This window comes from Saccharopolyspora erythraea NRRL 2338, assembly GCF_000062885.1.
In the GTDB taxonomy this organism is placed as follows: Bacteria; Actinomycetota; Actinomycetes; order Mycobacteriales; family Pseudonocardiaceae; genus Saccharopolyspora_D; species Saccharopolyspora_D erythraea.
This window is the reverse complement of record NC_009142.1, coordinates 6,410,384-6,869,720: the sequence shown is the minus strand read 5'-3', so window position 1 is coordinate 6,869,720 and position 459,337 is coordinate 6,410,384. Positions and strand designations below refer to the sequence as shown.

General features: G+C 71.8%; 409 protein-coding genes, 6 pseudogenes and 4 riboswitches (1 of these 419 only partly in view). Of the genes and pseudogenes, 270 read left to right on the top strand and 145 right to left on the bottom strand.

From position 1 onward, the window contains the following. Nucleotides 1-182: 182 nt before the first annotated feature. From SACE_RS29375 to SACE_RS29355, 5 genes are all read left to right on the top strand, one after another. The gene (locus tag SACE_RS29375; RefSeq protein ID WP_009947525.1) at nt 183-1,763 is read left to right on the top strand and encodes a DAK2 domain-containing protein; all 1,581 of its coding nucleotides are present in this window, start codon (nt 183-185) and stop codon (nt 1,761-1,763) included. 122 nt (nt 1,764-1,885) lie between these two features. Beyond that, entirely contained in the window at nt 1,886-2,221 is a 336-nt protein-coding gene (locus SACE_RS29370) for a GntR family transcriptional regulator (protein ID WP_009947526.1), read from the top strand. Nucleotides 2,222-2,258: 37 nt separating this feature from the next. Next, on the top strand, nt 2,259-3,242 hold the full coding sequence (locus SACE_RS29365) for a DUF1648 domain-containing protein (protein ID WP_231849829.1): 984 nt from the start codon (nt 2,259-2,261) through the stop codon (nt 3,240-3,242). Between the two features lie 217 nt (nt 3,243-3,459). Next, nucleotides 3,460-5,712, top strand: a complete 2,253-nt coding sequence (gene recG, locus SACE_RS29360) for an ATP-dependent DNA helicase RecG (RefSeq protein WP_011874954.1) — start codon at nt 3,460-3,462, stop codon at nt 5,710-5,712. A gap of 506 nt (nt 5,713-6,218) precedes the next feature. Further along, nucleotides 6,219-9,596, top strand: coding sequence for a pyruvate carboxylase (locus SACE_RS29355; RefSeq protein WP_011874953.1), 3,378 nt, complete (start codon nt 6,219-6,221; stop codon nt 9,594-9,596). Nucleotides 9,597-9,663: 67 nt separating this feature from the next. On the opposite strand, the gene SACE_RS29350 is transcribed toward SACE_RS29355, so the two are convergent. The 4 genes from SACE_RS29350 to SACE_RS29335 form a co-directional block, all read right to left on the bottom strand. Next, nucleotides 9,664-10,011: a hypothetical protein gene (locus tag SACE_RS29350; RefSeq protein WP_011874952.1), complete on the bottom strand. Its 348-nt coding sequence runs from the start codon at nt 10,009-10,011 to the stop codon at nt 9,664-9,666. Nucleotides 10,012-10,084: 73 nt separating this feature from the next. Next, nucleotides 10,085-10,645: a DUF6973 domain-containing protein gene (locus tag SACE_RS29345; RefSeq protein ID WP_009947540.1), complete on the bottom strand. Its 561-nt coding sequence runs from the start codon at nt 10,643-10,645 to the stop codon at nt 10,085-10,087. After that, nucleotides 10,642-11,394, bottom strand: a complete 753-nt coding sequence (locus SACE_RS29340; RefSeq protein ID WP_009947541.1) for a hypothetical protein — start codon at nt 11,392-11,394, stop codon at nt 10,642-10,644. Before SACE_RS29340 ends, SACE_RS29345 begins: the two co-directional genes overlap by 4 nt. Next, nucleotides 11,391-11,597: a hypothetical protein gene (locus tag SACE_RS29335; protein ID WP_009947543.1), complete on the bottom strand. Its 207-nt coding sequence runs from the start codon at nt 11,595-11,597 to the stop codon at nt 11,391-11,393. Before SACE_RS29335 ends, SACE_RS29340 begins: the two co-directional genes overlap by 4 nt. Before the next feature lie 313 nt (nt 11,598-11,910). Between SACE_RS29335 and SACE_RS29330 the strand changes: the two genes are divergently transcribed. Continuing rightward, nucleotides 11,911-13,356, top strand: a complete 1,446-nt coding sequence (locus tag SACE_RS29330) for a M20/M25/M40 family metallo-hydrolase (protein ID WP_009947544.1) — start codon at nt 11,911-11,913, stop codon at nt 13,354-13,356. 152 nt (nt 13,357-13,508) lie between these two features. Here SACE_RS29330 and SACE_RS29325 read toward each other — a convergent pair whose 3' ends face one another. Continuing rightward, nucleotides 13,509-14,684 (bottom strand): cytochrome P450, encoded by a 1,176-nt coding sequence (locus SACE_RS29325; protein ID WP_009947545.1) that lies wholly within the window; start codon nt 14,682-14,684, stop codon nt 13,509-13,511. Nucleotides 14,685-15,176: 492 nt separating this feature from the next. Here SACE_RS29325 and SACE_RS29320 point away from each other — a divergent pair, with 492 nt between their 5' ends. From SACE_RS29320 to SACE_RS29310, 3 genes are all read left to right on the top strand, one after another. Beyond that, on the top strand, nt 15,177-15,710 hold the full coding sequence (locus tag SACE_RS29320; RefSeq protein WP_011874950.1) for a hypothetical protein: 534 nt from the start codon (nt 15,177-15,179) through the stop codon (nt 15,708-15,710). A gap of 204 nt (nt 15,711-15,914) precedes the next feature. Continuing rightward, nucleotides 15,915-16,544: a TetR/AcrR family transcriptional regulator gene (locus tag SACE_RS29315; RefSeq protein ID WP_009947547.1), complete on the top strand. Its 630-nt coding sequence runs from the start codon at nt 15,915-15,917 to the stop codon at nt 16,542-16,544. Continuing rightward, entirely contained in the window at nt 16,541-18,085 is a 1,545-nt protein-coding gene (locus SACE_RS29310) for a glycosyltransferase family 39 protein (protein WP_009947548.1), read from the top strand. Before SACE_RS29315 ends, SACE_RS29310 begins: the two co-directional genes overlap by 4 nt. A 104-nt stretch (nt 18,086-18,189) precedes the next feature. Here the strand turns inward: SACE_RS29310 and SACE_RS29305 are convergent, their stop codons facing one another. Next, a complete protein-coding gene (locus SACE_RS29305; RefSeq protein ID WP_011874949.1) occupies nt 18,190-20,271 on the bottom strand; it encodes a HelD family protein in 2,082 nt (693 codons plus the stop codon). A gap of 156 nt (nt 20,272-20,427) precedes the next feature. On the opposite strand from SACE_RS29305, the gene rsmD reads away from it, so the two are divergent. The 4 genes from rsmD to SACE_RS29285 all read left to right on the top strand — a co-directional run bounded on the left by rsmD (nt 20,428) and on the right by SACE_RS29285 (nt 23,136). Beyond that, nucleotides 20,428-21,009, top strand: coding sequence for a 16S rRNA (guanine(966)-N(2))-methyltransferase RsmD (gene rsmD, locus SACE_RS29300; protein WP_009947551.1), 582 nt, complete (start codon nt 20,428-20,430; stop codon nt 21,007-21,009). 121 nt (nt 21,010-21,130) lie between these two features. Then, the gene (coaD, locus tag SACE_RS29295) at nt 21,131-21,613 is read left to right on the top strand and encodes a pantetheine-phosphate adenylyltransferase (protein ID WP_009947552.1); all 483 of its coding nucleotides are present in this window, start codon (nt 21,131-21,133) and stop codon (nt 21,611-21,613) included. Nucleotides 21,614-21,722: 109 nt separating this feature from the next. Further along, nucleotides 21,723-22,160: a guanyl-specific ribonuclease gene (locus tag SACE_RS29290; RefSeq protein ID WP_009947553.1), complete on the top strand. Its 438-nt coding sequence runs from the start codon at nt 21,723-21,725 to the stop codon at nt 22,158-22,160. Nucleotides 22,161-22,380: 220 nt separating this feature from the next. Beyond that, on the top strand, nt 22,381-23,136 hold the full coding sequence (locus tag SACE_RS29285) for an SPFH domain-containing protein (protein WP_037303436.1): 756 nt from the start codon (nt 22,381-22,383) through the stop codon (nt 23,134-23,136). Between the two features lie 84 nt (nt 23,137-23,220). Here SACE_RS29285 and SACE_RS29280 read toward each other — a convergent pair whose 3' ends face one another. Continuing rightward, complete coding sequence (locus tag SACE_RS29280) at nt 23,221-24,021, bottom strand: SAM-dependent methyltransferase (protein WP_011874945.1); 801 nt, start codon at nt 24,019-24,021, stop codon at nt 23,221-23,223. A 461-nt stretch (nt 24,022-24,482) separates the two neighbouring features. On the opposite strand from SACE_RS29280, the gene SACE_RS29275 reads away from it, so the two are divergent. The 10 genes from SACE_RS29275 to SACE_RS29230 all read left to right on the top strand — a co-directional run bounded on the left by SACE_RS29275 (nt 24,483) and on the right by SACE_RS29230 (nt 34,351). Then, the gene (locus SACE_RS29275; RefSeq protein WP_044547650.1) at nt 24,483-25,076 is read left to right on the top strand and encodes a YceD family protein; all 594 of its coding nucleotides are present in this window, start codon (nt 24,483-24,485) and stop codon (nt 25,074-25,076) included. A 2-nt stretch (nt 25,077-25,078) separates the two neighbouring features. Further along, a complete protein-coding gene (rpmF, locus tag SACE_RS29270) occupies nt 25,079-25,261 on the top strand; it encodes a 50S ribosomal protein L32 (RefSeq protein ID WP_009947558.1) in 183 nt (60 codons plus the stop codon). 14 nt (nt 25,262-25,275) lie between these two features. After that, entirely contained in the window at nt 25,276-26,034 is a 759-nt protein-coding gene (gene rnc, locus SACE_RS29265; RefSeq protein ID WP_029621715.1) for a ribonuclease III, read from the top strand. Nucleotides 26,035-26,040: 6 nt separating this feature from the next. Next, entirely contained in the window at nt 26,041-26,928 is an 888-nt protein-coding gene (mutM, locus tag SACE_RS29260; protein WP_009947561.1) for a bifunctional DNA-formamidopyrimidine glycosylase/DNA-(apurinic or apyrimidinic site) lyase, read from the top strand. A gap of 53 nt (nt 26,929-26,981) precedes the next feature. Beyond that, on the top strand, nt 26,982-27,701 hold the full coding sequence (locus SACE_RS29255) for a hypothetical protein (RefSeq protein ID WP_009947562.1): 720 nt from the start codon (nt 26,982-26,984) through the stop codon (nt 27,699-27,701). A gap of 345 nt (nt 27,702-28,046) precedes the next feature. Next, the gene (locus SACE_RS29250) at nt 28,047-29,255 is read left to right on the top strand and encodes a bifunctional glycosyltransferase family 2/GtrA family protein (RefSeq protein ID WP_009947563.1); all 1,209 of its coding nucleotides are present in this window, start codon (nt 28,047-28,049) and stop codon (nt 29,253-29,255) included. Next, nucleotides 29,252-31,384, top strand: a complete 2,133-nt coding sequence (locus tag SACE_RS29245) for an ArnT family glycosyltransferase (protein WP_009947564.1) — start codon at nt 29,252-29,254, stop codon at nt 31,382-31,384. The genes SACE_RS29250 and SACE_RS29245 overlap by 4 nt, the downstream gene beginning before the upstream one ends. A 100-nt stretch (nt 31,385-31,484) precedes the next feature. Then, nucleotides 31,485-32,228, top strand: a complete 744-nt coding sequence (locus tag SACE_RS29240) for a response regulator transcription factor (RefSeq protein WP_011874943.1) — start codon at nt 31,485-31,487, stop codon at nt 32,226-32,228. Then, entirely contained in the window at nt 32,225-33,685 is a 1,461-nt protein-coding gene (locus SACE_RS29235; protein ID WP_021341528.1) for a HAMP domain-containing sensor histidine kinase, read from the top strand. The genes SACE_RS29240 and SACE_RS29235 overlap by 4 nt, the downstream gene beginning before the upstream one ends. 99 nt (nt 33,686-33,784) lie before the next feature. Further along, the gene (locus SACE_RS29230; RefSeq protein ID WP_009947569.1) at nt 33,785-34,351 is read left to right on the top strand and encodes a nucleoside deaminase; all 567 of its coding nucleotides are present in this window, start codon (nt 33,785-33,787) and stop codon (nt 34,349-34,351) included. 38 nt (nt 34,352-34,389) lie between these two features. Here SACE_RS29230 and SACE_RS29225 read toward each other — a convergent pair whose 3' ends face one another. Both SACE_RS29225 and asnB read right to left on the bottom strand, forming a co-directional pair. Next, complete coding sequence (locus SACE_RS29225; protein WP_009947570.1) at nt 34,390-35,760, bottom strand: FAD-binding oxidoreductase; 1,371 nt, start codon at nt 35,758-35,760, stop codon at nt 34,390-34,392. A gap of 195 nt (nt 35,761-35,955) precedes the next feature. Next, on the bottom strand, nt 35,956-37,782 hold the full coding sequence (gene asnB / locus SACE_RS29220; protein ID WP_009947571.1) for an asparagine synthase (glutamine-hydrolyzing): 1,827 nt from the start codon (nt 37,780-37,782) through the stop codon (nt 35,956-35,958). Between the two features lie 445 nt (nt 37,783-38,227). Between asnB and kdpF the strand changes: the two genes are divergently transcribed. From kdpF to SACE_RS29170, 10 genes are all read left to right on the top strand, one after another. After that, nucleotides 38,228-38,323 carry a K(+)-transporting ATPase subunit F gene (kdpF, locus tag SACE_RS29215; RefSeq protein WP_011874942.1) on the top strand — a complete coding sequence of 32 codons (96 nt, stop codon included), beginning with the start codon at nt 38,228-38,230 and terminating at the stop codon, nt 38,321-38,323. Then, nucleotides 38,323-39,984: a potassium-transporting ATPase subunit KdpA gene (gene kdpA / locus SACE_RS29210; protein WP_009947572.1), complete on the top strand. Its 1,662-nt coding sequence runs from the start codon at nt 38,323-38,325 to the stop codon at nt 39,982-39,984. Before kdpF ends, kdpA begins: the two co-directional genes overlap by 1 nt. Further along, complete coding sequence (gene kdpB, locus SACE_RS29205; RefSeq protein WP_009947573.1) at nt 39,981-42,056, top strand: potassium-transporting ATPase subunit KdpB; 2,076 nt, start codon at nt 39,981-39,983, stop codon at nt 42,054-42,056. The genes kdpA and kdpB overlap by 4 nt, the downstream gene beginning before the upstream one ends. Before the next feature lie 7 nt (nt 42,057-42,063). Then, nucleotides 42,064-42,666: a potassium-transporting ATPase subunit C gene (locus SACE_RS29200; protein ID WP_009947575.1), complete on the top strand. Its 603-nt coding sequence runs from the start codon at nt 42,064-42,066 to the stop codon at nt 42,664-42,666. Between the two features lie 186 nt (nt 42,667-42,852). Then, a complete protein-coding gene (locus SACE_RS29195) occupies nt 42,853-45,492 on the top strand; it encodes a sensor histidine kinase (protein ID WP_011874941.1) in 2,640 nt (879 codons plus the stop codon). Beyond that, on the top strand, nt 45,489-46,169 hold the full coding sequence (locus tag SACE_RS29190) for a response regulator (RefSeq protein ID WP_011874940.1): 681 nt from the start codon (nt 45,489-45,491) through the stop codon (nt 46,167-46,169). The genes SACE_RS29195 and SACE_RS29190 overlap by 4 nt, the downstream gene beginning before the upstream one ends. Before the next feature lie 131 nt (nt 46,170-46,300). Continuing rightward, nucleotides 46,301-46,666, top strand: coding sequence for a hypothetical protein (locus tag SACE_RS29185; RefSeq protein WP_011874939.1), 366 nt, complete (start codon nt 46,301-46,303; stop codon nt 46,664-46,666). An 11-nt stretch (nt 46,667-46,677) separates the two neighbouring features. Continuing rightward, a complete protein-coding gene (locus SACE_RS29180) occupies nt 46,678-47,280 on the top strand; it encodes a DUF3558 domain-containing protein (RefSeq protein WP_009947578.1) in 603 nt (200 codons plus the stop codon). Between the two features lie 9 nt (nt 47,281-47,289). Continuing rightward, entirely contained in the window at nt 47,290-48,549 is a 1,260-nt protein-coding gene (locus SACE_RS29175) for a hypothetical protein (RefSeq protein ID WP_009947580.1), read from the top strand. Between the two features lies 1 nt (nt 48,550). Then, entirely contained in the window at nt 48,551-49,354 is an 804-nt protein-coding gene (locus SACE_RS29170; protein ID WP_009947581.1) for an ESX secretion-associated protein EspG, read from the top strand. Between the two features lie 16 nt (nt 49,355-49,370). On the opposite strand, the gene SACE_RS29165 is transcribed toward SACE_RS29170, so the two are convergent. Then, a complete protein-coding gene (locus SACE_RS29165; RefSeq protein WP_009947582.1) occupies nt 49,371-49,742 on the bottom strand; it encodes a winged helix-turn-helix transcriptional regulator in 372 nt (123 codons plus the stop codon). A gap of 129 nt (nt 49,743-49,871) precedes the next feature. Here SACE_RS29165 and SACE_RS29155 point away from each other — a divergent pair, with 129 nt between their 5' ends. Continuing rightward, nucleotides 49,872-51,479, top strand: a complete 1,608-nt coding sequence (locus tag SACE_RS29155) for an MFS transporter (RefSeq protein ID WP_009947583.1) — start codon at nt 49,872-49,874, stop codon at nt 51,477-51,479. Here the strand turns inward: SACE_RS29155 and SACE_RS29150 are convergent, their stop codons facing one another. Further along, nucleotides 51,480-52,472 carry a LacI family DNA-binding transcriptional regulator gene (locus SACE_RS29150; protein WP_009947584.1) on the bottom strand — a complete coding sequence of 331 codons (993 nt, stop codon included), beginning with the start codon at nt 52,470-52,472 and terminating at the stop codon, nt 51,480-51,482. A gap of 180 nt (nt 52,473-52,652) precedes the next feature. Between SACE_RS29150 and SACE_RS29145 the strand changes: the two genes are divergently transcribed. The 3 genes from SACE_RS29145 (at nt 52,653) to SACE_RS29135 (ending at nt 56,108) form a co-directional block, all read left to right on the top strand. Continuing rightward, nucleotides 52,653-54,032, top strand: a complete 1,380-nt coding sequence (locus SACE_RS29145) for a sugar porter family MFS transporter (RefSeq protein WP_009947585.1) — start codon at nt 52,653-52,655, stop codon at nt 54,030-54,032. Further along, nucleotides 54,033-54,656: a nucleoside/nucleotide kinase family protein gene (locus tag SACE_RS29140; protein WP_009947586.1), complete on the top strand. Its 624-nt coding sequence runs from the start codon at nt 54,033-54,035 to the stop codon at nt 54,654-54,656. It begins immediately after the preceding gene. Between the two features lie 129 nt (nt 54,657-54,785). After that, the gene (locus tag SACE_RS29135; protein WP_011874937.1) at nt 54,786-56,108 is read left to right on the top strand and encodes a hypothetical protein; all 1,323 of its coding nucleotides are present in this window, start codon (nt 54,786-54,788) and stop codon (nt 56,106-56,108) included. Nucleotides 56,109-56,112: 4 nt separating this feature from the next. Here the strand turns inward: SACE_RS29135 and SACE_RS29130 are convergent, their stop codons facing one another. Both SACE_RS29130 and SACE_RS29125 read right to left on the bottom strand, forming a co-directional pair. Next, nucleotides 56,113-56,301, bottom strand: a complete 189-nt coding sequence (locus tag SACE_RS29130; RefSeq protein ID WP_009947589.1) for a hypothetical protein — start codon at nt 56,299-56,301, stop codon at nt 56,113-56,115. Further along, the gene (locus SACE_RS29125; protein WP_009947590.1) at nt 56,301-56,819 is read right to left on the bottom strand and encodes a hypothetical protein; all 519 of its coding nucleotides are present in this window, start codon (nt 56,817-56,819) and stop codon (nt 56,301-56,303) included. Before SACE_RS29125 ends, SACE_RS29130 begins: the two co-directional genes overlap by 1 nt. A 167-nt stretch (nt 56,820-56,986) precedes the next feature. Here SACE_RS29125 and SACE_RS29120 point away from each other — a divergent pair, with 167 nt between their 5' ends. Further along, entirely contained in the window at nt 56,987-57,271 is a 285-nt protein-coding gene (locus SACE_RS29120; RefSeq protein WP_009947591.1) for an acylphosphatase, read from the top strand. A gap of 105 nt (nt 57,272-57,376) precedes the next feature. Further along, nucleotides 57,377-61,315 (top strand): chromosome segregation protein SMC, encoded by a 3,939-nt coding sequence (gene smc / locus SACE_RS29115; protein WP_011874935.1) that lies wholly within the window; start codon nt 57,377-57,379, stop codon nt 61,313-61,315. A gap of 3 nt (nt 61,316-61,318) precedes the next feature. Here the strand turns inward: smc and SACE_RS29110 are convergent, their stop codons facing one another. Next, complete coding sequence (locus tag SACE_RS29110; RefSeq protein ID WP_009951500.1) at nt 61,319-61,714, bottom strand: hypothetical protein; 396 nt, start codon at nt 61,712-61,714, stop codon at nt 61,319-61,321. A 186-nt stretch (nt 61,715-61,900) separates the two neighbouring features. On the opposite strand from SACE_RS29110, the gene SACE_RS29105 reads away from it, so the two are divergent. Beyond that, nucleotides 61,901-62,524, top strand: coding sequence for a hypothetical protein (locus SACE_RS29105; protein WP_009951502.1), 624 nt, complete (start codon nt 61,901-61,903; stop codon nt 62,522-62,524). Nucleotides 62,525-62,582: 58 nt separating this feature from the next. Here the strand turns inward: SACE_RS29105 and SACE_RS29100 are convergent, their stop codons facing one another. Next, nucleotides 62,583-64,085: a sodium:solute symporter gene (locus tag SACE_RS29100; RefSeq protein WP_011874934.1), complete on the bottom strand. Its 1,503-nt coding sequence runs from the start codon at nt 64,083-64,085 to the stop codon at nt 62,583-62,585. Beyond that, nucleotides 64,072-65,277 carry an anhydro-N-acetylmuramic acid kinase gene (locus SACE_RS29095; protein WP_037305008.1) on the bottom strand — a complete coding sequence of 402 codons (1,206 nt, stop codon included), beginning with the start codon at nt 65,275-65,277 and terminating at the stop codon, nt 64,072-64,074. Before SACE_RS29095 ends, SACE_RS29100 begins: the two co-directional genes overlap by 14 nt. Before the next feature lie 228 nt (nt 65,278-65,505). Between SACE_RS29095 and ftsY the strand changes: the two genes are divergently transcribed. From ftsY to whiG, 26 genes are all read left to right on the top strand, one after another. Beyond that, nucleotides 65,506-67,017 (top strand): signal recognition particle-docking protein FtsY, encoded by a 1,512-nt coding sequence (gene ftsY / locus SACE_RS29090; protein ID WP_011874932.1) that lies wholly within the window; start codon nt 65,506-65,508, stop codon nt 67,015-67,017. A 177-nt stretch (nt 67,018-67,194) separates the two neighbouring features. Then, nucleotides 67,195-67,926 (top strand): D-Ala-D-Ala carboxypeptidase family metallohydrolase, encoded by a 732-nt coding sequence (locus tag SACE_RS29085; RefSeq protein WP_011874931.1) that lies wholly within the window; start codon nt 67,195-67,197, stop codon nt 67,924-67,926. Between the two features lie 135 nt (nt 67,927-68,061). Further along, entirely contained in the window at nt 68,062-68,784 is a 723-nt protein-coding gene (locus SACE_RS29080) for a FadR/GntR family transcriptional regulator (protein ID WP_009943601.1), read from the top strand. Beyond that, entirely contained in the window at nt 68,781-69,998 is a 1,218-nt protein-coding gene (locus SACE_RS29075) for a CynX/NimT family MFS transporter (RefSeq protein WP_009943602.1), read from the top strand. The genes SACE_RS29080 and SACE_RS29075 overlap by 4 nt, the downstream gene beginning before the upstream one ends. 122 nt (nt 69,999-70,120) lie before the next feature. Continuing rightward, complete coding sequence (locus tag SACE_RS29070) at nt 70,121-71,458, top strand: ammonium transporter (RefSeq protein ID WP_011874929.1); 1,338 nt, start codon at nt 70,121-70,123, stop codon at nt 71,456-71,458. After that, a complete protein-coding gene (locus tag SACE_RS29065) occupies nt 71,455-71,793 on the top strand; it encodes a P-II family nitrogen regulator (RefSeq protein WP_009943606.1) in 339 nt (112 codons plus the stop codon). Before SACE_RS29070 ends, SACE_RS29065 begins: the two co-directional genes overlap by 4 nt. Nucleotides 71,794-72,251: 458 nt before the next feature. Then, entirely contained in the window at nt 72,252-73,109 is an 858-nt protein-coding gene (locus SACE_RS29060; RefSeq protein ID WP_009943607.1) for a glycoside hydrolase family 6 protein, read from the top strand. 323 nt (nt 73,110-73,432) lie between these two features. Then, the gene (locus tag SACE_RS29055) at nt 73,433-74,014 is read left to right on the top strand and encodes a P-loop nucleotide/nucleoside kinase family protein (RefSeq protein WP_009943608.1); all 582 of its coding nucleotides are present in this window, start codon (nt 73,433-73,435) and stop codon (nt 74,012-74,014) included. 293 nt (nt 74,015-74,307) lie between these two features. Beyond that, nucleotides 74,308-76,044: a DEAD/DEAH box helicase gene (locus SACE_RS29050; RefSeq protein ID WP_009943609.1), complete on the top strand. Its 1,737-nt coding sequence runs from the start codon at nt 74,308-74,310 to the stop codon at nt 76,042-76,044. A 181-nt stretch (nt 76,045-76,225) separates the two neighbouring features. Continuing rightward, on the top strand, nt 76,226-77,782 hold the full coding sequence (ffh, locus tag SACE_RS29045; RefSeq protein WP_009943610.1) for a signal recognition particle protein: 1,557 nt from the start codon (nt 76,226-76,228) through the stop codon (nt 77,780-77,782). A 2-nt stretch (nt 77,783-77,784) separates the two neighbouring features. Next, nucleotides 77,785-78,849 carry a metal-dependent hydrolase family protein gene (locus tag SACE_RS29040; protein WP_029621423.1) on the top strand — a complete coding sequence of 355 codons (1,065 nt, stop codon included), beginning with the start codon at nt 77,785-77,787 and terminating at the stop codon, nt 78,847-78,849. 169 nt (nt 78,850-79,018) lie between these two features. Then, nucleotides 79,019-80,002, top strand: coding sequence for a CPBP family intramembrane glutamic endopeptidase (locus SACE_RS29035; protein WP_009943612.1), 984 nt, complete (start codon nt 79,019-79,021; stop codon nt 80,000-80,002). Nucleotides 80,003-80,147: 145 nt separating this feature from the next. After that, the gene (locus SACE_RS29030; protein ID WP_009943615.1) at nt 80,148-80,915 is read left to right on the top strand and encodes a CPBP family intramembrane glutamic endopeptidase; all 768 of its coding nucleotides are present in this window, start codon (nt 80,148-80,150) and stop codon (nt 80,913-80,915) included. Nucleotides 80,916-81,092: 177 nt separating this feature from the next. Next, nucleotides 81,093-81,539, top strand: a complete 447-nt coding sequence (gene rpsP / locus SACE_RS29025) for a 30S ribosomal protein S16 (RefSeq protein ID WP_011874927.1) — start codon at nt 81,093-81,095, stop codon at nt 81,537-81,539. Then, nucleotides 81,536-81,775, top strand: a complete 240-nt coding sequence (locus SACE_RS29020; protein ID WP_009943617.1) for an RNA-binding protein — start codon at nt 81,536-81,538, stop codon at nt 81,773-81,775. Before rpsP ends, SACE_RS29020 begins: the two co-directional genes overlap by 4 nt. A 7-nt stretch (nt 81,776-81,782) precedes the next feature. Next, on the top strand, nt 81,783-82,325 hold the full coding sequence (gene rimM, locus SACE_RS29015; protein ID WP_009943618.1) for a ribosome maturation factor RimM: 543 nt from the start codon (nt 81,783-81,785) through the stop codon (nt 82,323-82,325). 60 nt (nt 82,326-82,385) lie between these two features. After that, the gene (trmD, locus tag SACE_RS29010; RefSeq protein WP_009943620.1) at nt 82,386-83,174 is read left to right on the top strand and encodes a tRNA (guanosine(37)-N1)-methyltransferase TrmD; all 789 of its coding nucleotides are present in this window, start codon (nt 82,386-82,388) and stop codon (nt 83,172-83,174) included. Nucleotides 83,175-83,366: 192 nt separating this feature from the next. Next, the gene (rplS, locus tag SACE_RS29005) at nt 83,367-83,726 is read left to right on the top strand and encodes a 50S ribosomal protein L19 (protein WP_009943621.1); all 360 of its coding nucleotides are present in this window, start codon (nt 83,367-83,369) and stop codon (nt 83,724-83,726) included. Between the two features lie 184 nt (nt 83,727-83,910). Further along, nucleotides 83,911-84,831 (top strand): signal peptidase I, encoded by a 921-nt coding sequence (lepB, locus tag SACE_RS29000; RefSeq protein ID WP_009943622.1) that lies wholly within the window; start codon nt 83,911-83,913, stop codon nt 84,829-84,831. A gap of 2 nt (nt 84,832-84,833) precedes the next feature. Next, entirely contained in the window at nt 84,834-85,592 is a 759-nt protein-coding gene (locus SACE_RS28995; RefSeq protein WP_037302866.1) for a ribonuclease HII, read from the top strand. 33 nt (nt 85,593-85,625) lie between these two features. Next, nucleotides 85,626-85,949: a DUF2469 domain-containing protein gene (locus tag SACE_RS28990; protein WP_009943624.1), complete on the top strand. Its 324-nt coding sequence runs from the start codon at nt 85,626-85,628 to the stop codon at nt 85,947-85,949. A gap of 747 nt (nt 85,950-86,696) precedes the next feature. After that, nucleotides 86,697-87,098, top strand: coding sequence for a YraN family protein (locus SACE_RS28985; protein WP_009943625.1), 402 nt, complete (start codon nt 86,697-86,699; stop codon nt 87,096-87,098). Nucleotide 87,099: 1 nt separating this feature from the next. After that, the gene (locus SACE_RS28980) at nt 87,100-88,617 is read left to right on the top strand and encodes a YifB family Mg chelatase-like AAA ATPase (protein ID WP_009943627.1); all 1,518 of its coding nucleotides are present in this window, start codon (nt 87,100-87,102) and stop codon (nt 88,615-88,617) included. Further along, nucleotides 88,617-89,786 carry a DNA-processing protein DprA gene (gene dprA, locus SACE_RS28975; protein WP_009943628.1) on the top strand — a complete coding sequence of 390 codons (1,170 nt, stop codon included), beginning with the start codon at nt 88,617-88,619 and terminating at the stop codon, nt 89,784-89,786. Before SACE_RS28980 ends, dprA begins: the two co-directional genes overlap by 1 nt. A 1,152-nt stretch (nt 89,787-90,938) precedes the next feature. Beyond that, nucleotides 90,939-91,916 carry a tyrosine recombinase XerC gene (locus SACE_RS28970; protein ID WP_011874925.1) on the top strand — a complete coding sequence of 326 codons (978 nt, stop codon included), beginning with the start codon at nt 90,939-90,941 and terminating at the stop codon, nt 91,914-91,916. Beyond that, a complete protein-coding gene (gene whiG, locus SACE_RS28965; RefSeq protein WP_009943630.1) occupies nt 91,891-92,877 on the top strand; it encodes an RNA polymerase sigma factor WhiG in 987 nt (328 codons plus the stop codon). Before SACE_RS28970 ends, whiG begins: the two co-directional genes overlap by 26 nt. Before the next feature lie 893 nt (nt 92,878-93,770). Here the strand turns inward: whiG and SACE_RS28960 are convergent. Next, on the bottom strand, nt 93,771-94,313 hold the full coding sequence (locus SACE_RS28960; protein WP_009943631.1) for a murein hydrolase activator EnvC family protein: 543 nt from the start codon (nt 94,311-94,313) through the stop codon (nt 93,771-93,773). Between the two features lie 790 nt (nt 94,314-95,103). On the opposite strand from SACE_RS28960, the gene rpsB reads away from it, so the two are divergent. From rpsB to SACE_RS28930, 6 genes are all read left to right on the top strand, one after another. Continuing rightward, complete coding sequence (rpsB, locus tag SACE_RS28955) at nt 95,104-95,928, top strand: 30S ribosomal protein S2 (protein WP_009943632.1); 825 nt, start codon at nt 95,104-95,106, stop codon at nt 95,926-95,928. A gap of 207 nt (nt 95,929-96,135) precedes the next feature. Then, on the top strand, nt 96,136-96,951 hold the full coding sequence (gene tsf / locus SACE_RS28950; RefSeq protein ID WP_009943634.1) for a translation elongation factor Ts: 816 nt from the start codon (nt 96,136-96,138) through the stop codon (nt 96,949-96,951). Between the two features lie 197 nt (nt 96,952-97,148). Continuing rightward, nucleotides 97,149-97,898: a UMP kinase gene (pyrH, locus tag SACE_RS28945; RefSeq protein WP_009943635.1), complete on the top strand. Its 750-nt coding sequence runs from the start codon at nt 97,149-97,151 to the stop codon at nt 97,896-97,898. Between the two features lie 84 nt (nt 97,899-97,982). Continuing rightward, nucleotides 97,983-98,540, top strand: a complete 558-nt coding sequence (gene frr, locus SACE_RS28940; protein ID WP_009943637.1) for a ribosome recycling factor — start codon at nt 97,983-97,985, stop codon at nt 98,538-98,540. A gap of 36 nt (nt 98,541-98,576) precedes the next feature. After that, nucleotides 98,577-99,422, top strand: coding sequence for a phosphatidate cytidylyltransferase (locus SACE_RS28935; protein WP_011874923.1), 846 nt, complete (start codon nt 98,577-98,579; stop codon nt 99,420-99,422). Continuing rightward, nucleotides 99,422-100,153, top strand: a complete 732-nt coding sequence (locus SACE_RS28930; protein WP_011874922.1) for a class I SAM-dependent methyltransferase — start codon at nt 99,422-99,424, stop codon at nt 100,151-100,153. Before SACE_RS28935 ends, SACE_RS28930 begins: the two co-directional genes overlap by 1 nt. 19 nt (nt 100,154-100,172) lie before the next feature. On the opposite strand, the gene SACE_RS28925 is transcribed toward SACE_RS28930, so the two are convergent. Continuing rightward, entirely contained in the window at nt 100,173-100,937 is a 765-nt protein-coding gene (locus SACE_RS28925) for a VOC family protein (RefSeq protein WP_011874921.1), read from the bottom strand. Between the two features lie 354 nt (nt 100,938-101,291). On the opposite strand from SACE_RS28925, the gene SACE_RS28920 reads away from it, so the two are divergent. Then, nucleotides 101,292-101,762 (top strand): hypothetical protein, encoded by a 471-nt coding sequence (locus SACE_RS28920; protein WP_009943641.1) that lies wholly within the window; start codon nt 101,292-101,294, stop codon nt 101,760-101,762. A gap of 13 nt (nt 101,763-101,775) precedes the next feature. On the opposite strand, the gene SACE_RS28915 is transcribed toward SACE_RS28920, so the two are convergent. The 4 genes from SACE_RS28915 to SACE_RS28900 all read right to left on the bottom strand — a co-directional run bounded on the left by SACE_RS28915 (nt 101,776) and on the right by SACE_RS28900 (nt 105,231). Further along, entirely contained in the window at nt 101,776-102,450 is a 675-nt protein-coding gene (locus SACE_RS28915; RefSeq protein WP_009943643.1) for a metal-dependent transcriptional regulator, read from the bottom strand. Between the two features lie 126 nt (nt 102,451-102,576). Further along, a complete protein-coding gene (locus tag SACE_RS28910) occupies nt 102,577-103,455 on the bottom strand; it encodes a metal ABC transporter permease (protein ID WP_009943645.1) in 879 nt (292 codons plus the stop codon). A gap of 85 nt (nt 103,456-103,540) precedes the next feature. After that, entirely contained in the window at nt 103,541-104,299 is a 759-nt protein-coding gene (locus tag SACE_RS28905; RefSeq protein WP_009943646.1) for a metal ABC transporter ATP-binding protein, read from the bottom strand. Further along, a complete protein-coding gene (locus tag SACE_RS28900; RefSeq protein ID WP_011874920.1) occupies nt 104,296-105,231 on the bottom strand; it encodes a metal ABC transporter substrate-binding protein in 936 nt (311 codons plus the stop codon). Before SACE_RS28900 ends, SACE_RS28905 begins: the two co-directional genes overlap by 4 nt. A gap of 77 nt (nt 105,232-105,308) precedes the next feature. Here SACE_RS28900 and rlmN point away from each other — a divergent pair, with 77 nt between their 5' ends. Then, nucleotides 105,309-106,418, top strand: a complete 1,110-nt coding sequence (gene rlmN / locus SACE_RS28895; RefSeq protein WP_009943649.1) for a dual-specificity RNA methyltransferase RlmN — start codon at nt 105,309-105,311, stop codon at nt 106,416-106,418. A 427-nt stretch (nt 106,419-106,845) separates the two neighbouring features. Here rlmN and SACE_RS28890 read toward each other — a convergent pair whose 3' ends face one another. After that, nucleotides 106,846-107,481 (bottom strand): DNA-3-methyladenine glycosylase I, encoded by a 636-nt coding sequence (locus tag SACE_RS28890; RefSeq protein WP_009943650.1) that lies wholly within the window; start codon nt 107,479-107,481, stop codon nt 106,846-106,848. Then, complete coding sequence (locus tag SACE_RS28885) at nt 107,481-107,981, bottom strand: methylated-DNA--[protein]-cysteine S-methyltransferase (protein WP_009943651.1); 501 nt, start codon at nt 107,979-107,981, stop codon at nt 107,481-107,483. The genes SACE_RS28890 and SACE_RS28885 overlap by 1 nt, the downstream gene beginning before the upstream one ends. 142 nt (nt 107,982-108,123) lie before the next feature. On the opposite strand from SACE_RS28885, the gene SACE_RS28880 reads away from it, so the two are divergent. Continuing rightward, nucleotides 108,124-108,480 (top strand): ArsC/Spx/MgsR family protein, encoded by a 357-nt coding sequence (locus SACE_RS28880; RefSeq protein WP_009943653.1) that lies wholly within the window; start codon nt 108,124-108,126, stop codon nt 108,478-108,480. A 174-nt stretch (nt 108,481-108,654) separates the two neighbouring features. On the opposite strand, the gene gabT is transcribed toward SACE_RS28880, so the two are convergent. Then, nucleotides 108,655-109,977 (bottom strand): 4-aminobutyrate--2-oxoglutarate transaminase, encoded by a 1,323-nt coding sequence (gene gabT, locus SACE_RS28875; protein WP_009943655.1) that lies wholly within the window; start codon nt 109,975-109,977, stop codon nt 108,655-108,657. A gap of 129 nt (nt 109,978-110,106) precedes the next feature. Between gabT and SACE_RS28870 the strand changes: the two genes are divergently transcribed. The 12 genes from SACE_RS28870 to SACE_RS38040 all read left to right on the top strand — a co-directional run bounded on the left by SACE_RS28870 (nt 110,107) and on the right by SACE_RS38040 (nt 125,516). Continuing rightward, the gene (locus SACE_RS28870; protein ID WP_044547638.1) at nt 110,107-111,573 is read left to right on the top strand and encodes a PucR family transcriptional regulator; all 1,467 of its coding nucleotides are present in this window, start codon (nt 110,107-110,109) and stop codon (nt 111,571-111,573) included. Between the two features lie 16 nt (nt 111,574-111,589). After that, entirely contained in the window at nt 111,590-112,993 is a 1,404-nt protein-coding gene (locus SACE_RS28865; protein WP_011874917.1) for a PucR family transcriptional regulator, read from the top strand. A 277-nt stretch (nt 112,994-113,270) separates the two neighbouring features. Next, on the top strand, nt 113,271-114,755 hold the full coding sequence (locus SACE_RS28860) for a purine-cytosine permease family protein (protein ID WP_009943657.1): 1,485 nt from the start codon (nt 113,271-113,273) through the stop codon (nt 114,753-114,755). 39 nt (nt 114,756-114,794) lie between these two features. After that, entirely contained in the window at nt 114,795-116,084 is a 1,290-nt protein-coding gene (locus SACE_RS28855; RefSeq protein ID WP_011874916.1) for a flavin monoamine oxidase family protein, read from the top strand. Nucleotides 116,085-116,177: 93 nt separating this feature from the next. Further along, nucleotides 116,178-117,119, top strand: coding sequence for an agmatinase (speB, locus tag SACE_RS28850; RefSeq protein WP_009943660.1), 942 nt, complete (start codon nt 116,178-116,180; stop codon nt 117,117-117,119). Then, nucleotides 117,119-118,543 (top strand): gamma-aminobutyraldehyde dehydrogenase, encoded by a 1,425-nt coding sequence (locus SACE_RS28845; protein WP_009943661.1) that lies wholly within the window; start codon nt 117,119-117,121, stop codon nt 118,541-118,543. The genes speB (SACE_RS28850) and SACE_RS28845 overlap by 1 nt, the downstream gene beginning before the upstream one ends. Before the next feature lie 216 nt (nt 118,544-118,759). Further along, nucleotides 118,760-119,761, top strand: coding sequence for an agmatinase (gene speB / locus SACE_RS28840; RefSeq protein ID WP_011874915.1), 1,002 nt, complete (start codon nt 118,760-118,762; stop codon nt 119,759-119,761). Nucleotides 119,762-119,912: 151 nt separating this feature from the next. After that, the gene (locus tag SACE_RS28835) at nt 119,913-121,340 is read left to right on the top strand and encodes an aldehyde dehydrogenase family protein (RefSeq protein ID WP_009943663.1); all 1,428 of its coding nucleotides are present in this window, start codon (nt 119,913-119,915) and stop codon (nt 121,338-121,340) included. Nucleotides 121,341-122,703: 1,363 nt separating this feature from the next. Continuing rightward, the gene (locus SACE_RS38050; protein WP_143538251.1) at nt 122,704-123,522 is read left to right on the top strand and encodes a hypothetical protein; all 819 of its coding nucleotides are present in this window, start codon (nt 122,704-122,706) and stop codon (nt 123,520-123,522) included. A 64-nt stretch (nt 123,523-123,586) separates the two neighbouring features. Continuing rightward, nucleotides 123,587-124,246 (top strand): hypothetical protein, encoded by a 660-nt coding sequence (locus SACE_RS38045; protein WP_143538250.1) that lies wholly within the window; start codon nt 123,587-123,589, stop codon nt 124,244-124,246. Then, on the top strand, nt 124,243-124,590 hold the full coding sequence (locus SACE_RS28830) for a hypothetical protein (RefSeq protein ID WP_009943665.1): 348 nt from the start codon (nt 124,243-124,245) through the stop codon (nt 124,588-124,590). The genes SACE_RS38045 and SACE_RS28830 overlap by 4 nt, the downstream gene beginning before the upstream one ends. A gap of 152 nt (nt 124,591-124,742) precedes the next feature. Next, complete coding sequence (locus tag SACE_RS38040; protein WP_143538249.1) at nt 124,743-125,516, top strand: phosphotransferase; 774 nt, start codon at nt 124,743-124,745, stop codon at nt 125,514-125,516. Here SACE_RS38040 and SACE_RS28825 read toward each other — a convergent pair. Both SACE_RS28825 and SACE_RS28820 read right to left on the bottom strand, forming a co-directional pair. Then, nucleotides 125,467-126,591, bottom strand: coding sequence for a JmjC domain-containing protein (locus SACE_RS28825; RefSeq protein ID WP_009943666.1), 1,125 nt, complete (start codon nt 126,589-126,591; stop codon nt 125,467-125,469). The two genes, SACE_RS38040 and SACE_RS28825, sit on opposite strands and share 50 nt — an antisense overlap. A gap of 550 nt (nt 126,592-127,141) precedes the next feature. After that, nucleotides 127,142-127,327 carry a hypothetical protein gene (locus SACE_RS28820; protein WP_009943667.1) on the bottom strand — a complete coding sequence of 62 codons (186 nt, stop codon included), beginning with the start codon at nt 127,325-127,327 and terminating at the stop codon, nt 127,142-127,144. A 377-nt stretch (nt 127,328-127,704) separates the two neighbouring features. Between SACE_RS28820 and SACE_RS37005 the strand changes: the two genes are divergently transcribed. From SACE_RS37005 to SACE_RS28770, 12 genes are all read left to right on the top strand, one after another. Further along, entirely contained in the window at nt 127,705-128,970 is a 1,266-nt protein-coding gene (locus SACE_RS37005) for a helix-turn-helix domain-containing protein (protein ID WP_231849827.1), read from the top strand. 356 nt (nt 128,971-129,326) lie between these two features. After that, nucleotides 129,327-129,815, top strand: a complete 489-nt coding sequence (locus SACE_RS28810) for a hypothetical protein (RefSeq protein ID WP_029621428.1) — start codon at nt 129,327-129,329, stop codon at nt 129,813-129,815. After that, nucleotides 129,815-130,147: a hypothetical protein gene (locus tag SACE_RS28805; protein ID WP_009943672.1), complete on the top strand. Its 333-nt coding sequence runs from the start codon at nt 129,815-129,817 to the stop codon at nt 130,145-130,147. Before SACE_RS28810 ends, SACE_RS28805 begins: the two co-directional genes overlap by 1 nt. Then, entirely contained in the window at nt 130,140-130,508 is a 369-nt protein-coding gene (locus SACE_RS35800) for a WhiB family transcriptional regulator (RefSeq protein WP_011874912.1), read from the top strand. Before SACE_RS28805 ends, SACE_RS35800 begins: the two co-directional genes overlap by 8 nt. A 98-nt stretch (nt 130,509-130,606) precedes the next feature. After that, nucleotides 130,607-130,765, top strand: a complete 159-nt coding sequence (locus SACE_RS38035; protein WP_009943674.1) for a hypothetical protein — start codon at nt 130,607-130,609, stop codon at nt 130,763-130,765. Between the two features lie 19 nt (nt 130,766-130,784). Next, nucleotides 130,785-131,024: a hypothetical protein gene (locus tag SACE_RS28795; protein WP_009943675.1), complete on the top strand. Its 240-nt coding sequence runs from the start codon at nt 130,785-130,787 to the stop codon at nt 131,022-131,024. Further along, nucleotides 131,021-131,194 (top strand): hypothetical protein, encoded by a 174-nt coding sequence (locus tag SACE_RS38030; RefSeq protein WP_009943677.1) that lies wholly within the window; start codon nt 131,021-131,023, stop codon nt 131,192-131,194. The genes SACE_RS28795 and SACE_RS38030 overlap by 4 nt, the downstream gene beginning before the upstream one ends. A gap of 162 nt (nt 131,195-131,356) precedes the next feature. Continuing rightward, entirely contained in the window at nt 131,357-131,605 is a 249-nt protein-coding gene (locus SACE_RS28790; RefSeq protein ID WP_011874911.1) for a hypothetical protein, read from the top strand. An 11-nt stretch (nt 131,606-131,616) separates the two neighbouring features. Further along, nucleotides 131,617-131,805: a hypothetical protein gene (locus SACE_RS28785; RefSeq protein WP_009943679.1), complete on the top strand. Its 189-nt coding sequence runs from the start codon at nt 131,617-131,619 to the stop codon at nt 131,803-131,805. Between the two features lie 76 nt (nt 131,806-131,881). Then, entirely contained in the window at nt 131,882-133,312 is a 1,431-nt protein-coding gene (locus SACE_RS28780; RefSeq protein ID WP_143538247.1) for an FtsK/SpoIIIE domain-containing protein, read from the top strand. A gap of 139 nt (nt 133,313-133,451) precedes the next feature. Then, a complete protein-coding gene (locus tag SACE_RS28775) occupies nt 133,452-135,185 on the top strand; it encodes a replication initiator (RefSeq protein ID WP_009943681.1) in 1,734 nt (577 codons plus the stop codon). After that, nucleotides 135,182-135,361 (top strand): hypothetical protein, encoded by a 180-nt coding sequence (locus SACE_RS28770; RefSeq protein WP_009943682.1) that lies wholly within the window; start codon nt 135,182-135,184, stop codon nt 135,359-135,361. Before SACE_RS28775 ends, SACE_RS28770 begins: the two co-directional genes overlap by 4 nt. Before the next feature lie 20 nt (nt 135,362-135,381). On the opposite strand, the gene SACE_RS28765 is transcribed toward SACE_RS28770, so the two are convergent. From SACE_RS28765 to SACE_RS28750, 4 genes are all read right to left on the bottom strand, one after another. Further along, a complete protein-coding gene (locus SACE_RS28765; protein ID WP_081468248.1) occupies nt 135,382-136,920 on the bottom strand; it encodes a recombinase family protein in 1,539 nt (512 codons plus the stop codon). A gap of 58 nt (nt 136,921-136,978) precedes the next feature. After that, entirely contained in the window at nt 136,979-137,866 is an 888-nt protein-coding gene (locus tag SACE_RS28760) for an aminoglycoside phosphotransferase family protein (protein ID WP_009943685.1), read from the bottom strand. 152 nt (nt 137,867-138,018) lie between these two features. Beyond that, a complete protein-coding gene (locus SACE_RS28755) occupies nt 138,019-138,306 on the bottom strand; it encodes a DUF2631 domain-containing protein (protein ID WP_009943686.1) in 288 nt (95 codons plus the stop codon). Nucleotides 138,307-138,550: 244 nt separating this feature from the next. Further along, complete coding sequence (locus tag SACE_RS28750; protein ID WP_009943687.1) at nt 138,551-138,823, bottom strand: GlsB/YeaQ/YmgE family stress response membrane protein; 273 nt, start codon at nt 138,821-138,823, stop codon at nt 138,551-138,553. 111 nt (nt 138,824-138,934) lie between these two features. Between SACE_RS28750 and dxr the strand changes: the two genes are divergently transcribed. From dxr to SACE_RS28715, 7 genes are all read left to right on the top strand, one after another. After that, a complete protein-coding gene (dxr, locus tag SACE_RS28745; protein ID WP_009943689.1) occupies nt 138,935-140,209 on the top strand; it encodes a 1-deoxy-D-xylulose-5-phosphate reductoisomerase in 1,275 nt (424 codons plus the stop codon). After that, nucleotides 140,210-141,493, top strand: a complete 1,284-nt coding sequence (locus SACE_RS28740; RefSeq protein WP_009943691.1) for a M50 family metallopeptidase — start codon at nt 140,210-140,212, stop codon at nt 141,491-141,493. It abuts the gene before it with no gap. A 289-nt stretch (nt 141,494-141,782) separates the two neighbouring features. Beyond that, nucleotides 141,783-142,940 (top strand): flavodoxin-dependent (E)-4-hydroxy-3-methylbut-2-enyl-diphosphate synthase, encoded by a 1,158-nt coding sequence (gene ispG / locus SACE_RS28735; protein ID WP_009943693.1) that lies wholly within the window; start codon nt 141,783-141,785, stop codon nt 142,938-142,940. A gap of 364 nt (nt 142,941-143,304) precedes the next feature. Further along, nucleotides 143,305-144,141, top strand: coding sequence for a GNAT family N-acetyltransferase (locus tag SACE_RS28730; RefSeq protein ID WP_009943694.1), 837 nt, complete (start codon nt 143,305-143,307; stop codon nt 144,139-144,141). A 214-nt stretch (nt 144,142-144,355) separates the two neighbouring features. Continuing rightward, nucleotides 144,356-146,128 (top strand): penicillin-binding transpeptidase domain-containing protein, encoded by a 1,773-nt coding sequence (locus SACE_RS28725; protein ID WP_011874906.1) that lies wholly within the window; start codon nt 144,356-144,358, stop codon nt 146,126-146,128. A gap of 96 nt (nt 146,129-146,224) precedes the next feature. Beyond that, nucleotides 146,225-147,082, top strand: coding sequence for a type I methionyl aminopeptidase (map, locus tag SACE_RS28720; protein WP_009943696.1), 858 nt, complete (start codon nt 146,225-146,227; stop codon nt 147,080-147,082). A gap of 5 nt (nt 147,083-147,087) precedes the next feature. Continuing rightward, on the top strand, nt 147,088-147,642 hold the full coding sequence (locus SACE_RS28715) for a hypothetical protein (protein WP_009943697.1): 555 nt from the start codon (nt 147,088-147,090) through the stop codon (nt 147,640-147,642). A gap of 6 nt (nt 147,643-147,648) precedes the next feature. Here the strand turns inward: SACE_RS28715 and SACE_RS28710 are convergent, their stop codons facing one another. The 4 genes from SACE_RS28710 to SACE_RS28695 are packed head-to-tail and all read right to left on the bottom strand — an operon-like array spanning nt 147,649 to nt 150,129. Beyond that, nucleotides 147,649-148,272: a DUF6346 domain-containing protein gene (locus tag SACE_RS28710; protein ID WP_009943698.1), complete on the bottom strand. Its 624-nt coding sequence runs from the start codon at nt 148,270-148,272 to the stop codon at nt 147,649-147,651. Between the two features lie 9 nt (nt 148,273-148,281). After that, nucleotides 148,282-149,388, bottom strand: coding sequence for a hypothetical protein (locus tag SACE_RS28705; protein ID WP_009943699.1), 1,107 nt, complete (start codon nt 149,386-149,388; stop codon nt 148,282-148,284). Further along, the gene (locus SACE_RS28700; protein WP_009943700.1) at nt 149,372-149,692 is read right to left on the bottom strand and encodes a type VII secretion target; all 321 of its coding nucleotides are present in this window, start codon (nt 149,690-149,692) and stop codon (nt 149,372-149,374) included. Before SACE_RS28700 ends, SACE_RS28705 begins: the two co-directional genes overlap by 17 nt. Further along, nucleotides 149,689-150,129, bottom strand: a complete 441-nt coding sequence (locus SACE_RS28695) for a YbaB/EbfC family nucleoid-associated protein (protein ID WP_009943702.1) — start codon at nt 150,127-150,129, stop codon at nt 149,689-149,691. The genes SACE_RS28700 and SACE_RS28695 overlap by 4 nt, the downstream gene beginning before the upstream one ends. Before the next feature lie 146 nt (nt 150,130-150,275). Here SACE_RS28695 and SACE_RS28690 point away from each other — a divergent pair, with 146 nt between their 5' ends. Both SACE_RS28690 and SACE_RS28685 read left to right on the top strand, forming a co-directional pair. Further along, complete coding sequence (locus SACE_RS28690; RefSeq protein WP_009943703.1) at nt 150,276-151,835, top strand: cobyric acid synthase; 1,560 nt, start codon at nt 150,276-150,278, stop codon at nt 151,833-151,835. A gap of 10 nt (nt 151,836-151,845) precedes the next feature. After that, nucleotides 151,846-152,124, top strand: a complete 279-nt coding sequence (locus SACE_RS28685; RefSeq protein ID WP_009943704.1) for a type II toxin-antitoxin system Phd/YefM family antitoxin — start codon at nt 151,846-151,848, stop codon at nt 152,122-152,124. Between the two features lie 653 nt (nt 152,125-152,777). Here SACE_RS28685 and SACE_RS28680 read toward each other — a convergent pair. After that, complete coding sequence (locus tag SACE_RS28680; protein WP_029621429.1) at nt 152,778-153,461, bottom strand: FadR/GntR family transcriptional regulator; 684 nt, start codon at nt 153,459-153,461, stop codon at nt 152,778-152,780. 88 nt (nt 153,462-153,549) lie between these two features. Here SACE_RS28680 and SACE_RS28675 point away from each other — a divergent pair, with 88 nt between their 5' ends. Next, complete coding sequence (locus tag SACE_RS28675) at nt 153,550-154,818, top strand: CynX/NimT family MFS transporter (RefSeq protein WP_009943706.1); 1,269 nt, start codon at nt 153,550-153,552, stop codon at nt 154,816-154,818. A gap of 397 nt (nt 154,819-155,215) precedes the next feature. Here SACE_RS28675 and gdhA read toward each other — a convergent pair whose 3' ends face one another. From gdhA to SACE_RS28660, 4 genes and pseudogenes are all read right to left on the bottom strand, one after another. Then, complete coding sequence (gene gdhA / locus SACE_RS28670) at nt 155,216-156,559, bottom strand: NADP-specific glutamate dehydrogenase (protein WP_029621430.1); 1,344 nt, start codon at nt 156,557-156,559, stop codon at nt 155,216-155,218. Between the two features lie 184 nt (nt 156,560-156,743). Then, a complete protein-coding gene (locus SACE_RS28665) occupies nt 156,744-158,141 on the bottom strand; it encodes a mycothione reductase (protein ID WP_009943708.1) in 1,398 nt (465 codons plus the stop codon). A gap of 211 nt (nt 158,142-158,352) precedes the next feature. Further along, nucleotides 158,353-159,432 (bottom strand): annotated as a pseudogene (locus SACE_RS40305) (VanZ family protein); the annotation flags it as partial. A 258-nt stretch (nt 159,433-159,690) separates the two neighbouring features. Beyond that, on the bottom strand, nt 159,691-160,236 hold the full coding sequence (locus tag SACE_RS28660) for a YbhB/YbcL family Raf kinase inhibitor-like protein (protein WP_009943710.1): 546 nt from the start codon (nt 160,234-160,236) through the stop codon (nt 159,691-159,693). Nucleotides 160,237-160,399: 163 nt separating this feature from the next. Here SACE_RS28660 and SACE_RS28655 point away from each other — a divergent pair, with 163 nt between their 5' ends. From SACE_RS28655 to SACE_RS28640, 4 genes are all read left to right on the top strand, one after another. Beyond that, the gene (locus SACE_RS28655) at nt 160,400-161,362 is read left to right on the top strand and encodes a sugar kinase (RefSeq protein ID WP_011874903.1); all 963 of its coding nucleotides are present in this window, start codon (nt 160,400-160,402) and stop codon (nt 161,360-161,362) included. Next, a complete protein-coding gene (locus SACE_RS28650) occupies nt 161,359-161,955 on the top strand; it encodes a bifunctional 4-hydroxy-2-oxoglutarate aldolase/2-dehydro-3-deoxy-phosphogluconate aldolase (protein WP_011874902.1) in 597 nt (198 codons plus the stop codon). Before SACE_RS28655 ends, SACE_RS28650 begins: the two co-directional genes overlap by 4 nt. A gap of 47 nt (nt 161,956-162,002) precedes the next feature. Then, the gene (locus tag SACE_RS28645) at nt 162,003-162,914 is read left to right on the top strand and encodes a D-isomer specific 2-hydroxyacid dehydrogenase family protein (protein WP_009943714.1); all 912 of its coding nucleotides are present in this window, start codon (nt 162,003-162,005) and stop codon (nt 162,912-162,914) included. Nucleotides 162,915-163,202: 288 nt separating this feature from the next. Next, nucleotides 163,203-164,012, top strand: a complete 810-nt coding sequence (locus SACE_RS28640) for a S1 family peptidase (RefSeq protein WP_011874901.1) — start codon at nt 163,203-163,205, stop codon at nt 164,010-164,012. A 455-nt stretch (nt 164,013-164,467) separates the two neighbouring features. Here SACE_RS28640 and SACE_RS28635 read toward each other — a convergent pair whose 3' ends face one another. Continuing rightward, nucleotides 164,468-165,421: a LysR family transcriptional regulator gene (locus SACE_RS28635; RefSeq protein WP_009943717.1), complete on the bottom strand. Its 954-nt coding sequence runs from the start codon at nt 165,419-165,421 to the stop codon at nt 164,468-164,470. An 858-nt stretch (nt 165,422-166,279) separates the two neighbouring features. Between SACE_RS28635 and SACE_RS28630 the strand changes: the two genes are divergently transcribed. Next, a complete protein-coding gene (locus SACE_RS28630; RefSeq protein ID WP_231849823.1) occupies nt 166,280-167,515 on the top strand; it encodes an MFS transporter in 1,236 nt (411 codons plus the stop codon). On the opposite strand, the gene SACE_RS28625 is transcribed toward SACE_RS28630, so the two are convergent. Beyond that, nucleotides 167,429-168,064: a LysE family translocator gene (locus SACE_RS28625; protein ID WP_009943719.1), complete on the bottom strand. Its 636-nt coding sequence runs from the start codon at nt 168,062-168,064 to the stop codon at nt 167,429-167,431. The genes SACE_RS28630 and SACE_RS28625 overlap by 87 nt on opposite strands. Nucleotides 168,065-169,108: 1,044 nt before the next feature. Here SACE_RS28625 and SACE_RS28615 point away from each other — a divergent pair. The 8 genes from SACE_RS28615 (at nt 169,109) to SACE_RS28580 (ending at nt 180,196) form a co-directional block, all read left to right on the top strand. Further along, on the top strand, nt 169,109-169,930 hold the full coding sequence (locus SACE_RS28615) for a serine protease (RefSeq protein ID WP_231849821.1): 822 nt from the start codon (nt 169,109-169,111) through the stop codon (nt 169,928-169,930). Nucleotides 169,931-170,276: 346 nt separating this feature from the next. Beyond that, entirely contained in the window at nt 170,277-170,774 is a 498-nt protein-coding gene (locus tag SACE_RS28610) for a GNAT family N-acetyltransferase (RefSeq protein WP_011874900.1), read from the top strand. A 371-nt stretch (nt 170,775-171,145) separates the two neighbouring features. Beyond that, nucleotides 171,146-171,327: riboswitch (cobalamin riboswitch) on the top strand. Between the two features lie 37 nt (nt 171,328-171,364). Then, nucleotides 171,365-173,515 carry a putative cobaltochelatase gene (locus tag SACE_RS28605; protein ID WP_009943723.1) on the top strand — a complete coding sequence of 717 codons (2,151 nt, stop codon included), beginning with the start codon at nt 171,365-171,367 and terminating at the stop codon, nt 173,513-173,515. Between the two features lie 259 nt (nt 173,516-173,774). After that, a complete protein-coding gene (cobO, locus tag SACE_RS28600) occupies nt 173,775-174,389 on the top strand; it encodes a cob(I)yrinic acid a,c-diamide adenosyltransferase (protein WP_009943725.1) in 615 nt (204 codons plus the stop codon). Beyond that, nucleotides 174,383-175,792, top strand: a complete 1,410-nt coding sequence (locus tag SACE_RS28595) for a cobyrinic acid a,c-diamide synthase CobB (protein WP_009943726.1) — start codon at nt 174,383-174,385, stop codon at nt 175,790-175,792. Before cobO ends, SACE_RS28595 begins: the two co-directional genes overlap by 7 nt. A 154-nt stretch (nt 175,793-175,946) precedes the next feature. Beyond that, nucleotides 175,947-177,626: a precorrin-4 C(11)-methyltransferase gene (gene cobM, locus SACE_RS28590; protein WP_009943728.1), complete on the top strand. Its 1,680-nt coding sequence runs from the start codon at nt 175,947-175,949 to the stop codon at nt 177,624-177,626. A 63-nt stretch (nt 177,627-177,689) separates the two neighbouring features. Beyond that, nucleotides 177,690-178,904, top strand: a complete 1,215-nt coding sequence (gene cbiE / locus SACE_RS28585; RefSeq protein WP_009943729.1) for a precorrin-6y C5,15-methyltransferase (decarboxylating) subunit CbiE — start codon at nt 177,690-177,692, stop codon at nt 178,902-178,904. Continuing rightward, complete coding sequence (locus tag SACE_RS28580; RefSeq protein WP_009943730.1) at nt 178,901-180,196, top strand: cobalamin biosynthesis protein; 1,296 nt, start codon at nt 178,901-178,903, stop codon at nt 180,194-180,196. Before cbiE ends, SACE_RS28580 begins: the two co-directional genes overlap by 4 nt. 180 nt (nt 180,197-180,376) lie before the next feature. Here the strand turns inward: SACE_RS28580 and SACE_RS28575 are convergent, their stop codons facing one another. Continuing rightward, nucleotides 180,377-180,646 (bottom strand): DUF1876 domain-containing protein, encoded by a 270-nt coding sequence (locus SACE_RS28575; RefSeq protein ID WP_231849820.1) that lies wholly within the window; start codon nt 180,644-180,646, stop codon nt 180,377-180,379. 230 nt (nt 180,647-180,876) lie between these two features. Then, nucleotides 180,877-181,001, top strand: a riboswitch (cobalamin riboswitch). 75 nt (nt 181,002-181,076) lie between these two features. Here SACE_RS28575 and SACE_RS28570 point away from each other — a divergent pair. From SACE_RS28570 to SACE_RS28560, 3 genes are all read left to right on the top strand, one after another. After that, on the top strand, nt 181,077-182,237 hold the full coding sequence (locus SACE_RS28570) for a HoxN/HupN/NixA family nickel/cobalt transporter (RefSeq protein ID WP_009943733.1): 1,161 nt from the start codon (nt 181,077-181,079) through the stop codon (nt 182,235-182,237). Nucleotides 182,238-182,338: 101 nt separating this feature from the next. After that, nucleotides 182,339-183,562, top strand: coding sequence for a uroporphyrinogen-III C-methyltransferase (gene cobA / locus SACE_RS28565; protein WP_011874899.1), 1,224 nt, complete (start codon nt 182,339-182,341; stop codon nt 183,560-183,562). Nucleotides 183,563-183,653: 91 nt separating this feature from the next. Further along, nucleotides 183,654-183,890, top strand: coding sequence for a cell division protein SepF (locus tag SACE_RS28560; RefSeq protein ID WP_009943734.1), 237 nt, complete (start codon nt 183,654-183,656; stop codon nt 183,888-183,890). A 183-nt stretch (nt 183,891-184,073) separates the two neighbouring features. Here SACE_RS28560 and cobN read toward each other — a convergent pair whose 3' ends face one another. Next, a complete protein-coding gene (cobN, locus tag SACE_RS28555; RefSeq protein WP_009943736.1) occupies nt 184,074-187,679 on the bottom strand; it encodes a cobaltochelatase subunit CobN in 3,606 nt (1,201 codons plus the stop codon). A 466-nt stretch (nt 187,680-188,145) separates the two neighbouring features. Continuing rightward, a riboswitch (cobalamin riboswitch) is annotated at nt 188,146-188,333 on the bottom strand. A gap of 98 nt (nt 188,334-188,431) precedes the next feature. Between cobN and cobG the strand changes: the two genes are divergently transcribed. The 3 genes from cobG to SACE_RS28540 are packed head-to-tail and all read left to right on the top strand — an operon-like array spanning nt 188,432 to nt 191,882. Further along, nucleotides 188,432-189,664: a precorrin-3B synthase gene (gene cobG / locus SACE_RS28550; RefSeq protein WP_011874898.1), complete on the top strand. Its 1,233-nt coding sequence runs from the start codon at nt 188,432-188,434 to the stop codon at nt 189,662-189,664. Nucleotides 189,665-189,723: 59 nt separating this feature from the next. Beyond that, on the top strand, nt 189,724-190,350 hold the full coding sequence (locus SACE_RS28545; RefSeq protein ID WP_029621431.1) for a precorrin-8X methylmutase: 627 nt from the start codon (nt 189,724-189,726) through the stop codon (nt 190,348-190,350). Next, a complete protein-coding gene (locus tag SACE_RS28540) occupies nt 190,347-191,882 on the top strand; it encodes a precorrin-2 C(20)-methyltransferase (RefSeq protein ID WP_009943739.1) in 1,536 nt (511 codons plus the stop codon). Before SACE_RS28545 ends, SACE_RS28540 begins: the two co-directional genes overlap by 4 nt. Here SACE_RS28540 and SACE_RS28535 read toward each other — a convergent pair. Then, nucleotides 191,870-192,643 (bottom strand): cobalt-precorrin-6A reductase, encoded by a 774-nt coding sequence (locus SACE_RS28535; protein ID WP_011874896.1) that lies wholly within the window; start codon nt 192,641-192,643, stop codon nt 191,870-191,872. The genes SACE_RS28540 and SACE_RS28535 overlap by 13 nt on opposite strands. A 50-nt stretch (nt 192,644-192,693) precedes the next feature. Between SACE_RS28535 and SACE_RS28530 the strand changes: the two genes are divergently transcribed. Continuing rightward, entirely contained in the window at nt 192,694-193,797 is a 1,104-nt protein-coding gene (locus SACE_RS28530; protein ID WP_009943743.1) for a cobalt-precorrin-5B (C(1))-methyltransferase, read from the top strand. 237 nt (nt 193,798-194,034) lie between these two features. On the opposite strand, the gene SACE_RS28525 is transcribed toward SACE_RS28530, so the two are convergent. The 11 genes from SACE_RS28525 to SACE_RS28470 all read right to left on the bottom strand — a co-directional run bounded on the left by SACE_RS28525 (nt 194,035) and on the right by SACE_RS28470 (nt 205,001). Beyond that, a complete protein-coding gene (locus tag SACE_RS28525; protein WP_009943744.1) occupies nt 194,035-194,472 on the bottom strand; it encodes a DUF4440 domain-containing protein in 438 nt (145 codons plus the stop codon). Between the two features lie 78 nt (nt 194,473-194,550). Beyond that, on the bottom strand, nt 194,551-195,216 hold the full coding sequence (locus tag SACE_RS28520; protein ID WP_009943745.1) for a sulfotransferase family protein: 666 nt from the start codon (nt 195,214-195,216) through the stop codon (nt 194,551-194,553). Nucleotides 195,217-195,243: 27 nt separating this feature from the next. Continuing rightward, a complete protein-coding gene (locus SACE_RS28515; protein WP_009943746.1) occupies nt 195,244-196,392 on the bottom strand; it encodes a beta-ketoacyl synthase N-terminal-like domain-containing protein in 1,149 nt (382 codons plus the stop codon). A gap of 125 nt (nt 196,393-196,517) precedes the next feature. Next, a complete protein-coding gene (cobM, locus tag SACE_RS28510) occupies nt 196,518-197,261 on the bottom strand; it encodes a precorrin-4 C(11)-methyltransferase (RefSeq protein ID WP_009943747.1) in 744 nt (247 codons plus the stop codon). Then, nucleotides 197,258-198,544, bottom strand: coding sequence for a bifunctional cobalt-precorrin-7 (C(5))-methyltransferase/cobalt-precorrin-6B (C(15))-methyltransferase (locus tag SACE_RS28505; RefSeq protein ID WP_009943748.1), 1,287 nt, complete (start codon nt 198,542-198,544; stop codon nt 197,258-197,260). Before SACE_RS28505 ends, cobM (SACE_RS28510) begins: the two co-directional genes overlap by 4 nt. A gap of 29 nt (nt 198,545-198,573) precedes the next feature. Then, nucleotides 198,574-198,987 carry a pyridoxamine 5'-phosphate oxidase family protein gene (locus tag SACE_RS28500; protein ID WP_009943750.1) on the bottom strand — a complete coding sequence of 138 codons (414 nt, stop codon included), beginning with the start codon at nt 198,985-198,987 and terminating at the stop codon, nt 198,574-198,576. Nucleotides 198,988-199,197: 210 nt separating this feature from the next. Further along, the gene (locus SACE_RS28495) at nt 199,198-200,688 is read right to left on the bottom strand and encodes a DEAD/DEAH box helicase (RefSeq protein WP_011874894.1); all 1,491 of its coding nucleotides are present in this window, start codon (nt 200,686-200,688) and stop codon (nt 199,198-199,200) included. A gap of 387 nt (nt 200,689-201,075) precedes the next feature. Continuing rightward, nucleotides 201,076-202,038 carry a serine protein kinase RIO gene (locus SACE_RS28490; RefSeq protein WP_011874893.1) on the bottom strand — a complete coding sequence of 321 codons (963 nt, stop codon included), beginning with the start codon at nt 202,036-202,038 and terminating at the stop codon, nt 201,076-201,078. 313 nt (nt 202,039-202,351) lie between these two features. Then, nucleotides 202,352-203,095, bottom strand: a complete 744-nt coding sequence (yaaA, locus tag SACE_RS28480) for a peroxide stress protein YaaA (protein WP_009943754.1) — start codon at nt 203,093-203,095, stop codon at nt 202,352-202,354. Nucleotides 203,096-203,119: 24 nt separating this feature from the next. After that, complete coding sequence (locus SACE_RS28475) at nt 203,120-204,421, bottom strand: cytochrome P450 (RefSeq protein ID WP_009943755.1); 1,302 nt, start codon at nt 204,419-204,421, stop codon at nt 203,120-203,122. Between the two features lie 229 nt (nt 204,422-204,650). Then, nucleotides 204,651-205,001, bottom strand: a complete 351-nt coding sequence (locus SACE_RS28470) for a VOC family protein (protein WP_009943758.1) — start codon at nt 204,999-205,001, stop codon at nt 204,651-204,653. 103 nt (nt 205,002-205,104) lie between these two features. Here SACE_RS28470 and SACE_RS28465 point away from each other — a divergent pair, with 103 nt between their 5' ends. The 3 genes from SACE_RS28465 (at nt 205,105) to SACE_RS28455 (ending at nt 209,018) form a co-directional block, all read left to right on the top strand. Continuing rightward, on the top strand, nt 205,105-206,850 hold the full coding sequence (locus SACE_RS28465; RefSeq protein WP_009943760.1) for a proline--tRNA ligase: 1,746 nt from the start codon (nt 205,105-205,107) through the stop codon (nt 206,848-206,850). Nucleotides 206,851-207,162: 312 nt separating this feature from the next. Continuing rightward, nucleotides 207,163-207,738 carry a TetR/AcrR family transcriptional regulator gene (locus tag SACE_RS28460; protein ID WP_009943762.1) on the top strand — a complete coding sequence of 192 codons (576 nt, stop codon included), beginning with the start codon at nt 207,163-207,165 and terminating at the stop codon, nt 207,736-207,738. Between the two features lie 101 nt (nt 207,739-207,839). Next, nucleotides 207,840-209,018 carry an MFS transporter gene (locus SACE_RS28455; RefSeq protein WP_009943763.1) on the top strand — a complete coding sequence of 393 codons (1,179 nt, stop codon included), beginning with the start codon at nt 207,840-207,842 and terminating at the stop codon, nt 209,016-209,018. 64 nt (nt 209,019-209,082) lie between these two features. Here the strand turns inward: SACE_RS28455 and SACE_RS28450 are convergent, their stop codons facing one another. Beyond that, the gene (locus SACE_RS28450; RefSeq protein ID WP_011874891.1) at nt 209,083-209,493 is read right to left on the bottom strand and encodes a YjbQ family protein; all 411 of its coding nucleotides are present in this window, start codon (nt 209,491-209,493) and stop codon (nt 209,083-209,085) included. A 92-nt stretch (nt 209,494-209,585) separates the two neighbouring features. Between SACE_RS28450 and SACE_RS28445 the strand changes: the two genes are divergently transcribed. Together SACE_RS28445 and SACE_RS35795 are read left to right on the top strand one after the other, a co-directional pair. Beyond that, nucleotides 209,586-210,608, top strand: coding sequence for an aminotransferase class V-fold PLP-dependent enzyme (locus SACE_RS28445; RefSeq protein ID WP_009943766.1), 1,023 nt, complete (start codon nt 209,586-209,588; stop codon nt 210,606-210,608). Nucleotides 210,609-210,702: 94 nt separating this feature from the next. Further along, nucleotides 210,703-212,124, top strand: a complete 1,422-nt coding sequence (locus SACE_RS35795; RefSeq protein WP_011874890.1) for a hypothetical protein — start codon at nt 210,703-210,705, stop codon at nt 212,122-212,124. Between the two features lie 28 nt (nt 212,125-212,152). On the opposite strand, the gene SACE_RS28435 is transcribed toward SACE_RS35795, so the two are convergent. Together SACE_RS28435 and SACE_RS28430 are read right to left on the bottom strand one after the other, a co-directional pair. Continuing rightward, entirely contained in the window at nt 212,153-212,590 is a 438-nt protein-coding gene (locus SACE_RS28435; RefSeq protein ID WP_231850105.1) for a ferritin-like domain-containing protein, read from the bottom strand. Nucleotides 212,591-212,595: 5 nt separating this feature from the next. After that, a complete protein-coding gene (locus SACE_RS28430) occupies nt 212,596-213,087 on the bottom strand; it encodes a hypothetical protein (RefSeq protein ID WP_009943769.1) in 492 nt (163 codons plus the stop codon). A 376-nt stretch (nt 213,088-213,463) separates the two neighbouring features. Here SACE_RS28430 and rimP point away from each other — a divergent pair, with 376 nt between their 5' ends. The 7 genes from rimP (at nt 213,464) to SACE_RS28400 (ending at nt 220,765) form a co-directional block, all read left to right on the top strand. Beyond that, nucleotides 213,464-214,021: a ribosome maturation factor RimP gene (gene rimP / locus SACE_RS28425; protein ID WP_009943771.1), complete on the top strand. Its 558-nt coding sequence runs from the start codon at nt 213,464-213,466 to the stop codon at nt 214,019-214,021. Continuing rightward, complete coding sequence (gene nusA, locus SACE_RS28420; protein ID WP_009943772.1) at nt 214,018-215,076, top strand: transcription termination factor NusA; 1,059 nt, start codon at nt 214,018-214,020, stop codon at nt 215,074-215,076. The genes rimP and nusA overlap by 4 nt, the downstream gene beginning before the upstream one ends. Before the next feature lie 91 nt (nt 215,077-215,167). After that, entirely contained in the window at nt 215,168-215,527 is a 360-nt protein-coding gene (locus tag SACE_RS36990) for a YlxR family protein (RefSeq protein WP_009943773.1), read from the top strand. Nucleotides 215,528-215,618: 91 nt separating this feature from the next. Beyond that, complete coding sequence (gene infB, locus SACE_RS28415; RefSeq protein ID WP_011874889.1) at nt 215,619-218,702, top strand: translation initiation factor IF-2; 3,084 nt, start codon at nt 215,619-215,621, stop codon at nt 218,700-218,702. A gap of 68 nt (nt 218,703-218,770) precedes the next feature. Then, nucleotides 218,771-219,067 carry a DUF503 domain-containing protein gene (locus SACE_RS28410; RefSeq protein WP_009950434.1) on the top strand — a complete coding sequence of 99 codons (297 nt, stop codon included), beginning with the start codon at nt 218,771-218,773 and terminating at the stop codon, nt 219,065-219,067. A 48-nt stretch (nt 219,068-219,115) separates the two neighbouring features. Then, the gene (gene rbfA, locus SACE_RS28405; protein WP_009950435.1) at nt 219,116-219,616 is read left to right on the top strand and encodes a 30S ribosome-binding factor RbfA; all 501 of its coding nucleotides are present in this window, start codon (nt 219,116-219,118) and stop codon (nt 219,614-219,616) included. 126 nt (nt 219,617-219,742) lie between these two features. After that, entirely contained in the window at nt 219,743-220,765 is a 1,023-nt protein-coding gene (locus SACE_RS28400) for a DHH family phosphoesterase (protein ID WP_009950436.1), read from the top strand. A 95-nt stretch (nt 220,766-220,860) separates the two neighbouring features. Here the strand turns inward: SACE_RS28400 and SACE_RS28395 are convergent, their stop codons facing one another. Further along, a complete protein-coding gene (locus SACE_RS28395; protein WP_009950437.1) occupies nt 220,861-221,388 on the bottom strand; it encodes a CGNR zinc finger domain-containing protein in 528 nt (175 codons plus the stop codon). 77 nt (nt 221,389-221,465) lie between these two features. On the opposite strand from SACE_RS28395, the gene SACE_RS28390 reads away from it, so the two are divergent. Then, the gene (locus SACE_RS28390; RefSeq protein ID WP_011874887.1) at nt 221,466-222,791 is read left to right on the top strand and encodes an MATE family efflux transporter; all 1,326 of its coding nucleotides are present in this window, start codon (nt 221,466-221,468) and stop codon (nt 222,789-222,791) included. Between the two features lie 38 nt (nt 222,792-222,829). Here the strand turns inward: SACE_RS28390 and def are convergent, their stop codons facing one another. Beyond that, nucleotides 222,830-223,330: a peptide deformylase gene (gene def, locus SACE_RS28385; RefSeq protein WP_009950440.1), complete on the bottom strand. Its 501-nt coding sequence runs from the start codon at nt 223,328-223,330 to the stop codon at nt 222,830-222,832. A gap of 168 nt (nt 223,331-223,498) precedes the next feature. Between def and truB the strand changes: the two are divergent. From truB to SACE_RS28315, 13 genes and pseudogenes are all read left to right on the top strand, one after another. Next, nucleotides 223,499-224,336 (top strand): annotated as a pseudogene (truB, locus tag SACE_RS39560) (tRNA pseudouridine(55) synthase TruB). 137 nt (nt 224,337-224,473) lie between these two features. Next, complete coding sequence (locus SACE_RS39555) at nt 224,474-225,088, top strand: DUF4232 domain-containing protein (RefSeq protein ID WP_009950442.1); 615 nt, start codon at nt 224,474-224,476, stop codon at nt 225,086-225,088. An 80-nt stretch (nt 225,089-225,168) separates the two neighbouring features. Beyond that, the gene (locus tag SACE_RS28370) at nt 225,169-226,149 is read left to right on the top strand and encodes a bifunctional riboflavin kinase/FAD synthetase (protein WP_011874885.1); all 981 of its coding nucleotides are present in this window, start codon (nt 225,169-225,171) and stop codon (nt 226,147-226,149) included. A 173-nt stretch (nt 226,150-226,322) separates the two neighbouring features. Continuing rightward, nucleotides 226,323-226,808 (top strand): helix-turn-helix domain-containing protein, encoded by a 486-nt coding sequence (locus SACE_RS28365; RefSeq protein ID WP_037302717.1) that lies wholly within the window; start codon nt 226,323-226,325, stop codon nt 226,806-226,808. A 142-nt stretch (nt 226,809-226,950) separates the two neighbouring features. Further along, a complete protein-coding gene (locus SACE_RS28360; RefSeq protein ID WP_009950448.1) occupies nt 226,951-227,544 on the top strand; it encodes a 2'-5' RNA ligase family protein in 594 nt (197 codons plus the stop codon). Between the two features lie 156 nt (nt 227,545-227,700). Next, on the top strand, nt 227,701-227,970 hold the full coding sequence (gene rpsO / locus SACE_RS28355) for a 30S ribosomal protein S15 (protein ID WP_011874883.1): 270 nt from the start codon (nt 227,701-227,703) through the stop codon (nt 227,968-227,970). A 242-nt stretch (nt 227,971-228,212) separates the two neighbouring features. Then, the gene (locus SACE_RS28350) at nt 228,213-230,465 is read left to right on the top strand and encodes a polyribonucleotide nucleotidyltransferase (protein WP_011874882.1); all 2,253 of its coding nucleotides are present in this window, start codon (nt 228,213-228,215) and stop codon (nt 230,463-230,465) included. Nucleotides 230,466-230,661: 196 nt separating this feature from the next. Then, nucleotides 230,662-232,011: a M16 family metallopeptidase gene (locus SACE_RS28345; RefSeq protein WP_011874881.1), complete on the top strand. Its 1,350-nt coding sequence runs from the start codon at nt 230,662-230,664 to the stop codon at nt 232,009-232,011. 56 nt (nt 232,012-232,067) lie between these two features. Next, nucleotides 232,068-232,826, top strand: coding sequence for a 4-hydroxy-tetrahydrodipicolinate reductase (gene dapB / locus SACE_RS28340; protein ID WP_009950455.1), 759 nt, complete (start codon nt 232,068-232,070; stop codon nt 232,824-232,826). Next, nucleotides 232,827-233,315: a tetratricopeptide repeat protein gene (locus SACE_RS28335; RefSeq protein WP_009950456.1), complete on the top strand. Its 489-nt coding sequence runs from the start codon at nt 232,827-232,829 to the stop codon at nt 233,313-233,315. A gap of 529 nt (nt 233,316-233,844) precedes the next feature. After that, nucleotides 233,845-235,629 (top strand): hypothetical protein, encoded by a 1,785-nt coding sequence (locus SACE_RS28330; RefSeq protein WP_009950458.1) that lies wholly within the window; start codon nt 233,845-233,847, stop codon nt 235,627-235,629. A 127-nt stretch (nt 235,630-235,756) separates the two neighbouring features. Continuing rightward, nucleotides 235,757-237,433 (top strand): hypothetical protein, encoded by a 1,677-nt coding sequence (locus SACE_RS28325; protein ID WP_009950459.1) that lies wholly within the window; start codon nt 235,757-235,759, stop codon nt 237,431-237,433. A 385-nt stretch (nt 237,434-237,818) separates the two neighbouring features. Further along, complete coding sequence (locus SACE_RS28315) at nt 237,819-238,220, top strand: hypothetical protein (RefSeq protein ID WP_009950461.1); 402 nt, start codon at nt 237,819-237,821, stop codon at nt 238,218-238,220. 179 nt (nt 238,221-238,399) lie between these two features. Here SACE_RS28315 and SACE_RS28310 read toward each other — a convergent pair whose 3' ends face one another. Together SACE_RS28310 and SACE_RS28305 are read right to left on the bottom strand one after the other, a co-directional pair. Next, the gene (locus tag SACE_RS28310; protein ID WP_009950462.1) at nt 238,400-238,879 is read right to left on the bottom strand and encodes a YqaA family protein; all 480 of its coding nucleotides are present in this window, start codon (nt 238,877-238,879) and stop codon (nt 238,400-238,402) included. A gap of 85 nt (nt 238,880-238,964) precedes the next feature. After that, nucleotides 238,965-239,528 carry a GNAT family N-acetyltransferase gene (locus SACE_RS28305; protein WP_009950463.1) on the bottom strand — a complete coding sequence of 188 codons (564 nt, stop codon included), beginning with the start codon at nt 239,526-239,528 and terminating at the stop codon, nt 238,965-238,967. An 86-nt stretch (nt 239,529-239,614) separates the two neighbouring features. Between SACE_RS28305 and SACE_RS28300 the strand changes: the two genes are divergently transcribed. Then, nucleotides 239,615-240,841 (top strand): winged helix-turn-helix domain-containing protein, encoded by a 1,227-nt coding sequence (locus tag SACE_RS28300; RefSeq protein WP_031334064.1) that lies wholly within the window; start codon nt 239,615-239,617, stop codon nt 240,839-240,841. Between the two features lie 410 nt (nt 240,842-241,251). Here SACE_RS28300 and SACE_RS28295 read toward each other — a convergent pair whose 3' ends face one another. Next, nucleotides 241,252-242,181 (bottom strand): DUF4097 family beta strand repeat-containing protein, encoded by a 930-nt coding sequence (locus SACE_RS28295; RefSeq protein ID WP_009943067.1) that lies wholly within the window; start codon nt 242,179-242,181, stop codon nt 241,252-241,254. 12 nt (nt 242,182-242,193) lie between these two features. Then, the gene (locus tag SACE_RS28290) at nt 242,194-242,757 is read right to left on the bottom strand and encodes a toxin-antitoxin system HicB family antitoxin (protein WP_009943068.1); all 564 of its coding nucleotides are present in this window, start codon (nt 242,755-242,757) and stop codon (nt 242,194-242,196) included. A gap of 197 nt (nt 242,758-242,954) precedes the next feature. Between SACE_RS28290 and thyX the strand changes: the two genes are divergently transcribed. The 5 genes from thyX to SACE_RS28265 all read left to right on the top strand — a co-directional run bounded on the left by thyX (nt 242,955) and on the right by SACE_RS28265 (nt 248,802). Beyond that, a complete protein-coding gene (thyX, locus tag SACE_RS28285; protein WP_009943069.1) occupies nt 242,955-243,707 on the top strand; it encodes an FAD-dependent thymidylate synthase in 753 nt (250 codons plus the stop codon). A gap of 159 nt (nt 243,708-243,866) precedes the next feature. After that, complete coding sequence (locus SACE_RS28280) at nt 243,867-245,321, top strand: serine/threonine-protein kinase (RefSeq protein ID WP_009943071.1); 1,455 nt, start codon at nt 243,867-243,869, stop codon at nt 245,319-245,321. 37 nt (nt 245,322-245,358) lie between these two features. After that, nucleotides 245,359-245,985, top strand: coding sequence for a TIGR03085 family metal-binding protein (locus SACE_RS28275; RefSeq protein WP_009943073.1), 627 nt, complete (start codon nt 245,359-245,361; stop codon nt 245,983-245,985). 151 nt (nt 245,986-246,136) lie between these two features. After that, nucleotides 246,137-247,081 (top strand): 4-hydroxy-tetrahydrodipicolinate synthase, encoded by a 945-nt coding sequence (gene dapA, locus SACE_RS28270; RefSeq protein WP_037302692.1) that lies wholly within the window; start codon nt 246,137-246,139, stop codon nt 247,079-247,081. Nucleotides 247,082-247,113: 32 nt separating this feature from the next. After that, nucleotides 247,114-248,802, top strand: coding sequence for a ribonuclease J (locus tag SACE_RS28265; protein WP_173401365.1), 1,689 nt, complete (start codon nt 247,114-247,116; stop codon nt 248,800-248,802). A 147-nt stretch (nt 248,803-248,949) separates the two neighbouring features. Here the strand turns inward: SACE_RS28265 and SACE_RS28260 are convergent, their stop codons facing one another. Genes SACE_RS28260 through SACE_RS28250 form a run of 3 tightly spaced genes read right to left on the bottom strand, consistent with a single transcriptional unit; the run spans nt 248,950 to nt 250,773 of the window. After that, nucleotides 248,950-249,993 (bottom strand): hypothetical protein, encoded by a 1,044-nt coding sequence (locus SACE_RS28260; RefSeq protein ID WP_009943076.1) that lies wholly within the window; start codon nt 249,991-249,993, stop codon nt 248,950-248,952. Further along, on the bottom strand, nt 249,993-250,301 hold the full coding sequence (locus tag SACE_RS28255) for a type VII secretion target (protein ID WP_009943077.1): 309 nt from the start codon (nt 250,299-250,301) through the stop codon (nt 249,993-249,995). Before SACE_RS28255 ends, SACE_RS28260 begins: the two co-directional genes overlap by 1 nt. Nucleotides 250,302-250,314: 13 nt before the next feature. Further along, nucleotides 250,315-250,773: a YbaB/EbfC family nucleoid-associated protein gene (locus SACE_RS28250; RefSeq protein ID WP_231849817.1), complete on the bottom strand. Its 459-nt coding sequence runs from the start codon at nt 250,771-250,773 to the stop codon at nt 250,315-250,317. A 409-nt stretch (nt 250,774-251,182) separates the two neighbouring features. On the opposite strand from SACE_RS28250, the gene SACE_RS28245 reads away from it, so the two are divergent. Next, entirely contained in the window at nt 251,183-252,418 is a 1,236-nt protein-coding gene (locus SACE_RS28245; RefSeq protein WP_143538244.1) for a nucleotide disphospho-sugar-binding domain-containing protein, read from the top strand. 19 nt (nt 252,419-252,437) lie between these two features. Here SACE_RS28245 and SACE_RS28240 read toward each other — a convergent pair whose 3' ends face one another. The 3 genes from SACE_RS28240 to SACE_RS28230 all read right to left on the bottom strand — a co-directional run bounded on the left by SACE_RS28240 (nt 252,438) and on the right by SACE_RS28230 (nt 255,722). Continuing rightward, nucleotides 252,438-252,860 carry an MmpS family transport accessory protein gene (locus SACE_RS28240; protein ID WP_009943082.1) on the bottom strand — a complete coding sequence of 141 codons (423 nt, stop codon included), beginning with the start codon at nt 252,858-252,860 and terminating at the stop codon, nt 252,438-252,440. A gap of 131 nt (nt 252,861-252,991) precedes the next feature. Then, nucleotides 252,992-254,572: an alpha/beta hydrolase gene (locus tag SACE_RS28235; protein WP_029621398.1), complete on the bottom strand. Its 1,581-nt coding sequence runs from the start codon at nt 254,570-254,572 to the stop codon at nt 252,992-252,994. A gap of 406 nt (nt 254,573-254,978) precedes the next feature. Continuing rightward, nucleotides 254,979-255,722, bottom strand: a complete 744-nt coding sequence (locus SACE_RS28230; protein ID WP_009943085.1) for a lysophospholipid acyltransferase family protein — start codon at nt 255,720-255,722, stop codon at nt 254,979-254,981. A gap of 475 nt (nt 255,723-256,197) precedes the next feature. Between SACE_RS28230 and SACE_RS28225 the strand changes: the two genes are divergently transcribed. Further along, the gene (locus SACE_RS28225) at nt 256,198-258,483 is read left to right on the top strand and encodes a DNA translocase FtsK (RefSeq protein ID WP_009943088.1); all 2,286 of its coding nucleotides are present in this window, start codon (nt 256,198-256,200) and stop codon (nt 258,481-258,483) included. 400 nt (nt 258,484-258,883) lie between these two features. After that, nucleotides 258,884-260,173, top strand: coding sequence for a sialidase family protein (locus tag SACE_RS28220; RefSeq protein WP_011874876.1), 1,290 nt, complete (start codon nt 258,884-258,886; stop codon nt 260,171-260,173). A gap of 271 nt (nt 260,174-260,444) precedes the next feature. Here the strand turns inward: SACE_RS28220 and SACE_RS28215 are convergent, their stop codons facing one another. The 5 genes from SACE_RS28215 to SACE_RS28195 form a co-directional block, all read right to left on the bottom strand. Further along, on the bottom strand, nt 260,445-261,659 hold the full coding sequence (locus SACE_RS28215; RefSeq protein ID WP_009943091.1) for an alpha-hydroxy acid oxidase: 1,215 nt from the start codon (nt 261,657-261,659) through the stop codon (nt 260,445-260,447). A gap of 121 nt (nt 261,660-261,780) precedes the next feature. Continuing rightward, on the bottom strand, nt 261,781-262,302 hold the full coding sequence (locus SACE_RS28210; protein WP_009943093.1) for a phospholipase: 522 nt from the start codon (nt 262,300-262,302) through the stop codon (nt 261,781-261,783). A gap of 287 nt (nt 262,303-262,589) precedes the next feature. Beyond that, a complete protein-coding gene (locus tag SACE_RS28205) occupies nt 262,590-263,255 on the bottom strand; it encodes a TetR/AcrR family transcriptional regulator (protein ID WP_009943094.1) in 666 nt (221 codons plus the stop codon). Between the two features lie 43 nt (nt 263,256-263,298). Beyond that, on the bottom strand, nt 263,299-263,835 hold the full coding sequence (locus SACE_RS28200; protein WP_029621399.1) for an amino-acid N-acetyltransferase: 537 nt from the start codon (nt 263,833-263,835) through the stop codon (nt 263,299-263,301). Nucleotides 263,836-263,972: 137 nt separating this feature from the next. After that, entirely contained in the window at nt 263,973-264,479 is a 507-nt protein-coding gene (locus tag SACE_RS28195; protein WP_009943096.1) for an amino-acid N-acetyltransferase, read from the bottom strand. A gap of 244 nt (nt 264,480-264,723) precedes the next feature. Between SACE_RS28195 and rimO the strand changes: the two genes are divergently transcribed. The 7 genes from rimO to SACE_RS28160 all read left to right on the top strand — a co-directional run bounded on the left by rimO (nt 264,724) and on the right by SACE_RS28160 (nt 272,361). Next, on the top strand, nt 264,724-266,178 hold the full coding sequence (gene rimO, locus SACE_RS28190) for a 30S ribosomal protein S12 methylthiotransferase RimO (RefSeq protein WP_011874874.1): 1,455 nt from the start codon (nt 264,724-264,726) through the stop codon (nt 266,176-266,178). Between the two features lie 64 nt (nt 266,179-266,242). Continuing rightward, nucleotides 266,243-266,869, top strand: coding sequence for a CDP-diacylglycerol--glycerol-3-phosphate 3-phosphatidyltransferase (pgsA, locus tag SACE_RS28185; RefSeq protein WP_009943099.1), 627 nt, complete (start codon nt 266,243-266,245; stop codon nt 266,867-266,869). Next, nucleotides 266,866-267,357: a CinA family protein gene (locus SACE_RS28180; RefSeq protein WP_009943100.1), complete on the top strand. Its 492-nt coding sequence runs from the start codon at nt 266,866-266,868 to the stop codon at nt 267,355-267,357. The genes pgsA and SACE_RS28180 overlap by 4 nt, the downstream gene beginning before the upstream one ends. Nucleotides 267,358-267,549: 192 nt before the next feature. Next, on the top strand, nt 267,550-268,068 hold the full coding sequence (locus SACE_RS28175) for a helix-turn-helix domain-containing protein (RefSeq protein WP_011874873.1): 519 nt from the start codon (nt 267,550-267,552) through the stop codon (nt 268,066-268,068). A gap of 599 nt (nt 268,069-268,667) precedes the next feature. Further along, nucleotides 268,668-269,525 carry a PspA/IM30 family protein gene (locus SACE_RS28170; RefSeq protein WP_009943104.1) on the top strand — a complete coding sequence of 286 codons (858 nt, stop codon included), beginning with the start codon at nt 268,668-268,670 and terminating at the stop codon, nt 269,523-269,525. A 64-nt stretch (nt 269,526-269,589) separates the two neighbouring features. Continuing rightward, a complete protein-coding gene (pspM, locus tag SACE_RS28165; RefSeq protein WP_011874872.1) occupies nt 269,590-270,537 on the top strand; it encodes a phage shock envelope stress response protein PspM in 948 nt (315 codons plus the stop codon). Between the two features lie 555 nt (nt 270,538-271,092). Then, a complete protein-coding gene (locus SACE_RS28160) occupies nt 271,093-272,361 on the top strand; it encodes a uracil-xanthine permease family protein (protein WP_009943107.1) in 1,269 nt (422 codons plus the stop codon). Here SACE_RS28160 and SACE_RS28155 read toward each other — a convergent pair. Together SACE_RS28155 and SACE_RS28150 are read right to left on the bottom strand one after the other, a co-directional pair. Then, a complete protein-coding gene (locus tag SACE_RS28155; RefSeq protein WP_029621400.1) occupies nt 272,316-273,143 on the bottom strand; it encodes a DNA-formamidopyrimidine glycosylase family protein in 828 nt (275 codons plus the stop codon). The two genes, SACE_RS28160 and SACE_RS28155, sit on opposite strands and share 46 nt — an antisense overlap. 128 nt (nt 273,144-273,271) lie before the next feature. After that, nucleotides 273,272-274,120 (bottom strand): ParA family protein, encoded by an 849-nt coding sequence (locus SACE_RS28150; protein ID WP_011874870.1) that lies wholly within the window; start codon nt 274,118-274,120, stop codon nt 273,272-273,274. A 105-nt stretch (nt 274,121-274,225) separates the two neighbouring features. On the opposite strand from SACE_RS28150, the gene SACE_RS28145 reads away from it, so the two are divergent. Together SACE_RS28145 and SACE_RS28140 are read left to right on the top strand one after the other, a co-directional pair. Beyond that, entirely contained in the window at nt 274,226-274,960 is a 735-nt protein-coding gene (locus SACE_RS28145; RefSeq protein ID WP_011874869.1) for a class I SAM-dependent methyltransferase, read from the top strand. A gap of 305 nt (nt 274,961-275,265) precedes the next feature. Next, nucleotides 275,266-275,682 carry a DUF3040 domain-containing protein gene (locus SACE_RS28140; RefSeq protein WP_009943112.1) on the top strand — a complete coding sequence of 139 codons (417 nt, stop codon included), beginning with the start codon at nt 275,266-275,268 and terminating at the stop codon, nt 275,680-275,682. A gap of 234 nt (nt 275,683-275,916) precedes the next feature. On the opposite strand, the gene SACE_RS28135 is transcribed toward SACE_RS28140, so the two are convergent. The 3 genes from SACE_RS28135 to SACE_RS28125 are packed head-to-tail and all read right to left on the bottom strand — an operon-like array spanning nt 275,917 to nt 280,522. Further along, entirely contained in the window at nt 275,917-278,172 is a 2,256-nt protein-coding gene (locus tag SACE_RS28135; RefSeq protein ID WP_231849815.1) for a transglutaminase TgpA family protein, read from the bottom strand. After that, nucleotides 278,169-279,428 carry a DUF58 domain-containing protein gene (locus tag SACE_RS28130; RefSeq protein WP_009943114.1) on the bottom strand — a complete coding sequence of 420 codons (1,260 nt, stop codon included), beginning with the start codon at nt 279,426-279,428 and terminating at the stop codon, nt 278,169-278,171. The genes SACE_RS28135 and SACE_RS28130 overlap by 4 nt, the downstream gene beginning before the upstream one ends. Nucleotides 279,429-279,430: 2 nt before the next feature. Next, a complete protein-coding gene (locus SACE_RS28125; protein ID WP_009943115.1) occupies nt 279,431-280,522 on the bottom strand; it encodes an AAA family ATPase in 1,092 nt (363 codons plus the stop codon). Nucleotides 280,523-281,379: 857 nt separating this feature from the next. Here SACE_RS28125 and mraZ point away from each other — a divergent pair. The 5 genes from mraZ to SACE_RS28100 all read left to right on the top strand — a co-directional run bounded on the left by mraZ (nt 281,380) and on the right by SACE_RS28100 (nt 286,456). After that, nucleotides 281,380-281,811 (top strand): division/cell wall cluster transcriptional repressor MraZ, encoded by a 432-nt coding sequence (mraZ, locus tag SACE_RS28120; protein WP_009943116.1) that lies wholly within the window; start codon nt 281,380-281,382, stop codon nt 281,809-281,811. A 258-nt stretch (nt 281,812-282,069) separates the two neighbouring features. Beyond that, nucleotides 282,070-283,062, top strand: coding sequence for a 16S rRNA (cytosine(1402)-N(4))-methyltransferase RsmH (gene rsmH / locus SACE_RS28115; RefSeq protein ID WP_009943118.1), 993 nt, complete (start codon nt 282,070-282,072; stop codon nt 283,060-283,062). Next, complete coding sequence (ftsL, locus tag SACE_RS28110) at nt 283,059-283,763, top strand: cell division protein FtsL (protein WP_009943119.1); 705 nt, start codon at nt 283,059-283,061, stop codon at nt 283,761-283,763. Before rsmH ends, ftsL begins: the two co-directional genes overlap by 4 nt. Then, nucleotides 283,763-285,604, top strand: a complete 1,842-nt coding sequence (locus tag SACE_RS28105) for a peptidoglycan D,D-transpeptidase FtsI family protein (protein WP_009943120.1) — start codon at nt 283,763-283,765, stop codon at nt 285,602-285,604. The genes ftsL and SACE_RS28105 overlap by 1 nt, the downstream gene beginning before the upstream one ends. A 39-nt stretch (nt 285,605-285,643) precedes the next feature. After that, nucleotides 285,644-286,456 (top strand): IclR family transcriptional regulator domain-containing protein, encoded by an 813-nt coding sequence (locus SACE_RS28100; RefSeq protein ID WP_011874867.1) that lies wholly within the window; start codon nt 285,644-285,646, stop codon nt 286,454-286,456. 128 nt (nt 286,457-286,584) lie between these two features. On the opposite strand, the gene SACE_RS28095 is transcribed toward SACE_RS28100, so the two are convergent. Further along, nucleotides 286,585-287,472, bottom strand: a complete 888-nt coding sequence (locus SACE_RS28095; protein ID WP_009943124.1) for a glycine/sarcosine N-methyltransferase — start codon at nt 287,470-287,472, stop codon at nt 286,585-286,587. 558 nt (nt 287,473-288,030) lie between these two features. Here SACE_RS28095 and SACE_RS28090 point away from each other — a divergent pair. Next, nucleotides 288,031-289,536 carry an acetyl-CoA hydrolase/transferase family protein gene (locus tag SACE_RS28090; protein ID WP_009943125.1) on the top strand — a complete coding sequence of 502 codons (1,506 nt, stop codon included), beginning with the start codon at nt 288,031-288,033 and terminating at the stop codon, nt 289,534-289,536. A gap of 45 nt (nt 289,537-289,581) precedes the next feature. On the opposite strand, the gene rhmD is transcribed toward SACE_RS28090, so the two are convergent. Together rhmD and SACE_RS28080 are read right to left on the bottom strand one after the other, a co-directional pair. Continuing rightward, the gene (rhmD, locus tag SACE_RS28085) at nt 289,582-290,754 is read right to left on the bottom strand and encodes an L-rhamnonate dehydratase (RefSeq protein ID WP_009943127.1); all 1,173 of its coding nucleotides are present in this window, start codon (nt 290,752-290,754) and stop codon (nt 289,582-289,584) included. Next, entirely contained in the window at nt 290,751-292,085 is a 1,335-nt protein-coding gene (locus tag SACE_RS28080; protein ID WP_009943129.1) for an MFS transporter, read from the bottom strand. Before SACE_RS28080 ends, rhmD begins: the two co-directional genes overlap by 4 nt. A 229-nt stretch (nt 292,086-292,314) precedes the next feature. On the opposite strand from SACE_RS28080, the gene SACE_RS28075 reads away from it, so the two are divergent. Then, entirely contained in the window at nt 292,315-294,033 is a 1,719-nt protein-coding gene (locus SACE_RS28075) for an IlvD/Edd family dehydratase (RefSeq protein ID WP_029621402.1), read from the top strand. A gap of 53 nt (nt 294,034-294,086) precedes the next feature. On the opposite strand, the gene SACE_RS28070 is transcribed toward SACE_RS28075, so the two are convergent. Then, nucleotides 294,087-294,611, bottom strand: coding sequence for a hypothetical protein (locus SACE_RS28070; protein ID WP_009943132.1), 525 nt, complete (start codon nt 294,609-294,611; stop codon nt 294,087-294,089). Between the two features lie 488 nt (nt 294,612-295,099). Here SACE_RS28070 and SACE_RS28065 point away from each other — a divergent pair, with 488 nt between their 5' ends. From SACE_RS28065 to SACE_RS28030, 8 genes are all read left to right on the top strand, one after another. Then, a complete protein-coding gene (locus SACE_RS28065; RefSeq protein ID WP_011874865.1) occupies nt 295,100-296,668 on the top strand; it encodes a UDP-N-acetylmuramoyl-L-alanyl-D-glutamate--2,6-diaminopimelate ligase in 1,569 nt (522 codons plus the stop codon). Next, nucleotides 296,665-298,128 carry a UDP-N-acetylmuramoyl-tripeptide--D-alanyl-D-alanine ligase gene (locus tag SACE_RS28060; protein ID WP_009943135.1) on the top strand — a complete coding sequence of 488 codons (1,464 nt, stop codon included), beginning with the start codon at nt 296,665-296,667 and terminating at the stop codon, nt 298,126-298,128. The genes SACE_RS28065 and SACE_RS28060 overlap by 4 nt, the downstream gene beginning before the upstream one ends. Continuing rightward, nucleotides 298,125-299,207 (top strand): phospho-N-acetylmuramoyl-pentapeptide-transferase, encoded by a 1,083-nt coding sequence (mraY, locus tag SACE_RS28055; RefSeq protein WP_009943137.1) that lies wholly within the window; start codon nt 298,125-298,127, stop codon nt 299,205-299,207. Before SACE_RS28060 ends, mraY begins: the two co-directional genes overlap by 4 nt. 189 nt (nt 299,208-299,396) lie before the next feature. Continuing rightward, the gene (gene murD / locus SACE_RS28050; RefSeq protein ID WP_009943138.1) at nt 299,397-300,836 is read left to right on the top strand and encodes a UDP-N-acetylmuramoyl-L-alanine--D-glutamate ligase; all 1,440 of its coding nucleotides are present in this window, start codon (nt 299,397-299,399) and stop codon (nt 300,834-300,836) included. Nucleotides 300,837-300,843: 7 nt separating this feature from the next. Next, nucleotides 300,844-302,268: a putative lipid II flippase FtsW gene (gene ftsW / locus SACE_RS28045; protein ID WP_009943139.1), complete on the top strand. Its 1,425-nt coding sequence runs from the start codon at nt 300,844-300,846 to the stop codon at nt 302,266-302,268. A 38-nt stretch (nt 302,269-302,306) separates the two neighbouring features. Then, a complete protein-coding gene (gene murG / locus SACE_RS28040) occupies nt 302,307-303,398 on the top strand; it encodes an undecaprenyldiphospho-muramoylpentapeptide beta-N-acetylglucosaminyltransferase (protein ID WP_037302709.1) in 1,092 nt (363 codons plus the stop codon). Further along, nucleotides 303,395-304,867, top strand: a complete 1,473-nt coding sequence (gene murC, locus SACE_RS28035) for a UDP-N-acetylmuramate--L-alanine ligase (RefSeq protein ID WP_009943140.1) — start codon at nt 303,395-303,397, stop codon at nt 304,865-304,867. The genes murG and murC overlap by 4 nt, the downstream gene beginning before the upstream one ends. A gap of 355 nt (nt 304,868-305,222) precedes the next feature. Then, nucleotides 305,223-305,975 (top strand): cell division protein FtsQ/DivIB, encoded by a 753-nt coding sequence (locus tag SACE_RS28030; protein ID WP_143538243.1) that lies wholly within the window; start codon nt 305,223-305,225, stop codon nt 305,973-305,975. A 43-nt stretch (nt 305,976-306,018) separates the two neighbouring features. On the opposite strand, the gene SACE_RS28025 is transcribed toward SACE_RS28030, so the two are convergent. Then, nucleotides 306,019-306,306 carry a hypothetical protein gene (locus SACE_RS28025; RefSeq protein ID WP_021341228.1) on the bottom strand — a complete coding sequence of 96 codons (288 nt, stop codon included), beginning with the start codon at nt 306,304-306,306 and terminating at the stop codon, nt 306,019-306,021. A 150-nt stretch (nt 306,307-306,456) separates the two neighbouring features. Here SACE_RS28025 and SACE_RS28020 point away from each other — a divergent pair, with 150 nt between their 5' ends. Genes SACE_RS28020 through SACE_RS28015 form a run of 3 tightly spaced genes read left to right on the top strand, consistent with a single transcriptional unit; the run spans nt 306,457 to nt 308,765 of the window. Then, complete coding sequence (locus SACE_RS28020; protein WP_011874860.1) at nt 306,457-307,299, top strand: helix-turn-helix domain-containing protein; 843 nt, start codon at nt 306,457-306,459, stop codon at nt 307,297-307,299. A 16-nt stretch (nt 307,300-307,315) separates the two neighbouring features. Then, nucleotides 307,316-307,501, top strand: coding sequence for a DUF397 domain-containing protein (locus tag SACE_RS36985; protein WP_021341227.1), 186 nt, complete (start codon nt 307,316-307,318; stop codon nt 307,499-307,501). Nucleotides 307,502-307,535: 34 nt separating this feature from the next. Then, nucleotides 307,536-308,765: a nitric oxide synthase oxygenase gene (locus SACE_RS28015; RefSeq protein WP_009943147.1), complete on the top strand. Its 1,230-nt coding sequence runs from the start codon at nt 307,536-307,538 to the stop codon at nt 308,763-308,765. Between the two features lie 175 nt (nt 308,766-308,940). Here the strand turns inward: SACE_RS28015 and SACE_RS28010 are convergent, their stop codons facing one another. Together SACE_RS28010 and SACE_RS28005 are read right to left on the bottom strand one after the other, a co-directional pair. After that, complete coding sequence (locus SACE_RS28010; RefSeq protein WP_011874858.1) at nt 308,941-309,789, bottom strand: urea carboxylase-associated family protein; 849 nt, start codon at nt 309,787-309,789, stop codon at nt 308,941-308,943. 118 nt (nt 309,790-309,907) lie between these two features. Then, a complete protein-coding gene (locus SACE_RS28005) occupies nt 309,908-311,110 on the bottom strand; it encodes an RNA-guided endonuclease InsQ/TnpB family protein (RefSeq protein ID WP_009943149.1) in 1,203 nt (400 codons plus the stop codon). 255 nt (nt 311,111-311,365) lie between these two features. On the opposite strand from SACE_RS28005, the pseudogene SACE_RS39550 reads away from it, so the two are divergent. The 6 genes and pseudogenes from SACE_RS39550 to SACE_RS27980 all read left to right on the top strand — a co-directional run. Then, a pseudogene (locus SACE_RS39550) lies at nt 311,366-312,871 on the top strand (ABC transporter permease subunit); the annotation flags it as partial. Nucleotides 312,872-312,934: 63 nt separating this feature from the next. Next, nucleotides 312,935-313,741, top strand: a complete 807-nt coding sequence (locus tag SACE_RS39545) for an amino acid ABC transporter ATP-binding protein (protein WP_231850099.1) — start codon at nt 312,935-312,937, stop codon at nt 313,739-313,741. Nucleotides 313,742-314,158: 417 nt separating this feature from the next. After that, nucleotides 314,159-315,475: an ABC transporter substrate-binding protein gene (locus tag SACE_RS27995; RefSeq protein WP_009943153.1), complete on the top strand. Its 1,317-nt coding sequence runs from the start codon at nt 314,159-314,161 to the stop codon at nt 315,473-315,475. Beyond that, nucleotides 315,472-316,407, top strand: coding sequence for a carbohydrate ABC transporter permease (locus tag SACE_RS27990; RefSeq protein ID WP_009943154.1), 936 nt, complete (start codon nt 315,472-315,474; stop codon nt 316,405-316,407). The genes SACE_RS27995 and SACE_RS27990 overlap by 4 nt, the downstream gene beginning before the upstream one ends. A gap of 49 nt (nt 316,408-316,456) precedes the next feature. Then, the gene (locus SACE_RS27985) at nt 316,457-317,344 is read left to right on the top strand and encodes a carbohydrate ABC transporter permease (RefSeq protein ID WP_009943155.1); all 888 of its coding nucleotides are present in this window, start codon (nt 316,457-316,459) and stop codon (nt 317,342-317,344) included. A 54-nt stretch (nt 317,345-317,398) separates the two neighbouring features. Continuing rightward, complete coding sequence (locus SACE_RS27980) at nt 317,399-318,364, top strand: helix-turn-helix transcriptional regulator (protein WP_029621407.1); 966 nt, start codon at nt 317,399-317,401, stop codon at nt 318,362-318,364. Nucleotides 318,365-318,408: 44 nt separating this feature from the next. Here SACE_RS27980 and SACE_RS27975 read toward each other — a convergent pair. Both SACE_RS27975 and SACE_RS27970 read right to left on the bottom strand, forming a co-directional pair. Beyond that, nucleotides 318,409-319,327 (bottom strand): annotated as a pseudogene (locus SACE_RS27975) (SDR family oxidoreductase). After that, nucleotides 319,324-320,241, bottom strand: a complete 918-nt coding sequence (locus SACE_RS27970) for an SDR family oxidoreductase (RefSeq protein ID WP_009943159.1) — start codon at nt 320,239-320,241, stop codon at nt 319,324-319,326. Before SACE_RS27970 ends, SACE_RS27975 begins: the two are co-directional and overlap by 4 nt. A gap of 367 nt (nt 320,242-320,608) precedes the next feature. On the opposite strand from SACE_RS27970, the gene ftsZ reads away from it, so the two are divergent. From ftsZ to SACE_RS27900, 14 genes are all read left to right on the top strand, one after another. Continuing rightward, the gene (ftsZ, locus tag SACE_RS27965; protein ID WP_009943160.1) at nt 320,609-322,084 is read left to right on the top strand and encodes a cell division protein FtsZ; all 1,476 of its coding nucleotides are present in this window, start codon (nt 320,609-320,611) and stop codon (nt 322,082-322,084) included. Nucleotides 322,085-322,225: 141 nt separating this feature from the next. Beyond that, the gene (pgeF, locus tag SACE_RS27960; protein ID WP_029621408.1) at nt 322,226-322,945 is read left to right on the top strand and encodes a peptidoglycan editing factor PgeF; all 720 of its coding nucleotides are present in this window, start codon (nt 322,226-322,228) and stop codon (nt 322,943-322,945) included. Beyond that, nucleotides 322,942-323,685, top strand: coding sequence for a YggS family pyridoxal phosphate-dependent enzyme (locus tag SACE_RS27955; protein WP_009943162.1), 744 nt, complete (start codon nt 322,942-322,944; stop codon nt 323,683-323,685). The genes pgeF and SACE_RS27955 overlap by 4 nt, the downstream gene beginning before the upstream one ends. Before the next feature lie 70 nt (nt 323,686-323,755). Continuing rightward, entirely contained in the window at nt 323,756-324,394 is a 639-nt protein-coding gene (locus SACE_RS27950; RefSeq protein WP_011874852.1) for a cell division protein SepF, read from the top strand. 19 nt (nt 324,395-324,413) lie between these two features. Next, a complete protein-coding gene (locus SACE_RS27945; RefSeq protein ID WP_009943164.1) occupies nt 324,414-324,698 on the top strand; it encodes a YggT family protein in 285 nt (94 codons plus the stop codon). A gap of 47 nt (nt 324,699-324,745) precedes the next feature. Beyond that, nucleotides 324,746-325,570 (top strand): DivIVA-like cell division protein Wag31, encoded by an 825-nt coding sequence (gene wag31, locus SACE_RS27940; protein WP_009943166.1) that lies wholly within the window; start codon nt 324,746-324,748, stop codon nt 325,568-325,570. An 87-nt stretch (nt 325,571-325,657) separates the two neighbouring features. Continuing rightward, nucleotides 325,658-326,137, top strand: coding sequence for a hypothetical protein (locus tag SACE_RS27935; RefSeq protein ID WP_009943167.1), 480 nt, complete (start codon nt 325,658-325,660; stop codon nt 326,135-326,137). A gap of 434 nt (nt 326,138-326,571) precedes the next feature. Beyond that, nucleotides 326,572-329,724, top strand: coding sequence for an isoleucine--tRNA ligase (gene ileS / locus SACE_RS27930; RefSeq protein WP_009943168.1), 3,153 nt, complete (start codon nt 326,572-326,574; stop codon nt 329,722-329,724). A gap of 85 nt (nt 329,725-329,809) precedes the next feature. After that, nucleotides 329,810-330,040 carry a FitA-like ribbon-helix-helix domain-containing protein gene (locus tag SACE_RS27925; RefSeq protein ID WP_009943169.1) on the top strand — a complete coding sequence of 77 codons (231 nt, stop codon included), beginning with the start codon at nt 329,810-329,812 and terminating at the stop codon, nt 330,038-330,040. Between the two features lie 20 nt (nt 330,041-330,060). Beyond that, the gene (locus SACE_RS27920; protein ID WP_009943170.1) at nt 330,061-330,450 is read left to right on the top strand and encodes a type II toxin-antitoxin system VapC family toxin; all 390 of its coding nucleotides are present in this window, start codon (nt 330,061-330,063) and stop codon (nt 330,448-330,450) included. 89 nt (nt 330,451-330,539) lie between these two features. Next, nucleotides 330,540-330,655, top strand: a riboswitch (SAM riboswitch). A 47-nt stretch (nt 330,656-330,702) separates the two neighbouring features. Beyond that, entirely contained in the window at nt 330,703-332,055 is a 1,353-nt protein-coding gene (locus tag SACE_RS27915) for an aminotransferase class V-fold PLP-dependent enzyme (protein ID WP_011874848.1), read from the top strand. A 38-nt stretch (nt 332,056-332,093) separates the two neighbouring features. Further along, nucleotides 332,094-332,828 carry a signal peptidase II gene (gene lspA, locus SACE_RS27910; RefSeq protein ID WP_009943172.1) on the top strand — a complete coding sequence of 245 codons (735 nt, stop codon included), beginning with the start codon at nt 332,094-332,096 and terminating at the stop codon, nt 332,826-332,828. 41 nt (nt 332,829-332,869) lie between these two features. Next, on the top strand, nt 332,870-333,757 hold the full coding sequence (locus tag SACE_RS27905) for an RluA family pseudouridine synthase (protein WP_044548029.1): 888 nt from the start codon (nt 332,870-332,872) through the stop codon (nt 333,755-333,757). Nucleotides 333,758-333,822: 65 nt separating this feature from the next. Next, nucleotides 333,823-334,128 carry a hypothetical protein gene (locus tag SACE_RS27900; protein ID WP_009943174.1) on the top strand — a complete coding sequence of 102 codons (306 nt, stop codon included), beginning with the start codon at nt 333,823-333,825 and terminating at the stop codon, nt 334,126-334,128. A 9-nt stretch (nt 334,129-334,137) separates the two neighbouring features. Here SACE_RS27900 and SACE_RS27895 read toward each other — a convergent pair whose 3' ends face one another. The 4 genes from SACE_RS27895 to SACE_RS27880 all read right to left on the bottom strand — a co-directional run bounded on the left by SACE_RS27895 (nt 334,138) and on the right by SACE_RS27880 (nt 337,895). After that, the gene (locus SACE_RS27895; protein ID WP_009943175.1) at nt 334,138-334,995 is read right to left on the bottom strand and encodes an alpha/beta fold hydrolase; all 858 of its coding nucleotides are present in this window, start codon (nt 334,993-334,995) and stop codon (nt 334,138-334,140) included. 111 nt (nt 334,996-335,106) lie between these two features. Continuing rightward, nucleotides 335,107-336,492 (bottom strand): NAD(P)(+) transhydrogenase (Re/Si-specific) subunit beta, encoded by a 1,386-nt coding sequence (locus SACE_RS27890; protein ID WP_009943176.1) that lies wholly within the window; start codon nt 336,490-336,492, stop codon nt 335,107-335,109. Next, complete coding sequence (locus SACE_RS27885) at nt 336,489-336,794, bottom strand: NAD(P) transhydrogenase subunit alpha part 2 (RefSeq protein WP_009943177.1); 306 nt, start codon at nt 336,792-336,794, stop codon at nt 336,489-336,491. The genes SACE_RS27890 and SACE_RS27885 overlap by 4 nt, the downstream gene beginning before the upstream one ends. Next, nucleotides 336,795-337,895 (bottom strand): Re/Si-specific NAD(P)(+) transhydrogenase subunit alpha, encoded by a 1,101-nt coding sequence (locus SACE_RS27880; protein ID WP_009943178.1) that lies wholly within the window; start codon nt 337,893-337,895, stop codon nt 336,795-336,797. A gap of 216 nt (nt 337,896-338,111) precedes the next feature. Between SACE_RS27880 and SACE_RS27875 the strand changes: the two are divergent. Then, nucleotides 338,112-338,396 (top strand): annotated as a pseudogene (locus SACE_RS27875) (lasso peptide biosynthesis B2 protein); the annotation flags it as partial. Here SACE_RS27875 and SACE_RS27870 read toward each other — a convergent pair. Further along, on the bottom strand, nt 338,383-339,405 hold the full coding sequence (locus SACE_RS27870; protein WP_011874846.1) for an AsnC family protein: 1,023 nt from the start codon (nt 339,403-339,405) through the stop codon (nt 338,383-338,385). The pseudogene SACE_RS27875 and the gene SACE_RS27870 overlap by 14 nt on opposite strands. Nucleotides 339,406-339,846: 441 nt before the next feature. On the opposite strand from SACE_RS27870, the gene dnaE reads away from it, so the two are divergent. Both dnaE and SACE_RS27860 read left to right on the top strand, forming a co-directional pair. Next, entirely contained in the window at nt 339,847-343,431 is a 3,585-nt protein-coding gene (dnaE, locus tag SACE_RS27865; protein ID WP_009943181.1) for a DNA polymerase III subunit alpha, read from the top strand. A gap of 151 nt (nt 343,432-343,582) precedes the next feature. Next, a complete protein-coding gene (locus SACE_RS27860) occupies nt 343,583-344,800 on the top strand; it encodes a cytochrome P450 family protein (protein WP_009943182.1) in 1,218 nt (405 codons plus the stop codon). 248 nt (nt 344,801-345,048) lie between these two features. Here the strand turns inward: SACE_RS27860 and SACE_RS27855 are convergent, their stop codons facing one another. Continuing rightward, a complete protein-coding gene (locus tag SACE_RS27855) occupies nt 345,049-346,575 on the bottom strand; it encodes an MFS transporter (RefSeq protein WP_009943184.1) in 1,527 nt (508 codons plus the stop codon). Nucleotides 346,576-346,666: 91 nt separating this feature from the next. Here SACE_RS27855 and SACE_RS27850 point away from each other — a divergent pair, with 91 nt between their 5' ends. Next, on the top strand, nt 346,667-347,377 hold the full coding sequence (locus SACE_RS27850) for an SACE_5812 family transcriptional regulator (protein WP_009943186.1): 711 nt from the start codon (nt 346,667-346,669) through the stop codon (nt 347,375-347,377). A 40-nt stretch (nt 347,378-347,417) separates the two neighbouring features. Here SACE_RS27850 and SACE_RS27845 read toward each other — a convergent pair whose 3' ends face one another. Further along, nucleotides 347,418-347,807 carry a MerR family transcriptional regulator gene (locus SACE_RS27845; protein WP_009943187.1) on the bottom strand — a complete coding sequence of 130 codons (390 nt, stop codon included), beginning with the start codon at nt 347,805-347,807 and terminating at the stop codon, nt 347,418-347,420. 161 nt (nt 347,808-347,968) lie between these two features. Then, nucleotides 347,969-349,942 (bottom strand): galactan 5-O-arabinofuranosyltransferase, encoded by a 1,974-nt coding sequence (locus SACE_RS27840; protein WP_231849813.1) that lies wholly within the window; start codon nt 349,940-349,942, stop codon nt 347,969-347,971. A 153-nt stretch (nt 349,943-350,095) separates the two neighbouring features. On the opposite strand from SACE_RS27840, the gene SACE_RS27835 reads away from it, so the two are divergent. Further along, nucleotides 350,096-350,716 carry a DUF2567 domain-containing protein gene (locus tag SACE_RS27835; protein WP_009943189.1) on the top strand — a complete coding sequence of 207 codons (621 nt, stop codon included), beginning with the start codon at nt 350,096-350,098 and terminating at the stop codon, nt 350,714-350,716. A gap of 36 nt (nt 350,717-350,752) precedes the next feature. Here the strand turns inward: SACE_RS27835 and SACE_RS27830 are convergent, their stop codons facing one another. The 5 genes from SACE_RS27830 to SACE_RS27810 form a co-directional block, all read right to left on the bottom strand. Further along, complete coding sequence (locus SACE_RS27830; protein WP_009943190.1) at nt 350,753-351,151, bottom strand: hypothetical protein; 399 nt, start codon at nt 351,149-351,151, stop codon at nt 350,753-350,755. Then, nucleotides 351,148-351,408: a hypothetical protein gene (locus SACE_RS27825; protein WP_029621409.1), complete on the bottom strand. Its 261-nt coding sequence runs from the start codon at nt 351,406-351,408 to the stop codon at nt 351,148-351,150. Before SACE_RS27825 ends, SACE_RS27830 begins: the two co-directional genes overlap by 4 nt. Nucleotides 351,409-351,530: 122 nt before the next feature. Further along, the gene (locus tag SACE_RS27820) at nt 351,531-352,580 is read right to left on the bottom strand and encodes a DUF8017 domain-containing protein (protein ID WP_009943194.1); all 1,050 of its coding nucleotides are present in this window, start codon (nt 352,578-352,580) and stop codon (nt 351,531-351,533) included. A gap of 26 nt (nt 352,581-352,606) precedes the next feature. Then, complete coding sequence (locus SACE_RS27815) at nt 352,607-353,284, bottom strand: LON peptidase substrate-binding domain-containing protein (protein WP_011874844.1); 678 nt, start codon at nt 353,282-353,284, stop codon at nt 352,607-352,609. Between the two features lie 100 nt (nt 353,285-353,384). Then, nucleotides 353,385-354,041: an NUDIX hydrolase gene (locus tag SACE_RS27810; RefSeq protein ID WP_009943197.1), complete on the bottom strand. Its 657-nt coding sequence runs from the start codon at nt 354,039-354,041 to the stop codon at nt 353,385-353,387. A gap of 153 nt (nt 354,042-354,194) precedes the next feature. Between SACE_RS27810 and nadA the strand changes: the two genes are divergently transcribed. From nadA to SACE_RS27790, 4 genes are all read left to right on the top strand, one after another. Further along, nucleotides 354,195-355,232: a quinolinate synthase NadA gene (nadA, locus tag SACE_RS27805; protein WP_009943198.1), complete on the top strand. Its 1,038-nt coding sequence runs from the start codon at nt 354,195-354,197 to the stop codon at nt 355,230-355,232. Continuing rightward, on the top strand, nt 355,229-356,830 hold the full coding sequence (locus SACE_RS27800) for an L-aspartate oxidase (RefSeq protein WP_009943200.1): 1,602 nt from the start codon (nt 355,229-355,231) through the stop codon (nt 356,828-356,830). Before nadA ends, SACE_RS27800 begins: the two co-directional genes overlap by 4 nt. Then, a complete protein-coding gene (nadC, locus tag SACE_RS27795; RefSeq protein ID WP_009943201.1) occupies nt 356,827-357,681 on the top strand; it encodes a carboxylating nicotinate-nucleotide diphosphorylase in 855 nt (284 codons plus the stop codon). The genes SACE_RS27800 and nadC overlap by 4 nt, the downstream gene beginning before the upstream one ends. 271 nt (nt 357,682-357,952) lie before the next feature. Then, entirely contained in the window at nt 357,953-358,879 is a 927-nt protein-coding gene (locus tag SACE_RS27790) for a CPBP family intramembrane glutamic endopeptidase (protein WP_009943202.1), read from the top strand. A gap of 4 nt (nt 358,880-358,883) precedes the next feature. On the opposite strand, the gene SACE_RS27785 is transcribed toward SACE_RS27790, so the two are convergent. From SACE_RS27785 to SACE_RS27765, 5 genes are all read right to left on the bottom strand, one after another. Further along, the gene (locus SACE_RS27785) at nt 358,884-359,645 is read right to left on the bottom strand and encodes a sulfite exporter TauE/SafE family protein (protein ID WP_308196737.1); all 762 of its coding nucleotides are present in this window, start codon (nt 359,643-359,645) and stop codon (nt 358,884-358,886) included. 20 nt (nt 359,646-359,665) lie between these two features. Continuing rightward, a complete protein-coding gene (locus tag SACE_RS27780) occupies nt 359,666-360,232 on the bottom strand; it encodes a rhodanese-like domain-containing protein (RefSeq protein WP_009943205.1) in 567 nt (188 codons plus the stop codon). A 76-nt stretch (nt 360,233-360,308) separates the two neighbouring features. Further along, nucleotides 360,309-361,715 carry an MBL fold metallo-hydrolase gene (locus SACE_RS27775; RefSeq protein ID WP_011874842.1) on the bottom strand — a complete coding sequence of 469 codons (1,407 nt, stop codon included), beginning with the start codon at nt 361,713-361,715 and terminating at the stop codon, nt 360,309-360,311. A gap of 56 nt (nt 361,716-361,771) precedes the next feature. Beyond that, nucleotides 361,772-362,041, bottom strand: a complete 270-nt coding sequence (locus tag SACE_RS27770; protein ID WP_009943207.1) for a metal-sensitive transcriptional regulator — start codon at nt 362,039-362,041, stop codon at nt 361,772-361,774. A gap of 335 nt (nt 362,042-362,376) precedes the next feature. After that, nucleotides 362,377-363,168, bottom strand: coding sequence for a carbon-nitrogen hydrolase family protein (locus SACE_RS27765; protein WP_011874840.1), 792 nt, complete (start codon nt 363,166-363,168; stop codon nt 362,377-362,379). Between the two features lie 100 nt (nt 363,169-363,268). Here SACE_RS27765 and SACE_RS27760 point away from each other — a divergent pair, with 100 nt between their 5' ends. Further along, a complete protein-coding gene (locus SACE_RS27760; RefSeq protein WP_011874839.1) occupies nt 363,269-363,895 on the top strand; it encodes a GntR family transcriptional regulator in 627 nt (208 codons plus the stop codon). A 95-nt stretch (nt 363,896-363,990) separates the two neighbouring features. Here the strand turns inward: SACE_RS27760 and SACE_RS27755 are convergent, their stop codons facing one another. Further along, complete coding sequence (locus SACE_RS27755) at nt 363,991-365,331, bottom strand: MFS transporter (RefSeq protein WP_009943212.1); 1,341 nt, start codon at nt 365,329-365,331, stop codon at nt 363,991-363,993. Nucleotides 365,332-365,422: 91 nt separating this feature from the next. Here SACE_RS27755 and SACE_RS27750 point away from each other — a divergent pair, with 91 nt between their 5' ends. After that, entirely contained in the window at nt 365,423-366,100 is a 678-nt protein-coding gene (locus SACE_RS27750) for a DUF2848 domain-containing protein (protein WP_009943213.1), read from the top strand. Nucleotides 366,101-366,320: 220 nt separating this feature from the next. Here the strand turns inward: SACE_RS27750 and SACE_RS27745 are convergent, their stop codons facing one another. Continuing rightward, the gene (locus SACE_RS27745) at nt 366,321-366,827 is read right to left on the bottom strand and encodes a DinB family protein (protein WP_009943214.1); all 507 of its coding nucleotides are present in this window, start codon (nt 366,825-366,827) and stop codon (nt 366,321-366,323) included. A gap of 164 nt (nt 366,828-366,991) precedes the next feature. Here SACE_RS27745 and SACE_RS27740 point away from each other — a divergent pair, with 164 nt between their 5' ends. Genes SACE_RS27740 through SACE_RS38475 form a run of 6 tightly spaced genes read left to right on the top strand, consistent with a single transcriptional unit; the run spans nt 366,992 to nt 372,323 of the window. Next, complete coding sequence (locus SACE_RS27740) at nt 366,992-368,584, top strand: ABC transporter substrate-binding protein (RefSeq protein WP_009943215.1); 1,593 nt, start codon at nt 366,992-366,994, stop codon at nt 368,582-368,584. Then, entirely contained in the window at nt 368,581-369,570 is a 990-nt protein-coding gene (locus SACE_RS27735) for an ABC transporter permease (RefSeq protein ID WP_011874838.1), read from the top strand. Before SACE_RS27740 ends, SACE_RS27735 begins: the two co-directional genes overlap by 4 nt. After that, on the top strand, nt 369,563-370,504 hold the full coding sequence (locus SACE_RS27730) for an ABC transporter permease (protein WP_011874837.1): 942 nt from the start codon (nt 369,563-369,565) through the stop codon (nt 370,502-370,504). The genes SACE_RS27735 and SACE_RS27730 overlap by 8 nt, the downstream gene beginning before the upstream one ends. After that, a complete protein-coding gene (locus SACE_RS27725) occupies nt 370,501-371,457 on the top strand; it encodes an ABC transporter ATP-binding protein (protein WP_009943219.1) in 957 nt (318 codons plus the stop codon). Before SACE_RS27730 ends, SACE_RS27725 begins: the two co-directional genes overlap by 4 nt. Further along, nucleotides 371,451-372,110 carry an ABC transporter ATP-binding protein gene (locus tag SACE_RS27720; RefSeq protein ID WP_009943220.1) on the top strand — a complete coding sequence of 220 codons (660 nt, stop codon included), beginning with the start codon at nt 371,451-371,453 and terminating at the stop codon, nt 372,108-372,110. Before SACE_RS27725 ends, SACE_RS27720 begins: the two co-directional genes overlap by 7 nt. Before the next feature lie 51 nt (nt 372,111-372,161). Then, nucleotides 372,162-372,323, top strand: coding sequence for a hypothetical protein (locus tag SACE_RS38475; RefSeq protein WP_009943221.1), 162 nt, complete (start codon nt 372,162-372,164; stop codon nt 372,321-372,323). A 25-nt stretch (nt 372,324-372,348) separates the two neighbouring features. Here SACE_RS38475 and SACE_RS27715 read toward each other — a convergent pair whose 3' ends face one another. From SACE_RS27715 to SACE_RS27700, 4 genes are all read right to left on the bottom strand, one after another. Further along, nucleotides 372,349-373,638 (bottom strand): hemolysin family protein, encoded by a 1,290-nt coding sequence (locus tag SACE_RS27715; RefSeq protein WP_009943222.1) that lies wholly within the window; start codon nt 373,636-373,638, stop codon nt 372,349-372,351. Nucleotides 373,639-373,840: 202 nt separating this feature from the next. Then, nucleotides 373,841-374,779 carry a DMT family transporter gene (locus SACE_RS27710; protein ID WP_231849811.1) on the bottom strand — a complete coding sequence of 313 codons (939 nt, stop codon included), beginning with the start codon at nt 374,777-374,779 and terminating at the stop codon, nt 373,841-373,843. Then, nucleotides 374,776-375,777: a TauD/TfdA family dioxygenase gene (locus SACE_RS27705; RefSeq protein ID WP_081468239.1), complete on the bottom strand. Its 1,002-nt coding sequence runs from the start codon at nt 375,775-375,777 to the stop codon at nt 374,776-374,778. Before SACE_RS27705 ends, SACE_RS27710 begins: the two co-directional genes overlap by 4 nt. 453 nt (nt 375,778-376,230) lie before the next feature. Next, nucleotides 376,231-377,517, bottom strand: coding sequence for a M14 family metallopeptidase (locus tag SACE_RS27700; RefSeq protein ID WP_009943225.1), 1,287 nt, complete (start codon nt 377,515-377,517; stop codon nt 376,231-376,233). Between SACE_RS27700 and SACE_RS38225 the strand changes: the two genes are divergently transcribed. Beyond that, nucleotides 377,483-377,815 carry a hypothetical protein gene (locus tag SACE_RS38225; RefSeq protein ID WP_162131612.1) on the top strand — a complete coding sequence of 111 codons (333 nt, stop codon included), beginning with the start codon at nt 377,483-377,485 and terminating at the stop codon, nt 377,813-377,815. The two genes, SACE_RS27700 and SACE_RS38225, sit on opposite strands and share 35 nt — an antisense overlap. An 89-nt stretch (nt 377,816-377,904) precedes the next feature. Here the strand turns inward: SACE_RS38225 and SACE_RS27695 are convergent, their stop codons facing one another. Continuing rightward, on the bottom strand, nt 377,905-379,197 hold the full coding sequence (locus SACE_RS27695) for a M14 family metallopeptidase (RefSeq protein ID WP_009943226.1): 1,293 nt from the start codon (nt 379,195-379,197) through the stop codon (nt 377,905-377,907). A 184-nt stretch (nt 379,198-379,381) separates the two neighbouring features. Between SACE_RS27695 and hisD the strand changes: the two genes are divergently transcribed. The 6 genes and pseudogenes from hisD (at nt 379,382) to SACE_RS38470 (ending at nt 385,194) form a co-directional block, all read left to right on the top strand. Beyond that, the gene (hisD, locus tag SACE_RS27690; RefSeq protein WP_009943228.1) at nt 379,382-380,698 is read left to right on the top strand and encodes a histidinol dehydrogenase; all 1,317 of its coding nucleotides are present in this window, start codon (nt 379,382-379,384) and stop codon (nt 380,696-380,698) included. A gap of 109 nt (nt 380,699-380,807) precedes the next feature. Beyond that, nucleotides 380,808-381,926: a histidinol-phosphate transaminase gene (locus SACE_RS27685; RefSeq protein ID WP_009943229.1), complete on the top strand. Its 1,119-nt coding sequence runs from the start codon at nt 380,808-380,810 to the stop codon at nt 381,924-381,926. Next, nucleotides 381,923-382,543, top strand: coding sequence for an imidazoleglycerol-phosphate dehydratase HisB (hisB, locus tag SACE_RS27680; protein WP_009943231.1), 621 nt, complete (start codon nt 381,923-381,925; stop codon nt 382,541-382,543). Before SACE_RS27685 ends, hisB begins: the two co-directional genes overlap by 4 nt. 241 nt (nt 382,544-382,784) lie before the next feature. Beyond that, nucleotides 382,785-384,164 (top strand): annotated as a pseudogene (locus SACE_RS27675) (alkaline phosphatase family protein); the annotation flags it as partial. Between the two features lie 202 nt (nt 384,165-384,366). After that, a complete protein-coding gene (locus SACE_RS39540; protein WP_231849809.1) occupies nt 384,367-384,861 on the top strand; it encodes a phospholipase domain-containing protein in 495 nt (164 codons plus the stop codon). Nucleotides 384,862-385,035: 174 nt separating this feature from the next. After that, nucleotides 385,036-385,194: a hypothetical protein gene (locus SACE_RS38470; protein WP_009943234.1), complete on the top strand. Its 159-nt coding sequence runs from the start codon at nt 385,036-385,038 to the stop codon at nt 385,192-385,194. A 57-nt stretch (nt 385,195-385,251) separates the two neighbouring features. Here SACE_RS38470 and SACE_RS27670 read toward each other — a convergent pair whose 3' ends face one another. The 5 genes from SACE_RS27670 to SACE_RS27650 form a co-directional block, all read right to left on the bottom strand. Next, nucleotides 385,252-385,725, bottom strand: a complete 474-nt coding sequence (locus SACE_RS27670; RefSeq protein ID WP_009943235.1) for an SRPBCC family protein — start codon at nt 385,723-385,725, stop codon at nt 385,252-385,254. Next, nucleotides 385,709-386,053, bottom strand: a complete 345-nt coding sequence (locus SACE_RS27665; RefSeq protein WP_029621412.1) for an ArsR/SmtB family transcription factor — start codon at nt 386,051-386,053, stop codon at nt 385,709-385,711. The genes SACE_RS27670 and SACE_RS27665 overlap by 17 nt, the downstream gene beginning before the upstream one ends. A 222-nt stretch (nt 386,054-386,275) precedes the next feature. Further along, the gene (locus tag SACE_RS27660; protein ID WP_009943238.1) at nt 386,276-387,493 is read right to left on the bottom strand and encodes an RNA polymerase sigma factor; all 1,218 of its coding nucleotides are present in this window, start codon (nt 387,491-387,493) and stop codon (nt 386,276-386,278) included. Between the two features lie 9 nt (nt 387,494-387,502). After that, entirely contained in the window at nt 387,503-387,784 is a 282-nt protein-coding gene (locus SACE_RS27655; RefSeq protein ID WP_009943240.1) for a YciI family protein, read from the bottom strand. 267 nt (nt 387,785-388,051) lie between these two features. After that, a complete protein-coding gene (locus tag SACE_RS27650) occupies nt 388,052-389,440 on the bottom strand; it encodes a C4-dicarboxylate transporter DctA (protein WP_011874830.1) in 1,389 nt (462 codons plus the stop codon). Nucleotides 389,441-389,815: 375 nt separating this feature from the next. Between SACE_RS27650 and SACE_RS27645 the strand changes: the two genes are divergently transcribed. Beyond that, nucleotides 389,816-391,429 carry a sensor histidine kinase gene (locus tag SACE_RS27645; protein WP_009943241.1) on the top strand — a complete coding sequence of 538 codons (1,614 nt, stop codon included), beginning with the start codon at nt 389,816-389,818 and terminating at the stop codon, nt 391,427-391,429. After that, on the top strand, nt 391,426-392,109 hold the full coding sequence (locus SACE_RS27640) for a response regulator (protein ID WP_009943242.1): 684 nt from the start codon (nt 391,426-391,428) through the stop codon (nt 392,107-392,109). The genes SACE_RS27645 and SACE_RS27640 overlap by 4 nt, the downstream gene beginning before the upstream one ends. A 375-nt stretch (nt 392,110-392,484) precedes the next feature. Here SACE_RS27640 and SACE_RS27635 read toward each other — a convergent pair whose 3' ends face one another. Together SACE_RS27635 and soxR are read right to left on the bottom strand one after the other, a co-directional pair. Then, a complete protein-coding gene (locus tag SACE_RS27635; protein ID WP_011874829.1) occupies nt 392,485-393,696 on the bottom strand; it encodes a hypothetical protein in 1,212 nt (403 codons plus the stop codon). Nucleotides 393,697-393,805: 109 nt separating this feature from the next. After that, complete coding sequence (soxR, locus tag SACE_RS27630; protein ID WP_009943244.1) at nt 393,806-394,267, bottom strand: redox-sensitive transcriptional activator SoxR; 462 nt, start codon at nt 394,265-394,267, stop codon at nt 393,806-393,808. An 83-nt stretch (nt 394,268-394,350) separates the two neighbouring features. Here soxR and SACE_RS27625 point away from each other — a divergent pair, with 83 nt between their 5' ends. The 6 genes from SACE_RS27625 (at nt 394,351) to SACE_RS27600 (ending at nt 400,590) form a co-directional block, all read left to right on the top strand. Next, complete coding sequence (locus SACE_RS27625) at nt 394,351-395,049, top strand: thiamine pyrophosphate-dependent enzyme (RefSeq protein ID WP_009943245.1); 699 nt, start codon at nt 394,351-394,353, stop codon at nt 395,047-395,049. An 8-nt stretch (nt 395,050-395,057) separates the two neighbouring features. After that, nucleotides 395,058-395,978 carry a transketolase family protein gene (locus SACE_RS27620; RefSeq protein ID WP_011874828.1) on the top strand — a complete coding sequence of 307 codons (921 nt, stop codon included), beginning with the start codon at nt 395,058-395,060 and terminating at the stop codon, nt 395,976-395,978. Between the two features lie 186 nt (nt 395,979-396,164). Then, nucleotides 396,165-396,797: an imidazole glycerol phosphate synthase subunit HisH gene (hisH, locus tag SACE_RS27615; RefSeq protein WP_009943248.1), complete on the top strand. Its 633-nt coding sequence runs from the start codon at nt 396,165-396,167 to the stop codon at nt 396,795-396,797. A gap of 17 nt (nt 396,798-396,814) precedes the next feature. Next, entirely contained in the window at nt 396,815-396,997 is a 183-nt protein-coding gene (locus tag SACE_RS27610) for a hypothetical protein (protein ID WP_009943249.1), read from the top strand. Nucleotides 396,998-397,947: 950 nt separating this feature from the next. Beyond that, nucleotides 397,948-398,679: a bifunctional 1-(5-phosphoribosyl)-5-((5-phosphoribosylamino)methylideneamino)imidazole-4-carboxamide isomerase/phosphoribosylanthranilate isomerase PriA gene (gene priA / locus SACE_RS27605; protein WP_009948067.1), complete on the top strand. Its 732-nt coding sequence runs from the start codon at nt 397,948-397,950 to the stop codon at nt 398,677-398,679. A gap of 429 nt (nt 398,680-399,108) precedes the next feature. Continuing rightward, entirely contained in the window at nt 399,109-400,590 is a 1,482-nt protein-coding gene (locus SACE_RS27600; RefSeq protein WP_009948068.1) for an alpha/beta hydrolase, read from the top strand. A 415-nt stretch (nt 400,591-401,005) separates the two neighbouring features. Here SACE_RS27600 and SACE_RS27595 read toward each other — a convergent pair whose 3' ends face one another. Further along, nucleotides 401,006-401,389 carry a PPOX class F420-dependent oxidoreductase gene (locus tag SACE_RS27595; protein ID WP_009948069.1) on the bottom strand — a complete coding sequence of 128 codons (384 nt, stop codon included), beginning with the start codon at nt 401,387-401,389 and terminating at the stop codon, nt 401,006-401,008. Between the two features lie 56 nt (nt 401,390-401,445). Between SACE_RS27595 and hisF the strand changes: the two genes are divergently transcribed. Both hisF and hisI read left to right on the top strand, forming a co-directional pair. Continuing rightward, entirely contained in the window at nt 401,446-402,219 is a 774-nt protein-coding gene (gene hisF, locus SACE_RS27590; RefSeq protein ID WP_009948070.1) for an imidazole glycerol phosphate synthase subunit HisF, read from the top strand. Further along, complete coding sequence (gene hisI, locus SACE_RS27585) at nt 402,216-402,566, top strand: phosphoribosyl-AMP cyclohydrolase (RefSeq protein ID WP_009948071.1); 351 nt, start codon at nt 402,216-402,218, stop codon at nt 402,564-402,566. The genes hisF and hisI overlap by 4 nt, the downstream gene beginning before the upstream one ends. A 190-nt stretch (nt 402,567-402,756) precedes the next feature. Here the strand turns inward: hisI and SACE_RS27580 are convergent, their stop codons facing one another. After that, on the bottom strand, nt 402,757-403,380 hold the full coding sequence (locus SACE_RS27580) for a TetR/AcrR family transcriptional regulator (protein WP_009948072.1): 624 nt from the start codon (nt 403,378-403,380) through the stop codon (nt 402,757-402,759). 84 nt (nt 403,381-403,464) lie between these two features. Here SACE_RS27580 and SACE_RS27575 point away from each other — a divergent pair, with 84 nt between their 5' ends. The 7 genes from SACE_RS27575 (at nt 403,465) to lgt (ending at nt 411,173) form a co-directional block, all read left to right on the top strand. Then, nucleotides 403,465-405,042 (top strand): anthranilate synthase component I, encoded by a 1,578-nt coding sequence (locus tag SACE_RS27575; protein WP_009948073.1) that lies wholly within the window; start codon nt 403,465-403,467, stop codon nt 405,040-405,042. After that, nucleotides 405,020-405,631: a Trp biosynthesis-associated membrane protein gene (locus tag SACE_RS27570; protein ID WP_009948074.1), complete on the top strand. Its 612-nt coding sequence runs from the start codon at nt 405,020-405,022 to the stop codon at nt 405,629-405,631. The genes SACE_RS27575 and SACE_RS27570 overlap by 23 nt, the downstream gene beginning before the upstream one ends. Before the next feature lie 248 nt (nt 405,632-405,879). Further along, nucleotides 405,880-406,689, top strand: coding sequence for an indole-3-glycerol phosphate synthase TrpC (trpC, locus tag SACE_RS27565; protein ID WP_009948075.1), 810 nt, complete (start codon nt 405,880-405,882; stop codon nt 406,687-406,689). A gap of 118 nt (nt 406,690-406,807) precedes the next feature. Further along, entirely contained in the window at nt 406,808-408,085 is a 1,278-nt protein-coding gene (gene trpB, locus SACE_RS27560; protein ID WP_009948077.1) for a tryptophan synthase subunit beta, read from the top strand. Beyond that, nucleotides 408,082-408,876 carry a tryptophan synthase subunit alpha gene (gene trpA, locus SACE_RS27555; protein ID WP_009948078.1) on the top strand — a complete coding sequence of 265 codons (795 nt, stop codon included), beginning with the start codon at nt 408,082-408,084 and terminating at the stop codon, nt 408,874-408,876. The genes trpB and trpA overlap by 4 nt, the downstream gene beginning before the upstream one ends. 598 nt (nt 408,877-409,474) lie before the next feature. Next, nucleotides 409,475-409,825: a hypothetical protein gene (locus tag SACE_RS27550; RefSeq protein WP_011874825.1), complete on the top strand. Its 351-nt coding sequence runs from the start codon at nt 409,475-409,477 to the stop codon at nt 409,823-409,825. 247 nt (nt 409,826-410,072) lie between these two features. Continuing rightward, nucleotides 410,073-411,173, top strand: coding sequence for a prolipoprotein diacylglyceryl transferase (gene lgt, locus SACE_RS27545; RefSeq protein ID WP_011874824.1), 1,101 nt, complete (start codon nt 410,073-410,075; stop codon nt 411,171-411,173). A gap of 111 nt (nt 411,174-411,284) precedes the next feature. Here the strand turns inward: lgt and SACE_RS27540 are convergent, their stop codons facing one another. Genes SACE_RS27540 through SACE_RS27530 form a run of 3 tightly spaced genes read right to left on the bottom strand, consistent with a single transcriptional unit; the run spans nt 411,285 to nt 414,033 of the window. After that, on the bottom strand, nt 411,285-412,058 hold the full coding sequence (locus tag SACE_RS27540) for an ABC transporter ATP-binding protein (RefSeq protein ID WP_009948082.1): 774 nt from the start codon (nt 412,056-412,058) through the stop codon (nt 411,285-411,287). Then, nucleotides 412,055-413,089, bottom strand: coding sequence for a FecCD family ABC transporter permease (locus SACE_RS27535; protein WP_009948083.1), 1,035 nt, complete (start codon nt 413,087-413,089; stop codon nt 412,055-412,057). The genes SACE_RS27540 and SACE_RS27535 overlap by 4 nt, the downstream gene beginning before the upstream one ends. Beyond that, the gene (locus tag SACE_RS27530; protein ID WP_009948084.1) at nt 413,089-414,033 is read right to left on the bottom strand and encodes an ABC transporter substrate-binding protein; all 945 of its coding nucleotides are present in this window, start codon (nt 414,031-414,033) and stop codon (nt 413,089-413,091) included. The genes SACE_RS27535 and SACE_RS27530 overlap by 1 nt, the downstream gene beginning before the upstream one ends. Before the next feature lie 580 nt (nt 414,034-414,613). On the opposite strand from SACE_RS27530, the gene gltB reads away from it, so the two are divergent. Continuing rightward, a complete protein-coding gene (gene gltB / locus SACE_RS27525; RefSeq protein WP_009948085.1) occupies nt 414,614-419,164 on the top strand; it encodes a glutamate synthase large subunit in 4,551 nt (1,516 codons plus the stop codon). Continuing rightward, nucleotides 419,157-420,659 (top strand): glutamate synthase subunit beta, encoded by a 1,503-nt coding sequence (locus tag SACE_RS27520; protein ID WP_009948086.1) that lies wholly within the window; start codon nt 419,157-419,159, stop codon nt 420,657-420,659. Before gltB ends, SACE_RS27520 begins: the two co-directional genes overlap by 8 nt. Before the next feature lie 50 nt (nt 420,660-420,709). Here the strand turns inward: SACE_RS27520 and SACE_RS27515 are convergent, their stop codons facing one another. Together SACE_RS27515 and SACE_RS27510 are read right to left on the bottom strand one after the other, a co-directional pair. Beyond that, nucleotides 420,710-420,928 carry a DUF397 domain-containing protein gene (locus tag SACE_RS27515; protein WP_009948087.1) on the bottom strand — a complete coding sequence of 73 codons (219 nt, stop codon included), beginning with the start codon at nt 420,926-420,928 and terminating at the stop codon, nt 420,710-420,712. A 20-nt stretch (nt 420,929-420,948) separates the two neighbouring features. Then, on the bottom strand, nt 420,949-421,824 hold the full coding sequence (locus tag SACE_RS27510; RefSeq protein ID WP_009948088.1) for a helix-turn-helix domain-containing protein: 876 nt from the start codon (nt 421,822-421,824) through the stop codon (nt 420,949-420,951). A 327-nt stretch (nt 421,825-422,151) separates the two neighbouring features. Here SACE_RS27510 and SACE_RS27505 point away from each other — a divergent pair, with 327 nt between their 5' ends. Beyond that, the gene (locus SACE_RS27505; protein ID WP_009948089.1) at nt 422,152-422,454 is read left to right on the top strand and encodes a hypothetical protein; all 303 of its coding nucleotides are present in this window, start codon (nt 422,152-422,154) and stop codon (nt 422,452-422,454) included. A 3-nt stretch (nt 422,455-422,457) separates the two neighbouring features. Continuing rightward, entirely contained in the window at nt 422,458-422,667 is a 210-nt protein-coding gene (locus SACE_RS27500) for a hypothetical protein (protein WP_009948090.1), read from the top strand. A gap of 4 nt (nt 422,668-422,671) precedes the next feature. Here SACE_RS27500 and SACE_RS38590 read toward each other — a convergent pair whose 3' ends face one another. Then, nucleotides 422,672-425,032, bottom strand: coding sequence for a helicase C-terminal domain-containing protein (locus SACE_RS38590; protein WP_009948091.1), 2,361 nt, complete (start codon nt 425,030-425,032; stop codon nt 422,672-422,674). 152 nt (nt 425,033-425,184) lie between these two features. Between SACE_RS38590 and SACE_RS27490 the strand changes: the two genes are divergently transcribed. Then, the gene (locus SACE_RS27490) at nt 425,185-427,977 is read left to right on the top strand and encodes an arabinosyltransferase domain-containing protein (RefSeq protein WP_231849807.1); all 2,793 of its coding nucleotides are present in this window, start codon (nt 425,185-425,187) and stop codon (nt 427,975-427,977) included. Nucleotides 427,978-428,713: 736 nt separating this feature from the next. Next, complete coding sequence (locus tag SACE_RS27485) at nt 428,714-428,953, top strand: hypothetical protein (protein ID WP_009948094.1); 240 nt, start codon at nt 428,714-428,716, stop codon at nt 428,951-428,953. Between the two features lie 409 nt (nt 428,954-429,362). Here SACE_RS27485 and SACE_RS27480 read toward each other — a convergent pair whose 3' ends face one another. From SACE_RS27480 to SACE_RS27470, 3 genes are all read right to left on the bottom strand, one after another. Continuing rightward, nucleotides 429,363-431,372: a glycosyltransferase gene (locus tag SACE_RS27480; protein ID WP_231849805.1), complete on the bottom strand. Its 2,010-nt coding sequence runs from the start codon at nt 431,370-431,372 to the stop codon at nt 429,363-429,365. 67 nt (nt 431,373-431,439) lie between these two features. Beyond that, nucleotides 431,440-433,350: a glycosyltransferase gene (locus SACE_RS27475; RefSeq protein ID WP_143538241.1), complete on the bottom strand. Its 1,911-nt coding sequence runs from the start codon at nt 433,348-433,350 to the stop codon at nt 431,440-431,442. A 389-nt stretch (nt 433,351-433,739) separates the two neighbouring features. After that, complete coding sequence (locus SACE_RS27470) at nt 433,740-434,513, bottom strand: IclR family transcriptional regulator (protein WP_009948097.1); 774 nt, start codon at nt 434,511-434,513, stop codon at nt 433,740-433,742. A gap of 150 nt (nt 434,514-434,663) precedes the next feature. On the opposite strand from SACE_RS27470, the gene SACE_RS27465 reads away from it, so the two are divergent. Further along, nucleotides 434,664-435,950 (top strand): MFS transporter, encoded by a 1,287-nt coding sequence (locus SACE_RS27465; RefSeq protein WP_009948098.1) that lies wholly within the window; start codon nt 434,664-434,666, stop codon nt 435,948-435,950. 317 nt (nt 435,951-436,267) lie between these two features. Here the strand turns inward: SACE_RS27465 and SACE_RS27460 are convergent, their stop codons facing one another. The 4 genes from SACE_RS27460 to SACE_RS27445 form a co-directional block, all read right to left on the bottom strand. Next, nucleotides 436,268-438,559 (bottom strand): HelD family protein, encoded by a 2,292-nt coding sequence (locus SACE_RS27460; RefSeq protein WP_009948100.1) that lies wholly within the window; start codon nt 438,557-438,559, stop codon nt 436,268-436,270. Between the two features lie 244 nt (nt 438,560-438,803). Beyond that, on the bottom strand, nt 438,804-439,649 hold the full coding sequence (locus SACE_RS27455) for a transglycosylase SLT domain-containing protein (protein WP_231849803.1): 846 nt from the start codon (nt 439,647-439,649) through the stop codon (nt 438,804-438,806). A gap of 118 nt (nt 439,650-439,767) precedes the next feature. After that, a complete protein-coding gene (locus SACE_RS27450; protein ID WP_009948103.1) occupies nt 439,768-442,128 on the bottom strand; it encodes an ATP-binding protein in 2,361 nt (786 codons plus the stop codon). An 83-nt stretch (nt 442,129-442,211) separates the two neighbouring features. Next, nucleotides 442,212-442,487 carry a hypothetical protein gene (locus tag SACE_RS27445; protein WP_009948105.1) on the bottom strand — a complete coding sequence of 92 codons (276 nt, stop codon included), beginning with the start codon at nt 442,485-442,487 and terminating at the stop codon, nt 442,212-442,214. A 308-nt stretch (nt 442,488-442,795) separates the two neighbouring features. On the opposite strand from SACE_RS27445, the gene SACE_RS27440 reads away from it, so the two are divergent. After that, nucleotides 442,796-443,248: a L,D-transpeptidase gene (locus SACE_RS27440; protein WP_009948106.1), complete on the top strand. Its 453-nt coding sequence runs from the start codon at nt 442,796-442,798 to the stop codon at nt 443,246-443,248. Between the two features lie 26 nt (nt 443,249-443,274). Here the strand turns inward: SACE_RS27440 and SACE_RS27435 are convergent, their stop codons facing one another. Further along, nucleotides 443,275-443,679 (bottom strand): hypothetical protein, encoded by a 405-nt coding sequence (locus SACE_RS27435; RefSeq protein ID WP_231849801.1) that lies wholly within the window; start codon nt 443,677-443,679, stop codon nt 443,275-443,277. Between the two features lie 203 nt (nt 443,680-443,882). On the opposite strand from SACE_RS27435, the gene SACE_RS27430 reads away from it, so the two are divergent. Next, nucleotides 443,883-444,542: a DUF2461 domain-containing protein gene (locus SACE_RS27430; RefSeq protein ID WP_009948108.1), complete on the top strand. Its 660-nt coding sequence runs from the start codon at nt 443,883-443,885 to the stop codon at nt 444,540-444,542. A gap of 76 nt (nt 444,543-444,618) precedes the next feature. Here SACE_RS27430 and SACE_RS27425 read toward each other — a convergent pair whose 3' ends face one another. Genes SACE_RS27425 through SACE_RS27415 form a run of 3 tightly spaced genes read right to left on the bottom strand, consistent with a single transcriptional unit; the run spans nt 444,619 to nt 446,059 of the window. Continuing rightward, nucleotides 444,619-445,041, bottom strand: coding sequence for an ester cyclase (locus SACE_RS27425; protein ID WP_009948109.1), 423 nt, complete (start codon nt 445,039-445,041; stop codon nt 444,619-444,621). Nucleotides 445,042-445,083: 42 nt separating this feature from the next. Further along, the gene (locus SACE_RS27420) at nt 445,084-445,704 is read right to left on the bottom strand and encodes a TetR/AcrR family transcriptional regulator (RefSeq protein WP_011874819.1); all 621 of its coding nucleotides are present in this window, start codon (nt 445,702-445,704) and stop codon (nt 445,084-445,086) included. 13 nt (nt 445,705-445,717) lie between these two features. Continuing rightward, complete coding sequence (locus SACE_RS27415) at nt 445,718-446,059, bottom strand: VanZ family protein (protein ID WP_009948111.1); 342 nt, start codon at nt 446,057-446,059, stop codon at nt 445,718-445,720. A gap of 75 nt (nt 446,060-446,134) precedes the next feature. Between SACE_RS27415 and pyk the strand changes: the two genes are divergently transcribed. The 3 genes from pyk to SACE_RS38005 all read left to right on the top strand — a co-directional run bounded on the left by pyk (nt 446,135) and on the right by SACE_RS38005 (nt 449,210). Next, complete coding sequence (gene pyk, locus SACE_RS27410; protein ID WP_009948113.1) at nt 446,135-447,556, top strand: pyruvate kinase; 1,422 nt, start codon at nt 446,135-446,137, stop codon at nt 447,554-447,556. Nucleotides 447,557-447,644: 88 nt separating this feature from the next. Continuing rightward, nucleotides 447,645-448,580 (top strand): acyl-CoA thioesterase II, encoded by a 936-nt coding sequence (gene tesB / locus SACE_RS27405; protein ID WP_009948115.1) that lies wholly within the window; start codon nt 447,645-447,647, stop codon nt 448,578-448,580. Nucleotides 448,581-449,045: 465 nt separating this feature from the next. Continuing rightward, the gene (locus SACE_RS38005) at nt 449,046-449,210 is read left to right on the top strand and encodes a hypothetical protein (protein WP_009948116.1); all 165 of its coding nucleotides are present in this window, start codon (nt 449,046-449,048) and stop codon (nt 449,208-449,210) included. Between the two features lie 54 nt (nt 449,211-449,264). Here the strand turns inward: SACE_RS38005 and SACE_RS27400 are convergent, their stop codons facing one another. Further along, nucleotides 449,265-449,765 carry an Lrp/AsnC family transcriptional regulator gene (locus SACE_RS27400; protein ID WP_009948117.1) on the bottom strand — a complete coding sequence of 167 codons (501 nt, stop codon included), beginning with the start codon at nt 449,763-449,765 and terminating at the stop codon, nt 449,265-449,267. 95 nt (nt 449,766-449,860) lie between these two features. Between SACE_RS27400 and SACE_RS27395 the strand changes: the two genes are divergently transcribed. Beyond that, a complete protein-coding gene (locus SACE_RS27395) occupies nt 449,861-450,469 on the top strand; it encodes a LysE family translocator (RefSeq protein ID WP_009948118.1) in 609 nt (202 codons plus the stop codon). A 96-nt stretch (nt 450,470-450,565) separates the two neighbouring features. Here the strand turns inward: SACE_RS27395 and SACE_RS27390 are convergent, their stop codons facing one another. Next, on the bottom strand, nt 450,566-450,760 hold the full coding sequence (locus tag SACE_RS27390) for a hypothetical protein (RefSeq protein ID WP_011874815.1): 195 nt from the start codon (nt 450,758-450,760) through the stop codon (nt 450,566-450,568). Nucleotides 450,761-451,395: 635 nt separating this feature from the next. On the opposite strand from SACE_RS27390, the gene dacB reads away from it, so the two are divergent. The 3 genes from dacB to SACE_RS27370 all read left to right on the top strand — a co-directional run bounded on the left by dacB (nt 451,396) and on the right by SACE_RS27370 (nt 455,445). Next, a complete protein-coding gene (gene dacB, locus SACE_RS27380) occupies nt 451,396-452,913 on the top strand; it encodes a D-alanyl-D-alanine carboxypeptidase/D-alanyl-D-alanine endopeptidase (protein ID WP_009948122.1) in 1,518 nt (505 codons plus the stop codon). 351 nt (nt 452,914-453,264) lie between these two features. Beyond that, nucleotides 453,265-454,563: a reverse transcriptase family protein gene (locus SACE_RS27375; RefSeq protein ID WP_011874813.1), complete on the top strand. Its 1,299-nt coding sequence runs from the start codon at nt 453,265-453,267 to the stop codon at nt 454,561-454,563. A gap of 207 nt (nt 454,564-454,770) precedes the next feature. Next, on the top strand, nt 454,771-455,445 hold the full coding sequence (locus SACE_RS27370) for a DedA family protein (RefSeq protein WP_009948124.1): 675 nt from the start codon (nt 454,771-454,773) through the stop codon (nt 455,443-455,445). Nucleotides 455,446-455,530: 85 nt separating this feature from the next. Here SACE_RS27370 and SACE_RS27365 read toward each other — a convergent pair whose 3' ends face one another. Next, nucleotides 455,531-456,421, bottom strand: a complete 891-nt coding sequence (locus SACE_RS27365) for a LysR family transcriptional regulator (RefSeq protein WP_009948125.1) — start codon at nt 456,419-456,421, stop codon at nt 455,531-455,533. Nucleotides 456,422-456,599: 178 nt separating this feature from the next. Here SACE_RS27365 and SACE_RS27360 point away from each other — a divergent pair, with 178 nt between their 5' ends. After that, nucleotides 456,600-457,733, top strand: coding sequence for an MFS transporter (locus SACE_RS27360; protein WP_009948126.1), 1,134 nt, complete (start codon nt 456,600-456,602; stop codon nt 457,731-457,733). Nucleotides 457,734-457,789: 56 nt separating this feature from the next. Here the strand turns inward: SACE_RS27360 and SACE_RS27355 are convergent, their stop codons facing one another. Continuing rightward, on the bottom strand, nt 457,790-458,476 hold the full coding sequence (locus SACE_RS27355; protein WP_009948127.1) for a FadR/GntR family transcriptional regulator: 687 nt from the start codon (nt 458,474-458,476) through the stop codon (nt 457,790-457,792). A gap of 189 nt (nt 458,477-458,665) precedes the next feature. Here SACE_RS27355 and leuA point away from each other — a divergent pair, with 189 nt between their 5' ends. Further along, nucleotides 458,666-459,337 carry the start of a 2-isopropylmalate synthase gene (gene leuA / locus SACE_RS27350; RefSeq protein WP_009948128.1) on the top strand. It continues 1,059 nt past the right edge of the window, so 672 of the gene's 1,731 nt are visible here — the first part of the coding sequence; its start codon is at nt 458,666-458,668; its stop codon lies beyond the right edge, outside the window.

Here is a 459,337-nt window from a genome sequence, read left to right as displayed (position 1 = left end):
GCAACCCTGGACCGGATCAGTGTAGCTCACCGCGGCCGACCTCCTCGCGAGGGTCGCCTCGCCGCCCCGGACGCGATGAGCTGGGCGGAACCGGCCGGCGAACCGCCGGCCGAGCGGCTACGCAGAGCGAAACCGGGAACACTCCCTCTAGGCTCTGCGGAGCCGTTCGTAGGCTACCTGCCGTGGAGGTCGCGAAAGTGCTGGACGCGGTGACCGTCCGCCGCTGGGCGGACCTGGCGGTGGCGGCGCTGGCCGAGGACCGGGCGGCCATCGACCGGATCAACGTCTACCCGGTCGCCGACGCCGACACCGGGACGAACCTGCTGCTCACCATGCGCTCGGCGGTCGCCGGGCTGTCCGCGTGCACCGCCGGCGGGCTCGGCGAGGTGCTCGCCGCGCTGGCGAAGGGCGCGCTGGGCGGGGCGCGGGGCAACTCCGGGGTGCTGCTCTCGCAGGTGCTGCGCGGCCTGGCCGACGAGCTGCGGGACGCCGAGGCCGCCGACGGCGCCGCGCTGACTCGCGCGCTGCTGCGGGCCGACGAGATGGCCCGCGACGCGGTCGCCGAGCCGGTGGACGGCACGCTGCTGTCGGTGCTGCACGCCGCCGCGCAGGCCGCCGACAGCGGTTCCCGCGACCTGCACGTCGTGCTGCGCGCGGCGACGCGGGCCGCGGTCAGCGCGCTCGACGAGACGCCCTCGCAGCTTCCCGCGTTGGCAGAGGCGGGCGTGGTCGACGCCGGCGGGCGCGGCCTGGTGATCCTGCTCGACACCCTGCACGCCGTGGTCCACGACGGCGTGCGCCTGGCGCCCGAACCGCCCGCGGGCCGCATCCCGCAGAAGTCGCCGCACCACGAGTCCGGTTACGCCTACGAGGTCATGTACCTGCTGGGCGGGGCCACCGACGAGGCGACGACGTGGTTGCGCGACACCCTGTGCGGCATCGGCGACTGCGTGTCGGTGGTCGGCGACGGCGCGGACGCGTGGGCGGTGCACGTGCACTGCGACGACATCGGCGCGGCGATCGAGTCGGGCATCGAGGCCGGTCGCGTGCACCGGATCCAGGTCACCCGCTTCGCCGACCAGCACCGCGGCTACGAGCGGGACGCCGCCGTGCTGGCCTGCGTGCGGGGCGGAGCGCTGGCCGAGCTGTTCGAGGCCGAAGGCGCCGACGTGCTGCGACTGGCGGACCTGCCGGAGTCGGCGGGTGCCGACGAGCTCTCCGCGGCCCTCGCGCGCACCGGCGCCGCGCACGTCGTCCTGCTGCCCAACGACGAGGCCGCGACCGCCATCGCCGAGGAGGCCGCCGGGCGTGCGGTCGAGGCGGGTCAGGACGTCGTCGTCGTGCCGACGGTGTCGCCGGTGCAGGGGCTGGCCGCGCTGGCGGTGCACGACCCGTCCCGGCGGCGCGCCGACGACGCGGTGGCGATGACCGAGGCCGCGGCCGCGACCCGCAGGGGCGAGCTGCGCATCGCCGACTCCGAGGCGCTGACCTGGGCGGGGCGTTGCCAGCCGGGTGACGTCCTGGGGCTGGTGGACGGCGAGGTCGTGCTGCTCGGCTCGGACGTGGACGAGGTCGCCCGCGCGCTGGCCGACCGGATTCTGACCGCGGGCGGCGAGCTGGTCACCGCGTTCGCCGATGCGGGAGCGCCGGAGTCGTTGCCGCGGGTGCTCGCCGAACACCTGCGGCGGACGCATCCGGAGGTCGAGCTCAACTGCTACCCGGGCGGCGAGCTCGGGGCGGTGCTCCTGCTCGGCGTCGAGTAGGAGCGGCGAAGCGCGGGCGTGGGCCAAGCGGGCTGCGTCGCTTCAATTGACCGAAGGCGGGGTCTCAGGGGATCACTTCGAACGTGAATGGTGCTAATGTCGATAGCACCATGTTGCTCGCTGTGGATCTGAACGACAAGCGGCCCCTGCACGAGCAGGCGGCCGACGCGATCCGGCGTGCCATCGCCGAGGGAGAGGTCGCCCCCGGCGACCGCCTCCCGCCCGCGCGCGACCTCGCCGCGGCGCTGCAGATCAACGCCAACACCGTGCTGCGGGCGCTGCGCCAGCTGCGCGACGAGGGACTGCTGGAGTTCCGCAGGGGCCGCGGCGTCTCGGTGCTGCGGCGGCCGGACCCCCGGGTCGCGCTGCGCGAGAAGTTGGACCGCCTGCTGGAGGAGGCCGAGCGCCACGGGTACGGACGGGACGCGGTCATCGCGTGGATCGAGGAGGGCACGTGAGGGAGCGGACGTGCCGACGAGGACTGGAGGGATTCCGATGACTTTCCGAGCGATGTTCGCCCTCGGGGGCGTGGTCTGGGCGGCGCTGGTGACGGGGGCGCTGCTCGCCGGGGTGCTGCTCCTCGGCGGCCGGTTACCCGACCCGATGGCCACGCACTGGGGTCCGTCGGGCGTGCCCGACGGATCGATGACGCGGACCGGCTTCCTGGCCTTCGTCGTCGGGCTGTGGGTGGTGATCGCGGTCGGGACGCTGGTGTTCGCCGTGCGCGGCGGACTCGGCCGCCGCGCGAGCCGGGTGCTCCTGTGCGGGACCCTCGCCGGTGGCGGGCTCTTCGTGCTCGGCCTGCTCGGCCTGACGGTGTGGGCCAACGAAGGAGCGGCGCACTGGCAGCAGGCGCGGAGCCTGAGCTGGCAGGCGTTCCTGGCGGTCGGCGGGGCGGTGCTGGTGGGTGCGCTGGCCGGCTGGCTCGCCAACCGCGGGCCGGACGACACCCCGCCGCCGGTGGCGGGCGAGTCGCGGATGCGCATCGAGGCCGGGCAGCGGGTGGTGTGGATGGCGACGATGTCCAGCAGTCTCCTGCGGGGACTCGGCCTGGCGATACTGGTGCCCGCCGTGGTGCTGACCGCGGTGCCGCTGTTCGCCGAGGCGCCCCCGCTGTGGCCGGTCGCGCTGGTCTTCGGGGTGTGCTCGCTGCTGGTGCTGGCCCTGTCTTCGATCCTGGTCCACGTCGGGGAGTCGGGCGTGCGGATCGCGTTCGGACCGCTGCGGTGGCCGGTGCGCAAGCTCCCGCTGGAGCGCATCACCGGAGCCGAGGCCGCCGACAAGCGGGCGGTGGAGGTCGGCGGCTGGGGCTACCGCGTCCTTCCCGGACAGACGGCGGTCATGATGCGCGGCGGGGAATGCCTGGTGCTGCACCTGGAGTCCGGCAGGCGGTTCGTCATCAGCGTCGACGGTGCCGAGCGCGGAGCGGAGCTGCTCAACGCGCTGGTCGCGGAGCGCTCCGCCGTCGACGGCCGCTGAGTCGTGAGGTGTGGTCGTTCCGCCGCGGCAACGGCCGGTGCGATCACGGTGGACGTTGCCGGGCCGGTGCGCGGGATGCCGCCGAACCCGGCTCCCGGCGGCATCATGGAGGGCTGGGCGGTGCCTTCGCCGGTTCGGCCGCTGCGGCCGTTGCCGCCGGTGTCGGCTCCGTCCGATAACTTGCTGGCGGAAGCGACCGATCGGAGCCGGTGGGGCGATGGCGACTGGAGACTCGACGAGGGCGGAGATGTCGCTGGAGCGCGTGCTCGGTGCCAAGACCGCCAAGGCGCTGGAGTCCGCCCTCGATCTGTCCACGGTGGGCGACCTGCTGCGCCACTACCCCCGCCGCTACGCCGAACGCGGCGAGCTGACCGCCATCGCCGGGCTGGAGATCGACGAGCACGCCACCGTGCTCGCCCAGGTCGAGCGGGTTTCCAAGCGCAGCATGAAGTCGCGGCGCGGCACCATCGTGGAGGCCCGCATCACCGACGGGCACCGGTCGCTGATCTGCACCTTCTTCAACCAGGCGTGGCGCGAGCGGGAGCTGCTGCCCGGCAGGCGCGGCATGTTCGCGGGCAAGGTGACCGCCTACCGCAACCAGCTCCAGCTCGCCCACCCCGAGTACCAGCTGTTCACCGGGGAGGACGAGGACGTCAGCGAGGCGGCCGAGGAGTTCGCGGGAGCGCTGATCCCCGTCTACCCCTCGGCGCAGGGACTGCCGTCGTGGTCGATCGCGCGCTGCGTGCGCCAGGTGCTCGACACCTGGGACGGCGAGGACGACCCGCTGCCCGGCGAACTGCGCACGCGGCTGGGACTCACCGGTCTGGAGGCCGCGCTGCGCAAGATCCACCGGCCGCGCGACTTCGGTGAGGTCACCGCCGCGCAGGAACGGCTGAAGTGGGACGAGGCGCTGGCGGTGCAGCTCGCGCTGGCCCGGCTGCGGGGCGAGGCGCACGCCCATCCGGCGCCGGCCTGCCCGCGGCGCGACGACGGCATCCTCGCCGCGTTCGACAAGCGGTTGCCGTTCGAGCTGACCGGCGGCCAGCGCGAGATCGGCGAGGACATCGCGGCCGACCTCGCCGTCGAGCACCCGATGAACCGGCTGGTGCAGGGCGAGGTCGGTTCGGGCAAGACCGTGGTCGCGCTGCGCGCGATGCTCCAGGTCGTCGACTCGGGCAGGCAGGCCGCGATGCTCGCTCCGACCGAGGTGCTGGCCGCCCAGCACGCCCGCTCGCTGGCCGAACTGCTCGGTGAGCTGGGCATGGCGGGCGAGCTCGGCGGGGCCGAGCAGGCCACCCGCGTCACGCTGCTGACCGGCACGATGCCCGCCGCCCAGCGCAGGAAGGCGCTGCTGGAGGCGGCGTCCGGCGAGGCCGGGATCGTCGTCGGAACGCACGCGATCATCCAGGACCGGGTGTCCTTCGCCGACCTCGGGCTGGTCGTGGTCGACGAGCAGCACCGCTTCGGCGTCGAGCAGCGCGACGCGCTGCGGGCGCGCGGCGGCGACGAGGTGTCGCCGCACGTGCTGGTCATGACGGCCACGCCGATCCCGCGCACGGTCGCGATGACCGTCTACGGCGACCTGGAGACCTCGGCGCTGCGCGAGCTGCCCATCGGGCGCTCGCCGATCAGCACGAACGTCGTGCCGGTGGCGGAGAAGCCGAGCTGGCTGGACCGGGTGTGGCAGCGCATCCACGAGGAGGTCGCCGCCGGGCACCAGGTCTACGTCGTCTGCCCGCGCATCGGCGACGACGAGGAGACCGAGGGCAAGAAGCGGAAGTCGTCGCGATCGTCCGCGGTGGACGACAGCGACGGTGCCGACGAGCCGCCGCCGGAGGACTCCGGCGGTCAGCGGCGGCCGCCGGTGGCGGTGCTCGACGTCGCCGAGCAGCTCGCCGCCGGCCCGCTGGCGAGCCTGCGGCTCGGAGTCCTGCACGGCAGGCTGCCCGCCGACGACAAGGACGCCGTGATGCGCGGCTTCGCCGCGGGCGACATCGACGTCCTGGTCGCCACGACGGTCGTCGAGGTCGGGGTGAACGTCCCCAACGCCACCGTCATGGTGATCATGGACGCCGACCGCTTCGGCGTCAGCCAGCTCCACCAGCTGCGCGGCCGGGTCGGCCGGGGCAGCGCGCCGGGACTGTGCCTGCTGGTCAGCGAGGCGATGGGGGGCACCACCACCCGCGAGCGGCTCGAAGCCGTCGCCTCGACCACCGACGGCTTCGAACTTGCGCGGCTGGACCTGGAGCTGCGCCGCGAGGGCGACATCCTCGGTGCGGCGCAGTCGGGCCGCAAGTCCGGGCTGAAGATGCTGTCGCTGCTGCGCGACGAGGACGTGATCGCCCAGGCGCGGCAGGAGGCCGAGTCCTTCGTCGCCGAGGACCCGGAGCTGCGCGCGCACCCGGGGCTGGCCCGGATGGTCGCCGAGGTCGTCGACGACGAACGCGCGGAGTACCTGGAGAAGAGCTGAGGCCCTGCCTCTGGGCGCGCGGCGTCGCCTCGGCCCGCCTTCCGGTGGTGCCTCGCCACAGCGAGCCGTCGTCAGGACGGGGCTCCCATGGCCACGGGTGGCCGTCGCTCCACGACCGCCGCTCAGCGATCGGTATCGGTCCCTGCGCGGCTGCCGAACCCCGGTGGCCCCCTCCGGACGAACTTCCGCCGTATCCGCTCCGCCGCCTCGGCCGCCGGCCCGCGTGCCGCAAGGGTCGCGCCGCCGCGCGGCGGGTGTTCCACTGGTCACCGAGTGTGGAACCTTGACGCCGGCGGTGTGACAAGATCACTGTCTTCCGTAAGACGAAATTCCTTGATCGAGAAATTCGACAGAATTTCTTCCCGTTCTACCCTTGTGTGGAGTAGCGATATAAGCAGGTCACGACGCTTTTGATGAGGTCCATCACTCGGGAGGTTCTCCCGGATGGGGGAAATTTCGCGGTAGTGTTCGTGCACCGACCGACGCCTGTACAGGAGGTAGCCGGCATGTTCCGCAAGGTCCTCGTCGCCAACCGGGGCGAGATCGCGATCCGCGCATTCCGCGCCGGGTATGAGCTCGGTGCGGGGACGGTCGCGGTGTTCCCGCACGAAGACCGCAACTCGCTGCACCGGTTGAAGGCCGACGAGTCCTACGAGATCGGCGAGCCAGGTCATCCCGTGCGCGCCTACCTCTCCGTCGAGGAGATCATCAAGGCCGCCAAGAAGGCCGGTGCGGACGCCGTTTACCCGGGCTACGGGTTCCTCTCCGAGAACCCCGAACTGGCCAAGGCGTGCCACGAAGCCGGCATCACCTTCGTCGGGCCGAGCCACGAGATCCTGCAGATGACCGGCAACAAGGCCACCGCGGTGGCCGCCGCCCGCGAGGCGGGCGTGCCGGTGCTGGACTCGTCGGCTCCCTCGAGCGACATCGACGCGCTGATGTCCGAAGCCGAGAACATGGAGTTCCCGGTGTTCGTCAAGGCCGTCGCCGGCGGCGGCGGCCGGGGCATGCGCCGGGTCAACGAGCTCGGCGCGCTGCGCGAGTCGCTGGAAGCCGCGATGCGCGAGGCCGAGTCCGCCTTCGGCGACCCGACGGTGTTCCTCGAGCAGGCCGTGGTCAACCCGCGCCACATCGAGGTGCAGATCCTCGCCGACGCCGCGGGCAACGTGATCCACCTCTACGAGCGCGACTGCTCGGTGCAGCGCCGCCACCAGAAGGTCATCGAGATCGCGCCCGCGCCCAACCTGGACCCGCAGCTTCGGGAGCGGATCTGCAACGACGCGGTCGCCTTCGCCCGCAAGATCGGCTACGTCAACGCCGGGACCGTGGAGTTCCTGGTCGACGAGCGGGGCAGGCACGTGTTCATCGAGATGAACCCGCGCATCCAGGTCGAGCACACCGTCACCGAGGAGGTGACCGACGCCGACCTGGTGCAGTCCCAGATCCGCATCGCCGCCGGGGAGACGCTGGAAGACCTCGGCATGACCCAGGACTCGGTGCGGCTGCGCGGCGCGGCGCTGCAGTGCCGGATCACCACCGAGGACCCGGCCAACGGTTTCCGCCCGGACACCGGCATGATCAGCGCCTACCGCTCGCCCGGCGGCGCGGGCATCCGGCTCGACGGCGGCACCGCCTTCGCCGGTACCAGCGTCAGCGCGCACTTCGACTCGATGCTGGTGAAGCTCTCCTGCCGCGGCCGCGACTTCGCCACCGCGGTGGCACGGGCGCGGCGCGCGGTCGCCGAGTTCCGGATCCGCGGCCTGGCCACGAACATCCCGTTCCTGCAGGCGGTGCTGGAGGACCCGGACTTCGCCGCGGGCAAGGTCACCACCTCGTTCATCGAGGAGCGCCCGCACCTGCTGACCGCGCGGCACTCCGCCGACCGCGGTACCCGGCTGCTGAACTACCTCGCCGACGTCACGGTCAACCGCCCCAACGGCGAGCGGCCGACCGTGCCGGACCCGGTGTTCAAGCTGCCCGAGGCGGACCTGTCCGCCGAGCCCCCGGCGGGCTCGAAGCAGAAGCTGACCGAGCTCGGCCCGGAGGGCTTCGCCTCCTGGCTGCGCGACCGCGACGCGGTAGGCGTCACCGACACCACCTTCCGCGACGCCCACCAGTCGCTGCTGGCGACCCGGGTGCGCACCAAGGACCTGCTCGCGGTCGCCCCGCACGTGGCGCGGATGACGCCGGAGCTGCTGTCGCTGGAGTGCTGGGGCGGCGCGACCTACGACGTGGCGCTGCGGTTCCTGGCCGAGGACCCGTGGGAGCGGCTGGCCAAGCTGCGCGAGGCCGTGCCCAACATCTGCCTGCAGATGCTTCTGCGCGGGCGCAACACCGTCGGCTACACGCCTTACCCGACCGAGGTGACCGAGCACTTCGTGCAGGAGGCCACCGACACCGGCATCGACATCTTCCGGATCTTCGACGCGCTCAACGACGTCGAGCAGATGCGCCCGGCGATCCACGCGGTGCGCGAGACCGGCAAGTCGGTCGCCGAGGTCGCGCTGTGCTACACCGCCGACCTGTCGAACCCGGACGAGAAGGTCTACACGCTCGACTACTACCTGCGGCTCGCGGAGCAGATCGTCGACGCCGGCGCGCACGTGCTGGCGATCAAGGACATGGCGGGCCTGCTGCGGGCGCCCGCGGCGACCAAGCTGGTCACCGCACTGCGCGAGGAGTTCGGCCTGCCGGTGCACCTGCACACCCACGACACTCCCGGCGGGCAGCTGGCCACCTACCTGGCGGCGATCCAGGCCGGCGTGGACGCCGTGGACGGCGCGAGCGCGTCGCTGGCGGGCACCACCTCGCAGCCCGCGCTGTCGTCGGTGGTCGCGGCCACCGACCACACCGAGCGCGCCACCGGGCTCGACCTGGAGGCGATCTGCGACCTGGAGCCGTACTGGGAGTCGGTGCGCAAGATCTACCAGCCGTTCGAGGCCGGGCTGGCCTCGCCGACCGGCCGCGTCTACAAGCACGAGATCCCCGGCGGCCAGCTGTCCAACCTGCGCACCCAGGCGGTCGCGCTGGGGCTGGGCAACAAGTTCGAGGAGATCGAGGCGATGTACGCCGCCGCCGACCGGATCCTCGGCCGGCTGGTGAAGGTGACCCCGTCCTCCAAGGTCGTAGGTGACCTCGCGCTGCACCTGGTCGGCGCGGGCGTGGACCCGGCCGACTTCGAGGCCGAGCCGCGCAAGTTCGACATCCCGGACTCGGTCATCGGGTTCCTGCAGGGCGAGCTGGGCGACCCGCCCGCGGGCTGGCCGGAGCCGTTCCGGACCCGCGCGCTGGAGGGCCGCACCGGTGAGCGCAAGCTCGCCGAGCTGTCCGAAGAGGACCGCAAGGGCCTGACCGATGACCGGCGCGCCACGCTGAACCGGCTGATGTTCCCCAAGCCCGCCAAGGAGTTCACCGAGCACCGCGAGGCCTACGGTGACACCTCGGTGCTGCGCAGCAAGGACTTCTTCTACGGGCTGCGCCCCGGGGAGGAGTTCCCGGTGGACCTGGAGCCCGGGGTGCGGCTGCTCATCGGCCTGGAGGCGATCAGCGAGCCCGACGACCGCGGCATCCGCACCGTGATGGCGATGCTCAACGGCCAGCTCCGGCCGATCCAGGTGCGCGACCGCTCGGTGGCATCGGACCTGCCGGTGGCCGAGAAGGCCGACCGGTCCAACCCGGGCCACGTCCCGGCGCCGTTCGCGGGCGTGGTCACGCTGTCGGCCGCCGAGGGCGACTCGGTGGAGGCCGGCCAGACGGTCGCGACCATCGAGGCGATGAAGATGGAGGCCGCGATCACCGCGCCGCAGGCGGGCACCGTCAAGCGGCTGGCCATCGGCTCGGTCCAGCAGGTCGAGGGCGGCGACCTGATCATCGAGCTCGGCTGACGCCCGAGTAGCGGCGAACGGCCCGCGCACCCGGACCACCGGGCGCGCGGGCCGTTCGGCGTCGGGGTTATTTCGGGTCGACGACTTCCAGTCGCACACCACCGGGGATCGGGCCGCCGCGGAGAACCACGCCCGAACTGTAGGTACCGCCAGGCACGCGCGACGCGTCGAGTTCGACGGCGCGGAACACCTTGCCCGCACTCATGAAGAAGAACAGCTGGCCCGGACCCGTGTAGTCGTCGATGCCGATACCGGTTCCGATCGTGCGCTCGATCTGCTCCTTGGAGGTGTACTCCTCGAAGACGTGGACGGTGTCCCACGGCCCCGGCTGCATCTCCTTCAGGGAGCGTTCACGACCGGGTTGGGTCAGCGAATTGATCTGCTCGTACAGCTTCGGGTCCGGCTCCGGCTCCACCGCGGAGCCGCCGCTCCCGCACGAAGCCACCAGGACCAGTAGCGCCGAGGCTGCGGCGAGTCGCAGTCGCATGTCAGTAGTTCCCGTCCGTCGTTCCGTAGCTGTCGGGGTCTGCGCCGGGGTTGTAGCCACCGGACCAGTGGCGTCCGGGCTCTGCCGGCGTCCGCCCTCCGGTGTCGGGAGCGGCGTTGGCCTTGCCCGACTGGCCGATCTCGACCTGATCGCTGTACTTCAGCTGGCCGCCCTGATCATGCACGAGCAGCTTCCCTTCACGCACGGCGCTTTCAACCTGCTTCGCGAGTTCCTCCGGGTCCGCGTCGGGATGGGCCAGTGCGATGGTTCTGCCGACCTCGTTGTTGTAAAGGTCCATCGCCTCCACGGTCGACGCGTTCGCCTGCTCTTGAGGCAGTCGTTCGTGTGCCGTCGTGTAGCTCTCGGTCCAGTCCGCACCGAACCGCTGGGTCAGCAGTGCGTTCCAGTAGGCATGCCGGAATGCGTCGGCATGACCGTCAGTGCTGCCTTGCCCTTCGAACGCTTCGAATCCGGAGTCCTTCGCTCGTTCGAAGATGTCGTAAGCGTCCTTGATCCCGGCGGCTCCCAGGTCCGACAGCAGAGCCGCTTCGCCCGCCGTCATCTTCTGCGGCTCGAGCCCGAGTTGCTCAGCGATCCACCCGAGAGGTCCGTCGGGGAACGTGACATGCCGTCCGGGTCGGGAGAGACCTGGTATTCCTTCGAGATCTCCTCGATCGGCTCGCGCGTGTCGCCTGAAGCCGCGGCCAAGAAGGCCATCGTGCCGAAGGCGCCACCTTCGGTGAAGGCCCTGAACTTCGCTGCCGCGGATTCCTCTGCCTCCCGGGTGGTGTTGATCAGCCGGGACCCGTCGCGCAGCGCTTGGGCAGCCCGGTTCGCAAGATCTGCAGCAGCCGGTGTGCTCGTGCCCTCCGGCAGGGTGGACGCCTGGTTCTCGAGATCGATCAGGTACTGGCGAAGTTCCAGGTGGCGGCGATGGCTGTCGCGCAGCGCGTCTGCGGTTCGGCTGAGGATCTGCTCCGCGGCGGTGAAGGTGCCCGCGTCCGCATCGATCCTCTTCGCCAGCGAAACGAGACCGGCGGTGGCTGATTCGGCTGCACGGCCGGTCCAGACGGCGGAAACCTGCTTGGTGGCGACGTTGGCAGCCTCGGACTGAACGGCTTGCGCCTCCCGCTCGCCACGGTTGAAGGCGTGCACCAGGTCCTCCAGCGCCTCTAAATCACCGGTCGGCTCCCCCAGCGCCCTCAACGCCTCCGGCAGAACGGTGGTCAGCGACTCCGGTGTGACCGACGCCGCGAGCCGATCGAGGTCGGCGGCGCGCCGGCTCATCTCCGCTGTCGATTGCCGGTTCACAGCAGACCTCCGAGGCCAACGGCTCCGTACTGGTCTCCGGCGGAGTACGCGTCAGCTGACGAGCCGACATCCTGACCGGCCTCTTCAAGCTCTTCGACCCGCTGGTCGAGCTTCTCGCGGAGAGCGCGCTGGAACTGCTGGAAGGCGTCACCGCAGTCGGACGAGGCGAAGCTCTGTCCGCCGGCGCCGTCGCGCCGTCCCATGCCCGGATCGTCGAACGGAAGTCCTGGGCCAGTGTGGTGATTCGTGCGGAAAGATCGCGCAGCTCGTCCGGTGTGGTGCTGAACCCGGTCACACATCCCCAGTTGCATGTCAGGTACACAACGGCTACGGATTGTTGCAGAAAGTAGTCATGCGGGTCGCAATGCCTACCGGAAGAGACGCGGATCACAACGTTGATCGAAGTCGTCTCCGGCCCGGAACCGTGACTTGCGTCCGTTCGCCGCCTGTACAGGGGGTGCGGCTCGTGCCAATGTCTTACGCACTCTGGGTGATCACCTCGGTGCGGAGGTCGATGTGCTGCGACGCCTCGGGATAGCGCTGGCCCTGGCCGCCATGACGAGCGCCGTGCTGGTGCCCGGCGACGCGGGCGCCGCCCGCGACCGCGAGTGGCTGGCGGAGCGGATGGCGACCGGTGGCAGTGACGGCGCGGTGGCGCACCTGGCGGCGTTCGACCGGATCGCCGCCGAGAACGGCGGGAACCGGGGCGTCGGCTCGACCGGTTTCGAGCGGTCGCTGGACTACGTCGCCGACCGGCTCACCGGCGCCGGGTACGAGGTCACCTACCAGGACGTCCCGTACCGCGGTTTCCACATCGACGCCGAGCGGGCCACCGCGCCGGACGGCACCGGTGTGCGGGTCCTGATGTCGCAGTACGGGCCCTCGACCGCCGAAGGCGGTCTCACCGCGCCGCTCTTCGCGTTGCCCGCGGGGCAGGAGGATTCGGCGCCCGGCTGCGAGGCGGCGGACTACCCGGCGCAGGCGCGGGGCACGATCGCCCTGGTCCGCACCGGGGGCTGCACCACGCCGGGCAAGGCCAAGGCCGCGGGGGAGGCGGGCGTCGCCGCACTGCTGCTCTACGAGGTCTCGCCCGCGCCGTGGACGGTCCTGCGCCTGCGGGCTCCCGACTCGCTGATCCCCGTCGGCCACCTCACCCAGCTCGACGCCGAGGCCCTGGCCGCGCAGGCCGGGGCGCCGTTGACGGTCGAGCTGCGCGGCCGCGACGAGTACGCGACGACGGTGAACCTGTTCGCCGAGACGGCGGGCGGGCAGCCCGACGACGTCGTGATGGCGGGCGCGCACCTGGACAGCTCCTCCGACGGACCGGGCGTCAACGACAACGGCTCCAGCGTCGCCGCGGTGCTGGAAGCCGCGCTGCGGCTCGCGCCGTACCAGGACGTCGTGCCGAACAAGGTGCGGTTCGCCTTCTGGGGCGCCGAGGAGCTGGTCAACATCGGCTCGCACCACTACGTCGAGTCGCTGACGCCGGCGCAGGTCGAGGCGATCACGCTCTACCTCAACTACGAGATGCTCGCCTCGTCGAACTACGTGAACTTCGTGATGGACGGCGACGACAGCGACCACCCCGACACCGGCGGCCCGGCCGCGCCGCCCGGCTCCGGTCAGATCGAGGCCGTGATGACGCAGGGATACCGCATCCAGCGCGAGCCGTTGAAGACCGCGGACTTCGCTTCCATGCGCTCCGACAGCGAGGCGTTCATCGCGGCCGGGATCCCCTCCGGCGGCGCGCACGGCGGCATCCGGGGCCTCAAGACACCGGAGGAGGCGGCCGTTTTCGGCGGCACGGCGGGGCAGTTCTACGACCCGTGCTACCACCAGAGCTGCGACGACCTGGCGCACGCCAACCTCGCGGCGATGCGGGCCAGCGCCAGGGCCGTCGCGTGGGCGGTGGGCCGCTTCGCCGTCTACGACGAGGACGTGCGCGCGGCCTCCAGTCGCTGAGGCACACGCGGGCGCACCCCCGCGCAACATCGCGCTCTCGGCGGAAGTTCGGCCGGGCGGGGACACCAGGCATGCGAGGCGCCCGCGCAGCGCCGACCAGAACACCCTGCCCTCCAAGCCAGAACGCCAGGCACTTCAAGGACTTCCGGGTGTCAGGACAGCCGGATCGGGAGGTGGTCGAGTCCGCGCTGCGTCGCGGTCGGGCGTTGCCGGTGCGGCCCCGCCGGCTCGATGCGCTCGAATCCGTCGGCGAGGGCGTGCAGCAGCGCCAGCGCGACCCGGCCCGCGACGTGTCCGCCGAGGCACGAGTGGACACCGCGGCCGAACACCAGGTGCGGGCCGGATTCCCTGCTGAAGTCCGCCCGGCGGGGGTCGGGGAAGACCTTCGGGTCGTGGTTGGCCGCGGCGAGCATGACGATCACGACGTCTCCGCGCCGCAGCGTGCGGCCGCCGATCTCCACGGCGGCGAGGCAGTGCCTGCTCACGGCCTGCACCACGCCCTCGATCCGGCCCAACTCCTCGACCGCGCGCGAGTCCAGTCCGCCCAGCGGCGCGGTTTCGCGCACGCCACCGGGGCCGAGCAGCCACTTCACGATGTTGCCCAGCATGTTCCCGGTGGTGGAGTACCCGGCGTCGAAGACCGCTCGCGCCGAGTTCACCAGGTAGCCGCGTTCGATGCCGGAGACCTCGTCCAGGCCGGAGATCAGGCTCTCGCGCGGGGCGCGGGCGATCCAGTCCTCGATGATCTCGTTCAACACTCCGCGGGCCGCCAGCGCGGGTTCGCGGCGAGCCGGTTCCAGTCCGGCATCCATGCCGAGCACCATTGTTCTGGAGGCCGTCCGAAAGCGTTCGTCATCCTCCGGGTAAGGAACGCCGCAAAGCGAGCACATCGAGTGCAGGGCTAGCGGTTCGGCGACTTCGGCGACGAAGTCGAAAGGATCCGGCCCGGCGTTCGACAGCAGTTCGACGGCTATTCGCCGCACGCGCGCCGACCACGCGTCGAGGTCCTGCCTGCGCAGCTTCGCGAGGAAATGGTGTCGTACCGCCGAATGCTCCGGTGGATCCATCGTCTGCAGACTGATGACGGATTCCGGAATCGGTTTTGCGAGCTTGCGCGGATCGGATCCGAAAACCTCGGGCCTGCGCAGCACTCCGACGCAGTCCTCGTGCCGAGTGAGCACCCAGGCCCGCAGGTGCTCGTGCCAGTGCACCGGGGCCTCGGTGCGAAGCCGCTCGTAGACCAGGTACGGGTCGGCCAGCATGCTCGGCGAGAGCGGGTCGAACACCTCGCCGGGGCAGGCCGCGCCCACCGCGGTCGGCACGGACATCGCAGCGTCTCCCTTTCGCCTGCGGATTCGCCGGCGACCTCTCCGGCGAAAAGAAAGAGGGTGCCTCCCGGGTGAGTCGGGAGGCACCCGATCGAGGATCAGAAACCGGCTGCGATTCAGTGCGGGTAGTCCATGGTGCACCTCCGTGTCATTGGACGAAGTGCCGGCCGCGGCCGAATGGCGAAAAGGCCGGCGCCCTACTCTGCGAACATCGGAGCGGGTGTTTCTCCGGGTTGGCAAAGCCTGCCCGTCGGTGGTCGACCAATCGGTGCGCGCCCCGCGAGGAGTAGCGCATCAATTCGTCGCATCCGCATCGGAGAAACCCGCTCCGGCCGTTCTGGGCACACGCTACACACGAATTGTGGCGCATTCCACAAAGTCGCTCGTTCGGCGTATCCGGATCCGCGGGGCAACCGGTCGCGGAGGTGGGGCGTGTAGACCGCAAGCGGGCGACGACGTGTCTACCGCGCCAGAACGGAGGTTGGGGGAGCGATGAGGAGAGCGTTGTTCGGTGCGGTGGCCGCGAGCCTGCTCGCGGTCGGTGTGGTCGCGGGATCCGCGACGGCCCAGGCGTCGGCTTCGGGGGTCCGCGACGTCGACTGGCACAACCTGGAGTTCACGGTGCCGCCGGTGGGATCGTGCCCGTGGCAGTCGGTGCGGTTCACCGACGGTGCGGGAGAAGCCGGGGACCGGGTCTACCGGTACCAGCCGGGCAAGGACGTCGTCTTCGCCGACGTGACGGGCGAAGGCGTGGAGGACGCCTTGATCCTGATGCAGTGCGGCCCGCGCTACTCGGAGTACTCCACCGCCCTGATCGCCATGACCACCAGCGCGGACGGCGCCGCGGTCCTCGCGCTGGGAACCGTGTCGAACCCGGGCGTGTGGACGCAGCAGCCCTCGGACTTCACCGTCTGGTACGGCGATATCGCGGTCGCGGTGACCGACTTCGAGACCGAGCAGGTGTGGACGGAGTACTACCGGTGGGCCTCCTCGGCCAAGGCGTTCGTGCGCGTCGACGGCGCGTGACGACCCGCGCCGGCGACTGAGCCCACCTCGGGTCCCAACCGTTGTCGAGGCCTCGCCGAGGCTTCCGCTGATCCCGAACCCAGTGCCGCACCCGTCAGCCGACGGGTGCGGCACTGCTGTTTTCGCCTCACCTCGAGGACGTCTGTGACCTGCCAAAACAGGAAACTGACCAACCGGACTGGCCGATCGTGCTAATCTTTGGCCATGCGGTCAGATTCTGGGTCAGTCGGACAAGAAGGGCTCTCGTTCATCGCCGAGGCCAGGCGCGAGCAGATCAAGAAGGCGGCGATCGACACGATCGTCGAGCTCGGCTACGCCAAGGCCTCGCTGGCCCAGATCGCCAAGCGCGCCGGGATCAGCAAGGGGGTGATCTCCTACCACTTCGCCGGCAAGGACGAGCTGATGGAGAAGCTGGTCGTCGAGTTCTACGTCGCGGGCGCCCACTTCATGCTGCCGCACCTGGAGGCGGAGACCACGGCGCGCGGCGTGCTGCTGCGCTACATCGAGAAGAACATCTCCTACATCGGCGAAAACCGGCACGCGATCGTCGCCATCAGCGACATCCTCCTCAACTTCCGCGATGCCGACGGCAGTCTGCACTTCGGCCACGACGGCCGGAACGAGCTCGTCGAGGCGGTCGCCCAGATCCTGCGGGAGGGCCAGGAGAAAGGCGAGTTCGGCGACTTCGACCCGGTCGTGATGGGCAGCTCGATACGCGCCTCCATCGACATGGTCTCGGCCGCGCTGCACGCCGACCCCGACGCCGACACCGCGCATTACGCGCGCGAACTCACAGCTCTCTTCGACCGGGCCACCAGGAAGGACCCGTCATGACGACGACCACGGCCGGTGCCGAGGCACCGGCGCTGCGTCCCGCCACCTCCCCGTTCGCGAAGTCACCCGTCCTGCTCGTCTCCGGCCTCGTGGCATTGGTGCTGCTCCTGGTGAGCGGGCGCTACGGCTACTTCGGCGACGAGCTCTACTTCGTCTCCGCCGGCCACCACCTGTCCTTCGGCTACGCCGACCAGCCGCCGCTGGTTCCGTTGCTGGCGTTGCTCATGGACACCGTCGCGCCCGGCTCGCTGGTGGCGCTGCGCGTGCCGGCGATCCTGGCGACGGCCGCGGGAGTGGTGGTCGCGGCGCTGATCGCGCGCGAGCTCGGCGGCGACCGCCGGGCGCAGGTGCTGACCGCCGGTGCGCACGCGCTGGCCTTCCTCACCATGGCGACCACCCTGGCCACCCCGGTCCTCGACGTTCTCATGTGGACGGTGCTGGCGTGGCTGGTCGTGCGCTGGGTGCGCACGCGGGCCGACGGCCTGCTGCTGTGGGCGGGCGTGGCGACCGCCGTGGCCCTGCAGGTGAAGTACCAGGTCGTCGCGTTCTGGCTGGTGCTGGCGGTCGCGGTGCTCGTCTTCGGCCCGCGCGAGCTGCTGACGCGTCCGAAGCTTTGGCTGGGTGCCCTGATCGCCGTCGCCACGAGCGTTCCTGCGCTGCTGTGGCAGGCCGCCAACGGCTGGCCGCAGCTCGAGATGAGCGCGGCGGTCGCCGCCGAGGTGGCGGTGATGGGGCCGCTGCTCAACTTCGCGCTGATGTTCGCCGGGCTCGGGATCGGCGTCGGCATGGTCCTCGGCATCTACGGCGCGTGGCGTCTGATGGCCGCGCCCGACATGCGCCCGTACCGCTTCATGGCCTGGGTCGTGGTGGGCGTGGTCGTCGTCTTCGTCGCCGCGAGCGGGCGTTCCTACTACGTCAGCGGTGCTTTCCCGGTGCTGTGGGCGGCCGGCGCGGTCGGTTTCCAGCGGCGCAGGGAGCTCAAGCGGGCGGCGGGCGGGCGCACCTGGGGTTGGGTCGCATGGCCCGCCTACGCGCTGGCGGCGCTGGCGACCCTCAACGGACTTCCGCTCAAACCCGTCGAGTCCTACGCGAACCAGCCCTACGACCTGATGAACTTCCTGTACCTGGGGGAGATCGGCTGGCCGCAGGTGGCCGAGGACGTCGCCGGCGTCCACCGCGCGCTTCCGCCGGAGCAGCAGCGGACCACCGTGATCATCACCGACGACTACTGGGGTGCCAGCGCGCTCGCGCACTACGGGCCGCAGCACGGCCTTCCCACCGCCTACAGCGGTGCGCGCGGCTACTACTTCTTCGGCCGGCCTCCGGAGGACGCCACCACCGTCATCCACGTCGGCGTGCCCACCGAACCGATGCGCCGGTACTTCAGCGACATCCGGCAGGTGGCCACACTGGACAACGGCATGAACATCACGACCCAGCACCAGGGGCAGCCGGTGTTCCTCGCGACCGGTCCGCGGGCCCCGTGGTCGCGGATCTGGCCGGAGTTCCTGCGCATCAACCTGATGCCCGGCGCGAGCTGACGAGCGCGGTCGCGGGACTCGCGGCACTGCCGCGGGTCCCGTCAGCCGCTACACGCGCGACGCCGCTCCCGGCACCGTCGACCGACCACGAGGGCCGGCGGGCCTTACGCCTTCGCCTTGAGCACCGTCAGGCGCTGGGTCGCGCGGCTCAGCGCCACGTAGAGGGCGCGGCGACCGGTGGAGGACTCGGCGGCCAGCTCGTCCGGGTCGACGAGCAGCACCGCGTCGTACTCCATGCCCTTGGCCTCCAGGCTGCCCACGACGCGCAGCCGGTCTTGGCCGACCCCGGCGAGCCATTCGCCGACCTCGCCTCGCCGCCGCATCGCCGTGATCACGCCGACGGTGCCCTCCGACGCCTCCAGCAGTTCCTCCGCGGCGGCGCGAACCTCCTGCGGCCACTGCGAAACCTCGCGCACGACCGGCTCGACCCCGGTGGTGCGCACGGCGTTGGGCAGATCGTCGGCGGGCACCAGGTCGCGCACCGCGTCGGCGGCGACGGCGAAGATCTCCGCCGAGTTGCGGTAGTTGGTGCGCAGCGTGAAGCGCCGGTGGCTGCGCGCCGAGCTCAGCGCCTCCTGCCTGGCCCGCGCCGCCTCCGCCGGGTCCGGCCACGACGACTGCACCGGGTCGCCGACGACCGTCCAGCTCGCGTGCCTGCCGCGCCTGCCGACCATCCGCCACTGCATCGGCGAGAGGTCCTGCGACTCGTCGACGACGACGTGGGAGTACTCGTCGTAGTTGTCCGGACGCTGGTAGGGCTGGTCGGCGGTGCGCTCGGCCCACGTGGTCAGCTCGCGGGAGTCGGCCTGCGGCGCCCGCCGCCGCTTCGGCGGCGCGCCGGCAAGCACCCGCAGCTCGTCGATCAGCGCGACGTCGGCGACCGTCCACTCCTGCACGTCGGCCCACGACTTGGCCAGCAGGTCGATCTCCTCGGCCGAAAGCAGCCGCCGCGACGCCTTGGCCAGCCTGCCCGGGTCGGAGAGCCAGCGCAGCACCTGCATCGGGTAGAGCGGAGGCCACCAGCTCACCAGGAAGCGGTGGAACTCGATGCGCTCGCCGATCTCGGTGATCAGCCGCTCGCGGTCGGGCTGGAATCTCTCGTCGGCGCACTGCTTGGCCTTGTGCCACAACGCCTCCAGCAGCGCGTCGGCCGCGCGCATGCGGGAGCGGTTCGGCGGCGCGCCCTTGGAGTGCAGCCTGCGGCGGATGCGCTTGAGGTCTTCGTGCTGCAGCTTCAGCACCACGCCGCGGTAGAACATGCGCAGCTCGTCCGGTGCGTCCGGCGGTGCCAGCCGCAACGCGCGCCGCAGCACCTGCACCATCCGCGACGAGCCCTTCACCTCGGCGGTCCGCGGGTCGTCGATGGCTCCGGCCGACAGCCCGTCCAGCACCTCGCCGAGCGCGCGCAGCTCCACGTTGTGCTCGCCCATCGACGGCAGCACCCGCGAGATGTAGGACATGAACACCGGCGACGGGCCGACGACCAGCACCCCGGCGCCGCCGAGCTTGCGCTGGTCGCGGTAGAGCAGGTAGGCGGCGCGGTGCAGCGCGACCGCGGTCTTGCCGGTGCCGGGGCCGCCGGTGATCTCGGTGACGCCGCCCTCCGGCGCCCGGATCGCGTCGTCCTGCTCCTTCTGGATGGTGGCCACGATGTTGCGCATCGAGTCGCTTCGCGCCCGGCTCAGCGACGCCATCAGCGCGCCGTCGCCGACGACCCGCATGTCCCGCGGCGCCCGCTGCGGGTCGAGCAGGTCGTCGGAGAGGTCGACCACGGTCTCCCGCGAGGAGCGGATCACGCGGCGCCGGACCACGTCGAGCGGGTTCTCCGGCGTGGCCTGGTAGAACGCCGACGCCAGCGGGGCCCGCCAGTCGACCAGCAGGTTGTCGAACTCCGGGTCCCGGATGCCCAGCCTGCCGATGTGCACGGCGTCGCCGTCGGCCAGGTCCAGCCTGCCGAACACCAGGCCCTCGGCTTCGGCGTCCAGCGCCTGCAACGTGCGGTTGGCGTGGTGCACCATCACGTCGCGCTCGTAGAGCGCCTCCGGCGTGGCCTCCCTGCCGTGCTCGTAGCTCTTGTCGCGCATCCGCGCGGCCTCGGCGCGAAGCTCGCCGAGCCGGGCGTACACCCGGTCCACGTGCCGCTGCTCGATCGCGATTTCGGCTTGCCTGACCGACGTTTCGGACACCTGATTCGCTCCCCGTCTCCCGCCTGGGCAGACCTACGAGAATACGGCCCCGCGCCCGCACGGGCAGGCGCTCCCTGGGCCTCGGCGTGATCGGCCCGGCAGCGTAATCTGGTGGGTGACCGAGGCGCCCGCGCGGCATGCGCGACGATGGTCGGCGTGACACGGATCGTGGCGGGCAGCGCCGGAGGACGCCGCATCGAGGTACCGCCCCGCGGCACCCGGCCGACCTCCGAGCGGGTGCGGGAGGCGCTTTTCAGCGCGCTGGAGTCGGCGACCGAGCTGGCGGGCGCCAGGGTGCTCGACCTCTACGGCGGTTCCGGTGCCCTCGGGCTGGAAGCTCTCTCGCGCGGTGCCGCGCACGCCACCTTCGTCGAGTCCGACCGCCGCGCCGTCCAGCTGCTCAGGCGCAACGCGAGCGCGCTGGGTTTCCGCGACGTGAGCGTGGCGCAGGGCAAGGTCGAGACGGTGCTCGCCTCGGCGGCAGGCGAGCCCTTCGACGTGGTGCTGGCCGACCCGCCCTACGACGTCGACGCCGCGCGGCTCGACCAGGTCCTGCGGTCGCTGGCGGCCAACGGCTGGACCGCCCCGGACAGCCTGGTCGTGGTCGAGCGCTCCACGCGCAGCGGCGAACCGGACTGGCCGGCCCCGCTGCGCGCGCTGCGCACGAAGCGCTACGGCGACACCGCCGTGCACTGGGCCGTGCACGAGGCCGACGCGGCCGGGAGCCAGGACGACTGAGGCCGTCGGACCCACCGAGTGCGGCGATCGGCGGTGAGCGGTTTCGCACCGTTACCGCCTGCCGGTGATCGACGCCACGTCACGGCGGGCGGCCGGTCGCGATGCTGCTACCGTCCGCCTCATGAGGCGTGCGGTGTGTCCAGGTTCCTACGATCCGGTAACCAACGGTCATCTGGACATCATCGAGCGGGCTGCCGGCCTGTTCGACGAGGTCGTCGTCGCCGTGCTGGTGAACAAGAGCAAGAAGAGCCTGTTCACCGTCGACGAGCGGCTGGAGATGCTGCGCGAGGTCACCTCGCAGTGGCCGAACGTGCGCATCGACTCCTGGCACGGCCTGCTGGTGGACTACTGCCGCGAGCACCACATCGGCGCGATCGTCAAGGGCCTGCGCGCGGTCAGCGACTTCGACTACGAGCTGCAGATGGCGCAGATGAACCAGCGCCTCTCCGGCGTCGAAACCCTGTTCATGTCGACCAACCCGCTCTACAGCTTCCTGGCCAGCTCGCTGGTCAAGGAGGTCGCCACCTACGGCGGCGACGTCTCCAACCTGCTCCCGCCGAAGATCGAGCAGCGGCTGCTCGAACGCCTGGCCGAGCAGTCCTGACCTCGCATTCCCCGGTCGGGTGAATCTTTCACCACTCGCGCCTGGGCGACGTTTCCAGTTCACGCCAACTTCAGTGCGTCATCACGTGGTCGCGTTAGCGTCGTCGGCTATGAGGCGGATCACGAAGTCGAACGCAGTCAGGACCCTGCTGGCCGGTCTGATCGCCGTGGTGGGTCTGCTCGGGTTCCAGGCCGGGGCCGTGCAGGCCCTGCCGGTCGCCCCGCAGGCGCCCGCCGCCGCGCAGGCACCGTGTGGCGACACCTCCGGATTCGAGCAGGTCAGGCTGGCCGACCTGCCCCCGGAGGCCACCGACACCTACGAGCTGATCCAAAAGGGCGGCCCGTACCCCTACCCGCAGGACGGCACGGTCTTCCAGAACCGCGAGGGCATCCTGCCGGACTGCGCCGAGGGCTACTACCACGAGTACACCGTGAAGACCCCCGGCAGCGACGACCGCGGCGCCCGCCGCTTCGTCGTCGGTGACGGCGGCGAGTACTTCTACACCGAGGACCACTACGAGTCCTTCCGCCTGACCATCGTCAACTGACGTCCGCGAACGCCTGTGCCCCGGTGTCGGCCGACACCGGGGCACAGGCGTTGACACGCGGGCGCGGGGGAGATGCCGCGGGGGCGGGGAGCGGCGGGGCAGACTGGACGAACCGCGGATCTGGCAACCTGTGATCATCGGTTCCGGAACCGGTGCGCACCGGTTCGGGATTTCTCCGGGATGCTTGGTTCCGGGCGGCTACGACGGCAGGGAGATCGAGGTGTACCGGGTGTTCGAGGCGCTCGACGAGCTGGTCACGATCGTCGAGGAGGCGCGAGGCGTTCCGATGACCTCGGGGTGCGTGGTGCCCCGGGGCGATGTCCTGGAGCTGCTCGACGACGTCCGGGACGCGATCCCGGCCGAGCTCGACGACGCCCAGGACGTGCTGGACCACCGCGACGACGTCATCCGCAAGGCGGAGTCGGAGTCCGAGCGTACGCTCGGCGAGGCCCGGGCCGAGGCGGAGCGGACCGTGTCCTCGGCAAGGGCCGAGGCCGAGCAGCTGCTGGCCGAGGCGCGCGAGCGCGCCGAGCAGCTCGTGGCGGAGGCGCAGGCCGAGGCCGAGCAGACGGTCACCAACGGACGCCGCGAGTACGAGGACTACGTGGGCCGCGCCCAGTCCGAGGCCGACCGCATGGTGCAGGCCGGCCGCGCCGCCTACGACCAGTCGATCCACGAGGGCAAGGCCGAGCAGGCCAGACTGGTGTCCGACACCGAGGTCGTGCAGACCGCCAACGGCGAGGCCAAGCGGATCGTCGCCGAGGCCAACGAGGACGCCGAACGCCTGCGCGGCGAGTGCGACGCCTACGTGGACTCCCGGCTGGCCGACTTCGAGGACCTGCTGAGCAAGACGCTGCGCACCGTCGGCAAGGGCCGCCAGCAGCTGCGCAGCCCGGTCGGCGCGCCGTTCGACTACGAGGAGTGGAAGCCCGGCCGGTCCGGCACCTCCACCGGCGGCAACGGCGGAAGTCACTAGGGCTCGTACCCGGACGTCCCTGCGCCCCCTCGGTCGCCGTCGCCGAGGGGGCGCAGTGCGCTGTCCGGGGCTCGGTCCCGGTGCTCAGAGCTTGCGGCCGACCGCCGCCCAGATCTTCGTCCGCTCCGGCGGTTCCACCATCTCGTACGGCTCGGACTGCCACTGCGAGGTGTAGACGACGCCCGGCGGGACCAGCTCGAAGCCCTCGAACAGCTTCACCGCCTCCGAGCGCGGGCGGTACACCACCGGCTCGGTCGTCTCGGCGAAGACGTCCTCCACCTCGCCCATCTGCTCCGGCAGGTGCTCGGAGGTCAGGTGGCTTATCGCCAGGTAGCTGCCGGGGGCGAGCACCTCCCGGTAGCGCGACAGCAGCCCCGCGACGTCGGCGCTGGGCACCCAGTGCAGCACGGCGACCATCATCAGCCCGACGGGCTTGGACAGGTCGAGCAGCCGCTGGGTCTCCGGGGCGCCGAGTATCGCGTCCGGATCGCGCAGGTCCGCCTGCACGATCTCGGCGTTTTCGTTCTCGCGCAGGAGCCGGCGGGTGTGGGCGACGGCGATCGGTTCGTTGTCGACGTAGACCACGCGCGCCCGCGGGTTCAGCTGGTGCGCCGCCTCGTGCACGTTGCCCACCGTCGGGATCCCCGAGCCGAGGTCGAGGAACTGGGTGATGCCCTGGCGCAGGCAGTAGCGCACCGCCCGCCGCAGGAAGGCCCGGTTCGCCGAGACCACCAGCCTGGCGTCCGGGTCGACCTCCAGCAGCTTCTCGAACTGGTCGCGGTCGGCGGCGAAGTTGTGGTGGCCGCCGAGGCCGTAGTCGTAGATGCGGGCCGGGTTCGGCCTGGTGTGGTCGACCTCGGGCGGGAAGGAGTTCTGTTCCGGCATGAGACCCTCGCGGTTGTCGTGACCGGCTTCTGCGCCGTGCTGCTTGGAATCATGGAGGTTCCGCCGCCGGAATTCGACGATGTCGGTCTCCGTGAGAGAGAAACCGCAGGTCAACGACACTGTTGCGGGTGCGTCGCGGATGTCGGCGCGGCGGCGGGGAGGTGCCCGGCAGGGCGTGGCGGGGTGATTTCGGCAGCCGCGGTGGTGTCGCGTACCCTGAAAAAGCTGGCTGTGGACGATTCGTCACCCAGCCCGGCCGGTCGTGGTCGTTCGACGCCGCTCATCAGACCCGCGTTCGAGCAGGCCGCTGCCCGGTGGGCGGTTGCCGTCGTCGCACGCCGTCGTCGGCAGGTGTCGAGCGGACCGCTCGTGCCGAGTCCGGTGCACCCGCGCTCGGCCGGTCGCCCGCCCGGCGCGGGCCAGCGCAACAACCCCAGTCGGAAACCAGTCGAAACCTTGTGATGTCTCAGAAACACGATTCCGGGCACTCCGCCCGAGCGGAGCGGGCCGTCCAGGCCGGGCCCTGGGTGATCGACACCCGGGAGATCGGTCACCGGGCGGGGCAGAGTCGTGCCTACTCGCGCCAGGCGCCGGCCCCCGCCGGCTTCGGCCTCGACATGATCAGGGTGCCGGAGGGCGAGCCGGTCGAGCTCGACCTGCTGGCCGAGTCCGTGGTGGAGGGCGTGCTGGTGTCCGGCACCGCCGCCGCCACGCTGACCGGGGAGTGCGTGCGCTGCCTGGACCCGATCTCGGAGGAGATCGAGGTCGAGGTGCGCGAGCTGTTCGCCTACCCGGACAGCGCCACCGACGCCAGCACCGATGAAGACGAGGTCGAACGGGTCGTGGACGACCTGGTCGACCTGGAACCGGTGGTGCGGGACGCGATGCTGCTGTCGCTGCCCTCCGCGCCGCTGTGCTCGCCGGACTGCCAGGGGCTGTGCTCCGGGTGCGGCACCAAGTGGGCCGAACTCGCCCCCGATCACACGCATGAGACGATTGATCCTCGCTGGGCCGCGCTCCGTGAGCGGTTCGGCGGGACCGAGGAGGAGAACTAGTCGTGGCCGTCCCGAAGCGCAAGATGTCCCGGGCCAACACCCGTCACCGCCGTTCGCAGTGGAAGGCGTCGGCGCCGACGCTGGTGCAGTGCTCGAACCGCGCCTGCCGCGAGCCGAAGCTGCCGCACGTGGCCTGCCCGTCCTGCGGCCAGTACGACGGCCGCCAGATCCACGAGCCTGCCTGATCGGCGGTAAGCGCGTGGGGGGAAAGCAGTCAAGGGCCCGCACTGTCGACCGGGCCCCGCTGATGGAGGCGCTCGGCGTCGAACTCGACGCCGAGCTGCTCACCCTTGCTCTCACGCATCGCTCGTACGCCTACGAGAACGGTGGCCTGCCGCCGAACGAGCGGCTGGAGTTCCTCGGCGACGCGGTGCTGGGGCTGGTGATCACCGACCGGCTGTACAACGAGCACCCCGACCTGCCCGAGGGCCAGCTCGCGAAGCTGCGCGCCAGCGTGGTCAACATGCACGCGCTGGCCGGGGTCGCGCGGGGGCTCGGCGAGGGCGGTCTCGGCGAGTACCTGCTGCTCGGCCGCGGCGAGGAGCTGACCGGTGGCCGGGACAAGGCGAGCATCCTCGCCGACGGCCTGGAGGCCGTGCTCGGCGCGGTGTACCTCCAGGACGGCATCGACGTCGCACGCGACGTCATCCACCGGCTGTTCGAGCCGCTGTTGACCGAGGCCCCGCAGCGGGGCGCCGGACTGGACTGGAAGACCAGCCTGCAGGAGCTGACCGCGGCCGCCGCGCTCGGCGTCCCGGAGTACCGGGTCGAGGAGCAGGGCCCGGACCACCGCAAGGAGTTCAGCGCGTACGTCTCGGTCGCCGGCGACACCCTCGGGCAGGGTGGTGGCCGCACCAAGAAGGAAGCCGAGCAGAAGGCCGCCGAGGCGGCCTGGCGGACGCTGTCCGAGCAGGTCAAGCATGCCGCGGAGAGCGGCGACGAGGAATCGGCCTCGTAGCCGGCCGTGCCCGAGCTTCCCGAGGTCGAGGTCGTCCGGCGCGGCGTCGCCGCGCACGTGGTCGGCCGCACCGTTTCCGAGGTCGAGGTTCTGCACCCGCGATCCGTGCGCAGGCACGTGCCCGGCCCCGATGACTTCGCCACCAGGCTCGCCGGCCGTTGCCTGACCGCCGCTCGCCGCCGCGGCAAGTACATGTGGCTTGAGCTGGGCGGCGGCCCCGAAGAGGTCGACGCGGGCGAGGCCGTGCTGGCGCACTTGGGCATGAGCGGCCAGCTGCTGGTGCAGCCCGACGAAGCCCCGGACGAGACGCACCTGCGCGTGCGCTTCCGGTTCGACGACGGTGGACCGCAACTGCGCTTCGTCGACCAGCGGACCTTCGGCGGCCTGAGCCTGACCGAACTGGTGTCGGTCGACGGTGTCGCGGTGCCAGAGCCGGTCGCGCACATCGCGCCCGACCCGCTGGAACCGGTGTTCGACCTCGAAGCGGCGGTCGCGCGGATGCGCAAGCGGCGCACCGGTGTCAAGCGCGCACTGCTCGACCAGACCCTGGTGTCGGGCATCGGGAACATCTACGCCGACGAAGCCCTCTGGCGGGCGAAGCTGCACTGGGCCCGTCCCACGGCGAACCTGACCCGTCCCCAGGCCCGAACCCTCCTCGTCGCGGCGGTCGAGGTCATGCAGGCCGCGCTGACCGCGGGCGGCACGTCCTTCGACGACCTCTACGTCAACGTCAACGGCGAGTCGGGCTACTTCGACCGCTCCCTGGCCGTGTACGGGCAGGCGGGCCTGCCCTGCCCCCGCTGCGGCACACCGGTCCGCCGCGACGCGTTCATGAACCGCTCGTCGTACAGCTGCCCCCGCTGCCAGCCCACCCCGCGCAACCCGCACTACTGAGCCGGGGCGCGCCCGCGGACTCGCGGGAGCGATGTCTTCTTCCGGGGGCTTCGATGTCCAACCGTGAGGGTGCACGGCCGCCCCTGCCGCCGATCTTGCGCGAGCTGTCGAACTCCTTCTTCGGCGACCCCGACTACATCGACGAGATCGGGGATGCGGGGTTCTACGAACAGATCTCGATCGCGGTTTCCTGCTTCTACGGTCCCGCTTCCGGTGAGCTTCCCGCGGCGCTGTCGCGGCGGATCCTGGAGAAGGTCGAGACACGTCTTCGGCAAGGCTGGTTCGCCGAGCCTCGGCTTGCGTCACCGCAGTCCCGGTACGCCTCCGGGTCGGAGCTGCCGCCGGTGGAACTGGAGTCGGACGAAGCCGACCCGGCGGTTGCGTCCAAGCCGCGAAGGGCCGTGTGGACGAGCTCCTTCCTGCCTGACGGCACCAGCGTCCTGGACCTCGGCCGACCGGTGGTCCCGAAGTCCGGACGACGGTTGTACTCGGTGCGGTTCGACCCGTCCGGCGTGGACGCCTACACCATCGACGAGCTTCAGGGCTGGTGCCGCCTCGTGGAGAGCTACCCGGTCGAGTGCACTGACGGCATGATCGGAGTTTCCTGGACCGCCGTGGCGCGGGACTTCGACGTCGTCCACCTGACGGCGCGCGGTCTCGTCCACGCTCAGGGCGTGGTGGTGGAAACGGCGGCGGGACCGTCCGTGCTCCGCCATTGGGACGCGGAGTCCTCCGCGTGGTTCCGGTTTCCGGCGAACACCGAGATCCGGTGAACTGGGCGACCTGACACGGTTTCCTGGGAACTTCGTGTGAGGTCGCTGGGGCTGTCCCGCCTCGGGTGCGTTGCGCGGCGCCTGACCTGGGGGTTCGCTCGGAAGCTCCCAGGGTTCTCCCACCTGACTTGAACGTTCCTCGTACTCCGGTGCGGCTTGATGGGGGTCGAGCCGACAACGGCCGAGCCGGAGACGAGGTGGTCAGCAATGGAAGTCGTGCCGAGGGGCACCGCGCGACCGGGAGCAGGTCCGACCGCGACCGCAACGGCAGCCGCGACCGCGGGTACGACAGCGACCGCGGCCACGACCGCAACAGCAACCGCGACCGCGGGTGCCGCGGCGAGCATGAGAGCGAGCGCGACGGCGACCGTCGACGTCGTGATCCCCGTGCACAACGAGGAGCGGTCGCTGCCCGGGTGCCTGCGCGTGTTGCGCGAGCACCTGCGCGCGCACTTCCCGTTCGAGTGGTCGATCACCGTCGTCGACAACGCCAGCACGGACGGCACGTTGCGCGTCGCCCACGAGCTGGCGCGGTCGCTCGACCACGTCCGCGTGCTGCACCTGGACCGCAAGGGCCGGGGCCTGGCGCTGCGCACGGCGTGGGCCTACAGCGACGCCGACGTGGTGGTCTACATGGACGTCGACCTGTCGACCGGGCTGGACGCGTTGCTGCCGCTGGTGGCGCCGCTGGTGAACGGCCACTCCGACATCGCCGTCGGGTCGCGGCTGGCGCCCGGGGCGCGGACCGTCCGCGGCGGCAGGCGCGAGCTGATCTCCCGCTGCTACAACAAGCTGGTCCGGTGGTCGCACGGTGCGCGCTTCTCCGACGCGCAGTGCGGGTTCAAGGCCGTCCGGACGGCCGTGGTGCGGCCGCTGCTGCCGCACATCCGCGACGACGGGTGGTTCTTCGACACCGAACTGCTGCTGCTCGCCGAGTACAACGGCCTGCGGGTGCACGAGGTCCCGGTCGACTGGGTCGAGGACGTCGACACCCGCGTGAACGTCGTCCGCACCGCCCGCGACGACATCGCGGGACTGGTCCGCGTCGCCCGCGCCAAGCTCACCGGCGCGGCGAACGTACCAGGCCTGCCCGAACGGCCGGCGCCGCGCGCCGAGCACCCGCAGGCCGTGCTGGCCGAGCCCCGCGACGGCCTGCTGTGGCAGCTCGTCTCGTTCGGGCTGATCGGCGCGGCCTCCACCGCGGTCACCACCGTCCTCTACGCGGTGCTGCGCACGTGGTGGCCCCCGCTGCCGGCGAACCTGGTCGCGCTCGTGGCGACGACGATGTGGAACACCGAGGCGAACCGCCGGCTGACTTTCCTCGGGCGCACCGGCTCGCACCGGCGGATCCAGTTGCAGGGTCTCCTCGTCTTCGCCGTCTACTACCTGATCACCTCAGGTGCGTTGCTCGCCCTGCACGCAGGGTGGCCGGATCCGCCGGGATGGGTGGAGATCGCGGTGCTGGTCGCCTCGTCCGCGGTCGGGACCGCACTGCGCTTCGCGCTGCTGCGCTCCTGGGTTTTCCGCCCAGGCAACGAAAAGGGAAGGTCATGACAAGCATCGACACGGCCATCGCGCCAGGGCGGCCGACCGAAGCTCCCGAGCCGGTGCGGACCAGGGCCGCTCGATGGCAGCGGCCGGCGCTCGCAGGGATCTGCGGGCTCGCCGCGGTGCTCTACTGCTGGGCCATCGGCGGCACGTGGGGCAACTCCTACTACACGGCCGCGGTCAAGGCGATGTCGCGGAGTTTTGAGAACTTCCTGTTCGGCGCCTTCGACCCGGCCGGCGTGGTCACTGTGGACAAGCCGCCGATGGCGCTGTGGGCGCAGGTGATCTCGGTGAAGCTGCTCGGCTACAACCAGGTCGCCGTGCTGCTGCCGCAGGCCGTCGCGGGCGTGGCCGCGGTTTTCGTGCTGCACCGGGCGGTTCGCAGGTGGGCCGGGGAGAACGCCGCGCTGCTCGCCGCGCTCGTGCTCGCGACCACCCCGATCACCGTGGTGATCAACCGGGACAACAACCCGGACACCCTGCTGGTGCTGGTCGTGGTCGCCGCGGCGTGGGCGCTGGGCAGGGCCGTTGAGGCGGAGCGCGCGACTCGCTGGCTGGTGCTGGCCGCGGCCCTCATCGGGTGCGGGTTCCTGACGAAGATGCTGCAGGCGTGGATGGTGCTGCCGGCGTTCGCGGCGGCCTACCTCGTCGGGCGGCGGGAGTCCTGGGGGCGCAGGCTCGCCGGACTTGCCGTCGCCGCGGTGACGCTGGTCGTGAGCTCGTTCTGGTGGGTGGTCGTGACCGCCCTCTGGCCGTCGCCGAAGCCCTACATCGGTGGCAGCACCGACGGGTCGGCGTGGGACCTGGTCTTCGGCTACAACGGCTTCGGCCGCATTCTCGGCGGCGAGGGCAACGGCGGTCCCGGCGGAGGCGGTGGGCCTGGCGGAGGCGGCGGGTTCTCCGGCGAGGCGGGTCCGCTGCGGCTGTTCAACGACCAGCTCGGCGGTCAGATCAGCTGGCTGCTGCCGCTGTGCCTGCTCGTGCTCGGGGCGGTCGCGGTGCGGGCGTGGCGCGGTCGACGGCCGGTCGACCGGGTCCGCGCCGCGGGCTGGGTCCTGTGGGGCGGCTGGCTGCTGGTCGTGGGCGTCATGTTCAGCTTCGCCCAGGGCACGATGCACCCGTACTACACGACGATGCTCGCGCCGGCGGTCGGCGCGGTCGCCGGTGCCGGGCTGGTGCGCATGTGGTGCTGGTACCGCGAGCCCCGCGGCCTCGGCTGGCTGGTACTCCCGGTGGCGGTGGCCGTGACGGTCACGTGGGCGGTGCTGCTGGTGGTCCGCGACCCGAGCTGGCACCCGTGGGTCGGCTGGGTTGCCGCCGTCCTGGGCGCGGTGGCGGTGCTGGCTCTGCTGCTCGGACGCCGGCGGGTCGCAGCGCTGGTGCGTCCCGGACTGGCGTTGGCGCTGGCCGCGATCCTGGCCGCGCCGAGCGCGTGGGCGGTCATCGGTGCCGTGTCCGGGCAGAGCGGCATGGGCGGGGCGAACCCGACCGCCGGACCGACGTCGATGGGCGGCCCGCCGGGTGGCTCGGGCCGCGGCGGCGGGCCGGGCAACCCCATGGGCGGGCAGCCGCCCGGAGACGCCGGACAACCAGCCGATGACGGAGGACAGTGGAGGCGCGGTTTCCCGGGCGGTGGCCCAGGCGGCGGCGACTCGCTGAGCGAGGACCAGCGCAAGCTGCTCGACCACGTCGTGGCCAACGCGGGTGGGCTGCCCGTCCCCCTGGCGGTGGAGGGCGGTGCGCACGGCGCGGCGTCGTACCTGATCAACTCCGACGTGACGGTGGTCGGCATGGGCGGCTTCATGGGCAGCGACGACGCGCCCTCGACCGCGCTGCTGAGCCAGTGGAAGCAGGCCGGGCAGCTCGGCTTCGTGCAGCTCGGCGGTGGGCCGGGCGACCCCGGCACTGGAGGGGGCACGCCACCGGCAGCCGGAAACCAGGACGCATCGCAGGGCGGCGGGGACCAGAACACGCCGCAAGGCGACAGCGGCCAGGACGGGCCGCAAGGCGGCGGGGACCGCGACGGTGCGCGTGCCCAGCGGCAGGAGTGGGTCACCCGCAACTGCACGCCGGTCGACCCCGCCGCCTACGGCGGCACGGCCGACAGCGGCTCCCAGCTCTACGACTGCCGCTGACAGACGGCCTCCCGGCCGACCCGCCGAGAACGAACGCCCAGGCGGTGCCGCTCGGAGACGCCGAGCGGCACCGCCCGGGCCGGCGCAGTCCCCGACCCCGATGGGAGATCCTGGTCAAGTGGCCGACTCCGACACCTCCGCCGCCCGCGTGCTCGTCGTCGACGACGAGCCGAACATCCTCGAGCTGCTCACCGCCGCGCTGCGGCTGAGCGGCTTCGAGGTGCGCGGGGCCGCCACCGGCGCCGACGCGCTGCGCGCCGCGTCCGAGTTCGGCCCCGACATCGTGGTGCTGGACGTGATGCTGCCGGACCAGGACGGGTTCTCGGTGGCCAGGCGGCTGCGGGAGGGCGGTGACCTGGTGCCGGTGCTGTTCCTGACCGCCCGCGACGCCGTCGAGGACCGCATCGCCGGTCTCACCGCCGGCGGCGACGACTACGTCACCAAGCCGTTCAGCCTGGACGAGGTCGTGCTGCGGTTGCGGGCGATCCTGCGCCGGGTGCGTCCCGCGCACCTCGACGAGCCCGACTCGCGGTTGCGCTACCACGATCTGGAGCTGGACGAGGAGGCCTACGAGGTGCGGCGCGGCGGCAGGCCGGTCGCGCTGTCGCCGACGGAGTTCAAGCTGCTGCGCTACCTGATGGTCAACGCCGAGAAGGTGGTCAGCAGGAGCCAGATCCTGGACCGGGTCTGGAACTACGAGTTCGGCGGGGACAGCCGCGTCGTCGAGTCCTACATCAGCTACCTGCGCCGCAAGATCGACTCGACCGCGCCGCCGCTGATCCACACCATCCGGGGCGTCGGCTACGTCCTGCGGCTTCCGCCGGACGAGCAGGGCCGCCGATGAGGCCCCCGGTGCTGCCGCGGACGCTGCGCGGGCGGTTGCTGGCGGTGCTGCTCGTGGCGGCGGCGGCCGGGCTGGTCGTCATGGGCTCCAGCAGCGTCGCGCTGCTCGAACGTTCGCTGATCAACCGCACCGACGACCGCCTCGCCGAACTGTCGCGGCCGTGGGTGGAAGGCCGCGAGCCCCCGCCGGAGCCTTCCTGGCCGCCGGACCACGGGCCGCCGCGCGGGCGCGGGGAGCTGCCGACGGACTTCCGGGTGCTGTTCTTCGACTCCACGGGCCGGCCGACGGGCGACATGCTCGGCCGGGCGGAGGGCGACACCGGCGGGCCGTTGCTGCTCAACCCCGCGGAGGGGCCGGCCATCGGCACCGTGCCGGACCGCGCGGGCGGTGCGGACTGGCGCGTCCGCACCCTGCACCTGCCCGACGGGCGGACCATCGCGCTCGCGCTCTCGCTCGGCGGCGTCGATGCCACCGTGGGCCAGCTGGTCTTCATCGAGCTGGTCGCCGGGGCGGTGGTGCTGCTGGCGCTGGTGGCCACCGCGGCGGTCACGGTGCGGCTGGGCCTGCGCCCGCTCACCAGGATCGAGCACACCGCCGATGCCATCGCGGCCGGTGAGCTCGACCGCCGGGTGCCCGACCAGGACGTGCGGACCGAGACCGGCAGGCTCGGAGCCGCGCTGAACACGATGCTGGGCAGGCTGGCCGCGGCGATGCGCGAGCGGGAGCGCTCCGAGGAGCGGATGCGCCGCTTCGTGGCCGACGCCTCGCACGAGCTGCGCACCCCGCTGACCTCCATCAGGGGCTTCGCCGAGCTGTACCGGCGCAGCGACACCCACCGCGAGGAGGACGTCCGGCGGATCATGTCGCGCATCGAGGGCGAGGCGGTGCGCATGGGCGCGATGGTCGAGGACCTGCTGCTGCTCGCGCGGCTGGACCGCGAGCGGTCGATGGACCTGACCGACTGCGACCTGCTGCCGCTGGCCGCCGACGTGGTGCACGACGCCGCGGCCCGCGACCCGGACCGCGAGATCGCGTTGCGCGCGCCGGATGCGCCGGTGCGCGTGCTGGCCGACGCGGCCCGACTGCGGCAGGTGCTCACGAACCTTGTCGGCAACGCCCTCGTGCACACGCCGGCCGGCACGCCCGTGCAGGTCGTGGTGGACCACGGCACCGCAGGCGAGGACGTCCTGGCGGCGACGGGCGCGGACGTGCCGTCCGGTGCGCTGATGGGTGTCGTGGAGGTGTCCGACCGCGGTCCGGGCATCGCGCCCGAGCACGCCCAGCGGATCTTCGACCGCTTCTACCGCGTGGACGACGGCCGGAACCGCTCCGGCGGCGGCACCGGACTCGGCCTGGCCATCACCGCGGCCCTCGCCGAGGCGCACGGCGGCAGGGTCGAACTGGCGCGCAACAGCGCCGGAGGCTGTACCTTCCGCGTGCTGGTTCCCCTGGCGTGACGGCCGTCGGCCGGTTTGCGCCCTCGCTCGTCGGGTAACTCCTGCGACGGGTTCTCGCGTGCTTGCACGGGAATCCACGCTGATCGGGGGGTTTTCCGCGTGAACGACGAGGAGTTCATGGCCGAGGCGGTGCGGTTGGCGACGGAGTCGGTGGTGAACGGGTGGGGAGGTCCGTTCGGCGCGGTGATCACCGACGGGGAGCGGATCGTCGCCCGCGGCCAGAACCGCGTGCTGCTGACCGGTGATCCGACGGCGCACGGCGAGGTTGAGGCGATCCGCAAGGCGGTGCAGGTTCTCAACCCGGACGCGCCGTCGATCGCAGAGGAAAGGCAGAACGGGTCCACCCTCGCCTTGGTCCCGCGGCCGGAGGGTTCGTCCGACCCGATGCCCGCCCGAGCCAGGATGCTCAAGGGCCACTCGATTTACACCAGCGGTGCGCCGTGCCCGATGTGCATGAGCGCGATCTACTGGTCGCGGTTGGACGCCGTCCATTACAGCAGCGACCTGGAGTCGACGCGGGCGATCGGGTTCGACGACGCTTTCCAGTACGAGGACCGCCGGAAACCCCTGGAGCAGCGCAGCATTCCGATGCGCCGGACCCACCCCGAGCTGGGCGCCGCGGCGTACCGGGCGTGGGTCGACAAGCCGGACAAGCACCCGTACTGACTCGGCGAATGTCCATACGCCGCTTGGGAAAGCAGACCCTAGCCGTGTCCCAGGAAGGTGTGGAACACGCCACCGGGGTCCACACGCGCACGCAGCTCCTCGATCCGCCGCCAGCACGGTTCGCTGAACGACCGCGCCGCGCGGGAGGGCGCGGCGGGCAGGTCGGCCTCGGCGACGTAGTGGCCGGTGGTGGCCGGTTCCAGCTCGGCCATGGCGGCCCGCAGCCAGGCGTTGTTGGACTTGTCCCCGACCGCGCCCTGCCAGATCGCGTAGCAGCTGACGAGGACGCGGTCACGCATGGAGAAGGCCATGTCCGGCGCCGTCGCGGCGTCGTCGGGTAGCGGGTCCGGCGTCACCAGCACCAGGGATCCGCTCGACGGAGCGGTGGAAACGGCCTTGTGGCACCGGGAGAGCACCTCGCGCAGGTCGGCACCGCTCCACGCCGTGTCGGCCGCGTAGCGGTGGCCTTCCGGCCACAGGCCGGAACCGCCGTGGAGGACGGCGAACGAGGTGGGTATGCCGCTGCGTCGCAGCAGCGCCCGGCCGGCGGCCGGGCAGCTCTCCAGGGGTGCGAGGTCGGCTGCCGCATCCCCTGCGGTGTCGGTGAAAGCCGTTGCGGAGAGGATGACGACGCGGCCTTCCGGTTGCGGCGCCACGCCTTCCGGCGACGGCGCGAGCAGCACGCTGGGCTCGACCCGCGCGGGCAGGCGGGGGCAGAGCTCGGCGGCGAAGTCCGCGACCACGTCCAGGTCCGCGAGGGCGTAGACGTGCGTGGTCGCGGTCATCGCGGCGGGCAGCGGGTGCAGCTCGATCTCGAACCTGGTCATCGCACCGGGAAAACCCGGTCCCGCGCCGCGAGCCGCCCAGAACAGTCCCGGGTTCTCCCGCGAGTTCGCGCGCACGACCTCGCCATCGGCCGTCACGACCTCCACCTCCCGCACGCTGCGGCAGGCCGGACCGAGCACCCTCGAGTTCCAGCCGATCCCGCCCGCCAGCAGGTACCCGCTCGCGGGCACGTCGCCGCCGTGGCCGACCGGGAAGGACAGGCCGTGCGCGGTCAGGGTCGCGGCCAGCTCCCGGTTGCTGGTGGCAGGTCGTATCGAGGCGGTGCGGGCGGAGGCGTCGACCGCGATCCCTCCGAGACCGGAGAGATCCAGCAGCATGCCGTCGCGCACCGGTGAGCCGCACCAGCTGTGACCGCCGCCGCGCACGGCCACCCGCAGCCCGCCGCGGGCGGCGAAGCGCACGGCGTGCACGACGTCCTCGGTCGAGGTCGCGCGGGCGATCAGTTCCGGGTACCGGTCGGGTTTCCAGCCGTTCCACAGCATGGCCCGCCGGGTGCGCTCGTAGGTGTCCTCGCCTCGCCACACCACGGTTCCGCGGAACCCCGCGAGGTCCCTCACGCCCATCTGCGGCCCCCTCCGGCGCGGGCACCCGTCAGGGCGGCGGAGTGCCCGTCCGCCAGGAGCGTCACACGCGGCGGTTGCCCGCGCACGGCGGAGGCCTCACCCGGGCCAGGACGGCGGCGGCACCGCCCGGGCCCGGGAATGTTTCAGAAGTGGCTTGCGTGGCGGTGCGAGCCGCGTCCCGCTTGCAAGCGGTTCCTAGACCTTGACCGTCGGCTGGTGCAGGTCGAACCAGACCGACAGGTCGAGCACCCGTTCGAGGAAGAACCGCGTCGGGGTGTCGACCGCGTCCGGCCCTGCGGCCATGATCTGGCGCACGGCCTGCTCGTCGACGATCGACAGCGCCGGGTCCTGCCTGCGGACCACGTCGGACACCTGACCGAACAGCTCCACGCCGTACTCCGGGTCCTGCGTGGACGGATACGGGCTCTTGGTCCGCTCGACCACCGAACGCGGCAGCGCGTCGGCGGTCGCCTGGCGCAGCAGGCTCTTCTCCCTGCCGTCGAAGGTCTTCAGCGACCACGGCGCGTTGAAGACGTACTCGACGAGCCGGTGGTCGCAGAACGGCACCCGCACCTCCAGGCCGACCGCCATGCTCATCCGGTCCTTGCGGTCGAGCAGTATGCGCACGAACCGCGTCAGGTGCAGGTAGCACATCAGCCGCATCCGGCGCTCGAACTCGCTCTCCCCTTGCAGCACTGGGGCTTCGGCGACCGCGGACCGGTAGCTGTCGGCGACGAAGGCGTCCAGGTCCAACTTGTTGCGCAGCTCCGGTGCGAGCATCCCGCCCGTGCTGCCGGGCGCGCCCGCGAGCCACGGGAAGGTGTCGGCCTGCTGCACCTGCGGGTCGTGGAACCACCGGTAGCCGCCGAACACCTCGTCGGCCGACTCCCCCGACAGCGCCACCGTCGAGTGCCCGCGGATCGCCTTGAACAGCAGGTACAGCGACTGGTCGAGGTCGCCCAGGCCCATCGGCATGTCGCGGGCGGCCACCGCGGCGCGGCGCACGGCGGGGTCGGCAAGCGTCGCCGGGTCGAGCACGATGTCCTGGTGGAGCGAGTCGACGTGCTCGGCGACGTCGTGCACGAACGGCCCGTCGGGGGTGTCGCGCATCGGGTCGGGCACGAAGTTCTCGGTCTGGCCGAGGAAGTCCACCGCGAAGCTGCGGACCTGCTCGCCCCGCCCGCTGAGCTGCCGGGCGGCCAGCGCGGTGATGGCGCTGGAGTCCAGGCCGCCGGAGAGCAGCACGCAGCGCGGCACGTCGGAGATGAGCTGGCGGGCCACGATGTCGTCGAGCAGCTCGCGCACGCGTGCGACGCTGGCGTCGCGGTCGTCGGTGTGCTCGACCGCGGTGAGCCGCCAGTAGGTGTGCTCGCGCAGGCCGGTCCGGTCGACGGTCACCACGGTGCCGGGCTGGACCTCGCGCATGCCCGCCCAGACCGCCTGGCCCGGCGTCTTGGTCATGCTGAACAGCTCGCGCATGCCGTCGGCGTCGACGACCTTCTCGGCCAGCGGGTTGGCCAGGATCGCCTTGGGCTCGGAGCCGAAGAGCACGCCGTGCTCGGTGGGGTAGTAGTAGAGCGGCTTCACGCCCATCCGGTCCCGGATGAGCAGCAGCTTCTCGGTGCGCGAGTCCCAGATGGCGAAGGCGTACATGCCGTTGAGGTGCTCGGCGACCTCCGCGCCCCACTCCAGGTAGCCGCGCAACACGACCTCGGTGTCGCTGTCGGTCGTGAAGCGGTGGCCCCTGCGGCGCAGCTCGTCGCGCAGCTCGGTGAAGTTGTAGGCCTCGCCGCTGTAAACCATGGCGACCGGCCCGTCGGGGGTGTCGGCCTCCATCGGCTGCGCGCCGCCGGGGAGGTCGATGATCGCCAGCCTGCGGTGGCCGAGGGAGGCGTGCGGACGAACCCAGGTCCCCGCGGCGTCCGGGCCACGGCAGGCCATGGTCCGGCACATCGCGTCGATGACGGGTCGTTCGCGGGTCAGATCGCGTTGGTAGTCGATCCAGCCGGAGATACCGCACATTTCGGTTCCCTCCAGGTTCGGGCTTCTCGCAGGCGGAGGCCGGTCGTGGCGATCAGTGTTGCGCACCCGCGCCGGTCCGGCCCGGCCTGTCCATTCCTTTAGCAACGTTAACTAGATCGTTGCATCGACGAAACCGAGTAGCGGAGTGAAGTCACCCACCCACAAAAAGTGCGCATGAGGCGAAGGGGGATATTTCCGGCTCGGCTGTGACTTGAGTCCCCCGCCCGTAAGGAAATCGTCAAGTCGCAGGAAGGCCGCATCAAGGAGCCGTCATGCGCCTTGGTGGCCGCCGCGGGCGGACCAACACTCGACTCCGGTCACCGAGAACGGTGACGTGAACGGTTCGGATTCGGGGGTGCACCTCGGTGGCTGATCTGGCCTACGTCGTTCTGCTGATCGGCGTCTTCCTGAGTCTCGCGCTCGTGTTGCGCGGTTTGGAGCGGTTGTGAGCACTGTGCTGGCCAACGCCGCCGGTGGCGTGTTGGCACTGCTGTTGATCGGTTACCTGTTCGTCGCACTGATCCGGCCGGAGAAGTTCTGATGAGTTCCCCGCTGGTCGGCCTGGTGCAGGCCGGCCTCCTCGTGCTGGCCGTCGTCGCGGTGTACCGGCCGTTCGGCGACTACATGGCCCGCGTCTACACCGGTGCCGAGCACTGGCGCGTCGAACGCGCGTTGTACCGGGCGGTGCGCATCGACGGGGACGCCCCGCAGCGCTGGACCACCTACGCGGCGGGCGTCCTCGGATTCTCGTTCGTCTCGATCGTGCTGCTGTACCTCCTGCAACGCCTGCAACACCTGTTGCCGCTGAGCTTCGGCCGGGGACCGGTCGAGCCCGCGACGGCGTTCAACACGGCGGTCAGCTTCGTCACCAACACCAACTGGCAGTCCTACGTCCCCGAGACGACGCTCGGGCACACCGTCCAGATGGCCGGCCTGACCGTGCAGAACTTCCTCTCGGCGGCGGTCGGCATGGCGGTGGCGGTCGCGCTGGTGCGCGGCTTCACCGGGACCGCGACCAACCGCGTCGGCAACGTCTGGGTGGACATCACCCGCGGCGTCACTCGCATCCTGCTGCCCATCTCGCTGGCCGCCGCGGTCGTGCTGGTCGCGCTGGGCGGCGCGATGTCGCTGGCCTCGGGCATCGAGGTGACCGGTGTGGACGGGCACACCTACACCATCGCCACCGCGCCCATCGCCAGTCAGGAGGCGATCAAGGAGCTGGGCACCAACGGGGGCGGAATCCTCAACGCCAACTCGGCGCACCCGTTCGAGAACCCGAGCGGGTGGTCGAACTTCCTGGAGCTGTTCCTGATCCTGGTCATCCCGCTCTGCCTCACCCGCACCTTCGGCACCATGGTCGGCGACCGCAGGCAGGGCCACGTCCTGCTGTCGGTGATGGTGTCGATCCTGCTGCTGATGACCGGGGCGGCGTGGTGGGCCGAGACCCACCCGAACGGACCGGCGACCCTCGCAGCCGGCGGGGCGATGGAGGGCAAGGAGGCCCGCTTCGGCCTCTTCCTCTCCACGCTGTGGGCGGTCGTCACCACGGGCACGTCCACCGGCGCGGTCAACTCGATGCACGACAGCTTCACCGGTCTGGGCGGCGGGGTGCCGCTGCTGAACATGCTGCTCGGCGAGGTCGCGCCGGGCGGCGTCGGCTCCGGCCTCTACGGGATGCTGGTGCTCGCGGTGATCGCGGTGTTCCTGGCCGGGCTGATGGTCGGCCGGACCCCGGAGTACCTCGGCAAGAAGCTGGGCCGCCGGGAGATCACCGCGGCGGCGGTGTCGATCCTGGCGATGCCCACCGTCGTCCTGCTCGGCGCGGGCGCCGCGCTCGCGCTGCCGGGCACGCTGGAAGCGCTGAACAACAGCGGCGCGCACGGACTTTCCGAAGTGCTCTACGCCTACGCCTCCGCGGGCAACAACAACGGCAGCGCTTTCGCCGGTCTGACGGCGACCGGCGACTTCTTCCAGAGCACGCTCGGCGTGGCGATGCTCGTCGGCCGCTTCGTGCCCGTCCTGGCGGTGCTCGCGCTGGCCGGTGCCCTGGCGCAGCAGCAGCGGGTGCCCGCCACCGCGGGCACCCTGCCCACGACCGGTCCGCTGTTCGCCGGACTGCTCGGCGGCACCGTCGTCCTCGTCGCCGCGCTGACGTTCCTGCCGGCGCTCGCCCTCGGTCCGATCGCGGAGGCCCTCGCATGACCACCACGTTGGAGAAACCCGCCCGGCGGCAGGAAGTTCCGGCCGCGCGCAAGCTGACGGCGGGCGCGTTCAGCCCGCGGCAGTTGCTGACCTCGCTGCCCGACGCGCTTCGCAAGCTCAACCCCAGGCACCAGCTCGCCAACCCGGTCATGTTCGTGGTGTGGGTCGGCTCGGTGCTGGTGACCGTGCTGACGCTGCTGGAACCGAACGGGTTCAGCATCGCCGTCGCGCTGTGGCTGTGGTTCACGGTGCTGTTCGCCAACCTCGCCGAGGCCGTCGCCGAGGGCAGGGGCCGGGCGCAGGCGGAGTCGTTGCGGCGCACCAAGACTGAGGCGGTCGCGCGGCGGCTGGCCGACGACGGCACCGAGGAAGATGTTCCAGGCAACGCGCTGCGGGTCGGGGACCGGGTCGTGGTCGAGGCGGGACAGGTGATCCCGGGCGACGGCGACGTCATCGAGGGCATCGCGACCGTGGACGAGTCGGCGATCACCGGCGAGTCCGCCCCGGTGATCCGGGAGTCCGGCGGCGACCGGTCGGCGGTGACCGCCGGGACCACCGTGCTGTCGGACCGGATCGTCGTGCGGATCACCACCAAACCCGGCGAGACCTTCGTGGACCGCATGATCGCGCTCGTCGAGGGCGCGCAGCGGCAGAAGACGCCCAACGAGATCGCGCTGACGATCCTGCTGTCGACGCTGACGATCATCTTCGTGCTCGCCGTGCTGGCGTTGCAGCCGATGGCCGGCTACTCCGGAGGGCTGCTGTCGGTGGTGGTGCTGACCGCGCTGCTGGTCTGCCTCATCCCGACCACGATCGGCGCGCTGCTCTCGGCCATCGGCATCGCCGGCATGGACCGGCTGGTGCAGCGCAACGTGCTGGCCAAGTCCGGACGCGCCGTCGAGGCCGCGGGCGACGTCAACACCCTGCTGTTGGACAAGACCGGCACCATCACCTACGGCAACCGACAAGCCACCGAGCTGATCCCCGTCGGCGAGGTGACGAAAGGCGAGCTCGCCGCGGTCGCACGGCTCTCCAGCCTGGCCGACGAGACACCGGAAGGCGTCAGCATCGTCACCTACTGCGCGGAGAACTTCGGGCTGCCCGGCGAGGCGCAGGCCGAAGAACTGGCCGCCGACGCGGTGGCCTTCACCGCGCAGACGCGGATGAGCGGCATCGACATCGGCGGTCGCCAGATCCGCAAGGGCGCGGCGAGCGCGGTGCGCCAGTGGACGAGCGGCCCGGTTCCCTCCGAAGTGGACACCGTCGTCGACGAGATCTCCGCGCAGGGCGGCACTCCGCTGGTTGTCGCCGAGTGCAGCGGTGGCACGACCAGGGTGCTCGGTGTCGTCCGGTTGTCCGATGTGGTCAAGCCGGGCATGAAGGAGCGGTTCGCCGAGCTGCGCGCGATGGGCATCCGCACGGTCATGGTCACCGGCGACAACCCGCTGACCGCGAAGGCCATCGCCGCCGAAGCCGGCGTCGACGACTTCCTGGCCGAGGCCAAGCCGGAGGACAAGATGGAGCTGATCCGCCGCGAGCAGGAAGGCGGCAGGCTGGTCGCGATGACCGGTGACGGCACCAACGACGCCCCGGCGCTCGCGCAGGCCGACGTCGGTGTCGCGATGAACACCGGCACCGCCGCGGCCAAGGAAGCCGGCAACATGGTCGACCTCGACTCCGACCCGACCAAGCTGATCGAGATCGTCGAGATCGGCAAGCAGATGCTGATCACCCGCGGCGCCCTGACCACCTTCAGCATCGCCAACGACCTGGCCAAGTACTTCGCGATCCTGCCCGCGATGTTCGTGGCGATCCACCCGCAGCTCGACGCCCTCAACATCATGCGCCTGGCCACCCCCACCTCGGCGATCCTGTCCGCGGTCGTGTTCAACGCGCTGATCATCGTCGCGCTGATCCCGCTGGCACTGCGCGGCGTGCGCTACCGGCCGATGAGCGCGGCGTCGCTGCTGCGGCGCAACCTGCTCGTCTACGGGCTCGGCGGCATCGCCACGCCGTTCGCCGGCATCTGGCTGATCGACCTGCTGGTCCGTTTCGTTCCCGGAATCGGGTGAGGAGCTGATGAAGAGCACACTGGTGCGCCAGTCACTCGCGGGGCTGCGGCTGCTGCTGGTGATGACCGCGATCCTGGGCGTCCTGTACCCGCTGGCGGTGTGGGGCGTGTCCCGGCTGCCCGGTCTGCGGGCCGGCGCCGAGGGCTCGCAGGTCGTGGTGGACGGCCGGGTCGTCGGGTCCTCGCTGATCGGCGTCGACCCCGTGCCCGCCGACCCGGCCCGCGATCCCTACTTCCACCTGCGGCCCGCCGCGTCGGCGCAGACCGCGACCGGCCCCGGCGACCCCTCGGCCACCGGCGGGTCCAACCTCGCGGGTGACAACCCGGAGCTGCTCGCCGCGGTCGGCGAGCGGCGGGCGGTGATCGCCGCGCGGGAGGGCGTGGCGCCCGAGCGCGTCCCGGTCGACGCGGTGACGGCGTCGGCCAGCGGCGCGGACCCGCACATCAGCCCCGCCTACGCCGAGCTCCAGGTCGCGCGGGTCGCCCGCGTCACGGGCCTGCCGGAGGCGGAGGTGCGGCGGCTGGTCGCCGAGCACACCTCGGGCGGGGTTCTCCAGGAGCGGGTGGTCAACGCGACCGAGCTGAACCTGGCGGTCGCGGCCGCCTCATGAGCCCTGCGGGGTGCCGCGTACCCCGGACGGCACCCCGCGGGCCCGCGCTCGGCGGCTCCGCCCGCTCGTAGGGGGAAAATGGCCGGTGAGGCGGCCGGTCGAACGATCATCGGAGGGCAACGAGCACTACTGTCGACTGTTATCAGGCAGTGATGGGACCGACTTCGGAGTAGGAGACTGGAGAGCGTGGCAGGCAAGAGCGCCAGGCGTGGCGAGCTGCGGATCTACCTCGGCGCCGCGCCGGGCGTCGGCAAGACCTACGCGATGCTGGGCGAGGCGCACCGCCGGGCCGCCCGCGGAACCGACGTCGTGGTCGGCCTGGTGGAGACCCACGCCCGGGAGAAGACCGCCGCGCTGCTCGACGGCCTGGAGGTCGTGCCGCGCCGCCGCATCGCGCATCGCGGCGTCGAGGTCACCGAGATGGACCTCGACGCGGTGCTGGCGCGGCGTCCCGAGGTCGCGGTCGTCGACGAGCTCGCCCACACCAACGCGCCCGGCTCCCGCAACGAGAAGCGCTGGCAGGACATCGACGAGCTGCTGGACGCGGGCATCAACGTGCTCTCCACGGTCAACGTCCAGCACCTGGAGAGCCTCAACGACGTCGTCGAGGCCATCACCGGCGTCCGCCAGCAGGAGACGGTGCCCGACGAGGTGGTGCGGCGCGCCGGGCAGATCGAGCTGGCCGACATCACCCCGGAGGCCCTGCGCAGGCGGATGGCCCACGGCAACGTCTACTCGGCCGACCGGGTCGACGCCGCGCTCGGCAACTACTTCCGCACCGGCAACCTCACCGCGCTGCGCGAGCTGGCGCTGCTCTGGCTGGCCGACCAGGTCGACGTGGCGCTGCGCCGCTACCGGGCCGAGCGCAAGATCACCGACACCTGGGAGGCGCGGGAACGCGTCGTGGTGTCGATCACCGGCGGCCCGGAGAGCGAGACCCTCATCCGGCGCGCCCGCCGCATCGCCGCCCGCGCGGGCGCCGAGCTGCAGGTCGTGCACGTGCTGCGCGGCGACGGCCTGGCCGGGGCGTCGCCGGGCAACCTCGCCCGGGCCCGCCGCCTGGCCGACGGGGTCGGCGCCAGCTTCCACACCGTCGTCGGCGACGACGTGCCCGAGGCGCTGCTGGAGTTCGCCCGCGGCGCCGACGCCACCCAGCTCGTGGTCGGCACGTCCCGCCGGTCCCGGTGGGCGCGGCTGCTCGACGAGGGGATCGGCGCCGCGGTCGTGCAGAAGTCCGGCTCGATCGACGTGCACATGGTCACCCACCCCGAGGCGGGCGGGCGGAGGCTGTTCAAGAACATCGCGCGCAACCCGCTGTCGTCGGCCCGTCAGCTCTGGGGCTGGGTGCTGGCGCTGGCGTTGCCCAGCGCCGTCACGGCGCTCGCCTACTTCTCCGGGGCGATGGCGCTGTCGGCCGACGTGGTCGGCTACTTCCTGGCCACCGTCGTCGTCGCCCTGGTCGGCGGGATGGCCCCGGCGATCACCGCGGCGCTGCTTTCGGGCGGACTGCTCAACTTCTTCCTGACCCCGCCGCTGTACTCGCTGACGATCGCCGAGCCGCAGAACGTGGTGACACTGCTGGCGATGCTGTTCGTCGGGCTGCTGGTGGCGATACTGGTCGACCGCGCCGCCCGGCTCGCCGAACGCGCCGCGCACGCCCGCACCGAGGCCGCCCTGCTGGCGTCCTACGCCCGCACGGTGCTCACCCACCCCGATCCGCTGCCGCGCCTGCTGGAGAAGGTGGTGGAGAACTTCGGGCTGACCTCGGCAGCGCTGCTGGAACGCCAGGAAGGCGACTGGCACGTGGCGGCGTCGACCGGCCCGCGGCCGTGCACCAGGCCGGGTGAGTCCGATGTGGACATCGAGGTGAACCCGGACGTGCACCTGGTGCTCAAGGGCCCCGGCGACCGGGCGCTGCCCGCCGCCGACCGCACGGTGCTGGAAGGCGCGGCCGGGCAGGCGCTGGTGGCGCTGCGCCAGCAGCGGATGGCCGCCGAGGCGCGGGAAGCGCAGCGCCGCGCCGACGCGACGGAGCTGCGCACCGCCCTGCTCTCGGCGGTCGGCCACGACCTGCGGACCCCGCTGGCCTCGATCAAGGCGTCGGTGAGCAGCCTGCGCGCGCCGGACCTGCGGCTTTCGGAGGAGGACACCACCGAGCTGCTGACCGGGGTGGAGGAGTCGGCGGACCGGCTGACCGCGCTGGTGGACAACCTGCTGGACTCCTCGCGGCTGGCCACCGGGGCGATCGTGCCCCGGCTCGACCCGGTCGGCTACGACGAGATCGTCTTCCGCGCGCTGGCCGGGCTGGACGGCAGGCAGCACGTCGACATCGACACCGACGAGTCGCTGCCGGACGTGCTCGCCGACGCGGGCCTGCTGGAGCGCGTGGTCGCCAACGTCGTGCAGAACGCGTTGAAGTACGGGCGCCCGGAAGGCGGCCGCATCGGCGTGCGCGCGAGCGCACACGCGTCGTGGGTGGAGCTGCGTGTCGTCGACCACGGGCCGGGACTGCCCGAAGGCGCCGCCGAGACCGTGTTCGCGCCTTTCGAGCGCCTCGGCGACCGCGGCGGTCGCGGGGACCAGGGCGAAACGGGCGTGGGCCTCGGCCTCAGCGTCGCGAAGGGGTTCATGGAGGCCATGCAGGGCTCGATCCGGGCCGAGGACACCCCCGGCGGCGGCCTGACGATCGTGCTGTCGCTGCCCGCCGCCAGCCCGGCGGTGGGCGATGGCGTCGGTTCGGCCGGCGACGGCGCGGTTGTTCACGGCGGCGGTGCGGCGCCGGGCGCGGTGGTACCGGCCGACGTGGACGAACAGGGGAGACGATGACGAGGGTGCTGGTGGTCGACGACGAGCCGCAGCTCCTGCGCGCACTGCGCATCAACCTCACCGCGCGCGGGTACGAGGTGCTGACCGCCGTCGACGGCAAGGCCGCGCTCCGTGCCGCCGGGGACGGCAAACCGGACGCGGTGGTGCTCGACCTGGGACTTCCGGACATGGACGGCAGTGAGGTCATCGCCGGGCTGCGCGGCTGGACGACGGTGCCGATCATCGTGCTGTCGGCGCGCACCGACTCGACCGACAAGGTGCACGCGCTGGACGCGGGCGCCGACGACTACGTCACCAAACCCTTCGGCATGGACGAACTGCTCGCCCGGCTGCGCGCGGCGGTTCGCCGCGCGAACACGGCGGACCGGGAGGACCAGCCGGTGGTGGAGACCGCGACCTTCAGCGTGGACCTGGCGGCGAAGAAGGTGCGGCGCGAGGGCGCGGAGGTCCACCTCACGCCGACGGAGTGGGGCATGCTGGAGGTCCTGGTCCGCAACAAGGGACGGCTGGTCGGCCAGAAGCAGCTGCTCAAGGACGTCTGGGGGCCCGCGTACGCCAACGAGACCCACTACCTGCGGGTCTACCTCGCGCAGCTGCGCCGCAAGCTCGAAGCCGACCCGAGCCGCCCCCGCCACCTGATCACCGAGGCCGGCATGGGCTACCGCTTCGAGGTGTGAGACGCACCGCGCTTCTCAGCTCGGTGGGGTTCGCGTGAAGTTTCCCCGACTTGCTGCCCAGCCGGAACCGGCGCTGCTAGGGTCTGCGTCGCACTGGGTGATCAGACGCCGTGAACTGGGGGTTCCCCGCGATGACAACACCGCCGCCACCGCCCGGTCCCAACGGCCCCGGCCAGACCATCACGGTGAACAAGGACAACGTCCTGGAAGTCCGCCGGGTCGTCCTCTCGGCCACGGACGAGGCGCGGCACAAGCTCCAGAGGCTCCAGCGCGAATTCGGCATCACCGCACCCGCCAAGGACCGGATCAGCGTCGCGGCCACGCACACGTGGAACGGGAACCTGTTCGCGAACGCGGACTCCCACTACCAGCGGCTGATGCAGTACATCGTCAACGTCGAGGACCTGGGCAAGCAGCTCGAGGAAGCGGCCAAGCAGTACGGCTACACCGAGGACGACATCATGGCGTCCTTCAGCACACAGGCGAAGCAGCATTGAGGAGAGTGGCGGTGTCCGTGCGTACTGGGTACGGCCTGGTGGGAATGGCCCTCGTCGGCCTTCTGGCGAGCGGCTGCACGGTCAACGGCCCCGATGCACAGCCAACTCCGGCCACCACGTCGGAGGACGCCGGTCCGCAGCGTCCGCGTGACCTCGCGTTCGCCGGCAAGCAGGGCGCGGATCTCTGCACTCTGCTGACGCCGGAGCAGCAGACGCAGCTCAACGTCTCACGTCCCAAGCCCGCTGCCCCGGACGAGTACAGCAGCTACCCGTCCTGCATGTGGTTCGGCCCGCCAGGTGAGGAAACCGGCATGGACGTTTCGGTCTACGCGGTTCCCATGGCGCTGAAGGACTTCAAGGACCAGAAGCTGGGGGAGGGGACTCCCGAAACCACGTCTTCGTATGTAGTCGCAGGCGGATTTCCTGCCGAGCAGGCGCAGAGCGCGGGCAGGGAGGCGTACGGGTGCAGCGTGGCCGTCGACGTGGCCGAGGGGCAGACGCTGTGGGCCGGCGCGGCCACTCTCGTTCCCGGCACGGTGTCGAACCAGCAGATGTGCGGTCAGGCGAAGCAGGTCGCCGAGTTCGCCGTGGCCACGTTGCAGAGCCAGGGCTAGGGGGAGTTCATGAACGACATCGCGCCGATCCGAGACATCCGGTTCGAGGGGATGGACATCCCGGAACTGCTCGACTGGATCAACAAGATCAAGCAGGGCAGCGGCGCGGAGTCGATGCACCGCTCGGTTCAAGCTCTCGACCAGGCCGTGCAGGTGGTCGTGGACCTCGACAACACCCTGCGCACCGAGCTCGGCAAATTGCAGATCGCATGGGAGGGCAGCGCCGGAACGCTCGCGCAGACGGTCACGCAGCAGCGCTCTGTCGTCCTGCAGGAGTCGCAGGATCCGTTGCGGATGTCCGCCCAGAGCGTGCAGGCGCAGGGTGAGGGCTACGCCACCGCGAAGAACAACCTGCCCAACCCCGACGAGTTGCAGGCGAAGCAGTCGGAGAACTTTCTCGAGTGGTCGGGTGGCGCCTTCGGTTACGAGAGCGACTACGACGCCGAGGCCAAGCAGATCGCCGGCAGCAAGCAGGCGGCCGCGGACGCCCTGGGCTCCTACCGCAACACGACGATCACCCAAGCTGAGGCGTTCCAGCCGCTGCCGGAGATGGCGCCGGCGGCGGTGAGCGCGCAGTCGGCGACGGTCAGTGGCTCCGGCGTCGGTGGCGGCGGGTTCGCCTTCTCCGGTGTCGGTGGTGGGGGCGCCGGCGGCGGTGGAACCGGTGGTGGTGGCTTCGGTGGCCACTCCGGTGTCCTGCCCGGCGGTGGCGGGGACTACGGCGGTGGTGACGGCAGCCGTGAGGGTGGTGGTCGCAGCGGAGCCGGTGGCCTGCGGGAGAGCGGCGGCACCGGGGGTTTCGCGGACCGGAACACGGCGGGGCCGACCAACCGCCCGGGGCTCGGTCTCGGACCCGCGCTCGGGCTCGGTGCCGGTGCTGCCACCGTCGTGGGGCTCGGCGCCACCGCGGCGGGCAAGATGCTCGGCGGCGGCAAGGGTGGCGCGGGCTCGGTGCGCGGCGGTGACGTCAAGGGCGGTATCGCCCGGGGCGGTTCGTCGGGCGTCGGCGGTGGCCCGGGCGACACGACCGCGGGCCGCACGGCCGGTTCGTCGGCGACCAGCAGGCCCGCTCCCGGCGCGATGATGGGTCCCGCCGCGACGCGCGGCGAGAAGAAGGACGACGACGCCGAGCACGACAACAAGTACGTGGTCGAGGAAACGCCGTTCGACGACAATCGCCTGGTCGCACCCGCCGTGCTCGGCGAGGACCGCGAGCGGGACGAGGCCGGCGAGGCCGGTGAGGCCGACCAGCCGAAGAAGCAGGACTGACGTGCGCCCTGGAGCCGAAGCCGACCCCATCGTGCTGTCCGCGCTCGAGTTCGACGTGGTGTGCGAGGCCGAGAAGCTGACCGAGCACCGCCACGTCGCGCTCACCGTGCCCAGCCCGGGCGCGACCTACACCGAGCGCGCCGAGCTCGTCGCGGGGGCGTGGGCCGGGCTGCGGCAGCGCGGGCTCGCCGAGGGCCACCGCGACCGGGTCGACGTGGACCTCGGCGACCTGCTCGTGCTGCTCGACCGCCCGCAGCGCAGCATCGACGTGCGGATCTGGGCCGACCGGCCGGTCCGGGCGCTGGCATCGGCCAACGGGCCCAACGGCCTGCTGACGATCGTGGACGGCGACATCGTCGAGCTGACGCCGGTCCGGGCCGGTTCGCTGGCCGAGGCCGCGGTGTCGGTCGCCGGGGACGCGGAGCCGGGTGCCGGGCGCCCGGTGAGCCTGCCCAACGACGTGCTGCGCGAGGCCAGCGACTACGCGGGCCCGGACAACCCGCAGGTGTTCGTCGACGAGCTGCGTTCGCTGGGCGTCGGCACCGACGACGCCGCCGAGGTGGCGCGGATGGCCGACGGCATGGGCATGCGCGGCCAGTTCGGCGCCGAGAGCTCCCCGCAGCGCGGCGCGAAACCCGAGCGTGCGGACCGCGTCGTCGCCTTCCACGACACGCCGCAGGGCCGGTACCTGCACGTCGTGCGCGCCAGCGGGGACGGCCGCAGGTGGAGCACCATCGCACCGGCCAACAACCAGCGCATCGCCGAGTACGTCCGCGAACTGCTCAGCGAGGTTTTCGAGGACTGAGCGGCGTCCGCGCTTTTCAGGAATCGGGTGCGTCGGCGCGGCTCAGCAGGTGGCCGCGATACCACTTGCCCCATTCGTCGAGGTCGCTGATCAATGCGCGGAGGCTGTCGCCGATCTCGGTCAGCCGGTATTCGGTGCGCGGCGGCACTTCGGCGTGGACGGTGCGCGAGACGATTCCGTCGTTCTCCAGTTCCCGCAGTTGCCGGGTGAGCATCCGCTGGGTGATCCCGGGCAGTGCGCGGCGGAGTTCGCCGAACCGCTGCGGGCCGTCGACCAGGTACTTCAGGATGAGCAGCTTCCACTTGCCGCCGACGACGACCAGCGCGACCTCGACGTCGCAGTAGTCGGACATCTCCTCGATGCGTTCGCGGATCCGCACCTTCTTCACCCGCCCAGTGTAGTCCCGGAAAATGCGGCATCCCCCGGCTCCGCGAACTGCGACGGTATACCGAATGTGCCTAACGCACGGGAAACTGCCTACTTGTGGCGGGCCTTCACCTGGTCTGGGCTGAGGTGCGTGACGACGAGGTGCCCGGAAGCCGAAGAGCAGAACCCAGCAATCGCGCCGACCGAACCGCCGGCGCCGCCCGGAATCGACGAGCCGACGCCGCCCGAACCGAACGCGAGGCCCCGGACGGCACCGCGGTGGCTGGTGCTCGCGGTGCTCTGCACCAGCCTGCTGCTGACCGGCCTCGACCTCACGGTCCTGCACGTGGCCGTGCCGAGCCTCGCGCGTGACCTGAGCCCGAGCGCCCCGGCGCTGCTCTGGATCGTCGACGTGTACTCGCTGACGGTCGCCGCGCTGCTGGTGACCTGCGGGACGCTGGCCGACCGCGTCGGGCGCAGGCGGGTCGTGATCGCCGGGTTCGCGGTGTTCGGGCTCGCCTCCCTCGCGGCGGCCTTCGCGGACAACGCACCGCAGCTGATCGCCGCGCGGGCGGCCCTCGGCGCAGGGACCGCGCTCATCATGGCGGCGACCGTGGCCATCATCCGCAACGTGTTCGACGACGCCCGGGAACGCACGATCGCGATCGGGCTCTGGACCGCCGCGCACAGCGTCGGGACCACGCTCGGCCCGCTGGTCGGCGGGGCTCTCGTCGAGAACTTCCACTGGGGCGCGGTGTTCCTGGTCAACGTGCCGATCGTGGCCGTGGTGCTGGTCGTCGGCGTCCGCGTCATCCCGGAGTCCCGCGACCCGGTTCCACGTCGCTGGGACCTGCCGAGCGCTCTGCTGTCGATGTGCGGCCTCGGCGGGTTCGTCTACGGGCTGAAGCAGATCGCCGACCCGTCCGGGCTCACACCCGCGTCGGCCGTTGTCGGGCTCGCGGGGTCGGCCCTCCTGGTGTGGTTCGGGGTGCGGCAGCGGAGACTGCGGCATCCGCTGCTGGACCTCGGCCTGTTCCGGGATCGCCGGTTCAGCGCGGGAGCGCTGGCGATCTTCGGCTGCTTCGGCACCTACGTCGCGACGTTGTTCCTGCTGACGCAGTGGCTCCAGCAGGCGGGAGGGCACAGCCCGTTGCAGGCCGGTGCGGCCGTGGTGCCGCTGGCCGCGGCGAACGCGCTCGGCGCCGCCCTGGCGCCGTGGGGCTCCAACCGCTGGGGGCACCGGCGGGCCATGGCCGCCGCGCTGGTCGCCTTCGCCTCGGCCCTGGTCGTGTTCGTCGTCGCCGGGAACTCCGCCGGATATCCGCTGATCGCGGGAATGCTGGTCGTCGCGGGATTCGGCGCGGGAGTCGTCATGACCGCCGGATCGGACCTGACCACCGGCACGGTCAGCCCGCACCGGGCCGGAGAGGCCGCCGCCGTCCAGGAGACGTCGTTCGAGCTTTCCGCGGGCGTCACCGTGGCGGTTCTCGGATCCGTGCTGGCGATCTCGTACCGCTTCGCCGTGCCGCCACCGCCCTACCTCGGGCCGGTGGACGCGGCGTCGGTCGGTGAATCCGTCGGTGCCGTAGCGGACGTGCGGCGGCATCTGTCGCCCGAACACGCCGCCGATCTCCAGGTGCTCACCGCGAACGCGTTCGACCACGGCGTCCGCGTGGCTTCCGCCGCCGGTGCCGCGGTCCTGCTGGTGACCGCGATCGCGACCGCGGTGCTGCTCAGGACTTCCCGAACCAGCGGGTGATCAGCCGTTGCAGCCGCAGGAATCGCGGTGCACGAACCGGGACCGCAACCGATGCGTCTCGGGTGCGGCGTCGGGGTCGGCGATGCGGCGCAGCAGCAGGCGCGTCGCCTCGGTGCCGATGTCGTTGCAGGGCTGTGCGATGACGGTCAGCCGCGGCGAGAACCACTCCGCCCACGGGAAGTCGTCGAAGCCGACCAGGGCGATGTCGCGGGGCACCGAAAGCCCCGCCTCGCCGAGCGCCTGCATCGCCCCGATGGTCATGCCGTTGTTCGCGGTGATCAGCGCTGTCGGACGGTGCGCGAGCAGCCGCCGGGTCGCCGCCACGGCGGTGTCGGTGACCGAGCGGCCTTCGACCAGCAGCTCCGGATCGGGCTCGATGCCGTTGCGGCGCAGGCCCTCGCGGTAGCCGCGGACGCGTTCCTCCGTGGTGGACAGCCCGCGCCGCCCAGCGACGAAACCGATGCGGCGGTGGCCCGCCGCGGCGAGGTGGTCGACCAGCTCGGCCATCGGCGCGGTGTTCTCCGGGCCGACCTGGTCGTAGCGGTCGTCGATGACCCGGTCGGCCAGCACGACCGGAAGCCGCTGCGCGGCGACGTAGTCCAGGGTCTGGCGGGGCAGCGCCGAGGGCGCCAGGATCACGCCGTCGACGCGGCGCTCGTGCATCCCCCGCACCACGTGCAGCTCGTGGTCGGGGTCGTCGCGCGACTCGGCGAGCAGCAGCGTGTACCCGCGGCGGACCGCCTCGGTCTCGATGCCCTGCAGCACCTGGCCGAAGTAGGGGTTGGTGATCGCCGACATGACCACCGCGATCGAGCGGCTGCTGGCCGTGGCCAGCGACCGGGCCAGGGTGTTGGGGCTGTAGCCGGTGCTCTCGATCGCGTCCTGCACGACCCTGCGGGTCTCCTCGCGCACGGTCCGGGTGCCGTTGATGACGTGCGAAACCGTCGCGGTGGACACGCCCGCCATGCGGGCGACATCGGCCATCGTCGCCATCGCCTGCTCCCCTTCGAGTCCCGGCTGTGCCGCGAACAGTATCAGGCAAGCGCTTGCGCAAGCGCTTAACTTCGGTTTACGGTTCCGCTCACTCGCAGACCAAGGCGCTTTACGCCCCGCCAACGGCGACGGCGCCGACCGACAACGGGCGATGACGCCCGGGCCAGGAAGGCACCCCAGATGAGCACCGCACAGCTCAGCCCCTCCAGACCTGAACAGCGCGGTCGCGCCACGGTCGTCGGCGCCTCCGCCATCGCCGCTCTCGGCGGCCTGCTCTTCGGCTACGACACCGGCGTCATCTCCGCCGCGCTGCTCTACATCGCCCCGGCCTTCCAGCTCAGCGAGGGCATGCAGCAGATCGTGGTCGCGTCCCTGCTGCTCGGCGCCATCGCCGGCTCCGTCGGCGGCGGCCCGGTGGTCGACCGCGCCGGCCGCAAGCGCACCCTGCTGCTGGTGTCGGCGGTGTTCACCGTCGGCGCGCTGCTCTCCGCGCTGGCCACCGGCACCGCGGTCCTGATCGTGGCCCGGGTGCTGCTCGGTCTGGCCATCGGCACCAGTTCGCTGGTGGTGCCGACCTACATCGCCGAGATCGCGCCGCCCGCGACCCGCGGCAGGCTGGTGTCGCTGAACCAGCTCATGATCACCATCGGCATCTTCGTTTCGTACCTGGTCGGCTACGCCTTCGCCGAGAGCGGCGGCTGGCGCTGGATGCTGGGGCTGGCCGTGGTGCCGTCGGTGGCGATGCTGGTCGGGCTGTCGATGCTCAGCGAGAGCCCGCGCTGGCTGCTCGCCAAGGGCCGCACCGAGGAGGCGAAGCAGGTGCTGCTGCGCACCCGCGGCCCCGAGGAGGCCGAAGCCGAGCTGGCCGAGATGTCGGCGACGATGCGCGAGGAGAGCCGCTTCTCCTACCGCGACCTGTTCCGGCCCCGGCTGCGCCCGGCCGTGCTGCTCGGCGTCGCCGTCGCGGCCACCAACCAGCTCGTCGGCGTCAACGCCGTCATCTACTACGCGCCGACCATCCTCAAGCAGGCCGGGCTCGGCGACTCGGCGGCGATCCTGTCCTCGGTCGGCATCGGCGCGACCAACATGGTCTTCACCGCGATCGCGCTGCTGCTCATCGACAAGGTCGGCCGCCGGCCGCTGCTCATCGGCGGCACCGGCGTGGTCATCGCGGTGCTGTTCGGGCTCGGCGCGCTCTACCTGCTGCCCAGCGTCCAGGGGCTCGGCACCCTGCTGACGATCGGTCTGATGGTCTACGAGGCGGCCTTCGCCGCCAGCCTGGGCCTGGCGATCTGGCTGATCAACAGCGAGGTCTTCCCGACCGCCGTTCGCGGCAAGGCCGCGGGCGTGGGCACCGTGACCCACTGGGGCCTGGACTTCCTGATCTCGATCTCGGTGCTGACCCTCATCCAGGCGTTCACCGCTACCGGCCTGTTCTGGCTCTACGGCGTGCTCGGCCTGGCGGGCATGATCTACCTCTACCGCAAGCTGCCCGAGACCAAGGGCCGTAGCCTGGAGGACATCGAGAAGTCGCTTCGCGGCGGGCAGAAGGGCGAGTAGATGGTCCGGCTCGACGATCTGGTCAAGCGGGCGCGAGCCCTGGCCGAATCCGGACAGCGGCGCGTGCTCGGCATCACCGGACCGCCGGGCTCGGGCAAGGGGACGGTCGCCGAGGCGGTGCTGCGCGAGCTCGGCCCGGCGGCCGTGCTGGTGCCGATGGACGGCCTCCACCTGGCGGAGGCCGAACTGCGGCGCCTCGGCCGCCGCGACCGCAAGGGAGCGCCCGACACCTTCGACGCGGCGGGCTACGTCGCGCTGCTGCGACGGCTGCGCGAACCCGGCGGCGACGTCGTGTACGCGCCGGAGTTCCACCGCGAGGTGGAGGAGTCCTACGCCGGGGCGATCGCCGTCGGGCCGGAGGTTCCGCTGGTGATCACCGAGGGCAACTACCTGCTGCTGGACCGCGGGCCGTGGGCGGCGGTGCGGGACCTGCTCGACGAGGCGTGGTTCCTCGCCCCCGACGACCAGGTCCGCGTCGACCGGCTGATCGCCCGCCACGTCCGCTACGGCAAGTCGCCCGCGCAGGCGCGGGAATGGGTGCACCGCAGCGATGAGCGCAACGCCGAGCTGGTCTCGCCGACCCGCGTCCGCGCCGACGTGGTCGTCGACGGGGATCCGGAGTAGGCGAAGTCCTCACTCGGCCGCTCTCCGGGAGCGGAAACCGCCTGCGGTGGTTTCCCGCCCTGCGATGGCCTCCGGCCCCGCGCCCGGAGGCTTCGTCCTCCGGTACGTCGAGTGCGCGGGGTGTTTTCGTTGCGGAACAAGCGTTTTCTCCGTCCCGGCCACCTCGTGCCGCTGGACGGCCTGCTGTGGGTGCTCGACGAGTTCCAGCCGGTCGCGGCTCTGGTGGACCCGGACACCGCGCTGCCGCGCGCCGTCGTGGACTGGCGCGAGCTGCCGCCGCCCGCTCCGGATTCCGCCACCTGGGTCGTGACCGACCACTACCGCTTGTGGGTCCAGCAGGGCACGGGCGGTCCGATCGGCCGCGTCGACGAGGGCGGTCTGCGCCAGGTAGCCGATCCGGGCGGGGCCGACCTGGTCGCGGTCGGCCGCGGCGCGGCCTGGTGCGTCGACTCGCGCTCCCCGGACCCGGGCACGCCCGGAGGGCCGGGCGTGGCGCCGGTACCGCCGCCGAGGCCCGGAAGCCGGCTCGTCGTCGTGGCGGAGGACGGCGGTGCTCGCACGATCGCGGTCGACCGCCCCACCGAGTCCGTGACACCGCGGCCCGACGGGATCTACCTGCGCGTGCACGGGAAGCCGCCCACGGCCGTACCGATGGGCGACCCGCGAACGGTCACCGGGTGGGGCTACGCCTACCACGCCGAACACCTGCGTCTCACCGAACCGCTACCGGACCGCATCGAGTACGAGCAGTACGAGAAGCGCGAACCGGACATGGAACCACCACTGTGGAACCTGGGTGGTGCGGGCCCGTGGACGCCCTGGCACGACCCCGAGGAAGTGACCCGCTACGGGCTCCGCGCGGGAGGCCTGCGGTGGGCCCTGGGTGCGCTCGCGCATCAGCCGCTCGGCGACCGCTACCCGCTCGTGGCCACCGGGCACGACCCGGAGTCCGGCCGCGAGCGCGTCCGCGTCGACCTGGGGACCGGATGGCCGCGCGCCGCCGCCGAGTGCGGTGGCTTCCTGTGGGCGTTGGCCGGCACGAGGACGCGGCAACTGCTCCGCATCGATCCGCTCAGCGCGCGGGCGGAAGCGTTGCCGCAGGTCGGAAGCATCGACATCGCGGACCGCTGCTGGCCGCTCGTCGGCTTCGACGCCGACGAGGTCGAGGAGCACGCCGAGCGCGAACGTGCCCGGTTCGAAGACGCCGGGAGGTACCTGCGCCTGTCCGATGCCCGCAGCGAAATCGAAGGCGAGTGGCCCGACCTGCGGGTCCGGCTGGCCTTCCGGCACCCGCACCTGCCCGGCGGCTGGTTGCGCCGCCGCTGGCGGGTCTTCGACGAGGTCGGCCGTCCGACCTCGGAGACGCACGCCGACGTGCACCTCATGGAGGACCTGGAAACCGGGCAGCTACCGCCGCCGGAAGAGGCGGTGGACGGCGTCCTGGACATCTGAGGCGCTACCGCTTCGCGGCCTCTTCGCGGACCTCGTCGGGAATCCGCCCGGTGTGGTCGATCGGCGTCCACGGCTCGCTTCGCACCCACTGGGAGCCGCATCCCCGGCACGCCAGCAACGGCAGCCCGTCCAGCGTCGCGGGCGTGCGGTGCCAGGAGCACAGCGACCGGCAGGCGTGGATCGCGAGTCCCATCAGCCGGTGGAGCTGGCCGGCCCGCTGTTCGTGGTGTTCGGGCCGGTGTGCGAGCTGGTCGTCGGGTCGTTGGAACTGGTGGGGGTTTCCGACGGCGTGGTGGGCGTCGTCGACGGCGGCGGGTCTTCCGTGGGCGTGGTCGTGGTGTCGGTGCCCGTCGGGCGCGGCGGAGGCGGGGGCACCGTGTCGCCGGGACTGCTCGGCACGCCGGGCGCGTCCGGGGAGGTCGACGACGTCGTCAACGAGGTCGGGTCCTCGCTGCCGGAGGTGCTCGACACGGCCTCCGAACTGCTCAGCGGCGGCGGGAGCATCGGCGGCGGCGTGGTCCAGGTGAGCGAGGGAGCGCGCGACGAGGTCGGGTCGAGCACGACGTCGGGCGTCGCCTCGGTGTGGCGCTGGCTGCCGAGGACCATCGCCGCGATCGTGGCGAAGCCGGTGGCGATCACCATCCCGGAGGTCGCCAGCACGACCAGGCGTTTCGGGCGGGCGTCCGGGTCTTCCAGCGGTATCGGGTCCATCGCCTGTCCTGCTCTCCTCGGATCTGCGCAAAACCCCGCGTTGGCAACGGATACCGTACTGATCGCCGCAACCCGTTCCCCGCCCGACCGCCGGGTGCGGGCGTTTCCGCAGGTCCGTACCACCCTGCTAGGCAGAACCACTGGCCGGTGCGGCATCATGGTCGGCCGTGACGGACGCACAGCAGGCACGGCTGACGGCATGGGTGCACGGCAGGGTGCAGGGCGTCGGGTTCCGCTGGTGGACCCGGGCCAGGGCGCTGGAGCTGGGACTCGCCGGCAGCGCGACGAACCTGCCCGGCAACCGGGTGGAAGTGGTCGCCGAAGGACCGCGCGAGTCGTGCGAACGGCTGCTGGAGGCGCTGCGCTCGCCGGACACCCCCGGCGACGTCGACCACGTCGCGGAGCAGTGGTCGGAGCCGAAAGGTGGCTTGACCGGATTCGTGGAGCGCTGACGACCCGAGCGGTTCTGCGGGGGCGGGACCGCGTTCGCGGGTAGGCTCCTCCGGACGTGGTAGCGCCGAGCGGGCGCCTGACATGCGGGAAGGTCGATCGAAGCCGTGCACCTGAAGAGCCTGACCCTCAAGGGTTTCAAGTCCTTCGCATCGGCCACCACGCTGCGCTTCGAACCCGGCATCACCTGCGTCGTCGGCCCGAACGGCTCCGGCAAGTCCAACGTGCTCGACGCGCTGCGCTGGGTCATGGGCGAGCAGGGGGCCAAGGACCTGCGCGGCGGCAAGATGGAGGACGTCATCTTCGCCGGCACCGCGGGCCGCGCCCCGCTCGGCCGCGCCGAGGTCACGCTGACCATCGACAACTCCGACGGCGCGCTGCCGATCGAGTACACCGAGGTCTCCATCACCCGCCGGATGTTCCGCGACGGCGCCAGCGAGTACGAGATCAACGGCAACTCGTGCCGGCTGATGGACGTGCAGGAACTGCTGTCGGACTCCGGCATCGGCCGCGAGATGCACGTCATCGTCGGCCAGGGCCAGCTCGCGAACATCCTGCAGGCCAAGCCCGACGAGCACCGCAGGCTGATCGAGGAGGCCGCAGGCGTCCTCAAGCACCGCAAGCGCAAGGAAAAGGCGCTGCGCAAGCTCGACGCGATGCAGGCCAACCTCACCCGCCTGACCGACCTGACCAGCGAGCTGCGCAGGCAGCTCAAACCGCTGGGCAAGCAGGCCGAGATCGCCCGCAAGGCGCAGACGGTGCAGGCCGACCTGCGCGACGCGCGGCTGCGCCTCATCGCCGACGACCTGGTCACCGCGCGCGCCGAGCTGGCGCGCGACGAAGCCGACCAGGAGACCGCGAAGGTCAAGCGCGCCGAGGTCGAGCGCGCGTTGCAGTTCGCGCAGTCGGAGGAGAAGACGCTCGAGGAGAACCTCGCCGCCGACGCGCCGAGGCTCAACCGCGCCCAGGAGACCTGGTACCGGCTGTCGGCGCTGGAGGAGCGGCTGCACGGCACGCTGCGGCTGGCCGCCGAACGCCACCGGCACCTGACCGCGCAGACCGCCGAGCAGCGCGCAGGCCGCGACCCGGAGCAGCTGGAGGCCGAGGCGGAGGAGGCCGCCGAGCAGGAGATCGAGCTGCGCGAGGAGATGGAGCAGGCCCGCGAGGTGCTGTCGGAGGTCGTGCGGCGGCGCTCGGAGCTGGAGTCCTCGCTCAAGGCCGCCGAGCAGGCGCACATGGCGGCGGTCCGGGCCATCGCCGACCGCCGGGAGGGCGCCGCGCGGCTGGCCGGTCAGGTCGAGTCGATGCGCAGCAAGGCCGGTGACACCGCAGACGAGATAGAGCGGTTGTCCACCGCGCTGGCCGAGGCCGAGGAGCGCGCCGAGGTCGCCGAGCGCGCCGCCGCCGACGCCGAGGAGGAGAGCGACGGCTACGACTCCGACGACGCGGGTCTGGAGGACCGGCGCGCGACCAGCGCGGAGGCGCGCGACGCGGCGCGGGCGCGCGTCGAGGAGCTGGTGCGCGCCGAGCGCGCCACCGAGCGCGAGATCGCGTCGTGGAAGGCGCGCGTGGAGGCGCTGTCGATGGGGCTGCGCCGCAAGGACGGCGCGGGCGCGCTGCTGGCCGCCGGGGACCGGGTGCCGGGACTGCTCGGCTCCGTCGCGGCGCTGCTGACCGTGGAGCCGGGTGCCGAGGCCGCGCTGGCGGCGGCGCTGGGCGCGGTGGCCGACGCGGTCGCGGTGAGCGGCGTCGGCGACGCGGTGGCCGCCCTGGAGCTGCTGCGCTCCGACGACGCGGGCCAGGCGGGCATCCTGGTCGGAGGATCCACTGTGGAGGGTGACCGGTCGGCGTGGCCGGCGCTGGACGGCTCCGCGCGCTGGGCGGTCGACCTGGTGCGGGCCCCCGACGGCCTGCGGCCCGCCGTCACCGCAGTGCTCGACCGGATGGCCGTGGTCGACGACCTGGCCACCGCGCGCGAGCTGGTCGGCAGGCATCCCGAGGTCCGCGCGGTCACCAGCACCGGCGACGTGCTCGGCGGGCACTGGGCGACCGGCGGCTCCGCCGACAGCCAGAGCGTCATCGAGGTGCAGGCCGCGGTCGACGAGGCCGAGCGCGAGCTGGCCGCCGCCGAGCGCAGGCTCGAACAGCACGCCGCCGCCCTGGAAGGCGCGCGGGCCGAGGAGGAGGCCCGGCGCGACGAGGTCCGCGCCATCAAGGACCAGATAAACGAGGCCAAGGTGCGCCGCGCCCGCAGCACCGAACGCCTCTCCAGTCTGCAGAAGGCCGCCCGTTCGGCCACCGCCGAGGTCGAGCGCGTGCGCGTCCAGCGCACCAACGTCGAGCGCTCCCGCGAAGACGCCCTGGCCAAGCTCGCCGACCTGGAGGAGCGGCTGGCCGCGGTCAAGTCCGAGCAGGAGGAGCAGGCCGAGCCCGACACCGGCGAGCGCGACCGGCTCAACGCCGAGCTGACCGCCGTCCGCCAGGAGGAGATGGACGCCCGGCTCGGGCAGCGCACCGCCGAGGAGCGGGCCCGTGCGGTGCAGGGCCGCGCCGACCAGCTCCGCCGCGCGGCCCGGCACGAGCGCGAGGCGCGGGCGCGCGCCGAAGCCGCGCGCCGGGCGCGGGAGCGCGGCGCGCGGGTCGCCAAGGCCGTCGTCGAGGGCAGCGAGAAGGCGCTGGAGCGCATCGCCGCGTCGCTGCGGACCGCGACGCAGGAGCGGGACACCGCGCAGGCGCAGCAGAGCGAGCACGAGCAGGCGCTCGGCGCGGTGCGGGCGCGGGTGCGGGAGCTCTCCGGCGAGCTGGAGAAGCTCACCGACGCGGTGCACCGCGACGAGGTGGTGCGCGCCGAGCAGCGGCTGCGCATCGAGCAGCTCGAGGTCAAGATCATCGAGGACTTCGGCATCGGCCTCGACGACCTGGTCGACGAGTACGGGCCGACCGTGCCGGTGCCGCCGAGCCCGGCCGAGATCGCCGAGTACGAGGCGGCCAAGGAGCGCGGCGAGCAGGTCAGCGAGCCGCCGCCGGTGCCCTTCGACCGCTCCACCCAGGAGCGGCGGGCCAAGCGCGCCGAGAAGGACCTGTCGCTGCTGGGCAAGGTGAACCCGCTGGCGCTGGAGGAGTTCGCGGCGCTGGAGGAGCGCTACAAGTTCCTGTCCACCCAGCTGGAGGACTTGAAGGCGACCCGGCGCGACCTGCTCGACGTGGTGAAGGAGGTCGACGAGAAGATCCTGGAGGTCTTCAGCTCGGCGTTCCACGACGTGGCCGCGGAGTTCGAGAAGGTCTTCACCGTGCTGTTCCCCGGCGGTGCCGGGAAGCTGGTGCTCACCGACCCCGACGACCTGCTCACCACCGGCGTCGAGGTCGAGGCCCGTCCGCCGGGCAAGAAGGTCAAGCGGCTGTCGCTGCTCTCCGGTGGCGAGAAGTCGCTGACGGCGGTGGCCATGCTGGTCTCGATCTTCCGCGCCCGGCCCTCGCCGTTCTACGTGCTCGACGAGGTCGAGGCGGCGCTGGACGACACCAACCTGCGCAGGCTGATCACGCTGCTGGACCTGCTGCGCGAGACCTCGCAGCTGATCATCATCACCCACCAGAAGCCGACGATGGAGATCGCCGACGCCCTCTACGGCGTCACCATGCGCGGCGACGGCATCACCACCGTGATCTCGCAGCGGCTGCGCGGTGGCAAGGCGGGCAAGTCGTCCGCGCCCGCGCCCGCGGGCGGCGAAGGCGGCGAAGCCGCCGAAGCGGCATCCGCGACGGCGGAGTCGTCGCCGGCCGATGCCCAGGAATCCGACGGCGCCGCCGCGGAGTCCGACGGAGCTGCCGAGGTGGCTACGGCAGAATCCGACGGGACGGCCGATGTAGCTGCGGCGGAACCCGGTGGGGCGGCCGACCGCGCTGCCGTGGAATCCAACGTAGCTGCGGCGGAATCCGACGGCGACGCTGCTCAATCCGGTGGGGCGGCCGAGGAATCGGGCGCTGATCCCGCGCAAGCGTCCGAGCAGGGCGAACTCGACGCGGCTCCGGCCGATCCGCTGCGATGACGGTCAGAAGGGCTGGGTCGAGCCGTAGGCGATGACCCCGGCGACCAGCGCGGCCATGAACAGCAGTGCCCAGTGCGGCAGGTTGCGAAGCGCGGTCGCCGCGCCCCTCTCCGGGCGCCCCGCCACGTGCACGACGCCGGCGGGCAGGATGCGCTGCGGCGACGCGCGGTTCCAGACCACCGGGCGGGCGAGCTCGGACCGGCACAGCTCGCACTCGGCGACGTGGGTCCGCACGGTCAGCCACTCGACGCCGTCGAGCATCCCCGCGGAGTAGGCGGCCAGCCGCCCGCGAACGTCCTCGTGCTCTCCCGGGTCGCTGACCTCGGCCGGTTCGCCGGGTTGCCAGACCGAGCCGATCGCGCCGCGCTCCTCGAGTCCACCGCGCTGGTTGCTGTTCACTGCGACCCCGTCCCGACGACGCCAACCGACCTGGCGATCATTGTTCACCGACGTCGGGAAGAATCCGCCGAAGTGCGGGCCCCTCAGCCGAGTGACTCACACTGAGCAACCAGCTCCCGTCGATCGAGCGTCCCACTGAGGCATTAGTGTGTGCGCCGCGTTCGTGTTCATGCAGGAGGCCCCACCATGACCAACCCGTACGGCCCGCCGCCGGGCAACCAGCCTTATCCGCCGCCAGGACAGCCCTACCCGCAGCCCGGCCAGCCGGCGCCGCAGCCGGGCGGCTACGCGCCGCAGTCCGGTCCGCAGCCGATGCCGCCCGCGGCGCCGCAGCAGGGCGGCTACCCGCAGCAGCCCGGCATGCCGATGGGGCAGCAGCCGATGGGCAACCCGCCGATGGGGCAGCAGATGGCCCCGCCGCCGCCCGGCATGGGCCGGGTCGTGCTCGACTCGTCCTACTTCGTGCTGGCGTTCATCCTGGCGCTGTTCAAGCCGGGCATCACCATCAACGGCCAGCCCGGGCCGGTCGCGACCTGGGGCAAGACCGTCATCGACCTGCCGCCCGGCCAGTACCAGATCCAGGTGCACGTCAACTACCTGTGGAAGTTCGGCCACGCCGTCGCGGTCGTGCCGGTCAACGCGGGCCAGCAGGTCGACGTCTACTACAAGGCGCCCGCGATCGCCTTCGGCGAGGGCAACATCGGCCCGGTCCCGCAGGAGGTCCCCAACCTCGCGCTGACGCTGGCGATCGCCATCGGCGTCCCGGTGCTCATCCTGCTGCTGGGCTTCCTGCCGCTGCTGATGATGTGAGCCGCCGGGGCGCACCGGATCACGTGCGCCCCGGCCCGGTTCACGACCGCGCCGCCGGTCAGGCGGGCTCTTGCTCCACGACGGGTTCCGGCGGCGCGACCGGACGGCGGTGCCGCAGCGACAGCAGACCTCCGACGAGCAGCGTCACGACGACGCCGACCGGCGTGTACCAGGGGAAGGCCAGCGACGCCTGGCCGCCTTCCCCGTCGGGGAAGGTCACGCCCAGGATCACCACGCCCATCACCGCCACCGTGACCACGAACGCGATCACGCCGTCGGACTGGCGGGCCCGCTTCACCAGCAGCCCGAGGAAGAAGGCGCCCAGCAGCGCGCCGTAGGTGTAGCCGGTGACGCTCAGGCCGAGCTCGATCACCGGGTTCTCGGTGTCGGTGAACATCGAGGCGAACGCGAACAGCGCCACGCCCCAGATCAGCACCCAGACCTTGGCCTGCCGGAGCACGGCGGCGTCGTCGAGAACACGGGTGCTGAGCCGCTGGTAGATGTCGGTGACGGTGGAGGTCGCCAGCGAGTTCAGCGACGAGCTCATGGCGGCGGCGAGGATGCCCGCGATGAGCAGCCCGGCGATGCCGGGCGGCATCTCGGTGACGATGAAGGTCGGGAACAGGTCGTCGTTGGTGGCCATGCCCATGTCCTTGGGCGCCACCCCGTTGTAGAACGACCACAGCATGGTGCCGATCAGCAGGAACAGGCCGAACTGGAAGAACACCAGCACGCCGCTGCCGATCAGCGCGGTGCGGCTGGCGCGAAGCGTCCTGGTCGCCAGCAGCCGCTGCACGATGAGCTGGTCGGCGCCGTGCGAGGCCATCGACAGCATCGCGCCGCCGACCACCGCGGTGATGAAGGCGTAGGGCTCGGTCAGCACCGACCCGGAGAAGTCGAACAGCTGGAACTTGCCCTCGTCGAGCGCGGTCTCGAACCAGTCGCCGGGCAGCCGTCCGGCCAGCAGGTAGACCGCGACCAGCCCGCCCACGACGTAGAGGACCATCTGGAACGCGTCGACCCACACCACGGCCCGGGTGCCGCCCAGGTAGGTGTAGAGCACCGTGATGATCGTGATCACCAGGATGATCTGCCAGAACGCGACGTCGAAGCCCGCCGCCGAGAGCATCACCTTCACCGGGATCGCGGTGGCGAACAGCCGCACGCCGTCGGCCAGCAGCCGGGTCACCAGGAACGTCGCCGACGCGGTGCCCTGCACACCGGGACCGAACCGCTTGCCCAGGTAGGCGTAGGCGGTGACCAGCTCGCCCTCGTAGTAGCGGGGCAGCAGGACGAACGCCACCACGATCCGGCCCAGCAGGTAGCCGATCGCGATCTGCAGGAACGTGAAGGATCCGAGGTAGGCCACGGTGGGCGTGCTGATCACCGTCAGCGTGGAGGTCTCGGTCGCCACGATCGCGAAGCACACCGCCCACGAGGGCATGTTGCGGTCGCTGACGAAGAAGTCCTTGGAGGTTCGCTGCTTGCCCGCGAGCAGCACGCCGATGATCGGGACCAGGACCAGGTACCCGACGATGATGGTGACGTCAACGGGATGCACAGGGCCTCCACTCTTGCTGTGGGCGAAGGATTCGCAGGCGCCGTGGTCGAGTCGCGGCGGGTTCGGGGAGCGCGAGCGGGCCGCGGCCGGGCGTGATGCCGCCGAGCAGACGCGGGCCGTGTGCGCCGGTGGTGCCCGGCACGTTGCCCGGCAATCCGTGCATGGTGAGGAAACCGAGCAGCGCGGTCAAGTAGGCCTCCTTGCCGCCGGCGGGGAGCCCGAGCCGGTCGCTCGTGCACAGTGTGACGTCCCGCTCGGCGAGGTGGTTGCGCAACGCCGACATCAGAGCCGGGTTCGCGGTACCGCCGCCGGCCGCGACGACCCGCCGCGCGCCGTGGGCGTGGCAGGCGCGGGCGACGGTGACGGCGGTGAGCTCGGTCAGCGTCGCGAGCAGGTCGTCGTCGCCGACCCGCGCGAAGTCGTCGAGCACGCGGGCGAGGTAGGCGGCGTTGAAGTGCTCCTTGCCGGTGGACTTGGGTGCCGGCCGGGCGTAGTAGGGATCGTCCATCAGGGTCTTGAGCAGGTCGGGGCGCACCGACCCGGCGGCGGCCATCCGGCCGTCGGTGTCGTGGGCCTGGCGGCCGGCGGTGACCATGTCCGCGGCGGCGTCGATGAGCGCGTTGCCCGGCCCGGTGTCGTAGGACAGCGGCTCCGGACCTCCGACGACGGCGATGTTGGCGATGCCGCCGATGTTGAGCGCGATGCTCACGCCCGGCTCGTCGGCCAGCCACAGCGCGTCGAGCACCCCTGCCAGCGGGGCGCCGTGGCCGCCCGCGGCGACGTCGCGGGCGCGCAGGTCGGACACGACGGGCAGGCCGGTGCGTTCGGCGATCCAGGCGGGCTGGCCGAGCTGGAGCGTGCCGCGGGCCCGGCCGTCCTCGACCCAGTGGTAGAGGGTCTGGCCGAGGGAGGCGACCAGGTCGGCCTGGCCTTCGGCCAGGTCGGCGATACCGGCGTCGGCGGCCTCGGCGAAGCAGCGTCCGACCTCGGTGTCGAGGATGCAGACCTCCGCGGCGGTCGTGCTCGCGGGCGGCAGCGCGGCGAGCAGGCGGGCGCGCAGCTCGGCGGGGTAGGGCGACTCGGTGAAGCCGAGCGGGCGCAGCTCGACGGCGTCGCCGGAGAGCGCCAGCTCGCAGGCGGCCACGTCGATGCCGTCCATCGACGTGCCCGAGATGACCCCTACTACCCGCATCAGTGTGGTGTATGCCACCGGCGCGTGAGGCGCAAGCGCCACACGGAGATATTCCGTGAATTCCTCACCGCCGAGACGCGAATTCCGCTCGCGTACTGGTGGTCCGGCGGCGCTCTCGCAGTGGCCTCGGCGCTGCCCGGCTCACCGTTCAGGGCTCCGGCGGTGTCGCCCCCGATTCGCGTGCGGCCTCTCCGCCTGATCGCCTTGAACAGGTGCGAGGATGGTCGGGTGTCCACCTCGAACGTGATTCTGATCGTCGTCGCCGTACTGGTGGTGCTCGCGATCGCCGTGGTCGCCGGTGTCGTCCTCAGCCGCAGGCGTCGCATCAGCCTGAGCCAGAAGGAAGAGGCCGCCGAGGCCCCGGCGAAGGGCGGCGGGTACCGCACGGGTAGCGGTATCAGCCTGTCCAGCGGCGGTGGCGGCGGCACGGCCGCGCCGCCCGCGCACCCGGTGGAGGAGCGCACCGAGGTCGAAGGGCAGCCCGGCGTGGGCGACGACGCCGCGGTGCCCCGGGACACCGAGCGGCGCGGCATCGTCGACGTGCCGTTGCCCGACGGCCCGCCGGCCGCGGACTCCTCCACGGCGGTGGAAGTCCCGGAGCAGGGAACCGCACCCGCCGAGCCGGTCGCCCCGGCCGAGCCGCCGGCGGCCCCGCCCGAGCCGGCCGAGCCGGCGGAGCGCGCGGAGCCGTCCGCCCCGGCGGAGCCCGCCGCGCCCGCCGAACCTGCCGAGCCGGTCGCTCCCGCCGAGCCCGTCGTGCCGAAGCCCGCCGAGCCCACGGCCGAGGAGCTGGCCGAGGAGATCGAGCCGACCAGCGGGCGGCTGGAGCGCCTGCGCGGCAGGCTGTCGCGCTCCCGCTCGACGCTCGGCCAGGGCCTGCTCGGCCTGCTCGGCGCCGGTGACCTCGACGAGGAGTCCTGGGAGGAGATCGAGGACACCCTGCTGATGGCCGACCTGGGCGCGGCCACCACGACCGAGATCACCGACCGGCTGCGCTCGGAGCTCGCCTCCCGCGGTCTGCGCACGTCGGAGCAGGTCCGCGCGCTGCTGCGCGAGGTGCTCGTCGACGCGCTCGGCCCGGACATGCAGCGTTCGGTGCAGGCGCTGCCGCACGGCGACCCCGCCGACGGCGGCAAGCCCGCCGTGGTCCTGGTCGTCGGGGTGAACGGCACCGGGAAGACCACCACCACAGGCAAGCTCGCCCGCGTGCTGGTCGCAGACGGGCGCACCGTGCTGCTCGGTGCGGCCGACACCTTCCGCGCGGCGGCCGTGGAGCAGCTCGCGACGTGGGGCGAGCGCGTCGGTGCCGAGGTCGTGCGCGGCAACGAGGGCGCCGACCCGGCCAGCGTCGCCTTCGAGGCTGTCAGCCGGGGCTCGGACACCGCGGTCGACACCGTCCTGATCGACACCGCGGGCCGCCTGCACACCAAGACCGGCCTGATGGACGAGCTGGGCAAGGTCAAGCGCGTGGTGGAGAAGCGCGCGCAGGTCGACGAGGTGCTGCTGGTCCTCGACGCGACGACCGGCCAGAACGGCCTGACCCAGGCCCGGGTGTTCTCCGACGTCGTCGACGTCACCGGCATCGTGCTGACCAAGCTCGACGGCACCGCCAAGGGCGGCATCGTCTTCCAGGTCCAGCGCGAGCTCGGCGTCCCGGTCAAGCTCGTCGGCCTCGGCGAGGGCCCGGACGACCTGGCCCCCTTCGAGCCCGGAGCCTTCGTGGACGCCCTGCTGGGCTGACGCGACCTCGGCACACCGGCCCCCGCGCACCGACCGAGCGCGGGGGCCGGTTCCTTTTCGCCTGCCGCGAGCCGCCCGGTGCGAACATCCGGTGAGCATCACGCGACAAAGCTCCCCATTCCGGTGAATTTCGGACATGATCCCCGTGCCCTGATACCGATCAGGAAGGGGATGATCATGACCACAACGCCGGTGAGGCTGCTCGCCGTGCTGGCCATGGCGCTGCTGGTGTTCTCCGGTCTGTCGACTGCCACCGCCCCGGAGGCGGCCGCCTACGACTGGAGCCGCGAGCTGCGCGAGGGCCACAGCGGAGCCGACGTCAGGGAGCTCCAGATCAGGGTCGCCGGGTGGGCGGCCGACAGCGCGCAGAAGACCCACGTGGCGGTCGACGGCCAGTTCGGGCCGGGGACCAAGGCGGCGGTCGTGCGCTTCCAGAAGGCCTACGGCCTCGCGGGAAGCGGCGTGGTCGACAGCGCCACGCAGCAGAAGCTCAACGCGCTGGAGGACTCCGACGGCTCGACCGCGCACTTCGAGTTCGCCGAGTTCCACTCCAAGGACGGCGCCGGCTTCAACGGCGGCAACGTCGGCGCGGCCACCGTCAAGGAGAACGTGCGGCGGCTGATGTACAAGCTGGAGGCCATCCGCAAGAAGGCGGGCAACGCCCCGATCACCGTCAACTCGGGATTCCGCAGCAAGGCGCACAACCAGAGCGTCGGCGGCGCGCCAAACAGCCAGCACACCTACGGCATCGCCGCCGACATCGTGGTCAGCGGCAGGACGGTCAGCCAGACCATCGGCTACGCCCAGACCTCGGGTCTGTCGGGCATCATCCGCTACAGCAGCTTCACCCACGTCGACAGCCGCGTCGAGTACAGCTACGGCGCGAACTCCTGGTACTGGGCCGTGTGACCGCCCACCGGGTGACGTGATCGTGCGGGTCCAGGGCGCCGGTGCTCTGGACCCGACCGGAACCAACGCGACCAAGATTTGTCTGACGACTGATGTCTGACCTATGCTCCCGCCAGTCGTAGCGAGGTGAGGCAGATGCGGTCCGTGGGCAGGCGCTCGTCGGTGGACGAGGTGATCTCGCAGTTCAACGAGCAGCTGACCAGCGGCGAGTGGAAACCCGGTGAGCGCATCCCGACCGAGCAGGAGCTCGGCGCCGAGCTGGGCGTCAGCCGCGCCGTCGTGCGCGAGGCGGTCCGCGCGCTCGCGCACCTCGGGGTGCTGGAGAGCAGGCAGGGTGCCGGGACGTTCGTGGTGAGCGCCGCCGACCCGACGCCGATGCTGCGGCAGGTGCGGCTGGCCGAGGTACGCGACGTATTCGAGGTGCAGCTCGCCTACGACGTGCAGGCCGCGCGGCTGGCCGCGGTGCGCCGCGACGACGCCGACGTCCGGCGGCTGCGGGAGCTGCTGGAGCTCCGCGACCGCGCGGAGGAGCCGGACGAGTTCGGCGCCGCCGATGCCGACTTCCACTGCGCGGTCGTCGAGGCCGCGCGCAACCCGCTGTTGCTGGAGATGTACCGGTACCTGCTCGGGCGCCTCCAGGAAGGGCTGCAGACCCTGCGCTCGCACGGCGACCTGACCGAAGCGGGCCCGCACCCCCACCACGCACTGCTCGAAGCCATCGAGGCGCGTGACCCGGCTGCCGCCGCCGAAGCCGCGCGAGCGGTCATCCAGCCGAGCCTGACCTCGCTCGGCGGTGTGCTCGACGGCCCCCGGGTCACAAACCAGCAGAACAAGCACGTCCCGGAAGGAGACCGGTGAGCACCAAGTCCGCGACGCGCACGCCGAGGAGTGCGCGGAACGTGGCGACCCTGGCCCTGATCGTGCTGGTGGCGCTGGCGCTGCGGCCCCCGGTGACGGCGGTGGCGCCGCTGCTGGAGGCCATCCAGCGCGACCTGCACGTCTCCGCCGTCTTCGGTGGCGTGCTGACCACGCTGCCGGTGGTGTGCCTTGGCGTGTTCGCGTTCGTCGCGCCGAAGCTGCGGCAGCGCTTCTCCGACGAGCGCGTCGTGGTGGGCTGCCTCGTCGTGCTGGTGGTCGGAAACGCGATGCGCGCGGTCGGCTCGGCGGTGGCGCTGCTGGCGGGCACGGTGATCGCCGGCGCCGGGATCGCGGTCGCCAACGTCGCGCTGCCCGGGCTGATCAAGCGGGACTTCCCGCACAACCTCCCGGTCGTCACCGCCGCCTACACGGTGTGCCTGACGCTGGGCGGTGCGATGGCGGCAGGCACCGTGGTGCCGCTGGGGCAGGCGCTGGGTTCGCAGTGGCGGCTGCCGCTGGGTTCACTGGCCGTGCCGGTGGTGCTGGCGCTGGTGGTCAGCCTGTTCGCGCTGCGCCACACCTCCGGTGCCCGCGCGGCGGCGATCCGCCCGGCCGCGCTGCGGCGCAGCCCGCTGGCCTGGCAGGTCACCGCTTTCATGGGCCTGCAGTCGCTGATGGCCTACGTCGTCTTCGGCTGGTTGCCCACGGTCGTGCAGAGCCGCGGCCTGAGCCCGGAGACCGCCGGTCTGCTCCTGGGTGTGCAGGCCACCATCCAGGCCGTCGGGTCGATGGCGGTGCCGGTGCTGTGCCGCCGGCTGCGCGACCAGCGCCTGATCGCGGCCGGCGTCGCGGTGGTGACCGCCGTCGGCTTCACCGGGATCGTGCTGGCGCCCGCGCCCGGCGGGGTCTGGGCCTCCACGGTCGTGCTGGGGCTCTCGCAGGGCGCGGCCTTCGGCCTCGCGCTGACGCTGTTCGGATTCCGCTCGCCGGACAGCGACACCACCGCGGCGCTGTCGGGCATGGCCCAGGGTGCCGGATATCTCATCGCGGCGACCGGTCCGCTCGCCGTCGGGCTGCTGCACGAGTGGTCCGGGAACTGGATCGCGCCGCTGCTGTTCGTGCTCGCCGTCTGCGCAGCTCAGTTCGGTGCCGGATTGCTCGCCGGACGTCCGCTTCAGGTGGATTCGGTGATCCGCCGCGTAACACCCCGTTGACATGACCACGCGCCCGTAACAGCCGGACCCGGTCTTTTCACGCTCCGGAAACAGCGGGACGGTCCGCCGGAAACAGGCGTTCCCCATGCTCGCCGCCAACTCGGTCCGCACGGGGAGGCATTGTGAATTCAGGCGACACCGCATGGGTGCTCGTGAGCGCGGCGCTGGTGCTGCTCATGACACCGGGACTGGCGTTCTTCTACGGGGGCATGGTCCGCTCGCGCGGCGTGCTCAACATGCTGATGATGAGCCTCGGCAGCATCGGCGTCGTGGGCGTGCTCTGGGTGCTCTTCGGCTACTCGGCCGCATTCGGCACCGACATCGGCTCGCTCGGGCTGCTGGGCAACCCGGCGGAGTTCTTCGGGCTCGGACAGGTCCTCGGTGAGGACGCGATCTCGGGCACCATCCCGACGCTGGCGTTCGCCGGATTCCAGGCGATGTTCGCGATCCTGACGGTCGCGCTGATCTCCGGCGCCATCGCCGACCGCGCCCGCTTCGGCCCGTGGCTGCTGTTCGCCGGGCTGTGGGCGACGCTGGTGTACTTCCCGGTCGCGCACTGGGTCTTCGCGTTCGACACCAAGGACGAGGCGGGCAACGTGACCGCGGTCGGCGGCTGGATCGCCAACCGGCTCGCCGCCATCGACTTCGCCGGCGGCACCGCCGTGCACATCAACGCCGGTGCCGCGGCGCTGGCCCTGGTCCTGGTGCTCGGCAAGCGCAAGGGCTGGCCGAAGGAGCCCGGCAAGCCGCACAACCTGCCGTTCGTGGTGCTGGGCGCCGGGCTGCTGTGGTTCGGCTGGTTCGGCTTCAACTCCGGCTCCGCGCTGGCGGCCAACGGCACCGCCGCGGTGGTCCTGGTCAACACGCTGGTCGCGACCAGCGCCGCGATGCTCGGCTGGCTGCTGATCGAGCGGATCCGCGACGGCCACGCCACCACGCTGGGCGCCGCGTCGGGCATCGTCGCCGGTCTGGTGGCCATCACCCCGGCCTGCTCGTCGGTGACGCCGCTCGGTGCCATCGCGATCGGCGCGATCACCGGCGCGGTCTGCGCGCTGGCGGTCAGCCTGAAGTTCCGCTTCGGCTACGACGACTCGCTCGACGTCGTCGGCGTGCACCTGGTCGGCGGCCTGATGGGCACGCTGCTGGTCGGCCTGTTCGCCTCCGCCGCCGCTCCGGCGGGCGTTGCCGGGCTGTTCTACGGCGGCGGTTTCGACCAGTTGTGGCGCCAGGCGGTCGGAGCAGGCGCCGTGCTGGTTTACTCGTTCGTGCTCAGCCTGGTCATCGCGCTGGTGGTAAAGCTGGTGGTCGGATTCCGGCTGAGCGAGCAGGACGAGGTCGAGGGCATCGACGAGACCGAACACGCCGAGACCGCCTACCACTTCGGTGACGGGCGTCCGTCGTACCGCTCGCCGGTCCGGTCCGAAGAGGTGGAGCGCAGGCTGGAGGGCAGCAACGCATGAAGCTGGTGACCGCGATCGTCCAGCCTTCGAAGCTGGACGAGCTGAAGGAGGCCCTCGGGCGGCTCGGCGTGCTGGGCATGACCGTCAGCGAGGCCCAGGGCTACGGCAGGCAGAAGGGCCACAAGGAGGTCTACCGGGGTGCGGAGTACTCGGTGGACTTCATCGAGAAGCTGCGGGTGGAAGTCCTGGTCGAGGACTCCACCGTGGACAAGGTGGTCGACGGGATCGTGAGCGCCACCCGGACCGGCAAGGTCGGCGACGGCAAGGTCTGGGTGACGGCGGTGGAGTCGGTGGTGCGGGTGCGCACCGGGGAGACCGGCGTCGAGGCGCTCTGAGCGGAAGTCTTCGGACGTGCCTTGCGTGGCGGTTTCTCAGGCGCCCTCCGGCTCGGGGAGCTTTTCTGACGTATGCCCATACGCTGCGGAAAAGCCGTCCTCGCCACAGGACGCCTCAGAAACCGCAGCGGTGCCGGTGGCGAAGCTGGGCCAAGCGGCTTCGCCGCTTCGAAGATGAGCGGCAGGCTCTGAGCGGATGTCTTCGGTCTTCGCGAAACGTCGAGGACCGAAGAAGGGCACTGAGCCGCGAGCGGGTGCGGGCCCGGTGGTCCGCACCCGCTTTTTCGGCTCCTGTTGGCCGATTCCGGGCCTTCGGCCGGGTGTGAAGATCGGTTGATCTTCGCCGACCCGCGCCAAGGGAGTGCCATGCGGACGTTGCCCGCCTGCTCGCCGTCCCCGTCCTGCTGCTGGGCCTGAGCACCCCCGGTGCAGCCGCCCCGGCGGGCAACCCGCTGGACATGACCGACGGCTTCTACGCCGACCCTGCGTCCAACCCGGCGGAATGGGTGCGCGCCAACGCGGGAGATCCCCGCGCCACGGCCATCCGCACCGAGATCGCCGAGAAGCCCGGCGCCCGCTGGTTCGGCGACTGGAACCCCGACATCGCCGCCGACGTGAGCGGCTACGTCGGCGCCGCCGACGCGGCGGACGAGCTGCCGTCGCTGGTCGCCTACAACATCCCCGGACGTGACTGCGGCGGCCACTCCGGCGGCGGCGCGGGCAGCCAGGAGGCCTACCGCGCGTGGATCTCGGACTTCGCGGCCGCGATCGGTGACCGGCCTTCGGTGGTCGTCATCGAGCCCGACGCGCTCGCGCAGCTCGACTGCATGCCGGAGGACGAGCGTCCGGTCCGCCTGGACCTGCTCTCCCACGCCGCCGCGGAGTTCGCCGAGAAGGCGCCGAACACCTGGGCCTGCATGGACGGAGGCAACGCGACCTGGGTCGAGCCGCCGGTGCTGGCCGAGCGGCTCCGGGCGATCGGTGTCGAGCGGATCAGGGGCTTCGCGCTCAACGTGTCGAACTACTACACGACCGAGGAGTCGGTGGCCAAGGGCGACGCCATCCGGCAGGCGCTGGTCGGTTCGGCGCGGTTCCTGGTCGACTCCAGCCGCAACGGCAACGGCGCCGCGCCCGGCGGTGAATGGTGCAACCCGGCGGGGCGCGGGCTCGGCGTGCCGAGCCAGGTCGGCGGGGGAGCGGACCTGCTGGTGTGGGCCAAGGTCCCCGGCGACTCCGACGGCGACTGCGGCATCGGCCAGGGCGTTCCCGCGGGCACCTTCAGCCCGGATCCGGCCATGAGCCTGATCAACGGCTGAGCCCCGTCGCGGACAACCCCTAGGGGCATCTGGGTAGCACTACGCAGACGCACTCAGGGAGGTTCACGGTCCCTGGGGCACCGCTGGCGAAGGCAGACTTCTGGCCAGACGCGACGAGGGGGAAAGAGCCGGAGGGGGCCCCGCCCGCACTGGGGGTCGGGCGGGGAGCAGCCGGCGAAGTCCCGGGGGACGCGTCTAGGGGGAGGGGCGCCGAGGTGGCTCGTCGAGGGGGCGGGCCACCTCCGGCATTTCCGGCACCGGTACGTGGTGTGGAGCACTCGAGCCCCGAGCGAAGATCACCGAGCGCGTAACCTGATGGTGTCGTGGACAAAACGGACGAGCCCTCAGCCTCCAGGCCACCGCCGACGCTGCGCATCGATCGCCGCTCGCTCGTGGTCCTCGCCGGTCTGCCCGGCGCGGGCAAGAGCACTCTGCTGGCCCGGCTGGGCGGCGATCCGAGGTTCTCGACGCTGGACTCCGAGCAGGTCCGCGCGAAGCTGCGCCGCGTCCTGCCCGGCTGGCTCCCCTACCGCTGGTACCGGCCGCTGGTGCACCTCGCGCACCGCACCCGGATCGCGTGGTGGTGCCTGACCGACCCGAAGCCGGTCATCGCCCACGAGCCCTCCACCCGCACCACGACCCGCGCGATGCTGCTGCTGTTCGGCAGGCTCACCGGGCGGCGGTGCGTCCTGGTCTGGCTGCACGTCGACCCGGCCACCGCGCTGTCCGGCCAGTACGCGCGCGGCAGGCTGATCCGGCGCCGCTCATTCCGGCTGCACGTCAACCGGGCCGAGCGCTTCCACCGCAGGCTCCTGGACGAGGGGGCTCCCGCGGGCTGGGACGAGGCCGTGGTGTTCACCCGCGACGAGCTCACCGGGGGTGTGCGGGTCCGGGTCCGCGGGTGATGTTCGTCCCGTTGCCGCCACCGGGCTCGGCCCCGGTCACGCCGGGTCGCTACCCTGGACAGCCGGTGCACGGGGAAGATCCCCGGAGCACCAGGCTGAGATCATCGAGCTGCGAGTGACTGGCAACAGTGTGTGAGTGTCAGGTGTGCGCGGCTTGAATGCGCGAGCAGCGGTGCACCTGAGCCGCTGCAGGACCTGGCTGTTGCCGACGACGTGAGTGGGCGTTCGAGCGGGGGCCGCCATCGCACAGATCAGCCCCCTGACGATCCCCACCTAGGAGACCCGCGTCCAGCATGCCCAGCTTCGACGAGCTCGACCTCGACCCCCGCGTCCTGCAGGTGCTGTCCGAGATCGGCTACGAAACCCCCTCGCCGATCCAGGCGCAGACGATCCCGCCGCTGCTCGAAGGCCATGACGTGATGGGCCTCGCCCAGACCGGCACCGGCAAGACCGCCGCCTTCGCGCTCCCGATCCTCAGCAGGCTCGACCTCGACGCCAAGACACCGCAGGCGCTCGTGCTCGCCCCGACCCGCGAGCTGGCGATCCAGGTCGCCGAGGCGTTCCAGCGCTACGCCGCGCACCTGCCCGGCTTCCACGTGCTGCCGATCTACGGCGGCCAGAGCTACGGCCCGCAGCTGGCCGGGCTCAAGCGCGGCGCGCACGTCGTGGTCGGCACCCCCGGCCGCGTCATCGACCACCTCAACAAGGGCTCGCTCGACCTCACCGGGCTGAAGAACCTGGTGCTCGACGAGGCCGACGAGATGCTGCGGATGGGCTTCATCGAGGACGTCGAGACCATCCTGCAGTCGGTGCCCGAGCAGCGGCAGGTCGCGCTGTTCTCGGCGACCATGCCGCCGCAGATCCGCAAGATCAGCCAGTCCTACCTGAACGAGCCGGTGGAGATCTCGGTCAAGACCAAGACCACCACCGCCACCAACATCACCCAGCGCTACATCCCGGTGCGCGGCCCGGCCAAGCTCGACGCGCTGACCAGGATCCTCGAGGTCGAGACCTTCGACGCGATGATCGTGTTCGTGCGCACCAAGCAGCTCACCGAGGAGCTCGCCGAGAAGCTGCAGGCGCGCGGGTTCAGCGCCGCGGCGATCAACGGCGACATCCCGCAGGCCGCGCGCGAGCGCACCATCGGGCACCTGCGCGAGGGCCGCGTCGACATCCTGGTGGCCACCGACGTGGCCGCGCGCGGGCTCGACGTCGAGCGCATCTCGCACGTGCTCAACTACGACATCCCGCACGACAGCGAGTCCTACGTGCACCGCATCGGCCGCACCGGCCGGGCGGGCCGCAGCGGCGAGGCGATCCTGTTCGTCTCCCCGCGCGAGCGGCACATGCTGCGCTCCATCGAGAAGGCGACCCGCCAGTCCATCGGCCAGATGGAGCTGCCCAGCATCGAGGCGGTCAACGACCAGCGGCTGGCCAAGTTCGCCCAGGGCATCACCGACACCCTGGCCAAGGGCGACCTGGAGCTGTTCAAGGGCCTGGTCGAGGAGTACGAGCGCACCCACGACGTGCCCGCGGCCGAGATCGCCGCGGCGCTGGCAAGCATGGTGCAGGGCGACCAGCCGCTGCTGATGGAGCGCGAACCCGAGCCCGAGCCCAACCGGCGCGGGCGCGACGGCGGCGCCGCGAAGTTCCAGCCGACGAGCAGCGATACCGAGACCTACCGCGTCGAGGTCGGGCGCCGCAACCGCGTCACCCCCAGCGCGCTGGTCGGCGCCCTGGCCAACGAGGGCGGCCTGCCCAGCAAGCACATCGGCCACATCGACATCCGCGACGGGCACACCCTGATCGAGCTGCCCGCCGACCTGCCGGACGACATGCTGCGCAAGCTGCGCAAGACCCAGGTCGCCGGCCGCGGGCTGCGGATCAGCCTGGCCGACGGCGAGTTCGTCGCCCGCCGCCCGCACGGGCCGGGCCGCGACAAGCCGCGCCCGCACCGCAAGGGCCAGCGCTCGCCGGGCTCGTCCCGGGCCGTCGCGGGCAAGCGGCGCGGGGACTTCTCCCGCAGCTGAGCATCCGCCGGCGGTCCTGCGAAGGGCCGCCGGCGCCGTGCTGCTCCCAGCCGCCCGAGCCCCGTCCGGCCCGCGTGCGTGACGCCGCTTCGCGCGTCGAACGCCCGAGCACCGCCCGGAGGGTCTTGCCTGGCGGTTACCCTCGCATAGGAACATCCACGACTCTGGAGCCCGTGAACCCGTGTTCGACACTCTCTCCGACCGGCTCACATCGGTCCTGAAGAATCTGCGCGGCAAGGGGCGGCTGTCCGATGCCGACATCGACGCCACCGCGCGCGAGATCCGCATCGCCCTGCTCGAAGCCGACGTGGCGCTGCCGGTGGTCCGCAGCTTCATCGCGGGTGTCAAGGAGCGCGCGAAGAGCGCGGAGGTCTCGCAGGCCCTCAACCCGGCCCAGCAGGTCATCAAGATCGTCAACGAGGAGCTGGTCGGCATCCTCGGCGGCGAGACCCGCAGGCTGGAGTACGCCAAGACCCCGCCGACCGTGATCATGCTCGCCGGTCTCCAGGGCTCCGGCAAGACCACCCTCGCCGGGAAGCTGGCCCGCTGGCTGCAGGGCCAGGGCCACACCCCGATGCTGGTCGCCGCCGACCTCCAGCGCCCGAACGCGGTCAACCAGCTGCAGGTCGTCGGGGAGCGCGCCGGGGTCGCGGTGTTCGCTCCCGAGCCGGGCAACGGCGTCGGCGACCCGGTCGACGTCTCCCGGCGCAGCATCGACGAGGCGCGCCGCGCCCAGCACGACATCGTCATCGTCGACACCGCCGGCCGGCTGGGCATCGACCAGGAGATGATGCAGCAGGCCGCCGACATCCGGGACGCGGTCAAGCCCGACGAGACCCTGTTCGTCGTCGACGCGATGATCGGTCAGGACGCGGTGTCCACCGCCGAGGCGTTCCGCGACGGCGTCGGCTTCTCCGGCGTGGTGCTGACCAAGCTCGACGGCGACGCCCGCGGTGGTGCCGCGCTGTCGGTCCGCCAGGTCACCGGCCAGCCGATCATGTTCGCCTCCAACGGCGAGAAGCTGGAGGACTTCGACGTCTTCCACCCGGACCGGATGGCCAGCCGGATCCTGGGCATGGGCGACATGCTCACCCTCATCGAGCAGGCCGAGCAGGCGTTCGACGCCGAGCAGGCCGAGGCGGCCGCGCAGAAGCTCGGCGCGGGCCAGCTCACCCTCGAGGACTTCCTGGAGCAGATGCAGGCGGTGCGGCGGATGGGTCCGCTGCAGAACCTGCTGGGCATGCTGCCGGGCGCCGGGCAGATGAAGGACCAGCTCGCCAACTTCGACGAGAAGCACCTGGACCGGGTGCAGGCGATCATCCGCGGCATGACTCCGGCCGAGCGCGAGGACCCCAAGATCATCAACGCCTCGCGGCGGCAGCGCATCGCCCGTGGTTCGGGCGTGGCGATCAGCGAGATCAACGACCTGGTCAACCGGTTCTTCGAAGCCCGCAAGATGATGCAGCAGATGGCCGGGCAGTTCGGCGGCTTCGGCGGTGGCGGCAACCGCAAGGGCAAGAAGGGGAAGAAGGGCAAGAAGGGCAAGGGCCGCGGTCCGACCCCGCCCAAGGGGATGCGCGGGATGCCCGCCGGCTTCCCGGGCATGCCGCCCGGGGGCATGCCCGGTGCCGGCAGCGGCGGCAGCGGCGGCCCCGACCTGTCCCAGCTCGGTGGCGGCATGAACGACCTGCCGCCCGGGTTCGACCCCTCGAAGCTCAACTTCGGCAAGAAGAAGTGACGCTGCACCTGCGGGCCGTCGTGCTGCCCGACGGCGAGCACCGCGACGTCTGGATCACCGACGGGCTCATCAGCCTCGACCCGGTCCCGGACGCGACCACGGTGTTCGACGGCGGGTACGTGCTGCCCGGGCTGGTGGACGCGCACTGCCACGTCGGCATCGGCCCGAAGGGCCCGGTCGACCTCGCCGAGGCAGCCGTGCAGGCCGAGGCCGACCGCGACGCCGGAACCCTGCTCATCCGCGACTGCGGCGCGCCGATCGACACCCGGCCGCTGCAGGAGCGCGAGGACCTGCCGCGCATCATCCGCGCGGGCCGCCACATCGCCAGGCCCAAGCGCTACATCCCGTACCTGGCCGACCAGCTCGACCACGAGGAGCAGCTGCCCGCCGCGGTCGCCGAGCAGGCCGCCCGGGGCGACGGCTGGGTGAAGCTCGTCGGGGACTGGATCGACCGGTCGGTCGGCGACCTCGCGCCGCTGTGGAGCGCCGACGTGCTCGCCGAGGCGATCTCGGTCGCCCACCGACACGGCGCGCGGGTCACCGCGCACGTCTTCGGCGAGGACGCCCTGCCGGGGCTGCTGGCGGCGGGCATCGACTGCATCGAGCACGGCACCGGCCTCACCGACGAGACCATCGCGATGATGGCCGAGCGCGGCACCTCGCTGGTGCCGACGTTGGTCAACATCGAGAACTTCCCGTCGTTCGCCGCCGCGGCCACCAAGTACCCCGACTACACAGCCCACATGACCGAGCTGTACCGGCGCGGCGACCGCACGGTGGCCAAGGCGCTCGAGGCGGGCGTGCCGGTCTACGCGGGCACCGACGCGGGCGGCGGCATCGAGCACGGCGTGCTGGTCGACGAGATCATCGCGCTGAACCGCGTCGGCATGTCGCCCGAGCAGGCCATCGGCGCGGCGTCGTGGGCGGGGCGGGAGTGGCTCGGCTACTCCGGGCTGAGCCACGGCGCGGTGGCCGATCTGGTGTGTTACGACGAGGACCCCCGCAAGGACCTGAGCGCGCTACGCCACCCGAAGCGCATCGTCTTGCGCGGACGGGTGGTCGGCTGACCTCTCCCGGGCTTCCCGGCCCCGCCTCCACATGTGAATCTGCACAATGATCGGCTCGAATTCGCCCGGAACGGGTGAAACTCGGACATGATCACGGTGACGGGCGCGCGTTCGCCCGGCCCGGTCCAGGCGCATAGTGTGGCTTCCAGGGGAGAGGGGGAGATCGGCCTTGGAGCATCCGCGCCGCGATGAGCCGGGAGGGGAGCCTTCGGGCTTCCCCGTCGCCAGGCTGCCCGGCGACCCGCTGCCGGAAGGGCAGGGCACCACGCCGCAGCAGCCCCCCGCCGGCTCTTCGCACACCCTGCCGCAGCAGCCCCCCGCGGGCTCGTCGCACCCCCCGGCCGCACCCGACGCCGACGGTCCGTCCTGGGCCACCTACAGCGCTCCGATGCGCGGCGCCGACGACTCCGCTGATCCCGCCCTGCACCCGCGGTTCTGGGAAGCGCAGCTCGAAGCCGCCCGGCGCGGCAGCCTGGCCTGGGGGTTCGCCGCGTTCTTCGTCGGATACGGCGCCTTCTACCTGGCCGGGCAGGTCGTGTCGGCCGTCATGCCGTCGCGGGAGAGCGGGTTCGACCCGGCCGACCCGCCGGCCCTCGGACCGCTGCTCCTGCTGGTGTTCGTGCCGAACCTCCTGCTCGGGCTGGTGCCCGCGATCTTCTCCTGGGTCCGGGGCAACGGCGTGCGCGCGGACTTCGGCATCGTGCCCAGGCTGCGCGACGTCAAGGTGGGGCTTGCCTGCGGCGGCGTCGCGCTGCTGCTGTCGTTCGTCCTCGGGCTGATCATGGTCGCGATCAACGGCCAGCCTCCCGAGACGGGCATCAGCCGCCTGATGCAGGGCGAGAAGAGCGTCTGGCTGTTCCTGTTCGCGCTCTTCGCCTTCCTGGGAGCGCCGCTGACCGAGGAGCTGCTGATGCGCGGGGCACTGTGGGGCGCCCTGGAGCACTACCGGGTGCCCAGGTACGCGATCCTGCTCCTCACCACGCTGATATTCGCCTTCATCCACCAGGAGGTGTGGCGGACGCCCGTGCTGTTCGTGGGCGGACTGGCGATGGGAGCCGCGCGCATGATCACCGGCCGCACCGGCGCGAGCGTGATAGCGCACGCGACCAACAACTTCCTGCCCGCGCTGCTGCTGTTCGCCGCCGCGGGATGAGGCTCGGCAGGCCCCGCGTGCGCGGGGCGCAGGTAACCTGGCGGCTCCGTCGGTGTCGTCGCGGCGAGTGACGAGTTCGGCGACCCCGCCAGGACCGTCCCGGGCGCGCGGCGCCCGGCGGTGACCAGGCACCACGGAGGGGCAATTGGACGCATCGCAGGCACCCGAGCCGACCGGCGGCAGGACGCTCGCCGGACCGGCCCCCGAGGCCGAACGCCCGGTGCACCGCTGGGGCTTCGGCGCGTTCTTCCTGGCCCAGGCCGTCTTCGTGCTGGTCTCGGTGATGCTGGCGGCCTACTTCGGCAGCCTGCACGACGAGGGCTCGCGCTTCGGCGTCGCGCTGGTGCTGATGCTCATGGTGCCGACGCTGCTCGCGGGCGCGGTCGCCGTGGTGATCACGATGGTGCGCGGCAACGGCCCGCGCGTCGACTTCGGCCTGGAGTGGCGCTGGAAGGACGTCACGACCGGGCTCGGCATCGGCGCGATCGGGCTGGTCACCACCACCATCGCCTCCACGATCTGGCTCAGCTGGGTCGGCCCGGACGCCCAGTCCACCGTCAGCGGTCTTCTCGACGGGGTGCGGCTGCCGCCCGCGCTGGCGGTGGTGATCTTCCTGCACGTGTGGCTCATCGCGCCGATCTGCGAGGAGCTGCTCTACCGCGGCCTGCTGTGGGGAGCCATGGAGCGGCTGCGCTGGAGCCGGGTGACCGCGTTCGTGCTCAGCACGGCGGTGTTCGCCATCGGGCACCTGGAACCCGAGCGCACTCTGCTGCTGCTTGTGATCGCGATCCCGATCGGGGTGGCAAGGATGGTGACGGGACGGCTGACGGCCAGCGTCGTCGCCCACCAGGTGAACAACTTCCTGCCCGCGGTGGGCCTGCTGCTGATCTCGCTCGGCGTGATGCCGGAGTAGACCCCGACTCCCGCGGCAGCGCCGCCACGGGCATCTGGCAGAATAGATGACTGCCCGCTGCGGGCGGTCCCTCTCACCGCCTGCGGCCGTCGACGAAAGAGCGTTCCATTCCGTTGCCCCACGCGGTGTGGCATGTTCACCCGAGCACGAACGAGAGTCTGAGGAGCACCACCACCCGTGGCTGTGAAGATCAAGCTGGCGCGGATCGGTAAGATCCGCGAGCCGCACTACCGCATTGTCGTCGCCGACGCCCGCACCCGCCGCAACGGCCGGGCGATCGAGACGATCGGCCAGTACCACCCGATGGAGGAGCCGAGCCGCATCGAGGTCGACTCCGAGCGGGCGCAGTACTGGCTGGGTGTCGGCGCGCAGCCGACCGAGCCGGTGCAGAACATCCTCGAGATCACCGGTGACTGGCAGAAGTTCAAGGGCCTGCCGGGCGCCGAGGGCACCCTCAAGACCGCCGCGCCCAAGCCCTCCAAGCAGGAGCTGTTCGAGGCCGCGCTGGCCGCCGCGGGCGAGGAGCCGGTCGCCGAGGCGACCACTCCGAAGAAGAAGGGCGGCAAGAAGGCCGAGGCCGAGGACAAGGCCGAAGAGCAGAAGTCCGAGGAAGGCCAGGCGTGACGGTCCTCGCGGACGCGCTCGAACACCTGGTGCGCGGCATCGTCGACAACCCCGACGACGTCCGCGTCCAGCTGCTCACGACCCGCCGCGGACGCACCCTCGAGGTGCACGTCAACCCCGACGACCTGGGCAAGGTCATCGGGCGCGGCGGGCGCACCGCGACCGCGTTGCGCACCGTCATCTCGGGCATCGGCGGGCGCGGCATCCGCGTCGACGTGGTCGACACCGACCGCTGAGCAGGACATGGACGACAAGCAGCCCCTCACGCTCGCCGTCGGCAGGATCGTCCGGCCGCACGGCGTGCGGGGGGAGCTCGTCGTCGAGGTGCGCACCGACTCCCCGGAGCTGAGGTTCGCCCCGGGATCGGTGCTGGGCATGCGCCGCCGAGGCGCGCACGCCTCGGAGAACTTCACCGTGGCAGCCGCCCGGCCCCACGCCGGGCGGCTGCTCGTGCGCGCGGAGGGCGTCGAGGGCCGCGAGGCCGCCGAGGAGCTGCGCGGCGCGCTGCTCACCGTCACCGCCGACGAGCTCGAGTCCACCGACGACCCGGACGAGTTCCACGACCACCAGCTCGAGGGCCTGCGCGTGGTGTTCCCCGCGGGCGAGGAGGCCGGCGTCGTGGCCGAGGTCGTGCACACCCCCGCCGGCGAGCTGCTGGCCGTGCGCACTCCCGACGACCGCGAGGTGCTCGTGCCGTTCGTCTCGGAGATGGTTCCCGAGATCGACCTCGAAGCCGGCCGCATCGTCGTCGATCCGCCGGAAGGCCTGTTCGACGCCGAGGAGTGACCCGCGGGCGCGCCGCCCGGCGTTCCCGCTCCCATCCCGGCAATCCACCGCAAGGCTGCCATGCGAATCGACGTCATCACGATCTTCCCCGACTACCTGAACCCGCTGCGCGAGGCGTTGCTCGGCAAGGCCATCCAGCGGGAGCGGATCGCTGTCGGCGTGCACGACCTGCGGAACTGGACCCACGACGTGCACCGCGCCGTGGACGACAGCCCCTACGGCGGCGGTCCCGGCATGGTCATGAAGCCCGACGTGTGGGGCGAGGCGCTCGACGAGATCTGCGGTGACGGCACCGGCCAGGTGCCCCGCCTGGTCGTGCCGACCCCGGCGGGCCGTCCGTTCACCCAGCGCACGGCGGTGCGCTGGTCGCAGGAGCCGTGGCTGGTCTTCGCCTGCGGGCGCTACGAGGGCATCGACCAGCGGGTGATCACCGACGCCGCCCGCCGGATGCCGGTCGAGGAGGTCTCGATCGGCGACTACGTGCTGGTCGGCGGCGAGGTCGCGGCGCTGACCATGATCGAGGCCGTGGTCCGGCTGCTGCCCGGCGTGCTGGGCAACCCGGCCTCGGCCGAGCAGGACTCCTTCTCCGACGGCCTGCTCGAAGGCCCCTGCTACACCCGGCCGGAGGTGTGGCGGGACCAGCCGGTGCCGGAGGTCCTGCGCTCCGGAAACCACGCCGCGATCGCCCGCTGGCGGCGCGACCAGTCGCTGGAGCGCACCTGGCGGCGCCGGCCCGAACTGATCGAGGCGCTGCCGGAAGGGACCCTGGACGCCAGGGACCGCGAGGTCCTCGATAGGGTGCGGGAGTCGGATCACTCCGGCGATTCCCGGTCCCCCGGAAGCGGCTAGCGGAGCTACCGCCTCTCGGATGGGGCCGGTTTCAGCATGGAAGTGCCCGTCTGGCACACTGGACCGGTTGCTGCAGCCGGATTGAACAGTCGGCGCACTCAAAGCAAGCTCACCCCGTGCCCGGGGCCCACCGAGAGGTCGGGCCGCCGATGTGCCAGGGCGCGGGACGACACGGATGAGGACGGACCACCGATGAACACCCTGGACGCTCTGGACGCCCAGTCGCTGCGTTCCGACATCCCCGCCTTCCGGCCTGGCGACACGCTGAAGGTCCACGTCCGCGTCATCGAGGGTTCGCGCGAGCGGAACCAGGTTTTCCAGGGCGTCGTGATCCGCCGCCAGGGCGGCGGCGTCCGGGAGACCTTCACCGTCCGCAAGGTTTCCTTCGGTGTCGGCGTGGAGCGCACCTTCCCGGTGCACAGCCCGAACATCGCCAAGGTCGAGGTCGCCACCCGTGGTGACGTCCGGCGGGCCAAGCTCTACTACCTGCGCGAACTGCGCGGCAAGGCCGCCAAGATCAAGGAGAAGCGCGAGACCGCGCCTGCCTCCTGAGGCCTGCGCACCGCAGACGTCGAACGACCCGGGCACCCCGCCCGGGTCGTTCTGCATTTCCCGGATCGGGTGTGCCGTTCACTGGTCCGGCTGACGGTGTCGCGGTTTCGATCGGCGGTGGGTGGACGTCGACGGGCGCGGGGTAGCCCGATCGCGACCAGCCAGTCTCCAGTAGCCTGGCCGGGTGGCCGACGTGATGCGCTCCACCGGACCGGACGAAGATCCCCAGGGCGGGGAGGAGCCCCGTGCGACACCCGAAGAGCGCCCCGCGCGTCGGTGGAGGTCCTCGGGCAAGCAGCAGAAGAAGGGCTCGTTCTGGCGCGAGCTCCCCATCCTCATCGTCACCGCGCTGGCGCTGACGGTGCTGATCCAGGCCTTCCTGGCCCGGGTCTACGTCATCCCCTCGCAGTCGATGGAGCAGACCCTGCACGGCTGCACGGGCTGCAACAACGACCGGGTGCTGGTCGACAAGGTCAGCTACCGGTTCGGCGACCCCGAGCCCGGTGACGTCGTGGTCTTCCGCGGCCCGCAGGCGTGGGTGCAGAACGAGTTCCACGTCCCGGAGGACACCAACCCGGTGGTGCAGTTCTTCCAGGGCGCGGCGTCGCTGATCGGGTTCGGCTCGCCGGACGAGAAGGACTTCGTCAAGCGCGTGATCGCCACCGAGGGCCAGACCGTGGAGTGCTGCGACCCGCAGAACCGCGTCATGGTCGACGGCCGCCCGCTCAACGAGCCCTACATCTACTGGGAGCCGGGCCGGGGCAACGAGCAGCAGGAGTTCCAGTCGGTCACGGTGCCGCCGGGGCACCTGTGGGTGATGGGTGACAACCGCAACGACTCCTCCGACTCCCGGTTCCAGGGCGGCGGTGGCGTCAGCGGTGCGGTGCCGGTCGACAACGTCATCGGCAAGGCGCAGGTCATCGTGCTGCCGCCGACCCGCTGGCAGGCCATCCCGGAGCCCAACCCGCAGGCCGACGCCCTCGGCGCGCCCGCGTGGCAGGCGGGGCTGCCGGTCGGTGCCGGTTTCGCGGCGGCATTCCCCGTCGTCTGGGCGGGTCGTAGGCTCGTGCGTGTGGTGAACCTACGTTCGCGGGAGCGGCACTGACCGTGGCTGTCAGGCTGGCGGCGGGCTTGCGGCCGCCGAGGACGGTGATCCGGCGCAGCACGGGCAACTGGGCGTTGCAGAGCGCCCTGGACCGGCGGGGCCTGGGGCCCGTCGCGGGCGTGGACGAGGCCGGCCGAGGGGCCTGCGCGGGACCGCTGGTGGTGGCCGCGTGCGCGCTCAAGCCCGGTGACGGGCGCCGTTTCGAGGGGCTGACGGACTCGAAGGTGCTCAGCCCGGCGGAACGTGAACGCCTGTACGACGTGATTCAGGCCAAGGCGCTCAGCTTGTCGGTCATCGTCATCCCGGCCGACGAGGTCGACGCCCTCGGCATCCACGTCGCCAACCTGGAGGGCATGCGCCGAGCGGTGGCGCAGCTCTCGGTGGCGCCCGGTTACGTGCTCACCGACGGTTTCCGGGTGCCCGGCCTGGGGGCGCCGAGCGTGGCGGTGGTCAAAGGCGACCTGGTCGCCGCGTGCGTGGCGGCGGCCTCGGTGCTGGCGAAGGTGACCAGGGACCGGATCATGACGGGCCTGCACGAGCAGTTCCCGGTGTACGGCTTCGACGAGCACAAGGGGTACTGCACGTCCGACCACACCGCCCGGCTCACCGAGCACGGTCCGTGCGAGGAGCACCGGTGGTGCTACGCCAACGTGGTGGCCGCCGCGCAGCTGCACGGGATGCGTTCACCTCGAACGGTGAGCAGCAAGCCCGGTTTGTTCGATGCTTTCGAGGGGGATGTGGTGGACAATGAGCAGTTGTAGTCCGAACGGCAACGGGGAAGGGCTCGCACACCGATGAGCGCCGAGGATCTCGAGAAGTACGAGACCGAGATGGAGCTGCAGCTCTACAAGGAGTACCGCGACATCGTCGGCCAGTTCACCTACGTCGTGGAGACCGAGCGCCGGTTCTACCTGGCCAACGCGGTGGACGTGCAGGTGCGCAACTCCGACTCGGAGGTCTACTTCGAGGTGGCCATGTCGGATGCCTGGGTCTGGGACATGTACCGGCCTGCACGTTTCGTGAAGAACGTCCGGGTCATCACGTTCAAGGACGTCAACGTCGAGGAACTGGACAAACCGGATCTGCGGCTGCCGGAAAGCGGCCCGTTCGGCAGCTGAGCCGCTAGGGAAAGCGCGATGGGCCGTGGGGGACTGGCGGCCCGCACGCCCCGGGGCGACCGCGCACGTGAGCGTGTCCCGGGGCGTTCTCGCCGTTGCACTCTGCTGAGGCGGTGTGGAGACCGCTGACGGACATTCCCGTCGCTTTTCTCTGATCATTTCGGTGGCTTCAGCTCGGTCACCGCCCGTTTTCGCGCGGCCACCGCTCGCCGCTTTCGTATGGCCACCGCCGCGTGCTGCTTTCGCACGGCCACCGCCGCGCGCTGCTTTCGCGCGGCCACCACCACGCGGCGCTTTCGTTCGTGGAAACGCTGGCCGCCTTCGTGTCTGTGACCGCTGGTCGCTTTCGCTTCGTGCTTTCGCGTGATCGATCCACGCCGTCTCAGCCTGGTCGATCCCGCCGCTTCCGCTTCGTCGCCCTAGGCCCACCTGCTGGCGCCCCTAGGTCCCACCTGCTGTCGGCCCCCACTGCATGCTTCGTCGTTCTGCACGTCCACCTGCCGCACGGCTCCGCCCCCTTGCAACGTCTCCACCTACTGAACGTTTCCACCCCTGCATGGTTTTCTTGCCGGCGTTGGCGCAATTGATCAGCCGTTGGGGTTGAATCCGGGTTTTCCATTAACTCCTTCGTGTCGCGAGTTATCCACATCCGCCCCATTTATCCACAAGTTCTGAAACTGCACCTGTCGACGACCACCGCGCCCGGGCAACTTGGATCTCGAGCAACGCGACACCGCTGGAGGAACCATGAGCCGCACGGCGATTTTCGGAACCCTGTCCGACGACGACACCAAGGGCCGCAGGCATGCGCTGGGCGTGGAGGGAGAACGCCTCGCGGCCCGCTTCCTGGAGGAGCACGGAATCACCGTGCTGGAGCGCAACTGGCGATGCGACCGGGGCGAACTGGACATCGTTGCCACGGACGGCGAAACCGTCATCTTCTGCGAGGTCAAGGCGCGCTCCGGGGTCGACTACGGCGCCCCGCTGAACGCCGTCAGCCCGCACAAGGTCAGACATCTGCGCGCCCTGGCGAGAACCTGGCTGTCCGAAAGGAACCTGACCGGCTGCACAGCCCGCTTCGACGTCGTCTCCGTGCTGTGGCCACCAGGCCGTCCCGCCCGGATCGAGCACCTCGAGGGGGCGTTCTGAAATGGCGCTGCACAGGACGTGGGCGGTCGCGCTGTTCGGTGTGGACGGTGTGCTCGTCGAGATCGAGGCCGACGTGCGCAAAGGCGGTCTGCCCAGCCTCCAGCTCCTCGGGCTGCCGGATTCAGCATTGCAGGAGTCGAAGAACCGGGTCCGCTCGGCGATCGTGAACTGCCAGGAGAACTGGCCCGCGCGGTGCGTGACGCTGGCGCTGTCGCCCGCCGCGATCCCCAAGGCGGGCACCTCCTACGACCTCGCGCTGGCGTGCGCGGTGCTGGCCGGTGCGGAGCAGGTACCGCCGCACCGGCTGGATGGCACGGTGCTCTTCGGCGAACTCGCCCTGGACGGGCGGGTCCGTCCCGTGCGGGGTCTCCTACCGGCGGTGCTGGCGGCGAAGCGAGCCGGCATGCCCCGGGCGATCGTGCCCACGGCTGGGCTGGCCGAGGCCAAGCTCGTCGAGGGCATCGAGGTCATGGGGGCGAACCACCTGAGTGATGTCGTGGCATGGCTGCGGGAAACGGGCGAGCTCGACCGGGAACCGCCCTCGGTCGCACGTGCCGCCGAGCCCTCCGAAACACTCGATCTCGCCGACGTGATGGGACAACCCGAAGCGCGTTGGGCGCTTGAGGTCGCTGCGGCAGGCGGCCACCATCTGCTGCTCGTAGGCCCGCCGGGGACCGGAAAGACGATGCTGGCCAGGAGATTGGGCGGTCTGCTGCCGGACCTCACGCCACAGGAGGCGCTGGAGGTGACCGCGATTCATTCGGTCGCGGGGGAGTCGCCCTGCGACGACCTGATGACCACACCGCCGTTCGTCGCCCCGCACCACTCGTTGTCGATCACGGCGCTGGTCGGCGGTGGGGCAGGACTGGCCAGACCTGGTGCGGTCAGCCGTGCGCACCGCGGTGTTCTGCTGCTGGACGAGGCGTGCGAACTCGGTCCGAAACGGCTCGAGGCACTGCGCACGGCCTTGGAGGAAGGAGAGATACGTCTCGCCCGGCGAGACGGCACGGTCCGCTACCCGGCGAGGTTCCAGCTCGTGCTCGCCACAAACCCATGCCCATGCGCACCCGCGAGGGACGTGGACTGCCAGTGCCCTCCGCAGGCCCGCCGTCGCTACTTCGGCAAGCTCTCCGGTCCGCTGATGGACCGCGTGGATCTGCGTGCCCGGACAAGACCGATGCTCGCGATGGCATCACAACTCGGGTGTGAGCCGGAACCGACGGAGGTAGTCCGCAAGCGTGTCGGTGACGCGCGAGCGGCTGCGTTGGAACGCTGGTCCGCTCACGGTTGGCAGACCAACACCGAGGTGCCGGGTCCCGCGCTGCGCCGCGAGTTCGCCCTGCCACGCCAGGTAACCGCCCTGCTGGACCGCGGTCTGGAGACCGGTGCCATCACTGCTCGCGGTGCGGATCGCTGTCTGCGTGTCGCTTGGACGCTCGCCGATCTGGAAGGCCGTTCTCGGCCGGACGCGGACCACGTCGGGGCGGCGCTGGAATTCCGGGACCGGAGGTCGCCGTGATGTGGAGCATGGAGAAGGCGGGCCCGCCCGGCGCCGAAGTCGGTGACGAGATCCTTCTCGCTCGCGCGTACCTCTCGGCCGTGGCCGAGCCACCGGCGCCGGCATTGGCCGGGTTCATCGCGGCACACGGTGCCAGCCGCGCCGCGGAAGTGGTCCGCAGCGGCTCGGCACCGCCGTCGGTGGCGGACGAGGTCGATGCGCGCAGGGAGCACGTCTCGGGCGAAGCAGCTCTGGAAGCCGCCGCGATGGCGGGATTGCGACTGGTGACGCCGGAGCATTCCGGCTGGCCGCACAAAAGCTTCGACAGCTTGGCGGACGCGACTGCCATCGGCCTACCGGGCATGGCGGCGCCGATAGCGCTGTGGGTGCGCGGGCAGGTCGCCTTTGCGGAATCCCTGGGCACATCCGTAGCGATCGTCGGTGCTCGCGCTGCCTCCGGGTACGGCGAGCGCGTGGCGGCCGAGTTCGCGCACGGCCTCGCCATCGAGGGCTACACCGTCGTATCCGGTGCTGCATACGGGATTGACGGCGCCGCGCACCGCGGAGCACTGGCCGCCGGACGACCGACTATCGCCTTCCTGGCATGCGGTGCAGACATCGACTATCCGTCGGGACACAGCATGCTGCTCCGCGCGATCGGCGAGCAGGGCGCTGTCGTCAGCGAATACGCCCCAGGCACCGAACCGCGGAAGCACCGCTTCCTGGTGCGGAACAGGCTCATCGCAGCCTGTGGGCAGGGCACCGTCGTGGTGGAGGCAGGCGCGCGCAGCGGTGCGAGCAACACCGCCAACACCGCCGATGCGCTCGGCCGTCCCGTCATGGCGGTGCCTGGTCCGGTGACGTCGAAGAGTTCCGTCGGCTGCCACGAGATGGTCCGCAGCGGCAAGGCCCTGCTCGTGACGAACGTCGACCACGTCAGGGAAGTCCTGAGCCCACTCGGTGTCGGCCCGACAACCGACCTACCGGTTCCCGCCAAAGCCACCGACAGCCTCGACCGCGTCGCCAAGCAACTCCACGACGCCCTCAGCGATTCCGCCGCGACCAGCGCCGACGAACTAGCCCGCGACTCCGGCCTCCCCCTGCGAAAAGTGCGCGCCCTCCTCCCAGCCCTCGAACTAGCGGGCCTAGCGGTGCGAGAAGAACGGGGGTGGTCCCGCAACCCCACCTAACCCCACGAAATCCCCGCGGGGCGGCAATCCCACGCGGCCCGGCAATCACGGTGGCCCGCGAATCCCGGCGGGCCTGACCGGGCCGGCCGGTCCCAACTGCATCGGACCGTGCCCGACGGGTCTTGCCGGGCCGGACCATGCCTAAGCGAGCCCGGCCGGGTCCCACCACCCCACTGAGTCCCATCGAGCCCGACTGGGTCACACCGAGGCCTTGTGTCCCACCGAGTCCGACTGGGGCCGACTGGGGTTGACTGTCTCCCATCGAGCCCGACTAGGACCCAAGTCAGACCGGGTCCCATTTGAGGCTGGTAGGACGCACTTGAGCCCGAGCGGTCGCATTCGAGCCGAACGGTGCCGATCGGGGCTCCGAGTAGGCTGCAACGGAAGCACGGGCCGAAGACGAGCGGCCCGCGTCGGGCGCGCGTGCGGTTCGGCTGCGGTGACCAGCGTGCCCGCAACCAGAATCACGCCGGTCACCGTGGTCACCTTGGTCACCGTGGTCAGCGCGACCAGCAGCCGCCGCGTCATGGAGGTGAAGACCACAATCACCTCGGGGTCGCCCTCGTACCTACGAAAGCATTCACCCAACCGAGCACGTCATCTCTCGACCGATTGCGTGCCTTGCCGACATTCCCACCCTGACCTAGCGCGACACCGGCGGCGGATTCGACCTGCCAGATGCCGTCCGCATCGGCCAGCCGGGCGCCGCTTGCGAAGATGCGGGTTCCGCGTCCGACAGGGAATTCAAGAAGTTGTGCGCTACAGGGATATCCGCATTGCGCCACACTTGCGCTGAATTGCAACCTCGTCCGCGTGCGCGCTCCCGAGGCCGCGCTCATGCGCGCCGCGCTCGATGTCGCTTCGCCGTGCTGGCGTGCGCACGCCCGTGCCGTATTGCGGCACTGCATTCTCGAAGCCTGGTGTTCTGTTGTGGCTGCCGCACGCTGCTCGGTCGTGGCCGGTGCTTGCGGCCACCCGGTGCCCGCGTCCGACTGGTGCTCGCGGCGACCCGGGGCCGACCCCGGTGTCCGCGTCGGGCCGGGTGCTTGACCACGGGTAGTTGCCGCCACACGCATCCAAGAGTTCATGATCACTACCCGCTATGGCGTGGCGATGCTTGACCGCGGTGGCCACAAGGGCCAGCTTCGGGGTATGGCTCGCATCTCTTCCGACCCGACGAAGGGGCCGGACTCTCGGAAGGCCCGTGACGGGCTGCCGGGACCGGTGGGCGCGGCGGTCGACGGATTCGAGCGACACCTCAAGGCTGAGCGCGGGCTTTCCGCGCACACCGTGCGTGCGTACATCGGCGATGTGGTTTCGCTGCTGGACCACTTCTGCGCTGGTGACGAGGAACGCAAGGGGCTGAACGGGTTGGGGCTCACCGTGCTGCGGGAATGGCTGGCTGCCCAGCACGCCGATGGTGCGAGCCGCTCCACGCTGGCACGGCGTGCCGCTTCCGCGCGCACCTTCACGGCGTGGGCTCACCGCGCCGAGTTGCTCCCGCACGATCCGGGCCCGCGGCTGGCCGCGCCTGCCCCGAAGCGGAAGCTGCCGACCGTCCTTCGCGCCGAGCAGGCCAAGTCGGCGATGTCGGCGTCGCAGGCGGGTGCGGAGCAGGGCGACCCGATCGCGTTGCGGGACCACGCGGTCGTGGAGCTGCTTTACGCGACCGGTGTCCGGGTGTCCGAGCTGTGCGGGCTCGACCTCGACGACGTCGATCACGAACGGCGCGTCGTCCGGGTCATCGGCAAGGGTGACAAGGAACGCGCTGTGCCGTTCGGTGTACCGGCCGAAGACGCCGTCTCCCGCTGGATCAGCGCTGGTCGGCCGGAGCTGGCCACCGACGCGTCCGGTCCAGCGTTGTTCCTGGGCGCGCGAGGCGGCCGTCTTGATCCACGCGCGGTGCGTCGTGTCGTGCACGATGCGGTGGGGGCCGTTTCCGGTGCTACCGACGTGGGGCCGCACGGACTGCGTCACTCCGCGGCGACCCACTTACTCGAAGGAGGAGCGGACCTCCGTAGCGTTCAGGAGTTGCTTGGTCACGCTACGCTCGCAACGACGCAGCTTTACACACACGTGACCGTCGAACGGCTGAAGGCGATCCATGACCGAACTCACCCCCGTTCCTGACGACGCCGGGGGCGGTGCCCACACCGTGGCAGCGAGATCGACATCGACCACGTCGGCTTCTCGCCAGGACGCGGAACAGCGCACCTCGACCAACGGCCACCACGTCAACGGCCGGAGCCGCCCCACCGCTCGTGCCAGGCGTTCCCCCCTGCCGTCCGGCTCGGACCCCTACCAGGCCGAGAACGGTGACCAGCGCAGCGCCGACGAGGTCGAGGCCGGCATCGTGGCTCTGTGGAAGGCGTTCGGCCAACAGCGTGACCAGGAACTCCGCGATCGGTTGGTGCTGCACTACGCCCCGCTGGTGAAGTACGTCGCGGGACGTGTCGGAACCGGGCTGCCCTCGCACGTCGAGGTTTCGGACCTGATCCAGTCCGGGATCTTCGGCCTGGTCGACGCCATCGAGAAGTTCGAGCCGGAGCGCGGCCTCAAGTTCGAGACCTACGCGATGCAGCGCATCCGCGGCGCGATCCTCGACGACCTGCGGGCGCAGGACTGGGTGCCGCGTTCGGTGCGCAGCCGGGCGCGCGACGTCGAACGCGCCTTGGAACGTTTGGAAGCGAAACTGCAGCGCACGGCTTCGGACGCGGAACTCGCCGAGGAACTCGAACTCTCGGTGGACGAGCTGCGTGAGCTGTTCGCGCAGTTGCAGATGACCAGCGTGGTCGCCCTCGACGACCTGATCGGCGCGGGTCAGACAACGTCATCGCTGGCCGAGACCCTGCCGGACGACCGGGCCGAGGACCCGGTCGCCACGCTCGTCGACCGGGACAGCCGCCGGCAGCTCGCCGAGGCTGTAGAACGTCTCAGCGATCGCGACCGCATCGTGGTCACGCTGTACTACTTCGAGAACCTGACCCTCGCCGAGATCGGGAAGGTGCTCGGTGTGACTGAGTCCCGCGTGTGCCAGCTCCATACAAGAGCTGTGCTGCGATTGCGCACGAAGCTCACGGAGCAGAACTGATCGAGCAGAGGGCATGCTCGAACTGTTCGGGCGCCAGGGTGGGGTGCTGGCACACCGAAGCCGAGGTGAGAAGCGTTTTATCGCGTGCGCTGCGGCGATGTGCGGGATTGCGGATGTGGGCGAGTAGCGATGTGGCCTCGGCGATATGGGCTTGGCGATGTGTTTGACGGGTGCGGCAGTTCGCGAGGCGTCGACCTGTGCCGGTCCAACCGGACCGTGCCATCGGCATGGGGAGCGGGTCGTCCCGTCGGATGCATAGCGAGTCCTGAGCGGTAGGCGTTTTTCGTCGGGTGTAGCTGGGGGAGTTCTGCGCGGGAGGGTTTGCTCGGTCGCCTGATGCTGTTCGTACCCAGCAGGATTGCTGGTGGCTAGCGTTAGCGGCCCTGATTGCCTGCCATGTTGCGCGCAAGATTGTTCGCCGTCGTTTGTTTGGGGCGCAAGGATGGATGGCGTGTGCTCGGCGGTTCACCGAGCGACCCGCTGCTTTGCTCGGTTCGCGGCGGGGCGAGGCCGGTGTTTCTGCTGGTAGGAACATCGGGGGCGTTCGGGGGATGGGGCTGTGGTGGGTGCGATTCATTTTCGTGCGTGCCAATGGGGGGATGGGTGATATTCGGCCTGAGGGAATCCGGAGAGCTGGCTGAGGCTGTTCACGCAACGAGCATGGTTCCTTCGGAAGTGATCGATACACGGAGCCGGAAGCGATCAAGTGCTGGTGGGTCTCGGTGGAAATGGGACCGGGTTGGGGCGTCCGGAGCATCACTGCGTGCGCCATCCCAGCGCATCACGGCGGTGGGGCGTCCCGGGGGAATTACGGCGGTCCGGCTGTGAGGTAACCCGGGGAGTCACGGAGGTGAGGCGTCCCAGGTAGTCGCGGGGTAGGGCGTTCTGGGGAATCACTGCGGTGAGGCATCCCAGGGCAGTAGGCGGACGTGGCCCAGGCCGAGGAGGGTGAGGGGGTCCAGGTAGACCGTGCGTCTTCGTGCTCCCCAGTGCAGGCAGGTATTGGGTGGTGAGGCGGTGCACTCCGGATGGCCGGCATCGAGGGTGCCGATCTGCTGGCCTCGGACCACCTGCTGGCCAACGGCGACGGTGGGGGTGACGGGCTCGTACGTGGTGCGCAGGCCGCCGGGGTGTTCGATCGACACGAGATTGCGGTTGGCCAGCGGCCCTGCGTAGAGGACCAGGCCGGGCCCCGCCGCGAGGACGGCTTGACCGACGTCGCCGACGAGATCGACGCCTCGGTGACCTGGGCCGTATGCGTGGTCCGGGGCTTCGAACGGGCGCGTGACCTGCGGTGCGCCCGCCATCGGCCAGCCGAAACGCACCGGGGCTGGGGGTGGATCGGCTGGGGCGCTGGAGGTCAGGGACGGGGTGCCGAAGGCAGCGGTGCAGGTCAGCAGGGTTGCGGTGATGAGGAGCTTGATCGCGGGGCGCATGGCTCCAAGTTGGTGTGGTGGGGGTGGGAGCGCCAGGGTGGATTTCGGGATCTGTGGATAAACCTGGTGGGTGTGGATAACTCGTCCCTGGTGGCCTTGGTGGCCCTGGTGGCCCTGGTGGCCTTGGCGGGCGTAGCGGACCGTGGCCTTGGTTGCCTTGTTGGCTGTGGTGCCTCTGGCGGGCCTGGGGGTCTCGGTGGCTCCGACGGACTTGGCTGGCCTGGTGACAGGGGCAGGCGGCGGTCTTGACCAGGGGAGCCTTGAAATGCCCTGCGCGGCGGCCGCGGCCCGCGGTGCTTCCCCGCGGCGGTCTGGCACCAGCTCCCTGCGGCAGTCCGGTCCAAGGCGGTCCGACGGCGCGCAGGCTGGCGGTTGGTTCATTCGAGTTAACCGCCCTGCCGGGGGTCCTGCATCAATGGCACAAACGCCCGGTGGTCCGGACCAATCCGCCACTGTCGGCGGACATGCCTGCGCAAAGCGGGCTCGGCCTCGGCTGGGCGTGACGCGTCCAGTACACTCGTGGGCGCGGTTTCGTGTCCGCACGGAGCCGACTTCGCGTGTCCGCACCACATCCGCAGAGATCACGGTCGATTCGCCGGAATCAGCCGGCGACCGCCGTGGGCAGCTCTCGACGGGAGTGCGGTGCCCCCGAGGTCCCGGGGCTCGGTCCGAGCCGCGGGTGGGGGCTCCGCCGGACACCAGGGCGGAGGACCACCGGTCCCCCGCGTCAACCGAAACCGCGCGCCCGTTTCCGAACGGCGCGCCCGACACACGAGGTGCGAACCAGGCCATGGCCGTCGTCACCATGAAGCAGCTGCTCGACAGCGGCGTGCACTTCGGGCACCAGACCCGGCGCTGGAACCCGAAGATGAAGCGCTACATCCTGACCGAGCGCAACGGCATCTACATCATCGACCTGCAGCAGACCCTGTCCTACATCGACGGGGCCTACGACTTCGTCAAGCAGACGGTCGCCCACGGCGGGACGATCCTGTTCGTCGGCACCAAGAAGCAGGCGCAGGAGGCCATCGCCGAGCAGGCGCTGCGGGTCGGCATGCCCTTCGTCAACCAGCGCTGGCTGGGCGGCATGCTCACCAACTTCCAGACCGTGCACAAGCGTCTGCAGCGTCTCAAGGAACTCGAGACGATGGAGCAGACCGGGGGCTTCGAGGGTCGCACCAAGAAGGAGATCTTGATGCTGACCCGCGAGAAGGACAAGCTCGAGAAGACCCTCGGCGGTATCCGCGACATGTCCAAGGTGCCCAGCGCCGTCTGGATCGTGGACACCAAGAAGGAGCACATCGCCGTCGGCGAGGCCCGCAAGCTGGGCATCCCGGTCGTGGCGATCCTCGACACCAACTGCGACCCGGACGAGGTCGACTACCCGATCCCGGGCAACGACGACGCGATCCGCTCCGCCGCGCTGCTGACCCGCGTGGTCGCCGACGGTGTCGCCGACGGCCTGATGGCCCGCAGCGGCCGCACCAACGGTGCCGCCGAGGGCGAGGAGAAGCCGGCCGGCGGCGAGCCGCTCGCCGAGTGGGAGAAGGAACTGCTGGCCGGCTCCGGTGAGGCCGAGGCCGCCGCGCCGAGCGAGCAGCCCGCCCAGTCCTGATTCGATCGCTTCGCGCCCACCACGACCCGGTGGGCGCGAAGCGCGGTCCGCACCGGCCGGTGCCACACCGCCGGTGCGACGGCCGGGCGGCCACGGCGTGGCCGCGTGGCGCGGCCGTGGCGGCCGCGCCACCGCCGGAGCCGTCCGCCCGGCGGAAACGATCTTTCCCACTGCGCACACATTCCGAAGAAGGACGGACAACGCACGATGGCGAACTACAGTGCGGCCGACGTCAAGCGGCTCCGCGAGCTGACCGGCGCCGGCATGATGGACTGCAAGAAGGCCCTCGAGGCGACCGAGGGCGACTTCGACAAGGCCGTTGAGAACCTGCGCATCAAGGGCGCCAAGGACGTCGGCAAGCGCGCCGAGCGCGCCACCGCCGAGGGCCTGGTCGCCGCCGACAACGGCGTGCTGGTCGAGCTGAACAGCGAGACCGACTTCGTCGCCAAGAACGACGAGTTCATCGAGCTGGCCAACAAGGTCGTCGCCGCGGTCAAGGCCGCGGGCGCCAGGGACCTCGAGGGCGCCCTGGCCGCCTCGCTGGACGGCAAGACCGTCGGCGAGGTCGTCCAGGAGCTGTCGGCCAAGATCGGCGAGAAGCTGGAGCTGCGCCGGGTCGCCACCTTCGACGGCAAGGTCGCCACCTACCTGCACCGCCGCTCCGCCGACCTGCCGCCGGCCGTCGGCGTTCTGGTCGAGTACACCGGTGACAGCGAGGAGGCCGCCCGCGGTGCCGCGATGCAGGTCGCCGCGCTCAAGCCGAAGTACCTGAACCGCGACGAGGTCCCGGCCGACATCGTCGCCGACGAGCGCCGCATCGCCGAGGAGACCGCCCGCGCCGAGGGCAAGCCGGAGAAGGCCCTGGAGAAGATCGTCGAGGGTCGCCTGAACGGGTTCTACAAGGACAACGTGCTGCTCGACCAGCCGTCGGTCCAGGACAGCAAGAAGACCGTCAAGGCGCTGCTCGACGAGGCCGGCGTGACCGTGACCGGCTTCGCCCGGTTCGAGGTCGGCCAGGCCTGAGCAGGGCTCCGGCGTCGCGAGCACGCCGGGTGCCGGCTGGGTAGGGTGCCGACCGAGCGGTCGGCACCGCGCCCGGCGAGATTTGACATGTGCGCCCCGCCTTCGCCGCAGCGAGGGCGGGGCGCTTTCTCAAGAGGTGCGCGGACGCCGCCGGCGACCGCGCAGCGCAGGACCTGCCGCCGCTGGAGGAGGAACTAGTGACCGACGAGGGCCCGTCGAAGGGTGGCTACCGCCGGGTGCTGCTCAAGCTCGGTGGTGAGATGTTCGGTGGCGGCAGCGTCGGAATCGATCCCGACGTGGTCGGCACCGTCGCACGCCAGATCGCGGAGGTGGTGGCCGACGGTGTCGAGGTCGCCATCGTCATCGGCGGGGGCAACTTCTTCCGAGGCGCCGAGCTGCAGCAGCGCGGCATGGAGCGGGCCCGCGGCGACTACATGGCCATGCTCGGCACCGTGATGAACTGCCTGGCGCTGCAGGACTTCCTGGAGCGCGAGCACGGCATCGACACCCGGGTGATGACCGCGATCACCATGGGCCAGGTCGCCGAGCCCTACATCCCGCGCCGGGCGGCGCGGCACATGGAGAAGGGCCGCGTGGTGATCTTCGGCGCCGGTACCGGCATGCCGTACTTCTCCACCGACACCACCGCCGCGCAGCGCGCCCTGGAGATCGGGTGCGAGGTCGTGCTGATGGCCAAGGGCGTCGACGGCGTCTACACCGCCGACCCCAAGACCACGCCGAGCGCGACGCTATTCGAGACGATCACCCATCGCGAGGTGCTGGAACGCGGCCTGAAGGTCGCCGACGCGACCGCGTTCAGCCTCTGCATGGACAACCAGATGCCGATCCTGGTCTTCAACCTGCTTACCGAAGGCAACATCGCACGCGCGGTCGGCGGTGAGAAGATCGGGACGCTGGTCAGCACCCCGGCCTCGGGTGTGGCCTGATGGTGCTGGAATCCTGATCGGGGCCGCCGCGCATCCGGCGACGTCCGCAATGTCAAGCGATCGGCACACTAAAAGGGAGCAGCCGTGATCGACGAGACTCTTCTCGAGGGCGAGGAGAAGATGCAGAAGGCCGTGGAGGTGGCCAAGGACGAGCTGGCCACGGTCCGCACCGGCCGCGCGAACCCGGCGATGTTCTCCGGCATCGTCGTCGACTACTACGGCTCTCCGACGCCGCTGAACCAGCTTGCCAGCATCAGCGTGCCGGAGGCCCGGCTGGTCGTCATCAAGCCCTACGACGCCAGCCAGCTCGGTGCCATGGAGAAGGCCATCCGCGACTCCGACCTCGGGGTTAACCCGTCCAACGACGGGCAGCTCATCCGGGTCTCGATCCCGCAGATGACCGAGGAGCGCCGCAAGGAGATGGTCAAGCTCGCCAAGCACAAGGGCGAGGAGGGCCGGATCACCGTCCGCGGCATCCGCCGCAAGGTCAAGGAAGAGATCGACCGCATCGTCAAGGACGGCGAGGCCGGCGAGGACGAGGGCACCCGCGGTGAGAAGGAACTGGAGAACCTCACGCACCGCTACGTCGCCCAGATCGACGAACTGGTCAAGCACAAGGAAGCGGAACTCCTGGAAGTCTGAGTGGTGACGGCCGGCCAGTGCGAAGGTGAGTCCGGGATGCCCGCTGAAGCTCCGGACCCGCCTTCGCGTCCCTCCAGGGCCGGACGTGATCTTCGTGCGGCGATCGCGGTCGGGCTGGTGCTCGGCGCCGCGATCATCTTCTCGCTGCTGATGCTGCGGTTCCTGTTCATCGGGGTCGTCGCGGCCGCGGTCGCCGTCTCGACGGTGGAACTGGCGGGGGCGTTGCGGCGCGGCGCGGGCATCCGGGTCTCGCTGCCGCCGGTGCTGGTCGGCGGTCAGCTGATGGTGTGGTTGTCCTGGCCGTTCGGCCTGCGGGGGCTGCTGGTCGCGTTCGCCATCACCACGCTGGGCTGCCTGGCGTGGCGGTTCCGCGACGGCGTCGACGGCTTCGTGCGCGACGCGACGGCCTCGGTGTTCACCGCCGCCTACGTGCCGATGTTCGCCGCGTTCGCGGCGATGCTGGTGCGTCCGGAGGACGGGGCCTTCCGCGCGTTGTGCTTCATGATCGGCGTGGTCGCCTCCGACACCGGCGGCTACGCGTTCGGCGTCCTGCTCGGCAAGCACCCGATGGCTCCGAAGGTTAGCCCGAAGAAGTCCTGGGAGGGCTTCGGCGGCTCGATGCTGGCCGGCGTGGTCGCCGGGGCGCTGTCGGTGTGGCTGCTGCTCGACGGGCAGTGGTGGCAGGGTGCGCTGTTCGGCGCGGCGCTGGTGTGCAGCGCGACGCTGGGCGACCTGATGGAGTCGCTGATCAAGCGCGACCTCGGCATCAAGGACATGGGCAACCTGCTGCCCGGCCACGGCGGGCTGATGGACCGGATGGACTCGCTGCTGCCGTCGGCCGTGGTGGCGTGGCTGATGCTGTTCTGGCTGCTCCCGGTGTGATGCGGACCTGGCGCACGCGGCCTCGCGCGGAGGTCACGCCCAGCCCGAACATCTGGCACTGGCCGGAGGTCTACGAGGTCGAGAACCGCGCCCAGGACTCGACGGGTGCGCTGTGGAGCGCGCTGCGCGAGCGGTGCGACTGGACGGGCCGGGACGTGGTCGATATCGGCTGCGGAGACGGCTTCCACCTAGCGCTGTTCGCCGAGTCCGCGCGCAGCGCGATCGGTGTTGAGCCGCATCCACCGCTCGCGCGGCGGGCGCGGGAGCGGCTGGCGGGCGTGGCGGGCGCCGACGTGCGGATCGCGCCCGCGCAGCGGCTGCCGCTGGCCGACGCCAGCGCCGACCTGGTGCACGCGCGCACCGCGTACTTCTTCGGACCGGGTTGCGAGCCGGGGCTCGCCGAGGCCGAGCGCGTGCTGCGGCCCGGTGGGACGCTCGCGATCGTCGACCTGGACCTCGCCTGCTCGCCCTACGGCGACTGGATGCGCGCCGACACCCCTCACCTGGACGCCGGCGAGGTGGAGGCGTTCTTCGAGCGCCACGGCTTCGACAGCCGGCCGGTGGACACGGTGTGGCGCTTCGCCGAGCGCGCGCAGCTCGAAGCGGTGCTCGGCATCGAGTTCTCCGCGAAAGTGGCCCGGCGGGCGGTGCGGGAGACCCAGGGCACCACGCTCGAGGTCGGCTACCGGCTGCGGGTGCGGACCAAGCCCACCGGCCTGCTGCGGGTCTGAGCGCGGCTCGCGGTCCCGCTCACTCGCCGGTGCGCAGCGCGGTGTCGATGACGAAGAACGGCGCCCCCACGACGTCCTGCAACTGGGCGAGCCTGCCGTGCGGGGAGTCCGACGGTTCGCGCAGCACCTTGCCGCCGAGGACCACGGCCCGCTCGACCGCGCTGTCGGTGTCCTGGTCCGGGTTCACCTGGAAGTAGAGCTGCCAGTGCGGCGGCACGTCCGTGGGCAGGGCCGCCGAGGCGTCGAAGCGACCGGCGGTCGGCATGTCGTCGACGTACCAGACCGTGTAGTCGAACTCGCCGCCCGGTTCGCCGATCTGCTCCTGGCGGTAGCCCAGCAGGTCGGCGTAGAAGGGGTCCGCCGAGGAAGCGTCGCGGGTGTGCAGCTCGGCCCAGCACAGCATCCCCGCGTGGTCGCGCCCGAAGGTCGCGCCCGGCGGTGCCTGCCACAGCCCCACCACGGCGCCGGAGGGGTCCCGGGCGACGAGGAAGGTCTCGTCGGCCGGGGTCTCGGTCGGCGGGATGAGCACCTGCCCACCCAGCGCGTGGACGTGGTCGGCGGCGCGCTGCACGGACCCGCACTCCAGGTACAGCGTCCAGACCGTGGGCATCTCCGCGACGGGCTCAAGGATGCCCGCCACAGGTGTCTTCGCCGCGAAGGCGACGCTGTAGTCGGGCTGCTGGCGCCACGTCCAGCCGAACAGGCCGGTGTAGAAGTCCCGGGCGTTGCCGGGGTCGGTCGTGGCCAGGTCCACCCAGGCGGGTGAGCCAACTGCACTGGGCATTGCGCCTCCCGGTTCCGGACGGGATACGACGCACCAATGGTGCTGGCAACCGGCGCTCGGCACCCGTCGAAACCGCTCCGGGAACCGGTAGCGCTGAGTGATCGGTGACACGTACCGTGATCGTCGGCGGGCCGGCGCCGCGGCCACCGCCCGAACGAGAACCGGGTGGCGTATCAAGCCGACCCCAGGCGGCCCGCGAAGTTACTCTTCGGTGCTTTTTCCGCAACGTGAACGCCCCCGAATGACGCCTTGATACTCGGCGCGAGCCGTGATCGACTTATATCGGTCACTCAGGGTGTGCGCGTTACACCCGAGGACTTGCAAGGGCAACGCAGACGGGCAACAGGAGCAGCCATGGCCGACCGCGCCGCGAAGCCGGTGACCGCGGGCCTGAGCCAGGTTGCCCAGATGGACCGGCGCGAGCGCGCCCGCATCGTCCGCCAGCTCTGCCAGCAGTACCCGGCGTTCCGGTCGCTGCTCACCCAGGTGACGGTGGCCCGGGGAGTGGCGTTCGGCTCCGGGCTGGCGCTGGCGCTGGCGGTGATGTTCCTCGCGCAGGGCGTCTCGGTCTGGTGGATCGCGACGCTGGTCCTGGGCGGGCTGGTCGGGTTCGGCTACGTCGCCGTCGTCCTCACCGACAGCCGTTTCGACCTGCTGCTCGCCGTGCTCGGCGCGCACCGCACGGACGAGTTGCACGGGCGGCTGGTGACCGACCAGATCTACGGCGAGGAGAAGCAGGACTCGCAGCAGTCCGCGACGCCTGTGATCAACTCCCGGCCCGCGATGGGCACGGCCCGCCTGCTGCGCAGGCAGAACGCCTCCTGAAGCCGCGCGGGCCTCACCTGACGGCGATCGACAGCGCCGCGGCGATCTCGTCCCCGAGGAAGTGCGTCTGGGCTTCCGGCGGTTCGCCGACCCGCACCACCAGCGGCCCGCCGAACGGCTTGCGCTCGACGATCTCGATGCGGGTGCCCAGCGTGATGTGGTGGTCGGTGAGGTAGCGCAGCAGCTCCGAGTCGGTGTCCCAGACGCGGGCGACGGTGCCGACCGTGCCGGGCTCGACCTGGTCGAGCAGCTTGGTGGCCGGCTTCTCGACCACGCCGTCGGCGGTCGGGATCGGATCGCCGTGTGGGTCGTGGGTGGGGTGGCCGAGCTTGGCGGCGATGTGCTCGACGAGCTCGTCGGAGACCGCGTGCTCGAGCGCGTCGGCCTCGCGATGCACCTCGTCCCAGGTGTAGTCCAGCTCCTCCACCAGGAACAGCTCGATCAGGCGGTGCCTGCGCAGCACGTCGTAGGCCAGCCGCCTGCCCTGCGGGGTGAGTTCGACGCTGCGGTAGCGGACGTGGGTGACCAGGCCGAGCTGGGAGAGCTTGTTGATCATGCCGGAGACCGAGGACGGGCTGAGCCCGAGGCGCTGGGTCAGGGTCGCGTTCGTGACGGGCACGCCGCGCTCGCTGAGCCCGTAGATCGCCCGGACGTAGTCCTCGACGGAGGACGACGGACGCTCGGCCATGCTTGTCATGGTCTCAACGATAGAGCCGTGGACACCGCAACCGATGCGTGCCCGTTGATGAACCGGTCGTGTCGGGGCGCCGCACCACCGACCGGGCTGTTCGGGGCCGCCGTACCTGGCCGGTCCTCACACCGCGGCGGCCCGCGCGGCGCGCCGACGGCGTCGGCGCAGCGCCTCGGCGACGAGGCCCTGGCCGGGAGCGGCCAGGTAGACCACGCCGAACAGGCAGGCCTGGCAGAGCACGATCATCCCGCCGGTCGAGGTGTCGACGTGGAAGCTGAGGTAGGTGCCCAGCACACCGCTGAACACCGACAGCGCGGCGGCCACGGCGAGCATCCGGGAGAACCGGCGGGTCAGCAGGAACGCGGTCGCCCCGGGCGTGATGAGCATCGCGGTCACCAGGATGACCCCGACCGCCTGCAACGCCACGACCACCGTCAGCGCGAGCATCGTCAGCAGCAGCGCGGCGATGCGCCGCGGGTTGAGGCCGATGGCGTGGGCGTGGGTGGGGTCGAAGGCGTAGAGGGTGAGGTCGCGCCGCTTGAGCAGCGCGACGGTGAGCACCAGGCCCGCGATGACCAGCACCTGGATGATGTCGCTGTCGGAGACGCCCAAGACGTTGCCGAACAGGATGTGGTTGAGGTCGACCTGGCTCGGGATCCGCGAGACCAGCACCAGCCCGAGCGCGAACAGGCCGGTGAACACCACGCCGATCGCCGCGTCGCCCTTGAGCTTGGTCGTGGACCGCACGGCGGCGATCAGGCCCACCGCCAGGGTGCCGAACAGGAACGCGCCCGCGGAGAACGGCAGCGAGAGCACGTAGGCAAGCACGACCCCTGGCAGCACGGCGTGCGAGACGGCGTCGCCGAGCAGCGACCAGCCGATGAGCGTCACCCAGCACGACAGCACCGCGCACACCAGGCCGGCGACGACGCTGATCAGCAGGGCCCGTTGCATGAACCCGAACTGCAGGGGCTCGACGATCCACTGCACCACGTCGTTCACCGCGCTCCTCCCGGATCGTCCGTCGACCGCCGGCCGCGTGCCGGACCGTCCGCAGCCCGCCACGCCATGCTGTGCCCCGAGGCGCTCACCGCACACCTCCAGCCTCGTCGCCCGGCCTGGCGGCGGCCACCTCGGCGCCGAACGTGCGTGCGAGGGTCTCCGGCGCGAGCACCTCGTCGAGCGGGCCGTGCGCGATCACGCGCTGCTGGATCAGGACGGCCTCGTCGCACAACGCCGGCACGCTGGCCAGGTCGTGGGTGGAGATCATGATCGTGCGCCCCTCGCCGCGCAGCGCCCGCAGCAGCTCGGCGATGGTCGCCTCCGACCGCTTGTCGACCCCGGCGAACGGCTCGTCGAGGAACAGCAGCCGGGCGTCCTGGGCGATCCCCCTGGCCACGAAGGCCCGCTTGCGCTGCCCGCCCGACAGCGCGCCGATCGGATTGCCCGCCAGGTCGGTGAGACCGACCCGCTCCAGAGCCGCCGCGACCGCGGCCCGGTCGGCCGCGCGGGGCCTGCGGGTGAGGCCGAGGTGGCCGTAGCGGCCCATCATCACGACGTCGGCGACGGTCACGGGGAAGGTCCAGTCGACGGCCTCGGACTGCGGGACGTAGGCGATCAGGCCCTCCCGGCGGGCCTGCCTGGGCGAGCGCCCGAGCAGCCGGATCGTGCCGTGGTCCGGGCGCACCAGGCCCATCAGGGCCTTGAACAGCGTCGACTTTCCGGATCCGTTCATGCCGAGCAGTCCGCAGACCTGCCCGGCGGGCACGTCCACGGTGACGTCGTCCAGCGCCAGCGTCTCGCCGTAGTGGACGGTGACGCCGTGCGCGCTGATCCCGGCGCTCATCGCGCACCTCCGGTCAGCCCGGCCACGATGCTCTCGGCGTCGTGGCGCAGCAGGTCGAGGTAGGTGGGGACCGGGCCGCCGGGCTCGGACAGCGAGTCGACGTAGAGCTTCTCGCCCATCCGGGCACCGGTCTCGGCGGCCACCTGCCGCTGGGCCTTGTCGTTGACCGTCGACTCGCAGAACACCGCGGGCACCTGGTTGTCGCGGACGAAGCCGGTGGTGTCCTTGATCTGCTGCGGAGTGCCTTCCTCGTCGCTGTTGACCGGCCACAGGTACGCCTCGCGCAGACCCGCGTCGCGCGCCAGGTAGGAGAACGCGCCCTCGCAGGTGACCAGCGCCCGGTGGTGTCCGGGCAGCCGGGCCAGCTCCGCGCGCAGGTACTGGTCGATCTCGCCGATCCGCCGCAGGTAGGCGTCGGCGTTGGCGTGGAAGGTGGCGGCGTTCGCGGGGTCGAGGCGGGAGAGCGCGTCGCGGATGTTGGTGACGTAGACGGCGGCGTTGCGCGGCGACATCCACGCGTGCGGGTTGGCCTTGCCGTCGTACTGGCCGCTGCGGATCGGCATCGGCTGGACGCCGCTGGTGAGCGTGACGTGGCGGGCCTCGCTGCGCTGCACGAACCGGTCGAACCAGCGCTCCAGGCCGAGCCCGTTGTCCAGGACCAGGTCGGCCTTGGCGCCCTTGAGCAGGTCGCTCGGCGTGGGCTCGTACTCGTGGATCTCGGTGCCGGGCTTGGTGATCGACTCGACCGCGACCTTGTCCCCGGCGACGTTGCGGGTCATGTCGGCGATCACGGTGAAGGTCGTGACGACGTGCTTGCGCCCGTCGTCGGCGGGCGCGCCCGCGACGGTGCCGCAGGCCGTCGCCGCGAGCGCCAGCGCGCACGTCACGGCGATGAACGTGTTTCGGCGGGCTGATGCTCGAGATTTCGCCACGGCGAAAACTGTACTAGGTGCGTTGACCGCCACCAAGGGGTGTGATCGAAGCGGGACGTGGGACACTGGGGGACGCTATGTCTGCATCCCTGCCGCTTGTCTTCGACGCGCCCCGCCGCGGCATGCCGCCCCGGCACCTCGCCGACCTCTCGGCCGACGAGCGGCGCGCGGCCGTCACCGAGCTGGGCGAGAAGCCGTTCCGCGCCCGCCAGCTCGCGCACCACTACTTCGGCCGCCTCAACGCCGACGTGGAGTCGATGACCGACATCCCGGCGGGCAGCCGCGCCAAGCTCGGCGCCGACCTGCTGCCCACGCTGCTCACGCCGGTCCGCAACCTCGACACCGACGAGGGCACGACCCGCAAGACGCTGTGGCGCGCCCACGACGGCACGCTGCTGGAGAGCGTGCTGATGCGCTACCCGGACCGCGCCACGGTCTGCATCTCCAGCCAGGCGGGCTGCGGGATGGCGTGCCCGTTCTGCGCGACCGGCCAGGGCGGCCTGCAGCGCAACCTGTCCACCGCCGAGATCGTCGACCAGGTCCGCTCGGCGGCGGCGATGATGCGCGACGGCGAGGTGCCCGGCGGGCCGGGCAGGCTGTCCAACGTCGTGTTCATGGGGATGGGCGAGCCGCTGGCCAACTACAAGCGCGTGATCAACGCGGTGCACCGCATCTGCGATCCCGCGCCCGAGGGCCTGGGCCTGTCGCAGCGCTCGGTCACGGTCTCCACGGTCGGCCTCGTGCCCGCCATCAGGCGGATGACCGCCGAGGACCTGCACGTCACGCTCGCGGTGTCGCTGCACACCCCCGACGACGAGTTGCGGGACACCCTGGTGCCGGTCAACAACCGGTGGAAGGTCGAGGAGGTCCTGCAGGCGGCCAGGGGCTACGCCGACCACACAGGGCGGCGGGTGTCGATCGAGTACGCGCTGATCCGCGACATCAACGACCAGCCGTGGCGCGCCGACCTGCTCGGCAAGCTGCTGCACAAGCACCTCGGCCAGTTCGTGCACGTCAACCTGATCCCGCTGAACCCCACGCCGGGCAGCAAGTGGGACGCCAGCCCCAAGCCCGTCGAGCGCGAGTTCGTGCGCCGCGTGCGCGAGGCGGGCGTGCCGTGCACCGTGCGCGACACCCGGGGGCAGGAGATCGCCGCGGCCTGCGGCCAGCTCGCCGCCGAGGAGTAGGCCGGGCGTCTGGGAGACATTCGCGCAGGTTGGACGCAGCGCGAAGCGTTCGGGTCTCACGCGCTCGCAGTTCCATGCGCGTGCGGCACGGCACTACCTCAAGTACCTCGAACGGGAGTCTCTGACGGCGAGATCGACGCCGCCCTCGAACTCCTCGGAGAGAGTGACGGTTCCGCTGCGATGGCTGCCGATGCCGGTCGGCAGTTGCCGGCGCACGCGGAGGACGAGTGGTGATCGAACCGGGCAGCGCCCATTGGGAATGCGCGATGTGGATGCGGGACGACGTCTGGTGCTCGAACTCTGACGAGGACTCCGCAAGGTCGGAGATGTGCGTGCCGTGCACCGTGCGCGACACCGGGGGCAGGAGATCGCCGCGGCCAGCGCCAGCTCGCCGCCGAGGAGTGGGCCCCTGGGCGATGCGGCCGGGTCAGGTCCAGATGCCCGAGGTGCCGCGCCGGTGGCTGCCGACGAGGTGGGTGTCGACCATCCCGATCGCCTCCATCAGGGCGAACATCGTCGTGGGGCCGACGAAGGCGAAGCCCTTGCGGCGCAGCGCCTTGGCCAGCGCGGCCGACTCCGGGGAGCGTGTCGGCACCTCCGCCGTCGTGCGCGGCGCCGGCGTCGTCTCCGGCCGGAACGACCAGACGAGCGCGTCGAGGCCGCCCTCGGCCCGCAGCGCGAGGGTGGCTCGGGCGTTGGTGACGGTCGCGCGGACCTTCAGGCGGTTGCGCACGATCCCGGGGTCGGCCAGCAGCCGTTCGACGTCGGCCTCGGTGTAGGCGGCGACCGCCTCGGGGTCGAAGTCGTCGAACGCCTTGCGGAACGCGGGCCGCTTGCGCAGGATCGTCGCCCACGACAGGCCGGCCTGGAACGCTTCCAGGCTGATGCGTTCGTAGAGCGCCTGCTCGCCGCGCACCGGCATGCCCCACTCGGTGTCGTAGTAGTCGCGCAGCAGCGGGTCGCTCGCCGCCCACGGCGGCCGGGCGAGGCCGTCCGCGCAGATCACCGCGCCGGTGGAGTCCGCGGCGTGCTCGTCGGAGGCGGGCGTCGGGTCGGCGGGCATCAGAACAGCCTGCCCTCCTTCGCCTCCGACGGTTCCTCCAGCGCGAGCAGGAACCGCTTGCGTTCGAGGCCGCCGGCGTAACCGGTGAGCTTGCCGTCCGCGCCGACGACGCGGTGGCACGGCACGATCACCGACAGCGGGTTGCGGCCGTTGGCCGCGCCGACCGCCTGCGAGTAGCCGACGCCGCCCAGCTCGCGCGCCAGGTCGCCGTAGGTGCGCGTCTCGCCGTAGGGGATGCGGGTGAGCAGTTCCCAGACGCGCTGGTGGAACTCGTCGCCGCGCGGGGCCAGCGGCAGGTCGAAGGTGGTCCGCTCGCCGGCGAAGTACTCGCCGAGCTGGCGCTCGGTCTCCTCGAAACCGGTGTCCACGCGCGGTCCCATGCTCTCGTCGCCGGGCCTGCGCCGGTGGTCCTCGAAGTACAGGCCGACCAGCGCGCCGTCGGTGGCGACGGCGGTCAGTTCGCCGACCGGTGAGTCGATCGCCGCGTGCACCGTGCTCATGTCGTCTCCTCGGGTCCTCGTGTCCTCCGTCCGGTAGACGTTCGGGCGGGGCCGAGCGTGAGACGGCGACGCGCTGACGCTAGCCGAGCGCACCGACGGTTAGGCTCGGCCGGTCGAGGTGCCTAGGGAGGAGTGGCGGCGCATGGAGATCTGGGTCAACCCGGCGTGTTCGAAGTGCCGGTCGGCGGTGTCGCTGCTGGACGAGGCCGGTGCCGACTACACGGTGCGCAAGTACCTGGAGGACCCGCCGAACGAGCGGGAGCTCGCCGAGGTGCTGGACCGGCTCGGGCTGGAGCCGTGGGACATCGCCAGGACCGGTGAGGAGACGGCGAAGCGGCTGGAGATCTCCACCTGGGAGCGGACGCCCGCCGAGCGCCCGCGGTGGATCCAGGCCCTGGTGGCGAACCCGGAGCTGATCCAGCGCCCGATCATCACAGCCGACGACGGCACCGCGGTCGTCGGCCGCACTCCGGACGCGGTGGCTTCGATGCTGCGTTGAGCCGGGGCCGGCGGGGCGCCGGGACGCCGGACGCCCCTCGCTCCCGGGCGTGAGAGCGAGGGGCGCTTCCAGGTCCGGGCGGCCCCTGGTGAGGTGCTCGCACCAGGGACCGGCCCGGCGCGGGCCGCGAGGTCTCCCGGCGAGTCCCCCCGGGCCCGGTCTCGGGGCCTGCGCTCAGCGCGTGTGCTCCACGATGGCCTCTTCGAGGACGCGCAGCCCCTCGTCGAGCAGGTCGTGGCCGATCACCAGCGGTGGCAGCAGCCGGATGACGTTTCCGTAGGTGCCGCAGGTCAGCACGACGACGCCCTTCTCGTGGCAGGTCTTCGCGATCCGCGAGGTCAGCTCGGGGTCGGGCTCGTCGCCGCCTGCCTTGACGAACTCGACGCCGATCATCGCGCCCCGGCCGCGGACGTCGAGGATCCGGTCGGTGTACTCGGCCACGCTGCGCAGGCGGGGCATGACCGCGTCCTGGATCCCCCGGGCGGCGGCGGCGAGGTCCTGCTCGCGCATCGCCCGGATCGAGCCCAGCGCGGCGGCGCACGCCAGCGGGTTGCCGCCGTAGGTGCCGCCCAGGCTGCCCGGGGGCAGCGCGTCCATCAGCTCGGCGCGGCCGGTGACCGCGGCCAGCGGCAGCCCGCCCGCGATGCCCTTGGCGGTGGTGATCAGGTCCGGCACCACGTTCTCGTGGTCGCAGGCGAACCAGGCGCCGGTGCGGCAGAAGCCGGTCTGGATCTCGTCGGCGACGAACAGCACGCCGTTGTCGGTGCACCACTTCGAGATCGCGGGCAGGAACCCGGGCGCGGGCTCGATGAAGCCGCCCTCGCCCTGCAACGGCTCGATCATCACCGCGGCCACGGTGTCGGCGCCGAGCTGCTTCTCGATGCGGTCGACGGCCTCGCGGGCGCTCTCGGCGCCGCTGCGCTGGTCGCGCGCAGGGTAGGACATCGGCACCCGGTACACCTCGGGTGCGAACGGCCCGAAGCCGTGCTTGTACGGCTTGGACTTGGCGGTCAGCGCCATCGTGAGGTTGGTGCGGCCGTGGTAGGCGTGGTCGAACACCACGACCGCCTGCCTGCCGGTGGCTCGGCGGGCGATCTTGACCGCGTTCTCCACCGCCTCGGCACCGGAGTTGAACAGCGCGCTGCGCTTGTCGTGGTCGCCGGGCGTGAGCTGGGCCAGCTCCTCGCAGACCTGCAGGTAGTTCTCGTAGGGCGTGACCATGAAGCAGGTGTGGGTGAACTCGCCCGCCTGCCTGCGCACCGGCTCCACGACCTCCGGGGCGGCGTTGCCGACGTTGGTCACCGCGATGCCGGAACCGAGGTCGATCAGCGAGTTCCCGTCGACGTCCCGCAGCACGCCCCCGGCCGCCTCGGTGACGAACACCGGCAGCACGCTGGAGACGCCGGCGGCGACCGCGGCGGTGCGGCGCTGCTGCAGCTCGCGCGACAGCGGGCCCGGGATCTCCGTGCGCAGCTCGCGGACCTGGGGCAGGGACATCGTTGTGGTCACTGGCGACCTCCTTCACGTCTTGGCAGCGACCACTTTCCGGGGTGCGCGTCGCGACCGGCAGTGGACAATTTGGTTAAATGCCGGCCGCTGTTTCAACGTTCTGTCAGGTGGTTCGCGATGTCGTTGACCTTGCGGGAGCTCGCCGCCGACCGCGCGCTGGGTCTGGTCGCGCACGCCGGCGCCGAAGCGCTGGAGCGGCCGATCTCGTGGGTGCACGGCAGCGAGCTGGACGACCCGACCCCGTTCCTGGAGGGCGGGGAGCTGCTGCTCACGACCGGTCTCTCGCTCCGGCCGGAGAACTGCGCGGAGTTCGTCGACCGGCTGACTGGCGTGGGCGTGGCCGGGCTCGGGTTCGGCGTCGGCCTGAGCCACGAGCGGGTCCCGCCTGCGCTCGAGGAAGCCGCGGCGCGGGCGGGGCTGCCGCTGCTGGAGGTCCCGAGGCGGACGCCGTTCATCGCGATCAGCAAGGCGGTGTCGCGGGCGATCGCGGCCGAGGAGTACGCCGGGCTGCGCCGCACCAGCCGGGCGCAGCACGAGCTGGCGCGGGCCGCGGGCACCGCGCACGGGCTGGCCGCGGTCGTGCGCAAGCTGTCGTCGCTCCTGGACGCCTGGGTGCTCCTGCTCGACGCGGCGGGCGGACTGATGCACGTCGCTCCCGCCTCGGCCGCCTCCCGGCTGCCCGCGCTGGCCGCCGACGTCGACCGGCTGCGCGCCAAGAAGGGGCTCGCCGCGGCGGGGGTGTCGGTGGCAGGCCAGGAGGTCAGCATGCAGGCGCTGGGCGGCCGGGCCCGCGGGTTCCTGGTCGTCGGCCGCGACGAGCCGCTGGGCACCACCGACCACCACGTCATCAACTCCGCCGCCTCGCTGCTGACGCTGGCGCTGGAGCAGGTCGAGGCGCTGGGGTCGGCCCGGCGCAGGCTGCGCTCGGGATTCCTGCGGCTGATGCTGCGCGGCGAGCCGGTGCGCGACGTGCTCGGCGACCTGCACGCCGAGCTGCCGCCGGAACCGGTGCGGGTGCTCGTGCTGCGCGGTGGCCGCGACCCCGACGAGCTCCTGCAGTGGCTGGAGACCGAGAAGCCGAGCTCCCCGATGTTCCTCGCCGAGCACGACGGCGCGGTGGTCGCGCTCGCGGCCGAGTCGGGCGCGGACTGGCTGACGGGAGTGCCGGGGGTGCGGATCGGGGTGTCGGACCCCTGCGGGGAGGCCGGGCTCGCTGACGGGCTGCGCCAGGCGTGGCAGGCGGCCGACGCCGCCGGTCGCGGCGGGGCCGCGGCGGTGGTGCGCTTCGGCGAGCTGGCCGGAGGCGGCCTGCTGCGGCTGGTTCCCGACGGCGACGCCAGGGCTTTCGCCGAGGCCCTGTTGCAGCCGGTGCGCTCGAACGAGGTGCTCGTGGAGTCGCTGCGGGAGTGGCTGGCCCAGCACGGCCAGTGGGACCCCGCCGCGGGCCGGCTCGGGGTGCACCGGCATACCCTGCGCAATCGCATGCGCAAGGTCGAGGACCTGCTGGGTCGCAGCCTCGACCAGCCGGGAGTGCGCGCCGAGCTGTGGCTGGCGCTGCAGGTGCTCGACCGCCCCGGCAGATGACGGAAAGGACGCCGCGGTGCTGGTCGACGATCTCCTCGGAAAGCCGGAGCTGGCCCTCGAAACGCGGGTCCGCGGCAACACGCAGCGGCCGATCCGCTGGGTGCACACCATCGAGGTCCGCGCACCCGGGCGGTTCCTGCGCGGCGGTGAGGTCGTGCTCACCGCGGGCGTGTGGCGGGCCGCCGGGGTCACCGCGCGGGACTTCGTCGCAGACCTGGTGGAGGCCGACGTCGCGGCGGTCGGCTTCGGCCCGGTGCCGCCCGAGCTCCAGGTGCCCGACGAGTTCGTCGACGCCGCCCGCGAGCACGGCCTGACCTGCTTCGTGGTGCCGGTCGACGTGGCGTTCCTGCAGGTCGTCGAGGCTTTCGTGAGCACGAAACGGGCCGAGTGGGAGCGGCCGCTGCGGCGGCACCTCGGCCAGCACGACGCGATCGTGGCGGCGCTGCGGGTGCACCGTGGCGTCACCACCGTCCTGCGCACGCTGTCCGGTCAGCTCGGACTGCCGGTCGCGGTGCGCGTCGACGGCGGCCTGGTGGAGGGCGAGGCGCCGCGGCCGCAGTACCCGCTGCCGCTGGTCGGCGAGGGTCTGGCGGAGGCGGAGCTGCTGCTGCCGCGTCCGCTGGAGGAGCTCGACGTCGAGCAGCAGGCCGCGGTGGTGCAGGCGATGCCGTTCATCGCGCTGGAGATCGAACGCAACCGCGCGGTGCGGGCCACCGAGCTGCGCTACGCGTGGGAGCTCTTCGAGTGGGTGCACACCGGGGCCGTGGGGCCCGAGACGGTCCGCACCCGGCTGCACTCGCTGGGCCTGCCCTCGGACGGACCGCTCGCGGCCGTCGTCGTGCGCAGCGCGAACCCCGACGTCGACGCCGTCCGCCTCGGGGAGCTGCTGGGCAGCGACGGCGTGGCGGTGCAGCGCGGGGGAGAGGCCGTGGCGTTCGCGCGGGTCCGCGACACCACGGCGGACCTGGCCCGGCGGGTCCACGAGGCGCTGGGCGCGCACGTCGGCGCGGGCAAGCCGGGGACCGCGGGCGACCTGCGGGTGAGTCTGCTGCAGGCGTCGCACGCCGCCGAGGCGGTGTCGGGCCGCGCCGACGGCGGGTGGATGACCCACGAGCAGCTCAGCAGCCCCTCGCTGCTGCTCTCGGCGCAGGACCCGGAGCTGCTGGTGTCGACCTCGCGGGCCCTGCTCGGCCCGGTGCTGGACCACGACGAGCGGCGCGGCGGCGACCTGCTGCCGTCGCTGTGGGTCTTCCTCGACGCCGGTTGCCGCTGGCAGGAGTCCGCGCAGCGGCTGCACGTGCACATCAACACGCTGCGGCACCGCATGAGCCGCGTCGAGGAGCTCACCGGCCGCTCGCTGTCGAGCACCGCCGACCGGGTGGACCTCTTCCTGGCGCTGCGCGCCCTCCGCCAGTCGTAACGCCCGCTTCCCAGGCCAAGCGCGCCATATGGAGCGCCACGACGACACAAGAGACTCACGGGCGGCGCGCTGACCTGCGTCGGGACGTCATTGACACGAACGAGTGATGAACGATCCGTGGGTCCCGTTGTGGGATCGTCCAACGCCGCCCGAGGACTTCGGAGGATCGACCCCTACCCGTCCGGGGTGACCGCCCCCACTCTTGCTGGAGCCGCGCGGAGCGAACGCAAGCCCGACCTGGTGCACACGCACCGGCCAGCCCCCGAGGAGGTCACCGATGACCCCGGAGTCCCCAACGCCGACAGGCGTCGATTCCGCGCCGCGCGGATCCGGCATCGAGAAGCACGGCGTCGACACCATCCCGGACTCCGACCGGACCGGACGTCCACGCGACATCGTCGGCATCCTGCTGGGCTCCAACATGTGCCTGGGCGTGGTCATCTTCGGCTGGCTGCCCGCCTCGTTCGGCCTGGAGTTCTGGCCGAGCGTGACCTCGATGATCGCGGGCACGCTGCTGGGCACCCTGCTCGTCGCGCCGCTGTCGCTGGTCTCGTTCCGCACCGGGACCAACCTCTCGACCAGCAGCGGCGGCACCTTCGGGGTGCGCGGCAGGCTCATCGGCTCGGTCATCGGCCTGCTGCTCTCGCTCGGCTACGCCGCGCTGACGGTGTGGACCGGCGGCGCGGCCGTCGTCGGCCCGCTGCACCGGCTGTTCGGCCTGCCCGACGGCGGGGTCGGCTACACCGTCACCTACGGCGTCCTGTCGGTGCTGTCGGTGCTGATCGCGATCTACGGCTACCGGCTGCTGACCACCATGAGCAAGTGGGTCGCGGCGGGCACGCTGGTGCTGATGGCGGCCGGTGTGCTGGCCTACTCCGGGCAGTTCAGCACCGGCCCGGTCGTCGAGGGCGGATACCTGCTCGGCGACTTCTGGACGACGTGGGCGCTGTCCACGGTCGCCGCCGGCCTGAGCGGCCCGATGGCCTTCATCACCCTGCTCGGTGACTACAGCCGCTACGTCTCGCCGAAGCGCTACTCCTCCGGCAAAATCTTCGCCGCCACTGTCGCCGGCATGGTCATGGGTCTGCTGATCCCGCAGCTCTTCGGCACCTTCACCGCTTTCGCCTCGCGGGCCGCCGACGACTACGTCGGCCCGCTGGTGGCCGCCGCACCGGTGTGGTTCCTGCTCCCGCTGCTGCTCAACGGCGTGTTCGGCACCATCGGCAACGCCGGGATCCTGGTCTACAGCATGGGCCTGGACCTGGACGCGATCGTGCCGCCGCTGTCGCGGGTGAAGGCCACGGTGCTGACCTCGGCGCTGTCGACGGTCCTGGTCTACCTCGGCTACTTCGTCTGGGACGCCCAGGACGCGGTCACCGCGTTCGTGCTGCTGCTGACGGCCATCGGCACGCCGTGGGCGGTGATCACCCTCATCGGCTTCGTGCGCTGCCGCGGCCACTACGACCCCGACGCGCTGCAGGTCTACAACCGCCGTTCGCGGGGCGGCATCTACTGGTACACCGCCGGCTGGAACCTGCGGGCCGCCGTCGCGTGGATGCTCGGCTCCGCGGTCGGCCTGCTCTCGGTCGACACGGCCCTGTTCAAGGGCCCGCTGATCGAGTGGACCTACGGCATCGACCTGAGCTTCCTGCTCGCCGCGGCCACCACCGCCGTCGCCTACCTGCTGCTGTCGCTGGGCAGCCCGCAGCCGATGCCCACCCGGACCGGACCCGAAACCCAGGCCCAGGCCGTGCGCGCCTGAAGCCCCGACCAACCCCGGAACAAGGAAGTGCAGAGCAAGATGGATCGCTACGACGTCGTCGTCATCGGAGCGGGCTTCGCGGGCCTGACCGCGGCGCGCGACCTGCGGGAGGCCGGCAAGAGCGTGCTGGTGCTGGAGGCCAGGGACCGCATCGGCGGTTCCACCTGGTACCGCCCCGGTGCCCTCGGCGGCTTCGGCCTGGAGATGGGCGGCACCTGGATCGTCCCCGAGCAGACCCACGTCTGGGCCGAGGTGCAGCGCTACGGCGTGCCGGTCAAGGACAGCGAGCTGCCCGAGCGGATGACCTGGTCCGACCACGGCGAGGTGCTCGACACGCTGCTGCCGGTGCCCGCCGAGGAGTACGGCGCGCTGGAGCACGCCGTGCGGTCGCTGATCGAGGCGGGCGAGCGCCTGGACCCGATGCGCCCGCTGTCCGAGCAGGGGCTGGAGGACCTCGACGTCACGATCCGGCAGTGGGCCGACAACGTCGGTCTCACCGGCAACGCCCGCGAGCTGCTGATGTCGTGGTTCTGCGGCTGCGCCAACGCCAACGAGGACACCGGTTCGGCGCTGGACGTCATCCGCTGGCTGGCCTCGATGGACAACTCGCTGTGGGGCATGGTGCAGGCCAGCGTGCTGGGCTACACCTTCGTCAACGGCACCGTCTCGCTGGCCGAGGCGATCCGGCAGGACGGCGGTGCGGACCTGGAGCTGTCCAGCCCGGTGCGCGCGGTGGAGGCCGACGACGAGGGCGTCACCGTCACCTACGAGGGCGGGCAGGTGCGCGCCGACCGGGTGCTGATGACCACCGCGGTCGGGGTGTGGCAGGACATCCGGTTCACCCCGGAGCTGTCGGCGGCCAAGCAGGCCATGTCCAAGGAGAACCACGCCGGGCAGGGTCAGAAGGTCTGGGCGCTGGCCCGCAACGTGCCCGAGGACATCAGCGGGTTCGGCTGGGGCACCAGCTTCGACTACGTCGGCGCGATGGAGACCACCGACGAGGGCGTGGTGCTCGTCTGCTTCGCCCCCGAGCACGACCGGGTGGACGCCACCGACCTGGCCGACGTGCAGCGCGCGGTGCGCGAGTTCGCCCCGGAGGCCGAGGTCGTCGGCGCGGAGTCGCACGACTGGGTCAACGACGAGTACAACAAGGGCCTCTGGTCGACCTTCCGCGCGGGCCAGTTCGCCAAGTACGAGATCGCCGTGGGCGAGCCGGAGGGCCGCGTGCACTTCGCCGGTTCCCACACCGCCCGCCGCTGGCGGACCTTCATCGATGGTGCGATCGAGTCCGGCAAGCGCGGCGCGGCCGAGATCCTGGCCGCGCGGTAACGCGAAGTCCGTCGAGCACAACGTGGCCCGCGGCCGCACCCGGCGAGTCCCCTTGCGGGACACCGCGGTCGCAGCCACCTAGGAGGAGAAGCAGTGAACGACCCGATCGGCCCGGTGGACGCCACCCGCGTCCCCCGCTACGGCGGCGACACCACCTTCGCCCGCCTGCCCAGGCTGGCCGACGTGACCGACGCCGACGCGCTGGTGTGGGGCGTGCCGTTCGACACCGGCGTCAGCTACCGGCCGGGCGCGCGGTTCGGCCCCAACCACGTGCGGCAGAGCTCGCGCCTGCTGCGCCCGTACAACCCGGCGCTGGACGCCATGCCCTTCGGCCGCAGGCAGGTCGCCGACGCCGGTGACCTGGGCGTCAACCCGTTCGACATCGGCGAGGCCATCGCCACCGTGGAGAACGGGGCCCGCGAGCTGTCCGGGACCAGCCGGACGCTGATCACGGTGGGCGGCGACCACACCATCGCGCTGCCGCTGCTGCGCGTGCAGCACGAACGGCACGGGCCGGTCGCGGTGCTGCACTTCGACGCGCACCTGGATACCTGGGACACCTACTTCGGCGCTCCCCACACGCACGGCACGCCGTTCCGCCGCGCGGCCGAGGAAGGGCTCATCGACTTCGACCACTCGATGCACGTCGGCATCCGGGGTCCGCTGTACTCCAAGCTCGACCTCGACGAGAGCGAGAAGATGGGCTTCGCCGCGGTGCACTGCCGCGACTTCGCCCGCTCGCCGCTGGACGACATCATCAACCGGATCCGCACCCGGCTCGGTTCCCGGCCGGTGTACGTGTCGGTGGACATCGACGTCCTCGACCCCGGTTTCGCGCCGGGCACCGGCACGCCGGAGGCGGGCGGTCTGTCCAGCCGCGAGCTGCTGGAGGTCCTGCGCGGGCTCGACGGCCTCGACGTCGTCGGCGCCGACCTGGTCGAGGTCGCGCCCGCCTACGACCACGCCGAGATCACCGGTATCGCCGCGGCGCACGTCGTGTACGAAATGCTGAGCATCCTGCCTGGAGGCCGCTGATGCGCACCGTTGCCAACATCATCGACGGCAAGGCCGTGGGCGCCGCCGACGGCCGCACCACCGAACTGGTCGACCCGTGCACGGGCGAGGTCTTCGGCACCGCGCCGCTGTCCTCCGACGCCGACGTCGACGCGGCCTACCAGGCGGCGCAGCGGGCCTTCGAGTCGTGGCGGACCACGACGCCGGCCGAGCGGCAGCGGCTGCTGCTGCGGCTGGCCGACGAGCTGGAGCGCCGCGCCGACGACTTCGTAGCCGCCGAGGTGCAGAACACCGGCAAGCCGGTGGAGGCCACCCGGGTCGAGGAGGTCGGCATGTGCGTCGACCAGATCCGGTTCTTCGCCGGGGCCGCCCGGGTGCTGGAGGGCACGGCGGCCGGCGAGTACGCCGACGGCCACACCTCCTACGTGCGCCGCGAGCCGGTCGGCGTCGTCGGCCAGGTCGCGCCGTGGAACTACCCGCTGATGATGGGCGTCTGGAAGGTCGCCCCGGCCATCGCCGCGGGCTGCACCGTCGTGCTCAAGCCCGCCGACACCACGCCGGTCACGGCGTCGCTGCTCGGCGAGCTGGCCGCCGAGGTGCTGCCGCCCGGCGTGCTCAACGTCGTCTGCGGCGACCGCGACACCGGCCGCGCGGTGGTGGGGCACCCGGTGTCGGCGATGGTGTCGATCACCGGCTCCACCCGCGCCGGCCAGCAGGTCGCCGCCGCGGCGGCCGAGGACGTCAAGCGCGTGCACCTGGAGCTCGGCGGCAAGGCCCCGGCGCTGGTGTTCGCCGACGCCGACCTGGACGCCGCGGCCGAGGGCATCGCGGGCGCGGGCCTGTTCAACGGCGGGCAGGACTGCACCGCCGCGACGCGGGTCCTGGTCGCCGAGGATGTCGCCGAGGAGTTCGCCCGCAAGCTCGTCGCGCAGGCCGAGGCTCTGCGCTGCGGGCCGCCGTCGGACGGCGACGCCGCGTTCGGGCCGCTGAACAACGCCGACCAGTTCGCCCGCGTGCAGGGCGTCGTGGAACGGCTGCCCGAGCACGCGCGCGTGCTCACCGGCGGCAAGCGGGTCGGGGACCAGGGCTACTTCTTCGCCCCGACCGTCGTGGCCGGTCTGCGCCAGGAGGACGAGGCGATCCAGGAGGAGATCTTCGGTCCGGTCCTGACCGTGCAGACCTTCCGCGACGACCAGGAGGCGCTGCGGCTGGCCAACGGCGTCGCCTACGCGCTGGCCTCCAGCGTGTGGACCCGCGACCACGGCCGCGCCGGGCGGTTCGCCGCCGGGCTCGACTTCGGCTGCGTGTGGGTCAACACCCACATGGTCCTCGCCGCCGAGATGCCGCACGGGGGCTTCAAGCACTCCGGGTACGGCAAGGACCTGTCCAAGTACGGCTTCGAGGACTACACCCGCATCAAGCACGTGATGCACAAGTTGGACTGACGCGCCTCCCCGCGCGTCCCCACCGGGTGCCTTCCGCCCGAGCCCCCCACGGGTGGAAGGCACCCGGGCCCCGGCAACGGGGCGAACGACGGAGTGCGTAGGCACGTCCGGCTCCGTCGGCTCACTTCGACGACCACTCCCGACAGGGCAGTGATCGGGCTCGCACTGCCCTCGAGCGCAGCGGACCCGATCCACGATGTCCGAACAGGAGTGACCATGACCAGGCTCGGCAACATGCACGGCCCCGACTTCACCTACCTCGGGGTGCCGAAGGCCGACCTCGACGACGAATCCACCTACTCCGACGCCGACGTCGTCATCATCGGCGCGCCCTTCGACGGCGGCACCGGGCACCGCTCCGGCTGCCGGATGGGCCCGATGGCGATCCGCGGCTGCGACTACCTGCCGCACGACGGCTCCCGGCCGCACCTGTCGCTGCGGGTGGACCCGTTGCGGGAGCTGAAGATCGTCGACGTGGGCGACGTCCTGATGCCCGCGGGCGACACGGAGAAGTCCCTGGAGCGCATCGGCGAGGCGGTCCGCAAGGTGTGCGCGGCGGGTGCGGTCCCGGTGTGCATCGGCGGCGACCACACCATCGCGCTGGCCGACATCACCGGCGTCGCCCGCCACCACGGCTGGGGACGGGTGTCGGTGGTGCACTTCGACGCCCACGCCGACACCGGCGACATCATCCACGGCGAGCTGGTCGGCCACGGCACGCCGATGCGGCGGCTGCTGGAGTCCGGCGCGTGCCGGGGCGACCGGTTCCTCCAGCTCGGCCTGCGCGGCTACTGGCCCGAGCCGGAGACCCTGGAGTGGATGGCCCGGCAGGGCATGCGCTGCTTCGAGATGGCCGAGATCGTCGACCGCGGCCTCGACGACGTGCTGACCGAGGCGTCGCGCATCGCGCTCGACGACTGCGACGGCGTGTTCATCTCCGTCGACATCGACGTCGTCGACCCGGGCATGGCACCGGGCACCGGTACCCCCGAGCCCGGCGGCTTCACCTCGCGCCAGCTGCTCGACTCGGTGCGCAGGCTGTGCCTGGAGCTGCCGGTGGTCGGTGTCGAGGTGGTGGAGGTGTCCCCGCCGTACGACCACGCCGACATCACCGCCGCGCTCGGCAACCGGGTGGTGCTGGAGGCGCTGTCGGCCATCGCCGCCCGCCGCCGGGGCGAACCGGTGAACCCGGCGCGTCCGCTGCTCGAAGGCCGCTGACGGTCGGAGGCGCGCGGGCGGGCGGACCGCCCGCGCCCATGGCCAATGCGTACAACCGGCCCGCGCCGGGATGGACGGATTGGCACTGCTGGTGCGCGTGCCGCGCTCGTAGCGTCGCAGGCGCAGGAACGGACCGAGGAAGGAAACGCCCATGGTCACCGGGTACTGGATCGCCGGCGAGGCCGCGACGAGCGACGCGACGTTCGAGGTGCGCCACCCCTACGACGGCTCCGCCGTCGCCACGGCGTGCTACGCCACCGACGCCGACGTCGAGCGCGCCGTGGCCGCCGCGCACGCGTGCCGCGGCGAGTTCGCCGCGCTGCCCGCGCACGCCCGCGCCGCGGCGCTGGACCACGTCGTGCGACGGCTGGGCGAGCGCGCCGCCGAGATCGCAGACCTCATAACCGCCGAGAACGGCAAGCCGGTGTTCTGGGCCCGCGCCGAGGTCAACCGCGCGATCTCGACCTTCCGCTGGGCCGCCGAAGAGGCCCGCCGGTTCTCCGGCGAGCTCCAGCGCCTGGACACCGACCCCGGCGGCACCGGCCGGATGGCCCTGGTCCGCCGGGTGCCGCGCGGACCGGTGCTGGGCATCGCGCCGTTCAACTTCCCGCTGAACCTGGTCGTGCACAAGATCGCCCCGGCGCTGGCGGCGGGCGTGCCGATCGTGCTCAAGCCCGCGCCGAAGACCCCGCTGTCGGCGCTGGTGCTCGGCGAGATCCTGGCCGAGACCGACCTGCCCGCCGGTTCCTGGTCGATCGTCACCACCACCAACGAGAAGGCCGCCGAGCTGGTCGCCGATCCCCGGCTGCCGGTGGTGTCGTTCACCGGGTCGGGCCCGGTCGGCTACGGCATCCAGGCCGCGGCCCCGCACAAGCACGTGACCCTCGAGCTCGGCGGCAACGCCGCCGCGGTGGTCTGCCCGGACTGGACCGACCTGGACTTCGCCGCCGAGCGCATCGCCACCTTCGCGATGTACCAGGCGGGGCAGTCCTGCATCTCGGTGCAGCGCGTCTTCGCCCACCGCGACGTATACGACGAGCTGGTGGCCCGCGTCGTCAAGTCCGTCGAGGCGCAGGGCACCGGCGACCCGCGCGACGAGGCCACCAGGGTCGGACCGCTGATCGACACCGCCGCCGCGGAGCGGGTCGAGCAGTGGGTGGACGAGGCCGTCGAGGCGGGTGCCCGCGTGCTCACCGGCGGCGTGCGCGAGGGCAGCACCTACGCCCCGACGGTGCTGGCCGACGTGCCCGCGGACGCGAAGGTCTCCTGCGAGGAGGTCTTCGGGCCGGTGCTGACCATCGCGCCGGTCGACTCGGTGGACGAGGCGTTCGCCGAGGTCAACGCCTCCCGGTTCGGCCTGCAGACCGGCGTGTTCACCAAGGACCTCCAGACGGCGTTCCGCGCGTCGGCGGAGCTGGAGGTCGGCGGCGTGATCGTCGGCGACGTGCCCAGCTTCCGCGCCGACCAGATGCCCTACGGCGGGGTGAAGGAGTCCGGCGTGGGCCGGGAAGGTGTCCGCGCGGCGATGACCGACCTCACCGAGGAGCGCGTCACCGTGCTGACCGGCATCCGCCTTTGACGAAGCTCCCTGGCCGGCCCTGACAGGCCTGCGCCGCGCACCGGCCACAACGCGCGGCGCAGGCGTCACCGGCTCAAGGCTGCCTTTGGACTCGCTCTGCGAGGCGGTGCCGGTTGCGGGGGTGGGCCAGGCGGTAGGCGATTTGTTCACCTACTTGTGACCTGGGCCGATGTTGGCCTGCCATTCTGCCGTGCCGTCTGTGGAGTCTTCGACTCCAAGGGTGGGGCCTTCGTTCTCATCCCGTCGACCTGGCGCCAGCCCTACCGGCCGGATCAAGGGGGCACCCTCTCGCCAGCGGTGCGGCGACGGTGCCAGGTGCCCCCTTGATGCGGCTGGTAGCCCTCGGGGAGGTCGTCGGGATGAGAACGCGCCCCGCCCGGACCGCAGCCGCCGTTGCGCATCTCATCCCGGAGACCTGCCGGGGGGCTGGGGGCGGCGAGCGCCCCAGAGGCATAAGGGCACACCGTAGGTCGTTATGGTGCGGGGCGTGTCATTATGGGGCATATAATCGCCTTGTACTTGGCCGTGTATCACCGCTGTAGCTATGGCGTAGCACTGCGTTGTAGCACATTCCTGGTGAAACGGGTTGGGCCCGTCCCGCGTCGCTAGTTGACACCGAACGGGCCCAACGTGGGGTCACGACAGAACGTCCTGCAAGAGCTGTGCCAGGCTCAGGACGATCTGGATCGCGGCCATCAGGTGCCCGGGGTTCACGGGGACGCGTCTCCGCTGTTCCCCGGGCTTACCTTCTACTTGCTCTCCTTCGGACATGTATCCCCCTGTTAGACGCTGGTGCGTCTGTCAGGTGCCGACTGACAGGGATCGACCTGCGGGTGTCGGCAGCCCCGGCAGGCCGCGCGAACCTGCCGGAGTCAGGGAAATAGCCCCAGGAGAACCACCCGCGTAGGGCGAGTGGTGACGAGATCGTATCGAAGCTCTACGAGAGCATGGCTAGGCGCTTCCTTGCTAGGGGTCGGGTGTTCGCGGTCTGTGCGCGAAGAGGGCTGGGTGCGCTGCTCGTTACGTACCTTGCGCTCCCCGAGCCGGCCAGAGGGGATTCCGCGGTGAGAGTCGTCGCGACCCGGGCGTTTCGCACCGTTGTACGGCGTGGTGCTCATCCCCCTGGGGGTGTCCTGGCAAGCGGCTGTCCGGGGTGCGCGGGCGCGGTCGGCCGCCAGGCCGCAGGCGCAAGCCCGCGCGGGGCCCCGGACGGGCGCCGCCTTGGCGGCGCCCCTTGAACCTGTAAAGCCAAGTTCGGCAACTAGTGCTTCAACTCTAGTACCGCACTCCACAATAGACTTATTGACAGCGCAAATATGTAGCCGCGTCGATCTGCTTGGCGAACGTGAGTAAGCTCTGGCGCATGCTATCGCTCTTGACGCCGCCGGTACTGGCGCCATCGGCGCCATTGCCAACGGCAGAAATCAAGTGGACAGAAATTCTCAGTTCCTGTGCAGCACTTGCCTCTGCGATAGTGGCAATGGTCGCCGCCTTCTTTGCGTATAAAGCATATACGAAGCAATCGGGACAGCTAAAGTTGGCCCAGGATAATGCACTGCGCTGGCATGCGTCGATGTTTACCTCATGGATCGAATGGGCACCGGAAGCAATCGATGACGATACACCCCCAGAGCTTGCAATTTCTCGCCAGCTACATTTCCGCTACATCAATCCTTCGCCACTGCCGTTCTTCCAAGTCTATGCTGAAACAACACTGAGATCTCTAACGCACAATGTCGACATTGTCGTTAGTCAGTACTTTGGAGTACTTGATCCAGTGGGGCATGCAATACCTGCGCCGCCTGCTACAACAAACACCACGTTTTCTGGATTAAAGGATGACGCATGCACGGTTGAAATCGAAGACACATTTCCTCGCCATCTTGGAACGGAAGATCAAATCCGCTCGTGGCTTACCAGTCGCACAGAGGTCTACTTTACGGACTCTTCGAACGTGCGCTGGTGTCGTCAGGGATACGGAAGATTGGAGAGGATCGAGGAAAGTGAAGATCTTCGCATGCTTGCGGAACTAGCAGTACCTGGCAACAAAGGCGGCAATTTTAAAGTTGCCGATGGACGCGCTATCCGGGAAAGGATTAAGCGTCAGCGAAAGCAAGCGAATGCCTGGACACAGCAAGAGACAGAAGAGAAGATTCACTCAAGAAGGAATGTGCAAATATAAACCAATGTTGAAAGGCCTATTGGGGTCTCGGGTATTTCTGGCAATGCTGACGTAGAGGGTGGGCATGTCGGTTGACGACATTGCGCAAAGCTTAGACGTAGCTATAGGACACCTTCCGATTAAGAAGCTAGACGAGGCGGTAACCCTCATCGGCGAAGCTTTAGACGCTTTGAATTTGGTGGCGTCCGACAGCAACGATCCGGACATTGCGGAGGTCTTGTTGTCCTGGCAACAATCCGCAGTAGCTATCGGAAACTCTGCCACCCTCTGTGTCGAGTTCCGGAAGCGGGTCGAGAGATACAAGTCTGAAACGCTGGGCGTCACAGGCGCGGTCAATCCGGGCGAACCGCGAGCGCCCGAAACTGACTCCGCTAAGCCGCAAGGGCGTGCTCTTATAGACCGGGAGAAGTTCAAGTACTTCTTCGGAAAGGTTAAATCCGGTAGGCACAACACCGCTAGGTCGCGGCAGTTGATCACAGAGTTGAATGGCATTCGAATATTCGACACGCCAGCTGGTCGCGGCGCGTTGCGGCGTCACCTGGAGGACGTAGTAAGATCGGATGCGAACATCATTCGTACCTACACGGATGAGTTTGGAACCTACCAGATTCGAGATTCTCTCCTTGCTGGGCCTGGGGGGTTCTTGCAACTGGAAACCGCGTGGCAGGTTACCCCGCAAGGCTTGCGACTCACTACGATCATCCCAAGGAGGGGTAGAAAATGACCGACGTGCTAAGTGTTCCGGACGAGCAGGAATTTCTCAATGAGTTCGGCGAAGCGCCACAGGTGCAAGATGAGCCGTGGATTCGCTCGATTTCCATCAGTTCCGATAATGGAACCCTAGAGTTGAGCTTCGATAGCCACGAGAGATCCATTCGATTCGAATGGCGCGATGACGATGATGTACTGTGGGAGTTCTTTAGGGAAACAGCAACCTCGCTCGTGATTCGAAATGAGGGCGGTGAGACGTACTTCGTCGTCAGCTTCGAATCCGCGGAACTCTCCGGAAATCTTGATGTGCGGGTGTACCCGAAGATCGCGATCAAGGACGTATCGCTGCGCGACTAGGCGCACTTCGTTGTGACGTGGCTCAGCGGGGCAGGCACTGTCGCTTCGGTACGGCACAGCTACACGTCTTGATAGGGGGTCGTAGTCTTTCGTTCGTGACGACACCGGGAACGGCAGTGCTTGATCTCCGCAGGGACTCATACACACATGCGGTGGAGCGTGTTGAGCAGGCGTTGCGCGTGAAGCTGCAACAAGATTCGTTCGTGGTGAAGCGACGCACGGTCGGTGCACGGTCTGATCGCGGGACGTGGGTTCGGATCGAGGTTCAACCGGCGGACGTCTTCGGCACGCGTGGCTGGGGCGGTATCGCCTCGTCGGTGCAGTTGCTCGGGGTGTCGCGGCCTTCGTGGTTGTGCTCGTTCGACTGGTTCGAAGGTCGGTTCCGCTGGCGGGCGGACGAGACTGAACTGATCTCCGCACGTCCGGTTTCGGAGCGGGCGTGTGTAGACGCCGTGCCGGTGCTTCCAAAGGCGTGGTGGGAGACGTTCAACCGCTCGCTCGACGCACTCCGGTGGCACTTCCCGGATCACTCGGCTACCCGCCACACCGCACTGCTGACGCAGCGGCGCATTACACGGCTGATCACGTCCATGTTCGGCGAGGTAGACACGGTGGTGCCCGAGTGGTGCGCAGTGCATGGTGATCTGTCGTGGGCGAACCTCACCGCGCCAGAATGTGTGTTCCTGGATTGGGAAGATTGGGGGCGGGGCCCGGTCGGATTCGATGCGGCCTCATTGTGGGCGCTCTCCCTGCCGGTACCGGAGTTGGCCGACCGCATCACCATCGAACGCGCTTCGGACTTGGCGACGCGGTCGGGCCGTATCTCCTGGCTTTACCAGTGTGCCGGGCTACTCGATACGGAGACTGACCCGGTGTTCACCGAGCCAGCGCGCCGTCAAGCTGCGCGACTTCTTGCTGAGTGGTGATCTCGGGGACGAGACCGGCGTATCCGTCGGCCAGCTCGGGCGTGACTTCGGCGCAGATTTCTTCGGACAGCAGCACATCGACCAGTTCGGTCATGTCGTCGCCGAACACTTCGCGCATGACGTCAACAGAGACAGGGCGTCCGGACAACAGGATTTCCAGCGCGGGGCGCGCCGAGCCGTCGATAGTGATCCCCTTCCCGGCTGCGCGTACCACCACGTCGTTCCCGTCCTGGGTGATCCGGGGCTTGCGGCTGGTGATGCAGACGACCGAGAAGGGAGTCCCGAACAGCCCGTGCGTCCGGATGTGCCGTTCGGGCACAGAAGCCGTCAAGTGGTCTTCTGTGAACCTCACGGGTGCGTGGTCGCTGATGAACCTCGGCAACATGTCGACCAACGCGGCCATGTTGGCGGCGATGTCTCCGGCGTCAAGGTCCCTTCGGAAGGTGGCAGTCTTGCGCGCTTGATCGGCGACCCAGGTGAGCCAGTCAATGCCGGTACGTCTGGTGAAACCGAACGTTAGGTGCAGGCTGTAGCCGTCTCCATGGGTGGCGCGGGTCGCCTGGTGCCAGTGCCCGCGCGGGATAAGCATTACGTCGCCAGCATTGAGAGTGCCTGTCCACAGAGTCTTTTCAGGTGCGGCGAGGTTCGGATCCGAATCTCGAAACATCGGGTACGCACGGGAGGTGGGGCGGACCTCCCACGTCTTTGCCCCGGCGACTTGGACCACGATCACATCGTGGTCGTCCCAGTGCAGGCAGAACCCGCCGGACTCTCCGGTGGTGAGATAGGCGTTGACCTGCACTCGTTCGTTCAGTTCCCACTGCAAGGCCCGGCACGTGACTTCCATTGTCGGGTCGTAGGCTCCGAGGTCGTCCAGAACGAGCGTGCAGCCGTCGCGCAGGTACCGGCTGATTTGGTGCATGTCGGGCATGGGAACCGAGTAGCCACGCCGAATCCGTTGTGGGGTGATGTAATCCTGCTCGCGCAGGTCTGCGCCCCCAACTAGGCAGCGCAAGCGGGGATAGGTCAGGCTGCGGCGCATCACGAGATCCAACAACCGGTACGGGGTCAGCAAGCGGGAACGGAGTCCTGCGTCCCAGAGGTGCCCGCGTGTGAAAGTCGACTCGAAACCACCTGTGATCGCTGCAAGTTCAGAAACGAGCTTGTGTCGCATCGCGTGTCCCTTGCTAAGAGCAGTGCGGGACGCCTCCTTGTGGCGGAGGCGCCCCGCTAGCGGTCAGTGTCCTTGGCCGTCCGAGCCGTCACCGACAGCTCCGTCCGAGGCATGGACCTCGGTGCGATCCTGAATCGCTTGCTCAGTCTCGATCTTCTTAACCAGTGCCATTTGGTCACCTCCCCTCCACGTGTGAGAGTTCGAACCTCCCCCAGAGGTCCGGTGCCTCATGGTCGATGCGGGTGCCGCTCGGGGGCGTGGACGGCACCCGCATCGGCGTCTCGGCAATCGCAGCGGGCACGCTGCGGTTTCCCTCTGGGGCTCGGGTTGGATGCCTGGTCAGGGCTGGCAGGAATGGAGCCAACTACCAGTGCCTTACCCCTGACCAGGCGCGGCCCGGTATCGCGTGGGGGGGTATCGACGGGCGCGACACCGAACCGGGCTTGTGGGCCTAGGCGGCCTGCGCGGTAATAAAGCCCGTGTGCGTCTGTGGCTCGTCCAAGTCCTCTTGCGGCCATTGCGGCGCGTCGTCAACGATCACTGCCATGGCGGCCCGCAACGAAAGGTGCTGAAGCGTCGGCGGGTCGGTGTCGTAAACGCTGATATCAGTTGCTTGCTGGCAGACCTTGCAGGTCACACGCCCGGCGCCATCCGGCGGATGGCGTGTGAGCCTGCGGTGGATTGGCCCTCGTAGGCGGTGACCGCACCATGCGACGGGGCTGCCTCCGCCCGCGGTGCGGTCGACGGCGTGCCACCCAGATTCGTGCACGCTCGCCATCCACGCGAAGTCGAGTTGCATTGCGCTGCCGTCACCTCCTCACTCGCGGCTGTTACCCGCTGTGCTCGAACGATTACAAAGCTAGGAGAGGTGAAGAACGATGAGTGACAGTCGACTGACAGTCAGTGTTGGTGTGCTTGCGCGTTGTATCGCCGTAGGCGTTGCGGCACGTAGGCTGTCGAGTGGCCTTGTTGACCTTCGCCGGGGAGGCTTACATGTCGTCCACAGGTACGGGTGTGTCGATCGGTGAGCGTATCGCCGTGGCCCGTAAGGTCGCGGGCTTGAAACAGCACGTCCTCGCTGCTCGCGCGTCCTACAGCATCAGCATGGTCCGCGCGGTAGAGCAGGGACGCGAGCCGGCATCCCCCGCGTTCGTGGCGGCGGTGGCGAAGGCCCTCGGGGTAGAGACTGAGGAGCTGTACGGGCAGCCATACCGTGAGCTTCTGGATGATGACGGCGGCTTGCCAGGCTTGGCCGAACTTCGCACGGTGCTAGCGGAAGGCGACGACGTTGAAGCTCTTGAGCCGTCTTCGCTCGATGAGCTGGCTACCGAAGTTCAGGCCGTAAGGGAACGGCGCCGTGCGGACCGGTCGCGTGAAGCGATCGCGAGCATGCATGTGCTGCTTAGGCAGATCTACGGCGCCGCCGATCAGGCCACAGGTGATGAGCAGCGGGAACGGGCGTTTCAACTTCTGGCGCTCGGGTTCGGCAATGTTGCGCAGATTGTCTATCGCTACGGCTGGCTGACCTTGGCGAGCCAGGCGTTGGACAGGATGCAAGGTGCCGCCAAGCAGTCTGGAGACCCCAACTTGCTGGCGCATGCCGCCCATCATCGCGCGATGCTGTTGATGTCGCATGCCTCCTACGGCGTCGCGGAGCGGCTGGTGGAACGATCGCTCGACCAACTGTCCGGCCAACCGGACGAAGAGGGTGTAGTGGCCTTGCGCGGCGCTGGCCACCTTAAGGGCGCGATCATCTGCGCTCGGCAAGGCAACGCGGACCGGGCACGGGAGCACATTGCAGACGCTCGGCGATTCGGGGCCATGCTCGGACGCCAGTCGAACGCCTACGACACGAGTTTCGGGCCTGGCAATGTTGAGATTCACGATACGGCCGTGTCTCTGGAAGTTGGCGACCCCAGCCGGGCAGCTCGTGATGGTTCGGCGTTGACTATCCCTGCCGATGTGACGGCGACGCGCGCGGGACACCACTGGCAGGACGTGGCACGCGCTTGGGTGCTGTCTGGCGACCATGGGAACGCCTTGCAGGCATTGACAAGGCGCGGGCGGTCGCTCCGCAGCAGACGCGGTACCACCCGCAGGTGCATGAGACGGCGCGGGCCATCGTGCTGGCCGAGCGCCGGAAGACAGACGGTGTCGCACACTTCGCGGCATGGCTGGGACTCAAGCTCTGAGACACACAGACAGGAACGCGAACTAGGATTCCTAGTTCGCGTTTCTGCTTGTTGGCTTCGCGCAACTAATGAACGCGTAACGACGTAGCGACGCGTTTAGCGCGCGTCTAGTGGTGTTCACTCGTCCGGGTGACGGGCTGGGAATAAATTGCGCGGTGTCGCTCGGATGGAGCAGTTCGCTAGCGATGTTGATCGTCGGGTGCATTGTAGGCGTTTCTTTGTGTCCTTCCTGTGGATAAGTGTGTCCTATTCAAGGACACGCCCCTGATGCGCCTTGTGTGTCATAAACCACTCTCGTTTTGGCTGTTCAAGGGCTTGGCAGGCGGAAGATCGGGGTTAGCTTGGACGCAACCCCGGAAGATCTTCCGCACCGGGGGTGCGGGGTCGGGGGTCTTCCGGGGCCCTTCCATTCCATGTGAGTGCGTCTGCCAGGGGGAGTTTTTTATGGCATTGCCTCGGAATTACCGGTTTCCGGTGGAATTCGCGGATGCGTTTCCGGCAGGGGTGTTGGCCTTGTCGGAAGTGCAGGCGGCGCCGGAACGGCAGTCTCAGCAGGATCGGCAGCGGGGGCGGGTTCCCCGGCAGCGGGTGGATGAGGAGACCCGGCTGCCGGTGTGGCAGGTGACGGTGTCGGACCCGGCTCCGGCTCGGGCTCGTGAGGCTGCGGTGACGGTGGAGATCCTGTCGGCTGATGAGCCGGTGTTGCCGGAGCCGGTGGCGGGCATGGCGATGGCGGTGCGTGAGGTGGAGTTCGTGGGCCTCACGGCTGAGCCTCGGCTTGGGGGTCAGGGCGAGTTCCGGTTCATCACCTTCGTCTACCGGGCCGAAGGGGTGCGCGGTCGCCGCTCGGACTCGGGTTCCGGATCGAAGTCGTCGGGCCGGTCGGGCTCGTCGGGGTCGCAGGCGTCGGGCTCGTCGAGCGGGGGTGAGTGATGGCGCGGCGCTGGGAGGTCGACGCGGCGTTACGGCCCGGTCCGTCGATGCTGGGCGTGTTGCCTCGGGAATGGCTGGTCAGTGGCTCGGACGGTGGCGCGTTCTTCGTGCTGGGCGGTCCGCTGGCGGGTGATCCGGATGTGTTGATCAGCGTGGAACAGGCGTGCGGCGGCGGCCGGGACCTGGGCGAGTCGGTGGCGTGGCTGCTGGCGGAGCTGCTGGCGGCGATGACCTCCGGCAAGGCGCTGGGTGCTGATCTGTCGGAGGCCGAGCGTGCGGACCTGACGTGTCGTCTGCGGATGCTGATGCGGACGGGGCGTGGCGATGGGTGAGGTGTTCCCGCTGGAGATCGCCCTTCGGGGCTTGGCGCTGGTGTTGTGGGGTGCCGGTGAGCGTCCGGAGTGGCACAGCGAAGCGGCCTGCCGGGAGGCCAACCGCGACTGGTTCGGCGATAGCACCAATCCGGCGGAGCGGGCCCGCCGGATCGACCACGCACGGCGGGTGTGCGCCCTGTGCCCGGTGCGGGTGGAGTGCTTGCGGGACGCCGTCGGCTGGGAATCGCGCTCGACGGTCCGGGCGCGTGAGGCGGTCGGGGTGTTGGGCGGGATGTCGGCGGCGGAGCGTCGCGAGTTGTACCGGCGCCTGCCCGGCTTGGTCGGCGTGGGCCAGGAACGACGGCGCCGCCGCTGCTGACGATTCCCGTTGTACGCCAACGAATTTCAGTTCGGAAAGGGGGTGGTGGTGTGTCGTCGGCGTTTTCGGATCGACCGCGCTCGGGGGAAGGGCAGCCGATGTTGATTCCGGCGCCGGAGGTCGACGCGTTGGGGATGTGCACCTTGTGCGGCGTGGAAGAGGAGTTGCACGTCGGCGAGGACGGTCGGGTCAGTGTCCGGGCGTTTCACCGGTCGGCGCTGGGTGGCTATGCCCGGTTCGTGGATGAAGTCGAGTAGTGAGAGGGAGGGATGTGTTGTGGCGGATGCGCACATGGTGACGGTGGCGATCTCGGAGCTGTTGCGGCGGGGCAACGGGTGCGAGGCGGTGACGGCCACGCGTGGGGAGTTCTTCTTTCACATGGCCGCGATGCTGGACCTGGTCGCGGTGGTGTTGGGCGAGCTGCTCGGCGAGCACGCGGAGTTGACGGTGCGGGCGCGGGAGCATGCCGCGCGCTACCGCGAGCACGGTACGGCGATCTTGGGGCCGCTGGCATGAGCGACCCGGTCAACGATGCGGAAGTGGCGTTGTTGGTGGAGCGCATCGCAGCGGCGCTGCGGTGGCAGCAACCCGCCGAAACCTGTCAGGGCTTGGTGGTCGCCCTCGCCTCGCGTGCGGGGTGGGGGCAGGCGCGGCGGCTGCTGCTGGCGCGGGTGCATCGGGCGTGATCCGGCATGCGGCGGTTCTGGTGTGGGAACCGGAAACGCGGCGGTTGGCGGTGGTGTGCCCGCTGTGCGGGGCGCTGCTGGTGTCGGGCTCGGAGCGCGTGGCGGACGTGTTGTGGGAGTCGATGAAAGTGATCAATCAACGTCGGAAAGGGGGTGGTCCTGGTGGCGACGTTTGTGGAGGCGTGGCGAGTGATCACCGATAAGGCGGTGCTCGGCGACACGGCGATACAGGGCGCGCGGATCGTCAAGGCACTGGAGGATGCGGAAGCGGTGTGTCTGCGGGTGTTTCAGGACTGCGGCGAAGGCGTGCCGGAGGTGGAGGAGAGCTACGACCGGGTCCGATCGGTGCTGCAAGGCGTGGTTGGCGGGGTGTTCGTGGCTTCGATCCGGCTGCGGCACCTGGCCGGATAAGGGGGTGCGCGATGGAGTCGGGCGAGTGGGAGCGGCACGCGGCGGAGGTGACCGCCTCGGCCGATGAGGTCGAGACGGTGTCGCGGGAGCTGCGCGAGAGCGGCTGCGATCTCGGGCACGGGGTGGTCCGGGTCGTCTCGGCGTTGCGGGAGTTCGCCGAGGCCCTGAATTCCGCGGGACGGGGGTCGGAGCAGAACTAGCGGTAGGTGCGGCCCCAACTGCGTGCCCTTCGGGGTGGTGGTTGGGGCCGTGCTGTCTCTACACCAAGGGGAAGCGATGGGAGTGCACAGGCGTCGGGGGATGCAGCGGGGGCCGCAGAACAACCCGTGGGAAGCCGGAGGAGGCGCGCACAAACCGACCGATCTCGCGACGGAAGCGGCCGAGCTGATCGAGGCACTAGTCACGGGCGGGTTCGCCTTGGCGGGGTGGTTGGTGCGGCACCCGGTGGTCCTGCTGATCGGCGCGGGCGGGTGGGGGTGGTGGCTGGCCCTGGGCTGGCCATCCCTGACCGTGGCCGCCGGCGCCGTGGGCGCCTGCGGTCTGCTGTGGCGGTGGCGCTGGCCGGTGAGCTTTGAGCGGCTGGTGTGGCGGCGCATCCGCACTGGGTGGTTGCGGATGTGGGTGTATGAGCTGCGGTGGTCTCGGTGGGCTCGCGCCTCGCATCTGGTGCTGTATGACGAGGATTTCGCCGATCCGGTGATTCCGCGTTTGCGGTCGGTGTCGTCGGGGCTGGCGTGGGATGACGTGCGGGTGCGGATGCTGCCCGGCCAGAAAGCCCGGGACTACGAACTCGCGGCCGAAAGCCTGGCCGCCTCGCGCAAGGTGGCGCGGTGCTCGGTACGGGAGATCTCCCCCGGCGTGATCTCGCTGGGCTTCCTGCGCCGCGACCCGCTACAGCATCCGGTGGCGCTGCCGCCCATCACTCCGGTGGCGGGTGAGGTGATGAACCTGGAGCGGGTGCGGATCGGCGAGACCGAGCATGGTCAGCCGTGGCGTGTGCCGGTGCTGGGCTCTCACGTGTTCGGCGCGGGCATGATGGGCGCGGGCAAGGGCTCGCTGATGTGGGGCACGGTGCGCCAGGCGGCGCCTGCGATTGCCTGCGGGCGGGTGAAGCTGTCGATGATCGATCCCAAGGGCGGGATGGAGGCCGAACCGGCAACCGCGCTCTATGACCGCTACGCCCGGGAGGAACCGAAAGACATCGTCGAGGTGCTGACTGCCTGTGTGGACGGCATGAACGACCGCAAGCGCGCCCTACGGGGCGTCACGCGCAAGGTGGCGCCCAGCGTGGAACACCCGCTGCACCTGCTCATGGTCGACGAATTGGCGGCAGTCACCAAGTACCTGGGCGATAAGAAACTTCAGGTGGAGGCCGAACGGTTGCTCGGGCTGCTGCTGACCCAGGGCCGGGCACTGGCCTACGCGTGCTTTGCCTTCGCCCAGGAACCCACCAAGGACATCGTGCCGTTCCGGGGCCTGTTCCCGTATCGGGTGGCGCTGCGGCTGGACTCCCCGCAGCAGACGGACATGGTCCTCGGTGACGGGGCGTGGCAGCGCGGCGCCTGGGCCGACCGAATCGGCGTGTCCACCCCGGGTGTGGGCTACGTGGTCGAAGAGGGCGTGCGCGAACCGCTGCGGGTCCGCGCGGGCTACACCGACGACGCCGAGCTAGACCGCATCGCCGGTGTCTACGCCGCGCCTCGCTAGGGCGCTGGGGCCTGGCGGCCTCTCAAGAGCGGGGAGCGTGTGCCGCCGCACTGGAAACCGTGTGTCTGTCGAGTTGGTACCTCACTGCGGCACACGTTCCCCACCCTCTTCTCACTCATCGACTGTCGGGGGACGAGTGATGACCGAACAGACCACACCAGAGGTAGCCGGGGACGGTCCGGCGCTGCGCAAGATCAAAGGGCCGCGCGGCTGGGACGTCGCGCAAGCCGTCGCCGAGCACGAGGGCGTGTGTGTGCGGCCGTTGGCCATGCGCCAGAGCGACCCGACGACCGGCCGGTCTCGGGTGGTGCCGGTGGCCTGCGGAGCGACCCGGGAAGCGGTGTGTCCGTCCTGTGCGAGGCGGAATCGGCGGCTGCGGTCCGATCAGTGCATGCAGGGCTGGCACCTGGAAGCCGAACCGGTCATCGAACGGCGGGCCCCGGATCGGGAACAGACGGCGTTGATGGGTTACCGCGCCCAGCTCGTCACCCTCGGACGCGAAGCGCTGGCAGCAGGTAAGGCCGACGACGTCGACGACGTCCAGGAAGCCTTAGCCGATGTTGACGCGCAGTTGGCCGAGTCCGGGGTGACCGGCCGATTGCCCGGTGTGGAGCCGGTTCCGGCTCGGCGGGTGCGCTCGACACGGCGGCGAGCCGATGCCCCGGACCTGCCGCGTAGGCGGGTGGAGTCGCGCACGGTCGGGCAGGTGTATGCGGGCCGATACCGGCCGTCGATGTTCGTCACCCTCACCCTGGGTTCCTACGGTCCGGTGCACTCGGCCCGGCGGCGCGGCGGACGCATCGCCCGGTGCGGCTGCGGACGCACCCACACCCCCGATGCGGCGATCCTGGGCACCCCGGTAGACCCGGACGACTACGACTACCGGCGGGCCGCACGGGACGCGGTGCACTTCTCCAAGCTCGTCGATCGGTTCTGGCAGAACCTCCGGCGCGCGGTCGGCTTCGACGCGCAGTACTTCGCGGCGGTGGAGTCGCAACGGCGCCTGGTGCCGCACCTGCATGCCGCAATCCGCGGTGCGCTCCCCCGCGCTCTGCTGCGCCAGGTCGCGGCGGGCACCTACCAACACGTCTGGTGGCCCAAGCATGGAGACCCCGTGTACGGCGGCGACCGGATGCCGGTGTGGGTGCCGGAGGTGGCGGCGTGGTGCGACCCGGACACCCGCCAACCCCTCCCGACGTTCGAGGAGTCCCTTCCCGGGCCGGACGCGGACGGAGACCAGGCGGCGCATGTGGTGCGCTTCGGGGAGCAGATCGACGCACGCGGCATGCTCGGCGGCACCGACGAAACCCGCCACCACGCGCGCTACCTCACCAAGTACCTGACCAAGAGCATCGGGGAGACCTACGCCGACGCGAGCGAAGCACACCGACGGCATGCCGATCGGATGCTGGCAGAACTGGCGATCACGCCGTGTTCGCCGCGCTGTGCGGTGTGGCTGCTGCACGGCATCGCCCCACGCGGTGCCGGTTCGCGTACCCGGCCCGGCACGTGCAAGGGCAACGCGCATAAACGCCACGCGCTCGGGGTCGCGGGCCGCCGCGTGCTGGTCTCGCGGAAGTGGACCGGCAAGACCCTGGCCGACCACGCGGCAGATCGGCAATCCCACGTGCGCGGGATGCTGCACGCGGCTGGCCTCGTCCCACCCGAGTCGTCCGGCCAGAGTTCGGCAACGGGGCGGCTGGTGTGTGAACCGGTCCCTCCCGGCGACCCTGACGTGCCACCCCGTGCGGTGCTGCTCCTGGAAGCGGTGGCCACCCGGCGACGATGGCGCCAGCAGTACGAACAGGCACAAGCCGTGTTGGCGGGAGTCGGCGCGCCGGGCGGGCGGGCGGGGGACGGTGGAGGACCATGACCACGCTCCCGCCGGAGCAAGAGGGCGAGACCCCGGACCGGGCCGATCGGTGGGCGTACTGGCGTCGGGTCAGTGCTGGCATGCCTCCGTTGTCGGCGGACGAGATATCGACGGTGGGTCTGATCCTGCGGCGGATCGACCAGCACGACGAGCCGAACCCTGATCACGAGAAGTGACCAGGGCTCGGCCGGTCCGACTAGGCGGCGGCCTGGACGTGGTCGGCGATCCGTACCCGGGCGGGGTCCCACTTGCGTTTACGATCCTTGATCGCCGGGTCAATCACCATCGTGTGCTGGCCCAGCGCTTGGGTGAACAACGCGCGACGCTCGGCAGGCTCGGCGCTGTCCCACTGCTGGGCGATCACCTCGGCAGGCTGGGCGGCCGTGGGACCCTCCGGGCTCCCACCGGACAGCTTGTCCCGCTCGGCGTAGAGGGCGTGCAGCGACTCGGCCAACGGGGCGTTGGCGGTCTCGAACGCCTTCAGCGTCAGCTCGCGGCGTCCCAGCTTGGCCGCAAGCTCCTCTTGCAGCCGCTCGCACTCGGTGATCTCGGCGGTGACCTCGTCCAGGCGGTCCGAGACCTGGGCGCGAGCGGCAGAAACCGCCTCGGCGAACCGCGAGTCAGACAACCGCGCCACCACGAACGTACGCAATTCCTCGTCCACCCGGCGCATGTCAGCGGCCACCTTGCCGCACCCCCGGCGGTTGGCCGCGCAATAGTACTGGCGAGATTTCGTCCCGTCCGGATACGGCACCCGCGCATACGTCCGCGAGGTCAGTTTCGCACCGCACAAACCGCACCGCAGAATCCCTGTCCCCACATAGGACATGCTGGGCACTCGGCCACGTCGGCGGGCGGCGAACTTCGCACGAAGCCGCTCCCATGTCGACACGTCAATGATGGGGTCTTCAGTACTGGGGCCGACGATGTTTCCGTAATGTTCGATCAAACCCGCGTTACTGGCCCGAAGCATGACGTCTCGGACACCATTCCCGACCCACAACAGACCGGTCGCGGTGGTCAACCCGCGCGCGTTCCAGTCCTTGGCCACTTCCTCCAAAGACTGGACACCCGCCAGCAGCGTCTCGGCGGCGTCGGCGATCGCGCCGCGTTCGGCAGCGACCAACGTGGGCGCTACCTCCGGCCGCTGTGCCCGCTCGTCCAACGGCAGTTCGCTGTCCCCTTCCGGCGGCTGCCAGGTGCGATCCTTACCGGGGCGGCCGAACCGGCGGGGGCCACGATGGGGGATGCCCTTCTCGCGCAACGTGTGCTGGCGGCGCTTGATCCGGCGTTGCGTGTCGTCCGACGACCGGGCCGCGTGCGCGACTTCGATACGCAAGATGAACCGGTCATCGGGATCGGACAAGTCCCGGCGGCCACGCGCCGAATAGATCGCGAACCCCTTATCGGCGAGATCAATCAGCGTCTCCAGATCGCGCGGCTGACGAAACAACCGGTCCGTGTGCCAGATAACGACACCATCCGACAACCCCTGCCGCACCCGATCCAGCAACTCATCCCAACCCGGCCGCCGAACCCCCTTCTTCCACGCCGATATCCCATCGTCGAGTGGCTTACCTAACTCCGCACCCAACCTGTCCAACACCTTCAGGTTGTCCTCGTGCTGAGTCTCCACCTTCTCCCACTCGCCCGTATCCGGCACGCGCGACAAACGCGCGTAAGAATCCAGAACGAGCCGACGACCACCCTGTCCCGTGTTTTTCCTTGTCCCCATGCTTCAATAGTAGTGAAACAAATGGCTATCGGGCCAAGCGGCTGCGCCGCTTAGACGATCAGAGGACGGCTCTCAGCAGGGCGGTGGCGATGGTGACGTCGGACGGCGACAAAGCACGCTTGCCGTCCTCGACGTCCCACAGCGCGTTCTGCAGGACGCGACCCAGCGTCCAGCCCGCGGCGCGCCGCCGGTCGAGGCCCAGCACGTCGGTGAGCAGGTCGAACCGGCGCAGCACCGCGCGCTCCGGGGCGCCGGTCGCGACCACTGCGTCCCACCGGCCCTCCAGCGCAGGCCACAGGTCGAACCCCGGATCGCCTGCCAGCGGTTCGGGGTCGATGGCCAGCCACGGCTCGCGCTGACCGGCGAGGACGTTGTCGTGGTGCAGGTCCCAGTGCAGCAGCCGGTCGCCCGGCTCGTCGACCAGCTCGGCGACGGCGGACGCGCAGGTGCGCAGCAGCCGCCGCTCGGCGATGTCGTGCAGTGCGGGAACGGCGCTGGGCGCTTGGTCGAGCATCGCGGACGCGACGTCGGCCAGCCGGGGCACGCCGGGCGGCGCGGGCGCGGCGACCAGCCTCGCCAGCAGACCGGCGAGGACCCGCGTGGCTGCGGTGTCGTCGGCCACGGCCGACAGTGGCCGGGAGGCGTCCAGCCGCTCGAGTAGCAGGGCGCCGCTGCCGGGGTCGTGGTCCAGCAGGCGCACCGCGCCGCGGCCGTCCCACGCCCGCAGGCCGGCCACCGCGGCGGCGGTGTGCTCCGGCTGGAACTTGAGCACGGCGGGTTCACCTGCCCTGGTCACCGGTAGCACCAGCCCGGCCATCCCGTGCCCGGCCTGACCGTCCGGTCGAAGTTCCCAGCGGTCGGCCAGGTCCGCGAGCAGCCCGGGCAGCGCTGCCGCCCAGTCCGCGCCGTGCGTCGCGACCAGGGCGTCCGGGACGTCGATGCGCATGGGTTGAGCTCTCCTTCGTGAGTCGGCGTGTGCGATGTCACGAAGGGGAGAGGCGGCCCGCGCCCGGGGGACCTGCGCGCCGCGAGCGGTCCGGGCGCGACGAAGGGCCGCCCCGCGCGGGGACGGCCCTTCTCAGCTCTGCGCTCCTGCGCTCAGCGGCGGCGCCAGGAGGTGCGCTTGCGGCGCAGGTCCGCCAGCAGACCGACGACCAGCGCGGCGGCGATGAAGACCAGCCAGCCGTCCTCGGTCTTGAAGCTCGCGCCACCGCTGAGGATGCCCTGGTGGTTGCCGATGAGCATCACCAGCACCGCGAAGACGGAGAACCAGCCGGCGATCTGGGTGCCCTTCGGGAAACCTCCGTGCCAGCCCCAGTCGACCGACGGCTCCTCGGCCGGGTCGATGGCCTGGCTGGGCTTCTTCTCCAGCTCGGTGCTCGCCACGAATGCCCTCCTGTGCAACACCGGCCACCTGGGCCGGAATCCTTGCTCGCGCGACGACCGGTCCGCGCGAAACCCATCCTCGCACACAGCGGGTCGCGGCCCGCAGGCGATCTGGCCTGCGGGCGGTCGCGGACCGGGCCGCGCTCGTCCGAGCGGACCCGTGGTGCGCTGCGCCTGAGCCTTGCGGCAGCTTGGGCGGGCTGCCGCAGAGGCTCCCTCAGGGACCGGCGGTGGCGGCCGGTCGTCAGCCCTTGCCGACGGCCTTGCGGCCGACCACGGCCCGGTAGATGCCCAGCACGATCACCGACCCCAGGATCGCCAGCAGCCAGGTGCTGAGCGACCAGAACCGGTCGATGCCGACGCCGAAGATGAAGTTGCCGATCAGACCGCCCAAGAACGCGCCGACGACCCCCAGCAGCATCGTGACGAGGATCCCACCCGGGTCCTTGCCGGGCATGATGGCCTTCGCGATGGCGCCCACGATGAGTCCGAGCACGATCCACCCGATGATGCCCATGGCTCAACCCCTTCCTGCCTGCGGTCAGGCCGACACCGGCCTACCCCGATCGTGACCGCGGACGGTCGTTCGCGCACCAGGAGCGACGACCCCTTACACCCTTCGGGGACAATGGCCGCGATGCCTCCCGTGAACCCGCACCCAGACACCGCAGCCGCACCGGCCCCTCCGGCGCGCGGCGAGCCACGGACCGTGGTCGTGCTCGGCTCGACCGGGTCGATCGGAACCCAGGCGCTCGACGTGATCCGGCAGAACCCGGACTGGTTCCGCGTCGCCGGGATCGCGGCGGGAGGCAGCGACCCCGGCGCGCTGGCCGCGCAGGCCCTGGAGTTCGGCGTCGGCGCCGTCGCAGTGGCCAAGGGCACCGCGGTCGAGGACGTGCAGCTCGCGCTCTACGCCGAGGCCCAGCGCCTCGGCTACGCGGCGGGCGACTTCAAGCTGCCGCGCCTGCTGGCCGGCCCCGACGCCGCCACCGAGCTCGTCGAGACCACCCCGGCCGACGTGGTGCTCAACGGCGTCGACGGCTCGCGCGGCCTGCGGCCGACGCTGGCCGCGCTGGCCTCCGGCGCCCAGCTCGCGCTGGCCAACAAGGAGTCGCTGATCGCGGGCGGCTCGCTGGTCCTGCGGGCGGCCGAGCCGGGCCAGATCGTCCCGGTCGACTCCGAGCACTCCGCGCTGGCCCAGTGCCTGCTCGGCGGCCGCGCCCACGAGGTCGACCGGCTGGTGCTGACCGCGTCGGGCGGGCCGTTCCGCGGGCGCCGCGCCGAGGAGCTGCGCGAGGTGACCCTGGAGCAGGCCCTGGCCCACCCCACCTGGTCGATGGGCAACGTGGTGACCATCAACTCCGCGACCCTGGTCAACAAGGGCCTGGAGCTGATCGAGGCGCACCTGCTGTTCGGCATCCCCTACGAGCGCATCGACGTGGTGGTGCACCCGCAGTCGATCGTGCACTCGATGGTGACCTTCACCGACGGCTCGACGCTGGCCCAGGCCAGCCCGCCGAACATGCGGCTGCCGATCGCGCTCGGCCTGGACTGGCCGAACCGGGTGCCCGGCGCGGCGCCCGCGCTGTCGTTCACCGAGGCGATGTCGTGGACCTTCGAGCCGGTCGACAACGAGGCTTTCCCGGCGGTGGAGCTGGCCAGGCACGCGGGCAGCACGGGAGGCGGCCTGCCCGCGATCTACAACGCCGCCAACGAGGAGGCGCTGGCCGTCTTCGTCGCGGGCAACCTCGGTTTCACATCGATCGTGCACACTGTCGGTGAGGTGCTCTCCGAGGCGGACCAGTGGCGGGCCGAGCCGGCGAGCGTGGACGAGGTCTTCGCGGCCGAGGAGTGGGCGCGGGTGCGCGCCCGGGAGCTGGTCGCGGCAGGGAGGTCTAAGTAGATGCTGGTCGTCCTGGGCATCCTGATCTTCTTCGTCGGGCTGCTGCTGTCGATCGCCTGGCACGAACTCGGCCACCTGATGTGGGCCAAGCTCTTCGGCGTCAAGGTCACCCAGTACATGGTCGGCTTCGGCCGCACGATCTGGTCCCGCAAGAAGGGCGAGACGGAGTACGGGCTCAAGCTCATCCCGCTCGGCGGCTACATCCGCATGATCGGGATGTTCCCGCCGAAGAAGGACGAGGAGTACGGCCGCACGGCGTCGTCCTCGCCGTGGCGCACGATGATCGAGGACGCCCGGCAGGCGGTCGCCGAGGAGGTCCGCCCCGAGGACGCGCACCGGCAGTTCTACCAGCGCAAGCCGTGGAAGCGCGTCATCGTGATGTTCGGCGGCCCGTTCATGAACCTCATCCTGGCCGTGGTCATCTTCTCCGGCATCCTGATGGGCTACGGCACCCCGGAGCCGACCACCACGGTCGGCAAGGTCAGCGAGTGCGTGCTGCCCGCGACCGCCCAGAACACCGGGCAGTGCCCGGCAGGCGCGCCGCCGACCCCCGCCGCCGCCGCGGGCTTCCAGGCCGGCGACAGGATCGTCGAGTTCAACGGGCGCCCGTACGCCTCCTGGGACCAGCTCCAGCTCGCCATCAGGCAGTCCAGCGGCACGGTGCCGGTGGTCGTCGAACGCGGCGGACAGCGGCTGACCCTGCACCCGAGTCTGGTGCAGAACGAGATGCCGAACCTCAAGGACACCGACCAGATGGTCAGGGTCGGCTTCCTCGGCCTGGCGCCGACGTCGGCGCTGGTCAAGCAGGACATCCCGGGTGTGGTCAACACCATGGGCGAGATGATCGGCATGACCGTGCAGAAGGTCATCGAGCTCCCGCAGCGGGTGCCCGACCTGGTGTCGGCGATCTTCGGCGGTGAGCGCCAGGACGACTCGCCGGTGGGCGTCGTCGGCGCCAGCAGGCTCGGCGGCGAGGTGCTGTCCTACGACCAGTTCTCGGTCGGCGCGCGGATCGTGATGATGTTCAACCTGCTGGCCGGGGTGAACCTCTCGCTGTTCGTGCTGAACATGCTGCCGATCCTGCCGCTGGACGGCGGGCACATCGCCGGGGCGCTGTGGGAGTCGGTCCGGCGCAAGTTCGCCAGGCTGTTCCGCAGGCCCGACCCGGGGCCGTTCGACACCGCTCGGCTCATGCCGCTGGCCTACGGCGTCAGCCTGGTGTTCATCGCCTACTCGCTGCTGGTGCTGGTGGCCGACATCGTCAATCCGGTGACGATCTTCTAGTGCCCCGTCGCCCGGGCCGTCGGGGGCTGGGCAAGGGCGATTACACGCACGTGTGGCAACTGCGGCCATGCGGGCGGAGCACCGAACGCGAAAGGTGTCCGCGTAAGCGAAGTGGTCATCGCCCGCGTCACGCGCTCGTGTGGCGTCGAGGCTGCCGTGTGGTGTCCCGCCGGTGAATGATCACGGACCGTGATGCGGGTGAGGGGTTTCCGGCTCCAGGCGGGTGAGAGAGCGCCGGTATCGTGGATGCCGACGTCCGAAATCGTCGCGCAGAGGTGGAGAGGAATCGATGACCGTCGACCTGGGCATGCCCGCCGCGCCGCTCCCGGTGCTGGCCGAACGGCGCAAGACCCGCCAACTCAAGGTTGGGCCGGTCGGCGTGGGCAGTGAGCACCCCATCTCGGTGCAGAGCATGACCACGACCAACACGGCGGACATCAACGCCACCCTCCAGCAGATCGCCGAGCTGACCGCCTCCGGCTGCGACATCGTCCGGGTCGCCTGTCCGAGCGCCGACGACGCCGAGGCGCTGCCCGCGATCGCCAAGAAGTCGCAGATCCCGGTCATCGCCGACATCCACTTCCAGCCCAAGTACGTCTTCGCCGCGATCGAGGCGGGCTGCGCGGGCGTGCGGGTCAACCCCGGCAACATCCGCAAATTCGACGACCAGGTCAAGGAGATCGCGCAGGCCGCCAAGGACCACGGCACGCCGATCCGGATCGGCGTCAACGCCGGTTCGCTGGACCCGCGGCTGCTCAAGAAGCACGGCAAGGCCACCCCGGAGGCGCTGGCCGAGTCGGCGCTGTGGGAGGCGAGCCTGTTCGCCGAGCACGACTTCCACGACATCAAGATCTCGGTCAAGCACAACGACCCGGTCGTGATGGTGCGCGCCTACGAGATCCTGGCCGAGCAGTGCGACTACCCGCTGCACCTGGGCGTCACCGAGGCCGGGCCCGCGTTCCAGGGCACGATCAAGTCGGCGGTGGCCTTCGGCGCGCTGCTGCGCCAGGGCATCGGCGACACCATCCGGGTGTCGCTGTCGGCCCCGCCGGTCGAGGAGATCAAGGTCGGCGCGCAGATCCTGCAGTCGATGAACCTGCGCCCGCGCAAGCTGGAGATCGTCTCCTGCCCGTCCTGCGGCCGCGCCCAGGTCGACGTCTACAAGCTCGCCGACGAGGTCACCGCGGGCCTGGAGGGCATGGAGGTGCCGCTGCGCGTGGCGGTGATGGGCTGCGTGGTGAACGGTCCCGGTGAGGCCCGCGAGGCCGACCTCGGCGTGGCCTCCGGCAACGGCAAGGGCCAGATCTTCGTCAAGGGCGAGGTCATCAAGACCGTGCCCGAGCACCAGATCGTGGAGACCCTCATCGAGGAGGCCATGCGCATCGCCGAGGGCATGGAGTCCGCCGAGGAGGCCGAGGCCGGCGCCCCGGTCGTCACCGTCGGCTGACCGGCGGTCGCGAACCGGAGCGGCGTGCCTGGCCGAGCGGGGCTATGTGCCCGGCCGAGGGGGCGATGTGCCCGACAGACCGGAGCGGCGTGCCCGGACGACCCGGGCGGTGTCCCTCGATGATCTGAGCGGGCGGCGTGCCCGGCCGGCCGGACGGTCGTGCCCGCCAGGCGCGGTCACCGTCGGCTGACCGGTTCCCGTTCGGGCTTCGCCCGGTACTCGGCGCGCGTCGCGTCCGCGGGTCGCGAATTCCGGTCCGGCCGACGCGCCGCGCTACTCCTTTCGGGTGAGTGCGGCGGCGAGATGGGGATTGCTGTGCCGGGCGGTACAGCCTCGTGCGCACCATTTCTGGCAGTCTTGGCGCGTGCTCAAGCTCGCCGGTGCCCGGCTTCTGGAGGAACGGGACGCGGTCGGCGTCCGCTCGGTGCTGGACTCCGACCCCGTCGCGGCATGCATGGTCGCGTCGCGGGTCGAGGTGGCCGGTGTCCACCCGCTGCGGCTCGGCGGCGAGCTGTGGGGCTACGGCAGCAAGCTCGACGGGCTCTGCTTCTCCGGCGTGAACCTGATCCCGCTGCGGGGGCGGCCGGACGCCATGCGGGCCTTCGCCGACCGCGCCCTGCGCCGCCGCCGCGTGTGCTCGTCGCTGGTCGGCCCGGCCGAGCAGGTGCTCAACCTGTGGGCGGAGCTGGAGCCGCAGTGGGGCCCGGCCCGCGAGGTCCGCGCGGACCAGCCGCTGATGGTGCTCTCGGAGCCGCCGCGCGTGGCCCCCGACCCGCTGGTCCGGCCGGTCCGTCCCGACGAGCTCGACATCTACCTGCCCGCCGCGGTCGCGATGTTCACCGAGGAGGTCGGCATCGACCCGTCCAGCGACGGGGGAGCGGCCGGCTACCGGGCGCGGGTCGCCGAGCTGATCGCCCGTGGCCGGGCCTTCGCCCGCATCGAGGGCGGCCAGGTCGTCTTCAAGGCCGAGATCGGGGCGATGTCGCGGTCGGTGGGCCAGATCCAGGGCGTCTGGGTGCATCCGGACCGCCGCAGCACCGGGATCGGCACCGCGGGCACCGCGGCGGTGGCCGACCGGCTGGTGCGCGGGTTCCGGCGCACCGCGAGCCTGTACGTCAACGACTACAACATCGGCGCCCGGATCGCCTACCGCAAGGTGGGGTTCCAGGAGCTCGGCTCGTTCGCGACCGTCCTGTTCTGACCGGCTCGCCGGAGCGCTCTGACCGGCTCGCCGGCGCGTTGCGAGCGGTCCTTTTCGGATCGGCCCCGTCCCGGACGCCATGTTCCAAGTCACCCCGTGCGGCATCGTCCCTGTTCCGGGCGGTGCCGCTGGGCCCGGTGGCCAATCACGGGTGACCCGGGCGGGGGATCTTCGGCATACTCGCGGCGTGTGTTCCTTCCGGATCTTCGGGCTGATGGCCGGGCTGCTGCTGTTGCTGCCGACCGCGGGCTGCGGGGTCTTCGACTCCGGTCCTTCCGCGGGCGACGTGGCTTCGGCGTTCCTGCGGGCCTACACCGCGGGTGACGTGGCCGGGGCGGCCGCCCGCACCAACGCTCCCGACCAGGCGCGGCCGGTGCTGGAGGCCAACCGCAAGGGCCTGGCTCCGAAGGCGGCCACGGCGAAGCTGGGCAAGGTCGAAGAGGCCGACACCGCGACCGCGAACTACGACCTGACCTGGGACTTCGGTGACGGCCGCAGCTGGTCCTACCCGGCGTCGATGCAGCTGGTCGAGGACGACCAGGGCTGGAAGGTGCGCTGGGCCCCGTCGGTGATCCACCCCGACCTAGGCACCCAGCAGACGCTGGCCGTCCAGGAGCAGCGGCCCGACCCGGGTCCGGTGCTCGACCGCGACGGGGTGCAGCTCATGGGCCCCGAGCAGCTCGTGACGGTGAGTCTGAACCCGCAGGAGGCCGGGGACGTGCCCGGCGTCGCGGGCAGGCTGGCGGCCGCGCTGAGCAGCGTCGAGCCCGCGATCACCCAGCAGTCGATCATGGACGGTGTGGCGAAGACGCCTGCCGGTCAGCCCTACGCGGTGGTGACGCTGCGGCAGGCCGACTACGAGCGCGTCAGGTCCGCTGTCTACGACCTGCCGGGCGTCCGGTTCCCGGCGCAGGAGAAGCTGGTCACGGCCGAGCGCGGCTACGGTTCGCAGGTGCTGGGCGGGTTGGCCAGGACGGTGGACGACCAGATCCAGGCCGGTACCGGCTGGCGCGTGGTCACCCGCAACGACTTCAACGGCGCCGTGGTGCGGACGCTGCACGACGTCCCGGCGCGCCCGGTGCCCGCGGTGCACTCCACGCTCAGCGACCGGGTGCAACGGGCCGCGGAAGGAGCCGTGGACCCGGTGCCCCAGGCGGCGATGATGGTCGCGCTGCGCCCCTCCAGCGGTGAGGTGCTCGCGGTGGCGCAGAACGCCCCCGCCGACGCGCAGGGCGCGGTCGCGCTGACCGGCCAGTACCCGCCCGGCTCCACCTTCAAGATCGCCACCGCGTCGGCCGCGCTGGAGTCGGGCGGGGTCGGCATCGACACCCCGGTGCAGTGCCCGGCCAAGAAGCCGTTCGACGGCCGGGTCATCCCCAACGACAAGGAGTTCGACCTCGGCACCGTCCCGCTGCGGACGGCCTTCGCGAAGTCCTGCAACACGACGTTCGCGCAGCTCTCGGTCGACCAGCGCAAGGGAGCGCTGACCGACGCGGCCAAGCGCCTGGGCGTCGGGGTGGACTTCGAGATGACCGGTGCCACCACGATCACCGGTGCCGCCCCGGAGGCCGAGGCGACCGTGCAGCGCGCCGAGAACGGCATCGGGCAGGGCAAGGTGCTCGCGAGCCCGTTCGGCATGGCGCTGGCCGCGGCGACGGTGGCCAACGGCTCGATGCCGGTCCCGACGCTGGTGCAGGGCACCCAGACCAAGGTCGACGCGATGCCGCAGCCGCTCTCCCAGCGCACCCTCGACCAGCTCCGGCCGATGATGCGCGAGGTCGTCACGTCGGGTACCGCGACCGCCCTGGGAGGGTCCGGGGAAGTCCTGGGCAAGACCGGTACCGCGCAGTTCGGCGACGGCACGCACTCGCACGGCTGGTTCGTCGGCTACCGGGGCGACCTGGCGTTCGCGGTGCTGGTCACCGACGCCGGGGCCTCAGGGCCCGCGGTCGAGGCGGCCAAGCGGTTCCTGTCCGCCGCGCCGTGACGCCCACCACGCCGGAGTGTGGGATTCGTCATGCGGTGCAGCGGGCTGCGGACCGGTGCGCGACCGGGTCGGCAGGCGACGTTTTAGAGTGAGGACATGCCGGTAAGAGCCCCCCTTGAACCAGGTGTGCAGACGCCACACCGACAGGTCCCCACGACCATCGAGCGTCCCGAGTACGTCGGCAAGGCGGCTCCCAAGCGCAACACCGAGCCCTACGTCCAGCCGCCCGAGGTCGTCGAGGCGATGCGGGTGGCGGGCAAGCTGGCCGCGCAGGCCCTGGTGGCCGCGGGCGAGGCGGTGCGCCCCGGCGTCACCACCGACCACATCGACGCGGTCGTGCACGAGTTCTTCGTCGACCACGGCGTGTACCCGTCGACGCTGGGCTACCGGGGGTTCCCGAAGTCCTGCTGCACCTCGCTGAACGAGGTCATCTGCCACGGCATCCCGGACTCGACGGTGATCGAGGACGGCGACATCGTCAACGTCGACGTCACCGGCTACGTCGGCGGCGTGCACGGCGACACCAACGCGACCTTCCTCGCCGGTGACGTCTCGGAGGAGGTGCGGCTGCTGGTCGAGCGCACCCGCGAGGCGACGATGCGCGCGATCAAGGCCGCCAAGCCCGGGCGGCAGCTCAACGTGATCGGCCGGGTCATCGAGTCCTACGCCAAGCGCTTCGGCTACGGCGTGGTCCGCGACTTCACCGGGCACGGCATCGGCCGCGCGTTCCACAGCGGCCTGGTCGTCCTGCACTACGACGAGCCGTCGGTGCAGACCGTGCTCGAGCCCGGCATGACCTTCACCATCGAGCCGATGATCACCCTCGGCACCCACGAGTACGACATGTGGAGCGATGGCTGGACGGTGACCACCAAGGACAAGAGCTGGACGGCGCAGTTCGAGCACACCATCCTCATCACCGAGGACGGCAACGAGATCCTCACCCTGCCCTGACGCCCGTGTCGACGCACAGCGGCCTGGCACCCGGCAAGAACGCGACGGTCGTCCGGTACCGGTACGGCTGGGGCATGCTCGCCGGGGCGCTCGGCCTGCTGGCCTTCGCCGGGATCTTCGTGTTCTACCTGCTCACGCCGGGGCAGGCGGCACGCGAGTTCAACCCGTTCGTGCCGTGGGTGATGATCATCCTGGTCGGCCCGATCGCGCTGCTGTTCCTCGCCGGGTCGCTGTTCGTGCTCTCGCGCACGCACCGCGTGCACGTCGACGAGCGCGGCATGTGGTTCAGCAGCTGGAACGAGACCGACCTCATCGCGTGGACGGAGCTGCGCGCGGTCCGCGCCCGCGAGCCGCGGCCCAAGCCGAAGGACGACCCGAAGGCCGACAGCCTCCCCGCCGCGCTGGAGCTGCATCCGGGCGATGCGAACTTCGCGCAGTGCCACGCCAAGCTCGTCAAGACCACCGACAGCGGCCTCTGCACCGTCGACCTGCCCGGGCGAGCCACCGTTCGGCGGCTCGCCCAGGCGATCTCGAAGTACCGCCCGGACCTGCTGCGCTGAGGCCGTTCAGCCCCCGCGCTGCTGCCGGGCCTGCTTGCGCTGCTCCCGGTTGCGGCGCATCTGGTCCCAGAACTCCTGGTCCTTTTTCTTCTTCGCGGCCCGCTCCTCGGGCGAGCCGTGGATCTTCTCCCAGAACTTCCGCTGCTCGGCCTGGCTGAACGACCAGACGACGGACTTGGAGAACATCCACAGCGCGGGGATGCCGACCAGGCCGGTGGTGACGACGAGGACGAGCGTGACGGTCCCGTTCGAGTAGCCGTCCTCGGCCCGCGTGTAGGTCCGCTTCTCCTTGTTGGTGCTGGTCCGGCTGCCGCCGTAGCCCCACACAAGCCGCTTCTGCTTCCCGACCTCGGCAGGCGTGAAAAAGTTCATGTCCACCGTCGCGGTCCAGGTGTCACCGGTCTTGTCGTCCCGGATGTCGGCCACGCAGCTCCAGTTGTGCCCGAAGCCGCGCCGGGTGACCGGGCCGGTGTCCTCGCAGGACCGCACCAGCGCGGTGCCGTTGGGGTTGTCCTTCTTCTCCGGGAAGGAGTAGACGATGGTGGGCCAGAGCATGACCAGCACCGCCACGACCACGAACCCGCCGAGCATCTTGGCCAGCCGGATCGCGATGTTGTCCGAATTCCACACGGTTGCCGCCTACTTCTGCTCTTGTTGGTTCTCCGCGGCGAGGTCCTTGCCGTCGTCAAGCGCCGCGGCTCCCTTGGCCACCTCGTAGGTCGTCTTCGCCCGGCCGCCGTCCGGCCCCATGTCCAGCTGCGGGCCCCAGATGTCGCCCTTGGCGAACGGCTTGTACTCCGCGCCACCCGCCTTGAGGCCGTCCATGGCGTTGCGGAACCTGCTCGCGCCCTCGGTGGCCGCTCCGGTTCCGATCTCGTCGAGCTTCGCGCCGTTCAGCGCGGGCTGCTGACGTACATTGACCAGGTTGCCGCTGGGCGGGTTGGCCAGACCGCTGAAGAAGTCGTCCACCTTCGTCCGCAGCGACTTCCCGGCCGAGCCGAGCTTGTCCAGGTGCTTGGAAAGGTTCTTCAGGACGTCGGCGAGCTTGTTCATCCACTCCGAGATCTTGTCCGCCCACTTCAGCGCGATGCGGATCGCGTCGGCGATGAGACCGCCCGCGGCGATCCCGGCGGTGCACACCGCGGCGATGCCCCACTTGAGCACCGCCCCGATGATCTCGCCGATGGCTCCGGCGATGAGGTCGCGGACGATGCCGCGCACCGCGCCGACCACGACGCCCGCGCCGTCGACGGCCGCCTTCATGCCGTTGCAGGCCTCACCGAGCGCGTCGACCGTCTTGGCCGTGTCGGCGCCGAGCTTGCGGTAGGCGTCGCCGGACCTGCCTTCCCACTCCGTCGTGCCCTGCGCGGCCTGGCCGTACTCCTGGGAGACCGCCTTCAGCTCCTTGCCGATGTTCTCCCAGGTGCTGGCCATGCCGCCGATGGCGTCGGGGTTGCCCATCAGCGCGTCGAAGGGCTCGCGCAGGAACGAGACGTTCTCGATCAGCCAGCCCACGCCCCAGCTCGCCAGCGTGCCCAGCGGGTCGGCGACGAGACCGACCGCGTCGACGCCGACGCCCAGCGCGTTGAGACCCGCGGAGTCCCAGTCACCGTTCTGGATCGCCTGTGCCGTGCCGATGACGTTCTCCACGCCACCCGCGCCGCTGGCGGGATTCGCGGTGCCCTTCTGCTCCGACTCCTTCGACGTCTCGTCGGCGGTGACGACCAGGTCACTTTCCGAAGCCACGCTCAACCTCCTTGATGATGGCGCTGCTCTCCTGGTCGGTCGCCTCGTAGTCGGAGGCGGTCTGGTCCAACGCCTTCTTGATCGATTCCATCGCCTTGGCGCCCGTCTCGATGGCGGACTTGGTCATCTCGCCCTGGGCGATGCACTGCGTGGCCAGGAACTGGCCGAAGATGCCGAACGCGTTGCTGTCCATGGACGTCTGCGCCGCGCCGTGCGCCGTCTTGACGCGGTTGGCGAAGCCCTGCACCTTGCCCGCGTGTTCCTTGATCGTCGGTACGTCCGCCCGGAACCCGTCGTCGCTCACCGCAGGTACCTCCCGCCGGAGTTGTCGTCGAAGTCGTCGTCGATCTCGTTGCCGCCGCGGCCGCCGGGAGCGGCGTCCTCGTCGGTGCCGTCGCCGGCGTAGCCGTGCGGCAGGTTGCTCTTGACGAACTCCAGCGCGTCGCCTTCGCCGACGAACCGCTGCATCACGTCCATCATCTGGCCGGCCGCCTCGCGCTGGGCCCTGCGGACGCATTCCATGATCGAAGCGCGCAGCTTGTCCGGCTGGGGGTGCTGGAAGTCGCGGCCGAACTGGATGTCCTCCAGCACGCCGCTGCTGTTGACACGCACGGTGACCTGGCCGTCCTGCGACGTCGCCGATCCGCCGACCTCGCTGAGCTGGTCGCGGGCGCGGTCGGTGTCCTCCTTCACCTGCTGGAGCTTGGCGCTGTACTGGGACAGCCAGTCGTCGGGGTGCATGGGTCTCCTCGGTTCCGTACGGTGCGCGTTCGTCGGAGCAGGTTAGTTGATTTCGGACATTGGGACGCAGGAGTCCGCGACTTGGTTCCGCAGGGGTTCACCACCGACTGGCGGAGCGGGTGGCGCGGTGGGGTAGGAAGGTTGTTGTGAACGCGCTGCTGATCGCCGGGACGACGTCGGATGCCGGCAAGAGCGTGGTCGCGGCCGGTGTCTGCCGGTGGCTGGCCCGCACCGGAGCCCGCGTGGCGCCGTTCAAGGCGCAGAACATGTCGAACAACTCGGTGGTGACGCCGGACGGCGGTGAGATCGGACGGGCGCAGGCGGTGCAGGCCGCGGCGTGCGGTCTGGAGCCGTCGGTGCGCTTCAACCCGGTGCTGCTCAAGCCGGGCAGCGACCGCAGGTCGCAGGTGGTCGTGCTCGGGCACGTCAGCGGCGAGGTGACCGCGATGTCCTACCGCGAGCGCAAGGCCGCCCTGCTGGACACCGTGGTGTCCACTTTGGATGGTCTGCGCGCCGAGCACGACCACGTGATCTGCGAGGGCGCCGGTTCTCCCGCGGAGATCAACCTGCGCGCCACCGACATCGCCAACATGGGGCTGGCCAGGGCCGCGGGGCTGCCTGTGCTGGTGGTCGGCGACATCGACCGCGGCGGGGTGTTCGCCCAGCTCTTCGGCACGCTGGCGCTGCTCGACGCGGCCGACCAGGCGCTGGTCGGCGGTTTCGTGATCAACAAGTTCCGCGGCGACCCGGCCCTGCTGGACTCCGGTCTCGACCGGTTGCGCGCGCTCACCGGACGGCCGGTGCACGGCGTGCTGCCGTGGGCCGAGGACCTGTGGCTCGACGCCGAGGACTCGCTCTCCTACGTCGCCGACGGCGTGGTGGGCCGCCCGGCGCCGCCGCGCGGCTCGCAGTGGCTGCGGGTGGCGGTGCCGAGGCTGCCGCGGATCTCCAACGCCACCGACGTCGAGGCCCTGGCGGCCGAGCCTGGGGTGGCGGTCCGGTTCGTCACCGAGCCGTCGCGGCTGACCGACGCCGACCTCGTGGTGCTGCCGGGGTCGAAGTCGACCGTCGCCGACCTCGGTTGGCTGCACGACACCGGGCTCGCCGACGCGATCCGCGCGCACGCGGGGGCGGGGCTGCCGGTCGTCGGTATCTGCGGTGGCTTCCAGATGCTGACCCGCCGCATCACCGACCAGGTGGAGTCGGGGGTGGGGGCGGTCGACGGCCTCGGGATGCTCGACCTGGAGATCGAGTTCGAGGAGGCCAAGACGCTGCGCAGGCCTTCGGGCACGGCCTTCGGGGAACCGGTGGACGGGTACGAGATCCACCACGGTGTGCCGGTGCGCCGAGGCGACGACCTCGCGGGTCTGGTCCGGCTGCCCGGTGGCACCGCCGAGGGTGGGCTGAGCGGGTCGGTGGCGGGTACGCACTGGCACGGCTTGTTCGAGAACGATGCCTTCCGCAGGCGTTTCCTGACCTGGGCGGCCGGGTGCGCGGGCCGTGACGGCTTCGTCGCGGCCGGTGACACGTCGTTCGCCGAGGTGCGCGCCGGTCAGCTCGATCTGCTCGGCGACCTGGTGGAGAAGCACCTCGACACCGACGCGATCCGGCGGCTGCTCGAAGGTGGCGCCCCGGCCGGGCTCCCGTTGCTCCCGCCGGGTGCAGGCGGTCGCGCGGCGCTGCGCTCCGGCGGCGGTTCCGAGTAACGTCTGCCACATGGCCGCTGAGTTCACCATCGCCGAAGCCCAGGAACGGTTGGCGGAGCTGATCGACCGGGCGGAGTCGGGTGAGGACATCGTGATCACCCGGTTCGGCGCACCTTCCGTACGCCTGCAGGCAACCGGCGGTCGCGGTGCGACGACCGCGCTGGCGGGCGGCGTCGTCGGGGCTGCGTGGCTCGCCCCGGTCGCCGGCGACGCCGGCGGTGGCTCCGTCGACTCCGGCGGCGGCGCCTTCGACGTCGGCACGGACTACTCGCCGGGCTTCCCCACGTGACGTAGTCGCGCGGACGGCTCTCCGTGACTCGAGGTGCGGGCCACGTTCTCGGCACCCGCGACCGCGTTCGGGTCGGGCACGGGTGGGCGGCACCCCCCGCAGGGCACGGCTGATCGTCGCGCCGGACAGGCCCGCGTGGTGATCCGCTCGTCCGTCGACGTCCCCGGCTGGGCACGGGCCGCAGTTGCGGTTCGTCGGCCACCCGTGCGTCCATCTCGGCATCGTCGGCGGCGCGGGGCCGCATCGGGAGTCCGACGCACGTCCGCGCCGGTCATGCCGCCGCCGCGTTGGTGGCCGAGTGCGCCCGGTGGGCCCGTGTGGCCGTCGGGCGGGCGCTGCTGTCCGCCCGCCAGCTCGCCGCTCGGTTACTCAGCAGCCAGCGCGCGCCGCTGGCCCGGCCGTTCGCCGCTTCCCGCGTCCCCGCCGCCGCTCCACTGTCCGGCTGCCCGCCACAGCTCCGCGCCCGGCCGTCCGCCGCTTCGCCGGCCGGGACAGTCGGCGCTCCGCCGCCCGGATGGCCGCTCCACCGGCCCGTCCGCCGCCGCTCGCTGCGTCCCCGCCCGCCAGCTCGCCGCTTGCCCCGCCGCTCGGCTGCCCGCCAGCCGGCGCTTCACGGCCCGCGGGGCGCTCCGCCGCCGCTGCGTCGTCGCCCGCTAGTCGTCCGTGCTGGGCATCTGGGCCAGCAGTTCGTCCAGGAAGCCGCCTGCCTCGGCGGCGGCGCGGTCGGGGTCGCCGTCGCGGACGGCGGCCACCAGCTCCGTGTGGGAGACGTGCTCCTCGGGCGGGATCTCCGGGTCGAACGCCGATGCGACGCTGGAGCGCACCGCCTCGCTCAGGCCCTCGTAGAGGCCGATCAGCACCGGGTTGTGCGACGCCTGCACGAGCCGCAGGTGGAAGTCGGCGTCCTTGGTGATCACCGTCTCGCGGTCCATGCGCCGGACCGCCTCGTCCCGGTCGTGCAGGGCGACCTCGAGATCGCGGAGGTCCTGCTCGGTCCGGGCGCTCGCCGCCAGGCGGGCGCTTTCGACCTCCAGCGCGCGGCGCACTTCGAGGACGTGGCGCAGCTCCGACCCGCACAGCTTGCGCACCGCGCCGGAGATCTCGCTGGTCGCGCGGACGAACGTGCCGTCACCCTGGCGCACTTCGAGCAGGCCGGAGTGGGAGAGCGCCCGGATCGCCTCGCGCACGGTGTTGCGGCCGACCCCGAGGCCCGTGACCAGTTCGCTCTCGGGCGGGATTCGGCTGCCGAGCGACCACTCGCCGGAGGCCATGAGCTCCCGGAACTGCTCGATCACCTGATCGACCAGCCCGGTCCGCTTGGTGGTGACCAAAGGCACGTAGACGTCCTTTCGTCCAAACATCCTACGTTTGACATACTAGTACGCGATGTCCATAGAGTCGCGCAGCCAGCATGTCCCTGACCATGTGACCGACCAGGATGCCAGCTCTCCTCCGCACGCCCCGCACCCCGATGCGCTGCGGCTGGAGAACGACGGTGCGTCCGAGGCGGTGCTGCCCAACCGGCAAGCGGCGGTGGCCGGAGGAGGCCTGCTCCTCGCCGGGGTCGCGCTGGCGGCTGCCAACATGCGGCCGGCGGTCACCAGCCTCGCGTCGGTGCTGGGCGAGGTGCGCGACTCCCTCGGCAGCAGCAGCACCTGGGCCAGCATCGTCACCTCGGTGCCGACCCTGTGCTTCGGCGCGGCGGGAATCGCCGCCCCGCTGCTGGCGAGGCGCTGGGGCATGAGCCGCGTGATCGGCGTCTCGCTGGCGGTGCTGACCGCGGCGATGGTGCTGCGCGTGGTCGACGGGCCGTGGACGGTCCTGGCCGGAACGGTGCTGGTCTGCGCCTCGATCGCGATGTGCAACGTGCTCATCCCGGTGGTGGTCAAGGAGTCCTTCCCCAACCGGGTCGGCATGGCCACCGGCCTCTACACCACCGCGATGGCCGCGGGCGGTGCCGTGGGCTCGGCGCTGACGCCGATGCTGCAGCACTCGACGGGAAGCTGGAAACTTGCCCTGGCCACCTGGGCGGTCGTGGCGCTCGCCGCGTTCTGCGTGTGGGTCCCCGCCACCCGGCGCCAGGCCGCGAGCAGGCAGGTCACCGGCACGGCAGCGCAGGGCGGGCGCCGCTCGCTGATGCGCAGCCCGCTGGCGTGGGCGATCACCGCATACTTCGCGATGCAGTCGCTGGTCGCCTACGTGGTGATGGGCTGGATGCCCGAGGTGTTCAAGAGCGCGGGCATCGACGCCACCACGTCGGGCGCGCTGCTCGGTGTGCTGCTGCTGGTCGGCGTGCCGCTCAACATGATCCTGCCGCCGCTGGTCACCCGGACCCGCGGGCAGTCCGGCTGGGCCGTCGGGCTCGCGGCGCTGACCGCGAGCGGCGTCGTGGGACTGCTGGTCGCGCCGCAGAGCGCCCCGCTGCTGTGGGCGCTGCTGCTCGGCGTGGGACTGAGCGCGTTCCCGCTGGCGCTGGTGTTCATCTCGCTGCGGACCAGCAACGCCGCCGACACCGGCCAGCTCTCGGCGATGTCGCAGAGCTTCGGCTACCTGATCGCCTCGGTCGGCCCCTTCATGTTCGGCGTCATGCACGACCTGACCGGCGGCTGGACGGCTTCGCTGGTGATCGTGCTGGCGATCGTGCTGGTCCAGGGCTGCATCGGCATCATCGCGGGACGCCCCCGCACCATCTGAACGCGTAGGGCGCAGGCGGAATGCGCCGGGAGCGGTCGGGAAAGCGGCAGAGCGTCGGCCGTAAGCGCGGGCGGCTTGGCCGGAGGCGTTGGGCTCGGCCGAAAACGCGGGGGCTTGGCCGGAAGCGCGGGTCGGCCGGTAGCGCGGGGGCTTGGCCGGAAACGCGGGGCTCGGTCAGAAGCGTCGGGCTCGGCCGGATACGCCGGAGCGAACCGGCCGACCGCAGGGCGCCGTCCGGTCTCCGGCCGCTGGCCGCCGCCCGGTCTCCGACCGCTGGCCGCCGCCAGGTCCCCGACCGCGGCCGCCACCCGGCCCCCGGCCAACAGGCGGCCGCCCGATCCGGAGTTGGGCCGCCCGGCCCGTGGCGGTGGCCGGAGCCGGGCGGCGCCGTGCCGGCTCAGATCAAGCCGAGTCGTAGCGTCGTGTCGGCCACCGAGGTGAAGCCCGCGATGTTGGCGCCCGCGACGTAGTCGCCGGGCACGCCGTACTCCTCCGCCGTGGCGTAGCAGCGGTCGTGCAGGTCCTTCATGATCGCTTCGAGTCGCCGCTCGGTACGCTCGAAGCTCCACGTCTCGCGGGACGCGTTCTGCTGCATCTCCAGCGCCGAGGTCGCCACGCCGCCCGCGTTGGCGGCCTTGCCCGGCCCGAACGCGACGCCGGCTTCCCGGAACACTTGGATCGCCTCCGGCGTGGCGGGCATGTTCGCGCCCTCGCCGACGGCCATGCAGCCGTTGGCGATGAGCGTGGCGGCGTCTTCCGCGGTGAGCTCGTTCTGCGTCGCCGAAGGCATCGCGACCTGGCAGGGAACCTCCCAGACCGCACCGCGCTCCACGAACTTCGAGCCCGGCCGGCGGTCGGCGTAGGCGCTGATGCGCTCGCGCTCGACCTCCTTGATCTGCTTGACCAGCCCGACGTCGATGCCGTTCTCGTCGTAGACGTAGCCGGTGGAGTCCGAGCAGGCCACCACGGTTCCGCCCAGCTGGTGGACCTTCTCCATGCCGTAGGTCGCGACGTTGCCGGAGCCCGACACCACGACCTGCTTGCCCTCGAACGACTCGCCGCGTGCGGCCAGCATCTCCCGGACGAAGTAGGCGCAGCCGTAGCCGGTGGCCTCGGTTCGCACCTCCGCCCCGCCGAAGGAGAGGTGCTTCCCGGTGAGCACACCGGTTTCGTAGCGGTTGGTGATCCGCTTGTACTGGCCGAAGAGGTAGCCGATCTCCCGGCCGCCGACGCCGATGTCGCCGGCGGGCACGTCGGTGTGCTCGCCGATGTGCCGGTGCAGCTCGGTCATGAAGCTCTGGCAGAAGCGCATGATCTCGCGGTCCGAGCGCCCCTTCGGGTCGAAGTCGGCACCGCCCTTGCCGCCGCCGATCGGCAGGCCGGTCAGGGCGTTCTTGAAGATCTGCTCGAACCCCAGGAACTTCACGATGCCCTGGTAGACCGAGGGGTGGAAGCGCAGACCGCCCTTGTACGGGCCGAGGGCGCTGTTGAACTCCACGCGGAACCCGCGGTTGACGTGCACTTCGCCGCGGTCGTCCTCCCACGGCACCCGGAAGGTGACCATCCGCTCGGGTTCGCAGATCCGCTCGACGATCTTGTGCTCGGCGTACTCGGGGTGCTTGTCCAGCGCCGGTCCGATGCTCTCCAGGACTTCCTGGACGGCTTGGTGGAACTCGGTTTCCCCTCGGTTGCGCCGGACGATGTCGTTGTAGACCGCTTCGAGACGTGCGTGCAGCACCAGGTCGCCTTTCTCTCCGTTGGGAAGGGCCGGGGTCAGATGATGGCGGACGCCGCGCGAGGTGTTGTCCGCGCAGTGGCCGAGCGGGCTGCGCCGAACGGTTGCCACATACCGAAACCTGTTGCGAGTGCTCGCTTTCCGCGTTGCTGGAACGATAAGGGCGCGACGTCGGGCACCCGAGATCGTTTCACCGCAGGGGAAGGTTCAGCAACGCGTTCTCGATCAGCTCCGGCATGCCCGGGTGGATCCAGTACTGGCCGCGGGCCATAGTGCGGGCGTCCAGGCCGAACTGCATCGCCTGGATCAGCGGTTGCAGCAGCGTCGGAGCCTGCGGGCCGATGATGTGCGCGCCGAGCAGCTTGCCGGTTTCCGGGTCCGCGAGCAGCTTCGCGAAGCCGGTGCTGTCCTCCATCGCCCAGCCGTAGGCGATCCCGCCGTAGTCCTGCACGCTGGTGACGTATTCCACACCCAGCTGCTGAGCTTCCTGCTCGGTGAGTCCCACCGATGCGATCTGCGGCGAGGAGAACACCGCGGCCGGAACGTAGCGGTGGTCGGACTCGATGGGCGCGTCCGGGTGCAGCAGGTTGTGCTGCACGACCCGCATCTCGTGGTTGGCCACGTGCTTGAGCTCGTAGGGCGAGCTGATGTCGCCCAGCGCCCAGACCCCGTCGACGGAGGTGCGCTGCTCGGAGTCGACCTCGATCTTGCCGTTCCTGGACAGGGCGAGGCCTCCCTTCGCGGCGTCGAGGACGTCGGAGTTGGGCACCCGGCCGACGGCGATCAGCAGCGCCTCGGCCTCGACGACCTCCGAGCCGTCCGGGCCCTCGAGGTACAGGCGAGTCAGGTCCCCGTCCTGCTCGACGCCGATCTCCTTGCGGTTGAGCCGCAGGTCCCAGCGCCGGCCGGCCAGCTCGGTGAACCGCTCGGAGACATCCACGTCCTGGCTGCGCAGCGCCCGGCCGGACCGCCCGACCAGGGTCACCTCGACGCCCAGCGCGGAGAAGACGTGCGCGAACTCCGCACCGACGAAGCCGGTGCCCATGATGATCATGCGGCGGGGGAGTTCGTCGAGCCGCATCACCGAGTCGCTGGTGTGGTAGTCGACGTTCTCGATGCCGGGGATGTCCGGAATGGCCGGTCGGCCACCGGCGGCGACGACGAAGCGGTCGGCGGTGATGGTCTCGGTGCCGCCGGCGGTCTCGACCTCGAGCCGCTTGACGTCGGTGAACCGCCCCACGCCCTCGAACAGGGTGACGTTCGGGTTGTCCTCGGCCCGGTAGCGCCTGCCGCCGGCGGAGATCTCGTCGATGCGCCCGAAGATGCGGTCGCGGATGTCGTGCCAGCGCACGTCCCGCAGCTCGAGGTCGACCCCGAGCCGGGTGCCCGACGACGGCGCGCCGGCCACGTCGGCGGTGTGCACGAACATCTTGGTCGGGATGCATCCGACGTTCAGGCAGGTACCGCCGTAGTTGCCGGTGCTGCCGACGCCCTTCTCGACGATGGCCACGTTCCAGTCCGCGAACCGGTCGTCGAGGATCGAGTTGCCCGAGCCGGAACCGATGATGACGAGATCGAAGTGCCGCACGTGTCCATCCTGCATCAGGTGTCGGTGTGGGTGACGCGGAACTCCCGCTCGGGGCGCTCCGGGCGTCGCTCACGTACAACCCGGCGAGCCGCATGCTGATTCCCCGCTCGGCGGGGGTTCCGGTCACACCTCGTGCGTGGGCCGCGCACCAGGCCGCCGACAGCGGTCCCGCCAGCTCCGCCCAGTCGGCGAGCCCCCACGCGCCAATCAGCGCCGCGAGGGCCTGTACCGCCGCGAGAGCACCGATTCCCGCTGCCCACCTGCGCGCGGTCGCCGCCGCGCTCGGTGGGCTTCCGTCTCGCGCGAGCGTGCGCAGGAGCACGACGCGCTGGCCAGGACTGGTACCCCGACACGCGAGGGTGACGCCGAGCAAGACGAGCGCGGGTGCGCACCACAGCACTGCGGCTTCCAGCCAATTGCCGGTGACTGGCGACACCACGTGGTTGCTGAGGTCGTCGCCGATCACGACCACTCCGCGGAAGGCGGTTCCGAGCCACCACAGCAGCAGGAGGTCGCAGCACATGCCCAGCAGCCGCCGGTAGGCGGTGACCGGGCGCGGCGCACCGGCCGGCAGGTGGAGATGGGGCGGCGCATCCCTCTGCGCGGGCCCGGCCCGCCCTGCGCGTGGTGCAGCGGTGACCGGTTGTGGCGTGAAGCAAGCATTGGGGCCGCGATTGCGCTGGGATGGAGGAGTTGCCAGCCGCCCAGGCTGCAACGTCACAACGCGGTCAGCCACGGCTCCCGCGTACGCGACCCCGTTCAGTGCGAACAGTGCGTTCGACAACGGCCAAGACCGCCGTGCAGGAAGAGCGAGGCTGAGAAGTCCGATCTGCGTGGCCGCACGACGGCGCCCGCAGGTGAGCGCGACCCGTGCGAACAGGCAACCGACCAGGGATCCACCCGTGTTCGCGAGCAGGTCGTCGACGTCGAACAGGCGGTACGGGCAGGGGAGGAGGAACCACACCCCGGTGAGCTGCGTCAGCTCGATCGCCAAGGAGACGAATGCGCCGGTGAGCGCGGCCACCGCTACGCGCCGCTGGAGACGTACGCCCAGCGGTACGAACAGCGCGACGTTGAGGGCGAACTGCGCCGCGCCGTCCGCACCGCGCTCGGCGACTCCGGCCAGCGGTCGCAGTTGCGGGCCCATGGCCACGCACGTGCCGTCCGCAGGCAGCGGGAGCAGCACGTACGCGGCCAGCCCCAGCGCGTAGAGCAGCGTGCCGAACCGCAGTGCGAGAGTGCGGGGAGGCAGCTCGCCGCGCAGCCGGTGCTCGCGAGCCGCGAAGGGCACCAGCAGCAGGGCCGCCACGGCCGCGGCGAGCACCGCGGCGGTGGCGGCGGGCACCACCTGGACGTTCACCCGTACCTCCCGGAGCCGACGGTGTTCCTCGGACCGCGAACGCAGTTCCGGTCGGCACCGATGCGGCTGCCGGGAAGTGCGTCGCCTCCTGGAAAAGAGGCGCGAGCACCTTGGCTGGATTCGGTCAGCGCCCGGAAAGCCGCTTCCAGCAGCCGGATTCAGCTCTTCCGGGTGAAAAGCAGGGAGTCGTCAGTGGGCGTAGGTCGGCGTGATGATCGCCCGCGCGAGGGTGTGGAAGGCCAGGTTGAAGTTCACCACGGCCAGGCTCGCGGTGCCGTCCACGCCGAGCTTCTCGGTGTCCACCGCGTGCACCGCGAAGTAGTACCGGTGCGAGCGGTCACCGGGCGGCGGAGCGGCGCCGCCGTAGGCGTGCTCACCCATGTCGTTGGCCACGTGGAAGGCGCCTTCCGGCACGTTCCTGCCATCGCGGCTGCCCGCGTCGGCCGGCAGCTCGGTCACCGAGGCCGGGATGTCGACCAGGCCCCAGTGCCAGAAACCGCCGGGGATGGGCGCGTCGGGATCGAAGCAGGTGACCACGAAGCTCTTGGTGTTCTCCGGGAACCCCTCCCACCGCAGGTGCGGCGACCGGTTCTGCCCGCCGGCTCCCATGCCGTCGAAGACGTGGTCCAGGGCCATCGGGCTGCCGTCGGTCACGTCGTCGGACGTCACGGTGAACGACGGGACCTCGGGCAGCAGCGAGTAGGGGTCCGGGTCGATCGGGCGCTCCAGGCTCATCGAGCTTCCTCCTCAGCGTCGGAGTAGGGGCTTTGATCACTCGCCGACCAGCCTAGTTGGACGGCCGCGCGGATGTGTCCTGGCCGACGTTGTGCACATGTTGCAGCTCCAGTGTGTATTTCGCAGTGGCGGGTCGTTAGTCTGCGTCCCGAGGAGGGCTGACTTGACTGCGCGCGCTGGACTTGAAGTGCTGTGCCTGGGCGAGACGATGTCGCTGATCGCCCCGGCCGAGTCGGTGGGGCTGGAGACCGCCACGTCGTTCACGCTGACCACGGGTGGTGCGGAGTCCAATGTGGCGGTCCACTTAGCCGCGTTGGGGCACCGGGTGGCCTGGGCCGGCAGGGTCGGCGCGGATCCGCTGGGCCGCCGCCTGGTCGCGACCATCGGTGCGGCAGGGGTCGACACCTCGCTCGTCGAGACGCATCCCACCGCACCGACCGGCGTGTACTTCAAGGACCCGGCCCCCGGCGGCACGACGGTGTACTACTACCGGGCGGGTTCGGCCGCATCCACAATGGACGAGTGGTTCCTCGATGGGGCCGGTGACGCGGAACTTCTGCACATCAGCGGTATCACGCCCGCGCTGTCGCCGGGATGCGACCGCCTGATCACGCACCTGCTGGCCGGTCCACGCAGGTCGAGGATCTCCTTCGACGTCAACTACCGCCCGGCCCTGTGGTCGGCCGGAGCCGCCGGGCCCCGGCTGCGGGAGCTCGCCCAGCTCGCCGACATCGTCTTCGTCGGCCTGGACGAAGCGGGCACGCTGTGGGGTGCGAAGACGGCCGACGACGTGCGTGCTGTCCTCGACGGTCCGGCGACGCTGGTGGTCAAGGACGCCGCCAACGACGCCACGGCGTTCGGCGCGCAGCCCGCCGTCGTCACCGCGCCGGAGGTGCGCGTCGTGGAGCCGGTCGGGGCCGGTGACGCCTTCGCCGCCGGCTACCTGTCCGGTGTGCTGCGCGGGGAGAGCGCTGTGCGCTGCCTGCGCCTGGGCCACCTGCTCGCCGCGCACAGCCTGCTCAGCACGGAGGACCACACCCCGCTGCCGACGGCCGACGTGCTGGCCGGATGGCTCGACTGCGACGAGAGCACGTGGAACGCACTGCGGTTCGGTGGGAGCCGATGACCTTCTTCGACGACCTGTTCTCCTGCGGGGTCATGGCGATCCTGCGCGGCATGGACCCCGAGCGCACCGCGACGCTTGCCGAGCGCGCCTGGGACCTGGGTATCGACGCCGTCGAGGTGCCCATCGAGACTCCCGGCGCCGAGCCGTCGCTGCGCGCGGCGATCGAGGCGGGGGCGCGCCGCGGCAGACCGGTCGGCGCGGGCACCGTGGTCGGCGTCGAACAGCTGCGCACGGCGACCGAACTGGGCGCCGCGTTCACCGTGGCGCCGGGCCTGGACCCGGAGCTGGTGCGCGCGAGCGAGCTGCCGCACCTGCCGGGCGTCGCCACGCCCAGCGAGGTGCAGCACGCCCGCAAACTCGGCCTGACCTGGGTGAAGGCGTTTCCCGCCACCGTGCTCGGCACCGGCTGGTTCGCCGCCATACGCGGCCCGTTCCCCGGCATGCGCTTCACGGCGACGGGAGGGATGAACGCGCACACTTCCTCGCCGCCGGGGCGTCGGTGGGCGCCGTCGGGTCGGCGTTGGAGGATCCCGAGCAGTTGCCCGCGCTGTGGGGCGAGCTCATCAGAAGGTCGTGAATCCGCCTCGGAATAAGAGGCCCGTGACCCGTACGCGTTCGTAGCACTACGGCAGGAGTTCAGGTGAAGATCCACGTCGGACCGGTCGCGCAGCCGGAGCTGGAAGCGGCGGTTCGCGCCGGCGGAGCCGAGCTCAGCTCGGCCGAGGAGGCGTCGGCGCTGGTCTGGTACGGCGCCGGGCCCGAGCGGTTCCACGAGCTCTTCCACGAGGGCATGGAGTGGGTGCAGCTCCCCGCCGCGGGCGTGGAGACCTGGTTCGCCGGCGGCGTGCTGCGCGAAGGCGTGCGGTTCACCTCCGCCGCGGGCGTCTACGCCGAGACGGTGGCCGAGCACACCCTGGCGATGATGCTCGCCGCGTTCCGGCAGCTGCACACCATGGCGCGAGCGGACCGCTGGGCACCGCCGGAGGGCATCCGGTCGTTGTTCGGCGCGACGGTGGGCATCCTGGGCGCGGGCGGGATCGGCCGTGCGCTGATCGGGTTGCTGGAGCCGTTCGGGGTGCGGATCCTGGCGGTGAACCGGTCCGGGCGACCGGTCAACGGTGCGGCGCGGACCTGGCCGTCCGAAGACGCCGGCGGCGTGCGGGAGCTGCTGTCGGCGTCGGACTTCGTCGTGGTGGCCGCGCCCGCCACCGCGCAGACCGCCAAGCTCGTCGACGCCGAGGCGCTGGCCCTGATGAAGTCCGACGCCTGGCTGGTCAACGTGGCCCGCGGCTCGCTGGTCGACACCGACGCGCTCGTGGCGGCGTTGGCGGAGGGGCGCATCGGCGGGGCCGCCCTGGACGTCACGGACCCGGAGCCGCTGCCCGACGGCCACCCGCTCTTCGACGAGCCCCGCGCTCTCGTCTCTCCGCACACCGCCAATCCCAAGTCCTTGCTCGTTCCGGCTTTGGCGCGCAGGGTGGAGGAGAACGTGCGACGCCACCTCGCGGGTGAGCCGTTGCTGGGCGTCGTCGACGTCGCGGCGGGCTACTGAGGGTGTGGCGCGGTGCGGAGAGTTTCCTTGCGCTGTAATCGATCCCTTCGATCGCGGGAGCACGGGGAGCCGCCGCGCGGAACTCGAGCGTCCGACGCATGTCCTTAGTGGACCCGTCGCTCGCGCGGGTGATCTTGTTGCCTGACCTTCACCTGATCGGGTGCTAACTTCCGGTTGCGGTGAATCAGGATCAAGCTTCGTTCCTCTCTCTAATGGACACTTTGTCGAGCCGGAGACGGGCGGTCGTGCGGGCCGTGCCCAGCGCTCCGGAGGGAGGAGATCAGCGAGATGGCACGGATGTCGCGTCGAACGTGGCCTTTCCTGGGGGTGGCCGGTGCGGTGGCGCTCTCGTCGGCCCTGTTGAGCCCGGCGGCCGCCGGGCCGGCGACAGGTCCGCCCGTACTGCAGGCGCCGCCGATCGTGGGCGGGCAGCCCGCGAGCATCGCCGAGCACCCGTGGATGGTCTACCTGACCGACGCGCAGGGCAACCAGCTCTGCGGCGGTGCCCTCGCGGCACCGAACAAGGTCGTCACCGCGGGCCACTGCGTCCTGGGGGAGAAGCCGGAGGGGGTGCAGGTCGTGGCCGGCCGGGAACGGCTGGACGGCAAGGACGGCACCGTCGCCAAGGTCACCGGCATCTGGGTGCACCCGAAGTACCAGGACGCGAGCAGCGGTTCGGACGTGGCGGTGCTGACGCTGGACCAGCGGCTGCCGCAGCCACCGCTGCCGGTGGCCTCGCAGCAGGACACCGCGCTCTACCAACCGGGCACCCCGAGCACGGTGCTGGGCTGGGGTAAGACGGCTGAGAACGGGCAGAGCTCCAACGAGCTGCGCAGGGGCGAGCTGCAGGTCCTGGCCGACGAGGAGTGCACCAAGGCCTACAAGGAGCAGTACAAGGCCGACAGCATGACCTGCGCGGGCGTGCCAGGGGGTGGGGTCGACGCCTGCCAGGGCGACTCCGGCGGACCGCTGGTGGCCGGTGACCGGCTCATCGGGCTCGTCTCCTGGGGAGACGGGTGCGCACGCCCGGAAAGTCCCGGCGTCTACACGCGCATCGCGGCCCTCCACGACGACATCCAGGCGCAACTGGGTAGCTGAGGCCAGAGCGCGCCGGGTGGCCGAGGCCGCCCGGCGGTCATGACCGGGCCCGGGCCGGGTGGGAGCGGCTGGGGCCGGAGGCCGACCGGTTGGTCGGTGCGGTTGCTGGGCGCCGCACCGACTTGGGGGACGCGGTCGGCCGAGCCGGGGATTCGGCGTCCCGCCGGACTTCTCGTCGGGGTGGTGAGTTCCGGGTTGAGCCCGTGGCCCTGTGGCTGTGCGGGTTTGCCGGGAGCGGATGGCTGGGGACGTGTTTCGGTCTCAGGTTCCGGTTTCCGGACTCCGAGTCCTGCGTGGCTTGCGCACAGGGCAGGGAACGGGTTCGTCGGGCGGGGCGCGGTTCGCGCGAACCGCGCCCCGCCTGTTCAGGGCTGTGCGCTCTGGGGGAACCGCCTGAACCGCGGCTTGCGCGGAGCTGCGGGCGGGTCGGGTTGCTGGTCGAGTGGCCGGCGGAGTCAGGGCGCGTCCGTGGGGACAGCGCCGTGTTGTGTGGAGGCATCGGAGGGAGGTGAGAGCCGGAGACGTGGTCCGAGTTCGCGCGCGAGCTTCGTCGCGATGTTGCGCAGCAGGAGGACATCCGGACGGCGGTCATCCGCGCGAGTGGCGAGCACGCTGTGCTCCCACGGCGCGTCGGTCACCGGCACGAAGGTCGTGCCCGGCCACGAGTAGTAGCGCGTGAACGAGAGCAGGGCCGACCCGGCGCCACGGCCGAGCGCGGCGTTGATCAGCACGTCCTGCGGCGTCAGCGCGTGGTCTCTGCTCCGCCGCGGTTGCTCGCCGCCACGTGCGGACGCGAAGTAGAGGTAGTCGGTGAACGACCGGGGAGTGCGGTCGGGGAGGCTGAAGTAGGGCAGTTCCAGCACGTCGCGCAGGCGGACGCCGGGAGCGTCGGCGACCTGCCAGGCGCTCGGTACGACGACGATGCGTTGCTCGGTGGTCAGCACGTCGACGGCGATGCGCTCGTCGATCGGTGCGGGCCGCACGAAAGCCGCGTCGACCCGGCGCTCCAGCAGCGCCGAGACGCCCTCGGTGAAGTCCAGCGTCGTCATCGCCAGCCGGGACTCCGGCCGTGCCCGGCGGAACGCCTGCAACGAGGCGGGAGTCAGCTCGGCCGAACCGTGGCCCATGATCCCGACCCGCAGCGGCAGGTCGTCGCTGGGAGCGTCGGCGAGCTCGGCCGCCGCAGCGTTGGCGGTGTCGATCAGCACCCGCGCGTGCCTGAGCAGGCGCTCCCCCGCGGCGGTCGGTCGCACCGGCGTGCGATCGAGCAGGGTCACGCCGAGCTCGCGTTCGAGTTGCTTGACGTGCGCGGTGACGGCGGCCGGTGACAGGAACAACCGTGCGGCGGCCCGCCCGAAGTGGCCTTCCTCGGCCACCGCGACGAAGGAGGTCAGCCGACGCAGGTCCACCTCGCGGAGCGTAACGCGCAGAGCCCGCACGAGAACCCGGATGTGCGCGGCGGAACAGGGTGGGACGAAGCCGGCAGGCCAGGCGGGTGGGGCCGCCAGGCGTGGCAGCGTCCGGCCCGGCGCGGGATGAGGGGACGGCGGTGGCCGGGCCTTCGGCGTGTGCGGCGGTCGGGCGTTTGGCGGGTGTGCGGTGGGCCGGCTGTGGGTCCGTGGGGACGTAGGGGGCGTGTGGCCGGGAATGTCAGCGCGGCCGGACATTGGGTGGGGCGGGTCGGTCGCGGACTGGCGTTGGTTTGGCAGCCGGGTCCGTCGGTGTGGTTGTTGGCTCACCGGTGGGCGGTCGGGCTTTCCGCGGGGCGGCTGATGGCCTGTGCGGCGTTCGTTCGTGGGGGACCGGCGGGTGGTCGGTTGGTGATGGGCTGGGCGAGCGGCGGCGGTTGCGACCGGGACAGAGTTCGTGGTCCAGGGGAGTGCGTCGGTTCGGCCGGACGAAAGTGGTGGTTCCGGTGAGTGGCGGCGGTGCTGACCGGACGGAGTGGGACCATTCGGCTGGCGGGCGGTCGGGTTCGTCGCTCGCTCGGGGGTGGAGGAGGCAAAGCGATCGATTTTCGACGGTCGCTAGCGGTCGCTGGTTCGGCGGGTGCGCGGCGCTCGGTGGTGTGCTGGGGCCGGCCGGCCGGAGTAGTTCGGTCGTGCGGCGAGCGGCCTGCCTGGTCGCCGTTGATTTGGCGACTGGGCTGCCAGCCGTGATCCAGCGGTGCGGCTGGCTAGCACGTGAACAGCCGGTGGCGATACCGGCGTTTACGTTTGCTGAAGGGGCGGTGCGCGTTCCACTCCGCACCGCCTAGAAGTGGATACGTGAGAAGTGCTTGGGTTCGGGCGGCGTTGCTGCTGACGGCCGCCGGTTGGGGAGCGAACCAGTTCTCGTCGCTGCTGGGTGCTTACGGGACTCATCTCGGTCTCGCCAGCACGACGGTGACCAGCCTGTTCGCCGTCTACGTCGTCGGACTGCTGCCGGGGCTGCTGCTCGGTGGTCCGATCGCCGACCGGTTCGGTCGCAAGCCCGTCGTGCTGGGCGCGGTCGCCGTCGGGGTGGTCGGGACCGCCGCACTGATGGCGGGTGCGGTCGCCACTCCGTGGCTCGCGGTCGGCAGGCTGCTGACCGGTGTCGGCACCGGCGCCGCACTGGCCGCGGGCAGCGCCTGGGTGAAGGAACTCTCCTACGCGGGCGACGTCGTCGACGAGGGGACCGGCGCACGGCGAGCGGGTCTGTTCCTGTCCGCCGGGTTCAGCGTGAGCGGTTTGGTCGCAGCCCTGATCGCGCAGTGGGCACCGCACCCGATGGTCATCGCTTACGTGCCGCACCTGGTGCTGTGCGCCGGTGCGCTCACGGCCGCCGTGGCCGCTCCCGAAACCAGGCCGCATTCGCTACCGGTTGCCGCGTCCGGCAGTGGATTGCGGGATCCGCGCTTCTGGTGGCTGGTGGTGCCGGTCGCGCCTTGGGTCTTCCTCGCTCCGTCAGTCGGGTTCGGCGTGCTCCCCGGCCTGGTCGACGGCCGTCTCACCGGTTCGGAGACCGTTTACGCCGGGGTCGCGACCCTGCTCACGCCGGGCAGCGGAGTCCTCACCCAGCCGTTGGCCAGGCGGCTGGCCGTCGGCAACCGCATCGTTCCCGCGCTGGCGGGGCTGTGGGCGGTGGCGGCGGGACTCGCACTGGCGGTCCCGGCGATCGTCCTGGAGCAGCCGTGGACGGCCCTGTGCGCGGACGTCCTGCTGGGCGGCGGCTACGGGATGCTGGTGACGTACTGCCTCACCGAGGTCGGCCGCATCGCACCGCCGTCGCGGCTCGCGCGCCTGACGGCGGTGTTCTGGGCGCTGGCCTACCTCGGCTTCTGCGCGCCTTACGTGTTCGACCTGCTCACGGGTGTCGCCACCCCGCCGGTGATCTTCAGCGCGAGCGCGGTGCTCGCGCTGCTCACCTGCCTCCTTGTCGCGGCGCGCGGCCGGTCAGCCCGCGACGAGCCCGACCGAGATCGTCAGGAACGCCGCGGCGCTGACCATGTCGAGCGACTTGGCGACCCGCGGGTGCCGTAGCCGGTCGGCGATCCGGGCCGCCGCCAGCACGATGGTCAGCTCCCAGATGGCGGCCAGGACGAGGAAGATCACGCCGAGCGCGACGAGCTGCAGCGCCGGGTTGGCCGCGACGCCGACGAACTGCGGCAGGAACGCCAGGCTGAACAGCAGCATCTTCGGATTGGTGATGTTGCTGAGCAGCCCGCGCAGGTACGGGTTCGCGGGGTCCGGCGCGGGGGTGGCGTCGAGGGCTCCGCTGGCGGACTCCTTCCTGGTCAGCCACAGGCCGCGCAGGATCGTCGCGGCGAGGTAGATCAGGTAGGCCGCGCCGATCCACTTGAGCACGGCCAGCACCGCGGGCTGCCGCGTGATCAGCGCGCCGAGGCCGGAGATCACCGCCGCGACCTGCACGATGCTCGCGGTGTGGATGCCGGCGAGGGTGAGCAGCCCGGGCCGGACGCCCGAGCGCAGCGACGTGCGCAGCAGCAGGAAGGCGTCGACACCGGGAGTCAGGATGACCACCGCGCTCGCGAGCAGGAATGCGGGCACGGTGGTCAGGTCCAGCAGCATTCGGTCCCTCCTTCTGGGGCGTGCGGCACCGACCCGCACGACCGGGTGTCACTTGATCTGGTGGATCTGGCCCTGCATCGGCGCAGGCGGACGACCCCGGAACGCGCGGAGCGCCGGGATCGTGTTGGGGCGAGGCGGATGAGCAACGGGTCAGCAGGGCATTGACCCGCAAGATTTCCCGTCGTGATCCATCTTAACGAAATATTTTCTTGCCGCTGTGTGAGTTGTGCCTCGTGATGTCCGGGTAGTCGACTCGCTACGGTGTGCCGTCATCGCTCGGCGAGGGAGAGGTGGAGGCTCGACGTGCGGCACGGCACACGGCACAGCGTCGGATCGGCTGGAACGTCCACCGGGTCAGGGCAGGAGTGGTCGGCGCCCCGGCGGAGCGGCGGAGCGACTCGCAGTGGCGGGGCGGCTGCCTGTGGCGGGGAGGCTGGCCATGTCGGGGCGGCGCGGGGCGAGGCGGCAGTCCACGCCGATGTCGCGGCCTGCGGCGGAGTGCCTGAGGCCGCCGACCGGGGCGGAACGTTTGCAGGCGGCCTGGCGGCGGCAGGTAGCGCCGGAGCACACGGGGGTGGCGCAGCGGTTGCCGGGCGTGCCGGGGCGCTCGGGGGTGGCGTGGCGGCCGGGCATGCCGGAGCACACGGGGGTGGCGCGGCGGTTGCTGGGCGTGCCGGGGCGCTCGGAGGCGGCGCGGTGGCCAACGGGCATAGCCGGGCGCCCAGGTGTGGCGCGGCGACTGAGCGCGACGGAGTGCTCGGGGGCGAGGTCGCTCGCGATGAGGCGATGGAGCCCGCTGATGAGGCGACTGTCCGGCGCTCGGTGACGGCTGCCCGGGGTGCAGTGGTGCCCGGTGGTGAGGCGACTGTCCGGCGCTCGGTGACGGCTGCCCGGGGTGCGGCGGCGTCTGCCGGTGAGGCGGCTGCCCGGGGTGCGGTGGCGGCTGGTGGGGAGGTGGCTGTCTGGCGTGCGGTGCCGGCTCCGAGGGAGGCCGAGTGCGCCGGGGTTGCGGTGGGGCGCCGGGAGGTCGTCGGGATGGTTTCCATGGCGGGACACGCGTCCGAGGGCGAAGCGTCTCGTGCTGCCCGGAAGGTGCGGCGGCTACTGGCGACCGGGGCGGTGACCGTGCTCGCCGGTGTCTACCCGGTCGCCGCCGCCGCGGCGGAGCCCGAAGCGCGGGTGCTCGGGGGTTCGGAGACCTCGGCCGCGGAGGCGCCGTGGATCGTGGCGCTCACCGATGACTCGGACCGCCAGTTCTGCGGCGGTGCCCTCATCAGTCCGATCAAGGTGGTCACCGCCGCGCACTGCACCGTCGATCTTGCGACCGGCAAGCGGCGTCCGCTCGGCGGCCTCCGCGCGGTCGTCGGGCGGTCCGACCTGCGTACGCAGGAGGGAGTCGTCAGCGGTATCGACGCCGTGTGGGTTCACCCGCGGTACGAAGGTTTCGCGAGCGGGCACGACGTCGCGGTGCTGACGCTGAGGACTCCGGTCGACTACCGCGTCCTCCCTCTCGTCGGGCAAGGCGAGACCGCGCCGTACCAGACCGGGACGGTCGGCCGGGTCTACGGCTGGGGGCGCACGTCCGAGTCGGGGGCGCAGTCGTCGGTGCTGCGCTCCGTCGAGGTGCCGGTCACCGCGGAGGCCGAGTGCAGCCGCGCTTACGGGGGGTTCGACCGGTCGTCGATGTTCTGCGCGGGCACGCCAGAGGGCGGGCGGGACGCGTGCGGGGGTGACTCGGGTGGCCCGTACGTGGTCGACGGGCGCCTGGTCGGGGTCGTGTCGTACGGCGTGGGCTGCGGACGGCCGGAGCAGCCGGGTGTCTACACGCGGCTGGCGACCTACGCCGGCGACATCGCGGGAGCGTGACCGGGCGGGCCGACGCGCGGCTGAGGCGGCGGGAGCAGAGCTCGCGGGCGGCGATGCGGCGACTCGGGTGGCGAGCGTGGGAGACCGTGGGCGGCAGCTCAGGTGGTGAGGGCAGTTCGGGCAACGGACGCTGCTGCCCGGTGGCGAGTGCCGTCAGCCCGTTGGGGGGCGGCTCGGGCGGCTCGGGGCGTTGCGCGGGGAGGTCGCGAGGCCGCGGTGGGCGCTTCCGGTGGCCGGCAGGGCCGTGTGACCTGCGACGGACTCGGCTGCTGCGGAGGGTGTTGTTAGCAACTCCGAGCGGTCGTGAATGCGGTTGTCGGGGGTCGGTTGTGATATCCAGGTAAGGGTGACCCTTCAGCCTCTTGCGACCTCTGTGCACCGCGCCTACACGGCGGATCTCGACGCCGAAGACTTCTACCGGATGCTGCGGTTGCGCGTCGACGTCTTCGTGGTCGAACAGGAGTGCCCCTACCCCGAGTTGGACGGTCGTGATCTGGAAGCGACGACACGTCACTTCTGGATCGATTCAGCAGACGGCTACGTGCTCGGTTACCTGCGGTTGCTGGAGGACCCCGACGGCACCTTCCGGATCGGCCGGGTCTGCACCGCCAAGAGCGCGCGCGGGCTCGGGCTCGCCCGCAAGTTGATGCGGGCCGCGGTCGCCGAGGTGCAGCGCGAGCCCGCGGTGCTCTCGGCGCAGACCTACGCGCTGGGCTTCTACCGCTCCTTCGGCTTCATCGAGGACGGCGAAGAGTACCTGGAGGACGGCATTCCGCACATCGAGATGCGACGCGACCCGCGCACCCGCACCGCCAACTCGCCGGTCGGCGGCGCGGCCGGGTAGCGGTGGACCTGGCGGAGCGGTCTGGGGGAGCAGGCAGAAGGCGGCGCGGCCGGGTAGCGGCGGACCTGGCGGAGCGGCCTGGGAAGACCTGGAGGTGGCCCAGGCCGGAGAGTGGTGGGCCCGGCGCAGCGGGCTCCGACCAGTCGGAGGCGGGCGGCGCCGAACGCAGGGGGAACGGGCAGGGAGTGCTGTGTCCCGCGCGCGGGAGCGCCCTCGAACCCCCGGTACAGCCGCCATTACCGGACGAGCCCCGGTGACCTGACGGACGTGCACCGCCCCGGGAATGCCCTGCGCACGGCGCTGTTGACGCGCCGAGGCGGTCCGCCGGAGTAGTGGTTCTCGTTACGCCGCGCCCTCGCCGGTGATCGCGGTCTGCGACGATGCACGGTGGTCCAAGCAAGGAGTGCGTCAGGAAGCCGGTGGGAGTCCGGCACGGCCGGCGCCACTGTGACCGGGGAGCGGACCTCCCCCGCGAGCCACCGGGGCGACCTGGGAAGGCCGGAGGGACGCGGCGAGCCGGGAGTCAGGACACTGCCACCCCTTGTTCCCACCACCCGGGGCGCCCGAGACCCGAGGAAGGAACTGCACGCATGACCGCTGTGCGCTACCCGTTCTCCGCCGTGGTCGGACACGACGACCTGCGGCTGGCCCTGCTGCTCAACGCGGTGCACCCGCGCATCGGCGGGGTCCTGGTCCGCGGCGAGAAGGGCACCGCCAAGTCGACCATCGTGCGCGCCCTGGCCGCGCTGCTGCCCGAGCTGGACGTGGTGCCCGACTGCCGCTTCGGCTGCGCACCGCTGGACGCCGACCCGCGCTGCCCCGACGGCCCGCACGACGGCACCGCCTCGTCGGTCCGCCCCGCGCAGCTCGTGGAGCTCCCGGTCGGCGCGACCGAGGACCGCCTGGTCGGCTCGCTCGACCTGGAGCGCGCCCTCACCGACGGCGTCCGCGCCTACCAGCCCGGTCTGCTCGCGGCCGCCCACCGCGGCGTCCTGTACGTCGACGAGGTGAACCTGCTGCACGACCACCTCGTCGACCTGCTGCTCGACGCCGCCGCGATGGGACGCGCGCACGTCGAGCGCGAGGGCGTCTCGGTGACCCACGCCGCCTCGTTCCTGCTCGTCGGCACGATGAACCCCGAGGAGGGCGAGCTGCGGCCGCAGCTGCTCGACCGGTTCGGCCTCACGGTCCACGTCACGGCCTCCCGCGACGTGCCGACGCGGACCGAGGTGGTGCGGCGGCGGCTGGCGTTCGAGGCCGACCCGGCGGGTTTCGCCCGCCGTTGGGAGGACGAGGACGCCGACCTGGCCAAGCGGATCGCGGCCGCCCGGGAACGGGTCGGCTCGGTGGTGCTGCCGGACTCCGAGCTGCGGCGGATCTCCGCGCTGTGCGCGGCCTTCGAGGTCGACGGCATGCGCGGTGACCTCGTGCTCGCCCGGACGGCGGTGGCGCACGCGGCCTGGCGCGGCGCGGAGTCGGTGGCCGAGGCCGACGTCGAGGCGGCCGCCCGCCTCGCGCTGCCGCACCGCAGGCGCCGCGACCCGTTCGACGAGCCCGGGGTGGAGGAGGAGCAGTTGCAGCAGGCGCTCTCCGACGCCGCCGAGCACGCGGACAACCCGCCGGAAGGGGAGCACGACGGGCAACCCGGCGACGAGCACGACGAGCAGTCCGGCGACGACCGCGACGGACGATCCGACGACGGCCCCGACGAAGGCGGCCCGGACGGCGCGGCCGATCCCGACGACGGACCGGACGGCCCCGACGGTCCCGATGGCGGCCCCGACGGGAACGGTCCTGACGGCGACGGCCCGGACGGCGGGCCGGGTGGCGGTCAAGCCGCCCCGGAGGAGTGCGGCGAACCGCGCCGCAAGGCCCCGTCGGAGCGTCCGCCCGCGCCGCCCGCGGCGGCGTTCCGGGCTCGGCTGCTGGAAGTGCCGGGCGTCGGCGAGGGCGCGCCCGGCAGGCGCTCCCGCTCGCGGTCGCGCACCGGCCGCGCCGTACGCGCTTCCACAGTGGACGGACACGGCATCCACCTGCCCGCCACGCTGAGCGCCGCGGCGCCCCACCAGTCCGCGCGCGGACGCAGCGGTCCCGGGCTGCTGCTCCGCCGCCACGACGTGCGGCACGCCGTTCGCGAAGGCAGGGAAGGCAACCTGGTGCTGTTCGTGGTCGACGCGTCGGGTTCGATGGCGGCCCGCGAACGGATGTCGGCGGTCAGCGGTGCCGTGCTCTCCCTGCTGCGCGACGCCTACCAGCGACGGGACAAGGTCGGGGTGGTGACCTTCCGCGGCGACTCCGCCGAGGTGGCGCTGCCGCCCACGTCCTCTGTGGACACCGCCGCGGTCCGGATGCGCAGGTTGCGCACCGGCGGGCGCACGCCGCTCGCCGACGGACTGCTCAAGGCGAACAAGGTCGTCGGCACCGAGCGCACGCGCGACCCGCGCCGCCGTCCGCTGCTGGTGCTGCTCACCGACGGCAAGGCGACGGTCCCGCTGAAGTCCGATGTGGACGGACGGGCGCGCCGTGCGGTCGACGACGCGTTGCGCGCGGCAGGGCTGCTCGCCGACGCCGGCGTCGCATCGGTCGTCGTCGACTGCGAGAACGGGATGGTGCGGCTGGGGCTCGCCGACCGGCTCGCCGGTGCGCTCTCGGCGCCGTGCCTGCGGCTGGAAGAACTGTCGGCCGACAACGTCGCCGGTGTCGTGCGCGCCGTGCGGGATGGCGGTTCGCGCGCGGCTTGATCTCGTTTTGATTACGAGATTGGAGATTTCCCGTACGAGGCGAGCAGACCGGTTGGTACGGTGTTCGCGTCCACCTGACCCCCAGGGGTGGACCCGAAAAGTGCCCTCGCGCTCCCGGTGACCCCCAGGCTGGTTGAGCGCGAGGGCCCTTTCTTTCCAGGGGAAACGCGGTCGCGGAGCCTGACGGCGCGGCTGCCGCGCGCGGATGCCGCCTGACCGGGGCCGCTGAGATCGGCGCCACTTGGCTTAGGGTCGGAGCATGCCTCAGGGACAGCCATCGACAGTGCCGGCCGACGGACTGACAACTCGACAGCGGCGCAACCGGCCGCTGGTCGTGGTGCATACCGGTGAGATGAAGGGCAAGTCGACCGCCGCGTTCGGCATGGCGCTGCGCGGCTGGAACCAGGGCTGGTCCATCGGGGTGTTCCAGTTCGTCAAGTCGGCCAAGTGGCGCGTCGGCGAGGAGTCGGCGTTCCGGGCGCTGGGCAGGCTGCACGAGCAGACCGGCGAAGGCGGGCCGGTCGAGTGGCACAAGATGGGCGAAGGCTGGTCGTGGGCCCGGAAGAAGGGCAGCGAGGAGGATCACGCCGCCGCCGCGCTCGACGGCTGGCGCGAGATCGCCCGCCGGATCGGCGAGCAGCAGCACGGCCTCTACGTGCTCGACGAGTTCACCTATCCGCTGCACTGGGGCTGGGTGGACGTCGACGAGGTCGTCAGCACCCTGCGCGACCGCCCCGGCCACCAGCACGTCGTGATCACCGGCCGCTACGCCCCGGACGCCCTGATCGACGCCGCCGACCTGGTCATGCAGACCACGAAGGTCAAGCACCCCATGGACGAGGGGCAGAAGGGGCAGAAGGGCATCGAGTGGTGAGCGCCCCCGCGCGCACGGCCGGGTTCGCGCGGGTCGTCGTGGCGGCGCCCGGTTCCGGGCACGGCAAGACGACGGTGGCGACGGGTCTGCTGGCGGCGCTGCGGCGCAGGTCCGCCGCGGTCGCGCCGTTCAAGGTCGGGCCCGACTACATCGACCCCGGCTACCACCGGGTGGCGGCGGGCCGTGCGGCGCGCAACCTCGATCCGGTTCTCGTCGGCGAGCAGCGGATCGTGCCGTTGTTCAAGCACGGCGCCGCCGGGGCCGGTCTCTCGGTCGTGGAAGGCGTGATGGGGCTGTTCGACGGCCGCATCGGCACCGGTGGGGACGGTCCGGCCTTCGGCTCGACCGCGCACGTGGCCGGGCTGCTCGACGCACCGGTGGTGCTCGTCGTCGACGCCAGCGGGCAGAGCCAGAGCCTGGCCGCGCTGCTGCACGGTTTCCGGACCTTCCAGCCGGGAGTGCGGATCGGCGGCGTGATCCTCAACCGGGTCGGATCGGCGCGGCACGAGGAGGTCCTGCGGGAGGCGGCCGAGGTGGCGGGCCTGCCGGTGTTCGGCGCGCTGCCCCGCACCGAGGGACTGCGCGTGCCGTCGCGGCACCTCGGGCTCGTCACCGCGGCCGAGCACGGCGGGGAGGCGACCCGCGTGGTGTCGGCCATGGCCGACGTCGTCGAGCAGTCGGTGGACCTCGACTCCGTTGCCGCGCTCGCCGAATCCGCTCCCGCGCTCACCGGCGACGTCTGGAGCCCGGAGGAGGAGGTGCGGCGCGTCGGCGGGAGCCCGGTGGTGGCGGTCGCCGGCGGCCCGGCGTTCACCTTCGGCTACGCCGAGCACGTGGAGCTGCTCGCCGCGGCCGGTGCGGAGGTCGTCGTGGTCGACCCGACGCGCGACGAACGTCTTCCGGGCGGCACCGCGGGATTGGTGCTGCCAGGCGGGTTCCCCGAGCAGCACGTCGCCGAACTGTCGGCGAACTCCCTGCTGCGCAAGGACATCGCGGACTTCGCGGCGTCCGGCGGCCCGGTGCACGCCGAGTGCGGCGGGCTGCTGTACCTGGTGGACGAGCTCGACGGGCATCCGATGTGCGGGGTGCTGCGCGCCCGTGCGGCGATGTCGCCGAAGCTGACGCTCGGGTACCGGGACGCGGTCGCCGCGACGGACTCGGTGCTCTTCGCCGAGGGTGAGCGCATAAGCGGACACGAGTTCCACCGCACCGTCCTGGAACCCGGCGCGGGCGAGCGGCCCGCGTGGCGCTGGCGGGCCGGTGGCGTGACCGCCGAAGGATTCGTCCACAGTGGAGTTCACGCTTCGTATCTGCACACGCACCCCGCGGGTGGTCCGGACGCGGTCTTCCGTTTCGCGGAAGCGATGCGCCCCCGGATCGGAGCAGCGGATCACCGACGGTGACCGCGATGCGGCGCGAGGTGCCCGCCCCGATTGAGCGACGGAGATCAAGAGGTACGGTCAGACCCCGGCGAGGGCGACGACACGGCGCCTCGGCACGTCCGGCGTTTCCCGCCCGGTTCCGCACATCCTCCGGCACAGTTGCGATTGGTTGGACATGATTGGTGAAACACACCCGGGTCGCGTCTCGTTCGTCGGTGCCGGGCCGGGCGCGGCGGACCTGATCACCGTGCGCGGCGCGCGCCGGATCGCCGAAGCCGACGTGGTGGTGTGGACCGCGAGCCTGGTGGCGCCCGAGTGCATCCAGGAGCACGCGCGCACCGACGCGGAACTCGTCGACTCCTCGCGGCTGACCCACGAGGAGGCCGTCGAGATCTACCGGCGCGCCGAGCGCGACCGCCTCAAGGTGGCGCGGGTGCACTCCGGCGACCCGGCGCTGTGGGGCGCCGTCCAGGAGCAGTACGACGCGTGCGCCCGGATGGACCTCGAGGTGGAGATCGTGCCGGGCGTCGCGACGTTCTCGGCGGCGGCCGCCGCGGCCGGGCGGGAGCTCACCGTGCCTGAGGTCGCGCAGTCGGTGGTGCTGACCAGGCTGGAGGGCGGGCAGCCGCCGATGCCGGAGCGGGAACGGGTCCGCGAGTTCGCCAGGCACGGCACGACGATGGCGGTGCTGCTGTCGGCCGCCCGCGCCGGTCAGCTCGCCGACGAGCTGCGGGCGGGCGGCTACACCGACGACGTCCCGGTGCTCATCGCCTACAAGGTGAGCTGGCCGGACGAGGTGCTGCTGCGCACGACGATCGGTGAGCTGGCCAAGACCGTCAAGCAGCACCGGCTGTGGCGCAACGCGCTGTTCGTCGTCGGCCGGTCGCTGGAGGACCACGGGCGGCGCCGCGGCTATCCGTCCGGGCACTTCCACGCCTACCGGCGATCCGACGCGCCGAGCCGGCGGTTCACGCGTGGCGAGCGCGCCGCGCCGGCCACCGAGGGGCCCGAGACGTCGGTCAACGGCAGCGGCGACGCCGGGCGCAATGGCAGCGGCACTGCCGGGAGGAACGGCGGTGGAAGCGCCCCGGGAAACGGCACCAGGCGGGAACAGCCGGGTTCGGACGTGGCCTGGTGGGCGGTGCGCAGCTGGCAGGAGACCGCGCGTGGCGCGGGCCGGCCGGGCAGCGGGCGGTCGTCCGGGAACACGGCGGGATCCGTTGCGGCGCAACCACATCTGTTCCTCGACGAGGACGAACCCGTTGGCGAGCGGGCCGCGGCGCCGGAGGTGCCGAGGCAGGCCCAGCCGCCGGTGTCCGACGCGTCGGAGCCGGCATCGGGTGAGGCGGCGAAGCCGCAGGCCGGCGCTGGTGAGCCGGTGGCGGCAGGCGCGGACGCGGCCGGGGGCGAGAGCGCCGTCGGCGAGGCGAAGCCCGCCGCGCGGCAGGCGGAGTCCGCCACCGCGCCGCAACCCCGTTCCGCCAGCGCCGCCGAGTCCACCGCCGCTGCCGAGCCCGCCGGTACTGCCGAGCCCGCCGGTACTGCCGAGCCCGCCGGTACTGCCGAGCCCGCCGGTACTGCCGAGCCCGTCGCCGCGGAGCCCACCGTCGCCGCGGAGCCCGCCGGAAAGACCACCGCCGCGCCGAAGCGCGCTTCGGCCGCGCGGCGCACCGGGAGCGAGCAGGCCACCGCGAAGGCGTCGGTCCGGTCCAAGTCCGGCAAGACCGCCGCGAGCAAGGCCTCCGGCACCCGTGCCACGAAGTCGGCGAAGTCGGCCAAGACCACCAAGCCGGCGGGCGGCAAGTCCACCTCCGGCCGCTCCGGCCCGGACTCCGGGAAGCGGAGCACGGCGTAGCCCCCGAGCGGGCTCGTGGTGGACTTGTGCTCGCACGGTGGCTAGCGAGGCGAGGTGGGTGACGTGGGAGTCACGGTGATCGGGGTCGACGGCGCGGCGCTGCCCGACGGCAGCGCCGAGGCCCTGGAGGAGGCCAGGCTCGTCGTGGGCGCGCGGCGGCACCTGGACGCGCACGCGCCCGACCACGCCCGCAAGCTGGAGCTCGGCCCGTTCCAACCGGCGCTCAACGCCCTGACGGCGCTCTCGGCCGACGAGCACGGCGTCGTCTTCGCCTCCGGTGACCCCGGCTTCTTCGGCGTCGTGCGCACACTGCGCGAGCGGGGCATCCGCTGCCGGGTGCTGCCCGCGATCTCCAGCGTCCAGCGGCTCCTGGCGAAGGCCGGCCGGTCGTGGGACGACGTGGCCGTCGTCTCGCCGCAGGGACGCGACATCACCCAGGCCCTCAACGTGTGCCGGGCGCGTCCCGCCGTCGCGGTGCTGACGGTGCGCGGCGCGGGACCGGCGCAGCTCGGCTCGGGCCTGGACGGCTGGCGGCGCACGCTGGTCGTGGCCGAGGACCTCGGCGGCCCCAACGAGTCGCTGACCACCGTGGACCCGGCCGATGCGGCTGCCAGGAGCTGGCGCGAGCCCAACATCGTGCTGTGCCTGGCCGATCCCGACGCCGTGCCGCAGCGCAGCTGGCACGCCGGCGGTGACCCGCTGCCGCCGGAGCCGGGATGGGCGCTGCCGGAGGACGAGTTCTCCCACCGCGACGGCATGGTCACCACCTCCGAGGTCCGCGCCGTCGCGCTGGCCAAGCTCGCGCCGCGCCCCGGCACGCTGGTCTGGGACGTCGGCGCCGGTTCCGGCTCCGTCGCGGTGGAGTGCGCCCGGATGGGCGCGGCGACCATCGCGGTTGAGCCCGACGAGACCCAGGTGGTGCGGCTGATCACCAACGCCGCCGGGCACGGGGTCGACGTGCGGGTGGTGGAGGCCGCGGCCCCGCAGGCGTTGCGGGAGCTGCCGAAACCGGACGCGATCTTCATCGGCGGCGGCGGGTCCGACGTCCTCGCCGCGTGCGCGCACGCCGGGGCGACCAGGGTGGTCGCGGCGCTGACGGCGCTGGACCGCGTCGCCACCACCCGCGATGCGCTGCGCTACGCCGGCTACCAGGTCGAAGGCGTCCAGCTCGCGGCGAGCAGGCTGGTGGACCTGCCCGACGGCGCGCCGAGCCTCCAGCCGACCCAGCCGGTGGTGCTGATCTCGGGCCACCGCAAGACCCCGGGTGAGCAGTCGTGATCGGGCTGTTCGCCCTCACCCCGGCGGCTCGCCGGGCCGCCGCCGAGCTCGCGTCGCGGCTCGGACCGGACGCGGTGCTGGCCGACGGTCCGCTCGCACCCACCGTCCGGCGCATGTGGCCGCTGCTGGACGCGGCAGTGTTCTTCCTGTCCGCCGGTGAGGCGGTGCGGCTCGTCGCGCCGCTGCTGACCGACCGGCAGGTCGACCCCGGCGTGGTATGCGTGGACGAGCGGCTGCGCTTCGCCATCGCGCTGGACGGCGGGCAGGACGCGGGCGCGAACGCGCTGGCCCAGCAGGTCGCGGACGTGCTCGGCTGCACCCCGGTGATCACCACGACGCCGGGCGGGGGCAGCAGCTCGCCGTGGGACGAGGTCGTCGACCTGCTCGACGCCGCGGTGGACGGCGACATCGCCGCCTGCGGTGCCGCCGTGCTCGACGGCGCGCCGGTCCAGCTGCTCAACCCGCACGGGTTCCCGTTGCCCGCGCTGCCGGAGAACGTGTGCGCCGAACCGAAGAATCCGGTGTGGACGGTCGTGGTGGACGACCGCAGGCCCTACGGCGACGATCCCGAGCGCACCGTCCGGATCGTGCCCCGCACGGTCGTGGTGGGTGTCGGCTCCCGGCACGGGGTGGCCCGGTCGGAGGTGACCGAGCTGGTGGCGACGCTGGAGCGCGGGCACGGCCTGGACCTGCGGTCGGTGCGCGCGTTCGCCACCGTCGAGGGCAAGGCCGACGAGGACGGCGTCGTAGAGGCCGTGCAGGACCTGGGCTTCTGGCACGCGGTGGAGGCCGGGGACGAGCTGCCGCTGCTGGTCTACCCGGCGGCGACGCTGGCCGAGGTCGAGGTACCCAACCCCAGCGACGCCGTCGAGACCGAGCTCGGTACCCCGAGCGTGGCGGAGGCGGCGGCGCTGCACGCGGTCGCCGAGCACGGCGCCGCGGAACTGGTCGTGGCCAAGATCAGCAGCGCGGGCGCGACCATCGCGGCGGCCCGGCCCCGCCCGCGGGGCCGGCTCGCGGTGGTCGACCTCGGCCCGGCGCCCGACCTGCGCACGCCGCGCGCCGAGGCGGAGCTGCGTCGCGCGGCGGTCGTGGTCGACCCCGCCGGGCGCGTCGAGGAGCTGCGGCACCTGCTGCGGCAGGGGACGGAGGTCCGCGGCGGCGGCGCGGCGGACGCCGTCGCGCTGGCGCGGTCAGGGCGGGCGGTGGCGCTGCTCTCCGCCGACGCCGACACCGACGTCGAGGCCGCGGACATCGACGTCGTCCGCGTGCCGGGAGTGCCGTCGGTCTGAGGTCGGCGCCTGCGGGGCCAGGATCCTGACCGGGGCCGGATCGGACGGAACGCGGGCGTTCTGCCGACCGGGGACGGTGGGGCACGTCAGGGCGGTCGCGAGCGGGGCGGATCACCCGCCATCGCCCGCACCGCAGGCGCGGGCCACCTGGCGGACCAGGTGGCCGGGCTGGATCGGGCGTCAGGCCGGCAGGTGCACCCGCCGGTGGAGGCGGTCGCCGATGTCGTGAGCCGCTGTGTCCAGCAGCTTGTGCGCCAGCTCGAACAGGGCGCGGGCGACTGCGATCTCGTCGCCGATCTGCGGTACGTCGGGGTCGTCCGGGTGCCGCCGTGCGGTGCCGTGCCCGTGCAGCGCCTGCCCGTCGCCGGTGGTCATCCCGACGTCCGCGGTCGTCTTCGCCCCCGCCTCCACGACCTGAAGGTTCAACGTGATCGTCCGAGTCTCGTTCATGATCGCCTCCTCGGTGCTCACGTTGACCAGCATGCGCTGGTCAACGACCCAGCGGAAGGGTTGCCGACCTCACCAGGATGGGTGGCGCGCAGCCGGACGGCGATGCGGATCACAACGCACGGTCCAGCAGCCGGTCGGACGGCGTGCCGCGCCCCGGCACCCGCCGCCGGAACCGCCGCGCGGATTGACCTCGGTCGCTCTGGAGGTCAGGATACGACGGCCTGCGGCGCAGGAACCCGGTGCGAATCCGGGACGGTCCCGCCACTGTGACCGGGGAGCGGACCCGACGTGCGGCCACGGCCCGTGAGGGCTGGAAGGCTCGGGTGACCCGCTGCGATCCGGGAGTCAGGAGACTCGCTGCCGGCCCCGCGTCGCGCCCGCGGCGCGCGGATCAGGAGCCCCCGGGCGGAGAACCCAGGAGATCCGGCAGATGTCGATCGAACAGCGATCCGTGCAGTCGCCCCACGCGTGGGGCACCGTCGAGCGCAGGAAGGCCGCGTGGGTGCTCGCCGCGGTCGGCGCGTTGCACCTGGTGGGCTGGAGCGCCTACCTGCTGCACCAGCAGTCGTTCAGCGCGGCGGGCGGGCTGGCCGCCGCCGGGACCACCGCCTACCTCCTCGGCCTGCGGCACGGGTTCGACGCCGACCACGTGGCCGTGATCGACGACGCGACGCGGCTGCTCATGCAGCGCGGGCGGCGGCCGGTGTCGACCGGCATGTGGTTCGCCCTCGGGCACGCCAGCGTGGTGCTGCTGCTGGCCTTCGCGGTCGCCTTCGTCGCGGGCCCGGCCGCGCAGGCGTGGGCCGAGGAGGCCGGGCTGCGAACCGGGCTGTTCGTCGACGTGGTCGTGGTCGTGGTGCTGGGCGCGCTGGCGGTCCTCAACGCCGTCGTGCTGCGCGACGCGCTCCGGCTGCTGCGCCGGGCGCGGCGGGGCGCCGTCGCCGAGGAGGAGATCGAGCTGGTGCTCGGGCGGCGCGGGCTGATGGCCAGGGTGCTGCGCGGGCGGATGCGGGCCCTGGTCGGCCGGTCCTGGCACCTGTTCGGCATCGGGCTGCTGTTCGGTCTCGGCATGCAGACCGCGACCGAGGTCACAGTGCTGGCGATGGTCGCGCCCGACCGGCACCTGCCCGCGATCGCGGTGCTGAGCCTGCCGCTGCTGTTCGCCGCCGGAATGTGCACAGTGGACAGCGTGGACGGCATGCTGATGTCGCGCGCCTACACCTGGTCCCTGGCCAGGCCGCTGCGCAGGCTCTCGGTGAACGTGACGACCACGGCGCTGACGGTCGTGCTCGCCGCCGTGGTCGCGCTGGTCGTGCTGGCCGGGGCGCTCGCGGAGCTGGGTCTCTCGCCGCTGGAGCCGGTGGCGGGCCTCGGTGACCACTTCGAACTGCTCGGCTATCTGACGCTGGCGGCTTTCATGGCAGTATGGGGCGGCGCCGCGCTCTGGTGGCGGCTGTCCCGATCGGACGACCGCGCCGGCGGCGGACCGGCCCCCGCGACCGGCACGCCCGGGACCGCCGGGGCGGCTGAGGCGACCGGCGCACCTGGCGCGACCGGCGCCGGGCGGGCGCCCTCGGACGGCGCGCCGTGACCGGGCCGGTGCTCGTGGAGCCACGACGAGGTGGTGTTCGCGCTCCTTCCCAGCACTGATCCGGCGGCGGCGCCGGGCGAGACACGACACGGACAACGGACATGACCACGCACACTGAGCACCACTACTTCGCAGGACTCGACCTCACCGGCAAGCGGGTGGTCGTGGTCGGGGCCGGGACCGTCGCCCAGCGCCGGGTACCCAGGCTGATCAACGCGGGTGCTCTGGTCGAGGTCATCGCGCCGGAGGCGACCCCGGCGGTGGAGGCGATGGCCGACGCGGGCGAGCTGCGCTGGCACCGCCGCCCCTACGCCGAGGGCGACCTGGACGGCGCCTGGTACGCGCTGGCCTGCGCGACCGGCGGCGAGGTCAACGCCGCGGTCGCCGACGAGGCCCTGCGTCGGCGGGTGTTCTGCGTCCGCGCCGACGACGCCTCGCGGGGCACGGCCGTGACCCCGGCGGTGGCCGAGCACGGCGGCCTGCTGCTCGGGGTGCTGGCGGGCGGCGACCACCGCCGCTCGGCGGCGGTGCGCGACGCCCTCGCCGAGGCGCTGCGCACCGGGGTGGTCGACGAGAGCGCCGAGGCGCCCGCGCCGGGCGTGGCGCTGGTCGGCGGCGGCCCCGGCGACCCGGATCTGATCACGGTGCGCGGCAGGCAGCTGCTGGGCCGCGCCGACGTGGTGATCACCGACCGGCTCGCGCCGCGGGAGCTGCTGGAGGAGCTGGGCCCGCACGTCGAGGTCGTCGACGCGTCCAAGATCCCCTACGGCCGGGCGGCCAACCAGGACGTCATCAACTCGCTGCTGATCGAGCACGCCAGGGCGGGCAAGTTCGTGGTGCGGCTCAAGGGCGGCGACCCCTACGTCTTCGGGCGCGGTTTCGAGGAGCTGCTGGCGTGCGTGGAGGCGGGGGTGGCCGTCACGGCCGTCCCGGGCATCACCAGCGCGTTCTCGGCGCCGTCGGCGGCGGACGTGCCGGTGACCCACCGCGGCGTCGCGCACGAGGTCGTCGTCGTCTCCGGGCACGTCGGCCCGCACGACGAGCAGTCGCTGGTGGACTGGCCCGCGCTGGCGAAGCTGCGCGGCACCCTGGTGCTGATGATGGCGGTCAAGCGGATCGGGGAGTTCGCGGCGGTGCTCATCGAGCACGGGCGCGACCCGAAGTCGCCGGTGGCGGTGGTGCAGGAGGCCACCACCCGCGGCCAGCGCGCCCTGCGCAGCACCCTCGACGGGGTGGCCGACGCGATCCGCGACGAGGGCGTGAACCCGCCCGCGGTGATCGTCATCGGCCCGGTCGCCGACCTGGCACCCGAGCCGCGTCGCTGAGACGGGCCGCGAGCCTCCGGGCGGGAGTTCCTCGCGAGTGATCCCCCTGGTCAGCGCTTGACTTCCGGATTTCCGCGGTAAGACTTGATCCGTGGTCAAGACGCTGCACCCGCAGAGCTACCAGGACGTCTACTACGTCGGGGACTACTTCCGCCAGGGCAACGCGGTCGTGATGGACTTGACCGCCATGTCCAACGCCGAGGCGATCCAACTCGTCGACTTCGCCGCCGGACTGGTGGTCGGCAAGGGCGGCGACATGGACCGGATAGCGCCCAAGGTGTTCCTGCTGCGGCCCCCAGGCGTGGAGGCCGCAGCAGCCGACCGCTGAAAGATGTGCCAGTAGCGGTGAGGGTGGCGGAGCCTCAGGCGCCCCCTGGCTCCGGGATCGCCGACATCATGAATGCCCGATTCACCACGTCGGCGCTGTCCTCGCCGGAGGACGCCTGAGAACCCGCGGCGGTGCGAGCCGGCGCCCACACCGCGAGCGGCTGCCGCCGCTTGTGCGACTGCCCTAGCGGTCCTCGAGGTCGCCTTCGGTCTCCAGGTAGACCTCCTGCAGCGCCTGCAGGGTCTGCGGGTCCGGTTCCGCCCACATCTCGCGGTTCGCCGCTTCCAACAGGCGCTCGGTGATGCCGTGCAGGGCCCACGGGTTGGACTCGGTGAGGAACTTGCGGTTCTCCGGGTCCAGCACGTAGGTCTCGGCCAGCTTCTCGTACATCCAGTCGCCGACGACGCCGGTGGTGGCGTCGTAGCCGAACAGGTAGTCCACCGTCGCCGCCAGCTCGAACGCGCCCTTGTAGCCGTGGCGGCGCATCGCCGCCAGCCAGCGGGGGTTGACCACGCGGGCGCGGAACACCCGGGAGGTCTCCTCGGTCAGCGACCGGGTGCGGATCGAGTCGGGCCGGGTGCTGTCGCCGATGTAGGCCGCCGGGGCCTTGCCGGTCAGCGCCCGCACGGTGGCGATCATGCCGCCGTGGTACTGGAAGTAGTCGTCGGAGTCGGCGATGTCGTGCTCGCGGGTGTCGGTGTTCTTGGCCGCCACCGAGATCCGCTTGTAGGCGCTCTCCATGTCCGACCGCGCCGGCTCGCCGTCGAGGCCGCGGCCGTAGGCGAAGCCGCCCCACACCGCGTAGACCTCCGCCAGGTCGCGGTCGTCGCGCCAGTTGCGGCTGTCGATCAGCGGCAGCAGCCCCGCGCCGTAGGCGCCCGGCTTGGAGCCGAAGATGCGCATGGTCGCGCGGCGCTGGTCGCCGTCCTCGGCGGTGTCGGCCCGGACGTGGGCGCGCACGAAGTTCCGCTCGTCGGGTTCGTCGAGGTCGGCGACCATCCGCACCGCGTCGTCGAGCAGCGCCACCACGTGCGGGAACGCGTCGCGGAAGAAACCGCTGATGCGCACCGTCACGTCGATGCGCGGGCGGCCCAGCTCGTCGAGCGGGATCACCTCCAGGCCGTTGACCCGCCGTGACGCCTCGTCCCAGGTCGGCCGGACGCCCAGCAGCGCCAGCACCTCGGCGATGTCGTCACCGGAGGTGCGCATCGCGCTGGTGCCCCACACCGACAGGCCGACCGAACGCGGCCAGTCGCCGGTGTCGGCGCGGTAGCGCTCCAGCAGCGAGTCGGCGATGGCCCAGCCGGTCTCCCACGCCAGCCTGCTGGGCACCGCCTTCGGGTCGACCGAGTAGAAGTTGCGGCCGGTCGGCAGCACGTTGATCAGGCCCCGCAGCGGCGATCCGCTGGGTCCGGCCGGGACGTAGCCGCCGTCGAGGGCGTGCAGGGTCGCCGACATCTCGTCGGTCGTGGCGTCGAGCCTGGGCACGACCTCGGTCGCGGCGAACTCCAGCACGCGCACCACCGCGTCGGCAGGCTCCCCCAGGACCTCGGCGCACACCTCGGACGCCGCGCCGGGCTCCCAGCCGCGTGCCTCCATCGCCTCGACCAGGGCGTGCGCGCGGGTCTCGACCTCGTCGACCCGCTCCCGCGCGACGCTGCCGTCCTCGACCAGGCCCAGCGCCTCGCGCAGGCCCGGCAGCGCGGCGCTGCGCCCTCCCCACATCTGGCGGGCGCGCAGCATCGCCAGCACCAGGTTGACCCGGGCCTCACCGGTCGGCGCCTCGCCGAGCACGTGCAGGCCGTCGCGGATCTGGGCGTCCTTGACCTCGCAGAGCCAGCCGTCGACGTGCAGCAGCATGTCGTCGAACTCCGCGTCGTGCGGCCGCTCGTCCAGGCCGAGGTCGTGGTCGAGCTTGGCGGCCTGCATCAGCGTCCAGATCTGGCTGCGGATGGCGGGCAGCTTGGCCGGGTCCATCGCCGAGATGTTGGCGTGCTCGTCGAGCAGCTGCTCCAGCCGCGCGATGTCGCCGTAGCTCTCGGCCCGCGCCATCGGCGGCACCAGGTGGTCGACCAGCGTGGCGTGCACCCGGCGCTTGGCCTGGGTGCCCTCGCCCGGGTCGTTGACCAGGAACGGGTAGATCAGCGGCAGGTCGCCGAGCGCGGCATCGGGCGAGCACGCGGCCGACATGCCCGCCGTCTTGCCCGGCAGCCACTCCAGGTTGCCGTGCTTGCCGAGGTGGACCATGGCGTGCGCGCCGAACTCGTCGATGAGCCAGCGGTAGGCGGCCAGGTAGTGGTGGCTCGGCGGCAGGTCGGGGTCGTGGTAGATCGCGATCGGGTTCTCGCCGAAGCCGCGCGGCGGTTGGACCATGAGCGCGACGTTGCCTGCGCGCAGCGCGGCGAGCACGATCTCGCCGTCGGGGTCCTGCGAGCGGTCGACGAACAGCTCACCGGGCGGCGGCCCCCAGTGCTCCTCGATCTCGCCGCGCAGCTCCTCGGGCAGCGTCGCGTACCAGGACTCGTAGCGCTTGGCGGGGATGCGGACCGGGTTGCCGGAGAGCTGCTCCTCGCTCAGCCAGTCCTGGTCCTGCCCGCCCGCGGCGATCAGAGCGTGGATCAGCGCGTCGCCGTCCTGCGCCGCCACACCCGGCAGCGCGTCGGGCCCGTCCTCGGGACCGACGTCGTAGCCCGCCTCGCGCAGCGTGCGCAGCAGCTTCACGGCGCTCGCGGGGGTGTCGAGGCCGACGGCGTTGCCGATGCGGGAGTGCTTGGTCGGGTAGGCCGACAGCATCAGCGCGAGCCGCTTCTCGTGCTGCGGCACGTGCCGCAACTTCGCGTGGCGCACCGCGATTCCCGCGACGCGGGCGGCCCGCTCCGGGTCGGCGACGTAGACCGGCAGGCCCTCGGAGTCGTTCTCCTTGAACGAGAACGGCACCGTGATCAGCCTGCCGTCGAACTCCGGCACCGCGACCTGGGTGGCCATGTCCAGCGGCGACAGGCCCTCGTCGTTGTCCTCCCACGCGGCGCGGGTGCTGGTCAGGCACAGGCCCTGCAGGATCGGGATGTCCAGCTCGGCCAGGGCGCCGACGTCCCACGCCTCGTCGTCGCCGCCGGCCTGGGCGGTGGCGGGCTTGCTGCCGCCCGCGGCGAGCACGGTGACCACCAGCGCGTCGGCGCGGCGCAGCTCGCGCAGGAGCTCGGGTTCGGGGGCGCGCAGCGAGGCGCAGAAGATCGGCAGGGCCTGGCCGCCGGCGTCCTCGATCGCCTCGGAGAGGGCGTGCGCGAACGCGGTGTTGCCCGCCATGTGGTGCGCCCGGTAGTAGAGCACCGCGACGGTGGGGCCCTCGGTCGCGCGCGGCGTGCGCTCCAGCACGCCCCAGGTCGGGGTCTCGATCGGCGGGGCGAAGCCGTTGCCGGTCAGCAGGATCGTGTCGGACAGGAAGTTGTGCAGCTCGGTGAGGTTCTCCGGGCCGCCCTGGGCGAGGTAGCGGTGCGCTTCGGCGCAGACGCCGCCGGGCACCGTGGAGCACTCCATCAGCTCGGCGTCGGGGGCCTGCTCGCCGCCCAGCACGACCACCGGGCGCGGACCCGCCAGCAGCGCGTCCAGCCCTTCCTCCCACGCCCGGCGGCCGCCGAGCAGCCGGACCACGACGAGGTCGACGTCGTCGGTCAGCAGCGGCGGCAGGTCGTCGACGCCCAGCCGCGCCGGGTTGCCCAGCCGGTAGTCCGCGCCGCTGGCCCGCGCGCTGAGCAGATCGGTGTCCGATGTGGACAGAAGCAGGATCATGCGGCTCGCTCCTCAACTGGGTGGGCGGTGGCCCGGGACGTGCTGGTGGAGGTGGGTACGGCTGCGCGGCGGGTGACTTCGAAGGGGGTGTCCGCGGGGCGGACGCTCGCGCGCCCGGCCTTCGCGGAGGCGATGGCGCTGGACAGCGGCCTCAGCGCGGCGAGCAGGCCGGCTGCCGGTCCCGGTCCGCTGCCGGGCTCCCGCCACGCTCCGCCGCTGAGGGTGCGAGGCGCTCGCGCCGTGCGGCCGGGCGCCCCGGTGCCGAGTCCGCGCTGTGCGGCGTGGCCGGGTGCCCCGGTGCCGAGTCCGCGCTGTGCGGCGTGGCCGAACGGCCGGTTGCCGAGCCCGCGACCTGCGGTGCGGCCTCGGCCGGGATGGCGGCGGCACCGCGGGCCGGGCGGCCTGCGGAGGCCGGATGCGCGCGTTCGGCGCATGACGACACCCTCCTCGGGGTCCTCGCCCCGGGTCGTAGGTCGCGGCGACCGGAGTCTCCTGGCTCCCGGATCAGCGCTCGCTCCGCCTTCCCGCCCCGCAGGGCAGTGACGTCGTTGGAGTCCGCTCCCCGGTGACAGTGGCGGGACCGCGCCGGACTCGCACCGGCTTCCTCCACCTGTCGCCGCTCGAATGCTGCGAACACTCTCCGCAACAGGGCGATCTTCCGTCAAGTTCGCCGCGCATGAGACGCGTCGCAACGTCCGGACCCGGCAGCGTGGTTTGCGTCCGCAACAACCCGGGGCCGTAGGATCGGCCGGGTGTCCACAGCAGCCCGTCCCGAACGCGATGCCTGTCCCGGTGCCCTGCGGGTGCACGACGCCGCCGACGGCGGGTTGGCCCGCGTCCGCGTGCCGGGCGGCGCGCTGACACCGCGGCAGTTCGCCGTTCTCGGGGCCGCGTCGGCCGGGCTCGGCGACGGCGGCCTCGAACTCACCTCGCGGGCGAACGTGCAGGTGCGGGGCCTCGCGGCGGGACGGCAGCGCGAGCTCGCCGACCGCCTCTCCGGCGCCGGCCTGCTGCCGTCGGCCACCCACGAACGAGTGCGCAACATCCTCGGTTCGCCCTACGACGACGACCGGGCGCTGCTGGACACCCAGGCCGTGGCCCGCGCTCTGGACGAAGCGCTCTGCGCGACCCCCGCGCTGGCCGATCTGCCAGGCCGTTTCCTGTTCGCCGTCGACGACGGCAGGGGAGACGTCGTGTCGATGGGCGCCGACGTCGGCCTGCTCGCGCTCGACGCCGCGACGGTCGCCCTGGTGCTCGGCGGCGTGGACTCCGGTATCCGCTCGACCCCGGAGGGCGCGCCCGCGCTCGCCCTCGCCGCGGCGGTGGCGTTCCTGGCCGAGAAGGACGGCCGGGAGTGGCGGGTGAACGAGCTGCGCGACGGCGTGCGGAGGATCACCGAGCGCGTTCGCGCGGCGACCGGCGTCACCCTCGTCGAAGCGGTGCCGGTCCCGTCCACCCCGCCCGGCACGCACGCGCAGGTCGGAGAGGTTTTCCGGCGCGGAGGTGCGGTCGCGATCGCGGCCGGAGCGCCACTGGGCCGACTCTCCTGGGAGCAGGTGGATATCATCACCGCCGCGTCCGAGGCCGCCGACGGCCTCCGGCTGACGCCGTGGCGAACCGTCGTCGTGACCGGCCTGCCGGCCGGCGACGCGCCATCGTGGTTGTCGGCGCTGGACGCGCGCGGGCTGGTCGTGGACGCCCGCGCACCCGGGGCCGGGGTCACTTCCTGCACCGGGCGGCCGGGATGCGCCAAGGCGCTCGCCGACGTCCGCGGGGACGCCCGGCGTGCGTCGCCGCCGCCCGGCGGGCTCCCGGTGCACTGGTCCGGATGCGGACGCCGGTGCGGCAGGCCGCAGGGCAGGGTGCTGGAGGTGCTCGCCACCGAGGCGGGCTACGAGGTCGGTCTCGACGACGAGAACCGGACGACCGCCACCGATTTGGACGAGGTTGGGGCCGCGCTGGACGCGGCACGGAGGGCAGTGTGAACGAGCGAACCGGGGCCGGCGAGCAGTCCGGGGCAGGCAGCACCGCGCGCTACCGCGGGGTGCCCGACTACGTCCGGGAGGGCGCGGAGATCTACCGGCGGTCCTTCGCCACCATCCGCGCCGAGGCAGATCTCGGCGGGTTGCCGCCGGAGGTCGCCGGGGTGGCGGTGCGCATGATCCACGCCTGCGGCATGGTCGACCTGGTCGACGACCTGGCCTGGTCGCCGAACGCGGTCACCGGTGCGCGGGCCGCGTTGCGGGCCGGTGCGCCGGTGTTCTGCGACGCGGCGATGGTGGCGGCCGGGGTGACGCGGCGACGGCTGCCGGCCGACAACGCGATCATCTGCACGCTGGGCGACGAACGCGTGCCGGAGCTGGCCCGCGAGCTGGGCACCACCCGCAGCGCGGCGGCCATGGAGCTCTGGCGCGACGACCTGGAGGGCTCGGTCGTGGCGATCGGCAACGCCCCGACGGCGCTGTTCCGGCTGCTGGAGATGATCGAGGAGGGCGCGCCCAGGCCCGCCGCGGTGCTCGGGCTGCCGGTCGGGTTCGTCGGCGCGGTGGAGTCCAAGCAGGCGCTCGTCGACCACCCCAGCGGCTTGGAGCACCTGGTCGTGCACGGCCGCCGGGGCGGCAGCGCCATGGCGGTGGCCGCCATCAACGCGATCGCGAGCGAGGAAGAGTGAGCAGCGGGAACGTCGTGGAGCACAAGGGCACCCTCTACGGGGTCGGGCTCGGTCCCGGCGACCCGGAGCTGGTGACGGTCAAGGCCGCCCGGCTCATCGAGAGCGCCGAGGTGGTCGCCTACCACTGCGCCCGGCACGGCCGCAGCATCGCGCGGTCGGTCGCCGAGCCGTACCTGCGGCCCGGCCAGGTCGAGGAGCGGCTGGTCTACCCGGTCACCACCGAGACCACCGACCATCCCGGCGGCTACCAGGGCGCGATCGACGAGTTCTACGAGCGCGCCGCCGAGCGCCTGGCCGAGCACCTCGACGCCGGCCGCGACGTCGTCCTGCTCGCCGAGGGTGATCCGCTGTTCTACGGCTCCTACATGCACATGCACAAGCGGCTCGCCGGCCGGTTCGAGGCCCACGTGGTGCCCGGGGTGACCTCGGTCAGCGGGGCGTCGGCGGTGCTGGGCAGCCCGCTGGCCGAGCGCGACGAGGTGCTCACGGTGCTGCCGGGCACGCTGGAGCCCGAGGTGCTGGCCGAGCGGCTGGCGAGCACCGACGCGGCCGCGGTGCTCAAGCTGGGCCGCACCTTCGACGGCGTCCGGGAGGCGCTGGAGAAGGCCGGACGCCTGGACCAGGCCTGGTACGTCGAGCGGGCGACCACCGAGAAGCAGCGCGTCGAGCCGTTGGCCGAGGTCGACCCGGACAGCGTGCCGTACTTCTCGCTCGCCCTGCTGCCGAGCCCGGTCAACGCCGGCGGTCCGTTCCGCACGGCCCGCCCGGCATCCGAATCCCAGGGTCGGAACCAGGGCGAGGTGGTCGTGGTCGGTCTCGGTCCGGCGGGCCGGGAGTGGACCACGCCGGAGGCGCTGGCCGCCGTGGCCGAGGCCGACGACCTGGTCGGATACGGCCCGTACCTGGCGCGGCTGCCCGACAACCCGCGCCAGCTCAAGCACGCCTCGGACAACCGCGTCGAGGCCGAGCGCGCCGAGTTCGCGCTGGAACTCGCCCGCCGCGGCTCCCGGGTGGCGGTGGTGTCCTCCGGCGACCCGGGGGTGTTCGCGATGGCCAGCGCGGTGCTGGAGGTCGCGGCGGAGAAGGGCGATGTGCCGGTGCGGGTGCTGCCGGGGCTGACCGCCGCGCAGGCGGTGGCCAGCCGGGTCGGGGCGCCGCTCGGCCACGACTTCTGCGTGCTGTCGCTGTCGGACCGGCTCAAGCCGTGGGAGGTGATCGTCGACCGGCTGCGCGCGGTGGCCGCCGCCGACCTGGTGATCGCCGTCTACAACCCGGCATCGCGCAGCCGCACCTGGCAGGTCGGCGCCGCGCGGGACGTGCTGCTGGAGCACCGCTCGCCCGACACCCCGGTGGTCATCGGCCGCGACGTGGGCGGCCCGCAGGAGAGCGTCCGGGTGGTGCGCCTGGCCGACCTCGACCAGTCCGATGTGGACATGCGTTGCCTGCTGCTCGTCGGTTCGTCGACGACGCGGATCGCGCCCGGTGTCGACGGCCGCGACGTGGTGTTCACCCCGCGCCGCTACCCGGCGTGAGGGTGCTCCTCGGCGGGATCACGCGTTCCCAGCACGGATTCCAGCCAGCGCACGGCGTCGTCCACGGTGTCCGCCGTGGGCGCCGTGGGCGGCTCCGGGCGCCGAACCACGACCACCGGCAGCCCGAGCTCGCGGGCGGCGGTGAGTTTCGCGGCGGTCATGGTCCCGCCGCTGTCCTTGGTGACCACCACGTCGATGCGGTGCTCGCGCAGCAGGGCGAGTTCGTCCTCCACCGCGAACGGACCGCGGGCGAGCAGCGTCGTCGTGTGCGCGGGCAGCGGCGGTTCGGGCGGGTCGACGGTGCGCACCAGGAACCACAGGTCGAGCGCGGCGAAGTGGGACAGGCCCTGGCGGCCGGTGGTGAGGAAGACCCGGTTGCCCAGGCCGGGCAGCAGCGCCGCGGCCTCGGGCAGCGACGCGACGTGGTGCCAGTCGTCGCCGGGGCCGGGCTGCCAGCCGGGACGGCGCAGCAGCAGGACCGGCACTCCGGTGCGCCCGGCGGCTTCGACGGCGTTGGCGGTGATCCCGCCGGCGAACGGATGGGTGGCGTCGACGACGGCCTCGACCTGCTCGCGGCGGAGCCAGTCGGCAAGGCCGTCCGGGCCCCCGAAACCGCCGACGCGGACCTCTCCCACCGGCGTCCGCGGCTCGCGGACCCGTCCGGCGAGGGAGTAGGTCACGTGCAGGCGGCTGTCGGCCGCCAGGCGTTCGGCGAGCCCCCGCGCCTCACCGGTCCCGCCGAGGACGAGCACCCGTCTCATCCGGCACCCTCCGTTTCCGCTCCGCACCGCACACGGGGCATTCTCCGGGTATGAGCGGGCGCACCGAAGGATCGGGTCTCCGGTACGGCTGGACCACCGGGGCCTGCGCGACGGCGTCCACCGCCGCCGCCTACACCGCGCTGCTCACCGGCGGCTTCCCCGACCCGGTCGAGATCGTGCTGCCCAAGGGCCACCGGCCCGCGTTCGCCCTGGCCAGGGAACGGCTGGGGGAGGACTCCGCCACCGCCGGGATCGTCAAGGACGCCGGGGACGACCCGGACGTCACGCACGGTGCGCTGGTTTCGGTGACGGTCCGCCACGCCGAACCCGGCGAGGGTGTGGTGTTCCGCGCCGGACCGGGCGTGGGCACGATCACCAAGCCCGGGTTGCCGCTGCCGGTCGGCGAACCGGCGATCAACCCCGTACCGCGCAGGCTCATCGCCGACGCCGTCGCTCGCGTGGCCGCCGAGCACGGCGGCACCGGGGACGTGGTGGTCGAGGTCTCGGTCGACGACGGCGAGGAGATCGCCCGGCACACCTGGAACCCGCGGCTGGGCATCCTCGGCGGCCTGTCGATCCTTGGCACCACGGGCGTCGTCGTGCCGTACTCGTGCTCGGCGTGGATCGACAGCATCCGCCGCGGTGTCGACGTCGCCCGCGCCGAAGGGCTCCGGCACGTCGCGGGCTGCACCGGCAGCACCTCGGAACGGGTCGTCACCGAGCTCTACGGGCTGCACGACGAAGCACTGCTCGACATGGGCGACTTCGCAGGTGCGGTGCTGAAGTACCTGCGCCGCCACCCGGTCCCGCGGCTCACCGTGGCCGGGGGCATCGGCAAGATCTCCAAGCTCGCCAACGGCCACCTGGACCTGCACTCGAAGCGCTCGCAGGTCGACTTCGCGGTGCTGGAGCGGATCGTGCGCGACGCGGGCGCCGACGACGAGCTGGCCGCCGGGGTGCGCTCGGCCAACACCGCGCTGGAGGCGCTCCAGCTCTGCCAGGCCGCGGACCTGCCGCTGGGCGACCTGGTCGCGGTGCGGGCGCGCGAGGTGTGCCTGGAGACGCTGCGCGGTGCCCCGGTCGAGGTCGACGTCGTCGTCATCGACCGGGGCGGCACCGTCGTCGGGCGGACCGACCCCCTCGGGCCCGTCTGAGTGCCTGTTGTACTCACCTTGCGTGGCGGTGTGGGTGGCGGAGCCTCAGGAGTCCTCTGACTCCGGGATCTTTTTCTCACGTATCCAGCCATACGCCGCGAAAAAGCCGTCCTCGCCAGAGAACGCCTGCCAACCCGCGGCGGTGCCGGTTGCGGGGGCGGGCCAAGCGGCTACGCCGCTTCGAGGATGGAAAACCAAGCCAATCCCGCGCGCGGCGGCCTGAGCCGACGAGCCCGCTCAGGCCGCGCCGAAGGACCCCGAGACCATCGTCTGGAACGCCCACCGGTCGCCGGTGCGCACCAGGAGGTCGCCGTAGCGGACGGCATGGGTCTGTCCGTCCACCGTGAACGTCGCGTCAGTGACGACGAAGACGAGGTTCTCGTCGACGAACACCGGCGTGCGGTGCGACTGCATCTCGATCCCGTCCTGCCCGGCGCCCTGCTCGCGCATCCGGCGGACGAACTCCTCGCGCGTCCAGGACTTCGCGGGTCCGCCGCCGTCGTCGCTGTCGGAGACGACGTTGACCGGGAACACCGCCATGTCCGCCATGCGTTCGACCTCGCCCGCCGCGGCGTTCGCGTCGTACTCGGCGAACCACGCGAGGACGCCGTCGACCTGCTCCTCGGTCGGCACGAAGCCCGCCGCCGCGGACGGGTACTGCTGGGTGTTGGCCATGGGAATCCTCTCGTCGTGGACCTGCGGCCCGTATGTCGTACGACGTACGGTACGCGTTACAGGACCACTGCGCCCGGCCTACAGCGGTGAGGGCACCGCGCCCTGGCTGCGGATGCGCCGCATCAGCTCCGGCATCGACGCGGTGTCGTTGACGTGCGGAAACACTGCGTCCGGGACGTCGACGCCGAGGAAGTCGCACAGCGGCTGCCACCCCTGGCTGACGCGGAAGACCAGCAGCCGGTCGGCGGGCACGTACCGCCGAACCTCGGCGTTGTGCCGGTGGAAGACCTCGATCGCGTGGTCGCGGTCGGCGAACCGGCCGTCGAACTCGCCGTCCCAGATCAGCTTGTGCAGCACCGGCCGGAACCGGGCCGCCACCGCGTCGACCTCGTCGCCCTGCGCGGGGGGCTCGCTGTTGGCGAGGCTGTAGATGGTGTTGTAGGTGCTCTCGTACCAGCGGTCGGCATCCCGGTCGGTCAGGATGACCTTCGCCTCCGGGTGGGCGTCCACCAGCTCGCGCCAGTACGAGGTACCCGGCCAGTCCACAGTGGAGGAGTAGCCCGCGAAGACCTGGTCCCACGGCACGGTTTCGCCGTCGGCCAGGCGGATCCAGTCGTCCATGAGCTCGGGCTTGGCCAGCAGTTCGTACATGTGGAAGCACGGTCCGAAGCCGAGGTGCTCCAGGGCGACCTTCAGCGACGTGGTGCCGGTGCGGCCGAAGCCCGCGCCGATGACGTTGAGCATGCGAGTCCTTCCTGCGGTCGAAGGGTTTCAGGCGGCGGACAGCGCGAGGACGGCGTTGTAGCCGCCCATGCCGAGCGCCGACTTCACGGTCACGCCGGGTTGCATGGCGGTGTGGCCGGTGAGCAGCTGGGGATGCGAGGTGGCCACCGGCGCGGGGGCGGGGATCAGCGCGTGTTCGGCGCTCAGCGCGTGGATGGCGACCTCCAGCGCGGCGGAGGCGGCCTGGCAGTGGCCGGTGAGCTGCTTGGTCGAGTAGATGCCGGTGCCGCGCGGGAAGAAGTGTTCGAGCGCGGCCGCTTCGGCGTCGTCGCACTGCGGCGTGCCGGGGCCGTGCGCGTAGAGGTAGCCGACCTCGGCCGGGTCGACCCGGGCGTCTTCGAGCGCGTCGCGGAAGCAGCGCATGACCTGCTCGCGGCCGGGGTCGATGGAGATGACGTGGTGGGCGTCCTGGCTCATCGCGCCGCCGAGCACCCGCGTGTACGCGGTGCCGGTGCGCGAGAGCACGAGCCCCACCGCCGCCTCGCCCATGACGAAGCCGCGGGTGCCGGTCTGGAACGGGCGGCAGGCGTCCAGCGGTTCCAGGTCGGAGACCGCCGCGCCGATGTCGTTCCAGTGCGCCACGTGCGACGGTGTCGCCGACACGTCGGCGGCCACGACCACGACGTCGTCGGCGAGCCCGCCTTCGAGCCACATCCGGGCGGTGAGCAGCGCCGCCGCGCCGGAGGCGCACATCGCGCAGACGTGCATCGCCGGTCCGTGGAAGCCGTGGCGCTGGATGAAGTTCGACACCGGCGTGGAGGGCATCAGGCCGAGGTAGTCGCGCTTGCGCCACGGCCGCTGACGGCTCTCGAAGGCTTCCCGCTGGTCGACCTCGCCGAGCACCGCGGCGTGGATGACGCCGACGCGCGGACCGGGCTGCCAGCCGCGCCGCCTGGCGTCGGCGACGGCCTCGTCGGCCGCGCTGTGCAGGGCCGCGGCGAAGCGGCTTCCCGCCTCCGGCCCCGGGCTTTCGGGCACCCGGACGACCCAGGCCGCCTGGTCGCCGTCGTGTCCGAACCCGTGGTGCAGCGCCGCCGCGGGCTTGCCGCTGAGCAGTCCCTCCCAGAGCCGTCGCGTGCCGTGGCCGTAGCCGGTGACGGCGCCGACGCCGCAGATTCCGGGCGCAGTGGCAGACATCGTGGCTTCCTCCCTCGCCGGGTGGGGAATCAGGCCGGAAGCCTAGAAGCCGTCGTCACCCGATCGGCCGTCGTGGCGACAAATCGCCGCAAGGGATTTCCGGCGCCTCGATGTCCACAGAGGACTTAGTCGCGGCACCTCGCCGCCGAGTAGAGGTGGCTGTCGGGGAACTCCGACGCGGTCAGCACCTTCCCAACCACGACGACGGCGGTGCGCACGATGCCCGCGGCGCGCACGCGCTCGGCGATGTCGGAAAGCGTGCCGCGCAGCACCACCTCGTCGGCGCGGCTGGCGGCGGCCACCACCGCCACCGGGCAGTCCGGGCCGTAGTTCGGCACCAGCTCCTCGACGAGCTCCTCGATCCGGTTCACCGCAAGGTGCAGCACCATCGTCGAGCCGCTCCGGCCAAGCGTGGCGAGGTCCTCGCCCTCGGGCATCGGCGTCGCCCGCGCCGACGTGCGGGTGAGCACCACGGTCTGGCCCACGCCCGGCACCGTGAACTCCCGCTTGAGCGCGGCCGCCGCGGCGGCGAAGGCCGGCACGCCGGGCACGACGTCGTAGGGGACGCCGGCGGCGTCGAGGCGCCGCATCTGCTCGGCGACCGCGCTGAAGACCGAGGGGTCGCCGGAGTGCAGCCGCGCCACGTCGAGCCCGGCCTCGTGGGCGGCCAGCATCTCGGCGAGGATCTCGTCCAGGGTCAGCTTCGCGGTGTCGACCAGCCTGGCGTCCGCGGGGCAGTGCTCCAGCAGCTCGGCGGGCACCAGGCTCCCCGCGTACAGGCAGACCGGCGAGGACGCGATCACGTCGCGGCCCCGCACGGTGATCAGGTCGGCCGCACCGGGGCCCGCTCCAACGAAACGCACCGTCATCGCTGTTCCTCCGTCGTCGGTCGCTGTCCGCAAGCGCCTTCCCGGTCTGGGGGCCGGTCCTGCGCGGGCTTGCGCACCGCCCACTGGGTGACCCGCATCGACGGGCGCCAGCCGGTGAACCCGCCTACCGGGGAGGCGTGGTCCACCGAGATCCGCACCAGCTCACCGCCGAGCGCGCCGTAGCGGTCGGCCACCAGCACCTCCGACTCCATCGTCACCGCGTTGACCACCAGCCTCCCGCCGGGCGCGAGCGCGTCCCAGCAGGTTTCCAGCACACCCGGTGCGGTGGCGCCGCCACCCACGAAGATCGCGTCGGGCGTCTCCAGCCCGGCCAGCGCGCGCGGTGCGGCTCCGGTGACGACCCGCAGGCCCGGGACGCCGAGCGCGGTCGCGTTCCTGGCGATCCGCGCCGCCCGGTCCTCGCGGTGCTCGACGGCGATGGCCCGGTTGGCCGGATCGCCGCGCATCCACTCGATCGCGATGCTACCGGCGCCGGCACCCACGTCCCACAGCAGTTGGCCGGGCGCCGGGGCGAGCCGCGCGAGCGTGCTCGCGCGCACGTCGCGCTTGGTGAGCTGGCCGTCGTGCTCGAAGGCGTCGTCGGGCAGCCCGGGAACGCGGGGCAGGTGCGCGGCCGACGGCTCCGCCCGGCACCGCACCGCGACCACGTTGAGCGCACCGGTGCCGGGCCGGTCCCACGTCGCCGCGCTGCCGCTGATCCGCTCCTCGCGCTCGCCGCCGAGGTCCGCCAGCACCGTCAGCTCGCTCGCGCCGTAGCCGCGAGCCGTGAGCAGCGCGGCCACGGCGGCCGGGGTGGCGCCGTCGGCGCTGAGCACCAGCACGCGGTTGTCCGGCTGCACGGCGGGGTGCAGCAGCTCGACGGGCCTGCCGACCAGGCTGACCACCGCCGTCTCCTGCACCGGCCAGCCCATCCGGGCGCAGGCCAGCGACAGCGACGACGGGTGCGGGAGGACGCGCAGCCGGTCCGGGCCGAGCAGGCGCACCAGCGTGGCACCGATGCCGTAGAACATCGGGTCGCCGCTGGCCAGCACGCAGATCGAGCGCCCGGCGTGCTCGGCGAGCAGCCCCGGCAGCGCGGGCAGCAGCGGCGACGGCCACGCCACCCGCCTGCCGGCAGGCTCGGGCACCAGGTCGAGTTGCCGCGAGCTGCCGAACAGGACCTCCGCCGAGGCCACCGCGCGCCGGGCCCGGGGCGCGAGCCCCTCCCACCCGTCGGCGCCGATGCCCACGACGTCGACGAACTCCGGCATGTCCAGGTCCACAGTCACCACACCACCTCAGCACGCCGCCGTCAGAGGTTGCCCAGGACCTTGGTCACCGAGATCTCGATCACTACCCGGCGCGGGTTCGGCCGCGGTGTCTTGTAGCGCTGCTCGTAGCGGCGTTCGGCGTCGGCGACCGACTCCGGGTCGTCGCGCACGACGGCGCGGCCCTCCAGGGTGGACCAGCGGCGCCCGTCGACCTGGCAGACCGCGACCCGGGCGCCTTCCGGTCCCGCGGCCCGCACCTGGCGGACCTTGTGCGAGGTGCCGGAGGAGATGACCCGCGCGGTCGCCGTGCCCGCGTCCAGCGTCACGCCGACCGGCACGACGTGCGGAGTGCCGTCCTGGCGCACGGTCGTCAGCGTGCACAGGTGCCGTTCCCGCCAGAACTCCAGGAACGCGTCGCTGACGTTGTCCAAAGTGGACTTCGCGGCCACCGGCATCCTCCTCTTCCCCGGGCGTTCCGCGCCGGTGTGATCCATCCCATGAGCCGACGGGCCGGCAAGGGCGCGCTTGGTTCGACTGTGGAACCTACCTCCGGCGCGCGCGACCCCGAACGAGACGATCGCCACCCGCGGCGCGCTCGCGGGGCTGACGCGAAGCGGGCCCCTTCCGGTGGAAGGGGCCCGCTGCGTGTGGGATCGGTCCGGGAATCAGCTCGCCGACTGGCGGGACCGCCCCGGACGCTGCTGGCGGGAGCCGCCGCGGCGTCCACCGCCCCAGTCGCCGCGTCCGCGCTGGTCGCCGCGCCCGGTGCGCTCACCGCTCCAGTCGCCGCGTCCGCGCTCGCCCTGGGGCCTGCGCTCGCCACGTCCGCGCTGCTCACCGCGTCCACCGGAGTTGCGGGCCCCACCGCGCTCGCCCCGCTCGCCGCCACGCGGCGCGCCCGAGCGCGAGCCACGGCCGCCGCGCGGCGACTCGCCCCGCTTCGGCTCGGTCACCGCGATACCGCTGGGTTCGCGGGCGCCGGTCAGCCGCGCCAGCTCCTCGTCGGCCGGGGCCACCTTCGTCGCGGTCGCCTCGACGCCGGCCTTGGCCGTCATGGCGCGGAACGCCCGCTTCTGGTCGTCGGTGACCAACGTCACCACGGTGCCGGTGGCCCCGGCGCGGGCGGTGCGGCCCGCGCGGTGCAGGTAGTCCTTCGGGTCGGCGGGCGGCTCGACGTGGACCACGAGGCTGACGTCGTCGACGTGGATGCCGCGGGCCGCGACGTTGGTGGCGACCAGCGTCGTGGTCCCGCCCTGGCGGAACTCCTCCAGGATGCGCGAGCGTGCGTTCTGCGCCTTGCCGCCGTGCAGCGCACCGGCGCGCACACCGGCGGCGCGCAGCTTGCGGGTCAGCCGGTCGGCGTGGTGCTTGGTGCGCACGAACATGATCGTGCGGCCCTCGCGGGCGCCGATGCGGGCCAGCACGTCCTGCTTCTGCTCGGCCGTGACCAGCAGCTGGTGGTGGTCCATGCTGTCCACGCTGGCCGCCGGGGGCGCCAGCGAGTGCACCACCGGGTCGGTCATGTACTCGTGCACCAGCTTGTCGACGTCGCCGTCGAGGGTTGCCGAGAACAGCAGCCGCTGGCCGTCGGCGGGCACCAGGTCGAGCAGTTCCCGCACCTGCGGCAGGAAGCCCATGTCGGCCATCTGGTCGGCCTCGTCCAGCGCGGTGCGCTCGACCTCGGAGAGCACGCAGGTGCCCTGCCGCACGTGGTCGGAGAGCCGGCCGGGGGTCGCCACGAGCACGTCGACACCGCGGCGCAGGGTGTCGGCCTGCCTGCTGAACGACATGCCGCCGACGACCTCGCGCACGTACAGGCCCAGCGCCTTGGCCAGCGGCTTGAGCGAGTCGGTGACCTGGGTCGCCAGCTCGCGGGTCGGCACCAGGACCAGCCCGCGCGGGTGCAGCGGCCGCGCGCTGGAGCCCTGCATCGCCAGCAGCGGCAGGCCGAAGGCCAGCGTCTTGCCGGAGCCGGTCTGGCCGCGGCCGAGCACGTCGCGACCGCCGAGCGCGTCCGGGATGGTGGCGGCCTGGATCGGGAACGCCTCGGTCATCCCGAGGTCGCCCAGCGCCCGCACCAGCCGCTCGGGCAGGCCGAGCGAGTCGAACGGGGCCGGGTCGACGGCGGTGACGCCGACTTGGTCGAACAGGCTCATCGCCGGCGCGGCGGCCGGTGCGTTCGAGCGCGGCCTGCGGCGCTTGGGCCTGCGGCTGCCGCGCGCGGACGTGGACGGCGAGCTGGGTGGCACGAAAGAACCTCCGCGGGAAATGGCACGTCTCGGGGAGGACTCGCGGTGACCGCGTGCGATCGCAAGGACGGGCCCGGCGCGACGAAGGCGCCGTTGGTCGGGTTTCGGATGCACCGGGGAAAAATCCGGGTCGCGAGGAGAGCGGGAGGTCGTCCCGAGTGGACCCGGCCGGTGCGGCACCCGAGTCTAACCGATCGGGGTGACACCGGCCGGGACGCCTCAGTGGTTGTCTTCGAACTCACCTTGCGCAGCAGCGCCGGCGGCTGCGCCGCTTCAAAGGCCGGAGACAGTCGCTCAAGCCATCCGGGCCGCTTCGGCCAGGGCGGTGCACAGTTCGTCCGGATCGACCTGGTCCCCTGGCGCGCCGCGATCCCGGAACCAACCGGTGATGTTGTCGACGTCACGCCGCAGGTAGGTCGCGCCCAGCGGGTTGGCCGCCAGGTCCACCGCCTGCGGGAGGTCGATGAGCACCAACCTGCCCGCGCCGCCGGATTCCGGCTCCACCAGGACGTTGTAGGCCGACAGGTCGCCGTGGGTGTAGCCCTGCTCGGCCAGCGCGAGCAGCGCGTCGACGAGCTGGTGCCACAGGTCGGTGAGCTGCTCGCGGTCCGGGCGCAGCGACGCGAGCCTGGGCGCGGCCTCGCCCCGCGGGGTGCCGACGAACTCCAGCAGCACCTCGGTGCCGACGCGCTGCACCGGGTACGGTACCGGCGCTCCGGCGTTCCACAGCGCCGACAACACGCGGAACTCCGCCACCGCCCACTGCTCGGCGATCAGCCCGCGGCCGAGCGCGCTGCGGCGCGCCATCGCGCGGTTCTCCCGCGTACGGCGCATCCGGCGGCCTTCCAGGTAACCCGCGTCGCGGTGGAACATGCGGTGGTCGCTGTGGCGGTAGCGCTTGGCCGCCAGCAGGCAGGACTTCTCGCCGCGGGACTTCTCGGCGCTCGGCATCCCGCCGCCGGGCAGAGACCGGCGCAGCAGGTGGACGTCGGCTTCCTTGCCGGTCTTGAGGATTCCGAGCTCGTGGTCCACCGCGGCGAGCTCGGTCACGACCCACCCCGGGCGCGGGAGCGGACCGCGTTCGCCGGTGTCCCATGTGGACCATCGGTCCGCGTCGCCGGGCAGCGGCCGGGGTTCCGGCTCCTCGCGCAGCGCGGCGAGCCGTTCGCGCTCCTCCTCGGTCAGCCGGCCTCGGCGGGCCTGCTCCTCGTCGAACCTCTTGCGCTGCTTGGTCCGGATCTTCGACATGCGCGGCATGTCGTCGTGCTCGTTTTCGTCGAATGCGTATTGCGCACGCACTGCGTGGTGCTCCTCGCTGGCGGTCCCGCGCCCGGAGCACCGCGGTTCAGCGCGGCGGGGCGGCAGGAGGTCGGTTCCGGGTGCGGCTGGGCGCGGCTGTCGGTAGCTGCCCCGCGCGGGCTTCCGTCGCGGTCGTGTCCACGGTGACCTCCTCCCTGGTGCGGTCGATGCGCGTTCGTCGGTCGGCTCGATCTGAGTACGTCCGGCGGCAAGTCAAGCCGCCTCCGGCCTGCGCCGCAACCGGTTTTTCCCGAACGCCGCCGTGCGAAGCTCAGGCGCTGACCACGACGCAGAGTTCGCGCTCGGCTTCCCGCTCGACGCGCAGATCGGCGGCCTCGGCGACGGCCAGCAGGTCGTCGACGTCGGCGGGCTCCGTCGGTGCCTGCGCGAGCGCGCGGGCAAGCTTGCCCTTGTGCGCCTTGTTGTGGTGGCTGACGACCTTGCGCTTGCCGCCGGGGTCCTCCGACAGCACCCGCACCTTCACCGCGTGCGGCACCCGCGCGAGCGTCGCGTAGGCGCCGGAGCGCAGGTCAACCACCAGGTCGTCGACGTCGGCGAGCAGCGGTTCCAGCACCGGACGCCACATGCTGCGCAGCGGGGGCAGTCCGGGCAGCGAGCTGCCTCCGGAGAGCCGGTACGCGGGAATCGCGTCGGTGCCGCGCGCCAGCCCGAACAGCGCCGAGGCCACCGCCAGCCGCGAGTCGGCCTGCTTGCGCTCGGCCGCCGACAGCGAGCCGACGTCCAGCGCGTCGTAGAGCACGCCGGTGTAGCGCTCGAGTGCGGGCACGGTGGGGGATTGCAGCAGCTCGGCGTTGCGCTGCACCTCCTCGGACTGCCGCTGCGACAGTCCGAGCGCGTCCAGGCTGGCGGGCACGTCGCCGGCCAGCGCGCGCAGCGCGTCGATCAGCTCCCGCCGCGCCGGGTTGAGCTCCGGGTGCGAGAGCGCGTCGAGGTCCAGCGGTCCACCGTCACCGCCGACGGCCTTGGTCTCGGAAGGGGGAAGCAGGACGAGCACAGCGCGCCAGGGTAGCGGCCCGGCTCAGCGGCGGCCTCCGGCCGTCGCCTTCGACGCCGCGACCGGCAGCGCGGACAGGCCGTGGATCACCGACGTCGGCCGCCGCACCAGCGCCCCGGACCTGCGCAGCTCCGGCACCCGCGTGGCCAGGCAGCGGAAGGCGATCTCGGACTCCAGCCGCGCCAGCGGCGCCCCGAGGCAGTAGTGGATGCCGCTGGAGAACGCCAGGTGGTCGCCCCGGGTACCGCGGGTGATGTCGAAGCGGTCCGGCGCGAAGTGCACCGCCGGGTCCCGCCCCGCCGCGCCGAGCATCGGCAGCACCGCGGAGTTGCGGGGCAGCAGCCGGCCCGCGACCTCGACCGGTTCGTGGGCGACGCGCATCGTGGTCTGCACCGGCGGATCCCAGCGCAATGTCTCCTCGACCACCCCTACGGCCTGATCCGGGTCGTCGCACAGCAGCCGCCACTGGTCGGGGCGCTCCAGCAGCGCCAGCACGCCGTTGCCGATCAGGTTGACGGTGGTCTCGAACCCCGCCACCAGCAGCAGGTCGCACATCTGCACCAGCTCGGTGCTGTCGAGCCTGTCCTGGTCCAGCGCGGTGACCAGGTCGCTGACGATGTCCTCACCCGGCTGGCGCCTGCGCTGCTCGATCAGGTCGCCGAACAGCTCGTTGAGCTCCAGCGTGGAGGCGCGCATCCGGCGCAGGTGCCGGATCGAGCGGATGCCGTCGAGCGCGCCGGACAGCGCCGCGCCGTGCACCGCGAGCCGCTCGGCGCCCAGCTCCGGCAGCCCCAGCAGCTCGCAGATCACGCGGATCGGCAGCGGTGTGGCGAAGTCGCGGATCAGGTCGAACTCGCCCTTGGCCAGCGCGCGGTCGAGCAGCTCGTGGGCGGTGTCCTCGATGCGCTGCCGGTAGTTCTCCAGCTTGCGCGGCCGGAAAGCCGGCGCGGCGAGCTTGCGCAGCCGGGTGTGGTCGGGAGGGTCGAGTTCGAGCAGCGAGAGCTGGAGCCCGACCGCCGCGGCAGTCGGGTCGCCGTAGGAGCCGTCGCTGGTGCGCACGCCGAACCGGCGGTCGCGCAGCACCGCGTCGCACACCTCGTAGGTGCTGGCCGCCCAGACGCCGAGCCTGCTGCGCACCAGCGGACCCCTGGCGCGCAGCTGCCGGTAGATCGGGTACGGGTCGCGCCGCCACGGCGAGTGCAGCAGCCGGGCCACCGGGTCGCCGAGCCGGGCGATCGACCACGTGACCGCGCCGTGCAGCACCAGCCGCATCCCCAGGTTCAGCTCCGCCAGCGAGCCGGTCTCGGCGGGTTCGGCGGTGGTCATCGGCGGCCTCCCTGGAGTGCGATCTCCCTTTCGAGGAGACCGCAGAACAGGTGGAAGCGGCAAGGGTCCGATCGGCTCAGTCCGCGCCGGGCACGGCGGTGACCGTCGCGCCGGTGGCCTCGGCCGCCCGGCGCCGGTGGCCGTGCCCGTGGCAGGCCGGGTCGTGGCCGCCGCGCGGACCGGCCATCCCCGGGCCGCGCGGACGCGGCCACCCCCGGGCCGACGGCGTTCACTCGTGGATGCCCACGCAGAACTCGTTGCCCTCGGGGTCGGCCAGCACCCTCCACCTGATCCCCGGCGCCTCGTAACCGCCGAGCTCCCGCGCGCCCAGCTCCACCAGCCTGCGCACCTCGGCCGCCGGATTGTCGGTGCTCAGGTCGATGTGCACGCGGTTCTTGCCGGTGCGCGGCTCCGGTACCCGCTGGAGCCCCAGCGCGGGGCCGTTGCCGGAATTCGGCGAGAGCATCATGAACTCGCCCGCGTCGAACGCGACGGTCATGTCCAGGGCCCGCGTCCAGAACTCCGCGAGCCCCTGCGGGTCCGCGCAGTCGAAGGTGACCATGACTATGTCGAGCTTCATGCGGCAATGCTGGACCCGGGCACCGACAGCCGACCGAAATGAGCTGGACCGGGCTCGCTACCCTGCGGAGATAACCACCACGCCGTCTGAGGAGCGAGCAGCCGTGATCACGAGGATGTCGACGTTGTTCCTGCGTACCCTGCGCGAGGATCCGGCCGACGCCGAGGTGCCGAGCCACCGGCTGCTGGTCCGCGCCGGTTACGTCCGCCGGATCGGGCCGGGTATCTACTCGTGGCTGCCGCTGGGCCTGCGAGTGCTGCGCAACATCGAGGAGATCGTCCGCCAGGAGATGGACGCCATCGGCGCGCAGGAGATCCACTTCCCCGCGCTGCTGCCGAAGGAGCCCTACGAGGCGACCAACCGCTGGACCGAGTACGGCCCGAACCTCTTCCGGCTCAAGGACCGCAAGGGCGGCGACTACCTGCTCGGGCCCACCCACGAGGAGCTGTTCACGCTCACGGTCAAGGGCGAGTACAGCTCCTACAAGGACTACCCGGTCATCCTCTACCAGATCCAGACCAAGTACCGGGACGAGGAGCGCCCGCGCGCGGGCATCCTGCGCGGCCGGGAGTTCGTGATGAAGGACTCCTACTCCTTCGACCTCGACGACGAGGGGCTGACGAACTCCTACCGGCTGCACCGCGACGCCTACATCCGGATCTTCGACCGCGTCGGCCTGCGCTACGTGATCGTCGCGGCGACCTCCGGGGCGATGGGCGGCTCGGCGTCGGAGGAGTTCCTGGCCGAGGCGCCTACCGGTGAGGACACCTTCGTCCGCAGCACCTCCTCGGGCTTCGCCGCCAACGTCGAGGCCGTGGTGACCCCGGTGCCCGAGCCGGAGCCGATCGAGGACAAGCCCGCCGCGCAGGTCCACCACACCCCCGACACCCCGACCATCGAGACGCTGGTCGACTTCCTCAACGCCCACGGCGACCGCAAGTTCACCGCCGCCGACACCCTGAAGAACGTGCTGGTCAAGACCCGGCAGCCGGGTGCACGGGAGTGGGAGCTGCTGGCCGTGGCGGTGCCCGGCGACCGCGAGGTCGACCTCAAGCGGCTGGAGGCGTCGCTGGAGCCCGCCGAGGTGGCGCTGCTGGAGGAGTCGGACTTCGCGGCCAATCCCTTCCTGGTCAAGGGCTACATCGGGCCGAAGGCGCTGCAGGACAACGGGATCCGCTACCTGGTCGACCCGCGCGTGGTGACCGGCACGGCGTGGGTGACCGGCGCGGACAAGCCCGACCACCACGTCGTGGACCTGGTCGTCGGCCGCGACTTCACCCCGGACGGCACCATCGAGGCCGCCGAGGTCCGCGAGGGCGACCCCTCGCCGGACGGTGAGGGCACCCTGGTCGCCGCGCGGGGCATCGAGATCGGCCACATCTTCCAGCTCGGCCGCAAGTACGCCGACGCGTTCTCGCTGGACGCGCTCGGCCAGGACGGCAAGCCCAAGCGCATCACCATGGGCTCCTACGGTGTCGGCGTCTCCCGGATGGTCGCGGCGATCGCCGAGCAGAGCCACGACGAGCTCGGCCTGGTGTGGCCGCGCGAGGTGGCGCCCGCCGACGTGCACGTGGTCATCGCGGGCAAGGACGAGTCGGTCCGCGAGGGCGCGGAGCGGCTGGCGGCCGACCTCGACGCCGCGGGCGTGCGCGTGCTGCTGGACGACCGCAACGCCTCGCCGGGCGTGAAGTTCGCCGACGCCGAGCTGGTCGGCGTGCCGACGATCCTGGTCGTCGGCAAGGGCCTGGCCAAGGGCGTCGTGGAGGTCAAGGACCGCCGCAGCGGCGACCGCGAGGAGGTCCCCGTCGACGGCGCGGTGGAGCACCTGGTGAGCACCATCCGCGCGTAGCGCGGGTTCGGGTCCGGTCCGCGGGCTGCCGGTCGCGCACCGGCAGCCCGCGGTCGCGTCTGGAGGGCGCGAGCCGGCCGGCAGCGCGCTGGGTCTCAGCCCGGATGTGGTGCGTCGGAAACCCGGCATCCTGAGCCGTCAGAACGAGAAGCAGGCGAGTGCGGCGTTGCCGTTCCGGGCTGCGGTGTCGAAGAACGCGCGCAGTGTGTCGTAGTTCCCTTGGAGGTACTGCAGCTCCGCCTGGTCAGGAACCGGGCTGCCGACCCCACCTTTGTTGACTGATCTGTACAGAACTGTCTAAGATCGCTTCCCGTGGGCAGGCCGAGGAAGTTCGACGAGGGCGCCGCCGTCGATGCCGCGATGCGGGTGTTCTGGGTGAAGGGCTACGAGGCCACCTCGACCCAGGACCTCTGCGAGTGCACCGGCCTCGGCCGGGGCAGCCTCTACAACGCCTTCGGCAGCAAGCGCGCCCTCTACGAGGCCGCGCTGCGCCGCTACGCCGACCGCGAGTTCGCGCCGGTGCTGGAGATCCTGGAGAGGCCCGGCCCGGTCAAGGACCGGCTGCGCGAGCTGATGCTCTGGGTGATCGGCCTGGACGTCGCGGACCCGGCCCACCGGGGCTGCCTGACGATCAACGCCGCCGTGGACGCCGCCGGGCGCACCGACACCGTCGCCGAGTTCGCCCGGCGCGAGTTCGACCGGCTAGAAGGCATCCTCCGCGACCTGGTCGCCCTCGGGCAGCGCACGGGCGAGCTGTCGCCGGACCGCCCGGCCGAGCAGGTGGCGCGGTCGGTGCAGAGCACCTACTACGGCCTGCGCGTGCTGGGCAAGGTGCGCGCTCGGGACGAGTTGCTGGACGTCGTGGAAGGCACGCTCTCGAACCTCTGACGAGCCGGTCGCAGCCGACGGTTTCCGCATGCCGCAATTTTGTACAGATCAGTCAAGAAAGGTTGTCGAGATGAACCCCGAACCGAGGACGGAGCGCTGAGATGCCTCGTGCCGTGTACGTGCTGGCCATGGGCATCTTCGCCATGGTGACCAGCGAGTTCGTCGTGGCCGGCCTGATGCCGCAGGTGGCGGCCGGGCTGGCGGTCACCGTGCCGCAGGTCGGCTACCTCATCACCGCCTTCGCCGTGGCGATGGCGCTGGGCGGGCCGGTGCTGACCGCACTGGTGCTGCGGATGCGCCCGAAACCCGCCCTGATGGTGCTGTTCGCGGTGTTCCTCGCAGGCAACCTGATGGCCGCCACCGCATCCGGCTACGCCGTCATGATGATCGCCCGGGTCGTCACCGGAGTCGCGTCCGCGGCGTTCTTCGGCGTCGCGATCTCGCTGTGCGCCAGGCTCGCGCGACCGGAGGTGCGCGGACGCGCCGTCGCGGTGGCCATGAACGGGCTGATGCTGGGCACCCTGCTCGGGCTGCCGCTGTCGACCGTGGTCGGCGAGCGCCACGGCTGGCGGGCGGCCTTCTGGGCGATCACCGCGCTGGCGGTGCTCGCCGCGCTGTGCACCGCCGTCGGCGTGCCGAGGCTGGAGCAGGCCGACGAGGGCGGCGACTTCCGCGCCGAGCTCGGCGCTTTCACCAGGCCCCGGCTGTGGCTGGCGCTGTCGACGAGCACGCTCATCATCGGCGCCACCTTCTCGGCGTTCAGCTACCTCGCGCCGATCCTCACCGAGCTCAGCGGCTTCGCCACCGGGACCGTCCCGCTGCTGCTGATCGCTTACGGCGCCGCGACGGTCGTCGGCAACACCGCCGTCGGCAGGCTCGCCGACCGCCACGCGACCGCCGTCCTGCTGGCCGGGCTGGTGCTCAACCTCGGCTTCCTCACCGCGTTCGCGCTGCTGGCCCACCTCAGCGTCCCGGCCGTGGTGGCGATGCTCGGCATCGGCCTGGTCGGGGTGACCATGAACCCCGCGATGATCACGCGCGTCCAGCGCGCCGGGAACGCCCGGCCGCTGGTCAACACGGTGCACTCGTCGTTCATCACGCTCGGCGTGATCATCGGCTCGTGGGGCGGCGGCCTGGCCATCGACGGCTACGGCCTGCGCGCACCGCTGTGGCTCGGGGCGGCCCTGGCGGCGGTCGGAATCCTGACGGTGGTGCCGGAACTGCGCGTGTCCCGGCGGGCTCCGGTCGCCGTCGCGGAGGAAGCGCCGGTCTGCGCCTGAGAACCCGCGGCGGTGCGAGTCTGAGCCCACGCCGTCCGCGGCTGGGGCCCTGGCGGGCCAGCACCTAGCCGGGTAGGAAGCTCAGGCGGACGCGGCGGACGGGGTTGTCGACGTTGGTGTCCACCAGGCACACCGACTGCCAGGTGCCCAGCGCCAGCTCGCCCCCGAGCACCGGGATGGAGGCGTAAGGCGGGACCACGGCGGGCAGCACGTGGTCCCGCCCGTGCCCGGGCGAGCCGTGCTTGTGCCGCCACCGCCCGTCGGCGGGCAGCAGCTCGCGCAGTGCCATGAGCAGGTCGTCGTCGCTGCCGGCGCCCGTCTCGATGATCGCCAGCCCCGCGGTCGCGTGCGGCACCCAGACGTTGAGCAGCCCGTCACGCGCGCCTGCGGAAGCCAGGAAGCGCTCGCACTCGGCGTTGAGGTCGTAGACGACCTCCACCGAGCCGGTCCGGACCTCGATCTCCTCGCTGTGCATGCGCCCCACGGTAGGCGTCGCCGATCTACCGCGCCGCCGGCGCGGTGGCGGGAGGTCGACACAGGTGGGGCCGGACGGTGAGGATGCTCGGCATGCGACACGCGTTCGGCGCGGACTTCGACGTGCCTCCGGGCTACCTGAACACCGCGAGCATCGGCATCCCGACCGCGAAGGCCGCCGCCGCGGTCGGCGAGTCGGTCTCGCGGTGGGCGTCCGGGCTGGACCGGCCCGGCGACTTCGACAGCTCGGTCGCGGCCGCGCGCTCGGCCTTCGCCCGGCTGGTCGGCGTGCCGGTCGAGCGGGTCGCCGCGGGAGCGTCGGCGGCGCAGCTCATCGGCCTGGTCGCGGCCGGCCTGCCGGACGGGGCGCGGGTGCTGGTCGCCGAGGGCGAGTTCACCAGCGTGTCGTTCCCGTTCGCCGCCCACCACGACCGCGGGATCAGCGTGACCGAGGTCGAGCTGGCCGACATCCCCCGCCGCGCGCCGGAGTTCGACCTGGTCGCGGTCAGCGTCGTGCAGTCCGGCGACGGCCGGTTCGTCGATCTCGACGCGTTGCGCGACAACGCCGGACCGGCCCGCGTGCTGCTCGACGCGACCCAGGCGGCGGGGTGGACGCCGCTGAGCCTGGACTGGGCCGACTGGGTGGTCGTCGCCGCCTACAAGTGGCTGCTCGCCCCGCGCGGTGCGGCCTGGCTGGCCCTCGGCGCCGACTCGCCGGCCCTGCGGCCCGGCAACGCGAACTGGTACGCGGGGGAGGACCCGTGGAGCACCACCTACGGCCTGCCGTTGCGGCTGGCAGGCGACGCCCGGGCCCTGGACCTCTCGCCGACGTGGTTCTCGCAGGTGGGCGGGGCCGTGGCGATGGAGTGGCTGGCCGGGCTGGACCTCGCCGAGGTCTCCCGGCACTGCACCGGACTGGCCAACCGGCTGCGCGAGGGACTGGGCATGCCGCCTGGCGACTCGGCGATCGTCGCGGTCGACGCGCCGGACGCTGTGTCCAAGCTCACCGCGGCCGGGGTGGCCTGCTCGGCGCGGGCCGGTCGCGCGCGGCTGTCGTTCCACCTGTACAACACCGACCAGGACGTGGATCTGGCACTCAACGCGCTCCGGTGGTGACCGCCCGTCGTCGCCGCGCACGTCGTTTTCGAACTGATATCCACAACCGCTACGGTTGGTGCCCGTGCCGGACCCGAATGGTGCGCCCGAAGATATGACGGGCTCGCTCCCCAACACACAGCGCGAGACCGCGCCGCTGAAGCGCGACAACTCGCGGGTACGACCGGAGAACCGGAGCGAGCCGCCCGACCCGGAGGAAGCCGGGGAGGAGAAGACCCGGCCCGCGTTCCCGCAGCCGAGCGCGCAGCAGCCCGCGGCCTCGAGCGGACCGCACCAGGTGGGCCAGCAGCACCCCGCGGCCTCCAGCGGGCCGACTCAGGTCACGCCGCAGCCGGGGGCCTCGAGCGGGCCGCACCAGGTCGGCCAGCAGCACCCCGCGGCCTCCAGCGGACCGACTCAGGTCACGCCGCAGCTGGCGTCGTCGAGCGGGCCGCACCAGGTGGGGCAGCAGCACCCGGCCGCTTCCAGCGGGCCGACTCAGGTCACGCCGCAGCTGGCGTCGTCGAGCGGGCCGCACCAGGTGGGGCAGCAGCACCCGGCGGCCTCCAGCGGGCCGACTCAGGTCACGCCGCAGCCGGGGGCCTCGAGCGGGCCGCACCAGGTCGGCCAGCAGCACCCGGCGGCCTCCAGCGGACCGACTCACGTGACGCCGCAGCCGGGGGCTTCCAGCGGGCCGCACCACGTCGGCCAGGCGCATCCCGCCGCCTCCGGCGGCCCCGGCTACCAGCCCCAGCAGCCGCATCCGACGGCGCAGCAGCCGATGCCGCAGGCCCACCACGGCCAGTACCCGTCGAACCCGCCCCACCGCGGTCCGCAGCCGACCGCCAAGCAGCCCTATCCGGCGCAGCCCCAGCAGGCGGCTCCGGGGCACGCACCGGCCGCCGGGCCGGGCAACGCGCGTGCCGCCGAGACCCGCCGGCCGGCGGGCGGGGTCACGCCGATGGGCTGGCTGCTGCGCGCTGCCGGGTTGTGCGCGGTCGCCGTCATCTCCGGCCTGCTGTGGATCGCCCTCAAGCCCGGCTCGGAACCCGAGCCGCAGGCCCAGGACACCGCTCCGCGGACCAAGTACCAGTTCGCACCGGTGACCAAGGAGGACGCCTTCCAGGGCTGCAAGAGCATCTCCACCTCCCGGATCGCGCAGTTCTTCGCCCGGCAGGAGTGCGACCACCTGACGCGGGCGCTCTACACGACCACGCTTCCGGACGGGGACAAGGTGCTGACCTCGGTGGTCACCGTCCTGATGCCGACCCCGCAGAGCGCCACCGAGCTCGACGAGCTGACCACCAAGAACAACACCGGCAACATCAAGGACCTCGTCGAGGACGGCAGGCAGGCCGAGAAGAACTTCCCCGACCTCAACGACCACGCCTACGCCTCGCAGCGGCAGGACCGGCTGGTGGTGATCGGCGACTCGGCCTACATCGGCAAGAAGACCCCGGCCAAGGACCCGGCGCTGCTGGAGGTCACCAGGGACGCTCTCCAGCTCGGCAGGCCGCAGGACCAGGCACCGCAGTGAGCCGCTCGGCCCCGGCGCCCGCCGGTTGTCAGGGCTGACCTGGGAACTCGGGCGCCGCCGGCCGCTCGCCGATGGTCAGCCGCCACCGGGTCGCCCTGGTCGCCGCCGTGGTGAGCCCGTTCAGCGCGGTGCGCCGCAGGCCCGGGTCCTCGCTGTTCTCCAGCACCGAGCGCCAGCCGACCTGGCAGTCGTGCTCGACCTTGGCCAGCACCCGGATCGCCGAGGTCTGGTCGCTGAGCGACTGGCCCACGTCGTAGGCGGGCTGCGCGGCGGGCGGGGTCTGCCCGGAGTCCCGGACCAGCTTGTCGGCCTCGTCCCGCTGCGCCCGGTGGGCGGACATGGCCTCGTCCAGCGCGGAGCGGACCCTGGACTCGGAGACGAAGGCGCTGGCCAGCCCGTACACCCAGACCGCGGCGTGCTCGGCGCCCAGCGCGGACCGCAGCGCCCGCGCGGCCTCCTCGGTCATCTCGGTCACGACAACACCTCCAGCAGGCATGCGCAGCTGGCAGAGATCGACCCGGCCAGCCCCGCCCGGTACGGCGGCAGCGCGGGCACCATCCCGCCCAGCCGGTCCTTCGCCGAGCGCAGCGACTCGGCCAGCGCGGCAGTCGCCTGTTCGGCCGAGGCCGGAGCCCGCTGCGGCCCGGGGTCGGGCACCGACGGCGGCTTGTCCGGGTCCGGCGGGTTCATCCGGTCGATCTCCCGCTGGAGCGCCTGCGCGTGGGCCTTGCGGGCGGCGGCGACCTCCCCCGCCTGCTCCGCCAGGCCGGTGTGGGCGCGGGCGACCGCCTCGGCCAGCGCCGCGTCCTTCCTGGCCGCGGTCGCCGCGGCCAGCAGCGGATCGGGTTCCTCCGCGGTCGGCGTGCACGCCGTGGTCAGTGCCACCGCCGCGGGGGCGAGAGCGAACAGGCGCAGCGCGGACCGGCGCCCGAACGTGTCCCGGGCTCGCGAAGGGGATTCCACGCCGCACCATCCTGCCAGCGGTGATCTCGGCGCCGCGCGGTGCCTCGCGACGACCACCGGCGCGGCCGGATGTAGGGTTGCTTGGCTCGGACGCCGGATCTCGCGCACCGGCCCCGCGACCGCGGAGTCCGGGCGGTTCCGGCATCGCGCCAAAGCCATCCCCGTCCAGCCCGCGTCGGCGGGCGGGTGGTGCTGCGCGCCGCGCGCGGCTCGGCCACGCGGGACGCGATACGCTGGGCGGCCGCGACCGGCACGGGCAGCACTGGTCGCGGGTCGGCGTGCCGCCGCAGGCCGGCGTCGCAGACCGCGCGCACCAGCGCACCGCAACGCTGCGGGTCAGCCGAATGACCCTGTAACGACTTTGAGGAGTGCCAACGTGTCCAGCCCGCCGCGCGGTGAGGTCGCCGCGCGACTGGAGCCAGTCGTGGCCGAGGCCGTCTCGGCGGCCGGCTTCGACCTCGAGGAGCTCGACGTGCAGCAGGCCGGGCGCCGCCGGCTGGTCAAGGTCGTCGTCGACGCCGAAGAGGGCGTCGGCCTCGACGAGATCTCCGAGATCAGCCGCGCCGTGTCGAAGGTCCTCGACGCCCACGAGCACGTGCTCGCCGGCTCCTACACGCTCGAGGTGACCTCGCCGGGGGTCGACCGGCCGCTCACCAGGCCGCGGCACTGGCGGCGGGCCCGCTACCGGCTGGTCCGGGTGCGGCTGGCCGACGGCTCCGATTTGGTGGTCCGGGTCGGCGAAGCCGATGATGAGGGCGTGGTCGTGCTGGCAGATGGCGAGATCCGCACGCTGGCCTACCGCGACGTCGAGCGCGCAGTGGTCGAGGTGGAATTCCAGCAGCCACCGGCGGAGGATCTGGTCAGGCTGGAGCGGGCTGCGGACGGCGCCCCCGAGCGCGGGGGCGACCGGGGAGACACGGAGGAGTCGAGGTGAACGTCGACATCGCGGCGCTGCGGGCGATCGAGAGCGACAAGGGCATCCCGTTCGAGACGGTCCTGGAAGCCATCGAGTCAGCGCTGCTCACCGCATACCGCCACACCGAGGGGCACCAGCCCCACGCCAGGGTGGAGGTGGACCGCAAGACCGGTGTCGTGCGGGTCATCGCCCACACCCTCGGCGCCGACGGCACCGTGGCCGAGGAGTGGGACGACACCCCGGAGGGCTTCGGCCGGATCGCGGCGACCACCGCGCGCCAGGTCATCCTCCAGCGGCTGCGCGACGCCGAGCACGAGCGCACCTTCGGCGAGTTCTCCACCAAGGAGGGCGAGATCCTCGGCGGCGTCATCCAGCGCGACGCCAAGGCCAACTCGCGGGGCATGGTGATCGTGCAGGTCGGCGACAGCGAGGGCGTCATCCCCGCCGCCGAGCAGGTGCCGGGGGAGCGCTACGAGCACGGCATGCGCATAAAGTGCTACGTCGTCGGCGTCTCGCGCAGCGCCCGGGGCCCGCAGATCACGCTCTCGCGGACCCACCCGAACCTGGTGCGCAGGCTGTTCGCGCTGGAGGTGCCCGAGATCGCCGACGGCACCGTGGAGATCCCGGCGGTCGCCCGCGAGGCCGGGCACCGGTCCAAGATCGCGGTCCGCTCCACCGTCGGCGGCGTCAACGCCAAGGGCGCGTGCATCGGCCCGATGGGCGCGCGCGTGCGCAACGTGATGAGCGAGCTCGGCGGCGAGAAGATCGACATCATCGACTACTCCGACGACCCGGCCACGTTCGTGGGCAACGCGCTCTCGCCCGCCAAGGTGGTCTCGGTCGAGGTCGTCGACGAGCGGGCCAAGACCGCCCGCGTGGTCGTGCCCGACTTCCAGCTCTCGCTCGCCATCGGCAAGGAGGGCCAGAACGCCCGGCTGGCGGCCCGGCTGACCGGCTGGCGGATCGACATCCGCAGCGACGCCGACCCCAGCTCTCCCGCCACCTCGGCGGGCCAGGCACCCGGGCTCGACCCCGCGGTGGGCGGCCTGCCGACCGTGGGTTCGGCCGAGTGAGGGCGGCGGGTTAGAATCACAGTTGGCTCGACGCGAGGGAGCGGCAATCCGCGCAAGCAACACCACTGACCAGGGCTCAGGCCTCGGTCCGGTGCGAACGTGTGTGGGATGTCGGGTCCGGACGTCGGCCACCGAGCTGCTGAGAGTGGTCGCCGAGGGTGGTCGCGCGGGTTCCGCCGCCGTCCCGGACCCACGGCGGAGGCTTCCGGGCCGGGGAGCGTGGCTGCACCCCGACGCCGCATGCCTTCGCCAGGCCGAGCGGCGTCGGGCGTTCCCACGCGCACTGCGCGTAACGGGTCCACTCGACATTTCGGCCCTGCAGGAATATCTCGAGCGCCCGGAGCGGTTGAACCGGTCCGGCCCGCTGGGGAGCCACCAGGTGGCTCGTGGCCAGACCGACGCGGGAACCTCCCGCGCCAGGCATCGTAGGAAGCAGGTCGACCCGTCATGAATCAGCCGTGAAGCTGAAGCCATGAACGCGCATCGGCGATAGGACGAGGTCGAGCGGGACTGCCGCCCGGCCTCACCAGATGAGGAGAGCAGTGGCAGGCAAGGCCCGCGTACACGAGCTCGCCAAAGAGCTCGGCGTGACAAGCAAGGAAGTTCTCAACAAGCTCGCCGAACAGGGCGAGTACGTCAAGTCCGCGTCCTCCACGGTGGAGGCGCCGGTGGCGCGCAGGCTCCGGGACGCGTTCCCGAAGTCCGGCGGCAAGAAGGGCGGCGGCGACTCCAACGGCCGCGCCGGTGGCGCCAAGCCCGCGCCGCCCCGCCCGCCGGAGTCCTCCGGCCGCACCGAGGCGCAGGCGCCCAAGCCCGGCCCGAAGCCGGGTCCGCGCACGGAGACGCCGTCGGGCGAGCGCCCGAAGCCCGGTCCCAAGCCGGGACCGAAGCCGGGTCCCAAGGCGCCCGCGCCCGAGACCAAGCCGTTCGAGGAGGCTCCGGCCCCGGCGGCCAAGGCCGACGCGCCCGCGCAGCCTCGTTCGGAGCAGCCTCGTTCGGAGCAGCCGCGCTCCGAGCAGCCGCGCTCCGAGCAGCCGCGCTCCGAGCGGTCCGGTCCCAAGCCCGGCGGTCCCAAGCCCGGCCCGAAGCCGGGTCCCAAGCCCGGCCCCCGCGGTGGTGGCGACGCCGACGCCGGTGTCGTGCCGCCCAAGCCGCAGTCGCCCAAGCCCGGCCCGCGCTCGCCGCGCGTCGGCAACAACCCGTTCGGCGTCGGCAGCGGCGCCCCGGCGCAGCGTCCGCCGCGCCCGGGTCCCGGCGGCGGCCAGCGCCAGGGCGGTCAGGGTCCCGGCCGCGGCGGCCCGCAGGGCGGGCGTCCCGACCGGCAGGGCGGCGGCGGCCAGGGTGCCGGCACCGCTCCGGCCGGCGGCGACCGCGCCCCGCGCGGTGAAGGCGGCGGAGGCGGCAACAGGCCGAACCCGGGCATGATGCCCCCGCGCCCGAACCCGGGCATGATGCCGTCGCGTCCGGCCCGCTCCGGTGGCGGACCCGGCGGTGGCCGCGGCGGCGGTCGCGGTGGTCCCGGCGGTGGCGGCGGTGGCCGTCCCGGCGGCGGTGGCGGCGGCGGTCGTCCCGGTGGCGGTGGCGGCGGCTTCCGCGGTGGCGGCGGCCCCGGTGCCGGTGCCGGTACCGGTGCTCCCGCGGGCGGCGGTTTCCGCGGTCGTCCCGGCGGCGGTGGCCGTCCGGGCGGTCCCGGTGGCCGCGGCGGCGCGGCAGGTGCTTTCGGCCGTCCGGGTGGTCCGGCGCGTCGTGGCCGCAAGTCCAAGCGGCAGAAGCGCCAGGAGTACATGGACAACATGCAGGCGCCGTCGGTCGGCGGCGTCCGGCTGCCGCGCGGCAACGGCGAGTCGGTTCGCCTGCGCCGCGGTGCCTCGCTGACCGACTTCGCCGAGAAGATCAACGCCAACCCGGCCTCGCTGGTGCAGGCGATGTTCCACCTCGGCGAGATGGTCACCGCGACCCAGTCCGTCTCCGACGAGATCCTCGAGCTGCTCGGCAGCGAGATGAACTACAAGGTCGAGATGGTCAGCCCGGAGGACGAGGACCGGGAGCTGCTGGAGTCGTTCGACATCAGCTTCGGCGACCCGGGTTCCTCCGACGAGGAGCTCATGTCGCGGCCGCCGGTGGTGACCGTCATGGGTCACGTCGACCACGGCAAGACGCGCCTGCTGGACACCATCCGCAAGGCCAACGTCCAGGCGGGCGAGGCCGGCGGCATCACCCAGCACATCGGTGCCTACCAGGTCATCACCGAGCTGGAGGGCAACGAGCGGCCGATCACCTTCATCGACACCCCTGGTCACGAGGCGTTCACCGCCATGCGTGCCCGTGGTGCGAAGTCGACCGACATCGCGGTGCTGGTCGTGGCCGCCGACGACGGCGTCATGCCGCAGACGGTGGAGGCGCTCAACCACGCCCAGGCCGCCGGGGTGCCGATCGTGGTCGCGGTCAACAAGATCGACGTCGAGGGCGCGAACCCGGCCAAGGTCCGCCAGCAGCTGACCGAGTACAACCTGGTCGCCGAGGAGTACGGCGGCGAGACGATGTTCGTCGACATCTCGGCGCGGCAGGGCACCAACATCGAGTCCCTGCTGGAGGCGATCCTGCTCACCGCGGACGCCACCCTGGACCTGCGGGCCAACCCGAGCATGGAGGCCCAGGGCGTCGCGATCGAGGCGCACCTCGACCGCGGCCGCGGTCCGGTGGCGACCGTGCTGGTGCAGCGCGGCACGCTGCGGGTCGGCGACTCGGTGGTCGCGGGCAACGCCTTCGGGCGCGTCCGCCGGATGATCAACGAGCACGACGAGGACGTCACCGAGGCGCTGCCGTCCCGTCCGGTCCAGGTCATCGGCTTCACGTCGGTGCCCGGTGCCGGTGACACCTTCCTGGTGGTCGACGAGGACCGGGTCGCCCGGCAGATCGCCGACCGGCGGGGTGCCCGCATCCGCGAGGCCCAGAACGCGGCCAAGCGCAAGCGGGTCAGCCTCGAGGACCTGGACAAGGTGCTCAAGGAGACCAACCAGCTCAACCTGATCATCAAGGGTGACAACTCGGGTACCGTCGAGGCGCTCGAGGAGTCCCTGACCAAGATCGAGGTCGGTGAAGAGGTCGAGCTGCGGGTCATCCACCGCGGCGTCGGCGGCATCAACGAGAGCGACATCAACCTCGCCACCGCCGAGAACACCATCGTCCTGGGCTTCAACGTCCGGGCCGAGGGCAAGGCGGCCGAGGTGGCCAACCGCGAGGGCGTGGAGATCCGGTACTACTCGGTCATCTACCGCGCGATCGAGGACATCGAGCAGGCCCTCAAGGGCATGCTCAAGCCCGAGTACGAGGAGGTCGAGCTCGGCCGGGCGGAGGTCCGCGAGGTCTTCAAGTCCTCCAAGGTCGGCACCATCGCGGGTTGCATGGTCACCGACGGCATCATGCGGCGCAACGCCAAGGCGCGTCTGCTGCGGGACAACGTCGTTATCTCCGAGAACCTCACGGTCACGTCGCTGAAGCGGTTCAAGGACGACGCGACCGAGGTCCGCGACGGTTTCGAGTGCGGTCTGACCCTGTCGTACAGCGACATCAAGGTCGACGACATCATCGAGACCTACGAGATGCGCGAGAAGCCCCGCGCCTGAGTGGGAGCCCCGGGGGCCGCGGTCGCGGCCCCCGGGGTCACTCGATCCCCACAGCGAGGAAAACGCCCATGTACGTCGCTGTCCTGGAGCTGGACGTGTTGCTCGGTGACGTCCGCTCCCTGAAGCAGAAGCGCTCCGTCGTGCGGCCCGTGGTGGCCGAGCTGCGACGCCGCTTCGAGGTCGCGGTCGCCGAGGCGGGTGACCAGAACCTGCATCGCCGGGCTCTCATCGGGGTGGCCACGGTGTCCAGCGATGCCGCGCACGCGCGCGAGGTGCTGGACGCCTGCGAGCGCACGGTCGCCGGGCGCCCCGAGCTCGAGCTCCTCTCGGCCCGCCACCGCATGGTCGGGCCGCAGGACGACTGACCCGGAGCTTCTCCCCCCGAGGCTCCGATTCCCCGAAGGAGGTGCGCCGTGGCCGACACGGCACGCGCCCGCAGACTCGCCAAACGCATCGCCCAGATCGTGGCATCGGGGCTGGAGTACGAGGTCAAGGACCCGAGACTGGCGATGGTGACGATCACCGACGCCCGGGTGACCCCGGACCTGCGGGACGCCACTGTCTACTACACCGTGTTCGGCGACGACGCCGACCACGCCTCGACGGCCGCCGCGCTGGCCAGCGCCACCGGTGTGCTGCGGTCGAGGGTCGGGCAGCAGACCGGGGTGCGCTTCACCCCGACCCTGACCTTCGTCGCCGACACCGTGCCCGACGACGCGCGGCGCCTCGACGAGCTGCTTGCGCAGGCCCGCGAGGCCGACGCCGAGGTCGCGCGGCTGGCCTCGACCGCCGAGCACGCCGGCGACGCCGACCCGTACCGCGTCGACACCGAAGATGACGACGACGACACCGACGGTGCCGACGCCGAGGCCCGAAGCGACGCCGACGTGCGGCGTGGGCCACAGAGTGGTTGAGTCCGGACGCGGCATCGGGTGCGTTGGGTCGCGACGTCCCCGAACGGGCGTCGCGGCCATCCGCGTGCGGCGGGCGCGCGGCGCCCGCACGAGCCGGGCCGGCGCGCCCGGCATGGAGGTGAACCGGTGAGCGGCCACAGCCCTACCGCGCCGAGCGAGAGCGCGTCGGCGGTGTCAGACGCCGCCAGGCTGCTGTCCGAGGCTACGGACGTGACGCTGTTCGCCCACGTCAACCCGGACGCCGACGCGCTGGGCAGCGCGCTCGCGCTGGGCCGGGCGCTGCGGCGGCGGGGCGCCTCGGTGCGCGTGTCGTTCGGCTGGCCTGGCGAGCCGCCGGTGTCGCTGCGCAGTCTCGACGCCGACGGGCTCGTGGTTCCCGCCACGGAGGTGCCGGAGGTGCCGCCGACGCTGGTCGTGTGCGACACCGGCAGCCTGCAACGGCTCGGACCGCTGTCGGACCGGGTGGGCGCGACGATCGCCGCGGGCGGTGACGTGCTGGTCATCGACCACCACGTGGCCAACACCCGCTACGGCACCCATCACCTGATCGACGAGCGGGCCGAGGCGACGGTGCTGATCGTGCTGCGGCTGCTGGACGAGATGGGCGTGGAGCTCGACCTGCCGACCGCGCGCTGCCTCTACGCCGGCCTGGTCACCGACACCCGTTCGTTCCGGCACGCCAGTGCCGCGACCCACCGCATGGCGGCCCGGCTGCTGGAGGCGGGCGTGGACCCGGAGGCCACCACCCGGCCGCTGCTCGACACCCATCCGTTCCGCTGGATGGGCATGCTCTCCGGCGTGCTCGGCGCGGCCCAGCTGGAGCCGTCGGCCGCTCGCGGGCTCGGGCTGGTGCACACCACGGTGCGGCTGGCGGACTCCGACGGGCTGGGCAGCGAGGAGATCGACAGCGTCATCGACGTCGTGCGGACCACCAGCGAGGCCGAGGTTGCGGCCGTGCTGAAGGAGACCGCGCCCGGGCGCTGGTCGGTGTCGTTGCGGGCGGACAGCAGGGTCGACGTCGGCCGCGCGGCGACGGCGTGCGGGGGCGGCGGTCACCGCCTGGCTTCCGGCTTCACCGCCGACGGCGAGGCCGGGGACGTCCTGGCCGCCCTGCGCAAGGCCCTCGACGAGGCCCCGCTGCTCGGCTGACCGACGCCGTCCGCCCGTGCGCCTCCCGAGTGTTGTGCGCCTGCCCGACTCGGGAGTCTTCCGGGCCGCCGCAGCGACCCGGAAGACCACCGCTGCTAGGTGCGCTGGCGGGCGCGGAAGGCGGCGACGTGCACGCGGTTGGCGCAGCGCGCGGAGCAGAAGCGCTTGGCCTGGTTCGTCGAGGTGTCCAGGAAGTACGTGCCGCAGCCGGACGCTCCGCAGCGGCCCCAGCGCCGGGTGCCGTGGTCGACGACGCCCTGGGCTAGCCCCCACGCCGCCGCCGCGGCGACCTCGGTCGCCGGGGGAGCGTCGGGCCCCGCCACGTGCACGTGCCAGTTGGGCACGTCGTGCTCACCGCCGTGGCCAGACAGCCGCGGCCTTGGCGGATGTGCCTCGAGCAGCCGGTTCGTCTCGGCGAGCACCGCGTCGGGGTCGCCGGCGACCATCGCGTCCAGCGCGCGGCGGATGCCGGCGGCGACCTCGCGCAGCACGTCCAGGTCGTGTTCGTGCAGGCGGTCGGCCCACCACGGCTCGTCGTGCAGGGCCGCCCGCAGGTCGTCGAGGCTGGAGAGGTCGGCGTTGGCGAGCCGGAGCGCGATGGCGGTGTAATCAGCGTTGTCCACAGGCGCTCCTTACCGGTACCCTGCACGAGGACAGTGTCAGGGGCGAAACAGCCATTCGTAGCTTACAGGGAGACAGCGTGTCCGATCGCGGGGAACGGGTGCCGTTGCGGCGCTTGCTGGCACTCGCCGTCCCAGCGCTCGGCGTGCTGGCCGCCGAGCCGCTGTACGTGCTGGTCGACACGGCGGTGATCGGCCACCTCGGTGCCGTCCCGCTGGCCGGGCTGGCGCTCGGCGGCACGCTGTTCACGCTGGTCTCCAGCCAGCTGACCTTCCTCTCCTACGGCACGACCGCGCGCACCGCGCGCCTGCACGGCGCGGGCCGCAGGCAGGACGCCGTGACCGAGGGCGTACAGGCGACCTGGCTCGCGGTGGGCATCGGCGTGGCGCTCCTGCTGCTCGCGCAACTGTTCGCGGTGCCCGTCGCGGAGTTGCTGGCCGGGCCGGGCGAGATCGCCGACGCCGCCGCGCGGTGGCTGCGCATCGCGCTGCTCGGTGCGCCGATGGTGCTGATCACCATGGCGGGCAACGGCTGGATGCGCGGTGTGCAGGACACCGCGCGACCGCTGCGGATCGTGCTGGTCGGCAACGGGATCTCCGCCGTCCTGTGCCCGCTGATGGTGTACCCGCTGGGGTGGGGGCTGGAGGGCTCGGCCGTCGCGAACCTCGTGGGCCAGAGCGTCGCCGCCGCGCTGTTCGTGCGCGCCCTGGTGGTCGAGCGGGTGGAGCTGCGCCCGCACCTGCCCACGATGCGCGCCCAGCTCGGCATGGGCCGCGACCTCGTGCTGCGCACTGCCGCCTTCCAGGTGTGCTTCCTGTCGGCGACCTCGGTCGCGGCGCGGACCGGTGCCGAGAGCGCGGCCGCCCACCAGGTGGTGTGGCAGCTGTGGATGTTCCTGTCGCTGGTGCTGGACTCGCTGGCGATCGCCGCGCAGTCGCTGGTCGGGGCCGCGCTCGGCGCGGGCTCGAAGGCCAGGGCCGAGGGCATCGCCCGGCAGGTGAGCTGGTACGGCCTGGGCTTCGGCGTGGTGCTCGGCGTGGTGTTCGCCGCCCTGTCCGGGATCCTGCCCGCGTTGTTCACCAGCGACGAAGCGGTGCTGGCCACGGTCGGGCACGCGTGGTGGTTCTTCGTGGCGTTGCAGCCGGTCGCGGGTGTCGTCTTCGCGCTGGACGGCGTGTTCCTCGGGGCGGGCGACGCCGCGTACCTGCGGACCGCGACGATGCTGAGCGCCGCTGTCGGCTACCTGCCGATGATCTGGCTGGCGCTGGCCTTCGACTGGGGCCTGGCCGGCATCTGGACCGGGCTGAGCCTGTTCATGCTGCTGCGGCTGGTCACGCTGCTGCTCCGGGCCCGTTCCGGCCGCTGGGCGGTCACCGGTACCGCGCCGGTCGGTGCCTCGGCGTAGCACTCGCGCGCCCGCGTCGACAGCCCGGGCGCGGGACCTCAGCGCTGCCAGAACCAGTCGGTCTCCCGGATCCGGCGCAGCGCGTCGCGCCGCCGGTCCGGGGCGAGGCGCTGGACGTAGATCATCCCGTCGAGGTGGTCGGTCTCGTGCTGGAGGCAGCGCGCCATCAGGCCGCTGCCGGAGACCGTGACCGGCTCGTTGTCGGCGTCGACCCCGCGGACCACGGCGTGCCGCGCCCGGGGGGTGTCGAACCACAGCTCCGGAACCGACAGGCAGCCCTCGGGGCCCTCCTGCTGCTCCTCCGACAGCTCCACGACCTCCGGGTTGACCACGTAGCCGATCTCGCCGTCGACGTTGTAGCTGAACGCGCGGATGCCCACGCCGATCTGCGGGGCGGCCAGCCCGGCGTGGCCGGGCGCGTCGACGGTGTCGAGCAGGTCGGCCACGACCGAGCGCAGCCGGTCGTCGAACACCGTGACCGGCTCGGCGGGGGTGCGCAGCACCGGGTCGCCGAACCGCCGGATCTCCCGGAACGCCACCGCGCCACCTCCCGCGCCACCTGCCGTCGAACCGGCGTTCACCTTATCGGCGGCCGGATGCGTGGGGCGGTGACGGGTCGGGGATGATGGGCGGCCGTGTCTGAGCGTTCCCGTCGGAATCGTCCGCCCGTCCCGCCCGGCCTCCTCGTGGTCGACAAGCCCGCGGGGATGACCTCCCACGACGTCGTCGCCCGCGTGCGGCGGATCATGGGCACCCGCAAGGTCGGCCACGCCGGGACGCTGGACCCGATGGCGACCGGGGTGCTCGTGCTGGGGCTGGAACGCGCGACGAAGCTGCTGGGCCACCTGGCCATGGACACCAAGGCGTACCTGGCCACCATCCGCCTCGGCGCGGCGACGACCACCGACGACGCCGAGGGCGAGGTGCTGTCGGAGGCCGACGCGTCCGAGGTCGCCGAGGACGCGGTCCGCGCCGGTGTCGCGGAGCTGACCGGCGAGCTCCAGCAGGTCCCCAGCTCGGTCAGCGCTGTCAAGGTCAACGGCCGCCGCGCGTACGAGATCGCGCGGTCCGGGGAGCAGGTCGAGCTCGCGGCGCGCCCGGTCACGGTGTCGCGCTTCGACGTGCTCGCGCTGCGCCGGGCCGAGGCGGCGACCGAGCTGGACGTGCTCGTCGAGTGCTCGTCGGGCACCTACGTGCGCGCCCTCGCACGCGACCTGGGCGCCGGTCTCGGCGTCGGCGGCCACCTCGCCGCGCTGCGGCGCACCAGGGTCGGCCCGTTCGGGCTGGCCACCGCGCGCACCCTCGACGCGCTGGAGGAGGAGCCGGGGCTGTCCATGGACCTGGACCGCGCGGTGGAGGCCGCGTTCCGGCGGACCGATGTGGACACCGCCGCGGCGCGGGCGCTCGCGCACGGGCAGGCGGTCCCGGCGGCCGGGCTGAAGGGCACCTACGGCGTGTTCGACCCGGACGGCCGGGCGATCGCCCTGGTGCGCGACCAGGGTCCCAGGGGCCAAACCGGTGCTGGTGCTCGCTCCGGCGGGCTGACCCGGGCGGCCCTCCGCCGACGGCGCGCGAGGCTTTCCTGCGGCCGAACGGGTGTGACTGAGTTCACCCCACCGGAACCCCTTCGCTCCCGGAACGTCCAGAGATCAGTTCTGCAGTGGACGTTCGAGGAGTTCTTCATGCGCAAGCGGATCGTGGGCACGGCGGTTGCGGTGGCGGCGGGCCTGGCGCTCAGCGGATGCGCGGCGGGCGGTGCGGGGCCGGACGCCTCCGGCCAGGTGATCGAGGACCAGCAGCCGGTCCGGAACCAGCAGGTCGCCGCGGAGTCGGCCGGCATGCCGGCCGGCGACGACTTGCGCCCCTGTCTCGCCGGTGATCTGGAAGCCACGTTCAACAGCCACGAGCAGCCGGGCGAGTTCGCCGGCTCCGGGAGCGTCGGCGTGACCAAGACCAGCCAGAACATGACCCCGTGCGTGCTGGACGGCCGCGCGGCCGTCGAGTTGATGCGCGGTTCGGAGGGCGGTGACCGGCTGCCGGTCGTCGTCGAGCAGGTCCCCGACGACGGGCACGGCGTGGTCCGGCCGATGGTGCTGGACGCGGTCGGCGACCTGGCCACCTTCCGCATGTCGTGGACCTCGACGCCCGGTTGCGACACGCCCGGCGCGGTGTCGGTCACGCCGCCGGCGGGCGGGGACGCCGTCGAGATCCCCGTCAACCGCGGCGAGGACTCGAAGATGAACGTGTGCGAGGGCGCGGTCCTCAGGGCCGTCCCCTTCGGCGACTACACGTCTTGAGGCGCCGGGAACGCCGTGCCGCCGGTACTCACCCGGTGGCATGGCAACCGACCGGAGTGGCGGCAGTAGGCTTGCGGGCCGTGCAGCGATGGCGCGGTTTGGAGCAGCTTCCCGGCGGCTGGGGTCGGTGCGTGGTCACCATCGGGGTCTTCGATGGGATACATCGCGGCCACCAGCAGCTCATCACCCACGCGGTCCAGCGCGCCCGACGGCGCGGTCTGCCGTGCGTGCTGATGACCTTCGACCCGCACCCGGCGGAGGTCGTGCGCCCGGGCAGCCACCCGGCCCAGCTCACCACCCTGCGCAGGCGCGCCGAACTCGCCGAGCAGCTCGGGGTCGACGTCTTCTGCGTGCTGCCGTTCACTCAGGAGGTCTCCCGGATCCCGGCCGACCAGTTCGTGCACGAGGTGCTCGTCGAGCGCCTGCACGCGGCGGTGGTCGTGGTCGGCGAGAACTTCCGCTTCGGGCACAAGGCGGCCGGCGACATCACCGCGCTGGAGCAGCTCGGCGAGCGGTTCGGCTTCGAGGTGGAGACCGACGCCCTGCTGACCGGCCCCGCCGAGCGCGACGGTGACGACGGCTCGGTGACCTTCTCCTCCACCTACATCCGCTCGTGCATCGACGCCGGTGACGTCGTCGCCGCCGCGTCCGCTCTCGGCAGGTACCACCGCCTGGAGGGCATCGTCGTGCGCGGCGCGGGACGCGGCGGCAAGGAACTCGGCTTCCCCACGGCGAACCTGAACACGCCCGCTTACGCCGCGATCCCCGCCGACGGCATCTACGCCTGCTGGTTCACCCACCGGCTCCGCGGCGCAGCCGAGCCGGGGCCCGCGCTGCCCGCGGCGGTGTCGGTGGGCAGCAACCCGACCTTCTCCGGCACCGAGCGCACCGTCGAGGCGTTCGTGCTCGACATCGACGCCGACTTCTACGGCGAGCAGGTCGACCTGGACTTCGTGCGGCGGCTGCGCGGCCAGGTGCGGTTCGACTCGGCGGACGCGCTGATCGAGCAGATGCACCGCGACGTCGACGAGGTACGCGAGATCCTGCGGGCGGACGTGTGACGGAGCCGACTCGGATGACCCGTTCGGAGCAGCCTGCTGAGCGCAACGGCGGGGCCGCACGCGAAGCGTTTTCCGATAACTCCCCGCGGGGGGAGCGTGACCTGGCAGGATTCAGGCCGGTACCACGCCAGGCGTCGGGCGGCGTGATCAACGGTGGCACCGGGGGAGCGAAGGTGGAGGAACAGAAAAGCGTCCAGCGGAACCTGGCACTGCAGCGCCAGTGGTACGGCGAGCCATTGGGTGACCGGGTGCGCAGGCTGGTGGTCGCTTTCCGGATCTCCCAGGCCCAGCTCGCCGACGTGCTCGGCATCAGCGCTCCCATGCTCAGCCAGGTCATGAGCGGGCGGCGGGCCAAGATCGGCAACCCGCAGGTGCTGGCGCGGCTGGTCATGCTCGAACGCAAGGTGCTCATCCCGGGCGTGGCCGCGGGCGACTCGGAGGCGATGAAGCACGCGCTGGAGGACGTCCGCAACTCGCAGCCGTCGGTCGGCCGGGACAACCTGCCGGTCATGCAGGCCGCGGGCGAGGAGACGGCGTGGCCGGTGCTGCGCGAGGTCGCGCGCCCCAGCGAGCTGGAGGCCGCCGCGTCGATGATCGACGGGCACTACCCGGCCCTGGCCGGCCTGCTGCGACGCGCGGCCAACGGCGACCTGACCTGACCGGGAACCCTCCGGGCTCACTTCGCGTGGCGGTGCCGGTCGGGGGCAAGCGGCTTCGCCGCTTCAATGATCAAATGCAGGCTCTGCAGGCGTTCTCGCCCGACCGGGTGCTCGCGGGGCGGGCGGGTACTAGGGTCCGGCCATGCGCCTGTTCACCGCGCTGCGGCCGTCGGAGGAGGCGGTCCGCCACCTCTCGGCGGCGCTGGACTCGCTGCCCGAGGACCGGCTGGCCGACGCCACCGAGGGGCTCCGCAAGTTCCGGTTCATCCCTTCCGCCCGGTGGCACCTGACGCTGTGCTTCCACGGCGACGACGCCGACCCCGGCAGGCTCGGCGCGCGCCTGGAACGCAAGGTCGCCGCCGTGCGCGAGCGGCATCCCGGCCCGCCGCGCCTGCGGCTGGCCGCGGGCGGTTCCTTCCGCGGCGTGCTGTGGGTCGGCACCGAACCCGAGGACGCCTCGGACGAGGCCACGATCCGGGCGCTGGTGCGCGCGGCCGGGGCCGACCCGCACGACTACCAGGGGCACATGACGGTCGCCCGGTGGGCGGCGGGCCGGCCGCGGGGAGGCCGGTTGCGGGGTCTGCTCGACGGCTACGCCGGGCCCTGGTGGGAGCTCGGCGAGGTGACCCTGGTCCGCAGTGACCAGGGCGAAGGCGGCCCGGTCTACACGCCGGTGCGCAGGGTGGCCCTGACGCGCCGTACGCCGGGGCGACCGGGGAGTAACCCGTCTGCCTGATATCGTGGAGCGTGGCTCGGGCTGCAGTCCGTGGCGGCCGAGCCCGGCCGGGAGTTCGCGGTGCACGCGAAGCGACCCGGACCGATCCCCGGCGCGGCCCCCAGGCGGGGCGGGCGCCGGTCGTTGTGACCACGGGACGCAAATAGGAGTCAACTCGTGGCTTTGTCCACTGCGGAGAAGAAGCAGATCCTGGCCGAGTACGGCCTGCACGACAGCGACACCGGCTCGGCCGAGGCGCAGGTGGCCCTGCTGACCAAGCGCATCATCGGTCTCACCGAGCACCTCAAGCAGCACAAGCACGACCACCACTCGCGTCGTGGCCTGCTGCTGATGGTCGGCCGCCGTCGCCGGCTGCTGAACTACCTGACGAAGGTGGACATCGAGCGCTACCGTTCGCTGATCCAGCGACTCGGTCTGCGTCGTTGACAGACGCCGAGGGGAGTGGCCGGTCGGCCGCTCCCCTCGGTGCATGAAGAGGGGGCGGCGCCGCCGCCCGCAGAACTGCAGAGAGCTCACGGTGACAGCGGGCAAGCGTCCGCCGGTCCTCGGTAGTGGCTCCCGGGCGGACCTCGCAGGAGGTTCCCGAGGGCTTCGATCGATGGCCGGCCTCGTCGGACCACGACCCGGATGCGCTGCCGTGGGCCTCGTGGAGACGAGGAGAAACCAACTTGACTGACGTGCAGTCACTGGACGAGGGCGTGTACGAAGCGACCGCGGTGCTGGACAACGGCGCCTTCGGCACCCGTACCGTCCGATTCGAGACCGGCCGGCTGGCCAAGCAGGCCGCCGGCAGCGTCGTCGCCTACCTCGACGACGACACCATGCTGCTCTCGGCCACCACGGCCTCCAAGCAGCCGAAGGAGCACTTCGACTTCTTCCCGCTGACCGTCGACGTCGAGGAGCGGATGTACGCCGCGGGCCGCATCCCCGGCTCGTTCTTCCGCCGCGAGGGCCGTCCCTCCACCGACGCGATCCTGACCTGCCGGCTGATCGACCGGCCGCTGCGCCCGTCGTTCGTCGACGGCCTGCGCAACGAGGTCCAGGTCGTGGTCACGGTGATGAGCCTGGACCCGCAGGACCCCTACGACGTGCTGGCGATCAACGGCGCGTCGGCGTCCACCCAGCTGTCCGGCCTGCCGTTCTCCGGCCCGGTCGGCGGCACCCGGATGGCGCTGATCGACGGCCAGTGGGTGGCCTTCCCCACCTACGAGCAGCTCGAGCGCGCGGTGTTCGACATGGTCGTGGCCGGCCGCATCGTCGGTGACGACGTCGCGATCATGATGGTCGAGGCCGAGGCCACCGAGAAGACCGCGGGCCTGGTCTCCGCCGGTGCGCAGGCGCCGACCGAGGAGGTCGTGGCCGCCGGTCTGGAGGCCGCCAAGCCGTTCATCCGGACCCTGTGCCAGGCCCAGCAGCAGCTCGCGCAGGCAGCGGGCAAGGCCACCGAGGAGTTCCCGGTCTTCCCGGCCTACGCCGACGACGCCTTCACCGCCGTCGAGCAGGCCGCCTCCGCCGAGCTGGCCGAGGCGCTCAAGATCGCGAGCAAGCAGGAGCGCGAGAACCGGCTCGACGAGATCAAGGCCGCCGTCCTGGAGAAGGTCGGCACCGGCGAGGGCGAGCAGTTCGAGGGCCGCGAGAAGGAGGTCGGCGCCGCGTTCCGCTCGCTGACCAAGAAGCTGGTCCGGCAGCGGATCATCCGCGACCAGGTCCGCATCGACGGCCGCGGCCTGACCGACATCCGCAGCCTGTCCGCCGAGGTCGGGGTCATCCCGCGGGCGCACGGCTCGGCGCTGTTCGAGCGCGGCGAGACCCAGATCCTGGGCGTGTCCACGCTGAACATGCTGCGGCTGGAGCAGACCATCGACTCGTTGTCCCCGGAGACGACGAAGCGCTACATGCACCACTACAACTTCCCGCCGTACTCGACCGGTGAGACCGGCCGGGTCGGCAGCCCGAAGCGGCGCGAGATCGGCCACGGCGCGCTGGCCGAGCGCGCGCTGATCCCGGTGCTGCCCACGCGCGAGGAGTTCCCGTACGCGCTGCGTCAGGTCTCCGAGGCGCTGGGCTCCAACGGCTCGACCTCGATGGGCTCGGTCTGCGCATCGACGCTGTCGCTGCTCAACGCCGGTGTGCCGCTGAAGGCGCCGGTGGCGGGCATCGCGATGGGCCTGGTCTCCGACGAGATCGACGGCAAGACCCACTACGTGGCGCTGACCGACATCCTCGGTGCCGAGGACGCTTTCGGCGACATGGACTTCAAGGTCGCGGGCACCAAGGAGTTCGTGACGGCGCTGCAGCTGGACACCAAGCTGGACGGCATCCCGTCCGAGGTGCTGGCGCAGGCGCTGGGCCAGGCGCGCGACGCCCGGTTCACCATCCTCGAGGTGATGGCCGAGGCGATCGGCAAGCCCGACGAGATGAGCCCGCACGCCCCGCGGGTGACCTCGATCAGCATCCCGGTGGACAAGATCGGCGAGGTCATCGGCCCGAAGGGCAAGATGATCAACTCGATCACCGAGGAGACCGGCGCCGAGATCACCATCGAGGACGACGGCACCATCTACGTCGGCGCCGCCGACGGCCCGTCCGCGGAGGCCGCGATCGACAAGATCAACGCCATCGCCAACCCGCAGCTGCCGAAGGTCGGCGAGCGCTTCCTGGGCACGGTGGTCAAGACCGCCGCGTTCGGCGCGTTCGTCTCGCTGCTGCCGGGCAAGGACGGCCTGGTGCACATCTCCAAGCTGGGCAACGGCAAGCGCATCGGCAAGGTCGAGGACGTGGTCAACGTCGGCGACAAGCTGCGCGTGGAGATCGCCGACATCGACAGCCGCGGCAAGATCAGCCTGGTCGTCGTCGACGACGAGGCGGAGAACGCCGACAAGGGCGGCGAGAGCGAAGAGACGAGCGAGCAGGGCGCCTGACAGCGCTCCGAGCGGCACGCGGATGATCTGACGCCAAGACGCCGCGTGTGAACACGCCGAACTGATGCGGCCCGTCCCGGTTCCCGGGGCGGGCCGTATCGTTCGAGCAGACCCGCCGTCGCGCGGTGGTCGACCGGTGGTGGACGGCGCCGCCGTCGCCGCCCGCGGCCATTCGCGCCCCCGAGACCCGAGGACCATGAAGCAGCAGCAGAAGCAGACAGGTGCCGGACATCTGCAGAGACCGGGTACGACGCGCGTCCTCGGACGCGGTGGTGGCGGAGAGGCGATGCGGCGGACCGTGCTGCCGGGCGGGCTGCGGGTCGTCACCGAGCAGGTGCCGGGCGCGCGGTCGGCATCGATGGGCATCTGGGTCGGCGTCGGCTCGCGCGACGAGTCCAGGCAGCAGGCCGGTGCCGCGCACTACCTGGAGCACCTGCTGTTCAAGGGCACCGCGAAGCGCACCGCCGTGCAGATCGCGCAGGAGATCGACGCGGTCGGCGGCGAGCTGAACGCCTTCACCTCCAAAGAGCACACCTGCTACTACGCGCACGTGCTGGACGAGGACCTCCCGCTGGCCGTCGACATGCTCTGCGACGTGGTGTTCGACGCGGTCAACGCCAAGGCCGACGTCGACGTCGAGCGCAGCGTGGTGCTCGAGGAGATCGCCATGCGCGACGACGACCCCGAGGACCTGCTGCACGAGACGTTCACCGAGGCGGTGCTCGGCGACCACCCGCTGGGCCGGTCGGTGCTGGGCACCGAGGAGTCCATCGAGAGCATGAGCCGGGCCCGGGTGCACGGCTTCTACCGCAGCAGCTACCAGCTGCCCAGGATGGTCGTCGCCGTCGCGGGCAACATCGAGCACGCCCGGGTCCTGCGGTTGCTGCGCAAGGCCATCGGCGACCGGCTCGACGGCGACTCCGCGCCCGCGCCGCCGCGCTCCGGCCGGGCCCGCCTGCCGCGGCAGAGGCCGCTGGTGCTGCACGAGGACGACACCGAGCAGGCCCACCTGCTGCTCGGCTGCCGGGGCATCGACCGCCACGACGAGCGGCGCTTCGCGCTGGGCGTGCTCAACGCCGCGCTGGGCGGCGGGATGAGCTCGCGGCTGTTCCAGGAGATCAGGGAGAAGCGCGGGCTGGCCTACTCGGTTTACTCCTCGACGACGGCCTACGCCGACACCGGCACCTTCTCCGTCTACGCCGGCTGCACGCCGGACCGCCTCGGCGAGGTCGCCGCGGTGGTGCGCGGGGTGCTGGCCGGGGTCGCCGCGGACGGGTTGACCGAGGACGAGGTGGCGCGCGGGCGCGGCCAGCTCCGGGGCGGTCTGGTGCTGGGGCTGGAGGACACCGCCTCGCGGATGACCCGCATCGGCAAGAGCGAGCTGAACTACGGGCGGCACCTGAGCGTGGCGCAGACGCTTGAGCGCATCGACGCCGTCACCGCGCAGGACGTCGCGGAGCTGGCGGCCGAGCTGCTGCAACGCCCGCTGACCACCGCGGTCGTCGGTCCCTACGGCGCCGTCGAGGACCTGCCCGACGGGCTCTGAGCCAGGTCTTGCAGAATCACCGCAGGTACAAGCGCTGTGGAAAGGCGGTCGACAAGGTGAACTCGCCAGCCCCGATCAAGGTCGGCGTACTGGGCGCCCGCGGGCGGATGGGCAGCGAGGCGGTCCGCGCCGTCGGCGAGGCCCCCGACACCGAGCTCGTCGCGGCGGTCAACCGCGAGGACTCGCTCGACGCGCTGGTCTCCGAGGGCGCGCAGGTCGCGGTGGAGCTGACCCACCCCGACTCGGTGCTGGACAACATCAGGTTCTGCGTCGACAACGGCATCCACGTGGTCGTCGGGACCAGCGGGCTGGGCACCGCCGAGCTGGACCAGGTGCGTTCGTGGCTTGCCGAGCGGCCGGAGGTCGGTGTGCTGGTGGCGCCGAACTTCGCGATCGGCGCGGTGCTGTCGATGCGCTTCGCCGAGATCGCCGCCCCGTTCTTCGACTCGGTGGAGATCGTCGAGCTGCACCACCCGAAGAAGGCCGACGCGCCCTCGGGCACGGCCGCGCGCACCGCGCAGGTGGTCTCGCAGGCGCGCGCCGAGGCCGGGCGCGGCCCGTCGCCGGACGCCACGACCAAGGAGCTCGACGGCGCCCGGGGTGCCGACGTGGACGGGGTGCGGGTGCACTCGGTGCGGATGACCGGCCTGGTCGCGCACCAGGAGGTGCTGTTCGGCGGCGAGGACGAGACGCTGACGGTCCGCCACGACTCCTACGACCGCCGGTCCTTCATGCCGGGCGTGCTGCTCGGGATCCGCGAGATCGGCTCCCGCCCGGGCCTGACGGTCGGCCTCGAATCGCTGCTGGGGCTGTGAGTGTCTGAGCGGGACCGCGACCGGCGCAGGCTGGTCACCGCGCGGGGCGCGGCGTTCGTGCTGGCCCTCGTGCTGCTGGCGTACCTGGTGGTGCTCGGCGGACGAGCCTTCACGATGATCGTCAGCGGGCAGCCGGTGTTCGTCGCGCTGGGGCTGGCGATCCTGGTGCTGCCGGTGCTCGGCGCGGTGCTGGTCGTGGACCAGCTGCGCTTCGGCGCGAGCACCGAGCGGCTGGCGCGCCGCCTGCACGACGAGGGCGCGCTGCCCGACGTCTCGCACCTGCCGCTGCGGCCGTCGGGGCGCGTCGAGCGGGACGCCGCCGACGCCTGGTTCGACGAGAAGCAGCGGGAGCTGGAGGCCGCGCCGCGGGACTGGCGGGCCTGGTTCGCCCTCGCCCAGGCATACGACCTGGCAGGCGACCGCAACCGCGGGCGCAAGGCGATGCGCCGGGCGATCGAGCTGGAAAAGGGCGAGGGACGACGAACATAGGCCCGGCCGGAGCAGCCGGGGAACCGCTTTTCAGGTGACCGGATGCCGATCGCGGGTTGTGGGACGCGATCGGCATCCGGTTTCCCATTCAATGGTCCGGGTTTGACATCGTGATCACCCGCCGCGCATGATCGTGCGCATGCCGAGGTTCTTCGCCCTGGTCGCCAGGATCCACGTGGATCTGCGGCACCAGGCCAGCGCGCTGTGTAGCGCCTGAAGGGTTCTTCTCCCTCGTCACAGGGGACGCGGTCGGCGTCCTTTCTTCCACCGGATCGCGTTCCGCTGAATTCGGCGCGTCCGGTTTTGCGTTGATTCGGTTTTTCCGGGATTTGCCGCGCGCGCATTTCGCGGCTGCCGTTCGACGTCTTTCGTTGTTTCCGTTCGTCCTTTTGTTGCCGGCGGCGGCATGCCGGCACGTTCAGGAGTGCTGATGAGAACAAGAACGCGTAGAAGATGGCCGGGAGTGCGGCGTTCCGCGCCGGAAGGCGCCCAGCCCCGTCCCCGCGCCGCACCCGGACGCCGGCGGGCGGTGCTCGCGGTGCTGGTCGCCCTCGGGGCGGTCACGCTGCCCGTCGCGTCCAGCGACGCCTACGCCGGCGTGCAGGTGTCGACCCACCGCGTCCAGGGCGCCGACGGCAAGGAGTACTCGGTCACCAACCACCTCGTCGGCCGCGCGCTGTCGAACGCCTCCGGGCAGCGCAAGGAGTGGCTGCTGGTCTGGGCCGGTGACGAGAACATCGCCGACACCGCGGTCAAGGACGTCAAGGACCTGCCCGGTTCGCTCGGGGGCGGCCTGGACAAGGCCCGCGACGCCCTGCCGGGTCCGGACTTCCTGGCCGTCATCGACGCGACCAAGGGCTCCAGCACCTACGGCCAGGTGGTCAACACCGCGACCGTGGGGCCGCTGGTGGAGAACGAGCCGCACCACATGCAGTACGTGTGGCACAAGGGCGACACCATCTTCGCCGGTGCCCTGTTCGGGGCCGCGACCTACGCGTTCGACGTGTCGGCGCTGCCGAACCTCAAGCTCAAGGGCATCAGCCTGCCGTCGCAGACGCTGGGCGGCTCGGTCCCGGACGCGTACTGGACGCTGAAGGACGGCACGGCCTACGCGACCTACATGGGCGGTCCGGTCGCGCCGGGCCCGTTCCGCTACGACGACGGTTCGGTGCACGTCGGAAACGGCTTCGCGGGCAGCCCCGGTGAGGTCGTGCGGTTCGACCAGAACGCCAGGGTGCTCTCGCAGTCCCCCGCGGCGACCCCGGGCGGGGACAACGAGAAGCTGTGCGCCAACCTGCCGCGACTGGGCACGCCGACCTGCGCCAACCCGCACGGCATCCAGGCCCGCGAGGACCTGGACACGCTGGTCACCAGTGACTACGCCGAGCCGAGGAACATCATCCTGGACCCGGTGAAGCAGCCGTCGCCCTACCTGCGGCGGCCGACGGTGCGGACCTGGGACATCTCCGACCGCAACCATCCCAAGCTCAGGGCGGTCTCGTACCTGCCGGACGGTCCCCGGGCCGATCCGGAGGACCCGCTGCACGCCGAGAGCCGGGCGGTCATGGAGACCACGGTGACCAACCTGCCCGGTCACAAGGGCGCGTTCGCCCAGACCATGCAGGGCGGTGCGGTGTTCTACACCCCCGACATCACCGCGGCCGAGCCGCACTGGGTCGAGGTCTTCGACGACGGCGCGGCGAACAAGGCGATCGACCCGGCCAACGACAGCAACGGCGGCAGCTCCAACGGCGGCTGGATCCAGACCAGCCCGGACGACCGCTTCCTGTACCGGGCCATCGTCGGCCGCCAGCCGGGCACGCTCGGGCCGGACGACCCCGGCACCACCGGCGGGGTCTACACGCTCGACATCTCCAAGCTGGTCGCGGCCGGCACCGGCTTCAAGTGCTCGATCGACACGCTGGAGAAGGCGCAGCGCGGTGGCGGCGAGGACTGCCCGACGCTGGCCGGTGCGACGCCGGTCAACCCGGGCCAGCCCGGTGCCGGCCCGCACTGGGGTGCCTACGACAACTTCAGGATCGGCCCGGACGGGCTCTACCAGGAGACAGCCAAGCCTAGCCGGCTCGCGGTGTCGAACTACTTCGTCGCGCGGTCCGGGCTCGACGGTGACCACAAGGTCAACATGGTGAACCTGGGCGAGGACGGTTCGGTCTCGGTGGACGACGCCTTCCGCGACGAGGTGACCGGCGAGGTCGGGGTCGACTTCAACCGGCGGTCGTGGCCGCACGGCGACTTCGGCAACGCCAAGCCGCACTCGGAACTGTTCGTGGTCGCCGACCAGGACGTCAAGTGAGACACCGGCGGGGCGGGGCATCCCGCGGCACAGCGGGGAACCCGGTGCCGCGCCCCGCCGGTCCGCTCCGGCCAACCCCCGAAACCACCTCCCCGGAAATGTGAGTCTGGCGATGGATGCGCATGGCATGCACGCGACCGCGTCCGATGTGGACGCGCTCGCCCTGGTGCTGCGACTGGTGCTGCTGTCGGGCACCGCCCTGGTCGCGGGAACCGGTCTGCTGCGGCCGGTGGCCGACGCACCGGCCCGGTGGGTCTCCTGGACCTCGGGCGGACTCGCCGCCCTGGCAAGCCTCGTCTCGATTCCGGCGCTGGGCGTGAGCCCGGCCTTCGCGGTCGGGCATGCCGTGCTGGTGCTCGCCGTCCCCGCCCTGCTGCGCCGGCCGACGGCAGCCGCCTACGCGGGCTTCGCCACGGCGGCGCTGCTCGTCGCCGAGACGGCGTCCGGGCACTCCTCCTTCCAGTTCCTCGTCGACACCGCCTACACCGCCGTGGCCGTCGGCTGGTTCGGCTTCGCGGTGCACGCGGGGCGGCTGAAACCGGGGCTGCGCCTCGGCCCGATCGCCCTGACCGCCGCGATCGTGCTCACCGCGGCGGCGGTCGGGCAGTTGCTCCTCTCCGGTCTGCTGGACCGGCGGCTCTACGGCAGCGGCCACGGCGTCGCGCTGCTGCTGATCACACTGTCCACTGTGGTCGTTCTCGGTCTGACCGGGTGGCTGCGCCGCGATCCTCGACGGATCTACCGGTTCGGCGCGGCAGGCGTAGCCGCTGTCTTCCTGCTGTGGGGAGCGCTGCCCGCGATCCCGCGACCGCACGAGCTCCCGCTTCCGGGAGTCCCGAGGCTCGTGCATGCCGAGGTCGAGGGGCAGAAGCGTCCGATGCTCATCACGCCGCAGCGGCCGGGCCCCAACCTGGTGCACTTCCCGGAAAGCGCGGGCAAGGGCATCTCCGTCGAGGTGGGCGAGCACGTGGTGCCCGCCATGGCGCGGCCGGGCGGCCACGGCACGTGGGCCACCGTCGACCTGCCCGCGGGTCGCAGCGACGTCGTGATCCGGCGCGGTGACACCACCGACAGCATCGAGGTCGACACCGGGGACGCGACCGCGCCCGCACTCGCGGGTGCGACCGGTCCGGACGGGCCAGAGTGCGCCGGCGCCGCGCTCGGCGGCCTGGTAGCGGGCGCCCGAACCCCGCTCACCGGCTGCCCCGCCGACGCGCTCGCGTCCGACGACGCCGACGCTTTGCGCCGCCTGGTCGGTGCCTTGGCGGCCAACGGCACACCGGCGGTCACCCTCGAAGCCGACGACTCCCCGCGCTCCCGGCAGGCCGCCGACGTGGTCCGCGCCGCCGCGGCCGAACGCGGTGTCGCGGTGAGCCCGGTGCCGCAGCCCGAAGGTGCGCTCGTCGTGGTGTCCGGCTGGGAGCGTGCAGTCGACCGGCTGACGCTGGGACACCAGTACGTGTGGGGCGTCCACCTGGCCCCGTGGCTGCTGCACGGACCGGTGCTCAACACGGCGGCCAGCTCGTCGGTGCCGCTGCGCTTCGACCCGCGCGACCAGCGCTCGCTGGCTTACGGCCTCACCCTCGCCGGCGCCTTCGGCGGGGAACCGCCCTCGGTGGCGGGGTTCGGCTCGTGGCTGGCCGCGCGCGGGATGGCCGTGCGTGGGCCGGTGACGATCTACGCCGCCGCCCAGGTGGACGTGATGAAGATGAGCATGCCCGGCATGGACCACGGCGGTACCGCGGCCGGGACGTGGAACCCGAAGGGCACGGTCGTCGCCGTCTCCGCCCCGCTCGCCCCCTGATCCAGGAGCGAAACATGTCCGTTGTGGACGAATCGGTGCGGCGTCCGCCGCCCGCGGCGCCGGCGGCCCCGGCCAGACCCGGGGTGATCACGGCGGCCGTCGTTCTCGCGGTGGCGGTTCGGCACCTACGCCTGGCGCCAGCTCGTCACGGTCGGGCAGGGCCGAGCAATCCGCGCGCACAGGCTGATGCTCGCCGTCGCCTGCCTGCTGTTCTCGGTCGTGCTCGGCACCGTCTTCGGCCTGTCGGGCCCGCCGGAGGGCACGGTGGCCCCGGCCGGACGCGGGCGTGGCGCTGCGCTCGCTGTTCGGTCCGGAGAACCCGAAACCCTTGGATGCGGTCTGCTGACTTCCGCCGTCCGGCGGGGGAACTGAGGAGGTGCACGAAATGAGGAAACCGATCGCACGGCTGCTCGCCGGTGCCGCTGCCGGTGTCGCGCTGACGTGCCTGAGCGGCGGCGTGGCGCACGCGGAGACCACGCCGGTCTGGCTGCTGCCGGGGGTTGACGCGGGCGCGGTGCTGGGGCCGACCGCGGAGCTGCCCGCCCAGGCCTTGCGCCCGGTCTTCGACGCGATCCCGGCGGGCGCGGTTCCGGGCGGTGTCGTGCCGGGTGGCGTGTCCGCCCCGGCGCAGGGCCAGGCGCAGGCCGCCGCCCCGGCGGACGGCCCGGCCATCGTCGACGAGCCCGACACCAGCGGCCTGCACAACAAGTGGACCTTCGCCCCCGCGGGCGTGCCGGTCCTCGGCGTCATCGACTCCGTGCAGGGCGTGCCCGGCAGGCTGTTCTGACGTGCGCACTGCTCCCGCAGCGCCGCGGGAGCAGTCGCCGCCAGGCCGGGCGCGTCAGCCGGACACGCGGCGGTACAGGCCGGGTCCCACACCGCAAGCGACTGACGCCCACTTTCGAAACCCCACGGGCCGCCACCGGATCGCGGGCGCCGTCGGGTCAGGTCCAGGGGTTCGTGGGGCTACATCCAGGCGACGAGGGCGCCCGGTGCGACCGCCAGCACCCCGAAGCGCAGGAAACGGCCGACGAAACCGGTGACCAGGAACGTCGACAGCGGTACCTTCGCCCAGCCCGCGACGAAGACGATCGCCGCGAACGGCGGCAGGCTCGCGATCGCGCTCACCAGCAGCACCCCGCCGGTCCACAGCGGGCGCTTGCGGCAGGTGTCGCGGAAGCGTTCGATCCACGCGCTCCAGCGGCCCTTGGTCTTGGCCTCGGTCCGGCGCCGCAGGAAGGCAGGCAGCCGGACGACCCCGCGCGCGGCGTAGAAGTACAGCATCTTGCCCGCGATCTGCCCGACCGCGATGACCAGCGCCAGCGCCCACCAGGGCACCTCCGGCCCCTTGAGCACCAGACCGATCACGAACAGCTCGACGCTGATCAGCGGCATCAGCGCGGATGCCACCGCGACCCCGAAGGTCGTCGAGAGCAGACCGATCACTGCCAGCAAGGTTCCCCCAAAGTGGAAGAAGGCATCAGCGGGAGGCCAAGGAGCCCCCGCGCATCGAGGCCGAGTCGCGACCTCGTCAACTCCGCTCGAAGCGCAGGTCGAGCGAGCCGGACAACCTCAGCTCGCGGAGGGGACGGCCACCCGCATCGAGTGTCCGCACTGTACCGTCCGGCTGCCACCCCACGCTCGCGTAGAAGCCGGTCGAGGCCGTGTCCGCCTCGGGGACCCAGGTGATGCCGCGGGTGGCGCCCTCGGCGCTCAGGCGCTGCGCCATCGCGCCCAGCAGCCGCCCGCCGTGGCCGCGCCTGCCCCACCTCGGCTCCACCAGCAGCGTGCTGACCAGCGCGACCGTGGCCGCGTCGGCCGGCGCGGTGCCGTCGGCGGCCGCGGTCTCGGCCTCCGGGGCGAACCCGGCGGCGCAGAACCCCACCAGCCACTCGCCCTCGGTGGCGACCAGCACCGACGCCGGGCCCTCGGTCAGCGCGTGTCGCCACTGCGACTCGGTCTCAAACGGGTCCAGCCCCGCCAGCACGTCCTCCGGCAGCACGTCGGCGTAGGCGGTGCGCCAGGTCGTCAGCTGGATCCTCGCGATCTCTGCGGCGTCGTCGGGTCCGGCGACTCGCACGTCGGCTTCGGCCATGCGGTGAACCTAACGTGTCCGCACATTCACTCGTAGGAGCGGCCGGGTGTCCGTCGGTGTCGGTGGGTGCTGGCACCATCTGGCGGGTGCAGACCATGAGCATCGAGAGCGCGCGGCGCACCGCGCTGGCGGCGCAGGGCTTCGCCGATTCGCGACCGGCCGGAGAGGTCAACCGCAGGCATCTGCAACGCGCGCTGGGCAGGACGAAGCTGCTCCAGCTCGACTCGGTCAACGTCGCGGTCCGCGCGCACTACATGCCGGTCTACAGCAGGCTCGGTGCCTACCCCGCGGACCTCGTCGACGACGCCGCATGGTCGCACCGCACGCGGCGCCCCCGGCTGCTGGTGGAGTACTGGGCGCACGAGGCGTCGCTGATCCCGGTCGAGGACTGGCCGCTGCTGCGCTGGCGGATGCGCGAGTACGGCGGCGCCTGGCGGCGCAAGTTCCGCACGCTGCTCGAACGCGCGCCGCAACTGGTCGACGACGTGCTCGCGGCGGTGAAGGACCTCGGCCCGATCGGCGCCGGCGCGCTGGAGCGCGAGCTCGGCGGCGGGCAGAAGCAGGGCACCGGCCCCTGGTGGAACCGCACCGACACCAAGCACGCCTGCGAGCTGCTGTTCGCGATGGGGGAGCTGACGACCGGGGCCCGGCGCGGCTTCGAACGCCTCTACGACCTGCCGGAGCGGGTGCTGCCCGCCGACGTGCTCGCCGCCGACCCCGAGGACGACGTCGCGATCAGGGGCCTGGTTGAGCGCTCCGCGCAGGCGCTGGGCGTGGGCACCGAGAGCGACCTGCGCGACTACTACCGGCTCAGCCCCGCGCAGTCCAAGCAGGCCGTCGCCGAGCTGGTCGAGGACGGCGTGCTGGAGCCGGTGACCGTGCGCGGCTGGCGCCAGCCCGCCTACCGCCACGCCGAGGCGCGCGTGCCGCGCAAGGTGACCGGGCGAGCGCTGCTGTGCCCGTTCGACCCGCTGATCTGGGAGCGCTCGCGCACCGAGCGGCTGTTCGGCTTCCGCTACCGCATCGAGATCTACGTGCCGGAACCCAAGCGCCAGTACGGCTATTACGTGTTCCCGTTCCTGCTGGACGGACGCCTCGTCGCCCGCGTCGACCTCAAGGCCGACCGCACGGCCGGGGTGCTGCGCGTACCCGGCGCGTTCGCCGAACCGGGCGCCGACCTAGCGTCGGTGGTGCCGGAACTGGCAGGCGCACTGGGTGACATGGCGTCCTGGCTCGGCCTGGGCGGAGTGGCCGTGGGGGAGCGCGGCGACCTGGCCACCGCCCTGCGCACCACCACACGCGGCGACGGCTGACGATCGAATGTGGCGGTACTTCCGCGACTGCGAATTGCCCGCCGCAGCCCAACAGGGTCGGTGCCGTGGTTCTCATCCCGTCGACCTGGCGCCAGCCCGATCAGACCGGGTCAAGGGGGCCCGCTAGATACGAGCCGCAGGTTGCCTCGAAATGTCGGCCTCCTTGACGCGGTCTGATAGCCCTCGTGGAGGTCGACGGGATGAGAACCACCCAACCGCCAAACCGCAGGCTGCCTCGAAAAAATTCATCCCGGAGACCTGCCGGGGGCCTGGGGGCGGCGAGCGCCCCAGAAACCCCGCTCTGAGGGTGCCCTGCAGGGCCAGGGTGGGTGCGTCGAAGACTTACGCGGCCCCACGCTGAAGGTGCCCCGCAAGGCCAGGGTGCCTGCGTCGAAAACCCCCGCCCCGACTCAAATCGCCGAAGTGATCAAAGCGTCCCCGGTCCCGGTACGCCCGAACACCCGCAGCGGCGCTTCCTCCGCCGGGGGCTCGTCCGACACCGCCAGGTCGCTGGTCGCGCTGCCGGTCGACGACGTCAGGTCCACCTCGGCGCCGACGCCGCGCCGCACCGCGATCTGCAACTGCCCGGACCCGGTTATCAGCTCGACCTGGCCCCGCGCCGCGTCGGCGACGGTGAGGTCACCGCTGCCGGAGCGGACCAGCACGTCGTCGTGCACCGCGCCGATCCAGACGTTGCCACTGCCGGTGACGACCGAGGACGGCGAGTCGATCGAGGCGATCTCGACGTCGCCGCTGCCGCTGCGGGCCTGGACGCCTCCGTGCACCGACCCGAGCTTCAGCGGTCCCGAGCTGGTGCGCACGGTCGCGCTGGCGCTGGACTCGTCGACGCTGACGTCCCCGGAGGCCGCCTGGATCTGCACCCGTCCGGCCTTGCCGCTGACCGACACCTGGCCCGAGGTGTGCACGCCGATCTGCGACTCCAGCGGCGCGGTGATCCTGATCGCCAGCGGGATCCCCCGCAGCGGGGGCGCGGCCGGTCCGCGCACCGCGAGCCTGCTGCCGGTCAGGTCGATGCGGGTCTGGTGCACCGCCTCGGCGAGCGGCTCGCGCGGCCCGTCGCCGCCGGGACGCAGGCCGCCCTCGCCGAACTGCTCGCTGACCCAGTTCAGCAGCCCGGACAGCCCGCTGCGCCAGTCCGGGCCGGCCGACGACGGGTCGTGGCGCACCTCGATGTGGGTCACCGGCGTCTCGGCCAGCTCGATGCGGATCGAACCCGCGTTGTTGTTGATGTCGAGCTCGATGGGGTGCGGGGTCTCGAAGTCCTGGGTCCGGACCAGTTCGTCGGAGCGGTCCTCGAAGCCGGAGCGCTGCTCGGTCATGGCGCCGCCCCTTCAGCCCTGGACCCAGCCGTGCACGCGGGAGCCGCCCGGCCCGTCACCGCGCCACCGGCCCCGACCCGCCCCGGGCGGGCCCCACGGCCTGCCGCCGTGACCGCCTTCGCGCGGTCCGCGCGACCTGCCTCCGCCGTGCAGGGCGCCCTGGACGGCCTGCGCGACCCACGTGTTCAGCGACACGCCCTGCACCGACGCGGCCTGCTCGGCCTGCGACTTGATCTCGTCGAGCAGGCGCAGCGTGATGCGGCTGATGTCGCCGCCGTCGCCGGGCGGCGGGGGCGGCGGCGGTTCCTCGTCCCGGCCGCCGGCCGGTTCGCCGGCGCTGCCGCTGACCGCGACCCGGACGTCCCGGCCGTCCAGCCGGATGTCCACGACCTGGCCGTCGAGGTGCGTGGTGACCTCCGCGGCCAGGTCCGACAGCGCGTTCATGATCGCCAGGCGGGCGGCGGGCTCGATCGCCGAGGACAGCACCGCCGCGGTCTGGCGGGTCTGCTCGTCGCCCGCCGACGCCGCGGAGGTCAGGTCCTCCCGGAGCTGGCTGATGTAGGGGCTCAAATCCATGACGCCACAGTGACACCATTTCTGACGTCATGCAACGTCTCTGGTGACGTCAGTGTCCCCGGTGACCTCAGTCGCGTCGGCCTACCGGCGGGGCGGGCGCGGTCGGGGCCGACCGTTAGGCTCGACGGGCAAGAGACTGGGGAGTCGCGACAGTGGTCGACGACCACGACTGAACAGCAGAAAGGGGTTCGTTCTCCGTGACCGAGATCGTCCCGCCGAAGGTCCAGCTCATCGGCAAGACCGAATTCTTCCCACCGGCCGACGTGGACTGGTCGACCGACGCGGACGGCGGCCAGGCGCTCGCGGAGTTCGCCGGCCGCGCCTGCTACCAGTCGTGGCGCAAGCCGAACCCGGCGACCGCGACCAACGCCGGCTACCTCCGCCACATCCTGGAGGTCGGCCACCTCTCCGTGCTCGAGCACGGGACGGTGACGTTCTACCTGAGCGGGATGTCGCGCTCGCTGACCCACGAGCTGATCCGCCACCGCCACTTCTCCTACTCCCAGCTCTCGCAGCGCTACGTGCCCGAGCGCGACGCCGCGATGGTCGAGCCCGACGTCATCGCCGAGGACCCCGAGCTGCACGAGAAGTTCGTCAAGGCCACCGAGGCCAGCGTCGCCGCCTACTCCGAGCTGCTGGAGGCGCTGCAGGAGAAGTTCGCCGACGAGCCCAAGGCGACGCTGCGCCGCAAGCAGGCCCGGCAGGCGGCGCGCTCGGTGCTGCCCAACGCCACCGAGACCCGGATCGTGGTCACCGGCAACTACCGCGCGTGGCGGCACTTCATCGCGATGCGGGCCAGCGAGCACGCCGACGTCGAGATCCGCGCGCTGGCCATCGAGTGCCTGCGCCAGTTGCAGAAGGCGGTGCCCAACGTCTTCGGCGACTTCGAGATCACCAGCCTGAAGGACGGCAGCGAGGTCGCCTCCAGCCCCTTCGTCACCGAGGGCTGACGCCCGCCGGCGGCACCGCCGCGAAATTCCCGGCGCGGGTGGAAACCGAACGCCTGCTGATTCAGTCCAAGGAGCCGGGTCTCATCTGGTTGGATGAGGCCCGGCTTCAAGGTGTGAGCGCAGCGCGTTCGTCGCGCTCGGGCGGTGGAGGAAGACGCTGTGGTGCAACACCCGGGGACCGGGCAGCAGGCCCGTGTGATCGGCGGCCGTTACCAGGTGACCGGGGAGCTCGGGCGCGGCGGCATGGGGATCGTCTGGCGCGCGTGGGACCAGGTGATCGGCCGCGAAGTGGCGATCAAGGAGCTGCACCTGCCCGACGGGGTGCCGCCCGCCGAGCGCCAGGTCTACGAGGAGCGCGTGCTGCGCGAGGCCCGCACGGCGGGCCGGCTCAACGATCCCGCCGTGGTGACCGTGCACGACGTGCTCGCCGAGGCCGGGACCACCTACATCGTGATGGAGCTGGTGCGGGCCGTCACGCTGACCGAGCTGGTGGCCCAGCGCGGCCCGCTGGCGCCGGAGCAGGCCGCCGACCTCGCGCGGCAGGTGCTCTCGGCGCTGGAGAACGCGCACGCGGCGGGGATCGTGCACCGCGACGTCAAGCCGAGCAACATCATGGTCGCCGACGGCCGGGTGAAGCTCGCCGACTTCGGCATCGCCCAGACCCTGGACGACCCGCGGCTGACCAGCAGCGGCGCCATCGTCGGGTCGCCGTCGTTCATGGCGCCCGAGCGCATCCAGGGCGCCGACGCCTCGCCTGCCGGCGACCTGTGGTCGCTCGGGGCGACGCTGTTCTTCGCGGTGGAGGGCTGGATGCCCTTCGAGCGCCAGACCACCGCCGCCACGCTGAACGCGGTGCTCAACGAGACGCCCCGCGCCACCCGTCCGCACGGCGTGGTCGGGCCGGTGATCACCGGCCTGCTGATCGCCGACCCGAAGGCGCGGTTCACCGCTGCGCAGGTGCGGGCGTTGCTGGCCAGCACACCGGCCTCCGAGGCGGTGACCAGGCCCGCCGGCGTCGCACCGACGGCCGTCGCCGCGCAGGCGCCCCACGGCAGGCGAGGGCTGTGGGCGTCGGTGGCAGCCGTGGCCGCGGTGGTGCTGTTCGCGGCGGGCCTGCTGGTCGGGCGGTTCGGACTGGGCGGTTCGACGCCGGTCGCGATGGAGCCGACGCTGACCTTCGGAGCCGGGGGCGACATCCAGCGGTTCCACTTCCCCTCCAGCACCGGCTGCTCCGACGGTGCTCTCGCGCCGGGTGGGTCGTTCGGCGAGTCGGACTCCAGGACCTGCACCGACCCGCACGACCACGAGATCTTCCACAGCGGTTCGGTGTTCTCCTCGGGCGAGACCGACGTCGACTACCCCGGCGAGGAGGAGCTCCAGCGCTTCGGCGAAGGGCTGTGCTCGGCGTTCTTCAACTCCGACCAGATCGTCATCCCCGCCAAGGAGACCGCGCTGCGCTACGTCGCGCTGGTGCCCACCGAGCAGAGCTGGAACCTGCGGCGCACCGTCCGCGCCGACGACAACAGCGACAACGACGACCAGGGCTCCCAGACCGTCTACTGCGGCCTGCGCAGCGCCGACGGCAAGAAGCTGACGACCAAGGCGACGCTGTAGCCGGACCGCCGGGGGCGCGTGCGGCTAGAGTGACGGCATGGGTGTGGCCAGTGACGAGCGCCAGCAGCTCTGCGAACTGTTCGACCGCGTCGGCCCGGACGCGCCGACGCTGTGCGAGGGGTGGACCACGCGCGATCTCGCCGTGCACCTGGTCGTGCGGGAGAGGCGGCCCGACGCGGTGGCGGGCAGGCTGCTGCAGCGGCTGGCCGACCGCCGCGAGCGCATCGAGTCCGAGATCGGCGACCGTCCGTGGCCGGAGCTGGTCGACATGGTGCGCCAGGGCCCTCCGAAGTGGAACCCGCTGGGGCTGTCCGCGGTGGACGAGACGGTGAACTCCGCGGAGTTCTACGTCCACCACGAGGACGTGCGGCGGGCACAGCCCGGCTGGGAGCCGCGTCCGTCGGACCCGGCCCGCGACGAGGCGCTGTGGAAGGCGCTGTCGCGCACCGCGAAGGTCTTCTACGGCCGCAGCCCGGTCGGCGTGGTGCTGCGCAGGCCGGACGGCACCGAGATCGCCGCCAGGCGCGGTCCGCGCACGGTGCGCATCAACGGAGAGACCGGCGAGCTGCTCCTGCACGCCTTCGGCCGCAAGCAGGTCCGCGTGACCTTCGACGGCAACGAGGCCGACGTGCTCGCGGTGGAGGATCTTCGCCGGTCGCTGTGACCGGAAAACTCTTCAACGCCGCCCGCGCCGGCCGCAAGAATCACCGCTTCGGCGGATCCCGCGCGAGGGGTTTTCACATCGTCGGCCGACCGCGGGCCAGGGCCGGTCCGGGCGCGCTCGGCGGTGGACTGACCAGGTAGCGTCATGGGTTATGACCGTCTGCCCCACTGCCTCTCCGGGCCGTCCGTTCGGCCGGGTACTGACCGCCATGGTGACGCCGTTCGACGAGGACGGGAAACTCGACCTGAAGCTGGCGCAGGAGCTGGCCACCTACCTCGTCGACCACGTCGGCAACGACGGGCTGGTCGTCAACGGCACGACGGGGGAGAGCCCGACGACCAGCGACGAGGAGAAGGAGCGGCTGCTGCGCGCGGTGGTCGAGGCGGTCGGCGACCGCGCCACCGTCGTGGCGGGCGCGGGCACGAACAACACCGTGCACTCGGTCGAGCTCGCGCGTTCGGCGGAGAAGGCCGGTGCGCACGGCCTGCTGGTCGTGACCCCCTACTACTCGCGCCCGCCGCAGGAGGGCCTGCTCTCGCACTTCACCACCGTCGCCGACGCGACCGACCTGCCGGTGATGCTCTACGACATCCCGCCGCGCTCGGTCGTGCCGATCCAGGTCGACACGCTCAAGCGGCTGGCCGAGCACCCGCAGATCAAGGCGGTCAAGGACTCCAAGCACGACCTGCTGGCCGGCAGCGACGTCATGGCCAACACCGACCTGGCCTACTACTCCGGCGAGGATCCGCTGAACCTGCCGTGGCTGTCGGTCGGCGCGGTCGGATTCGTCAGCGTGATCGGCCACGTCGTCGGCGACCGCCTGCGCCAGATGCTCGACGCCTACGAGTCGGGTGACATCACCGCCGCCCGCGAGGTCCACAACGGGCTGCTGCCGGTGTACCGCTCGATGAACTTCGTCGGCGGCGTCATCTTCTCCAAGACCGCGCTGCGGCTGTGCGGCTACGAGACCGGCCGGCCCCGGCTGCCGCTGCCCGCGGCCACCGAGGAGCAGGTCCGGATCATCACCAGCGACCTGTGGGATGCTGGCCTGGTACTGGTAAACCCGGACGCCGCAGCAGAGGTGACCCAGCGTTGAGCGCGAAGGCCACAGCCACCGAGTACCACCCGGTGACGCCGACCTCGTCGGCACCGCCGGGACCGCTGGCAGAAGGCGGCCTGCGCGTGTTCGCGCTCGGCGGCATCGGCGAGGTCGGCCGCAACATGACGGTGTTCGAGCACGCCGGCCGGCTGCTGGTCGTCGACTGCGGGGTGCTGTTCCCGGAGGACGACGCGCCCGGGGTGGACCTGATCCTGCCCGACTTCGCGCCCATCGAGAACCGCCTCGACGACATCGAGGCGCTGGTGCTCACCCACGGCCACGAGGACCACATCGGCGCGGTGCCGTTCCTGCTGCGCCTGCGGCCCGACCTTCCGGTCGTGGGCTCGAAGTTCACGCTCGCGCTGCTGGCGGCCAAGTGCAAGGAGCACCGGCTCAGCCCGACGCTGGTCGAGGTCGCCGAGGGCCAGCACAGCACGCACGGCGCCTTCGACCTGGAGTTCTTCGCGGTCAACCACTCGATCCCGGACGCGCTGGCCGTCGCCATCCGCACCCCGGCCGGGGTGGTGCTGCACACCGGTGACATCAAGCTGGACCAGCTCCCGCTGGACGGCAGGCTCACCGACCTCGCGGGCTTCTCCCGGCTCGGCGACGAGGGCGTGGACCTGTTCCTGGTCGACTCCACCAACGCCGAGGTGCCCGGGTTCGTCACCCCGGAGCGCGAGATCCGGCCGGTGCTGGACCGGGTCATAGGAAAGGCCACCCAGCGGCTGATCGTGGCGTGCTTCGCCAGCCACGTGCACCGGGTGCAGCAGGTGCTCGACGTGGCCGTCGAACACGGCAGGAAGGTCTGCTTCGTCGGCCGCTCGATGGTCCGCAACATGGGCATCGCCTCCGAGCTCGGCCTGCTGCAGGTGCCCGACGGCCTGATCGTCGAGCTCGACGAGGCGCTGGCGATGCCCGAGCACCTGGTCGTGTTCGTCTCGACCGGTTCGCAGGGCGAGCCGCTGTCGGCGCTGTCGCGGATGGCCCGCGGCGAGCACAAGCAGATCCGCATCCGCGCGGGCGACACCGTCGTGCTGGCCAGCTCGCTGATCCCCGGCAACGAGACCGCGGTGTTCGGCGTGGTAAACGGCCTGGTCCGGCTGGGCGCCGACGTCGTGCACCAGGGCGGTGCGAAGGTCCACGTCTCCGGCCACGCCTCGGCGGGCGAGCTGCTCTACCTCTACAACGCGGTCCGGCCGAGCAACGTGATGCCGGTGCACGGCGAGTGGCGGCACCTGCGCGCCAACGGCGAGCTGGCGCGGCTGACCGGCGTCGCGCCGGAGCGGGTGGTCATCGCCGAGGACGGCGTGGTCGTCGACATGGTCGACGGCATCGCCGACATCGTGGGCCGCTTCGAGGTCGGCCACGTCTACGTCGACGGCCTGTCGGTCGGCGACGTCGGCGAGTCGACGCTGTCGGACCGGCTGATCCTCGGCGAGGGCGGGTTCATCTCGATCAACGTCGCCGTCGAGGCCAGCACCGGGCGCGCGGTGTCGTCGCCGAAGATCTCCGGTCGCGGGTTCTCCGACGACCCCAAGGCGCTCGACGAGGTCGTGCCGCTGGTGGAGATGGAGCTGGCGCGCACCGAGTCGGAGGGCATCACCGACACCCACCGGATCGCGCAGGCCGTGCGCCGCGTGGTGGGCAAGTGGGTCGCCGACACCTACCGGCGCCGCCCGATGATCGTGCCGAACGTGCTGCCGGTAGGCGGCTGAGAGGTCCTTCTGACCAGGCGGTTCCGGCCGCTGAGCGGTCGTTGTCGCTGGGCCGTGACCGGGCGGGTTCCTCACCTGAGCAACCCGCCCGGCCGCGGCTGAGCCTTCCCGTTCCCGAGGAGGTGGGACGGGTGCGGGCTCAGGCGGTCACTTCTTCTCTTCCTTCTCCAGGTCCTCGGCCGCGTCGTCGTAGTTGTTGCCCGCCGCCGCGGTTTCCTTGGTCGCCTCCGACATCGCCGACCGGCGGAGGGCCGCCCCGTTGATCGTGTCGGCCCAGCCGTCGCGCACGCGCGCGCCGGTCGCGTTGTCCACGCCGTCGGCGCGGTCCCTGAGCTGGGACGGAACCCGGTCGCGGATCGCGTTGTTGAAGCTGTCGAACCTGCCGTCCATCGCCCGCACGTGCTGCTGGCGCGAGCCGACCGCCGCGCCGGGCTTGGAGGCCAGCTCCCCGACCCTGTGCGCCTTCACCCGGACCGAGCGGGCGGCGTCCTTGAGCTTGTCGAACTTGCCCATGACGTCGGCGATCTTCTCCAGCAGGTCCTTGACCCTGCGGATGATCTTGCCCGCGGTGGCGGCCCCGCGGCCCACGGCCCAGCCGGTGAACGCGGCCATCGAGGCACCCGCGGTGAAGAAGGCCGCCGCGCTCGCGGTGACGAATGCCGCGATGATCTCGCCGACGACGTCGGCGATCATGTCGCGGATCACGGCGCGCACCGAGGCCACCGCGACCCCGATGGCCTGGGTCGCGTAGCGCACCCCGTTGGCCAGCTTCTCCAGCGCGCCGATGTCCTCGGCGAGCTCCGCGGCGGTCCTGCGGTAGCTGTCGGCCGACCGGCCCTCCCACGACGCGGTCTCCGACTGCGCTGCGCGGGCGTACTCCGAGGCGACCTTGCCGCAGGTCATGGCGACCTGTTCGCCCCAGACCGCGGCCACCTCGTTGACCGCGTCCGGGTCACCTGCCAGGTCGTCCAGCGGTTCCTTGAGGAACGACACGTGCTCGATCAGCCAGCCGACGCCCGCGCCGCTGAGCATCCCGAGCGGGTTGGCGATGAAGCCCAGCGCGTCCAACCCCACCGACGCCACGTTGCCGAGCGTGGCGACCGACATGTCGAAGTCCTTGACCAGCGAGTCGACGCTCTCGACGATGCGCGCGCCGTCGGTCCGGTTCTCCTCGGTGACCTCGAGACCCATCACAGCCCCTTCATGATCTCGGCGAAGACCTTCGCGTGGTCGTCGTCGGTCCGGCGGTTCGCGTCCGCGCAGTCGCGCAGGCCGTCGGCGACCCGGGGCAGCGCCGAGCCGACTTCGCCGATCTGGTCGCCGATCACGGCGATGCCCGCGCGCAACGCCAGCGCGAAGGGCTGGCAGAGGATGCCGAACGTCTCGGTGCCGAGCTCGACGCTCGCACCCTTGCCGCCGGCGTCGCTGAGCTGCTTGCCCAGCGCGTCGACCTGGCCGGCGTGCGAGGCCAGGTCGTCCGGAACGATCTTGAATCCCATGTCGTCGGCTCCTTCAGCGCAGGAACGAGCCGCCGGGCTCGTCGAAGTCGTCGTCCTCTTCCTGCCAGCCCCGGTGCGGCTGCCGCGGCGTCTGCGGGGCGGCGGGCGGGGCGCTGCCGCGGTCGGTGGGTGCGGCGCCGGGTCCGGCGGTGCCGTCGTCCGCGGTGGGCGGCTGGATCTGCTCGCGCAGGAAGTCCATCGCGGCCGTGCCGCCGACCAGCGGCTGCATGGCGGCCTGCACCTGCTGCGCCGCGGCGCCGTGGGCCTTCGCGACGGTTTCGGTGATGAGAGCGGAGAGCCGCTCGTGGCCGAGTCGCATCGCCTGCGGTGCGATGGTCAGGCGCTCCAGGCGTCCGCCCGGAGCCAGCACCACCGACACGGCGCCGTCGGGGCTGCCCACCTCGGCGCGCATGCCCCTGATCTGCTCTTGGACGTCGTTGGCGCGCCGCTGGATGTCGCCCACTCGGTTCATGTAGTCGGCCAGCCGCTGCTGAGCTGCGCCGAGAGCCTCGGTTTCCAGGGTGTCCCTCCTCGATCCGGTCGTACAGCCATTCGAGTGACTGCCGGTTCCGACTCGGGGTGGGTGCCCTCGGTTCCCCCAAGATCATCTTCTTTGCGATGGCAATCGCTGCCCCTTAGGTCCACTTTGTGTGTCCGAATATGCACACCGATCGTTGAACTCTCCTCGGTTCGGTAGCCGGGTGGTTCGCTTGGGCGGTCCCCATCGTCGACTGCGGAGACAAGCCGGTACCAGTGCACCTGACACGGATTCGCGGATACCAAGCGTGCTGACCGCCGGGAAAGAGACGACTTCCGATCGGCCATGTGTCCTCTTCGTTCAGGGGCGCGCTGCCTGGGGGCCCTACAACTCCCTGCGGGCGATGGCGGAGGTAGTCCGCGCCAGGGGCCAGCGCGCGGTGTTCGCGATGGACGCCGGTTTCCGAGGTGTCGCGGTTGCACACGGATTCGAAGAGGCGGTGCTTGACCGAGTACCTCCACCCGGCGAGCTGGTCGATCGCAGCGAGGTGCTGTGGGAGTGGTTGCGGGACCACGTCGAGCACATCCGCGGCTCGACCTTCGACCAGTTGCGCACCGTCATCCATCCCCGGTTGGTGGAGCACATCCGAACCGCTGAGCACGCGCATCCGCAACTGCGGGCGGTCATCGGGGAGGTGCGGCCGGACCTCATCGTCGTCGACAACGTCGTTGCGGACCCGGCTGTCCCCGCGTCCGGAATCCCTTGGGTCCGGTCGGTATCGGCCAACCCGCTGGAACTGACCGATCCGGACCTCCCGCCGCCCTTCTCCGGCTATTCGCTGCACGATCGGTCGGGCTGGGATGAGTTCCGCTCGGAGTACACGCGATGGCACCGCGATCTCCATGCTGTGTTCAACGACTTCTGCACGATGCAGGGAGCTCCTCCCCTGGAGCCGCTGCGGTTCTCCCACGATTCGCCTTGGCTGAATCTGTACACCTATCCAGCGGTTTTGGATTATCCGAGGGCGCCTGAGTTCTGGGAGCGTTGGAAGCGGCTTGACACGGTGGTCCGCACCGGCGAGCGGCCCTTCCGGTTGGATGACCACCTGCCGGGGCGCGGTCCTGTCATCTACCTGTCCCTAGGCAGCTTGGGCTCTCTGGACAGCATGCTGGTGCAGCGCCTCGTCGACGTCGTCGCCCGGACCGGGTACCGGGCGGTGGTGTCGATGGGGCCGCATCACGAAGAAGTCCACCTCGGCCCGGCCATGTACGGTGCCCCTTTCCTTCCCCAGCCCAATGTGCTCCAGCAATGTGACCTGCTGATCACGCATGGGGGCAGCAATACGATCAGCGAGGCCATAGCCGCGGGGCTGCCAATGATCGTGATGCCGCTGATCGGGGACCAGTATGACAATGCCCAGCGGGTGGCCGACCTCGGTTTCGGCGTGCGTATGAGCCCGTATCGGTTTGACTCGGTTGCGCTGATCGACGCCATCGAGAAGCTGCTCGCCGACGACGGCCTTAAGCAGCGGCTGGCAGAGGCGCGGGACGGCATTCGGCGCGCACCGGGTGGCCAGGTGGGGGGAACGCTGGTTTCCGATCTGGCAGCGTCGTCGGCCGGAAGTTCGGAGGCGTCGTGAAAGGGCGATGGTCAGCGGGTCACGGCGCGGAGTCGTTGCACAGCGCCAGTTCCCACGCGCCTACGGAGCTGCTCTCGTCCAGCACCTCGCCGTCGACGGTGATCCGGCAGGTGATCCGGCCCTCGTCGGCGTTCTGCGCGGAGAGGGTGAAGACCTGGAAGGCCGCCTCCTCCAGGGAGATCTCCTTGCGGAAGGGCAGCGGCACGTTCTGCAGTTGCTCGGTGCCCGTACCGCCGTCGCTGGTGTAGGTGACGTCGACCACGTCACCGTCGCCGAACACCTCGTAGCGGACGTGGCGGTCCTGCGCGGGCAGGCCCTCGGCCGGACGTCCCAGCACGGCGCAGCCGGACAGCACGAACGGCAGGACCAGCCCGGCGATGCCGAGCACGAGCGCGGAGCCGCCGAATCCGCCGCCGGTGGCCGCTCGTTCCCCCTGTCGCATCCCTGGTCCTCCCCGCAGTCGGCCCGCATCCGCTCCGGATGGGTACACCGCTGTTCTACACGAGGCAGCAGCCGCAACGCCCTCCGGGCGAGAACCGGAGGGCGTTGCGGCGTACGGCGCTTGCGTTGCGCTCAGTGCTGGTTGGCCTGCAGCGCTTCCTGCAGGATCGCCGGCTGCTGCGGGCGGACGGCGACCGCGCCCACGGCCGCGGGTTCCGGCTGCGGCAGCGGCTGGCAGGTGGTGTCGGGACCCTCGCCCTCCTTGCGTTCCGGCAGCTTCCCGGTCGCGAGGTAGTCGGCGATCTGGCCGTCCAGGCAGGCGTTGCCGCCCAGCGATCCGGAGTGCGTCGTGCCACCGGGCAGGCTGATCAGGCTGGAGTTCGGCAGCCGCCTGCGCGCCTCCAGCGCGCCCGGGAACGGCGTGGCGGCGTCGAGCTCCTCGCTGATGAGCAGCGCGCTGCCGACCTTGCTGCCGTCCACGTCGACCGGCTTGCCGGCCTTGGCGGGCCAGAACAGGCACGGCGCGTTGAACCAGGCGTTCGCCCAGGTCTGGTACGGCGCCTTGGCGTGGGTGGCCCAGTTGTCCTCCTCCCACTGCTTCCACTGCTTCGGCCACTGCACGTCGGTGCACTGCACCGCGTTGTAGACGGCGAAGCCGCCGTCCTCGCCGGGTGGGTTGGCCTTGTCGTAGAGCTGCTTCAGCGGCTCCCAAGCGCCGTCGTGGACCCAGCCGGCGAAGGCCTTGGCGCGGGCGTCCCACCCGGTCTGGCCGTAGCCGGCCTGCAGGAACAGGTCGGTCCACTCGTCGGAGCCGATGATGCCGCCCGCGGGCTCGCGGTCGAGCTTCGCGCGCTGGTCGTAGAACAGCTTCGACACGTCGGCGCCGGTGGCGCCGAGGTGGTAGACCGCGTCGTGGCGGGCGACCCAGTCGAAGAAGATGTTGATGTTGCGGTCGAAGGCCACGTCCTGGTTGAGGTTGGCCTGGTACCAGACGTCGTTGACGTTGACCACGCCGTCCATCACCACCCGGCGCAGCCGCTCCGGGAACATCGTCCCGTAGACCTGCCCGAGGTAGGTGCCGTAGGAGAAGCCGTAGTAGTTGATCTGCTCGGCGCCCAGCGCCTTGCGGATGCTCTCCATGTCCTGCACGGAGTCGGTGGTCTTGACGTGTTCGAGCAGCTTGCCGCGGGCGCCGCAGGCCCGTGCGTAGCCCTCGGACTTGTCCAGCCACTGCTTCTCCAGCTCCGGGGTCACCGGGACGTAGTCCGGCCGGTTGTAGGAGAAGTGGTTCGGGTCGCAGGAAAGCGCGGGCACGCTGGAGCCGACACCGCGCGGGTCGAAGCCGATCCAGTCGTAGGCCCTGCCCGCGTCCTTGGGAACCGACGGGCCCAGCGCGGCGAGCCGCAGCCCGGAGCCGCCGGGACCGCCGGGGTTGACCAGGATCGGGCCTTGGTACTGCGCGTCGGGCACGGTGTGCTTCACCCGGGACACCGCGAGCGAGATCTTCTCGCCCGCCGGGTCGGCGTAGTCCATCGGCACGTCCAGCATGCCGCACTCGGCGCCGGCCTTCTGCAGGCTCTCGTCCTGGCACGGTCCCCACTGGATCGGGGCGGGCTGGAACTCCGGCGGCTTCGCGGCCCCCGCCACGGGGGCCAGCGCGAGCCCGCCGGCCAGCAAGCCGGCCGCCATCGCGGCGCTAGCGATTCTCTTCACGGCGATCCCTGTCTGTCGGCGATCCGCGAGTTCTCCTCGCCTGAACCGGCGATCAGTGTTGACTCGCGCTCGTGTTCCGCGCCAGTCAAAGGGCGAAGTTGGCGCAAAGTGCTCTCGCCCGGAGGGGGGAACGCACTCACTCTTCCGATGTGGACAGCCGAGAAAAGTGATCTATGTCAGGGAATGTGCCGCCATGTCCGGAAATCCGCAGACCGGACGCTGATGTTCGGTTACGCCTGCTTCCGTCCACTTCGCACCCTTCGGGTGCACCACGCCGACGGCTCTGGCGCCAATTGGAACGTTGCACTGGATCGGGCGAATTGGGTGGTGCGGGATCCTCGCCCACCTCGCGGCGACCGACGTGGGGGTCAGGCCGACTCAGTCCACAGTGGCTCGCCGACGGCGGCTACGGGCGCCAGGGGCTGCGCTTGTCGCTGACCGGACGGGTCGGGTCGTCGTGGTCGGGGACGTCCGGTTCGCCGGCGCGCAGCGGGACCAGCCCGTCGGTGATGGCGCGCATGATGCGGTCGCGGGCGCGGACGGCGTCGCCGGGGCGATCGGCGGAGAGGTCGCTGAGGTCGACCGGCGCGCCGAAGTGCACCTTCAGCGTCGGCCGCCTGCGGATCGCGCGCAGCCACGACGCGAAGAGGATCCACAGGTCGCGGGCGCTCTCGACGCGCAGCATGCCGTAGCACATCGCCTCGTGCGCGCCCCACTGGCTGACCGGCACCACCGGCGCCTGCGACGCCAGCGCCATCCGGGCCACTCCGGTCTTGCCGCGCTCCGGCCAGAGACCGGGCTCCAGGCTGATCCGGCCCTCCGGGTACATCAGCACCGGACGCTGGTCCTCGCGCAGCGCCTCGACCACCTTGGCCAGCGCCTCGCCCGCGGTCGCCTTGCCCCGGTCGGCCCGCACGTGGCGGCTGCGCCGCAGCACCCAGCCCAGGACGGGGGTGTCGAAGAGACCGCCTGTGGCCAGCAACCGGGGTGCGATGCGGCGCCGGCTGCACGCCGCGATGAGCACCACCGGGTCGAGGTTGCCGATGTGGTTGGCCGCCATCAGCAGCGGCCGGCCGCGCAGCGGGTCCGGCACGTCACCGGTGACCTCCAACCGTCCGGTGAGCGCTACGACCGCGCGGTCGATCCGCATCAGCGCACGCCAGAGCCGCGGAGCGGCTCGGTACAGCTCGTCTCGATCGCTTCGGCGTGTCGGCTCGTGCGGTGTCGACGGCAAGGCAACCATGATGGTCGAGGATCCCACGAACCAGGCCCGCGCATGAGCGGATCACTCGAAAATTCCACCGCGCCGTCACTCACCAGTGGCTGGTGTGACTGGGGAGGCGGGTAAAGATACCGTGTGGGGCATGGCGAGCCGGACGACGAGCGGGGGGCGCAGCTCCCGCAACGGCGCTGCCAGCAGCACCGCGAAGGGCTCCGGCAGGAGCTCCGCGAGGGGTTCGGCAGCCACCCGGAGCAGCGGCTCCGGCAAGGGTTCACGTGGTGGCGGGTCCTCGAAGGGCGGTAGCGGGGGCAGCGCCAAGCCGCGCCCGGGTTCCACGCACGCACCGCGCCGCACACCGGCCAAGCGTTCCGGCGGCTCCGGTGGCGCCGGCGTCGGCCGTGGTGTGGCCAAGGGCGTCGGAGGCGTGGTCCGCGCACTCGGGCGCACCAAGGACCTCGACCCCGCACACCGCAGGGACGGCCTCGCGCTGTTCTTCCTCGCCGTCGCCGTCGTGGCCGCGGCGGGCGTGTGGTGGCACGCGGGCGGCCCGGTGGGCCAGTGGTTCGACTGGATCCTGCGCTCGGTCATCGGCTCGGCCGCGCTCGCGCTGCCCGTCGTGCTGCTGATCGTCTCGGTGCTGCTGATGCGCACCGAGAACAACCCGGAGGCGCGCCCGCGCGTGGTCATCGGCGCGCTGTTGCTGCTGCTGTCCGCGCTCGGCGGCCTGCACATCGCCGCAGGCGCGCCGCAGGAGGCCCAGCTGTGGCCGCGGGCCGGTGGCGCGATCGGCTTCGTCGCGGGCGGCCCGCTCGCCCACGGCCTGACCAACGGTGTCGCGATGGCCGTGCTGGTGATCGTGTTCCTGTTCGGATTCCTTGTGCTCACCGGCACGCCGGTGCGCGAGATCCCGAGCCGCCTGCGCGGGCTCGGGCAGCACGAGGACGACGCCGCCGCCGACACCCGGGCGAAGGGCGCCAAGACCGCCGAGGAGCCCGAGCAGACCGAGGTCAAGCTGCGCAGGCCGTCGCGGCGCCGCCAGGCGTCGATGTCCGGGGACTCCCAGCTCTCCATCGACGACGTCGAGGTCGACGCCAAGACCGCCAAGAAGCCCAAGCCCGCCGACGTCCCGGCCAACCAGCCCGCCGCCGAGACCGCCAAGCCCGAGAAGGCCGAGCGGCCGCAGGTCACCCGCACCGTCGAGGGCGACTACCAGCCGCCGTCGCTGGACATGCTGCACGACGGCGAACCGCCGAAGGCCCGCAGCAAGGCCAACGACTCGATGATCGAGGCGATCACCGCCGTCCTCGAGCAGTTCAACATCGACGCCCAGGTGACCGGCTTCACCCGGGGGCCGACGGTGACCCGCTACGAGGTCGAGCTCGGGCCCGGCGTCAAGGTCGAGAAGATCACCGCGCTGACCAAGAACATCGCCTACGCCGCGGCCACCGACAACGTCCGGCTGCTCGCACCCATCCCCGGCAAGTCCGCGGTGGGCATCGAGGTCCCCAACAGCGACCGCGAGATGGTCCGGCTCGGCGACGTGCTGCGCTCGCCGAAGGCTGTCGCCGACACCCACCCGCTGGTGATGGGCCTGGGCAAGGACATCGAGGGCGACATGGTCACCGCGAACCTGGCGAAGATGCCGCACCTGCTGTGCGCGGGCTCCACCGGTTCGGGCAAGTCGAGCTTCGTCAACTCGATGCTGGTGTCGCTGCTGGCGCGGGCCACGCCATCGGAGGTCAGGATGATCCTGATCGACCCGAAGATGGTGGAGCTCACCCCGTACGAGGGCATCCCGCACCTGATCACGCCCATCATCACCCAGCCGAAGAAGGCCGCGGCCGCGCTGGGCTGGCTGGTGGACGAGATGGAGCAGCGCTACCAGGACATGCAGGCCAACCGGGTCCGCCACATCGACGACTTCAACAAGAAGGTCCGCTCCGGCGAGATCACCGCGCCCCCGGGCAGCGAGCGCGAGTACCGGCCCTACCCCTACATCCTGGCCATCGTCGACGAGCTGGCCGACCTGATGATGACCGCGCCGCGCGACGTCGAGGACGCGATCGTGCGGATCACCCAGAAGGCCCGGGCCGCGGGCATCCACCTCGTGCTGGCGACGCAGCGGCCGTCGGTGGACGTCGTCACCGGCCTGATCAAGACCAACGTCCCGTCGCGGCTGGCCTTCGCCACGTCGTCGCTGACCGACTCGCGGGTCATCCTCGACCAGCCGGGCGCGGAGAAGCTGATCGGCATGGGCGACGCGCTGTACCTGCCGATGGGCGCGTCCCGGCCGGTGCGGGTGCAGGGCTCCTTCGTCAGCGACGAGGAGATCCACCGCATCGTCGCCTACACCAAGGAGCAGGCCGAGCCGGAGTACACCGACGGCGTCACCGCGGCCAAGGCGGGGGAGAAGAAGGAGGTCGACTCCGACATCGGCGACGACCTCGACGTCCTGCTGCAGGCCGCCGAGCTCGTCGTGACCAGCCAGTTCGGCTCCACCTCGATGCTGCAGCGCAAGCTGCGGGTGGGCTTCGCCAAGGCGGGCAGGCTGATGGACCTGCTGGAGTCGCGCGGCGTGGTCGGCCCGTCGGAGGGTTCGAAGGCGCGCGACGTGCTGGTCAAGCCGGACGAACTGGAGAACGCGCTGTACTCGATCCGGGGCGGGCCGCCGCCGGACGAGGAGCTCTGAGTGCCTGTCTTCGAACTCGCCTTGCGTGGCGGCGCGGGTGAGCGCCTGAGAACTCGCGGCGGTTCCGGGTGCGGGCGTGGGCCGAGCGGCCGCGCCGCTTCAAAGATCGACGAGCGGGCTCAGAGGCCGCGCGACAACGGCTCCCGCTGACCGGCGGGAGCCGTTCGCCTTTTCGGCGATTCCCCGTTTAACCATTTGTTCCCGCGATTTTCCGGCAATGGTCTCGGCTATTGTGTTGAATCGGTTGGCGCTGGTCCGAACGGACCAGTTCGGATTGCCCTGAATGAATACCGCGCGTGGGCTTCGCCACGCATTTCGTGCGATATATTCGCCGCCACCGCTGATCAGCTGACGTTATTCGACACGGCCGGTGACGAAACAATTGGCGAAGGGTTCGCAGATGTCCGGCAGGAAAGTCCGCGCAGGTTCGGCGATCGCGCTGTCACTGCTCATGGTCTCGGGTTTCCAGCAGATCGCCTCGGGCGTCGAGCCACCGGCCGCCGACCCGGCGTCGAGCCCGCCGCCGGGAGCGGCGCCCGCCGACGTGGAGAAGGGCGAGATGCTGCGCCACGGCGGCAGCAGCTACCCGCGGCTGGTGCGGCTGGAGCACGGCCCGGCCAAGGGGCGCGTGCTGGCCAGCATGACCACCTACGTCGACCGCGCCGGGCGCGCGGTGATCTACCAGAGCGACGATGACGGCCGCTCGTTCCAGCAGGCCGGGGAGATCCGCGACCCGGAGGGCGAGAACGAGAAGGGCATGTGCTGCTCGACGCTCTACGAGCTGCCGCAGCGGGTCGGCGACATGCCCGCGGGCACCCTGCTGTGGGCGGGCACGGCGGGTATCGGTGCCGACGCCGACGTGCGCGAGGCCAGCATCCGGCTCTGGCGCAGCGACGACCAGGGGCGCACCTGGCGTTTCCTGTCGACGATCGTCGACGCCCCGCGCGGACCGGGTGTGTGGGAACCGGAGTTCACCGTCTCCGAGGACGGGGACCTGGTCGCTTTCTATTCCGACGACGGCGATCCGAAGCACGACCAGAAGATGGTGCAGGTGCGTTCCCGTGACGGTGTGAACTGGACGGACGTGAAGGAGACGATCAAGAACGACAAGTTCACCGTGCGGCCGGGAATGGCCGGAGTCCGACAGCTCCCGGATGGCACGTACGTGATGGTCTACGAGGTCTGCAACTACGACCCCGACCACATCTGCACGGTTCACATGCGCAAGTCCGAGGACGGCTGGGACTGGGGCGACCCGTACGACCTCGGCACCGAGATCACCTCCGACACCGGCGCCCAGCCGCTCGGGACACCGACCATCGCGTGGGCCCCCGGTCCCGGTCGCAACGGCAGGCTGCTGCTGGCCTACCAGTTGCTCGCGCTGGACCGCGGCGGACTCGCGCCGGGCAACGGCCGCACGTTGCTGGTGACCGACGACCCGGCGAACCCGGGCAAGCCGTGGCGCGAGATGCCGGCGCCGGTGCACATCAAGTACAACCACGGCAACACCTGCCGCAACTTCAGCCCGTCGGTGGTGCCGACCGAGGACGGCGAGTCGGTCATCCACGTGACCACCGACTTCGAGAAGTACATCGGCGGACCGTGCGAGGCGTGGTTCGGCGTGGGCCCGATCGACGGAGGCCAGGCCGCGCAGGCCCCGCAGCAGATGGACACCAGGCCCGGCCGCTGAAGAATGTCGCGGGAGTGGTTTGCGTAGCGGTGTGGGTGGCGAAACCTCAGAAGCCTTCTCGCTCCGGGATCGCCGACATCATGAATGCCCGATTCACCACGTCGGCGCTGTCCTCGCGAGAAAGCTCCTGAGAACCCGCGGCGGTGCGAGCTGAGTCCCGCACCGCAAGCGGCTGACGCCGCTTGTAGAGCTAAGCCGAAGCCCGGCCGGCGGTGCACCCAGGTCCCGTCCGCCCGTTCGCCGCGGGCGGACGGGACCTGTCGCTTCCCGGCTACCTGCGCAGGACGGCGTAGGAGCCGTCGAGGTCGTCCACCTTGGACACCCCGAGCAGCTGCATCGTCCGCACGACCTCGGTGCGCAGGATGTCCACCGCGCGCTGCACGCCCTGCTCGCCGCCCGCCATCAGCCCGTACAGGTAGGCCCGGCCTACCAGGCAGGAGTCGGCGCCCAGCGCGAGCGCGGCGACGATGTCGGCGCCGCTGAGGATGCCGGTGTCGAGCATGATCTCCGCGCGGTCGCCGATGGCCTCCCGCACCTGCGGCAGCAGCTCCAGCATCGTCGGCGCGCGGTCGAGCTGGCGCCCGCCGTGGTTGGACAGGATCACCGCGTCGGCCCCGAGCTCGACCACTCGGCGGGCGTCGGGGACGTTCTGCAGCCCCTTGACGATCAGCGGCCCGTCCCACGCCTCCCGCAGCCACTCCACGTCGGTGAAGTTCAGCGACGGGTCGAACATCTCGTTGATCAGCTCGGCGGCGGTGCCCTCCCACCGGCTGAACGAGGCGAACGACAGCGGCTCGGTGGTCAGCAGGTTGAACCACCAGGCCGGGTGCATGGCGCCGTCGGCGATCGTCTTCAGCGTCAGCGCGGGCGGGATGGTCAGCCCGTTGCGCATGTCGCGCAGGCGGGCGCCCGCGACCGGGGTGTCCACCGTCAGGATCAGCGCCTCGTAGCCGGCTTCCCGTGCGCGCTGCACGAGGTCGCGGCTGGCCGCGCGGTCGCGCCAGACGTAGAGCTGGAACCACTTGCGCGCGGCGGGGCCGGCGGTCGCGGTGTCCTCGATGGACGTCGTGCCCATGGTCGACAGCCCGTAGGGGATGCCCGCGCGCTGCGCGACGCGCACGACGGCGGTCTCGCCCTCGTGGTTCATCATCCTGGTGAAACCCGTCGGTGCCAGTGAGAACGGCATCGCCGACGGCTTCCCCAGCACCGAGGTCGTGGTGTCCACACCGGACACGTCGCGCAGCACCGAAGGGCGGAACTCGACGTCGCGGAACGCCTGCCGGGCGCGGCGCAGGCTGGTCTCCCCCTCGGCGGCACCGTCGGTGTAGTCGAAGACCGCGCGGGGCGTGCGGCGGCGCGCGATGGCGCGCAGGTCGCCGATCGTGTGCGCGCGGGCCAGGCGCCGCCGGGTCGGGTTGAGCTGCGGTGGTTCGACCCGCAGCAGCGGTCGGAGCTCGGACCAGCGCGGGAGTTGCCGCCGTACCATCGGGCACCGTTCCTTTCTCGTGCACGGTTGCCCCGTGAACGGTACCGATTTCACGCTGGCGAAGTCACTGCAGGAATGCGAAGGGCGTGACCGCCGCGGCGGCCACGCCCGGTCGGAGGGTTCAGCCCTGGGCGCCGACCTCGCTGCTCGCGCGCGTGGTGATCCCGGACTGCTCGATGGCGTCCGCAGTGGAGTTCGCCGACGCGCCGAACTGCCGGACCGCCTGGTAGTAGACGTTCGCCGCGGCCTTGCAGCCGTTGTTGCTGCCGCAGGCGGAGTACATGTCGGCCTTGAAGTTGTCGTCGATCCGCAGGCGGGTGGTCTCGTTGAACCTGGCCTGGCGCTTGTAGTTGCGGTAGCCGAAGTCGTGGCGGTCGCAGCTCTCGGAGAAGTCGTAGCCCAGCGGCTCGTCGGGGGACCAGGAGCAGCTGTCCGACGACCAGTCGAGCTGGTCGGCGTGCGGCCGGTCGCCGCGGATGTCGGTGAACTGGGGGAGCGAGACCTCGAAGAGGTACCTGTCGGTGGTCGCGCGCAGCTCGGAGTCGCTGAGGTCGGCGTGCGCGGTGCCGCCGGTCAGCAGCAGTGCGCCGGTGGCGGCCACCGCGGCCGCGAACGCGCGCCGGGCGGCAGGTGAGTTCTTCACGGTGATCTCCTCGGATCAGGTGAGTGACTCCCCGGTTTATAGCCGCCGGGCGGGCGGTTCCGGACGCTTTGACGCGATCTGCACGTGAATGGTGGATGACGTTTCCGCCGACCGTGCCGAACGGCGCAACCGCGCTGCTCCCGGCGGAGCCGGGCGGGCTTCGGGACCGCGGGAGTCGGCCGGACCTGGCGGGGTGCGGGTCCGAGCCACCCGGTCTCGCCGGACGGCTGGGAGGTCTGCTCCCGCCTCCCGGCGGGATCAGCCGCTCGCGCCGGGGGTTCGCGGAATCAACCGGTCTCGCCGGCCGATTCGGTCGCGTAGGCGCGCAGGAAGGTGTCGACCGCGGCGGCGGCGACCGCGCGGGTCTCGCTCGCCGGCAGCCTCCGGGTGCCCAGCCGCGAGCGCGCCTCGGCCGGTCCGGTCAGCAGCGCCATGAACTGCTCGGCGGCCTGCGCCGGGTCGCAGCGGCGGAGCTCCCCCGACAGCGAGAGGCGGGCGAAGCGGTCGGCCAGCGCCTCGGTGATCCGGGTGGAGGTGTGCCGCTGGACGGACTCGACGAGGTCGGGGAAGCGGGCGACCTGGGCGTAGGTGAGCCAGCGCAGGGCCAGCGCCCGCTTGCCGGTCACCACCTGCAGCATCCGCCGCGCCAGGTCCGCCATGGCCGAGGGCAGGTCGGCGCCGGGCTCGCGCAGCCGTTCCACGACGGCGAGCCCCTCGGCGGCCACCGCGTCGGCGGCGGCCTCCACCGCCTGGCGGAACAGGTTCTCCTTGTCGCTGAGGTGGTTGTAGACCGTCAGCTTCGCGACCCCGGCCTCCTCGGCGATCTCCTGCACGCAGGCCTGCGAGTAGCCCTGACGGGCGAAGACGGTGAACGCGGCGTCCAGGATCGCCTGCCGCTTGTCGATGCGTCCCCGCGAGGTCGTCCGCGCGGCCGAAGCCGTCCCTCTAGCCACGGCACGCAAGCTTATAGCGCGCGCCGCGTGCGCCGATCTCCCGTCAGTCCTGCAGCTCCAGGAGCATGCGGGTGTTGCCGAGGGTGTTGGGCTTGACGAAGGGCAGGTCGAGGAACTCCGCGACGCCCTCGTCGAGGGAGCGCCGCATCTGCGCGTAGACCTCGGGCGTCACCGGTGCGCCGTCGATCGGCTGGAAGCCGTGCCTGCGGAAGAACGCCGTCTCGAAGGTGAGCACGAAGATGCGCGAGAGTCCCAGCTCGCGGCCCGCGGTGATCAGCTGCGCCACGACGCGGTGACCGACGCCGAGGCCGCGCACCGACTCGTCCACGGCGACGGTGCGGATCTCGGCGAGATCCTCCCAGAGGACGTGCAGCGCGCCGCAGCCCACGATCCGCCCGGTCCCGTCCGGCTCGGTCAGCTCCTCGGCGACCCAGAACTCCTGGACGTCCTCGTACAGCGTCACGAGCTCCTTGGCCAGCAGCACCTTGCCCGCGTAGTGGTCGACCAGCGACTTGATCGCCCGCACGTCGCCGATCCGCGCTCGCCGGATCACTATCGCGTGTGGCGCATAGTCATGCATGAGGTTCATGTTAGCGCCCGACGCGATGCGGGGCATGCACATCGCGCCGGAGATCCCGGCAAGGAGGAGCTGCGATCACCCGGTGGAACCGTTCACTGATAACAGCGGATCGAGAATTCCGGTCGCGGCGCGGAAGGCTATGCGGTCAGGCGCAGGAGCATGCGGGTGTTGCCGAGGGTGTTCGGCTTGACGTGGGCGAGGTCGAGGAACTGCGCGACGCCCTCGTCCGGCGAGCGGCGGATCTCCTCGTAGACCTCCGGCGGGACGGGGGTGTCGCGGATCGGCAGGAACCCGTGCCTGCCGAAGAACCCGGTCTCGAAGGTCAGCACGAACAGCCGCGCCAGGCCGAGCTCCCGCGCGCAGTCGATCAGGTGGTCGACCAGCGCGTGGCCGATGCCCATGCCGTGGCTGAGCGGGTCGACGGCGACGGTGCGGATCTCGGCGAGGTCCTCCCAGAGGACGTGCAGCGCGCCGCAGCCGACGATCCGGCCCCCGGTCTCGGCGACCCGGAACTCCTGGACGTCCTCGTAGAGCGTGACGAGCTCCTTGCCCAGCACCACCTTCCCCGCGTAGTGGTCGACCAGGGTCTTGATCTCGGGGACATCGCGGACGCGCGCGGGGCGGATGTTCAGGGATGGCGACATAGTTAGGCAAGCCTAACCTGCATGATCGGCCGTGTGCACTGCCTCCGGACGTAATCTCGGTCTCGCCCGGCAGTGGGAACGTGCCGTGCGCACGGGGTTTCCGGTGCGACGCGGGGGTTTCGCCGCGGTTGCCGCGAGGCGTCCCGCGGGGCGGTTCCGTCCGCCGGATCCCGCCGGAGCCCGCCCGCGGTGCGCAACGAGGCTCATGCGCAGCGCGGACAACGCCGGACGTTACGCTCGACGCATGTCTGCCGAGCACTCTTCCCGTCGAGTCGCCATGGTCACGCTCGGTTGCGCGCGCAACGAGGTCGACTCCGAGGAGCTCGCCGGCAACCTGCACCAACGCGGCTGGGACCTGATCGACGACGAGTCGTCCGCCGACGTCGTCGTGGTCAACACCTGCGGTTTCGTCGAGTCGGCGAAGAAGGACTCCGTCGACACGCTGCTCGCCGCCTCCGACACGGGCGCGAAGGTCGTCGCCGTCGGATGCATGGCGGAGCGTTACGGCGCGGAGCTCGCCGAGCACCTGCCGGAGGCCGACGCGGTGCTCGGGTTCGACCACTACGGCAACCTCGCCGAGCGGCTCGACGACGTGCTCGCCGGCCGCGCCATCCAGCCGCACCAGCCGCAGGACCGGCGCAAGATGCTGCCGATCACCCCGGTGGCCCGGCCCGCCGCCGCGGCGGCCTCCGAGGTCGCCGTGCCCGGGCACGGCTGGGTGCCCTCGACGCGCGGGATCGCCCGTCGCAGGCTCGACGACTCGCCGCTCGCCGCGCTGAAGCTGGCCTCCGGCTGCGACCGCCGCTGCTCCTTCTGCGCCATCCCGTCCTTCCGCGGCTCCTTCCTGTCACGGCAGCCCGAAGAGGTGCTCGGCGAGGCCGCGTGGCTGGCCGAGCAGGGCGCGAAGGAGCTGTTCCTGGTCAGCGAGAACTCGACCTCCTACGGCAAGGACCTCTCCGACCCGCGCGCCCTGGAGACCCTGCTGCCGCGGCTGGCGGGCATCGACGGCGTCGACCGGGTCCGCGTCTCCTACCTCCAGCCCGCCGAGACCCGCCCCGGCCTGGTCCGCGCCATCGCGACCACCCCGGGCGTCGCGCCCTACTTCGACCTGTCCTTCCAGCACTCCAGCGAGAAGGTGCTGCGGCGGATGCGCCGGTTCGGCTCCACCGAGTCGTTCCTGGCGCTGATCGAGCAGATCCGCGAGCTCGCCCCGGAGGCGGGCATCCGCAGCAACGTCATCGTCGGCTTCCCCGGCGAGACCGAGGAGGACTTCGAGGAGCTGCAGGACTTCCTCACCAGGGCCCGGCTCGACGCGGTCGGCGTGTTCGGCTACTCCGACGAGGACGGCACCGAGGCCGCCGGCTTCGACGGCAAGCTCGACGCCGACGTCGTCGCCGCCCGGGTCGAGCAGGTCTCCGCGCTGGCCGACGAGCTGGTCGCGCAGCGCGCCGAGGACCGCGTCGGCACCGAGGTGCGGGTGCTGGTCGAGCGCGACGAGGACGGCGAGGTCACCGGTCGCGCCGAACACCAGGGCCCGGAGGTGGACGGCGAGTGCGTCGTCGTCGATGCTGGAGGGGCCGGCGTGGGCGAGGTGGTGCACTGCCGGGTGATCGCCAGCGAGGGCGTGGACCTCGTGGTGCGCCCGGTCGGCGCGGCACAGGACTCGTCGCAACTCCGCGGTGCCGGGGAGGGATCATGAACCGGGATCGAACTCTGAGCTCGGGTGCCCGCCCGGGCCACCGGCGCGGCGCGGTGGCCACGCCGTGACCGCCGAGAGCGCGGCCTCGGACTCCGCCACCCCCGGCGGGCGCGCCGACGGCCCGGTGCCCGTTCTCAACATCGCCAACGTGCTGACCATGTCGCGGCTGGCGCTGGTGCCGGTCTTCCTGGTCGCGCTGTTCTGGGACGACGGCCACGACCAGCTCTGGCGCTGGATCGCCACCGGGATCTTCGCGGTCGCCTCGATCACCGACCGCATCGACGGCGACCTGGCGCGTCGGCGCGGGCTGGTCACCGACTTCGGCAAGGTCGCCGACCCGATCGCCGACAAGGCGCTCACCGGGTCGGCGCTGGTCGGGCTCAGCCTGCTCGGCGACCTGGCGTGGTGGGTGACCCTGGTGATCATCGGCCGCGAGCTGGCGATCACCGCCCTGCGGTTCTGGGTGATCCGACACGGCGTGATCCCCGCCAGCCGGGGCGGCAAGGTCAAGACGCTGCTGCAAGCCCTGGCCATCGGGCTGTACCTGCTGCCGCTTGCGGGCTGGGCCGATCCGCTGCGGTGGGTCGTGATGGGCGCGGCCGTGCTGGCCACCGTCGTCACCGGGCTCGACTACGTCTTCCGGGCGCTGCGCCTGCGGGCGGGCGGCAAGCGGGCGAAGGCGGGCGCGTGATCGTCGAGGCCCTCGGGGTCCCCCGCCAGCACGTGGTGCTCGTCCTCGACGCGCTGCGCACGCGAGGTGAGACCGTCGCCACCGCCGAGTCGCTGACCGCGGGCATCCTGTCGGCCGCGCTGACCGACGTGCCCGGCGCGAGCGACGTCGTGCGCGGCGGCATGGTCGTCTACGCCACCGACCTCAAGGCGAGCCTGCTCGGCGTCGACCGGGTCGTGCTCGAAGAGCACGGCGCGGTGTGTCCCGCGGTCGCCGAGATGCTGGCCGTGGGCGTGCGGACGCGCTGCGGCGCGGACTGGGGCATCGGCCTCACCGGCGTGGCCGGACCGGACCCGCAGGACGGCGTCTCGCCGGGCACCGTGCACCTCGGCTTCGCCGGTCCCAGCGGCGCGACGGTGCGTTCGGTCCACCTGGGAGGCGATCGGCACGCGGTGCGGGCTGCGGCCGTTCGGGTGGCGTTGGAACAGTTCCGGGAACTGCTGCGTTGATGCTGCTGACCGGACGGATCAACCGTGCGCTGGCGGAAGGCGCGGCCATCGGGCCACGCCGGGGCCCGCTGCCGGGGCGTTCGCCCTTGGCGGACTTGCCGCTGATCGTTCTCGCCGAGGCCGCTCGGTGAGTAACGTAGGGGGCGTTGGCGCGTAGCGCACGCGGTAGGCGACGAAGAAGGGAGGCGCGAGATGACCGTGTTGTTGCGGGAAGCGGTCGGTGAACGACTGCGCCGCGCCCGGACCGCTCAGTCTCGGACATTGCGGGACGTCTCGCGCGCTGCCCGGGTGAGCCTCGGCTACCTCTCGGAGGTGGAACGGGGCCGCAAGGAGGCGTCGAGCGAGCTGCTCGCCTCGATCTGCGACGCCCTGGAGCTGCCGTTGCCGGAGCTGCTGGTGACCGTGGCCGGCGACATGGACGAGTCGCTGGTCGCACCCGCCACGGTGGAGCACGCGTCGACCGCCGAGATCGACGGCGGCAGGCTGGTGCCCAGCCTCATCGGGACCGAGCTCGGCGAGGCCGAGCCGGCCGGCGAGCGCGAGCTCGCGGGCACCGAGGCCCACGGCGGCCCGGAGACCCGCGTGTCCATCGACGAAGCCACCCGGGTGTCCATCGACGAGGCGGCCGGGGACCTGCGGCTGCAGTCCGTGCTCAGCCAGCGCATCGGTGCGCCGGTGCGCACCTCCGGCGGCGTGGTCGTCGCCGCCTGAGGCGCGGCGGCGCCGGCCGTCGGCCGCGGAGCGGCCGGGGGCCGGGCGCGGAGCGGCCCGTGGGCGGGGGTGCCCGGAGGTGTGGGCGCTTCGGTTGGGCTCGCGGGGCTTTGGCTGGCGGGTGGCTGTTGGGGTTGTGCTGCGCTTGAGCTGGGCTTTTGTGCGGCTTGGGCTGGCGGGTGCCCGTTGGGCTCGGGGTGCGCTTGGGTTGGGCTTTCGGGAGCTTTGAGCTGGCGGGTGCCGGTTGGGGTCGGGGTGCGCTTGGGTCGGGTTGTTTAGGGGCTTTGGGTCGGCGGGTTCTTGTTCGCTGCGCGGGGCTGGCGCCGTTTTGAGCCGTGGCCGGCGTGTAGTGATTTCCTACCTGCGGTGATTTCGTAGGGGTGTCACTCTTTCGGGCTGGTCAGGGGGCCCCGGGTGCCGGTGTTGGCGGTGGCCCTGGTTCGATCTTGTCGCTGTTGGGTTGCGACTCGGGGAAAATTCCGGAGATCTCCCCGGTCTGGTGGAAGCGCACACAGCGACCTGACACGATGGAACCAGTGGGCACGCTGGTGCGTTGTGCCTCGTGGGCAGCCGAGCAGGAGAGAAGGCAGGCGGAGGAGATGGCCAACCCGTTCGTGAAGGCTTGGAAGTACCTGATGGCGTCGTTCTCGTCGAAGGTCGACGAGCACGCCGACCCGAAGGTGCAGATCCAGCAGGCCATCGAGGAAGCGCAGCGGCAGCACCAGGCGCTCTCCCAGCAGGCCGCCTCGGTGATCGGCAACCAGCGCCAGCTGGAGATGAAGCTCAACCGCCAGCTCGGCGAGGTCGAGAAGCTGCAGGCCTCGGCCCGGCAGGCGCTGGTCATGGCCGACCAGGCGCGGACCGAGGGCGACGAGGTCAAGGCCCAGAAGTACGAGGAGACCGCGACCCAGCTCGCGAGCCAGCTGGTGACCGCCGAGCAGGGCGTCGAGGACCTCAAGACGCTGCACGACCAGTCGCTGGGAGCCGCCGAACAGGCCAAGCAGGCCGTGGAGCGCAACGCCCAGGTGCTGCAGCAGAAGATCGCCGAGCGGACCAAGCTGCTCAGCCAGCTGGAGCAGGCCAAGATGCAGGAGCAGGTCTCCTCGTCGCTGCGCCAGATGACCGAGGTCGCCGCGCCCGGCAACACCCCCTCGCTGGAGGAGGTCCGGGACAAGATCGAGCGCCGCTACACCACCGCCCTCGGCGAGGCGGAGCTGGCGCAGAACAGCGTCCAGGGCCGGATGATGGAGGTCCAGCAGGCCTCCGTCGACGCCGCGGGCGCCAGCAGGCTCGCCCAGATCCGGGCGTCCATGGGCGGCGGCCAGCAGCAGGTCACCGGCGGCCAGCAGCAGCAGGTGACCGGCGGGCAGCAGCAGCAGGTGACCGGCGGGCAGAACGCCGCGGAGCCCGCCACCCAGCAGCAACAGCAGCAGAACCCGCAGACCGGCCAGGCCTGAGCGGCCGTCGGTCGCGCGGTTGGCGCGGGGAGTTCGGGCAGGACGGCGGACTGGGGCGGTTCAGTTGGGTTCAGGAGCCAAGCCGAGCAGGCAGGAGCTCGCGCAGTGGGGCGAAGCCGCGATGGAGCAGCTTCGCGGCCCTGTGCTGACCAACGTGCGGCGGAAGATCGCGCAGTGGCGTGATCCCCGCGCCCGCCTGCTCCGGCAGCGCAGGCGCGCGAAGCGCACCACCGTCGGCAGCGCGGTCACCACCGGGGTGCTGGGTGCCGGTTCGTACGCCTCCTTCGCCATGGACGCGATGTGGGCCGCGGCCGGCTCCCTCGGTGAGGTCGCCCAGCAGGGCGCCGTGTTCGGGCTGGGCGGGCTGGCCGTGGCCTCCGGCGCCGCGACGGTCGGCGCGGGCCTGAAGTACCGCAGGCTCAAGCGGACGCCGCTGCCGGAGGCCGCACCCGACCCGGTGGAGCTGCCGCCGGCCGGTTCGCAGGCCAGGGAGCCCATGCGGCGGCTGCGCGACGCCGAGCAGAGCCTCCACGGGGCGCTGGCGCAGCTCACCGCCACCGGCACCGGCAGCGAGGCCGTCGACGCGCGTGCCACGGCCGACCAGACCGCCACCGCCCTGCGCCAGGTCGCGGCGCGGTTGCAGGCGGTGGAGGCGGCAATCCAGCACGCGCCGGCCTCCGACCGGCCCGCACTGGAGGACGACGTGCGCAAGCTGCGCGCCGAACTCGACGAGGGCATCGACACCTACTGCGGCCTGGTCGCCGCGGCCGGCCGCGCCGTCGCCGCCAGCGGCGCACCCGAGCAGAAGTACCTGATCCAGGACGCCACCGACCGCCTCGTCGGCCTCGCCGCCGCGTTGCAGGAGCTTTCCGGCGCGGGCCCGCGCGCCGAGGACCCGGCATCTCGACTCGACGGCCCGACGTCCCGTGTCGACGACTCCGCACCGCGCGTCGAAACGGATGTGGCCGAGCCGCGCCGGACGCGCCGCCAGGAGCCGGGCCAGTACAGCTGACCGCGGGGCGAGGGCGCCATCGGCGCTGGGTGGATCACCCGGCCTGCGGTGGGGCTACTCGTGGGGGCATCGCACTCGGCGGCAGGTCAGTCGGCGGTCCGGCAGCGGGCGGCCTGGCCATTCAGCGGCCGAGGTACTTCGGCGACCCGGGCACTCAGCGGCCGAGTACTCGATGATCCAGGACCTCAGCGATCCAGGCGCTCGGTCGTCGCCCTCGGGCGCTCGGCAGGCGGCCGCGAAGCTGTCCCGGCTACCGCCATGTGGACGCCGAAGCCATCCGCACGGGCGACTCCGCAGGCACGCCGCTCGGGCGAGGTAGCGCCGCTCCTGTCGGCCGCGTGGCCGCCCGCCGGACGGATGACCAGCACGTCCGGCTGACTTCGTGAGGCATCCGGGCGACACGCCGAGCCGCCTGCGTTACAGCAGGTAGTTCAGATTTCATCTGTTCGGGTTCGGCGCTCCTTGATTGTGTGATGCGAAATAGTAATCTTCCCGTTGTCACTACATACCGTGGCACGATCTCCGTCTGAGCGGGGAAGTCGGGAGAGGAACGACGTGGCGTTGTGGACCGTGCACGGCAACGGTCGACACTTGCTGGGCGACGCCGTCGTGACCTCCGAGGAACGCCTGAGCTGGCCGCTCACATTCGGCCTGGGTGTCCAGCACCTGTTCGCCATGTTCGGCATGACGACGCTGGTCCCGCTGGTCACCGGCTTCCCGGTCACCACCACCCTGCTGCTGTCCGGCGTGGGCACGCTGCTGTTCGTCGTCGTCACCCGCAACCGCATCCCGAGCTACCTGGGCGCCTCCGCGGCGTTCGTGGTGCCGCTCGTCGTCGCGTCGGAGACCGGCGGTGCGAGTCCGGCCACGCTGCTCGGCGGGATCATGGTCGTCGGACTGGTCGTGACGGCCGTGGGCGTGGCGGTCAAGGCGCTCGGCGTCCGCCTGCTGGAGTCGTCGATGCCGCCGATCGTCACCGGCGCGGTCGTGCTCATGATCGGGCTGAGCCTGGCGCCGCAGTCGGTCGCGTCGGTGGACAAGCAGCCGGTCGCGGCGGCGCTGACGCTGGGCACGGTGGTGCTGGCGACGGTGGCCAGCCGCGGCCTGCTCGCCAGGGCATCGGTGCTGCTGGGCGTGCTGATCGGCTGGGCGTACGCGGCGGTGACCTTCCAGCTCGACGAGGCGCGACTGACCGCGCTGCGCGACGCGCCGTGGTTCGGACCGCCCGACCTGATCGCCCCGCAGGTGCACCTGTCGGTCGTGCCCTACGTGCTGCCGCTGGTGATCGTGCTTGTCGCCGAGCACGTCGGGCACCTCAAGGCCGTCGCGGCGCTGACCGGCCGCAACCTCGACGGCAGCGTCGGGGACGCGCTCATCGGCGGCGGGCTGGCCACCACGCTGTCGGGTTCGGTGGGCGGTTCGGCGCTGAGCAGCTACGCCGCCAACGTCGGAGTCATGGCCGCGACCAGGGTCTACTCGACGGCGGCGTGCGTGGTCGCCGCCGGGGCGTCGGTGGTGCTGTCGTTCAGCCCGAAGCTCGCCGCGCTGATCAACACCATCCCGCTGGGCGTGCTCGGCGGCGCCACGCTGGTGCTGTTCGGCATGCTCGCGATGGTCGGCGTGCGGATCTGGCTGGACGCCGGGGTCGACTTCGTCGACCCGGTCAACGTCGCGGTGCTGGGCACCGCGATCATCGCCGGGGTCGGCGACCTCACGCTCTCGATCGGGGCGCTGCGGATCACCGGCGTGGTCTGGGGCTCGGTGGGGATCGTCCTGCTCTACCCGCTGCTGCGCCGCCTGGCCGACGCCCGCCGCTCGTCCTGAGCCCCGCGCTGGCAGTTCGGGCAGTGGTAGGCCACGCGTTCCTCGATCCCGTGCCCCTGCACGCCTCGCCGGACCGCGCCGCCGCATCGCAGGCACGTCCGGCGCCCGTAGATCCAGTGCGTCCGCCCGCGCCGCGTGTCGCCGGTCGTGGACTGCTCCGGGTGCCAGGCGTTGCGCAGCAGCAGCTCGCGGGAGAGCCGGACGGCCTCGGCGGCGTCCACTTCGGACACCGGCGTCCACGGGGTGCTGCCGAGCAGGAAGCAGACCTCGGTCTTGTAGAGGTTCCCGACCCCGGCGACCACGCTCTGGTCCAGCAGGGCCAGCCCGATCTCGCGGTCGGGCTCGGCGGTCAGCCGCCGGACCGCCTCCAGCGCGGCGGACTCGTCCCAGTCCGGCGACAGCAGGTCGGGACCGAGGTGACCGATCAGCCGGCGTTCGTCGCCGGTCCGCAGCAGGTGCAGGTCGTGCAGGTTGAAGCCGACGGCGCTGCGCTGCTCCGTCGCCAGGATCGCCCGTGCCTGGTGACCGGGACGGCGCCACCGCGCGCCCGGTGAGTAGACGTGCCAGGCGCCGTCCATCCGCAGGTGGCTGTGCAGCGTGCGGTCGCCGTCGAACCGGATCAGCAGGTGCTTGCCCGCGGGGCGGACCTCGCGCACGGTGCGGCCCGCCAGGTCGACCTCGGCCAGTCTGGGATGCCGGAGCTCGCCGCGCACCAGCACCTCGCCCGCCAGCGCCTCGTGCAACCGGTGGCAGGCAAGGAAGACCGTGTCGCCCTCCGGCAGAGCAGGCTCACCGCCCTTCCAGCGCCGGCTTCAGCCCCCGCGGGACACCTGCGGTGCCCGGTCCCCATGCTCGCACCTGTTCACGCCGGAAGAGCGCCGTGGAGCGGTGCACGAGGGCGCCGGCCCGGTCATTCGGCGGCTTCCTCGAACTCCTCGTCGTCGAAGTCGTCCAGCTCCGCGTTTCGGTCGACCCGGCCCGCCCGCAGGGTGCGCGCCAGCAGCAGGTTGAACGCCAGCGCGACCTCGCGCGCGCCCGGCGTTCCCCACTGGTGGATCGGCATGCAGGCGCCCTGCGCCTGCTGCACGGCGAGCCGGTCGGGCAGCGCGACCGGCATCACCAGCGGGCCGAAGATCTCCCGGAGCTCCTCGATGCGGTACTGGTGCTCGTGCGACCGCGGCCGGACCCGGTTGACCACCACGCCCAGGGGCTGCAACCGCGGGTTGCTGGCCTCCCGTTCGGCCTGCACCGCCTCGAAAGCGCGCTGGACGCCGGAGACGGCGAAGATCGTCGGCTCGGTGACCAGCAGCGCCCGGTCGGCGGCCACCAGCGCGGAGCGGGTCAGCCTGCCCAGCGACGGCGGGCAGTCCAGCAGCACCAGCTGGTACGGCAGCTCGCCGTCGGCGATCAGCTCGTCCAGCTGTGACAACGCCGTTGTGAGTTTGGAGAGGTGCTCGTCGTCGGGGTGGTGGCCGTTGTGCAGCTCGCCGTCCTCCGAGCCGACCAGGACGTCGACCTCCTCGCCCCACGCGCTGGGCGCGACCGCAGCGCGCAGCACCTCCGGGCGCGGGTCGGCCAGCACGTCGCCGAGCTCCTTGTCGGTTGCGTCCGGCTCCAGGCATGCGGTCGCGTTGCACTGCGGATCCAGGTCCACGACCAGGGTTCGCACCCCGCGGCGCATGGCCGCCGAAGCGAGGCCGAGCACCACGGTCGTCTTGCCCACGCCACCCTTGAGACTCAGCACTGCCACCGTATGCACGCCCGTAGCCTACGGAACTGCGTGGTGATCTCGTGTCCTGCTCGTCAATCCGTGACCGCACGCCACGTGAACAGCCCGCGTGACCCGCTATTACGCTTGGCGCTCATGAGATCCGACGCGGTCCACCGGGTGCTGGAAGCCGAACTCGCCCAAGCGCGGAAGCGGCGGGGCGGTCAGCCGCCGCGGGTGCTCGACGTCGGTGGCGGCAGCGGCGTGTGGGCGGTACCCCTGGCCTCCGCGGGCTGCGCCGTGACCGTCGTGGACCCCAGCCCCAACGCACTCGCCACGTTGCAGCGCCGGGCCGCCGACGCCGGGGTGGCCGACCGGATCACGCCGTTGCAGGGCGACACCGACGCGCTGCACGCGATCAGCCCGGAGGGCGGCGCCGACCTGGTGCTCGGGCACGGGCTGCTGGAGGTCGTCGACGACGTGGCCGCGGCGCTGCGCGAGATGGCGGCGGCGACCGCCCCCGGCGGCGCGGTGTCGGTGCTGGTCGCCAACCGGCACGCGGCGGTGCTGGCGCGGGCCCTGACCGGCCGGGTCACCGAGGCGCTGAAGCTGTTCCAGGACCCCGACGGCAGGCTGCACGACTGCGCCGCCGACACGCTGCAACGCCGGTTCGACAGCGACAGCGTCGAGCGGGCCATGCGCGAAGCGGGGATGGACGTCGAGCTGATCCAGGGCCAGGGCGTGCTCAGCGACATCGTCCCGGGGTCGGTGCTGGAGAGCACCACCGGAGCCGCGGAGTCGCTGGCGGAGCTGGAGCGGCTCGCGGCCGCCCGGCCGCCGCTGCGCGACATCGCCACCCGGCTGCACGCGATCGGCCGCGTCGGCGGCTGACGACGCCGGCCGCGGCGGCGGGACACGGCGGCCGGAGCCCGGCGGCCGGCCCGTCCGGGTTTCCGCGACCGGGCGGTGAAGGGCCTTCCCAACCTGGCGCTGCCGAGATCTCCCGACGGCACTGCCCCGACGGGATGATGTAGGCAACTCGCCGCGCACTCGTGCGGGGACCGGGTAGTCGTCGCGTCGCCGGAACCGTATCCTCGTGGGTGACGCCCCCAAGCGTTCGCCGGGTCCCCGCCCGGAGGGTCCGAATCCCTCTCGGGTCTCCGGCGCCACTGAGACACTGTGCCGGAGGAGGAGCCATGCCACTCTCCGAGCACGAGCAGCGACTGCTCGATCAGATCGAGCGCGCGCTCTACGCCGAGGATCCCAAGTTCGCCTCCAGCGTGCGCGGAGGACGGTTGCACCGCCCTTCCAGGCGTCGTCGCCTGCAGGGCATCGCCGTGTTCGCGCTGGGGTTGATCCTGCTGGTGCTCGGCGTGGTGATACCGGTCAGGGCGGCCGATATCCCTGTGGTGAGCGTGGTCGGCTTCCTCGTGATGTTCGGCGGAACATTGATGGTCTGGTCTGCCATGCGTGGTGGCGGGGAGGACAGCGAGCCGGAAGCGGAGGACGGCGGCGGGAGGTCCGGCGGCGGCCGGAAGAAGCCCGAGAGCCGCGGCCGCAGCTCCCTCGCGAGGCGGATGGAGGAGCGCTTCCGCAAGCGCTTCGAGCAATAACCGAACCTGTGTGGTGTGCGGTGATCGCCGTCCGGATATCGGTCGGCGATCGCTTCATGTCTGGGTGAGGTTGCACACGCGGGTGCCGGCCGTCGCCGGTGCGCGGGGCGGCTGCTCGACGGCGAGACCTCCGGTGTCCTGAACAGCCTCCGGTGGCCGCTGCCGACCATCACAGCACCGGTGTCCCATGCCGGATGCCACGGCACCGGACACCGGCGCTGAACCGGTGCGGCCCTACCGGCGCAGCACCGAGCGCGGCAGCAGGCGGTCCTGCCAGCTCAGCGGCGCGCTCCGGTGGAGGGCGGCCACCGCTTCGCGCAGGGACTCGGCGACGGCCGGGTCCGGTTCGCGGTCCGACGGCGCGTACCACTCCCGCTCCACGGCGCCCACGAGCGCCCGCACGGCACGGGAGCCTTCGGCGTCGAGTGCGTAGCCGTCGATGAGCGCGTTGGCGCTGTGGCGGACCGTCCGGGCGGCCTCCGGCCGCGTTCCGCGGTCCCAGAACTCGTCGAGCAGCTCCCGCCACGCCACTCCGGCCGCGCCGGGGCCGCCTTCGGCCACCGTCCGCAGGCGCAGCCGCCTGCGCGCCTCTCGTAGCGCGGCGGGACACGCGGCGATCACCAGGGCCACCAGCACGACCAGCAGCACCGCCGGCCACGGCCCGCTGCCGGTGTCGGTGCGGCCGGGCTGCGGCACGGCGTTGCGCTCGCCGTCGTCCACGACGCCCGGCTGCGGCTGCTGGCCGGGGGATGTCGGCGTCGGTGGGGTCGACACTCCCGGCGGCGGGAGGGCCTGGCCGGGTGCGGGTTCGCGGTGCAGGTAGTCCGGCAGCGACGTCCGGCCGTCGTCCAGCGGGGTCGGGTCGAAGGTCGTCCAGCCCCATCCCGGGAAGTAGGCCTCCACCCAGGCGTGCGCGTCGTCGGTGGTGATCATGCGCGCGTCGCCGTCCTGGTAGCCGGAGGTGAAGCCGACCGCGACCCGCGACGGGATGCCCGCCGCCCGCAGCAGCACCGCCATCGACGACGCGAACTGCTCGCAGTAGCCCCGCTTTCCGCGGAACAGGAAGTCCGACAGCGCGCTGCTGCTCGACGGGGGCGCGGTCTCCAGCTCGTAGGAGAAGCCGTTGGACGGGTCGGTGAAGAACCTGTTGAGCGCGGTGGCCTTGTCGAAGTCGGTCGGCTGGTCGGCGGTGAGCCGCCTCGCGAGGTCTGCGACCTCGGGCGGGATGCCGGTGGTGTCCAGGTAGGCGGGGTCGATCCGGACCGGTCCGTTGGCGCTGCGCAGCTGCTGCGGGGTGGGGGAGGAGAGCGTGAGCTGCTCGGAGTAGGGCCTGCTCTGCTGCCGGGTCTGGGTGAACACGATCCCGGCGGCCGGGTCGTAGCGCCAGTCCGGCCCCATCCCCGACACCACCTCGGGGGTGCCGAAGACCGGCAGCCAGGGGTCGCGGTAGCCCAGCGGTTCGATGTCCACCCGCATCGGGGTGCCGGTGGAGATGTCGGTGCCCTCGGGCAGCGGCAGCGGCTGGCTGGCGTCCACGCCCTGGGTGAGGCCGTCCATCTTCCAGCCGTTGGCCGGGTCGAACTTGCGCAGCGTCATCGCCCGCAGGTAGGTCTCCCGGGTCAGGCCGCGCACCCGGAACAGGTCGACGGTGCGGCTGCGGTCGAGCTGACCGCGCAGCGAGGTGAACGGCTGCAGGCCGACGCCGCCGCTGGAGGTTCCGAAGCCGGTGGTGCCCGCGCCGGGCAGCCTGCCCTCGGTGCCCACGCCGGTGAACACCGTCCCGGTGAGCAGCGCGATCACCACGGAGGCACCGGCGACCGCGCTGGTCGTGCGGCCGAAGATGTTGCCCGCGACCGCGTCGCGGCTCTCCCGCCGCTGCCAGCGCTGGTGGTGGCCGCCGGAGGCCAGCAGCAGCGCGAACGCCAGCGCGCCGCCCACGAAGCTCCACCACGGCAGCATGTCGTCGGCCAGCGACGCGGGGATGGCGTAGACGCAGAGCAGCACCAGCCCGGCCACCGCAGGAGCCTGCAACGCCACCGCGATGATGTCGACGAGTATCGCGACCAGGCCCAGCCCCAGGCAGACCAGCGCCTGCAACGCCGTCTCGGCGGGTACCGGCGGCACGCCCTCGCGCACCAGGTCCAGCGCGCGGGTCAGCTCCCCGGACAGCTCGCCGAGCGCGGCCGGACCGGGCAGGAAACCCAGCAACGCCTGCTTGGTGAACAGCGTGGTCAGCGCGGTGGTCAGCGCCAGCCCCTGCACGAGCACCACCAGCGGGGGCCACCAGCGCATCGTCCGGCCGAAGACGCCCGTCCCGGCGACCAGCCCGATGGTCAGCAGCGCGGGGATCACCCAGCGCGCGTCGGCGATCACCCCGGAGAAGGCGGTCGAGGCGAGCGCGACCGACATGGCCGCCGCGGCCGACGAGACGGTGGAGGTGTCGACCACCCGGCCGGATCCGGCGCTCACGTCTCCGGGTCCAGCGCTCACGACGCCACTCCTGTCCCCGTGGTCCCGTCGCTGTCCTGGCAGAGCCGGCCCCACGCCTCGGCGGTGGAGGTGCGGGGACCGCCGACGATCACCACGGTCCACCCCGCCGCGCGCAGCCTGCGGGCCGTCACCTGCGGGTCGAAGCCGCCGTCGGCGGGCTGCCCGCTCCAGGCCCGGACGTCCAGCAGCAGCGCGAGGCTCCTGGCCTCCTGGGGGCGCAGCCGGGTCAGCTCGGCGACGGCGGCCGTCGTGGTCTCGCCGAGCACCGCGACCAGCTCCTGGCCGTTGCCCGGGTCGCGGCCGCACACCAGGTCGCGCTGGGTGGACGGGCGCAGCGCGGCCAGCGAGTCCAGCACCGCCTCGTCGTCGTGCCCGCCGTCCGCGGGGCCGGAGCCGCCTGCGAGCTGGCGGCCGTCCTCGGTGACCAGCCGGACCTGCCTGCCGTGCCGGTTCAGGTGCAGGCTGATGCTGGCCGCCGCCGAGACGGCCCACTCGATGCTGGAGCGCGCGCCGGTGCCGCGGTGGGCGGCCGAGCGCCGGTCCAGCAGCACCGTCGTGCCGCCCTGCCACGGGCGTTCCTCGGCCCGCACCATCAGCTCGTCGCGGCGCGCGGTGGTCTTCCAGTGCACGCGCCGCATCTCGTCACCGTGGCGGTACTGGCGCACCATCGAGTCGTCGTCGCCGTGCCCGGCGCGCATCCGGGTGGTGCCGTCCTCGCCGGTGCCGAGCCCGGAGCCCGCGGGCATCCCGCCCAGCGGCACCACCCTGGGCACCGCGACCACCCTGCTGCGCCCGCCCAGCTCGCGCTCGAACTCCGACAGCCCGAACGGGTCGCCGACGCGCGTGCGCAGCGGGCCGATCTGGTGCACGCCGCGCAACGACGGCTGCACGTCGTACTCCAGGACCGCGCCGCCGCGGCGGGGGACGTCGGACAGCCGGAACCGCGGACGGCCGCCGAGCGCGTGCGGGGTGCCGTCCTCGAGCTGGAGCCCGCCGACGGGCAGCCGCCCGGTGCCGGTGATGTGCAGCCGCACCAGCGCCTGCGACCCGACCGGGACCCGCATCGGCAGGACCTCGCGGCGGGCCGCCAGGCCGAAGCGCGAGCGGCCCGCCAGCAGCAGCGCCAGCAGCGGCAGGGCGGCCACGAACGCCGAGACCCGCAGCAGGTCGCGCTCGTCGAGGATGAGCGAGCACACGCCGGCGGCCACGCCCGCGGCCAGCAGGCATCGGCCCCGGATCGTCAGGCCGGAGAGCATGGCTAGCGCCGCCCGCCACCGTCACCGCGCGGCACGGAGATGCGGGTCAGCAGCTGGCGGACCAGGTCGGAGGCCGAGCGCCGGGTGGCGCGGGCCTCGCTGGTGAGCACCAGGCGGTGCGCCAGCACCGGCACGGCCACCGCCTGGACGTCGTCGGGTACCACGAAGTCGCGCCCGGACAGCGCCGCCTGCGCGCGGGCGGCGCGCACGAGCTGGAGCGTCGACCGCGGCGACGCGCCCAGCCGCAGCTCCGGCAGGTGCCGGGTGGCGGTCACCAGTTCGACGACGTAGCGGCGCAGCTCGGTGCTGACGTGCACCGCGCGCACGGTCTGCACCAGCGACTGCACCTGCGCGCTGTCGGTGACCGGGCGCAGCTCGCGCAGCGGCTCGTGCCCCGCGTGCTCGTCGACCATCGCCAGCTCGGCCTGCGCGTCGGGGTAGCCGATGGAGACCCGGGCGGTGAACCGGTCGCGCTGCGCCTCGGGCAGGGCGTAGGTGCCCTCCATCTCGATGGGGTTCTGGGTGGCGATCACCATGAACGGGGAGCGCAGCGGGTAGGTCTCGCCGTCGACGGTGACCTGGTTCTCCTCCATGCACTCCAGCAGCGCGGACTGGGTCTTGGGGGAGGCGCGGTTGATCTCGTCGCCGACGACGATGTTGGCGAAGACCGGGCCTGCGCGGAACTCGAAGCTCTCGCGCTGGCGGTTGAAGATGGAGACGCCGGTGATGTCGCTGGGCAGCAGGTCGGGCGTGAACTGGATGCGGCTGACGGTGCAGTCGATGGAGCGGGCGAGCGCCTTGGCCAGCGACGTCTTGCCGACGCCCGGCACGTCCTCGACCAGCAGGTGGCCCTCGGCCAGCAGCGTGACCAGCGCGATCCGGACGACCTCGGGCTTGCCGACGAGCACCTGCTCGACGTTGGCGGCGATCCGCTGGATGGTGCTGTGCAGCGCGTCGACGTCCACGGTGCCCGGCTGCGCGCGACCGCGGTCTCCGTTGGAGCCGTGGTCGCCGCCGTACCGGGGCCCGGCACCGGCCTGGGCGGCACCGTCCCCGGTCACCGCGGTGCCGGATGTGTGGATCTTGGACGTCACGCAACCTCCAGGTGCTCTCCCGGGTGTCCGCGGCGACGCGGCCGTGCGGTTCCCACAGGCGTCGGGCGAGCACACGCCGGGCTCGTGCTGCCACCCCTGAACGACATCTCGATCATCTCGCCCTACGTCAGCGTGCCCATGCAGTGTGCCAAACCGGAGTGGCCTTCCGTAGCCGGGCGTGAGCGGGTCCTCCCCACAACGCCCCACGGCGCGGCCCCGTCGGCGGCGGGCGACGAACATAGCGGCCCCGTGCGTGCTGTGATCATCGTCTGGCGCGCCGTTTCCCCCACCTCGCTCCCCACCGGCGCTACCTGCGCAAACAACGTCAGGCTTCCGTGTCGGACCGGTGCGATTCGTGTTGACGGTGGAGCGAAGTGGGGTAGTGTGGTTGACAGTGGGGCGAACGGGGGTCCCGCTTTCGCCGGGCGCAGCAGCAGGCCGCGAGGCGGCGGCAGTGGCGGCGAACGCAGTAGGGCAGTTGGCAGAGCAGTCGGGGTTGTGGCAGCCCGGTGCGGCGGAGCAGTCGGTGCCGCGGCGGGAGGGCCGCAGCGGTCGCCCTCCAGGTCGGTGGGCACCGGGCAGTTGGCACGAGTGGTCCGCGCAGGACCGTCGTCAGCAGGAGGTCGTCGGGGCATCCGGTCGCCGTTGTCCAGCGGTCGGTTCCGGCGTCGCCGAGGTGACGAGGTCGGCGTCGTCATCCGCTCCCTCCGGGGGCGAGCCGGTCCCCGGACCGGTCGGGCGGCAGCGGTACCGCGAGCCGGTGGCCGCGTGCGCGTCACCGGTGGGTGAGCGCGCCGATCCCGGCCGAGGGGATTCGGGACCGTCGGTCACCGGTGGCCCAGGGGAGGTGGCCGCCGATGTTCCTCGGTACCCACCACCCCAAGCTCGACGACAAGGGGCGGCTGACGTTGCCGGCGAAGTTCCGGGAAGCACTGGCAGGGGGGTTGATGGTCACCAAGGGACAGGACCACTGCCTCTACGTCTTCCCGCGCGCCGAGTTCGAGCAGATGGCCAGGAAGGTCGCCGAAGCCCCGTTCACCAACGAGTCCGTCCGCGCCTACCAGCGCTACCTGTTCGCGGGCACCGACGAGCAGCAGCCGGACGGCCAGGGCCGGATCTCGATCGCCGCCGAGCTGCGCCGCTACGCGGGCCTCACCAAGGAGTGCGTGGTCATCGGCGCGATCAACAGGCTGGAGATCTGGAACGCCGAGCGCTGGCAGACCTACCTCGACGAGCACGAGGAGGACTACGCGCAGGCCCGGGAGGAGGTGCTGCCCGGGGTCTTCTAGGGAGTTGGCAGGCGAACGTGGAAGTACTCGCGACCGGGTGTCGTGAGGCCTCGGTCCGCTCGGCTATCGCACGCCTGGTGCACCTTCCCCGGCATCAGGACGCGACGGGCGGGCGGGGACCTGACGGAACCCGGTCTCTGGGGGAACACCTCGTACGACGGGACTTCGGCGGTGCGGTCGAGCGCGGGCCCCGCGCTCGCGCGTGGGGCACCCCGGGTGTCGTGCGGTGGACAAGGCTAGCGGGAGGGAGGGACCGCCATGGCCGATGAGCAACAGCGGCGTGCGCAGGACGGCGGTTCCGCGCGGGACCGGCACGTCCCGGTCATGATGGAACGAACTCTCGAGCTGCTCGCCCCGGCGCTGTCGAAGGGGCCCGCGGTGGTCGTCGACGCGACGCTGGGCATGGGTGGGCACTCCGAGGCGCTGCTCGCGGCGCACCCGGAGCTGACCCTGGTCGGGCTCGACCGCGACCCGGACGCGCTGCGGCTGGCCGGCGAACGGCTGGCGCCCCACTCCGACCGGGTCCACCTGGTGCACGCGGTCTACGACGAGTGGGCCGAGGCGCTGGCCGGGCTCAGTCTGTCCAAGGTGGACGGTGCGTTGTTCGACCTCGGCGTCTCGTCGTTGCAGCTCGACGAGACCGACCGCGGGTTCGCCTACGCCCACGACGCTCCGCTGGACATGCGGATGGACTCCGGGGCGCCCCGCACCGCGGCCGACGTGCTCAACACCTACTCGGCGGGCGAGCTGACCCGGGTGCTGCGCGAGTACGGCGAGGAGAAGTTCGCCGCTCGGATCGCCGCGGCGATCGTGCGGGAGCGGGCCAAGGCCCCGTTCGACCGCAGCGGGCGGCTGGTCGAACTGCTCTACGACGCGGTCCCGGCGGCCAGCAGGCGCACCGGCGGGCACCCCGCCAAGCGGACCTTCCAGGCGTTGCGCATCGAGGTCAACGCCGAGCTGGAGGTGCTCGGGCGCGCGCTGCCCGCGGCGCTGGACTCGCTGGCGGTCGGCGGCCGGATGGTCGTGATGTCCTACCACTCCCTGGAGGACCGGATGGTCAAGCGGGCCTTCGCCGAGCGGGCGAAATCGAAGACCCCGGTGGACCTGCCGGTGGAGCTGCCGGGCCACGGCCCGGAGATCCGGCTGCTCACCAGGGGAGCGGAACTGGCATCGGATGCGGAGACGGCGGCCAACCCGAGGGCCGCTTCGGTGCGGCTGCGGGCCGCGGAGCGGATCAAGGAGGCGGTATGACAGCACCGGCACGGAGCAGGACGACCGCTTCGCGGGCCAGTACCACCGAGCGCGAGCAGTCGGCCAAGACCAAGCAGCCGGCCAAGGGCAAGCGGACCCGGTCGGCGGCGGCCGAGCGCGCCTACGCCCGCCGCGAGGCGCGGCGCGAGCGCTCGCTGCGCGAGGCCCCGGAGCGGCGGCCGAGCAGGCAGCGCCAGTCCGCCGAGCAGCGCCGTCCGCGCCGGGTGGCGCTGCCCGCGGCGATGCTCCCGGAGCGGGTCGCCGGTTCCCGGCTGCCGCTGGTGGTGGTGTCGATGTCGCTGCTGGCGACCGGTCTGGTGGCGACGCTGTGGCTGTCGATCGCGGCGGTCAGCGGCTCCTACCGGCTCCAGCAGGGGGAGGCCGAGCTCACCGCGCTGAACGAGCAGAAGGAACGGCTGATGCTCGACGTCAACGCGCGCAACTCCACGCCGGCGCTGCAACGCGCCGCGGCCGCCGAGGGTCTGGTGCCCGCGCCGCAGGCCGCGCACCTGGTGACGAACCCGGACGGCACGGTCAGCGTGATCGGTGATCCGCAGGCCGCCGAGGCCCCGGCCCCGCCGCCGGTCCAGGCATCGCCCGCCCCGCCGCAGGCCGGGCAGCCGCCGGCGGCCCCGCCGCAGCAGGCCGGGCACGATCCGCGTCAGCAGGCCGCGCTGGTTCCGGCGGTGGAGGGGCGCTGATGGTCCGCAGGGCGGCGCGGCGCACCCGCCGCACGGCCCGCACCGACGTCGCAGGCAGCGACCGGCGGCTGGTGGTGGGCAGGATCCTGCTGGTCATCGCGCTGGTGCTGACCGCGGGCAGGCTGGTGTGGGTGCAGGGCTTCCAGGCCAACGCGTTGTCGGAGAAGTCGGAGCGGCAGCGGATCACCAGGGACAACGCCCCCGCCGAGCGGGGGACCTTCCTCGACCGCAGCGGCAACGTGCTGGCCTTCAACAGCGAGGCCAAGCAGCTCTACGCCAACCCCAGCGACCTCACCAGGACCAAGGACGAGGCGCACGCCAAGGACCCGGGCAAGCCCACCGCCGAGCAGTACAAGCGCGAGATCGCCCGGTTCATCCACGCCAAGGTCGGTGACCGGCTGCCGGAGCAGGAGGTCTACGACGTCCTGTCGATGCCGGTGAAGTTCAGGTACTTCGGTCCGCTGGTCGACGTGGCGACCGCGCGGGCGATCACCGAGGAGTTCCCCGAGATCGGCGCAGAGCACCGAGCGGTGCGCGAGTACCCCGCCGACGACGTGGCCGCCAACATCATCGGCGCCGCCCGCTGGTCGATGGACGACGGCAAGGTGCGGGGCCTGCTCGGCCTGGAGAACTCGCTGAACACCACGCTCGCCGGCCGCGACGGGGTCAAGGTCGCCGACACCGCGATGGGCAGCGACCTGGTCATCCCCGGCACCGAGCGCGAGCTGGAGCCGCCGACACCCGGCTCGGACGTGGCGCTGACCATCGACTCGGACCTGCAGTTCATGGTCCAGCGCGAGCTGTCCCGCTACGTCACCGAGGCCGGGGCCAAGGGCGGCAGCGCGGTCGTGCTGGACGCCAAGACGGGTGAGGTCTACGCGCTGGCCAACGACAAGACCTTCGACCCGGCCAGCGACCCGTCGACGTGGTCGCCGCAGGGCGTGTCGAACCCGGCGGTGACCACGCCGTTCGAACCCGGCTCGGTGAACAAGGTGATCACCGCTGCGGGCGCGATCGAGCACGGCCTGGTCAAGCCGCAGGACGTGCTGCAGGTGCCCGGCAGCATCAAGGTGGCCGACGCGGTCATAGGCGACGCCTGGCCGCACGGGGTGCTGCCGCTGACCTTCACCGGCGTGCTCGGCAAGTCCTCCAACGTCGGCACGCTGATGATGGCGCAGAGGCTGGGCGAGGACCGCTTCAGCGAGCTGGTGCAGAAGTTCGGCGTCGGCCGCAAGACCGGCGTCGAGCTGCCCGGTGAGAGCCCTGGCCTGGTGCCGCCGCGCAACCAGTGGTCCGGCAGCACGTTCGGCAACCTGCCGATCGGGCAGGGCCTTTCGATGACGGTGCTGCAGATGGCAGGGATGTACCAGGCGATCGCCAACGACGGGGTCCGCGTGCCGCCGAGGATGATCTCGGCCGAGATCCGCCCGGACGGCACGCGCGTGCCGCGTCCAGCGCCGGAGCCGGTGCGGGTGGTCAGCCCGGAGACCGCGCACACGGTCAAGGACATGCTGCGCTCGGTCGTGCAGGACGCCCCGCAGCAGCGCGGCACCGCGCCGGAGGCGGCGGTGGAGGGCTACCAGATAGCGGGCAAGACGGGCACCGCGCAGAAGATCGACCAGTCCTGCGGCTGCTACAGCCAGTCGGAGTACTGGAGCACCTTCGCCGGGATAGTTCCGGCCGACGACCCGCGGTTCGTGGTCGGGCTGATGCTCGACGCCCCGGCGCGCGGCAAGTCGGCGGCCCCGCTGTTCCACGACATCGCCTCGTTCCTGACCCAGCGCTACCAGATCCCGCTGTCGAAGGAGCCCGCTCCGCTGCAGACGCTCCAGGTCAGATGAGCGCGCCGGGCCTGGTCGCGGCGAACTAGCATCGACGCGTTGCCCGAGAGTCGACCGGGAGGCGTGGTGGCAGCGGTTCGTGGTGCGCACTTCGTGCGGGCGGCCGAGCGCACGCTGGCGGTGCTGCGGGCGTTCGCGCCGGACCGGCCGGAGATGACGCTGACGGAGGTGGCCGAGGCCAGCGGCCTCGACCGGGCGGGTGCCCGGCGGCTGCTGCTCACGCTCATCGACCTCGGCTACGTCCACCACGACGGGCGGCAGTACGCGCTGACGCCGCAGGTGCTGGAGTTCGGCTACGCCTACCTGTCGAGCCGGTCGTTGCCGCAGATCGCCGAGCCGCACCTGCGCAGGCTCACCGGCGAGCTGCGGGAGATGACGGCGCTCGGGGTGCTCGACGGCGACGACGTCCGCTACGTCGCGCAGGTGCCGGGCCCGAAGCTGCTGTCGGTGTCGATCCCGGTGGGCACCCGTTTCCCCGCGCACGCCACGTCGATGGGCAAGGTGCTGCTGGCGGCCATGCCGCCGGAGCACCTGGAGGCGCGGCTGCGGTCGATGGAGCTCGGCAGGATCACCCCGCACACCATCACCACCCGGGAGGGTCTGCTGGCCGAGCTGGCGAGGGTGCGCAGGCAGGGGTTCGTGATCTCCGACGACGAGCTGGAGGCGGGGCTGCGCGGTGTCGCGGCACCCGTCCGGGGCGCCGACGGCCGGGTGGTCGCGGCCGTCAACGTCTCGCTCGACGCCCGCGGGGCCACGGAGGAGGTGGTCCGCAACGAGGTGGTGCCACCGCTGGTCACCACGGCGGCGCGGATCGAGGCGGACCTGCGGCTCAAGCCCGCGCGCGGAGCCTGAACACACGGGACCCGGCGTCGAATCGCGCCCAGCGCGGGGTGGGAACGGCGGAGGCCGGTGGGCCGCGGCAGGGGGTGGAACCGCGGCCCACCGGCGGTGGCGGCGCCGTGATGGCGGGGTGTCTGTCGTCAGGCGCCGCCGGTCAGGTCGGACTCCTCGCGGTAGCGCTTCTCCGCGACGTGGACGAAGAAGTCCGGCTCGGCGTCGGCGTAGGTCTCCTGGAAGTCGCCGTAGGTGTCGATCCGCTGGAAGCCGGTGTCGCGCAGCAGCCCGCGCAGGTAGTCCCTGCGCAACGGGTACATGTTGAGGAAGTACTCGTCACCGCCGGGGAAGGTGTACCTGTAGCGCGCCAGCCCCTCGTCGACGTGGTCGGGACGGGCCGAGACCTGCGCGCCGCAGTAGTAGTAGGTGCGGCCGCTGGAGGACTCGCCGTCGAGGATGGCGTCGTAGTTGCGCTGGTCGATGATCAGCACGCCGTCGTGCTTGAGCAGCGCGTAGAACTCCGCCAGCGCCTTGCGCCGGTCGTGCTCGGAGAACAGGTGCGTGAAGGAGTTGCCGAGGCAGATGACCGCGTCGAACGGGCCCCGCACGTCGCGGGTGAGCCAGCGCCAGTCGCTGTTGACCGTGCGCAGCACGTGCCCGCCGTGTTCGATGCCGTTGCGGAACGCCCTGGCCAGCATCTGCGGGCTGCCGTCGGCGCTGGTGGTGTCGAAGCCCGCGTCGAGCAGCCGGACCGAGTGGAACCCGGTGCCGGTCGCGGCGTCCAGGACCGTGCGCACGCCGCGCGACCGCAGCTGCTCGATGAAGAACCGGCCCTCGCCGTCGGCGCGCTTGTCCCAGTCGATCAGCTCGTCCCACCGGTCGACGATGCCGCCGACGTACTCGTGGGTGTAATGGCCGGTGTCGCGGACTTCCAGCGGGTTGTCGCCGAAGACCTGGTGCCGCAGGTCGACGGAATCGGTGGAGGCGGTCGGGTTCAGCGTTCCGCGCGAGCGGACTCGGACGTTCTGGCTCATGCTCCGTTTCCTCGAACTGCTCGAAAGCGCATGCAAAAAGGGAGCTCCCGCGCCGCGGCCGGGTTTTTCCGGCCGCTGCTTCGCCGACGTTAGGTGAATGCCCCGGCGAATCAAGTGCGCCGCCGTTCGTCCTGCGATGTCCGGGCTTGTGCCGCTCCCTCGGCGGAGCTGCCGGTCAAGGGCCGCTGACCAGGCCGACCACCGGTTCCCAGGCGTCGGACCAAACCGGGTTCCAGCACGGTTCCGGCTGGTGCGCCGGTGTTCGCAGCGCAATCGCCGGTGTCGCGGTGCGAACCGGGCAGTGCCCCGGATCACGGCTCGTGATCTTGTTCGCCCGAGCCGCGACCCCGATGTCCGACGCCGGCGTTCCCGCAGTTCGGGGCCTTGCGCGGACTTCCGCCGGCCGGCGGCGGCTTCTCGGGCGACGCCTGGACCCGCGCGATTCGTAGTGCGCGTCACAGTTATTTCCGCTCGGTTCCGCTTCTACGATCCGCGTCACATCTCGAGCCGAACTCCGGCGCCTTCGGCTGTGCGGACTGGAAGTGAAAGGGAGGATCGATGCGGATCCGGAACCGGGCTCTGGCGGACAAGGTGGTCGAGGCGGAGGAGGCCGCCGCCATGATCGAGCCGGGAGCCAACATCGGCATGAGCGGATTCACCGGTGCCGGATATCCCAAGGAGGTGCCCGGTGCGCTGGCCAAGCGGCTGGCCGCCGAGGCCGCCGCGGGACAGCCGGCCAAGGTGAGCCTGTGGACGGGCGCGTCGACGGCTCCGGAGCTGGACGGGGTCCTGGCCGCCGCCGACGGGATCGACCTGCGGATGCCCTACCAGTCCGACCCCGTCAGCCGCGAGAAGATCAACTCCGGTGCGATGGACTACACCGACATCCACCTCTCGCACGTCGCGCAGCGGGTGTGGCAGGGCTTCTTCGGCGAGCTGGACGTCGCGGTCGTGGAGGTCAGCGGGATCACCGAGGACGGCCGCCTGGTCCCGTCGTCCTCGGTGGGCAACAACAAGACCTGGATCGAGTGCGCCGACAAGGTGATCCTCGAGGTCAACTCGTGGCAGAGCGAGCACCTCGAGGGCATGCACGACATCTACTACGGCACCGCGCTGCCGCCGCGACGCAGGCCGATCCCGCTGACGCACCCGGCCGACCGCATCGGCACGCCGTACCTGGAGTGCCCGCCGGAGAAGGTCGTGGCGGTCGTGCGGACCGACTCGCCCGACCGCAACACGGTCTTCACCCCGCCCGACGACGTCTCGCGCGCCATCGCCGGGCACGTGCTGGACTTCCTCGACCTGGAGGTCGCCGCCGGCCGGCTGCCGCGGAGCCTGCTGCCGTTGCAGTCCGGGGTCGGCAACGTGGCCAACGCCGTCCTCGCCGGGCTGCGGGAGGGCCCGTTCGAGGGGCTGACCGCCTACACCGAGGTGATCCAGGACGGGATGCTGGAGCTGATCGACTCCGGCAAGCTGCTGACCGCGTCGGCCACCGCGTTCTCGCTGAGCCCGGCCGCCGTGGACCGCTTCAACCGGGACGCCGCCGCCTACCGCGACCGGATCGTGCTGCGGCCGCAGGAGATCAGCAACCACCCCGAACTCGTGCGGCGGCTGGGCTGCCTGGCGATGAACGGCGTCGTGGAGGCCGACATCCACGGCAACATCAACTCCACGCACCTGATGGGCAGCCGGATGCAGAACGGCATCGGCGGTTCCGGCGACTTCGCCCGCAACGCCTACGTGTCGGTCTTCGTCACGCCGTCGGTGGCCAAGGGCGGGGCGATCTCGGCGATCGTGCCGATGGTCTCGCACGTCGACCACACCGAGCACGACGTCGACGTCATCGTCACCGAGCAGGGGCTGGCCGACCTGCGCGGCCTTTCGCCGCGCAGGCGGGCGGAGCTGGTCATCGACAAGTGCGCGCACCCGGACTTCCGGCCCGCGCTGCGCGACTACCACGAACGCGCGCTGCGGTCGTCCTTCGGCGGCCACACCCCGCACCTGCTCGCCGAGGCGCTGTCGTGGCACCAGCGCTACCTCGACGAGGGCACGATGCGGCGCTGACCAGCCCGGCCGGCCGGACGGCTGCGCCGCACCGGACACAGGCCCTCAGTCGTGGTCGTAGGGGCGGCGCAGCTCGACCTCCGGGTTGAGACGCACGCCGAAGCCCGGCGTCTCCGGCAGCCGCAGGCGACCGCCGACCGGTACCGGCTCGTCGAGCAGCAGCGGCGAGAACATCGGCACCACCTCGGTCGCCTGCGGGTGCATCATCAGGAACTCGGTGAACGGGCTGTTGTGCCTGGTGATGACGAAGTGGTACGAGTACACGCTCGATCCGTGCGGGACCACCATCGCGCCGTGCGCGTCGGCCAGCGCGGAAATCTTGATCAGCTCGGTGATGCCGCCGCACCAGTTGACGTCGGGCTGGATGATGTCGGGGCGGCCCATCTCCAGCAGCAGCCGGAAACCGTAGCGTGTGTGCTCGTGCTCGCCGGTGGTCATCAGCATCGTCGACGGCATCCGCCTGCGCAGCTCGCCGTATCCCCAGTAGTCGTCGGGGATCAGCGCCTCCTCCAGCCACTTCAGGTCGTACTCGGCGGCGGCGTGGGCCAGCCTGGTGGCGTACTCGACGTCCAGCGCCATCCAGCAGTCGAACATCAACCAGAAGTCGGGGCCGACCTGCTCGCGCATCTTGCGCAGCCGCTCGATGTTGGCGTGCAGCCCCTCGACGCCCTCGGCGGGTCCGTGCTGGAGCGTCATCTTCCCGCCCAGGAACCCGAGTTCCTTCGCCACGTCGGGGCGTCCGGTGGTGGCGTAGCACTGGAGCTCGTCGCGCACCGGGCCGCCGAGCAGCGCGTACACCGGTTCCTGGCGGATCTTGCCCAGCAGGTCGTAGAGGGCGAGGTCCACCGCGCTGATCGCGTTGAGCACCAGGCCCTTGCGCCCGTAGTAGAGGGTCGCGTTGAACATCTGGTCCCAGATCTTCTCGACGTCGGTGACCGACGCGCCCTCCACGAACCGCGCCAGGTGCTTCTCCACGATGTAGGCGCCCGGCTCGCCCGCCGTGGTCACCCCGACACCGACGGTGCCGTCCTCGGCCTCGACCTCGACGACCAGCGTGCCCAGCACGTTGATGCCGAAAGCCTGCCTGCTGGCGCGGTATTCGGGGTACTTCGCCATCGGGGTGGCGACGTGGTCGTCGATCCAGTGGTCCTCGGCCTGGTCGTGGTAGTCGGCGCCGCCACCGGTCACGGTGAGCGCGCGTACCTGGCGGATCTTCAACGGGCCTCCTCGGTCGCGGGATGCGCGGTGCTGCGTGCCGCCGGGGTCGGCAGCCGGGAGCTGAGCAGGAAGAGCGCGGCGGCGGCCAGGCCGCAGGCCGACAGCATGTAGAGCCCGGCGGAGTCGGACGAAAAGGTTTCCTCGACCCAGTTCTTGGCCACCGGGGCGACGAAGCCGCCGAGGTTGCCCAGCGAGTTGATCAGCCCGATGCCCGCCGCGGCGGCCGTGCCGGTGAGGTAGGCGGCGGGGAAGGTCCAGAACACCGGCTGCACCGAGATGTAGCCGGCGGCGGCGACCGCGAGCCCGCAGATGGCCAGCACCGGACTGGAGAAGTAGGCCGAGGCGGCGATGCCCACCGACCCGGCGCAGGCGCAGGCCGCGGCGACGAACCGCTTGCGCTGCTGGGAAACGCGGTCCGCGCCGGAGGACACCGCGAGGTTGGCCAGCAGCGCGACGGTCCACGGAATCGCGGTCACCAGGCCGACCGCGAGCCCGACCTTGCTGCCGACCGCCGCCGACACCTGCGTCGGCAGGTAGAACGTCATCCCGTACACGGCGCACTGGATCAGGAAGTAGACCAGGCTGAAGTAGAGCACGCGCGGGTCGACCAGCGAGGTCAGCAGCCGGTGCGGGCTGTGCTCGCGCTTGCGCTCGGCCTCCAGGTCCACCGCGGACTGCAGGGCGTCGCGCTGCGGCTGCGAGAGCCACCGCGCGTCGGCGGGTTTGTTGTCGAGGTAGAAGAAGGCCCACACGCCGACGACGCACGCGATGAGCCCCTCGACGGCGAACATCCACTGCCAGCCCAGGATTCCGGCGGTGCCGTCGAGCTCCAGCAGCAGTCCGGACAGCGGGCCGCCGAGCACCGAGGCGAGCGGGATTCCCAGGTAGAACAGGGCGTTGCAGCGCGCGCGGTAGGCGTGCGGGACCCAGTGGGTGATGAACAGGATGACCCCGGGGAAGAACCCGGCCTCGGCGACCCCGAGCAGGAACCGCAGCAGGTAGAACACGCCCTCGCTGTCGACCAGCGCCATCGCGGCCGAGATCAGGCCCCAGGTGACCATGATCCGGCACATCCACCACCGGGCGCCGACCCGCTGCATGATCAGGTTGCTGGGCACCTCGAACAGCGCGTAGCCGATGAAGAACAGCCCCGCGCCGAGCGCGTAGGCGGCTTCGGAGATGCCCGCGTGGGCCTGGAACTCCTCCTTGGCGAACCCGATGTTGACCCGGTCCAGGAACGCGATGACGTACATGAAGAACAGGAACGGCATCAGCCGCCACATCACCCGTCGCACCGCCGCGGGCAGGGTCTCGTCGTTGGGTTGGGGCACCGGACCTCCCCGTTGAGGTGCTGCACGAAATACCGAACAAGGTTCGTGATTTGGGACACAGAGTAGGTGTGGCGGTCGGGGTGGTCAACGCTGCTGGGCCCGGTTTTTCGTTCAGCATCCCAGCCGTCGTCCGAAGGCACGAACACTTCGGCGTTCTATTGCGCGCGTTCGCGGCCACCTGGTTACGTTCGTCGCACACGGCCCTTTCGACGGTGAAGGAGTGGCGCCGGTGAGTACGTCGAGGCGGAGTGCGAGCTGGTTCGGGGCCCACGGCAGGGCCGGGATGACCGCGCGCTCCTGGCTGAAGAACCAGGGCTACAGCGACGACGTCTTCGACGGGCGGCCGGTGATCGGCATCGGCACCACGTGGTCGGAGCTCGCGCCGTGCAACGCCCACCAGCAGCGCATCGCCGAGGCGGTCAAGCGCGGCGTGTGGCAGGCGGGCGGCTTCCCGCTGGAGTTCCCCAACATGGCGCTCGGCGAGACCCTGATGCGCCCCACCACCATGCTCTACCGCAACCTGCTGGCGATGCAGGCCGAGGAGACGATCCGGGCCAACCCGCTCGACGGCGTCGTGCTGCTCTCCGGCTGCGACAAGACCACGCCGGGGCTGCTGATGGCGGCGGCCAGCGTGGACCTGCCCGCGGTGATGCTCACCGGCGGGCCGATGCTCAACGGCAAGTACAAGGGCACCGACATCGGCTCGGGCACCGCGGTGTGGAAGGCCGAGGAGGACCTCGTCGCCGGCCGCATCGACCAGGAGGAGTGCTACTTCATCGAGGGCTGCATGTCGCGGTCCAACGGCCACTGCATGACCATGGGCACCGCCTCGACGATGGCCTGCGTCGTCGAGGGCCTGGGCATGCAGTTCCCCTACGCGGCGTCGTGGCCCGCCGTCGACGCCCGCCGCTACGCCACCGCCCAGCAGGTCGGCAGGCGCATCGTCGGCATGGTCGAGGAGGACCTCAAGCCCTCGGACCTGATGACCCGCGAGGCGTTCCGCAACGCGATCCGGGTCAACGCCGCGATCGGCGGCTCCACCAACGCCGTGGTGCACCTGATCGCGATCGCCAAGCGGGTCGGGGTCGAGCTGACCGTCGACGACTTCGACGCCGACACCCGCGACGTGCCGACCCTGGTGAACCTGATGCCCAGCGGGAAGTTCCTGATGGAGGACTTCTGCTACGCGGGCGGGCTGCCCGCGGTGATGAAGGAGCTCGGCGAGCTGGTCGACGGGTCGGTGCTGACCGTCACGGGCCGCACGGTCGCCGACAACATCGCCGACGCCGAGATCCACGACCCGAGGGTGATCACCCCGCTCGGCGAGCCGTTCCAGGCCGCGGGCACCGGCACCGCCGTGCTGCGCGGGACGCTGGCGCCCGGAGGCGCGGTGATCAAGCAGTCGGCGGCCTCGCCGCGGCTGCTGCACCACCGCGGGCCGGCGATGGTGTTCGAGAGCGCCGAGGACTACTACGCCGTGTGCGAGGACGAGGACCTCGACGTCGACGAGAACACCGTGCTGGTCATCCGCAACGCGGGGCCGAAGGGGTACCCGGGCATGCCCGAGGTGGCCAACGTGCCGGTGCCCAAGAAGATCCTCAACCGCGGCATCGACGACATGGTGCGCATCTCGGACGGCCGGATGAGCGGCACCGCCTACGGCACGGTCGTCCTGCACGTCACGCCGGAGTCGGCGGCGGGCGGGCCGCTGGCGTTCGTGCGGACCGGCGACGTGGTGCACCTCGACGTGGCGAACCGGACGCTGGACCTCGAGGTCTCCGAGGAGGAGATGGACCGGCGGCGCGCGGACTGGAAGGACCCCGACAACCCGTATCCGCGGGGCTACCAGCGGCTTTACTACGACCACGTCCTGCAGGCGTCCGACGGCGCGGACCTGGACTTCCTGGTCGGCGGGTCCGGCAGCGCGGTGCCCCGCGACGGCCACTGACCGCGCCCGGCGAGGGGGTGGGGCCGACCCCTAGCGCGGCCCCACCCCGGGTTTCACAGGCCGGCCGGAACCTGCGGGTCGCTCCAGCCGAGGTAGTCGCCGAAGTACGACAGGCTGTCCTGGTGGCCGATGGCCCCGTCGATGCCGCTGGAGTAGAAGCCGCCGTTGCCGTCGGCGATGCCGACGTGGCCGTACTGGCTGATGTTCCAGTAGACGAAGGCGCCCTTCGGCGGGTTGGTGTCGCCCTCGTGCGCCTTGCCCGCGTCGACCGCGCCCTGCCAGTGCGCGATGGCCGAGGGCCACACGCCGGTCGTCCCCCAGGCGTTCTCGACGGCCTTCTCGCACAGGCCCTCGTAGGAGGTGTCGCCCTGCTTGGACTTGAACCACTCGACCGCACCCTCGGCGGTGCCGTCGGCCGGGTCGGCCGCGGCGGGCAGCGCGGCGGGGGCCTGCTGGACGAGTGCGGGTGCGGCGTCGGCGACCGGGGTCGCGGTGGTCACGGCGGGGAACACGGAGACGGCCGCGGCGGCGGTGCCGACGAGGGCCAATCGGCCGATCCGGGTGGGGCGTCGGTTCACGGAGTCCTCCAGGGTGGGGATTTTCCAACCAAACTGGCGGGAACGTAATCGATCACCGTGGAGTGACACCACAAAGTTCGGATGAACAGAGCAGGACCAGGACCCTGAACGGCGGCGGAGGTTGACCCCGTGGCATGGGTACTGCTCTGAGAGGCTGTTGTTGATCTCACCCTGCGTGCCGGTTCCGGAACCTCTCCACGAGCCGGGCGGGACTGCCGCCGGACCGGTGCCCCGCCCGGAGCGCACGGGTGTCCGATCAGATCCGCGCGGGCTCGCGCAGCCCGAGCGGAAGAACCCGCGTCACTCCGTGCTCATCCGGGAACGGAGGGTGTTCCGGCGCAGCGGCCGTTGCGCCGAACGGCCCCGGGGGCGCCACGCCGTACGCGCGGCCGACCATGAGGATGACCCGTCAGGTGGTACCGGTAGCCTGTCGCGACGTGCCTTCCGCGGTCGCGACAGCCCCGCCTCGCCCCACGAACGTCGAGCCGGTGGACACCGAACAGCTAGCCGAGCTCATCGGCGCGCGAATCCTTCGCGCCCCTGGTCAGGGCCCCTCCGGGCGGCCGGTGACGGGCGCGACGCTCAGAGCGCAGCACGTGCGGCCCGGCGACCTGTTCGCCGCGCTGCCCGGCACCCGCGTGCACGGCGCCGACTTCGCGGCCACGGCGCTGGACGCCGGTGCGGTCGCCGTCCTGACGGACCAGGCCGGCGTGGTCCGGGCGGACCTGCTCGACCACCCGGAGGTCAGCGCGGGCCGGGTCGCGCTGCTGGTGCACGACGACCCGCGCGCCGCGCTCGGACCGGCCGCCGCCAAGATCTACGGCGAACCCTCCAAACAGCTGCGCATCCTGGGCGTCACGGGCACCTCCGGCAAGACCACCACGACCTACCTGCTCGAGTCGGCGCTGGCCGCAGCGGGGTTCACCACCGGTCTGGTCGGCACCGTCGAGACCCGCATCGCCGGTGAGCGCCTGGACAGCGCGTTCACCACCCCCGAGGCCCCCGACCTGCAGGCGCTGCTGGCCGTGATGGTCGAGCACGGCGTCACGCACGTGCCGATGGAGGTCTCCAGCCACGCCCTCGCGCTCGGCCGGGTCTCGGGCACCCGCTTCACCGTCGGCGGGTTCACCAACCTCTCCCAGGACCACCTGGACTTCCACCGCGACCTCGACGACTACTTCCAGGCCAAGGCGCTGCTGTTCGACGGCCGCTCGGAGCACGAGGTCGTCTGCACCGACACCGACTGGGGCCGCAAGCTGGTCAAGCCCGGCACCATCACGGTGTCCACCACCGGCGACGCGTCCTGGACCGCCACCGACGTCGAGGCGTTCCCCACCGGCGAGCAGGAGTTCACCGCGCACGGCCCCGGCGGGCTCTCGCTGCGCATGCGGCTGCGGCTGCCCGGACCGTTCAACATCGCCAACGCGCTGCTGGCCATCGGCATCCTGCACGCCGCCGAGGTCCCCACCTGGGCCATCGAGCGCGGGCTGGCCGAGGTCGACGTGCCGGGCCGGATGGAGCGGGTCGCGCTCGGCCAGGACTTCACAGCCGTGGTCGACTACTCCCACAAGCCGGGCGCGGTGTCGGCGGTGCTGGACGCGGCGCGTGCACAGGCCGAGGGCCGCGTGATCGTGGTCCTGGGCTGCGGAGGCGACCGTGACGTCGCCAAACGGCCGCTGATGGGAGAGGCCGCCGCACGCCGGTCCGGACTACTGATCGTCACCGACGATAATCCTCGTAGCGAGGACCCGGCCGACATCCGGGCCGCCATGCTCGCCGGTGCCGAGGCGGTGCCCGCCGCCGAACGCGGCGAGGTCATCGAGCGGGGCGACCGGCGGGAGGCCATCGCCGAGGCGGTGGCGCGGGCGTCCAGCGGCGACATCGTCGTGGTCGCGGGCAAGGGGCACGAGACGGGACAGGAGGTGGCGGGCGTGGTCCATCCCTTCTCCGATCGGGAAGAGCTCGCCGCCGCCCTGCGCAGGCGGCTGGGCGCTGCCCACGCCGACGGGGGAGACACCGAAGTCCATCGGGGGCAGGGCGACGAGGAGGCAAGGTGATCCGGCTCAGCCTGGCTGACATCGCGGAAGCGGTGGGCGGCAGGCTCCATCGTGCGGATGGTTCGGAGATCGTGTCCGCGAGCGTGGAGTTCGACTCGCGGAAGGTGGCCCCCGGCGGGCTGTTCGTGGCCGTGCCCGGCGAACGGGTGGACGGCCACGACTTCGCCGCGCGGGCCGTCGCCGACGGTGCCGCCGGCGTGCTCGCGGCCCGCGAGGTCGACGCACCCGCGGTGATCGTGCCGCCGGTGCCCGCGGAGGCCACCGGGCTGATGGCGCTGGCGGGCGACACCGACGGCTCCGGCGCCGCGGTGCTGGCGGCGCTGGCCAGGCTCGCGCGGTACGTCGTGGACCGGCTGCCGCGGCTCACCGTGGTCGGGGTGACCGGCTCGTCCGGCAAGACCTCCACCAAGGACCTGATCGCCCAGCTGCTGGAGCCGATGGGGCCGACCGTGGCGCCGCCCGGTTCCTTCAACAACGAGCTCGGGCACCCGTGGACGGCGCTGCGCGCCGACGAGGACACGCGGCACCTGGTGCTGGAGCTGTCGGCCCGCGGTGTCGGCCACATCGCGAAGCTGTGCGAGGTGGCGCCGCCGCGCATCGGCGCGGTGCTCAACGTCGGCCACGCCCACCTCGGCGAGTTCGGCTCGCAGGAGGCGGTGGCCAGGGCCAAGGGCGAACTGGTGGAGTCGCTGCCCGCCGACGGCGTGGCGGTGCTCAACGCCGACGACCCGCTGGTCGCGGCGATGGCGTCGCGGACGCGCGCCCGCGTGGTGCTGGTCGGGGAGTCGCCCGGCGCCCACGTGCGGGCCGAGGACATCGTGCTCGACGAGCAGGCCAGGCCCAGCTTCACGCTGGTCGCCCCGCAGGGGTCGGCGCAGGTGTCGCTGCCGCTGCACGGCGAGCACCACGTCGGCAACGCGCTGAGCGCCGCCGCCATCGCCCTGGAGCTCGGCGCGACGCTGGAGCAGGTCGCCGACCGGCTCAGCGGCGTGCGGCGCGTCTCGGCCCGCCGGATGGAGGTCGCCGAGACCGCCGACGGCGTCACGGTCGTCAACGACGCCTACAACGCGAACCCGGAGTCCATGCGCGCCGCGCTGAAGACGCTGGCTTCCATGACCCGTGGCCGTCCCGGCCGGGCGTGGGCCGTCCTCGGCGTGATGGGCGAGCTGGGCGAGTCCGGGGCACAAGCGCACGACGAGATCGGGCGGCTGGCCGTCCGGCTCAACATCGACCGGCTGGTGGTCGTCGGGGACCAGGCGGCGGGAATGCACCACGGTGCGTCGCTGGAAGGTTCATGGGGAGAGGAGTCGGTTCTGGTGCCGGATGTCGACGCCGCCGTCGCGCTGCTGCGCGCCGAGCTGCGACCCGGTGATGTCGTGCTGGCCAAGGCGTCGAAGGTGGCCGCCCTGTGGCGGGTCGCCGAGGCGCTGATCGAGGCCCCGGACGGGGGTGCCCGGTGAAGAGCATCCTCGTCGGCGCCGCCGTGGCGCTGGTCGTGTCCATCCTGTTCACCCCGTACCTCATCCGCGTCTTCTCCCGGCAGGGCTTCGGGCAGGAGATCCGCGAGGAGGTGCAGCAGTCCCACGCCGCCAAGCGCGGCACGCCGACGATGGGCGGCGTGGCGATCCTGGTCGCCATGTGGGCGGGCTACCTGGTGGCCCACCTGACGGTCACCGACGAGCCGCCGACCGCCTCCGGGCTGCTGGTGCTCGGCCTGACCACCGCGCTGGGCATCGTCGGGTTCCTCGACGACTTCATCAAGATCCGCAAGCAGCGCAACCTCGGCCTGAACAAGACCGCCAAGCTGGTGGGCCAGCTCGTGGCATCGGTGCTGTTCGCGGTCCTGGCGATGCAGTTCGCCAACCAGAACGGCATCACGCCGGCCTCCGAGCACCTGTCGTTCATCCGCGACATCACGGTGATCTCGTTCGGCTCGGTCGGGTTCGTGATCTTCGCCTACATCGCGATCAGCGGCTGGTCCAACGCGGTGAACTTCACCGACGGCATGGACGGGCTGGCGGGCGGCACCGCGGCGATGGTGCTGGCGATCTACGTGGTGATCTCGTTCTGGCAGTTCCGCAACAACTGCTCGGCGCCCAACGGCCCGGCGCTGGCCTGCTACACGGTGCGCGACCCGCTGGACATCGCGCTCGTGGCGGGCGCGGCGATGGCGGCGTGCGTCGGCTTCCTGTGGTGGAACGCGGCACCGGCGAAGATCTTCATGGGCGACACCGGCTCGCTGGCCCTCGGCGGCCTGCTGGCCGGGCTGTCGATGGTCACCCGCACCGAGCTGCTGATGATCATCATCGGCGGTCTGTTCGTGGTCGAGGCGCTGTCGGTGGTCATGCAGATCGTGGTGTTCCGCTCGACGCGGCGGCGGCTGTTCCGGATGGCGCCGTTCCACCACCACTTCGAGCTGGCGGGCTGGGCCGAGACCACGGTGATCATCCGGTTCTGGGTCCTGGCCGCGATCAGCGCGATGTTCGGCCTGGGCCTGTTCTACGCGGACTGGCTCTCGCTGGCGCGCGAGTTCTTCTAGGGGGATGCCCGCTGGCGGAGCGCGCGTGACCGCCGGCGGAGCACTCCCCGCACGGGGGCGTGGGCAGCGCGGCTCACGCTCCCGACCGGGGCGCCCGGGCGGCGCCCCGCGGTACGCAGTGGGGACCGCGAGCCGCTTCGCGGTCCCGGCCGGGTGCGGGTGTACCCGCACTGACGCAGTGGAGGATCGTTGACGACGGGTCGGTTCGAGGGTCTGCGGGTGCTGGTCGCCGGTGCCGGGGTGTCCGGGCGGTCGGCGGCCGAGGCGCTGCTGGCCGCGGGTGCCTCGGTGACCGTCTCCGACGCCTCGTCCGACCGGCTGGTGGCCCTGGCGTCGTTGCAGGCGCAGGGCGCCGAGCTGGTCCCCGGGCTGACCGAGCCGCCGGAGGGCACCGACCTGGTGGTCACCAGCCCCGGCTGGCGGCCGGAGTCGCCGCTGCTGGCCGCCACCGTCGCGGCCGGGGTGGAGCTGATCGGCGAGGTCGAGCTGGCATGGCGCCTGGACCAGGAGAAGGCGAACGAGCCGGCTGACTCGACGGGCCGGCCTGCGGGGCCGGCCACCTGGCTCGCGGTGACCGGCACCAACGGCAAGACCACCACCGTCGGCATGCTGGAGTCGATCCTGCGCGCAGACGGCGTCGACGTCGTCGCCTGCGGCAACGTCGGCCTGCCGGTCGTCGACGCGGTCCGCGCCGGGCACCGGGTGCTCGCGGTGGAGCTGTCGAGCTTCCAGCTGCACTGGTCGCAGACGGTCGCCCCGCACGCCTCGGTCGTGCTCAACCTCGCCGCCGACCACCTCGACTGGCACGGCTCGCTGGACGCCTACGGCGCGGCCAAGGCCCGCGTCTACGCGGGCAACTCGGTCGCGGTGCACAACGCCGACGACGAGTGGTCGGTGCGGCTGGCCGACGCCGGCGCTCCGCAGCAGGCCCGCCGGGTTTCGTTCACGCTCTCCGACCCGGCGCCCGGCGTTCTCGGCGTCGAGTCGGGCGCGCTGGTGGACCGCGCGTTCGGCGACCGGGTGCGCCTGGCGGCGGTCGCCGACGTCCACCCGGCCGGTCCGCACAACGTGGCCAACGCGCTGGCCGCGGCGTCCCTCGCACGCGCCTACGGCGTCGAACCGGAGGCCGTCGCCGAGGGCCTGCGCTCCTTCCAGCCCGGCGCGCACCGCTCGGTCGTGGTGGCCGAGTCCGCGGGCGTGTCCTACGTCGACGACTCCAAGGCCACCAACCCGCACGCCGCCGACGCCGCGCTGCGCGCGCACCCGAAGGTCGTGTGGATCGCGGGCGGCCTGCTCAAGGGCGCCGACGTCGAGGACCTGGTCGCGGCCAACGCCGCCCGCCTCGCCGGGGTGGTGCTCATCGGCCGGGACCGCGCCCGGTTCGCCGAAGCGCTGGCTCGACACGCGCCCGATGTTCCGGTGCGCGAGGTGGAGTCGGGGGACGATGCGGGCATGCTTGCCGCTGTCCGCCTCGCGGGTGAATTCGCAGAGCCCGGCTGCGCCGTCGTCCTTGCGCCCGCCGCCGCCTCCATGGACATGTTCACCGACTACGCCCACCGCGGCCGCGCGTTCGCCGACGCGGTCCGCGACGTGCTGTCGGGCGCGGTGGCCCCGGCCAACGGCGGGTGAACCGGTCGTGCCCACCGCCACCAAGACCGCCCCGAGGCAGGCCCGCGGCGTCGACCGGCGCGGCGCGGGCGCGCTGTTCTCGCCGCTGACCGCGTGGCTCACCCGGCCGCTGGCCTCGTTCCACCTGCTGCTGGCCGTCTTCGGCCTGCTGACCGTGTTCGGCCTGGTGATGGTGCTGTCGGCCTCCAGCGTCGACTCGTTCAGCAAGGCGGGCTCGACCTACAACGTCTTCGGCAGGCAGGTGCTGTACTGCCTGGCCGGGCTGGTGCTGTTCTACATCGCGCTGCGGGTGCCGGTGCGGCTGATGCGGCGGTTCAGCCTGATCCTGCTCACCTCCTGCCTCGGTCTGCTGGTGCTGGTGCTGACCCCACTGGGAGCGACGGTCAACGGCGCGCAGAGCTGGTTCATCATCGCCGGGGTCTCCTTCCAGCCGGTCGAGTTCGCCAAGGTCGCGTTCGCGCTGTGGGGCGCGCACGTGCTGGTCACCAAGCGCGGCCTGCTCGGCCAGTACCGGCACCTGCTGGTGCCCGTGGTGCCCGGCGCGCTGCTGATGTTCGCCCTGGTGATGCTGCAGCCCGACCTCGGTTCGACGATCACGCTGTTCATAGTGCTGGCCGCGCTGATGTGGTTCGCGGGCGCGCCGCTGCGGCTGTTCGGCGTGGTCCTGCTGGCGGCGGTGACCGCGGGCGTGGTGCTGACCATGGTCGCCGACTACCGGATGGCGCGGCTGACGACCTTCCTCGACCCCGGCTCCGACCCCAGCGGGCGCGGCTACCACGCGCAGCAGTCGCTGTACGCGCTGGCCGACGGCGGGCTGTTCGGCCGCGGGCTCGGGCAGGGCTGGTCCAAGTGGCAGTACCTGCCCAACGTGCACAACGACTTCATCTTCGCCGTCATCGGCGAGGAGCTGGGCTTCGTCGGCTGCTCGCTGGTGCTCGTCCTGTTCGGCACCACCGCCTACGTCGGCATGCGCATCGCCTCCCGCAACACCGACCCGTGGATCCGGCTCATCGCCGCGACCCTGACGACGTGGCTGGTCGGGCAGGCCGCGATCAACGTCGGCTACGTGGTCGGGCTGCTGCCCATCACCGGCCTGCCGCTGCCGCTGATCTCCTCCGGCGGGTCGTCGGTTGTGACGACCATGCTGGTGTTCGGGCTGCTCGCCAACTTCGCCCGGCACGAGCCGGAGGCGATCGCCGCGCTACGGTCTCTGGGACCGGGCCGGGTGGGCCGGTTGCTGCGGTTGCCCACACCGGAGCCCTACCGGCCGCCGGTGAAGCGGCGTCCGGCGCGGGCCACCACCCCACCGAGCCGCCCCGGGGTGAAGACCCCGGGGGCGCAAGCCACCCGCCGGGGATCCGGAGAGGCACGCGCGCGCGGAGCGCGCAGCGGGCCGGGATCCCGGGCGCAGACACGAGGAGGACATCGTTGAGCTGGCAGCAAGCGGCCGGGTACGGCGCGGGCGACGCCATGGCGCGGCGGGCGCCGTCGGTCGTGGTGGCCGGTGGCGGTACCGCCGGCCACATCGAGCCGGCACTGGCGCTGGCCGACGCGGTGCGACGGCTGCGGCCGGACGCGCGGGTCACCGCGCTGGGCACCGAGCGCGGTCTGGAGAACCGGCTGGTGCCGGCCCGCGGCTACCCGCTGGAGCTGGTGCCGCCGGTGCCGATGCCGCGCAAACCCACCCCCGAACTGCTCAAGCTGCCGCTGAAGGTGCGGGAGTCGGTCAAGCGGACGCGTGAGGTGCTCGACCGGGTCGGCGCCGACGTCGTCGTCGGCTTCGGCGGCTACGTGTCGCTGCCGGCCTACCTCGCCGCGCGCGGCAAGACCCCGATCGTGGTGCACGAGGCCAACGCCCGCGCCGGGCTGGCGAACAAGGTCGGCGCGAAGTTCGCCGAGCGCGTGCTGTCAGCCACCCCGGACAGCGGCCTGGCCGGGGCGCGGACCATCGGCATCCCGCTGCGGGAGTCGATCACCACGCTCGACCGCGCGGCGCTGCGCGCCCAGGCGCGGGCCCACTTCGGGCTGCACCCGCACGCCCCGACCATCCTGGTCTTCGGCGGCTCGCAGGGTGCCCGCACCCTCAACACCGCCTTCTCCGGCGCGGCCGACGCGCTGGGGCGCGCCGGGGTCGGCGTGCTGCACGCCCACGGCCCGAAGAACACCCTCGCGGTGCAGCAGGTCCCGGGCGCGCCCGTCTACAACGCGGTGCCGTACCTGGAGCGGATGGACCTCGCCTACGCCGCGGCCGACCTGGTGGTCTGCCGCTCCGGGGCGATGACGGTCGCCGAGGTCTCGGCGGTCGGCCTGCCCGCGGTCTTCGTGCCGCTGCCGCACGGCAACGGCGAGCAGGCGCTCAACGCGCAGCCGGTGGTCAGCGCCGGTGGCGCGCGGCTGGTGCCGGACGAGCAGATGACCCCGCAGCGGGTCGTCGAAGAGTTGCTGCCGCTGGCGCTGGACGCCCAGCGGTTGCAGGAGATGAGCCGGGCGACGCTGAGCACCGGGCACCGCGAGGCGGACCGGGTGCTGGCCCAGATCGTGCTGGAGGTGGCCGGGCGATGAGGACCGATGCGGCCGGTGGGACGTACCTGGATCCGTCCGCCGCGGACGTGACCGCGCTGCTGGAGCGGGTGCACCTGGTCGGCATCGGCGGCGCCGGGATGAGCGGCATCGCGCGCATCCTGCTGGCGCGGGGCAGGCAGGTGTCGGGTTCCGACGCCAGGGACTCGCGCACGGTGCTGGCGCTGAAGGCGCAGGGCGCGCACATCGCGCTGGGGCACCGGGCGGAGAACATCGAGCAGTTCGACGGTGACCCGACGGCGGTCGTGGTCTCCACCGCGATCCGTCGGGACAACCCGGAGCTGGTCGCGGCGCAGGAACGCGGCGTCCCGGTGCTGCGCCGGGCGGAGGCGCTGGCGGCGCTGATGGCCGACCACCGCGTGGCCTGCGTGGCGGGAACGCACGGCAAGACCTCGACCACCTCGATGCTGACCGTGGCGTTGCAGCACTGCCGCCTCGACCCGTCGTTCGCCATCGGCGGCGACCTCAACGAGTCGGGGGCCAACGCCCACCACGGCGACGGCGGTGTCTTCGTCGCCGAGGCCGACGAGAGCGACGGCTCGTTCCTGGTGTTCGCGCCGTCGGTCGCGGTGGTGACCAACGTCGAGCCCGACCACCTCGACCACCACGGCACCGCCGAGGCCTACACGGAGGTCTTCCAGCGGTTCGTGGAGCGCATCGAGCCGGGCGGCGTGCTCATCGCCTGCGCCGACGACGCGGGCGCGGCGCTGCTGGCCGACCAGGCGGAGGCGGCCGGGGTGCGGGTGCGCCGGTACGGCCACGAGGTGACCGCCGACGGCGACGCGCGCATGGTCGGCTACCGCCCCGAGCACGGTTCGGGCGTGGTGACCGTCGAGGTGTCCGGCGACCGCCTCGACGTCCAGGTGGCGGTGCCCGGTGAGCACATGGCGGCCAACGCCGTCGCCGCCCTGCTGGCCGGGCTGGAGCTCGGCGCACCGCTGGAGGGCCTGCTCGAGGGCCTGGCCGCGTTCGGCGGTGTGCGCAGGCGCTTCGAGTTCAAGGGCCGTGCCGACGGGGTGCGGGTCTACGACGACTACGCCCACCACCCCACCGAGGTCGACGCGCAGCTGCGCGCGGCGCGCCCGGTGGTCGGCGACGGACGGCTGGTCGTGGTCTTCCAGCCGCACCTGTACTCGCGCACGGCGGCCTTCTCGGGCGAGTTCGCCACGGCGCTCGGCCTGGCCGACGAGGTCGTCGTGCTCGACGTCTACGGCGCGCGGGAGGACCCGCAGCCGGGCGTCACCGGTGAGCTGATCGCCGAGTCGGTGCCGCTGCCCGCCGAGCGGGTGCACTACGAGGCGTCGTTCACCGCCGCCGCGCCGCTGGTCGCGGGGCTGGTCCAGCCCGGCGACCTGGTCCTGACCATGGGTGCGGGGGACGTGACGATGCTCGGCCCGGAGATCCTCGCCGAGGTCGAGCGCGAGAGCGGGGCGACCGAGGAGGACGCATGACCGCCCGCCGCCGCCCCGCCGTGCTGCCCGGCCTGTCGCAGCACGCGTGCTCGCCGGTCCGGCGGGGCGTGGCTGGTCCGGCCCGGTTGCCGGGTCTGTCGCAGCGTGCGTGCTCGCCGGGGCTGGGTGTGTCGGGTTCGGTGCGCTACCCGGCTCGGCCGGGCCTGCGGCGATCGGGGCTGCCGGAGTTTGCCTCCGCTGGCGAGGCCCAAGGCCTGCAAGGTTCCTCCCGGTTGCCGGGACTGCCGGAGTCCGCTCGCCGGTCCCCCGCCGGGACCCGTCATCTGCCCGGTGACCGTGGCCTGCACAGGGTCGTTGCCCTGCCCGGTGACCTTGGCCTGAGCGGGGAGCGCGCGTGACGACGCGGTCGCGCGGTCGCCGACCGGCCAGGCCCGGCGTGCGCCGCAGCACCGGTGGCCGGCCGGTGCGCGGTGGCGTCGCGCCGCCGCCGTGGCGGCGCTGGCTGCTGCCCGCGGTGGTCGCGGCGGCGACCGTGGTCGCGCTCGTCCTGTACTTCACGCCCCTGCTGGGCGTGCGCGAGGTCCGTGTCGAAGGCAACGGTGCGTTGTCCGAGCAGGAGGTCCTGGCCGCGGCCGGCGTCGAGCTGGGCAAGCCGATGCTGCAGGTCGACGAGGAGCAGATCGCCGAGCGCCTGCGCGCGGTGCCGAAGGTCGCCGAGGCCGGGGTCGAGCTGGCGTGGCCTTCGGCGGTCCGGCTGCGGGTCACCGAGCGCGTCCCGGTGGCCTACCTGGTCACCGGCACCGGCTTCCAGCTCGTCGACGCGGGCGGGGTCACCTTCGACCAGGTGCCGCAGGCCCCTGCCGGACTGCCGAGGCTGGAGGCCCGGCACGCCGGTCCGGGCGACCCGGCGATCACCGCCGCGATGACCGTCCTGACCGCGCTTCCCCCGGCCGTGCGCGCCGAGGTGACGGCGGTGATCGCGCACAACCCCCGCGACCTGCGCCTGCACCTGCGCGGCGACCGCGAGGTGGAGTGGGGCGGCGTGCGGGAGACGCCCCGCAAGGCCGCGATCCTGCCGCCCCTGCTCACCCGCCCGGGCCGCGTATACGACGTGACCAGTCCGGTGCTGCCCACCGTGGCGCAGTAGGGGCGCACCAAGCCGTAGGGCCGCACTGCGCAGTAGGGGCGCACTACACCCACATCAGGTGCAGCTCCTGGCTCCCGATGCGGGCGAGCCGCTGCCGGGCCGACTCGGCCGACCGGAACGACCCGTTCATCCGCCCCGTGGCGCTGACGATCGCGGCGTGGTCGTCGAACGCCATGCCCCAGTACTCGACGTGCCCGCAGTGGCGGTCGCCCACCTCCTCGCACAACGCGAACAGTTTCGGTGTGCTCTCCTTTGCCAGGTTGCCCCGTTCGGCCATGAATTCCTCTCGGGTTCCAAACGGGGCCAGCGCATCGGCGTCGAATTCGGGCATGTCGTCCTCCTGTGATTCGGTTTCGGTGATCGAGTGGAACCATATGGCTAACTTGTAAGCTAAGCGACTACCTGATCGAGTGGAGGGCTCACATGGTCGCCCGATCGGGTTTCCGGTTGAAGCGGCAGACTTGCGTGGAAGGAGGTCGACTTGGCCGAGCGAGGTGACCCGTCGGCGCTGCGTTGGCTGATCGGCAACGAGCTGCGCCACTACCGTCTTCAAGCAGGTCGAACCGTCGCTGAGTCGGGAAAGGTGCTCGGGTGCAGCCACGCCAAGATCACCCACCTCGAGACGGGCAGGTACCAGCAGCAACCTGCGGAAGTCGCGGAGCTGCTCGAGTTCTACGAGGTTTCGCGGCACGACGTCGATCGCCTGGTCACGTTGGCGGGAAGCTCGAACGCGCGAACCTGGTGGGCGCCGTGGGCGAACGTGGTCCCGGATTGGCTCAAGACGTTCGTAGGTCTCGAGGGTTTGGCGAAGTCCGAGTTCAACTACGAGACCGCATTGCTTCCCGGGCTGTTGCAAACGGAGGAGTATGCGCGAGCGGCGACGGTCTCCACCGGTTTCGTGCGCCCCGATCACAGTGAACGTTTCGTGTCCTTCCGTCTGGCGCGGGCGGATCGGCTCGGGAGCCGCTGTCCGCTCGAACTGCACGCGGTCATCGAGGAATCCGCTCTGCTGCGCCACATAGGTGACGCAGAGATTCGAAAGCGGCAGTACCGCCACCTGCTCGAACTGGCCGAGCGGCCCAATGTCGTGATCCAGGTCATCCGTCCCCAGGACGGGCCGCACGCGGCCGTGAGCGGCCCGTTCTTCCTGTTCGAGTTCGCCGATGCCCGTCCGATCGGCTATACCGAGCTGCTTGACGGTGCTGTGTATCTCCAGGACCCGGACCAGGTGAGCACCTATATGATGACCGCGAAAAACCTTCAGGAAACTGCTATGCAGCCTGATGATTCGCTCGCGTTGATCGGTTCGCTGGTCAGCGCCTGACGCGGAGGCGAGCAGAGTGCCAGCCGACCGGGCCAGCTTGAACTGGCGGAAGTCCAGCCGCAGCGGCAACAACGGCGCCTGCGTAGAGGTGGCATTTGTGGGCGACGGCGTCGCGGCCCGTGATTCCAAGGAGCCCGATGGTCCCGTTCTGGTCTTCGACCGCGCCCGCTGGGCGGCGTTCCTGGCACGCCTGAGCTGCTGATCAAGATCGTTTCCGTCGCGCTAACGTGTGACCCGTGTTCAGGGTGAGTGGCGAGGCTCCGGAGTCGTTCTTCTCCGGCGCGGGCAGGGCGGCGGCGCCCACCCGGCGGCTGCGCGTCGCGAGCCGCCGCCCGGCGGGTGCCCCGCCGGTGGACGTGGCCGAGGCCGAGGACTTCCTGCGGCTGTTCCACGCCGAGAACCGCGACTCCGGCTCCCTCCAGTACCGCATCGACCGCATGCGCTACGAGGTCGAGACGGTCGGCACCTACCGCCACACCGAGGCCGAGCTGGCGTTCGGCGCGCGCGTCGCGTGGCGCAACAGCGCCCGCTGCATCGGCAGGTTGTACTGGAAGAGCCTGAAGGTGCGGGACCTGCGCGACGTGCACACCGTCGCCGACATCGCCGGGCACTGCGTGCAGCACCTGCGCCAGGCAACCAACGGCGGCAAGATCCGCCCCGTCATCAGCATCTTCCCGCCGGACACGCCGAGCCGCCCGGCGCCGCGCATCTGGAACGAGCAGCTGATCCGCTACGCCGGTTACGAGCGCCGGGACGGCAGCGTCCTCGGCGATCCGCGCTACCGCGGCTTCACCGCGGCCGTGCGCAGCTTCGGCTGGCACCCGCCCCGCGAGCCCGGCGCCTTCGACGTCCTGCCGCTTGTCGTGGAGACCGCGGAGGAGGGCGCGCACATGTTCGCGCTGCCGCGCGACGCGATCAGCGAGGTGCCGCTGAGGCATCCGGACCTGCGGTGGTTCGGCGCGCTCGGGCTGCGCTGGCACGCCGTCCCGGTGATCAGCAACATGCGCCTGTCGATCGGCGGCGTCTCCTATCCCGCGGCGCCGTTCAACGGCTGGTACATGGGCACCGAGATCGGGGCCCGCAACCTCGCCGACCCCGGTCGCTACGACCTGCTGCCGGTGGTCGCCGAACGCCTCGGCCTGGACACCTCGCGCCCGGACGCCCTGTGGAAGGACCGGGCGCTGGTGGAGCTGACCAGGGCCGTGCAGCACTCGTTCCACGAGGCCGGGGTGACGATCACCGACCACCACACCGAGTCCGAGCGCTTCCTCACCCACGTGCGGCGGGAGGAGGCCGCCGGCCGGAAGTGCCCGGCGGACTGGAGCTGGATCGTGCCGCCGATGTCGGGCGGGCAGACACCCGTCTTCCACCGCTACTACGACACCGAGCCCCAGCTCCCGGACTTCTTCACCGACGAGGACGCCACCCGCCGCGCACTGCACGGCGGTCCACCGCACTTCTCCTGATCAGCGAGCTACACGGCGCGGACGACCATCTACCGAGCGCGGGTATTCCCGCAAGCGCGGGAAACGGCACGACCGCGCCGGACACCGGGCCGCCGTTGCGGAGGCACAGTGTCCGGCCTCGGCCGAAGGGCTCAGTGTCCGACCTCGGCCAAAGCGTCCGGCCCGGCGAAGGCGCTCACCCCACGTCAGTCCACTCAGGACGCTTGATGCCGTGCAGGTTCCGGTAGGCCGCGCGCGGCGGTGACGTCCACCCGCTCAGCAGTTCCGCGTCCGGCCGGTACACCTCCACGCCCAGCGGCCTGCACACCTCCAGCGGGTCGCGCGCGTCCGGACCCCACAGCGGCACCGACAGGTCGCCGCCGGGGCAGGTCGACAGCGCGCACAGCAGGTCGATCTCGGCGAAGAACTCGAAGAAGTCGCCCGCCCGCGCCGGGCACGCCTTCATGAAGTAGCGGTCCTCGTCGTTGAGCCCGGTGCACTGGAAGACGTTGAGCACGTCGTGCACGTCGAACTCGGTCAGCCCGTGCGGCAGGACCGCGCGCACCAGGTTCGAGTGGCAGTGGAAGTCGAAGTCCTCGCCGGTGAGCATCCGGTTGACGTAGGGGTCGCAGCGGGTGCCGAGCAGGTCGTGCACCCGCCCGCCCTGCTCGTCCTCGCCGTAGCCGGCGAGCGAGTCGTCGGTCACGGTCAGCAGCGGGCGCAGGAACGGCAGCGTGGACCAGATGCGGTCGTGGGTGCTGATGTGCGCGCGCTGGAGCTGCCGGGTGCGGGAGGCCCACATCCGCTCGCGCGGGTCGGCGGCGTTCCACACGTTGAGATCGCCGACCTGCGGGCCGGTGACCGTCACGATCCGGCACAGGTGGCCCGCGGGCACGTGCCACGCGCGCCCGGACCTGATCGGGATCTCGAAGGACTCGACCGGTTCGTGCGCGCCGGCGCGCACCGCCACCCGGTCGTAGAACGCGGTGTCGACATCCAGCGGGCCACCGGCGGTGGCGTGGTACGCGGCTGCCCGATCGTTCAACTCGATCACTCCGTTCGCCGTGTCCTGGGCCGATCGGCCCGGCCCGGGGCGAACGTACCGCGATTTCCGCCAGAACCGCCCCGACGCCGGAGAGTGCTGGGTTGACTGCTTCCCCTGCCTACGTGCGGGGGATTTCCATCGGCCTCACGTCCGATAGTTCCTGCTTCGCTGCCGGTTGCCGCGTCCGGGAGGGCTCCCGTTGAGATCTTACACCAGCTCCACAGGCTGACACCGCCAGTCCGGCGGCCAGAATGTTCTTCGCCGCGTTGATGTCCCGGTCGTGGCCAACATCGCATCCTCGACAGGTCCACTCACGAACATGCAACGGCAGCGACTCAGCGACCTTGCCGCATTCAGAGCACGTCTTGCTGGAGGGGAACCATCGGTCGATCACGACGAGCTCACGCCCGTACCATGCGGTCTTGTACTCCAGCATGGACCGGAACTCGCTCCATGCCGCATCGGAAATGGCGCGAGCAAGCTTGCCGTTGGTTACCATGCCGCGCACGTTGAGATCCTCGATCACGACCACTTGGTTTTCGTGGACGAGTCGAGTTGTCACCTTGTGCAGGTGGTCTCTACGCCGGTCGGCAATCCGCGCGTGCACGCGAGCCACCTTCCGGCGAGCCTTCTCCCGATTCGCCGAACCCTTCTCCTTGCGAGTGAGGTTTCGCTGAGCGCGAGCCAGCCGCTTCCGCTCGCGGCGTTCGTGCCTCGGGTTGATGACCTTTTCTCCAGTGGAGAGCGTCAGAAGGCAGGTGATTCCCGCATCCACGCCCACTACGCTGTCTGCGCGCGGGTGGTGCTCGGTTTGGGTTTCCACCAGAATCGCCACGAACCAGCGTCCCGCAGCATCGCGGGACACGGTCACGGTGGACGGTTCAGCGCCATCGGGCAGCGGACGTGACCACACGATTGCCAGCGGCTCAGTCAATTTCGCCAGCCACAGCTGCCCGTCACGCCATCGGAAACCAGACCTGGTGTACTCCGCTGACGCCCGTGACTGCTTCCGGGACTTGAAACGCGGGTACTTGGCGCGTTTGCCGAAGAACGCGGTGAACGCGCTCTGGAGGTGCCGCAAGCACTGCTGCAACGGCACCGACGACACCGCCCCCAGGTACGACAGTTCGTCAGTTCTCTTCCACGCGCTGAGCATCGCCGAGGTTTCCGCGTAGTTCACCCGGCGCTGCTCGGTGAACCACGCGCGAGTCCGCGTGTCCAGGGCGAGGTTGTAGACCTTGCGGACGCAACCGAACGTGCGCGACAACTCCGCCGCCTGCTGTTCGGTGGGATAAAAGCGGTACTTGTACGCCCGCTTCACCAACGTCCTCGCCACGGCTCACATGCTATCGAGTTGATCTGTGCAAAGTGATCCTGGAGATGGTGCCCCAAAAGCGCCCAGGCGGGCGGTGTCTCTCGGGGTAGGCTCCTCCCGGCCGTGAGAGGCGGGTATCCGCCGATCGGAGCCCGATGATCACGTTTGGAATGCGATCGGCCGCGCGGGGCTGGACGGCACCACCACGGTGCGGAGCACAATCCTGCCGGTGACACGACCCGGGGAGCTGAAACGGCGCGCATGAGGCGGGAACTGACCTCCAGGCTCGGCTTGTTGTTCCTGATCGGTCTGCTGCTGGCCGGGTGTTCCAGCGGCGGCGCGAGCGGCAGGCCCGAGCTCGTCGCGCCTGACCGGCTCACCGTCGGCGTGGACCTGAGCTACCCGCCGTACAACTACTTCGACTCCGGTCGCCCGTCGGGTTTCGACGTCGACTTCGACCGCGCGCTGGCGCAGCGGATGGGGTTGCGCCCGGAGTTCGTCGACACCAGCTTCGAGCAGCTCATCGCCGGGCTGAAGGCGCAGCGCTACGACGTGGCGATCTCGGCGCTCTACATCACTCCGGACCGGGCGAAGGAAATCGACTTCGTCCCGTACTTCACCACCGGGAACTCCCTTGTGGTGCGCACGGATTCGCCCTTGCGTCCAGCTGGGCCCGCTGAGCTGTGCGGTCAGCGCGTGGGCGTGATCAAGGGCGGCCAGATCGTCACCCAGCTCCGCGAGCAGGCCGGCGCCGCGTGCGTCCGCGAGGGCAGGCCGGGCATCGACGTGCGCGAGTTCGCCAGCGACCCGGTCGCGACGCAGGCCCTGATCGCCGGACAGCTCGACGTGCAGGCCACCGACGCGGCGGTCGCCAAGGCCGCGGTCGACCACTCCGGTAGCGGACTGATGATCACCAGCTCCGGGCTGCTGTACCCGACTTCGGTGGGGATCGGGCTGGCGCGCGGCAACCCCGCGCTGAAGGAGCAGGTGACGAAGGCCTTCGAGGAGCTGAAGGCGTCCGGCGAGTACGACCGCCTGCTTCAGCGCTACAACCTGCGCCCGGTCGACCCGGAACTGGTCCGCGCCAACCTGGGCACGCCGGGGGAAGACGACGACTTCGGCTTCGACTGGGCCTACACCTTCGGCCTTTTCGGCAACGCCGAGTTGTGGAACGCCGCGCTGATGGTGGCCGTGCTCGCGGTGCTGGCGTGGAGCATCGCGACGGTGCTCGGCATGGGACTGGCGCTGCTCAAGCGGTCCGAGTTGCGGGTGCTGAGCGTTCCCGCCTCGGGCTACGTGTGGTTCTTCCGCAGCCTGCCGCTGCTGGTCCTGCTGATCTTCATCTACAACCTCCCGCAGGTCATACCCGAACTGCGGCCGGTGCTGGGCAGCCCGTTCGTGGTCGGCCTGGTCGCGCTGGTGCTCAGCGAGACCGCCTACATCGCCGAGATCCACCGCGGCGGGCTGAAGTCGGTGTCGGTGGGGCAGGGCGAGGCGGCCCGCGCGCTGGGCATCCCCTACGGCGGGGTGCAGCGGCTGGTGGTGATCCCGCAGGCGTTCCGGGTCGCGCTTCCCGCGCTGGGCAACCAGTTCATCACCATCCTCAAGCTCACCTCGCTGGTCAGCTCGATCTCGCTGGCCGAGATCCTGCTGGTCGGCCAGCGCCTCTACACCCAGAACTTCAAGGTGCTGGAGACGCTGCTGGCGGTCTCGATCTTCTACGTGGTGCTGGTCACGCTGTTCGACCAGGTCCGCGCGCTCGTCGAGCGGCGGCTCGACGTGCGCCGCCGCTCCCGCGGCGACCGGTCGCCCGTCGTGCAGGGCGCCGACATGGACGTGATCGGCACGCCGCGCATCGCCCGCCGGCGCGTGCCGCACTCGGGCCGGGAGGTCGTGAAGCTGCGCGGGGTGCGCAAGGACTTCGGCGACCGGCGCGGCATCGACGGCATCGACCTGACCGTGCACCAAGGGGAAGTCGTCGCGGTCATCGGTCCGTCGGGCGCGGGCAAGTCGACGCTGGCAAGGGTCGTCAACCACCTCGAGGTGCCCGACGAGGGCACCGTGGAGGTCAACGGCCGGGCCATCGGCAGGCGGGCCGACGGACGACCGGCGGGCAACCGCGAACTGGCCGAGCAGCGGCGCGACGTCGGCATGGTCTTCCAGCGCTTCAACCTCTTCCCGCACAAGACGGTGCTGGAGAACGTGATGCTGGCACCGGCGCACCTGCGCATCGGCAATCCGGACGAGATCCGGGCCAACGCGCTGGAACTGCTGCGCAAGGTCGGGCTTTCCGAGCACCTGCAACGGTATCCGCACGAGCTGTCCGGCGGGCAGCAGCAGCGCGTCGCCATCGCCCGCGCGCTGGCTATGCGGCCCAGCGTGCTGCTTTTCGACGAGCCGACCTCCGCGCTGGACCCCGAACTCGTCGGCGAGGTGCTGTCGGTGATGTCGGACCTGGCGCAGGAAGGCCGGACCATGCTGGTGGTCACCCACGAACTCCGGTTCGTGCGCGACATCGCCGACTGGGTCGTGTTCGTCGACCACGGCCGGATCCTGCGGCAGGGCAGGCCGGAGGAGATCCTGCGCGGGGCCGGGGAGCAGCGCATCGAGCGGTTCTTCGCCAGCGTCAGCCCGTAAGCACCTGTCTCGAGTTCGCTCTGCGTGGCGGCGCGGGTGGCGGAACCTCAGGCGCCCTCTGGCTCCGGGATCTTTTCTGACGTATCCAGCCATACGCCGCGAAAAAGCTGTCCTCGCCAGAGGACGCCTGAGAACCCGCGGCCGTGCCGGCGGCGGGAGTGGGCCAAGCGGCTGGGCGCCGCTTTGAAGATCGAGGAACCGTGGCTGTGCCGGTGGCGGGAGTGGACCAAGCGTCTTCGCCGGTTGTGAACCAGCGCTAGCCCGCCCGCTTGGCGTGAGGTCCGCCGGGCACGGCGTCCGGCGGACCGGGTCCGCTTACCCGGTTGGCGCATTGACGGGGCGCGCGACGCGGCCATAGCGTCAGCAATCGTTTTCTCCAGCGTTGGGGGCGCGATGGCGAGGGAGTCCGGTCCGGGGTTGAGCCGCCGTGGTTTCCTGCGCGGCGTCGGGGCCGCCGCCGTCGCCGGGCCCGCGCTCGTCGGCTGCGCGCCACGCCGCGATCCCCGCGAGATCAGCCTGTGGAACTTCTACGGGCCGGGCGGTCAGACCAAGAGCCAGAGCGACTGGTTCGTCCAGCTCGCCGAGGACTGGAACGCCACCCACGACGTCAAGGTCCGGCTGCGCTACGTGCCGAACAAGGACTACAAGGCCGGGCCGACGTTGCAGACGTCGTTCAGCGCCGGTGCGGGGCCCGACGTCTTCCTGCTCAGCCCCGGCGACTTCCTGCGCTACTACAACGGGGGAGCGCTGGCCGACATCACCCCGCACCTGCCGCCCGGCGCGCGTGAGGACTTCCTGCCGGAGGTGCTGGAGACGCGGCTGGTCGACGGGCGCGTCTACGGGCTGCCGATGGAGATCGAGCCGCTGGCGCTCTACTACGGCGAGCGCGCGTTCGAGCAAGTCGGGCTCTCCGAAGGAGATCTGCCGCGCACCTGGGACGACCTGCTGGGCCTGGCCGAACGGCTCACCACCCCGGAACGCTTCGGCCTGCTCTTCGAGACCAACCCCGGCTACTACCAGAACTTCACCTGGTACCAGTGCATGTGGATGTCCGGCGGCGAGGTGTTCACCCCGGACCAGCGGCGCGCGGCCTTCGGGGGCGAAGGCGTGCACGCGGCGCTGCGGTTCTGGCAGGACGCGGTGCGCGCGGGATCGGCGCCGCGTCGCGTGCAGGGCGAGGGCGGCAACGACACGATCTCCAACATCGCGGCCGGCTTCTGCGCGATGCAGCAGACCGGGATCTGGGGCATCGCCGAGATCGCCGAGCAGGCACCGGACTTCCGCTACGGCGTCGTCCCCATGCCCGCACCGCCGGGCGGCGCCTACACGACGGTCCTGGGTAGCTGGGCGATGGTGGCCAACGCCAAGGGCGCCAATCCGGAGGCCGCCGCGGAGTTCGTCGCCTGGGCGCTGGGCAGCTTCGAGCCCTCGTGCATCGACCGGATGCGCCGCTGGAACACCGAGGCCAAGTCGAACCTGCCGCCCCGCTACTCGGTGCGCCGCGCGGCCGAGGAGCGCGGCGCCTTCGGCGACGGGCCGATGCGGGTGTTCGCCGACCAGGTGATGGCCGAGGCGCGGCCGGAACCGCGCTTCCCGCCCGAGGTCTACCGCGCGATCTCCGACGCCCTGCAGTCCTGCCAGCTCGACGGCGGCGACCCCGCCGAAGCCGCGGCCGGTGCGGCGGAGCAGATCGACACCTTCCTGTCGACCTACGACGGAGCGGCGATCCAATGAGCGCAACGCTGATCGAGCCGACCGCCACCGGGACCCGGGGACGCCGAGCGGGCCGCCGCCGGGACGACTCGGCCGCCGCCTTCGCCTTCCTGGCGCCGGACGGCGTGGGCCTGCTGCTGTTCGTCGTGGTGCCGACGGTGCTCGCGCTGGTGGTCGGGCTGTTCGACGTCGACGGCTTCGGCAACGTGAGCTGGGCGGGGCTGGACAACTTCCGGCTGATGGCCGGCGACGGGCTGCTGTGGCGCAGCTTCGGCATCACGGCGACCTACGCGGTGCTGTTCGTGCCGCTGACCTTCTTCGCCGCGCTCGGGCTGGCGCTGCTGGTCAAGGACCGGTTCCCGGGCGTCGGCGCGGTGCGCGCCGCGCTGTTCCTGCCCAACGCGGTCAGCCTGGTCGTCATCGGCCTGATGTGGCAGTTCATGCTCACCGACAAGACCGGCGTGGTCAGCAGGATGTTCGCCGCGGTCGGCCTGGACGGGATCTCCTGGCTGGGCGACCCGGGACTCGCGCTGTTCACGCTGGTGCTGATCAGCGTGTGGTTCCTGATGGGCTACCAGATGCTGATCTTCCTCGGCGGCCTGCAGGACATCCCGCGCGAGTACTACGACGCGGCCACTGCGGACGGTGCGGGGGCGTGGCAGCGGTTCCGCCACGTGACCTGGCCGATGCTGCGGCCGACCAGCTTCTTCGTGCTGGTCACCGCGACCATCAACGCCGTGACCGGGTTGCAGGCGTTCGACCTGGTCTTCGTGACCACCTCGGGCGGACCGGCCAACTCGACCTCCACCATCGTCTACTACGCCTACCAGCAGGCGTTCCAGTTCGGCCGCTTCGGCTACGCCGCGGCGATCTGCGCCCTGCTGGTGGTGGTGCTCGGCGCGGTGACAGCGGGTCTGTTCGCGCTGACGCGGGGAGGGCGGTTCGATGCGTGAGAACCGGACTGCGGGCGCTGAAAACCCGGTGACGGGCACTGAGACCCGGATGGCGGACACCGAAAACCGGACGACGGACACTGGAAACCAGGCCATCGGACCGGCTCGCCGGCGCCGGAACGCCGGCTCGGCGCGGAAGAACGGGGTCACCGGCCGCGCGGTGGCGGCCTACGTCATCGCGTTCGCCACGGTCGCGCCGCTGCTCTGGCTGCTGCTGGCCGCGTTCCGCCCGGAGTCCGAGCTGTACTCGGCGGGATGGCCGAGCGAGCTGACGCTGGACAACGTCGCCTACGTGCTGACCGAGGTGCCGTTCCTGCGCTACCTGGCCAACAGCGCGTTCGTCTCGGTCACGGTCACCGCCATCGCGCTGTTCCTGCACTCGATGGCCGCCTACGCGCTGGCCCGGCTCGCCTTCCGGGGCAGGGGGGTCGCGTTCGCCTCGGTCGTGGCGACGCTGCTGATCTCGCTGCCGGTGATCCTGGTGCCGCTGTTCATCGTGGTGCGGGGCCTGGGGATGGTCGACTCCTACGCGGGGCTGATCGTGCCCGGGCTGTTCAACGCCTTCGGGATCTTCCTGCTCCGGCAGTTCTACCTCGGCGTGCCGCGCGAGCTGGAGGAGGCCGCCCACCTCGACGGCTGCGGGCACTGGCGGATCTACTGGCACGTGATCCTGCCGCTGAGCCGCCCGATGCTGGCCGCGCTGGCGGTGCTGTTCTTCCTGGCCAACTGGAACTCGTTCCTGTGGCCGCTGGCGGTGGCCCAGGACGAGTCGCTGCGGGTGGTGCAGGTCGGCATCGCCTCCCTGCAGGGCCAGTACGCGTCGAAGCAGCACTACGTCATCGCCGCGGCGATGCTGGCCGCGCTGCCGACGGTGCTGGTGTTCCTGGTCGGCCAGCGCTGGCTGGTCGCGTCCCTGAAGACCACCGGCCTCAAGTGACCTGCGCCGAACCGGCCGCGGGTGTCGGTGGGCGGTCGTAGTCTCGGCGCTGAGATGCGTGCGTCGAGACTGATTTCACTGGTGTTGCTGCTCCAGGCCCGGGAGACCATGACCGCGGCCGAGCTGGCGCGGGAGCTGGAGGTCTCCGAGCGCACCATCACCCGCGACGTGCTGGCGCTGTCGGAGGCGGGGGTGCCGGTCTACAGCGAGCGCGGGCGCGGCGGCGGGTACCGGCTCGTCGGCGGGTACCGATCCCGGCTCACCGGGCTGCATCGCGCCGAGGCGGAGGCGCTGTTCCTGGCAGGCGTGCCCGGGCCCGCGGGCGAGATGGGCCTTTCCGAGGCGGTCGCCGCCGCACGCCTGAAGGCGTCGGCCGCGCTCGCGCCGCCCTTCCGCGACGCGCCCGCCCGGGTCGGGCAGCGCTTCCACCTCGACGCGCCCCGCTGGTTCCGCGAGCCGGAGACCCCGGCCCGGCTCGCGGAAGTCGCCGGCGCGGTGTGGTCCGACCACGTGATCGCGGCGTGGTACCGGCGCGGCGAGCAGGAGGTCCGGCGGGACCTCGAACCGTACGGGCTGGTCCTCAAGGCGGGCGTCTGGTACCTGGCGGCGCGCAGCGGGCAGCGCTTCCTGGTGTACCGGGTCGACCGCTTCGAGCGCGTCGAGGTCGGCGACGCCACCTTCGACCGCGACACCGCCTTCGACCTGCCGCGGTTCTGGGCCGACCGGTCGGCGGAGTTCGCGCGTTCGCTGCTGCGGACACGCATCACCGTCCGGGTCAGCCCCGACGGCCTGCGCAAGCTCAACGCCACCGGCGACCGCGTCGCGGTGACCGAGGCCGTCGCCGGCGCGGGCGAACCCGACGGGCAGGGCTGGCTCACCCTCGCGCTGCCCGTCGAGTCCCTGGACATCGCCTACCACCAGGTGCTCGAGCTCGGCCCGGAGGCCGAGGTCGTCGGACCCGCCGCGCTGCGCGAGCGGATGGCCGAAAGCGCCTCCCGGCTCATCGCCCTCTACCGGTAGCCGACCGGATCTGCTCCACCGGTCGGCTACCGCGCCGCAGTCGGCTACCGGTAACCGGTGACGTCGGCGGGTTTGCCCGCCCACTCGACTTCCAGGCAGTAGCGCCAGGCGTCCGGTCGCGAGCCGTCGAGGTCGGTGAAGCCGTAGACCTTCGCCAGCCCGCCGCTGGAGACCGACTGCCCGTTGAAGCGCGCCACGTCGGGGTCGGCGGCCATCGCGGCGATGGCGCGGCCGACGTAGCGGGGCGTCTCGGAGATGGCGAAGTGCGGCGACCGCGCGGTCGCGTCGCGCCAGTTCTCCTCGGTGACGCCGTAGGCGTCGAGCATCATCTCCGACCGCAGCCAGCCCGGCGAGATCGAGACCGCCGTGCAGCCGTGGGGTGCCAGCTCCTCGGCCTGCGCGCGGGCCAGCCGGTGCGCGGAGACCTTGGCGAGGTCGAAGAACGCCCCGCCTCCGCTGCGGTAGTACTTCTCGTTGACCTCGGCGGTGCCGTCGGTCACCTCGAAGACGATGCCGCCGCGCCTGCGGATCATCAGCGGCAGTGCGAAGTGGCTGGTGATCATGTGCGCGTCGATGCCCAGCCGCAGCCTGCGCAGCCCCTTGTCCAGCGACTGCTCCCAGATCGGCTTGTACCAGTCCATCAGGTGCTCGCCGCCGATGTCGTTGACCAGCACGTCCAGCCGCCCGTGCTCGGCGTCGACCCGCTCGGCGAGACCGCGGACCTGGTCCGGCTCCAGGTGGTCGACCCGCACCGCGATGCCTTCACCGCCGGCCCGCGACACCAGTTCGGCGGTCTCCTCGATGGTCTCCGGCCGGTCGTACTCCGAACGGGCTCGCCGAGTGCTGCGGCCGGTGCAGTACACCGTCGCGCCCGCCGCGCCCAGCTCCACGGCGATCCCGCGGCCCGCGCCGCGGGTCGCCCCCCGCCACCAGCGCGACCTTGCCGCGCAGCGGGGCGTTCACCGGTACCCCGCGTCGTCGGCGGGCTTGCCCGCGTAGGTGACCTCGACGATGTAGCGCCAGCTGTCCGGTCGCGTGCCGTCGAGGTCGGTGAAGCCGTAGACCTTCGCCAGCCCGCCGCTGGAGAGCGACTGCCCGTTCCAGCGCGCGACGTCGGGGTCCGACGCCAGCGCCGCCACCGCCCGCCCGACGAAGCGCGGGGACTCCGAGATGCAGAAGTGCGGTTCGGTCGCGGTGGCGTCGCGCCAGTTCTCCTCGGTGACCCCGAAGAGCTCCAGCATCAGCTCCGAACGCAGCCAGCCCGGCGTCAGCGACACCGCCGTGCAGCCGTGCGCCCTGAGCTCCTGGCCCTGCACCCACGCCATCCGGTGCGCGGTGAACTTGGCGATGTCGAAGAACGCGCCGGTCTCGGCGCGGTAGTGCTCGCCGTCGACCTCGGCGGTGCCGTCGGTGATCTCGACCGACAGCCCGCCCGGCCGCCGGTGCAGCAGCCCCAGCGCGTGGTAGCTGGTGATCATGTGCGCCTCGATGCTCACCCGCAGCCGCCGGATCCCGTTGTCCAGCGACCGTTCCCACAGCGGCCCGCCGAAGTCGGTGAGATTCTCGCCGCCGAGGTTGTTGACCAGGACGTCCAGCTTGCCGCAGTCGGCCTCGATCCGCTCGACCAGCGCCCGCACCTGGTCGGGATCGCAGTGGTCGACCTCCACCGCGACGCCCCGCCCGCCCGCGGCCGTCACCATCTCCGCGGTGTCCTCAATGGTCTCCGGGCGGTCGTAGTCCGAACGCCGCTGCCGCGTGCTCCGTCCGGTGCAGTACACGGTGGCCCCGGCCGTGCCGAGCTCCACGGCGATCCCCCGTCCCGCGCCGCGGGTCGCCCCCGCCACCAGCGCGACCTTGCCGTGCAGTGGTGCGTTCATCCGTCGGTTCCCCTCACTGTCGTGCCGTTCACCAGTGGAACCGATGCTCGCGGTCAAATCCGACACCTCCGGTCGTGTTTTCCCCGCATCGCGCGAAGCCGACCTCGCGGTGCCTGGCCCCCGGCCGTCACCCGCGCGGTACGGTGTCGGTGGTGATCACGCTGCGGCGTGCGAACCGGACAAGGGGAGGACCGAGCTCGGCTCTGTGCGCGGCGCGACACACCTGGTAGGGCACGCGGCGTGGCTGCTGGACTCAAAGGCATCGGGATGCCTACCGTCCGCACGGGGTTGACAACGCCCGGGCGTCGAGAGTCCGGCTGTCGAATCAGCACCAGAGCACAGAGCCACGATCAGGAAGGCGGATCCGATGACGCCCCCGCACAACTACCTCGCGGTGATCAAGGTCGTCGGCATCGGTGGTGGCGGCGTCAACGCCGTGAACCGCATGATCGAGGTCGGGCTCAAGGGTGTCGAGTTCATCGCGGTGAACACCGACGCGCAGGCCCTGCTGATGTCCGACGCCGACGTCAAGCTCGACATCGGCCGGGAGCTCACCCGCGGGCTGGGAGCGGGCGCGGCGCCGGAGGTCGGCCACAAGGCCGCCGAGGACCACAAGGAGGAGATCGAGGAGGTCCTCAAGGGCGCCGACATGGTCTTCGTGACCGCGGGCGAGGGCGGCGGCACCGGTACCGGTGGCGCACCGGTCATCGCCTCGGTCGCGCGCAAGCTCGGCGCGCTGACCATCGGCGTGGTCACCCGTCCGTTCTCCTTCGAGGGCAAGCGGCGGGCCAACCAGGCCGAGCAGGGCATCAAGGAGCTGCGCGACTGCTGCGACACCCTGATCGTCATCCCCAACGACCGGCTGCTGCAGCTCGGCGACATCGGCGTGAGCCTGATGGACGCCTTCCGCTCCGCCGACGAGGTCCTGCTCTCCGGTGTCCAGGGCATCACCGACCTGATCACCACCCCCGGCCTGATCAACCTCGACTTCGCCGACGTCAAGAGCGTCATGTCCGGCGCGGGCAGCGCGCTGATGGGCATCGGCTCGGCGAGAGGGGAGGGCAGAGCCGTGCAGGCCGCGCAGAAGGCGATCAACTCGCCGCTGCTGGAGGCGTCCATGGAGGGCGCGCACGGCGTGCTGCTGGCCATAGCGGGCGGTTCGGACCTCGGCCTGTTCGAGATCAACGAGTCGGCCTCGCTGGTGCAGGAGTCCGCGCACCCCGAGGCCAACATCATCTTCGGTACGGTGATCGACGACTCGCTTGGCGACGAGGTCCGCGTGACCGTGATCGCCGCGGGCTTCGACGCAGGCACCCCGACGCACAAGAAGCTCGAACCGACCAAGGTCGGCTCCCGCGACGCGGTCGCCTCCGGTGAGGCGGGCCGCGTCACCGAGGGCCAGGTCGTCGGCAGCAAGCCGGAACCCGAGCCCGAGCCGCAGCAGCAGGCCCCGACGCCCCCGGCGCCCGAGCCCGCCGCGCAGCAGCCCGCGCCTCCGCAGCCCGCGCCTCCGCCGGCCCCGGCCCAGCCCGAACCGCAGCCGGAGCCGCAGCCCCAGCCGCCGCAGCAGCAGGCGCCCGCACCGGCGCAGCACCACGAGCCCGAGCGTCCGCAGCCCCAGCAGGAGCAGCGCGACAACACCGACCAGCGCGGCGGTTTCGCGCAGCGCTCCCCGGTCTTCGGTGGCGACGGAGCAGGACCGAGCGTGTCGGTGCCGACCCGCGCCGGCGGCAGCGGCTACCCGTCGCACGCGGGCATGAGCGGCTCGCTGCCGAACCGGGCGGTGCCGGTCACCGACGACAACGACGACGACGTCGACATCCCGCCGTTCATGCGCCGCTGAACGGCCCGGCCCGCGCGGTCCGCGTCGTGGGCATGCGGTGCTGTCGCCGCGATGAGCGAGAATCGACACCGGAGAGCTTCGGCCTCCGGTGTCGTTTTCGTTCGGGCGGGCGAGCCGGCCCGTGGGAGGGATGGAGAGCCAGTGCGGATTCGTCGCGTGATCACCACGCGGGAAGGCGGTGCGTCCCGGCCGCCGTTCGACTCGTTCAACCTCGGCGGCCGGGTCGGTGACGACCCGGCGGCGGTGGCGGCCAACCAGCGCAAGCTCGCCGAGGGCATCGGCCTCGCCGAGGACCGGCTGGTGTGGATGGAGCAGATCCACGGCCGCAACGCCGCCGTCGTCGACGGCCCGGTCCCGGAGCCGGTCGAGGCGACCGACGCGCTGGTGACCGCCGAGCCGGGGCTCGCGCTGGTGGCGCTGACCGCCGACTGCGTGCCGGTGCTGCTCGGCGACCCGGAGAGCGGCGTGGTGGCGGCCGTGCACGCCGGCCGGGTCGGTGCCCGCGTCGGGGTCGTGGTGTCCGCGCTGAAGGCCATGCGGGAGGCCGGAGCCCGGCTCGACCGCATCGAGGCGCTGCTCGGTCCGGCGGCCTGCGGCGAGTGCTACGAGGTGCCGCCGGAGATGCAGGCCGACGTGGAGCTGCACCTGCCCGGCAGCGCCTGCAAGACGAGCAAGGGCACCACCGGCCTCGACATCCGGGCCGGGCTCTGGGAGCAGCTCGCGGCCGCCGGGATCGCCCGGATCGGCGTCGACCCGCGCTGCACGATGGAGTCCCGCGAGCTCTACAGCCACCGCCGCGACGGCGGCCGGACCGGCCGCTTCGCCGCGGTCGTGTGGGCGGAGCCGGAGGACCAGCGGTGAGCGAGGACAGCAGGCAGGAGCGCAAGGCCGAGATCGCCGAGTCGCTGCGGGAGGTGCGCGAGCGCGTCGACGCCGCATGCCGCGCCGCGGGCAGGCAGCCGGAGGAGGTCGAGCTGCTGGCGGTCACCAAGACCTTCCCGGCCGGCGACGCGGCGCTGCTGGCCGACCTGGGGCTGACCGAGCTGGCCGAGAACCGCGAGCAGGAGGCGCGCGGCAAGGTCGCCGAGTTCGCCGAGCTGCGCCCGGAAGCCGCGGTGCGCTGGCACATGATCGGGCAGTTGCAGCGCAACAAGGCCCGCTCGGTGGTTCGCTGGGCCGACGTCGTGGAGTCGGTCGACAGCGTGCGGCTCGCGGAGGCGCTGCGGCGGGCGGCGGCCAACGCGCTCGACGCCGGTGAGCGCAGCGAACCGCTCGACGTGCTGATCCAGGTCGGCCTCGACGATGCCGCCGGGCGCGGAGGATGTCCGCCCGGCGACGTTTCGGCACTCGCCGCCGAGATCACCCGCCACAGTGATCTTCGGTTGCGGGGAGTGATGGCGGTGGCACCCCTTGGCGGAGACCCGGATGTGGCTTTCGCTACACTTTCCGGGATTGCCCGGCGCCTGCAGGAGGACTACCCCGAAGCTGTTGAAATGTCGGCTGGAATGAGCGGCGACCTCGAGAGTGCGGTGGCGCACGGCTCGACACGCGTGCGTGTCGGAACTGCGCTGCTGGGAGGTCGCCGGTTAATCTCGCCGTAGCCGTATCGGGGGGTCGAGGGTCGGCCGCTCGCGCTCGGCTGCTTTGGAGTCGCAGAGGAAGGGCATGCCGATGAGCGCTTTGCACAAGCTGAAGGCTTACTTCGGCATGGTCCCCGCCGACGAGATCGACGAGGTCTACGACGACGAGGTGGCCTACCGCGACCGCTACGCGGACCCCGACACCTCCTACGACGCACCATCCGACCGGGTGGGTGGCCGCCGGCGCGTGGCCGGCGGTGTCCGGGGCGGCTTCCAGCCGGAGGCCGAGGAGGACGGCGGCGACTACGGCGAGGAGTTCCGCGAGCCTGCGCGTTCGCGCAGGCAGTGGGCCCCGCCGGAGACGCCCGTCCGAGCGCCCCTGGGCTCGGACGCGCACCGGGAGCAGGTCTCCCGGCTGCGTGCCGTAACCGATACCGGCAGTCATTTCAACTTGAGCAAGATCACAACACTGCATCCCCGCAGTTACAGCGAGGCCCGCACCATCGGTGAGCAGTACCGCGACGGCACTCCGGTGATCATGAACCTGACGGAGATGGACGAAGCGGACGCCAAGCGGCTGGTGGACTTCGCCGCCGGGCTGGCGTTCGCGCTCCGCGGTTCGATCGAGAAGGTCACCAATCGAGTGTTCTTGCTCTCACCGCCCAACGTGGACGTGGCGGCCGAGGACAAGCGCCGTCTCGCCGAGGGCGCCTTTTTCAACTACGGGTGAGTGGTGGCACAGTTGAGGCGTGGAACCGGCGCTGATCGTTCTTTATTACGTTCTCTTCTTCTTCTGGCTGCTGCTCACGGCACGTATCGTGATCGAGCTCGTTCGGGTGTTCGCGCGCGACTGGCGCCCCGCAGGGGGGGTTGCAATCGCGTTGGAGAGCATCTACACAGTGACCGACCCGCCGATCCGACTTCTGCGTCGGGTGATCCCGACGGTCCGGATCGGCGGCGTCGGACTGGACCTATCGATTATGGTGCTGCTGCTGGTTGTGTTCATACTGATGCAACTGGTGAAGTCCGGGTGACGGGGAACCCGGACGACCCGCAGCCGAGGAGTGCGTGAGGTGATCTTGTGGGCTTGACCCCCGCCGACGTTCATAACGTCGCGTTCAGCAAACCTCCGATCGGCAAGCGGGGCTACAACGAGGACGAGGTTGACGCTTTCCTCGACCTGGTTGAAGCCGAGCTTGCCCGCCTGGTCGAGGAGAACAACGACCTGCGCAGCCAGGTCGAGCAGCTGGAGTCGCAGCTGCAGACCGCGCAGGTCGACCTGGACGACGCCCGCAGCCAGGCGGCGCAGGTCTCCGCGGCACCGGCACCGGTGGAGGAGCCCCGTCGGCTGGCGCCGGTCCCGGCGCCGACCGCTGCTGAGCAGACGTCGCCGGGTGGCGATCATCACGTGCAGGCCGCCAAGGTGCTCGGCCTCGCGCAGGAGATGGCCGACCGCCTGACCGGGGAGGCCAAGGCCGAGGCCGACGGCATGCTGTCGGAGGCCCGGACCAAGTCCGAGCAGCTGCTCTCCGACGCGCGCGCCAAGAGCGACAGCATGGTCAACGAGTCGCGCACCCGCGCCGAGACCATGCTCAACGACGCGCGGACCAGGGCCGAGACCCTGGAGCGGCAGGCCAGGGAGAAGGCCGCCGGGCTGGAGCGCGACGCCCAGCGCAAGCACGCCGAGGTGATGGGCAACATCACGCAGGAGAAGAACGCGCTCGAGAAGAAGATCGACACCCTTCGCACCTTCGAGCGCGAGTACCGGACCAGACTGCAGACCTACCTGGAGTCGCAGCTCCGCGAGCTGCAGGACCGCGGTTCGGCGGCGCCGGCCGAGAGCGGCAGCCGCTCCTCCGGCCAGCAGAGCTACAGCTTCGGGGCGCGTGCCGCCGAGGCGGGCTGACGACGACGGCTGTCGGCGGCGGTGACCTGGGGAGGTATCGCCGCCGGAGGCCGTTGCGGCCGGGCCGTGCAAAGGGCGTGAAGTGACGTGCTGTTGATCGTGCTGCTGCTGGTCCTGGCGGCCGGCGGGGTGCTGGTCGGCGCGGTCGTCGTCGATCGCCCCGAGTGGGCCTGGGCGTCGGTTCTGCTGTGCGTGCTGGGCGTGGTGCTGCTGGTCGTGGACCGGGCGCGGCGCCGACGGGAAGCGAGCTCGTCGGCGGTGCGGCGGTCCGGGACCGAGGGCGAGCAGCCCGCGCCGGCCGTGCGGGAGTCCTCCGACGCGGAGGTGGAGCCCGCGGAGGAGGAGACCGACGCGGCGGACCTGCTCGTGGTGTCGGAGCTGGAGACCGAGGTCGTCGTCATCGACGAGCGGCCCCGGTACCACCTCCGGTCCTGCGGGTGGCTCGGCGGCCGCGAAGTGTTGCCGCTGCCGGTGCGGGAGGCGCGCGAGCTCGGGTTCGGGCCCTGCGCGCAGTGCTCGCCGGACGCCACGCTGGCGGACCGGCAGCGCGCGACCGCGTCGGACTGACCGGGCGAGCGCCAGAGCGCGAGCCGGAGCCGGTCGCGGTTCGGCGTCTGGAGCCCGAGGCCAGCGGCGGCGTGTGAACAGGTCGGCGGCCGCGGCCGAACAGGTTGTCGGCAGCGGTCGAGCAAGTCGGCGGCCGGCACGTGCGGCCCCGGAATAACGGGTGGCGCCCGCGCGCTATCCTGAGCACCTCACTTCCTGGGACGTCGTTCCCGGGAGGTCCAAGCTTCGAACACCACGGCGTCGATCCGGCCATCACCGGGGAGCCTCCGGAAGAACGGGCCCGCGCGGCCTCAGTAGAACCGGACGGGTCCGGCCCGTCACAGCCGGCCAACGAGAGGTCGTCGGCGTCTCCGCGCAGGCGGCAAGCGGGGTGGTACCGCGGCACCTGTGTCGTCCCCGGGTGGACCCGACACACCGCGAGGAGCACATCCGCGATGGCCTATCCCAAGGTTTCGTTCAACGGCACCGACGCCCAGGGCGTCGCCGCGCAGCCGTCGTTCCCCGGGATCGAGCGCCAGGTCCTGGATTACTGGGCCGACGACAAGACCTTCCAGGCCAGCGTGCAGGCCAGGGAAGCGGGCGCCAACGGGGCGAACGAGTTCGTCTTCTACGACGGCCCGCCCTTCGCCAACGGCCTGCCGCACTACGGCCACCTGCTCACCGGCTACGTCAAGGACGCCGTGCCGCGCTACCAGACGATGCGCGGCCGCCGGGTGGAGCGCCGGTTCGGCTGGGACTGCCACGGCCTGCCCGCCGAGGTCGAGGCCGAGAAGCAGCTCGGCATCACGTCCAAGTCCGAGATCGAGGCCATGGGCGTGGCGGAGTTCAACGACGCCTGCCGCGCCTCGGTCCTGCGCTACACCGCCGAGTGGGAGGACTACGTCACCCGCCAGGCGAGGTGGGTCGACTTCGACAACGACTACAAGACGCTCGACCTGGACTACATGGAAAGCGTCATGTGGGCGTTCAAGACCCTGTGGGACAAGGGTCTGGTCTACGAGGGCTTCCGGGTGCTCTGGTACTGCTGGCGCTGCGAGACGCCGCTGTCCAACACCGAGACCCGCATGGACGACGTCTACCGCCAGCGCCAGGACCCGGCGGTCACCGTCGGGCTGCGGCTGAACGCCCCCGGAGAGGTCTTCGACGGCGCGCTGGCCCTGGTCTGGACGACGACCCCGTGGACGCTGCCGTCGAACTTCGCCGCCGCCGTGCACCCCGAGGTCGACTACGTGGTGGTGGCGCCCGCCAACAGCGCCGAGCGCTACGTGCTGGCCGAGGCGCGCCTGGGCGCCTACGCGCGGGAGCTGGGGGAGGACGTCGCCGACCACGTGGTCGGGCGGATGAAGGGCGAGGACCTGCTCGGCGTCGGCTACACGCCGCCGTTCGACTTCTTCGCCGGCAACCGCAACGCCCACCAGGTGCTGCCCGGTGACTTCGTCACCACCGAGGACGGCACCGGCATCGTGCACATCGCCCCGTTCGGCGAGGACGACAAGACCGTCACCGACGCCGCCGACGTGGAGCTGGCGGTCCCCGTGGACGCGCACGGCAAGTTCACCGCCGAGGCCCCGCCGTACGCGGGCCAGCACATCTTCGACGCCAACAAGCAGATCATCCGCGACCTCAAGGACGCGGGTCTGCTGCTGCGCCACGAGACCTACGACCACCCGTACCCGCACTGCTGGCGCTGCGACAACCCGCTGATCCAGCGCCCGGTGTCGTCGTGGTTCGTGGCGGTCAGCCAGTTCAAGGACCGCATGGTCGAGCTGAACCAGCGGATCAACTGGTCGCCCGAGCACATCCGCGACGGCCAGTTCGGCAAGTGGCTGGAGAACGCCCGCGACTGGAACATCTCCCGCAACCGGTACTGGGGCTCGCCCATCCCGGTGTGGGTCTCCGACGACCCGGCCTACCCGCGCACCGACGTCTACGGCTCGCTGGACGAGCTGGAGCGCGACTTCGGCGTGCGGCCCACCGACCTGCACCGCCCGCAGATCGACGAGCTGACCAGGCCCAACCCGGACGACCCGAGCGGGAAGTCGACCATGCGGCGCGTGCCGGAGGTGCTGGACTGCTGGTTCGAGTCCGGGTCGATGCCCTACGCCCAGGTGCACTACCCGTTCGAGAACGCCGAGTGGTTCGAGCACCACTACCCGGGCGACTTCATCGTCGAGTACAACGGCCAGACCCGCGGCTGGTTCTACACGCTGCACGTGCTGGCCACCGCGCTGTTCGACCGCCCGGCGTTCTCCAACGTCGTGGCGCACGGCATCGTGCTGGGCCACGACGGCCTGAAGATGTCGAAGTCGAAGAAGAACTACCCCGACGTCAACGAGGTCTTCGACCGCGACGGTTCCGACGCGATGCGCTGGTTCCTGATGTCGAGCCCGATCCTGCGCGGCGGCGACCTGGTCGTCACCGAGCGGGGCATCCGCGACGCGGTGCGCCAGGCCGTGCTGCCGCTGTGGAACTCCTGGTACTTCCTGGCGCTGTACGCCAACGCCGAGGGCGTCGAGGGCCGGTCCAGAGTGGACAGCAAGCACGTGCTCGACCGCTACGTGCTGGCCAAGACCCACGAGCTGGTCGGCGACGTGCAGGACGCGATGGACACTTTCGACCTCGCGGGTGCCTGCGCGACGGTGCGGGACTTCCTGGAGGTGCTGACGAACTGGTACGTGCGGCGCTCGCGCGACCGGTTCTGGGCCGGTGACCGCGACGCGATCGACACCCTGCACACCGTGCTGGAGGTGACCTGCCGGGTCGTCGCGCCGCTGCTGCCGCTCACCGCGGAGTCGGTGTGGCGGGGGCTCACCGGCGGTCGCTCGGTGCACCTGGCGGACTGGCCGCTGGTCGACGAGCTGCCCGCAGACGCCGCGCTGGTCTCGGCGATGGACCGGGTGCGCCAGGTCTGCTCCTCGGCGCTGGCGCTGCGCAAGTCCAACAAGCTGCGGGTCCGGCTGCCGCTGTCCAGGCTGGTGGTCGCCACGCCGGAGGCGGAGTCGTTGCGGCAGTTCACCGACCTCGTCCGCGACGAGGTGAACGTCAAGTCCGTCGAGCTGACCACCGACGTCGCCGCGCACGGCCGGTTCGAGGTCGCGGTGAACGCGCGGGCGGCCGGTCCGCGGCTGGGCAAGGACGTGCAGACGGTGATCAAGGCGGTCAAGTCCGGTGACTGGACCCGCACGCCGGCCGGAAACGTGGTCGCGGCCGGGATCGAGCTGCGGGAGGGCGAGTTCACCGAGCGCCTGGTGTCCACCGACACCGGGGCCGCGGCGGCGCTGCCCGGCGGAAGCGGCCTGGTCGTGCTCGACAACGAGGTGACGCCGGAGCTGGCGCTGGAGGGCCTGGCCCGCGACGTGGTCCGGGTCGTCCAGCAGGCGCGGCGCGAGGCGGACTTCGAGGTCTCCGACCGGGTCCGGGTCGTGGTGTCGGCGCCGGCCGAGGTGCTGGAGGCCGTCGAGGCGCACCGCGAGTTCATCGCGGGCGAGACCCTGGCCGAGGCCCTGGAGGCGGGCGGTGCCGAAGGCGGTTTCGCGGGCACCGTCGGCGAGGGCACCGAGATCGCGGTCGCGGTCGCGAAGTCCTGACCTGCTGTTTCCGGGTGGGCTCCGGCGGCGGAGCCCACCCGGACGAGTGTTGCGGTGGCACTGCGAATGAGCCCATACTTTCTGTATGGGCGTACTGGTTCAGATCCGCGACGTGCCGGAGGATGTTTACCGCACGTTGAAGATCCGTGCGGTGGAGGCGGGACAGAGCTACTCCGAGTTCCTCAGGGGATTGCTGACGCAGGCCGCGTCCAGGCCGCCGATGGCCGAGATGGTCAGGCGGCTTGAGCAGCGCGGTCAGCTCACCGACCTCGACAGCACTGCCGCCGACGTGCGAGAGCTCAGGGACGCCGAGTGACCGGACGAGGGCGTCCGCTCGTGGTCGACGCGTCGGCCGTGCTCGATCTGCTCCTGCAACTGCGGCGGGCCCACCGGATAGGTGAGTTGATCAGCAGCCCGTTCGCGCAGTCGCACGTACCGGACACCATCGACAGGGAAGTCATCAACGTGCTGCGGAAGCGGGAGCGTTCCGGATCGCTGACGTCAGCCGAAGCCGAGACCGTCTTCGGCGAGTTCTTGTTGCTGCCGTTCGAGGTTCACGACGCGCGTCCGTTCGCTCCGCGTGTTTGGGGTCTGCGGTCTGTTTGTTCGGTCGGGGATGCCTACTACGTGTCACTGGCCGAGTCTCTCGACGCCACGTTGATAACCAGTGATGAGAAGCTGGCCCGAGGGGTGGCCCAACTCGACCTGGACGTCATCGTCCCCTGACAGTCCGGACCCTGTGACCGAGACCGCTCCCATTTCCTGGGACGGCGGTTGTGGCGCGGTGCGGCCGCCTCCTAAGTTGTTGCCCCGAAGGTCATGAGCGCCAGCGTCAAGCCCCGGCTTGCTGGCCGGCAACCCTCCAACCGCGGTGGGGTGCCCCGGGTGAGGACCTGGCCGGTCGCGCAGGGCGACCCGGCAAGCGCGGGCCCACCGATCCACTCGGGTCCGACCAGACCCGAGGAGGGCATCGTGTCCGTGGCCACCAGACCGTTCCAGATTCCCGAGCAGTCCGTTGTGGACACCGCCGCACGCGTTCCGGCCGTCGTGGGCGAGGCGTTGCGGGTGCCGCTGGTGACCGGTGGGCGGATCGGCTACGCCAACCTGGACCACGCCGCCAGCGCTCCCTGCCTGCGCAGCGTGCGGGACGCCGTCGACGAGCTGCTGCCCTGGTACGCCAGCGTGCACCGCGGCGCCGGGTTCGCCTCGCAGGTGTGCACGCGGGTGTACGAGGGGGCGCGGGCGAAGCTGCGGGCCTTCACCGGCGCCCGCGACACCGACGCTGTGGTCTTCACCCGCAACACCACCGACGCGCTCAACCTGCTGGCGAAGGCCCTGCCGCGGGCGACCTCCGTGGTCGTCTTCGACACCGAGCACCACGCCGCACTGCTGCCTTGGGGCAGCGGTCCCCGCGTCCGGCGCCTGCCCGCTCCGGCGACACCCGAGGATGCCGTCGAAGCGCTCGACGCCGCGTTGGCGGCCTGCCCGGAAGGGCCGCGCCTGGCGGTGCTCACCGGCGCCTCGAACGTCACCGGCGAGGTGTGGCCGGTCGCCGAGCTCGCGCGCGTCGCCCGGCGGCGGGGCGCCCGCACCGTCCTCGACGCCGCCCAGCTCGCGCCGCACCGGCCGGTGCGGATCGGCGAGCTCGACATCGACTACGTCGCGATCTCCGGCCACAAGCTCTACGCCCCCTTCGGCGCGGGAGCGCTGGTCGGCCGCGCCGACTGGCTCAACGCCGCCGATCCGTACCTGGCCGGTGGCGGAGCGACCCGCGCGGTGCGCGACTCCTCGGTCGGCTGGAACCTCGGCCCGGAGCGCCACGAGGCCGGGTCGCCGAACACCGTCGGCGTGCACGCCCTGGCCGCCGCCTGCCAGACCCTGGCCGCGGACGGCTGGCGACCGGTCATCGAGCACGAGGCGCTGCTGCTGCGGCGGCTGCGCGCCGGGCTGGGCGAGGTCCCCGGTCTGCGGGAGCTGAGCCTGTTCGGTACCGGCCACGACCGGGTCGGCGTGGTCAGCTTCACCGTCGACGGCCGCGATCCCGGCCTGCTGGCGGCGGCGCTGTCGGCCGAGCACGGCATCGGCGTGCGGGACGGCCTGTTCTGCGCCCACCTGGCAATGCAGCGGCTGCTGGCCGAGTCGGGCGCGGACTCGCAGCGGGCGCTGCGCGTGAGCGTAGGGCTGGGCACCATGACCGAGCACGTCGACCGCCTCGTCGCCGCTCTGCACCGGCTGGTCGCCGAGGGACCCCGGTGGCGCTACGAACAGGTCGACGGCCGCTGGGTCCCGGTCGACGACCCGCGCGAGGCTCCCGCCTTCCTCGACGGCTAAGCAGTGCCGCCGACACCGCACCGAGCGGTTCGGGGACAATGGCCGACGTGAGCAGCGACCAGTCCGAACCCGAGCGGCCCGCGACGGCGCAGGGCGCGCGCGACGCCGACACCCGCACCGGTGCCGAGCGCGGCGTCGCGGCCGAGACCGAGGCCGTCCCGGCCTCGGCAGGCACCGAAGCCGGGGCCGAACGCGACGCCGGCACCAGTGCCGAGGCCGGTGCGACCGAGGAGACTCCGGCCGGTCCGAACCCCAGGCGCCTGCTGGCGCTGGTGTTCGCCATCGCCGCCGTCGCGCTGGGGCTCGACATCGCCACCAAGGTCGCGGTCGTGGCCAATCTGGAGGGCGGCCCGCCGGTGCCGATCCTGGGCGGCGTGGTCTACCTGGACGTCTTCCGCAACCCGGGCGCGGCGTTCTCGCTGGCCACCGGCATGACGTGGCTGCTCGCGCTGCTGGCCATCGTGGTCGTCGGCGTGATCGTCTGGCTGGCCCGCAAGCTGCGCTCGACCGGCTGGGCGATCGGCCTCGGCCTGGTGCTGGGCGGCGCCTGCGGCAACCTCGTCGACCGGTTCTTCCGGGCCCCCGGCCCGATGCAGGGCCACGTCGTGGACTTCATCTCGGTCTTCGCCCCGGGCGGGCAGTACTACCCGGTGTTCAACCTCGCCGACTCGGCGATCGTCTGCGGCGGCGCCCTGGTCGTGCTGCTGTCGCTGCTGGGCCGCGACTACGACGGCACCGTGCACCGGGGCAAGCGGAAGCAGGCGGGGTCGTGAGCGGCCTGCGGACGCTGCCGGTCCCCGACGGGCTCGACGGCATGCGCGTGGACGCCGGGCTGTCCAAGCTGCTCGGGCTCTCGCGCACCATCGTGGCGGGCCTGGCCGAATCCGGTGACGTGGTGCTCGACGGCACGCCCGCGGGCAAGTCCGACCGGCTGGTGGCCGGTGCGTGGCTTGAGGTGACGCTGCCCCCGGCGGAGCAGCCGCTGGAGGTCGTCGCGGTGCCGGTCGAGGGCCTGCGGATCCTGCACCAGGACGACGACATCGTCGTGGTCGACAAGCCCATCGGCGTGGCCGTGCACCCCAGTCCCGGCTGGGAGGGGCCCACGGTGGTCGGCGGCCTGGCCGCGGCCGGCGTGCGGATCGCGACCTCCGGCGCCTCCGAGCGCCAGGGCGTGGTGCACCGGCTCGACGCGGGCACGACCGGCGTGATGGTGGTGGCCAAGAGCGAGCACGCCTACTCGACGCTCAAACGCGCGTTCAAGGAGCGCACCGTCGACAAGCGCTACCACGCGCTGGTGCAGGGCCACCCCGACCCCAGCCGCGGCACGATCGACGCGCCGATCGACCGGCATCCGCGCCACGACTACAAGTTCGCCGTCGTCGCGGGTGGCAAGCCGAGCATCACCCACTACGAGACCGTCGAGGCGTTCCGGGCGGCCTCACTGGTGGACGTCAAGCTGGAGACCGGCCGCACCCACCAGATCCGGGTGCACTTCGCCGCGGTCCGCCACCCCTGCGTCGGAGACCTGACCTACGGCGCGGACCCGGTGCTGGCCCGGCGGGTCGGGCTCAGCAGGCAGTGGCTGCACGCCAGAAGCCTGGGGTTCGAGCACCCGTCCGACGGGCGGTGGGTGAGCTTCGACAGCGACTACCCCGCGGACCTCGCGCACGCCGTCGACGTGCTGCGCGACGCCGACGGCTGACCCGCGCGCCGGAAATGCCGTAGCTTTGGGGGAAACTCTGCAACGCCCGATGACAGGAGATCGCGGTGGCCAGCTCAGGTGATCGCAGGTACGACGCGGAGGCCGACGCGCCGACGCCGCCAGTGGGCCTGCCGTTGGGCGCGGGGGCGGGGCGCGTCGACGACGACGCCAGCACCCCGCCCTCGGGCATCGACCTCTCCGGTGTGATCACCGCCGACGACTACGGCCGCGCGGGCCCGGCCGTGTTCGGTGCACCGGAGCACGTCGAGCGCAACGACGACGCGGGCGACTGGCCGAAGCTGGAGTACCGCAGCCGCAACCGCCCGCAGCGACCCGGCGGCGGCTGGTTCCGCCGCCGGGGCCAGGACTGACGCGGTCGGCTACCGTCCGGCCGCGGATGCCGGTCCGAGGTGGCGCAGCAGCGCCCGTGCCGTGCGCCGCGGGGCGTCCTCGGGCAGGAAGTGGCCGGCTGCTTCGATCGTCTCCCGGCGCGCACCGGGGATCGCGGCTGCCAGCCGGTCACCGGCAGACGGGGCTAGCCACTCGTCGCGCTCGCCCCAGAGCACGAGCGTCGGCGCGGTGATCCGGTCCAGGCGCGCCACGACCTCGCGGGTGTCCTCGCAACTCACCGCGGCGACCTGGTCGATCCAGCGCCCCTGCCCGGCGGCCCCGGCCCACGGCGCCAGGTAGCCGGCGGCGACGTCCTCGGACATCGGCCGGTGGGTCGCCGTGCGCAGACGCGCCGCGACGATGTCTCCGAAGACGTGCTCGGGCATGGTCCGGTAGACCTCGGCGTGGCGCTGCATGTGCTCGGTGAACGTCGTGTTCCACGGCCCGATCACCGCCGCGTCCACCAGCGCCAGCCCGCGGACCGGGACGGCTTCGAGCAGGTGTGCGCGCAGCACGACCCCGCCGCCGATGTCGTGGCCGACCAAGCTCGGCTCGTCGAGTCCCCAGTGCTCCACGAGCTCGGCGAGCGTGCGGGCCTGCCGGGCGATCGACGGCGTCACCCCCGGATCGGCGATGGACTCGCCGAAACCGAGCATGTCCCACACGTGGACGGTGTGGTGGCCGGCCAGCTCCGCCACCACGTCGCGCCACAGGAACGACCACGCCGGGGTGCCGTGGACCAGCACCACCGGCGGCCCTTCGCCCCAGACCCCGGTGGCGACCTCACCGCCCGACACGCGGACCCGCTGCGGCAGTCGCCAGGTCGTGGCCTCCGCGCACGTGCTCATCACACCCACTCCTCGCTAAGGCTTGAACGTCGCTTTATTCGGTTACCTTAGCAGGACGTAAGGGGGCCATGAGTGGTTTATCGGTTACGAACTTCGCCGAAAGTCGGGCCGCTACAGCGCCTTGAGCTCCTCGATGATCTCGCCGACCGAGGACTTCGCGTCGCCGAAGAGCATCGCGGTGCGCGGATCGGCGTAGAGCGGGTTGTCGATCCCGGCGAAGCCGGCCCGCATCGACCGCTTGAGCACGATGACCGTCCTGGCCTGGTCGACGTTGAGCACCGGCATGCCGTAGATCGGTGAGCCCGGGTCGCTGCGGGCGGCGGGGTTGGTGACGTCGTTCGCGCCGATCACCAGCGCCACGTCGGTGCGCGCGAACTGCTCGTTGATCTCGTCCATGTCCTTGAGCCGGTCGTAGGGCACGTCGGCCTCGGCGAGCAGGACGTTCATGTGCCCCGGCATGCGCCCGGCGACCGGGTGGATGGCGTAGTTGACCTCCACCCGCTTGCCCTCCAGCAGCTTCGCCATGTCCTGCACGGTGTGCTGGGCCTGGGCGACGGCCATCCCGTAGCCGGGCACGACGATCACTTGGTCGGCGTAGGCGAGCTGGATCGCCACGTCGGCCGCACTGGTCGCGCGCACGCTGCCGCCGCCCGCGCCGGTCTCGGCGGTGGCCAGGGCTCCGCCGCCGAAGCCACCCGCCACGATCGACGGGATCGAGCGGTTCATCGCTTTGGCCATCTGGTCGGTGAGGATCGAACCGGAGGCACCGACGATCATGCCCGCTACGATCATCGCGGTGTTGTCCAGCGCGAGCCCGGCCGCGGCGGCCGACAGGCCCGTGAAGGCGTTGAGCAGCGACACCACGACCGGCATGTCCGCGCCGCCGATCGGGAGCACGACCGCGACACCGGCCAGCGCGGCGAACACCAGCACCCCGACGACCAGCACCTCGGCGCGCACACCGGTCCCGATCGCGACCGCGCAGCCCACCGCCGCCAGCACCAGCACGACGTTGACCGGGATCTGCGCCCGGCCCAGCGTGACCGGCCTGCCCGGCAGGAGCTCCTGGAGCTTGCCGAAGGCGATCAGCGAGCCCCAGAACGACACCGACCCGACGATCGCGGCGAACAGCGACGCGACCGTCACGTAGGCGGGTTCGCCCGCGAAGCCGCCGGACTCGCGGAACTCCACCCACGCCGTGAGCGCCACCGCGCCGCCGCCGACGCCGTTGAACAGCGCCACCATCTGCGGCATCGCGGTCATCTTCACGCGGCGCGCCGCGGGCACGCCGAGCACCACGCCCGCCGCGATGCCGAGCCCGATCAGCCACCCGTCCTGGAGACCGGGGGTGATCAGCGTCGCTACGACCGCCACGACCATGCCGGCCGCGGCGATCCAGTTGCCGCGCACCGCGGTGCGCGGACCGGTGAGCCCCATCAGGCCGTAGATGAACATGCCGAAGGACGCGATGTAGAGCACCGCCTGCAGCTCGCTCACCGCTCGGTCTCCTTCCCGGCGTCGGACCGGCGCTGCTTGAACATGCCCAGCATCCGGTCGGTGACCAGGAAACCGCCGACCACGTTGATGGTTCCGAACACGATCGCGACCACCGCCAGGGCCCGGCTGAGCGCGCTGTCCACACCGGACCCCAGCACGACCACGCCGCCCAGCAGCACGATGCCGTGGATGGCGTTGGTGCCCGACATCAGCGGCGTGTGCAGCGTGTTGGGGACCTTCGAGATCACCGCGAAGCCGACGAAGCCCGCCAGCACCAGGATCGCCAGATTGGCCAGGAACATCTACGCCTCCTCCTGACGTGTGACGCAGGAGGCCGCCAGCACCTCGTCGCCGAAGTCCGGTGCCAGGCGGCCGTCGGTCACCAGCAGTTCCAGCAGGGCGTGCACGTTCCTGGCGTAGAGCTCGCTGGCGTGCTCGGGCATCGAGGCGGGCAGGTTGAGCGGCGCGGCGATCGTGACGTCGTGGGCGACCACGGTCCGGCCCGGCTCGGACAGCTCGCAGTTGCCGCCGGTCGCACCGGCGAGGTCGACGACCACGCTGCCCGGCCGCATCGCCCGCACCGCGTCGGCCGAGACCAGCCGCGGCGCCGGTTTGCCGGGCACCAGGGCGGTGGTGACCACGATGTCGAAGCCGGCGATCGCCTCGCCGAGCCTGCGTTCCTGCTCGGCGGCCTCGTCGGCGCCCAGCGCGCGGGCGTAGCCGCCCTCACCGGTGGCGTCGATGCCCAGGTCGAGCCACTTGGCGCCGACCGAGCGCACCTGGTCGGCGACCTCGGGACGCACGTCGTAGCCGGTGGTGCGGGCCCCCAGCCGCTTGGCCGTGGCCAGCGCCTGCAACCCGGCGACGCCGACGCCGAGCACCAGCGCCGTCGCGGGTTTCACGGTGCCCGCGGCCGTGGTCAGCATCGGCAGGAACCGGGTCGACTCGCTGGCCGCGAGCAGGACCGCGCGGTATCCGGCGACGTTGGCCTGCGACGACAGGGCGTCCATCGACTGCGCCCGCGAGATGCGGGGGATGGACTCCATCGCGAACGCGGTGACCCCGGCCGCGCGCAGCCGCTCGGTGGTCTCCGGCTCGGTCAGCGGGGCGAGGAAGCCGATGAGGGTGGTCCCGGCTGCGAGCCTGCCGACCTCCTCGGCGGTCGGCGGGTTGACCTTCACCACGACGTCGGCCGACCACGCGTCGCCGATGCTCGCGCCGGCCTCGGTGAACGCCTCGTCGGGGATCAGGGCCCGCTGCCCGGCGCCCGCTTCGACCACGACGTCCAGCCCCAACGCGCGCAGCCGCTCCACGACCCCGGGGACCAGCGCCACCCGGCGCTCACCCACCAGCGACTCACCCGGCACGCCGACGCTGGGCCTGCTGCTCTGCTGTGCCGTCATCGCACCACATCCCGTGCTCATCGCTGGGAGGAACGATCTGTGTCACCCACCAGATGCCCACAGCGGCGGTCGCCGCGCAAGGGCACACGCCCATTCGGCCCCGTCCCCGCCCAGAAGTGTCCGACGAGATCCACTGCTCCGGCGAGAGCCGATCGTGGGTCATCGGCACGGTTGGTCTGCCGGTGACGGGCACCGCCTGCGTTCGCCCGCCGCGGGGCCGTGCCTGCCACCGCCGGACAAGCCTCGGCCGCCCGCGAGCAGGTGGTGTCGGTGAGCCTGCGCTGCGCCGGTCAGGGCTGCCTGCAACGCTCCATCGCCACCGCCCTGCTCTGCCGCGCCCGCGGAACCCGGCCGACCTGGTGCACCGGCGTGCGCACCCAGCCCTTCGCCGCTCACGCCTGGGTCGAAGCCGAAGGCCGGCTCATCGGCGAACCGCACCCGAAAGGCCACTACACGCCGCTGACCGTCCCGCCGACGGCGGCCGGGGCTACAGGTCGGTGATGTCCCAGGTGAGGGTGCGCTGCTCGTCGCCGGGGCGCGGAGTCCAGCGCACCGCGGACAGCTCGGTGCTGTCGGGCAGCACGTAGACGGTGTGACCGCCGGCGGTCTCGCCGGGCGGTACGCCGATGCGGTGCGGCGGCCGGGACGACAGCGACACCGGCGCCTTCGACACCGTCGAGCCGTCCTCGGCGACCAGCACCAGGTAGAGGTCGGGCAGCGAGGTGAACGGCATCGACCCGCGGTTGGTCAGCTCGGTGTGCACGACGACCGCGCGCTCGCCGTCCTGCAGCTGGTAGCCGGCGGCGGTGAACAGGAAGTCCGCCGGGTCGACGACCTCGACGAGCTGGATGGTGATCCGCTCGCCCTCCAGGCCCTCGACGTCGAGCTTGCTGCCGATCTTGCCGGTGCGCTGCGGCGGCTGCTTGTACTGCGCCGCGCCGCGCTGGTCGCCGCGCGCCCACGACGACGAACCCGGAGGTCCCCAGGTGTTCACCGGGTCCGGCGGCGCGGTCTGGGCGGGCACCTGCGGCCCGGCGGGGCCGCCGCCGGGCGCGAACGCCGGCGGTCCCGCGGGCGGCACGAACTGCTGCGGACCGCTCGGTCCGGTCTGCGTCGGGTGCTGGCCGCTGCCGCCGTAGGTCTGGTACGGCCCGCTGGGCTGGCCGTGCACCGGGTAGGACCCGCTCTGCGGGCCGACGGGGTAGGAGCCGCTGTGCGGCTGCGCCGGGTAGGGCCCGCTCTGCGGCTGCTGCACCTGGTAGGGGCCGCTGCTGGCCTGGGCGGCCTGCTGCGTCCACGCCTGCGCGGCGGCCACCGCCTTGCGGATCGCGTTCGGCTCGCACTCCACGCCGACGACCAGCGGCAGCCCCGTGGTGGACAGCGCCGCCAGGCGCGAGGCGACGTCGCGGACGTCCATCCCGAGCCGGCCGGCGATCTCATGCACCGCTGCGCGGCCCGTCTCGGCGACGACGCTGAGCAGACGAACGTCCACGGGATCAGGGGCAGCCACGTCGTGCCACGCTACCCGCTCCGGCCGATCACCGTGCGGAGGGCACTGACTTTCCCCCGCCGGCGCGAGAGCTGTCCTCGAACTCGCGTTGGTGGCGGTGCCGGTGGCGGAACCTCCGGCGTCCTCTGGCTCCGGGACCTTTTTCTCACGTATCACCCATACGCCGCGAAAATCTGTCCTCGCCACAGGACGCCTGCGGCGGTGCCGGTTGCGAGGGCGAGCCAAGCGGCTACGCCGCTTTCAAGATCAAAAGCAGGCTTTGTGGGCCGGACCCGGTCGGCGTGAGAGGCGCCGGACCCCGGGAGCGGGCCCCGCGCCGGACCGCCGGTGTGACGCACCGGAACGGATCCGCGCAACGCCAGGGGACATCGCCGATCCGGTCGGACGCTGGAGTTAGGCTTGCAACCTCCCGCCGGTACCGTTCGCGAAGGAGGCCCCTCCGTGCCCGTCGACCCCTTCGTCCACCTGCACGTGCACACCGAGTACTCGATGCTCGACGGTGCGGCGAAGGTCGGAGCGCTGTTCGCGGAGGCGCAGCGGCTGGAGATGCCCGCGGTCGGCATGACCGACCACGGCAACATGTTCGGCGCCGACGAGTTCTACCAGCAGGCGAAGAAGACCGGCATCAAGCCGATCATCGGCATCGAGGCCTACCTGGCGCCCGGCAGCCGGTTCCACAAGAAGCCGGTGTTCTGGGGCGAGGCCAAGCAGCGCGGCACCGACGAGTACGGCGAGGGCGGCGACGTCTCCGGTGCAGGTGCCTACACCCACATGACGATGCTGGCCCGCAACGCCACCGGGCTGCGCAACCTGTTCACGCTCTCCAGCCGGGCGAGCATGGAGGGCCAGTACCGCAAGCCGCGGATGGACCGCGAGCTGGTCGCCGAGTACGCCGAGGGCATCATCGCCACCACCGGCTGCCCGTCGGGCGAGGTGCAGACCAGGCTGCGCCTGCGCCAGTTCGACGAGGCGATGCAGGCGGCGTCGGACTACAAGGACATCTTCGGCGCGGAGAACTTCTTCCTGGAGCTGATGGACCACGGGCTGCCGATCGAGCGGTCGGTCCGGGAGGGCCTGCTCAAGATCGCCAAGGAGCTCGGCCTCAAGCCGGTGGCCACCAACGACAGCCACTACGTCACCGCCGACCAGGCCGAGTCGCACGGCGCGCTGCTGTGCGTGCAGTCGGGCAAGACCCTCAACGACGAGAGCCGGTTCAAGTTCGACGGCGACGGCTACTACCTGAAGTCCGCCGCCGAGATGCGGGAGTACTGGGACAAGGAGGTCCCCGGTGCCGCCGACAACACGCTGCTGATCGCCGAGCGCGTGGAGTCCTACGAGGACGTCTGGTCGTTCCAGGACCGGATGCCGCGCGTAACCGACGGCAGCGGCAAGACCGAGCGCCAGCTGCTGGAGGCCGAGGTCGAGCAGTACCTGCCGACCCGGTACCCGGAAGGCGCGACCCAGGAGTGCCTGGACCGGATCAAGGTCGAGCTCGACGTGCTCGACACCAAGGGCTACTGCGCGTACTTCCTGGTCGTCGGCGACCTCACCCGGTGGGCCAAGTCGCAGGGCATCCACGTCGGCCCGGGCCGCGGTTCGGCCGCGGGCTCGCTGCTGGCCTACATCCTGCACATCACTAACCTGGACCCGCTGGAGCACGGCCTGATCTTCGAGCGGTTCCTGAACCCGGAGCGCGACTCCCCGCCCGACATCGACCTCGACTTCGACGACCGCCGCCGCGACGAGGTGCTGCAGTACGCGATCGACAAGTACGGGCGGGACAAGGTCGCCCAGGTCATCACCTTCGGCAAGATCAAGACCAAGGCCGCGATCAAGGACTCCGCGCGGGTCCACCACGGCCAGCCCGGCTTCGCCATCGCCGACAAGATCTCCAAGGCGCTGCCGCCGCCGATCGCGGCCAAGGACATCCCGCTGTCGGGCATCGTCGACCCGCAGCACGAGCGCTACGCCGAGGCCGCCGAGGTCCGCAACCTCATCGAGACCGACCCGTCGGTGTCGCAGATCTTCGACACCGCGCGCGGCCTGGAGGGGCTGATCCGCAACGCGGGCGTGCACGCCTGCGCGGTCATCCTCTCGTCGCAGCCGCTGATGGGCACCGTGCCGCTGTGGGCGCGCGACGACGGCTCGATCATCACCGGGTGGGACTACCCGTCGTGCGAGGCCATCGGCCTGCTGAAGATGGACTTCCTGGGGCTTTCCAACCTCACCATCCTCGGCGACGCGCTGAAGATGGTGAAGGCCAACCACGACCGCGAGATCGACCTGTCCAACCTCGGGCTGGACGACGCGAAGACCTACGAGCTGCTGGCGCGCGGTGAGAGCCTGGGAGTGTTCCAGCTCGAAGGTGGCGGCATGCGGGAGCTGCTCAAGCGCATGCAGCCCACCGAGTTCGCCGACATCGTGGCCTGCAACGCGCTGTACCGGCCGGGTCCGATGGAGGTCAACGCCCACAACGACTACGCCGACCGCAAGAACGGCAAGAAGCCGGTCGAGCCGATCCATCCCGACCTGGACGAGCCGCTCAAGGACATCCTGTCCGAGACCTACGGTCTGATCGTCTACCAAGAGCAGATCATGGCCATCGCGCAGAAGGTCGCCGGCTACAGCCTCGGGCGAGCCGACATCCTGCGCCGCGCGATGGGCAAGAAGAAGAAGGAGGTCCTGGACCAGGAGTTCGAGGGCTTCCAGGCGGGCATGCGGGAGCAGGGCTTCCGCGACGAGGCCATCGACAAGCTGTGGGCGACGGTCCTGCCGTTCGCCGGGTACGCGTTCAACAAGTCCCACGCGGCCGGTTACGCCCTCGTGGCGTACTGGACGGCCTACCTCAAGGCCAACTACCCGGCCGAGTACATGGCCGCACTGCTGACCTCCAACGGCGACAACAAGGACAAGATGGCCGTCTACCTGGCGGAGTGCCGCCGGATGGGCGTGAAGGTGCTGTCGCCGGACGTCAACGACTCGCTCAACGACTTCACCGCCGTCGGCTCCGACATCCGCTTCGGGCTCAGCGCCGTCCGCAACGTCGGCTCCAACGTGGTGGCCTCGATCGCCAAGGTGCGCGAGGACAAGGGCCGCTACAGCTCGTTCACCGACTTCCTGGACAAGTCCGAGACGGTGGCCTGCAACAAGCGGGTGATCGAGTCGCTGATCAAGGCGGGTGCCTTCGACTCCCTGGGCCACACCCGGATGTCGCTGGCCCAGCACCACGAGGCGGCGGTGGACGCGGTCATCGGGCTCAAGCGCCAGCAGGCGCTCGGCCAGTTCGACCTGTTCGGCGGCGGGGACGACGCCGGCGGCGAGGAGTCGTCGTCGCCGCTGGCGCACCTGCAGTTCACGCCGGACGAGTGGCCGCGCAAGCAGATGCTCTCCTACGAGCGGGAGATGCTGGGCCTCTACGTCTCGGCCCACCCTCTGGACGGGGCCGAGCGGCTGCTCGCGCCGTACCAGGACACCGGCATCGCCGAGCTCGTCGGCGGCGAGCGCGAGGCGGGCAAGGACCAGGTCAAGATCGCCGGGATGATCTCGGGGATCCAGCGCCGCATCAACAAGAACGGCCACCCGTGGGCGATCGTGACCCTGGAGGACCTCGACGCCAGCGTGGAGGTGCTGTTCTTCCCGAAGTCCTACGAGATGTTCGCCGACTGCCTGGTCGAGGACACCGCGATCGCGGTGAAGGGCCGCATCAACGAGCGCGAGGGCACCATCAGCATCTTCGCCTCCGACGCGGTGCCGGTGGACATCTCGGCGGCCGAGACCGACCCGGGAACCAGCCCCGCGTTCGTGATCAAGGTGCCGGCGAGCAGGGTGGACCGGTCGCTGGTCGCCGAGCTCAAGCGCACCTTGCAGGCGCACTCGGGCACGGTCCCGGTGCACGTGAAGCTGCAGGGGCCGCGCGGGGTCACCCGCCTCGCGCTGTCCAGCGACTACTTCGTGTCGACCGAGAACGGGCTGCAGGGCGAGCTGAAGGGGCTGCTCGGCGCGGGGTGCTTCGAGACGGTGCTGTGAGCCGGCGCGGGGCCGCGAGTCCGCTTCGCGCCCCGCGTCCGCTTCGCCTCCGCGGAAGCTGAGAGTGCTTTCAGCGACCGCGTGACAACCGTCAGTGATATGGGTTAACTGGAGACCGGCCGCCAAAACGCCGAGCTCGGAAGGTTTGCCCATGACCACCGGTGAAGTGCCCGACTTACTGGCTTTCGACGACGCCTTCGCGCAGGACCGGCACAACCGGTACGCGCGGATGCGCGAGGAGCCGGTGCAGCGCATCCGCACGGTGAACGGCCTCGACGCGTGGCTGATCACCCGCTACGAGGACGTCAAGCAGGCGCTGCTGGACCCCAGGATCGCCAAGGACTTCGGGCGCACCCAGCAGATCATCGAGAAGAGGCTGGCCGACGCCGAGCGCAGGCCGGGGTTCTCGCCCGACCTCGGCCCGCACATGCTCAACACCGACCCGCCGGACCACACCCGGTTGCGCAAGCTGGTGGTCAAGGCGTTCACCGCGCGGCGGGTCGAGGGCCTGCGGCCGCGGATCGAGCAGATCACCGACGACCTGCTCGACCGCCTGGCGGGCCGGTCCGAAGTGGATCTGATCGACGAGTTCGCGTTCCCGCTGCCCATCACGGTGATCTCGGAGCTGATGGGCGTGGAGGACTCGCGGCGCGACGACTTCCGGTCGTGGACCAACGTCCTGGTCGACGGGTCGCAGCCGGAGGCGCAGGCCCAGGCGTCGGTGGCGATGGTCGAGTACCTGACCGAGCTGATCGCCAAGAAGCGCACCGAGCCCGGTGACGACCTGCTGACCGCGCTGCTGGAGGCGGTCGAGGACGGCGACCGCCTCAGCGAGGGCGAGCTGATCGCCATGGTGTTCCTGCTGCTGGTCGCCGGGCACGAGACGACGGTCAACCTGATCGGCAACTGCGTGCTGTCGCTGCTGGGCAACCCCGACCAGCTCGCCGCGCTGCGCAACGACCCGTCGCTGCTGCCCGGCGCGATCGAGGAGACCCTGCGCTACGAGAGCCCGGTGGCGAACGGCACGTTCCGGCACACCGCCGAGGCGGTCCGGTTCGGCGACGTGGTGATCCCCGAGGGAGAGCTCGTCTGGGTCGCGCTCGGGGCGGCGAACCGGGACGGTGAGCGCTTCGAGGACCCCGACCGCTTCGACATCACCCGGGAGACCACCGGGCACGTCGCCTTCGGCCACGGCATCCACTTCTGCGTGGGCGCCGCCCTGGCCCGGCTGGAGGCCCAGATCGCCGTCGGCAGGCTCCTGGAGCGCTTCCCGGACCTGCGGATGGCCGCGTCGCCGGACGACCTGCGGTGGCGGTTCAGCGTCCTGATGCGGGGCCTGGAGAAGCTGCCGGTCCGCCCCGGCGCCTGAGTCAGAGGCTGTCTCTGGACTCACCTTGCTTGGCGGTTGCGGTGGCGGAACCTCAGGCGCTCTCGGACTCCGGGATCCTTTTCACCCATACGCGGCGAAAAGGCTGTCCTCGTCAGAGAGCGCCTGAGAACCCGCGGCGGTGCCGGTTGCGGGGATGGGCCAAGCGGCTGCGCCGCTTCAGAAATCAAAGATGGGCTCTCAAGTCCCTCCGGCTCTGAGGTTCCGCCGAGCCGTCGCGCTGACCGCGGTCAGCGCGACGGCGCTCGCCGTCCCGAGCGCAGGCTGAGCATGGCGACCGCCGCGCCGGCCAGCGCGCAGGCGAGTCCGGCCGTCATCGTCGCGCTCTGAGCCTGGGTGAAGGCGAGCCGGGCGGCGTCGGCCAGCGCGGCGCTGGTGCGCTCGTCGGCGAACGACAGGGTCGCGGCGAGCGACGTGCTCGCGTCGTGCGGCACGCCGGTGGGTAGGAAAGCGCGGTAGGCGGTCGAGAGCAGGCCGCCGAGCACCGCCACGCCGAAGGCGATCCCGAGCTGCTGGTGGGTGTCGTTGAGCGCCGAGCCCATCCCGGCGCGGTCGGCGGGCACGGCGCCCAGCGCGGTGCTGGTGGCCGCCGGTCCGGCGAAGCCGGTCCCGAACCCGCAGAGCAGGAGCCCGAACGCGATGTGCGGCTGGCCGCTGTCCGGCCCGAGCGCGGCCAGCACGCCGAACCCGGCGGCGGTGACGGCGAACCCGGTGACGATGCATGCCCGGTAGCCGATCCGGGCAGGTGCCCGGGCTCCCAGCGCCGAGCCCACCACGCTCCCGGCGGCCAGCGGCAGGGCCGCCATCCCGGCCACCACCGCGCTGTGGCCGCGCACCAGTTGCAGGTACTGGCTGAGGACGAACAGCGTGCTGCCGGTGGCCACCGCGATCAGCGCGATGGCCGAGCTCGCCCCGGCGAACCGGCGGTCCCGGTACAGGCCGAAGTCGACCATCGGCGCGCTCGCGCGTCGCTGGCGCACGCCGAACCAGGCCAGCGACACCACAGCCAGTGCCGTGGCGGCGAGCACCGGGGTCGCGAGCGCGCCGCGCTCCGGCACCGCGATCACCGCCCAGACCAGGGCCACCATCCCGGTGGTGACGAGCACCGTGCTCGGCAGGTCGGGCGCGCCCGCGGCCGGATCACGCGACTCGGGCACCAGCCGGACGACGCCTGCCAGCGCCACCGCCACGAAAGGCAGGTTGACCAGGAAGATCCCAGCCCAGCTCCACAGGTCCACCAGCGCGCCGCCCAGCAGCGGCCCCAGCCCGAGGGCCACCGACCCGACCGCCGTCCACGCGGCGAAGGCCTTCGGGCGTTCGTGCGGCGGGAAGACGCGCACCATGATCGCCAGCGTCGCGGGCATCACCAGCGCCGCACCGACTCCCATGGCCGCGCGCATGCCGATCAGCCACCAGACCGACGGGGCCAGCGCGGCGCCCGCCGAGGTCAGGCCGAAGACGACGAGCCCGGCCACCATGACGCGGCGCCGTCCGCACCGGTCGGAGAGCGCGCCGGCGGCGACCAGCAGGCCGCCGCACACCACGACGTAGGAGTCGAGCACGGCCTGCAGCTCGCCCGTCGAGGCGTCGAAGGTCCGCCCGATCTCCGGGATCGCCACGTTGAGGACCGTGTTGTCGATGACGATCACCAGCAGCGCCGCGCACAGCGCCACCAGGATCAGCCATCGCCGAGGGTGCCCCTGGTCGCCGGTCTGCGGCTGAGGCCGCTGTTCCCGTTCTCGCTGCCTTCCGGTCACTCGCGGCCTCCCGGTCCTCGAACGCTGTTCGATCGTGACCATACACTGTATGAGAAATCGATGCCTGTGCGCTCGCGGGTACGCTCCCGCCATGACCGCGAAGTCGAAGACCTCGACGTCCGAGGGTGCTCCCGGTGCGGTGTGGTTCCGCCCGGAGAAGCAGTCGAGGACGAAGCCGCTGCTGACGCAGGACAAGATCGTCTCCGCGGCCGTGGAGCTGCTCGACCGCGACGGCGTGCGGCAGCTCAGCATGCGCAAGCTGGCCGACCGGCTGCAGGCGCACGCGACGAGCCTGTACTGGCACGTGTCGACCAAGGACGACGTCCTGGACCTCGCCCTCGACGCCGTGTTCGGGGAGGTCCGGCTGCCCGTGGAGTCCGGCCCGTCGTGGCGCGACGACATCATCGCCTTCATGGCCGAACTGCGGCGCGTGCTGCTGGACCACCCGTGGGCGGCGGCCCTGGCGAGCACCCGCCCGCTGGCCGGCCCCAACGCCCTGGCGCGCTCGGAGTTCGTCTACGCCGCGCTGGCGGCGGCAGGCTTCGGCCGCGCCGACGTCCTGGCGGCCGGGGCGGCGGTCTCCAACTACGTCATCGGCTCGGTGTCGGCGGAGTCGGTCTGGCGCCACCAGGACGAGGCGGGCACCCGCTCCGCCCTCGCCGAGCACCTGCGCGCCCGCGAGGCCGACTACCCCGCTCTCGCCGGCAACTTCCCGGCTGACGGCGGCGACTGGCAAGCCCACTTCGACCGCGGCGCGCAGTACCTCGTCGCGGGCATGGCCGCGACCGCCGGGCTGGAGTAGGTCGCGGAGGAAGGCTGGGCGCGGCGGGGTCGGAGTCCACTCAGGACGTCGGTGCGGTCTCGGCTTCCGAGCGCTTTTCCCGCACGGCGTCGAGATATTCGGCGATGGCGTCGCGGTTGCGGGTCATGCAGTCGATGCGCCGGGTCATGCGGTCGAGCTCGCGTTGGAGGGTGGCGAGCATCTCCGGTGTCGCGTCGGAGAAGTGGATGACGCGGGGCTTGTCGAGGCAGGGGAGGATCTGCTTGATGATCCGGGTCGGGAGGCCGGAGTCGAGCAGCCCCCTGATCTGCGCGACGCGGTCCACGTTGTACTCGTCGTAGTCGCGGTAGCCGTTCGGCGAACGCGCGGCGACGATCAGGCCCTGCTCCTCGTAGTAGCGCAGCAGCCTGCGCGACGTGCCGGTGCGTTCCGACAGCTCCCCGATGCGCATGTGACCGACCTCGCACGACCCAGACTCGGACCCTCACATTCGTGTGAGGGTCCGAGCGTACCCGGCATGCGATCCGGAACCGCGGTCGCAACGGCCCTGTCGCCGCATCGCGCGCCGGGCGGGGAAGCCGCGCCGGCGCGCGATGCGACGCGCCGGGCGGCTCAGCGCCGCGCGATCACGGTGTAGGGGCCGACCACGCGCTTGGTGAACTCCGGGGAGTCGAACACGGCCGGGTCGAAGTAGACCGAGTAGTCCCGCACGTTGGGCAGCTGCGGGAAGGCGTCGCCCTTCAGCACCACCGACAGCTTCCCGGCGTGCTCGGTGTCCTCTTCGGACGCATTGCGCAGCACGAAGACGTTCGGGGAGGCGAACCGGCTCCGGTGCAGCATCGCCAGCAACTCCTGGGAATCCCGGGCCTGCGACCACCGGTGCACTTCCGCCGCCCGCTCGTCGTAGTCGGCGAGCGGGTTCGCGTAGTGCGGGGTCTCCTGCTGGAAGCCCCAGTACGGCCGGAAGGACATCATCTTGTAGTCGGTGCTCAGCAGGATGTTCTGCTGCGGCGGCCGACCGGTGAGCTGGTCGACGGTCCGGAACACCGCACCGGCCCAGTGCCCGGGCTGCTCCGGGTCGCGGTGGCCCATCGCGTTGTCACCGGTGGGGTAGTAGTCCTCGTAGGCCCGTTCGGTGCCGTCCTTCAGCGCGAGCCCGATCGCGCCCTGCGTCAGCGTGACCGCGCCGAGCAGCCCGACCGCGAAGGCGACCGTGGAGATCCGCAACGCGTACCGGGCGTCGAGCCTGGCGCGCAGGTAGCCGACCAGCTCCAGCAGCCCGAGGACACCGGCTGTGGCCAGCACGACGCCGAGGATCACGTTCAGCCGGAACGCCAGCAGCGTGGTCTTGGCCAGCAGCGCCAGCGTCGAGAGCCCGAACCAGCAGTAGACCGCGATGACCATGGTCAGCATCGCCGCCGCGACCTCGTTGCGGCGGCAGCGCAGCAGCAGCCACACCAGTCCCGCCATGCACAGCACGCCCAGCGTGCTCGCCTCGGTCATCGGCACCGGCAGGAAGGCGCTGTCGCGCGGCAGGTAGTGCTGCGCGGCGCTGCGCGGGTTGTCGAGCAGGAAGTGCGTCGACAGCAGGTACGGCAGCCACACCAGCAGCGCGATGAGCCCGCTGACCACGCCGATCGGCAGCAGTCGCAGGAACAACACGCGCACCGTCGGCCACAGCGGTTGCCCGTGGTGCACCCGGAACGCGCCGATGACCACCGCCATCGTGACGATCAGCAGCACCGCGAACCCGAAGTGCAGGGTGTAGGTGATCGCGGCGAACCCGACGTAGACGCCGACGCAGACCAGCGTCCAGCGGGGTGCCCGGTCCTCGCGGCGCAGCGCGTACCAGGCCAGCACCGCCACCGGGGCCATCCACGCCGCCGACGGCCAGGCGTAGGGCTCCTCGACGCCGTGCAGCATGCCCGCGATCGTGGTGGCCAGCGCGGCCAGCAGTGCCAGCCGCCTGCGCAGCACGATGCTCCACAGCGTGAACGCCACCACGCTGGTCACCGCGACCCACGCCAGCGCGTAGGGCTTGTAGGCCGCCCAGCCCTCCCAGCCGAGCAGGTTGGCGAACCGGCCGCCCAGCCAGAACCAGCCGCCCGGGTAGTACGGGGCGGTGTCGGCGTAGTTCATGTCGGCCAGGCCTGGCGTGCTCGCCATCCGCGTCATGAACTGCATCCGGAACGCGTTGTCCATCGAGGACCCGCCGAAGTAGAAGCGGGTGGACTGCAACGGGATCGCCAGCGCCAGCGTGGTGAACGACGCCAGCGCGACCCAGGTGCCGCCCAGCCGCACCCAGCGCGGCGAACGGCGGTGTCCGAACGCGAGCAGGACGAACAGGACGGTCAGCACCAGCGCGGCGCCCAGCGCGGCGAGCGCTTCGGGTGCGTAGCTCGGCTCGCTGATGCCCAGCCGCACCACCGCGAACTGCAACACCATCGAGACCAGCACCGCCACCACCGACCCCAGCAGGAGTTCCACGACGGTGCTGCGCAAGGGCAGTCGCACCGCCGAGTCCTGCCTCGGCTCGTCGATGGGACTGGGGCCGGTCAGCATCGGACTCGGCAGAATTCCCGCCACTTCGCTGGTCCTTCGGTGGAGGGGACAAGGGGGGCCCGCGCAGGATAGTTGATGTGCGGCCGGGCACTTCCCGCCACCTTCGGGGGATGGCGGGCGCGATCCGCGCCGAGGTCTAGGGTGGCTGTTCAGTACAGCCGCCAGGGAGGTGTCCGGGTGCCCGCAGAAGGACCGGTCGAGTCGCCCGGCACGCGCGCGGAGCCGATGCGGATCGCGCCGAGCGGGCCGGAGGAGCTTTCCGAGTTCGGCTACCCGCAGCCGGTGCCGCGCGTGGTGGTCCGGGCCGACATCCTGCCCGCGGTGAGCGTGCTCTCACTGGTCGCGCTGGTCGGGCTTCCGCTGGGATGGCTGTGGTCGCGGCTGGCGCCGCCGCAGGCGAGCGTGCTCGAGGCGACCGGTGAGCCGGCGCCGCTGATGGTGGTGGAGAGCTACCACCGCTTCGACGCGCTGGCGCTGTTCCTGCTGCTCAACTTCGGCACCGGGCTGCTGGTGGGCGCCGCGCTGTGGATGCTGCGCGGCCGCCGCGGTCCGGTGGTGCTCGTCGGCGCCGTGCTGGGCGCGCTCGTGGCGGGCTGGCTGGCGATGAAGATGGGCGCCTCCTTCGCGGCGGGCCTGCACCCGCTGCCCCCGCAGCCGAGGCCGGGCGACGTGGTCGACGCAGCACCCGAGGTCGCCACCGCGTGGGCGGTCGTGGCCCAGCCGATGGCGATCGCGCTGGCCTACGGCCTGGCGGCGTCCTGGAACGGGCTCGACGACCTCGGCCGCCGACTGCGCTAGCACCGCCCGACGCGCGGCGTCGGGTTCCTCGACTCGCTAGTTCTGCGGTACCTGCGGAGCGCGCGCGAGTTGGGATACCCGCTGATGCGACAGACGCAACGCGTCAGCGATGGCGCGCATGCTCAAGCCAGAGCGCCGCATGGTCTCGATCGTCGCCTGCCGAGCCGCGTCGCGGTTCGCGGTGGCCTCGCTCGCCTGCTGCTCGAACTCCCACAGCCTTTCGATCACGGTCGTGTACTCGTGGTCGCCTTGGACGTAGTGCCAGTCAAGCTGGAAGTCGCCGGGTGCCGCGTCGATCATTCCAGCGATGTAGTCGCGTACTTCCAGGTCGAGATCCGCGAAGTCCTCGACATCGGTGGCGCCGACGCCGTCGATCACCGCGACCCAGAGGTCGTCGTCGCGGGTAACGGTGACTCGGTAGGTGGGGTAGCTCATTTCTCCTCCATCCAGGAGTCGCCGAACAGGTGCTTGAGACTGTCTTCGATGCTCCGCATGACGGTCCAGGACACCTCCCGGTTGTGGCCGGTTATGCCGAAACGGCCGACCTCGTCGCCTTCGCTGTCGCGAATGACGTAGATCTGGTGCGACCCCTTACCCAAGCTGTTGTGTTGCTCCACGGTGAGTTCTTTGGCGCGAGCGGCTTTACGCACCCTGCTCAACACCTGGGCTGGCTTCATCCGTTTGTTCACCACGAGGATAAGTCTAGTGCATTAGACGCGCAAGCGTCTAATGAACTAGACGCGGTGACTCGTGTTGCCCGCTCCGCGGGCCGTCGGTGTCCGCGACCGGGCCGGGAGTGTTCAGGCGCGGACGCTCAGCTGTCGGCCCGCAGGGTGCCCGCCATCTGCTGCAGGGTCTGCACCGGCAGTGCTCCGGGGACCTGCTGGTCGGCGAGGGAGATGAACACCACCGAGGTCTGGCCGTCGCCGTTGGTCGCCATGATGTTGACCTGGACGGTCGGGGAGTCGCACGGGCCGGGCGCCGGGTGGGTCACGGTGGCCACGACCTGCGAGGCGCCCCGGCCGCCGTGGATCTGGATCGGCGTCGGCGGGCTGAACTGCACCTGCGGCGGCTTGCCGTCGACGGTGTAGGCGAGCTGCACCAGCCGCTGCGCGGTCTCGTTGGCCACGGTCGCGTCGTCGGGGCCCTTGCGCGCGGTGACACCGGCGATGGCGCGGAAGCTGCCCGGGTCCGACGGGCAGAAGCCAGGCTGGTAGATCGAGACGCCGCTCATGGTGACCGGCTCGTCGAGCGAGCCGAAGCCGTGGGTGTTGTCGGGGTTGTCGACCCACCACTCCAGCGGCGCGTCGTAGTACGCGGTGCGCCGGGGCACGTGCACCGCCTGCCAGCCCGGGACCACCGGCGGGACGTTCGCCTTGGGTTCGGAGGTCGGCGCCGCGCTGGTGCTGGCGGGAGTCTTGGGCCGGGTGGTCGACGGCGACGGCGGCAGCGGGCCGGCCTCGTCGCTGGAACCGGCGTTGCCGACCAGCACGACGACGGTGGTCGCGATGGCGATCACCGCGACGGCCGCGATGGCGATCGCCGCGATCACCGGGCCGCGGCCCCGCCCCTCCTGCTGCGCCTGCGCGGGGCCGGGCGGGGGCGGGTAGGCCCCGAACTGCTGCTGGGGCGGCGGCTGCTGCTGGTTGAACGCGCCGAAGCCCTGGTAGGACGAGCCCTGCGGCTGTCCGCCCTGGTACTGGCCGCCCTGGCCGCCCTGCGGCTGTCCGCCGCCGGGAAACTGCGGGTTGCCCTGGTACTGGGGGCCGCCCTGGGGCTGCGGAGCTCCCGTGATCGGGTCGTAGTACTGCGGTTGCCCGTACGGGTGCGGGCCCCAGTTCCCGGAGCCGCCAGGTGTCGACATGGGCGTGATCCTATCGAGTGACCTCGTCAGTTCACGCTCGTGTGCGCGGCGAACTCGGCCAGCGGGGCGGGGACCGCCCGCAGCTCGCGCAGGAACTCGGCCTCGCGCAGCATCAGCCTGCGGACCAGTCGCAGCCGCGCGAGCGGATCGGTCTCGGCCAGCAGCGCCTGCCGGTCCTCGGTGCTGAGCACGCAGTCCTCGGCCAGCGCGTAGGAGAGCTCGTCGACGGCGGTGCCGTCGTCGGGCGCCTCGTAGCTGTCACCGCGCAGCCCGGTGCCGTGGTAGCGCTCGTGCGCCGAGCGCGCCGAGGCGGCCAGCCGGTCGCGCAGGTCCTCGGAGTCCTCCTCGGGCTCGACGTCGGGCAGCCACTGCACCCGGGCCATCAGGTACGGCGCGGCCTCGCGGTCGATCTGCAGCAGCCGGAAGCGCTGCTCACCACTGGCGGTGATGTCGTAGCGCCCCTCCGGGAGCTGGCGGACGTCGCGCAGCACCGCCGAGCAGCCCACGTCGTACATCGAGTCGACGTTGTCCTCGCCGACCTCCCAGCCCTGCCGGATCGCCACCACCCCGAATCGCCGGTCCGGCACCACCTCGTTGAGCAGGTCCATCGTGAGCTGCCGGTATCGCGGTTCGAAGACGTGCAGGGGCAGGGACGCGCCGGGCAGCAGGACGGTGCTGAGCGGGAAGAGCGGGAGCGTGTCCATCACGGTCCAAACTTACGACGGACCGATCAGTCGTGGCCACCGATGAGTGCACGGCCGGCCGGCGCAAGGGTGCGCGCGGTGAGGCGGCGAGGCGCGGGCGCTAGTCCTGCGAGGGCGGGCGGAAGACCGCGAACGGGTCGGTCACCTGCAGGTCCCGGCTGGTGAACCGGAACAGCGCGGGCGGCCGCCCGCCGGTGGGGCCCGCCGAGACGGTGCGGCCGGTGGGTTCGAGCACTCCGCGCCGGGACAGCACGCGCTGCAGGTTGGTCGCCGAGACCTGGTAGCCGAGCGCGGCGGAGTAGATGCGCCGCAGCTCCGAGATCGTGAACTCGGCGGGTGCCAGCGCGAAGCCGATGTTGGTGTAGGAGAGCTTGGCGTGCAGCCGGTCGCGCGCGGCGAGCACGATCCGCTCGTGGTCGAAGGCCGTGCCGGGCAGCGCCGAGACGGAGTGCCAGCGGGTGTCGTCCGGGACCTCGGGGTCGACGTCGGCGGGCACCAGGCCGAGGAACGCGGTGGCCACCACCCGCTGCCCCGGGAAGCGGTCCGGGGCGCTGAACACGGCGAGCTGTTCGACGTGGGTGAGCTTGTGCACGTCGACCTTCTCGGCGAGCTGGCGGCGGATGGAGGTCTCGACGTCCTCGGTGGCGGCCAGCCGCCCGCCGGGCAGCGACCATCGGTCGAGGTGCGGCTCCTGGGCGCGCTGCCACAGCAGGACCTGCAGGTCGCCGTCGTGCGCCCGGAGCACCCCGGCCAGCACCTCGTGACCTGCGTCCTGGTCGGGGTGACCCGTTCGGGTGTTACGATGTGGCACGTTTTCGATTCTAAGGCGAAAACCCCGGGAGGGTGATCCCGGGGTCGATCGGGGCTACTCGGGAGCAGTGTTCGCCGGGGCACCGGTGAGGAGGACGACATGGTGGCGACCGGAGACGTGCTTGCCGGGCGCGGCAGCCCGCGGCGGACCGACGACGGCTACGTCGGCGTGGCCGCGGACGCCGACTGGGCACGGGAGGTCCGCAGGCTGGCCGACGAGCGCGGGGCGGTGCTGCTCGCGCACAACTACCAGCTCCCGGAGATCCAGGACATCGCCGACCACACCGGCGACTCGCTGGCGCTGAGCCGGATCGCCGCCGAGAGCGACGCCGGCACCATCGTCTTCTGCGGCGTGCACTTCATGGCCGAGAGCGCCAAGATCCTCAGCCCGGACAAGACGGTGCTCATCCCCGACGAGCGGGCGGGCTGCTCGCTGGCCGACTCCATCACCGCCGCGCAGTTACGCGAGTGGAAGGCCCAGCACCCGGACGCCGTCGTGGTGTCCTACGTCAACACCACCGCCGAGGTGAAGGCGGAGACCGACATCTGCTGCACCTCCTCCAACGCCGTCGACGTGGTCGACTCGATCCCCGCCGACCGCGAGGTCCTGTTCTGCCCGGACCAGTTCCTCGGCGCGCACGTCAAGCGCGAGACCGGCCGCGAGAACCTGCACATCTGGGCCGGTGAGTGCCACGTGCACGCCGGCATCAACGGTCCCGAGCTGGCCGAGCGCGCGGCGGCGTCCCCGGACGCGGACCTGTTCATCCACCCCGAGTGCGGCTGTGCGACCTCCGCGCTGTACCTGGCGGGGGAGGGCACGCTGCCCAAGGACAAGGTGAAGATCCTGTCCACCGGCGGGATGCTCGACGCCGCCCGCGAGACCGGAGCGACCTCGGTGCTGGTGGCCACCGAGGTCGGGATGCTGCACCAGCTTCGCCGGGCCGCCCCCGAGATCGACTTCCGCGCCGTCAACGACCGCGCGTCCTGCCGCTACATGAAGATGATCACCCCGGCCGCCCTGCTGCGCTGCCTGCGCGAGGGCGCCGACGAGGTGCACGTCCCCGCCGACATCGCCGAGCGCGCCCGCGGCTCGGTCGAGCGGATGATCGCCATCGGCAAGCCCGGAGGCGGCGAATGACGTGGGAGTCCGGTGCCGACCTTGTCGTGGTCGGCACCGGCGTCGCGGGGCTGACCGCCGCGCTGCGCGCCCGCGAGCTGGGGCTGCGCGTGCTGGTGGTGACCAAGGACGCCGCGGGCGCGGGCAACACGTCGTGGGCGCAGGGCGGGGTCGCCGTGGTCCGCCCCGGCGAGCACGATCCCGCCGACAGCGTCCGCAGCCACGTCGAGGACACGATGACCGCGGGCGCGGGGCTGTGCTCGCGGACGGCGGTGCGCTCGATCCTGTCGGCGGGCGCGGGGGCGATCGAGCGTCTGCGCGAGATCGGCGCGCTGTTCGACACCGGTGCCGACGGTGCCCTGGCACGAGCACGGGAGGGCGGTCACAGCGCGTTCCGGGTGATCCACGCCGGAGGTGACGCGACCGGTGCCGAGGTGCAGCGGGCGTTGTCGAGCGCGGCGCGCGACGGCGGAATTCCGGTGCTGGAGCGGCATTGCGTGGTCGACGTGGCGCGCGACGAGCGCGGTGCGGTCGCCGGTGTGCTGGCGCTGGACGCCGAGGGCCGCCCCGGATTCGTGCACGCGCCCACCGTCCTGCTGGCCACCGGCGGTCTCGGCCAGATCTACGCCGCGACCACCAATCCCGAGGTCGCCACGGCCGACGGGGTCGCGCTGGCGCTGCGGGCAGGTGCGGTCGTCGCGGACCTGGAGTTCGTGCAGTTCCACCCGACCGTGCTCTACACACCTGGCGGCGCGCGCGGGCGTCGACCGCTGGTCACCGAGGCGGTCCGGGGCGAGGGCGCGGTGCTCGTCGACGTCGAGGGCCGCCGCGTCATGGCAGGGGAGCACCCGCTGGAGGACCTCGCCCCGCGCGACGTGGTGTCGGCGGCGATCAACCGCCGGGCCGCCGAGACCGGCGCCGGGCACGTCTACCTCGACGCCACCGGCATCGGCGGCTTCGCCGACCGCTTCCCGACGGTGTTCGCGGCGTGCCGCGCGGCCGGGGTGGACCCGACGCGCGAGCCGATCCCGGTGACCAGCGCCGCGCACTACGCGTGCGGCGGTGTGGTGACCGGTGTGGACGGACGGACCACGGTGCCCGGCCTGTACGCGGCGGGCGAGGTCGCCTGCACCGGCCTGCACGGGGCGAACCGGCTGGCGTCCAACAGCCTGCTGGAAGGGCTGGTCGTCGGCGCACGCGCCGCCGAGGCGGCGGCGAAGGACGCGCGTTGCGGGCTGCGCAGCCGCAAACCGGTGTCCGAACTGGCGCTGCCGTCAGCCGCGGTGGTCGACCGCGACCTCCTCCAGCGGACCATGAGCCGCAGCGCCGGGATCGGGCGAGAGGCCCAGGAGCTGTCGGAGGCGGCGACGATGCTCGACCGCGCGGGCGCGGTGCGCGCGCTCGACAGCAGGCAGGCCGTGGAGGACTCCGCGCTGGCGCTGACCGCGCAGGCGTTGCTGCTGGCGGCGCAGACGCGCAACGAGTCGCGCGGCTGCCACCGCCGCACCGACTACCCCGAGGTCGACGACACCCGCTGGCGGCGCAGCATCGCGCTGCGCCTGGACGCGTCGGGCTGGCTGATCCGCACCGAGCCCGAACTCGTGGGAGGAGTGGCATGACGACCATCGCCGGTCTGGAACCCGACGAGGCGAAGGCGCTGGTGCGCACCGCCCTGACCGAGGACCTGCGTTACGGCCCGGACGCGACCACGGAGGCGACGGTGCCCGCCGACGCCGTCGCCGAGGCCGCGTTCAACACCCGCCGCGCGGGTGTCGTGGCGGGTCTGCCGCTGGTGCGGGTGGTGCTCGACGAGGTCCTCGGTGACTACGAGGTACTGGCGTCGCGCAGCGACGGCGACCGGCTCGCGGCGGGCGACTGCGCGCTGAGGGTTCGTGCGCGGGTGGGCGGGCTGCTCACCGCGGAGCGCACGGCGCTGAACCTGCTGTGCCACCTGTCCGGTATAGCCACCGCGACTTCGGAGTGGGTCTCGGCGGTGGAGGGTACCGGCTGCCGCATCCGGGACAGCCGCAAGACGCTGCCCGGCCTGCGGTTGCCGCAGAAGTACGCCGTGCGCTGCGGCGGCGGCACCAACCACCGGCTGGGTCTCGGCGACGCCGTCCTCATCAAGGACAACCACGTGGTGGCGGCCGGCTCGGTCGTCGCGGCGGTGCGCGCTTGCCGCGCCCACGCCCCCGGGCTGCCGATGGAGGTCGAGGTGTCCACGTTGGACGAGCTCGACGCGGTGCTGGCCGAGGACGTGGAACTGGTGCTGCTGGACAACTTCACCCCGCAGCAGTGCGCCGAGGCGGTCCGCCGCGCGGCGGCGGTGTCGCCGGCCACGGAGCTGGAGGCGTCCGGCGGCCTCACCCTCGACGTGGCCCGCGCCTACGCCGAGACCGGCGTGCACTACCTCGCCGTCGGCGGCCTGACCCACTCGTCCCCGGCCCTGGACCTCGGCCTGGACATGTGAGGGCGAGCCGGCCTCACCGCAGGTATCGCCGGTTCAGGCCGTGAGTCTTCCGGTTCGCTCGGGCAGCCGAAAAGACTCACGCCACCACGGCGGTCGACGGTGAGGCGGCAGCAGGTCGGAGAGACCCGGTCCGGGTGCCTGCGGCGGCTACTGCTTGCGGCGGCCCGGACTCCGGTCCTCTCCGGGCATTGCTCGGCTACTCGGCGTGAACAAGCTGTACCCATAGTCACCCCTGGCCACTGGCGTCGTCCCGGCACGGCATGATGCGGGCATGCGAACCGCCGCAACCAACCAGCCGCCGTCGGAACTGCTGAGCGGGATCTTCCTCGCCAGGAGGCCGACCGGGCCGATCGTGGCCCTGCTGGTCGTGCTGGCCGCCCTGGTCGTCGGTCAGGCCCTGGTCCTGATCCCCTTCGCGATCCTCGGGGGCGACGCGAGTGGACTGCTCGGCGGCCGGATGGGCCTGGACGACCAGCTCGTGATGACCTTCAGCTTCGCGGGTGCCGCGGTGCTGCTCCTGCTCTGGATCCGGTTCAAGGAGCGCAGGCCCGTCGGCAGCGTCGGGTTCCGCCCCGCGACCCGGGTTCCCGCCCGCCTGTTGCTCGGTGCTGGGGTGGCTCTTGCCGCGTTGGTGTTGCCGGTGCTGGTGAATCTCGCATCCGGTCAGTTCACATTGGACGAGCCGGTGTTCCGCGCCGCGCACGCCGGTGGGGTGCTGCTGGCGCTGGCCGGGTTCGCCGTGCAGGGCAGCACGGAGGAGATCGTCAGCCGCGGCTACCTGATGCAGACCGCCTACCGCAGGTGGGGGCTGACCGCCGCCGTCGTGTTCCAGCTCGTCGTGTTCACCGCGCTGCACGGTGCCAACGTCGGCGTCGGCGTGGTGCCGCTGCTCAACCTGGTGCTGATCTCGCTGCTGCTGGCGTTCTGGGCGCTGGCCGAGGGCGGGCTCTGGGGTGTCTGCGCGTTCCACGTGGTGTGGAACTGGGCGCAGGGCAACGTCTTCGGCGTCGAGGTCTCGGGCATGAACCTGGAGACGACGCTGTTGGACACCGAGGGAGCCGCGGGCAGCAGCACGCTGCTCACCGGCGGTGCGTTCGGCATCGAGGGCAGCCTGGTCACCAGCGCGGTGCTCGCCGTCGGCGTCGTGGTCGCGGCACAGGTGTTCCGCCGCCGGCGGCACGACTCCGCCCCGGCGTGAATGCTCACGACAGCGGGAACACCACCGCGCCAGCGGCGACACCGGCCGCGACGACGAGCACCAGCGCGGCGAAGCCACGCCGGACGGCGCGCGCGGGCAGCCGCGCCGTGAGCCGTCCGGCGGCCAGGGCGAAGACGACCGCGGCGCAGCCGAAGGCCGGCACCACCGGGTAGTCGATCTCGACCGCGGTGCGGGCGTGGGCCAACAGGCCGCCCGTCGAGTTGAGGAACACCACGACCAGCGAGGTCGCCACGGCCTGCCGCGTCGACAGGCCCATCAGCAGGCTCATCGCGGGCACGACGACGAACCCGCCGCCCACGCCGAACAACCCGGTGAGCACGCCGACCACCAGCCCCACGGCGGCCGACTTCGGCAGGCAGATCCGCCAGATCACCTCGCCCCGCGGCGTCATGCAGGTGCCCGAGTACTCGTCGCCGTGCCGCAGCATCCGCACGGCGACCACCGCCATCAGCGCGGCGAAGCCGAGCATCAGCCAGCGCTGCGGGAACAGCTCGCCCAGAGCCGTCCCCGCGAACGCTCCCGGAACGCCGACCACGCCGAAGACCGCCGCGATGTGCCACCGCGCCTGCGTCCACCGCTCCCGCGGCAGGAGCCCGGCCAGCGACGACAGCGCGACCACGGCCAGCGAGACGGGGATGGCCGACTCCAGCGGCTGTCCCGCGCCGTAGACCAGCGCGGGCACCGCCAGGATCGACCCGCCCGCGCCGAGCAGGCCAACGCAGAGCCCGATCACCGCGCCGAGCAGCGCGGCCGGGACCAGCGCGGTCAGCGGCCGGCGGCGTTGTCGGCCGTCAGCGCGGCCAGCAGTCCCGGCGCGTCCTGCGCGGGAGTGCGGTTGTAGGGCAGCAGCGACAGCAGCCGGGCCATGCCGCAGGTGTTGGTGAGCGCGGAGAAGGTCAGCCCGCCCCCGATGAAACCGGCGAGCAGCTTCAGCTTCGGGTACCGCAGGCTGCCCAGCACTCCGGCGAGCACGATCGAACCGGCGACCAGGCGGACCTGCCGCTCCATGGCCCACTTTCCGGTCCCGCGTTCCACCGGCGCGCCCTGCTCCTGCCAGCCGCCGACCCCGCCGGAGAGCACCGTGAGCCGCTGGAAGCCGTTGTCCTCCAAGAGGTCGCGGGCCTGTTCGGCGCGGGCGCCGGAGCCGCACACCAGCACGACGGGGTCGGTGTGCGCGGGGCTGATCGAGGAACGCCGCTCGCGCAGCAGGTCCAGCGGCACGTTGTGCGATCCGGGGATGCGCTCGGCCTCGAACTCACCGGGGGTGCGCACGTCGATCAGCCGGGCGCGCGGATCGCTGTCGAGCAGCTCGCGGACGCGGCCGGTGTCCATTGTGGAGGGAAGTGGCACGGCGGTTCCTTTCGTCGGGGTGGATGCGCACTTCGGGGTGGATGCGCACGGCGGGAGGTCATGCGGTGAGCGGCACGCCCGCCTCGCCCGCGGAGTCGAAGGCGTCGTCGACGATGACGACGTGGCGCCCGGCGGCTTCCAGCAGCGACGCCGCGGTGGTCGCGCGGTAGCCGCTGCCGCAGTTCACCCACACGGTGCCCGCGGGAACGTCGCCCATGTGGTCGCGGAGCTCGTGCAACGGCACGTGCACCGCGTCGTCGACGTGGGACTCGCGCCACTCGGTGCCGGTGCGGACGTCCAGGACCACGTCCGGCGCGGGCAGCTCCCCGTCCGCCCCGGACAACGCCCGCGCGAGGTCGGCGAAGCTCGCGGTCCTGGTGCTGCGCAACCGCGCGTCGTCGGTGGCCAGCTCCTCGGGACTTCCGGCGGCCGCGCCGGCGAACCGGTCGATGCCGACGCGGGCGAGTTCGCGCTGCGCCTGCGCCACCTGCTCGGTGCTCTCGCCGAGCAGCGTCACCGGTGCGCCCCAGTCGATCAGCCAGCCCAGCCACGTCGCGAGCTGCCCGTCGAGGCCGAGCGCGACCGTGCCGAGCAGGTGCGAGGCCGCGAAAGCCTTGCGGGAGCGCAGGTCCACGACCCACTCGCCGCGTTCGAGCGCCGCCTCGATGTCGCGCGGGGTCGCCTCGTCCGGCGGCCGCAGGTCCAGCGGCTCCGGCCCGGCCAGGTTCAGCACGCCCATGTGCGCGTAGTAGGCCGGGTAGTCGTCCAGCCCGGAGAGCGTGGTCTCGACGAAGTCCCGCTCGGCGAGGGTCAGAGCGGGGTTGGCGCGCTTCTCGTCGCCGATCGTCGAGGAGTCCGCCCCGGACTGGCTCGCCGGGCAGAAGCTGCCGAAGCCGTGCGTCGGCCAGACGGCGGCGCCGTCGGGCAGCGCGGCGGCGAGCTTGCGCGCCGAGGCGTGCTGGTGGCGCGCGAGCTCGGCGCTGTGGTCTTGGCCGAGCAGGTCGGTGCGCCCGGTCGTGCCGTAGAGCAGGGACCCGCCGGTGAAAACGCCCGCGGGCTTGCCGTCCAGCTCCAGCACGTAGGAGAGGTGGTGGAAGGTGTGCCCCGAAGTCGCGAGCGCGCGGACCCGAAGCCGGTCGGAGGCCGCCAGCACGTCGCCGTCGCGTACCGGCACGTGGCGGAACGGCACCTCGTCCGCGGCGGCGAGACCGTAGTCGGCGCCGGTCAGCCGGGCCAGCTCCAGACCGCCGGAGACGTAGTCGTTGTGGACGTGGGTCTCCAGCACCAGCGTGATCCGCACCCCGAGCCGCCCGGCGGCGGCGATGACGCGGTCCACGTCGCGCTGCGGGTCCACGACCACCGCGGCGTCGCCGTCGGTGGCCAGGTAGCTGCGGTCGCCGAGGGACGAGGTCTCGATGACCTCGACCGCGGGATCACCGGTCGGTCGGTCAGGCGGTTCCATCATCTCCATCTCCCGTACCCGGGGTGTGCGGTGCGGAAGCCGCGGCCGGGTCCGGCCGTTCAGGCGAGGGCGAGGAACAGGCGCTCCAGCTCCCGCTCCGTCATCGGCGGTTCGTCCCCGCTGTCGCGGGCGGCCTGGCAGTGGCGCATGCCGGTGGCCACGATCTTGAAGCCCGCGCGGTCGAGGGCCCGCGAGACGGCGGCGAGTTGGGTGAGCACGTGGGCGCAGTCACCGCCCTCCTCGATGGCCTCGATGACGCCGGCCAGCTGGCCCTGGGCGCGACGCAGCCGCGTGAGCGCGTCGCCGAGGAGTTCGGGTTCCATCTCCATTTCCGTCGCCTCCGGTCGCGACCATACCCACGGGGGTATCACCCGTCCAGGGACCGAGGGACGCGAGCGGACACCGGCGGTGCCTGGACCGGTACGCTCAGCGAATCCGAGGCCGTCAGCGGAAGTCCGAGCCCGCTATCGGAGTCCCAGTCCGTCAGCCGGGGACCCGCCCGCCGGAATCCGCCCCGCGCCGCGGAGCCCCGCCGCCGAGTCGCGCCGCCGGAACCCACCCCGCGCCGCCGGAACCCGCTCCGCGCCGCCGGAACCGGCTCCGCGCCGCCGAGCCGAGCCGCGCCGAGCCGCGACGCCGGGTCGCTGCCCGGGGCGACCCGCCGTCAGAACTTCCGGTTGAGCAGCACCGGCACCGCGCGCCGGGCCTCCTCCACCGCGTCGGGGTCGAGGTCGACCACGGCGACGTCGGGGGCGTCGGCGAGCTGGGCGTGGATCGCGCCCAGCGGCGAGACGACCGTGCTGTAGCCGATGCCGGTCGGCGCCTTGCCGCTGGGCTCGCGGCCGACGCTGCGCGGGTCGGCCTGCCCGCACGCCACCACCCACGACGTCGAGTCCAGCGCGCGGGCGCGCACCAGCAGCTCCCACTGCTCGCGCTTGCCCTCGCCGGAACCCCACGACGCGGCGGTGACGATCACCGACGCACCCTCGTCGGCCAGCCGGGTGTAGAGGCCGGGGAAGCGGACGTCGTAGCAGGTGGCCAGGCCGACCGCGGTGTCGCCGACGCGCACCACCACCGGCTTCTCGCCCGGCGCGACCGTCCGGGACTCCTCGAAGCCGAACGCGTCGAACAGGTGGACCTTGTCGTAGTGGGTGTCGATTCCGGGCCCGGTGACCAGCAGCGTGTTGGTGACCCGGCCGTCGGGCGCCGGGGTGAACATGCCCGCCACCACGGTGATGCCCGCCTCGCCGGCGAGACGCCGCACCTCGGTCGCCCACGGTCCGTCCAGCGGCTCGGCCAGCGGCCCGAGCTTGACCCCGAAACACGCCATGGTCGCCTCCGGGAACACCGCCAGCTCGGCCCCGGCGTCGGCGGCCCGGCGAACGCCGTCGGCCACCAGCTCCAGGTTCGCCCGCGGGTCCGGCGTGGACACGATCTGGCACAGCGCGATCCGCATCGGCGGTTCCACCTCTCCAACCTCGGCTACGATGGTTGTATACCAACAATATGCAAGTACGACACCGGTGACGTGAACCGGTAGGCCGAAGGAGCGTTCGTTGACCTCGGGACGTCAGCTCGCCTACGAGCATCTCAAGGAGACCGTCCTAAGCGATCCCGCGATGCAGGGGCAGTTCGTCAACGAGCAGGCCCTCGCCGACGCGATCGGGGTGTCGCGCACGCCGATCCGGGAGGCCCTGCTGCTCCTGGCGGCCGAGGAGCTGGTGCAGCTCGTGCCCAAGCGCGGCGCCTACATCGCCCCGGTCAGCGGCCGGGAGATCCGGGAGCTGTTCGAGGTCCGCGGCATGATCGAGTGCTACGCGGCGGGGCGCGCCCTCGAGCTCGGCGCGGTCCCGGTCGAGGCGATGCGCGCCGAGCTCGAGCAGCAGCGGGAGCTGCGCGGCGACGACGACGCGCGCAAGTTCATCGACCGCGACAACCGCTTCCACGCCGCGCTGGTGCACGCCGTCGACAACGAGATGCTCGCCAGGAGCTACGACGGCCTGCGGGCGCGGCAGGTCCGGGCAGGGGTCGTCGCGCTGTTCCGCGCCGCCGACCGCCGCGATGCGGTGCTGGCCGAGCACGAGGCGATCCTGGACGCGCTGGCCTCCGGCGACCGCGAGGCCGCCACCAGCGCGATCCGCGCGCACCTCGACGCGACTCAACGGGTCCTGCTCAACGGCTGAGAGTCCCGACGGGCCACGCTCGACGGCTGATCGCTTCAACGAGTCATGCCCGGCTGCCGAGCGCTTGGACGGGCCACGCTCGACGGCTGAGCGCTTCAACGAGTCGGGCCCGGGTGCCGAGCGTCTCGACGGGCCATGCTCGGCTGCTGGGCGTCGGCCTTGCCCATCGCCAGCCCGACCAGGGTCACCGCGCACGCCACCGCCACGTAGCAGGCGGGGGCGACCCAGGTGCCGAAGGTGGCGAACAGGTAGGTCGACAGCAGCGGCGCCAGCGCACCGCCGATCACCCCGGCCAGCGTGTAGGCCAGCGAGCAGCCAGTGTAGCGGTGGGCGGTGCTGAACTGCTCGGAGATGAACGCCGCCTGCGGGCCGTACATCAGCGAGTGCCAGAACAGCCCGACCGTCACGCCCAGCACCATCAGCCCGGCCGAGCCGGTGCCCGCCATCGGGAAGAACACGAACGGCCACACCCCGGCGCCGATCGCGCCGACCGCGTACACCCGGCGCCGTCCCCATCGGTCGGACAGCGCCCCGGCGGCCGGGATCAGCACGAGCTGCGCGGCCGAGCCCGCCATCACGCCGGTCACCGCGAGGCTTTCGGGCATGCCGAGCTGCTTGGTGGCGTAGGTGAGCACGAAGACGGTGAACAGCGCGTAGAGGATGTCCGGGCCGACCCGGGACAGGATGCCCGCCACCAGCGCCCTGGGCTCGTTGGTGAACACCTCGCGCAGCGGGGCGGCCGCCTGCTCGCCCTTGCGCTGGAGCTCGCGGAAGACCGGGGTCTCCTCCAGCTTCACCCGGATCCACAGGCCGAAGACCACCAGCACGGCCGAGAACAGGAACGCGACCCGCCAGCCCCACGACAGGAACTGCTCCCGGGTCAGCAGCGCGGCCAGCGCGGCGAGCACGCCGTTGGCCAGCAGGTTGCCCGCGGGCGGGCCGACCTGGGCGGCCGATGCCCAGAAGCCGCGCCGCCGCTCGCTGCCGAACTCGCTCGACAGCAGCACCGCGCCGCCCCACTCGCCGCCGATGCCGACGCCCTGGGCGAACCGCAGCACGACCAGCAGGACACCGCCGAGCGCGCCGACCTGGCCGTGGGTCGGCAGCAGTCCGATCAGGACGGTCGCGATCCCGGTGAGCATCAGGGTGGTCACCAGCACGTGCTTGCGGCCGAGCTTGTCGCCGAGCCTGCCGAAGACGAACCCGCCGACCGGGCGGGAGACGTAGCCGACGGCGTAGGTGGAGAAGGCGAGCAGGGTGCCGGTCAGCGGGTCGTAGCTGGGGAAGAACAGGTGGCCGAAGACCAGCGCGGAGGCCACCGAGTACGCGGCGAAGTCGTACCACTCCAGCGCGGTGCCGCTGAGGCTGGCGATGAACGCCTTGATCAGGTCTTTGCGGGCCGGCCGTTCACGGCCGGCGGCGAGCGTCTGGGGCATCGGGGGTCCTTCTCGTCACAACCGGGTTCGTCCTCCCGGGCTAGCCGTGGTACGAACTGTATACAACAAGTATGCCGAATGGGAGGGTCCGATGTTTCCGCTTCGTTTCGAGGTCGCGGGCGAGCCGGTCGAGGTGCGGGTGAGCACCCTGCTCAACGCCGGTTACGCGGGCCGCGGCCAGGACGACGTCGCAGCCCACGTCGCCGAGCTCGCCGAGCTGGGCGTGCCCGCGCCGACCCGGACCCCGTGCCTCTACCCTGTCGCGCCCTACCTGGCGATGCAGGTTGACGAGGTCCCGGTGCAGCACGGCCGCACCTCCGGCGAGGCCGAGTGGGCCCTGGTCGTCGCCGGGCCGGACGAGCGCGACGTGCTGCTGACGGTGGCCTGCGACCACACCGACCGCGAGCTGGAGGTGCACGGCGTGGCCTGGAGCAAGCAGGCGGGCCCCGACGTGCTCGGCCGCCGCGCCTGGCGGCTGGCCGACGTGGCCGACCGGGTGGACGAGCTGACCCTCACGGCGTGGGCCGGCGGCGAGCGCATCCAGCGCGGCACCCTCGGCGAGCTGCTCACGCCGCAGTACTGGCTCGGCGAGCTGCGCGAGCGGGGACTGCTGGCGGAGGGCACCGTGCTGCTGTCAGGCACGATCCCGATGGACGTCGGCGTGGACCAGTTCGCCGGCTCCTGGCGCGTCGAGCTCGGCGACCCCGCCACCGGCGACACCCTCGCCTGCGAGTACGCGGTCCGCCGGATGCCCGAACCGGTGGCGTAGCCGCGCTGCCGCGCGGGTCGCCGCGGACCATGACCGGGCGCGCCGGAGCAGTCCCAGTTCGCGGCGACCGCTTCCCGGCGCGCCCGCGGGCCCGCACGCGATCCGGGTCGGCGGTTCGTTCCCGACGGGTCCCGGGCAGCAGCGAGAGCCCGCGCGCCCCGCCTCATCGGTTGCCGCGGCGGAGTGCGAGGCTGACCGGTGAGCGACGAACTGCCGCTCCTCAGGCCCCGACGACGCCGTCGATACCCTCGCGCAGGAAGTCGGCGTGGCCGTTGTGCCGGGCGTACTCGTGGATCACGTGCAGCATCACCAGCCGCAGCGACACGTGCTCGCCCCATCGGGGCGCGTAGGCGGTGACGTCGAGCGAAGCCGCCTCCGCCTCGATGCGGCGGGAGTGCTCGACCTCCGCCTGCCAGGCGCCGAACGCCTCGGCGCGGGTGGACGCGCTCGCGTCGTAGGCCGCCTGGAAGTCGCCGTCGGCCGACCACACCAGCGGTACGTCCTCGCCGTTGATCGTCCGCCGGAACCAGGCGCGCTCGACCTCGGCCATGTGCCGCACGAGCCCGAGCAGCGACAGCGCGGAGGGCGGCATCGACCGGCGGCGCAGGTCGTCGTCGGAGAGGCCGTCGCACTTCATGGCCAGCGTGGCGCGGTGGAAGTCCAGGTAGGCGCGCAGCATCTCGCGCTCGCCGCCGGTGGACGGCGGGGAGATCCGTTCGGTGGCCATGGGGAGCGTCCTTTCGCCGCGACGCCGCAGGGGCGGCGCCGGACGTAGGTTCTAGCAGGCCGAGGCACACGCTGGAGATCGGTTTTCGCGGAGCCGCCGGTGCGGAGATCACACTTCGGTCCGGTCTTATTGAGAAGGACTTGCAGCAGCCTTATGGTCTTTGAGTGCTCAAACGCCGTGGTCTCCTCGTCGCCGTCCCGGTCGCCCTGACGCTGCTGGGCGCGGGCTGCACCGCGCCCACGAGTCCCGGTGCCGCCGGCGACCCGGGCCGGATGCTGCTCGCCGACGGCTTCGAGCCGGAGAGCCTCAACCCGTTGCTCGGCTACGGCCAGGAAGGCGCGGCCAAGTTCTACGACGGGCTGCTCGCCTTCGACGGGGGCAGCGCCCTGCGCCCGGCCCTGGCCGCCGAGGCCCCGCAGCCGAGCCCGGACGCCCGGAGCTGGACGGTCCGCCTGCGCGAGGGCGTGACCTTCCACGACGGCACGCCCTTCGACGCCGAAGACGTGGTCGCCACCTACCGGGCCGCCGTCGGCCCCGCCTACGCGTCCACCGTCTCCTCGGACTTCTCGATGCTCGGTGACGTGCGGGCGCTCGACCCGCGCACCGTGCGCTTCGACCTGAAGATCCCCTACGCGGCATGGCCGTCGAAGCTGGTGCTGGGCATCGTGCCCGCCGAGAAGCTAGCCCGGCCCGCGCCGCTGGAGAACTCCGAGCTCAACACCAGGCCCGTCGGCACCGGGCCCTACCGGCTCGTCGAGTGGCGGCAGGGCGACCAGATGACCTGGGAGGCCAACCCGGCGTACTGGGGCGGTGCCCCGGCGGTTGGGAAGGTGACCGTCGTCTTCGCCGAGGACGACAACACCCGCGCGCAGCGGCTGCGCTCCGGTGAGTTCGACGGCACGGTCCTGCCCCCGGTGCTGGCGCAGAGCGTCGGCGTCGACGGCTACGAGACCGTGCACCACCGCACCGCCGACTTCCGCACCATCGCGCTGCCCAACGAGCACCCGGTCACCGGCGACCGCGCGGTGCGCCTGGCGCTGAACCACGCGGTGAACCGCGAGGGCATGATCCGGGCGCTGCTGGGCGGGCACGGCACGCCCGCCCACGCGCCGATCCCGGAGTCGATGCCGCGGTTCCACGAGCCGGCGGCCCGGTTCGGCTTCGACCAGCAGCGGGCGCGCGCCATACTCGACGCCGCCGGCTGGGTCCCCGGCCCCGACGGCGTGCGCAGCCGCGGCGGTCAGCGCGCGGCCTTCACCGTCATGTACTTCGCCGACGACAGCCTCCGCAAGGACCTCGCGCTGGCCTTCGCCTCCGATGCCAGGGCCGTCGGCATCGAGGTGACCCCGGCGGGTGTCGACCGCTCCGCGGTCGCCGGGCGGCTGGCCACCGACGGGATCGTGCTCGGCGGCGGCAACCCGATCGACCCGGACCCGCAGATGTACTCGGCGCTGCACTCGTCGGTCATCGGCACCGGGACCTACAACAACCCGGGCCACTACCGCAACGCCGAGGTCGACGCCGCGCTCGACGGCGGCAGGCAGGCCACCGACCCCGCCCGCCGGGCCGAGTTCTACAAGGCCGCGCAGCGCGCCTACGCCGCCGACCCGGGCCTGGTGTACCTGGCGTTCATCGACCACAGCTACGTGATGCGCGCCGGTCGCTGGGACGGCTACCGGCCGCCCGTGGAACCGCACACCCACGGCACCACGTGGGGCCCGTGGTGGAACCTCGAAACGTGGAAGCCGCGGCCTTGAGCGCGCGCTCCAGGGGCGCGGCGGCAGGGCGGCTGGTGCTGCGGCGCATCGGCTTCGCGGTGCCGGTGCTGGTGGTCGTCGCGTTCGGCGTCTTCCTGCTCGCCGCGGCGTCGCCGTTCGACCCGGTCCACCAGTACTACGGCGTGCAGATCTACAACGCCTCGGCCGCCGACGTAGCCCGCGTCCGTGCCGAGCTGGGGCTCGACGAGCCGGTGCTGGCCCAGTTCTGGAATTGGGCGAGCGGGCTGCTCAGCGGCGACCTGGGCGTTTCGCGGTCGATGCGCCAGCCCGTCGCGCAGGTCGTCGCGGAGCGGCTGCCGTGGACCATGCTGCTCGCGGCCACCGGGCTGGTGCTGGCGGTGCTGATCGCCCTCGTCCTCGGCACCGTCGCGGCCTGGCGGCAGGGCGGCTGGGCCGACCGCCTGGTCACCGCGGTCGGCCACGCGCTGGAGGGCGTCCCGCCGTTCGTGCTCGCGCTGCTGGCCATCGCGGTCTTCGCGCTGGGACTCGGCTGGCTGCCGGTGGCCGGGCTGACCGACGCCGGGCAGGACCCGACCTTCGGCCAGGTCGCCGAGCACCTGGCGCTGCCCGCGCTGGTGCTGGGCGTCTCGCAGTCGCCGTGGCTGGTGCTGCACGTGCGCCAGTCGATGCTCGCGGCGCTGTCCGAGGACCACGTGACCGGGGCGCGGGCTCGCGGGCTGGCCGAACGGGTCGTGGTGCTGCGGCACGCGCTGCCGACGGCGCTGCTGCCGTTCGTGACGTTGATCGGAGCGCGGGTGCCGGAACTGGTGACCGGCGCGGTGCTGGTCGAGGAGGTCTTCTCCTGGCCGGGGCTGGCGGCGGCGGTCGTCACCGCGGCGACCGCCGTGGACTACCCGCTGCTGGCGGTGGTCACGCTGGTGGCCACCGCCGCCGTGCTGCTGGGGTCGCTGCTGGCCGACGTCGCCGCGCTGCTGCTGGACCCGAGGGTGGCCGCCGATGGCTGACACGACCCCGACGGCTGACAGGGCTGACACGACGCTGTCATCCGCCGATCCCGGTGTGTGGCGCGGCGCCGCCCGCAGGCGGGCGGGGGCTCCGCGCGGCCGCGCGGCCGGGGCCCGCGCCCGGGCACGGCTCTGGGGCTCGCTCGCCGTCCTCGGCGCGCTGGTCCTGGCCGCGGTCGTGGTGCCCGCGGTGTTCGGCGGCGGCGACCTCGTCCGCTACGACTCGGTCCGCCTCGCCCCGGGCCCGGCGCACCCGTTCGGCACCGACTCCGCGGGCCGGGACCTTTTCGTGCAGTCGCTGGCGGGACTGCGGGTTTCGCTGCTGGTGGCCGGAACCAGCGCGCTGGTGTCCACTGTGCTCGGTTCGCTGGTCGGTGCGGTGGCCGGTGCGCTCGGAGGCTGGAGCGACCGGCTGCTGATGCGCGCGGTCGACACCGTCAACTCGGTGCCGCACCTGCTGCTCGGCATCGTGATCGTCGCGCTGTACCGGGGAAGCCTGCTCGCGGTGGTGCTCTCGATCGCGCTCACGCACTGGACGACCGTGGCCCGCGTCGTGCGCTCCGAGGTGCTGTCGCTGCGGCAGCGCCCGTTCGTCGACGCCGCGATCGCGGGCGGTTCGTCGCGGATGCGCGTGCTGCGGCGGCACCTGCTGCCCGCGATCGTGCCGCAGGCGGCGCTGTCGGCCGTCCTGCTGGTGCCGCACGCGGTCTGGCACGAGACGTCGCTGAGCTTCCTCGGCCTCGGCCTGCCGCCGCACCTGGCCAGCATCGGCAACATCCTCGGCGACGGCCGGGAGGCGGTGCTGCTCGGCGCCTGGTGGATCGTGCTGTTCCCCTCGCTGCTGCTGGTGGTCACCACGCTGGCGGTGTCGGGGCCGGCCGGGGTGTGGCGCGACCGGGTCGTGCCGCGACGCAGATCGGAGCTGGCGCTGTGAGCGAGGACCTGCTGGAGCTGGACCGGCTTTCGGTGCGCTTCCTGCTCGGCCGGCGGCGCGGCGAGGTGCGGGCGGTCACCGACGCATCGCTGCGGCTGCGCCGCGGGCGCGTGCTGGCGCTGGTGGGGGAGTCGGGCTGCGGCAAGTCCGTGCTCGCCTCGGCGCTGCTCGGGCTGCTCCCGGCCAACGCGCAGGTGCGCGGGCGCGCGGTGCTCGACGGCGAGGTGGAGCTGCTCGGCGCGTCCGAACGAGTCCTGGCCGAACGGGTTCGCGGCAGGCTCGTCGGCCTGGTGCCGCAGTCGGCGAGCACACACCTCACGCCGGTGCGCACCGCCCGCGGCCAGCTGCTGGAGACCGTCAACGCGTTGCGCCCGGGCAGCGGACCGGAGCTGGTCGGCGAGCTCGCCGAGCGCGTGGGCCTGCGTCCCGGCGACCTGGACCACTACCCGCACGAGCTCTCCGGCGGGATGGCCCAGCGCGTGGCGGTGGCGATGGCGTTGGCCGGCGACCCGCCGCTGGTCCTGGCCGACGAACCGACCACCGGGCTGGACCGGCCGCTGGTGCACCGCACCGTCGACCTGCTCGCAGAGACCGCCGCCGACGACCGCGCGGTGCTGCTGATCACCCACGACCTGGCCGCCGCCCGCCGCGTCGCCACCGACGTGGCGGTGATGTACGCGAGCCGGATCGTGGAGGCCGGTCCCGCAGGCGAGGTCTTCGAAGACCCCTGGCACCCCTACACCGCGGGGCTGCTCGCGGCGCTGCCGGAGGGCGGTTTCGAGCCCATCCCGGGCCATCCGCCCGCGCTGACCGAACTGGAACGCATCGAACGGGAGTGGGGTTGCGTGTTCTGCCAACGCTGTCCTGACCGGCCCGGATCCGCCCCCTGCAACGGGAGTCCGGAACTCGTCGCCCACGGCGGGCGCTGGATCGCCGCGCACGTCCCGTGCTGAGCGGTACCGGCCTCGTCGCGGGCTACCGCAAGGGAATCGCGGTCCTCGACGGGGTGGACGTCGAGGTGCCGCGCGGCACCGTGACCGGACTGGCGGGCCCCAGCGGCTGCGGGAAGTCCACATTGGCCAGAGTGCTCGCGCTGCTCCGGCGGCCGTGGTCCGGACAGGTCACTGTGGACGGTGAAGCGGCCACCGGGTTCCGGCACGCCACCTCGCGCGCGCAACGCGCCGCGATCGGCGTGGTCTTCCAGCAGCCGCGTCCCGCCGTGGACCCGCGCTTCACCCTCCGCCAGGTCGTGGCCGAGCCGCTGCACGCCACCGGCCGGACCGGCGAAGCCCCCAGGAGGGTCGGCGAGCTGGCCGAGCAGGTCGGCCTGACCGGCGAGCTGCTGGACCGCAGGCCGCACGAGGTCAGCGACGGGCAGCTCCAGCGCGCGTGCCTGGCCCGCGCTCTCGCGCTGCGCCCGCGCTACCTGATCTGCGACGAGATGACCGCGATGCTCGACGCCTCCACGACCGCGGCGCTGGTCCGCGTCGTCGGCGAGCGCGTCGCCGAGGACGGCACCGGCGTGCTGGCCATCAGCCACGACGAGCCGCTGCTGGAGCGCTGGGCCGCCACCACGTTGCGGCTCGTCGATATGACTGCGGCCTGATCGATGTGACAGGCTGTAGGCGCACCCCGACCGACGAGCAGGGAGACAGACGTGAGCGAGGGCGGCGAAGGCACCACGTTCATGCAGTGGCGTGAGCGCGCTCAGACCGAGGTCCGCGAGGACCGGCCGCAACTGCGCGCGGTGATGATCACGGCGGCCGTCGTCGTGGTCGCGGGCATCGTGGTGGGAGCCTTGATCCTGCTGATGTCGTGACGCGGCCGGGCGCCGCCCGCCCCGCTCAGCCGTCCCCCAGCGGGGTGATGAGCACCCGGGCGATGCGGCGCCCGTCCAGCTCCCGGACGGTGAACCGGTGGCCGAGCGCCTCGACGGCGTCGCCCTCGGCGGGCATCCGCCCCAGCTCGGCCATGACGAAGCCGGCGAGGGTGTCGAACGGGCCATCGGGCAGCGATATCCCGGTGTGCTCCTCGACCTCGCTGCGGTGCAGCATGCCGTCCAGCTCGTAGCTGCCCTCCGGTGAGGGCCGCACCGGCGCCACGCCGGTGTCGTACTCGTCCCAGATCTCGCCGACGACCTCCTCGACCAGGTCCTCCACGGTGACGATGCCCGCCGTGCCGCCGTACTCGTCGACGACCACGGCGAGGTGCCCACCGCGCCTGCGCATCACCGTCAGCGCCGAGAGAACCGGCTTGCTGCCGGGCAGCGAGGTGACCGGACGCGCGAGGTCCCCGATCGTCCGGGCGCCGGAGCGGTTGTCGTGGGTCGTGGTCAGCAGGTCGCGGACGTGGAGGAAGCCGACCACGTCGTCGGCGGTGTCCCGGATGACCGGGTAGCGCGAGTGCGGCTGGTCGCGGACCTTGGCCACCGCGTCGGCCAGCGACATCGTCCGGTCCAGGAAGTCGACCTCGGTGCGCGGGATCATCACCTCGCTGAGCACGCGGTCGCCCGCCTCGAACGCGTCGGTGAGCAGCTTGCGCTCCTCGACGGTGAGCTGCTCGTTGGTGCGCACCATGTCGCGCAGCTCCTCCTGGGTGACCTTGTCCGCGTCGGACCTGGGGTCGATGCCCACCAGGCGCACCACCGCGTTGGTCGACCTCGACAGCAGCCAGATGAGCGGGCGGCACAGCGTGGCCAGCCGGTCGAGGACCCCCGCGGTCAACAGCGCGACCTGCTCGGTGCGCTGCAACGCCAGCCGCTTCGGGGCCAGCTCGCCCAGCACCAGCGACAGGTACGAGACGAACAGCGTCACCAGCACCAGCGCGACCGTCGCAGCCAGCGCCGCGGGCAGGCCCCAGCCCTCCAGCGCGGGCGACAGGCGCACCGCGATCGTCGCGCCCCCGTAGCTGGAGGCGAAGAACCCGGCGAAGGTCACACCGATCTGCACCGCGGAGAGGAAGCGGTTGGAGTCGGCCCGCAGCTTCGCGACCCGGGCGCCGCGCCGTCCGGCACCCTCCAGCCTGCGGACCTGGCCCTCGCGCAGCGACACCAGCGCGATCTCCGCGGCGGCGAAGTACCCGCCGAGCAGCACGAACAGCAGGACCAGACCGATGTTCAGCACCACACTGTCCACCTGCGGATTCTCACACCGGACGGCGGTGCCGGGCGCGCCGGGACACCGACCCGGTGTTCGGACCGCGGCTCGCGGCGGGACGAGCCGCGGTCACCGGCACCCAGCCCGCGGCCGGCCGGTCCCGGGCCGCTAGGCGGCCCGGGACCGACCGGTGCGCGGTGCGATCAGAGCCAGTCAGCGAGTAGACCGACCGGCAGGGGCGTCAGCGCGAGCCCGAGCGGAGCTCGGCCAGATACATCGCGCCGACGACGAGCGCGCCACCGATGACGATCCGAGTGGTCAGTTCGTCGTGGTCGAACACGACTCCGAAGATGCAGGCGAAGACCGGTTCCAGGGTGAGCACCACCGCTGCCTGGGGCAGCGAGAGCCTGGCCTGCGCCCAGGTCTGGATCACGTAGGCCGCCGCGGTGGCGATCACCGCCGTGCCGACGAGCGCGAGCCAGAATCCCCCATCGCTCGGTAGGTCGATGCCATCCCACCAACCGAACGCGAAGCATATGCACGCTGCGACAGCGAGTTGCACGACGGTGAGCGCGTGCGCGTCGTGCCCTGGGGACCACACGCCGAGCCCGACGATGTGCAGCGCGAGGAACACCGCGCACACCAATGTGAGTAGTTCTCCTGGCCCGACTGCGAACTCATGGACGGTCATCAAACCCAGGCCCGCCACCGCGATGGCCACAGCCGTCCACGTGACTTTCCCGATCCGCTGACGCAGTACCAGTCCGGCGATCACAGGAGTGAAGACCACCAACATGCCGGTGATGAACCCGGACAAGGAAGCCGACGTGTGCTCCAGGCCGAACGTCTGCGCGATGTAGGCGACCCCGAGAGCCATTCCGAGCAGGATTCCCCGCTTCACTCCGGCCCGGCTCAACGTCGTCACCCGGCTCGGACGTAGTGCCGCGAGTGCGGCGGTGGCGATGAGGAATCGCATGGCCAGAAAATCCATCGTCGGCGCCTGGCTCACCGCGTCTTTGACCACCACGAAGGTCCCGCCCCAGACCGCGGTGACCGCCACCAGCGAGAACAGCGGCAGCAGTGTTCGCACACCTACGACGCGTTCGCCGGTCGATGTATCGGAGGCAGCCCTTCCGCCATCAGGAGTGCGCTCGCCGGCGCCGGATTCCAGCGTGCTCATCCCGCGGACCGCAGTGACGGGTGCGGACCGATCTGGACCTGGCCGTAACCTCGCTCGCCGAGTTCAGCTTCGGGTCGCTTCCATTCACCGCGCACGAGGATGCGCTTCAACCAGCGGTCCGTACCGTCATAACGCGCCTGGAACGGCCGTCTGGCATGGGCGGCGACGTCGTTGTCGACCACCACGATGTCACCTGGCTGACCCGCGACGGTCATCCCTGCCTGGTCGAGCGACTCGCTCAACCGTCGCCAGGCAGCGCAGAGTTCCGGGGCGTCCTCAGGCAGCCGGGTGTAGGGCGGGTCGAACCGCATGCACAGCCCGTCCTCGGTCTGCCAGAGCGTCGTCATCTTGCCCTCGTCACCCTGGCCTTCGGACCAGCTTCCGGCGTAGCTGTCGTCGGGTTCGATGAGTACGGGCGTCGTGCTGAGCAGCGCGATGTCGGCCTCCGACAGGTCCGCCCGGCGGACGCTGGCGATGTCGGTGCCGATGTCGTCGGGGTTGCGCACGCAGGCCAGCAGCAGAAGCTCCGGACGGTCCGGGTGGTAAGAGTCCTCGGTGTGCCACTCGAGGCGAACGGTGCTGCTCCCACCGACTTGCATGGTCTCCTGTCCTTGGGTGGGGACGATGTTGTGGACGAGCCTTCCGTCTTGCTGGGACTTCCAGCCAAACGGTTTCCCGAAAACACTAGCGATCAGGGCGAACGCGAGGTCGAACTCGCGGGTGCGCTCATGGTCGGCCGACTTCCACGACGACGGCGTCGGACCGGGGTCGGGGAATTCCGAAAGAATTCCCTTCAGCACGCGGTAACCACTGTCCGACCTCGGCGATCTCGCCACCTCGCTCAGTGCGGCGACGAGCGACTGCGGAACCAGAGCAGCGTGCAGGTGCAGCGTATCGGCGGTCGCGCCAGCCACCGCCAGCGCGGAAGCCGTTTCGAGAAGCAAATGCCTTGTCTCCTCGTCGGCCGAGCGCTGGTTTTCGGTGGTTGGAGTTCGCATGATACCGGCCCTCTCGGAATCGCCCAGCGCGATCCGTTGTCGATATGGCCCGTATATCGTTCAGTTCCCGGCAGGGTTCCAGGAAGGGGAATAGGTGCAGCGAGACGCGATTTAAGGGCAGTTCGACCGGTGCCGACGCGGCAACACTCTATTGAGCTTCGCGTCGAGGATGACGGCGCGATCACGATGCCCGAAAGGCATATCGCAGGCCGAAGCAGCGCGGCCGGCCGCGCCTCGCCCACAGGTGCCGGCCTGCCGGTCCACGGCCCTGAGCACCTGACCGCGGTCGCCGCTGAACTCAACGACCGTCCACGCGAATGCTCGGCTGGGGACGCCCCAGCCGAGCATTCGCGCTGAGCTACTGGCCCGAGCCGGTTGACCGGTTGTGTCGCGACAACCCCGCAAATCCGCCCCACGCGGCCTCGGGCCCTTCGCACGTGTACGTGATGTGGATCAGACACCCGCCTCGCGGAGCAGGATGTCGACCGCGGCGTCGTTGCGGGCGGTCTCGCGCCCGATGACCTCGTCATCGGGGTAGAAGCCGTCGATGCCGCCGCCGGAGGGGTACATCTCGAAGGTGAACGAGAAGATCTTGTGCTTGCCCCACATCCAGTCGGTGGTGCTGCCGTCGGTGATGTAGAGGTCGCTGGACTGCTGCGGGGTGTAGCCGTTGGTGCGCGCCATCTCGGTGCCGACGCGGGCGAAGCGGTCGTACTCCTGCTGCGTCATGCCCTCGGCGGTGTTGTTGTAGGTGTAGCCGTAGGGCCACAGCACCAGCTCGGAGAAGGTGTGCCAGTCGATGTGGGCCCTGATCTGCTGCTTGCCGCCGACGACCCGGGAGTCGACGAACCTGGCCAGCGCGGCCGACTCCGGCGCGGAGAACGCGGCGCTGCCGCGGTAGGTGTCGGAGTTGGGGTTGCTGCTGGAGCCGCCGCAGCAGCCCCACCTGTAGCCCCAGTTGCGGTTGGTGTCGGTGCCGCTGCCCTGGCGGTTCTTGCGCCAGCCCTGGTACTGGCCGGAGGCGACGTCGTAGACCGAGCCGTCGGGGTTGGTGACCGGCACGACCCAGATCTCCCGGCTGTCGACCACGCTCTTGACGGCCGGGTTCGTGGCGTAGCCGTCGGTGAAGCGGTTGATGATGTGCAGGCACATCTCGGTGGTGAGGTGCTCGCGGGCGTGCTGGTTGCAGTTGAACAGCACTTCCGGTTCGTTCTCGTCCTGGGCGGCGTTGTCGCTGATCTTGAGCATCGGGATGTCGCGGCCCTGGTAGGACCTGCCGATGCTGGAGCGCACCGCGATGGCGCGGTGGTCCTGGACCGCCTTGTCGAGCTCGGCGTTCATCTCGTCGAAGTTGTGGAAGCCGCGGTCGGCGGGCGGGAAGTCGGCCGCTCCGGCGATCCCGGCCTCCGGGCCGCTGAGCGCGTCGAGCGCGGCGGCGACGTCCTGCTGTTCCTCGAGCGCGAAACCGGCCGCGCGCAGCCGCCGGGCCTGTTCCCGGGTGGCTTGCACGGTCGCCACGCCGTCGCGCACCGAGAGGACCTGCGCGCCGGTGCGGTTGATCTCGGTGCGGGAGCGGCTGTCGGTGCCCGGCACCGAGTAGACCGACCCGGCGTCGGCGGTGGCGGCCGCGCCGGTCGGGGAGGCTTCCTGAGCCGCAGAGACACCTGCCTGGGCAGCGGGCAGCAAAATCAGGCACGCGAGGGCGGTGACCGCCGACGCTGTGCGCCGTGAGCTGAACATCGAGTCTCCGATCGATCACGAAAGCGGACATTTCGAAGATTCGTTCAACGGCGAACCACCGGCAACCCACTTAGGTGTTATGGGTCGCACGAACTTTTCCCAGTACGGCGGCGTTTTCGGTCCCAGATTGGGAATTCGGGAGCCGGATGCGCCGAACGCCGCGCACACCGCGTCCGAACGCCGATTCCGCCGCATGGCACGGAGATCTGTGGTGATCGGGGCGAATCTCCGATCGTGCGGCGGTTTCGCGATCGGGTTCGCTCGTGTGCTCCTGCCGCCGGTGTCGGAATCGCTGTGACCGGTCGGTGCTTCCGCGGTCGTGGCCGCGCGACGCAACAGGGCCCGGGGTTCCACGAACCCCGGGCCCTGCACCCCTTTCGCGATGGCTCAGGCGCCGGCTCCCGCTTCGCGGAGCAGGATGTCGACCGCGGCGTCGTTGCGGGCCGTCTCCTTCTCGATGACCTCGTCATCGGGGTAGAAGCCGTCGACGCCGCCGCTGGACGGGAACATCTCGAAGGTGAACGAGAAGATCTTGTGCTTGCCCCACATCCAGTCCGTGGTGTCGCCGTCGGTGACGTAGAGCTCGCTGGACTGCTGAGGCGTGTAGCCGTTGGTCTGCGCCATCTCCTTGCCGACGCGGGCGAACCGGTCGTACTCCTGCTGGGTCATGCCCTCGGTGACCTGGTCGTTGGTGTGCCCGAAAGGCCACAGCACCAGCTCGGAGAAGGTGTGCCAGTCGATGTGGGCCCTGATCTGCTGCTTGCCGCCGATGACGCGCGAGTCGACGAACTTGCCCAGCGCGGAGGCCTCGGGCGTGGAGAACGCGCTCGGCCCGCGGTAGTCCTCGGCGTTGGGGTCGTCGCTGGAGCCGCCGCAGCAACCCCACTTGTAGTCCCAGTTGCGGTTGGTGTCGGTGCCGTTGGGGTCCTGGGTGTTCTTGCGCCAGCTCTGGTACTGGCCGGACTCCACGTCGCGGATCGACCCGTCCGGGTTGGTCACCGGCACGACCCAGATCTCCCGGTTGTCCACCATCTCCTTGACCGCGGGGTCGGAGGCGTAGCCGTCGGTGAACCGGTTGACGATCCGCAGGCACATCTCGGTGGTGAGGTGCTCGCGGGCGTGCTGGTTGCAGTTGAACAGGACCTCGGGCTCGTTCTCGTCCTGGGCGGCGTTGTCGCTGATCTTGAGCATCGGGATGTCGCGTCCCTCGTGCGACTTGCCGACGCTCGAGCGCACGGCGATGTCACCGTGGTCCTGGACGGTCTTGTCCAGCTCGGCGTTCACCTCGTCGAAGTTGTGGAAGCCCTGGTCGTCCGGCGGGAAGTCGGCGGCGGTGCCCGCGACGCCGGTGTTGAGCTGGTCGAGGGCGTCGGCGACCTTCTGCTTCTCCTGCAACTGGTAGCCGGCCGCGCGCAGGCGCTCGGCCTGCTCCGGGGTCGCCTCGATCGTGGCGACACCGTCGCGCACCGACAGGATCTGCGCGCCGGTGCGGTTGATCTCGGTCCGGGCGCGGCTGTCGGTGTTCGCCACCGTGTAGATCACACGTCCCTTGGCGTCCGCGGCGGGAGTCGCCGGCTGTGCGGGTTCCTGCGCGGCCGACACGCCCGCCTGGGCCGCCGGCAGCAGCACCAGGCAGGCGGCGGCGGCGACCGTCGCTGCCGTGCGCCGTGAGCTGAACATCGAGTCTCCGATCGATCACGAGTGGTGACCCCAGCGAGGCTGAAGCAGCCTCCTCCTCGTTGACAACCCACTTACGTCGGATGCGGCATGTTGACATTTTCCCATTTCAGGGGACGTGCGGGGCCGGGCGGACGGCCTGCGACTACCCTGGAAGGCGACCTATGGACACCCTGGAAGGACGTCTATGCTCACCCGTACCGACCTGCGCGGTCGTGTTCCGTCCAACGCCGAGCTGCGGGCGACGCTGCCCCGCGCCGAGATGGACGTCGAGCACGTTCTGCATCAGGTGCGGCCGGTGATCGAGAGCGTCCGCGACGACGGCGTGCGAGCCGTCCTCGACCACACCGAGAAGTTCGATCGGGTACGACCCGAACGGGTGAGGGTGGGGGCCGATGAGCTGCGGCGCGCCCTCGACGAGCTCGACCCCGCGGTGCGCTCGGCGCTGGAGGAGTCCATCGCCCGGGCCCGCAAGGTCCACGCCGACCAGCGCCGCACCGACACCACCACCCGGGTCGCGCCCGGCGGCACCGTCACCGAGCGGTGGGTGCCGGTGGCCCGCGTCGGCCTCTACGCACCGGGCGGCCTGGCGGTCTACCCCTCCAGCGTGGTGATGAACGTCGTGCCCGCGCAGGCCGCGGGCGTGGAGTCGCTGGTGGTGTGCTCTCCGCCGCAGGCGGAGTTCGGCGGGCTGCCGCACCCGACGATCCTGGCCGCCGCCGAGCTGCTGGGCGTCGACGAGGTGTGGGCGGTCGGCGGCGCGCAGGCGGTGGCGCTGCTCGCCTACGGCGCCGAGGACACCGACGGCGCGGCCCTTGAGCCGGCCGACATGGTCACCGGACCCGGCAACGTCTACGTCACGGCGGCCAAGCGCCACCTGCGCAGCCTGATCGGCATCGACTCCGAGGCAGGCCCCACCGAGATCGCGGTGCTGGCCGACGACACCGCCGACCCGGTGCACGTCGCCGCCGACCTGATCAGCCAGGCCGAGCACGACACGCTGGCGGCCAGCGTGCTGGTGACCACCTCCGAGCGGCTGGCCGACGCCGTCGACGCCGAACTGGCCAGGCAGGTGCCGCTGACCAAGCACACCGAGCGCATCCGCACCGCGCTGACCAGCGTGCAGTCCGGTTGCATCCTGGTGGCCGGCATCGCCGACGGCATCCGCGTCGTCGACGCCTACGCCGCCGAGCACCTGGAGATCCAGACCGCCGACGCCGACGCCGTGGCCGCCCGGGTCCGCAACGCTGGCGCGATCTTCGTCGGCCCGTACGCGCCGGTGTCGCTGGGCGACTACTGCGCGGGCTCCAACCACGTGCTGCCCACCGGCGGCTGCGCCCGGCACTCGTCGGGGCTGAGCGTGCAGAGCTTCCTGCGCGGCATCCACGTGATCTCCTACACCGAGCAGGCGCTGCGCGACGTGGCGGGCCAGGTCGTCGCGCTTGCCGACGCCGAGGACCTGCCCGCGCACGGCCAGGCCGTGACCGCCCGCTTCCCGGACTGAGGAGTGGACGGCTTGGCACCCCGAACCGCGAGTCTTCCGGGGCGCGACGGCAGCCCGGAAGGCTCACGGCTTCCGACCAGCTTCCCGGACCAGTACGAAAGTAGTGCCCATGAGTGACGTGCTCGGTGGCGATGCGACGCTCGCCGACCTGCCGCTGCGGGACGATCTGCGCGGTCGCAGCCCCTACGGCGCGCCCCAGCTGGACGTCCCGGTCCGGCTGAACACCAACGAGAACCCGTACCCGCCGCCGCCCGAGCTGGTCGCCGACGTGACCGAGGCGGTGCGGGAGGCCGCCGCCTCGCTGCACCGCTACCCGGACCGCGACGCGGTCGCGCTGCGGGAGGACCTGGCCGCCTACCTCGCCGAGGCCACCGGCGTGCCGGTGACCGCGGCCAACGTCTGGGCGGCCAACGGCTCCAACGAGGTCCTGCAGCAGATCCTGCAGGCCTTCGGCGGCCCGGACCGGGTCGCGCTCGGGTTCGAGCCCTCCTACTCGATGCACCCGATCCTGGCCGCGGGGACCCGCACCGAGTGGCTGCCCGCGCCGCGTCGCGCGGACTTCAGCCTCGACAGCGCCGAGGCGGCCCGCATCGTCGCCGAGCGCCGCCCGGACGTGGTGTTCGTGACCAGCCCGAACAACCCGACCGGCCAGTCGATCTCGCCGGAGGACCTGCGGCCGGTGCTCGACGCCGCGCCCGGGGTGGTCGTGGTCGACGAGGCCTACGCGGAGTTCTCCGCGCAGCCCAGCGCGATCGCGCTCGTCGAGCAGTACCCGGCGAAGCTGATCGTCAGCCGCACGATGAGCAAGGCGTTCGCCTTCGCCGGCGGCAGGCTCGGCTACCTGGCCGCGTCCCCGGCGGTGATCGACGCCCTGCTGCTGGTGCGGCTGCCCTACCACCTCTCGGCGGTGACGCAGGCCGCGGCGCGTGCGTCGCTGCGCCACGCCGACGCGACGCTGTCGTCGGTGCACAAGCTCGCGCGGGAGCGCGACCGCGTCGTGGAGTCGTTGCGGGAGATGGGTTTCCAGCCCGTGCCCAGCGACGCCAACTTCGTCCTCTTCGGACGGTTCGCCGACGCGCACCGCGCCTGGCAGCGCTACCTGGACGCCGACGTGCTGATCCGCGACGTCGGCATCCCGGGGCACCTGCGCGTCACCATCGGCACGCCGGAGGAGAACGACTCCTTCCTGGCGGCCTGCAAGATCGTGAGTGAGGAGCTCGACCAGTGACCGCCATGCAGCCAGGAACCCGCGTCGGCCGGGTCGAGCGCACCACCCGGGAGTCCTCGGTGCTGGTGGAGCTCGACCTCGACGGCACCGGCCAGGTCGACATCGACACCACGGTTCCGTTCTACGACCACATGCTCACCGCGCTGGGCACGCACGCCGCCTTCGACCTGAAGGTCAAGTCCAGCGGCGACGTCCACATCGACGCCCACCACACCGTCGAGGACACCGCCATCGTGTTCGGCCAGGCGCTGCGCCAGGCACTCGGCGGCAAGTTGGGCATCCGCCGCTTCGGCGACGCCTGGATCCCGATGGACGAGACGCTGGCGCACGCCGCCGTCGACGTCTCCGGCCGCTCGTACTGCGTCATGACCGGCGAGCCGGAGCAGTACAACAGCTTCACCATCGGCGGCAACTACCCGTTCGTGCTCAACCGCCACGTGTTCGAGTCGATCGCCTTCCACTCGCAGATCAACCTGCACGTGCGCGTCATCCACGGCCGGGACCCGCACCACATCGCCGAGGCCCAGTACAAGGCCATCGCCCGTGCGCTGCGCGCCGCCGTCGAGCCCGACCCGCGCTTCAGCGGGGTGGTCCCGTCGACCAAGGGCGCGTTGTAGTTCGGATTCGGCCGCGTGGCGCCGGGTCTTTCCGGCGCCCCAGCCCGTCCGCGGTGGGCTGAAAGGCGGATGGCGCGCCAGGAGCAACATCCTGTGCCATGTCGAAGTCCTGGGTCGGTGTGGAGCCGTACCCGGGCCTGCCCGTTTCGGGCTGTGAGCTACGGGCAGCACTTGGCGTGTTCACGCCTGCGCTACTTCCGGGTCTATCCCGCTTGGCCTTCTCGGGACAGCATGGCCACTCGTGACTGAGATTTCCCGACGCCGGGTACTGGCGGGCTCCGCCGGTGCGCTCGGCGCTGCCGCCTCCGCTTCGCTCCTGCCGCCGTCGCTGCACCGCGCGATGGCGCGGCCGGTGCCCGCGGGCGGGCTGGACGCCGTCGAGCACGTCATCGTGCTGATGCAGGAGAACCGCTCGTTCGACCACTACTTCGGCACGATGCGCGGGGTGCGCGGGTACGGCGACCGGGTGCCGCTGGAGCTGCCCGAGGGCGGCACGGTGTTCGAGCAGCCCGGGCCGGGCGGTTCGGTGCTGCCGTTCTCGCTGCGGCAGGGCGCCGAGAGCGAGGGGCGCCCGGTGTCGGACATCCAGTACCTCGGCGACCTCGACCACAGCTGGGCCGGTTCGGGCAAGGCGTGGGCCGGGGGCTGGCTCGACGACTGGATCGCGGCCAAGACCGCCGCGACGATGACCTACTACGAGCGCCGCGACATCCCGTTGCAGTACGAGCTCGCCGACACCTTCACCATCTGCGACGCCTACCACTGCTCGGTGTTCGGCTCCACCAACCCGAACCGGAACTACCTGTGGACCGGGAAGGTCGGCTACGAGCCGGGCACGAAGCAGCGCGCGGTCACCAACGCCGCCTACGACCACGCCCACCCCGGCTACGACTGGACGACATACCCGGAGCGCCTGGAGCAGGCCGGCGTCTCCTGGCAGATCTACCAGGAGTGGGACAACTTCACCGACAACGCGGTCGAGTACTTCAAGCCGTTCAAGGCGATCGGGCACAAGATCCTCGCCGAGGTCGAGGGCGGCTACCGCACGACCGAGGAGTTCTACACCGCCCTGTTCGACAAGCCCGAGCCGGAGCGGCGCAAGCTGCTCGCGCAGTTCGAGTCCGGCCGGGCGAAGCTGACCGACGCCGAGCGGCGGCTGTTCGACCGCGCGATGTACCGCAGCGAGCCCGAAACACTGGTCCGCCGCCTGCGCGACGACATCGCGTCCGGCGGTCTGCCGAAGGTCACCTGGCTGGTTCCGTCCGCTGTGGACTCCGAGCACCCGGGCAGTTCCACGCCGGTGGGCAGCGCGAACCTGGTCTTCGACGTGCTCGACGCCATCGCGTCCGACCCGCAGGTGTGGTCGAAGACCGTGCTGCTGCTCAACTTCGACGAGAACGACGGCTTCTTCGACCACATGCCACCGCCGGTGCCGCCGGAGTCGGAGACCGAGGACTGGTACGACGGTCAGCCCATCGGCCTCGGCCCGCGGGTGCCGATGACCGTGGTGTCGCCGTGGACGATCGGCGGACACGTCAACTCGCAGGTCTTCGACCACACCTCGGTGCTGCGGTTCCTGGAGCGCTGGACGGGAGTCGAAGAGCCCAACATCAGCGCGTGGAGGCGCCGGACGTGCGGCGACCTGCTGTCGGTGTTCGACTTCGGGACCGCGGGCGCCGCCCGCGCCGGAGAAGCCGGGCGCGGTCCCGGAACCCATCGACCGCTGGCACCCGAAGCCGCCGGAGGAGCAGCGGCTTCCCGCGCAGGAGCGGGGAAGGCGGCCCGCGCGTGCGCTGCCGTACCAGCCCGCCGCGTCGGGCTCGGTGGCCGGCGGGAAGCTCGCCCTTCGGCTGGCCAACAGCGGAACGTCGCCGGCGCACTTCGCGCTGTACTCCTACGCCGGGGAGTTCCCCACGCCCAAGCACGTCGACGTCCAGGGCGAACACGTCGAGGAGTTGCCGGGGGACTACGAGCTCGCGGTGCAGGGCCCGAACCGGTTCTGGTTCCAGCTCGGCGGTTCCGCGGCGGGCAGGGCCGCCGGTGTGGACGTCGCATCGCGGCCGGACGCACGTACCGGTGGCCTGGCGCTGGAACTGCGCAACGCCGGACGCGACGGGATCACGCTGCGGCTGCGGGCCCTCGGCTACGCACCGGGCGAGAAGCGTGAGGTGCGCCTGCCCGTGGGCGGCGCGCAGACCGTCGAGTGGCCGACCGATCAGGGCTGGTACGACGTGGAGGTGACGGCGGCGCAGGACCGGACGTTCCGCCGCAGGATCACCGGCCGCGTGGAGAACGGTGCCGCGGGTGTGACGGGCTGAGGGCTACCTGGCTCGGAGAAGCGGCGGACCGGGCGGGAGCGACGGGCCGCGCGGCGAATCTCGCGGCGCCGTCAGTCCCGGTCGCCGTTGCTCCAGGCGGCGTCGAGCCGGGTGCGGGCCGGGCTCCCCGCTGCCGCTGGGTAGCCTGGTCGGCACTCGAGAGGGGAGTGCGGCGTGCAAGACTATCTCCCGATCATCCTGCTCGGACTGGGCGGCTTCCTGGTCGGTGGCGCCTACTCGACGTGGAAGAACAACCGCTTCGTGGCCGCGGTGCTGGGCGTCCTCGCGATCATGGCGATCGCCGGCGGGGTCGGCTGGCTGGCCTGGGGCTGAGGTAGCGCCGGCCGGGTTGCCGTCGCCCGTGATGGACGGCGGCAACGCGGCGACGTGTCACTTCCAGGTGGCCAGCAACGCGTCGAGGGCGCGCATCGACTCGTTCGCGCCTTCCTCCATGCCGGAGTTGATCATCCCGTCGCGGTCCTCGACGGAGTCGAAGCGCGTGGTGCTGGTCAGCGTCGTCTTGCCGTCGTGCTCCTCGAAGACGAGCGTGTCGACGCACACGTGACCCGGCATCCCCTCGAACTCGAAGGTGTAGGAGAGCTTCTCCGGCTCCACGATCTCCAGGTACTCGCCGCGGAACGCGTAGTCCTCGCCGTCGGGCGCGTGCTCGACGAACCGGTACCTGCCGCCGGGGCGGAAGTCCATCTCGCAGTCCAGCGGGTTGCCGCGCCCCCACCACCGCTTGATGTGCTCGCACTTGCCGTGCGCGGCGAACACCAGGTCCCGCGGCGCGTCGAAGACCCGGGACATGCGGACCTCCAGGTCCGAGGGCGTGGTCACGACGAGGTCATCGGTCGGGCTCATCACGGTTCTCCTTCATCTCTCGCAGGTAGCTGTCGAGCTGCGCGTAGCGCTCCTCCCAGAACCTGCGGTACTGCTCCGCCCAGTCCGCGACCTCGCGCAGCGGTGCCGGCTCGAACCGGCAGGGCCGCCATTGCGCGTCGCGTCCCCGGGAGATCAGCCCCGCTCGTTCCAGCACCTTCAGGTGCTTGGAGATCGCCTGCAGGCTCATCGGGAACGGTGCGGCCAGCTCGTTGACCGTGGCCTCGCCCTCCGCCAGCCGGGCCAGGATGGCGCGGCGGGTGGGGTCGGCGAGAGCCGCGAAGACGTCGCTGAGTGGGTCGCCTGGCATCTTGTATTCAACCACCTGGTTAATCAACCGATAGGTTGAGAATAGCGCGCCTGGGAGGCTTGTCAACCCGGCGGGAAGCGTCCGGCCGGGCTTGCACCCGAACGGGTGACGGTGGTGCCCACTCCGTCCGGAGACCTCGGCACGGACCCGCTGGTTCCCCGGAGGCGCGGGCTCCCAGGAGCCGCTGGATTCCCGGAGGCGCGGGCTCCCCGATGACCCGGTTCAGCTCGGGGCGAGCGACCGGAGCCCGCGCCGCAGGTGCTCGCGCTCCGCGTCGTTCGCGGTCCGCGCGATGGCCGCCTCGTACGCCTCGGCGGCCTCCCCGGGGCGGCCGAGCCTGCGCAGCAGGTCGGCGCGGACGGCGTGGAACAGGTGGTAGCCGTCGAGGTCCAGGGCGTCGACGAGCCCGAGCGCGACGTCCGCGCCGTCCACCTCGGCCACCGCCCGGTTGAGCGCCACGACGGGGCTCGGTGCCACCGCCATGAGCTGGTCGTAGAGCAGCACGATCTGCCGCCAGTCGGTGTCGTCCGCCGACGGCGCGTCGCTGTGGACGGCGTTGATCGCCGCCTGGATCTGGTACGGGCCGGGCCTGCCGATCCGCAGGCACCGCCGGACGATGGCCTGTCCCTCGGCGACCAGCTCACGGTCCCAGCGTGCGCGGTCCTGTTCGGACAGTCGGACCAGGGCGCCGCCGGCCGTGGTGCGCGCGGCCCGCCGGGACTCGACGAGCAGCATCAGCGCGAGCAGTCCCAGCACTTCCGGCTCGTCGGGCATCAGCTCGGCGAGCAGCCTGCCGAGCCGGATCGCCTCAGCGCACAGGTCATCGCGGACGAGCCGCTCGCCGGAGCTGGCGGTGTGGCCCTCGTTGAACACCAGGTACACCACCGCGAGCACCGACCGCAGCCGGTCCGGCAGTTCGGCCCCGTCCGGCACCCGGTAGGGGATCCGGGCGTCGCGGATCTTGCCCTTGGCCCGGACCAGCCGCTGCGCCATGGTCGGCTCCGGCACCAGGAACGCCCGCGCGATCTCGGCGGTGGTGAGCCCGCCCAGCAGCCGCAGAGTCAACGCGACCCGCGCCGGGGTGGACAGCGCCGGGTGGCAGCAGGTGAAGATCATGCGCAGCCGGTCGTCGCGCACCGGTCCCTCCTCGGGCACTTCGTCGCGGGCGTGCAGCAGCGTGGCCTGGGCCTGCCGGTCCTTGCGCGTGGACTCGCGCCGCAGGCGGTCGATCGCGCGGTTGCGGGCGGTGGTGACGATCCAGCCAGCGGGGCTGGGCGGCAGCCCGGACGACGGCCAGCGCCGGACCGCTTCGGTGAACGCCTCCTGCACCGCCTCCTCGGCGAGGTCGATGTCGCCGCAGACGCCGACGAGCACGGCGACCGCGCGCCCGTACTCCTCGCGGAACACGCGCTCGACCTCCGGCGGCGAAACCTCCGGCATGGCCCGCGGTCAGCTTTCCGGCTGGTCGTGGAACGGGCGGACCTCGATCGGCAGCGTCGTCGCGCGGGCGAGCTCGCGACCCCACCGCAGCGCCTCGTCGAGGTCGGCGGCCCTGATGACCGCGAGGCCGCCCAGCAGCTCCTCGCCCTCGGCGAACGGCCCGTCCGCGGTGAGCATTCCGGAGCCCTGGGCCTTCAGCACGGTCGCGGTGCTCGGCGCGTGCAGACCGCCCGCGAACATCCACGCCCCCGCGGCGCGCATCTCGTCGTTGACGGCGCCGGCATCGCGCATGACCGGGGCGAGGACCCTCGGGCGGGGGCTGGGCCCCGGCGGACTGGTACACGCTCAGCAGGTAGTGCTTCATCGTCGGCCCTCCTCGGCTCGGCCGCCGGTCCCGCCCGGCGTCCCACCCCCTGTACGAACGGGGCGCCCGCGGATCGACACCGCGCGCCGCCGGTTTCGCACAGGATCGCCCACCCGGCTGCCGGACGCAGTACGCCGTGCGCGAACGGCGAAGGGGGCGCCCGCTCGCGGACGCCCCCTTCGCGGTCTGCGCGACTACTTGTCGGCGCCGACCTTCGCGGTCTCCTCGCCCGCGGGCGGCTTCTCCGCGTCGCCGGAACCCTTGCCGTCGGGGTCGTCGGCGAATGCCTGCTCGTCGAACGGGGCCGCGCCGGAGAACACGCGCTGCACCTGGGTGCGGTCGATCTCCTTGGTCCACGAGCCGATCAGCACCGTGGCCACCGCGTTGCCCGCGAAGTTGGTCAGGGCGCGGGCCTCGGACATGAAGCGGTCGATGCCCACGATCAGGCCGACGCCGTCGAGCAGCTCGGGGCGGTGCGACTGCAGGCCGCCCGCCAGGGTGGCCAGGCCCGCGCCGCTCACGCCTGCCGCGCCCTTGGAGGCCACGATCATGAACAGCAGCAGCGAGATCTGCTCGCCGATCGTCAGCGGGTCGCCCATCGCGCTGGCGATGAACAGCGAGGCCATCGTGAGGTAGATGGCGGTGCCGTCGAGGTTGAACGAGTACCCGGTGGGCACGGTGATGCCGACGACCGGCTTGCTCACGCCGAGGTGCTCCATCTTCGCGATCAGCCGCGGCAGCGCTGCCTCCGACGACGAGGTGGACACGATCAGCAGGAACTCGCGTCCCAGGTAGCGCAGCAGCTTCAGCAGGCTCACCCGGGCGGCGAACCACAGCAGCGGACCGAGGATCACGAAGACGAACAGCAGGCACGTCAGGTAGAAGCCGAACATGATCACGGCGAGGCCCTTGAGCGCGTCCACACCGGTCGCGCCGACCACCGCGGCGATCGCGCCGAAGGCGCCGACCGGGGCCGCCCACATCACCATCGCGAGGATCTTGAACACCAGGCGCTGGATGTGCTCGATGCCGCGCAGGATCGGCGTGCCCTTGTCGCCCAGGGCCTGCAACGCGAAACCGGCGAGCAGGGCGACCAGCAGGGTCTGCAGGACCTCGCCCTCGGTCAGCGCGGAGACCAGCGTCTCCGGGATGATCCCGAGCAGGAACTCGGTGGTGGACTTGGCCCCCTCACCGGCCTGGTCCTGGCCCTGGCCGCGCAGCGACTCGGTGATCTGCAGGCCCTCGCCGGGGTGCAGGAAGTTGCCGACGACCAGGCCGATGATCAGCGCGACCACCGACATGACCATGAAGTAGCCCAGCGCGAGGCCGCCGACCTTGCCGACCTTGGCGGCCTTCCGCACACCTCCCACGCCGAGCACGATGGTGCAGAAGATGACCGGCGAGATCATCATCTTGATCAGGTCGACGAACCCGGTGCCCAGCGGTTTCAGTGCGACACCGAGCTTGGGCGCGGCGAATCCGACCGCGATGCCTGCCAGCACCGCCACGATCACGGCGATGTAGAGGTAGTGGGTCCGGTCCCGGCGGCGGGTGCCGGGCGGCGCAGCGTCTTTGCTTGCCACAGTTGATCTCCTACTGGACTACCGGGCGTTTTGCGTCTGGTCCGCCGTGGCGCAGGTCACGGCTGGTGTTGGGATGAGACTATCGGCGCTCGACATCGGCCCCGTCACTCTTGTGTTCATTGTGTTCACAACTACCGGCGTCCGATCGCCGCGCCGCGGAGTAGGGTGCGCGCTGGGCCCGAGCGCAGGTCGGACCCGGTCGCTGCGGCGTCGGCGCGAGCGGTGCCGGACCGCCGGAAACCGGCCACGACCTGCTAGCCCGGGCCGCGGGCGCGGCTGCCGGCGCGGTGGTCGCGGGTGCCGGTGGCATCGCCACCGCCCGCCCGGTCACCTGTGGTGGCACCGCCCGCCCCGGAGGCGTGGGAGGAAGCCGATGTGCACGTGGAACTGACGCGGAACCGGCCCGGCCGCGGCTGGAGCCTGTCCAGGCGGCTGTTCGTGCTGCAGATCGTGGTGGTGGCCCTCGTCGTGCTCGGCGGCGCGGCGCTGTCCTGGTACGACGCGCGGCGCCAGGCCGAGGACGCCGCCACCGGCGAGGTCGTGTCGGTGGCGCGGGCCGTCGCGTCGCTGCCCGCGGTGCGCGCCGCGATGGGCCGCCCGGACGCCTCCGCCGAGCTCCAGCCGCTCGCCGAGGAGGTGCGCACCGCCACCGGCGTCGCGTTCGTGACGATCATGACGCCGGAGGGCATCCGCTACACCCATCCCGACCCCACCCGCATCGGCCGGCCGTTCATCGGCCACATCGACCAGGCCCGCACGGGGCTTGTGTTCACCGAGACCTACACCGGCTCGCTCGGTCCGTCGGTGCGCGCGGTCGTCCCGGTCTTCGGCGACGGCGGGCAGGTGCGCGGTCTGGTTTCGGTCGGCATCCACATGCGGGTGCTCACCGCCGAGGTCCAGGGCCACGTGACCGCGCTGGTGCTGGTCGCCGCGGCCGCGCTGGCCATCGGCGGGGCGCTGACCTACCTGGTCAACAGGCGGCTCGCCCGCCACACCCACGGGCTCACCCCGGCCGAGCTGAGCCGGATGTACGAGTACCACGACGCGATCCTGCACGCGGTGCGCGAAGGGCTCCTGCTCGTCTCGCCGTCCGGACGCGTCACCCTCTGCAACGACGGCGCCGCCGTTCTGCTGTCCTCGCAGCCCTCCGAAGTGGAGGGTGCGCTGGTTTCCGAACTGGGGCTGCCCGAACAGCTGGCCGACGACCTGGCCTCCGGGCACGCCGTGCGCGACGAGGTCCACCTGACCGACGACCGCGTGCTGCTGGTCAACTCATCGGCCGTGCGCAGCGGGGGCCGCGATCTCGGCAGCGTGGTGACCCTGCGGGACCACACCGAGCTCCAGGCGCTCAGCGGGGAGCTCGACACCCTGCACGGCTTCTCGGAGTCGCTGCGCTCGCAGGCCCACGAGTCGGCGAACCGGCTGCACGCCGTCGTCTCGCTTATCGAGCTGGGGCGGGCCGAGGAGGCCGCGGGCCTGGCCACCGCCGAGCTCGAGCTCGCCCAGCAGCTCACCGACCGCGTGGTGGGCGCGGTGTCGGAGCCGGTGCTGGCCGCGGTCCTGCTCGGCAAGAGCGCGGAGGCGAGCGAGCGGGGCGTGGAGGTCGTGCTCAGCGAGGACACCGAGATCGACGAGTCGGTGCGCGGCCGGGTCGACTCGCGCGACCTGGTCACCATCCTCGGCAACCTGATCGACAACGCCGTGGAGGCAACTCAGGACGCCGCCGACCCGAAGGTGGTGGTGACCGCCAGGAGGACGGGCGCAGAGCTGCTGATCCGGGTCGCCGACAACGGTCCGGGCATCGATCCGGAAGCGGCACAACGGGTTTTCCAGCGCGGCTGGTCCACGAAGGACGGATCGCGAGGGCTCGGGCTGGCCCTGGTCGGCCAGAGCGTGCGCCGCTACGGCGGCACCGTGGAGGTCGGCGACGACGGCGGTGCGGTCTTCACCGTGCGCATCCCCGCCGAACCGGAGGCGGGGGCGCGTTGATCCGGGTTCTGGTGGTCGAGGACGACCCACTGGTCGGCGAAGCCCACGCGGCCTACGTGGACCGGGTGGAGGGCTTCGAGGTCGCGGGCCGGGTCCGCACCGGCCAGGACGCGTTGCGGTTCCTGGAGAAGACCGGGGTCGACCTGGTGCTGCTCGACCTCGGGCTGCCCGACATCGACGGCCTGCAGGTCGCCCGCGCGCTGCGCACCGCGGGAAACGGCCCCGACGTCATCGCGGTGACCTCGGCGCGGGACCTGAAGGTGGTGCGCGCCTCCATCGCCAGCGGTGTCGTGCAGTACCTGCTCAAGCCGTTCACCTTCGCCGCCATGCGCGAGAAGCTCGAGGACTACGCCCGGTTCCGCGCCAGCCTCAGCGACGACCGGGAGGCCAGCGGCCAGGCCGAGATCGACCGCGCCTTCTCGGCGCTGCGCGGCACCGACCGCACCCCGCTGCCCAAGGGCATGGGGGAGGAGACGCTGGCGGCGGTCCTCTCCGCGCTGCGCGAGGCCCCGGAAGGCGCGTCGGCGGGCGCGGTCGGGGAGTCGGCCGGCGTCTCCCGCGTGACGGCGCGTCGGTACCTGGAGTACCTGGTGGGCAACGGGATGGCCGACCGGCAACCGCAGTACGGCGGCGTCGGACGGCCCGAGATGACCTACCGGTGGCGGTCCTCGTCCCGGTAGCGGCGGGGCTTGGGTGATGTGTCAGAGGTGGTTTGCGTGGCGGCGCGGGTGGCGGAACCGCAGGCGCCTCTGACTTCGGGATCTTTTTCTCGCGTATCACCCCGTACGCCGCGAAAGCCGTCCTCGCCAGAGGACGCCTGAGAACCCGCGACTATCGGGGTCCCACGCCACATGCGGCTGACACGGCTTGTGGAACAGCCCTGGCGGCCGGCGTCCGGCGGCCGCGTCGGCGCGCGGTTCGCCCGTGCGGCGGCCGGGGATCGCGCCCGCACGCCGTCCGTCGGCCGGCTGCCCGGCTGTTGCCGGTTGTCGCCCGTCCGTCGGCCGGTTGCCCGGCTGTTGCCGGTTGCCCGGCTGTTGCCGGGGCCCCGGACGCTATCCCGCGGCGTTCGGGGTGCGGAACACGACCCGCAGTTCCGGCCATTCCGACACCGACCACAGGTCGCCCGAAGCCGGGTCGAACGACAGGTCCTCCGGGCCGGTCGGCGTCGCCGAGGTGGTGCCCGACTGGCCCACGCGCGTGCGGTGCAGCTGCCCGTCGTTGCCGCGCCCGGTGCTGCTGCTGAGCCAGAACGTGCCGTCGTGCGAGGTCGCGCCCTGCACGTTGGTGCGCGAGGTCTGGTACGCCGCGACCGAGGACACCGCGCCCCCGCCGCCGGTCACGAGCCGTCCGGTCGTCTCGTCGATCGGCCAATGCACGACCCGGCCGCCCGGCTTGCCGCTGATGTACTCGCCGGTGACCAGCGAGTTGCTGCTGTGGTCGACACCGACGTAGGACCAGCACAGCGGGTCGGTCTTCGGGTTGGGCGCCGGGCGCACGCACGTACCGTCCTGTGTGTACTCGCCGACCTGCGGGATCACGAAGCGGTAGTCGAAGGCGTGGAAGTTGCCGTTGCCGTCGTTGCCGATCTTGCTCTTGCTCGGGTCGGCCGCTGTGCGCCAGATGTGGTCGAGGTCGAACACCCGCACGCCGCGGTCGGTGTCCACCACGTACAGGTGGTGTCCGACCCACGCGATTCCGCCCGCGTGCAGGGATTTCCCGTCCGGGACGGTCACTCCGCGGAAGTCGTCGCCCGCGGTCGGCTCGACCAGCAGCGCGTGGCGGTAGCGCACGTTGGCCGGGTCGGAGTTGTCGACGAACGAGATCCGCACGCCCTTGCCGAGGTTCTGCGCGTCGTACCAGCTCACCAGCAGCCCGCGCGCCGATGTGCCGCCGCCCGCGGCGGCGTCCCAGCTACCGGTGATCCCCTGGGGCATCCAGTTCTCGGTGCCCGCGTCGTCGTTCGGCGGGTCGTTCTGCGCGCCGTACCAGCAGAACCACGAGGCGTCCGGAGCCGGGATGCCGGCGGGACAGCTGCCCGCGCCTGCGTCCACCGCGTCCCGGTTGGCCTCGCCGAACACGGTGTCCACCGGAGCCTTCTCCAGCAGCCCGTCCAGCGCGGCGACGCGCGCGCCGTAGGTGTCGAAGCTGCCGCGCTCGGACACCGTGAACGTGGCGTCCAGAGCGGTCAGCGTCGGCGCCGCGGCCGACGTCGTGCCGGCCGCGGGCACGGCGATCAGGACGGGTACCGCAAGCGTTGCCAGCACGGCTCGGACGTTCACTCGACCTCCCGGGGGACGGCTGGTGCGACGGTCCGAGAGCCTAGATGTCAACAAGCAACGAGTGCAGCGCTGATCCGGTGAATTCGCACCAACGTCAGCGGGTGTCGGCGGCCGGTTGCAGCAGCGTCCGGCCCGGGCCGAGCCGGTCCATGGCGATGTCGTCGGGGTTGTTCAGCGCGCAGGTCCGCAGCGACAGGCAGCCGCAGGCGATGCAGCCGGTGAGGTTGTCGCGCAGCTTCTGCAGTCCCTCGATGCGGGCGTCGAGCTCGTCGCGCCAGCTCCGCGACAGCCGCGACCAGTCGGCCTTGCCGGGAGCGCGGTCGGCGGGCAGCGTCGAGAGCGCGTCGGCGATCTGCTCCAGGCTCAGCCCGACCCGCTGCGCGGCGCGGATGAACGCCAGCCTGCGCAGCACCGTGCGGTCGTAGCGCCGCTGGTTGCCGCTGGTGCGGGTGGCGGTGATCAGGTCGCGCTGCTCGTAGAAGCGCAGCGCGGTCTGCGCGACACCGCTGCGGTAGGACACTTCGCCGATGGTGAGGAGCTTCGGTGGTTTCGACACGTCGCCAGCGTAGGTGAAACCTAGACCCAGGTCGAAGTATTTCCCCTTGACCTCCAGCCAACTCGAAGTTTCACGCTGGTCGCATGACGATCACGACCGCGCCCGGGTACGGCTACGCCGATCTCGGTGCGCTGATGAGCGAGATGACCGGCGACGAGAAGCACGAGCCCGCCGCGACATCCACCCTCGACGTCCTGTGGGTGCTCTACGACCAGGTGCTCGCGGTCGACCCGCGCCGGACCGACGACCCGGACCGCGACCGCTTCCTGCTGTCCAAGGGCCATGGTCCGATGGCCTACTACGCCGTGCTCGCCGCCAAGGGTTTCTTCGACCGCTCCGAGCTGCGCCGGTTCGCCGAGTTCGGCTCCGTGCTCGGGCACCACCCCGACCGGATGCTCGTGCCGGGAGTGGAGATCGGCAGCGGCTCGCTCGGCCACGGGCTGCCGCTGGCCCTCGGCGTGGTGCTGGGCCTGCGCGCCCGAGGCCGGCGCGACCCGCGCGTGGTGGTGCTCGTCGGCGACGCCGAGCTCGACGAGGGCAGCAACCATGAGGCCATCGCCGTCGCGGGCCGCCGCGGGCTCGGGCAGCTCACCGCCGTCGTCGTCGACAACGCCTCGGCGAGCTACGGCTGGCCGGGCGGCATCGGCGAGCGCTTCGCCCGCGAGGGCTGGGCGCAGCGCACCGTCGACGGCCGCGACCACGAGGCGCTGCGCGAGGCGCTCACCGACACCCGCCCTGGCCGCCCGCTCGTGGTGGTCGCCGAGGTCGAGCCGAAGGGATGAACCGGGACATGACCGCGATCGCTGAGAAGACGACCATGCGCGAGGCGTTCGTCGACACCGTCGCCGCCGCGCTCGACACCGACCCGCGGCTGGCGGTGGTGCTCGCGGAGATCTCCGCGGACCGCTTCACCGACGCCGCGCGCCGCCACCCGGACCGCGTGGTCAACGTCGGCATCCGGGAACAGGCCATGATCGGCGTGGCCGGCGGGATGGCGCTGACCGGCCTGCGACCGGTAGTGCACTCGATCACGCCGTTCCTGGTGGAACGCCCCTTCGAGCAGCTCAAGCTCGACCTCAACCACCAGGGCGTGGGGGCGGTCGTCGTGAGCACCGGCGCGTCGTACGACTACCCCGGGGCCGGGCGCACGCACATGGCCCCGGGCGACGTGGCGCTGCTGGACACGCTGCCCGGCTGGACCGTGCACGTGCCGGGGCATCCCGAGGAGGCGGCGGAGCTGATCCGGTCGGCGCTGCCCGGCGACGACCCCGTCTACGTGCGTCTCTCCGAGCGGGTCAACGCCGAACCGGTGGCGCGGGGGCCGGGCTGGCGCCGCGTGCGGGAAGGCCGGGAGGGCGTCGTCCTGGCGGTCGGCCCGATGCTGCGGCCCGTCCTCTCCGCCACCGCCGGCCTCGACGTGACGGTGCTCTACACGGCGACCGTGCGGCCATTCGACGTGACCGGCCTGCGGCACGCGGTGCAGGGCGCCCGACCGGACGTCGTCCTGGTGGAGCCCTACCTCGCGGGCACGTCGGCGCACGCGGTCGGCGACGCGCTGACCGACATCCCGCACCGCGTCCTCGCCCTGGGCGTGCGCCGCGACGCCGAACTGCGCGCGTACGGCACCGCCGAGGAGCACGAGGTCGCGCACGGGCTCGGCCCGAGCGCGATCCGCGCGGCGGTCGGCTCGTTCCTGGCGGGGGTCCGGTAGCGGGTGCCCTGGCCGCGGGTGCTGCTGTCCAGGGTGCTTGGGTCCACGGTGAGGGGCTGGTGTCCATGGGGGCGGCTGGACCTGGTGAGGGTGCTGGGGCCCGGGCGATGGTGGTGCTGACCGGGTCGATGTTGCTGCTGTCCAGGGCGGGGGCTCCCGGCCGCGACCTGCAGGTAGCCTGAGTGCGTGGCACGTGTCGTCGTACTCGATTACGGATCAGGCAACCTCCGTTCGGCCGAGCGCGCTCTGCAGCGGGTCGGCGCCGACGTCGAGGTGACCTCCGACCATCGTGCCGCGATGGAGGCCGACGGGCTGGTGGTGCCCGGTGTTGGCGCGTTCGCGGCCTGCATGCGGGGCCTGCTCGCCGCCGGCGGTGACAAGATCATCGACCACCGGCTGGCCGGTGACCGTCCGGTGCTCGGTATCTGCGTCGGCATGCAGGTGCTGTTCGACCGGGGTGTCGAGCACGGCGTGCCCACCGACGGCTGCGGCCAGTGGCCGGGCGTCGTCGAGCGGATCGAGGCCGACGTCCTGCCGCACATGGGCTGGAACACCGTCACCGCGCCGGAGAACACCACACTCTTCGCAGGTCTCGACGCGGACACGCGCTTCTACTTCGTGCACTCGTTCGGGGTGCGCAAGTGGGAGATGCCGGAGTCCGGAAGCGCCCTGCCCGCGCCCCTGGTCACCTGGGCCGAACACGGCGAGCCGTTCGTCGCGGCCGTGGAGAACGGTGCGCTGTCGGCGACCCAGTTCCACCCGGAGAAGTCGGGGGAGGCGGGCGCGGTCCTGCTGCGCAACTGGCTGGGCAGCCTGTGACCCGACGCCGAGGTCTCATGCGGCGCGACGGTGTGGTCAAGGCCATCGCGCTGCTGCTGGCGGTGGGCATGGTCCTCGGCTTCGCCTCGACCTACCTCGCGCAGGCCGGCGTCCCCGGCTGGTTGATCATCCTGCTGGTGCTGGTGGTGCTCGCGGTACCGGTGGTGGCGGCGGTCCGCTCCGGCCGCCGAGAGCGCTAGCCGCTCCGGCCGAGCCGGAACCCGACACGCCGGGGTGAGTCCGGCGCAGCGTGATTCCGACACGCCGGGGTGAGTCCGGCGCATCGGGGTTTCGACATGCCGGGGTCTGTCCGGCGCAGCGGGGTTTCGACATGCCGGGGTCTGTCCGGCGCATCGGGGTTTCGACATGCCGGGGTCTGTCCGGCGCAGCGGGGTTTCGACATGCCGGGGTGAGTCCGGCGCACCGGGTTTCCGACATGCCGGGGTCTGTCCGGCGCGGCGTGATTCCGACATGCCGGGGTGAGTCCGGCGCACCGGGTTTCCGACATGCCGGGGTCTGTCCGGCGCGGCGTGATTCCGACATGCCGGGGTGAGTCCGGCGCACCGGGTTTCCGACATGCCGGGGTCTGTCCGGCGCGGCGTGATTCCGACACGCCGGAGTGAGTCCGGCGCACCGGGTTTCCGACATGCCGGGGTCTCTCCGGCGCGGCGTGATTCCGACACGCCGGAGTGAGTCCGGCGCAGCGTGATCCCGACACACCGACGGGTCTCGGGGCCCGACGTGCCAGGGTGAGTCGGGCAGAGCCGACACACCGCATGGGTGGCATGCCGACACTCGGTCGCGAGTTGGGCATACCGACACGGCGGGGTGTGTCCGGCGGGTGCGGCCGAGTCGGGGCTCGACACGGCGCGGTGTGTCCGGCGGGTGTTGGCGAGTCCGGGCTCGACACGCCGGGGTGTGTCCGGCGAACTGGTATACCGACACGCCGACGTGTGTCGCCGTAGCGCGAGAACGCGTGTCGGTAGGACACGCCGGTGCACGTCGGGGACCCGAGCCAGGGCGTGTCGGCCGCGGGCGAGAGGGCAGCCGTGCACGACGCGAGTCGGGGGCGTTCCGTCCGACCCAGGCTCCCGACCTCCGCAAACACCTCCGGGCTGGTGGTGCCGTGGCAGGCGGTAGGGTCTGCGACGTGAGTTTCACGCTGCTTCCCGCTGTTGACGTCGCCGATGGTCAGGCGGTCCGCCTCGTTCAGGGCGCGGCCGGTACCGAGACCTCCTATGGGGATCCGCTGGAGGCCGCGCTGGCCTGGCAGCGCGCGGGCGCGGAGTGGGTCCACCTGGTCGACCTCGACGCCGCCTTCGGCCGCGGCTCCAACCGCGAGCTGCTGGCCGACGTGGTCGCCAAGCTCGACGTGCGGGTCGAGCTCTCCGGCGGCATCCGCGACGACGCCTCGCTGGAGGCGGCGCTGGCCACGGGCTGCGAGCGCGTGAACCTCGGCACCGCCGCCCTGGAGAACCCCGAGTGGGCGGACCGCGTCGTCGCCGAGTACGGCGACCGCGTCGCGGTCGGACTCGACGTCCGGATCACCGAGCAGGGCCACCGGCTCGCCGCGCGCGGCTGGACCACCGACGGCGGCGACCTCTGGGAGGTCCTGGCCCGGCTCGACGCCGCGGGCTGCCGCCGCTACGTCGTGACCGACGTCAGCAAGGACGGCACCCTCCAGGGCCCGAACGTGGCTCTGCTGCGCGAGGTCTGCTCCCGCACCGACGCCCCGGTCATCGCGTCCGGCGGTGTGTCCAGTGTGGACGACCTCGTCGAGCTGTCCCGGCTGGCGGGCGACGGCCTGGAGGGCTCGATCGTGGGCAAGGCCCTCTACGCGGGCAACTTCACCCTCGAAGAGGCCCTCGCCGCGGTCCGCTGACCGAGCGGCATCGACGACGCCGGGCCGGGCCTGAAGACGATGTCGCGCCCGGCATCGACGACACCGGGCTTGACGACGCCTCCGCCCGAAGCCGCTGACGCCGGGTTTGACGACAATTTCGCGCCCGGCTTGACGCCGCCGCCCGACGAGTCGCGCCCGGCTTGACCACGTCCCCACACGCCGGCGCCCGACGCCGCCAGACGCCGCCGCGCGGCCTGACGGCGACATCACCGCGGGGATCGGCCTGGGCGTGACTCCGGCGGCCGTCCGGCGCTCCTTCGTCTCCTCGGAGCACCGACGGCTGCTCTCTTAAGGGACGTCTCCGGGACCTCCCCCGGGAACAACCTGATCTTGCGGGGGCACTCGCACCTCGAAGATCACGGTGTGGATCCGACCGGCGGATCCGCACCGTGATCCGAGGAGATTCCCTTGCGGAAACGACGAACGCCCGCGCTGGGGGCGCTGCTGGCACTGGCCGCGGTGACCGCGAGCGCCGCGCCCGCACTCGCCGCCCCGGCCGCCGGGGCACCAGCGCCGCAGACCGCCGTCGACTGGCAGCCCTGCGAGCAGAACCCGCAGGTCCAGTGCGCAACGATGCGGGTGCCCGTCGACTGGTCGCAGCCGGACGGGGCGAGCATCACCATTCCCCTGGCGCGCCAGCCCGCCGCCGACCCCGCCGCGCGCATCGGCACGCTGGTGCACATGCCCGGCGGCCCGGGCGGCTCGGGTGTCGCCGAGATCGTCGGCGGCTCCCGCTTCTCGCCGGAGGTCGCGGCGCGCTTCGACATCGTGAGCTTCGACCCCCGCGGCGTGGGCCTGCCCGACCAGGTCAAGTGCGATGCCGGGCTGGTCGAGCAGCCGCCGCCGCTGGTGTCCGACGACCCGCGGCACTTCGAGGTGGTGCGCGACTACAACAAGCGCCTGGGCGAGAGCTGCCGCGAGCTGACGGGCCCGCTGCTCGACCACGTCGACACGGTGAGCGTCGCCCGTGACATCGACGCGCTGCGCGCCGCGCTGGGCGAGGAGCGCATCAGCCTCTACGGGATCTCCTACGGCACGCAGACCGGCCAGGCCTACGCCGAGAACTTCCCCACGCGGGTGCGGGCGCTGCTGCTGGACAGCGTGTTCGACCACAACCTGAGCCCGCGCGAGTTCCTGACCACCCAGGCCGCGACCGCGGAGGACTCCTTCGCCGAGTTCGTCCGGTGGTGCGAGTCCGAGGAGCGCTGCGCGCTGCACGGCCAGGACGTCGGCGCCTTCTTCGACGGCCTCTACGCCCGAGCCGAGCGCGGCGAGCTGACCGATCCGCAGGACCCGTCGAAGCCGCTGACGCCCGAGCGGCTCACCCAGCTGACCGTGTCGGCCCTCTACGAACCGATGTGGGAGCAGCTCGCCGAAAGGCTCCGGAGCTTCTCGGAGCAGACCGGCCCCGTGGCGGTGGCCGAGCCGCGGACGCTGCCCTCCGCGCTGCCGATGGTGTGCTCGGACCAGCAGTTCCGCGTCGGCTCGGCCGAGGAGTACGCGGAGCTGTGGAAGGCGCAGCGCGAGAACGCCCCGCACGTCCGCTTCGGCGTCGGTGCGGCGGCGCTGCACTGCGTGGACTTCCCGGTCCGCTCCGGCAATCCGCCGCACGACCCCGACCTCGGCAGCGCGCCGCCGGTCCTGATCATGAACGCCCTGCACGACCCCGCCACCGGCTACAACTGGGCGAAGAACGTCAACGCCCAGATCGAGCAGTCCACGCTGCTCACCTACGACGGATGGGGGCACGGCGTCTACTCCCGCAGCGAATGCACCACCCGGGCCGCCGACCGGTACCTGATCGACTTGCGGATGCCGCCTGAAGGCGCGCATTGCCCGGCGGTGCCGCCGAAGCCCCTCCCGCAGGCGGCCACGGTCGGCCCGTGGTGATGGGCGCCACGACCGGCCCGTGGTGAGCTGACGGACCCCGGCGTGGCCGGGACCTCGACCGTCGGCGTCGACCACGGAAACGGACGGCCCTTTCACAGCCCGGGATGGGCGGTGGAAGGGCCGTACGCACGAGGGCGCGGCTCAGCCGACGACCAGACCGGGCCAGATCAGGCAGGGCCGATCAGGCCAGGCCCATGACGTGAGCCAGCGGCGTCGACGGCCCTGGCACCGCCGGATGGCCGACCGGTTCAGGCGCCCCGCGATCAGGCCAGGCCCGCGACGTGAGCCAGCGGCGCAGCCAGCCCGAGCACTGCCGGATGGCCGACCGGGCCACCACGCGACCGGGCCAGACCCCACGACGGGAACCCGGCGCCGCAGCCGGCCGGACACCGCCGGAGCGCCGCCCGGCCGGTGGTCAGCCGCCGACGGTGATGGAGACCGCGACCATCTCCGGGCGGTCGCGGCGCAGGCGGTTGGCCGCCAGGTAGGCCCGCCCGGCCAGGCCGTACTTGCGGGTCAGCAGCCGCTGCACCCGCTCCAGCTCGAAGGGGTCGAGCACGGTTGCCCGCCCGCGAACGGGCTCCCCTCGCGGATTGCCGAGCGCGTCGCACGGCGCGAGCTCCACGCCCGGCTCCCGCCTGATCCGCTTGACCTTGCCGGACTCGGCGTCGCTCCAGACCGCCAGGCTGCCGCCGTCGCCGACGACCCACACCGGGGTGGGCACCGGCTTCCCGTTGCGGCGGAACGTGGTCAGCAGCAGGTAGCGGGAGTCGGCGAGGATGCGGGTGACCTTGTCCATGGCGCTCACCGTAGCCTCCTGCTCCGGCTGTCCGACGCCCTCTCTACCCTGGATGTATGGCCGTCGCGGTGCGTGTGATCCCCTGCCTGGACGTCGACCAGGGGCGGGTCGTAAAGGGCGTCAACTTCACCAACCTCGTCGATGCGGGTGATCCGGTCGAGCTGGCCGAGGCCTACGACGCCGAAGGCGCCGACGAGCTGACCTTCCTGGACGTCACCGCCTCGTCCTCGGACCGCGAGACGACCTTCGACGTGGTGCGCCGCACCGCCGAGCAGGTGTTCATCCCGCTGACCGTCGGTGGCGGCGTGCGCAGCCCCGAGGACATCGACCGCCTGCTGCGCGCCGGCGCGGACAAGGTGAGCCTCAACACCGCCGCGATCGCGCGCCCCGAGCTGCTGCGCGAGTCCTCGGAGCGATTCGGCGCCCAGTGCGTCGTGCTGTCGGTGGACGCGCGCCGGGTGCCAGAGGGCGGTGAGCCCACCGCGTCGGGCTTCGAGGTCACGACCCACGGCGGGCGCCGGGGCACCGGCATCTGCGCCGTGGAGTGGGCCGCGAGGGGCCAGGAGCTGGGGGTCGGGGAGATCCTGCTGAACTCCATGGACGCCGACGGCACCAAGGCCGGGTTCGACCTGGAGATCATTCGCGCCGTGCGGGCGGCCGTCGACGTCCCGCTGATCGCCAGCGGCGGCGCCGGTGCGGTCGAGCACTTCGCGCCCGCCGTGCGCGCCGGGGCCGACGCGGTGCTCGCGGCCAGCGTCTTCCACTTCGGCCAGCTCCGCATCGGCGAGGTCAAGGACGCCATGCGCGCAGAAGGGATCACGGTTCGATGAGCAGCGGCCTGGACCCGGCGATCGCCGCCCGGCTCAAGCGCACCCCCGACGGTCTGGTCGCGGCGGTGGCCCAGCAGCGCGGCACCGGCGAGGTGCTGATGATGGCGTGGATGGACGACGAGGCACTGCACCGCACGCTGACCACCCGCAAGGGCACGTACTACTCCCGCAGCAGGCAGCAGTACTGGGTCAAGGGCGAGACGTCCGGGCACACCCAGCACGTGCACGAGGTCCGGCTCGACTGCGACGGCGACACGGTGCTGCTGGTCGTGGACCAGGTGGACGGCGCCTGCCACACCGGCGACCGCACCTGCTTCGACGCCGACGTCCTGCTGGCGGAGAGCTGACGACGGCCGCTGGAGAGCTGACGACGGCCGCCGGGGAGCTGACGACGGCCGGCGGCCGGGGTGCGTCGCCGCGGTGGTCTCCGCTCACGACCGGCGCCTTCCGGCCAGCGGGGCCTGATCACCGCGCACCAAGGCGCCGCGGACGCTCCCGTCGCGAGGCGCCACACCGTCAGATCCGGCGTCACCGCCGCTACGACGGCACGTCCGACAGGTCGCCGGTCAGGTAGCGCTGGAGGTTCGGCGCCACCGCCGCGACGACGGTCTCGGCGTCGGCCGACGCGATCGGTTCCAGCGCCGCGACGTAGCGGACCATGCCCAGGCCGACGACCTGCGACGCGCACAGCGACGCCCGCAGCTCCGGCCGGTCCACGCCCAGCTCCCGGACCAGGCCGCCGAACATCACCGTCGTGATGAACTCCCGCAGCATGCGCACCGCCGTCTCGTGCGTCGCGATGCTGCGCACCAGCGCCGCGAACGCGCCGCCGCCCTCGCGGTCCCACACCGTCACGAAGGTGCGCACCATCCGCTCGCCGACGCGGTCGCGCGGGCCGTCGAGGATCTTGGGCAGCACCTCGGCGGGGTTGACCGGGATGGACACCGCGGCGGTGAACAGTCCCGCCTTGCCCCCGAACCAGTGGTTGACCATCGCCGCGTCCACACCCGCCCTGGTGGCGATGGCCCGCACGGTCGCCCCGTCGTAGCCCTGCTCGATGAACACCTCCCTGGCCGCCGAGACCAGCGCCGCCCTGGTGTCCTCGCCGCTGCGCCGCCGTCCCCGGCGCCTCGGCGCCTCCTCCTCGATGCCACCGCTCACACCGCCATCCTCGCTGTCGGCCGCTTCGGGGTGCAAAGCCGGGCTGCGCGCGGCACCCGCCCTGGCGGACGGCACAATTGGGGCATGGTGGGCGGCGACATCGGCAAGATCAGTCCAGAACGCGAGGAGTTCCGCGCGCTTGCCGCGGATCACCGGGTGATCCCGGTGGTGCGGCGGCTGCTCGCGGACGACGAGACCCCGCTCGGCGTGTACCGCAAGCTGGCGGGCAACCGGCCGGGCACGTTCCTGTTCGAGTCGGCCGAGAACGGCCGCTCCTGGTCCCGCTGGTCGTTCGTGGGCGTGCGCAGCGAAGCCGCCCTGACCGTCCGCGACGGCGAGGCGCGCTGGACCGGCACGCCGCCGGTCGGGCTGCCCGAGGGCGGCGACCCGCTGGTGGCGCTCAACGAGACGGTCAAGCTGCTGCACACCGACCCGCTGCCGGGGCTGCCACCGCTGACCGGCGGCATGGTCGGCTACCTCGGCTACGACTCGGTGCGCAGGCTGGAGCGGCTGCCCGACCTGGCCGAGGACGACCTGAAGATCCCCGAGCTGGTGATGCTGCTGGCCACCGACCTGGCCGCGCTGGACCACCACGAGGGCACCATCACCCTGATCGCCAACGCGGTGAACTGGGACGACAGCCCGGAGCGGGTCGACGCCGCCTACGACGACGCGGTGCGCAGGCTCGACGAGATGGCCCAGCGGCTGTTCCTGCCGTCCGAGCCCACCGTGGCGGTGTTCTCCCGTCCGTCGCCGGACTTCGTGCGCAAGCGCACCGAGTCCGAGCACCACGCGGCGGTGGAGAAGGCCAAGGAGGCCATCCGCGCGGGCGAGGCGTTCCAGGTCGTGGTCTCGCAGCGGTTCGAGATGGCCACCGACGCCGACGCGCTGGACATCTACCGGGTGCTGCGCACCACCAACCCCAGCCCGTACATGTACCTGCTGCGCCTGGAGGACCCCGACGGCGGCAGCCCGTTCGACATCGTCGGCTCCAGCCCGGAGTCGCTGGTGACCGTCCGCGACGGCCAGGCCACCACGCACCCGATCGCGGGCACCCGCTGGCGCGGCGCCGACGACGACGAGGACGCGCTGCTGGAGAAGGAGCTCATCAACGACGACAAGGAGCGCGCCGAGCACCTGATGCTGGTCGACCTCGGCCGCAACGACCTGGGCCGGGTCTGCCGGCCGGGTTCGGTGAAGGTCGTGGACTTCTTCCGCATCGAGCGCTACAGCCACGTCATGCACATCGTGTCCACGGTGACCGGCACCCTCGCCGAGGGCCGCACGGCCTTCGACGCGGTCGCGGCGTGCTTCCCGGCGGGCACCCTGTCCGGGGCGCCCAAGCCGCGGGCCCTGGAGCTGATCGAGGAGCTCGAACCGACCCGCCGCGCCCAGTACGGCGGTGTGGTCGGCTACCTCGACTTCGCGGGCAACGCCGACACCGCGATCGCGATCCGCACCGCGCTGGTGCGCGACCGCACGGCCTACGTGCAGGCCGGCGGTGGCATCGTGGCCGACTCCGACCCGGTCGCCGAGGACCAGGAGTGCCTGAACAAGGCGCGCGCGGTGCTCAACGCGGTGGCGACCGCGCAGACGCTGCGGCGGCCGGGCAACCACCATCCGGCGGCGGGAGACAGGGTTGACGACCGAGCAGGGATCTGAGGGCCGCCCGGCGACCTCGCCGAGGCTGCTGTGGTCGGTGGTGCTGCTGATGCTGGCCGCCGCGGCGATGCTGTGGGGCGCCGGCGCGCTGGTCTGGGTGGGCCAGCGCTACCGGACGCCGCTGGGCCAGGAGCTGACGGCAGGCCCGGCGGGTAGCGCCCTGCGGCCGGAGCTGGTGCCGCTCGCGCTGGCCACGCTCGCCGCCATCGCGGCGGTGCTGGCCACCGGCGGCTGGCTGCGACGGCTGATCGGCCTGCTCGTGCTGGCCGAGGGCGGCATGCTGGTGTGGCGCGCGGTCGACTGGCATCTCGGGGGCTGGTTCGCTTACGCGGGGCCGAAGGTGCCGCCGGGCAGCGTCCCGGTCGGCGGGTTCGCCTCGAACCCGGCGGGTCCGCTGCTCATGTCGGCCGCGGCCGCGTTGCTCGTCGTGGCGGGCGCGCTGGTCGTGTCGCGCGCGGGCCGGATGCCGGCGATGGGGGCGAAGTACTCGGCACCGGGCGAGGCCCGGCGCGAGAGCCGGGACCCCGACCGCAAGCTGTGGGACGCACTCGACGAGGGACGGGACCCGACGGTCGACAAGGACCGCTGACTCACCCGTCCAGGCGAGGTCCGGGAACGGTTCAGGTGGTGCTCGTAGGCACCGCGCAAGGGCCGAAGGTCCTTGCTGTGCAGGGACGTTGTTCCACCCCTTCGGCGGAGGCCGGACAGGGCGGGTTTAGCATCGGCCATGCGACGGCACGGCGGGAAGGGGAGTGTCGTGATCGAGCGCAATGAGTTCATCTGCGCATACAACAACCTGCGGGTGAGTAGTCGGGGCACGGCCTGCGAGGTGTTCGCGTGAGCGTTCTGGAATCCATCATCGACGGTGTTCGCGAGGACCTGGCCGTCCGGGAATCGACGATTCCCTTCGACGAGATCAAGCAGCGGTCCGCGGCGGCTCCACCGCCGAGGGACGTCATGGCCGCGCTGCACGCCCCGGGCGTGGGCGTGATCGCCGAGGTCAAGCGGCGCAGCCCGTCCAAGGGCGAGCTCGCCGACATAGCCGAGCCCGCCGAGCTGGCGGCCGACTACGCCGCGGCCGGGGCGCGCGTGATCAGCGTGCTCACCGAGCAGCGCCGCTTCGGCGGCTCGCTGGCCGACTTCGACGCGGTGCGCGCCAAGGTGAGCGCGCCGCTGCTGCGCAAGGACTTCATCGTCAGCCCCTACCAGGTGCACGAGGCCCGCGCGCACGGCGCGGACATGGTGCTGCTGATCGTGGCCGCGCTGGAGCAGGTGGCGCTGGAGGCGCTGCTGGACCGGGTCGAGTCGCTGGGCATGACGGCGCTGGTCGAGGTGCACACCGCCGAGGAGGCCGACCGCGCGCTGGAGGCCGGTGCCAAGGTCATCGGCATCAACGCCCGCAACCTGCACACCCTGGAGGTGGACCGGGACGTCTTCGGCCGGATCGCCCCCGGGCTGCCGGTCGAGGTGCTCAAGGTCGCTGAATCGGGTGTTCGTGGCCCGAGCGACCTGATGGCCTACGCCGGTTCGGGCGCCGACGCGGTGCTCGTCGGGGAGGGGCTGGTCACCAGCGACAACCCGCGCACGGCGGTGACGCAGCTGGTCACCGCGGGTTCCCACCCGGCCTGCCCGCGCCCCAGCAGGTGATCAAGGAACCGGCCCTGGCCGGTGCCCGGCGCCGGTCCCCGAGTACGGTGGGGACCGGTTCGCCGAAGGGCCATCCACCTGTGCAGACGTCGTGGGCGCGAGCCGAAGGAGAGCAGTGATGACACCCGCAAGCGGCGCGGACACCGCGCACGCCCACCGCCCGGGCAAACCCGTGCCGGAAGGCCACGACCCGGACGAGCGCGGGCACTTCGGACCCTACGGCGGCCGGTTCATGCCGGAGGCGCTGATCGCCGCCCAGGACGAGCTGGCCGCCGAGTACGAGAAGGCCCAGCACGACCCGGAGTACGTCGACGAGCTGGCCCGCCTGCTGCGCGACTACGCGGGGCGGCCCTCGCTGCTGACCGAGGCCGAGCGCTTCTCCGAGCACGCGGGCGGCGCGCGGATCCTGCTCAAGCGCGAGGACCTCAACCACACCGGCTCGCACAAGATCAACAACGTGCTCGGGCAGGCGCTGCTGGTCAAGCGGATGGGCAAGCACCGGGTGATCGCCGAGACCGGTGCCGGCCAGCACGGCGTCGCCACGGCGACCGCGTGCGCGCTGCTCGGCCTCGAATGCGTCATCTACATGGGCGAGGTCGACACCAAGCGCCAGGCGCTCAACGTGGCCCGGATGCGGCTGCTCGGCGCCGAGGTCATCCCGGTCGCCGCCGGTTCGGCCACCCTCAAGGACGCGATCAACGAGGCGCTGCGCGACTGGGTCACCAACGTCGAGGACACCCACTACCTGCTGGGCACCGCGGCCGGCGCGCACCCGTTCCCGGTCATGGTCCGCAACTTCCACCGGGTCATCGGCGAGGAGGCCCGCGAGCAGGCGCTGGCGCTGACCGGCAGGCTGCCCGACGTCGTCGCCGCGTGCGTGGGCGGCGGCTCCAACGCCATCGGCATCTTCCACGGCTTCATCGACGACCCGGACGTGCGGCTGGTCGGGTTCGAGCCCGCGGGCCACGGCCTGGACAGCGGCGAGCACGGCGCGACCCTGACCCAGGGCACCCCCGGGACGCTGCACGGAGCGCGCTCGTACCTGCTGCAGGACGACGACGGCCAGATCACCGAGGCGTACTCGATCTCGGCGGGCCTGGACTACCCCGGCGTCGGGCCGGAGCACTCCTACCTCAAGGACTCCGGCCGCGCCGAGTACCGCGCGGTCACCGACGACGAGGCGATGCAGGCCTTCCAGCTGCTCTCGCGCACCGAGGGCATCATCCCGGCGATCGAGTCCGCGCACGCCCTGGCCGGCGCGATCGAGCTCGGCAAGGAGCTCGGCCCGGAGGCGGTCATCCTGGTGAGCCTGTCCGGTCGCGGCGACAAGGACATGGACACCGCCGCGAAGTACTTCGGCCTCGTCGACGAGGCGGAACAGGAGAAGGCCCGGTGAGCCTCCACGACGTTTTCGCTTCCTGCAAGCAGGAGGGGCGCGCGGCGCTCATCGGCTACCTCCCGGCCGGTTACCCGACCGTGGAGGGCTCGAAGGAGCTGTTCGACGCGATGCTGTCGGGCACCGGTGACGAGCCGGGCTGCGACATCGTCGAGGTCGGCCTGCCGTTCTCCGACCCGGTGATCGACGGCCCGACCATCCAGGCCGCCAGCGACCGGGCGCGGCGCGCCGGCTTCCGGGTGCGCGACCTGTTCGACGTCGTTTCCTCGGTCGCCTCCGGCGGCGGCAACGCCGCGGTGATGACCTACTGGAACCCGGTGCACCACTACGGCGTGGACGCCTTCGCCCGCGACCTCAAGGCCGCGGGCGGGCTCGGGGTCATCACCCCGGACCTGGTGCCGGACGAGGCCGAGGACTGGATCGCGGCCACCGACGAGCACGGCATCGACCGGATCTTCCTGGTGGCGCCGTCGTCGACCGAGCAGCGGCTGGCGATGACCACCAAGGCGACCACCGGGTTCGTCTACGCGGCCTCGGTGATGGGCGTGACGGGCGCGCGCGAGTCCGTCGGCGCCGCGGCGGAGGGGCTGGTCAAGCGCACCCGCGCCTACACCGACCTGCCGATCGGCGTCGGTCTGGGCGTGCGCTCGGGCGAGCACGCCGCGCAGGTCGCCGGCTTCGCCGACGGCGTCATCGTCGGCTCGGCGTTCGTCGACCGCGCCGAGCGAGAGGGCGTCGAGGGCGTGCGGGCACTGGCCTCGGAGCTGGCCAGGGGCGTTCGCGCCCGCTGACCCCACCGGGAACGGCGGCCGGAGGGCTGCCGGCCCGTGATCGGTGAGTGTGCAGGCCTGCGGCACACGGTGGGCAGATCTTCGTGGACGCATGTGCGGAGCTTCGGACACGCGGTGTGCTGATGCGCTGACGGCAGTGCGCGCGCGCGTGTGCGACTCCTGCGCCGACGGCAGGCGCGCGGTGTGCGACTCGTGCGCCTACGTCAGTGCGCGGGTGCGCGATCCTGTGCCTACGTCACTGCGCCTGTTCAGCGCGCCTCGACGCGACGCCGCTCCGGGATGGTTACCGGTGAGTGCGTTTCCCGCCTCAGCCTCTGCCGGGGAATGTCCAACCCTCAGGGTGACCACTCTTCCTCCCGTGGAGGGAGCGAACGCCGACTCACCGTGTTCGCGCCGGGTTCCGCGACTGCATGTTCGGGTGCACCGGAAACCGAAGTGTGAACAATTTCGTCTGCGGCCGGTCATATTCGAAGTTGTTTCAGCGCCGATTTTCACCGAAATGCCGTTGATCAGGTCGCCGCGTAATGGCGATCATGCAATTTCGGGCGCAACATCATGGACGCAATGCCATTTCGGGATGGTCGAGAAAGGAAGCTCCATGAGTTCGATTATGCGCAAGGTGTGCGCGGGCGTGGTCAGCACTGCTTTCGCGGGCGGCATGCTGCTGGGCCTCGCGGCCCCGGCCCAGGCCAGGGTTGCCCACTGCCTCGACTACCTGGCCACCGAGCACTACGACGTGTGGGGCGAGAAGCACCGCCCGTTCAAGTGGGCGTGCGAGGCCGGCGAGGCCAAGTGGTGGGAGGAGTGCAAGAACAAGCTGCTCGACCTCCACGTGGCCCCGTGGCACGCCACCAACGCGTGCGACCGCGCCAAGTGGGGCACCGGGCACCACGACCACGACAAGCACGACCACCACAAGCACGACCACCGCTTCGGGTTCCACCACTGATCGAACGCCATTCCCGGTTGCCTGTTTCCCGCGGGGAGGCAGGCAACCGGCGTTTGTGCGGGATGTGATTGCCCGGGTCGCGTCCGGAAATGACTCGATTGGATTGCCCACCGCGGCGGCCCGGTCGCGGTTCTGTTTCCGCAATCGCCGCGTGCGCGTCATCGGCAGGTCACCGGGGTCACGACTGGCTATCGGCTAGGCCGGTCCACCGTCCGCCGCCACCCGGGCGCCAGATACGGTTGGGGACGTGACTGCCCCGGTTCCCGCATCGGCGACGGCCTTCCTGGCCAACATCCCCAGCCCCGACCAGGGGGTCTGGTACGTCGGCCCGTTCCCCCTGCGCGCGTACGCGCTGTGCATCATCGCAGGCATCGTCGTGGCGATCCTGTGGGGCGACCGGCGCTGGGTCGCCCGCGGAGGCCGCAAGGGCACGGTCGTCGACATCGCGGTGTTCGCGGTGCCGTTCGGCCTGGTGGGCGGTCGGCTCTACCACGTGGCCACCGACTGGCACAAATACTTCGGGCCGGACCGCAACCCGCTGGACGCCCTCAAGGTCTGGGAAGGCGGCCTCGGTATCTGGGGCGCGGTCGCCCTCGGCGCCGTCGGCGCCTGGATCGGCTGCCGCCGCCGCGGCGTCCCGCTGCCCGCGTTCGCCGACGCGGTCGCGCCCGGTCTCGTGCTCGCCCAGGCGATCGGCCGCCTCGGCAACTGGTTCAACCAGGAGCTCTACGGCGGCCCGACCACGCTGCCCTGGGGCCTGGAGATCTACCGGCGCATCGACCCGGCGACCGGCCTCTCCGACCCGATCGCCGGAGTCGCCGCCGACCACAACCCGATCGCGGTCGTGCACCCGACCTTCCTCTACGAGCTGCTGTGGAACGTCGGCGTCTGCCTGCTCATCGTGTGGGCCGACCGCCAGTTCCGGATGGGCCGGGGCCGCGTCTTCGCGCTCTACGTCGCCGGGTACACCGCGGGCCGGTTCTGGATCGAGCTGATGCGCACCGACGAGGCCACGCCGCTGTTCGGCATCCGGATCAACGTCTTCACCTCGGTCCTCGTCTTCGCCCTCGCCGTGGTCTACCTGCTGGTCGTGCGCGGCAAGCGGGAGGACCCGGCGCGGCTGCTCGGCAAGCCGAGGCCGGGCGAGGAGGACGAGCCGGAGGCTCGGTCCGACGACGCCGCGGCCTCGGAGGAGACCGCCGGCGGCGAAGCCGCGGACGGCGAGCGGCGGGCCGGCGGCGCGGACGCCGCCGAGGCGGAGGCGCAGCGCGACCGGCCGGAGGCCGGGAGCGGGCAGCCGGAGGCGGAGGCGCAGCGCGCCAACGGCGACGGCGAGAGCCGGAGCTAGCGCCGCGAGCGGCGGAGCCGCGGCGCGGCGCGCGGCTTCGGTGGCGAGCCTGCCCGCCGGGACACGCCGGGGCGGTCAAGAGGTGGCGCGTGCGGGTCGCCGCGGGGCCTCTCAGCCGCGGACCGGGGCGATGACGGGGCTGCCGTCGGGCGTGTGCAGGACGGTGACGCGCGCCGTGTAGCGCTCGGAGAGCGTCGCAGGGGTCAGGACCTCGCCAGGGGTGCCCTCGGCGGCGACCCGGCCGCCGTCGAGCAGCAGCAGCCGCTCCGCGTACTGCGCGGCCAGCGTCAGGTCGTGCAGCGTCATGACGACCGTGGTGCCGAGCTCCCGTCGCAGTTCGTCGACCAGGTCCAGCAGCGCCTGCGCGTGTCCGACGTCGAGTCCGGTCGTGGGCTCGTCGAGCAGCAGCACGCCCGCCTGCTGCGCCAGGGCGCGGGCCAGCACGGTGCGCTGGCGTTCGCCGCCGGAGAGGGTCGCCAGCTGCCGGTCGGCGAGCCGGTCGAGGTCCAGCCGCTCCAGGAAGCCGCCGACGACCTCCAGGTCCCTGGCGCCCTCCCGCCCCAGCGGCCCCAGGTGCGGCGTCCGGCCGAGCAGCACGTAGTCGGTGACGGTCATGCCGACCGGCAACTGCGGGATCTGCGGGGCGTAGCCGACCAGCCGCGCGCGTTCGCGGCGGCGCAGCCCGGCCACCGCGCGGCCGTCGACCACCACGCGCCCCTCGTGCCGCACCAGCCCCGCCACCGCCTTGAGCAGGGTGGACTTGCCGGAGCCGTTGGGGCCGATGATGCCAAGCCAGCCGCCGCTGTCCACGGTGACCGACACGTCGGAGACGACCGTGGTGCGGCGGTACCCGGCCGAGAGGCCGTGGGTCTGGAGGCTGCTCAAGCGGTCCTCCTGGCGTAGAGGAGCACGGCGAAGAACGGCGCTCCGGTGAACGCGGTGATGACGCCGATGGGCAGCTCGGCGGGCGCCATCACGGTGCGCGCGAGCATGTCGGCCAGCACCAGGAACGCGCCGCCGAACAGCAGCGACAGCGGCACGATCACCCGGTAGCCGCTGCCCGCGGCCAGCCGCACCAGGTGCGGCACCACGAGTCCGACGAAACCGATCAGCCCGGCCACCGACACCGCCGCCGCGGTGGCAAGCGACGCCGCGACCAGCACCAGCGCGCGCACCCGGCCCGGGCGCACGCCCAGCGCCGCGGCCTCCTCGTCGCCGGTGCCCAGCAGGTCCAGCAGCCGCCCGCACAGGCACAGCACGACCACCGCGACCGCGAGGTAGGGCAGCACCAGCAGCACCTCCCGCCAGCCGGTGGTGGTCAGCCTGCCGAGGATCCACATGTAGACCTGCTCCAGCGACTCCAGGCGCAGCTGCTGGACGAAGGTCTGCCCGGCGGTGAGGAACGCGCCCACCGCGACACCCGCGAGCACGAGCGTGGCCGCGTCGGCGCCGGAGACCCGGCCCACCGCCCAGGTCAGCCCGACCCCGCCGAGCGCTCCGGCGAAGGCCGCGACCTGCAGCGGCACCGACATGCCGCCGGCCAGCTCCGGCGCGACGGCGATGACGGTGGTGACCGCGAGCCCGGCGCCGGCGGCCGAGCCCAGCAGGTAGGGGTCGGCCAGCGGGTTGCGGAACACGCCCTGGAAGGCCGCGCCGGAGACCGCCAGCGCCGCGCCGACCAGCGCGCCCAGCACCACCCGCGGCACCCTGAGCTGCCACAGGATCGCCGCCTCGCGCTCCGACAGCGGGGAGACGCCGCCGGTGACCTGCGCCACCAGCTCGCCGAGCACCCGCTGCCAGCCGAGCTCGGCGGCACCGGTGAGCACCGCCAGCAGCACGCACAGCAGCAGGGCCGCGATGCCGAGCAGGAGGTGGGACGGGCGCAGCCGCGTGCGCGGCAACGCGGTGACGGGCATCAGCCGTGCTGCGTCTTCTTCACGGCCTCGCTGATCGAGCGGACCAGGTCGACCACGCGCGGGCCCCAGCGCCCGGCGGTGTCGTCGTCCAGCTCGACGACGCGGCCCTCCCGGACGGCGGTCAGCGCGTTCCAGCCCGGGCGCGCGGCGACCGCGGCGGCGGTGACCTGGCAGCACTTGGTGTCGGCCAGGAAGATCAGGTCCGGGTTGGCCTGCACGATGTGCTCCTCGGACAGCTGCGGGAACGGCCCGCCCGCCGGGTCGGCGATGTTGATGAGGCCGAACCGCGCGTAGACGCTGCCGACGAAGCTCTGCGAGGTCGCGGTGTAGTGGTCGGGGCTGACCTCGTGGTAGTAGGTCAGCGGGCGCGGGGGCTTGGGGGTCGACTCCACCAGGCGTTCGATGTCCGAACGCATCCGTCCGGCGAGGTCCTTGGCGGCCTTGGTGTGCCCGGTCGCCTGGCCGATGACCTCGATCTGGCGGTAGGCGTCGTCCAGGCTCGCGGGCGCCGGGGTCAGCAGCACCGGCACGTCGAGCGCGCGCAGGCCCTCGGCGAGCTCGGTCGCGTTGTCCGGCGCGATCACCAGGTCGGGGTTCTGCCCGCCGATGGCGGCCGCGTCGGAGTTCAGCGCCGACAGCTCGGTGCGCGGCGCCTGCGCGGGGAAGTCGGAGAACTGGTCCACGGCCACGACCTGGTCGCCCGCGCCCACGGCGTAGAGGGTCTCGGTGGCGGTGGGCGAGAGGGAGACGATGCGCTTGGGCTGCTGGGGCAGCGTCACGGGTTCCTGGCCGGGGATCTGCACCTTCGCCGGGAACGCCGAAGCCGGGTCGTCGACCGGGCCGGGCGGGTCGGCGGCCGGGGGACGGGTGGCGCAGGCTGTGGCCCCGGCGAGCAGGGCGAGCGCGGCGAGCAGCAACGCGGCGAGGCGGCGGAACCCGGTCATGACTTCCCTCGGTTCGGCCGGTGCGGTCCGACGCCGGGGGGCCGACGTCGCACCCCTGCACCGGGAGTGGCGGACATCGACGCCACGCGCAAGGCGGCCTGGCTCGGCCCCGGGCTGCGCCGGGACCATCACAGTTGCGGCACAGCACCGGGTTCGCACCGGGTTTCGCTTCCGCTGGCGTCCGCGGGCACCCGACCACGGCTACCCTGAGCTGGAAAGATATCAGTAAACGATCGACGGGCACGTCCCAGCGGGGGTGTCCTGGCGCACTGGGGCTGTGCGGATCGCGACGCAGCGGTTAGATTTGGTGACGAAGTGTGCAAACCGGTGTGCCGGCGACTCCTCGGTTAACCGAAGGATGCCGGTGCGGACAAGATGGTCAGCATCACTCCCAGAGTGCTGCTTCTGGGTATCTTGACTGTTAAAGTATTTTGAACAACTCCGGATGCGACGGGCGACTCATTCCGCCCGGACCTCTTGCGATCTCCGGATGGTCATGAGCGGGCCAGCGTCGTCCCGTGCCCAGAAGTCGAAGTCTCACCTGACTTGAGCACGCGGTACGACTAGGGAGGTCTGCGCAGTGGTCTTCTCTGCCATTCCCGCCCGGCAGGGTCTCTACGACCCCGCCGCGGAACAGGATTCCTGTGGTGTCGCCATGGTCGCCGACATCCGCGGCCGGCGTTCGCACGGCATCGTCACCGATGCCCTGACCGCGTTGGCGAATCTCGAACACCGCGGCGCCGCGGGCGCCGAACCCACCAGCGGTGACGGTGCGGGCATCCTGCTCCAGCTCCCCGACGAGCTGCTGCGGGCCGAGGCAGGGGTGCGGCTGCCGGAGCCCGACGAGTCCGGGCAGCAGCGCTACGCGGCCGGTATGACCTTCCTGCCCGCCGACGCGGGCGAGCGTGCCCGCGCGGTGGAGCTGGTCGAGCGGATCGCGGGCGAGGAGGGCCTGCGGGTCCTCGGCTGGCGCGCGGTGCCGATCGCGCCGGAGGCCGCCGGGGTCGGCCAGACCGCGCTGGGCTGCATGCCGCACTTCAGCACGCTGCTGGTGGCCGCCGAGGACGGCCGAGTCGGCGCCGAGCTGGACCGGCTGGCGTTCTGCCTGCGCAAGCGCGCCGAGCGGGAGGCCTCCCGCGAGGGCATGGAGCTGTACTTCCCGTCGCTTTCGAGCCGGACCATGGTCTACAAGGGGATGCTGACCACCGAGCAGCTGCCCGCCTTCTTCCCTGACCTGGGCGACGAACGGTTCACCAGCGCCATCGCCCTGGTGCACAGCCGGTTCTCGACCAACACCTTCCCGTCGTGGCCGCTGGCCCACCCGTTCCGGTTCGTGGCCCACAACGGCGAGATCAACACCATCCGCGGCAACCGCAACCGGATGCGCTCCCGCGAGGCGCTGCTGGCCTCGGACCTGATCCCCGGCGACCTCTCGCGGCTGTACCCGATCTGCTCGGAGGACGGCTCGGACTCCGCGTCGTTCGACGAGGTGCTCGAGCTGCTGCACCTGGGCGGGCGCAGCCTGCCGCACGCGGTGCTGATGATGATCCCGGAGGCGTGGGAGAACCACGCCGAGATGGACCCGGCCCGCAAGGCCTTCTACCAGTTCCACGCCAGCCTGATGGAGCCGTGGGACGGCCCGGCGTGCGTGACCTTCACCGACGGCAGCCTGGTCGGCGCGGTGCTGGACCGCAACGGCCTGCGTCCGGCGCGCTGGTGGCAGACCGCCGACGACCGGGTGGTGCTGGCCAGCGAGTCCGGCGTGCTCAACCTCAAGCCGGAGGAGGTCGTGGCCAAGGGCCGCCTGCAGCCCGGCCGGATGTTCCTGGTCGACACCGAGCAGGGCCGCATCGTCGACGACGAGGAGATCAAGTCCGAGCTGGCCGGCTCGCACGCCTACGACGAGTGGCTGCACGCCGGGCTGCTCAACCTCGACAGCCTGCCCGACCGCGAGCACGTCGTGCAGAGCCACGAGTCGGTGGTGCGCCGCGAGCTCACCTTCGGCTACACCGAGGAGGAGCTGGCGCTGCTGCTGGCGCCGATGGCGCAGAAGGGCGCCGAGCCGCTGGGGTCGATGGGCTCGGACACCCCGCCCGCCGCGCTCTCGAAGCGCTCGCGTTTGCTCTACGACTACTTCGTGCAGGGTTTCGCGCAGGTCACCAACCCGCCGCTGGACGCCATCCGCGAGGAGATCGTCACCTCGGTGGCGCGGGTGATGGGCCCCGAGCAGAACCTGCTGGAGCCGTCGGCGGCGTCGTGCCGGCACGTGGTGCTGCCCGCGCCGGTGATCGACAACGACGAGCTGGCCAAGCTCATCCACATCAACACCGACGGCAACCTTCCGGGGTTCGCCTGCACCGTCCTGTCCGGACTGTACGAAGTGGACGGTGGCGGCGCGGCGCTGGAGGAGGCGATCGAGCGGGTCCGCCAGGAGGCGTCGGAGGCAATCGCCGCCGGGGCGCGCGTGCTGGTGCTCTCCGACCGCGACTCCGACCACCGGATGGCGCCGATCCCGTCGCTGCTGCTGGTGTCGGCGGTGCACCACCACCTGGTGCGGACCAAGGAGCGGCTGCGGGTCGCGCTGGTGGTCGAGAGCGGTGACGCCCGCGAGGTCCACCACATCGCCGCGCTGCTCGGCTACGGTGCCGCCGCGGTCAACCCGTACCTGGCCTTCGAGGCGATCGAGGACATGATCGCCACCGGCCAGATCAGCGGCATCCGGCCGCGGGTGGCGATCGGCAACTACGTGCAGGCGCTGGTCAAGGGCGTGCTGAAGGTGATGTCCAAGATGGGCATCTCCACCGTCGGCGCCTACACCGCCGCCCAGGTCTTCGAGGCCGTCGGGCTGTCGCAGGAGCTCGTGGACTCCTACTTCCGCGGCACCACCTCCAAGCTCGGCGGCGTCGGGCTGGACGTGCTGGCCGAGGAGGTCGCGCAGCGGCACCGCCGCGCCTACCCGGACAACCCGGCCGCGCGGGTGCACCGCAGGCTGGAGAGCGGCGGCGAGTACTCCTACCGCCGCGAGGGCGAGCTGCACCTGTTCACGCCGGAGACGGTGTTCCTGCTCCAGCACGCCACCAAGACCCGCCGCTACGACGTGTTCCGCAAGTACACGGCCGAATGCGACCGTCTGGCCACCGAGGGCGGCACGCTGCGCGGCCTGTTCGGGCTGCGGAGCAATCGCGAGCCGATCGACATCGACGAGGTCGAGCCGGCCTCGGAGATCATGAAGCGCTTCGCCACCGGGGGCATGAGCTACGGCGCCATCTCCGCCGAGGCGCACGAGACGCTGGCGATCGCGATGAACCGCATCGGCGGGGTGTCCAACTCCGGCGAGGGCGGCGAGGACGCCGACCGGCTCTACGACCCCGAGCGCCGCTCGGGCATCAAGCAGGTCGCCTCCGGCCGCTTCGGCGTCACCAGCGAGTACCTGGTCAACGCCAGCGACATCCAGATCAAGATGGCCCAGGGCGCCAAGCCCGGCGAGGGCGGCCAGCTCCCGGCGCACAAGGTCTACCCGTGGATCGCCAAGACCCGGCACTCCACGCCGGGCGTCGGGCTGATCTCGCCGCCGCCGCACCACGACATCTACTCGATCGAGGACCTCGCCCAGCTCATCCACGACCTGAAGAACGCCAACGACCAGGCGCGGGTGCACGTCAAGCTGGTCAGCTCGGTCGGCGTCGGCACGGTCGCGGCGGGCGTGAGCAAGGCCCACGCCGACGTCGTGCTCATCTCCGGTCACGACGGCGGCACCGGTGCTGCGCCGCTGACGTCGCTGAAGCACGCGGGCACGCCCTGGGAGATCGGGCTGGCCGAGACCCAGCAGACGCTGCTGCTCAACGGTCTGCGCGACCGCATCACGGTGCAGGTCGACGGCGGCATGAAGACCGGCCGCGACGTGGTCATCGCGGCGCTGCTGGGCGCCGAGGAGTACGGCTTCGCCACCGCGCCGCTGGTGGTCGAGGGCTGCATCATGATGCGCGTCTGCCACCTCGACACCTGCCCGGTCGGGGTCGCCACCCAGAACCCGGAGCTGCGCAAGCGCTACACCGGCCAGGCCGACCACGTGGTGAACTTCTTCGAGTTCATCGCCCAGGAGGTGCGCGAGTACCTGGCCCAGCTGGGCTTCCGCACGCTCGACGAGGCGATCGGCCAGGTCGAGGCGCTGCGCACCGACGAGGCGGTGGAGAACTGGAAGGGCCGCGGCCTGGACCTCGGTCCGGTGTTCGCGGTGCCCGAGACCCCGTACTCGCCGGTGCGGCGCCGGGTGCGCGAGCAGGACCACGGCCTGGACCTGGCGCTGGATCGCACCCTGATCCAGCTCGCCGAGGCCGGGCTGGAGGACGCCCACCCGCTGCGGTTGCAGCTGCCGGTGCGCAACGTCAACCGCACCGTCGGCACGTTGCTGGGCGCCGAGGTCACCCGCCGCTACGGCGGGGAGGGCCTGCCCGACGACACGATCCACGTCGAGCTGGACGGCTCGGCCGGGCAGTCGCTGGGCGCGTTCCTGCCGTCGGGGGTCACACTGGACCTGGTCGGCGACGCCAACGACTACGTCGGCAAGGGCCTGTCGGGCGGCCGGATCGTGGTGCGCCCGCACCCGGACTCCTCGTTCGCCGCCGAGGACCAGGTCATCGCGGGCAACGTGATCGGCTACGGCGCCACCAGCGGCGAGGTCTTCCTGCGCGGCAAGGTCGGCGAGCGGTTCTGCGTCCGCAACTCCGGCGCGACCCTGGTCGCCGAGGGCGCGGGCGACCACGCCTTCGAGTACATGACCGGCGGCGCGGCGGTGGTGCTGGGCGGCACCGGGCGCAACGTCGCGGCCGGGATGTCCGGCGGTACCGCCTTCGTGCTCGACCTGGACCCGGTTCGGGTCAACACCGCGATGGTGGACCTGGAACGGCCCAGCGCCAAGGACCTGAAGTGGCTGCACGAGATCGTGCGGCGGCACCACGAACTGACCGGCTCGACGGTCGCGGCCTCGCTGCTGGGCGACTGGCCGCGGCGCTCCGCGGCGTTCACCAAGGTGATGCCCCGCGACTACCAGCGCGTCCTGGAGGCCATGCGGCTGGCCAGGGCCGAGGGCCGCGACGTCGACGAGGCGATCATGGAGGCTTCCCGTGGCTGACCCGCAGGGCTTTCTCAAGTACTCCCGGGCCGACGCGCCGAAGCGTCCCGCCGACGAGCGGCTGGGCGACTGGTACGAGGTCTACGCCTCGCTGTCCACCGAGGACCGCAAGGCCGAGACCTCCAGGCAGGCGGCCCGCTGCATGGACTGCGGAATCCCGTTCTGCCACTCCGGCTCGGCGGGGTGCCCGCTGGGCAACCTGATCCCGGAGTGGAACAACATGGTCCGCCGCGGCCAGTGGGACCAGGCGTCCGAGCGGCTGCATGCGACCAACAACTTCCCGGAGTTCACCGGCAAGCTGTGCCCGGCGCCGTGCGAGGCGGGCTGCGTGCTGTCGATCTCGCCCGACGCCGGTGGTCCGGTGGCCATCAAGCGGGTCGAGGAGGCCATCGCGGAGGTGAGCTGGGAGAACGACTACGTCGAGCCGCAGCTCGCCGAGCTGGCCACCGGCAAGCGGGTCGCGGTCGTCGGCTCCGGGCCGGGCGGGCTGGCCGCGGCCCAGCAGCTCACCCGCGCCGGGCACGAGGTGACCGTCTTCGAGCGTGACGACCGCATCGGCGGGCTGCTGCGCTACGGCATCCCCGAGTTCAAGATGGAGAAGTCCGTCCTGGACCGGCGCCTGGCGCAGATGCGTTCGGAGGGCACGAAGTTCATCACCGGCTGCGAGGTCGGCGTCGACCTCACGGTGGAGGAGCTGCGCGCCGGCTACGACGCCGTCGTGCTCGCCGTCGGTGCGCTGCGCGGTCGCGACGACCGCAACGTGGGCGGGCGCGAGCTGAACGGCGTGCACCTGGCGATGGAGCACCTGGTCCCGGCCAACAAGGAGTGCGAGGGCGACGGTCCGACGTCGATCTCGGCGGAGGGCAAGCACGTCATCATCATCGGCGGCGGCGACACCGGTGCCGACTGCTACGGCACCGCCAACCGGCAGGGCGCGCTGAGCGTGACCCAGCTCGACAACTACCCGCAGCCGCCGACCAGCCGTGACGACGACATCTCGCCGTGGCCGACCTGGCCCTACATCCTGCGCACCTACCCCGCGCACGAGGAGGCCGGCGAGCGCAAGTTCGCGGTGGCGGTGGAGGAGTTCGTCGGCGACGACGAGGGCAACGTGCGGGCCGTGCGGCTGCGGCAGGTGAAGGTCGAGCGCGTCGACGGGCGCAGGCAGGTCGTGCCGGTGTCCGACGAGGTCGAGGAGCTGCCGTGCGACCTGGCGCTGCTGGCGATCGGCTTCGAGGGCGTCGAGCACATGGACCTGCTCGACGGGCTCGGCATCGAGCTGACGAAGAAGGGCACCATCGGGTGCGGGTCGAACTGGGAGACCAGCGCCCCCGGCGTCTTCGTCTGCGGTGACGCCCACCGGGGCGCCTCGCTCGTGGTGTGGGCCATCGCGGAGGGCCGCTCGGTGGCCAACGCCGTCGACGCCCATCTGATGGGCGACTCGCAGCTCCCCTCGCCGGTGCACCCCACCGCGCTGCCGCTGGCTGTCGTGTGAGCTGCCGTGGGTGGCGGTCCGGCCTCTCGGACCGCCACCCGCGGCTCACCTCATGCGGACCGGAACGTGCCTGCCTTGACGTCGGTCAGGAAGGCGCGGAACGCGGTGGCGGGGAACTCCAGCACCGGGCTCGCGGAGGCCAGCTTCGAGTCCCTGATGCCGATGACGCTCGCGCGCCTGCCCATCTCGACGCAGTTGCCGCCGTCGTTGGTGCTGTACGACGACTTGATGAATCGGACGTCTGCCCAGTCGATGCCTGAGTTGGCCATACGGCTCAGTCCTTCCTCGCTCATCTCCCAGCGAGCTGGCTTGCCAGCTCACGGATGAAGTTACGCGATTCGACCGGCCCCAAGGCAATGCCGTACAGCCTGCTCAGCAGCTCGTTGTAGCGGCGCACCGCCTCCGCTGGCTTGTCGATGTAGATGGCGTCGCCGTAGATCTCGATGTAGACGATGTCGGTGCTGGTGTCGTCGTCGAAGCGGAAGATCACGAAGTCTGAGCCGACTGCGTCGTACGACAGCTTGTCGAACGGGATGACCTGGATGTTGATGTTGGTCAGTAGCGCGACCTCCGCGAGGTAGTCGAGCTGCTCGGCCATGGTCGCGGGATCGCCGATCTGTCGCCGCAGCGCGGATTCGCTGAGCACGAACGAGAAGTGCGACGCTTCCTCGCGAGTCAGCAGTTCCTGCCGCTCCTTGCGAATGCGGACGTGGTCCTCGACGTCCTTGCCGTTCGGGTCGTCGCCGCGACCGGCGAAGATGCTGCGCGTGTACTCCTCGGTCTGCAGGATTCCCGGCAGTACCTCCGAGCCGACCATCATGACCTCGGTCGCGCTCTGCTCGAAGTCGCGGAACGCGCGGAACCACCTCGGCCCGCGGTAGAGCGTCGCCTCCTTCGGGCGACCGCGTCGGCGGCGGGCGCCCTTGGCGAGTTCGCGGCACCACACCTTGTCCTTCGGGCTGGCCTTGTACAGCGACAGCAGGGCTTCCAGCTCCAGGCCGGAGATCCCGACCTTGGCGGTCTCCACGCGGCTGATCTTGTTGTGCGCCTTGCCCAGGTGCTCGGAGGCAACTTCCTGGGTGATCCCGGCCGCCTCGCGGAGCTTGCGCAGCTCGTTGCCGAGCTGGCGTTGCTGCATGGTGATGGAGCTGGAGTGCGTTGACATCGCCGTCCTTCCGAGCAGAAGCATCACCAGAAAGGTGTATGTACAGAATTGACTTACGGTCTTAATCTTGGTCCTGCCGGTGAGCAAGGCCAAGAGATGCACGCGGTGTACGTCCAAACCGTAGCGAAGTTGGCTCTGTGAACCGGAGATCCCCCGATCGGCTGGCTTCGCCGTTCTTCCTCCCCCGGCGGTGTGGCCATCCGCCGGCGTGCGGTGACCCCGAGTGAGGCTCCAGCTCACGACCGCGCGCCGCGTGCCGCGCGGTCCGGTACCTCTCCCAGCGCCGGACCGCGCGGCTCCCGTCCTCCGAATCCCTGGCAGGTGTCCATGTTCCTGAAAGACCTCAACGAATCCTTGCGCCGTCGGCTCGACATGCTGGCGGACATCGCGTGGCACGGTGAGGATCACGCGGTGTGCGAGACCGCCCGCACTGAGATGCCGAACCTGGTCGCCGCCGTGCGGACTCTCATGGAGCAGCACGAGCCGGACGATTCCGGAGAATGCCCGGCCTGTTCCCGGATTCTGTGGCGCTGGCAGCAGCCTTGGCGACGTCCCAAGTCGCCGTGCCGCGTCTACCTGGCCGCGCGCTGGGCGCTGCTGGACGAGCACGCCGCTTCACCGAGGAGCTGACCCGTGGCGAACCGGCACTTCTGGCAGCCGATCCAGCACACCACCGCTCCCGGCGGCGTCCGGCACGCCTTCCGGGGCCGCCGCTGGGAAGGGGAGCCGTCGGCGACGACCGTGTGCGGGCAGCAGGTGCCATTGGCACGAACGTCCGAGATGGACTGGATCACTTCGCCGTCGTGCCCGGACTGCACCGAAATCCTGCGTCAGGAGTGCTGACCCGTCATCCGATGGCGGTCACCGACCGAATGCGCTCCAGGCGGAAGTTCCTCTCGTCGTCGCGCATGTGACACCAGGCGACGAGCCAGCGCTGGTCGAGGTCGATCGGTGTGACCGGACGGCTGGTGCGCTTCCCGGTCTGGTCGACATACTCGATGTGCACCGCGCTCTCGCGGGCAAGCGCGTCCGCGAGAACGTGGATCTCGCCCGGACCGAGCTGTGTCGCTTCGTGGGTCAACTCATCGATCCGGGACGTCAGGCCCGTGATCGCGGGCTGTGGCGGCTCGGTGCCCTTGACCAGCGCCTTGGCGATCAGGTCGAAGTCCGGCTCGGCACGCTGAGGGATGGCGGCTCGTCGCGGCCGGGCGAGGTTGCGGCTGCGGCTGTCGCCGCGCTTGCCCGCGTGGCGTTCGAGCCGCACGCTGCCGTTGCCGTCCTGCTGGACCGGCGAGTATCCCGCCGCGCGAAGCTTGTCCAACGTCTCGGATGCCGCCTTGCCCGAGGCGAGCACGGTAGGCGCGAGCGTCCGGAGGTTCAGCGGCGCCAGTGCCTTGTGCCTGCTCACCTCGGCGAGCAGGGCCTCGTCCCCGACGACGCAGCACTTCACCGTGGTCACCTTCAGCTCGCCGAAGCGACGGGCGACGTCGTCGATCAGGTAACGCAACGGCTGCGGGATCGTCGAGTCCGAGATCCTCTCCAGTTCGGCCACCACGTCGCCGGCCGTCCAGCCCTGGTCGAATGCCCGCCGGATCGAGGACGGCGAGAACCGCCAGGTGGACGCGGTGTCCCGGCGTTCCAGGTCGGCCAGCAGATCAAGCGACCGGGTCAGCTTCGCGTCCGGGGTGCCCCGGACCACGGCGGTCAGATCCGCCTGCAACACGGCGGATCGCTGCGCGGCGGGCAGCAGTCGTGCGGCCTCGGCGCGAAGCTGTTCGCCGTCCTCGGCCAGCAGCGACCTGCCCAGCGACGACAGCGCGCCGGAGGCGGTGACGCCCGCGGCATCGCACTCCGCCCAGGTCACCTTCGCCGGGGCGGCGATGTTCTCGGTGTCGCCGTACAACGCCGGTCGCAGCCAGGCAAGCAGCGAGTCGATCTCATCGGTGGAGGTCACCGCGTGCCCGTCCGGAATTTCGGCGAGCTGCCCCAGCAGGTCGTGGCGGAGTGTGCGGTCGATGTCATCGGACACGCCCGCCAGCGCCGGTCCGGGCTTGTCCTCCAGGTACGTCATCGTCGGTGTGCCTGGCAGCCACCACCACGCTGAGACCAGCGCGGCGTACTGGTCAGCGGGGTCGCTGGTCTGCCATTCCTCCGCGCTGTCGGCAGGCACGATGTGCCCGTCTCCGTCGATCGACAGCAGCTCGGCACCCGCCGCCGCTTCCAGCCACAGCCTGACTTCGCGTTCGTCGGCGTGAAGAGCCCTGCCCAACTGGCTCAGGACACGAACGCCGACACCGCCGGACTTCAGCGGTGACACGGAAGTCTTCGCGCAGTGCTCCAGCAACCGTGCGGCTCCCGCCACGAACCGGCCCGCCGCGACCGCGGCAGTCCGGTCCACCACGTCGGTACCGGCGTCCGAGGCCTTCGGCAGGTCCGGTCGCTTGCGAAGCGGGGCGTGGTAGTCGGCCCCGCGCAACGCCAACGCCACCTCACGGGGCATCTCGAAAGGACCGTGGACGTGGAATCGGTCCACCGGGACCAGTAGCGCTCGCGTCACCAGCCACGACACCGGATCTGCCACCCGCTCCGCAGGCGTCCCGCGGAACGGATCGCAGTTGGGGCCGTGCCACGCGGTCTTCTCGGCGATCTCGCGGCACTCGGCCGGAGCTTGGGCCAACAGGCCCGCGACCTCGGCCGGATCGGAGAGGAATGCCTCGATCGCGTCGAGGGTCTGCTGCTTGCGCTTGCCCTTGCGGAGTCCAAGGTTTTCGGCGATCGAGCCGAGCTCATCGGCGGGAAACGGCTTGAGCAGGGTTTGCAGGCCGCGGCCGAGGCCGAGCGCGCCGAGCGAGCCCCGCAGTGGCCCTGCGAGGTGCAAGGCGCCGTCCACGCCGGGCCAAACCAGAGCATTGCGCCGCAGGACCGCCAAGCCGCGGTCGAGGTCCGAGGTGCTCTCGACCCCGTGCGCCTGTGCCAGCTCCTCGATCGTGCTGCCATCCCCGGAGAGCACCACCCCCGAGAGGACGTCGTGACATTCCCGGTCCAGCTCGTCGAGCGCCATCTGGATCGAATACGGCGTGTTGAGCCGGTTGCCGAGTTGGTCGATCGAGCCTGGTGGCGGCGAGGCACAGTCCGGCCGGGACCGCAGGAGGTCTGCGAGGTCGCTGGGACTCAGGGACCTCAGCCACTTGACGAAACCGGAAGGCATGCCGACATGCTGCCATCCTGTCTCCCGAGGCGGTCCAGTTGTCCCCGTCGCTCCCCGGGACACCCGAGCGCGGCTCCTCGGTCACGGGCACGACGAATTCGCTCCTCGGGTTAACACGATCGGGGATCTCTGCACCTGGCTAGCCTGACCCGATGTCGATGCCCCGGGTTTCGTTGCCAGAGCGGGAAAATGTGCCGTCGGTGCCGTCCGGAGGGCGGCGCGCGCGGCTCCGCGCGGTTCTGGCCGGGGGCTCGGCCGCAGTGGCGCTGCTGTGCGCGGTCGCCTTCCCGTTCGCGCCGGTGCACCAACCCGTCATCAGCTACCACTGGCCGGGCGAACCGGGGGCGTCGGCGGTTCCGTTGATGCCGTACCAGCCGGTGAGCCTGCGGGCGTCCTGGTCGTGCGCGGCGATCGAGCGGCTCGGCGGCGACGGCACGGTGCTGGCGACCGCACCGCCGACCTCGGACGCGCTGCCCGCGCTGCGCGTCGAGGTGACCGGGGACCTCCTGCGCGCCACCAGCTACGGCACGCACGTCGCCGAAGCACCGTTGCCCCCGGGGGAGTGCGGCTGGACGCTGACCTCCGACCCCGAGCGCACCGAGCTGCGCCTCGACGGACGGCCGATGGCGGCGGTGCGGGGTGACGTCCGGCCCGCGGTGTCGGGGATCTTCACCCAGGTCCCGACGCCGGAGGGCATCAGCGTCGACCTCGTCGCCGACACCCGCTTCCAGACCACCGCGAGCAGGCTGAAGACCGCGCTCGGCGCCGGCTGCGTGCTCGCGCTCCTGTGCATGCTCGTGGCGCTGCCCGCGGGCCGGCGGGTGCGCGGGAGGGCGAATCGGCGGCCGCGGTTGGTCGACTGCGCCGTGGCAGCGACGCTGGGCACGTGGGCGTTGATCGGTCCGGTCACGGTCGACGACGGCTACATCGCGGGCATCGTGCGCGGCCGCGGCGAGAACGGCTTCGTCGGCAACGCCTACCGCTGGCTCAACGCCCCGGAGGCCCCGTTCGGCTGGTTCTACGAGGTCCACCACCTGTGGGCGCAGGTCTCCACCGCGCCGCTGTGGCTTCGCGTGCCGTCCGCACTGCTCGGTCTGGTGTGCTGGATCCTGTTGTCGCGCTTCGTGATCCCGCGCTTGGGCCGGTTCGCGCGGAGCCGCGCGGTGCCGTGGTCGGCCGCACTGCTGTTCGCGGCTTGGTGGCTCCCGTTCAACCTCGGACTGCGGCCCGAACCGTGGGCCGCGGTCGGTGTGCTCGCGGTCTTGTGCCTGGTGGACCGCGCCGTCGCGGCGCGTGCCGTCCGGCCGTTCGCCGTCGCGCTCGTGGTCGCCGGGGCGACCACCGCGCTCACGCCCTACGGCGTGATGGCGTTCGCGCCGGTCGTGGTCGCCGCTCCTGCCCTGCTGCGCAACCTGCGCGCGGCCTTGGGGGCTGCGACCGTCGCCGGAGGTGCCGCGGTGGCGGGACCTGTCGCGGTCATCGCTGCGGCGACCGCATCCGTGCTGCTGCCGATGTTCGCCGACCAGAGCTTCGCGGCGGTGGTCGAGGCGATCCGGGTCCGCAAGCTGGTCGGCGGGGACCTGCCTTGGTTCCAGGAGTACGTCCGCTACGCCCGCCTGCTCGAACCCGGGACGTTCCAGGGCGCGCTGGCCCGCCGCGCGCCGGTGCTGCTGACCCTGCTCGGACTGCTCGGGTGGGCGCTGCGCGGCCGTCCGCCCGGTGTCGCCCGCGCGGCGTCCGTCCGCATCACGGCGACGACCGCGCTGTGCTTCGGTGTGCTGATCTTCAGCCCCACCAAGTGGACCCAGCACTTCGGCGTCCTCGCCGGGGTCGGCACCGCCGTCCTGGTGCTGTCCGTGCACGCGTGGCGTCGGCGGGCCGGCCGCGACGTCCGGGAGCTGGTGCTCGGCCTCACCGCCGTCGCGCTCGTTTCGGGTGTGGTGCTGGCGGGGTGGAACAAGTGGCCATGGGTCTCCGACCACGGACTGACGTGGAACTCGATGGCGCCGGCGGTCGCGGGCGTGCGACTCGCCGACGTCGTCGTGGTCTGCGGGCTCGGAATCGCCGGTGTGCTGGCGCTGGCCGCGGCGTGGCGCTCGGGCGGTCGGCCCGGCTGGCCGCGCGGTGTACCGTCGCCGGCCCTGGTGGCGGTGCTGCTGGTCGCGGCGACGGTGTCGCTGACAGTCGGATCGTTCGCGCGCGCGAGCCTGACCGGACGCGGCTACACGTTCGCCGCGGACAGCGCCGCCGCACTGCGCGGCTCGACCTGCGGGCTGGCTGACGTGCTCGCGGTCGAGGCCGACCCGTCGCGGGGATTGCTCCCCGCACTCGGAGACGGTTGGTACCGGTTGGCCGACGAGCAGCGCGACGGCCGCCTGCCGGTGGTCTTCGGAACCAGCGGCGAGGTCAGGGCGGTGTTCGCCACCGCGGAACACGTTGTCGTGGCCACGGAGCGCGTCGCTCCTTCGCGGGGCGCGGAGGTCCGGCTGGCGGTGCCGGCGGGCGCCGACGTCGTGCGCGTGCTGGGCGCGGTGCGCCCGCCACGTGCTCCGAGGCTCACCCCGATGACCGAGCTGCTGCCGACCGGCACCGCGGCGGTGCTCGACTGGCCGGTGGCGTTGCTGTTCCCCTGCCTGCGCCCGGCGTCACTCGCCGACGGCACGGCCGAACCACCGGGCTGGCGGGTCGCGCCGCCGAGCATGGACGGCTCCGCCCACATCACCTACGACCTCGCCACGGGCGGCCCCTTCGCCACGGCGCGCACGCTCGTGCGCGAGCGGCAATTGCCGGTCTACCTCCGCGACGAACCGGCGCGGGAGGTTGCCCGCCTGTACCGCTGGGACGTGCTTGAACGCCCTCTGCACCCGACGAGGGAAACGAGGACCGTGCCGGGCTGGCACCGCGACGGCCGCGCGAGTGTCCCCGGCCTCGACCTGGAGGAGTAAGGAGTGGCCCGCGGGCCGGGAACTGGCGCTCGCCTGCCGCGAACTGGCGCCGCCATCGACTACGTCGCCCAGTTCTGAGCGCTCCTCCGGCGAGAACAGCCCATGGAACTCCGCCGACCGACCGCGTCCGGGAGACTCTCCCGTCGGGGCAGGTCGCCGGGACCACGACGGCTGCCACGACACGCGTCCGCACCGTTCCCACTCCGACCGTGATCAGCCGGCGCCGGAGGCGACGACCGATTTCAGGGCCGTGATCCGCGCCGAGCACGCCATCGGAAACCCGTTCTGCACGGCCGGCGCCATCACCTATGCCTGGGAGGGCACGGTGCAACGGGACGGCCTGTACACCCTGGCGTCTGAAAATGACGGAAGGGCGTCATTCGGCGGTGGAGGAAGAAATCCCCCGGCTGAGGATGGTGCTCGCCGGTGTCGTGGCCGCGATCTGCGTCGCGGCGACGAATTTCCACATTCGAGGAGCGCGACCGATGGCCGATCACGAGCGTGTCCACCAGGAACCGTGCCTGATCCCCTGCGGCGAGGCGCTCGTCGGGTCACCGCGGCGAGCCGACGCGCTGCTGACTGGCGCTGCCCCTTCGGGAAGGCCGGTTTCCTGTTCGGGCATTGGTGAACCCGCGGCGCAACCGGAGCCGGACCGGGACGTCTTACGGGCACAGAAACCGCGGGGGCGGTCACCAACGCCCCGGCGGAGGAGATTCCGAGTTGGAGAGGAACGGTTATGCGACTGAAGAAGATCGCCACGACCCTGGTGCTGTGCGCCGCCGGAGTGTCCGTGCTGGGCGCGGGCAACGCACTCGCCGAGGGGTGGCACAACGAGGTCTGGGCCAAGAACCTCACCCAGGAGGAGTGCTCCAAGCGCCTGGCCGAGGTCAACGAGAATCCCAACGTCGGCGGCGCCATGTGCGACGACTGGAACGACGACGGGAAGTACCAGCTGGTCGTCAGCGTCAGGAATTGATGGCGGACTACGAGGTGAAGGGCATCTTTCCCTGACCTGGTCCGGATCCGCGACGTGCTTTGTGTGGGGTCGTCGACTTGTTCGTGAGATTTGATCAGCGACCCTGGCGCTAAGCCTCGTCCCCGGCCCCCTCGCTCATCGCGTTCCAGCGCCTGGGTGAGGGGGCCGCACCGTCTCCGCCGAGCCTGGCCGACACGGCCGGATGACCGCGGCGCGCTTGCGCCGAACGTCGCCGGCGCGCGGTGGCCCCCGGCGGCCGGCGGATGCGCGACGAGACCGCCGCCTTTCCTGATCCGACGCGCGCGGTCGCGCCCCTCGAACGCCTCGCGTCCGAGAAGCGCCCGATCCCGCGGTCCTGAACATGCGTGTGGCCGGGGTCCGCGAACCCCGGCCACAGCGGAATGCTCAGCTACTGCTCGAAAACGCGCTTCCAGCGTTCGACGGCGGTCAGCCGCTTGAACGACGCCAGGTAGCGGCGCTGCAAACCGGGGAAGCGCCGGGCGAGCGTGAAGTGCAGGCGCAGCGACGTCGCGAGCAACTGCCAGAACTGCTCGCGGTCGCGCCGCAGCAGCCGCACCCCGCGACCGTCGGTGGACGACACCGTGGCGGTGTCCAGGGCGGACAGCACCGTCCAGCGGGCCTGCGCCGGGTTCAGGTTGTGCTGCGGGCGCTTCTGGTTCTCCGGGTCGACCGGTGTCAGGTTGTGCACGATCCCGCGAACCAGGCCGCCCAGCTTCAGCGCGGGGTTCGCAGGCCTCTGCTCCGACGCCGCGGTCCGCGGCGGCTCCGCGAACCGCGCAGCCGCCGGCGGCAGGTCGCCTGCCGACCACAGCATGCGGGTGTCCTCGAACTCCCCGCCGCGCTTGCGGACCTCGGGCAGCGCGGTCTCCAGCTTGCTGAACAGCGTCTCGGGCCCGGCCAGGAAGTCGCGCACGGCCATCTCCCGCAGCGCGACGGTGGAGTACTCCATCGACAGCAGCCGGTGCAGGCTGATCTTGAGGCTCTCCAGCAGCAGCCGGGTCGGGCGCGGCGGGCCGTGCAGAGCGGCCACCACCAGCTGGTTGCGGGTGAGGAAGTACTCCTGCCAGTTCAGGCTGTCGTGCTTGTCGGCGAAGGACATGTGCCAGACCGCGATGCCGGGCACCGTGACCGTCGGGAACCCGGCCGCCCCGGCCCGCAGCCCGTACTCCACGTCGTCCCACTTGATGAACAGCGGCAGCGGCAGCCCGATCCGCTCGGCGACCGCCCGCGGGATCATGCACATCCACCAGGCGTTGTAGTCGACGTCGACGCGCTTGTGCAGCCATGGCGTGTGCCGCAGCGGCTGCTCGGCGAAGTCGTGGTCGGTGTCGGTGTCGGGGTGGTGCCGCCACCCGAACCCGCCGCGGTCGACGATCTCGCCCATCACGTGCAGCTGCGAGCGCGCGGGCAGGTTGAGCATCTGGCCGCCGACCAGCATCGGCTGGCGGGCGAAGCGGGAGAACGCCAGCGCCCGCAGGATCGTGTCCGGTTCGAGCTGGACGTCGTCGTCCATGAACAGGATCTGCTCGCAGTCGGTCGTGGTCAGCGCCTCGTACATGATGCGCGCGTAGCCGCCGGAGCCGCCGAGGTTGGGCTGGTCGACGATCCGCAGCCGGTCGCCGAGCACCTCCCGCACCTCGCCGAAGCCCTCCTGGTCGCAGACCTTGTCCGCGCCCTGGTCCGGGATGATCAGCGCGGTCACGACCTCGCGCAGCATCTCGTCCCCGGCGATCGCGCGCAGCGTGGCCACGCAGTCGGCGGGGCGGTTGAACGTCGGCATGCCCAGCGCGACCGACGCCCGTCCGGGCGGTGGCACCAGCGCGTACCAGCCGCCGGAGTGCAGCACCACCGGCTCGTCCTCGGTGGTGACGTCGAACCAGTACCAGCCGCCGTCCTCGAACGGGCCGAGCTCCAGGATCAGGTTGAGCTCGTGCGCGCCGGGTGCGTCGAACGGTGCGCTGCGCACGTGCACCCGGCCGCCGTCGGCCCGCGACCGGTAGACGTCCACCCGGCCGGGGCCCTCCAGCATCAGGTTCAGCCGGATCGCGGTGATCGTGGTCCACCGGCGCCAGTAGCCGGCCGGGAAGGCGTTGAAGTAGGCCGAGAACGACACCGTGCTGCGCTCCCGCACGTGGACCGAGCTGCGGGAGAGCGGGCGGGCGTTGCGCGCGGGCGCGCCGACCGCGCGCAGGTGCTTGCCGCGGGCGATGCGGGCCGGCGGCGGGGACTCGTCGAAGTAGAGCGCGCGCACGTCCATCGGGTCGGTGGTGCGCGGCATGACGATGCGCTGGAGCAGTGCGGGTGGCGAGATGACCGGGGCGGGGTCCGGCTGGGCCAGGTGGCCGGCGAGGTTGGTGGGCATGGTCGTCGTCCAGTTCTTGGCGGGTGCGGATGACATCAGGAGTCGGTGCGGGCAACAGGGCGGCGAAGCCGGCAGGCGGTCGGCGTCCGCCGCGGGGTTCGACTCAGCGAGCCGGACCGCTGAACAGCCGCTCCCAGTTCGCGGGACTGCTCAGCGTCGACGCGGTTTCGCGGTATCGGTGGGCGGTTCTGGCGCCGTGGCGCAGGAACCGCCACAGCACCAGGGCGCTCCGCCTGCAGAGCCGGAGCATCAGCTCCCGGTCGAACCGGCGGACGCGGACGCCGCGCTGGGACGGGTCGGTGACGACCGCGGTGCGGAACCGCGAGACGTGCCACCACTTCTCGTCGGCGGCCTGGATCGCGGCGCTGCCGGCCGGCCGGTTGCACAGGTGCGCGACGAGGCGGGCCAGCATCGCCAGCCGCGGCCGGCGCGGGGCGGGACCGGCGGCGCACAGCGCCACCTCGCCCGGCACCTCCACGGCGGGCACGCAGTGCGTTTCGGGGAACTCGGCGCGGAGCTTGGCGACCAGCACGGCCGCCTCGATCCCGCCGTCGTCGAGACCTTCGGGCCCGCGCAGGAAGTCCTCGACCGCGCGGATGCGGGTGGCGGCCAGGCCGTAGCGCATCGACACCAGGTCCTCGACGAGCGCGCCCAGCATCCGGCGCGCCACCACCGCCACCCCGAACCCGCCGTGCAGGCCCGCGGTGATCAGGCCGTTGCGCAGGTGGAAGTAGCCGGCGTGGTCGTCCTGGCTGCGCCAACGGGAGTCGCCGTGCCAGACCCCGGCTCCGGGCAGCGCGATCGTGGGGTAGCCGGCGGCGCGGGCGCGCAGCCCGAACTCGACGTCGTCCCACTGCTGGAAGAACGGCAACGGGTAGCCGATGCGGGCCGCCACCTCGGACGGGACCAGGCAGCACCACCCGGCGTTGGACGCGGCGTCCTCCCGGCGGTCCAGCGTGCGGCGCAGCACGCTGGCCGGGGCGCCCGGATCGAGGCTCTGGGCGGCCGGACCGCTGACCTGCGGGACCGGGCCGCCGGCCGGTGCGGTGCCGAGCCCGGTGAGGTCCGGGCCCGAGCCGGCCAGGACGGGGTCGAGCTGGTCGGGGTGCAGCTCGCACAGCAGCTGCCCGCCCACCAGCGAGGGCTCGGCGGTGCAGGCGGCGAAGGTCATCAGGCGCGACAGCGTCTCCGGTTCCAGCCGGACGTCGTCGTCGATGAGCAGGGTGTTGACCCGGCCCCGGCAGCGCACGCTCTCGGCCAGCCCGCGCGAGAAACCGCCTGCGATGCCGAGGTTCTGCTGCCGCAGGTAGTGCAGCTTCGGCCCGAGCACCCGGCTGACGAAGCCGAACCGCGAGTGGTCCTCGGCGCGGTCCTCGCCCTGGTCGACCACGTGCACCGAGTCGAGCCTGCCCAGCAGCTCGGTGTCGCGGACCAGCTCGACCAGCGCGTCGACGCAGTGGTCCGGGCGGTTGCGGGTGGAGATCACCAGCGCGGTCGGGCGCGGGGTGCGCGGGGCCTGCACCAGCCAGCGGACGTTCTCGACCGTCACCTGCTCGTCGTCGGTCTCCACGTCCAGCCACAGCGCACCGCCGTCGACGAACCGGTCGATGCGCGCGGTCAGGCGCACCGCCTGCTCCTCCGGTCCGGCGACCACCGTGGTGGACACGGTGCGCTGGTCGCCGGAGCTGTCGGAGGCCGCGACCGAGACCCGGCCCGCGCCGTGGACCAGCGCGGTGACCTCGACGACGCCGATCTCGGTCCAGCGCTGCCAGTGGCTGGCCGCGAACCGTCCGAAGTAGGTGTTGGTGGTGAGCCTGGTGTGCGGTTCCAGCGTGACCCGCTCGCGCTCCCGGAGCACCGCGCCCCGGCGGGCCCGCGAGTACAGCTCGTCGGGCGCCAGCGTCGACGGACCGGCGAAGAACGTGCGGTGGGCGAGCAGCACCCCACCGCTGCGAGGTCTCTGCGGCCGAAGCGGCGCAGGCGGTTCCGTCGTGGTCGGTGCGTCTTCGGCCATCTGCTGCAGCTCCTGGGGTGCGGACGGTCCCGTGCGGCTCGGCAGCGGTGGAGTCCGGAGGAACGAGGAGGCCTGCAAGCGGCGCGGGAACTGGTTTCGGCCTGGGGCGGCCGTCGCATCAGGCTGCAATGTAGGGGACGCGGGCGCCGCGACCGCCCGGAAAAAACCGCTGATCACCTTGTCCGGTGACGTATTCGCCCTGATCGGGTTCCCCGGATCGGGCGGCGGGAGCACGCCGGGTCCGGGGTCCGGGAAGCTCTCCACGCGCGACTTGGCGAACAGCGGCAGAATTCCGCCTTCCAGCTCGACGGAAGGCGAACGCCCCCAGCGGCTGACCTCTGGAAACCACGCTTTTCCGCTACGCCGCCGGGGATCCCGGCCTGCGACGGCTACCGCGGCGGCAGGCCGACGGCGAGTTCCTTCGCGGCCCGGCGCAGATGCGGGAGGTAGGAGCGGAGCTCCTCGACGGAGCTGCGGAAGGCGGGTGCGGCGCTGGACACGGCGGCAACCGCGATCCCGGCCGGGTTGAGCACCGGCACGCCGATGGCGAGGATGCCCTCCTCGTGCTCCTCGTCGGCGATCGCGTACCCGTCCCGGCGCACCCGCTCGATCTCCTCGCGGAAGCGCTGCCGGTCGGTGATGGTCCGGGGGCCGAGCGGGGGCAGCTCCACGGTTTCGAGCAGTTCCTCGCGCGCCTGCTCGGAGGCGAAGGCGATCAGGCACTTGCCCATCGAGGTGGCGTGCAGCGGGCCGCGCTGGCCGGGTTCGCCGGTGATCTGCACCTGCCGCGTGCCCTCGACGTAGTGCACGTAGAGCTGGCTGTGGCCGTCGAGCACCGCCATGAGCGTCGGCTCGCCGGTCTCCCGGGTGATCCGCCGCAGCACCGGGGTGGCCAGCTCGGTGAAGCCGCGGGCGTGCAGCACGCGCTGGCCCAGCTCGAACAGGCGGAGTCCGAGGTTCCAGCGGCGTTCCTCGTCGAGCACCGCGAAGTCCTCGCGGGCGATCGAGGTGAGCAGCCGGTGCGTGGTGCTGACCGGGTAGCCGGCGCGTCTGGCCAGTTCGGACAGCGTCATCCCGCGCGGTGCCTCGCCGAGCAGGACCAGCAGGCGCAGCGCCTTGCTCACCATGTCGCCGCGCGGTGCGGCGTCGGGCGCGTCCGGCACGCTTCCCCAATCTGTCGTGGACCGGTGCCGCGGATGTTATCGCCTCGCTGTTGACCGACCTGGATCTTCGTCCTTAGGCTTCCACAACACAGTAAAGCTTCCCGCATCGCGGAAAACAACCGAAGCGCAAGGCGTACAAGGGAGTCCGCCGTGACAGCACCCGCACCGACCGGTCCCGCCGAGCTGGGGAGGCAGCGGTGGTTCCGCCTGCTGCCGGTCGCGTTCGTGACCTACTCGCTGGCCTACCTGGACCGCTCCAACTTCTCGATCGGCGTCGCCGGCGGGATGAAGGAGGAGCTGGTCCTCACCGGCGCGATGTCCTCGCTGATCGGCGCGTCCTTCTTCCTCGGCTACTGCCTCTTCCAGATCCCCGGCACGCTCTACGCCGAGCGGCGCAGCGTGCGCGGGCTGATCTTCTGGTGCACCCTCGCGTGGGGGCTGCTGGCCGCCGTGCAGGGACTCCTGCACAGCGCGGTGCTGCTGATCGTGGTGCGCTTCCTGCTCGGAGCGGTCGAGGCGGCGGTGCTGCCCGCGATGGTGGTGTTCCTCGCCAGGTGGTTCACCAGGGGCGAGCGCGGCAGCGCGAACGCGATCCTGATCCTCGGCAACCCGATCACCGTGATGTGGCTCAACGCCGTCTCCGGCTACCTGGTCGAGCTCACGAGCTGGCGGGAGATGTTCATCATCGAGGGCCTGCCCGCGGTGGTGTGGGCGTTCGTGTTCCGCGCGCTTGTGTCGGATCACCCGGCCGAGGCGAAGTGGCTCGACGAGGGCGAGAAGAGGCGCGTGATCTCCGCGCTGGACGCCGAGCGCGCGCAGGCCACGCCCGCGAGCACCTTCGCGGCGGCCTTCCGCTCACGGCCGGTGGTGCTGCTCTCGGCGCAGTACCTGCTGTGGAGCGTCGGCGTCTACGGCCTGGTGTTCTGGCTGCCCAGCATCGTGGCGGCGGGCACCGGCCAGGGCATCGGGATGAGCGGGCTGCTCGCGGCGATCCCGTTCGGCGTCGCGGCACTGCTGATGGTTCTCAACTCCCGGCTGTCGGACCGCGCGGGCAGCCGCCCCCGGTTCGTGTGGCCGTGGCTGCTGTTCGGCGGTGTCGGCTTCTACCTGTCGTATCTGCTGGGACCCGACAACTTCTGGCCCGCGTTCGCGCTGCTGGTGCTGGCCGGCGGTGCGATGTACGCGCCGTACGGGCCCTACTTCGCCCACGTCGCGGAGATCCTGCCGAAGAACTTCGCCGGTGCCGGGATCGCGTGCGTGAACACGGCGGGCTCGGTAGGCGGGTTCTTCGGGACCTACCTGGTGGGATGGCTCAACGACGCCACCGGCGGCACGGCGGCGTCGTTCGTCATGATGGCCGCGACGATGGTGGCGTCGGCGCTGATCACCCCGCTGGTGCGCGGACAGCGCCCGGCGGAGGTCGCCGCGACGACCTGACACGGGCGCGACGCGACGACTCGGACGTGTTTCGGATGTGGCTTGCGTAGTGGGGCGCTTGGCGGAACCTCAGCCGCCTTCTCACTCCGGGATCTTCGACTGACGTATGTCCCGGGGCGTCGAAGCTGTCCTCGCGAGAAGACGGCTGAGAACCCGCGGGTGGTCCAGTTGAGTCCCCACCGCAAGCGGCTCCGCCGCTTGTGAAACAGAGCCTCGACGATCGGGGGAGCCCGACGACTCGGCGATCGGGACACCCCAGGACGCGGGTCGGACCACAGCGCGGCCCGGACCGGCGAGCACGGTCCGGGCCCGCGCGGTCAGCTCAGGGCGCCCAGCACGTCGGGGACCTCGCCGGTGTGCACGACGCCGAGCCGCTGCGTCGCGCGCGTCAGCGCGACGTAGAGGTCGTTGAGCCCGCGCTCGGACTCCTCCACGACCCCTGCGGGGTCCACGACCAGCACCGAGTCGAACTCCAGGCCCTTGGCCTGCTCCACGGTGAGCAGCACCGCGGGCGACTCCAGGCCGTCGGGGCGGGTGCCGACGGCGGTGCCCGGCACCTCCTCGGCCACCTTCCCGCCCAGCTCGGCCAGCCGCTCCGGCGGCAGCAGCACCGCGAGCCTGCCGTCGCCGACCGCGTGCAGCTCGTCGGCCACGACGCCCGGGAGCTCCGTCGCCAGCCGTTCCTCGGCGACGTGGCGCAGCCACGGCCGGTGACCGCTGCTGCGCACCGAGGTCGGCGCCTCCAGCTCGGTGTCCATCGCGTCGAGCACGTCGGCGGCGACGGTCATGATCTCGGCAGGCGTGCGGTAGTTGACCGTCAGCTCCGCGAGCTTCCACCGGTCGGCGACGTAGGGGCCGAGCACCTCGTGCCAGGACCTGGCCCCGCCCGGCGCGCCGGTCTGGGCGATGTCGCCGACCAGCGTCATCGACCGGCTCGGGCAGCGACGCATCAGCACCCGCCACGCCATCTCCGACAGCTCCTGCGCCTCGTCGACGATCACGTGGCCGAAGGTCCAGGTGCGGTCCTCGGCGGCGCGCTCGGCGGCGGTCAGGTCGCTGCGCGTCTGGTGGCGCTCGGCGAGCAGCTCGGCGTCCAGGACGTCGGAGACGCGCAGCCGCTCCTCGTCGGCGATCTCCTCGTCCTGCTCCATGATGTGCAGCACGCCCTGGGCGTAGGCCAGCTCCTCGCGGGCCTGCCTGGCCCGCTCCTCGCGCTCCTTGGCGTCGTCCACGCCGAGCAGCTCGGCCAGCTCGTCCAGCAGCGGCACGTCGGCCGGGGTCCACTCGGCCCCGGGCTCGCGCAGCAGCTCCTCCCGCTCGCCGGGGTCGAGGTGCTTGCGCGCGGCGGTGGTCAGCCGCTCCGGCGAGGACAGCAGGTCGTCGAGCACCTCCTGCGGGGTCAGCTCCGGCCACAGCCCGTCCAGGGCCTCGACGACCGCCGGGTCGCCGCGCAGCTCGACGTTGATCTCGTCGAGGTCGCGGCGGTCCAGCAGGTCCCGGCCGAGCCGGTCGGCGACCTGGGTGGTCAGCGCCGAGAACATCTCCTGCAGGAAGACCCGCCGGGCCAGGTTGTGCGGCTTGCGCGAGCGGCGGGCGCGCGTGCGGGCGTGGGTGACGTCACGCCGCTGGATCCGCAGCGGTTCGCGGTCGAACTGCACCTCGATGTGGTCCTTGGGCGCCTGCTGCCGGTCGCGGACCGCGGCGGTGAGCACGTCGACCATGCTCGCCCAGCCCTTGATCTCCGCGGCGCGCGCGGGCTCCGCGGCCGTCGCCGTGATGCCCGGGAACAGGCCGCCGACGGTGGACAGCAGCACGCCGGTCTCGCCGAGCGAGGGCAGCACCTGCCCGATGTAGCGCAGGAAGGTCGAGTTCGGGCCGACCACGAGCACACCGCGCTTGGTGAGCTGCTCGCGGAAGGTGTAGAGCAGGTAGGCGGCGCGGTGCAGCGCGACGGCGGTCTTGCCGGTGCCCGGCCCGCCCTGCACGACCAGCACGCCGTTCATCCCGGCGCGGATGATCTGGTCCTGCTCGGCCTGGATGGTGGCGACGATGTCGCCCATCTGCCCGGTGCGCCGGGCGTCCAGCGCGGCCAGCAGCGTGGCCTCGCCCGCCAGGCCCAGGTCGCTGCCCTGCTCGGCGGCGTCGAGGTCGAGCACCTCGTCCTCGAAGTCGACCACCTCGCGCCAGCGGGTGCGCAGGTGCCTGCGGCGCCGCACGCCGTCGCGGGCGGCCGCGGTGGCCAGGTAGAACGGCCGGGCCGCCGGGGCCCGCCAGTCGATCAGCAGCGGCTCGTACTCGTCCTCCTCGTCGAACAGCCCGAGCCTGCCGACGTGGAAGACCTCGCCGCTGTCGAGGTCCAGGCGCCCGAAGCACAGCCCGTGCTCCACCGCGCTGAGCTGGGTCAGCTTGTCGGTGTACATCGTGGTGGAGATGTCGCGCTCGGTGCGCGCCTGCGGCGTCCCGCCGGTCTGGCGCAGCGTCTCGGTGAGACGCTTCGTGGTGTCGCGCCGCAGCTCGTCGAGCTTGGCGTACAGCATCGAGACGTACTGCTGTTCGGCGGTGATCTCGTCGGTCCGGTCGGCTTCCCGATCAGCTCGGGGGCTGGACAATGGCTCCACCTTCTGCGCTCACACGGCCAGGTTCGGCGGCCGCAGGCGGATGCGGCCCGACCCGCCAATATACCTGTCGCACGGCGGCGGGCAGCCCGCTCGCGAGCGGCCGGGGCGTGCAACGCCGCGGCGGGCGGGTCGCATTCCGGCCCTGGGCAGAGGCAGGCGGCCGGTCCTCGGGGGAAGGGAACCGGCCGCCTGGGTTCGGGGGAACGGTGTTCGGTTGTCGGGGGAGTGTGCTGGATCAGTAGCCGCGGTAGCTGCCGCCGGAGTCGACCCCGACCACGCCTGGCACGTCGGAGACCGAGCCGTAGCGGTCGATCGAGTACCGGACACCGGCGATGATGTTGTCCACCGGGTCCAGGATGTCGCCGTGGCCGGGCAGCGCGTAGGACTCGAAGGTCGGCTCGATGGTCTGCATCAGGCCCTTCGACGGGGTGCCCATCGCGGCGTTGGAGTCCCAGTTGTTGACGATCTTGGGGTCGCCACCGGACTCGTGCTCGATGATCGTGCGGATGTCCTCGACGTCGGCCTTGCTCTTCGGGGTGCCGTTGGCCTCCAGCACGGCCACCGCCTCCTTGATCCAGCCGTCGAGCTGGTCCTTCGGCGGGTCGGCCGGGGCCGCGGGCGCGGCCGCGGAGCGCTCCTTCGGCGCGGCCTCGGCGCCGCGCTCCTGGACGGCGGCGGGAGCGCCGCCCGGAGCGGCCTCCACCGGAGCCGCCGCGGGAGCCGCCGCGGGAGCCGCCGCGGGAGCCGCCGCGGGAGCCGGAGACGTGGCCTCGACCGGAGTCGCCGCCCGCAGCGGGGCGGTCTCGGCGGCCTGGGCGACGTGCGCGCTCTGCACGTGTTCCGGCTCGGCCGGCTGGCCGATGCCGCTGAGCACGCCGACGACGCCCGCGGCGGCGACCACGGCGCCGAGCTGCACCGAGCGCATCCGCGGGGACAGCCGGCCGTTGCCGGTGTCGTCGTGGTGCCACCAGGCCACCGCGGGCGCCACCCTCTCCCGGAGGCGCGCGAAGGGGCTGGAGGCGGTTTCGGGGGTGGTCGGGGTTTCGGGGGTCTCGGGGGTTTCGGGGTTTCGGGAGGTCACGCATCCAAGAGTCCGGATACGGAGAGTGCTGCACACCGAGGTTTGCAACGGCCCAGGTACCTGGTTTACGCCCTTCGGGCGACGTCACGCCTCCAATTGGTGACGGTGCGTGAAAATATCAGGTCCCGGTGTCGGCTGGGCCACTCTGCTTCTGCCCGGCGATCCAGCCCGCGATCTGGGCCCGCGAGGTGAAGTCGAGCTTGGTCAGGATGTTCTGCACGTGCCCCTCGACGGTGCGCTGGGCGATCACCAGGCCCTCGGCGATCTCCTTGTTCGTCCGGCCCTGCGCGACCAGCTCGGCGATCTCGCGCTCCCGGCGGGTCAGCGGCATCGGGTGGACGTTGTCGCGCCGCGCGGTCGTGGCGCGGGCGTGCTTCTTGGACTCGAGGGCGAAGTCGTGCGCGGCGGCCGGCGGCATCTCGTAGCCGCGGTCGAACGCCTCCTGGAAGTCGCGGTCGCCCAGCGCCTCCCGCACCCGGGACACGTGCTCGTCGTGCCCGATCTCGAACGTCGAATAGTAGGCGGGCGCGGCTCGCAGCGCCTCCCACACGGCGGCGGCGGCACCGAACAACCGGGCCGCACGTTCGTGGCGGCCCTGGATGCCGGCCGTCCACGCCAGTGTGTCCAGGGTGAAAGCCGTGGCCAGCCGGTTGGACAGCCTGCGCTGGAGCCGCAGCGCCTCCTTGGCCACCTCCTCGGCGTGGTCGACCTCGCCGCGCGAGACCTCCACGTGCGCCGTCGCCCACAGCGCGTGCGAGCGCCAGAACAGCTCGCCGAGGTCGGTGCTGAGCCGCACGCAGCGCTCCAGCAGGTCCAGGCCGAGGGTGTGGTCGCCGCTCAGCCCGCGCGTCAGGCCCAGGCCGAACAGCGCGAACAGCTCGCCGCCGGGGACGTTGTGCTCCTGGAAGCCGCCCAGCGACTCGCGGAACAGCTCGCCCGCCCGGTCGAGCCTGCCGTCGAAGAACTCGGCCATCCCGCGCGTCTGCTGGAGGTAGGAGCGCTCGATCGGGCCCGCGTACTCCCCGGCCAGCGACAGCGCCTCCTCCAGCGGTGGCCGCGCCGCGTCGTGGTCGCCCTGCAGCAGGGCGAACCAGGCGGTGCTGCGCAGCGCCGACACCCGTTCGCGGCTCGGTTGCGGGGACGCCTCGAGCGCCTGGTCCAGCCAGTACCTGGCCTCCCCGGCCAGGCCCCGGATGCCCCAGAAGATCGCCATGTTCCGGGTCACGCGCAGGGCGGTGCCGTGCTCGGGAGGCTGGTCCAGCGCCGACTTCATCGCGGTGCGCAGGTTCGACTGCTCGCTGGTGAGCCGGTTGACCCACGCGACCTGCTCGGGTCCGACCCACTCCATGGCGAAGCGCTCGATCATCCGGTCGTACCAGCGCAGGTGCCGCCTGCGCACGTCCTCCGCCTCGCCGGAGGCGGCCAGCTTCTCCTGCCCGTACTCGCGCAGCGCGTGCAGCAGGCGGAAGCGGACCTCGCCGCCGTCCTCCTCGCGGATCAGGATCGACTTGTCCACCAGCGAGTGCATGGCCCCGACCACGTCCAGCCGGTCCAGCTCGGCGCCGCCCGCGACGAACTCGGCGGCGTCCAGGTCGAAGCTGCCGGAGAAGGCCGACACCCGCGCCCAGGCGAGCTTGTCCTGGTCGGAGGCCAGCTCGTAGCTCCAGTCGATCAGCGCGCGCAGGCTCTGCTGGCGCGCCGGGGCGCCCCGCCTGCCCTCGCTGAGCAGGTCGTAGCGCTCGGCCAGCCGCTCCTCCAGCTGCTGCGGCGACAGCGAGCGCAGCCGCACCGCGGCCAGCTCGATCGCCAGCGGGTTGCCGTCGAGGTGGTAGCACAGCCGCATCAGGGAGGCGGCGTTGTGCTCGTCGACCTCGAACTCCGGCACGGCGGCCTTGGCGCGGTCGACGAACAGCCGCACCGAGGCGAACTGCTCGTAGGCGTCGGCGGGCGGCAGGTTGTCGATGTCGGGCACCTGCAGCGGCGCCAGCGACAGCGTGCTCTCCCCGGCCACGCCCAGCGACTGCCTGCTGGTGGCCAGCACCCGCACGCCGGGGCACCACCGGATCACGCTGTCGACGAGGTCGGCGACGGCGTCGACGATCTGCTCGCAGTTGTCGAGCACCAGCAGGATCTCGCGGTTCTTCAGGTGCTCGACGACGGTGTCGATGTCATCGCCCGAGGACGGGCCGCCCAGCCCGAGCTGGTCGATGACGGCGTCGGTCAGCAATCGGGGGTCGAGCACGTCCTCCAGCCCGACGCACCACACCTTGTCGCGGAACGACCGCCGCATGTTGCCCGCCACCCGAAGCGCCAGCCGCGTCTTGCCGACGCCCCCGGGACCGGTGATGGTCACGACCCTGGACTCGGCCAGCAGCCGCTTGGTGAGCGTGATCTCGCGCCTGCGGCCGACGAAGCTCGTGACGTCGACCGGGAGGTTGCCCGCCGGCTCCCGAACACGGGCCTGTGCAGTGGAGACCACATCCCGAGCGTAACCCGCTCGCGGCGGCGTGGCCTGCGAAGACGATCGCACCATCGCTACTCGAACCCGCGTGCGCGCGGCCGCTAGCAGTGCTCGGCGGGCACGTACCCGCGCTCGCAGCCGTACTCGCGCTGGAGGTCGCCGGAGGACTTCCCGCCGCCGTAGGCGTCGGGGTCGCGGGCGCCGGGTCCGGTCACGGCGCCGTCGCCCTCCAGGACCGGCACCGGGCCGGTGCTCCGGCCGTTGTCGGCGGGTTCGGTGCCCTGGCCCGGCACGCTCAGCCAGGCGCAGAGGACTCCGGTGGTGACGAGGGTGAGGAAGAACGTGGACGCGGGGCGGTTACGTCGGGGGGAGCGCATGGGTTCCATTTCCTCCGAAGACCGGCTCGGGGAACAGGGACTTTCGGCAGGTGTCCGGTCGCCGACCCCGTCGGGTGAGGCGCCGGACACGTTTCGTGGGGGTCGGTCCCCCGGCACCGTAGTGGCGTCCGCCACAGATCGCACGTCTTCGTTTCAGCAGCGCAACGGCCTGATCCGGAACGAACGCGTGCCGACGCCGGGTCGGCCTCAGGCACGGCCCGGCCTGGGCGGACGCGCGAACGTCCTCCGGACGTGTGGCACCGTCTAGGGGGCGCACAGCGATGCGCACGGAGGATGTGAGGAGAGCGATGGGCACCAGGAAAGCTCCAGCGCTGACCGTCGCGGCACTGGTCGCGGGCGGCGTGCTCGCCGGTGGGGCGCTGAGCGCGCAGGCCACCGGCGGCAGCCCCAGCCCGTGCCAGGCCAGCGCGAAGGCGTGCGTGAGCCTGTCGACCAACCAGGCTTGGCTGCAGGACAACGGCAAGACCACCTACGGGCCCGTCCCCACCACGAGCGGCAAGCCCGGATCGGAAACCCCGGAGGGCGTGCACAAGGTGCTCTGGAAGGACGCCGACCACGTCAGCACCGAGTTCAACAACGCGCCGATGCCGAACTCGGTGTTCTTCACCAAGACCGGCGTCGCCTTCCACGAGGGCAGCCTGGAGCAGCAGTCCAACGGCTGCATCCACCTGTCCACGACCGCGGCGAAGCGGTTCTTCGACACCCTCAACCCGGGCGACGAGGTCCAGGTCGTCAAGTGAGGTCCCGGCGCGTCGCCCGCGGCGCGTCAGCCGGCCAGCGGCATCGCGGAGATGGCGACCGGCGCGGCGGTGAGCACGGCCAGCACCCAGCGGCGCCGCGCGAGGCTCTCGGCGGCGGCGCGCCCGGCCGGTGCCGCGACCACCGCGGGCCACATGAAAAGCGGGTCGCGCCCGAGCACCGCCCAGAGGAGCAGCCCCGCCAACACGCCGAGTACGGCGAAAGCGGCCACAACGCTGCCCGGTCCCCATCGCCGTAGGCGGCAGAACCGGTCCACCACGAGTGCGAGCGGTACGCCGAGGACGACCACGACGGCCGCGATGTAGGGCATCGCCGCGAGCACCTGCCTCGCGTGCTCCAGCGGCGAGAGGCCGGTCGCGGGGACGGCGACCGCGACGTAGAGGGTGCCGCTGGCCGCCCAAAGGGCAGCCACGGCACCGCCGAGCACCAGCAGCGGGTACGGAACCTCATCCGCTCCTGACGAGCGCCCTCCGACCGACTGCCGTGTGTTCGCGATGTCGGCGATCCAATCGGCGTTCGGTTCCGCCGGGCAAGCTTCCCGGGCGACTCGTACCCGCTCGGCGTAGCCGGAGATCGGTCGGACTGGAGCGACGGGCGCTGTTCTAGGGTTGGCCCGTGCGGTTCGAGGGTTTCGGCGACGGTGCGGTGGAGTTCTTCGAGCAGTTGGAGGAGGACAACTCCAAGGCGTTCTGGACCGACAACCTCCAGCTCTACCGGGAGCACGTGCGCGGGCCGATGGAGGCGCTGGTCGCCGAGCTGGAGCCGGAGTTCGGCCCCGGGTTCGGCAGCGGCAAGGTGTTCCGCCCGCACCGCGACGTGCGGTTCAGCTCCGACAAGTCGCCGTACAAGACCCACTGCGGCGCGGTGATCGAGCAGGGACGCGGTGGCGGCGCCTACTACGTCGAGATCAGCGCGGCCGGGATGCTCGTCGCGGGCGGCTGCTACCACACCGAGTCCGACCAGCTCGCCCGTTTCCGCACCGCCGTCGACACCGAGATCCACGGCGAGCGGCTGCGCGAGATCCTGGACTCGTTGCGGGGCTGGGAGATCGCGGGGGAGAGGCTCAAGAGCCGTCCGCGCGGGGTGTCCGAGGACCACCCGAGGCTCGACCTGCTGCGCCACCGCACCCTCTACGCCCTCCGGCGATGGGAACCCGACGACGTCCTGCACGAGCGCGACTGCCTGCAGCGGGTGCGCCGGAGCTGGAAGCAGGTGCGCGAGCTGAACCAGTGGTGCGCCGACCACATCGGACTGACGGAGAAGAAGCGCCGCTGAGGCGAAGCGGCGCCGCTGACGGTCGCACGTGGCGCGTCAGCATCGCGTGGCAGCGGGCCAAGTGCGCCCGGCGGCCTCACGCCAGGCCGAGCTGCTGCATCAGGGTCAGGTTGTCGCCCATCGGCCAGTACTCCGCGAAGCGGCCGTCGCGGACCCGCAACAGGTCCATGCCGTGGTAGCGGACCTCGGCCCCGGCCTTGCCCGGGAAGTCGGGCACGCCGCCGCGGAAACGCCCCGCGAAGGTCCACCGCGCGGCCACCAGGTCGCCGTCGACGATCGGCCCGTGCTCCAGCTCGACCACCACGTCGTCGAACATCTCGACGCCCTCGCGCACCTTGTCGGCGATGACCCGCGCTCCGCTGTAGTCCCTGCCCGGCCCCCAGTGCGCAATGGCGTCGGCGGTGAAGATCCCTTCCGCGATGCCGGCCATCTCCTCCGGCGGCGCGTTCCACAGCCCGGGCAGCCAGCGGCGGTACAGCTCGTGCGCGGTCGGTTCCATCCGGCGACACCCCCAAGGTTTGCGTACGTGTACGCAAAAGTACTACCCGCGGGTCAGCCCGTCCAGCAACGCCTCCAGCCCGGGGCCGAAGGTCTCCGTCGTCCTGGGGTGCGCCACCGCCGCCAGCGCCGGGTACCGCGAGGCGTCGACCTCGCCGAGCACCTGCCGCGACTGGGCCGGCTCGGTCCGCGCCGACTGCCGCACCACCAGCTCGCCCACGACGAACCGCCACACCACCCGGTAAGCGTCGTATGCGGCGTCGGGATCGAGCCCGCAAGCCGCGAAGCTCGCGGTGATGTCCTCGATCAGCCACAGCACCGACGGGCCGACGAGGTTGCCCGCCGCGAGCACCCGCACCGCCCAGGGGCGGGGTACCAGCTCGTCGTGCAGGAGCGTGCACAGAGCCGTCAGCCGCTCACGGGGATCGGCGGGGAGGTCCGGCGCCACGATCTGCCGGGCGGCGCGGTCGAGCAGCAGCACCAGCAGCTCGTCCTTGCCTCCCACGTGCCGGTACAGCGACATCGGGGAGGCTCCGAGCGCGACGGCCACGGAGCGCATCGTCAGCGCGTCGACCCCGTCGCGCCGGACGATCTCCTCGGCCGCCCCGACCACCGCGTCCCTCGTCAGCTTCGGCGGCCGTCCCGGCCCGCGGGTCTGGTGCATGCCGACCAGCAAATCAGCCGCGGCGCGACACCGCGACCACCGTCCAACCGGCCACCGCGCCCAGCGCGTCGAAGCCGATGTCGACCGGGTCGAAGCTGCGCCCGATCGGCAGCAGGCCCTGCGCGACCTCGGACAACACCGCGTAGGCCAGCAGGCCCGGCAGCAGCGGGCGACGCAGGCCCGCCATCCGGCCGGTGATCGCCAGCGCCGCGAACAGCAGCAGGTGCACGACCTTGTCGGTGCCGGGCGGCGCGACCGGAACGCCGGATTCGGGGGTGAACAGGACGACCAGGCTGGCCGCCACCGCCAGACCGAACGGAACCCTGGTGAGCTGCGCTCTGTAATGATCCAGCAACGATGTTCCCCGATTCGACTCCGCAGCCGACGCTGCGTACTGCACGCGGCGGTCAACAGACTAGGCTGACCCAACGTGAGTCGACGAGCCAAGATCGTTTGTACCATGGGCCCCGCCACTGCCAATCCCGAGCGGATGGCGGAGCTCGTCAGCAGCGGAATGGACGTCGCCCGGCTGAACTTCAGCCACGGCAGCCACACCGATCACCAGCGGGTCTACGACATGGTCCGGGCCGCGGCCAAGGAGTCCGGCCGCGCCGTGGGCGTCCTGGGTGACCTGCAGGGACCGAAGATCCGCCTCGGCAAGTTCGCCGCCGGGCCGGTCGAGTGGCGCACCGGCGACGTCGTACGAATCACGGTCGACGATGTCCAGGGCACCCACGACCGCGTGTCCACCACCTACAAGGGGCTGGCCTCCGACGCCAAGGTCGGTGACCGGCTCCTGGTCGACGACGGCAAGGTCGGCCTGGTCGTCAGCGCGGTCGAGGACAACGACGTGGTGTGCGAGGTGACCGAGGGCGGTCCGGTCTCGGACAACAAGGGCCTGTCCATGCCCGGCATGGACATCTCGGTGCCCGCCCTGTCGGAGAAGGACGTCGAGGACCTGGAGTTCGCCCTCCAGCTCGGCGTGGACTTCGTCGCGCTGTCGTTCGTGCGCAGCCCCGCCGACATCGACCTGGTGCACCAGGTGATGGACCGGGTCGGGCGCCGGGCGCCGGTGATCGCCAAGCTGGAGAAGCCGGAGGCGGTCGACAACCTCGAGGCCATCGTGCTGGCCTTCGACGGCATCATGGTCGCGCGCGGCGACCTGGGCGTCGAGGTCCCGCTCGAGCACGTGCCGCTGGTGCAGAAGAAGGCGATCCGCATAGCGCGGGAGAACGCCAAGCCGGTCATCGTGGCCACCCAGATGCTGGACTCGATGATCCAGAACTCGCGTCCGACCCGGGCCGAGACCTCCGACGTCGCCAACGCGGTGCTCGACGGCACCGACGCGGTGATGCTCTCCGGCGAGACCAGCGTCGGGCGCTACCCGGTGGAGACGGTGCAGACGATGGCGCGCATCGTCGAGGCCGTCGAGGCCGGTTCCACCGCGCCGCCGCCGCTGAGCCACGTCCCGCGCACCAAGCGCGGCGTGATCTCCTACGCCGCCCGCGACATCGGGGAGCGGCTCAACGCCAAGGCGCTGGTGGCGTTCACGCAGTCCGGCGACACCGTGCGAAGGCTCGCGCGGCTGCACACCCGGCTGCCTCTGCTGGCCTTCACCCCCGAGGAGTCGGTGCGCAGTCAGCTCGCTCTCACTTGGGGGACGGAGACGTTCCTCGTGCCTAAGGTGGACACGACCGACCAGATGGTACGGCAGGTGGACCAGGCGATGCTGTCGCTGGGACGTTCCCAGCGGGGCGACATGGTCGTCATCGTCGCGGGTTCGCCGCCGGGCACCGTCGGGTCGACCAACCTGATCCGTGTGCACCGGCTGGGCGAGGAAGACCACATCTGATCCTGGCCGGGCCAGTGCCGCAGGTGGCAGTTTTCCGGCCCCGGCCCGGAAAACCGGCCACCGCGGCGCGCGACCCGAGGAGTCCGCAGTGACCGAAGCGGCCAGAGCTGCCGCCGCCGACCCGGCGGGCAGCCGCATCGACGGCTCAGTTGCGCTGGACCACGGCGTGCCGCACGGCCAGCCCGTGCTGGACGACCTGGTGGCGCTGCTGGACCTCGAGCGCATCGAGGAGAACATCTTCCGCGGCGTCAGCCCGGCGGAGTCCCCGGTGCGGGTCTTCGGAGGTCAGGTCGCGGGGCAGGCCCTGGTCGCCGCGGGTCGCACGGTGCCGGAGGACCGGTCGGTGCACTCGCTGCACGCCTACTTCATCCGGCCCGGGGACCCGAGCATCCCGATCGTCTACGAGGTGGACCGCACCCGGGACGGCCGGTCGTTCACAACCCGTCGAGTGGTCGCCGTGCAGCGTGGCAAGGCGATCTTCTCGCTCTCGGCCTCCTTCCAGGTCGAGGAGGACGGCATCGACCACCAGGAGCCGATGCCGGAGGTACCCGACCCCGAGACGCTGCCGACCTACGGCGAGCTCGCGGGGGAGATGCTCAGGAAGCTGGGGCGGGCGCAGCCCCGCCCGATCGACGTCCGCTACGTCACCGACCCGCCGTGGGAGCGCCGCGGCAGCGACAACCGCGAGGCGCGCAGCCAGGTGTGGATGAAGGCCGACGGCTCGCTGCCCGACGACCCGCTGCTGCACGTCTGCATGGTCGCCTTCGCCTCCGACCTGACGCTGCTGGACGCCGTCCTCGGCAGGCACGGCGTCTACTGGGGGTTCGACGACGTCTCCGGCGCGAGCCTGGACCACGCGATGTGGTTCCACCGCCGCTTCCGCGCCGACGAGTGGCTGCTCTACGACTGCGCGTCGCCGAGCGCCTCCGGTGCGCGCGGCCTGGCGACCGGGCGCTTCTTCTCCCGCGACGGACGCCTCGTCGCGACCGTGGTGCAGGAGGGCCTGCTGCGCGTCAACCAGTGACGCCGCGCTGACGGTCTCCGGCCGCTGACGCCGAAGGACGCGCAACCCCGCCCGACCACGCGGTCCGGCGGGGTTCTTCGCTGTCCGGGCCGGTCCAGCACCGATCGCGCAGGCGGTCCGGACCTCCCCGCCCGGTGCGTTCATCGCGGGGTCCCGTGCCGGATGTCAAAGATCGGTCGACCGCTCCGACCTGTCTGCGACAACTTGCCCGCCGCGGTGCGATCGGCGCAGCATTCGCCGTCGTCTTCGTCCGCGGGCAGCGAAGGCTGAAGCATCCGCTGCTGGACCTGCGGCTGTTCGCCGACCGGTCGTTCGGCACGGCGCTGGGCGGCATGGTGTCGGCTACGCTGCTGATGGGCGCGATCATGCTGTTCATCACCCAGGACCCGCAACTGGTCGAAGCATCGGCGAGCACCACGCCGGCTATGAGCTCACCCGCGCCTCCCGCGCCGCCACGAACTCCGCGTGACCGAGCACACCGTCCCGCCCGGGCTCCGATTGCGCCGTCGCCACACCCTCCGGCTGGAGCAGACCGAACGAGGTGGTGAGGCGGCGATGAAGCTGCTGTGGTCGAGCCCGAACACCGCGCAGCGGATCATCCCGGCCGGACAGCTCTTCCCGGCGGGCTGATACCCGGCACGGCGGACCTCCGCCCGGCCAGGTCGGGCGGGGTCCTTCGTGCCGCTACTTGCGTCGCCGCTTCGGCCGCAGGTGCGCGGGCGCCGTCAGCGCCCGGGTGTGCACCTGCTCCAGCACGATCGAGCTGGTGAAGTGGCGGACCTCCGGGCGCGACGCCAGCTTGTCGACCAGGAAGCCCTGCAGGTGCGCGGTGTCGGCCACCGCGACGTGCAGGAGGAAGTCGGCCTGCCCGCTGACGTGCAGCAGCGACCGCGTCTCGGGCTGCGCCAGCACGAACTTGCGGAACTGGTCGACGACTTCGCGGGTGTGCGGCCGGACGTTGATCGACACGATCGCCTCCAGCGCCAGCCCGGTGGCCGCCGGGTCGACGTCGATGTGCGACCCCCTGATCACGCCCTGTTCACGCAGCCGGCGCACCCGTTGCAGGCAGCTCGACGCGGCCAGCCCGACCCGATCGGCGAGCGTGCGGTTGGGCAGGGTCGCGTCGTTCTGCAACTCCTCGAGGATCTGCCAGTCCACCGAATCGAGTTCTACGGATTCACGCATAACCGAACATTCTACGGTGGATGTGGCGTGACGGCGAACGTTCCGCGCACGATCGGCCTGCTTTTCAGACGCGTGCGTGAGGAGAAGGAGGAGTCGTGCACATCGCGTGGGGGCCGTACCTGCTCGCCCTGGTGGTGATCGTCCTGGTTCCGGGACCGGACTTCGTGGTGGTGACCAGCAGCGCGGCGACCGGTGCGCGGAAGGGGTGGCTGGCCGCGGCGGGCGTCACCTGCGGGCTGCTCATCCACGCCACCGCCGCCACGCTGGGGCTGTCGGCGCTGCTGATGACGGTTCCGCCCGCGCTGGTCGTGGTCAAGGCGATCGGCGTGGTCTACCTGGGGTACATGGGGGTCCAGATCCTGCGCAGGTCCGGCGCGGCGCAGCAGCAGGCGACCGCCGACGTGCCGCGTTCCGGGCGGTCGGTGTTCCTGCGCGGCCTGCTGATCGACGTGCTCAACCCGAAGGTGATGCTGACCTTCCTGACGCTGCTGCCGCAGGCGATGGACCCGGCGGGCGACCCGATGTCGCAGGCCGCTCTGCTCAGCGCGGTCGCCGTCGGTGCGTTCGGCCTGTGGTGGCTGCTGGTGGTCCCGTCGGTGCGCCGGCTCTCGGCGCTGCTGGCCGACCCGGGCCGCCGCAAGGTGTTCGAGCGCTGCTGCGGGGGCGCGCTGCTGGCGATGGCCACCTCGATCGCCTTCTCCTGACCGAGTTCACCTGTCGCGACGGCCTTTCCGCGCAACCCGCGGGAAGGCCGCGCTTTTCGCGCGGCGGCCACTGGGCTGGTCAGGTCGTGGCTTCGGTCAGGACTGGGCGAGGGCGTCCTGGTTTTTCCGAAAGTGCACCTGGAGCCACATCCGGACGGGGTCCCTGCGCGGGTCGTCCTCGCTGACCGTGCCGTCGTCGCTGCCGGTGTTCCAGTGACCCTCCTGGCGGTAGGTCCTGATGAGCGCCACGACCGTGACGGTCCGCGTCACCACGATCCTGCCCGTGGGCATCGCGAGGGCCTGGCTCTGTGGTACGTCCAGTCCGCGAAAGCGGCCGTGCCTCGCCCTAGCAGGCCCTCGCAGGTCCAGCCGTCTTCCTCCGCCTGGTCGGACTGGCGCTGGTCGCGCAGGGCGTTGCCGGTCACCGCTTCCCGGTTGACGTGGAGGTAGCCCGGAACGTCCTCCTGCACCGGAAGCGTCGCTTCGAGCCCGCTCCGGCGTTCGAGCACCGGGCTGCCGCAAGCAGTCGCACCGACCAGCACGAGCACCACCGGGCCGACTACCGCGCGCGAACGCTTCGGGCTGGAACGGGCGAGGATTTCCCAGCATGCTCCGACGATTCCGCCGAGGAGACCTGGACGTCACGGCACAGGGGAACCCTGCCGCGACTTCCCGTTCGGGTGTTCCGGCGTGGTCGGGAACCGGGGCTCCGCGCAGAATGGGACCCGGCGCGCGGATCCCGTGGAGCCGTGCGCAGCGCCGAACGCGTTGACCGCCGCTGAAGACCAGCTCTAGGCTGCCTCATCGCTCGCGGTCGCCGACCCGTGTCCGGCGGTGACCGTCCAGTCCTGCCGAGGGGTTGCCGAATGCGTCGTCGTTGGGGTGTTTCCATAGGTCTGGTTTCGGTGCTTGGTGCTTCGATCGCGGTGGCGGCTCCGACCACCGCCGCTCCCGCGGGGCCCGACGCGTTGCGCGTCGACCTCGACAAGATCCTCGCCGATCCCCGGCTCGACGGTTCGCACGCCGGGGTCGTGGTCCGCGACCCCGAGACCGACGAGGTGCTCTACAGCAGCCAGGCCGACGCGCGCGCCACGCCCGCGTCGAACGCGAAGCTGCTCACCGCGGCGGCCGCGCTGGAGGCACTGGGCCCGGACTACCGGTTCCGCACCGACGTCCTCACCGATGGCCAGCAGCGGGGTCCGGTCCTGCAGGGCGATTTGTTCCTGCGCGGCACCGGCGATCCGACGATGCTGGCCGCCGACTACGACCGGCTCGCCGCGCAGGTCGCCGAGAGCGGTGTGCGCGAGGTGAAGGGGAAGCTGCGCACCGACGCCGGTGCGTTCGACGACGTGCCACTGGGTTCGGGCTGGGCCTGGGACGACGAGCCCTACTACTACGCCGCGCCGATCTCGGCGCTCACCGTCGCGCCCAACACCGACTTCGACGCGGGGACCGCGCTGGTGCGCGCGACGCCGGGCGCCGAGGGCGAGCCGGCGGAGGTCGCCCTCGAACCGGCGACGGCCGTGCTGGAGATCGACAACCGGACCACGACCTCCGCGCCGGGCAGCGCTCCCGCGCTGTCGGTCGAGCGCGAGCACGGCGGAAACCGGGTCGTGGTCAGCGGATCGGTGCCGGCAGGCGGACCCGTCGTCGAGGACTTCAGCACCGTGCCCGATCCCGCCGCCTACGCCGGTGACGTGTTCGCCCGCGCGCTCGCGGCCCACGGCGTGCAGGTGGGCGGGGTCGCGCCGGGCCGGACGCCGGAGGGTGCGCGGTCGCTGGCCGGCCGCGACTCGATGCCGCTGCGGGATCTGCTCGTGCCGTTCATGAAGCTCAGCAACAACGGCCACGCCGAGGTGCTGGTCAAGGCGATGGGCAGGCAGGCCACCGGCACCGGCACGTGGGGTGGCGGCATCGAGGTGCTCAACGAGAAGCTCAACGGCCTGGGCGTGGACTCGAAGGTGATGCGCATGGTCGACGGCTCCGGTCTGTCCACGATGGACGCTGTGACGCCGCGGCAGCTCGCCTTGCTGCTCGACAACGCGCGGCAGCGCCCGTGGTTCCAGGTCTGGTACGACTCCCTGCCGGTCGCGGGCAATGCGGACCGGATGGTCGGCGGCACCTTGCGTTCGCGGATGGTGGGAACTCCCGGGCAGGACAACGTCCACGCCAAGACCGGTTCGCTGACCGGGGTCACTTCGCTCTCCGGTTACGTAACCGCCGCCAACGGCCGGCCACTGGTGTTCTCGGTGGTGTTCAACGACTTCGTGTCCTCCTCGCCGAAGGACCTCGAGGACGCCATCGCCGTCCGGCTCGCCGAGTACGACGGCGCGGCCGACGCGCCGTCGACGCCACGTGTGCGGCGCGCGCCGCTGCCCGCCGACGACCCGGCCACCGGCGTCGACGAGTCGGCGCTGGAGTGCTCGTGGGTCAAGGCGTGCTGACCGCCTGAGCACGCGCACCGCTGTTTCCGCGCACAGCGGAGAAAGACGGCTGTTCGCGTGATGGCAGGGAACGCGATGTCCGGCGTTGTGGCACCGCGGCCTTGCGCCGGCGGGTAGCGTGTCGGGCCAGTGCGGTGGCGCGGGCGGCGAGCGGGTGCGGGTCCGCTGCCGGACGCCGAGGCGTCCGGTGCCGGGCGGGCACCGCTCCGAGGCAACCTCGGGGAGTACCAACGCAGTCGAGCACGGCGTCCGACGCGCCACTGGGAGACGCTGCCGCGTCTGTCCGCGCGCCGGGGAACGCAGATCGGGTCGCCGCCGCGCCACCGCACCCCGAACGGCGATGGAGAAGTGGTGATCTGGCAGGACGTGGCGCTGCGCGCGCTCGCCGAGACCGCCGTCAACGCCGACGCCTGGGAGCAGTCCGAGCTCGCCGCGGCGCTCCTCCGGCACTTCCGCCGCGACGGCGGGGCATCGGATGCTTTCGCGTGGACGCTGCTCGCTCACGTGCCGGAGCCGCCCGAGTCGGCCGAGGAACTGCTCGCGCTCCTCGTGGCGGTGCCGGAACTGACCGCCGCGCTGCCGAAGGCGCCGAGGCCGGCGCTGGAGGTCGAACTCTCGCCGGGGTGGCGGTGGCCGGTCGCCCGCTGGCACACCGCCGAACAGCTCGCCCACGGCCTCGACCTCGACGTCGGCGAGCTGATGTGGTTCGCCGACCGCGGCGGATGGCTGCGCCACGCGCACCCGCCGCTGCGCCACTACCGCTGCCGCTGGATGCGCACCCGCAGCGGTGGGATCCGCCTGATCGAGCAACCGAAAGCGCGCCTGGCCGAACTCCAGCGCCGCATCACCCGCCGCGTCGTCGACGCGATGCCGGTGCACGAGGCCGCCCACGGTTTCCGGCGCGGTCGTTCGGCCGCCACCTGCGCCGCCGAGCACGCCGGGCGGCACTTCCTGGTTCGGGTCGACGTGGAGGGCTTCTTCGCGTCGCTGACGTTCACCCGGATCAGCCGCGCGATGCGCGCCGCCGGGTATCCCGGCGCGGTCGCTGGGGCCATCGGCGGCCTGCTGACCACAGCCACCCCGCGGGACGTGCTGGCCGCCGCACCGCGCGTCCGGGAGTCCGAAGTGGACGCCCGGCGCCGGCTGCTCGGCCGGCTCGCCGCCGCGCACGTACCGCAGGGCGCGCCCAGCTCACCCGCGCTGGCCAACGCGCTCATGCACCGCCTCGACCGCAGGATCGACGCGTACGCGGGAACGCTCGGCGCGACCTACACCCGCTACGCCGACGACCTCGCGTTCTCCGGCGACCGGCGACTTCCGGTCGCGGCGCTGCTGCGCGGTGTCACCGCGATCGTGCGAGCGGAGGGCCTGCGACTGCGCCAGAGCAAGACCCGCGTTCTCGCGCCGCACCAGCGCCAGCGCATCGCCGGGCTCGTCGTCAACGACGGACGCGCGGTGGCGCCGCGCGCAGAGTACGACGCACTGCGGGCGTTGCTGCACAACTGCGCCCGCACCGGCCCGCAGGCCCAGAACCACGAGGCACACCCGGACTTCCGGTCGCACCTGCTCGGCCGCATCGCGTGGGTGGGGATCAACCACCCGGGCCGAGCGCGCAAGCTCGGGGAGCTGTTCGACCGCATCAACTGGTGAGCGGCACTCTCCGCGCTGAACGGCAAAACGGGAAAACATCGGGGAAACAGCGGGAGAACGCGCCGCGCCTCGACTTTCCGGGTAAGGGTCGCCCCCAACCCCGTGGTCCGGGTTTCAGGGTCGGAGCAAGGGGAGTTCCGGACCTGCGGGCGCGCCGGGGTCGGTAGCGTGGCGCCCGTTGCCGATCAGCGCGTAGGAGAGAGACCAGTGACCTTCATCAGCGACTTCCTGGCGGCGATCGCCGGGTTGCCACGACCGCTCCTGGTGCTGGTCACCGGTGCCCTGGTGCTCGGCGAGTGCACGCTGGGCCTGGGATTCCTGGTGCCGGGCGAGAGCGGGCTGCTCATCGCCTCGGCCGCGGTGACCGACCTGCCGTTCTTCCTCACCCTGTCGGCGACGGTCGCGCTGTGCGCGGCGACCGGCGACAGCATCGGCTACTGGCTCGGTCGCCGCTACGGCTTCCGCATCCGCGAGACCAAGGCCATCCGCAGGCTCGGGCAGCACCGCTGGGACCGGGCCAGCGAACTGGTCCGCAAGTACGGCATCGGCGCGGTGCTCGTCGGCCGGTTCCTGCCCTTCGCCCGCACCATGACCCCGGCCGCCGCCGGGGTCAGCGGCCTCGGCTACGGGCGCTTCCTGGCCACGTCGCTGATCGGCGCCGCCGCGTGGTCGTTCACGCACGTGGGCATCGGCTGGGGCGCGGGCGCGTCGGCCAAGTACATCGAGCAGGTCCTCGGCCGCGCAGGCGGAATCGTGCTCGGCGCGCTGGTCCTGGCCGGGGTGGGCGTGTGGCTGTGGAAGCGTTCGCGCGCACGCAAGCTCGAGGCCGCCGCCCAGCAGCAGCCGCCGGCCGAACCCGAGGACGTCGAAGCGGTGGCCTGACGGGACTCAGCCCTACCGGCCCTTGGCCTCACCGGATCTCAGCCCGACCGGCCTCGGCTCGACCGGGCCTCCGCCCGACTGGGCCTCACGCCGCGGCGTCTGTGAGGGCCCGGGCGAACGCCCGGCTGCGCGCGGTCTCGTGGTCGCGGTGCCAGACCAGCCCCAGCCGCGACGCGGGCAGCCCGGTCACGGGTACGAACCGGATGTCGCCGCGGTTGCAGGAGGCCGCGGTCGGGCGGCACAGGAGCATCGCGCCGCGGCCTGCGGCCACCAGGGTCAGCCCTTCCTGCAACGAGCGGACGGCCGGCCCGGCGGGAACCGGCCGTCCACCGGGCGTGGACGGTGGAGCCTGCGCACGCCGCCAGTACTCCGGAGCCGGCCCACCGAACCCGATCAACGGCAGCTCGGCGAGGTCCTCGGCGCACAGCGTGGCGCGGTCCGACAGCGGGTGGCGGGCCGCGATCGCGAGAGTCTGCTGGTTCTCCGAGAACACCGTCCCGAGCACGAGTCCGGGCTCGTCGACGGGCAGCAGCACCACCGCGACGTCGACCTCGGCGCTTCGCACCGGTCCGAACGGGTCGCACAGCGGGATCTCCACGATCTCGGTGGCGCAACCCGGATGCGTGCGCTGGAACAGCTCGATGGCGTCGGTGACCCGCTCGTCGGCGCTGCCCTGGAAACCGATCCGCAGCTCGCCCTCGACGCCGCGCGCGGCGGTCCGCGCGTCGGCCACCACGTCGGACAGCTCGCGGTAGGCGGGGCGGAGACCGGCCAGGAAGCGTTCGCCCAGCGGCGTCAGCCGCACCCGGCGACTGCTGCGTTCGACCAGAGCGCCGCCGATCCGCCTTTCCAGCGAGCGCAGGAGCTGGCTCACCCGGCCCTGCGACACGTACAGCCGCTCACCGGTGCGGCCGAAGTGCAGTTCCTCGGCGAGCACGAGGAAGCACTCCAGCTCGCGGATCTCCAGGCGTTCCAAGGGGTTCTCCTCAGCGGTGCAGGCCGGCGCATCGATCAGTACGCCTAATGGAAGGTTCAGCGATTCGCCGTTGTTCCCGCGCGGCGCGACGGGTTGCCTTGCGGTCATGGGGAAAGTCGCGGAAATCGCACACGAGGCACCGGCACGGCGACCGTCGGTGACGCGGGGATGGCTGGGAGTGGTCGCCGTCGCGCTCGGGACGTTCACGGTCGTGACCTCCGAGATGCTGCCGGTCGGCCTGCTCACGCCGATCGGGGCCGCGCTGGGCGTCAGCGAGGGGACCGCCGGGCTGACGCTGACGATCACCGGCCTGGTCGCCGCGGTGACTGCTCCGCTGCTGACGCCGGTGCTCGGCCGGTTCGACCGCCGGGCGGTGCTCGTGGCGCTGATGTCGTCGCTGGCGGCGGCGAACCTGCTCGCCGCCTGGTCGCCGGGCTTCGAGGTCATGGTCGTGGCGCGCGTGCTGGTGGGCGTCGGCATGGGCGCGGTGTGGGCCATCTCGGCGGGCATCGCGGCGCGGCTGGTGCCCGCCAGGTCGGTGGGACCGGCGACATCGCTGGTGTTCAGCGGCATCGCGATGGCATCGGTGCTCGGCGTGCCCGCGGGCTCCTACGTCGGGGAGCTCGCCGGCTGGCAGGCCGCTTTCGTCGGCATCGGCGCGCTGGCCTCGGCCGTCGCGGTCGCGATGCTGGTGCTGCTGCCGAAGCTGCCCGCGGAGCAGGCGGTCGCGCTGCGGGGTGTGCCTGCGCTGGTCCGCAACCCGCGGATGCGCACCGGACTGGTGCTGGTCGGGTTGGTCGTCGCCGCGCACTTCGCCGCCTACACCTACGTGCGGCCGGCGCTGGAGGAGTTGTCCGGTGCCGGCGCCGGGATGATCGGCACGCTGCTGCTGGCGTACGGGATCGCCGGCGTGCTGGGCAACTTCGCCGCGGGCGCGGGCTCGGCGCGTTCTCCGCGCGCGACGCTGGTGGTCATCAGCGCGGTGCTGGCGGCGACCCTGCTGCTCGTCCCGCTGATCGGCGGATCGGTCCTGACGGCCGGTGTGCTGCTTGTCGTGTGGGGCCTGGCTTACGGCGGCGTGTCCGTCAGCACGCAGACCTGGGTGCTGGCCTCGGTGCCCGAGGCGCGGGAGGCGGGTTCGGCGTTGTTCGTCGGGGTGTTCAACGCGGTCATCGCGCTCGGTGCGCTGGTGGGCGGTCAGGTCGTGGACGCCGCGGGAGTCGGCGCGGTGATGTACGTCGCCGGCGGACTGGCGCTCGCGGCACTCGCCGTCGCGGCGCTGGGAAAGGCTCCGGCCTCCGGGAAGTTCTGAAGCACCCAGGTGGGTGGCCGTGACCAGTGCAGCGGAAACCCTCTCCCTGCAAGGGATCACTGCGGGTTGTCCAGGTAGCCGAGCACCTTTCCGAGATGTTCGCGAGTGACGCGTGCGGCGCGGTCGGCGTCACCGTCTCCGATGGCGTCGACGATCGCCTGGTGCTCGGTGCGGTCGACCGGCCGCGGCTCGCCGGAGTCCTCGACCACCGCCACCACGTCGAGCATCGCCTCCCGCACGCGCGGGGTCAGCGAGACGAACAGACCGGTGATGACGGAGTTGCGGGCGGCGTCGACGACGGCGCGGTGGAAGGCGATGTCGGCGTCGACGAACGCCTCCGCCGAGCCGTCGCCCGCGGCCTGGCGGGCACCGTTGGCGGCCTCGATGGCGCGCATGTCGTCGGCGGTGCGCTTGGCGGCGGCGAGGCGGGCGGCCTCGGTCTCGACCGCGATGCGGCCCTCCACGACCTCGGTGATCTCGGCCCTGCGCACGACCAGCGACCACTCCTCGACGGGTTCGGTCCCCACGACGAAGACCCCGGAGCCCTGCCGGGCCTCCAGCAGCCCGCGCACCGCCAGCTCGCGCAGCGCTTCCCGCACCGTCGAGCGGCCGATGCCGAACTCGGCGGCCAGGGCGGTCTCGCTGGGGATCTTGCGGCCCAGCGGCCACTGCCCGCCCGTGATCAGTTCCATCATCGCCTGGGTGGCCTGGCCCGAGAGCGGGTTGCGACGCAGCGGGGGCACGTTGTTCCTCCGGTTACAAGGTTGTCTGAGGACCTGAGTTGTTATAGGTTGATCGCCATGCGGATGACGACCTGGTGGCTGACGCGGGGCGAGCTTACTCGCCGCGGCAGGGGCTGACGGGCCGGCGACCTGCTGCGGGGAGGTCGCGCACGCCGGTCCACCGTCCGGTGTTCTCCCGAAAGGTCACCCATGAAGTCCCGGAAGCACGCGACTCCCGCGTGGAACCCGCAACGCCCCTCCGGCATGCCGCACCAGCGCTACCGCGACGTCTTCGACCGCGTGCCGGTGCCCGCGGTCGAACGGACCTGGCCCGCCAACCGCATCACCGAGGCCCCGCTGTGGGTGCCGGTCGACCTGCGCGACGGCAACCAGGCGCTGCCCGAACCGATGGACCCCGCCCGCAAGCGCCGCTTCTTCGAGATGCTCGTGCGCATCGGCTACAAGGAGATCGAGGTCGGTTACCCGTCGGCCTCGCAGACCGACTTCGACTTCGTCCGCATGCTCGCGAACTCGGACCTGGTGCCCGACGACGTGACCGTTTCGGTGTTCACCCCGGCGCGTCGCGACCTGATCGAGCGCACCTTCGAGGCGATCGAGGGCCTCGACCGCGTCATCGTGCACATGTACACGGCGACCGCGCCGGTCTGGCGCGACGTAGTCCTGCGCACCGGCCGCGACGAGTTGCGCGAGATGATCCGAACCGGGGTCCAGGACGTGCTGCGCTGCGCCGAAGGCCGAGACGGCGTGCGGTTCGAGTTCTCACCCGAGGTCTTCAACCAGACCGAGCCGGAATTCGCGCTCGAGGTCTGCGACTCCGTCACCGAGCTGTGGCAGGCCGGGCCGGGACGTCCGGTCATCGTC

What these genes read in the sequence shown, in the direction of transcription:
- SACE_RS29365 (WP_231849829.1), top strand. Translation starts at nt 2,259, where the DNA reads ATGACTTTCCGAGCGATGTTCGCCCTCGGGGGCGTGGTCTGGGCGGCG.
- recG (WP_011874954.1), top strand. Translation starts at nt 3,460, where the DNA reads ATGGCGACTGGAGACTCGACGAGGGCGGAGATGTCGCTGGAGCGCGTG.
- SACE_RS29355 (WP_011874953.1), top strand. Translation starts at nt 6,219, where the DNA reads ATGTTCCGCAAGGTCCTCGTCGCCAACCGGGGCGAGATCGCGATCCGC.
- SACE_RS29345 (WP_009947540.1), bottom strand. Translation starts at nt 10,645, where the DNA reads ATGACGGCGGGCGAAGCGGCTCTGCTGTCGGACCTGGGAGCCGCCGGG.
- SACE_RS29335 (WP_009947543.1), bottom strand. Translation starts at nt 11,597, where the DNA reads ATGGGACGGCGCGACGGCGCCGGCGGACAGAGCTTCGCCTCGTCCGAC.
- SACE_RS29325 (WP_009947545.1), bottom strand. Translation starts at nt 14,684, where the DNA reads ATGTCCGTGCCGACCGCGGTGGGCGCGGCCTGCCCCGGCGAGGTGTTC.
- SACE_RS29320 (WP_011874950.1), top strand. Translation starts at nt 15,177, where the DNA reads ATGAGGAGAGCGTTGTTCGGTGCGGTGGCCGCGAGCCTGCTCGCGGTC.
- SACE_RS29315 (WP_009947547.1), top strand. Translation starts at nt 15,915, where the DNA reads ATGCGGTCAGATTCTGGGTCAGTCGGACAAGAAGGGCTCTCGTTCATC.
- SACE_RS29310 (WP_009947548.1), top strand. Translation starts at nt 16,541, where the DNA reads ATGACGACGACCACGGCCGGTGCCGAGGCACCGGCGCTGCGTCCCGCC.
- coaD (WP_009947552.1), top strand. Translation starts at nt 21,131, where the DNA reads ATGAGGCGTGCGGTGTGTCCAGGTTCCTACGATCCGGTAACCAACGGT.
- SACE_RS29290 (WP_009947553.1), top strand. Translation starts at nt 21,723, where the DNA reads ATGAGGCGGATCACGAAGTCGAACGCAGTCAGGACCCTGCTGGCCGGT.
- SACE_RS29280 (WP_011874945.1), bottom strand. Translation starts at nt 24,021, where the DNA reads ATGCCGGAACAGAACTCCTTCCCGCCCGAGGTCGACCACACCAGGCCG.
- SACE_RS29275 (WP_044547650.1), top strand. Translation starts at nt 24,483, where the DNA reads ATGTCTCAGAAACACGATTCCGGGCACTCCGCCCGAGCGGAGCGGGCC.
- SACE_RS29255 (WP_009947562.1), top strand. Translation starts at nt 26,982, where the DNA reads ATGTCCAACCGTGAGGGTGCACGGCCGCCCCTGCCGCCGATCTTGCGC.
- SACE_RS29250 (WP_009947563.1), top strand. Translation starts at nt 28,047, where the DNA reads ATGAGAGCGAGCGCGACGGCGACCGTCGACGTCGTGATCCCCGTGCAC.
- SACE_RS29245 (WP_009947564.1), top strand. Translation starts at nt 29,252, where the DNA reads ATGACAAGCATCGACACGGCCATCGCGCCAGGGCGGCCGACCGAAGCT.
- SACE_RS29240 (WP_011874943.1), top strand. Translation starts at nt 31,485, where the DNA reads ATGGGAGATCCTGGTCAAGTGGCCGACTCCGACACCTCCGCCGCCCGC.
- SACE_RS29235 (WP_021341528.1), top strand. Translation starts at nt 32,225, where the DNA reads ATGAGGCCCCCGGTGCTGCCGCGGACGCTGCGCGGGCGGTTGCTGGCG.
- SACE_RS29225 (WP_009947570.1), bottom strand. Translation starts at nt 35,760, where the DNA reads ATGGGCGTGAGGGACCTCGCGGGGTTCCGCGGAACCGTGGTGTGGCGA.
- asnB (WP_009947571.1), bottom strand. Translation starts at nt 37,782, where the DNA reads ATGTGCGGTATCTCCGGCTGGATCGACTACCAACGCGATCTGACCCGC.
- kdpA (WP_009947572.1), top strand. Translation starts at nt 38,323, where the DNA reads ATGAGTTCCCCGCTGGTCGGCCTGGTGCAGGCCGGCCTCCTCGTGCTG.
- kdpB (WP_009947573.1), top strand. Translation starts at nt 39,981, where the DNA reads ATGACCACCACGTTGGAGAAACCCGCCCGGCGGCAGGAAGTTCCGGCC.
- SACE_RS29200 (WP_009947575.1), top strand. Translation starts at nt 42,064, where the DNA reads ATGAAGAGCACACTGGTGCGCCAGTCACTCGCGGGGCTGCGGCTGCTG.
- SACE_RS29190 (WP_011874940.1), top strand. Translation starts at nt 45,489, where the DNA reads ATGACGAGGGTGCTGGTGGTCGACGACGAGCCGCAGCTCCTGCGCGCA.
- SACE_RS29185 (WP_011874939.1), top strand. Translation starts at nt 46,301, where the DNA reads ATGACAACACCGCCGCCACCGCCCGGTCCCAACGGCCCCGGCCAGACC.
- SACE_RS29175 (WP_009947580.1), top strand. Translation starts at nt 47,290, where the DNA reads ATGAACGACATCGCGCCGATCCGAGACATCCGGTTCGAGGGGATGGAC.
- SACE_RS29150 (WP_009947584.1), bottom strand. Translation starts at nt 52,472, where the DNA reads ATGGCGACGATGGCCGATGTCGCCCGCATGGCGGGCGTGTCCACCGCG.
- SACE_RS29145 (WP_009947585.1), top strand. Translation starts at nt 52,653, where the DNA reads ATGAGCACCGCACAGCTCAGCCCCTCCAGACCTGAACAGCGCGGTCGC.
- SACE_RS29140 (WP_009947586.1), top strand. Translation starts at nt 54,033, where the DNA reads ATGGTCCGGCTCGACGATCTGGTCAAGCGGGCGCGAGCCCTGGCCGAA.
- SACE_RS29130 (WP_009947589.1), bottom strand. Translation starts at nt 56,301, where the DNA reads ATGGGACTCGCGATCCACGCCTGCCGGTCGCTGTGCTCCTGGCACCGC.
- SACE_RS29125 (WP_009947590.1), bottom strand. Translation starts at nt 56,819, where the DNA reads ATGGACCCGATACCGCTGGAAGACCCGGACGCCCGCCCGAAACGCCTG.
- SACE_RS29105 (WP_009951502.1), top strand. Translation starts at nt 61,901, where the DNA reads ATGACCAACCCGTACGGCCCGCCGCCGGGCAACCAGCCTTATCCGCCG.
- SACE_RS29095 (WP_037305008.1), bottom strand. Translation starts at nt 65,277, where the DNA reads ATGCGGGTAGTAGGGGTCATCTCGGGCACGTCGATGGACGGCATCGAC.
- SACE_RS29085 (WP_011874931.1), top strand. Translation starts at nt 67,195, where the DNA reads ATGACCACAACGCCGGTGAGGCTGCTCGCCGTGCTGGCCATGGCGCTG.
- SACE_RS29080 (WP_009943601.1), top strand. Translation starts at nt 68,062, where the DNA reads ATGCGGTCCGTGGGCAGGCGCTCGTCGGTGGACGAGGTGATCTCGCAG.
- SACE_RS29065 (WP_009943606.1), top strand. Translation starts at nt 71,455, where the DNA reads ATGAAGCTGGTGACCGCGATCGTCCAGCCTTCGAAGCTGGACGAGCTG.
- SACE_RS29060 (WP_009943607.1), top strand. Translation starts at nt 72,252, where the DNA reads ATGACCGACGGCTTCTACGCCGACCCTGCGTCCAACCCGGCGGAATGG.
- SACE_RS29050 (WP_009943609.1), top strand. Translation starts at nt 74,308, where the DNA reads ATGCCCAGCTTCGACGAGCTCGACCTCGACCCCCGCGTCCTGCAGGTG.
- rimM (WP_009943618.1), top strand. Translation starts at nt 81,783, where the DNA reads ATGGACGACAAGCAGCCCCTCACGCTCGCCGTCGGCAGGATCGTCCGG.
- trmD (WP_009943620.1), top strand. Translation starts at nt 82,386, where the DNA reads ATGCGAATCGACGTCATCACGATCTTCCCCGACTACCTGAACCCGCTG.
- rplS (WP_009943621.1), top strand. Translation starts at nt 83,367, where the DNA reads ATGAACACCCTGGACGCTCTGGACGCCCAGTCGCTGCGTTCCGACATC.
- SACE_RS28990 (WP_009943624.1), top strand. Translation starts at nt 85,626, where the DNA reads ATGAGCGCCGAGGATCTCGAGAAGTACGAGACCGAGATGGAGCTGCAG.
- SACE_RS28985 (WP_009943625.1), top strand. Translation starts at nt 86,697, where the DNA reads ATGAGCCGCACGGCGATTTTCGGAACCCTGTCCGACGACGACACCAAG.
- SACE_RS28980 (WP_009943627.1), top strand. Translation starts at nt 87,100, where the DNA reads ATGGCGCTGCACAGGACGTGGGCGGTCGCGCTGTTCGGTGTGGACGGT.
- dprA (WP_009943628.1), top strand. Translation starts at nt 88,617, where the DNA reads ATGTGGAGCATGGAGAAGGCGGGCCCGCCCGGCGCCGAAGTCGGTGAC.
- SACE_RS28970 (WP_011874925.1), top strand. Translation starts at nt 90,939, where the DNA reads ATGGCTCGCATCTCTTCCGACCCGACGAAGGGGCCGGACTCTCGGAAG.
- whiG (WP_009943630.1), top strand. Translation starts at nt 91,891, where the DNA reads ATGACCGAACTCACCCCCGTTCCTGACGACGCCGGGGGCGGTGCCCAC.
- SACE_RS28960 (WP_009943631.1), bottom strand. Translation starts at nt 94,313, where the DNA reads ATGCGCCCCGCGATCAAGCTCCTCATCACCGCAACCCTGCTGACCTGC.
- rpsB (WP_009943632.1), top strand. Translation starts at nt 95,104, where the DNA reads ATGGCCGTCGTCACCATGAAGCAGCTGCTCGACAGCGGCGTGCACTTC.
- tsf (WP_009943634.1), top strand. Translation starts at nt 96,136, where the DNA reads ATGGCGAACTACAGTGCGGCCGACGTCAAGCGGCTCCGCGAGCTGACC.
- SACE_RS28935 (WP_011874923.1), top strand. Translation starts at nt 98,577, where the DNA reads ATGCCCGCTGAAGCTCCGGACCCGCCTTCGCGTCCCTCCAGGGCCGGA.
- SACE_RS28930 (WP_011874922.1), top strand. Translation starts at nt 99,422, where the DNA reads ATGCGGACCTGGCGCACGCGGCCTCGCGCGGAGGTCACGCCCAGCCCG.
- SACE_RS28925 (WP_011874921.1), bottom strand. Translation starts at nt 100,937, where the DNA reads ATGCCCAGTGCAGTTGGCTCACCCGCCTGGGTGGACCTGGCCACGACC.
- SACE_RS28920 (WP_009943641.1), top strand. Translation starts at nt 101,292, where the DNA reads ATGGCCGACCGCGCCGCGAAGCCGGTGACCGCGGGCCTGAGCCAGGTT.
- SACE_RS28915 (WP_009943643.1), bottom strand. Translation starts at nt 102,450, where the DNA reads ATGGCCGAGCGTCCGTCGTCCTCCGTCGAGGACTACGTCCGGGCGATC.
- SACE_RS28905 (WP_009943646.1), bottom strand. Translation starts at nt 104,299, where the DNA reads ATGAGCGCCGGGATCAGCGCGCACGGCGTCACCGTCCACTACGGCGAG.
- rlmN (WP_009943649.1), top strand. Translation starts at nt 105,309, where the DNA reads ATGTCTGCATCCCTGCCGCTTGTCTTCGACGCGCCCCGCCGCGGCATG.
- SACE_RS28890 (WP_009943650.1), bottom strand. Translation starts at nt 107,481, where the DNA reads ATGCCCGCCGACCCGACGCCCGCCTCCGACGAGCACGCCGCGGACTCC.
- SACE_RS28885 (WP_009943651.1), bottom strand. Translation starts at nt 107,981, where the DNA reads ATGAGCACGGTGCACGCGGCGATCGACTCACCGGTCGGCGAACTGACC.
- SACE_RS28880 (WP_009943653.1), top strand. Translation starts at nt 108,124, where the DNA reads ATGGAGATCTGGGTCAACCCGGCGTGTTCGAAGTGCCGGTCGGCGGTG.
- gabT (WP_009943655.1), bottom strand. Translation starts at nt 109,977, where the DNA reads ATGTCCCTGCCCCAGGTCCGCGAGCTGCGCACGGAGATCCCGGGCCCG.
- SACE_RS28870 (WP_044547638.1), top strand. Translation starts at nt 110,107, where the DNA reads ATGTCGTTGACCTTGCGGGAGCTCGCCGCCGACCGCGCGCTGGGTCTG.
- SACE_RS28860 (WP_009943657.1), top strand. Translation starts at nt 113,271, where the DNA reads ATGACCCCGGAGTCCCCAACGCCGACAGGCGTCGATTCCGCGCCGCGC.
- SACE_RS28855 (WP_011874916.1), top strand. Translation starts at nt 114,795, where the DNA reads ATGGATCGCTACGACGTCGTCGTCATCGGAGCGGGCTTCGCGGGCCTG.
- SACE_RS28845 (WP_009943661.1), top strand. Translation starts at nt 117,119, where the DNA reads ATGCGCACCGTTGCCAACATCATCGACGGCAAGGCCGTGGGCGCCGCC.
- speB (WP_011874915.1), top strand. Translation starts at nt 118,760, where the DNA reads ATGACCAGGCTCGGCAACATGCACGGCCCCGACTTCACCTACCTCGGG.
- SACE_RS28835 (WP_009943663.1), top strand. Translation starts at nt 119,913, where the DNA reads ATGGTCACCGGGTACTGGATCGCCGGCGAGGCCGCGACGAGCGACGCG.
- SACE_RS38050 (WP_143538251.1), top strand. Translation starts at nt 122,704, where the DNA reads ATGCTATCGCTCTTGACGCCGCCGGTACTGGCGCCATCGGCGCCATTG.
- SACE_RS38045 (WP_143538250.1), top strand. Translation starts at nt 123,587, where the DNA reads ATGTCGGTTGACGACATTGCGCAAAGCTTAGACGTAGCTATAGGACAC.
- SACE_RS28830 (WP_009943665.1), top strand. Translation starts at nt 124,243, where the DNA reads ATGACCGACGTGCTAAGTGTTCCGGACGAGCAGGAATTTCTCAATGAG.
- SACE_RS28810 (WP_029621428.1), top strand. Translation starts at nt 129,327, where the DNA reads ATGGCATTGCCTCGGAATTACCGGTTTCCGGTGGAATTCGCGGATGCG.
- SACE_RS28805 (WP_009943672.1), top strand. Translation starts at nt 129,815, where the DNA reads ATGGCGCGGCGCTGGGAGGTCGACGCGGCGTTACGGCCCGGTCCGTCG.
- SACE_RS35800 (WP_011874912.1), top strand. Translation starts at nt 130,140, where the DNA reads ATGGGTGAGGTGTTCCCGCTGGAGATCGCCCTTCGGGGCTTGGCGCTG.
- SACE_RS38035 (WP_009943674.1), top strand. Translation starts at nt 130,607, where the DNA reads ATGTTGATTCCGGCGCCGGAGGTCGACGCGTTGGGGATGTGCACCTTG.
- SACE_RS38030 (WP_009943677.1), top strand. Translation starts at nt 131,021, where the DNA reads ATGAGCGACCCGGTCAACGATGCGGAAGTGGCGTTGTTGGTGGAGCGC.
- SACE_RS28785 (WP_009943679.1), top strand. Translation starts at nt 131,617, where the DNA reads ATGGAGTCGGGCGAGTGGGAGCGGCACGCGGCGGAGGTGACCGCCTCG.
- SACE_RS28780 (WP_143538247.1), top strand. Translation starts at nt 131,882, where the DNA reads ATGGGAGTGCACAGGCGTCGGGGGATGCAGCGGGGGCCGCAGAACAAC.
- SACE_RS28775 (WP_009943681.1), top strand. Translation starts at nt 133,452, where the DNA reads ATGACCGAACAGACCACACCAGAGGTAGCCGGGGACGGTCCGGCGCTG.
- SACE_RS28770 (WP_009943682.1), top strand. Translation starts at nt 135,182, where the DNA reads ATGACCACGCTCCCGCCGGAGCAAGAGGGCGAGACCCCGGACCGGGCC.
- SACE_RS28765 (WP_081468248.1), bottom strand. Translation starts at nt 136,920, where the DNA reads ATGGGGACAAGGAAAAACACGGGACAGGGTGGTCGTCGGCTCGTTCTG.
- SACE_RS28760 (WP_009943685.1), bottom strand. Translation starts at nt 137,866, where the DNA reads ATGCGCATCGACGTCCCGGACGCCCTGGTCGCGACGCACGGCGCGGAC.
- SACE_RS28750 (WP_009943687.1), bottom strand. Translation starts at nt 138,823, where the DNA reads ATGGGCATCATCGGGTGGATCGTGCTCGGACTCATCGTGGGCGCCATC.
- dxr (WP_009943689.1), top strand. Translation starts at nt 138,935, where the DNA reads ATGGCCGCGATGCCTCCCGTGAACCCGCACCCAGACACCGCAGCCGCA.
- SACE_RS28740 (WP_009943691.1), top strand. Translation starts at nt 140,210, where the DNA reads ATGCTGGTCGTCCTGGGCATCCTGATCTTCTTCGTCGGGCTGCTGCTG.
- ispG (WP_009943693.1), top strand. Translation starts at nt 141,783, where the DNA reads ATGACCGTCGACCTGGGCATGCCCGCCGCGCCGCTCCCGGTGCTGGCC.
- SACE_RS28725 (WP_011874906.1), top strand. Translation starts at nt 144,356, where the DNA reads ATGGCCGGGCTGCTGCTGTTGCTGCCGACCGCGGGCTGCGGGGTCTTC.
- map (WP_009943696.1), top strand. Translation starts at nt 146,225, where the DNA reads ATGCCGGTAAGAGCCCCCCTTGAACCAGGTGTGCAGACGCCACACCGA.
- SACE_RS28695 (WP_009943702.1), bottom strand. Translation starts at nt 150,129, where the DNA reads ATGCACCCCGACGACTGGCTGTCCCAGTACAGCGCCAAGCTCCAGCAG.
- SACE_RS28685 (WP_009943704.1), top strand. Translation starts at nt 151,846, where the DNA reads ATGGCCGCTGAGTTCACCATCGCCGAAGCCCAGGAACGGTTGGCGGAG.
- SACE_RS28660 (WP_009943710.1), bottom strand. Translation starts at nt 160,236, where the DNA reads ATGAGCCTGGAGCGCCCGATCGACCCGGACCCCTACTCGCTGCTGCCC.
- SACE_RS28650 (WP_011874902.1), top strand. Translation starts at nt 161,359, where the DNA reads ATGACCTTCTTCGACGACCTGTTCTCCTGCGGGGTCATGGCGATCCTG.
- SACE_RS28640 (WP_011874901.1), top strand. Translation starts at nt 163,203, where the DNA reads ATGGCACGGATGTCGCGTCGAACGTGGCCTTTCCTGGGGGTGGCCGGT.
- SACE_RS28625 (WP_009943719.1), bottom strand. Translation starts at nt 168,064, where the DNA reads ATGCTGCTGGACCTGACCACCGTGCCCGCATTCCTGCTCGCGAGCGCG.
- SACE_RS28615 (WP_231849821.1), top strand. Translation starts at nt 169,109, where the DNA reads ATGGCGGGACACGCGTCCGAGGGCGAAGCGTCTCGTGCTGCCCGGAAG.
- SACE_RS28605 (WP_009943723.1), top strand. Translation starts at nt 171,365, where the DNA reads ATGACCGCTGTGCGCTACCCGTTCTCCGCCGTGGTCGGACACGACGAC.
- cobO (WP_009943725.1), top strand. Translation starts at nt 173,775, where the DNA reads ATGCCTCAGGGACAGCCATCGACAGTGCCGGCCGACGGACTGACAACT.
- cobM (WP_009943728.1), top strand. Translation starts at nt 175,947, where the DNA reads ATGATTGGTGAAACACACCCGGGTCGCGTCTCGTTCGTCGGTGCCGGG.
- SACE_RS28575 (WP_231849820.1), bottom strand. Translation starts at nt 180,646, where the DNA reads ATGAACGAGACTCGGACGATCACGTTGAACCTTCAGGTCGTGGAGGCG.
- SACE_RS28570 (WP_009943733.1), top strand. Translation starts at nt 181,077, where the DNA reads ATGTCGATCGAACAGCGATCCGTGCAGTCGCCCCACGCGTGGGGCACC.
- cobA (WP_011874899.1), top strand. Translation starts at nt 182,339, where the DNA reads ATGACCACGCACACTGAGCACCACTACTTCGCAGGACTCGACCTCACC.
- cobN (WP_009943736.1), bottom strand. Translation starts at nt 187,679, where the DNA reads ATGATCCTGCTTCTGTCCACATCGGACACCGATCTGCTCAGCGCGCGG.
- SACE_RS28535 (WP_011874896.1), bottom strand. Translation starts at nt 192,643, where the DNA reads ATGAGACGGGTGCTCGTCCTCGGCGGGACCGGTGAGGCGCGGGGGCTC.
- SACE_RS28530 (WP_009943743.1), top strand. Translation starts at nt 192,694, where the DNA reads ATGAGCGGGCGCACCGAAGGATCGGGTCTCCGGTACGGCTGGACCACC.
- SACE_RS28525 (WP_009943744.1), bottom strand. Translation starts at nt 194,472, where the DNA reads ATGGCCAACACCCAGCAGTACCCGTCCGCGGCGGCGGGCTTCGTGCCG.
- SACE_RS28520 (WP_009943745.1), bottom strand. Translation starts at nt 195,216, where the DNA reads ATGCTCAACGTCATCGGCGCGGGCTTCGGCCGCACCGGCACCACGTCG.
- SACE_RS28515 (WP_009943746.1), bottom strand. Translation starts at nt 196,392, where the DNA reads ATGTCTGCCACTGCGCCCGGAATCTGCGGCGTCGGCGCCGTCACCGGC.
- cobM (WP_009943747.1), bottom strand. Translation starts at nt 197,261, where the DNA reads ATGACGGTGCGTTTCGTTGGAGCGGGCCCCGGTGCGGCCGACCTGATC.
- SACE_RS28500 (WP_009943750.1), bottom strand. Translation starts at nt 198,987, where the DNA reads ATGCCGGTGGCCGCGAAGTCCACTTTGGACAACGTCAGCGACGCGTTC.
- SACE_RS28495 (WP_011874894.1), bottom strand. Translation starts at nt 200,688, where the DNA reads ATGAGCCTGTTCGACCAAGTCGGCGTCACCGCCGTCGACCCGGCCCCG.
- SACE_RS28490 (WP_011874893.1), bottom strand. Translation starts at nt 202,038, where the DNA reads ATGCCGCGCATGTCGAAGATCCGGACCAAGCAGCGCAAGAGGTTCGAC.
- SACE_RS28475 (WP_009943755.1), bottom strand. Translation starts at nt 204,421, where the DNA reads ATGACCACCGCCGAACCCGCCGAGACCGGCTCGCTGGCGGAGCTGAAC.
- SACE_RS28470 (WP_009943758.1), bottom strand. Translation starts at nt 205,001, where the DNA reads ATGAAGCTCGACATAGTCATGGTCACCTTCGACTGCGCGGACCCGCAG.
- SACE_RS28455 (WP_009943763.1), top strand. Translation starts at nt 207,840, where the DNA reads ATGCCTCGTGCCGTGTACGTGCTGGCCATGGGCATCTTCGCCATGGTG.
- SACE_RS28450 (WP_011874891.1), bottom strand. Translation starts at nt 209,493, where the DNA reads ATGCACAGCGAGGAGATCGAGGTCCGGACCGGCTCGGTGGAGGTCGTC.
- SACE_RS28445 (WP_009943766.1), top strand. Translation starts at nt 209,586, where the DNA reads ATGCGACACGCGTTCGGCGCGGACTTCGACGTGCCTCCGGGCTACCTG.
- SACE_RS35795 (WP_011874890.1), top strand. Translation starts at nt 210,703, where the DNA reads ATGACGGGCTCGCTCCCCAACACACAGCGCGAGACCGCGCCGCTGAAG.
- SACE_RS28435 (WP_231850105.1), bottom strand. Translation starts at nt 212,590, where the DNA reads ATGACCGAGGAGGCCGCGCGGGCGCTGCGGTCCGCGCTGGGCGCCGAG.
- SACE_RS28410 (WP_009950434.1), top strand. Translation starts at nt 218,771, where the DNA reads ATGTACGTCGCTGTCCTGGAGCTGGACGTGTTGCTCGGTGACGTCCGC.
- SACE_RS39555 (WP_009950442.1), top strand. Translation starts at nt 224,474, where the DNA reads ATGCGCAAGCGGATCGTGGGCACGGCGGTTGCGGTGGCGGCGGGCCTG.
- SACE_RS28360 (WP_009950448.1), top strand. Translation starts at nt 226,951, where the DNA reads ATGCGCCTGTTCACCGCGCTGCGGCCGTCGGAGGAGGCGGTCCGCCAC.
- SACE_RS28345 (WP_011874881.1), top strand. Translation starts at nt 230,662, where the DNA reads ATGAAGCAGCAGCAGAAGCAGACAGGTGCCGGACATCTGCAGAGACCG.
- SACE_RS28325 (WP_009950459.1), top strand. Translation starts at nt 235,757, where the DNA reads ATGCACGCGACCGCGTCCGATGTGGACGCGCTCGCCCTGGTGCTGCGA.
- SACE_RS28315 (WP_009950461.1), top strand. Translation starts at nt 237,819, where the DNA reads ATGAGGAAACCGATCGCACGGCTGCTCGCCGGTGCCGCTGCCGGTGTC.
- SACE_RS28305 (WP_009950463.1), bottom strand. Translation starts at nt 239,528, where the DNA reads ATGGCCGAAGCCGACGTGCGAGTCGCCGGACCCGACGACGCCGCAGAG.
- SACE_RS28295 (WP_009943067.1), bottom strand. Translation starts at nt 242,181, where the DNA reads ATGACCGAGCAGCGCTCCGGCTTCGAGGACCGCTCCGACGAACTGGTC.
- SACE_RS28290 (WP_009943068.1), bottom strand. Translation starts at nt 242,757, where the DNA reads ATGGATTTGAGCCCCTACATCAGCCAGCTCCGGGAGGACCTGACCTCC.
- SACE_RS28275 (WP_009943073.1), top strand. Translation starts at nt 245,359, where the DNA reads ATGGGTGTGGCCAGTGACGAGCGCCAGCAGCTCTGCGAACTGTTCGAC.
- dapA (WP_037302692.1), top strand. Translation starts at nt 246,137, where the DNA reads ATGACCGTCTGCCCCACTGCCTCTCCGGGCCGTCCGTTCGGCCGGGTA.
- SACE_RS28260 (WP_009943076.1), bottom strand. Translation starts at nt 249,993, where the DNA reads ATGGGTCTCGAGGTCACCGAGGAGAACCGGACCGACGGCGCGCGCATC.
- SACE_RS28255 (WP_009943077.1), bottom strand. Translation starts at nt 250,301, where the DNA reads ATGGGATTCAAGATCGTTCCGGACGACCTGGCCTCGCACGCCGGCCAG.
- SACE_RS28250 (WP_231849817.1), bottom strand. Translation starts at nt 250,773, where the DNA reads ATGAACCGAGTGGGCGACATCCAGCGGCGCGCCAACGACGTCCAAGAG.
- SACE_RS28245 (WP_143538244.1), top strand. Translation starts at nt 251,183, where the DNA reads ATGGCGGAGGTAGTCCGCGCCAGGGGCCAGCGCGCGGTGTTCGCGATG.
- SACE_RS28240 (WP_009943082.1), bottom strand. Translation starts at nt 252,860, where the DNA reads ATGCGACAGGGGGAACGAGCGGCCACCGGCGGCGGATTCGGCGGCTCC.
- SACE_RS28230 (WP_009943085.1), bottom strand. Translation starts at nt 255,722, where the DNA reads ATGCGGATCGACCGCGCGGTCGTAGCGCTCACCGGACGGTTGGAGGTC.
- SACE_RS28220 (WP_011874876.1), top strand. Translation starts at nt 258,884, where the DNA reads ATGTCCGGCAGGAAAGTCCGCGCAGGTTCGGCGATCGCGCTGTCACTG.
- SACE_RS28215 (WP_009943091.1), bottom strand. Translation starts at nt 261,659, where the DNA reads ATGGTACGGCGGCAACTCCCGCGCTGGTCCGAGCTCCGACCGCTGCTG.
- SACE_RS28200 (WP_029621399.1), bottom strand. Translation starts at nt 263,835, where the DNA reads ATGCATGACTATGCGCCACACGCGATAGTGATCCGGCGAGCGCGGATC.
- SACE_RS28195 (WP_009943096.1), bottom strand. Translation starts at nt 264,479, where the DNA reads ATGTCGCCATCCCTGAACATCCGCCCCGCGCGCGTCCGCGATGTCCCC.
- rimO (WP_011874874.1), top strand. Translation starts at nt 264,724, where the DNA reads ATGTCTGCCGAGCACTCTTCCCGTCGAGTCGCCATGGTCACGCTCGGT.
- SACE_RS28175 (WP_011874873.1), top strand. Translation starts at nt 267,550, where the DNA reads ATGACCGTGTTGTTGCGGGAAGCGGTCGGTGAACGACTGCGCCGCGCC.
- SACE_RS28170 (WP_009943104.1), top strand. Translation starts at nt 268,668, where the DNA reads ATGGCCAACCCGTTCGTGAAGGCTTGGAAGTACCTGATGGCGTCGTTC.
- SACE_RS28145 (WP_011874869.1), top strand. Translation starts at nt 274,226, where the DNA reads ATGAGATCCGACGCGGTCCACCGGGTGCTGGAAGCCGAACTCGCCCAA.
- SACE_RS28140 (WP_009943112.1), top strand. Translation starts at nt 275,266, where the DNA reads ATGCCACTCTCCGAGCACGAGCAGCGACTGCTCGATCAGATCGAGCGC.
- SACE_RS28130 (WP_009943114.1), bottom strand. Translation starts at nt 279,428, where the DNA reads ATGCTCTCCGGCCTGACGATCCGGGGCCGATGCCTGCTGGCCGCGGGC.
- mraZ (WP_009943116.1), top strand. Translation starts at nt 281,380, where the DNA reads ATGTTCCTCGGTACCCACCACCCCAAGCTCGACGACAAGGGGCGGCTG.
- rsmH (WP_009943118.1), top strand. Translation starts at nt 282,070, where the DNA reads ATGGCCGATGAGCAACAGCGGCGTGCGCAGGACGGCGGTTCCGCGCGG.
- ftsL (WP_009943119.1), top strand. Translation starts at nt 283,059, where the DNA reads ATGACAGCACCGGCACGGAGCAGGACGACCGCTTCGCGGGCCAGTACC.
- SACE_RS28105 (WP_009943120.1), top strand. Translation starts at nt 283,763, where the DNA reads ATGGTCCGCAGGGCGGCGCGGCGCACCCGCCGCACGGCCCGCACCGAC.
- SACE_RS28095 (WP_009943124.1), bottom strand. Translation starts at nt 287,472, where the DNA reads ATGAGCCAGAACGTCCGAGTCCGCTCGCGCGGAACGCTGAACCCGACC.
- SACE_RS28090 (WP_009943125.1), top strand. Translation starts at nt 288,031, where the DNA reads ATGCGGATCCGGAACCGGGCTCTGGCGGACAAGGTGGTCGAGGCGGAG.
- murG (WP_037302709.1), top strand. Translation starts at nt 302,307, where the DNA reads ATGGCGCGGCGGGCGCCGTCGGTCGTGGTGGCCGGTGGCGGTACCGCC.
- murC (WP_009943140.1), top strand. Translation starts at nt 303,395, where the DNA reads ATGAGGACCGATGCGGCCGGTGGGACGTACCTGGATCCGTCCGCCGCG.
- SACE_RS28025 (WP_021341228.1), bottom strand. Translation starts at nt 306,306, where the DNA reads ATGCCCGAATTCGACGCCGATGCGCTGGCCCCGTTTGGAACCCGAGAG.
- SACE_RS39545 (WP_231850099.1), top strand. Translation starts at nt 312,935, where the DNA reads ATGGACGTGATCGGCACGCCGCGCATCGCCCGCCGGCGCGTGCCGCAC.
- SACE_RS27990 (WP_009943154.1), top strand. Translation starts at nt 315,472, where the DNA reads ATGAGCGCAACGCTGATCGAGCCGACCGCCACCGGGACCCGGGGACGC.
- SACE_RS27985 (WP_009943155.1), top strand. Translation starts at nt 316,457, where the DNA reads ATGGCGGACACCGAAAACCGGACGACGGACACTGGAAACCAGGCCATC.
- SACE_RS27980 (WP_029621407.1), top strand. Translation starts at nt 317,399, where the DNA reads ATGCGTGCGTCGAGACTGATTTCACTGGTGTTGCTGCTCCAGGCCCGG.
- SACE_RS27970 (WP_009943159.1), bottom strand. Translation starts at nt 320,241, where the DNA reads ATGAACGCACCACTGCACGGCAAGGTCGCGCTGGTGGCGGGGGCGACC.
- ftsZ (WP_009943160.1), top strand. Translation starts at nt 320,609, where the DNA reads ATGACGCCCCCGCACAACTACCTCGCGGTGATCAAGGTCGTCGGCATC.
- SACE_RS27950 (WP_011874852.1), top strand. Translation starts at nt 323,756, where the DNA reads ATGAGCGCTTTGCACAAGCTGAAGGCTTACTTCGGCATGGTCCCCGCC.
- ileS (WP_009943168.1), top strand. Translation starts at nt 326,572, where the DNA reads ATGGCCTATCCCAAGGTTTCGTTCAACGGCACCGACGCCCAGGGCGTC.
- SACE_RS27925 (WP_009943169.1), top strand. Translation starts at nt 329,810, where the DNA reads ATGGGCGTACTGGTTCAGATCCGCGACGTGCCGGAGGATGTTTACCGC.
- lspA (WP_009943172.1), top strand. Translation starts at nt 332,094, where the DNA reads ATGGCCGACGTGAGCAGCGACCAGTCCGAACCCGAGCGGCCCGCGACG.
- SACE_RS27905 (WP_044548029.1), top strand. Translation starts at nt 332,870, where the DNA reads ATGCGCGTGGACGCCGGGCTGTCCAAGCTGCTCGGGCTCTCGCGCACC.
- SACE_RS27895 (WP_009943175.1), bottom strand. Translation starts at nt 334,995, where the DNA reads ATGAGCACGTGCGCGGAGGCCACGACCTGGCGACTGCCGCAGCGGGTC.
- SACE_RS27885 (WP_009943177.1), bottom strand. Translation starts at nt 336,794, where the DNA reads ATGTTCCTGGCCAATCTGGCGATCCTGGTGCTGGCGGGCTTCGTCGGC.
- SACE_RS27880 (WP_009943178.1), bottom strand. Translation starts at nt 337,895, where the DNA reads ATGACGGCACAGCAGAGCAGCAGGCCCAGCGTCGGCGTGCCGGGTGAG.
- SACE_RS27860 (WP_009943182.1), top strand. Translation starts at nt 343,583, where the DNA reads ATGACCACCGGTGAAGTGCCCGACTTACTGGCTTTCGACGACGCCTTC.
- SACE_RS27850 (WP_009943186.1), top strand. Translation starts at nt 346,667, where the DNA reads ATGACCGCGAAGTCGAAGACCTCGACGTCCGAGGGTGCTCCCGGTGCG.
- SACE_RS27845 (WP_009943187.1), bottom strand. Translation starts at nt 347,807, where the DNA reads ATGCGCATCGGGGAGCTGTCGGAACGCACCGGCACGTCGCGCAGGCTG.
- SACE_RS27830 (WP_009943190.1), bottom strand. Translation starts at nt 351,151, where the DNA reads ATGAGCTACCCCACCTACCGAGTCACCGTTACCCGCGACGACGACCTC.
- SACE_RS27820 (WP_009943194.1), bottom strand. Translation starts at nt 352,580, where the DNA reads ATGTCGACACCTGGCGGCTCCGGGAACTGGGGCCCGCACCCGTACGGG.
- SACE_RS27815 (WP_011874844.1), bottom strand. Translation starts at nt 353,284, where the DNA reads ATGGACACGCTCCCGCTCTTCCCGCTCAGCACCGTCCTGCTGCCCGGC.
- nadA (WP_009943198.1), top strand. Translation starts at nt 354,195, where the DNA reads ATGGTGGCGACCGGAGACGTGCTTGCCGGGCGCGGCAGCCCGCGGCGG.
- SACE_RS27800 (WP_009943200.1), top strand. Translation starts at nt 355,229, where the DNA reads ATGACGTGGGAGTCCGGTGCCGACCTTGTCGTGGTCGGCACCGGCGTC.
- nadC (WP_009943201.1), top strand. Translation starts at nt 356,827, where the DNA reads ATGACGACCATCGCCGGTCTGGAACCCGACGAGGCGAAGGCGCTGGTG.
- SACE_RS27790 (WP_009943202.1), top strand. Translation starts at nt 357,953, where the DNA reads ATGCGAACCGCCGCAACCAACCAGCCGCCGTCGGAACTGCTGAGCGGG.
- SACE_RS27780 (WP_009943205.1), bottom strand. Translation starts at nt 360,232, where the DNA reads ATGGACACCGGCCGCGTCCGCGAGCTGCTCGACAGCGATCCGCGCGCC.
- SACE_RS27775 (WP_011874842.1), bottom strand. Translation starts at nt 361,715, where the DNA reads ATGATGGAACCGCCTGACCGACCGACCGGTGATCCCGCGGTCGAGGTC.
- SACE_RS27770 (WP_009943207.1), bottom strand. Translation starts at nt 362,041, where the DNA reads ATGGAGATGGAACCCGAACTCCTCGGCGACGCGCTCACGCGGCTGCGT.
- SACE_RS27765 (WP_011874840.1), bottom strand. Translation starts at nt 363,168, where the DNA reads ATGCGGATCGCGCTGTGCCAGATCGTGTCCACGCCGGACCCGCGGGCG.
- SACE_RS27755 (WP_009943212.1), bottom strand. Translation starts at nt 365,331, where the DNA reads ATGCCCCAGACGCTCGCCGCCGGCCGTGAACGGCCGGCCCGCAAAGAC.
- SACE_RS27750 (WP_009943213.1), top strand. Translation starts at nt 365,423, where the DNA reads ATGTTTCCGCTTCGTTTCGAGGTCGCGGGCGAGCCGGTCGAGGTGCGG.
- SACE_RS27745 (WP_009943214.1), bottom strand. Translation starts at nt 366,827, where the DNA reads ATGGCCACCGAACGGATCTCCCCGCCGTCCACCGGCGGCGAGCGCGAG.
- SACE_RS27730 (WP_011874837.1), top strand. Translation starts at nt 369,563, where the DNA reads ATGGCTGACACGACCCCGACGGCTGACAGGGCTGACACGACGCTGTCA.
- SACE_RS27710 (WP_231849811.1), bottom strand. Translation starts at nt 374,779, where the DNA reads ATGAGCACGCTGGAATCCGGCGCCGGCGAGCGCACTCCTGATGGCGGA.
- SACE_RS27705 (WP_081468239.1), bottom strand. Translation starts at nt 375,777, where the DNA reads ATGCGAACTCCAACCACCGAAAACCAGCGCTCGGCCGACGAGGAGACA.
- SACE_RS27700 (WP_009943225.1), bottom strand. Translation starts at nt 377,517, where the DNA reads ATGTTCAGCTCACGGCGCACAGCGTCGGCGGTCACCGCCCTCGCGTGC.
- SACE_RS27695 (WP_009943226.1), bottom strand. Translation starts at nt 379,197, where the DNA reads ATGTTCAGCTCACGGCGCACGGCAGCGACGGTCGCCGCCGCCGCCTGC.
- hisD (WP_009943228.1), top strand. Translation starts at nt 379,382, where the DNA reads ATGCTCACCCGTACCGACCTGCGCGGTCGTGTTCCGTCCAACGCCGAG.
- SACE_RS27685 (WP_009943229.1), top strand. Translation starts at nt 380,808, where the DNA reads ATGAGTGACGTGCTCGGTGGCGATGCGACGCTCGCCGACCTGCCGCTG.
- SACE_RS27670 (WP_009943235.1), bottom strand. Translation starts at nt 385,725, where the DNA reads ATGAGCCCGACCGATGACCTCGTCGTGACCACGCCCTCGGACCTGGAG.
- SACE_RS27665 (WP_029621412.1), bottom strand. Translation starts at nt 386,053, where the DNA reads ATGCCAGGCGACCCACTCAGCGACGTCTTCGCGGCTCTCGCCGACCCC.
- SACE_RS27660 (WP_009943238.1), bottom strand. Translation starts at nt 387,493, where the DNA reads ATGCCGGAGGTTTCGCCGCCGGAGGTCGAGCGCGTGTTCCGCGAGGAG.
- SACE_RS27655 (WP_009943240.1), bottom strand. Translation starts at nt 387,784, where the DNA reads ATGCGCGATGCCGGCGCCGTCAACGACGAGATGCGCGCCGCGGGGGCG.
- SACE_RS27625 (WP_009943245.1), top strand. Translation starts at nt 394,351, where the DNA reads ATGACGATCACGACCGCGCCCGGGTACGGCTACGCCGATCTCGGTGCG.
- SACE_RS27620 (WP_011874828.1), top strand. Translation starts at nt 395,058, where the DNA reads ATGACCGCGATCGCTGAGAAGACGACCATGCGCGAGGCGTTCGTCGAC.
- SACE_RS27610 (WP_009943249.1), top strand. Translation starts at nt 396,815, where the DNA reads ATGCGGCGCGACGGTGTGGTCAAGGCCATCGCGCTGCTGCTGGCGGTG.
- SACE_RS27595 (WP_009948069.1), bottom strand. Translation starts at nt 401,389, where the DNA reads ATGGACAAGGTCACCCGCATCCTCGCCGACTCCCGCTACCTGCTGCTG.
- hisF (WP_009948070.1), top strand. Translation starts at nt 401,446, where the DNA reads ATGGCCGTCGCGGTGCGTGTGATCCCCTGCCTGGACGTCGACCAGGGG.
- hisI (WP_009948071.1), top strand. Translation starts at nt 402,216, where the DNA reads ATGAGCAGCGGCCTGGACCCGGCGATCGCCGCCCGGCTCAAGCGCACC.
- SACE_RS27575 (WP_009948073.1), top strand. Translation starts at nt 403,465, where the DNA reads ATGGTGGGCGGCGACATCGGCAAGATCAGTCCAGAACGCGAGGAGTTC.
- trpB (WP_009948077.1), top strand. Translation starts at nt 406,808, where the DNA reads ATGACACCCGCAAGCGGCGCGGACACCGCGCACGCCCACCGCCCGGGC.
- SACE_RS27550 (WP_011874825.1), top strand. Translation starts at nt 409,475, where the DNA reads ATGAGTTCGATTATGCGCAAGGTGTGCGCGGGCGTGGTCAGCACTGCT.
- SACE_RS27535 (WP_009948083.1), bottom strand. Translation starts at nt 413,089, where the DNA reads ATGCCCGTCACCGCGTTGCCGCGCACGCGGCTGCGCCCGTCCCACCTC.
- SACE_RS27530 (WP_009948084.1), bottom strand. Translation starts at nt 414,033, where the DNA reads ATGACCGGGTTCCGCCGCCTCGCCGCGTTGCTGCTCGCCGCGCTCGCC.
- SACE_RS27515 (WP_009948087.1), bottom strand. Translation starts at nt 420,928, where the DNA reads ATGGCCAACTCAGGCATCGACTGGGCAGACGTCCGATTCATCAAGTCG.
- SACE_RS27510 (WP_009948088.1), bottom strand. Translation starts at nt 421,824, where the DNA reads ATGTCAACGCACTCCAGCTCCATCACCATGCAGCAACGCCAGCTCGGC.
- SACE_RS27505 (WP_009948089.1), top strand. Translation starts at nt 422,152, where the DNA reads ATGTTCCTGAAAGACCTCAACGAATCCTTGCGCCGTCGGCTCGACATG.
- SACE_RS38590 (WP_009948091.1), bottom strand. Translation starts at nt 425,032, where the DNA reads ATGCCTTCCGGTTTCGTCAAGTGGCTGAGGTCCCTGAGTCCCAGCGAC.
- SACE_RS27490 (WP_231849807.1), top strand. Translation starts at nt 425,185, where the DNA reads ATGTCGATGCCCCGGGTTTCGTTGCCAGAGCGGGAAAATGTGCCGTCG.
- SACE_RS27485 (WP_009948094.1), top strand. Translation starts at nt 428,714, where the DNA reads ATGCGACTGAAGAAGATCGCCACGACCCTGGTGCTGTGCGCCGCCGGA.
- SACE_RS27480 (WP_231849805.1), bottom strand. Translation starts at nt 431,372, where the DNA reads ATGTCATCCGCACCCGCCAAGAACTGGACGACGACCATGCCCACCAAC.
- SACE_RS27475 (WP_143538241.1), bottom strand. Translation starts at nt 433,350, where the DNA reads ATGGCCGAAGACGCACCGACCACGACGGAACCGCCTGCGCCGCTTCGG.
- SACE_RS27445 (WP_009948105.1), bottom strand. Translation starts at nt 442,487, where the DNA reads ATGCGCTCCCCCCGACGTAACCGCCCCGCGTCCACGTTCTTCCTCACC.
- SACE_RS27440 (WP_009948106.1), top strand. Translation starts at nt 442,796, where the DNA reads ATGGGCACCAGGAAAGCTCCAGCGCTGACCGTCGCGGCACTGGTCGCG.
- SACE_RS27425 (WP_009948109.1), bottom strand. Translation starts at nt 445,041, where the DNA reads ATGGAACCGACCGCGCACGAGCTGTACCGCCGCTGGCTGCCCGGGCTG.
- SACE_RS27420 (WP_011874819.1), bottom strand. Translation starts at nt 445,704, where the DNA reads ATGCACCAGACCCGCGGGCCGGGACGGCCGCCGAAGCTGACGAGGGAC.
- SACE_RS27400 (WP_009948117.1), bottom strand. Translation starts at nt 449,765, where the DNA reads ATGCGTGAATCCGTAGAACTCGATTCGGTGGACTGGCAGATCCTCGAG.
- SACE_RS27390 (WP_011874815.1), bottom strand. Translation starts at nt 450,760, where the DNA reads ATGCCCACGGGCAGGATCGTGGTGACGCGGACCGTCACGGTCGTGGCG.